This is a genomic window from Streptomyces sp. HUAS 31, from assembly GCF_028198125.1.
GTDB classification, from domain to species: Bacteria; Actinomycetota; Actinomycetes; order Streptomycetales; family Streptomycetaceae; genus Streptomyces; species Streptomyces chartreusis.
Map to the genome: position 1 here is coordinate 57,672 of NZ_CP116353.1, position 461,373 is coordinate 519,044.

373 protein-coding genes and 14 pseudogenes (2 of these 387 running past the window's edge) are annotated in these 461,373 nt (G+C 70.1%); 172 read left to right on the forward strand and 215 right to left on the reverse strand.

The window, feature by feature from the left end:
- Together PGH47_RS00240 and PGH47_RS00245 are read left to right on the forward strand one after the other, a co-directional pair.
- On the forward strand, window positions 1–6 hold the final stretch of the coding sequence (locus PGH47_RS00240) for a hypothetical protein (protein ID WP_271661627.1). It extends 510 nt beyond the left edge of the window; the window shows 6 of its 516 coding nt (coding positions 511–516); the start codon falls outside the window, past its left edge; its stop codon occupies window positions 4–6.
- Between the two features lie 489 nt (window positions 7–495).
- Window positions 496–1,764: an AI-2E family transporter gene (locus PGH47_RS00245; protein ID WP_271661628.1), complete on the forward strand. Its 1,269-nt coding sequence runs from the start codon at window positions 496–498 to the stop codon at window positions 1,762–1,764.
- Window positions 1,765–1,926: 162 nt separating this feature from the next.
- On the opposite strand, the gene PGH47_RS00250 is transcribed toward PGH47_RS00245, so the two are convergent.
- A complete protein-coding gene (locus PGH47_RS00250; protein ID WP_271661629.1) occupies window positions 1,927–3,858 on the reverse strand; it encodes a protein-arginine deiminase domain-containing protein in 1,932 nt (643 codons plus the stop codon).
- A 278-nt stretch (window positions 3,859–4,136) separates the two neighbouring features.
- Between PGH47_RS00250 and PGH47_RS00255 the strand changes: the two genes are divergently transcribed.
- The 4 genes from PGH47_RS00255 (at window position 4,137) to PGH47_RS00270 (ending at window position 6,825) form a co-directional block, all read left to right on the forward strand.
- Complete coding sequence (locus tag PGH47_RS00255; protein ID WP_271661630.1) at window positions 4,137–4,457, forward strand: hypothetical protein; 321 nt, start codon at window positions 4,137–4,139, stop codon at window positions 4,455–4,457.
- Between the two features lie 154 nt (window positions 4,458–4,611).
- Window positions 4,612–5,055 carry a DUF6325 family protein gene (locus PGH47_RS00260; protein WP_185843903.1) on the forward strand — a complete coding sequence of 148 codons (444 nt, stop codon included), beginning with the start codon at window positions 4,612–4,614 and terminating at the stop codon, window positions 5,053–5,055.
- Between the two features lie 91 nt (window positions 5,056–5,146).
- Window positions 5,147–5,431: an SHOCT domain-containing protein gene (locus PGH47_RS00265; RefSeq protein WP_271661631.1), complete on the forward strand. Its 285-nt coding sequence runs from the start codon at window positions 5,147–5,149 to the stop codon at window positions 5,429–5,431.
- A gap of 107 nt (window positions 5,432–5,538) precedes the next feature.
- Window positions 5,539–6,825: an ATP-binding protein gene (locus PGH47_RS00270; RefSeq protein ID WP_271667928.1), complete on the forward strand. Its 1,287-nt coding sequence runs from the start codon at window positions 5,539–5,541 to the stop codon at window positions 6,823–6,825.
- Window positions 6,826–6,910: 85 nt separating this feature from the next.
- Here PGH47_RS00270 and PGH47_RS00275 read toward each other — a convergent pair whose 3' ends face one another.
- Window positions 6,911–8,380 (reverse strand): glycoside hydrolase family 43 protein, encoded by a 1,470-nt coding sequence (locus tag PGH47_RS00275; RefSeq protein ID WP_271661632.1) that lies wholly within the window; start codon window positions 8,378–8,380, stop codon window positions 6,911–6,913.
- Between the two features lie 215 nt (window positions 8,381–8,595).
- Here PGH47_RS00275 and PGH47_RS00280 point away from each other — a divergent pair, with 215 nt between their 5' ends.
- Entirely contained in the window at window positions 8,596–9,414 is an 819-nt protein-coding gene (locus PGH47_RS00280; protein WP_271661633.1) for an SAM-dependent methyltransferase, read from the forward strand.
- Between the two features lie 78 nt (window positions 9,415–9,492).
- Here the strand turns inward: PGH47_RS00280 and infA are convergent, their stop codons facing one another.
- From infA to PGH47_RS00310, 6 genes are all read right to left on the reverse strand, one after another.
- Window positions 9,493–9,717, reverse strand: a complete 225-nt coding sequence (infA, locus tag PGH47_RS00285; RefSeq protein WP_030967176.1) for a translation initiation factor IF-1 — start codon at window positions 9,715–9,717, stop codon at window positions 9,493–9,495.
- Window positions 9,714–10,505 (reverse strand): GNAT family N-acetyltransferase, encoded by a 792-nt coding sequence (locus PGH47_RS00290; protein ID WP_271661634.1) that lies wholly within the window; start codon window positions 10,503–10,505, stop codon window positions 9,714–9,716. Before PGH47_RS00290 ends, infA begins: the two co-directional genes overlap by 4 nt.
- Window positions 10,506–10,736: 231 nt before the next feature.
- Window positions 10,737–12,602 carry an Hsp70 family protein gene (locus PGH47_RS00295; protein WP_271661635.1) on the reverse strand — a complete coding sequence of 622 codons (1,866 nt, stop codon included), beginning with the start codon at window positions 12,600–12,602 and terminating at the stop codon, window positions 10,737–10,739.
- Complete coding sequence (locus PGH47_RS00300; protein WP_271661636.1) at window positions 12,599–13,894, reverse strand: KAP family P-loop NTPase fold protein; 1,296 nt, start codon at window positions 13,892–13,894, stop codon at window positions 12,599–12,601. The genes PGH47_RS00295 and PGH47_RS00300 overlap by 4 nt, the downstream gene beginning before the upstream one ends.
- Window positions 13,895–14,161: 267 nt before the next feature.
- Complete coding sequence (locus tag PGH47_RS00305) at window positions 14,162–15,259, reverse strand: serine hydrolase domain-containing protein (RefSeq protein ID WP_435887811.1); 1,098 nt, start codon at window positions 15,257–15,259, stop codon at window positions 14,162–14,164.
- 172 nt (window positions 15,260–15,431) lie between these two features.
- Window positions 15,432–15,983 carry a TetR/AcrR family transcriptional regulator gene (locus PGH47_RS00310; protein ID WP_333937945.1) on the reverse strand — a complete coding sequence of 184 codons (552 nt, stop codon included), beginning with the start codon at window positions 15,981–15,983 and terminating at the stop codon, window positions 15,432–15,434.
- Between the two features lie 161 nt (window positions 15,984–16,144).
- Here PGH47_RS00310 and PGH47_RS00315 point away from each other — a divergent pair, with 161 nt between their 5' ends.
- Both PGH47_RS00315 and PGH47_RS00320 read left to right on the forward strand, forming a co-directional pair.
- Complete coding sequence (locus tag PGH47_RS00315) at window positions 16,145–16,984, forward strand: oxidoreductase (protein ID WP_271661637.1); 840 nt, start codon at window positions 16,145–16,147, stop codon at window positions 16,982–16,984.
- Between the two features lie 53 nt (window positions 16,985–17,037).
- The gene (locus PGH47_RS00320) at window positions 17,038–18,489 is read left to right on the forward strand and encodes an aldehyde dehydrogenase (RefSeq protein WP_271661638.1); all 1,452 of its coding nucleotides are present in this window, start codon (window positions 17,038–17,040) and stop codon (window positions 18,487–18,489) included.
- Window positions 18,490–18,508: 19 nt separating this feature from the next.
- On the opposite strand, the gene PGH47_RS00325 is transcribed toward PGH47_RS00320, so the two are convergent.
- The 4 genes from PGH47_RS00325 to PGH47_RS00340 form a co-directional block, all read right to left on the reverse strand.
- Window positions 18,509–19,480 (reverse strand): ABC transporter substrate-binding protein, encoded by a 972-nt coding sequence (locus PGH47_RS00325; RefSeq protein ID WP_271661639.1) that lies wholly within the window; start codon window positions 19,478–19,480, stop codon window positions 18,509–18,511.
- Window positions 19,481–19,548: 68 nt separating this feature from the next.
- A complete protein-coding gene (locus PGH47_RS00330; protein WP_271667931.1) occupies window positions 19,549–20,352 on the reverse strand; it encodes a formylglycine-generating enzyme family protein in 804 nt (267 codons plus the stop codon).
- 83 nt (window positions 20,353–20,435) lie between these two features.
- On the reverse strand, window positions 20,436–22,796 hold the full coding sequence (locus PGH47_RS00335; protein ID WP_271661640.1) for an arylsulfatase: 2,361 nt from the start codon (window positions 22,794–22,796) through the stop codon (window positions 20,436–20,438).
- A gap of 227 nt (window positions 22,797–23,023) precedes the next feature.
- Window positions 23,024–23,917 carry a LysR family transcriptional regulator gene (locus tag PGH47_RS00340; protein ID WP_271661641.1) on the reverse strand — a complete coding sequence of 298 codons (894 nt, stop codon included), beginning with the start codon at window positions 23,915–23,917 and terminating at the stop codon, window positions 23,024–23,026.
- 259 nt (window positions 23,918–24,176) lie between these two features.
- Between PGH47_RS00340 and PGH47_RS00345 the strand changes: the two genes are divergently transcribed.
- The 3 genes from PGH47_RS00345 to PGH47_RS00355 all read left to right on the forward strand — a co-directional run bounded on the left by PGH47_RS00345 (window position 24,177) and on the right by PGH47_RS00355 (window position 29,492).
- The gene (locus PGH47_RS00345; RefSeq protein WP_271661642.1) at window positions 24,177–27,185 is read left to right on the forward strand and encodes a family 16 glycoside hydrolase; all 3,009 of its coding nucleotides are present in this window, start codon (window positions 24,177–24,179) and stop codon (window positions 27,183–27,185) included.
- 166 nt (window positions 27,186–27,351) lie between these two features.
- Entirely contained in the window at window positions 27,352–28,875 is a 1,524-nt protein-coding gene (locus PGH47_RS00350; protein WP_271661643.1) for a hypothetical protein, read from the forward strand.
- Window positions 28,872–29,492 carry a DUF7691 family protein gene (locus tag PGH47_RS00355; protein ID WP_271661644.1) on the forward strand — a complete coding sequence of 207 codons (621 nt, stop codon included), beginning with the start codon at window positions 28,872–28,874 and terminating at the stop codon, window positions 29,490–29,492. Before PGH47_RS00350 ends, PGH47_RS00355 begins: the two co-directional genes overlap by 4 nt.
- A gap of 131 nt (window positions 29,493–29,623) precedes the next feature.
- On the opposite strand, the gene PGH47_RS00360 is transcribed toward PGH47_RS00355, so the two are convergent.
- Window positions 29,624–30,034 carry a cupin domain-containing protein gene (locus tag PGH47_RS00360; RefSeq protein ID WP_271661645.1) on the reverse strand — a complete coding sequence of 137 codons (411 nt, stop codon included), beginning with the start codon at window positions 30,032–30,034 and terminating at the stop codon, window positions 29,624–29,626.
- 194 nt (window positions 30,035–30,228) lie between these two features.
- A pseudogene (locus PGH47_RS00365) lies at window positions 30,229–31,459 on the reverse strand (RNA-guided endonuclease InsQ/TnpB family protein).
- A 131-nt stretch (window positions 31,460–31,590) separates the two neighbouring features.
- Between PGH47_RS00365 and PGH47_RS00370 the strand changes: the two are divergent.
- Window positions 31,591–31,746 carry a transposase gene (locus tag PGH47_RS00370; protein WP_271661646.1) on the forward strand — a complete coding sequence of 52 codons (156 nt, stop codon included), beginning with the start codon at window positions 31,591–31,593 and terminating at the stop codon, window positions 31,744–31,746.
- A 32-nt stretch (window positions 31,747–31,778) separates the two neighbouring features.
- Here the strand turns inward: PGH47_RS00370 and PGH47_RS00375 are convergent, their stop codons facing one another.
- The 4 genes from PGH47_RS00375 to PGH47_RS00390 all read right to left on the reverse strand — a co-directional run bounded on the left by PGH47_RS00375 (window position 31,779) and on the right by PGH47_RS00390 (window position 34,535).
- Entirely contained in the window at window positions 31,779–32,216 is a 438-nt protein-coding gene (locus tag PGH47_RS00375) for a hypothetical protein (RefSeq protein ID WP_271661647.1), read from the reverse strand.
- Window positions 32,217–32,524: 308 nt separating this feature from the next.
- Complete coding sequence (locus PGH47_RS00380) at window positions 32,525–32,656, reverse strand: hypothetical protein (RefSeq protein ID WP_271661648.1); 132 nt, start codon at window positions 32,654–32,656, stop codon at window positions 32,525–32,527.
- Window positions 32,657–33,036: 380 nt separating this feature from the next.
- On the reverse strand, window positions 33,037–34,275 hold the full coding sequence (locus PGH47_RS00385; protein ID WP_271661649.1) for an MFS transporter: 1,239 nt from the start codon (window positions 34,273–34,275) through the stop codon (window positions 33,037–33,039).
- Window positions 34,276–34,376: 101 nt separating this feature from the next.
- Window positions 34,377–34,535 carry a hypothetical protein gene (locus PGH47_RS00390; protein WP_271661650.1) on the reverse strand — a complete coding sequence of 53 codons (159 nt, stop codon included), beginning with the start codon at window positions 34,533–34,535 and terminating at the stop codon, window positions 34,377–34,379.
- 1,061 nt (window positions 34,536–35,596) lie between these two features.
- Between PGH47_RS00390 and PGH47_RS00395 the strand changes: the two genes are divergently transcribed.
- The 3 genes from PGH47_RS00395 (at window position 35,597) to PGH47_RS00405 (ending at window position 38,686) form a co-directional block, all read left to right on the forward strand.
- A complete protein-coding gene (locus tag PGH47_RS00395) occupies window positions 35,597–36,133 on the forward strand; it encodes an ATP-binding protein (protein WP_271661651.1) in 537 nt (178 codons plus the stop codon).
- 262 nt (window positions 36,134–36,395) lie between these two features.
- The gene (locus tag PGH47_RS00400) at window positions 36,396–36,809 is read left to right on the forward strand and encodes an SsgA family sporulation/cell division regulator (protein ID WP_271661652.1); all 414 of its coding nucleotides are present in this window, start codon (window positions 36,396–36,398) and stop codon (window positions 36,807–36,809) included.
- 5 nt (window positions 36,810–36,814) lie between these two features.
- Entirely contained in the window at window positions 36,815–38,686 is a 1,872-nt protein-coding gene (locus PGH47_RS00405) for an AfsR/SARP family transcriptional regulator (protein WP_271661653.1), read from the forward strand.
- 205 nt (window positions 38,687–38,891) lie between these two features.
- Here PGH47_RS00405 and PGH47_RS00410 read toward each other — a convergent pair whose 3' ends face one another.
- On the reverse strand, window positions 38,892–41,717 hold the full coding sequence (locus PGH47_RS00410) for a helix-turn-helix transcriptional regulator (RefSeq protein ID WP_271661654.1): 2,826 nt from the start codon (window positions 41,715–41,717) through the stop codon (window positions 38,892–38,894).
- Window positions 41,718–42,279: 562 nt separating this feature from the next.
- On the opposite strand from PGH47_RS00410, the gene tal reads away from it, so the two are divergent.
- The 3 genes from tal to PGH47_RS00425 all read left to right on the forward strand — a co-directional run bounded on the left by tal (window position 42,280) and on the right by PGH47_RS00425 (window position 44,275).
- A complete protein-coding gene (tal, locus tag PGH47_RS00415) occupies window positions 42,280–43,410 on the forward strand; it encodes a transaldolase (protein ID WP_271661655.1) in 1,131 nt (376 codons plus the stop codon).
- A 53-nt stretch (window positions 43,411–43,463) separates the two neighbouring features.
- Complete coding sequence (locus PGH47_RS00420) at window positions 43,464–43,748, forward strand: WhiB family transcriptional regulator (protein WP_443048605.1); 285 nt, start codon at window positions 43,464–43,466, stop codon at window positions 43,746–43,748.
- A gap of 209 nt (window positions 43,749–43,957) precedes the next feature.
- Window positions 43,958–44,275, forward strand: coding sequence for a molybdenum cofactor biosysynthesis protein (locus tag PGH47_RS00425; RefSeq protein ID WP_271667933.1), 318 nt, complete (start codon window positions 43,958–43,960; stop codon window positions 44,273–44,275).
- Window positions 44,276–44,329: 54 nt separating this feature from the next.
- Here the strand turns inward: PGH47_RS00425 and PGH47_RS43185 are convergent, their stop codons facing one another.
- From PGH47_RS43185 to PGH47_RS00435, 4 genes are all read right to left on the reverse strand, one after another.
- Window positions 44,330–44,668 (reverse strand): hypothetical protein, encoded by a 339-nt coding sequence (locus tag PGH47_RS43185; RefSeq protein WP_443048456.1) that lies wholly within the window; start codon window positions 44,666–44,668, stop codon window positions 44,330–44,332.
- A complete protein-coding gene (locus PGH47_RS43095; protein WP_333937949.1) occupies window positions 44,583–44,837 on the reverse strand; it encodes a DUF6510 family protein in 255 nt (84 codons plus the stop codon). Before PGH47_RS43095 ends, PGH47_RS43185 begins: the two co-directional genes overlap by 86 nt.
- A 186-nt stretch (window positions 44,838–45,023) precedes the next feature.
- The gene (locus tag PGH47_RS43190) at window positions 45,024–45,317 is read right to left on the reverse strand and encodes a molybdopterin-dependent oxidoreductase (RefSeq protein ID WP_443048457.1); all 294 of its coding nucleotides are present in this window, start codon (window positions 45,315–45,317) and stop codon (window positions 45,024–45,026) included.
- Between the two features lie 490 nt (window positions 45,318–45,807).
- A complete protein-coding gene (locus PGH47_RS00435) occupies window positions 45,808–46,521 on the reverse strand; it encodes a sigma-70 family RNA polymerase sigma factor (protein WP_271661656.1) in 714 nt (237 codons plus the stop codon).
- A 502-nt stretch (window positions 46,522–47,023) separates the two neighbouring features.
- Between PGH47_RS00435 and msrA (PGH47_RS00440) the strand changes: the two genes are divergently transcribed.
- Complete coding sequence (gene msrA, locus PGH47_RS00440) at window positions 47,024–47,533, forward strand: peptide-methionine (S)-S-oxide reductase MsrA (protein WP_271661657.1); 510 nt, start codon at window positions 47,024–47,026, stop codon at window positions 47,531–47,533.
- 70 nt (window positions 47,534–47,603) lie between these two features.
- Here msrA (PGH47_RS00440) and trxA read toward each other — a convergent pair.
- The 8 genes and pseudogenes from trxA to PGH47_RS00480 form a co-directional block, all read right to left on the reverse strand.
- A pseudogene (gene trxA, locus PGH47_RS00445) lies at window positions 47,604–47,933 on the reverse strand (thioredoxin).
- Between the two features lie 100 nt (window positions 47,934–48,033).
- On the reverse strand, window positions 48,034–48,807 hold the full coding sequence (locus PGH47_RS00450; protein WP_271661658.1) for an SDR family NAD(P)-dependent oxidoreductase: 774 nt from the start codon (window positions 48,805–48,807) through the stop codon (window positions 48,034–48,036).
- Window positions 48,808–48,959: 152 nt separating this feature from the next.
- A complete protein-coding gene (locus PGH47_RS00455; protein WP_271668295.1) occupies window positions 48,960–49,106 on the reverse strand; it encodes a hypothetical protein in 147 nt (48 codons plus the stop codon).
- A gap of 71 nt (window positions 49,107–49,177) precedes the next feature.
- Window positions 49,178–49,237, reverse strand: a pseudogene (locus PGH47_RS00460) (carboxymuconolactone decarboxylase family protein); the annotation flags it as partial.
- A 75-nt stretch (window positions 49,238–49,312) separates the two neighbouring features.
- The gene (locus tag PGH47_RS43195) at window positions 49,313–49,645 is read right to left on the reverse strand and encodes a hypothetical protein (RefSeq protein WP_443048458.1); all 333 of its coding nucleotides are present in this window, start codon (window positions 49,643–49,645) and stop codon (window positions 49,313–49,315) included.
- Window positions 49,646–50,442: 797 nt separating this feature from the next.
- Window positions 50,443–52,293: an AfsR/SARP family transcriptional regulator gene (locus PGH47_RS00470; RefSeq protein ID WP_271661659.1), complete on the reverse strand. Its 1,851-nt coding sequence runs from the start codon at window positions 52,291–52,293 to the stop codon at window positions 50,443–50,445.
- 344 nt (window positions 52,294–52,637) lie between these two features.
- Window positions 52,638–53,309, reverse strand: a complete 672-nt coding sequence (locus PGH47_RS00475; RefSeq protein ID WP_271661660.1) for a TetR/AcrR family transcriptional regulator — start codon at window positions 53,307–53,309, stop codon at window positions 52,638–52,640.
- 135 nt (window positions 53,310–53,444) lie between these two features.
- Complete coding sequence (locus tag PGH47_RS00480; protein ID WP_271661661.1) at window positions 53,445–54,200, reverse strand: HAD family hydrolase; 756 nt, start codon at window positions 54,198–54,200, stop codon at window positions 53,445–53,447.
- Between the two features lie 382 nt (window positions 54,201–54,582).
- Here PGH47_RS00480 and PGH47_RS00485 point away from each other — a divergent pair, with 382 nt between their 5' ends.
- A complete protein-coding gene (locus tag PGH47_RS00485) occupies window positions 54,583–55,227 on the forward strand; it encodes an RraA family protein (RefSeq protein ID WP_271661662.1) in 645 nt (214 codons plus the stop codon).
- Window positions 55,228–55,378: 151 nt separating this feature from the next.
- Entirely contained in the window at window positions 55,379–55,618 is a 240-nt protein-coding gene (locus tag PGH47_RS00490) for a hypothetical protein (protein WP_271661663.1), read from the forward strand.
- Window positions 55,619–55,751: 133 nt separating this feature from the next.
- Here the strand turns inward: PGH47_RS00490 and PGH47_RS00495 are convergent.
- The 4 genes and pseudogenes from PGH47_RS00495 to msrB all read right to left on the reverse strand — a co-directional run.
- Window positions 55,752–55,978, reverse strand: a pseudogene (locus PGH47_RS00495) (encapsulin); the annotation flags it as partial.
- Window positions 55,951–56,418, reverse strand: a pseudogene (locus tag PGH47_RS00500) (Dyp-type peroxidase); the annotation flags it as partial. The pseudogenes PGH47_RS00495 and PGH47_RS00500, both read right to left, overlap by 28 nt.
- A 200-nt stretch (window positions 56,419–56,618) precedes the next feature.
- On the reverse strand, window positions 56,619–56,948 hold the full coding sequence (locus PGH47_RS00505) for a hypothetical protein (RefSeq protein WP_271661664.1): 330 nt from the start codon (window positions 56,946–56,948) through the stop codon (window positions 56,619–56,621).
- A gap of 131 nt (window positions 56,949–57,079) precedes the next feature.
- On the reverse strand, window positions 57,080–57,550 hold the full coding sequence (msrB, locus tag PGH47_RS00510) for a peptide-methionine (R)-S-oxide reductase MsrB (protein WP_271661665.1): 471 nt from the start codon (window positions 57,548–57,550) through the stop codon (window positions 57,080–57,082).
- On the opposite strand from msrB, the gene PGH47_RS00515 reads away from it, so the two are divergent.
- The gene (locus PGH47_RS00515) at window positions 57,549–58,088 is read left to right on the forward strand and encodes an NADPH-dependent FMN reductase (protein ID WP_271661666.1); all 540 of its coding nucleotides are present in this window, start codon (window positions 57,549–57,551) and stop codon (window positions 58,086–58,088) included. The two genes, msrB and PGH47_RS00515, sit on opposite strands and share 2 nt — an antisense overlap.
- 19 nt (window positions 58,089–58,107) lie before the next feature.
- Here PGH47_RS00515 and msrA (PGH47_RS00520) read toward each other — a convergent pair whose 3' ends face one another.
- Both msrA (PGH47_RS00520) and PGH47_RS00525 read right to left on the reverse strand, forming a co-directional pair.
- Window positions 58,108–58,608, reverse strand: coding sequence for a peptide-methionine (S)-S-oxide reductase MsrA (gene msrA, locus PGH47_RS00520; protein WP_271661667.1), 501 nt, complete (start codon window positions 58,606–58,608; stop codon window positions 58,108–58,110).
- A gap of 226 nt (window positions 58,609–58,834) precedes the next feature.
- Window positions 58,835–59,749 (reverse strand): NADP-dependent oxidoreductase, encoded by a 915-nt coding sequence (locus tag PGH47_RS00525; protein WP_271661668.1) that lies wholly within the window; start codon window positions 59,747–59,749, stop codon window positions 58,835–58,837.
- A gap of 987 nt (window positions 59,750–60,736) precedes the next feature.
- On the opposite strand from PGH47_RS00525, the gene PGH47_RS00535 reads away from it, so the two are divergent.
- Together PGH47_RS00535 and PGH47_RS00540 are read left to right on the forward strand one after the other, a co-directional pair.
- Complete coding sequence (locus PGH47_RS00535) at window positions 60,737–61,342, forward strand: sigma-70 family RNA polymerase sigma factor (RefSeq protein ID WP_271667935.1); 606 nt, start codon at window positions 60,737–60,739, stop codon at window positions 61,340–61,342.
- A gap of 54 nt (window positions 61,343–61,396) precedes the next feature.
- Window positions 61,397–61,738 (forward strand): GNAT family N-acetyltransferase, encoded by a 342-nt coding sequence (locus tag PGH47_RS00540; RefSeq protein ID WP_271661669.1) that lies wholly within the window; start codon window positions 61,397–61,399, stop codon window positions 61,736–61,738.
- 319 nt (window positions 61,739–62,057) lie between these two features.
- On the opposite strand, the gene PGH47_RS00545 is transcribed toward PGH47_RS00540, so the two are convergent.
- The 5 genes and pseudogenes from PGH47_RS00545 to PGH47_RS00565 all read right to left on the reverse strand — a co-directional run bounded on the left by PGH47_RS00545 (window position 62,058) and on the right by PGH47_RS00565 (window position 65,192).
- Window positions 62,058–62,648 carry an NADP-dependent oxidoreductase gene (locus PGH47_RS00545; RefSeq protein ID WP_271661670.1) on the reverse strand — a complete coding sequence of 197 codons (591 nt, stop codon included), beginning with the start codon at window positions 62,646–62,648 and terminating at the stop codon, window positions 62,058–62,060.
- Window positions 62,649–62,869: 221 nt separating this feature from the next.
- A pseudogene (locus PGH47_RS00550) lies at window positions 62,870–63,320 on the reverse strand (NAD(P)/FAD-dependent oxidoreductase); the annotation flags it as partial.
- A gap of 168 nt (window positions 63,321–63,488) precedes the next feature.
- Window positions 63,489–63,968, reverse strand: coding sequence for a peroxiredoxin family protein (locus PGH47_RS00555; RefSeq protein WP_271661671.1), 480 nt, complete (start codon window positions 63,966–63,968; stop codon window positions 63,489–63,491).
- Between the two features lie 382 nt (window positions 63,969–64,350).
- Window positions 64,351–64,656, reverse strand: coding sequence for a DUF427 domain-containing protein (locus tag PGH47_RS00560; RefSeq protein WP_271661672.1), 306 nt, complete (start codon window positions 64,654–64,656; stop codon window positions 64,351–64,353).
- 167 nt (window positions 64,657–64,823) lie between these two features.
- On the reverse strand, window positions 64,824–65,192 hold the full coding sequence (locus PGH47_RS00565) for a GNAT family N-acetyltransferase (protein WP_271661673.1): 369 nt from the start codon (window positions 65,190–65,192) through the stop codon (window positions 64,824–64,826).
- Window positions 65,193–65,372: 180 nt separating this feature from the next.
- Between PGH47_RS00565 and PGH47_RS00570 the strand changes: the two genes are divergently transcribed.
- Window positions 65,373–65,744, forward strand: coding sequence for a GNAT family N-acetyltransferase (locus PGH47_RS00570; protein ID WP_271661674.1), 372 nt, complete (start codon window positions 65,373–65,375; stop codon window positions 65,742–65,744).
- A 162-nt stretch (window positions 65,745–65,906) separates the two neighbouring features.
- Here PGH47_RS00570 and PGH47_RS00575 read toward each other — a convergent pair whose 3' ends face one another.
- Window positions 65,907–66,533 carry a TetR/AcrR family transcriptional regulator gene (locus PGH47_RS00575; RefSeq protein WP_271667936.1) on the reverse strand — a complete coding sequence of 209 codons (627 nt, stop codon included), beginning with the start codon at window positions 66,531–66,533 and terminating at the stop codon, window positions 65,907–65,909.
- Between the two features lie 28 nt (window positions 66,534–66,561).
- A complete protein-coding gene (locus PGH47_RS00580) occupies window positions 66,562–67,002 on the reverse strand; it encodes an LmrA/YxaF family transcription factor (RefSeq protein ID WP_271661675.1) in 441 nt (146 codons plus the stop codon).
- Window positions 67,003–67,244: 242 nt separating this feature from the next.
- Here PGH47_RS00580 and PGH47_RS00585 point away from each other — a divergent pair, with 242 nt between their 5' ends.
- From PGH47_RS00585 to PGH47_RS00595, 3 genes are all read left to right on the forward strand, one after another.
- Window positions 67,245–68,162 (forward strand): NADP-dependent oxidoreductase, encoded by a 918-nt coding sequence (locus PGH47_RS00585; RefSeq protein ID WP_271661676.1) that lies wholly within the window; start codon window positions 67,245–67,247, stop codon window positions 68,160–68,162.
- A gap of 552 nt (window positions 68,163–68,714) precedes the next feature.
- Entirely contained in the window at window positions 68,715–69,209 is a 495-nt protein-coding gene (locus PGH47_RS00590) for a substrate-binding domain-containing protein (RefSeq protein ID WP_271661677.1), read from the forward strand.
- A gap of 321 nt (window positions 69,210–69,530) precedes the next feature.
- Window positions 69,531–70,127, forward strand: a complete 597-nt coding sequence (locus PGH47_RS00595) for a YceI family protein (RefSeq protein ID WP_271661678.1) — start codon at window positions 69,531–69,533, stop codon at window positions 70,125–70,127.
- 22 nt (window positions 70,128–70,149) lie between these two features.
- Here PGH47_RS00595 and PGH47_RS00600 read toward each other — a convergent pair whose 3' ends face one another.
- The 5 genes from PGH47_RS00600 to ctaD form a co-directional block, all read right to left on the reverse strand.
- Entirely contained in the window at window positions 70,150–70,446 is a 297-nt protein-coding gene (locus tag PGH47_RS00600; protein ID WP_271661679.1) for a DUF6510 family protein, read from the reverse strand.
- A 10-nt stretch (window positions 70,447–70,456) separates the two neighbouring features.
- The gene (locus PGH47_RS00605; protein ID WP_271661680.1) at window positions 70,457–71,203 is read right to left on the reverse strand and encodes a ferredoxin reductase; all 747 of its coding nucleotides are present in this window, start codon (window positions 71,201–71,203) and stop codon (window positions 70,457–70,459) included.
- Entirely contained in the window at window positions 71,173–71,772 is a 600-nt protein-coding gene (locus PGH47_RS00610; RefSeq protein WP_271661681.1) for a sulfite oxidase-like oxidoreductase, read from the reverse strand. The genes PGH47_RS00605 and PGH47_RS00610 overlap by 31 nt, the downstream gene beginning before the upstream one ends.
- Before the next feature lie 403 nt (window positions 71,773–72,175).
- A complete protein-coding gene (locus PGH47_RS00615; RefSeq protein WP_271661682.1) occupies window positions 72,176–72,628 on the reverse strand; it encodes a DUF5709 domain-containing protein in 453 nt (150 codons plus the stop codon).
- 236 nt (window positions 72,629–72,864) lie between these two features.
- Window positions 72,865–74,496, reverse strand: a complete 1,632-nt coding sequence (gene ctaD / locus PGH47_RS00620) for an aa3-type cytochrome oxidase subunit I (RefSeq protein ID WP_271667937.1) — start codon at window positions 74,494–74,496, stop codon at window positions 72,865–72,867.
- 168 nt (window positions 74,497–74,664) lie between these two features.
- On the opposite strand from ctaD, the gene PGH47_RS43200 reads away from it, so the two are divergent.
- The 3 genes from PGH47_RS43200 to PGH47_RS00630 all read left to right on the forward strand — a co-directional run bounded on the left by PGH47_RS43200 (window position 74,665) and on the right by PGH47_RS00630 (window position 78,232).
- On the forward strand, window positions 74,665–75,045 hold the full coding sequence (locus tag PGH47_RS43200) for a Na+/H+ antiporter NhaA (RefSeq protein WP_443048459.1): 381 nt from the start codon (window positions 74,665–74,667) through the stop codon (window positions 75,043–75,045).
- Window positions 75,046–76,007: 962 nt separating this feature from the next.
- Window positions 76,008–76,589, forward strand: coding sequence for a GNAT family N-acetyltransferase (locus tag PGH47_RS00625; RefSeq protein WP_271661683.1), 582 nt, complete (start codon window positions 76,008–76,010; stop codon window positions 76,587–76,589).
- 761 nt (window positions 76,590–77,350) lie between these two features.
- Window positions 77,351–78,232, forward strand: a complete 882-nt coding sequence (locus PGH47_RS00630; protein WP_271661684.1) for an alpha/beta fold hydrolase — start codon at window positions 77,351–77,353, stop codon at window positions 78,230–78,232.
- A 51-nt stretch (window positions 78,233–78,283) separates the two neighbouring features.
- Here PGH47_RS00630 and PGH47_RS00635 read toward each other — a convergent pair whose 3' ends face one another.
- The 3 genes from PGH47_RS00635 to PGH47_RS00645 all read right to left on the reverse strand — a co-directional run bounded on the left by PGH47_RS00635 (window position 78,284) and on the right by PGH47_RS00645 (window position 81,555).
- Window positions 78,284–79,165 (reverse strand): GNAT family N-acetyltransferase, encoded by an 882-nt coding sequence (locus PGH47_RS00635; protein ID WP_271661685.1) that lies wholly within the window; start codon window positions 79,163–79,165, stop codon window positions 78,284–78,286.
- Between the two features lie 223 nt (window positions 79,166–79,388).
- On the reverse strand, window positions 79,389–80,534 hold the full coding sequence (locus PGH47_RS00640) for a serine hydrolase domain-containing protein (RefSeq protein WP_271661686.1): 1,146 nt from the start codon (window positions 80,532–80,534) through the stop codon (window positions 79,389–79,391).
- Window positions 80,535–80,592: 58 nt separating this feature from the next.
- Window positions 80,593–81,555 carry a threonine ammonia-lyase gene (locus PGH47_RS00645; protein ID WP_271661687.1) on the reverse strand — a complete coding sequence of 321 codons (963 nt, stop codon included), beginning with the start codon at window positions 81,553–81,555 and terminating at the stop codon, window positions 80,593–80,595.
- Window positions 81,556–81,706: 151 nt separating this feature from the next.
- Here PGH47_RS00645 and PGH47_RS00650 point away from each other — a divergent pair, with 151 nt between their 5' ends.
- Together PGH47_RS00650 and PGH47_RS00655 are read left to right on the forward strand one after the other, a co-directional pair.
- On the forward strand, window positions 81,707–81,919 hold the full coding sequence (locus tag PGH47_RS00650; protein ID WP_271661688.1) for a DUF4287 domain-containing protein: 213 nt from the start codon (window positions 81,707–81,709) through the stop codon (window positions 81,917–81,919).
- Window positions 81,920–82,048: 129 nt separating this feature from the next.
- The gene (locus PGH47_RS00655) at window positions 82,049–82,789 is read left to right on the forward strand and encodes a VOC family protein (RefSeq protein WP_271661689.1); all 741 of its coding nucleotides are present in this window, start codon (window positions 82,049–82,051) and stop codon (window positions 82,787–82,789) included.
- Between the two features lie 88 nt (window positions 82,790–82,877).
- On the opposite strand, the gene PGH47_RS00660 is transcribed toward PGH47_RS00655, so the two are convergent.
- Complete coding sequence (locus PGH47_RS00660; protein WP_271667938.1) at window positions 82,878–83,225, reverse strand: WhiB family transcriptional regulator; 348 nt, start codon at window positions 83,223–83,225, stop codon at window positions 82,878–82,880.
- Window positions 83,226–83,397: 172 nt separating this feature from the next.
- Here PGH47_RS00660 and PGH47_RS00665 point away from each other — a divergent pair, with 172 nt between their 5' ends.
- Window positions 83,398–84,216 (forward strand): SAM-dependent methyltransferase, encoded by an 819-nt coding sequence (locus tag PGH47_RS00665; RefSeq protein WP_271661690.1) that lies wholly within the window; start codon window positions 83,398–83,400, stop codon window positions 84,214–84,216.
- 205 nt (window positions 84,217–84,421) lie between these two features.
- On the opposite strand, the gene PGH47_RS00670 is transcribed toward PGH47_RS00665, so the two are convergent.
- Together PGH47_RS00670 and PGH47_RS00675 are read right to left on the reverse strand one after the other, a co-directional pair.
- The gene (locus PGH47_RS00670; protein ID WP_271661691.1) at window positions 84,422–85,738 is read right to left on the reverse strand and encodes a YhgE/Pip domain-containing protein; all 1,317 of its coding nucleotides are present in this window, start codon (window positions 85,736–85,738) and stop codon (window positions 84,422–84,424) included.
- A gap of 79 nt (window positions 85,739–85,817) precedes the next feature.
- Entirely contained in the window at window positions 85,818–86,843 is a 1,026-nt protein-coding gene (locus tag PGH47_RS00675; RefSeq protein ID WP_271661692.1) for an alcohol dehydrogenase catalytic domain-containing protein, read from the reverse strand.
- Window positions 86,844–87,521: 678 nt separating this feature from the next.
- Here PGH47_RS00675 and PGH47_RS00680 point away from each other — a divergent pair.
- Together PGH47_RS00680 and PGH47_RS00685 are read left to right on the forward strand one after the other, a co-directional pair.
- Window positions 87,522–88,471, forward strand: a pseudogene (locus PGH47_RS00680) (alpha/beta hydrolase).
- Between the two features lie 388 nt (window positions 88,472–88,859).
- Window positions 88,860–89,705: an alpha/beta fold hydrolase gene (locus PGH47_RS00685; RefSeq protein ID WP_271661693.1), complete on the forward strand. Its 846-nt coding sequence runs from the start codon at window positions 88,860–88,862 to the stop codon at window positions 89,703–89,705.
- Window positions 89,706–89,955: 250 nt separating this feature from the next.
- Here the strand turns inward: PGH47_RS00685 and PGH47_RS00690 are convergent, their stop codons facing one another.
- The 10 genes from PGH47_RS00690 to PGH47_RS00735 form a co-directional block, all read right to left on the reverse strand.
- Complete coding sequence (locus PGH47_RS00690; RefSeq protein WP_271667939.1) at window positions 89,956–90,237, reverse strand: gas vesicle protein K; 282 nt, start codon at window positions 90,235–90,237, stop codon at window positions 89,956–89,958.
- Window positions 90,238–90,323: 86 nt separating this feature from the next.
- Window positions 90,324–90,551 (reverse strand): gas vesicle protein, encoded by a 228-nt coding sequence (locus PGH47_RS00695; protein ID WP_030944144.1) that lies wholly within the window; start codon window positions 90,549–90,551, stop codon window positions 90,324–90,326.
- A gap of 20 nt (window positions 90,552–90,571) precedes the next feature.
- Entirely contained in the window at window positions 90,572–91,387 is an 816-nt protein-coding gene (locus PGH47_RS00700) for a GvpL/GvpF family gas vesicle protein (RefSeq protein ID WP_271661694.1), read from the reverse strand.
- A 16-nt stretch (window positions 91,388–91,403) separates the two neighbouring features.
- Window positions 91,404–91,778 carry a gas vesicle protein gene (locus tag PGH47_RS00705; RefSeq protein ID WP_271661695.1) on the reverse strand — a complete coding sequence of 125 codons (375 nt, stop codon included), beginning with the start codon at window positions 91,776–91,778 and terminating at the stop codon, window positions 91,404–91,406.
- Window positions 91,771–92,829 carry an SRPBCC family protein gene (locus PGH47_RS00710; RefSeq protein ID WP_271661696.1) on the reverse strand — a complete coding sequence of 353 codons (1,059 nt, stop codon included), beginning with the start codon at window positions 92,827–92,829 and terminating at the stop codon, window positions 91,771–91,773. Before PGH47_RS00710 ends, PGH47_RS00705 begins: the two co-directional genes overlap by 8 nt.
- Before the next feature lie 6 nt (window positions 92,830–92,835).
- Entirely contained in the window at window positions 92,836–93,450 is a 615-nt protein-coding gene (locus PGH47_RS00715) for a histone protein (protein ID WP_271661697.1), read from the reverse strand.
- A gap of 7 nt (window positions 93,451–93,457) precedes the next feature.
- Complete coding sequence (locus PGH47_RS00720) at window positions 93,458–93,712, reverse strand: gas vesicle protein GvpG (RefSeq protein ID WP_125524069.1); 255 nt, start codon at window positions 93,710–93,712, stop codon at window positions 93,458–93,460.
- Between the two features lies 1 nt (window position 93,713).
- Window positions 93,714–94,457: a GvpL/GvpF family gas vesicle protein gene (locus tag PGH47_RS00725; RefSeq protein WP_271661698.1), complete on the reverse strand. Its 744-nt coding sequence runs from the start codon at window positions 94,455–94,457 to the stop codon at window positions 93,714–93,716.
- A 3-nt stretch (window positions 94,458–94,460) separates the two neighbouring features.
- A complete protein-coding gene (locus PGH47_RS00730; RefSeq protein ID WP_271661699.1) occupies window positions 94,461–94,904 on the reverse strand; it encodes a gas vesicle structural protein GvpA in 444 nt (147 codons plus the stop codon).
- 34 nt (window positions 94,905–94,938) lie between these two features.
- Entirely contained in the window at window positions 94,939–95,259 is a 321-nt protein-coding gene (locus PGH47_RS00735; RefSeq protein ID WP_125524066.1) for a gas vesicle protein GvpO, read from the reverse strand.
- Window positions 95,260–95,575: 316 nt separating this feature from the next.
- Here PGH47_RS00735 and PGH47_RS00740 point away from each other — a divergent pair, with 316 nt between their 5' ends.
- Window positions 95,576–96,238 carry an NADPH-dependent F420 reductase gene (locus tag PGH47_RS00740; protein ID WP_271661700.1) on the forward strand — a complete coding sequence of 221 codons (663 nt, stop codon included), beginning with the start codon at window positions 95,576–95,578 and terminating at the stop codon, window positions 96,236–96,238.
- 39 nt (window positions 96,239–96,277) lie between these two features.
- On the opposite strand, the gene PGH47_RS00745 is transcribed toward PGH47_RS00740, so the two are convergent.
- Window positions 96,278–97,306, reverse strand: a complete 1,029-nt coding sequence (locus tag PGH47_RS00745) for a LacI family DNA-binding transcriptional regulator (RefSeq protein WP_271661701.1) — start codon at window positions 97,304–97,306, stop codon at window positions 96,278–96,280.
- Window positions 97,307–97,604: 298 nt separating this feature from the next.
- On the opposite strand from PGH47_RS00745, the gene PGH47_RS00750 reads away from it, so the two are divergent.
- The 4 genes from PGH47_RS00750 to PGH47_RS00765 all read left to right on the forward strand — a co-directional run bounded on the left by PGH47_RS00750 (window position 97,605) and on the right by PGH47_RS00765 (window position 102,472).
- A complete protein-coding gene (locus PGH47_RS00750) occupies window positions 97,605–98,915 on the forward strand; it encodes an ABC transporter substrate-binding protein (protein WP_271661702.1) in 1,311 nt (436 codons plus the stop codon).
- Between the two features lie 92 nt (window positions 98,916–99,007).
- Complete coding sequence (locus PGH47_RS00755) at window positions 99,008–100,003, forward strand: carbohydrate ABC transporter permease (RefSeq protein ID WP_030944119.1); 996 nt, start codon at window positions 99,008–99,010, stop codon at window positions 100,001–100,003.
- A gap of 12 nt (window positions 100,004–100,015) precedes the next feature.
- Complete coding sequence (locus tag PGH47_RS00760) at window positions 100,016–100,936, forward strand: carbohydrate ABC transporter permease (RefSeq protein WP_030944117.1); 921 nt, start codon at window positions 100,016–100,018, stop codon at window positions 100,934–100,936.
- Between the two features lie 96 nt (window positions 100,937–101,032).
- Window positions 101,033–102,472, forward strand: coding sequence for a GH1 family beta-glucosidase (locus tag PGH47_RS00765; protein ID WP_271661703.1), 1,440 nt, complete (start codon window positions 101,033–101,035; stop codon window positions 102,470–102,472).
- A gap of 24 nt (window positions 102,473–102,496) precedes the next feature.
- On the opposite strand, the gene PGH47_RS00770 is transcribed toward PGH47_RS00765, so the two are convergent.
- From PGH47_RS00770 to PGH47_RS00780, 3 genes are all read right to left on the reverse strand, one after another.
- Window positions 102,497–103,342 (reverse strand): RNA polymerase sigma factor SigF, encoded by an 846-nt coding sequence (locus tag PGH47_RS00770; RefSeq protein WP_271661704.1) that lies wholly within the window; start codon window positions 103,340–103,342, stop codon window positions 102,497–102,499.
- A 145-nt stretch (window positions 103,343–103,487) separates the two neighbouring features.
- Entirely contained in the window at window positions 103,488–103,658 is a 171-nt protein-coding gene (locus PGH47_RS00775; RefSeq protein WP_107906367.1) for a hydrophobic protein, read from the reverse strand.
- Between the two features lie 101 nt (window positions 103,659–103,759).
- Window positions 103,760–104,734 (reverse strand): GlxA family transcriptional regulator, encoded by a 975-nt coding sequence (locus PGH47_RS00780; protein WP_271661705.1) that lies wholly within the window; start codon window positions 104,732–104,734, stop codon window positions 103,760–103,762.
- A gap of 135 nt (window positions 104,735–104,869) precedes the next feature.
- On the opposite strand from PGH47_RS00780, the gene PGH47_RS00785 reads away from it, so the two are divergent.
- Window positions 104,870–105,508, forward strand: a complete 639-nt coding sequence (locus PGH47_RS00785) for an HD domain-containing protein (protein WP_271661706.1) — start codon at window positions 104,870–104,872, stop codon at window positions 105,506–105,508.
- A gap of 62 nt (window positions 105,509–105,570) precedes the next feature.
- Window positions 105,571–106,485: an NADP-dependent oxidoreductase gene (locus tag PGH47_RS00790; RefSeq protein ID WP_271661707.1), complete on the forward strand. Its 915-nt coding sequence runs from the start codon at window positions 105,571–105,573 to the stop codon at window positions 106,483–106,485.
- A gap of 74 nt (window positions 106,486–106,559) precedes the next feature.
- On the opposite strand, the gene PGH47_RS00795 is transcribed toward PGH47_RS00790, so the two are convergent.
- Entirely contained in the window at window positions 106,560–107,483 is a 924-nt protein-coding gene (locus tag PGH47_RS00795; protein WP_271661708.1) for an SMP-30/gluconolactonase/LRE family protein, read from the reverse strand.
- Window positions 107,484–107,656: 173 nt separating this feature from the next.
- On the opposite strand from PGH47_RS00795, the gene PGH47_RS00800 reads away from it, so the two are divergent.
- The 3 genes from PGH47_RS00800 to PGH47_RS00810 all read left to right on the forward strand — a co-directional run bounded on the left by PGH47_RS00800 (window position 107,657) and on the right by PGH47_RS00810 (window position 111,026).
- Window positions 107,657–108,613, forward strand: coding sequence for an ArsR/SmtB family transcription factor (locus PGH47_RS00800; protein WP_271661709.1), 957 nt, complete (start codon window positions 107,657–107,659; stop codon window positions 108,611–108,613).
- A 172-nt stretch (window positions 108,614–108,785) separates the two neighbouring features.
- Window positions 108,786–109,187: a DUF3662 domain-containing protein gene (locus PGH47_RS00805; protein WP_271661710.1), complete on the forward strand. Its 402-nt coding sequence runs from the start codon at window positions 108,786–108,788 to the stop codon at window positions 109,185–109,187.
- Window positions 109,188–109,394: 207 nt separating this feature from the next.
- Window positions 109,395–111,026: an alpha/beta hydrolase gene (locus PGH47_RS00810; protein WP_271661711.1), complete on the forward strand. Its 1,632-nt coding sequence runs from the start codon at window positions 109,395–109,397 to the stop codon at window positions 111,024–111,026.
- A gap of 40 nt (window positions 111,027–111,066) precedes the next feature.
- Here the strand turns inward: PGH47_RS00810 and PGH47_RS00815 are convergent, their stop codons facing one another.
- Entirely contained in the window at window positions 111,067–112,215 is a 1,149-nt protein-coding gene (locus tag PGH47_RS00815) for a DUF6745 domain-containing protein (RefSeq protein ID WP_271661712.1), read from the reverse strand.
- Window positions 112,216–112,297: 82 nt separating this feature from the next.
- The gene (locus PGH47_RS00820; RefSeq protein ID WP_271661713.1) at window positions 112,298–112,624 is read right to left on the reverse strand and encodes a hypothetical protein; all 327 of its coding nucleotides are present in this window, start codon (window positions 112,622–112,624) and stop codon (window positions 112,298–112,300) included.
- Between the two features lie 170 nt (window positions 112,625–112,794).
- Here PGH47_RS00820 and PGH47_RS00825 point away from each other — a divergent pair, with 170 nt between their 5' ends.
- The 7 genes from PGH47_RS00825 (at window position 112,795) to PGH47_RS00855 (ending at window position 121,256) form a co-directional block, all read left to right on the forward strand.
- Entirely contained in the window at window positions 112,795–113,754 is a 960-nt protein-coding gene (locus PGH47_RS00825) for an STM4015 family protein (RefSeq protein WP_271661714.1), read from the forward strand.
- Window positions 113,751–114,956, forward strand: a complete 1,206-nt coding sequence (locus PGH47_RS00830; RefSeq protein WP_271661715.1) for an STM4014 family protein — start codon at window positions 113,751–113,753, stop codon at window positions 114,954–114,956. Before PGH47_RS00825 ends, PGH47_RS00830 begins: the two co-directional genes overlap by 4 nt.
- A gap of 67 nt (window positions 114,957–115,023) precedes the next feature.
- Window positions 115,024–115,839 carry an STM4013/SEN3800 family hydrolase gene (locus PGH47_RS00835; RefSeq protein WP_271667940.1) on the forward strand — a complete coding sequence of 272 codons (816 nt, stop codon included), beginning with the start codon at window positions 115,024–115,026 and terminating at the stop codon, window positions 115,837–115,839.
- Window positions 115,836–117,176 carry an STM4012 family radical SAM protein gene (locus tag PGH47_RS00840; protein WP_271661716.1) on the forward strand — a complete coding sequence of 447 codons (1,341 nt, stop codon included), beginning with the start codon at window positions 115,836–115,838 and terminating at the stop codon, window positions 117,174–117,176. Before PGH47_RS00835 ends, PGH47_RS00840 begins: the two co-directional genes overlap by 4 nt.
- A gap of 10 nt (window positions 117,177–117,186) precedes the next feature.
- The gene (locus tag PGH47_RS00845) at window positions 117,187–118,077 is read left to right on the forward strand and encodes an STM4011 family radical SAM protein (protein WP_271661717.1); all 891 of its coding nucleotides are present in this window, start codon (window positions 117,187–117,189) and stop codon (window positions 118,075–118,077) included.
- Window positions 118,078–118,210: 133 nt separating this feature from the next.
- Complete coding sequence (locus tag PGH47_RS00850) at window positions 118,211–118,627, forward strand: hypothetical protein (protein WP_271667941.1); 417 nt, start codon at window positions 118,211–118,213, stop codon at window positions 118,625–118,627.
- A gap of 229 nt (window positions 118,628–118,856) precedes the next feature.
- Complete coding sequence (locus tag PGH47_RS00855; protein WP_271661718.1) at window positions 118,857–121,256, forward strand: beta-L-arabinofuranosidase domain-containing protein; 2,400 nt, start codon at window positions 118,857–118,859, stop codon at window positions 121,254–121,256.
- A 113-nt stretch (window positions 121,257–121,369) separates the two neighbouring features.
- On the opposite strand, the gene PGH47_RS00860 is transcribed toward PGH47_RS00855, so the two are convergent.
- From PGH47_RS00860 to PGH47_RS00880, 5 genes are all read right to left on the reverse strand, one after another.
- On the reverse strand, window positions 121,370–121,609 hold the full coding sequence (locus PGH47_RS00860) for a hypothetical protein (RefSeq protein ID WP_271661719.1): 240 nt from the start codon (window positions 121,607–121,609) through the stop codon (window positions 121,370–121,372).
- A 273-nt stretch (window positions 121,610–121,882) separates the two neighbouring features.
- Window positions 121,883–122,194: a hypothetical protein gene (locus PGH47_RS00865; protein ID WP_271661720.1), complete on the reverse strand. Its 312-nt coding sequence runs from the start codon at window positions 122,192–122,194 to the stop codon at window positions 121,883–121,885.
- Between the two features lie 13 nt (window positions 122,195–122,207).
- Window positions 122,208–122,468 carry a hypothetical protein gene (locus PGH47_RS00870; protein WP_271661721.1) on the reverse strand — a complete coding sequence of 87 codons (261 nt, stop codon included), beginning with the start codon at window positions 122,466–122,468 and terminating at the stop codon, window positions 122,208–122,210.
- Between the two features lie 417 nt (window positions 122,469–122,885).
- Window positions 122,886–126,365, reverse strand: coding sequence for an indolepyruvate ferredoxin oxidoreductase family protein (locus PGH47_RS00875; RefSeq protein WP_271661722.1), 3,480 nt, complete (start codon window positions 126,363–126,365; stop codon window positions 122,886–122,888).
- Between the two features lie 147 nt (window positions 126,366–126,512).
- The gene (locus PGH47_RS00880) at window positions 126,513–127,037 is read right to left on the reverse strand and encodes an Lrp/AsnC family transcriptional regulator (protein WP_271661723.1); all 525 of its coding nucleotides are present in this window, start codon (window positions 127,035–127,037) and stop codon (window positions 126,513–126,515) included.
- Between the two features lie 335 nt (window positions 127,038–127,372).
- On the opposite strand from PGH47_RS00880, the gene PGH47_RS00885 reads away from it, so the two are divergent.
- Window positions 127,373–128,323: a PLP-dependent cysteine synthase family protein gene (locus PGH47_RS00885; protein ID WP_271661724.1), complete on the forward strand. Its 951-nt coding sequence runs from the start codon at window positions 127,373–127,375 to the stop codon at window positions 128,321–128,323.
- A gap of 38 nt (window positions 128,324–128,361) precedes the next feature.
- Here PGH47_RS00885 and PGH47_RS00890 read toward each other — a convergent pair whose 3' ends face one another.
- From PGH47_RS00890 to PGH47_RS00910, 5 genes are all read right to left on the reverse strand, one after another.
- On the reverse strand, window positions 128,362–129,195 hold the full coding sequence (locus PGH47_RS00890) for a MerR family transcriptional regulator (RefSeq protein ID WP_271661725.1): 834 nt from the start codon (window positions 129,193–129,195) through the stop codon (window positions 128,362–128,364).
- 35 nt (window positions 129,196–129,230) lie between these two features.
- Window positions 129,231–129,560, reverse strand: coding sequence for a nuclear transport factor 2 family protein (locus PGH47_RS00895; RefSeq protein WP_271661726.1), 330 nt, complete (start codon window positions 129,558–129,560; stop codon window positions 129,231–129,233).
- A gap of 60 nt (window positions 129,561–129,620) precedes the next feature.
- Window positions 129,621–130,394, reverse strand: a complete 774-nt coding sequence (locus PGH47_RS00900) for an SDR family oxidoreductase (RefSeq protein WP_271661727.1) — start codon at window positions 130,392–130,394, stop codon at window positions 129,621–129,623.
- Between the two features lie 91 nt (window positions 130,395–130,485).
- A complete protein-coding gene (locus PGH47_RS00905; protein WP_271661728.1) occupies window positions 130,486–134,571 on the reverse strand; it encodes a discoidin domain-containing protein in 4,086 nt (1,361 codons plus the stop codon).
- A 602-nt stretch (window positions 134,572–135,173) separates the two neighbouring features.
- Entirely contained in the window at window positions 135,174–136,766 is a 1,593-nt protein-coding gene (locus PGH47_RS00910) for an MFS transporter (RefSeq protein WP_271661729.1), read from the reverse strand.
- Window positions 136,767–136,951: 185 nt separating this feature from the next.
- Between PGH47_RS00910 and PGH47_RS00915 the strand changes: the two genes are divergently transcribed.
- Together PGH47_RS00915 and PGH47_RS00920 are read left to right on the forward strand one after the other, a co-directional pair.
- On the forward strand, window positions 136,952–137,545 hold the full coding sequence (locus PGH47_RS00915) for a helix-turn-helix domain-containing protein (RefSeq protein WP_271661730.1): 594 nt from the start codon (window positions 136,952–136,954) through the stop codon (window positions 137,543–137,545).
- Window positions 137,546–137,658: 113 nt separating this feature from the next.
- Window positions 137,659–138,528 carry a class I SAM-dependent methyltransferase gene (locus PGH47_RS00920; RefSeq protein ID WP_271661731.1) on the forward strand — a complete coding sequence of 290 codons (870 nt, stop codon included), beginning with the start codon at window positions 137,659–137,661 and terminating at the stop codon, window positions 138,526–138,528.
- Between the two features lie 95 nt (window positions 138,529–138,623).
- On the opposite strand, the gene PGH47_RS00925 is transcribed toward PGH47_RS00920, so the two are convergent.
- Together PGH47_RS00925 and PGH47_RS00930 are read right to left on the reverse strand one after the other, a co-directional pair.
- The gene (locus PGH47_RS00925) at window positions 138,624–139,556 is read right to left on the reverse strand and encodes a LysR family transcriptional regulator (protein WP_271661732.1); all 933 of its coding nucleotides are present in this window, start codon (window positions 139,554–139,556) and stop codon (window positions 138,624–138,626) included.
- A 145-nt stretch (window positions 139,557–139,701) separates the two neighbouring features.
- Window positions 139,702–140,619: an EamA family transporter gene (locus PGH47_RS00930; protein WP_271661733.1), complete on the reverse strand. Its 918-nt coding sequence runs from the start codon at window positions 140,617–140,619 to the stop codon at window positions 139,702–139,704.
- A gap of 126 nt (window positions 140,620–140,745) precedes the next feature.
- Here PGH47_RS00930 and PGH47_RS00935 point away from each other — a divergent pair, with 126 nt between their 5' ends.
- On the forward strand, window positions 140,746–141,336 hold the full coding sequence (locus PGH47_RS00935; protein ID WP_271661734.1) for a DUF6461 domain-containing protein: 591 nt from the start codon (window positions 140,746–140,748) through the stop codon (window positions 141,334–141,336).
- A 145-nt stretch (window positions 141,337–141,481) separates the two neighbouring features.
- Here PGH47_RS00935 and PGH47_RS00940 read toward each other — a convergent pair whose 3' ends face one another.
- The gene (locus tag PGH47_RS00940) at window positions 141,482–142,156 is read right to left on the reverse strand and encodes a DUF4232 domain-containing protein (RefSeq protein ID WP_271661735.1); all 675 of its coding nucleotides are present in this window, start codon (window positions 142,154–142,156) and stop codon (window positions 141,482–141,484) included.
- A gap of 344 nt (window positions 142,157–142,500) precedes the next feature.
- Here PGH47_RS00940 and PGH47_RS00945 point away from each other — a divergent pair, with 344 nt between their 5' ends.
- From PGH47_RS00945 to PGH47_RS00955, 3 genes are all read left to right on the forward strand, one after another.
- Entirely contained in the window at window positions 142,501–143,118 is a 618-nt protein-coding gene (locus PGH47_RS00945) for a hypothetical protein (protein WP_271661736.1), read from the forward strand.
- 246 nt (window positions 143,119–143,364) lie between these two features.
- A complete protein-coding gene (locus PGH47_RS00950) occupies window positions 143,365–145,935 on the forward strand; it encodes a discoidin domain-containing protein (protein ID WP_443048460.1) in 2,571 nt (856 codons plus the stop codon).
- A 181-nt stretch (window positions 145,936–146,116) separates the two neighbouring features.
- Complete coding sequence (locus tag PGH47_RS00955; RefSeq protein WP_271661737.1) at window positions 146,117–148,018, forward strand: Na+/H+ antiporter NhaA; 1,902 nt, start codon at window positions 146,117–146,119, stop codon at window positions 148,016–148,018.
- A 45-nt stretch (window positions 148,019–148,063) separates the two neighbouring features.
- On the opposite strand, the gene PGH47_RS00960 is transcribed toward PGH47_RS00955, so the two are convergent.
- Window positions 148,064–148,843 carry a DUF1963 domain-containing protein gene (locus PGH47_RS00960; RefSeq protein ID WP_271661738.1) on the reverse strand — a complete coding sequence of 260 codons (780 nt, stop codon included), beginning with the start codon at window positions 148,841–148,843 and terminating at the stop codon, window positions 148,064–148,066.
- 73 nt (window positions 148,844–148,916) lie between these two features.
- On the reverse strand, window positions 148,917–150,419 hold the full coding sequence (locus PGH47_RS00965; RefSeq protein WP_271661739.1) for a family 43 glycosylhydrolase: 1,503 nt from the start codon (window positions 150,417–150,419) through the stop codon (window positions 148,917–148,919).
- A gap of 297 nt (window positions 150,420–150,716) precedes the next feature.
- Between PGH47_RS00965 and PGH47_RS00970 the strand changes: the two genes are divergently transcribed.
- Together PGH47_RS00970 and PGH47_RS00975 are read left to right on the forward strand one after the other, a co-directional pair.
- Entirely contained in the window at window positions 150,717–152,207 is a 1,491-nt protein-coding gene (locus tag PGH47_RS00970) for a glycoside hydrolase family 76 protein (protein ID WP_271661740.1), read from the forward strand.
- 52 nt (window positions 152,208–152,259) lie between these two features.
- A complete protein-coding gene (locus PGH47_RS00975; RefSeq protein WP_271661741.1) occupies window positions 152,260–154,113 on the forward strand; it encodes a glycoside hydrolase family 76 protein in 1,854 nt (617 codons plus the stop codon).
- On the opposite strand, the gene PGH47_RS00980 is transcribed toward PGH47_RS00975, so the two are convergent.
- Both PGH47_RS00980 and PGH47_RS00985 read right to left on the reverse strand, forming a co-directional pair.
- On the reverse strand, window positions 154,107–155,045 hold the full coding sequence (locus PGH47_RS00980; protein ID WP_333938201.1) for a tetratricopeptide repeat protein: 939 nt from the start codon (window positions 155,043–155,045) through the stop codon (window positions 154,107–154,109). The genes PGH47_RS00975 and PGH47_RS00980 overlap by 7 nt on opposite strands.
- Window positions 155,046–155,196: 151 nt before the next feature.
- Window positions 155,197–155,712: a hypothetical protein gene (locus PGH47_RS00985; protein ID WP_125526887.1), complete on the reverse strand. Its 516-nt coding sequence runs from the start codon at window positions 155,710–155,712 to the stop codon at window positions 155,197–155,199.
- A 290-nt stretch (window positions 155,713–156,002) separates the two neighbouring features.
- Between PGH47_RS00985 and PGH47_RS00990 the strand changes: the two genes are divergently transcribed.
- Window positions 156,003–157,076, forward strand: coding sequence for a glycoside hydrolase family 5 protein (locus PGH47_RS00990; protein ID WP_271661743.1), 1,074 nt, complete (start codon window positions 156,003–156,005; stop codon window positions 157,074–157,076).
- A gap of 82 nt (window positions 157,077–157,158) precedes the next feature.
- On the opposite strand, the gene PGH47_RS00995 is transcribed toward PGH47_RS00990, so the two are convergent.
- On the reverse strand, window positions 157,159–158,388 hold the full coding sequence (locus tag PGH47_RS00995; protein ID WP_271661744.1) for an MFS transporter: 1,230 nt from the start codon (window positions 158,386–158,388) through the stop codon (window positions 157,159–157,161).
- Window positions 158,389–158,828: 440 nt separating this feature from the next.
- Here PGH47_RS00995 and PGH47_RS01000 point away from each other — a divergent pair, with 440 nt between their 5' ends.
- Window positions 158,829–159,629, forward strand: a complete 801-nt coding sequence (locus PGH47_RS01000) for a metalloregulator ArsR/SmtB family transcription factor (protein WP_271661745.1) — start codon at window positions 158,829–158,831, stop codon at window positions 159,627–159,629.
- Window positions 159,626–160,012 (forward strand): VOC family protein, encoded by a 387-nt coding sequence (locus PGH47_RS01005; protein WP_271661746.1) that lies wholly within the window; start codon window positions 159,626–159,628, stop codon window positions 160,010–160,012. The genes PGH47_RS01000 and PGH47_RS01005 overlap by 4 nt, the downstream gene beginning before the upstream one ends.
- Here the strand turns inward: PGH47_RS01005 and PGH47_RS01010 are convergent.
- The 3 genes from PGH47_RS01010 to PGH47_RS01020 all read right to left on the reverse strand — a co-directional run bounded on the left by PGH47_RS01010 (window position 159,978) and on the right by PGH47_RS01020 (window position 163,804).
- Window positions 159,978–161,150 carry a hypothetical protein gene (locus tag PGH47_RS01010; RefSeq protein WP_271661747.1) on the reverse strand — a complete coding sequence of 391 codons (1,173 nt, stop codon included), beginning with the start codon at window positions 161,148–161,150 and terminating at the stop codon, window positions 159,978–159,980. The genes PGH47_RS01005 and PGH47_RS01010 overlap by 35 nt on opposite strands.
- Before the next feature lie 62 nt (window positions 161,151–161,212).
- Window positions 161,213–162,052 (reverse strand): calcium-binding protein, encoded by an 840-nt coding sequence (locus PGH47_RS01015; protein ID WP_271661748.1) that lies wholly within the window; start codon window positions 162,050–162,052, stop codon window positions 161,213–161,215.
- A gap of 198 nt (window positions 162,053–162,250) precedes the next feature.
- Entirely contained in the window at window positions 162,251–163,804 is a 1,554-nt protein-coding gene (locus tag PGH47_RS01020; RefSeq protein ID WP_271661749.1) for a pectate lyase family protein, read from the reverse strand.
- A 385-nt stretch (window positions 163,805–164,189) separates the two neighbouring features.
- Between PGH47_RS01020 and PGH47_RS01025 the strand changes: the two genes are divergently transcribed.
- Both PGH47_RS01025 and PGH47_RS01030 read left to right on the forward strand, forming a co-directional pair.
- Entirely contained in the window at window positions 164,190–165,266 is a 1,077-nt protein-coding gene (locus PGH47_RS01025; protein WP_271661750.1) for an NAD(P)H-dependent amine dehydrogenase family protein, read from the forward strand.
- 2 nt (window positions 165,267–165,268) lie between these two features.
- Window positions 165,269–165,757 carry a carboxymuconolactone decarboxylase family protein gene (locus tag PGH47_RS01030; RefSeq protein ID WP_271661751.1) on the forward strand — a complete coding sequence of 163 codons (489 nt, stop codon included), beginning with the start codon at window positions 165,269–165,271 and terminating at the stop codon, window positions 165,755–165,757.
- A gap of 87 nt (window positions 165,758–165,844) precedes the next feature.
- On the opposite strand, the gene PGH47_RS01035 is transcribed toward PGH47_RS01030, so the two are convergent.
- Window positions 165,845–167,485: a GMC oxidoreductase gene (locus tag PGH47_RS01035; protein ID WP_271661752.1), complete on the reverse strand. Its 1,641-nt coding sequence runs from the start codon at window positions 167,483–167,485 to the stop codon at window positions 165,845–165,847.
- A 290-nt stretch (window positions 167,486–167,775) separates the two neighbouring features.
- Between PGH47_RS01035 and PGH47_RS01040 the strand changes: the two genes are divergently transcribed.
- The gene (locus PGH47_RS01040; RefSeq protein WP_271661753.1) at window positions 167,776–168,588 is read left to right on the forward strand and encodes an SAM-dependent methyltransferase; all 813 of its coding nucleotides are present in this window, start codon (window positions 167,776–167,778) and stop codon (window positions 168,586–168,588) included.
- Window positions 168,589–168,621: 33 nt separating this feature from the next.
- On the opposite strand, the gene PGH47_RS01045 is transcribed toward PGH47_RS01040, so the two are convergent.
- The 5 genes from PGH47_RS01045 to PGH47_RS01065 all read right to left on the reverse strand — a co-directional run bounded on the left by PGH47_RS01045 (window position 168,622) and on the right by PGH47_RS01065 (window position 173,836).
- Window positions 168,622–168,951, reverse strand: coding sequence for a DUF4387 domain-containing protein (locus PGH47_RS01045; RefSeq protein ID WP_271661754.1), 330 nt, complete (start codon window positions 168,949–168,951; stop codon window positions 168,622–168,624).
- Window positions 168,944–170,329: an acyclic terpene utilization AtuA family protein gene (locus tag PGH47_RS01050; protein WP_271661755.1), complete on the reverse strand. Its 1,386-nt coding sequence runs from the start codon at window positions 170,327–170,329 to the stop codon at window positions 168,944–168,946. The genes PGH47_RS01045 and PGH47_RS01050 overlap by 8 nt, the downstream gene beginning before the upstream one ends.
- Before the next feature lie 15 nt (window positions 170,330–170,344).
- The gene (locus PGH47_RS01055) at window positions 170,345–171,310 is read right to left on the reverse strand and encodes a phosphoglycerate dehydrogenase (protein WP_271661756.1); all 966 of its coding nucleotides are present in this window, start codon (window positions 171,308–171,310) and stop codon (window positions 170,345–170,347) included.
- A gap of 41 nt (window positions 171,311–171,351) precedes the next feature.
- Window positions 171,352–172,623, reverse strand: coding sequence for an MFS transporter (locus PGH47_RS01060; RefSeq protein ID WP_271661757.1), 1,272 nt, complete (start codon window positions 172,621–172,623; stop codon window positions 171,352–171,354).
- Window positions 172,624–172,708: 85 nt separating this feature from the next.
- The gene (locus PGH47_RS01065) at window positions 172,709–173,836 is read right to left on the reverse strand and encodes a tartrate dehydrogenase (protein WP_271661758.1); all 1,128 of its coding nucleotides are present in this window, start codon (window positions 173,834–173,836) and stop codon (window positions 172,709–172,711) included.
- Window positions 173,837–174,039: 203 nt separating this feature from the next.
- On the opposite strand from PGH47_RS01065, the gene PGH47_RS01070 reads away from it, so the two are divergent.
- The 8 genes from PGH47_RS01070 to PGH47_RS01105 all read left to right on the forward strand — a co-directional run bounded on the left by PGH47_RS01070 (window position 174,040) and on the right by PGH47_RS01105 (window position 182,169).
- The gene (locus tag PGH47_RS01070; RefSeq protein ID WP_271661759.1) at window positions 174,040–175,005 is read left to right on the forward strand and encodes a LysR substrate-binding domain-containing protein; all 966 of its coding nucleotides are present in this window, start codon (window positions 174,040–174,042) and stop codon (window positions 175,003–175,005) included.
- A gap of 148 nt (window positions 175,006–175,153) precedes the next feature.
- On the forward strand, window positions 175,154–176,404 hold the full coding sequence (locus PGH47_RS01075) for an exo-alpha-sialidase (protein ID WP_271661760.1): 1,251 nt from the start codon (window positions 175,154–175,156) through the stop codon (window positions 176,402–176,404).
- Between the two features lie 137 nt (window positions 176,405–176,541).
- The gene (locus tag PGH47_RS01080) at window positions 176,542–177,261 is read left to right on the forward strand and encodes a GntR family transcriptional regulator (RefSeq protein ID WP_271661761.1); all 720 of its coding nucleotides are present in this window, start codon (window positions 176,542–176,544) and stop codon (window positions 177,259–177,261) included.
- A gap of 193 nt (window positions 177,262–177,454) precedes the next feature.
- Window positions 177,455–178,666 carry an MFS transporter gene (locus PGH47_RS01085; RefSeq protein ID WP_271661762.1) on the forward strand — a complete coding sequence of 404 codons (1,212 nt, stop codon included), beginning with the start codon at window positions 177,455–177,457 and terminating at the stop codon, window positions 178,664–178,666.
- Window positions 178,667–178,709: 43 nt separating this feature from the next.
- Window positions 178,710–180,071: an acyclic terpene utilization AtuA family protein gene (locus tag PGH47_RS01090; RefSeq protein WP_271661763.1), complete on the forward strand. Its 1,362-nt coding sequence runs from the start codon at window positions 178,710–178,712 to the stop codon at window positions 180,069–180,071.
- Between the two features lie 3 nt (window positions 180,072–180,074).
- The gene (locus PGH47_RS01095; protein WP_271661764.1) at window positions 180,075–180,398 is read left to right on the forward strand and encodes a DUF4387 domain-containing protein; all 324 of its coding nucleotides are present in this window, start codon (window positions 180,075–180,077) and stop codon (window positions 180,396–180,398) included.
- On the forward strand, window positions 180,395–181,234 hold the full coding sequence (locus PGH47_RS01100; RefSeq protein ID WP_271661765.1) for a PHB depolymerase family esterase: 840 nt from the start codon (window positions 180,395–180,397) through the stop codon (window positions 181,232–181,234). Before PGH47_RS01095 ends, PGH47_RS01100 begins: the two co-directional genes overlap by 4 nt.
- Window positions 181,231–182,169: an alpha/beta hydrolase gene (locus PGH47_RS01105; protein ID WP_271661766.1), complete on the forward strand. Its 939-nt coding sequence runs from the start codon at window positions 181,231–181,233 to the stop codon at window positions 182,167–182,169. Before PGH47_RS01100 ends, PGH47_RS01105 begins: the two co-directional genes overlap by 4 nt.
- A 6-nt stretch (window positions 182,170–182,175) precedes the next feature.
- Here PGH47_RS01105 and PGH47_RS01110 read toward each other — a convergent pair whose 3' ends face one another.
- The 4 genes from PGH47_RS01110 to PGH47_RS01125 form a co-directional block, all read right to left on the reverse strand.
- Window positions 182,176–183,999 carry a glycoside hydrolase family 2 protein gene (locus PGH47_RS01110; protein WP_271661767.1) on the reverse strand — a complete coding sequence of 608 codons (1,824 nt, stop codon included), beginning with the start codon at window positions 183,997–183,999 and terminating at the stop codon, window positions 182,176–182,178.
- 66 nt (window positions 184,000–184,065) lie between these two features.
- Window positions 184,066–184,965, reverse strand: a complete 900-nt coding sequence (locus tag PGH47_RS01115; protein ID WP_271661768.1) for a carbohydrate ABC transporter permease — start codon at window positions 184,963–184,965, stop codon at window positions 184,066–184,068.
- Between the two features lie 2 nt (window positions 184,966–184,967).
- Window positions 184,968–185,918, reverse strand: coding sequence for a carbohydrate ABC transporter permease (locus tag PGH47_RS01120; RefSeq protein WP_271661769.1), 951 nt, complete (start codon window positions 185,916–185,918; stop codon window positions 184,968–184,970).
- 21 nt (window positions 185,919–185,939) lie between these two features.
- Complete coding sequence (locus tag PGH47_RS01125; protein ID WP_271661770.1) at window positions 185,940–187,301, reverse strand: extracellular solute-binding protein; 1,362 nt, start codon at window positions 187,299–187,301, stop codon at window positions 185,940–185,942.
- A 273-nt stretch (window positions 187,302–187,574) separates the two neighbouring features.
- On the opposite strand from PGH47_RS01125, the gene PGH47_RS01130 reads away from it, so the two are divergent.
- Window positions 187,575–188,657, forward strand: a complete 1,083-nt coding sequence (locus tag PGH47_RS01130; protein WP_271661771.1) for a LacI family DNA-binding transcriptional regulator — start codon at window positions 187,575–187,577, stop codon at window positions 188,655–188,657.
- A 15-nt stretch (window positions 188,658–188,672) separates the two neighbouring features.
- On the opposite strand, the gene PGH47_RS01135 is transcribed toward PGH47_RS01130, so the two are convergent.
- Together PGH47_RS01135 and PGH47_RS01140 are read right to left on the reverse strand one after the other, a co-directional pair.
- Entirely contained in the window at window positions 188,673–189,389 is a 717-nt protein-coding gene (locus PGH47_RS01135) for a hypothetical protein (protein ID WP_271661772.1), read from the reverse strand.
- Window positions 189,390–189,456: 67 nt separating this feature from the next.
- Window positions 189,457–189,990: a hypothetical protein gene (locus tag PGH47_RS01140; RefSeq protein ID WP_271661773.1), complete on the reverse strand. Its 534-nt coding sequence runs from the start codon at window positions 189,988–189,990 to the stop codon at window positions 189,457–189,459.
- 279 nt (window positions 189,991–190,269) lie between these two features.
- Here PGH47_RS01140 and PGH47_RS01145 point away from each other — a divergent pair, with 279 nt between their 5' ends.
- Complete coding sequence (locus PGH47_RS01145; protein ID WP_271661774.1) at window positions 190,270–190,554, forward strand: hypothetical protein; 285 nt, start codon at window positions 190,270–190,272, stop codon at window positions 190,552–190,554.
- Window positions 190,555–190,730: 176 nt separating this feature from the next.
- On the opposite strand, the gene PGH47_RS01150 is transcribed toward PGH47_RS01145, so the two are convergent.
- Window positions 190,731–191,801 (reverse strand): glycoside hydrolase family 43 protein, encoded by a 1,071-nt coding sequence (locus PGH47_RS01150; RefSeq protein WP_271661775.1) that lies wholly within the window; start codon window positions 191,799–191,801, stop codon window positions 190,731–190,733.
- Between the two features lie 315 nt (window positions 191,802–192,116).
- On the opposite strand from PGH47_RS01150, the gene PGH47_RS01155 reads away from it, so the two are divergent.
- Window positions 192,117–195,392 (forward strand): LamG-like jellyroll fold domain-containing protein, encoded by a 3,276-nt coding sequence (locus PGH47_RS01155; protein ID WP_271661776.1) that lies wholly within the window; start codon window positions 192,117–192,119, stop codon window positions 195,390–195,392.
- Between the two features lie 101 nt (window positions 195,393–195,493).
- Here the strand turns inward: PGH47_RS01155 and PGH47_RS01160 are convergent.
- A pseudogene (locus tag PGH47_RS01160) lies at window positions 195,494–196,039 on the reverse strand (ArsR/SmtB family transcription factor); the annotation flags it as partial.
- Window positions 196,040–196,147: 108 nt separating this feature from the next.
- Between PGH47_RS01160 and PGH47_RS01165 the strand changes: the two are divergent.
- A complete protein-coding gene (locus PGH47_RS01165; protein ID WP_271661778.1) occupies window positions 196,148–196,732 on the forward strand; it encodes a DinB family protein in 585 nt (194 codons plus the stop codon).
- Window positions 196,733–196,804: 72 nt separating this feature from the next.
- Here PGH47_RS01165 and PGH47_RS01170 read toward each other — a convergent pair whose 3' ends face one another.
- The 9 genes from PGH47_RS01170 to PGH47_RS01210 all read right to left on the reverse strand — a co-directional run bounded on the left by PGH47_RS01170 (window position 196,805) and on the right by PGH47_RS01210 (window position 208,342).
- Window positions 196,805–199,165, reverse strand: coding sequence for an AbfB domain-containing protein (locus PGH47_RS01170; protein ID WP_271661779.1), 2,361 nt, complete (start codon window positions 199,163–199,165; stop codon window positions 196,805–196,807).
- Window positions 199,166–199,290: 125 nt separating this feature from the next.
- Complete coding sequence (locus tag PGH47_RS01175) at window positions 199,291–200,325, reverse strand: ABC transporter permease (RefSeq protein ID WP_271661780.1); 1,035 nt, start codon at window positions 200,323–200,325, stop codon at window positions 199,291–199,293.
- Entirely contained in the window at window positions 200,322–201,284 is a 963-nt protein-coding gene (locus tag PGH47_RS01180) for an ABC transporter permease (protein WP_271661781.1), read from the reverse strand. Before PGH47_RS01180 ends, PGH47_RS01175 begins: the two co-directional genes overlap by 4 nt.
- Window positions 201,277–202,836 carry a sugar ABC transporter ATP-binding protein gene (locus tag PGH47_RS01185; protein WP_271661782.1) on the reverse strand — a complete coding sequence of 520 codons (1,560 nt, stop codon included), beginning with the start codon at window positions 202,834–202,836 and terminating at the stop codon, window positions 201,277–201,279. Before PGH47_RS01185 ends, PGH47_RS01180 begins: the two co-directional genes overlap by 8 nt.
- Window positions 202,837–202,929: 93 nt before the next feature.
- Window positions 202,930–204,024 carry an ABC transporter substrate-binding protein gene (locus PGH47_RS01190; RefSeq protein ID WP_271661783.1) on the reverse strand — a complete coding sequence of 365 codons (1,095 nt, stop codon included), beginning with the start codon at window positions 204,022–204,024 and terminating at the stop codon, window positions 202,930–202,932.
- A gap of 433 nt (window positions 204,025–204,457) precedes the next feature.
- Window positions 204,458–205,492, reverse strand: coding sequence for a LacI family DNA-binding transcriptional regulator (locus PGH47_RS01195; RefSeq protein WP_107909512.1), 1,035 nt, complete (start codon window positions 205,490–205,492; stop codon window positions 204,458–204,460).
- 167 nt (window positions 205,493–205,659) lie between these two features.
- Complete coding sequence (locus PGH47_RS01200; RefSeq protein ID WP_271661784.1) at window positions 205,660–205,827, reverse strand: hypothetical protein; 168 nt, start codon at window positions 205,825–205,827, stop codon at window positions 205,660–205,662.
- 25 nt (window positions 205,828–205,852) lie between these two features.
- Window positions 205,853–206,209, reverse strand: coding sequence for a PRC-barrel domain-containing protein (locus PGH47_RS01205; protein ID WP_271667943.1), 357 nt, complete (start codon window positions 206,207–206,209; stop codon window positions 205,853–205,855).
- Window positions 206,210–206,317: 108 nt separating this feature from the next.
- Window positions 206,318–208,342 (reverse strand): ATP-binding protein, encoded by a 2,025-nt coding sequence (locus PGH47_RS01210; RefSeq protein ID WP_271661785.1) that lies wholly within the window; start codon window positions 208,340–208,342, stop codon window positions 206,318–206,320.
- Window positions 208,343–208,765: 423 nt separating this feature from the next.
- Between PGH47_RS01210 and PGH47_RS01215 the strand changes: the two genes are divergently transcribed.
- The 3 genes from PGH47_RS01215 to PGH47_RS01225 are packed head-to-tail and all read left to right on the forward strand — an operon-like array spanning window position 208,766 to window position 211,873.
- Window positions 208,766–210,622, forward strand: a complete 1,857-nt coding sequence (locus PGH47_RS01215) for a hypothetical protein (protein ID WP_271661786.1) — start codon at window positions 208,766–208,768, stop codon at window positions 210,620–210,622.
- On the forward strand, window positions 210,619–211,035 hold the full coding sequence (locus PGH47_RS01220; protein WP_271661787.1) for a hypothetical protein: 417 nt from the start codon (window positions 210,619–210,621) through the stop codon (window positions 211,033–211,035). Before PGH47_RS01215 ends, PGH47_RS01220 begins: the two co-directional genes overlap by 4 nt.
- A 49-nt stretch (window positions 211,036–211,084) precedes the next feature.
- The gene (locus tag PGH47_RS01225; RefSeq protein ID WP_271661788.1) at window positions 211,085–211,873 is read left to right on the forward strand and encodes a hypothetical protein; all 789 of its coding nucleotides are present in this window, start codon (window positions 211,085–211,087) and stop codon (window positions 211,871–211,873) included.
- Between the two features lie 249 nt (window positions 211,874–212,122).
- Here PGH47_RS01225 and PGH47_RS01230 read toward each other — a convergent pair whose 3' ends face one another.
- The 5 genes from PGH47_RS01230 to PGH47_RS01250 form a co-directional block, all read right to left on the reverse strand.
- The gene (locus PGH47_RS01230; RefSeq protein ID WP_125524229.1) at window positions 212,123–212,317 is read right to left on the reverse strand and encodes a hypothetical protein; all 195 of its coding nucleotides are present in this window, start codon (window positions 212,315–212,317) and stop codon (window positions 212,123–212,125) included.
- 40 nt (window positions 212,318–212,357) lie between these two features.
- Window positions 212,358–214,874 (reverse strand): ATP-dependent Clp protease ATP-binding subunit, encoded by a 2,517-nt coding sequence (locus PGH47_RS01235; RefSeq protein WP_271661789.1) that lies wholly within the window; start codon window positions 214,872–214,874, stop codon window positions 212,358–212,360.
- Between the two features lie 140 nt (window positions 214,875–215,014).
- Complete coding sequence (locus PGH47_RS01240) at window positions 215,015–215,974, reverse strand: Dyp-type peroxidase (RefSeq protein WP_271661790.1); 960 nt, start codon at window positions 215,972–215,974, stop codon at window positions 215,015–215,017.
- 111 nt (window positions 215,975–216,085) lie between these two features.
- Window positions 216,086–216,778: a response regulator gene (locus PGH47_RS01245; RefSeq protein ID WP_271661791.1), complete on the reverse strand. Its 693-nt coding sequence runs from the start codon at window positions 216,776–216,778 to the stop codon at window positions 216,086–216,088.
- Window positions 216,775–217,947, reverse strand: a complete 1,173-nt coding sequence (locus tag PGH47_RS01250; protein WP_271661792.1) for a sensor histidine kinase — start codon at window positions 217,945–217,947, stop codon at window positions 216,775–216,777. Before PGH47_RS01250 ends, PGH47_RS01245 begins: the two co-directional genes overlap by 4 nt.
- 237 nt (window positions 217,948–218,184) lie before the next feature.
- On the opposite strand from PGH47_RS01250, the gene PGH47_RS01255 reads away from it, so the two are divergent.
- Together PGH47_RS01255 and PGH47_RS01260 are read left to right on the forward strand one after the other, a co-directional pair.
- The gene (locus PGH47_RS01255) at window positions 218,185–218,760 is read left to right on the forward strand and encodes a class I SAM-dependent methyltransferase (protein WP_271661793.1); all 576 of its coding nucleotides are present in this window, start codon (window positions 218,185–218,187) and stop codon (window positions 218,758–218,760) included.
- Window positions 218,757–220,967 carry an MMPL family transporter gene (locus tag PGH47_RS01260; RefSeq protein ID WP_271661794.1) on the forward strand — a complete coding sequence of 737 codons (2,211 nt, stop codon included), beginning with the start codon at window positions 218,757–218,759 and terminating at the stop codon, window positions 220,965–220,967. The genes PGH47_RS01255 and PGH47_RS01260 overlap by 4 nt, the downstream gene beginning before the upstream one ends.
- A gap of 1 nt (window position 220,968) precedes the next feature.
- Here PGH47_RS01260 and PGH47_RS01265 read toward each other — a convergent pair whose 3' ends face one another.
- Window positions 220,969–221,535, reverse strand: coding sequence for a TetR/AcrR family transcriptional regulator (locus PGH47_RS01265; protein ID WP_271661795.1), 567 nt, complete (start codon window positions 221,533–221,535; stop codon window positions 220,969–220,971).
- Window positions 221,536–221,747: 212 nt separating this feature from the next.
- Between PGH47_RS01265 and PGH47_RS01270 the strand changes: the two genes are divergently transcribed.
- Window positions 221,748–222,767 (forward strand): NAD-dependent epimerase/dehydratase family protein, encoded by a 1,020-nt coding sequence (locus PGH47_RS01270; RefSeq protein WP_271661796.1) that lies wholly within the window; start codon window positions 221,748–221,750, stop codon window positions 222,765–222,767.
- A gap of 36 nt (window positions 222,768–222,803) precedes the next feature.
- On the opposite strand, the gene PGH47_RS01275 is transcribed toward PGH47_RS01270, so the two are convergent.
- Window positions 222,804–223,739 (reverse strand): oxidoreductase, encoded by a 936-nt coding sequence (locus PGH47_RS01275; protein WP_271661797.1) that lies wholly within the window; start codon window positions 223,737–223,739, stop codon window positions 222,804–222,806.
- An 81-nt stretch (window positions 223,740–223,820) separates the two neighbouring features.
- On the opposite strand from PGH47_RS01275, the gene PGH47_RS01280 reads away from it, so the two are divergent.
- A complete protein-coding gene (locus PGH47_RS01280) occupies window positions 223,821–224,447 on the forward strand; it encodes a TetR/AcrR family transcriptional regulator (protein WP_271661798.1) in 627 nt (208 codons plus the stop codon).
- Between the two features lie 72 nt (window positions 224,448–224,519).
- Here PGH47_RS01280 and PGH47_RS01285 read toward each other — a convergent pair whose 3' ends face one another.
- A complete protein-coding gene (locus tag PGH47_RS01285; RefSeq protein WP_271661799.1) occupies window positions 224,520–225,200 on the reverse strand; it encodes an alpha/beta fold hydrolase in 681 nt (226 codons plus the stop codon).
- Between the two features lie 55 nt (window positions 225,201–225,255).
- Here PGH47_RS01285 and PGH47_RS01290 point away from each other — a divergent pair, with 55 nt between their 5' ends.
- Window positions 225,256–226,305, forward strand: coding sequence for a YihY/virulence factor BrkB family protein (locus PGH47_RS01290; protein ID WP_271661800.1), 1,050 nt, complete (start codon window positions 225,256–225,258; stop codon window positions 226,303–226,305).
- Here PGH47_RS01290 and PGH47_RS01295 read toward each other — a convergent pair.
- Window positions 226,302–227,018: a FadR/GntR family transcriptional regulator gene (locus tag PGH47_RS01295; protein ID WP_271661801.1), complete on the reverse strand. Its 717-nt coding sequence runs from the start codon at window positions 227,016–227,018 to the stop codon at window positions 226,302–226,304. The two genes, PGH47_RS01290 and PGH47_RS01295, sit on opposite strands and share 4 nt — an antisense overlap.
- 227 nt (window positions 227,019–227,245) lie before the next feature.
- On the opposite strand from PGH47_RS01295, the gene PGH47_RS01300 reads away from it, so the two are divergent.
- The 5 genes from PGH47_RS01300 (at window position 227,246) to PGH47_RS01320 (ending at window position 232,488) form a co-directional block, all read left to right on the forward strand.
- Window positions 227,246–228,466 carry an aminotransferase class V-fold PLP-dependent enzyme gene (locus PGH47_RS01300; RefSeq protein WP_271661802.1) on the forward strand — a complete coding sequence of 407 codons (1,221 nt, stop codon included), beginning with the start codon at window positions 227,246–227,248 and terminating at the stop codon, window positions 228,464–228,466.
- Window positions 228,467–228,483: 17 nt separating this feature from the next.
- Complete coding sequence (locus PGH47_RS01305) at window positions 228,484–229,785, forward strand: ABC transporter substrate-binding protein (protein WP_271661803.1); 1,302 nt, start codon at window positions 228,484–228,486, stop codon at window positions 229,783–229,785.
- A gap of 2 nt (window positions 229,786–229,787) precedes the next feature.
- Window positions 229,788–230,768, forward strand: coding sequence for a carbohydrate ABC transporter permease (locus PGH47_RS01310; protein WP_271661804.1), 981 nt, complete (start codon window positions 229,788–229,790; stop codon window positions 230,766–230,768).
- Entirely contained in the window at window positions 230,765–231,601 is an 837-nt protein-coding gene (locus PGH47_RS01315) for a carbohydrate ABC transporter permease (RefSeq protein WP_271661805.1), read from the forward strand. Before PGH47_RS01310 ends, PGH47_RS01315 begins: the two co-directional genes overlap by 4 nt.
- A 410-nt stretch (window positions 231,602–232,011) precedes the next feature.
- Complete coding sequence (locus PGH47_RS01320) at window positions 232,012–232,488, forward strand: hypothetical protein (protein WP_271661806.1); 477 nt, start codon at window positions 232,012–232,014, stop codon at window positions 232,486–232,488.
- A gap of 106 nt (window positions 232,489–232,594) precedes the next feature.
- Here PGH47_RS01320 and PGH47_RS01325 read toward each other — a convergent pair whose 3' ends face one another.
- A complete protein-coding gene (locus PGH47_RS01325) occupies window positions 232,595–234,211 on the reverse strand; it encodes a phospholipase D family protein (protein WP_271661807.1) in 1,617 nt (538 codons plus the stop codon).
- Between the two features lie 372 nt (window positions 234,212–234,583).
- Here PGH47_RS01325 and PGH47_RS01330 point away from each other — a divergent pair, with 372 nt between their 5' ends.
- From PGH47_RS01330 to PGH47_RS01340, 3 genes are all read left to right on the forward strand, one after another.
- Entirely contained in the window at window positions 234,584–238,846 is a 4,263-nt protein-coding gene (locus tag PGH47_RS01330) for a HAMP domain-containing protein (protein ID WP_271661808.1), read from the forward strand.
- 157 nt (window positions 238,847–239,003) lie between these two features.
- The gene (locus PGH47_RS01335) at window positions 239,004–241,415 is read left to right on the forward strand and encodes a SpoIIE family protein phosphatase (protein ID WP_271667944.1); all 2,412 of its coding nucleotides are present in this window, start codon (window positions 239,004–239,006) and stop codon (window positions 241,413–241,415) included.
- A gap of 109 nt (window positions 241,416–241,524) precedes the next feature.
- Window positions 241,525–242,082 (forward strand): Dps family protein, encoded by a 558-nt coding sequence (locus PGH47_RS01340; RefSeq protein ID WP_271661809.1) that lies wholly within the window; start codon window positions 241,525–241,527, stop codon window positions 242,080–242,082.
- A gap of 46 nt (window positions 242,083–242,128) precedes the next feature.
- On the opposite strand, the gene PGH47_RS01345 is transcribed toward PGH47_RS01340, so the two are convergent.
- Window positions 242,129–242,683 carry a hypothetical protein gene (locus PGH47_RS01345; protein WP_271661810.1) on the reverse strand — a complete coding sequence of 185 codons (555 nt, stop codon included), beginning with the start codon at window positions 242,681–242,683 and terminating at the stop codon, window positions 242,129–242,131.
- A 110-nt stretch (window positions 242,684–242,793) separates the two neighbouring features.
- Here PGH47_RS01345 and PGH47_RS01350 point away from each other — a divergent pair, with 110 nt between their 5' ends.
- Window positions 242,794–244,086 (forward strand): MFS transporter, encoded by a 1,293-nt coding sequence (locus tag PGH47_RS01350; RefSeq protein ID WP_271661811.1) that lies wholly within the window; start codon window positions 242,794–242,796, stop codon window positions 244,084–244,086.
- Window positions 244,087–244,171: 85 nt separating this feature from the next.
- Complete coding sequence (locus PGH47_RS01355; RefSeq protein ID WP_271661812.1) at window positions 244,172–244,819, forward strand: nucleotidyltransferase domain-containing protein; 648 nt, start codon at window positions 244,172–244,174, stop codon at window positions 244,817–244,819.
- Here PGH47_RS01355 and PGH47_RS01360 read toward each other — a convergent pair.
- Both PGH47_RS01360 and PGH47_RS01365 read right to left on the reverse strand, forming a co-directional pair.
- On the reverse strand, window positions 244,811–246,127 hold the full coding sequence (locus PGH47_RS01360) for an MFS transporter (RefSeq protein WP_333937956.1): 1,317 nt from the start codon (window positions 246,125–246,127) through the stop codon (window positions 244,811–244,813). The genes PGH47_RS01355 and PGH47_RS01360 overlap by 9 nt on opposite strands.
- Window positions 246,128–246,441: 314 nt before the next feature.
- Window positions 246,442–246,819 (reverse strand): MerR family transcriptional regulator, encoded by a 378-nt coding sequence (locus PGH47_RS01365; RefSeq protein ID WP_271661813.1) that lies wholly within the window; start codon window positions 246,817–246,819, stop codon window positions 246,442–246,444.
- 127 nt (window positions 246,820–246,946) lie between these two features.
- On the opposite strand from PGH47_RS01365, the gene PGH47_RS01370 reads away from it, so the two are divergent.
- Window positions 246,947–248,020 carry an alkene reductase gene (locus PGH47_RS01370; RefSeq protein ID WP_271661814.1) on the forward strand — a complete coding sequence of 358 codons (1,074 nt, stop codon included), beginning with the start codon at window positions 246,947–246,949 and terminating at the stop codon, window positions 248,018–248,020.
- Window positions 248,021–248,062: 42 nt separating this feature from the next.
- Here the strand turns inward: PGH47_RS01370 and PGH47_RS01375 are convergent, their stop codons facing one another.
- Together PGH47_RS01375 and PGH47_RS01380 are read right to left on the reverse strand one after the other, a co-directional pair.
- Window positions 248,063–248,992, reverse strand: a complete 930-nt coding sequence (locus PGH47_RS01375) for an endonuclease/exonuclease/phosphatase family protein (RefSeq protein WP_271667946.1) — start codon at window positions 248,990–248,992, stop codon at window positions 248,063–248,065.
- Window positions 248,993–249,159: 167 nt separating this feature from the next.
- Window positions 249,160–249,423 (reverse strand): annotated as a pseudogene (locus tag PGH47_RS01380) (peptidase M15); the annotation flags it as partial.
- A 156-nt stretch (window positions 249,424–249,579) separates the two neighbouring features.
- On the opposite strand from PGH47_RS01380, the gene PGH47_RS01385 reads away from it, so the two are divergent.
- A complete protein-coding gene (locus PGH47_RS01385) occupies window positions 249,580–250,275 on the forward strand; it encodes a response regulator transcription factor (RefSeq protein ID WP_271661815.1) in 696 nt (231 codons plus the stop codon).
- Between the two features lie 10 nt (window positions 250,276–250,285).
- Complete coding sequence (locus tag PGH47_RS01390) at window positions 250,286–251,365, forward strand: sensor histidine kinase (protein ID WP_271661816.1); 1,080 nt, start codon at window positions 250,286–250,288, stop codon at window positions 251,363–251,365.
- 28 nt (window positions 251,366–251,393) lie between these two features.
- Here the strand turns inward: PGH47_RS01390 and PGH47_RS01395 are convergent, their stop codons facing one another.
- Together PGH47_RS01395 and PGH47_RS01400 are read right to left on the reverse strand one after the other, a co-directional pair.
- Entirely contained in the window at window positions 251,394–252,614 is a 1,221-nt protein-coding gene (locus tag PGH47_RS01395) for an FAD-dependent monooxygenase (RefSeq protein WP_271661817.1), read from the reverse strand.
- A complete protein-coding gene (locus PGH47_RS01400; RefSeq protein ID WP_271661818.1) occupies window positions 252,611–254,008 on the reverse strand; it encodes an MFS transporter in 1,398 nt (465 codons plus the stop codon). The genes PGH47_RS01395 and PGH47_RS01400 overlap by 4 nt, the downstream gene beginning before the upstream one ends.
- A gap of 102 nt (window positions 254,009–254,110) precedes the next feature.
- Between PGH47_RS01400 and PGH47_RS01405 the strand changes: the two genes are divergently transcribed.
- Together PGH47_RS01405 and PGH47_RS01410 are read left to right on the forward strand one after the other, a co-directional pair.
- Window positions 254,111–254,743, forward strand: a complete 633-nt coding sequence (locus tag PGH47_RS01405; protein WP_150505816.1) for a TetR/AcrR family transcriptional regulator — start codon at window positions 254,111–254,113, stop codon at window positions 254,741–254,743.
- Window positions 254,744–254,867: 124 nt separating this feature from the next.
- Complete coding sequence (locus tag PGH47_RS01410; protein ID WP_271661819.1) at window positions 254,868–255,842, forward strand: hypothetical protein; 975 nt, start codon at window positions 254,868–254,870, stop codon at window positions 255,840–255,842.
- Between the two features lie 14 nt (window positions 255,843–255,856).
- Here the strand turns inward: PGH47_RS01410 and PGH47_RS01415 are convergent, their stop codons facing one another.
- Complete coding sequence (locus PGH47_RS01415) at window positions 255,857–256,918, reverse strand: NAD(+)/NADH kinase (protein ID WP_271661820.1); 1,062 nt, start codon at window positions 256,916–256,918, stop codon at window positions 255,857–255,859.
- A 132-nt stretch (window positions 256,919–257,050) separates the two neighbouring features.
- On the opposite strand from PGH47_RS01415, the pseudogene PGH47_RS01420 reads away from it, so the two are divergent.
- Window positions 257,051–257,349 (forward strand): annotated as a pseudogene (locus tag PGH47_RS01420) (acyl-CoA dehydrogenase family protein); the annotation flags it as partial.
- A 15-nt stretch (window positions 257,350–257,364) separates the two neighbouring features.
- Here PGH47_RS01420 and PGH47_RS01425 read toward each other — a convergent pair.
- The gene (locus PGH47_RS01425; protein WP_271661821.1) at window positions 257,365–257,787 is read right to left on the reverse strand and encodes a hypothetical protein; all 423 of its coding nucleotides are present in this window, start codon (window positions 257,785–257,787) and stop codon (window positions 257,365–257,367) included.
- Window positions 257,788–257,991: 204 nt separating this feature from the next.
- Between PGH47_RS01425 and PGH47_RS01430 the strand changes: the two genes are divergently transcribed.
- The 6 genes from PGH47_RS01430 to PGH47_RS01455 all read left to right on the forward strand — a co-directional run bounded on the left by PGH47_RS01430 (window position 257,992) and on the right by PGH47_RS01455 (window position 265,360).
- Window positions 257,992–259,230, forward strand: coding sequence for a cytochrome P450, cyclodipeptide synthase-associated (locus PGH47_RS01430; protein ID WP_271661822.1), 1,239 nt, complete (start codon window positions 257,992–257,994; stop codon window positions 259,228–259,230).
- Between the two features lie 61 nt (window positions 259,231–259,291).
- The gene (locus PGH47_RS01435) at window positions 259,292–259,684 is read left to right on the forward strand and encodes a nuclear transport factor 2 family protein (protein WP_271661823.1); all 393 of its coding nucleotides are present in this window, start codon (window positions 259,292–259,294) and stop codon (window positions 259,682–259,684) included.
- A 142-nt stretch (window positions 259,685–259,826) separates the two neighbouring features.
- Window positions 259,827–261,818: an AAA family ATPase gene (locus tag PGH47_RS01440; protein WP_271661824.1), complete on the forward strand. Its 1,992-nt coding sequence runs from the start codon at window positions 259,827–259,829 to the stop codon at window positions 261,816–261,818.
- A gap of 119 nt (window positions 261,819–261,937) precedes the next feature.
- Entirely contained in the window at window positions 261,938–263,497 is a 1,560-nt protein-coding gene (locus tag PGH47_RS01445) for an MFS transporter (protein ID WP_271661825.1), read from the forward strand.
- Window positions 263,494–263,934 (forward strand): SRPBCC family protein, encoded by a 441-nt coding sequence (locus tag PGH47_RS01450; RefSeq protein WP_271661826.1) that lies wholly within the window; start codon window positions 263,494–263,496, stop codon window positions 263,932–263,934. The genes PGH47_RS01445 and PGH47_RS01450 overlap by 4 nt, the downstream gene beginning before the upstream one ends.
- 61 nt (window positions 263,935–263,995) lie before the next feature.
- Window positions 263,996–265,360 carry a carotenoid oxygenase family protein gene (locus PGH47_RS01455; RefSeq protein WP_271661827.1) on the forward strand — a complete coding sequence of 455 codons (1,365 nt, stop codon included), beginning with the start codon at window positions 263,996–263,998 and terminating at the stop codon, window positions 265,358–265,360.
- Here PGH47_RS01455 and PGH47_RS01460 read toward each other — a convergent pair whose 3' ends face one another.
- Complete coding sequence (locus PGH47_RS01460; RefSeq protein ID WP_271661828.1) at window positions 265,361–266,155, reverse strand: hypothetical protein; 795 nt, start codon at window positions 266,153–266,155, stop codon at window positions 265,361–265,363.
- 185 nt (window positions 266,156–266,340) lie between these two features.
- On the reverse strand, window positions 266,341–267,462 hold the full coding sequence (locus tag PGH47_RS01465; protein WP_271661829.1) for a PP2C family protein-serine/threonine phosphatase: 1,122 nt from the start codon (window positions 267,460–267,462) through the stop codon (window positions 266,341–266,343).
- A gap of 201 nt (window positions 267,463–267,663) precedes the next feature.
- On the opposite strand from PGH47_RS01465, the gene PGH47_RS01470 reads away from it, so the two are divergent.
- On the forward strand, window positions 267,664–270,384 hold the full coding sequence (locus PGH47_RS01470; RefSeq protein ID WP_271661830.1) for a SpoIIE family protein phosphatase: 2,721 nt from the start codon (window positions 267,664–267,666) through the stop codon (window positions 270,382–270,384).
- A 20-nt stretch (window positions 270,385–270,404) separates the two neighbouring features.
- Here PGH47_RS01470 and PGH47_RS01475 read toward each other — a convergent pair whose 3' ends face one another.
- From PGH47_RS01475 to PGH47_RS01495, 5 genes are all read right to left on the reverse strand, one after another.
- Window positions 270,405–271,823 (reverse strand): glucoamylase family protein, encoded by a 1,419-nt coding sequence (locus tag PGH47_RS01475; protein ID WP_271661831.1) that lies wholly within the window; start codon window positions 271,821–271,823, stop codon window positions 270,405–270,407.
- Window positions 271,824–271,981: 158 nt separating this feature from the next.
- Complete coding sequence (locus tag PGH47_RS01480) at window positions 271,982–273,187, reverse strand: glycoside hydrolase family 1 protein (RefSeq protein WP_271661832.1); 1,206 nt, start codon at window positions 273,185–273,187, stop codon at window positions 271,982–271,984.
- Window positions 273,188–273,294: 107 nt separating this feature from the next.
- Entirely contained in the window at window positions 273,295–274,164 is an 870-nt protein-coding gene (locus PGH47_RS01485) for a carbohydrate ABC transporter permease (protein ID WP_271661833.1), read from the reverse strand.
- Window positions 274,161–275,129, reverse strand: a complete 969-nt coding sequence (locus PGH47_RS01490; protein ID WP_271661834.1) for a carbohydrate ABC transporter permease — start codon at window positions 275,127–275,129, stop codon at window positions 274,161–274,163. Before PGH47_RS01490 ends, PGH47_RS01485 begins: the two co-directional genes overlap by 4 nt.
- A 15-nt stretch (window positions 275,130–275,144) precedes the next feature.
- Window positions 275,145–276,389, reverse strand: coding sequence for a sugar ABC transporter substrate-binding protein (locus PGH47_RS01495; protein ID WP_271661835.1), 1,245 nt, complete (start codon window positions 276,387–276,389; stop codon window positions 275,145–275,147).
- A gap of 831 nt (window positions 276,390–277,220) precedes the next feature.
- On the opposite strand from PGH47_RS01495, the pseudogene PGH47_RS43205 reads away from it, so the two are divergent.
- Window positions 277,221–277,526: pseudogene (locus tag PGH47_RS43205) on the forward strand (acetylxylan esterase); the annotation flags it as partial.
- Window positions 277,412–277,993: an aminoglycoside phosphotransferase family protein gene (locus PGH47_RS01505; RefSeq protein ID WP_443048606.1), complete on the forward strand. Its 582-nt coding sequence runs from the start codon at window positions 277,412–277,414 to the stop codon at window positions 277,991–277,993. The pseudogene PGH47_RS43205 and the gene PGH47_RS01505, both read left to right, overlap by 115 nt.
- 86 nt (window positions 277,994–278,079) lie before the next feature.
- Here the strand turns inward: PGH47_RS01505 and PGH47_RS01510 are convergent, their stop codons facing one another.
- On the reverse strand, window positions 278,080–278,562 hold the full coding sequence (locus PGH47_RS01510) for a hypothetical protein (RefSeq protein WP_271661836.1): 483 nt from the start codon (window positions 278,560–278,562) through the stop codon (window positions 278,080–278,082).
- Window positions 278,563–278,601: 39 nt separating this feature from the next.
- Window positions 278,602–279,672 (reverse strand): LacI family DNA-binding transcriptional regulator, encoded by a 1,071-nt coding sequence (locus PGH47_RS01515; RefSeq protein ID WP_271667947.1) that lies wholly within the window; start codon window positions 279,670–279,672, stop codon window positions 278,602–278,604.
- 528 nt (window positions 279,673–280,200) lie between these two features.
- On the opposite strand from PGH47_RS01515, the gene PGH47_RS01520 reads away from it, so the two are divergent.
- Genes PGH47_RS01520 through PGH47_RS01530 form a run of 3 tightly spaced genes read left to right on the forward strand, consistent with a single transcriptional unit; the run spans window position 280,201 to window position 285,540 of the window.
- Entirely contained in the window at window positions 280,201–281,130 is a 930-nt protein-coding gene (locus PGH47_RS01520) for a hypothetical protein (protein WP_271661837.1), read from the forward strand.
- Window positions 281,123–283,357, forward strand: coding sequence for a bifunctional serine/threonine-protein kinase/ABC transporter substrate-binding protein (locus PGH47_RS01525; protein WP_271661838.1), 2,235 nt, complete (start codon window positions 281,123–281,125; stop codon window positions 283,355–283,357). The genes PGH47_RS01520 and PGH47_RS01525 overlap by 8 nt, the downstream gene beginning before the upstream one ends.
- 35 nt (window positions 283,358–283,392) lie before the next feature.
- Entirely contained in the window at window positions 283,393–285,540 is a 2,148-nt protein-coding gene (locus tag PGH47_RS01530; RefSeq protein ID WP_271661839.1) for a bifunctional serine/threonine-protein kinase/ABC transporter substrate-binding protein, read from the forward strand.
- Window positions 285,541–285,569: 29 nt separating this feature from the next.
- Here PGH47_RS01530 and PGH47_RS01535 read toward each other — a convergent pair whose 3' ends face one another.
- From PGH47_RS01535 to PGH47_RS01555, 5 genes are all read right to left on the reverse strand, one after another.
- Window positions 285,570–286,406 (reverse strand): sterol desaturase family protein, encoded by an 837-nt coding sequence (locus tag PGH47_RS01535; RefSeq protein WP_333937959.1) that lies wholly within the window; start codon window positions 286,404–286,406, stop codon window positions 285,570–285,572.
- Window positions 286,403–287,131, reverse strand: coding sequence for a FadR/GntR family transcriptional regulator (locus PGH47_RS01540; RefSeq protein ID WP_271661840.1), 729 nt, complete (start codon window positions 287,129–287,131; stop codon window positions 286,403–286,405). Before PGH47_RS01540 ends, PGH47_RS01535 begins: the two co-directional genes overlap by 4 nt.
- A gap of 84 nt (window positions 287,132–287,215) precedes the next feature.
- Window positions 287,216–288,547, reverse strand: coding sequence for a PP2C family protein-serine/threonine phosphatase (locus tag PGH47_RS01545; protein WP_271661841.1), 1,332 nt, complete (start codon window positions 288,545–288,547; stop codon window positions 287,216–287,218).
- 199 nt (window positions 288,548–288,746) lie between these two features.
- Window positions 288,747–289,100 (reverse strand): VOC family protein, encoded by a 354-nt coding sequence (locus PGH47_RS01550; protein ID WP_271661842.1) that lies wholly within the window; start codon window positions 289,098–289,100, stop codon window positions 288,747–288,749.
- A 39-nt stretch (window positions 289,101–289,139) separates the two neighbouring features.
- The gene (locus tag PGH47_RS01555) at window positions 289,140–290,306 is read right to left on the reverse strand and encodes an aromatic ring-hydroxylating oxygenase subunit alpha (RefSeq protein WP_271661843.1); all 1,167 of its coding nucleotides are present in this window, start codon (window positions 290,304–290,306) and stop codon (window positions 289,140–289,142) included.
- Between the two features lie 276 nt (window positions 290,307–290,582).
- Between PGH47_RS01555 and PGH47_RS43210 the strand changes: the two genes are divergently transcribed.
- The 13 genes and pseudogenes from PGH47_RS43210 (at window position 290,583) to PGH47_RS01615 (ending at window position 303,117) form a co-directional block, all read left to right on the forward strand.
- Window positions 290,583–290,789 carry a DUF2180 family protein gene (locus PGH47_RS43210; RefSeq protein WP_126900294.1) on the forward strand — a complete coding sequence of 69 codons (207 nt, stop codon included), beginning with the start codon at window positions 290,583–290,585 and terminating at the stop codon, window positions 290,787–290,789.
- Between the two features lie 433 nt (window positions 290,790–291,222).
- Window positions 291,223–292,884 (forward strand): serine/threonine-protein kinase, encoded by a 1,662-nt coding sequence (locus PGH47_RS01560; RefSeq protein ID WP_271661844.1) that lies wholly within the window; start codon window positions 291,223–291,225, stop codon window positions 292,882–292,884.
- Entirely contained in the window at window positions 292,881–293,633 is a 753-nt protein-coding gene (locus PGH47_RS01565) for a hypothetical protein (RefSeq protein WP_271661845.1), read from the forward strand. Before PGH47_RS01560 ends, PGH47_RS01565 begins: the two co-directional genes overlap by 4 nt.
- A gap of 285 nt (window positions 293,634–293,918) precedes the next feature.
- A complete protein-coding gene (locus PGH47_RS01570; protein ID WP_030947415.1) occupies window positions 293,919–294,680 on the forward strand; it encodes a DeoR/GlpR family DNA-binding transcription regulator in 762 nt (253 codons plus the stop codon).
- Window positions 294,681–294,769: 89 nt separating this feature from the next.
- Window positions 294,770–296,125, forward strand: coding sequence for an ABC transporter substrate-binding protein (locus PGH47_RS01575; protein ID WP_271661846.1), 1,356 nt, complete (start codon window positions 294,770–294,772; stop codon window positions 296,123–296,125).
- Window positions 296,126–296,206: 81 nt separating this feature from the next.
- Window positions 296,207–297,166 carry a carbohydrate ABC transporter permease gene (locus tag PGH47_RS01580; protein ID WP_271661847.1) on the forward strand — a complete coding sequence of 320 codons (960 nt, stop codon included), beginning with the start codon at window positions 296,207–296,209 and terminating at the stop codon, window positions 297,164–297,166.
- Window positions 297,163–298,050 (forward strand): carbohydrate ABC transporter permease, encoded by an 888-nt coding sequence (locus PGH47_RS01585; RefSeq protein ID WP_107909577.1) that lies wholly within the window; start codon window positions 297,163–297,165, stop codon window positions 298,048–298,050. The genes PGH47_RS01580 and PGH47_RS01585 overlap by 4 nt, the downstream gene beginning before the upstream one ends.
- The gene (locus PGH47_RS01590) at window positions 298,047–299,039 is read left to right on the forward strand and encodes a zinc-dependent alcohol dehydrogenase family protein (protein ID WP_271661848.1); all 993 of its coding nucleotides are present in this window, start codon (window positions 298,047–298,049) and stop codon (window positions 299,037–299,039) included. Before PGH47_RS01585 ends, PGH47_RS01590 begins: the two co-directional genes overlap by 4 nt.
- A gap of 558 nt (window positions 299,040–299,597) precedes the next feature.
- Window positions 299,598–301,022 carry a Gfo/Idh/MocA family protein gene (locus PGH47_RS01595; protein ID WP_271661849.1) on the forward strand — a complete coding sequence of 475 codons (1,425 nt, stop codon included), beginning with the start codon at window positions 299,598–299,600 and terminating at the stop codon, window positions 301,020–301,022.
- Window positions 301,023–301,118: 96 nt separating this feature from the next.
- On the forward strand, window positions 301,119–301,862 hold the full coding sequence (locus PGH47_RS01600; protein ID WP_271661850.1) for a class I SAM-dependent methyltransferase: 744 nt from the start codon (window positions 301,119–301,121) through the stop codon (window positions 301,860–301,862).
- Window positions 301,863–301,926: 64 nt separating this feature from the next.
- On the forward strand, window positions 301,927–302,649 hold the full coding sequence (locus PGH47_RS01605) for a hypothetical protein (RefSeq protein ID WP_271661851.1): 723 nt from the start codon (window positions 301,927–301,929) through the stop codon (window positions 302,647–302,649).
- A 76-nt stretch (window positions 302,650–302,725) separates the two neighbouring features.
- A pseudogene (locus PGH47_RS01610) lies at window positions 302,726–302,899 on the forward strand (cytochrome P450); the annotation flags it as partial.
- Complete coding sequence (locus tag PGH47_RS01615) at window positions 302,896–303,117, forward strand: ferredoxin (protein WP_271661852.1); 222 nt, start codon at window positions 302,896–302,898, stop codon at window positions 303,115–303,117. The pseudogene PGH47_RS01610 and the gene PGH47_RS01615, both read left to right, overlap by 4 nt.
- Window positions 303,118–303,127: 10 nt before the next feature.
- Here PGH47_RS01615 and PGH47_RS01620 read toward each other — a convergent pair whose 3' ends face one another.
- From PGH47_RS01620 to PGH47_RS01660, 9 genes are all read right to left on the reverse strand, one after another.
- Window positions 303,128–303,919: an endo alpha-1,4 polygalactosaminidase gene (locus PGH47_RS01620; RefSeq protein WP_271661853.1), complete on the reverse strand. Its 792-nt coding sequence runs from the start codon at window positions 303,917–303,919 to the stop codon at window positions 303,128–303,130.
- On the reverse strand, window positions 303,916–304,578 hold the full coding sequence (locus PGH47_RS01625) for a spherulation-specific family 4 protein (RefSeq protein WP_271661854.1): 663 nt from the start codon (window positions 304,576–304,578) through the stop codon (window positions 303,916–303,918). Before PGH47_RS01625 ends, PGH47_RS01620 begins: the two co-directional genes overlap by 4 nt.
- Complete coding sequence (locus PGH47_RS01630) at window positions 304,575–305,480, reverse strand: NAD-dependent epimerase/dehydratase family protein (RefSeq protein WP_271661855.1); 906 nt, start codon at window positions 305,478–305,480, stop codon at window positions 304,575–304,577. Before PGH47_RS01630 ends, PGH47_RS01625 begins: the two co-directional genes overlap by 4 nt.
- An 8-nt stretch (window positions 305,481–305,488) precedes the next feature.
- Window positions 305,489–306,202, reverse strand: a complete 714-nt coding sequence (locus PGH47_RS01635) for a nucleotidyltransferase family protein (RefSeq protein ID WP_107909586.1) — start codon at window positions 306,200–306,202, stop codon at window positions 305,489–305,491.
- A 31-nt stretch (window positions 306,203–306,233) separates the two neighbouring features.
- The gene (locus PGH47_RS01640) at window positions 306,234–307,235 is read right to left on the reverse strand and encodes a GDP-mannose 4,6-dehydratase (RefSeq protein ID WP_271661856.1); all 1,002 of its coding nucleotides are present in this window, start codon (window positions 307,233–307,235) and stop codon (window positions 306,234–306,236) included.
- A 181-nt stretch (window positions 307,236–307,416) separates the two neighbouring features.
- The gene (locus PGH47_RS01645; protein ID WP_271661857.1) at window positions 307,417–308,814 is read right to left on the reverse strand and encodes a hypothetical protein; all 1,398 of its coding nucleotides are present in this window, start codon (window positions 308,812–308,814) and stop codon (window positions 307,417–307,419) included.
- A complete protein-coding gene (pelF, locus tag PGH47_RS01650) occupies window positions 308,811–310,322 on the reverse strand; it encodes a GT4 family glycosyltransferase PelF (protein ID WP_271661858.1) in 1,512 nt (503 codons plus the stop codon). The genes PGH47_RS01645 and pelF overlap by 4 nt, the downstream gene beginning before the upstream one ends.
- An 89-nt stretch (window positions 310,323–310,411) precedes the next feature.
- A complete protein-coding gene (locus tag PGH47_RS01655; RefSeq protein WP_271661859.1) occupies window positions 310,412–310,705 on the reverse strand; it encodes a hypothetical protein in 294 nt (97 codons plus the stop codon).
- Between the two features lie 464 nt (window positions 310,706–311,169).
- Window positions 311,170–311,949 carry a TioE family transcriptional regulator gene (locus PGH47_RS01660; RefSeq protein ID WP_271661860.1) on the reverse strand — a complete coding sequence of 260 codons (780 nt, stop codon included), beginning with the start codon at window positions 311,947–311,949 and terminating at the stop codon, window positions 311,170–311,172.
- 58 nt (window positions 311,950–312,007) lie between these two features.
- Here PGH47_RS01660 and PGH47_RS01665 point away from each other — a divergent pair, with 58 nt between their 5' ends.
- The 3 genes from PGH47_RS01665 to PGH47_RS01675 all read left to right on the forward strand — a co-directional run bounded on the left by PGH47_RS01665 (window position 312,008) and on the right by PGH47_RS01675 (window position 316,621).
- Window positions 312,008–313,210, forward strand: a complete 1,203-nt coding sequence (locus PGH47_RS01665; RefSeq protein WP_271661861.1) for an erythromycin esterase family protein — start codon at window positions 312,008–312,010, stop codon at window positions 313,208–313,210.
- Between the two features lie 132 nt (window positions 313,211–313,342).
- A complete protein-coding gene (locus PGH47_RS01670; protein ID WP_271661862.1) occupies window positions 313,343–314,620 on the forward strand; it encodes a phospholipase D-like domain-containing protein in 1,278 nt (425 codons plus the stop codon).
- Window positions 314,621–314,737: 117 nt separating this feature from the next.
- Window positions 314,738–316,621 carry a sialidase family protein gene (locus PGH47_RS01675; RefSeq protein WP_271661863.1) on the forward strand — a complete coding sequence of 628 codons (1,884 nt, stop codon included), beginning with the start codon at window positions 314,738–314,740 and terminating at the stop codon, window positions 316,619–316,621.
- 15 nt (window positions 316,622–316,636) lie between these two features.
- On the opposite strand, the gene PGH47_RS01680 is transcribed toward PGH47_RS01675, so the two are convergent.
- The 9 genes from PGH47_RS01680 to eccD all read right to left on the reverse strand — a co-directional run bounded on the left by PGH47_RS01680 (window position 316,637) and on the right by eccD (window position 344,540).
- Window positions 316,637–335,302, reverse strand: a complete 18,666-nt coding sequence (locus PGH47_RS01680) for a WXG100-like domain-containing protein (RefSeq protein ID WP_271661864.1) — start codon at window positions 335,300–335,302, stop codon at window positions 316,637–316,639.
- 81 nt (window positions 335,303–335,383) lie between these two features.
- Window positions 335,384–335,758: a hypothetical protein gene (locus PGH47_RS01685; RefSeq protein ID WP_271661865.1), complete on the reverse strand. Its 375-nt coding sequence runs from the start codon at window positions 335,756–335,758 to the stop codon at window positions 335,384–335,386.
- Complete coding sequence (locus PGH47_RS01690) at window positions 335,758–336,213, reverse strand: YbaB/EbfC family nucleoid-associated protein (RefSeq protein ID WP_271661866.1); 456 nt, start codon at window positions 336,211–336,213, stop codon at window positions 335,758–335,760. The genes PGH47_RS01685 and PGH47_RS01690 overlap by 1 nt, the downstream gene beginning before the upstream one ends.
- A gap of 181 nt (window positions 336,214–336,394) precedes the next feature.
- Window positions 336,395–339,700: an AAWKG family protein gene (locus PGH47_RS01695; protein WP_271661867.1), complete on the reverse strand. Its 3,306-nt coding sequence runs from the start codon at window positions 339,698–339,700 to the stop codon at window positions 336,395–336,397.
- A gap of 25 nt (window positions 339,701–339,725) precedes the next feature.
- Complete coding sequence (locus tag PGH47_RS01700; RefSeq protein ID WP_030955146.1) at window positions 339,726–340,196, reverse strand: type VII secretion system-associated protein; 471 nt, start codon at window positions 340,194–340,196, stop codon at window positions 339,726–339,728.
- 122 nt (window positions 340,197–340,318) lie between these two features.
- Window positions 340,319–340,627, reverse strand: a complete 309-nt coding sequence (locus tag PGH47_RS01705; RefSeq protein WP_030955147.1) for a WXG100 family type VII secretion target — start codon at window positions 340,625–340,627, stop codon at window positions 340,319–340,321.
- Window positions 340,628–340,714: 87 nt separating this feature from the next.
- Window positions 340,715–341,050 carry a hypothetical protein gene (locus PGH47_RS01710; RefSeq protein WP_030955148.1) on the reverse strand — a complete coding sequence of 112 codons (336 nt, stop codon included), beginning with the start codon at window positions 341,048–341,050 and terminating at the stop codon, window positions 340,715–340,717.
- Window positions 341,051–341,527: 477 nt separating this feature from the next.
- Window positions 341,528–343,093: a type VII secretion protein EccB gene (eccB, locus tag PGH47_RS01715; RefSeq protein ID WP_271661868.1), complete on the reverse strand. Its 1,566-nt coding sequence runs from the start codon at window positions 343,091–343,093 to the stop codon at window positions 341,528–341,530.
- A gap of 40 nt (window positions 343,094–343,133) precedes the next feature.
- The gene (gene eccD, locus PGH47_RS01720) at window positions 343,134–344,540 is read right to left on the reverse strand and encodes a type VII secretion integral membrane protein EccD (RefSeq protein ID WP_271661869.1); all 1,407 of its coding nucleotides are present in this window, start codon (window positions 344,538–344,540) and stop codon (window positions 343,134–343,136) included.
- A gap of 454 nt (window positions 344,541–344,994) precedes the next feature.
- Between eccD and eccCa the strand changes: the two genes are divergently transcribed.
- Entirely contained in the window at window positions 344,995–348,987 is a 3,993-nt protein-coding gene (eccCa, locus tag PGH47_RS01725) for a type VII secretion protein EccCa (protein ID WP_271661870.1), read from the forward strand.
- A gap of 62 nt (window positions 348,988–349,049) precedes the next feature.
- Here the strand turns inward: eccCa and PGH47_RS01730 are convergent, their stop codons facing one another.
- The 4 genes from PGH47_RS01730 to PGH47_RS01745 form a co-directional block, all read right to left on the reverse strand.
- Window positions 349,050–350,285, reverse strand: coding sequence for a S8 family serine peptidase (locus PGH47_RS01730; RefSeq protein ID WP_271661871.1), 1,236 nt, complete (start codon window positions 350,283–350,285; stop codon window positions 349,050–349,052).
- Entirely contained in the window at window positions 350,282–353,596 is a 3,315-nt protein-coding gene (locus PGH47_RS01735) for a right-handed parallel beta-helix repeat-containing protein (RefSeq protein ID WP_271661872.1), read from the reverse strand. The genes PGH47_RS01730 and PGH47_RS01735 overlap by 4 nt, the downstream gene beginning before the upstream one ends.
- A gap of 152 nt (window positions 353,597–353,748) precedes the next feature.
- A complete protein-coding gene (locus tag PGH47_RS01740) occupies window positions 353,749–355,128 on the reverse strand; it encodes a ricin-type beta-trefoil lectin domain protein (protein WP_271661873.1) in 1,380 nt (459 codons plus the stop codon).
- Entirely contained in the window at window positions 355,125–355,865 is a 741-nt protein-coding gene (locus tag PGH47_RS01745; RefSeq protein ID WP_271667949.1) for a type VII secretion system-associated protein, read from the reverse strand. Before PGH47_RS01745 ends, PGH47_RS01740 begins: the two co-directional genes overlap by 4 nt.
- Before the next feature lie 330 nt (window positions 355,866–356,195).
- Between PGH47_RS01745 and PGH47_RS01750 the strand changes: the two genes are divergently transcribed.
- Window positions 356,196–357,536, forward strand: a complete 1,341-nt coding sequence (locus PGH47_RS01750) for a mannose-binding protein (protein WP_271661874.1) — start codon at window positions 356,196–356,198, stop codon at window positions 357,534–357,536.
- 64 nt (window positions 357,537–357,600) lie between these two features.
- Window positions 357,601–358,266, forward strand: a complete 666-nt coding sequence (locus tag PGH47_RS01755; protein WP_271661875.1) for an NAD-dependent epimerase/dehydratase family protein — start codon at window positions 357,601–357,603, stop codon at window positions 358,264–358,266.
- Between the two features lie 37 nt (window positions 358,267–358,303).
- Here PGH47_RS01755 and PGH47_RS01760 read toward each other — a convergent pair whose 3' ends face one another.
- Window positions 358,304–358,699: a RidA family protein gene (locus PGH47_RS01760; protein WP_271667950.1), complete on the reverse strand. Its 396-nt coding sequence runs from the start codon at window positions 358,697–358,699 to the stop codon at window positions 358,304–358,306.
- 136 nt (window positions 358,700–358,835) lie between these two features.
- On the opposite strand from PGH47_RS01760, the gene PGH47_RS01765 reads away from it, so the two are divergent.
- Window positions 358,836–359,810, forward strand: coding sequence for a helix-turn-helix transcriptional regulator (locus PGH47_RS01765; RefSeq protein ID WP_271661876.1), 975 nt, complete (start codon window positions 358,836–358,838; stop codon window positions 359,808–359,810).
- Window positions 359,811–359,817: 7 nt separating this feature from the next.
- On the opposite strand, the gene PGH47_RS01770 is transcribed toward PGH47_RS01765, so the two are convergent.
- A complete protein-coding gene (locus tag PGH47_RS01770; protein ID WP_271661877.1) occupies window positions 359,818–360,963 on the reverse strand; it encodes an FAD-dependent oxidoreductase in 1,146 nt (381 codons plus the stop codon).
- 7 nt (window positions 360,964–360,970) lie between these two features.
- Window positions 360,971–361,726, reverse strand: coding sequence for a TetR/AcrR family transcriptional regulator (locus PGH47_RS01775; RefSeq protein ID WP_271661878.1), 756 nt, complete (start codon window positions 361,724–361,726; stop codon window positions 360,971–360,973).
- A 306-nt stretch (window positions 361,727–362,032) separates the two neighbouring features.
- Here PGH47_RS01775 and PGH47_RS01780 point away from each other — a divergent pair, with 306 nt between their 5' ends.
- The gene (locus tag PGH47_RS01780) at window positions 362,033–363,280 is read left to right on the forward strand and encodes a ThuA domain-containing protein (protein ID WP_271667951.1); all 1,248 of its coding nucleotides are present in this window, start codon (window positions 362,033–362,035) and stop codon (window positions 363,278–363,280) included.
- Window positions 363,281–363,295: 15 nt separating this feature from the next.
- On the opposite strand, the gene PGH47_RS01785 is transcribed toward PGH47_RS01780, so the two are convergent.
- From PGH47_RS01785 to PGH47_RS01795, 3 genes are read right to left on the reverse strand one after another with little or no spacing between them, the layout of a single operon-like run.
- Window positions 363,296–364,453, reverse strand: a complete 1,158-nt coding sequence (locus PGH47_RS01785) for a PP2C family protein-serine/threonine phosphatase (RefSeq protein WP_271661879.1) — start codon at window positions 364,451–364,453, stop codon at window positions 363,296–363,298.
- Between the two features lie 10 nt (window positions 364,454–364,463).
- Entirely contained in the window at window positions 364,464–366,668 is a 2,205-nt protein-coding gene (locus PGH47_RS01790) for an FUSC family protein (protein WP_271661880.1), read from the reverse strand.
- A complete protein-coding gene (locus PGH47_RS01795) occupies window positions 366,665–368,137 on the reverse strand; it encodes an MFS transporter (RefSeq protein ID WP_271661881.1) in 1,473 nt (490 codons plus the stop codon). Before PGH47_RS01795 ends, PGH47_RS01790 begins: the two co-directional genes overlap by 4 nt.
- Window positions 368,138–368,393: 256 nt before the next feature.
- Between PGH47_RS01795 and PGH47_RS01800 the strand changes: the two genes are divergently transcribed.
- The gene (locus tag PGH47_RS01800; RefSeq protein ID WP_271661882.1) at window positions 368,394–369,545 is read left to right on the forward strand and encodes an AI-2E family transporter; all 1,152 of its coding nucleotides are present in this window, start codon (window positions 368,394–368,396) and stop codon (window positions 369,543–369,545) included.
- Between the two features lie 3 nt (window positions 369,546–369,548).
- On the opposite strand, the gene PGH47_RS01805 is transcribed toward PGH47_RS01800, so the two are convergent.
- Together PGH47_RS01805 and PGH47_RS01810 are read right to left on the reverse strand one after the other, a co-directional pair.
- Window positions 369,549–370,124, reverse strand: a complete 576-nt coding sequence (locus PGH47_RS01805) for a dihydrofolate reductase family protein (protein WP_271661883.1) — start codon at window positions 370,122–370,124, stop codon at window positions 369,549–369,551.
- A gap of 124 nt (window positions 370,125–370,248) precedes the next feature.
- The gene (locus PGH47_RS01810; protein ID WP_271661884.1) at window positions 370,249–371,859 is read right to left on the reverse strand and encodes an FAD-binding oxidoreductase; all 1,611 of its coding nucleotides are present in this window, start codon (window positions 371,857–371,859) and stop codon (window positions 370,249–370,251) included.
- 68 nt (window positions 371,860–371,927) lie between these two features.
- Between PGH47_RS01810 and PGH47_RS01815 the strand changes: the two genes are divergently transcribed.
- Window positions 371,928–372,566: a TetR/AcrR family transcriptional regulator gene (locus PGH47_RS01815; protein WP_271661885.1), complete on the forward strand. Its 639-nt coding sequence runs from the start codon at window positions 371,928–371,930 to the stop codon at window positions 372,564–372,566.
- 164 nt (window positions 372,567–372,730) lie between these two features.
- Here the strand turns inward: PGH47_RS01815 and PGH47_RS01820 are convergent, their stop codons facing one another.
- The 8 genes and pseudogenes from PGH47_RS01820 to bdeA all read right to left on the reverse strand — a co-directional run bounded on the left by PGH47_RS01820 (window position 372,731) and on the right by bdeA (window position 382,451).
- The gene (locus PGH47_RS01820) at window positions 372,731–374,026 is read right to left on the reverse strand and encodes an ABC transporter substrate-binding protein (RefSeq protein ID WP_271661886.1); all 1,296 of its coding nucleotides are present in this window, start codon (window positions 374,024–374,026) and stop codon (window positions 372,731–372,733) included.
- The gene (locus PGH47_RS01825; RefSeq protein ID WP_271667952.1) at window positions 374,023–375,132 is read right to left on the reverse strand and encodes a branched-chain amino acid ABC transporter permease; all 1,110 of its coding nucleotides are present in this window, start codon (window positions 375,130–375,132) and stop codon (window positions 374,023–374,025) included. Before PGH47_RS01825 ends, PGH47_RS01820 begins: the two co-directional genes overlap by 4 nt.
- Before the next feature lie 22 nt (window positions 375,133–375,154).
- Entirely contained in the window at window positions 375,155–376,054 is a 900-nt protein-coding gene (locus tag PGH47_RS01830) for a branched-chain amino acid ABC transporter permease (protein WP_271661887.1), read from the reverse strand.
- Window positions 376,051–376,851 carry an ABC transporter ATP-binding protein gene (locus tag PGH47_RS01835; protein WP_271661888.1) on the reverse strand — a complete coding sequence of 267 codons (801 nt, stop codon included), beginning with the start codon at window positions 376,849–376,851 and terminating at the stop codon, window positions 376,051–376,053. The genes PGH47_RS01830 and PGH47_RS01835 overlap by 4 nt, the downstream gene beginning before the upstream one ends.
- Window positions 376,848–377,684, reverse strand: coding sequence for an ABC transporter ATP-binding protein (locus tag PGH47_RS01840; protein WP_271661889.1), 837 nt, complete (start codon window positions 377,682–377,684; stop codon window positions 376,848–376,850). The genes PGH47_RS01835 and PGH47_RS01840 overlap by 4 nt, the downstream gene beginning before the upstream one ends.
- 375 nt (window positions 377,685–378,059) lie before the next feature.
- Window positions 378,060–379,352, reverse strand: coding sequence for a helix-turn-helix domain-containing protein (locus PGH47_RS01845; RefSeq protein ID WP_271661890.1), 1,293 nt, complete (start codon window positions 379,350–379,352; stop codon window positions 378,060–378,062).
- 268 nt (window positions 379,353–379,620) lie between these two features.
- Window positions 379,621–381,192, reverse strand: a pseudogene (locus tag PGH47_RS01850) (LuxR C-terminal-related transcriptional regulator); the annotation flags it as partial.
- A gap of 317 nt (window positions 381,193–381,509) precedes the next feature.
- Complete coding sequence (gene bdeA, locus PGH47_RS01855; RefSeq protein ID WP_376053184.1) at window positions 381,510–382,451, reverse strand: bis(hydroxyethyl) terephthalate hydrolase; 942 nt, start codon at window positions 382,449–382,451, stop codon at window positions 381,510–381,512.
- A 158-nt stretch (window positions 382,452–382,609) separates the two neighbouring features.
- On the opposite strand from bdeA, the gene PGH47_RS01860 reads away from it, so the two are divergent.
- Window positions 382,610–390,613 (forward strand): type I polyketide synthase, encoded by an 8,004-nt coding sequence (locus PGH47_RS01860; protein WP_271661891.1) that lies wholly within the window; start codon window positions 382,610–382,612, stop codon window positions 390,611–390,613.
- Between the two features lie 112 nt (window positions 390,614–390,725).
- Complete coding sequence (locus tag PGH47_RS01865; protein WP_271661892.1) at window positions 390,726–392,198, forward strand: FAD-dependent oxidoreductase; 1,473 nt, start codon at window positions 390,726–390,728, stop codon at window positions 392,196–392,198.
- A 36-nt stretch (window positions 392,199–392,234) separates the two neighbouring features.
- Here the strand turns inward: PGH47_RS01865 and PGH47_RS01870 are convergent, their stop codons facing one another.
- On the reverse strand, window positions 392,235–392,693 hold the full coding sequence (locus PGH47_RS01870; RefSeq protein WP_271667953.1) for a DUF6194 family protein: 459 nt from the start codon (window positions 392,691–392,693) through the stop codon (window positions 392,235–392,237).
- A gap of 47 nt (window positions 392,694–392,740) precedes the next feature.
- On the opposite strand from PGH47_RS01870, the gene PGH47_RS01875 reads away from it, so the two are divergent.
- Together PGH47_RS01875 and PGH47_RS01880 are read left to right on the forward strand one after the other, a co-directional pair.
- Window positions 392,741–393,532 carry a MerR family transcriptional regulator gene (locus tag PGH47_RS01875; protein WP_271661893.1) on the forward strand — a complete coding sequence of 264 codons (792 nt, stop codon included), beginning with the start codon at window positions 392,741–392,743 and terminating at the stop codon, window positions 393,530–393,532.
- Between the two features lie 245 nt (window positions 393,533–393,777).
- Complete coding sequence (locus PGH47_RS01880) at window positions 393,778–394,527, forward strand: NAD(P)-dependent alcohol dehydrogenase (protein ID WP_271661894.1); 750 nt, start codon at window positions 393,778–393,780, stop codon at window positions 394,525–394,527.
- A 41-nt stretch (window positions 394,528–394,568) separates the two neighbouring features.
- Here the strand turns inward: PGH47_RS01880 and PGH47_RS01885 are convergent, their stop codons facing one another.
- From PGH47_RS01885 to PGH47_RS01900, 4 genes and pseudogenes are all read right to left on the reverse strand, one after another.
- Window positions 394,569–395,684 carry a hypothetical protein gene (locus tag PGH47_RS01885; RefSeq protein ID WP_271661895.1) on the reverse strand — a complete coding sequence of 372 codons (1,116 nt, stop codon included), beginning with the start codon at window positions 395,682–395,684 and terminating at the stop codon, window positions 394,569–394,571.
- Between the two features lie 368 nt (window positions 395,685–396,052).
- Window positions 396,053–397,441 (reverse strand): MFS transporter, encoded by a 1,389-nt coding sequence (locus tag PGH47_RS01890; protein ID WP_271661896.1) that lies wholly within the window; start codon window positions 397,439–397,441, stop codon window positions 396,053–396,055.
- Window positions 397,442–397,542: 101 nt separating this feature from the next.
- Window positions 397,543–397,770, reverse strand: a complete 228-nt coding sequence (locus PGH47_RS01895) for an EF-hand domain-containing protein (protein ID WP_271661897.1) — start codon at window positions 397,768–397,770, stop codon at window positions 397,543–397,545.
- A 176-nt stretch (window positions 397,771–397,946) separates the two neighbouring features.
- Window positions 397,947–398,858: pseudogene (locus PGH47_RS01900) on the reverse strand (aminoglycoside phosphotransferase family protein); the annotation flags it as partial.
- Window positions 398,859–399,047: 189 nt separating this feature from the next.
- Between PGH47_RS01900 and PGH47_RS01905 the strand changes: the two are divergent.
- From PGH47_RS01905 to PGH47_RS01945, 9 genes are all read left to right on the forward strand, one after another.
- On the forward strand, window positions 399,048–399,740 hold the full coding sequence (locus PGH47_RS01905) for a GAF and ANTAR domain-containing protein (protein ID WP_271661898.1): 693 nt from the start codon (window positions 399,048–399,050) through the stop codon (window positions 399,738–399,740).
- Window positions 399,741–400,058: 318 nt separating this feature from the next.
- The gene (gene abc-f, locus PGH47_RS01910; protein ID WP_271661899.1) at window positions 400,059–401,717 is read left to right on the forward strand and encodes a ribosomal protection-like ABC-F family protein; all 1,659 of its coding nucleotides are present in this window, start codon (window positions 400,059–400,061) and stop codon (window positions 401,715–401,717) included.
- Between the two features lie 111 nt (window positions 401,718–401,828).
- The gene (locus tag PGH47_RS01915) at window positions 401,829–402,179 is read left to right on the forward strand and encodes an ArsR/SmtB family transcription factor (RefSeq protein ID WP_376053197.1); all 351 of its coding nucleotides are present in this window, start codon (window positions 401,829–401,831) and stop codon (window positions 402,177–402,179) included.
- Window positions 402,180–402,312: 133 nt separating this feature from the next.
- Entirely contained in the window at window positions 402,313–403,317 is a 1,005-nt protein-coding gene (locus PGH47_RS01920; RefSeq protein ID WP_271661900.1) for a zinc-dependent alcohol dehydrogenase family protein, read from the forward strand.
- A gap of 125 nt (window positions 403,318–403,442) precedes the next feature.
- Window positions 403,443–404,780, forward strand: a complete 1,338-nt coding sequence (locus PGH47_RS01925) for an MFS transporter (protein WP_271661901.1) — start codon at window positions 403,443–403,445, stop codon at window positions 404,778–404,780.
- A 17-nt stretch (window positions 404,781–404,797) separates the two neighbouring features.
- Window positions 404,798–405,466, forward strand: a complete 669-nt coding sequence (locus tag PGH47_RS01930; protein WP_271661902.1) for a response regulator transcription factor — start codon at window positions 404,798–404,800, stop codon at window positions 405,464–405,466.
- Window positions 405,467–405,474: 8 nt separating this feature from the next.
- Window positions 405,475–406,896, forward strand: a complete 1,422-nt coding sequence (locus tag PGH47_RS01935; RefSeq protein WP_271661903.1) for a sensor histidine kinase — start codon at window positions 405,475–405,477, stop codon at window positions 406,894–406,896.
- On the forward strand, window positions 406,893–407,885 hold the full coding sequence (locus PGH47_RS01940; RefSeq protein WP_271661904.1) for a TAXI family TRAP transporter solute-binding subunit: 993 nt from the start codon (window positions 406,893–406,895) through the stop codon (window positions 407,883–407,885). Before PGH47_RS01935 ends, PGH47_RS01940 begins: the two co-directional genes overlap by 4 nt.
- A 55-nt stretch (window positions 407,886–407,940) precedes the next feature.
- Window positions 407,941–408,336, forward strand: a complete 396-nt coding sequence (locus tag PGH47_RS01945) for a TOBE domain-containing protein (RefSeq protein ID WP_030955054.1) — start codon at window positions 407,941–407,943, stop codon at window positions 408,334–408,336.
- A gap of 48 nt (window positions 408,337–408,384) precedes the next feature.
- Here PGH47_RS01945 and PGH47_RS01950 read toward each other — a convergent pair whose 3' ends face one another.
- The 3 genes from PGH47_RS01950 to PGH47_RS01960 form a co-directional block, all read right to left on the reverse strand.
- On the reverse strand, window positions 408,385–409,545 hold the full coding sequence (locus PGH47_RS01950) for an NAD-dependent formate dehydrogenase (RefSeq protein WP_271661905.1): 1,161 nt from the start codon (window positions 409,543–409,545) through the stop codon (window positions 408,385–408,387).
- Between the two features lie 105 nt (window positions 409,546–409,650).
- Complete coding sequence (locus tag PGH47_RS01955) at window positions 409,651–410,586, reverse strand: LysR family transcriptional regulator (RefSeq protein ID WP_271661906.1); 936 nt, start codon at window positions 410,584–410,586, stop codon at window positions 409,651–409,653.
- 47 nt (window positions 410,587–410,633) lie between these two features.
- Window positions 410,634–412,148 carry a PucR family transcriptional regulator gene (locus PGH47_RS01960; protein ID WP_271661907.1) on the reverse strand — a complete coding sequence of 505 codons (1,515 nt, stop codon included), beginning with the start codon at window positions 412,146–412,148 and terminating at the stop codon, window positions 410,634–410,636.
- A 223-nt stretch (window positions 412,149–412,371) separates the two neighbouring features.
- Between PGH47_RS01960 and PGH47_RS01965 the strand changes: the two genes are divergently transcribed.
- Window positions 412,372–413,184 carry an FAD binding domain-containing protein gene (locus PGH47_RS01965; protein WP_271661908.1) on the forward strand — a complete coding sequence of 271 codons (813 nt, stop codon included), beginning with the start codon at window positions 412,372–412,374 and terminating at the stop codon, window positions 413,182–413,184.
- A complete protein-coding gene (locus PGH47_RS01970) occupies window positions 413,181–415,907 on the forward strand; it encodes a molybdopterin-dependent oxidoreductase (protein WP_271661909.1) in 2,727 nt (908 codons plus the stop codon). Before PGH47_RS01965 ends, PGH47_RS01970 begins: the two co-directional genes overlap by 4 nt.
- Window positions 415,908–415,918: 11 nt before the next feature.
- Here the strand turns inward: PGH47_RS01970 and PGH47_RS01975 are convergent, their stop codons facing one another.
- A complete protein-coding gene (locus PGH47_RS01975; protein ID WP_271661910.1) occupies window positions 415,919–416,401 on the reverse strand; it encodes a molybdopterin-dependent oxidoreductase in 483 nt (160 codons plus the stop codon).
- Window positions 416,402–416,539: 138 nt separating this feature from the next.
- On the opposite strand from PGH47_RS01975, the gene PGH47_RS01980 reads away from it, so the two are divergent.
- The 7 genes from PGH47_RS01980 to PGH47_RS02010 all read left to right on the forward strand — a co-directional run bounded on the left by PGH47_RS01980 (window position 416,540) and on the right by PGH47_RS02010 (window position 421,979).
- A complete protein-coding gene (locus PGH47_RS01980) occupies window positions 416,540–416,926 on the forward strand; it encodes a TOBE domain-containing protein (RefSeq protein WP_271661911.1) in 387 nt (128 codons plus the stop codon).
- Window positions 416,927–417,036: 110 nt separating this feature from the next.
- Window positions 417,037–417,864 carry a molybdate ABC transporter substrate-binding protein gene (modA, locus tag PGH47_RS01985; protein WP_271661912.1) on the forward strand — a complete coding sequence of 276 codons (828 nt, stop codon included), beginning with the start codon at window positions 417,037–417,039 and terminating at the stop codon, window positions 417,862–417,864.
- Window positions 417,865–417,875: 11 nt separating this feature from the next.
- A complete protein-coding gene (modB, locus tag PGH47_RS01990) occupies window positions 417,876–418,727 on the forward strand; it encodes a molybdate ABC transporter permease subunit (protein ID WP_271667955.1) in 852 nt (283 codons plus the stop codon).
- Window positions 418,724–419,809, forward strand: a complete 1,086-nt coding sequence (locus PGH47_RS01995) for an ABC transporter ATP-binding protein (protein WP_271661913.1) — start codon at window positions 418,724–418,726, stop codon at window positions 419,807–419,809. The genes modB and PGH47_RS01995 overlap by 4 nt, the downstream gene beginning before the upstream one ends.
- Window positions 419,810–419,994: 185 nt before the next feature.
- On the forward strand, window positions 419,995–420,414 hold the full coding sequence (locus tag PGH47_RS02000; protein ID WP_107909635.1) for a TOBE domain-containing protein: 420 nt from the start codon (window positions 419,995–419,997) through the stop codon (window positions 420,412–420,414).
- A gap of 380 nt (window positions 420,415–420,794) precedes the next feature.
- Entirely contained in the window at window positions 420,795–421,508 is a 714-nt protein-coding gene (locus tag PGH47_RS02005) for a DUF4232 domain-containing protein (protein WP_271661914.1), read from the forward strand.
- Window positions 421,509–421,619: 111 nt separating this feature from the next.
- Entirely contained in the window at window positions 421,620–421,979 is a 360-nt protein-coding gene (locus tag PGH47_RS02010) for a VOC family protein (protein WP_271661915.1), read from the forward strand.
- A 7-nt stretch (window positions 421,980–421,986) separates the two neighbouring features.
- On the opposite strand, the gene PGH47_RS02015 is transcribed toward PGH47_RS02010, so the two are convergent.
- Both PGH47_RS02015 and PGH47_RS02020 read right to left on the reverse strand, forming a co-directional pair.
- Window positions 421,987–422,916 carry a carbohydrate kinase family protein gene (locus tag PGH47_RS02015; protein WP_271661916.1) on the reverse strand — a complete coding sequence of 310 codons (930 nt, stop codon included), beginning with the start codon at window positions 422,914–422,916 and terminating at the stop codon, window positions 421,987–421,989.
- On the reverse strand, window positions 422,913–423,599 hold the full coding sequence (locus PGH47_RS02020) for a class II aldolase/adducin family protein (protein ID WP_271661917.1): 687 nt from the start codon (window positions 423,597–423,599) through the stop codon (window positions 422,913–422,915). The genes PGH47_RS02015 and PGH47_RS02020 overlap by 4 nt, the downstream gene beginning before the upstream one ends.
- A gap of 57 nt (window positions 423,600–423,656) precedes the next feature.
- Here PGH47_RS02020 and PGH47_RS02025 point away from each other — a divergent pair, with 57 nt between their 5' ends.
- From PGH47_RS02025 to PGH47_RS02035, 3 genes are all read left to right on the forward strand, one after another.
- A complete protein-coding gene (locus PGH47_RS02025; RefSeq protein WP_271661918.1) occupies window positions 423,657–424,307 on the forward strand; it encodes a TetR/AcrR family transcriptional regulator in 651 nt (216 codons plus the stop codon).
- 46 nt (window positions 424,308–424,353) lie between these two features.
- The gene (locus tag PGH47_RS02030) at window positions 424,354–425,115 is read left to right on the forward strand and encodes a YqjF family protein (protein WP_271661919.1); all 762 of its coding nucleotides are present in this window, start codon (window positions 424,354–424,356) and stop codon (window positions 425,113–425,115) included.
- Window positions 425,116–425,226: 111 nt separating this feature from the next.
- On the forward strand, window positions 425,227–425,976 hold the full coding sequence (locus PGH47_RS02035; protein WP_271661920.1) for an SDR family NAD(P)-dependent oxidoreductase: 750 nt from the start codon (window positions 425,227–425,229) through the stop codon (window positions 425,974–425,976).
- Here PGH47_RS02035 and PGH47_RS02040 read toward each other — a convergent pair.
- The 4 genes from PGH47_RS02040 to PGH47_RS02055 form a co-directional block, all read right to left on the reverse strand.
- Window positions 425,973–426,752: an aminotransferase class IV family protein gene (locus tag PGH47_RS02040; protein ID WP_271661921.1), complete on the reverse strand. Its 780-nt coding sequence runs from the start codon at window positions 426,750–426,752 to the stop codon at window positions 425,973–425,975. The genes PGH47_RS02035 and PGH47_RS02040 overlap by 4 nt on opposite strands.
- Before the next feature lie 136 nt (window positions 426,753–426,888).
- Window positions 426,889–428,892 (reverse strand): DUF1996 domain-containing protein, encoded by a 2,004-nt coding sequence (locus tag PGH47_RS02045; RefSeq protein WP_443048607.1) that lies wholly within the window; start codon window positions 428,890–428,892, stop codon window positions 426,889–426,891.
- Between the two features lie 242 nt (window positions 428,893–429,134).
- A complete protein-coding gene (locus PGH47_RS02050; protein WP_271661923.1) occupies window positions 429,135–429,587 on the reverse strand; it encodes a flavodoxin family protein in 453 nt (150 codons plus the stop codon).
- A gap of 28 nt (window positions 429,588–429,615) precedes the next feature.
- On the reverse strand, window positions 429,616–430,290 hold the full coding sequence (locus PGH47_RS02055; RefSeq protein WP_271661924.1) for an ANTAR domain-containing protein: 675 nt from the start codon (window positions 430,288–430,290) through the stop codon (window positions 429,616–429,618).
- Between the two features lie 127 nt (window positions 430,291–430,417).
- Here PGH47_RS02055 and PGH47_RS02060 point away from each other — a divergent pair, with 127 nt between their 5' ends.
- A complete protein-coding gene (locus PGH47_RS02060) occupies window positions 430,418–430,783 on the forward strand; it encodes a helix-turn-helix transcriptional regulator (RefSeq protein ID WP_271661925.1) in 366 nt (121 codons plus the stop codon).
- Window positions 430,784–430,798: 15 nt separating this feature from the next.
- Here the strand turns inward: PGH47_RS02060 and PGH47_RS02065 are convergent, their stop codons facing one another.
- Together PGH47_RS02065 and PGH47_RS02070 are read right to left on the reverse strand one after the other, a co-directional pair.
- Window positions 430,799–431,680 (reverse strand): YegS/Rv2252/BmrU family lipid kinase, encoded by an 882-nt coding sequence (locus PGH47_RS02065; RefSeq protein ID WP_271661926.1) that lies wholly within the window; start codon window positions 431,678–431,680, stop codon window positions 430,799–430,801.
- A 139-nt stretch (window positions 431,681–431,819) separates the two neighbouring features.
- On the reverse strand, window positions 431,820–433,418 hold the full coding sequence (locus PGH47_RS02070) for an FAD-binding oxidoreductase (RefSeq protein WP_271661927.1): 1,599 nt from the start codon (window positions 433,416–433,418) through the stop codon (window positions 431,820–431,822).
- A gap of 74 nt (window positions 433,419–433,492) precedes the next feature.
- Here PGH47_RS02070 and PGH47_RS02075 point away from each other — a divergent pair, with 74 nt between their 5' ends.
- Together PGH47_RS02075 and PGH47_RS02080 are read left to right on the forward strand one after the other, a co-directional pair.
- Window positions 433,493–434,092: a TetR/AcrR family transcriptional regulator gene (locus PGH47_RS02075; protein ID WP_271661928.1), complete on the forward strand. Its 600-nt coding sequence runs from the start codon at window positions 433,493–433,495 to the stop codon at window positions 434,090–434,092.
- A complete protein-coding gene (locus PGH47_RS02080; RefSeq protein WP_271661929.1) occupies window positions 434,089–435,666 on the forward strand; it encodes a glycerol-3-phosphate dehydrogenase/oxidase in 1,578 nt (525 codons plus the stop codon). Before PGH47_RS02075 ends, PGH47_RS02080 begins: the two co-directional genes overlap by 4 nt.
- On the opposite strand, the gene PGH47_RS02085 is transcribed toward PGH47_RS02080, so the two are convergent.
- On the reverse strand, window positions 435,663–435,863 hold the full coding sequence (locus PGH47_RS02085; protein ID WP_126897474.1) for an MbtH family protein: 201 nt from the start codon (window positions 435,861–435,863) through the stop codon (window positions 435,663–435,665). The genes PGH47_RS02080 and PGH47_RS02085 overlap by 4 nt on opposite strands.
- A 94-nt stretch (window positions 435,864–435,957) precedes the next feature.
- Between PGH47_RS02085 and PGH47_RS02090 the strand changes: the two genes are divergently transcribed.
- Window positions 435,958–437,139: an alpha/beta hydrolase-fold protein gene (locus PGH47_RS02090; RefSeq protein ID WP_271661930.1), complete on the forward strand. Its 1,182-nt coding sequence runs from the start codon at window positions 435,958–435,960 to the stop codon at window positions 437,137–437,139.
- On the opposite strand, the gene PGH47_RS02095 is transcribed toward PGH47_RS02090, so the two are convergent.
- The 8 genes from PGH47_RS02095 to PGH47_RS02130 form a co-directional block, all read right to left on the reverse strand.
- A complete protein-coding gene (locus PGH47_RS02095; RefSeq protein WP_271661931.1) occupies window positions 437,069–438,769 on the reverse strand; it encodes an ABC transporter ATP-binding protein in 1,701 nt (566 codons plus the stop codon). The genes PGH47_RS02090 and PGH47_RS02095 overlap by 71 nt on opposite strands.
- Entirely contained in the window at window positions 438,756–449,702 is a 10,947-nt protein-coding gene (locus tag PGH47_RS02100) for a non-ribosomal peptide synthetase (protein ID WP_271661932.1), read from the reverse strand. The genes PGH47_RS02095 and PGH47_RS02100 overlap by 14 nt, the downstream gene beginning before the upstream one ends.
- Before the next feature lie 59 nt (window positions 449,703–449,761).
- Entirely contained in the window at window positions 449,762–451,549 is a 1,788-nt protein-coding gene (locus tag PGH47_RS02105) for an ABC transporter ATP-binding protein (protein WP_271661933.1), read from the reverse strand.
- A 2-nt stretch (window positions 451,550–451,551) separates the two neighbouring features.
- Window positions 451,552–452,610 (reverse strand): iron-siderophore ABC transporter substrate-binding protein, encoded by a 1,059-nt coding sequence (locus tag PGH47_RS02110; RefSeq protein WP_271661934.1) that lies wholly within the window; start codon window positions 452,608–452,610, stop codon window positions 451,552–451,554.
- Between the two features lie 112 nt (window positions 452,611–452,722).
- Window positions 452,723–453,562, reverse strand: a complete 840-nt coding sequence (locus PGH47_RS02115) for an ABC transporter ATP-binding protein (RefSeq protein ID WP_271661935.1) — start codon at window positions 453,560–453,562, stop codon at window positions 452,723–452,725.
- A 25-nt stretch (window positions 453,563–453,587) separates the two neighbouring features.
- A complete protein-coding gene (locus PGH47_RS02120) occupies window positions 453,588–454,670 on the reverse strand; it encodes a FecCD family ABC transporter permease (protein ID WP_365101978.1) in 1,083 nt (360 codons plus the stop codon).
- Between the two features lie 53 nt (window positions 454,671–454,723).
- Complete coding sequence (locus PGH47_RS02125) at window positions 454,724–455,782, reverse strand: FecCD family ABC transporter permease (RefSeq protein WP_271661937.1); 1,059 nt, start codon at window positions 455,780–455,782, stop codon at window positions 454,724–454,726.
- A 30-nt stretch (window positions 455,783–455,812) separates the two neighbouring features.
- Window positions 455,813–457,168, reverse strand: coding sequence for a lysine N(6)-hydroxylase/L-ornithine N(5)-oxygenase family protein (locus PGH47_RS02130; protein WP_271661938.1), 1,356 nt, complete (start codon window positions 457,166–457,168; stop codon window positions 455,813–455,815).
- Window positions 457,169–457,405: 237 nt separating this feature from the next.
- Here PGH47_RS02130 and PGH47_RS02135 point away from each other — a divergent pair, with 237 nt between their 5' ends.
- Window positions 457,406–458,353, forward strand: a complete 948-nt coding sequence (locus PGH47_RS02135; RefSeq protein WP_271661939.1) for a methionyl-tRNA formyltransferase — start codon at window positions 457,406–457,408, stop codon at window positions 458,351–458,353.
- Window positions 458,354–458,428: 75 nt separating this feature from the next.
- On the opposite strand, the gene PGH47_RS02140 is transcribed toward PGH47_RS02135, so the two are convergent.
- Window positions 458,429–459,076 carry a class I SAM-dependent methyltransferase gene (locus PGH47_RS02140; protein ID WP_271661940.1) on the reverse strand — a complete coding sequence of 216 codons (648 nt, stop codon included), beginning with the start codon at window positions 459,074–459,076 and terminating at the stop codon, window positions 458,429–458,431.
- A 221-nt stretch (window positions 459,077–459,297) separates the two neighbouring features.
- Here PGH47_RS02140 and PGH47_RS02145 point away from each other — a divergent pair, with 221 nt between their 5' ends.
- The gene (locus PGH47_RS02145) at window positions 459,298–459,924 is read left to right on the forward strand and encodes an NADPH-dependent F420 reductase (protein WP_271661941.1); all 627 of its coding nucleotides are present in this window, start codon (window positions 459,298–459,300) and stop codon (window positions 459,922–459,924) included.
- Window positions 459,925–459,969: 45 nt separating this feature from the next.
- Here PGH47_RS02145 and PGH47_RS02150 read toward each other — a convergent pair whose 3' ends face one another.
- Window positions 459,970–460,761 carry a maleylpyruvate isomerase N-terminal domain-containing protein gene (locus PGH47_RS02150; RefSeq protein ID WP_271661942.1) on the reverse strand — a complete coding sequence of 264 codons (792 nt, stop codon included), beginning with the start codon at window positions 460,759–460,761 and terminating at the stop codon, window positions 459,970–459,972.
- A gap of 93 nt (window positions 460,762–460,854) precedes the next feature.
- Between PGH47_RS02150 and PGH47_RS02155 the strand changes: the two genes are divergently transcribed.
- Window positions 460,855–461,373, forward strand: partial view of a lipoprotein gene (locus PGH47_RS02155; protein WP_271661943.1) — the 5' portion only. Its footprint extends 180 nt past the window's final position; the window shows 519 of its 699 coding nt (coding positions 1–519); the start codon lies at window positions 460,855–460,857; its stop codon lies off the right edge, out of view.

The following is a 461,373-nucleotide window of genomic DNA, read 5'->3' on the forward strand; positions in this document are numbered from 1 at the left end:
GCATGATCTCCCGCGGCGACCGCGTTTTTTTGCTCGTCGTGACCCCGTGACCTTTCGTCTGGATCACCGGGCTGACCAGAGGAGGAGCATGCCTGCGACGTGGAGTCCGGGCAGGTAGATGGTCGCGTCCTCCCGTAGCGGGTGGCGATGCCGCGCTACCGCGGCATTCGACACGTCACGGGCGGCTTCAGCCCCATCTTCACCAGCAGCTCACGCCGGTGCAGGTCGAAGGCTGCTCGGTAGGTACAGGCGAGGCCAGAAGAAGACCGCGTCGACGCCGTAGCGCTCTTCATCACGCGAGAGAGGCCTCTGCCGCGCACACGACGTTGCCCAGCCGGGTGGGCAACGTCCTCGCCGGATCGGTCGGGAACTCGTAGAACCTGCCTTTGTCACAGTGACAGAACCCCGCAAGCGCGTGCGCCAGCGGAAGTGAACGGATGCGCCAAGCGCGGGGGCGGCGTCCGACGGACATGCGAGGTGGGCGAGACTTGCCCGGTGGCACGTACAGACGAGACCCGTCAGGCCGATCCGCACGCGCCGGCATCCGGCACGGCACCGAACCCCCGACCGGCGGCCGGGCAGGCTGCCGGGCCCGGCGCCCGTATGCCGCGCTGGCTGCCGCGGTCCATGGTGCTCGCGCTGCTGCTGGTCGGAGTGTTCCAGCTGGGCAGCTGGGCCTTCCATCAGCTCCTCGGGCTGCTGATCAACATCCTCATAGCGTTCTTCCTGGCCCTCGCGATCGAGCCCGCGGTGAGCCGGATGGCCGCGCGCGGCGTGCGCAGAGGACTTGCCGCCTTCCTGGTCTTCCTCGGCCTCGTGGTCGCGACCTCCGGTTTCGTCACGCTGCTCGGCTCCGTGCTCGCCGAGCAGGTCATCAAGATCGTCGAGGATTTCCCGGCGTACCTCGATTCCGTCATCAACTGGGTCAACGCGCACTTCAACACCGAGCTGAAGCGGGTGGACGTCCAGGAGGGCCTGCTGCGCTCCGCGTGGCTGCGCGAGTACGTCGAGAACAGCGCGACCGGCGTCCTGGACGTGTCTGCCCAGGTCCTCGGCGGCCTCTTCCAGCTGCTGACGATCACACTGTTCTCGTTCTACTTCGCGGCGGACGGCCCCCGACTGCGCCGCGCGATCTGCTCCGTACTGCCCCCCGCCAAACAGGCCGAGGTACTGCGGGCGTGGGAGATCGCCGTCGCGAAGACGGGCGGCTACATCCACTCGCGCGGCCTGATGGCCCTCGTCTCCGGCGTCGCGCACTACATCATGCTCGAAGCGCTGGGCGTTCCCTATGCGCCCGTGCTGGCCATGTGGGTCGGGCTGGTGTCGCAGTTCATCCCCACCATCGGCACGTATCTAGCGGGCGCCCTGCCCATGCTGATCGCGTTCACGGTCGACCCCTGGTACGCGCTGTGGGTGCTGATCTTCGTGATCGTCTACCAGCAGTTCGAGAACTACCTGCTGCAGCCGAAGCTGACCGCCAGGACCGTCGACATCCACCCGGCGGTCGCGTTCGGCTCGGTCATCGCCGGCACCGCGCTCCTCGGCGCGGTCGGTGCCCTGATCGCCATCCCCGCGGTCGCCACGTTGCAGGCGTTCCTCGGGGCGTATGTGAAGCGGTACGAGGTCACGGACGACCCCCGCGTAGAGGGCCACCGAACCAGGGGCCGCCCAGGCGGCAGCCTCGTCGGACGGCTTCGGAGGCTGCCGGGTCAGAAGGCGGCCGGGGAACCAGCGATGGCGAACGCGACGGACAGCCCGTCCTAGGCGCCGCACCACTCTGCCTCCTCGGCACGTGAGATCGCTCTGCCTCCTCGACACGTGAGGTCGCTCTGCTTCCTCGGCCGTGAGACCGCTCGGAACCCCGCATGCGGATCGCGGAAGTGCCGAGCGGTCCCCCTCGCCGACCGCAGGGAGAGGCACTCGGTGCTACGGCGTCGCCGGCCCTGCGGGCTGCCACCAGGCGGCGGAGGCGTCGCGCAGGGTGTTGGTGCCGCAGTGCACCTCGCCCATGCCGAGGTGGTACGTGTACCAGTCGTCGATGTACGACACCTTCATGCCCGCCTTCACATAGGCGGCCGTGACGGCCTGGGTGAAGATGTCCTTGCCGCCGATGACGGGACCCCACTGGCGGGGAGCGAGGTAGCGGTCACGGCTGAGGAGGATGCCGTTGACCGCTCCGGGCACGTACGCACTCGTCGCGATGGTCGCCCGTGCAGCCGCGGCGGAGTCGTTGCCGCCCCTGGACAGCCACCGCTGCTGGCCGTGCTCCTTCACCTCGTCCGGCAGGGGAGCGTTCCCGCCCATGCGCGTCAGTCGCGGCACGCGGACGTCGTCGCCGCCCTCCGTACGGGCCATCGAGCCGCGGGTGTAGAGGGCCGGCACGCGCACGATCTCGTCGTCGGTCACGCCGGTCTCACGCTTGAGGATCTCCAGATTGGCCGCGATCCGCTGAGCCGCCATGTTGTTGTCGGACACCAGGTGTCGCGAGGCGAGTGCCTGGTCGATGGTCTCCGGAAGCGGCGGGGAGCCCCCGAGGCCCGGGACGGAGAACATCTTGGTGCTGCCGTGGCCCGCGCGCTTGGCGTCGCGCAGCAACTGCAGCCCGGCCTCGGGGTCGGCAACGCCGATCCGCCAGCCGCGCGGGGTGTCGGCGGGCAGGAACTGCACGAACTCGTCGACGTGCCCGACCTCCAGCCAGGAGGTGTCAAGCAGCAGCGGGTCCTGGAATCCCTGGGATTTCAGCAGGGTGCGCATCGTCGCCGAGGGCCGCTCGCCGCTGTCCTTGCGCCACCCCATGATGATCCGTCCGGCCGGGAACGAGCGGCCGTTGTGGGCGTACGGCGGGATGGTCTCCAGGTTCCCCATGGAGTTGAGCGACCAGTCCGCCGGTGCCGACGCATCGAAGGCCTGCACGACCCCGATGTCCCGTCCGCGGACCTTCTCGAACAGCTCCCGGCCGGCCTCACGGTCCGGTTGCGCGGAGCGCAGCATCACACGCATCACGTGCCGGCGCCCGTTGTCCCCGGTCATGCTCACGTACGCCGGCTCGACGAAGTCCTGCGCCCAGGGGTCCTGGTACTTGTCGAACGTGACCAGCGGCTTGGTGATGCCGGCCTTCTCCGCTTCCTTCTTCAGGTCGGTGACGAACTTGCCCTGGAGCCCGCTCCAGTCCGCGTCACGGTTCAGCTTGGTGACCATCATCTGCTGGGTCTTCTGCAGGTGGTGGTGGGTGAGGAGCGGAGCGACGCGCAGGGTGACGGAGTCAGAGGTGCTCTGGCCGCCGGCCGTCACGGTGAGACGGATGACCGTCCTGCCGTCCCACTTCCGCGTGTCCCGGATGATGTCGGTGGCCTCGACCCCGAACTCCACGCCGGAACGCAACTCGGCCGCCGACAGGCTGGTCTGCGGCGTGATCATGACCCAGTTGCCCGCACGCTTGAGGTAGACGCGGGTCTGCTTCGCGCCGGTGGTGACCTTGACGCCGCCCTTGGCGCCGGACGGCAGGCCCCGCATCGGTACCGAGCGGATACGGGCGAGGTCGGCGGCGTCGGCCGTGCCGTTCACCTTGGTGTCGGAGGCGTCGTTGCACGCGGCCAGCTTGGCGTCGGACAGCGGCCTGCCGCCGGGTCCGGTGACCGGGCAGCGCTTGGTGTCGTCGTCGATGTTGGGCAGGTAGACCGCTCCCCTGCCCGAGGACCAGGTGTCCTCTCCCGTCGTGTCGGTGCCGCCGCCGACATCGACCTGCCCGTCACGGTTCACGTCGGCACGGAGGTCGGCCCGTGCGGCCGGCTCGGCGGCCGAGGCGGGTGAGAGCGGCACGGCCAGCGCCGTTCCGACCGCGGCGAGCGCGACGACCATGGGCCCGGCAGGGTTCGTACGTATACGTCTGCGTGAACGCACAGCGCGTTCCTCCTCAGTTGGGGGGGTGCACCGTGCAAGAGGTGAAACGAGTGGCTGTGCGTTCACTGTGCTGACGGAAAGTCATACCGAGGTCTGACGGAGCCCCGCCGATCGGCGGGGGTGGGACAGCACAGGGCGCCGGGAGTCCGACAACTGCTCCCGCGCCCGCGCAACCCGCTGCGGAATCTCAACGTCCAACTTCACGAAAGACAGCTGTCGATCACCCGGGAGAGCACGTGGCGAAGAAGGACCGGACGACGGACGCGGCGAAGGACAAGGACCGCGAGAAGTGGATGGCGCGTTTCCAGGTACGGCTGGTCACGCAGCCGGGTGTGGACCGGGCGATCGTGCTCCAGGCGGTCAAGGAGGTCACGACGCACTGCGAGGAGACCGGAGAGGACCCGCGGACCGCTTTCGGCGACCCGGACGCCCACGCCGTGCAGGTCGCCGCGCGGCTGGTACCGGAGGACCGGGCGGCGCGCGGGAGGCAGAACAACGCCCTCGTGGACGCGCTCGACTCCGTACGTGACGCGGTGGGCAAGATCGGCGGCATGTGACCGGTCGAATCGATCACGCGCGGTCACGGCCCCGAACGGACACCGAGGTGCGGTCGCCGCCGGCCGGTGCTGCAATTGAGGTGATGGCCGCCCGGTGCTGCCGATGAGGCGCGGGGCGTCACTGGGGGCTGCCGCGAGCACCAGAGGTGACACCGTGAGCGACGAACTCGAAGACGTTGGCCCGATCGACTACCTGGTCGTCGAGTTTCCCGGCAACCGGATGACGGGCGAGGGCCTGCCCCTCCTGGTCGACCTCGTGGACCGCGGCATCATCCGGATCCTGGACCTGATGTTCGTCCGGAAGGACGACGACGGATCCGTGACCGGCATGGAGATCGCCGACCTCACGGGCGACGGCGAACTCGACCTGTCCGTCTTCGAGGGAGCATCGTCCGGCCTACTGGGCCAGGACGACCTGGAGGAGGCGGCCACCGCGCTGGAGCCGGGCAGCTCCGCGGGCATCCTGGTCTACGAGAACCGGTGGGCCGCACCCTTCGCCGCGGCCCTGCGCCGTGGCGGTGCCAGGCTGGTCGCGTCCGGGCGGATTCCGGTGGACGCGTTCGTCGCGGCCCTCGATGCGACGGAGGACGCTCGTTGAAGGAGGCCGGTCACCGTACGAGGCCGCTCGCTGAACGACGACCGGTCGTTGCTGATGTCGATCGCGGCTGACGCAGAGAAGGGAAACGGTCATGCCAGGTCTCCTCCGCGGGGTCGCTCGCACCGCTGTCGTCGCCGGAACGGCGACCGCCGTGTCCAACCGGGTCTCCCGCCGGCAGCAGGGCCGCTGGGCGGCGCAGGAGCAGAACGCTTACGCGGCAGCCCCCGCTCCCCAGCCGGCGCCCAGCGCCGAGCTGCCGCCACCCGACATGACCACCAAGATCGAACAGCTGAAGCAGCTGGGCGACCTCAAGGAGCAAGGCGTGCTCACCGAGGCCGAGTTCGAGGAGCAGAAGCGCAGGCTCCTGGCGTCGTGACCTGCCGTCGCCGCCGTGAATTGGACGGCCTGCTGTTCGGCGAGGACCCGCTGCTGGGAGCATCACGTCCCCACCCCGGGGAGCCGTGATGGCCCTTCGTGAAGGTGATGGCGATGCCGGCATGGCGTTTGCGGGACTTCCACGACGATGACCTGGACCACGCCATCCAGATCTGGGACCAGAACCAGCAGGCGGACGAGGCAACTGGCGCCTTTCCTCTGTCGGAAGTCGTGACCTCAGCCAGGTCCGCTGGCCCAGCGGTGGTGGCTGTGGTCGGCAACGAGCTCGTTGGCATCGCCGTGTCGCAGGCTCATGGCGAGAGAGGCTGGATCGTCCTGGTGGCCCTGGCCGGAGCCTGGCGCAGGCGCGGCGTCGGGAGCGCCTTGATCGCCGAGCTCGAACGGCGCCTGCGGGCACAGGGGGTCCGCCGGATCGGCGCGCTCTTGGCACCAGGGGTGACCGGAACCACTGCCTTGGAGAACTCCGGCTACCGCTCCCGGGCCGGGCTCGTCTTCTACGAGAAGGTCGAGCAGTCCGGCGCGAGCGACGCAGGCCTCCTTGCGGAACTCGGGGGGAGGATGCTTCCCGGAGATCTGTGGGAGAGCCTCGCGGGGATGGAAGGGGTGAAGGAAGCCATCGAGCGGCGGATCGTCCTGCCGCTCGCCAGGCCCGTGCTGGCCGAGCAGTACGGAGTGAGGCCGCCCAAGGCCGTCATCCTCTTCGGGCCGCCCGGCACCGGCAAGACCAGCTTCGCCCGAGCGGTCGCCTCACGCCTGCAGTGGCCCTTCGTCGAACTCTTCCCCTCCCGGCTTGCATCGTCCCGAGAGGGAGGGCTGGCGGCTTCCCTGCGGGAGACGTTCACCGAGTTGATCGAACTGGAGACGGTGGTGCTCTTCATCGACGAGGTGGAGGAGATCGCCGCCGCCCGCTCCGGTACGGCCGTCGACGCCAGTCACGGCGTCACCAACGAACTCCTCAAGCTGATCCCCAGCTTCCGCGACCACGACGACCGCCTCTTGATCTGCGCCACGAACTCCGTCCGCCGCCTCGATCCGGCCTTCCTTCGGCCCGGACGCTTCGACTACGTCATCCCCGTCGGCCCGCCGGATCCGGAGGCCCGATCGGCCGTTTGGCGCCGCTACCTGGGGCCCGCGGCCGTCCACGTCGATCTCGACCGTCTGGTGGAGGCGAGCGCGATGTTCACGCCGGCCGATATCGAGTTCGCCGCTCGTAAGGGCGCACAAACCGCTTTCGAGCGTGAAGTAACTCAGGGGGAGGGCGCACCCGCAGGCACGGGGGACTATCTGCAGGCCATAGAGCAGACTCGGCCCACTCTCACCGACCAGGCGCTGAGGGACTTCGCCGAGGACACCGAGGAGTACGTGCGCATGTGACATCGCGGCGCACCAGACGACCTGACGGGACTCGTCACCGGGACGTGGCCCCGTTGCCGGTGCCGTCGCCCCGGTGCGGGGACTGTCAGTCGGTGTAGACCTCGGCGCGGTCCACGCTCACGAACGCTGCCCCGGCGGAGGAGTTGCGTTCCCCGGTGACGCGGACTTGTAGCGTGTGTGTGCCGTACGGCAGGCGTGGGCTGAGGTACTGGAGCGTCTCACCGGTGCGGATCGCTCCGTAGAAGTCGACTCGTTGTTCGGCGCCTCCGTCGATGCGGATGCCCGCGATGCCGTTGCCCGTGTCCTTCACGGACAGCAGCGCGATTCTGGTGCCGGTGAAGCTGAACGTCGCGGTGTTGCCGGCCAGGTCGCTCCAGTGGTCGTCGCTCCAGAAGCACTGCGCCGCGCAGCCGGTGCCCGAATTCCAGGCACCCTGGTAAGTCACCGTGCCGCTGCCGCTGGAGCGGCCGCCGTCGTTGATCCAGTAGTTGCCCGACCCGGGGTCACCGGAGGGCAGGTCCTGTGTCGCGCCCAGTGCGAGCGGAGTACCGAGGTCGGGGCTGCCGTCGGCACGCCAGCCGATCTTCTGGGCACGGGTCGTGCGGTTGCTGTAGGTGAAGACCGACGTGGTCTTGGCGTGGTAGATGATCCAGTCCTCGGTTCCGTCGGGGGAACGGAAGAAGGCGTGGTGGCCGGGACCGAACACGCCCCTGGCGTCGTTGCGCGAGAAGACGGGCCCGCTGTGCTGGGTCCAGTTGCCGGGCAGCAGCGGGTCGGCGCCATTGGGCAGGGACATCATCCAGACCTGGTAGTCGGGCTTGCCGGTGTCGCACGCCGAGTACGTCATCCAGGTGCGGCCGTTGCGGTACAGGAACTCGGGGCCTTCACGGACCTCGGGGCAACCCCCGGCACCGTCAAGGGCGATGGCGTTGCCGGAGACGGTGTACGGGTTCGACATGGGCGCGATGTTCAGGCCGTTGTGCTGATAGGCGTTGATGCCGCTGTAGGCGAGGTACAGCTTGCCGTTGTGCTGGAGGATCCCGGGGTCGATGGCGAAGTCGTCGGTGTGGTTGGGCGGGGTGAGCTTCGCCTTGAAGTGGTACGGCCCTGTCGGATCGTCGCCCTGCGATTCGAGGACGTACAGCCGGTGGTGGTCGTCCACTCCGTCGTCGGCCGTGTAGTACATGTACCAGCGGTTGTTGAAGCGGTAGAACTCGGCTGCCCAGATGTGCTGGTTGCGTGAGGCGTCGGTGTCTCTCCAGACCGTGATCGGGTCGGCCTTGAGCAAGGTGCTCAGTGAGGAGGAGCGCCACATCTTGATGCTGTCGCCCTGCGTGGTGGTGAGGTGGTACGCCCCGTTCGCGTAAGTCATGAACGGGTCGGGTCCGGTGTTGAGCGGATTGCGGAAGGTACCTGCCGCCGCGGCTGCCACCGGTGCGGCGTCCGCCACCCGCTGGGTGGCGGTGGCGGCGCTGGTGGCCTGCGGTACCCAGACCAGGCTGACGAGCAGGGCGAACAGGGCGGTCACCAAGGTGGTGACGGAACGAGCGCGCATCGGCGACTCCCCACATCTCTCGAAGTGCCATGGACTGCGGACGGCTTGGACCGCGGACAGCGCTGCATGAGCTGGCGGCGGTCTATGGCACCACGGTCGTTACATCGATGTAAAGAGTGGCGTGTAGAGACGTGACCGCCGAAAGTCGCTCACCCTCAACTACTGGCGCTAAGTTGCTCCTTGACCCCAAATCGGGCTGATCCGGAGGACATCGCGTGACCGAGATTCCCGCCGCCTCGACCGAGGCGCGTAAGCGAATCAAGACCGACCAGCCGCACACGGCCCGAATCTGGAACTACTGGCTGGGAGGCAAGGACAACTACGAGGTCGACCAGGCCGCCGGCGACCAGATCCGTACGTTGCATCCGGGCATCGGCGACTACGCCCTCGCCGACCGGCAGTTCCTCGGGCGTGCCGTGCAGTACCTCGCCGGCGAGCGCGGGATACGGCAGTTCCTCGACATCGGCACGGGCCTGCCGACGGCCGACAACACCCACGAGGTCGCCCAGCGCATCGCGCCGGAGTCCCGCATCGTCTACGTCGACAACGACCCCATCGTGCTGGCCCACGCGGAAGCCCTGCTGACCAGCACGCCCGAGGGCCGCACCGACTATCTCGACGAGGATCTGCGCAACGTCGACACCATCCTGGAGCAGGCCGCACGCACCCTGGACTTCAGCCGGCCCGTGGCACTGATGCTGCTCGGCGTCGTCATCTTCATCGAGGACGACGACGAGGCGTCCGGCATCGTGCGCCGCCTGATGGACCGCCTGCCCTCGGGCAGCCACCTCGCCCTCTCACACACCATCACGCGTCCGGACATGCCGGACGTCGACGCGGCGGTGGCGTTCTGGAACGAGCACGGCACACCCAAGCTGACCCAACGCACACCGGAACACATCGCCGGATTCTTCGAAGGCCTCGAACTCCTCGAACCGGGCGTCGTGTCCTGCAACCGCTGGCGATCGGACGACAGCGAGACGGATCTGCCGGCCGAGGTGGCCATGTTCGGCGGCGTGGGGCTCAAGGCCTGATGGTCGTAGGGGCCTCGGTCACGGAATTGCCGTGACCGAGGCCCCTGAGTCAGGCACCGCAGAAGCTACCGGCCGGCGCTAGTTCCGGTACCTGAACACGATCCGGCCGCGCGTCAGGTCGTACGGCGGGAGTTCCACCAGTACGCGGTCCTCCAGCACGATCTTGATGTAGTTCTTGCGGATCTTGCCGCTGATGTGCGCGAGCACCTGGTGGCCGTTGTCGAGTTCCACGGTGAACATGGCGCTGCGCAGGCACTCGACGACCTTGCCCTCGACCTCGATGACGTTCTTGTGCTTCGTCATCGCACCAGCTCCAGGTTGCTGCTCATCGGCCGGGCACCGATGCCCTCGAACAGCGCCGTGGCTGGTCGGTTGGACTCGTGGACTTCCGTCCACGCCTCTGCGTGCCCGGAGTTGTGGAGCGTCCCCAGCGCGTGGGCCAGCAGTGAACGGGCGATGCCGCGGCGCTGCTCCCCGGCCCGGACCGCGACGAGCCCGATGCGCGGCCGGTTCACGGTCACCACCCGGATCAGGCCCAGGTAGCGGTCCGGCGTCGCGGCCACCGCGTATTTCGACGGGTCGACGATGGTGTCGCCTTCGGGGCGGGGAATCACCTCGGCGGGCATCGACCGCCAGCCGACGGTCGCTTCGACTTCGTCACGGATCGCGCGGTCCACCGCCCGCAGCAGACCCTCGTCCGCCTGACCGGCGGGCACGATCGTGACGCCCGAGGGCGGCAGGACTTCGCCGAGCCCGTTGACCCGCGGGTCGGTCGGTACGGCGTACTCCCACTCGCGGCGCCGGATCTTGAACCCGGCCCGCCGCCAGCCTGCTGTCAGCTCGACGTCGGCTTCGTCGACCACCGTGTACAGCGGCGCCGGCAGTGCCGCCAACATCGCCTCGGCGAGCCGGTCGAAGGCGGCGTCGTGCCAGGCGTCGATGCTGACGAACAAGCGTCCGTCGGGCCGGTGCTTCGCATACCCGCGGCCGACCACCAGGTCGTCTTCCAGGGCATGCCATTGCCTGTCCGCGACGCGCGTGATCACCACCGCGTTCTCGCTCAGGCCAGATGCGTAGGGCTTTGTATCCATCGGAATCTCCTCCAGGAGTGCCTCAATCTCAGGCGCTCCTGGCGACACCGAACGTCAGCCGCCGGACCGTGACGGGATGAGGGAGCACCCACGGGTAACTGTGTTCACGGGGCTCACCTCCATACGACGACTTCACGGTCCACCGCGAAAGTAACAACGGGGCGCGCCCCGCTCAAATCCTTTTCCATGAGCTCGTAACGCAACCAGCGACCACGTCCCGGGCTTCAGCGCTCACCCGGCGGACAGAACGAAACGCTCTACCTCCCTCGCCCGGTCGTCCATCTGCTCCGCGATCGACTCCGCGACTTCTTCCACGAGGCGAGTGATCTCGGTCGGCTCCAGGCTGGCCGTCTCCAGCGCCCGCTGGAGTCGCCACCGTGCGGCGTATTCGACTCCCGCGGCGCTGCCGACGACCACTGCACCGGCGGCGGCCACCGCTCCGGCCGCGACCAGGAGCGGGCCGGCGCCCCCCTTCCGGAACGCCTGTACCGCACCGTTCATGAGAACGCGCCCGGCCACGGTCGCGCCTCCGGCGGTCGTCAGGATCCCCTGTGCCACGCCCGCCGTCCGCAGGACACCACGGATGCGTGCCGTCATCTTCACGCTGACGATGTTCGGCACAGTCAGGTCGAGTCGGAACCGGTCGTCCCGGATTCCGTAGGCACGGCAGATGTCCAGGACGAGCGGCGCCAACGAGGCCTCCAGTCGCGCTTGCAACCGCTGGAACGCCGCGTCGAGGTCGGCCACTTCACGAATCTGCTCGTCCAGCGGTGTGGACGACTGGGCACCGCCGTTCCCCGCTTCCAGCTCGACGCGCTGCCGCAGCAGGCTGATCATTTCGTCGAACGATTCGAGGAGCGCGGCGCGGATTTCGTTGTTGAAGTCGGTCTGGTCCTTGAGGGCTCGGATGTCGCGCCGAAAGCGTTCCACGCCGACCCGGTGCCGGCCGGCGCTCGCCAGGCCTCGGGCCACGGTGAACGAGGGGTTCGGGTCGTTCCGTACCTCCGCGTCCGGGAAGGACTCGGCGCAGGCTTCCCGGACGACCGGCATACGTGAGCCGCCGCCGGTCACGATGATCAACTGGGGCCGGGACGAGCCGAGTTCTCGCTTCGCCTGCGCCAATACGGCGCGGAAGTCGTCCGCCCAGCCTCCGGGGGTGGCAACCAGCCGGGGAATCTCCACTCCGCGCAGTCGGCCGCCGCCCTTGTGGACGATCGGCGCGAAACGGGTGGCACACCCTTGCGGCATGCTGCGGAAGTTGTCACGGTCCCCGTTGCCGGATGAGAACTGCGCCTCCTTTGCGCGGCGGCACACGAGCCGGAGCATCTGTGCTCCGCCGGGCATCGCCAGGGCGTCGGTGAACTCCTTGTCCTCGGCGAGTTCCGTACGCAGTAGGGCAGCGAGTGCGTCATCGATCCGTCGGCAGCCGAGTGAGGCTCCCACGGGCAGATTGCGCGGTTCGAGATCGTCGACGAATGTGAAGTCGGTCGTCGAGGATCCGACGTCGACGATGAGCACTTCCCGCAGCGCGTCGCGATCGACACCATTGCCGCGGTCCTGCGTGTGACGGTCCCGGACGTGGACGAGCGCCGACTGCGACTCAGGCATGAGTCGCACGGGAACGTCGAGAGGTCCGAACTGCTTCGCATACGCCTCGACGGCGTCCATGGGCCATCCGGCGGGATGCCCCACGTACACGGCGCAGTCCTGCCGGACATCCGGATGGCGGCGGAAGAACTCGCGGAGCAGCGCCTGGGAGAACGGCACCTGGCGTGGCATGACTTGGTGTTCGGAGTCGAAGGCGGTCTTGAAGTTCACGCCGAACTGGAGGCAGTCCTTGGACATCACGGCCTCTTCGCCGATCAGCAGCCGGGTGGCGTCGCCCTCGTCGTCGTTCTTCCCGTACTCCCAGGCGATCGCCGTGATGATGCTCCTCTCGTTCGTGTCCCGTTCGAAGACCTTCGGCTCGTCCCGCATGGTGGCCGGGTCCGTCGACACCCAGCACAAGGCGCTCTCGCCGTCCCCGATGTCGAGTCCGATGACGTGGCGGGGACCGGTGGCCTGGAAGGGGTCCCGCTCCGAAGCGGCGTTGTTCATGACTGCTCCTCAGGAGCCGAGGGCAGACCGCCCGTCACGGTGAGGATCTCTGTGAGCAGCCTGATCTCCTGCTCGTTGGGCGGTGGCGGGAAGTCGAACCCCGCGCGGTGCGGGGAGACGTCAGCGAGGAGTCGTCGTACGCCCGGATTCTCCTGGGCCACCGTTTCGTCCCGGCCGCCGAGTTGTGTCTTTCGGGCCTCGGCCTCGTCGAAGCGGAACCAGATGGCCGGATCTTCCTGGAGGACGAGGAAGAAGGACGGGTACAGCATCCGTAATGCCAGCAGCACACCGGCGTGCAGCAACCGCCTTACGGACGGCGGCTGTTGCAGCTCCAGGGTCGCGGCGGTGAGGTTGAGCCCGTTGATGAATCTGCGCACCCGACGGGGATTGGCGCCGAAGGCGGACTGGATCAGTTCCCAGAGTTCTCCCGAGCCGGCCAGTTCCGGTGGCCGGATCTTCGTCTGCAATTGCCGATAGAGCGCCTCGAACGGCACTCCGGGCAGGTGGTAGGGAAAGTGGATCAGCTTCTCCAGGTACTGCTGGCCGCGGACGAGGTCCGGTTCGTCGCCGCCCGCCTTCCGCCCGGCCGCCTCGGTGATCACCTGTTGGTCCATCGCCAGCACGAAGACGCAGGACGCCTCTCCGAGGAACAGTTTCAGGGAGTCCAGTACGGTGATTGCCGCGTCCTGGGTACAGCGGTCGAGGTCGTCGACGAAGAGGACGAGGCGGCCGCCGTTGGTGTATCGGTGGACGACATCCCTGAAATCCTCCTCGAAGTGATTGACATGGCGGTATGCCGCGGCGTCCGAGGCGGTGATCGTGTCATGGAAACGATCGACGTCCTCGGCCGCGAGAAAGCCGCCGGTCAGTGGACCGGCGGCCCGGCGGGCGAGGAGCCAGGCAGCCGCCTGGCTCAACTGCCGTACGGTGGCCAGTGTCTGGGTCAACCGCTCACGCTTCGATTCGCCGGCCTCGCTCCGACGCCTCTCCAGATCGATGGCCATTTCGGTGAGCACGGTCTGAATGAGCGCGTGCCAGATCTCGTCCTTCTGGTCGTACTTCCAAGGGTTGAACCAGATGGCGGGAATCTCGCGCTGCCGCAGCAGGTCGCGGCAGATGTTCATGAAACTCGACTTGCCCATGCCCCACGGGCCGAAAATGCCCACGGTGAGCGGAAGGTCATCCGTGCCTTCCAGCGCGTCACACAGAACACGGGCATGTGCCAGAAATCCGAACGCATCGCCGGATGCGTCGGAGATCGCATTGTCCGAGAGCAGCCCGATCTTCTCCATCGCCCCATCCCCCTCATCGCACCAACTGAGGCGCCGCTCCATCATGGTCAAACGGGGGCGACGCGGGAGAGTTCCGATGAAAACACGCTCCGCGTGCCGTCGTACGTGGTAACACGACGCCCAATCGTGGTCGGACACGAAGGCGGCCGCGTTCGGCAGCTCAGGCTTGGTTGAGCACGTTAACCACAACCCCATTACGGCTTGGGAGCGATTCGTCACGGCCTGGGTGTGCACTGGAACCGGGCAAGTAGGGACTTCCCGGGCTGCTCAAGCATGCGGGTTGGTCTCGGCCGTAATCAGATCTGCGAGTCGCTGTGCGGTGTTGAAGTGCGGAGTGAGGCGGGTCTTGGTCATGGCGAAGGAGGTGCCGGTGGTGGTGTCGGCATACACGTAGCTGCCGCCACCGCCGATCCAGCCGAACGTCGTAGGTGTTTCGTCGGGACGCGTGCCGATGCGTCCGAGGGGATAGCCGAGGGCCAGCCGCACCGGGTTGCCGAAGACCTGGTCGGTGCCCTCGAAGGCCACCGCTGTCAACTCGTCGAGCTGGTGTGAATCGATGAGGCGACCGTCGAGGATCGCGGCATTCATGGCAGCGATTCCCCTCGCGGTGAAAGTGCCGACCGACGGGATGTCCGCCAGCAGGATCTCCTCGCTGTTGCCCATGGCCGCGGTCGGCTGCATTTCCCAGGGCGCGAGAACGGCATCGCTGTCCGGTGGGGCGACCGGGGGCGGTACGGCGTCTTCGAGTCGCGCCAGGCGGGTCAGGTCGGCTCGGGGCACACCGAAGTACAGGTCACCGTCGAGGCCCAAGGGCACCGCGACCCATTCGTGCAGGAGCTGCCGCATCGGTTTGCCGGTGGCCCTGCGCGCGACCTCGCCGACCAGGAAGCCGTAGGTGAATGAGTGGTATCCCGTCTCGGTCCCGGGGCGCCACCGCGGTTCGGCGTCGGCGATCGCGCCGCAGACCCGTGCCCAGTCCGTCAGGTCGGCAGGGCCGATGCCACCAGGCATCGCCGGCACTCCGACCGAGTGGGTCAGCACGTGCCGAAGGGTCGCCGTCGCCTTGCCGTGGGCACCGAACTCCGGCCATACGTCGGCCACCGGTGTGTCGTATCCGACCACACCGTCCCTGACCAGCAGGTGAGCGATCAGCGACGTCATGACCTTGCCGGCAGAGAAACTGAAGAAAGGCGTCTCCGGCGCCGCCTCGCGCCCGGTCCGGCTGTCGGCGACCCCGGCGACGGCGTCGACAACACGAGCACCCTGGTGGAATACGGCAATCTGCAAGCCGGTCTCGACCCCGCTGTCCACGAGTTCATCGAGGACCCCTTGGACCTTCTGGTGCAGTGAGGGCTTCATCGTCACCGGCCCGGCCACGCGTAGCAGGTCTGGCTGGGCGTCGGCAGTTCGCCGAAGGCGACTCCGCCGGTCGGCGCGACTCGATACAGCCTGAAGCGCATGCCGCCCAGGCTCGGGGACGCCGGCAATGGCGTCACGTGCCGTCGAACGCCGGGCCGCACCCTGGCGACAGCCGTCATCAGGACTCCGCCCCGAGCCCGCCCAACAGCGTCCCCACCACGAGGTCGGCAGCCTGTGGAGGCTTCATGTCGTGGAACTTGTGGGCGACGGTGTCGACGAGCTGGTCCAGGACCGCTCGCGCCCAGGCCGGGTCGGCATCTCCCCCCAGGCAGCCCTCGTCGATCGCCCGGCGGATGAACGCATCCAGCCGGGCGCTCTGCTCCTCGCGCCGGACGCGGGCCTCCGGGTCCTGCTGCATCATCCGGCGCGTGTCCACCGGCCACTCGCGGCTGACGGGGACGATCGCCTCCACGTAGCGGTGCAGGGCCACCGGCACCGGCGCCTCCGTGAGGCGCGCCTCGTCCAGGACGCGTTCAGCGGAGTCGAGCTTTGCCTGGAAGACCGCGCTGAGCAGTGCTTCACGGCTCGCGAACCGGCGGTGGACCGTGGTGCGGTCCACGCCCGCGGCGGAGGCGATCGCCGCCATGGATGTGCTCGGGTCCTCCGCCAGAAGGCGGGCTCCGGCCCTGAGTACGGCGTTCAGATTGCGCGCGGCGTCAGCTCTCATCATCGACTGATTCTACGGGATCGTGGATGTTCAGCCACCTAACATCCTATGCCGGGATGCAACACACCCAGTTACTGCAACATCCATGTTGCAGTTATCGAAAAAACGTCTACAGTGGAGTCGCTGTCCGTTGGGCGGCAAAGCCACGAGATGAGGTATCCCCAATGTCACGAACTTGGCTGATCACCGGCGGATCGCAGGGCCTCGGCAAGGCCCTCGCCCTCGCGGCGCTGGAGGCCGGCGACCGGGTCGTGGTGACCTCCCGCAAGCCGGACGCGCTGGCGTCCGCGCGGTCCGCGTATCCGCAGCGGATCGAGACGGTCGCGCTGGATGTCACGTCTCCGCCGCAGGTCCGCGACGTGGTGGCCGCGGCGGTCGAGCGATTCGGTTCGATCGACGTCGTGGTCAACAACGCCGGCTACGCCACCAGCGGATCGATCGAGGACTTTCACGAGGACGAGTTCCGCGCGCAGGTCGAGGTGAACCTGTTCGGCGTCGTCAACGTGACGCGGGCGGTGCTCCCGGTCATGCGGCGCCGGCGGTCCGGGCACATCGTGCAGATCTCGTCCATCGGCGGACGGGTGGGCGGTACGCCCGGACTGGGCGCCTACCAGACGGCCAAGTTCGCGGTCGAGGGCTTCTCCGAGGTCCTGGCGAACGAGGCGGCCCCCTTCGGCGTGAAGGTGACCATCGTGGAGCCCGGCGGAATCCGTACCGGCTGGGCGGAGGGAGCGGCGGAGCCCTCGGGGCCCGTCACCCCTGACTACGAGTCGACCGTCGGCGCCTGGCAGCGAAGGTTTGGCGAGTACGCCGGAAACGAACCCGGCGACCCCGACCGCATGGCCGAAGCGATCATCCGCGCCATCGACGCCGACGAACCGCCCCGCCGGCTCCTCCTCGGCACTGACGCCCTAGGCATCGCCGTCGAGTCGGAGGAGGCGCGTCTGACCGAGGCCCGGAAGTGGGCCGATGTGAGCCGCTCCACCGACTACCCCGCCGCCTGACCCTCACCCCCTAGCCCTGCCACAGGCCCAACGCACTCAAGGAACCCGACATCATGACCGTTCACGACAAGCTCTACATCGGTGGCTCGTGGGTCGCTCCCAGCGACCCGGAGCTGTTGCTCGACATCCTCTCGCCGCACGACCAGTCCGTCCTCGGCCGTGTGGCGCAGGCCGCCCCCGCCGACGTGGACGCGGCCGTGTCCGCGGCCCGCGAGGCCTTCGACCGGGGGCCCTGGCCGCACACCAGGCCCGCCGAGCGACAGGAGATCATCCGCCGCTACGACGCCCTGCGAGCTGCACGCGCCGACGACATCGCCGCGGTGATCTCCAAGGAGAACGGCTCCGCCGGCTGGTTCACCAAGGCCGGTCAGCCGTTCCTGACGCGCCAGGTGAACGGCTACCTCAAGGCGGCCGAGGAGTTCGGGTGGGAGGAGGTCGTGGAGCCCGCCGATCCGTCGGTCGGCTTCGACACCATCGTGCGGCGCGAAGCGATCGGCGTGGTCGCCGCGGTCATCCCGTGGAACTCACCGTTCTCCGCAGCCACGGCCAAGCTCGTGCCGGCGCTGCTCGCCGGCAACACGGTCGTGCTCAAGGTGTCACCGGAGAACTCCCTGAGCATGACGCTCATGGCCGAGCTGTGGCATGAGGCCGGCCTGCCGCAGGGCGTGCTGAGTGTCCTTCCCGCGGACCGGGAGACCAGCGAGTACCTCGTCTCGCATCCCGGGGTCGACAAGATCTCGTTCACCGGGTCGACCCGGGCCGGCCGGCGCATCGCCTCCATCGCCGGTGAGCACCTCAAGAGGGTCGGTCTGGAGCTCGGCGGCAAGTCCGCCGCTCTCGTCCTCGAGGACGCCGACCTGGAGGCTGCCATGCAGGGCCTGCGTTTCGGAGCGCTCGGCAACAACGGCGAGGCGTGCATCCTCCAGACCCGCATCCTCGCCCCGCGCAGCCGCTACGAGGAGGTCGTCACGGCGGTGAAGGAGATGGTCGAGTCGCTGAAGGTCGGCGACCCGTCCGCCCCCGACACCTTCATCGGCCCGATGATCCGCCGCGACCAGCAGCAGCGCGTCATCGACTACATCACCATCGGCATCAAGGAGGGCGCCCGCCTGGTGACCGGCGGTCCCGAGGTCCCCGAGGGCCTGGAGCAGGGCAACTACGTCACACCGACCGTGTTCGCCGACGTGGACAACTCCATGAGGATCGCCCGGGAGGAGATCTTCGGCCCCGTCCTGGCCGTCATCGCCTACGACGACGAGGACGACGCCGTCCGCATCGCCAACGACTCCGAGTACGGCCTGTCCGGCGGCATCTGGACCACGGACCCCGACCGGGCCCTCGCCGTCGCGCGCCGGCTGCGCACGGGCACGGTCAGCCTGAACGGGGCCCCGATGAGCTTCGACGGGCCGTTCGGCGGCTTCAAGTCGAGCGGTATCGGCCGGGAGTACGGCAAGGTCGGCCTGACCGGCTACGTCGAGCACAAGACGATCACCCGCAACCGATGAGCACGGGCTCCCACCGGCTCTATCCGAGCCACGCCTTCACCTTGTCGGGGTGCGCCTCGACCCACTTCCTCGCCGCCGCCTCCGGTGTCATCTTGTCGAGCGCGATGTATTTGGCGACGGTGTTCTGGTCGTCGTTGGTCCAGGTGAAGTTCTTCACCAGGTCGTAGGCCGGGCTGCCGGACTTGGCGAAGCGGGTGCTGACGATCTTGTCGAGGTCGAACACCGGATAGTCGCAGGCCACCTTCGCGGGATCGGCGTCGCAGCCCGCAGTGTGCTTGGGCAGGTCGATGTGGACCAGCGGCACCTCCGAGAAGAGCCACTGCGGCTCGTAGAAGTAGCCGATCACCCACTTCTTGTTCTTCTCGGCGTCCCGGAAGGCCTGGAGCAGGGCGGTCTCGCTGCCCGCGTACACCACCTTGAAGTCCAGCTTCAGGTTCTTCACCAGGGCCTCGTCGTTGGTCTGGTACGACGGGTCGCCGTCGAGGAGTTGACCCTTGCTGCCCGACTCGGAGGTCTTGAACTTCGCGGCGTACTTGTCGAGGTTCCGCCAGTCGGTGATGTCCGGGTACTTCTTCGCGATCCACGGCGGGATGTACCAGCCGATGATTCCCTTGTTGCCGGTCGGGCCGAGATTGACGGCGGTCTTCTGTTCGGTGATGTATTTCTTCTTCAGGTCGTCGTGGCCCCAGTTCTCCACGATGGCGTCGACCTCGCCCGACTCGAAGCCCTGCCAGCCGATCTCCGCCTTGAGGTCCTTCTGGACGACCTCGCAGCCGAGTTCCTTCTCCGCGACGTGAGCGATGACGGCCGCGTTCGCCTCGTAGCCCACCCATGGGCTGACCGCGAGGTTGAAGGTGCCGCACTCCCCCGGACCACCGCCGGCGCCCGCGTTCTCCTCGCCGACCTTCGCCCCGCTGCACGCGGTCAGGGTAAGGCCGAGTGCGGCCGTCGCCGCGGCGCCTGAACGCCACCTTCTTGCTCGTTGTGCCATGGTCCTGCTCCTTGTGCGCCGGGCGTCTCGCGCCGTGCGGATGGTGGGGACGGTGGGGTGAAGGGGGGTCAGGTCATGTCCAGGGCGCACCGGAATCCCACGTTTCCGGTCGCCGAGTCCGCGAAGAGGCCCTGTCGGGCGGCGACCCGGTAGCGGCGGCAGTAAGAGGCGTGGCAGAGGTAGGAGCCGCCCTTGGTGACGTACCGGCGTTCGCCGTGAGAGAGGGAGAACCGGTCCTCGCACCATTCCCAGACGTTGCCGGTGGTGTTGTACAGGCCGAAGCCATTGGGCTCGAAGGCGTCGACGGGGCAGGTGCCGTACCAGCCGTCCACGGTGGGGTGCCGGTCGGGGAAGTCGCCCTGCCACACATTCATGCGGGGTCGCCCGCCGGGCTCGAACTCGTCGCCCCAGGGGAACACCTTCGCGTGCAGTCCCCCGCGGGCGGCGCGTTCCCACTCCGCCTCGGTGGGCAGGCGTTTACCGGCCCAGGCGCAGTAGGCGCGGGCGTCGTCCCGGTCGACGTGGATGACGGGATGGTCAGGCCGCATCTCCCAGGTGGACTGCGGTCCGTCGGGACGCCGCCAGTCGGCGCCCTCGACCTGGCGCCACCAGGGGGCGGCCGCCACCGCCCGGGTGGGCGGGAAGTCGTCGGGGAGCAGCCCGGCGAAGACGAACGACCAGCCGATGCGCTCGGCGGAGGTGCGGTACCCGGTCTCAGCGGCGAACTCCGCGAACTGCGCGTTGGTCACGGTGCGGGCGTCGATCCAGAAGGCGTCGACGTGCACCGTGCGGACCGGGCCCTCGCCGTCGGCCGGATATGCGAGCTCGTCCTGGCTGCCCATGAGGAACGTGCCGGCGGGGATGGCGACCATGCCGTCGGTCGTCGTCCGGGAGGCGGCCGGCGTACGGAGGGCGGTCCGCTGTGTGTCCCGGCCGCCGGACGGCGTGCAGCAGCTCACTGCGCCCCCATCACACGCCGGTGCAGTCCTCCGTCGTACTCGGACGACGCGGCGCTGCGGTCGTCCAGGTCGATGCGGACCGTGTGAATGGTGCCGGTGAACTCGTTGTCGAGGGCGGGGTAGTCGTCGGTCACGGGGGTGCTCAGGTCGACTCCGACGTCGAGGGTCTCGTCGAAGGAGAAGTAGTACGGGATGGTCCGCGCGACCCGTCCGCTCGCGTGCTTCTCGCCGTTGACGAGGAGCACGGCGGTGCCGCCTTTGCCGAGGCCTCCGCCGTCGTAGTCGAACTCCAGGCGGATCTCATGCCGTCCGGGCGTCAGGGGCTCGTCGCCGCGCACGGTGTACAGGTTCATGCCGAAGTAGTTGTAGGCGTAGGCCGGCCTGCCGTCGGTGACGTACAGGCTCCAGCCGCCGAATCGGCCGCCCTGGGAGATGATCACGCCGTCGGTGTCCGTGTCGGGCAGGTCGACGTCCGCGGTGATGCTGTGCGAGCGGTTCTTGACGTTGAGGGTGGTCTCCTCGGTGAACCGTCGCATGCCCGCGCGGTAGGTGACGGAGGTCCGCTCGCCGAGCAGGTCGATACGGCCTGCCATCGCGGGGTTCTCGCGTTCCGTGACCCGGTCGTCGAGGGGGAATACCTGGTACTTGGCCGCCTCGATGAGGAACAGGTCCTGCAACCGGCGCAGTTTCTCGGGGTGTTCGGCGGCGAGGTCGCGGGCCTGGCTCCAGTCGTGGTCGATGTCGTAGAGCTCCCAGACGTCGTCGGTGAACCGCCGGTCCTGGTCCGGGACCATCTCCCAGGGGATGCCGTGCCGGGTGACCGCCATCCAGCCGTTGTGGTAGATGCCCCGGTTGCCGCACATCTCGAAGTACTGGGTCCGGCGGTGCTCGCTCGCGTCGGGGTCGGTGAGGGTGCGCTGCATGCTCGTGCCCTCGATGGGCTGCTGGGGCACGCCGTCCACGTTGAACGGCGCCGGGATGCCGGCGCAGTCCAGGATCGTCGGGAGTACATCGATGACGTGCGAGAACTGGTGGCGCAGTCCGCCGCGCTCGGGGACCCCGCGTGGCCAGTGCAGGATCATGCCGTCCCGCGTGCCGCCGAAGTGCGAGGCGACCTGCTTGGTCCACTGGTAGGGGGTGTTCAGGGCCAGCGCCCATCCGGCCGGTGCGATCGGGTAGCTGAGCGGGCCGCCGATCTCGTCCAGGTGGTCGATCATCTCGTCCGGGTCGTCCACCACGCCGTGCCCGAGGCGGTGCTCGACGATCGTCCCCTCGATGCCGCCCTCTCCCGAGGCGCCGTTGTCGCCGAGGATGTAGAGGAAGAGCGTGTTGTCGAGTTCGCCGAGTTCCTCCAGTGCGTCGACGAACCTGCCGACCTGGACGTCGGCGTGTTCGGTGAAGCCGGCGAACGTCTCCATGAACCTGGCCGACAGCCGGCGCTGGTTGTCGCTGAGGTCGTCCCAGTGGGGCACGCCCTCGGCCCAGGGCGCGAGTTCGGCGTCCGGGGGGACGACGCCGAGTTCCCGCTGCCGTTGCAGGGTGAGTTCGCGCTGCCGGTCCCAGCCGTGGTCGAACCGTCCGCGGTACTTCTCCTGCCATGCGCGGCCGACGTGCAGCGGGGCGTGCGCGGCGCCCAGCGCCAGGTAGGTGAAGAACGGCCGGTCGGGAGTCAGTGTGCGCTGGGTGCGCACCCAGTCGATGGCGTGGTCGACGAGGTCCTCGGACAGGTGGTAGCCGTCCTCGGGCCGGCGCCCGGGCTCGACGGGGGTGGTGCCCTGGTAGAGCAGCGGGTACCAGTGGTTCATCTCGGCGCCCATGAAGCCGTAGAAGGTGTCGAACCCCTCCCCCGTCGGCCAGCGGTCGAACGGGCCGACCGGGCTGATCTCGCGCGGCGGGGTCTGGTGCCATTTGCCGAAGGCGGCGGTGCTGTAGCCGTTGCCCTGGAGGATCTGGGCCATGGTCGCCGCGCTGCGTGGCCGGAAGCCGTTGTATCCGGGGGCCGCGGTGGTCATCTCGGTGGTGCCGCCCATGCCGACTGAGTGGTGGTTGCGTCCGGTCAGCAGGGCCTGGCGGGTGGGTGAGCACAGGGCCGTGACGTGGAAGCGGGTGTAGCGGAGCCCGTTGTCCGCGAGTCGCTCCGCGGCCGGCATGTCGCACGGCCCGCCGAACGCGCTGGAGGTACCGAACCCGAGGTCGTCGACGAGCACGATCACGACGTTCGGAGCGCCGTCGGGCGGCGGGACCGGGCCGATGGGGGTGAAGGCGGTGTCCTGGTCGTGCACGTCCATGGCGGCCGTCAGCGGGCGGCGGGTATCCGGCCGCGGAAGTATGTGCCGTCCCGCGTCGAACTCAGTCATTCAATTCTCCGATTCGATGACCCGGCGGTAAATTCACACCTTCTTCGGGGAAATCGCAGGCTCTTCTCGCAGCCTGAATACCGGCTCCGTACGGCGTTGTTGGGGCCTTTGAAGGCGTCCCGGCCTGCGATGAAGCCAAGGTGTCAGTCGTCGTCGGGGCGGGTCAACGAGGCCGCTTGAATTCGCGTGAACCGGTTTTGAATGACGGCGGTAGAGATTTTCTATACCTACTGGGTACGTCCGTCCCGGGCGGGTTCGGACGCCAGGTTCACGAACGCCTCGGCGGCCGGGGAGAGTTGGCCCGAGCGCCAGACCAGTCGACCGTGGCGCAGCAGTCGCGGTCGGTGGGACAGCATGCGCGCCCCGCGCAGTGCGGCGTCCCGGGCCATGGAGGCGGGCAGTACGGCGGCGCCGACGCCGGAGAGGACGAGCGGCACGATCATCGCGCGGTGCGCGGTCTCGACGGCGATGCGTGGCGCGACGCCGAGCGCGGTGCACACGTCGTCGACGGCCGCCCGCGTCTCGGTGCCCGGCGGTGTCACGATCAGGTCCAGCGCCGCCAGTTGACGTGAGGTGATGGTGTCCCCCGCCGGATGCGGATGGTCGGCGGGCAGCACGACATGCATCTCCTGCTCCGGCAGGTCGATCCCGCTGAGGTCCGCCGTGGGCACCGAGGCGTCCACCAGACCGAGCTCGCACTCCCCGGCGGCGACCATCTGCGCCACGGCGGGTCCACGCTCCGGATCGACGACACGCACGCTGACCTTCGGATGCGCACGGTGGAAGCGGCCCAGCATGTCGGCCAGCGGGTCGACCGAGAGCGTCGTCTGCGAAACGATGTCCAGCCGGCCGCCGCTGAGCCCGAGGACCTCCCGCACCAGGGAACTCGCGGTGGACAGGTCGCGCAGGACCTGCCTGGCGGGCCGCACCAGGGCCTCACCGGCGGGGGTGAGACAGACGCCCTGGGCGAGCCGGTGGAAGAGTTTCCCGCCGCATTCACGCTCCAGCGTCCGGATCGCGTGCGACAGCGAGGGCTGCGCGACATGGAGCGCGGCGGCCGCGGCCGTGAAACCGCCGTGCTCGACGACCGCGATGAAGTACTCCAGCTGACGTCGTTCCATCCGGGTCTCCGTCGGGTCTGTGCACGTCCAGGGGCCACCGCACGAGCGGCACGCACAGTCTGCATCGAGCCGCGGTTCGGTGCGGTACCGGATCACCGACGGGACTTTGAACTCGGTGATGACAAAGTATGGACGCGCTCAGCGAAAGTCCCCTACGGTTTCGCTCAACCGCACGAGTACCACCTCTGCGCGCTCCCCGCGCAGTGGGTATCTCGACCGGAGTGCAATCCGGCGGCCTCCGGTCCGTTCTGGAGGACCGATGCATCAACGGTGGTTCCGCCATGCCCGAAGACGCCTCACCCCCCTGCTCCTCGGAAGCCTCCTCATCGGCGGCGTGTGGACGGCGCCACCGTCCGCCGCGGCTCCCGAGGACATCCCGCCCCAGGAACCGGGAGTGACCCTGCGGGTGTTCGACACCCAGGTCCCGCTCAGCAAGCTGTGCAAGCTCAAGCCGGGTCAGACGCCCAACCACGACAAGCTGATGCCGACCGTGGACTGGTCCACGACCGGCGACTTCGGCGGCTTCGCCGACAACTTCTCGGCCGAGGTGTCCGGCTACCTCGTCATCCCCGACGACGGGTCCTACACGTTCCGCCTCACCAGCGACGACGGCTCCCGGCTCACCATCGACGACCGGACGGTCATCGACCACGACGGACTGCACGGCGCCGAGCCCAAGGACGGATCCGTCCAACTCACCGCCGGGTCCCACCCGTTCCGCATCGACTACTTCGAACGCGGCGGCGAGCAGCGCCTGGCACTGGCCTGGAAGCCGCCGTCCGCGAACGACTTCACCAGAGTGCCGAGCGAGGCACTGAGCACCGACGCGGGAGTGGTGCGGGTGACCGCCCCGGGACGCAAGGAGTGCGAGTCCGGAGCGGACAGCCCGGGTGACGGTCTGCCCCTGACCGACGCACGCCCCGACCTCACCCTCACCGACCTGCGCCCGGACGGCTTCGAGCCGCAGGTCACCGGCATGGACTGGCTGCCCGACGGACGCCTGGCCATCACCACCTGGGGCGGCTCACAGGAGACCAAGGGCGAGGCGTACCTCCTCGACAACGTCACCGGCGACACCAGTCGCGACAAGGTGACGGTGAAGAAGATCGCGAGCGGGCTGCGCGAGCCCATGGGCATCAAGTACGTCGACGGGTCACTGTACGTGTCGCAGAAGCACGAGCTGACCCGACTGGTCGACACCAACCGGGACTTCGTCACCGACGACTACCGGACCGTCGCCACCTGGCCCTACGGCGGCAACTTCCACGAGTTCGCCTTCGGGCTGCTCTACCGCGACGGCTACTTCTACGTGAACCTGTCCGTCGCCATCAACTACGGCGGCGCGACGACGACCCCACAGCCCGCCCCCGGCCGGGGCACCACGTACAAGATCAGTAAGAAGACGGGGAAGATCCAGCCGATCGCGGGCGGTCTGCGCACCCCCAACGGCATCGGCTGGGGCCCCGGCGGCGACATCTTCACCACCGACAACCAAGGCGGCTGGCTGCCGGCGTCCAAGCTGGTACACATCAAGCAGGACCGCTTCTTCAACCACTACACAGAGCCCTCGGGCCCCTTCGACGACCGCTCGGTGACCGAACCGGTGCTGTGGCTGCCGCAGAACGAGATCGCCAACTCCCCCAGCACACCGCTGTACTTGACCAAGGGCCGGTTCGCCGGGCAGATGCTCCTCGGCGACGTCACCTACGGCGGGCTCCAGCGCGCCTATCTGGAGAAGGTGAAGGGCCAGTACCAGGGCGCCGTGTTCCGCTACACGCAGGGACTCGAAGCCGGCGTCAACCGCATCACCATGGGCCCGGACGGTGCCGTCTACGCGGGCGGGCTCGGCGCGGACGGCAACTGGGGCCAGGAAGGGAAGCTGAAGTTCGGCCTCCAGAAGCTGACCCCCAACGGGGGCAACACCTTCGACATCAAGGAGATGCGCGCAGTCCCGGGCGGCTTCGACCTGGAGTACACCCAGCCGCTGTCCGAGGCCACCGCGGAGAAGCTGGCCTCCCACTACCAGGCCGAGCAGTGGCGCTACACCCCCACGTCGGACTACGGAGGCCCGAAGATCGCGGAGCGGCGGCTCGATGTCCGCTCAGCGACCCTGTCCGACGACGGCCGCACGGTCTCCCTGCGCCTTGACGGCCTCAAGCCGGGCCACGTCGTCCATGTCCGCTCACCACGCCCCTTCGCGTCCACGTCCGGCGAGACGCTGTGGAGCACGGAGGCCTGGTACACGCTCAACGCCCTGCCGGGCAAGCAGCCGCCACCCGCGACGCTGTACGAGGCAGAGGAGGCACGGCTGACCGGCACGGCCGGAATCAACACCGACCACCCCGGCTTCTCGGGCAGCGGCTTCGTCGATCGCTACGCCACCGAGGGCAAGGTCGCCACCACCTTCGACGTCACCGTCCCCAAAGCCGGTGACTACGACGTCAACCTGCGCTACTCCAACGGACCCAACCCCTTCCAGGGCACCAAGTCCCTCTCCCTGTACGCCAACGGGCAGAAGCTGAGACAGACCAAGCTCGCCTCGACGAGCAACTGGGACACCTGGTCGACCCAGTCCGAACGGGTCGCTCTGCGCGCGGGCAAGAACACCATCGCCTACCGCTTCGACTCCGGCGACACGGGCCACGTCAACCTGGACCTGATCACCGTCCGCCCGCACGGCGCCCGGGCCTCCCTCTTCGACGGCACCGCCGCGTCACAGAGTCAGTGGCAGCACACCGACGGACGTACCGTCGAATGGCCGCTGACCGACGAGAAGTCGATGGAGGTGTGCTGCGGCGATCTCCGCACGAAGGACGCCTACCAGGACTTCAAGCTGCACGTGGAGTTCCGCGTCCCGCTCCTGCCCGACGACGTGACCGGCCAGGACCGCGGCAACAGCGGCGTCTACCTCCAGGACCGGTACGAGCTCCAGATCCTCGACTCCTTCGGTGACACGACGCTCGACACGAACGAAGCCGGCGCGATCTATCTGAAGAAGGCTCCGGACATCAACGCCGCAACAGCGCCGGAGACCTGGCAGACGTACGACATCACCTTCCGAGCGGCCCCCTTCGACGCCGACGGCAACAAGACGGCCGACGCGCGGGTCACCGTCGTCTGGAACGGCAAGAAGATCCACGACGACATCACGATCGACGGCCCGACCGGCGGCGGCCGACCCGAAGGACCGTCGGCCGGGGCGATCCGCCTCCAGGACCACGGCAACAAGGTGCGGTACCGCAACATCTGGGTGGAGCCGCTGAGTTAGGAGGATCGGCAAGACACTGGGTGGAGCCGCTGAGCTATGAGGAGCGGCGTGGAGCCGCTGAGCTTTGAGCAGCGGCAAGGAAGGGGCGCGCCTGCGCAGCCGCGTGGGCGCGCCCCCACCTCGAAATCCACGAGCGATCCGGCGGAAGTCCGACCAGGATGTGCCCGTGAACCACGTCCTGCACGGACTCGCCGCCAACCCGTCCCTGCCACCCGAACTGCTCGACCGGCTCATCACCATCGCCGACACCGACCTCAGCAGCGAGCTCGCCGCACGCACGGACCTCACTCCCGCGCAGCTTACGACGCTGGCCGCCCGCGGCGACGAGATCGCCGTCCAACTGGCATACGAGGGCAGGCTGACCGCGGACGACATCGATCCCCGCGTTCAGCCCTACGCCGCACTCGCCCTCCTCGACGAAGGAGCCGGCCGCCAGGAGTGGACAACCTTCCTGGCAACCCACCCGACCACCCGGGTCCGGGAGAAACTCGCCGCCTGCCCCGACCTGCCACCCCATGTCGTACGGACACTCGCCGCCGACCCGGACATCCAGGTGGTCGCCGAACTCGCACTCTGGACCACCTCCGACACGGCCGCCAGGCTCGCCGGCCACCCGCACGCCGAGGTGCGCCGCGCGACAGCGGCCAACGAGTCGACGCCGCCGACTGTGCTGGAGATGCTGATCACCGGGGAAGGGATCCCACCGGCGCAGCGGTGCCTGGTCTGCGATCGCGAGGAAACGCCGTTCGTGCACGAGTCGTCATGCCAACGACTCGACTGCGATCTGCTCGCGGGCGCCGCCTGCGACGGCTCTCACCAGTCGACCGTGCACGAGATACAGCGCATGGCGCTGCTCAACCCCGCCACCCCGATCGACGCCGCAGTCCCCTTCGCCGATCACCCCTCCATGCTGCTGCGCAGCGCCCTCGCAAGCCGACCGGACCTGCCGCCGAGCGTGGGCGCACGACTCGCCAAGGACCCCATCCCCGGGGTCCGGGCCGACCTGGCCGAGAATCCCGCGATCGACGACACCGTCATCGCTGTGCTGGCCGCCGACCATGGTCACGACGTACAGCGCCGACTGGCCCACAATCCGAACGTGCCGCTCGACGTGCTGGCCGACCTGGCGCGAGCGACCAGGATCGGTTCAACCCTGCTGCCGCGGATCGCGGCAGCCGCGCCGGACGAGACGGCGCAGCTGGCCGCATCGCGCGCCCCGGCGGTACGGATGCTCCCGGCCCAACGACGCGACCTGCCGACCGCGATCCGCGACGCCCTGGCCGCCGACCCCGACGCCAAGGTGTCCAAGTCCGTCGCACCCCACCCGGGCCTCTCCGACGCCCACCTCCGCGCCATGGTCGCCCGCCATGGAGTCCAGGTGGTGGCCAAAGTGGCGACCAACCCGGATGCCTCGCCCGCCTTGCTGGAGGAACTGGCCCGGCATCAGCCTCCGGTGCGGAAGGTCTTCCGCGAAATCGCCCGGCACCCGCACGCCCCGGCACCCGCGCTGCTGGCCTGCCTGACCGACGAGCGGGCCCGCCCTCTCGCCGCCGCCCACCCGAACCTGCCCCCGGCCGTCATCGCGGAACTCCTCATTGACAACGACGACCGGGTGGCGGAGGCGGCAGCCTCCAACCCCTCACTGACTCCCACGGTGATGTCAGTGGCATCCCGTAGGTTCGTCCTATGAGTTCTTCTCTGAGTGTCTACCTGCTCGATGTCGCCGCGACGCGCGCCTTGGTCGGATCCCGTGACGATCAGCTGCTGGAAGTGATCAGCGACAGGTTTGGGGACGCCCTGGCCCGCGACGACGACTACTTCAGCTACGAGATCGAGCGGGGCGCCCCCAAGGCGTACGAGGCACTGCGGGCGGTCGTCCATGGCGGGCCCTTCAGCGACGAGGAGGACCACGCCTTTCAGTACGGCTATGCCTACAAGCGGCTGTGTTCCCTCACCGGCTCGTTCCTGGACAACAGCAGCTTCACACCGCATCGCGGGGACTGGCTGTCGGTCGTCGACCAGGGCTTGAAGGCTCTCGGCATCACCGCGGTGTCCGTCGAGGAGTTCGGCTACGGCGGCCTGCCCTCACCACTGCCGTACACCTTCACGCCGGGCTGCGGCGAGTGGACGCCCGGTCAGATCGCCCAGGCTCTGGAACAGTTCGAGGCGACCAAGCGGGCGGTCGACGAGTCGGGGGAAGCACCGCCGTTGGAGCCCGAGGTCGTGGACGCCGTCATGCAGTGCCTCGGCTGGATGAGGCACGGGCAGGAACGACCGGGGTTCGGGGTCATCGGCTTCCGTTCCTGACACAGGATCAGGGGGACTGACCACCTGACCGTCAATTCCCTTCCGCACGAGGCGGAGGGCCGCGCCGACACCAGCAGTAACCCCCAGCCCGGGCGGGCTGAGCGAAGCAGGCGTCGGCGCGACTCCAGTGCTCAGGGTTGCGTGACCCGCAGATGCCGCCGCTCCGCCAGCTCCTGCGCGCCCACCACCGTCAGAATCGGCGTCCCGGGCGGCGCGAACATCGTCACCACCAGCTGTGACTGTGCATCAGGGAGATTGTTGGCGCCCTGGTAATGGATCACATCGCCCCCGGGCTCGAACAGAGCGTCGCCGGCCTTGAGCACCCTGGGCTCCTGCCCCTCCAGCTCGAAGAGGATCTCGCCTTCGGTGACGTAGCCGAAGACCGGCCCAGGATGCCGGTGCGGCGGCGCGCCGGGATCGCCGGGCGACAGGGTGACCCGGATCGTCCTGGCCTCAGCACCCGCCGGAATCCAGGCCGCTGCCTCTGATCGTGTCGAGATCACCTCGACGCCCGGCGGCAACTGCATATGCTCAGCACTCATCTCTCGCCTCCAAACAGGGACTGTTCAGAGAAGGGACAAGACAGCCTCCTCATCTGTGACAGCACAGCCGCGCCGATCAGCCCAGGACCCACCTGATTTAGGCGCGCTGGAACCCGTGGCTCCGCTCCACCTTCCTCCCCCCTCCCTCCCTACCTCCTATCGCCACATGCAGCGTTTGACTTCCTCCCCGGCGCCTAGAGGCCGGAGATTCCCGCCTGCTCCCACACCAGTCGTGTGGGTCGCTTCGGGTCGGTTCCTGGTTCGCTGCGCGGTGCCGGGACGGGTCCCGGTCTTACCTGCGCTCCACAGGCTGACACCGCCAGTCCGGCGGCCTTGGCGACGTTGACCGCCGCGTTGATGTCCCGGTCCAGGACGGCCCCGCACGCCCCACAGGTCCACACCCGGACGCCGAGGGGCTTGGGGCCGTCCTTGACCCCACACGCGGAACAGACCTGGGAGGTCGGCTCGAAGCGGCCGATCCGCACGAAGGTACGCCCGTACCGGGCGGCTTAGTACTCCAGCACGTCACGAACGCCGACCATCCGGCGTCGTGCACGGACTTGGCCAGTCGCGTACGCGCGAGTCCCTTGACCGCCAGGTCCTCCACAGCCACCGCTTGGTTCTCGCGGATCACCCTTGTAGAGAGCTGGTGGTGGAACTCCCGGCGCGCATCGGCAACCCGCGCATGAGCGCGAGCGACCTTCACCCTGGCCTTACTCCGGTTGCTGGAGTCCTTCTCCTTGCGCGAGAGATCCCGCTGCGCCTTCTTCAGGCGCTTCTCCGCGCAACGCAGGAAGCGCGGGCTGCCAACCTTCGTGCCGTCAGAGAGGACCGCGAAGTGCCCGAGTCCCAGGTCGATGCCCACTTCGGGCGTGGTCTCCGGCAGTACCTCGCAGGCGTCTGTCTCGACGACGAAGCTCGCGAAGTACCGCCCGGCCGCATCCTTGACCACCGTCACCGTGGACGGCGTCGAGGGAAGCGTGCGCGACCACTTCACCTTAAGATCGCCGATCTTCGGCAGGCGCAGCTTCCCACCCGGCGTGACGGACCATCGGGCGTTCGCCGTGAACCTGACGGCCTGCCGGTTGTCCCGCTTCGATTTGAAGCGCGGCGCGCCCATGCGGGGACGCTTGCCCTTCAGCCCGTCGAAGAAGTTCTTGTACGCCACGTCCAGGTCCCGCAGAGACTGCTGGAGGACCACCGCCGACACCTCACCGAGCCAGACCCGCTCCGGAGTGTCCTTCGCTTCGGTGATCAGCAGTTTCGACAGGTCACCGGTATTCGGGAACGGCATGCCTTCACTGTGGGCTGTCTCCCGAGCGCGGAGCGCGTCGTTGTAGACACCCGGGCGCACCCGAACGCCCTCGCCAACGCTATGCGCTGACCGGCGCTCGGGTACAGGCGGAAGCCATACCGAAGCTGCACGCGGATCATGCTACCCAGTTGCCTATGAGTATCGAAGAAATGTTCGCATAGGTCTCCACTGCGTCTTCCGCATGCATGCCCACTTGGATTGGGTGACGAGGTACCGGCACCCCGAATTCACCGTCTGACACTTGACGCGCCGCGAGGAAATCATGCGGGCCGTGCGCGAGGTCTTCGAGGCTGAGCTTGTCGAGTTCAACGGCGAGGACAACCACGCACACCTGCACGTGAACTTCCCGTCCAAGGTTGCCGTGTCCAGGCTGGCGAACTCTGCAACACCCCTTTAGAGCGTGTTCAAAAGCCCGCTTCAAGTGAGCTGTCAGTCGGCAGCGAAGATGTCGGAGAGACTCACAGCGGGGCGGCCAAACATCTCTGTCAGCGTGCGCTGCTGGCGCTCGGTCAAGGAGGCAACAAAGAACACTGCATCAGCGTTGGCCTGGTCACATACTTGAGCCACGTCGCGGACTTTCCCGTAGGTCGGCGGAGTCCGCGAGGAGTGGGGCAGACCCATCTTCTGGACCCCTCCGTCCGAGACGCCGCGCCGTTGCACAATCTGCGCGACGACCCGAACACCGCGCGCTGCCAGTTCTGCGGCTGCCGACGTTATGACCGCTTCGAAGTCCTTCTGTTTCGCAGAGAAGTAGCCAACCAGGACCACATCTGCGCCCACGGCCGGGAGTCGGAACGCCCAGCGCTGGTCCGGCTCCGACGGCACGCGGCGAGCCATGCGCCGGTCGCGCCATCGAAGCTGATGCATGCGCCAAAGGCCAATTGCCAGACTTCCTGCAGCGATACCCGGCTTCTCTCCGAGCGAGCCTGGCGAGCAACATTAGAGCCACTTGGCTGATGTGTGTGATCACGGCGTCGGCCCCAGATAACTGCCTTCACTGAGCTGCCCTTGTGCCGCTTGATGTGTGCGCCTCGGCCTAGTTCAGCTGCCGGCCGCCTCGGGGCCTTCCGAAGGAGGAGGACGGCCGTGTGGCCGGGTGCGTGATGATGTCGATGACGCGTGGAATGAAGGGGGCGGCTACAACTCCGCGGTGGTGCGGGCTAAGGACGATGAGATCAGGGCCAAACTGCCCCGACCGTCTCGTTGATCAGGGCCGGCACATCGTTGAGCATACCGTCGACGTGCGTGCCGTCTGCGTTGATTCCCTCGTCGCGCAGAGCGGCAACAAACTCGTCCAGGATCACCATGGCTCGGCGTCGCCTTCCAGGCGTACAACGGTGTCGAGCGTGGCGGTCGCTGTGACGACATGCAGGAACTGGACAGATGCGCCGGCCAGCCGAGCCATCTCACCAGTCAACGTGCGGAGTTGAGGCGGAAGGGGCCTAGATCAACCGCGACCAGTATTCGCTTGACATATATGTGTGCACTCTCCCTGGGACGTGAAATGTGGCGAAACCCGACCACGACGGTGTCGGCCCTATGACGGACAGGGGATCATCAGGTGCTCCGTACAGGTCGTGATCGACACCAACAGCTGTCTGCCGGTGACGATCGGTTAGCTGTGGTCCGGTAGCCGCAACGACTACCGACGTTCACCGAGTTCGACAGCCGCCCATCGGCCGTTTGGCTATTCGGTGCCCTGGCCGTTCGCGATTGCAGTGGCCTGCGGGTTGCGTGCGCCGACCACGGTGAACAGCGTGGAGCCGAGGGCAAGTCCGCCGTAGCCGAGCGAGATCTGTGACAGCGAGAAGGTGTGGGTCAGTTGGCCGGCGATGAGGGCAGGGATCGTCGCGCCACTGTACGAGAGGAGGTAGATCATGCTGAAGATCGGCGCCCGGTCGGCCAGGGTACTGCCGTGCAGCAGACCTCGGGTGGCAGCGCTGATGGCCATGCCTTGACTGGCGCCGGCAACGACGGTGGCGGCGATGAACAGCACCAGTGTGCCGGTGGCGATGGCTGTGATGACACCGATAATTCCGGACAGGAAGCCAATCATGCCAAACCGTTGAGCACTCGCGGGGGTGAACCGGCCGCCGAGGGGAGCGCCGAGAACACTGGGACCCATGTAGGCGGCGAATACCATACCGAGGATGACTGTGCTGCGGGTGTGCAGTTGGTCTTCGACAAGCGCGGGCATGAACGCTTGGTAGAAGGCCCCGGCCGCCCAGGTAGCCAGGAATACCGCCGCCGCGACGGGGAGCAGAGGCCTGACTCGGGTCGGTACGCCGACCCGAGGTCGCAGTGATCGCCAGGCGCCGGGCTTCGGAGTCGCGGTTTCTGGGCTGAGGGCGATGAGTGCTACGGACAGGAGAAGGAGGCCAATGACAACGAGGTAGATCAGGTCGCGTGGCCAGGGCCCGTACTGGACCAGAGCGCCGGAGGTGATGGCTCCGACGGCGAGGCCGAGCATGACTGTCTGGCTTGAGGCGACCGACGCCAACCAGGCCGGCTCGGGGGGTGCGGCGTCGGCAATGTAGGAGGTAAGGCTGCTGCTGGCCAGTCCGGCGCCGAGGCCCATCATCAGCCGGCCGACGATCAGAATGCCGATGTCGTGCACGTCCAACAGCAGCAGACAGCCGAGCAGGAGCAGGCTGAGACTCGTGATCGAGGTGGGCCGCCGACCCAGATGATTGGACAGTCGCCCCAGGAACAACAGAGTGGCGAGCGTGGCGACGGAGTAGGCGACGACGGTGATCGAGATGTCGGCGTTGGTAAACCCGTCCTCGGCCCGGTAGACGTTGAACAGCGGGATCGTCGAACCTACCGCGGCAAACACTGCAACCAGGGAGACCACCGCGGAGAAGAAGGCAGGCCGGAGCGTTCCGACCCTCCTGACACGGTCGGTCACTGGTGCCGTGTTGTGCATCGAACCACGTCCTTTTCTTGTTTTGAGCCACCCCTGGGCTTGTGCGGATTTCCTGTCCGAGTGCACGGGTGTCTCACGCCTGGACCGCCGCGGGGGATGGGTCAGGTGCCGGGATCGATCGCCCAGGCCGAGACACAGACACAGGTACCCTCACGCTTCTGGTACGCGTCCGTGTACAGCGCCTCCTGCTCCGCTCCGTCGGCGAGAATCGTGCAATTGGCGCGGCCGTGGATCGGGTCAACATCGCTGAGGATGCGCATCCTGACGTCGTGCACCGCGAGGGCCTTGAAGGACCGCGGTAGAACGATGTATCCGAGGAACTCGGCACAGTGCGGGTGACACCCGGAGTCTGCACGACGAAGTCCTCAGCGAGGAACGCGTTGAAGCGCTTGGCATCGCTGGCCTGGTAGGACTTGGCGTATTCAATGATCAACTGCTCACGGATCGCCAGGCCATCGGCCGACTGATTAGCGTCGCCCATTCACATGCTCCTCCTATGAGCGATTCGGCACTTGCTGTGGGAGTCCCGGTCCGGTGATGCACAGCGGCCTGCGTCATCGTGCAGGCAGTTAGTGTCGGCTCATCGCACCGTCTTACCGACACTGTCGCGATCTTGTTCGTATCCAGACGCGCATTGCTGATCGGGGCGGTGACGGTGCCGATGACTGAGGCGGTGGATGGCAACTCGCCGTCTTGGCACAAGAACTGCTCAAGCGTTTCGCCTCTCTGCGTCAGGGTCTGCTGAAGCGTGTTGCACGAGGCCGTGTACGGGAACTTCAGTGCCTGTGATCGCGGTCTTCGTCGTCCTCCTCGGTCGGTGGCAGCGGCTGGTGGGGGCCTTGCGGTGCAGTACGGCCATCCCGCAGTTGAGGCAGCCGTCATCGCCCAGGACGGTCGCGCCTGGCAGTGTTCGGACAGGCCGGGTATCGTCGCGGATCTTCTTGCGCAGGGCCGCCTTCCCCGCTCCGGCGGTTTCGCCAGCTCGGCGGGCGCCTGCGCGCGGATTCCCCGGTGCCGACTCGTTCCGGCCGCCGGGCCCGGTTCTGCAGGGTTTCGGGATTCAGGCCCAGACCGGCAGCGACCTGCCGGATCTCGCCTCGGGCCGCGACTGGTACAGCCCGACCACGCCCGCTCTGCCCTGCGGCAGACAGTGCTTCAAGACCACGAGATATCCGGTCTCTGATGCTCAAGATCCGGTGTCTCGTGTGTTCAAGATCAGACCTCGAAGCCCCAAAAGATTGGGGGCCTACCCTAATGCCCTGCTTAGTCGGGGCTCGTAGAACGGAAGGCGTAAGGACTTCACCGAAGGGGCCCGAGATCGATGAGGCCGTCTCCCGCAGCACGGGAAGTGATCGTCATGTACGCCACGGTCGAGGACCTGGTGCACCCGGCTCAGGACACAAGCCAGACGCGTGACCGGCTGGAGACCACGGTGTCCAGCCCGGGTGCAACGGCCGACGGAGAGGTGACCCAGGAGCTGGAGCACCGGCCCGACGCCGCGGGGGCGGCACGAACGATCACCCGCGCCGTCCTTGAGGACTGGCACGCGGACCAGGACGCCGCGGAGTCAGTACTGCTCGTGGTGTCCGAACTGGTCACCAACGCCGTCGAGCATGCCCTGCCGCCGGTCGCGCTGCACCTGTATCGCGACCGGGGCGGAGACCAGGTGTGGGTCGGCGTCACCGACGGAGGCCCGGCCCAGGACGATGGCGCCTGGACCTCTTCCTGCACTCAGGAGGAACACGGCCGGGGCCTGGCCGTCGTCGAGGTGCTGGCCACCAGCCACGGCACCCGCAACCACCCTGGCGGCACCGCCACACACTGGGCCCGCCTGACCGTGCACGAAGCAGAGGCCTGAAGCGGCCGCCTTCACGAACTCCCTCGCACATCCCGGCGCGCTCGCCAAGGACTACGGGACGACCTCATATGTGCAGCAACCCAGACGGCATCAGGCCCGATGGCCAGATCTCAGTACGGGGTAATGCCCGGCATACCTGACCACAATCCGCCGGCAGTGCATGAGGTCACCGAGGTGGCACGCCCCCAAGATCAGCGCTGGGCATACCTACCGCTCCCTAACACGCTCCAACCTCCAAATCGACCACAGAACAGGAATCACCATGTGCTCTCCTGACCTGGAACTCGACATCGATTTGACACTCGCAGTCGCGCCCGGCGTGCACGTACGTGTGCCCGTGCAATTCTCATACGTACGTGCCGACTCGTACGCCGTTCAGATCTCCTTTCACGTCACACCTGACCAAGTGGTGAATTGGATGTTCGCCCAAGCACTGCTCGACCAGGGCATGAGAACTGCAACCGGACTCGGCGAGGTGAAGATCACCCCCATCGAGCCGTTCGTGGGCCAATGCTTCAGCATCGAACTCGAATCTCCAGACGGCTACGCACGCCTCGAAGGCCCCATCGCCCCGGTCAAAACATGGATCGCCAAAACCCACGAGGCCGTCCCAGCCGGCAGCGAGACTGCGCTCCTGGACATCGACCGTTTCCTTGAAGAGCATTCAGGGCGGTAGAAGTCATGAACGCCGACATCCAGTTCTCAGTCCTGGGCCCGGTCCGATTGCACAAACACGGCCTAGAGGGGGCAGCCGGCCAGCCCAGGCAATGCGCAGTACTTGCTTCGCTGTTGCTCAGGTCGGGCAGGCCTGTCAGCCTCTCGAGACTCGTGGAGGACGTGTGGGGAGACGAGGCCCCACCGTCGGCCATCGGCTCGGTGCGCACCTATGTCTACCGGCTCAGGCGGGCACTGGGCGAGTGGAGTGACAGCTCACTGAACCTGGTCGAGGGGGGCTATCTACTGCACATCGAACCGGACACTGTGGACCTGAACAGGTTCAAGGCGACTACGGCCAAGGCACGAGAAGTCCGCAGCACCGGTGACCTGGAGGCCGCGGCAAACCTGATGTCCAAGGGCCTCGCGATGTGGAGAGGGGAGGCGCTCGCCGGAGTGCCGGGGCCGTTCGCAGGCCAGCAGCGCAGCGTCCTCGGCGAACTGCGTCTGGCCTGTGCGGAGGAACAGCTCGCATGCGAGGTGGAAAGGGGGCACTACGCCGAGGCCGCCGCAGAACTTTCCGCTCTCCTTGCCGAGCACCCGCTGCGAGAACGCGTATGCAGCCTCCTCATGACCGCGTTGTACGGCGCGGGGCGGCAGTCCCAGGCCCTGACCATCTACCACACGACCAGTCACCTGTTGCGCCAACGCCTCGGCGTCAGCCCGTCACCTGAGCTTCGGCAAGTCCACGAACGCATCCTCTCCGGGCGATTGCAGCCACCAAGAAGCACCAATCGTCCAGCCGACGGGCGACACACTGCTTCCCCCCAGCGGCTGGCCCAACTGCCGGCAGCCCTGCCCAAACTCGTTGGGCGCGAGAAAGAACGAGAGCAAGTCGAGCACTTGATCGCCGAAGCAGAAGCGTCGTCCTCGGTTGCCATCTGCGTGGTCGGCGGGGTGGCAGGCGTCGGCAAGACGGCCTTCGCCACCACCGTCGCCCACCGTCTGGCAAACCACTTCCCGGACGGCCAGCTCTTCGCAGACCTGCACGGCGAAGGGCCAGGAACCGAGCCGAGAGACTCGGCAGGAGTCCTCTCGGACTTCCTGCAGTCTCTGGAGGTGCGGCCCGAGGCAGTACCCGAGACGACAGAGGCTCGAGGACTCATGTTCCGCGACCTGCTGGCCAAACGCCGCATGCTCATTGTGCTCGACAACGCCCGGAACGCAGACCAGCTGAAGCATCTCCTCCCAGGGAGCCCCGGTTCCATGGCCCTCATCACCAGCCGCATGCAGCTCCACGCACTGGTAGCCGCCTACCAGGCGCTCCCCCTCATTCTGCTCCCACTGAGCCAGGCGGACGCACGCTGCTTCCTCGCCCGCCGCCTCGGAACAGCACGGACGACTGCTGAGCCCGAGGCCGTCGACCGCATCATCCACCTCGCCGGGCGCCTGCCCCTCGCACTGGCCAATGTCGCCGCCCGTGCGGCGTACCGCCCTCAGATGCCGTTGGCGAGCCTGGCCGACGAATACGCACCGTCCGAGCAGAGCGCCTTGGACCCATTCACCAGCGAAGAGGAGCCAGTACTCGACGTCCGTGCCTCCATCGCGCGGTCGTACAGTCTGCTCGACCCAGAGGCCGCCTCCCTCTTCCGCGCCCTCAGCGCCTCGCCAGGGAACGTATTCGCCACGTCTGACGCCGCGAGAACAGCCGCGCAGTCCGAACAACGCGTGCGCCAGACGCTTTCGCGGCTGATCCACGCACATCTCGTCTCAGAGGTAGTGCCGGGCAAGTACAACTGGAACCGACTCGTGGCCGCCTTCGCCGCAGAGCAAGCAGGCTCAGGCAAGTCTGAAGCAGCTGACCAGGCCGTCAGCCACGATCGATCGAGCGATCTCTGATCACACATTGTGACTGGCTTCGTGGACTGGCGCCCGTTGTGGAAAGCCAACAGATTCCGGTCCAGCCCACGTTGGGCGATTGCCCAAACTCGACTGTACGAGTGCGAAATCGAATCGAGTGCGCTCTCGTCCGTGGCAGCTGCGCATCACTCCGCGAGTTCAACCAGATCGTCATCGGATTTACCCTCCGGTGACCCCACCTGGTTCATGACACCGCCAGTGCAGCGGGAAGCTGTACACGACTGGTAACGCATAGCTTGCGATAACAGTTTGAAAGGTGGACCTCGACAGTCTTGGGGGTGACGAAGAGGGTTTGGGCGATCTGCCGGTTTGTCTGGCCGTTTGCCGCCAAGTCGGCAACTCTTCTTTCGGACGGGGTGAGCGCGCCTGGACCGGTGAGTGCAGTGCGTCGTCGGCGGCCTCCTGCGATGGCGAGTTCAGCACCGGCTCGGCCTGCCAGGGTTACTGCGCCGCAGCGGGTGGCGAGATCAAGGGCATGTCGTAGCGGTGGACGAGCGTCATTGCGGTGACCAGCTTTACGCAGTGCGGCACCGAGGTCGACCAGGGCCTTTGCATACTCAAGGTACGCCGGGGACTCTTTGAGTATGTCTACCGCCTTTTCGAATAGTTCGAGTCGGCCTTGCTCGGGGGAAATGAGGCCAGACACACGCAAGGCCCGACCCAGAGCGCGAGGCGCACCCCACCGTCGAGCGAGGTTGAGATTTTCATCCGCGATGACGCGAGCCTCACCGTCGCGATCAAGGTGGTGAAGAGCCAGTGCAGCCAATGTTCTCCAGTCCGCGACTGCCGGATTCTTAATTTGATAAAGGCGGCATGCTTCCTCTGCCTGCACGGCAATTCCGAGAGCCGTTTCATAGTTGCCTCGGACTCTTTGGAGCCGGCTGAGCGCAGTCAGGGACAGGTACACCGGTCCTGGAGGGCAGGTTGTTGCGGTGATTCCAACCTCTGCAAGAGCCTGCTCAGCCTCATCGAGATGTCCTTGCTCGATCAAGGCCTCGGCCAGAACTGTAGTGCCCAAAAGGCGAGTAACTGCCGAACCATTGAGTTGTCCCACCCGAATAGTCTCGCGTCCGTCTTGTTCGGCGCCAGCAAGATCACCGTGCCACAACAGGGTGTATCCGCGGTGAATATAGACGGAGGCCAAAGTAAAGAGGGATCCGCCAACGTGGGCTCGCTTCACAGCATTGTCCAGGCTGTCTATTGACGCGTCGTCGTCTGCCGCCGCAAGGGACCACCATCCGCAAGCCAGCGGCCCATTAGGATCCGCTTGGTCGACAAACGTTTCATCTGCAAGGGTCTCGCGCGCGCGAAGCACCCCGGATGGGTCCCCAAGAGCAGTATTGCGACCAGCAACTGCACAATAAAGCAGGCGGTCCCCGAAACCGTCACCCTGAGGGAGCTGACGTAGTTCCGGCAAGCAGTCCACTATGTCACCCCTGCCAGGGACATACCATGTACTGGAACTGAGAAGGCAGGCCTGAAGGCGCTTCTTGAGGTCGTCATCATTGGCCGGAAGACCTGAAATTGTCGATTTCTGTATATCGATCCCAACATCCGTCCTTGCGAGGTAAATATAGGCCATACCCAAATAGGGTGCAATTTCCGCACGTTCAATGGGGTCCATGCCATCCCACGCTTCTTGTAGAAGACGAGCCCCGGTCACGACATCAAACAGTAGTGCGGTTTTCCCAGCCTCCAACAGAATTTCTCGACGCTCGTCGCCTTTGAGTGACTCTTCAAGACTTCGACGCAAGTAGACATAAGCGCTCTCTGGGGCGCCGCGTGCTGCTGCAGCAGCGGCGGCGGCACGCAGGTCTGAAACTGCCACCGGATCCATGGTTGCCGGTATTTTCATCAAGTGGTACGCCACTTGCTCCGGGGGAGATCCGCCCTCCCGGAGCATTATTGCCGCACGGTGATGTGACGTGGTGCGGTCGGTGCGGTCAAGGGATTCATAGACAGCATTACGCACAAGGGGGTGCACAAAGGAGAGCGTCGGAGAGCCGTATACCTCGTCGATACGTACAATTCCCCTCTGCTCCAAGAGTATGGCGCACTCAAGCGCCATACTGATTGAATCCTGCCCTGCCAGGCGCGCGGCACGCATCAGCGGCGAGCGGTCGCCCAGAACTGCGACTGCCCGAGCCAACGGTGCGCAAGCATCTGGCAAGGCCATAAGACGCGATGCGACTAGATGGGCCACGGCCAGCCCCCCAAGACCAGCCACCCGTTCGGCGTTTCTGGCGCTGGCTGACACGCCCTGCGCAGTGAAGGTAAGACCGAGTTCACGCAACAACAAAGGGTTCCCACCGGTGGCCCTGTGACAGGTAATTGCGAACTCTTCCTCTACCTCGCCATGCATCACCTGTCCTAGCAAGTTTGCTGTCGCCTGGGCACTGAGCTCTCTCGGATTTAGCTCCGCAAGCGCCGGAGCGGAGATTATGTGCTGCAGCAGTCGCTCATCAGTGGCGCGCTCCTCCGTCCGTAGCGCCACGGCTACCAACAGCGGTTGCGTCTCAATGCGAGGCAGGAGGTAAGCCAGATACCGCAATGACGGTTTATCGCACCACTGAAGATCGTCCACTACGATTACTAGTGGTCGGTCTTGGCATGCGTTGATGGTGAGCCAATAGAGACCATGCAAAATCGCGAAATCACCGGGTTCACCAGCACTAGAGATGACATCAATGGCTTCTCGCGCTTGCCTTGCTGCTCCCGTCCACAAGGACTCCCGGGGTGTCCGGTCGGCCTTGAACGCCAACTCTTCAAACAGCTGCCGCACTACACCAAAAGCAAAATCCTGTTCGAATTCTGTGCCGCGTGCAGTGGTCACGCCGAGCCCGGCCTGGGTCGCTCCAGTCCGGATCTCTGAAAGCAGTCGGCTCTTTCCGGTGCCCGCCACTCCCTTCACCAGGATCAGGCCGCCACCCTCCTTAATCCCGCTGATGGCCTTCGCGATAAGGGCAGACTCTGTCTCTCGTTCGAGCAGTTCAGGTTCCCTATGCTTCATTACTCCAGTATTGCCCCATATGTGCCGTTAATCAAGACTCAGGGGCATTCACGACATTTGCAGATCAAGGAGGGTGGACACTCCGGGTTCCTTCGGCTGTCACGATCCACCGCACTGGTCCGGGTCCGTCGCACGCCACCTCCCGATGTGATCACCAACCAGTGGCGCAACGCCTGACACCCCTTCCACGGCACCGAGATGCCGCACCCCTCAAGATCCCGCGCGGCTTCGAGCGAGCGTGCCATCCACCGCGCGTCTACTGCGCGTCGACGTGAGGTTCTTCCGTCTGCCGCTGCTCAAAATGGCGGATTATGCTCGAGCCGCACCAAGGCGCCTTCGGCCTGTGGTCGGACCACGAGGGGCCTGCGGCACGATCCCCGTCCGACGTCCCCAGGCCGACCGAAACGCCGGTACGAGACCTCAACCGGGCGGTGCAGCCCGGGCCAGCGCAGGCACGGTCTGGTGCGCATGGGTCGCGCTGCCGGGCCGCCTATGCGCAGACGTGAGGATGCCCGGGCGGCCTCTGCCGCCCGCCTCGCTACCCCAGGAAGGTGTGGGATACATGACGAGCAAGTTGAAGGATCTGCCGGACGCCGGTGTGTCCGTTTGGCTGGACACCCTGTCCCGCGGGCGGATCAAGTCGGGGAGCCTGTCTGAGCTGATCAGAAGCCGCTACGTGGTGGGCGTCACGACGAATCCGACGATCTTCAGGGACGCGATATCGCACGGAGTGGAGTACGAGGCCCAGATGTCCGAACTCGCGGTGCGCGGCGTGTCCGCCGAGGAGGCTGTCCGCACCATCACCGCGACAGATGTGCGCGACGCTGCCGACATTCTTCGCCCCGCCTTCGTCGTGTCCCCGGCCGGCCAGGACGGCCGCGTCTCCATCGAGGTCGACCCGCACATGGCGCATGACTCCACGGCGACGATCGCCGAGGCACGTCACCTGACGTGGCTCGTGGACCGCCCGAACACTTACATCAAGATTCCCGCAACCGAGGCGGGTCTGCCCGCCATCACCGAAACCATCGCCCAGGGCATCAGTGTCAACGTGACCCTGATCTTCTCCCTGGCACGCTACCGGCAGGTTGCCGACGCCTATTTGGCGGGCCTGGAGAAGGCCCGTGCCGCAGGCCTGGACCTGTCGCAGATCTCCTCGGTGGCATCGTTCTTCGTCTCCCGCATTGACACCGAGGTCGACCGGCGGCTCGACGCCCTGGACATCCCGGAGGCCAGAGCCCTGCGGGGCAGAGCCGCCCTGGCCAACGCCCGCCTGGCGTACCAGGCCTTCGAGGAGGTGTTCGCCGGTGAGCGCTGGCATCGCCTGCACCGCGCTCAGGCGAACAAGCAGCGCCCGCTGTGGGCCTCCACAGGTGTCAAGGACAGCGCGTACGAAGCCACCAGATACGTCTCCGGACTCATCGCCCCGGACACCGTGAACACTATGCCCGAGGCGACCCTGCTCGCGGTCGAGGCACAGGAACACGCCGCAGGTCGCGACCTCCGCGGCACGTACGACGAGGCTCGGGCCGACCTCGAAGCGATCGAACGCCTGGGCATCTCGTACTCCGAAGTCGTCCAGCAGCTGGAGGACGAGGGCGTGGCAAAGTTCCAGGAGTCCTGGGACAGCCTTCTCACCGCGACCGAGGCCCGGCTTGAGGCATGCACCCGCAGACTGCACACGTGGCCATGAGCAACACCTCCTTCGGAACACCCCGGCCCAGGCCCCAGCCCCGGACGAACGACATGCTGACATGGCTCGACAACGCGGGCTGCCGAGGCCTCGACACCGAACTGTTCTTCCCGGCAGGGCCGAAAGGCCCCGGCCGGCGCCAGGCCGACGAAGCGAAGTCCGTGTGCAAGACGTGTCCCGTCCGCCGACAGTGCGCCAGTTGGGCTTTTGCCACGGCACAGGAGTACGGAATCTGGGGCGGAATAGACGAGGAGGAGCGGGTCCTGGCCAGCAGGAGAAGACGTCTCAGCACCCGGCCAAATGGTCCCGCGGGGAAGAAGGGAACCGACTCGGTTTGAGCTCGCCACACGTCACTCACGACGAGGAGGTGCAGGTGGTGCAACTCCTCGTGTCGCCCATGCACCGCTACTCCGGACGCCCCGCTGAAGGGCCGTCACCTGACCCCGTCGGAGGGCTTGTGCAGCACATCCACGTACGCAGTCACCTCGGAATCGTCGGCGATCGGTACTTCGCCCAGCCGGCTCACCGGGACGCGTCCGTGACGATCATGGCGGAAGAGAACCTGCCCACACACATCGATCCCACAGTCGGCCTCCAGCAGACACGACGGAACATCCTGCTGCGAGGCGTCGACATCGATGCCTACATCGATCGGATCGTGGAGCTCAACTCCGGCGACGGCCCCATCGCGTTCGCCGTCAACCACGCCGCGCGGCCCTGTGCGTGGATGGACACCGTCATCGGACCCGGGGCGCAGCGCGCGCTGCGCGGCAAGGGCGGCGTACGGTGCACTCCGTTGTCCGACGGCGTCCTCCGCGTCGGCAAAGCCGACTTCCGCGTGGTCGGGCCGCTCGAGCGACATTGAAGGCCCCCCATAACCGCAGGTCGCCGCTGACGCCGAACCGCTCCGCTGCTGGCGTCAACAAGGGCCTGGTCGGCACAGCTCGATCAGCAGAGCTACACCACAGGATTGGGGTCGACGGCCTACATCACCTGACGCGTCCGGCCGCTGTCCTCCACCCCACATCTCAGGCACGGTCACCTCTGCCAGTTCGTCATGCAACGATCCTGCAAAGGTAGGACAGCCTATATCGCGGCGGTGCAACGAACTCATGCTTCTGCCAATGGAATTGACAGTAAGGCCGAGGCTGCGCCGCTCATGTCCAGCCAGATCACGTCCCCTCGTACGTGTCGCGCGCAGCACCACTCTCCCGTACGGCTGACAGCGCGAGACAAGGCCCGGTGCGTGCCCGTACACGTGCAGGCGAGCGACGGGGCCCTTTGCAACCGCAGTTGGCGCATCGGCTCGTCGCGGGGGTCACATCCACGGCGAAGACCTCGGACAGGGGGCCTGCCAGTGCGTTCCCATCGACGTATCCGGTGAGGACTTCGTCCGTACCGGGGCCACTGGCCTCTACGGACGTCATCTCAACCTCCCGTGTCAGCCGAGGCGTTCGGTACGTACTCGGTCAGGTGCAGGTTCCATGAGCGCTCGGACCATGCACGTCGAGAACACGAGTCCAGTCCCGCTCCGCCCGCTACCAGGAGAACTGGCTCCGTCTGCTGCTGCGTCACGCCGGCCTTCCACTTCCGTGGTCCGCCACCGGAGCCTCCTAGTCTCCCTTGTACTGCTGGTCTCGCCATGGGTCTCCGTAGTTCTGGTCACCGGCACTCTCCCAGAAGCCCGGCACGTCGCTCTGACGCAGTTCGCCGTCGCGCACCAACTTCGCGACCTTCCACAAGTACAGGTGCGGGACCAGCAGCCGAGCCGGGCCCCCGTTCTCGGGCACCAAGTCGCTGCCGCCGTAGCCGTTGCACGCCTTCTCGCCGACCAGGTCGGCGAGGGGGATGTTCGTGGTGTAACCGCCGTGGGAGGTGACCAGGACGTGCTCTGCGGCGGTCTCCACGTCTGCGTCTGCGTCTGCGTCTGCGTCTGCGTCTGCGTCTGCGTCTGCGAACAGAACGTCCAATCACACGCCCTGCCACTCGGTGCCACGTCGTCACGCAGCGCAGGTCGACGGTTGGAGACTCAGCCGCAAGTGCCGCCGATCCCGCCCAGTGCCACACGTGCTGTCTCCCGGTTCCGGTGGTCACCGACAGCTGCCAGTCGTCCTGCCGGATACAGAGAGTCGTCCCGGACGGACAGCACCGGGAAGCCGGTCGTCTCGTACTGCCCGGGCGGCAGCTTCGTACCCGCCGACGGCCTTCGGCCATGGAACCCGCGCGAGATGAACGCCGTACTCGGCGACCTTGTCAGTCCGGGGCGGCCCCTGCGCGCTCATTCGGTGGTGAGCACCCGTAGGAAGTGAATTCTCACCTCTGGCCTCTTCAGACGCGTAAAGCCGCGGGCGAGTCAGCGTCGTGAGCGCTGCCCGGACGGGCGTAGTGGCTGCTGCCTCATTCCGCAGTGCTGAGATGTCCGTCGGCAATGAGCTGAGCTCGCAACTTCCTGCGTGCGTCGAACATCGTCTTGTAGAGCGCGTTCCGGTTCGTCTCCAACTCATTGGCCAGCGTTTCCAGCGGAACTCCGTTGACGACGGCGACGAAGACCTCGCGCTGGTGGGCGCTCAGTGCTGTCGCGACTGCGTTACGCACAGCCTCGACCAGCTCGCGTGCCTGCCAGTAGCTGACGGGGTCTACACCGGCGCGGTCGGGCACCTGCGCCCAATCCTCCAGGTCGAAGCGGGCGTGTGAAACGCGCCAAAAATGGCGACTCAACTTGCTCGACACTTCAAGGACGACAAATCGGTATGCCCACGTGGTGAATCTGGCATCACCTCGAAATTCATGGATTTTCTGCGTGATCCTCATCAGCGCGTCTGCGGCCGCCTGATGAGCGAGATCGTCCAGTTCGGGCCCTGAAATTCGGTAACGCGACCCCCGGCGGAACACCTCGTCCATGGCAATCCGGACCAGCAGTTCATGCAGCCGCGTACAGGCCTGCTCATACTGAACTCCGCAACCGTCCCCCAGCGCGTCCACCCAGGCAGCCGACTCAGGATCGAGTTGCCCTCGCCCGTTGGCGATCCTTGCTGCCGGGGCGCTGCCGCTGGTTCCGACAGAACCACTCGGAGCCTCGCGGCGCTCTCTTCTGACATCCATAGTGCGCATGGCCTGCCTTCAATCCCCAAGTCATCTGGTACGAACGAGGCAACCACGCGACTATCTACAGGGTGTCTACGCGAAGTCGCTACTTCTCGTATTCGCACTGCGCGCGCCCCTCGATTTCACGGATAACTTTGCGCGGTATTTCGACGAGCGACGCACGTATGGCCTTGAGTGCGCTTTCGGTGAGCAACCGATTGCGAGCGGAGCGTTGCTGACATCCGCCGCCACCGAAAGCATTCCCTTACTTTGAGTAATTTCCAGCAGATGAGGTTTCAGGCAAGCGATGCGACGGCCAGACGACCTGTAATCCATGACGCAGTCATCACGGGGTAAGGACTCCGCGATCGCAGCAGCTAAATGCTGAACCAGCCAGCGGTCCGGCCCCGCTGCGTCGTAGCCCTGTCCAGCTGCCACGACCAGGCGGAGGCGCGGGTCCTGTCTGTCGGGGCCGCTCCAGCAGCGGAGGGTCTCACGCGATTCCGGTGTCACAGAAGGGGAGCGCAGCGTGTTAGCGGCAAGGGCGTACACCGTGTTGGCGGGCGGGTGTTTCTGGGGCGTACAGGAGCTGTTTCGCAGGTTTCCGGGTGTGGTGGACACCCGTGTCGGCTACACCGGTGGTGAAGTGGTGCAACCGACGCACCGAAACCACGGGAACCACGCGGAGGCGGCCGAAGTCACCTACGACCCGTCTCTGACGGATTACCGCAGCATTCTGGAATTCTTCTTTCAGATCCACAATCCCACCACGTTGAACCGGCAGGGTGACGATGTCGGCATGAGTTACAGGTCCGCCATCTTCTACCTGGACGAGGAGCAGCGACGTATCGCACTCGCGGTGATCACGGACTGCGACGCATCTGGATTGTGGCCGGGCAAGCTGGTCACCGAGGTCGTCCCGTGCGGCACGTTCTGGGAGGCGGAGCCTGAGCATCAGAACTACCTTCAGCGCCATCCGGACGCACACATGAGCCAGTACATCCGGCTGGACTGGAAGGTGCCCCGAACACCGGCCTGACCCGCCCGCGCCCGCCGTTGCGTGTCACAGCAGGCGCCTCGGCGGGCGGATTCACACCTTCAGAGCCTGCTCACCTCAGGAACTCCCCCAACTCCTGCTCAAGGACTGGCCTGGGCCTGGCTCCGATCACCGTCTTGACGACCTTGCCGTCCCGGTAGACGTTGAGCGTGGGGATCGACCGGACGTCGTACTCCGCGGCGGTGCGGGGGTTGTCATCGACGTTCAGCTGGACGATCGTGATCTTGTGACTGTGCTCGGCGGCGAGCGCTCCCAGGACCGGCGCCACCAGTCAGCACGGACCGCACCACTCGGCCCAGAAGTCGACGAGCACAGGCTTGCCGCTGGTGAGCACCTCGCCTGCGAAGGTCTCATCGGTCACGCTTCTCAGACTGCCTGCCATGCTGGCTCCTTCGTGCGCTGTCGGCATGGTTCGATGCCTTGGGATCGCCGCGCCCGGCGCAGGTGTCGGGCGGCTGTGCCGGGCGGGCATGAGGGTGTTTCTAGTTGCGGCCGGCCATGACGCCGCCGTCGACGTTGAGGATGGCTCCCGTGGTCCAGCTCGAGGCGTCCGAGAGGAGGAAGACGATCGCCGAGGCCAGGTCCTGGGGGGTGCCGACCCGGCCGAGCGGGTGCAGTCCACTCAACTGCTCCATCGCAGCGTCCAGTTGGTCGGCCGGGAAAACCTTCTCGAACAGGGGCGTCCTGGTGACGGCCGGAGCCACGGCGTTCACCCGGATGCCCTCGCCGGCGAGCTCAATGGCGAGGTTGTGGGTGAGGGCATGCAGACCCGCCTTGGCCATCGAGTAGGCCGACGACGGTGTCACGGCGAGGGCCTGGTGCGCCCACATGCTGCCCACGTTCACGATGGCGCCGCCCTGGCCGTAGGCGATCATGCCCCGGACGACGGTCTGGGTCAGGAAGAAGGCAGCCCGGTTGAGGTCGTGATAGGCGTCGTAGTCCGGGACCTCGTAGTCGAGGAAGGGCTTGGGCTTGAAGAATCCCGCGGCGTTGACGAGAAGCGTGGCGTCGGGGTGGTCCTCCGCCAGCTGCTTCTGTGCCTCGACGACCTGGTCCTGGTCGGCCAGGTCGGCCGCGACGGTCCAGGCGCTGCCGGAGCTCGACAGTGCTGCCACTGCATCCTCCAGCTTCTGTCCCGTGCGGCCGACGATCACCGCGCTGCCGCCTCCGGCAATCACGTTCTCGGCGGTCCTGAGGCCCATACCGCTGGCGCCGCCGATCACGACGAGTTTCCTGCCTTCGAAGTCCGTGGCCACGGGAATCACACTCCTTTGAACGGTGAACGAACACTCCTTGCGGTGGATGCGACCCTTCCACGGCAGGCTCTACAGCAGCTCTACAAGGCCTCTACAACGCCAACCACACCAGGCGGTGCAACGTTCTGCTCCCCTATGAGGACGGATCAAGGTCAGACACCGACGGGGTACCGGTTGGTGATCGCAATACGGTTGAACGCGTTCATCACGCTTGCCAGCCAAGCGATTGCGGAGGTCTGGTCCGCGGTGAGGACGGCGGCGGCGTTGTAGTCCTCACCGCGGACGTGTCCGTCCGGCACGCTGTGATCGCCTCGGTCAGACGGAGACCAGCGCGGTCGATCTCGGAGAAGTAGCCGGTCGCCTCCCAGGCGGGCAGCACGGCCACCCGGTCGGGGTTCGCTCCCTGCTTGAGTGTGTCGCGGGTGTGCATGCGCAGGCAGAACGCGCCGCCCTCGATCTGGGAGGTGCGGATCTTCAGCCGCCGGCCTCAGCGAAGTCGATGCGGTCAGGACACAACTGGCACCCCACACACCATGACCTCGGCGACGCGCTCGCCGCCGTGGATGAGCTTGCGCGCCGCGGACACTTTGCCGCCGCTCGTGACGTAGACGGCATCCGGGTGCAGGAGTCTGACCAATCCGGTCGGTTCTCCGTCCTCGTCGGCGACGCGGAAGACCGTGAAATCCCGTTCGCGTTCCGCCTTCGGCGCCCGCGACATGGACTGTTTCTCCTTGGCCACCCGTCGTCGCGCCCGCGAGGCGAGCTGCCGAGCACCCGGCAGGGAGACGTCCAGCACTTCGGCGATCTTGCCGAATTGGAGGCCGAAGACGTCGTGCAAGACAAACGCCACCCGCTCCGGTGGGGAGCTCCTCCATGATCAGAAGCATCGCCGAACTCACGGACTCGTCGACGAGTACCGGCTGTGAGGCGTCCGGCCCCGTCAGCAGCGGCTCCGGCAGCCAAGGTCCGCCAGGCCCGCAGATCACCGACGTCCTGCAAACCGGCTCCGGCCGCCCGCAGCCACACGTCCTGGGACATGTCCTCGGCATCGGCCACGCTCCCCAGCAGCCGGTAGTCAACTCCGAAAACCGGGCCGGTGCCTCTCCCACCCGGTTCCGAGCATGCCCTCCTGCTCGGACCGTCCGGGCCTGTGACCATCATCAACAGTGATCGCGACCTCCTCCCGCTTGCGGATCCAGCGGAGCCATCCGAAGTCCGCCTTGACGACAGCATCGCCGAAGCGAAGCGCCCCACTCGGACCGACAGCGTAGGGAGTCGGTGTCACACAGGGTTACGTTGGTGACGATTTCGAGCGCGTAGATACATACGCCCACGAACGCCAGTGCCAAGCTGGTCGATCGCGTCTGCATCCGGTACTCCCGCGCCTCAATCGCGGCAGTCCCTGGATGTGCGTGCCTCCGGTGTCGCCGTCGACGTCCACGAGCACCGGCGTCATGAAGGGCTCGCATCGGCTCTCTCGAAGATCGGCAGGGAGCTTCCCGTGCTCGGGTGTCTCCTATGACGGCATCCCAGCAGGGGTCCTCCTCGGTTCGGCAACTGCTCGCTCCCGGCTCCCGGCCATGACACAGTCTCCGCAGGGTGCCTGGAACGCATCGACGCCGGCCCCACCTCCCCCTACCGGCCGGCCAGTTCGCTCTGGTCGGGGATCCCCCCTCCCGCCTGCTCCGCTGCGTACTCGGCCACGAGTCGGTTCCAGCTGTACCGGCCCGGGCCGACCTCCGAGACGAGGTGCGCTCGTATCAGGCGCGACAGGACCTCGCGGACCCTACTCTCGGGCCGCTTGGCCAGGTCTGCGACCTGCGATGCCGCAAACAGGGGGTTCGGGCAGGCACTCAGGTCTCGGAAGAGCGCGGCCGTCTCGGTGTCGAGCAGGCGGTACGAGCGGGTGATGGACGCGCGGACATCGAGCGTCTGATCCTCCTCGCTCGCGAATGCGTCCAGGGTTCTATGTTCCGGCGCCTCGTACTCCTCGGCCAGGCTTGCCAGGCGCAACTGCGGTCGATAGGCCGCGCGGGCGGCGACATTGGCCAGGGCCAAAGGGAGCTGCCCGGTCAGCCGGATGATGCGGTCCACGGCCTCTGGTTCAGCCGCTGTCCTCGCTGCGCCGAGCCGGCGGGCGAGGAGGCTGCGTGCGTCAGCCGGGCTCAGGGGCATGAGAGTGAGGGGAAGTGCCTGGTAGGCGGCGACGAGCGCGTGCAGTTGCATACGGCTGGTGACGAGGGCCATGGAGCCGGCCCCGCCGGGGAGAAGGTGCTTGACCTGATCCGTGTTCCAGGCGTTGTCGAGCACGACGAGCATTCGGCGGTTGGCCAGCAGGCCGCGGAACATGAGACCTCGTGCCTGCGCCGTCTCGGGCATGTCCTCGGTGCGTACCCCCAAGGACTGCAGGAAGTCCTCGAGCACGTGGGCGGGGTCCCGCGGCTCGACCTCCGGTCCGGCTCCCTGCAGGTCTGCAAAGAGCTGTCCGTCCGGGAACCGGTCGGTCAGACGGTGGGCGACGGTGGTGGCGAAGGTTGTCTTGCCGACGCCGGCCAGTCCCCCGATCGTGCAGATGGCCACCGAGGACGACTGTTCTGCATCGGCGACCAGCCGCTCGACCTGCTCCTGCTCCCTCTCGCGGCCGACGAGGCTCGGCAGGGCGGCCGGAAGCTGGGCCGGAACGTGAGGTGAGGGCGTTCGCGTCACGCTCATGGGACGGTCGGCATTTCGCGGGAGTTCGAATCGCCCGGAGAGGATGCGCTCGTGGACTTGCTGCAGTTCCGGCGACGGGCTGACGCCGAGGCGTTGACGCAGCAGGTGACTGATCGTGTGGTAGATCGTCAGGGCCTCGGACTGCCGCCCGGCGCCGTAGAGCGCGGTCATGAGGAGGCTGCACACGCGCTCTCGAAGCGGATGCTCGACAAGCAGGGCGGACAGTTCCGCGGCGGCCTCGGCGTAACGCCCCCTCTCCACCTCGCAGGCCAGTTGCTCCTCGGCGCACGCGAGACGCATCTCGCCCAGCACGCTGCGCTGCTGGTCCGCGAACGGCCCGGGGACCCCGGCGAGGGCCACTCCTCTCCACATCTTGAGGCCCTCGGTCAGCAGGCTCGCCGCGGACGCCACGTCGCCGGCGCTGCGTACCTCTCGCGCCCTTGCCGCGGTCTGCTTGAACCTGTTCAGGTCCAGAGCGTCCGGTTGGATGTGCAGCCGATAGCCGCCGTCGACCAGGTGTACGGAGCTGTCGCTCTGCTCGCCCAGCGCCTGTCTGAGCCTGTAGATGTAAGTACGCACGGAGCCGATGGCCGACGGTGGGGCCTCGTCCCCCCACACGTCCGCCACCAGTTTCGAGAGGCTTACAGGCCTGCCGGCCCTGAGCAACAGCGAAGCGAGCACGGCGCACTGCCTCGGTTGACCAGCTCCGGCCTCGACCCCCTGCCTGTGCAGCCGGACTGGGCCGAGAACTGAGAACTGGACGCCCGTATACATCGTGCCTACCGCCCTGGGGATCCTTGTGAGCCTTGACTGCTCGGCCGTCCGAAAGGGACCGCCGCCCCTCAAAGGTACCCCAGGTCCGATCGATTTTCAGGACTAAATAGTCCTGTCTAGGTTGCAGCTGCGCGCATTCTTTACAGAGAAACAACACACTTCAGTTACAGCTGAGGCGCATGTGAACAGCGTGGCGTGCAGATGAACACGTCCGTCGCCGCGGCCCCACAGCGATCACCTGCCAGGAGGACGGCGAAGTCCAGCCGACAGGGAGGTTGCGACACGACCACCTTCGGCGCCACAGCAGGGCTTCCCGCCACCGACTCGCCCCTACCTCCGGACGCTCAGCGCCCTTCCGCTTCCCCTTCAGTCGCCTCGCCGCCTTCGGCGGACGCGGCATAGGCCCTTACGTGGGCGATCGCCATGTCGAGGGCGATCCTCATAGGCTTGACGTCCTGAGCGGTCTGCGCCAGGAGGTATCCGCCTTGAAGAGCGGCCATGAGGCCGGTGGCGAGCTCTGCGGCGTCCGCATCCGCGCGAAGGACTCCCGAGTCCTTCATTCGCAGCAGTCCGACCTCAAGGAGCCCTTCCCAGGTGGCGAAGTGGCGGGCGATCTCCTTGCGTGCCTCTTCGTCCTGATCGGCCAGCTCGCTGGCAAGGGAGCCCAGTGGGCAGCCGTACGCCCCGTTTCGGAGCGCATTGCGTTCCACCACCGCGTCCCGCCAGCGCTCGAGCCCGCGGAAGGAGTTGAGCCGTCGCAGCAGCTGTTGATGGCGTTCGAGCACTTCCGCGGCCTGCAACGCGACAACGTCCCGCACGAGCGCATCCTTGTCGGGGTAATGGCGGTAGAGCTGGGACTTACTCGTTCCGCTGGCCGCCCTGACATCGTCGAGGGTCGTGAGGGAGACGCCCTTGACGTACATCATGTCGCCAGCGGCCCTCAAGATGCGCTCTCGAGTCGCCCGCCCGCGCTCGGTCAGCCGGGAGCCGTTTTTGACGCGTGCCTGTTCCGCCACATTGGCCAGGTTACCTCCGCGGACCGTAGCATGTTTCGGAATGGACCTCAAGGTCCTCTTTTGCTTCCAGCCCTCGACTCGCTCTCCCTCAGTGACCAGGGCGCAGCGGTACGACGGTTCAGGGCGGCGGGCCGATCACGGCCGCTGGCGCCGTTCAGGCGTGCCGGCAAGGTCTCTCAGCTCCTTGACGACCACGTCGGCGCCATGCGCGTACAGCGCGTCGGCCCGGCCTGTCCGGGCCACACCGACCACCCACCCGAAGTGGCCCGAACGTCCGGCGTCTATGCCTGCCTGCGCGTCCTCGAAGACCGCGCACTGAGCAGGGTTCTGGCCGAGATCGCGGGCGGCTGTCAGAAACATGTCGGGGTAGGGCTTGCCGCGCAGATTGCGACTCGCAGCCACGACGCCGTCGATCCACGCGTCGAAAAGCGTCTCCACCTGTGCCGCCTGCAGGATCTCGCGGCAGTTGGCGCTGGACTCGACGGCAGCGGTGAGCAGCCTGCGGTCACGGGCCGCAATGACGTAGGCAATGGTGTCCCGGCACACCTCGGCTCCCTGCCAGCGGGTCCAGGCCTCGTACAGGCCGTTCCTCCGGCGGACCAGGCCGTGCACGGTGTCCGGGCCCGGAGGGTCGTCGGGGCTGCCGTCGGGCAGTTCGATCCCGCGCGAAGACAGGAAGCACCTCACACCGTCGGCGCTCGGCCGGCCGTCGATGAAATCGCCGTAGTCGGTATCCGTAACAAGGGGGCCGAATCCATCGTCCTCGCACTGGTGCAACAACGTGTCGAAGGCCTCCCTCCACGCAGCGACGTGCAAGGAGGTCGCCTCGGTGATCACGCCGTCAAGGTCGAAGAGACAGGCCCGTATCCCGGCAGGCAGACCAAGCGTCACAGAGTCAACTTCCTCTCAAGTGCCGTTAATACGCCCCGTGTTGCCCGCGTGCCGGCACTACGGAACACCGGTAGACGTCCGGTGGACGCCGGAAACACGAACCGGCGTCCACTGCCGGCTCTGTTGGCCGTTGTCCTGCATCGCACCGCCGGCCAGGCTCGATGGGGCCGACGCGAGGTAGATGAGGTGAAGACGCTCTGACACTCCGGGCCCGAGGACGTTGCGGCTCGACGCCGACCGGTACAGGGACCTGGCGGTAAGAACATCGTGCGGAAAGGCGCTGACATACATGCCCAGCCACGCCACTGCCGGACCCTTCAGCGGGCGGGCAATGCCCAACTCCCCCACCGGGCGGGGCCGGCAGCTCTTCGAAAGGAAGCCGATGGAGGACGACGCCTTGGCCGCGAGGGCGGCATGCCTGGGATGTGCCACGCTCGTCGATGCCGTGGGCCGGGTCCACGGTCACCGGGCCCACCTTCCTGCCATGCAGAGCCCCGATCCTCTTCGTCCTCTCTTCGGGCCCGCGGCCACCATCTCCTTCCTGCCATACCGCGAGGACCTGGAAGAAGCGGGCTACGACTTCAAGCACTACTTCTACGGGGCCCTCGGGCGAGGGCCTACCGCGGGCCAAGTGCTCGTGCTCTCCAGCGGCGGTCACCCCGACGTGTCGCACGGCGGGGGCACCAAGCTGGCCAGGGCGCACAGCGCCGGCCTCGCCGGCGTCCTGGCCGACGGCCGCCTGCGAGACTTCGACCAGCTGCGCGCGTACGGCTTCGCCACCTGGTGCATGGGAGAAGCGGTCCGCTGGGGCGGCGACACGGTCATGCCGCATGCGTACGGAGTGACCGTCGAGGTTGCCGGCGTGTGCGTGAGCCCCGGCGACTACGTCCACATGGACAGCGCCGGCGGCGTTGTGATCCCTTCGGCGAGCCTGCATCGGGTCCTCGACATCGCGGAGGACATTGCAGCCGAGGAGGCCGAGGCAGCCAGAATCATCACTGCCGAAAGCCCGCGGCCGAACGGATGAGGTGCACCCGGGGCGCATGCACGCCGGGGGGTGCACAGCCCGAGCGCACGGCGAGGTCGGCTCTTCATCGCCCACGATCCATTCGCAAGTGCCTGTTGTTGGGGCCCACATGGGCCCCGTTCCGAGCGCTTCCGCAACATCGAGGTTGGTCATGGCGCAGATATCGCCCCGGTTTCCGCACATCGTGGTGCACACCCCGGCCCTGGACGGCTCCCGTCGGGTTACCGAGTGCGACGAAATCCTGGGGGTTGCCTCCCATTTGGACGACGTCATCGAGATTCTCCGGCTTGCCGGCCTCGATCGGATCGGGGTCGAGGAGAGTGAGTTCATCGAGTGGCAGGGAGGTGGGCCGGACGAATGGCCGGGACTTTCCGAACACCTGGAGGCGTGACCGGGCGCTGCCGGGCCACACCCGCTGACCCGCCTGAACGGGTCCTCACTCCAGCCAGGCTGAACGCCGCGATGGCCGCTGTCGCCTCGCTGACACACCGCCTGCTGCCGACCGACCGGCGCTACTCCCCCTGTCAGCCGTCGGTCGGCAGCGACACGAGGGCTGCCACCGCCTCGCTTGTGTGAACCAGAAACGTGAGTGTCTCCTCCAAGTACAGGGTCACGCTCCTCGCATCGTGGGAGAGGTAGCCGATCGACACGTCCTGGCCGATGCGCATCTCGAAGTCGCCGCCCGAGTGGAGAGCAGGAAGGCGCCGTCGATGGCGGGCGCCCAGACGATGTCCCGTCCACGAAGCCGAGCAGGTCACGTTTGTCGAAGCACTGAAACCCGCGGACTTCGTCGCGTACCGTCACCGCTTTCCCCAACAGGCTCATGATCTCCGAAGCGAAGGCAAAGCACAGGTCCAGGCGTGCGGCACGAATATGGAAGAGCAGGTCGCCTGGCGTCGACACCGCACGGTGCACCGGACCGTTCAGCTCGCGGAACAGGTACAGCTCCGCGGGGCGGGGTCCGGTGAACAGCCGGTCCCACGCCTGTGAGCCGATACCGGTGACACAGCTGAGCCTGCCCTCGGGTTCGGCGCGGAAGCTCACGGCCTGTTGCAAGGAGTTCAGGTCGGACAGTACGTCGTGGGTCACCGCTTCGCCGCTGGGGTCGACCGTGACGACGAGAAAGATCGCCGCGCTGGTGAGAGGGCACAGAACCGTCTGCGGCATCGGTGCCGACGTCTTGTCGGCCATGTGCCCTCCCTCTCCCGGCGATCACCTGTGCTCACTGCCTGATCTGTGAGGGGCCGGCATGCACGGCCGCCACGGCCTCGGATGGAGGTCTCGCGGCGTCGCCCAGGCTCGTGGAGGCCCGCCGGTGACTGCTGTTCGAAGCGCAGCCGCGGCAGTGGGGCGCCGGGAGACCGCTCTTCGCCCCGGCGCGTGTCCGGAGTTCACTGGTATCGACCGTCGAAGCGACTTCCGCTTCGCAGATCCGCGAAGCGGAGGCCGACGGCCTCTCCCCCTTCCACCATCCAGCGCAGGTCGTAGGAGGCTCGGTAGGACGGCGGCCAGAATGAGCAGAAGTGGCCGGTGTCGTCGACGGCCCAGGTTCCCTCGGTATCCCGCCCGCCCTCGACGTAGCGCGTGGTGCCGTCGGAGTCGAATGTCTGCGTCGCTCCGTCGCTGTAGACGAAACGGCCTGCGGTGAGGGCGACAGGGATCTCCTCCGCCTGCACCGGTGCGCCGTCTTCGGCTGATACGCCGTTGAGCTTCTTGTTCACTGCAGGGACCTCCCATGGGCTCGGACAGGCCTTTGCGACCTAGGTTGGTGCTTGAGGGGCAGGTGGCTGCGCAGACAGGTGTCGGCAGAGCGGAGTGGCGTTGCCGCAGCACGGACCACCTGTGCGGCCGCTCACTCGGCTTCGGCAGCGCTCTCTTCCGGCGTCTGGAACAGGCTCAGGTACTGGCCGTAGCCCTCCTTCTCCAGTTCTCCTGCGGGGATGAAGCGCAAGGAGGCCGAGTTGATGCAGTACCGCAGTCCGCCAGTGTCTCTGGGTCCGTCGGGGAACAGGTGTCCGAGATGGCTGTCTCCGTTCACCGACCGGACTTCGACACGGACCATCCCGTGGCTCGTGTCGGGCCGCTCGGCGACGTGGCCGGACTCCAGCGGTTTGGTGAAGCTGGGCCACCCCGTGCGGCTGTCGTACTTGTCCGCGGAGGAGAACAGGGGCTCTCCCGACACGACGTCCACATAGATACCGGGGGCCTTGTTGTCCCAAAAGGCGTTGGCGAAGGAAGGCTCCGTCTCGTCCTGCTGGGTTACGCGGTACTGCAGTTCTGTGAGCAGCGCGAGGCGTTCTGGGCTCTTCGTGAATTCCGGCATGGGTACCTCCCAGACATCGAGGTTGCATCAGCCCTTCTGGGATTTCGCGTCACCTGCCATTGCTCCCTTACCTCACGACGGGACATACACGTCACTAGAGCACGGCAGGCAGAATTGCCGTGCTAGAGCCCGCCGCCGGCGCCAGCACGACCACACCCGCGCCTGGAGCTCACTCATCTGCAGCTACGCATTCCTCGTCCCGGAGTACAACCGCTCCAACCTTGGAGCGCTGAAGAACGCCCTGGACTACGTCTACGGGGCGTGGAACGACAAGGCTGCCGGGATCATCAGTTTCGGCGGCTGGGGCGCCGGGGCCCGGGCCGCCGAAGCGCTAAGGCTCGTCCTTGCCGAACTCCAGGTGGCCACGGTCCGAGCCCAGCCCACCATCGCGATACGTCCCTCGTTCCAGACCGTCACCTTCGTCCCTCTGGATGGCCTCGACACCACCGGGGCCGGCATGCTCGACCAGGTGATCGCCTGGTCCACCGCACTGCGCGGGGTCCGTGAGGCCAAGGCTCAGACGGCTACGGCTGCGTGAGGCCCGATTCGTGGGCGCCTTACGACGCCTTGGGCAGCCGCCATTCAGGACGGATGCGGTGGCAGGTGTATCCGTTCGGATAGCGCTGCAGATAGTCCTGGTGCTCAAGCTCGGCCTCCCAGAAGGCAGCGGCCGGCATCACATCTGTGACTACTTTCCCAGGCCACAAGCCCGAGGCGTCCACCGCGGCGATCGTGGCCTCGGCGATGCGCCGCTGTTCTTCACCGAGATAGAAGATGGCCGACCGGTAACTGAGGCCGACGTCGTTGCCCTGCCGGTTCAGCGTGGTGGGGTTGTGTACCTGGAAGAAGAACTCGAGGAGTGCTCGGTAGTCCGTCCGGGCGGGGTCGTAGGTGACCTCGATGGCCTCCGCGTGACTGCCGTGGTTGCGGTAGGTCGGGTTCGCGGTCTCACCTCCCGTATAGCCGACACGCGTCGAGACCACGCCGTCCAGCGCCCGAAAGAGCTCCTGCATCCCCCAGAAGCACCCGCCCGCCAGAATCGCTCTCTGGTATGCCATTTCCGTGATGTCCTCCTGTGAAATCCGTCGTCTCGACCCGACGGGCCAGAGCGCGTCGATCGTGCTCTACGGCCCCGGCCGGGCCCCGTCCGACACGGTGTCATCAGGCTTGGGCACCGTGACAGCGGTCGTGCAGCGCCCACGATGGTTGGCTGCGCGACTCGCGGACTCCTTACGTCACGTGCCGCCCCGACGCCAACGCGGTGCCAGACAAGCACAGGCCGGTTCAGGGGACGAGCACCAGCTTGCGGCCTGCTGTCCGCCCCGCGGTGGCCCGGTCGTACGCGCCCGGTCCGTCCGTCAGTGGCAGAGGTTCGGGAGCAAGGCGAAGGAGTCCTTGTGCGAGGTTGGTTGCGAGCTGAGTGAGCTGCGCGGCATCAGGTCGTACGTAAAGATCGGTACTGGTGATGCCTCGCTCAGGACCCGGCGCGTCGGACGTCAGCGAGCACAGTTGCCCGCCGTCACGGACGAGCGGCAAGGCTATCTCTGCCGTGCCGGGCGCGGCGATGAGCGCGGCATCGAACCCGGCCTGTACTCGGTCGGGCCATGCCGGGTCGTGATAGTCGACGACCTCGACCGCTCCGAATCCGCGCAGGCGCTCCGCGGCGGACCGCGAGGCTGTCGCCGTCACCTCCACGCCGGCCGCCGCCGCCAGCTGGATGGCCAAGGCGCCGGTGCTGCCGCCCCCGTTGGTGATCAGGAGGCGCTGTCCTGTGGTGAGTCCCAGCGCCTCCAGAGCCTGCACCGCGGTGAGGCCGTTGACGGGGAGTGCGGCCGCCTCGACGGGTTCCAGTGCGGCGGGGACGGGGGCCGTGTGTGCGGCGGTGACAAGGACCTGCTCGGCCCAGAAGCCGCTGCCGCCCGGCAGAGGCGCCTCATGCGCCACCACACGGTCACCGACCGAGATCCCCTGGACACCGGGCCCGACGGCGCGTACCCGGCCGACGCCCTCGACGCCCAGTGCAGCGGGGGGTTGCAGACCGACGTCCCAGCCGCCCGTGTTCAGCAGCCGGTCCCAAGGGCCTACGCCGGCGGCCTCGACCTCGATGACTACCTGGCCCGCAACGGGCGGCGGAGGTTCGGGCAGGTCGAGGAGGATGACGTCCGTCTCCCCGGGTGCGGTGACTCCGATTGCTTTCATTGCTCCTCCTTAACGCGGTGCACGCCGGAGCGGTGCTCTTTCAAGGGAGCAACCTCTCCACACCGGCAGCACTCTCTTCTTCGAGAAGGCGGCGTGCCTGTTCAAGCCTCTCCGGCGTGATGTCGTGGCCAGATGCGAGTACGACATCTTCGGGGTCGGGCAACTCTTCCGTTCCCGTGTGGAGGACCGCATCTGGCGTGTGCAGGCCCCACTCGTCTTCAGTTCCTCCGGACATCATCTCTCCTACGTTTGAATCAGCGTGTAGGGCATCGCTCCACGCCATGTTCGGGGTGAGAGATCGGCCCTTGAATGGGTGGCAACCTTCAATGGTCGCCCGGGCTCTCGTGCTGGTTCGCAGCCCAGGAATAGGCCTCTGCCAGGTCCTTCAAGGCCGCCGCGACCGCTCCATGATCCTTATGCTCCGCCTGCTGTCGTGCTTGAGACGCGATGGCCTCGAATAGCGCTCCCTGTGCATCCTGTTGCACCGTAGGTTCAGCACTGTTCACAATGTCCTCCGAATTCTCGTCCGGGACAAGACCAACTCCGCAAATGCTATTGCTGCGTTGGTCTACAGCTCATCTATGCAGGGTCGATGCCCCTGTGGGGAAGTTGGAGAGGTGAACCACTCCTCAGCGGCACTCCCCTTCCGGTTTCCTTGCTGCTCTCGACCCGGGGCGTGTCTCTCCGTCCCATTTCGAGCCCAGCGATGTGCACACCCTCGGACCACCCGGTTCAAGAAAGACCCACGGGGATCGATTCTGCGTCTACTCGCCGTCGCGGACCGCAGCCAGAACCCCTCGCGCACTCAGGCCAACTGCCATGCCAAGGTTGACACCTGGTGACGTCGAGCTCCCGGCCAGTAAGAACCGAAGCTCATGGGGCCGCCAACCCAGTAATGCCGGAACAGATTGTCACCGGCGTCCAGTACGCCCATATGCATCAACGGCTGACGTATCAATGAGACGGAGAGAGGAGGGGCACGTGGCGATGTCTCCCCCTCAAGACCCCACACCTGGGGCACAGAACGAAAGCAGCACGGAACGCCGCGCTCGTTTTGAGCAGGACGCGCTGGCACATCGGCAATCCCTGCTTGCCGCCGCTCGAAGGATGGCGCGAAACCCGGCCGATGCAGAGGACCTTGTGCAAGACGCCTACATGAGGGCATATGCGTCGTTCGATCAGTACCGTCCTGGAACGAATTTCGGCGCGTGGATGCGGAGAATACTCGTGAACCAATACATCAACGCGTACCGAAAGGAACAGCGCCGGCCGCGCCAATACCTCGTGGCGGACGCCGACGAAAGACTAATGCCGCCACACGACGCATCCCGCTACCGGGCGTTCGCCTCCGCGGAATCCGCTGCCCTGGCTCACTTGCCCAGCCCAGACCTCAAGGCGGCCCTCAACCTGGTCCCTCCGGTTCGCCGGACGGCGGTGTATCTGGCGGACGTCGAGGGCTTCAGCTATCGGGAGATCGCGGACTTGATGGGGACCCCCGTGGGCACCGTCATGTCCCGCATCCATCGCGGCCGAAAGCAACTGCGCAGCCTGCTGCTGCCTGAATACGGCGAGGAAGGGCCCCAGGCATCGTGACCGTCGCCCGTCCCATGGACGGGGATCCGGTGTGTTCGCGCGAAGGGAGATGTCATGACCGAGGTGTTGTTCGACGACAGTGCGAAGCATGTCCGGGTCGTCGACGAACCGACGGATGGTCACTATGTGCTCTACGTGCACGGAGCGCAGGTAGGAACTCTGTCGTACCGCATCGTCGGGCAACGGCGGGTACTGGGCCATACAGAGGTCGACGAGGTCTGTCGTGGCCGGGGGTTTTCCCAGATCCTCATTCAGGTGGTCCTTGACGACCTGCGGGAGAGGCGGCAGAAGGCCACGATCCACTGTCCTGCCGTCGCCCAGTTCATGACGCAGAGCGTCAAGTATGCCGACGTCGTTGATCCCACCCATCCCGGCATCTGGGCGGCCAACAGCTGACTCCTCGGCCGCCGCCCTGATCGGCGGCGGCCCACAAACTCGGGCGGCCAACGCGCCCTGGTGGAAGCACACACGCAGCCCGTCTCCGCCAACCGCCACAGCGAACTCCGCCAGCCCCGGCGGCCCTGGTTGTCGCCGAAGTAGGTCAGATGAACGATGCCCGGGGCGAGAACAGCTCCGGAAAAGTCGCCGACCTCGGTGAACTCCGGATGCAGGAGCTCCGCCACACGGAACACGGCGCCCCAAGGAACAGCGATTTGTTCACGTGCCGCAGCGGCTCGCTGGTGCCGTAAGCCCGTCCTTGAGCAGTCCCCGCATCTCATGGCCGTACGCGGATGATCGTCTTTCCCTTGACCCGCTCGGTCGGGTTGAACGCGGCGACGGCGTCGTTGAGGGTCGCCACACTGCCGATGTTCGTACGCAACCGTCCGTCCCGTACCCGCTGCACGATCTCACCCAGTTGGGCGCGATTGGGCTCGACAACGAAGTCGATCGCAAGGCCGTTGGCGGGCCGAGCCTCCGGCGGGCCGGCGACCGTCACCAGTGTTCCTCCGGCGCGAATCACACCTGCGGACCGCGTCCCGATGTCTCCACCGAAGACATCGAAGACCAGATCGACCCCGCGGACGTCCTCCAGCTTGTCCTTCTCGAGGTCGACGAACTCCTGCGCGCCGAAGTCGAGCGCCCTCTGGCGCCCTGCAGCACGACCGGTGCCGATGACGTAGGCACCGGCCTCACGCGCGAGTTGGCATGCCATCGATCCGACCGCGCCTGCCGCACCGTGCACGAGGACGCTCTGCCCCCCTCGCAGGCGGCCGTGCTCGAAAAGGCCCTGCCACGCGGTCAGGCCAGGCATCACGATTGCCGCGCCCGTCGTGAAGTCGTGGAGCTTGCCGCTAGGCTCCCCCATGCCGCAGCTGTATCCCTCACGTCCGAAGCCCTCGCTCCCGAAGGCCGCACCGGCCGGGGCTTCGCCAAAGACCTGGCGTCCAGGACGGGCGGCACTGCGCTCACTTCCCGCTGGGGCACCGGTACCGTCCTGCGCGTCGTGGCCCGACTAGCCGGCGAGGAGCCCATCGGTCGTATGGTCGCTCAACTTGCCCCCGGTTACTCCCTGTTGTTCGGCCGCTCCGTGAGCAGCTCGCGCCGCTCAGGGCCCCGGAGCAGCGACCCCGCTCGGTCGAACGCGGTCATCAACCGGTCGCGAATGGCGACCGCCGCAACGCCGGGAATGGGGAACGTACGGGTCACAGCGCCGACGGCGACCCCGAGGACGTCGTAACGCAGTTGCTGTTCACCGCCGTCCACTGGCCGAACGGTAACCGTCCGATCGGCGTTGCGGATCTCGGTCACCGAACCAGCGATCAGTCGGGTACGACGCAGATGGCTCCGTAATGACACGGCGGCGTGACGTGCCTCGACCGATCCGGCCGCCACCTCTGGCAGGAAGGGCTGGTAGGTCATGTAGGGGGCGTGGGTCTTCGACCGTGACCCGTGCCTCGCCGTTGCGGAGTGCTTTCTCGAGGCACCAGGCAGTGTGGAAACCTGCATAGCCACCACCGACGATCACAATCTCCCGCATCCGCTCGTAGATCCACCAGATCGCTCCGGCACGGATCGGGACCCCATCGCCCCGCGGCCAGGGAATTGCCCTCGCTCGCGCCCGCGTTCGGCGTCGAGCGCGACACCGTCAGTCAACCAGCCCCCTACCACTGCTCGTTGAACCGGCTGACGCTCCGATCCTGTGCGATCAGCCCATGCGCTCCTTGATGTGAGAGACCAAGCCGAGGACGTCCTCCGGCACGAGCCGGCCGATCGCCCCGTTGGAGTAGACCGCAGTGATGACGGTGCCATCGGGGGCCAGTACGAAACCCGTCGACTGCAGGTGCACCGGATCGTCATTGACGAAGGCGCCGGTGGCCTCGGCGATCGCGTGGGCGTCGGCGCTGTGCCCCACCGGGAAGGTGAGCTTGTGCTTCTCCACGAGCCCCTTTGTCGTGGCCTCTTCGTCGACGGAGAGCGCGACGACCTTGATTCCCGCCTGCGCGAATCGGTCGCTCGCCCGCTGGAAGGCCCTTAGTTGCGCGGTGCAGTAGGGGCACCACGAACCGCGGTAGAAGAGGACAACTCCGAAGCTACCGGCGAGTTGTTGGCGGATGTCGACGGTGCCGCCTCCGACGGTACTGACCCTCAGGGCAGGAAATTCGGCACCGGCGTTCAACAGGCCCACTGTTTCTCCTTCATGACACTGCATCTCGATATGAAGCGGAGCAGATCTTTCGGACCCGATCGGACGCGCTGCTAAAGCGTGATGCCTCCGGCGGCGGGATCCGGATCGCCACGAAGGCTGCCGAATCGGCCGCCCCCTCGGCAGTTCGGGCCGCGGCTGCAGGCGCCGACGCTCGGACCGGCACGCTGCACCTGTCCATATGCGCGCCCGGAAACCCCGATTCTTACCGGCGAAGCACGTTTCACCGTCACGAGGTCCTGCGTGGACGGCTCCCTATGGGTCCCCCCGAGCAGGTGGGAACGAGGGCCGAGGCCGACCTGGCGGCCAGTCGATGCCGGTCAACCCCGTACCGACGCTCACCAGGAGCCGACCGGCATCCGTGTCAGTTCTCGATGACGACCTCGCGTGCATCGAAGGCGACGTAGCCGCTGAAGTCGCGACCCACACGAGTCACCGCCGACCCCTTGATGTTCGGGTAGGACCATGCCCCGTCCCTGAGCACCGTCTCGCCGGCCACGACGTCGTGATACTGCGCCCTCCCCTTCCAGGGACACGTGTACGGGGTCGGGCTGTCACGGAGCGCGTCAACCGTGACGGAGTCCAGTGGGAAGTAGGTGTTTCCCTCAATGCGGACGACTGCGTCGCTCGCAGCCTCCGCCACTACGCTGTCGCCAACCAGTGCCTTCATGACTCTTTCCCCTCGTGATTCCCTTGCCTGGATCCCGACCGCCGGTCAATTGATGCAGCCAAGGCACACCCGTGTGTTCGACCAGAGGTTAGTGTCGGGTGGTGCCCCGCCTCTTACCTGTGCTTCGGCGCCACCTGGGCAACGGGAAGACCTGTCCTCGGGCGCTCTCAACCACCGGCATTCGCCTGTGCCGACTCGGCGGCAGCGCGATCGGAGTAGCCCGGGTGTCGGGGGTCGACGAGATCGGCATAGGTGGTTGTACGCGAGAGGTAGTCGACCACGAACGGACAGATCGCGGTGATCGTGCCCTCACGAGAGCGGATCTCGTCGAGCACCTGCCTCACCAGCGCGCCCCCGACCCCCTGGTGTTGATGACTCGACTCCACTTCAGTGTGCCGAAGGGCATACCGATTGGGCTTCAAGTGGGTGCAATACAGCCAGCCGACCAGGTCGTCGTCGCGGTAGAGCTCAAAGCGCCCTAGATCGACGTTGTCGATCAACTGCTCGTCCACCGGCACCTGCTTTTCGTCGCTCATCGAGTCACTCCGCTCTCTGCCACTACTCTCATTCAGACTCCTCCATTTGGGACTCTAGGGTCCACGTATGATCACTCTCACCCAGTACAGCAAAGCCTGTGTAGCGTAAGTTGGACTAGATAGTCCGTTCAAGTGGCCCTGGCGAGATCCGGCAGGCCACAGACTGGAGACGAGCGAGCGATGCGAGAAGAGAACATGAAGCCGTCACCGGCCGCCGTTGAGGTACGCAAGGACGAGACCACCCGTCTCTACGAGGCACTGATCGACGGCCAGGTAGTCGGCACCTTGGCCTACGAGACCACGGGGGGACATTTCTCACTCACGCACTCGTACGTAGACCACGATCAACGACACCAGGGCATCGCATCGGCCATGGCGCGCTACGCCCTGGAAGACCTGAGTCAGAGTCAAGGCCAGGCCAGAATTGGCATCTACTGCGGTTTTGTCGCCGATTACGTAGAAGCCCACCCGGACTGGAAGGACGCCGTCGACGTCAACCGTTCGGCCTTCATCGCCACGCACACCGCGCGAGACACAACCAGCGGGCACTGAAGCGCCCCAGGGGCACCCGCCCTCCCGGATCGGGAATTGCCCGCCCAGTCATCAACTGAAGACTGTGCCGCTTGTGGCGGGCCTGTTGATGTTACGACGACAAGGCACTTGAATCTCGGGCCCGAGCCACAGTCCTCGTCTGCGGCTCGGTTTGTGCTGAACTCAACCAGCAGACAGGTTCTCGATGTGTGCCAGTGCCATGTCGATCGACGTTGCCATCGGTGTGACGTCGCGCGCCGTCTGGGCCAGCATGTAGCCGCCCTGGAGTGCGGCCATGAGCCCGGTCCCGAGCTGGTCGATCGGCGCCTCGGGCGGAAGCACACCGCGATCCCGCATCCGTTGCAGCACGCCCGCCAACAGGCCCTGCCACTCGGTGAACAACTGGAAGAGGGCTTGGCGTGCGAGAGCGTCGTGATCGGAGACCTCGGTGGCGAGTGACCCGAGCGCACAGCCGTAGGCGCCGTGCTGAAGGGCGCTGTTCTGCACCAGCGCGTCACGCCATCGCCGTAGGCCCCGGATCGTGGAGACACGACCGAGGGCCCTGCGCTCGCGCGCGATGATGTGTTCCCCCACGTGGTCGACGACGGCTCGCACGAGCGCATCCTTACCGTCGAAGTGGTGGTACAACTGCGACTTGCTCACTCCGCTCGCCGCCAGCACATCGTCGAGCGTGGTAGTCCCGACTCCCTTGACATACATCAGGTCGGCCGCCGCGGCAACGATCCTTGCTCGCGTCTTTGCACCGCGCGCCGTCAGGCGTCTGCCATTGTGCGAGTCAGCGGTCGTCATCACGGGTTCATGGTACTTATCGGGCCGCCTACTCCCCCTCCGGGAGGTTGCCCCAGGTTGCCGCGAAGGGCACGAGCGCGAGGTCGAGCGCCGCGTTGAGCGGCCGAGGGTCTTGGGCAATCCGGCTCAGGGCGCAGCCTCCCTGGAGTGCCGCAAGGATCAGCACCGCGGTCTTCTGGGCATCGACATCCACTCCTCGATCCTGGTCTGACGTACTGCGCCTGTCCCCCGTGGTGCCGGACCGCACCAACCGTTCGACCGTCTCGGCGATGAGCTCGCGCCACTGATCGAGGAAGTCGGCCCGGGCGCGCATGTCACATGTCTGACGCAACGCCAACGCATACGGCGACGACGGGGTCATGAGTTCCTCGACCACCCGGCGGCGCCAGCCAACCAGCTCTGCCCTGTCCGTGACCATGGCCAGACAAGCGCTCTCACGCGCCAGAACTTCCGCGAAGTGCGTCCTCATCGATCCCTCCTGACCAGTGGGACAACACCCGGACACCCTGCCAGTCTCTGGACTATTTCGTCCACTTCTTGCCAACCAGGCAAGGCGAGCCCCACGGATAGGCCACGGATTGGGCCCGTTCGGGCACGGGTCCACACCACATGTGCATGTTGGCCGAGGTAAGAGGCCCGGACCTGATGCCGCTAAGTGCTGACCGAGCGAAGATGCTGCGGAGACGAAGACTCGACTGGGAAAGGTGCGCGATGAAAGCGATTGTGGTGACAGATCTGGCCGCGGGAACGGCGGGGATGACGCTGGTCGAGCGGCCCAAGCCGGCTCCTGCAGGCAACGACGTCCTCGTTGAGGTTCACGCGTCGGGATTCACCCCGGATGAGCTCACCTGGCCCTCGTCGTGGACCGACCGCCTCGGCCGTGACCGGACACCGTCGGTCCCAGGACATGAGCTGGCTGGAGTGGTCGCGGCCCTCGGCTACGGCACGACCGGGCTGTCGGTGGGGCAGCGGGTGTTCGGGCTCACGGACTGGACTCGCGACGGCACCCTGGCGGAGTACGCAGCCGTCGAGGCCCGCAATCTCGCACCGCTGCCGGGCGACGTCGATTTCACGGTGGGCGCGAGCCTGCCGATCTCGGGCCTGACCGCGTGGCAGGGGCTGTTCCAGCACGGCCGCTTGCAAGCGGGGCAGAGCGTCCTCGTGCACGGTGCGGCCGGCGGAGTCGGTTCGGTAGTGACGCAACTGGCGCGTGAGGCCGGCGCACACGTCATCGGCACGGGCCGTGCAGCCCATCGTGAGACGGCCCTCGACTTCGGCGCTCAGGAGTTCGTCGACCTGGAAAAGGACAAGCTGGAAGACATCGGTGGGGTCAATCTTGTCTTCGATGTCTTCGGTGGAGACGTGGCGAGGCAGTCCGCCGGTCTCGTTCAGGACGGTGGAACTCTTGTGACCATCGCAGGGCCGCCCGAGGTCCGGCCCGCCGACGGTCTCGCGATCGACTTCGTCGTCGAGCCCGACCGCGCCCAGCTGGGTGAGATCGTCCAGCGCGTGCGGGACGGACGGTTGCGGACGAACATCGGCACCGTGTCGTCCCTTGACAACGCCGTTGCCGCGTTCAACCCGACCGAGCGGGTCAAGGGGAAGACCATCATCCGCGTTCTTCCATAAGGACACGCAGCACCGTCCACGGGTTGGGACACAGTGCTACGGGTTCTCCCGCACTCGCTCTCACTAGCGCCGACTCTGGACGCCCGATACGGCCGGTACCGCTCGCTCTGCCGGTACCGCTGTACGGACACCCTCTATGGATGCCCTCGTCGGGCGCGCCCTACGGCTCAGCGCCACCGGACGGACGCTGCTCGGCACCGTCGGAGAACCCGGCGCCGGGAAATCCACATTCGCCGAGCAGCTCTTGACACAGGTGGAACACAGGCAGCTCGGGCTGGACGTAATCGTGTGTCGGGCAGGCGTCTCCGTGTTGACGGTGTCGCACGTGCTCAACAAGACCCGGCCGATCGCGCAGGCGACGTGTGCACCATCCTGGATGCCGTCGCCGAGACCGGTTACCCGATCCGGTCGCCCGCGTCCTGTACAGCACCGGATACGGAGCACAGGCATCGCCCCGTCCAACTCGTCCTTCAGTCACGTCGTTCACGGCATCGACCGTCGTGCCTCGGCCGCCGGCTATTCGGGCTGGCGGACACCCACGACGAAGCGGACATGGAAGTGAAGGGGGTCAGCGAACTGCTGCGCCGCAGGGTCAGCGCGATCATCCTGGCTGCCTCCTGTGACGGCGCTCCGGCCATCTGCTGCGCCAACAAGGTCGACGTCCCCGTCATTGCAATCGATCGATTCGTTCCCGCCGACATCGACCAGGTCGCCGTCGAGATCACCGAACCTACCGCAGTCCTCGTGGATCACCTGGCGTCCATCCGACACACGCGCATCGCCGTGATCACCGGACGGGCCCGCCTCACCACCGTCGAGCACAGCGCCAGCTACCAGCTAGGGCTGCGCCTCAACGGCAACGAAGTCCGCCCGGACCACGAAGCCAACGGCGATTCGAGTGAGGTCGGAGCAGAGGTCGCGCTCGGACAACTCCTGTCCGTCCCTGAACCGCCCACGGCTCTGGTCGCGGGTAGCAGTCGCATGAACATCGGCGCCATGCGCGCTCTGCGCAATGCCGGCCTGAAGGTCCCGGTGGATTGGCCCTAGCATCGTTCGACGACTTCGAATAGGCAGACCTCTCCCACCCCCGGCTGACCGCCATGGGTCAATCCGCCCTGTCCATCGGCGAACAGGCTCGCCTTCTCTCCCCTCCCCTTCGCTGCCGTCACGCAGGGGCACCATCAACCGCACATTCATGCACCGAGAATTCTGCGGCTGTCCCCTTCCTCAAAGCCCTCTGACCGGAGCACACAGGACTCCTGGACCTCACCACACACGCTTGCCTTTTTCGGGGCCGACTGCCGGTAAGGGTTCTGTAGGCGTGCGCCGCTATTCATCAACGACGTCGGACAGATGATGGAGGCCGGTATGACCAGCGGAACAGGTAGCCAGTCGCGCTCGGTGCAGCCTGCTGGGGGCATCGCGATCTATCTCATCGACCCGGACGACAGCAGCGTCACTCTCCGCGCCCGAAGCCGTGCGTCCACCGGCATTCGCGGCGTGTTCAAGCACGTGGCGGGCACGCTCACCCTGGACCGGGAGCGCCCTGAGCGAACAGCGTTTGCGGTATACGCGACGGCGTCGAGTCTCGACACCGGTTCAGAGGAACGGGACGCGCGTTTGTGCGGAGCAGCCTTCCTCGACGCCCGGCGGCACCCGCTCGTATCGTTCTGGTCTTTTTCGGCCGAAGTCCAGGATGCGGGTCTGTTCCGGCTTGTCGGAAACCTGTCGCTCAGGGGCATCACGCATCCCCTCGTTGTCGACGCGGCGCGCCGCGAGCGCGCACCAGGACCGCAGGGCGCAGAACGTGTGGCTGTCGCGGGGCGCTCCATACTGAAGCGTTCGGAATGGAGCCCTCTACGGAGCCCGGGCGTCGAAGCCAGCGGCTGGTTCGCGGGCGATGACGTCGAGCTGCTCTTCGAGGTCTCGGCCATAAAGCAGCAACCCATCCGGTGGTGGCCCTGAACCGTGGAGGTGCGAATGCGGGTCAGCCCCCCGTAGGGATCGACACTACGGTGACGCCGCGCATGTCGAGCCAGCTCGTGCCCACTGTGCTCACCAGGCGGATCATCACCTGCTCGCAGTCCTGGCACCGGGCGACTAGTCCCGGGGCCTGCGCATAAACATGCAGTCCGGCTACGGGCCCGGTGCAACCGCAGTGCGCGCACCGACTGGTCGCCGCGGTCAGGTCCACTGCGAAGATTTCAGCGAGCGGTCCGGCCAGAGCGTTGCCGTCCACGTAGGTCTCGCCGACGCCGGGGGGCGCCTCGTTCTGCGATGTCATCTCGGCCTCCTCAGCCGCCGAAGCGCTCGGTTCGCACACGCTCGGGAGCATGCCCGAGCAGCACCAGGTAGGCAGCCGCCTTCTCGACGAAGCCCGTGGGGCCGCACACGTAGACGAGCGGCTCGAAGTCTGGCGGCCAGCCGTGGCGCGCCAGGTCCTCCGGTGTGATGCGGCCTGCGGGGCGCGCGGCCCCCTGTGCAGCCTGCCGCGTGTAGATGCGTGTCACGTCCAGCCCGGGTGCGCCCTGCTGCATCTCGGGGCCGTACAGCTGCTCCTGTGGTGAGCGCAGCGAGTAGATCAGCCTGAACGGGACCCGGCTGCCGGCGGCCTGTCGGCCTCGGATCATGCACATCAGCGGCACCAGCCCGGACCCTCCGGCCACCAGAAGGACCGGCTCTTGCTGCTCCGGCCGCCATACGAACCAGCCGCCGACCGGGCCCCTCAGCTCCAGCTTGTCGCCGGGCACCAGTTCGTCGGCCAGGTAGGGCGAGACCTCGCCGTCGGCGATTCGCTGCACTGTCAGCTCCAGGCGTGTGCCGTCCTGGGCCGACGCAATGGAGTAGCTGCGCTGGGTGCTGTAGCCATCCTCTGCAGTCAGGCGGACGTCCACGTGCTGACCTGCGAGATGGCCGGGCCATCCCGGCACGTCCAATGTCAGAGTGACGGCCGTCGGCGACTCGACGTGCCGTCCTGTCACCTCGGCAACCGTCCAGCGCAGTCGGTCGCCTAGTCTCCCCAGTACCGCTGCTCTCGCCATGGGTCTCCGTAGTTGTGATAGCCGGCGCTCTCCCAGAACCCAGGAGTGTCATCATCGCGCAATTCGATGCCGCGGACCCACTTGGCGGACTTCCACAGATACAAGTGCGGGACCAGCAGCCGGGCAGGGCCTCCGTGCTCGGGAGTGAGGTCCTCGCCGTCGTACCCGTACACGATCCACGCCTTGCCGTCGAGGAGGTCCTCGAGGGGCAGGTTGGTCGTATACCCGCCGTGGGAGGAGACGAGGGCGTAGTCGGCCGCCGTCTCGACCTCGGCGAGCAGGACGTCCAGGGACACCCCTTGCCAGCGAGTGTCGAACTTGGACCACTTGGTGACGCAGTGCAGATCCACGGTCGGGGTGTCCGCCGGCAGCGCAGTCAAAGCGGACCAGTCCCAGACGTAACGCTTCCCGACTTCCGTGGTGACGGACAGCTCCCACGTGTCGCGGGCCACGCGGGGCGTGGGGCCGGCTGACAGTACGGGAAAGCCGTCGGTCTCATACTGGCCTGGCGGAAGCTTTTTCTCGGGGGCAGCTCTGCGCCCGTGGAAACCGCGAGAGATGATCGTCATTTCTGGGCGTCCTTAACGGTCGAGCAGGAGGCGTGCGGGGTCTGTGATGTGGTTGGCGTCGCCAGGTGCGGTCGTCTTACCTGTCGTCTCGTGCAGGTATCGGCCGCGGGCCGGGCCCGCGTCAGTCCGTCAAGGTGGCTTCGCGCCACTGGCCGGACGCGCAGTCTTCCGCGCGTCGACGATGCTCTTGTAGAAGGCGCTCGGGTCGGTGCCGAGATCGCCGGCCGGCGTCTCGACTGCCTCGCACACGGCCCAGGCCACCTCTTCCGCATGCTAGTCCCTGGCCGGGGTCCGCGCAGCAACAGGCGTCCGGGGTGCGTGGCAGCTCGTGCTTGCTGTCGGCAGGGGACGGCGATCACGAGCCAAACGGCCCACCATCGCCTGCGGCCGCCCGGCACTGCTGTCATTCGACATCGCGCTCGGGCACGACGTGAATGGCCGCCTCTTCCGCTGAGGCTGCGCCGCCGTCGATGCCGACGTCCCGGGCCGTGTAGTCGTCGTTGAAGCCCACGTCTCCGTCCGCATCCCAGCCGATCAGGCGGCCTGCGCGCTCGTCGCCGACCTGGTCGTCGAGGAGTTCCCCGTCGGTGTCGACGGTGTCCCCGAGTCCGTCCCCGTCATCCTGCGCGCTCAATTCGGGGACCTCACGCCTCAGCCGGTGGGCCAAGTCCTCGTGGGAGGTCCCCTCCCTGGCGGTCAGCCCCCACTCGGACACGCCGAGTGGCCTCTCGGGCGGCGAATACCCCTCGTCGAGAATGTCTACGCCGAACTCGTCCTCGTCGTACTCCTCCTCGGGGCTCAAGGGGTTGAAGTCTGCTGGATCACTCAAGGCCGAAGCGTCGTCTGCTGCCGTCATCAGGGTCTCCCGTACCGTCTCGTCTTCTCCCACGCCACCCTGCTGCGGTGGCGTGAATCCCCTCATCCAAGCGTCCTGGAATGGACGCGGCATCTACGCGACGTCGCCGATCCGGCGCGGGTTCCTCGCCCGGGCGACGGTCACTCGCGCGCCGCCCCGGCTACCCGGCCGGACCGAATGCCGCCGACCGCGGCCCGGGCTTGTCCGGAGACCGGTAGGGCATCGGTCCGGCCACGTCAGCGCCCGCTGCGCTCCAGCGCCCGGACTTCGGGATGGCGCAGATCGAACGCCGGGGACTCCGAGCGGATCGCGGGCAGGGACAGGAAGTTGTGCCGCGGGGGCGGGCAGGAGGTGGCCCATTCCAGCGAGCGGCCGTATCCCCAGGGGTCGTCGTCCGCCACGCGTGGCGCGTACTGCGAGGTCCTCCACACGTTGTAGAGGAACGGAAGCATGGAAGCGCCGAGCAGGAAGGACCCGATCGTCGACACGGTGTTCAGAGCCGTGAACCCGTCGGCTGCCAGGTAGTCGGCGTAGCGCCGCGGCATTCCCTCGACGCCCAGCCAGTGCTGTACGAGGAACGTGCAGTGGAACCCGACGAAGAGGGTCCAGAAGTGGATCTTCCCGATCCGCTCGTCGAGCATTTTGCCCGTGAACTTCGGCCACCAGAAGTAGAAGCCCGCGAACATGGCGAACACCACGGTGCCGAAGACGGTGTAGTGGAAATGCGCCACGACGAAGTACGAGTCGGAGACGTGGAAGTCCAGGGGCGGGGAAGCGAGCAGAACGCCCGTCAGCCCGCCAAAGAGGAACGTTACGAGGAAGCCCATGGCCCACAGCATGGGAGTTTCGAAGGACAGGGACCCCTTCCACATCGTTCCGATCCAGTTGAAGAACTTCACGCCCGTGGGCACGGCGATCAGGAACGACATGAACGCGAAGAAGGGCAGCAGGACTCCGCCGGTGACGAACATGTGGTGGGCCCAGACGGTCACCGAGAGGCCGGCGATGGCAATCGTGGCCCCGACCAGGCCCATGTAGCCGAAGACCGGTTTCCTGCTGAACACGGGCAGTATCTCGGTGACGATGCCGAAGAACGGCAGGGCGATGATGTACACCTCGGGGTGACCGAAGAACCAGAAGAGGTGCTGCCACAGCAGTGGCCCGCCGTTGGCCGCGTCGAAGATGTGCGCGCCGAACTTCCGGTCTGCCTCCAGGGCGAGGAGAGCTGCTGCCAGGGTCGGGAAGGCCAGAAGGACCAGGACCGCGGTGAGCAGGACGTTCCATGTGAAGATCGGCATGCGGAACATGGTCATGCCGGGCGCGCGCATGCAGATGATGGTCGTGATGAAGTTGACCGAGCCGAGGATCGTCCCGAAGCCCGACAGGGCCAGGCCCATGATCCACAGGTCGCCTCCCACTCCGGGCGACCGCAGGGCGCTCGACAGGGGCGCGTAGCCGGTCCAGCCCCAGTGGGCGGAGCCGTCGGGGGTGAGGAATCCCGACAGGACGATCAGGGAGCCCAGGAGGTAGAGCCAATAGGCGAACATGTTCAGCCGGGGAAAGGCCACGTCCGGGGCGCCGATCTGCAACGGCATGATCCAGTTCGCGAACCCTGCGAACAGGGGGGTGGCGAAGATCAGGAGCATGATGGTGCCGTGCGCGGTAAAGGCCTGGTTGAACTGTTCGTTGGAGAGGAACTGCATGCCCGGGCGTGCGAGTTCGGCGCGCATGACGAGGGCGAAGGTGCCGCCGACGAGGAAGAACACGAACGAGGTAGTCAGGTAGAGCGTTCCGATCCTCTTGTGGTCGGTGGTGGTCAGCCACTCCACCACCGCCATGCCCGCGCCTGCGCTCTGTCGCCGCTCCATGGCCCTGTCGGCCACCTGTACTTCCGCCACCTTCGCCTCCGTGCGTCTGATCGGGGGCCCCGGCCATGTGCCCGCCGTGCCATGAGCGCCAATCAAGCACCGCGGCATACATGCGCCGTCTACCGCGGGTGAAGGACCCGGCGGGACGGCTCTGGGTGACGCGGCATCATGACCGTGTTCTTCTTGGTGGTCGGCCTGGAGGCCTGCCGCGATTTCGGCATGGGCGAGCTGCACGGGCACAAGCGCCTCGCGCTCTCGCTCACCGCGAGGGTGAACGGGATGCTCGTCCCGATCGGGATCTGCCTCGCCTCCAATGTGGGGCACTCGTCAGCGCAACCCTGGGCAGCGGCCATGGCCACGGACCCCGCCTTCGGCATATCGGCTCCGCCTCCCACTGCAACCTGGAGCGCACCAGCGGTCTCTCTCGCGCCTCTGCCGCGAGCAGCCCACCCCCGAGGCCGCGCGCATAGTGCGACAGGCCTCGCCTCGGGCCTCTCTCCCAACGAGCTCATACGGCGGCTCTTCCGCCCCAGGGAGAGAGTTACGTAGTGGTGCCGTTGTTCTCGCTGGCGAGTGCCGGGGATCACGGCCGATCCTGGGTGGCCACGTCCCCCAGCAGCCTCGGCGTCTTTCGTCGCGTACGTGGCAGGCAGGCCACTCGCGAGCCTGGGCCCAACGGCTGCAGCAATTGGGCCCAAGCCGGGGGTGCGTCCGGCCCCCGGCCGGGTGGGACGCGGTCGCTCGCCTGCGGTGGCCTCCTCGTCAACGTCGGCTACACCCTCTCGCCGCCTATCGCCCTATGCGCCTTCAGCGGCGCCGAGTTCGACGAGGCCAAGGCGGGGTGCTGGGCGCCGTCGTTGTCTCGTTCGCCCAAAGTCATGTCACCAGTGGCGCCGTCGGCCCACTGCCCCAACCATGCGCGACCTACCAGTCGCATCGGGCAGAGCCGAGGCCATCGTGGAACTGGCCGTGCCGGTCGACCCGGCACAGGACCACGTGCGTGATTCAGGCCCCGGACAGCGGCCCGGACGCCGTGCGCCAAGTGTGGCGGCACCTGCCTCTCGCCGACATTCACCCGAACGCGGCCTGTGCCGAGGGGCCGCACGCCAGGGTTGCTGGCAAATACACGAACTCCTCCTCTCCCGCCAGGGTAGCCTCACGCTGTCCGACCTGTCCGACCACGCCGCGGCGATCGAACTGGACGTGGAGAGCACAGCGACGGGTTGCCTGGCTCACTTCGCAGCGCTAGATGGGCGCTGCTGCGGACCGTGACACCGCCTGATGCTTCACGCGACGAGGTCTCGGGCACTGAGCCACCACGCGCATCCATGCACCATCTACAGCGCGTCCACCACGCGTCGGGACAGCGCTTCGGCCACAGGTTACGGGTGTTGAATGGGCCCAGACGGGGCTGCCCGTCGTGCCTCGCCCCGGGACACGGGCGCCACCAGTGCTGCAGCAAGCACCGCAGCGTCGGCGGGAAACGGAACCGAAAGCCGGAGATCACCCCTATGGCCAAGCCCAAACAGCACCACGTGACCGTCGACGGAATGCGCATCCGCACGGACCGGCTCGTCCTGCGGCCGTGGTCGCTGCAGGACGCGGCCGCAGCTCTCGCCGTGTACAGCCGGAGCGAGGTTTCGCGGTGGCTGGCACCCGCCATGGAGGCCGTGGCTGACGAATCCGCCATGTCGGCGGTCCTCAAGCAGTGGATCGACCAGTGCTCCGTCCTGGAGGTACCCGCAGGCCGCTGGGCCGTCGAACTCGCGGACAACGGCGAGCTCATCGGCGCAGCCGCCGTACTGCCGCTCCCGCCGGACGGCGTCGACCTGGAGATCGGCTGGCAGCTGGCCCCCGCGTACTGGGGCCACGGGCTGGCCACAGAGGCCGGTCATGCCGTCGCCCACTACACGTTCACTCAAGGCGTCGACGAAGTGTTCGCCGTCGTGCGGCCTCGCAACACAAGGGGCACCGCGACCGCGCGGCGAGTAGGCATGGAGTGGGTCGGAGAGACGCAGAAGTACTACGGCCTCACCCTGCAGGTCTTCCGGCTACGCAAAGGCGACCTCGACCTGCCGACGCTCCCGACCTGACCTTCCTCCTTCCCCCCGAGGCGACCGCGGGCTCGTCGGCCGTGGGGCGCTACCGTTCGGACGCGCACACAGCCTCAGGTACGCCCGACAACACACTTCGCGGGCGACACCTGGGCCTGCAACAAGTGGGAACGAGGCTGCCTGGCTGGCCGCCCACCGTCCACGCGGCGCCAGCACCGACCGGCTCGTCCTAATCGGCATCGTCACCAGCAACCGCATCACGCCATCCGCCCACTCACGCTGACTGGGCCCTTCCACGTGGCCTCGGCTGCGCGGACCTGGAGGGAGAGAACATGGCCTCCACGGTCGAGCAGGTGACGGCGGCATACTCCCTCGCCGACTACGTGGCTGCCGGCCGAGATCGATCCGGGGTGGTGCCCCGACAGGGCGGTCTCTGATGATCCGCAACCACACCGAAGCCCGCACGACCGCTTACCCGTTGACCCCGACGGCTGCGCGTGCCTCGACATCTGGCATGACTGCCACCTCGCACCGAGGGGAAGCCCCCGGCGACAGCGTTCCCACAACTGGATGAGTTGCCTTGCGTCCACGCATCGGGCGAACAGCATCCAGGATGACCGTAATCGCAGCCGCCCTCGCGACCGTCGCGGGACCGACGCTGGCCGGCGCACCCGGCGCGGCAGCTGCAGACCGAGCCTCGTTCAACCTCACAGTCGGCGCCGCTTACTTCAAGGGCACGCTGCAGGTCACACGGGATAATCCGGGTGTGTCCCGCACGCCGATCATGGCATGCTCCCCGCATGCCGATCATTGACGTGTCGCCCGGGGTGTCCATCGCCTACGAGACCTTTGGCGACCCCGATGACAGCCCCGTTCTGCTCGTCATGGGCTTCGGTGCCCAGATGCTCGCCTGGCACGTGGACTTCTGCCGTGCGTTGGCCGACCGCGGGCGTTATGTGATCCGGTACGACAACCGCGACTGCGGGTTGTCCACCAGGTTCGACGATCACCCCGTCGACATGGGGAAGTTCATCGCCGCCGTGAGCTCGGGCGATATTCCCGCCGCGCTCGCGATGGTGCCCTACCGGCTTCAGGACATGGCCGACGACGCCCTCGGACTGCTCACCGCGCTCGGCCTCGAACGCGCCCACGTGGTCGGCGCCTCCATGGGCGGAATGATCGCCCAGACCATGGCCATCGCCCACCCCGAGCGGGTGCTGACCCTGACGTCCATGATGTCCTCGACCGGCGAGAGCAACTACGGTCAGCCCAGCCCCGAAGCGCAGGCGGTGTTGTTCGGCCCGAAGCCCGCAGACCGCGGGGGCTACGTCGCGGCGGCCGCGAACGAGCTGGTGTGGGCCTCCAAGCGCCACGGCGACGCCACGGTGCTGCGTGAGCTGGCCGCCGACAGCTACGACCGCGCCTACTACCCCGCCGGCATCGGCCGACAGCTCGGAGCGATGATCCTCAGCGGCTCGCGCGCGGACGCCCTCCGCGAACTCCGCGTGCCCACGCTGGTGATCCACGGCGTGGACGACACGTTGATCGACCCCAGCGGCGGGCGACGCACCGCAGAACTGGTGCCCGGCGCCCGACTCCTCCTGGTCCCCGACATGGGCCACGACCGCCCACGCGCTCTCTGGCCCGAACTCCTCGAAGCCATCGAGGGCCATACCGGCTGACACTGACGGGCCGGTCGAGTTGATGTCCTCGTCCGGCCCGCCCGTGCGCCGCTAGAGGTCGAGCTGGTGCTGGTGTGTTGTGTGCGTGGGTGTGTAGCCGAGGCCGTCGTTGATGCGCCTCATGTGTGTGTTGCTGTCGGCGGTGTCGGTCAGAAGACCGCCAAGGTTCGGATAGTCCCCCCGCGCCTGCCGGATCGACTCGGCCTTCATCCAGCGGCCGAGATCGTGGCCCCGGTGTTCGGGCTGTACGCCGGTGCCGTAGTGCTGGGCATCGCCCGTGCCGTCACCCGGAATGACGAGTTCGGTGAATCCGGCGATCGAACCGGTGACGGTCTCGATGGCGACGACGGTGTGCAGATGGTCGCCGCGCTGCTCGACGACCTTGGCCACGGCCCGGACCCGGTCCACGTCCCACGTCACGGTGCCGTAGTCGGTGTCGTCCATGGGCATGTCGTCCATGGCACGACGTGAGGCCGCGAAGGTGTGGGCCAGGTCGTCGGGAACGGTTCCCTGCCAGTGGGCCAGTCGGTAGCCCGTATGCGGTCGCTCGATGATCTCGGTGAGAGCGGCGGTGTCCACGTCGGCAAGTGGCAGGCGGGAGAACCGCAGGGTGAGGACCTTGCGGAACCCGAGCGCCGCCAGGAAGCGGTCGCCGGGCGATCCGGCGTCGGCCTGCGCCAAGACGCAGCGTCGGCCGACGTCCCTGGCGGCTGCCACGGCAGCATCGAGGAGCCGGGAACCGACGCCCTTGCGCCGCTCGGCGGGATGGACCTGGAGCGTCAGTTCGGCCAGGTGCTTCTGTCCGGGATCGGTGTGCAGGCGTAGAAAGGCCGTCCCGAGCGGGATGGAAGCGGCGTCGGACGCCAGCCAGACGAGCGATCGGCTGCGCGGCCCGTCGTCGGGGTCGGTCAGTGGGGTGATGCGAAGCGACAAGGTGTCTCCGTCCTGAGGAGGTGGCAAGGGTCGGTACGCGGGCTGAACTGCTGGGCACTCCTGCGCATGTGCTCCACACCTCCTCGTCGACGGTGCCGGTCCGGGGATGACGCGGACGGCTCGGAGAATCTAGTTGGCCCGCCGTTGCTCGGCAACGGAATTCCCGAAGGGCCGATGGCGCAGCGACCGCGCACCTGGAGGCCGCCCCCTTGCCAGGCGGTCCCTAGCTCCCGGCCACACTCCGCCAGAAGTCCCGCATCAGCGGCGTCGGTGTCGGGCTCGTCATCCCCACCTGGGTCAACATGATCGCGATCGTTCCCGTGGTCGGGACGATGTACGCCGTCGTACCGGTGCCGCCCACCCAGCCGTAGCGGCCGGGGACGTTCCAGGGGTCGGCCGGGGTGACGTCGACCTGGCCGCCGTAGCCCCAGCCCTGGCCCTCCAGGAAGAGCGTGGCGTCGGCGCGCTGCTCGGCCGTGAGGTGGTTGGTGGTCATGCGGCTGACCGAGGTGGGGGTGAGGATGCGGTGGCCGTTGCCATCGCCGCTGTTCAGCAGCATGCGGGCGAAGGCCAGCCAGTCGTCGGCCGTGGAGACGAGGCCGCCGCCGCCCGAGTGGAAGCGTGGGAGGCGGCTCCACAGCCCGTCGGGGGTGTCCGTCAGTTCAGGAGGGCCGTCCGGGGTCGGGGAGTAGGCCGAGGTGAAGCGGTGCCGCTTCGACTCGGTCACCTCGAAGGCCGTGTCGGTCATGCCCAGCGGCTCGAAGATCCGTTCCGCGAGGAAGTCGGGGAATGTGCCGCCCGACGCACGGGCGACCAGGATGCCCTGGAGGTCGGACGAGGTGCCGTACAGCCAGGCGTCTCCCGGCTGGTGGAGCATCGGCACCTGCGCGAGGAGGCCGAGCCAGGTGTCCGCGTCGGGCCAGTCCTGAAGGGCGCGGCCGTCCTTCTGCACCGTGAACAGGGACTGCACCGCCGGGAGAGAGAAGTCGGAAGGGAAGCCCCAGCCGGTGCGGGAGCTGAGCAGGTCTTCGACGGTGATCGGACGGCTCACAGGGACCACGTCGTCGACCGCCGCGTCGGGAGTGCGCACCACGCTCTGCTTGGCGATCTCCGGCAACCATTCCTCGACCGGCGCCTCCAGAGCGAGCCGCCCCTCCTCCACCAGCATCAGAACCGCGGCCGCCGTGATCGGCTTGGTGATCGACGCGATCCGGAAGAGCGAGTCCCTCGCCATGGGGGCGGTGCCGTCGAAGTCCACCGACCCGAGGGTCACCACCTCCACATCCTCGCCGCGGGCCACAAGGCCGACGGCGCCCGGCACCGTCCCGTCGTCGACGTACCGGTGCAGGGTGTCGTGCAGAGCGCTCATCGGGCGGCCTTCCGGTCTAGGTGGTCGTAGGGTCTACGACTGTCCGGGCGCCGGAAATTCATCGGCCGACCCAGCGGTGATACGCGTCCATGTCTACGTTGCTGCCGCACACGATGGTGACCACGTGCCGGCCGGCGAAGCGGTCACGGTCCTCGAGGAGCGCCGCGATGCCGAGTGCGGCCGCCGGTTCGACGACGAGGCCGGCACGGTCGAGGAGCATCCGCATGCCGGCGATGATCGACGCCTCCTGGACCAGGACCGCGTCGTCGGCGACCACGAGGAGGTCGTCCAGGACGGCCGGGATCGGGCATCGGCCGGCGACGCCGTCAGCGATGGTGTCGGTCGAGTCGGTGGTGACGACGCGCCGCCCGTGCCACGAGCGGGTCATCGCCGGTGCGCCCTCCGGCTGGACGCAGATCACCTCGACCTCGGGCGCCAATGCCTTCACCACATGCCCCACCCCGGTGGCCAGCGCTCCGCCACCGAGGGCGATCAACACGGTGTCGAAGGACGGCACGGTGTCCACCATCTCCAGCCCGATGGTCGCTGCGCCTTCGCAGGTCTCGATGTCGAGGCTGTCCTCGACCAGCCGAATGCCGTCGTCGCGGGCAATGGCCGCGGCCCGCTCGCGCGCCATCTCGTGGTCGCCGTCCACCAGTTCCAGCTTGGCGCCCAGTGCGCGGATGCGGTCAAGTTTGGCGGCGGTCGCGAAGCGGGACGCCACGACGGTGACGTCGAGCCCGCGACCTCGGCCGGACCAAGCCAGAGCCTGGCCGAGGTTGCCCGCGCTGGCGCACACCACGGCTCGCGGGCCCTGCTCGGCGAGCCGGCTCGCGACCACCTCGGTGCCGCGCCCCTTGAAGCTGCGGACCGGGTTCGCCGTTTCGAGCTTGATGCTCACCGTGCAGCCGAGGGCTGGCTCCAGCGCCTCGCAGCGGTACAGCGGCGTGTCGAGAAAGACCGGGTCGATCACTCGGCGGGCCGCCCGGATCCGGGCAGTGCTCAGGCGTGTCTCCTGCACGACACAGCAGCGTAGCGCCGTCGGCCTTCGGCAATGTCACCTCCGCTCGAACGCTCGTGACCCAGCACACACCGTCCGCAGCGATGACTTTGGTGGCCTTCGCCGGTCGAATGATCGACAACACATCAACAGCCAGGAAATGAGGACACCCATGACCGCCGAAGTGAAGGGTCCCGCCAGCTACTTCCCGTCCATCGAGAAGAAGTACGGCCGCCCGATCGCCGAGTGGAAGGAACTCATCCGCACCTCCCCGCTCACCAAGCACATGGAGCTCGTCAACTGGCTCAAGTCCGAGCACGGCCTGGGCCACGGCCACGCCAACGCCCTCGTCGCACACACCCTCGCCGAGGACGCCGGCAAGTAGCCAGAGAAGAGCACGGACGCCCCGCCACTGTCGACCGTCAGGACTCCCCGACGGTCACGAGAACGGGGCGCCTCGTCCGTTCGGCGAGGGTGAGGGTGTCGTTGGCGAGCGCTGCATAGGATCGCTGACATGGCACTGCGACCTGTGCACGTGAACATCAAGGCACTCGATGCCTCGGCGGTCGGTCGGTTCTGGGCCGAGGCGCTCGGCTGGAGTGCCTACAGCGCCGGCGTGACCACCTATGTCGGACCTCCCGGTGGCCTCGTCTGGCCGGACCCGATCGTCGTCGGCATCGACGTCGTTCCCGTCCCGGAAGCCAAGTCAGCGACGAAGAACCGTGTGCATCTAGATCTCGCCACCACCTCCGCGGCCCATCAGGAGGAACTGGTCGAGCGTCTTCTGAACCTCGGTGCCACGCCGGCCCACGTGGGCCAGGGCGACGTGCCGTGGACGGTGCTCGCCGACCCGGAGGGCAATGAGTTCTGTGTGCTGGAGCCTCGGGAGGTCTACCGGGACACCGGGCCGATCGCCGCGGTGGTGGTCGACTGTGCGGATCCGCGGGCGATGGCCCGGTTCTGGGGCGAGGCGACGGACTGGGTCCTGCACGAAACCACCGACGATCAGGCGGTGTTGCGTTCCGCCAAGGGTGCCGGCCCCTATCTGGAGTTCATCCGCACGCCCGACGTGAAGACCGTGCCGGACCGCGTCCACCTCGACCTGCTGCCTTACCCCGGTGACGACAAGGCGGCGGAGGTGGCCAGGCTACGAGCCCTGGGCGCCACCGACCTAGACCTCGGCCAGGGCGACGCCCCCTGGACGTGCCTGAACGACCCCGAGAGCCACGAATTCTGCGTCCTCGCCCTGTCGTAGAACCGGAGCCCGCAAAACCCCCCGGCCGCAGACCGATTGCATCGGCGGCCGGAAGACCTGGGGTTCAGGCGGCCGGCAGACCCGGGGTTCAACTCGCCTTGAGAGTCACGGCGGTGCGCTCATGTGCGGCGCGGGCCGTCTCCAGCAGGCGCCGCCAAGACGTCACGGTCGGCCGCCGCCGCAGCAGAGCCCGGCGTTCCCGCTCGGTCATGCCTCCCCACACGCCGTACTCGATGCGCTCGTCCAAGGCATGGGCGAGACACTCCGTCCGTACGCCGCAGCCGCCGCAAAGCGCCTTGGCCCGGTTCTGTGCCGCCCCTTCGACGAACAGGTCGTCAGGGTTGGCCGTCCGGCACAGTCCACGCTCACTCCAGTCGGTGCCCGTCATCTGCGATGCCGTCCTCTCCCCTGGACCGGTGATGCCGGTTGCCTCCATGCCGTAGGCGACCGGCATATGACAGTACGTCGTTCTGCGGCTTCTGCCGAGTCCGCAGTACGTTGTCACACCTTCGGGTGAGCGGTGCTTGCCTGGTAGGGACGGTAGCGCTATGGGTTCCCTGTCCCATCCGAGTGGTCAGGAGGGTCTGCCACGGGCGAAGATGGTGGTCATGACGGATGAGGGCATCTCGATCGACTCCACCACACCCAGTATCGCGCGTGTCTACGACTATCTGCTGGGCGGGAAGGACAACTACGCCGTAGACCGGGAGATCGGCGATGTCTTCAAACGGGACCTTCCCGGCTCGGTGGGGATCGCCTTCGCCAACCGCGCGGCGCTGACGCGGGCGGTGAAGGAGATTGTGACGACGACCGACGTACGGCAGTTCATCGACCTGGGCAGTGGTCTGCCAACGGCCGACAACGTCCACCAGGTGGCACAGCGGCACGCTCAGGAGTCCCGTGTCGTGTACGTCGACAACGATCCCCAAGTCCTGGTCTACGGCCGCGCATTGCTGGAGCAGAACGACCGGACCCGCGTCGTCGCCGCCGACATCCGCAATCCCGAGGACGTGTATCAACACCCGGACACCCGGGAACTGATCGACTTCGAACGCCCGGTGGCCGTCATGTTCAGCGCCATCCTTCACCACGTCAACGACGACGAGGAACCGGCACGGATCGTCCGCTACTGGCGCGACCGTGTGCCGTCCGGGAGTTACTTCTTCGTCAGTCACTTCCGCTCCGGCAACAACTCGGAGACGAGGGAGGCGGAGAAGGTTCTGCAACAGACCTTCGGCCGTGGCCGGTGGCGCAGCGACGAGGAGATCGAGCACCTGCTGGACGGCCTGGAGATCCTCTCCCCCGGCATCGTTCCCGCGCCCCTGTGGCGCCCGGAAGCGGTCGACAGCCAGTGGGCCGACGCCGGCGGACGGGAACTCACCGTCTGGGAGCACCTCATCACGGCGGGGCTGGCACGCAAGTCTTGAGCCGGCAGTATGTGCGGAATGGGGTGGCGGGTCGCGCGGCTGCTCCTCAGCGAAGGGCGGACCCGCTTCGATCACGGACCGAGACTTCATCCACCGGCGAGACCTAGGACGAGGTCGACTCCGAGGAGGCCGAGGGGCCCGGCATCGAGTGTGGCAAACAGAACGCCGTCTTCATGACGTGTCCGGATGGACGGGTAGGTGAGGGTCAGGACGGCTCCGGTGGGCGGGTGGATGTGGGGGACGCGGGGCGTGCGGTCAAACGGTGCAGTCCCCTGCGGTCGTAGTACAGGGTCATGGCGAACCCGAACAGCAGGGCGAGAGCGCTGCCGATGGCGATCATGACCCAGCCTCGGGTCAGGCCGGCGTCGGCTCGGGCGTCGAAGTAGAGGATGGCCCTTACGCCGTCGCTCAGTTGCCGCATCGGTTCGAACAGCGCCAGGAAGCGGTAGAAACCCGGTACGGCATGGAGGGGAATCGTCGCCCCTGAGGAGGGCAGGGCCAGGGCGATGAAGACGAACATGGAGACCACTTGGCCGATCCCGCCGAAGGCGGCGTTGATGGCCTGCACTCCCAGGCCCACGGCCAGGCTGGCGCAGTAGGAGAAGAGCCACAGCAGGGGCAGGTGCGAGGCGTCCATGCCCAGGATCCCGATCGCGGCGACCATGATCAGGCTGGTGGTGAGAACGCAGATGCCCGCGGTCATGAGCATTTTCAGCAGTAGCGTCTGCGTGCGGCTGATGGGCACGGTGGGGCGTCGGGTGTGCCAGGGCCCGATCTCGTTGTCGGTGTATCCCAGGCCCGCGTCGACGCCGTTGTTGATGATGTTTCCGCCGACGAATCCGGTCAGCACCAGCAGCAGTGTGAAGTAGAAGCCACTCAGACCGAGGCCGCTGTGGCCCCCGACGGGATGGCCCACCTTGGTGGTGACGGTGACAGGGTCGCCAAGGAGCGATTGGGTCGTGGTGTTGGCGCCTTGTTCGGTGGCTTGGGCTGCCAGTCGCTTGCCGATCGTCAGGGATGCCTGGTGAGCCGCGCGCTGGGTGATCTGGCTGGCCAGGGAGGAGCCGAGGCTGCCCAGGCCGGGGTTGGTCAGGACGGTGAGGGCGGGCCGCGTTGTGGCCTGGCTGGTTGTCAGTGCCGCCACCGAGGTGGTGAAGTCGCTCGGGATCACCAAAGCGCCGTAGATCTTGCCCGACGCGAGTTGGTCCCGCATCTGAGCTTGGCTGAGCCGGCGCCATTGCACGGCGTCTGCTGGGGTCGCTGCAGCGACCGACCGGCTCACCTGTTCGCCCAAGGTCTGTTGTTGTCCTGGCAGCGGTGGCCCCTGGTCCGAGTTGACCAGGGCAATGGGCAGATGGCGCAGGTTGCCGTTCGGGTTGAGGATGCCGCCCATATAGAGCAGCGTCAGGCACAGGGCCACCAGTGCGGACAGGACGGTCGGCACCAGCCAGATCTTCCCGTGCCGCGCCACAACGACAGCACGCGCGAGTGACGGTTGCTTCCCGGAACCCTTTGAGGTCATGGAACTCCCATACGGGCACGGTCCTGGGCTGTCTGGAACCGATGGACTTGCGTGCGCAGCTCGGCGTCGGCACGCAGTGTCAGCCGGTAGTGAGCACCATGCGGAAGCGTGCGGCTCCCGACAGCATCTTCTGGTAGGCGGCGTCGGCTTCTGTCAGCGGCAGGGTCTCCACCGTCGGGCGAATGCCGTGCAGGGTGCTGAACGCCATGGTGTCCTGCACGTCCTGTGCGGTGCCGGACGGGTGGCCACGTACGGTCCTGCCGCGCAGAATCAGCTGAAGTGGGCCGATTCCCAGGGGGTCGGGGCTGACTCCGATGACGACGAGTTCGCCCCGGTGCGTCAAGCCGTCAACCGTTGCCGCGATGGCGTCGGAGCTTCCGGCCGTGGCGAGTACGACCTTGGCGCCGCCCAGGGAGAGCAGGGATTCCGCAACCGCGGTCCCCCCTGTGCTGTCGATGTAGTGGTGTGCTCCCAATTGCTTGGCGAACTCGGCCTTCTCCGCGCCTCGGGCGATGGCCACGGTCTCAAATCCCATGGCTACCGCGTACTGCACGCCCAGGTGGCCGAGACCACCGATGCCCAGTACGGCCACGAGATCGCCGGGCCGGGCGGAGCTGCGTCGCAGACCGTTGTACGTCGTGACGCCGGCGCAGGCCATGGGTCCCGCGTCGGACGCCTTCAGGGCTTCGGGGATCCGGGCCAGGGCGTCGATCGGCGCAATCATGGCTTCGGCGAAGCCGCCGTCGTACGCGTAGCCGGGAATCTTGAGGTTGTCGCAGACGATGAAGTCGCCCTGCCGGCAGGGAATGCAGCGACCGCAACTCCCTCCGAACCAGCCCACCGTGACGCGGTCCCCCACGTTCCAGCCGCCGGCCTCGGCCCCTTCTCCGAGCTCCTCGATGCGCCCGGCGGCCTCGTGGCCCGGCACCAGAGGGAACCGCACGCCGGGCATGCCGGCGCTCACGAAGACGGCGTCGCTGTGGCAGATTCCGCAGGCCTCGACGGCAACCTTTACGTGGCGAGGGCCTGGATGCTGCACCTCCCGCTCGACGATCCGGAAGGACCCGTTCGCGGTGTCGACCTGGGCAACTCGATAGGTGTTCATGCGTTTCCCCGGGGTCAGGAACGGCGGCGGCGCCCGAGGCAGCGGACGACAGGGGGCAACCGCACACTGAGGTAAGGGTTGAGCGTTCGACATCGCCGGACCACGTGACTGCACACGACTCTTGAGCATGAGCAGCGCGACTACATGGCGTGCAGGGGTTCCTTGAAGGACTTGCGGAACACCGGCCCGGCGAAGGGGATGATCGAAGACATCACCTTTGACTTGAACGAGGTGGGGTGCCGTTCGAGTCTGACGTCGACGCCTCTGCCCACGTATCACCCCGCTCGACCGTCAGTACGCCCATCACCTCGTCCGGACTTATCGAGGAGTTCACGTGGAAGTGCAGGGATGGCATGACCAACTCCCTGGCTCGAAACGTTGTCTGTCGGCGGCCTCCGTTTCTCAGAATGCACCTCCGCCCGGTACCACGCACCAGCAGCCTCTTGGCCCGCGCCTTCGTGATCGCGTCCAGTGGTCGACGCGTTGCCCGACGTGCCGCTCTCACACATCGTGAGCAGACCGTTACGCATCGCACGCCCTGCGAGCAGCATGCGGCCTCGGCACCCATGAAACCGCAGGTCACAGCCGTTTATCTCCAGGCCTGTCACACATTTCGCACTTACCTGGTCATTAGATTCAAAGCTGCCAAGAGGGCCTGCCAACCTAAGGAGTGCAACCATGCCCCAGCACGTTCTGGAACCTGCGGCGCAGGAGCTGGCCGACGCCACGGCCAACCCGCCCTTCTCTTACGAACTCGGTTCGGAGGGCGCCCGGAAGGTGCTCGACGACCTTCAGGCGGCGCCGGTGGAGAAACCGGACGTGGAGGACAAGTGGATCACTGTGCCGGTCGACGTGGGGATGTACAGGTACGCATCGTCAAGCCCGTCGGCTTCCGGGGATCACTGCCGGTCGTCCTCTACGTGCACGGTGGCGGCTGGTTCCTTGGCAACGCCGGCACCCATGACCGTCTGGTGCACGAGCTCGCCGTCGGGGCGAACGCCGCGGTCGCGTTCGTCGAGTACGACCGCTCGCCGGAGGCCAAGTACCCGGTCGCCATCGAGCAGGCGTACGCGGCCGCTCAATGGATCACCGCGAAAGGTGCCGAGGAAGGTCTCGATGCGTCTCGCCTGGCGGTGGCCGGCGACTCCGTCGGCGGCAATATGACCGCAGCCCTCACCCTCATGGCCAAGCAGCGCGGCGACGTGACCTTCGTGCACCAGTCGCTGTACTACCCCGTCACGGACGCCTCCCAGAACACCGAAAGCTACCGGGAGTTCGCGCACGGCCCCGTCCTCACCGCCAAGTCCATGGCCGGGTTCTGGGACTGCTACACCAGCGACCCCGCCCATCGGGCGGAGATCACCGCCTCACCGCTGTGGGCGAGCCTGGAGGACCTCCAGCGACTGCCGCCCGCGCTCGTCATCGTCGACGAGAACGACGTGCTTCGGGACGAAGGCGAGGCGTACGCGGCCAAGTTGATCCAGGCGGCCGTGCCCACCATGAATATCCGCATCAATGGCACCCTGCACGACTTCATGATGCTTAACCCGCTGCGTCCCACGCAGGCGACAACTGCCGGGATGCAGCTGGCCATTCACACCCTGAGCACCGCCTTCCGCAGCGCTTGAGAGTCCTGCGCTGCCCAACCGCAGCGCCGCAAGGACCAGCCGTACTGATCACCACTTCGGTACGCGTATGCGTGGACTCCGTTGGCACAGAACGTGGATCATCCGTTCCTTTCCCCTGCGCCTCGACCCCAGCGACGCGATGAGCACCTTGAGCGGGCCAGTCAGTACGGTCGCTCGACATCCTGCCGATCCAGGCACGGTGACCAGTCGAGCGTGGCCGGGTCATTGAGCCGATCCTCGGTCGTACCCCGCTGCCGGCAAGCCGCGGACGTGATCCCGCGTGCCGCCCATGGCCCGTCTCTCCCTGACCTGCGGCAACACCCTGCCGCAAATCCATCCATGTCCACTCTCAGGACTTGGTTGCAACCTCTGCCTCGAAAGGCTTCTCATGTACCGCCATTCACGTCTTCGGCGTGCCCGCACGCCCCTCACCCTCCTGGCCACCGCAGCCATCGCCTCGGCCCTCGTGGCCACGTCGGTGGGGTCGGCGAGCGCCAGCAAGGGCACCACCACTTCAACGGTTGCCAAGCCGACCGTCGTACTCGTCCACGGCGCGTTCGCGGACTCCTCGAGCTGGAACGGCGTCATCAAGCAGCTCAAGGAAGACGGCTATCCGGTGCTGGCCGCGGCCAACCCGTTGCGAAGTGTGAGCGGCGACGCCACCGCCGTAAAGAACCTGCTGGCCACCATCGATGGGCCGGTCATATTGGTCGGGCACTCCTACGGCGGAGCGGTGATCAGCAACGCAGTCCGTGGCGCCGACAACGTCAAGGCACTCGTGTACGCCGATGCCTTCCTGCCCGACACGGGCGAGAGCGTCAACGAGCTGGCGAGCAAGTTCGAGGGCAGCGTGATCGGCGACGTTCTACGGCCCGTCCCGATCACCAAGCCCGACGGCGCCAAGGACTTCGACTTCTACATCGACCAGTCCAAGTTCCACCAGGCCTTCGGCGCCGATGTCTCCGCGAACACCGCCCGCATGATGGCGGTCACTCAGCGCCCCGGCACTGGCACCGCCCTCAACGAGCCTTCCGGTGAGCCCGCTTGGAAGACCATCCCCTCCTGGGCGCTGGTCGGCTCGAACGACCGCATCATCCCGCGGGAGCTCCAGGTCTTCATGGCCGAGCGCGCCAGCGCCCATATCGAGGAGATCCGGTCCTCCCATGCGGTGACCGTCTCCCACCCGGACGCCGTCACCCGAATCATCGAGAAGGCGGCGCGAACTGTCCGCTGATCCGGTCCGAAGCACTCTCGGTCAGACAGGACGAGAGCCGGAATCCGGTCGACGGCCGTCGCCCACCGCCTCGGCAACTCGAGGCGGTGGGCGACCTCTCACACCCCGCTCGGCGATGAGGCTGCGCCTCATCTCGCCCTTCAAGTCGCATTTCCCCGGAGCACCCGCTCTCACAGATCCAAGACTCGGGCCGGCAACTGCGCACCGCTCAGACGTCAGCGTTCAACGCGATGGTCTCTTCGCGGTCGCTTCAGTCCCGGGGCAGGAGGGTGCCGAGGGGGCCGAGGTCGAGGTTCAGGTCCTCCGGGCGCAAGCCGTGCTGCTCGCAGAGTTCCGTCATGCGCTCGTCGAGCAGCATGAGGGTCGTTCCGATCTCGTCGATCTGCTGCTCGCTGAGGTCACCCTGCTCCACCCGCCGGATCGCCTGGCGCTCCATCAGCTGGCGGAGGAGTTCCACCACGGTCAGGACGAGCGCTACGAGGTCGCGGCCCACCTGATCCGGGTCCAGGTCGAGGCGCCTGCCGTCGGGCAGAGGGGTCTCCCGTCCGCCGCCGTAAGCTACAGGGGTCCCCCGTCCACCGCCCTCGGTCACAGGTGTGCCCCCTCCGCCGCCCTCGGTCACAGCGGTCCCCCGTCCGCCCAGGGTGCCGGAACACGCTCGTTCACCGACGACAGCAAGGCATGCAGCGACAGCCGGACCAGTGGTACCTCCGCGATCGCGATGACCAGGTCTCCGCTGATCACCACGCCGGTCGCCAGGACCCGGTCCAGTAGATCCACGAGTGGCACTCCCACGGGGCCGCTGAGCGGCTCGGGGTTGTCCCAGGGCACCACCGCCCCCGTCATCGCCGGCACCTCGCCATCGCCTACACCTCGCCGACGAATGAGTAGGGGACCCACGGCCCGGACAGCTCGATCCGCGTCCCGGTCCGCTCCTGCAGCGTGCGGGTCAGTTGTACGAGCTCGTCGGCTCGATGGTCTGCCACGAGGTATGTGGCGTTGAGGACTTGGACATCCCGTTCCCCGGTTTGCTGGGCGCCGTGCGGCCGGAGCCTGCGGAACGCTGTCGCCAGGCGGCTCACTTCGGCGTCCACGGCCTCGGCCGTGCGCAGGGCGTCGTCGTGGCGGCGCTCCCGTCGCTGGTGCATCCCCCGCTTGCGCTCCAGGTAGGCGAGGCCGGCCCCGGGGGTGGGGCGTGTCCGGCCGGGCTGGGTCACCGGCGAGGGCTCGACGGGGTCCGGGGCGACCCGCGGCTCTGCCGGCGCGTACACCTTCACCCCCCACTCGGCGTGGCGCTCGGTACGCCTCAGTGCGGAATGGAACCGGTCCGCCTGCTCGGCCAGAGCCTGCCGCGCCCGCTCGTCGCCGTGATACAGCGTGGCGAGCGGCAGCGGGACGGTGGGCGAGCCGGCGGCCGCCGCGGACACCACCTCGTGATGGGCGCGCGCGTAGCGTTCCAGCTCACGCTGGTCGGACAGACGCGACTGCCAGGCCTCATCGGTGAAGTCCGCCGCCGGGACGGACTGGACGACCGCCGTCAGCGTCCCGAGTGGCAGCGCTCGCACGGGCTCCACGGCATCGACGCCGGGCAGATCACGGACGACTGCCGGGTCGACATCACGGCAGACCGCGAAGACATAGGTGGCCTGAGTCCCCGGAACCGCAGGGCCATGCTCCGTCATGTGCCTGTGCTCTCCTTCATTTCCCTTGTGTGGCCGCGCTGCCCGCGCCGGGCGCGTCAACCGCCTGGGGCGCCTCGTCCTCCCCCGCCCCCTGTGCCTCCAGGCGACGCCGCAACTCGTTGTTCTCCTCCCGCAGGGCGTCGCGAGCCGCACGCGAACTGAGCGCCGGATCGGTTTCCCACCAGTCGATCCCGGCCTTCTTCGCGGTGTCCACGGATGCCACGAACAGCCGGAGTCGGATGGTGAGCAACTCGATGTCGAGGAGGTCGATCTTGATGTCTCCGGCGATGACGATGCCCTTGTCGAGGACGCGTTCGAGGATGTCGGCGAGGCTGGCGGTCGGGGGTCCTGCCACCGGCTGGGCCGCCCCTCGGAAGTCCAGTTCAGCCACGGCGCCGCCTGCTCGTTCCACGCCTCTTGGCAGGCGCTTCTTCGTCGTCTGATTCGCCGTCTTCTTCCTCGACTTCGTCCTCGTCCTGCTCCTCGTCCTGCTCCTCGTCGTCCTCGGCCTCGGGCTCGTCCTCGTACTCGCCGTCTTCTTCGTCCTCGTACTCGTACTCGCCGTCCTCCTCGTCCTCAGGCTCGTCCTCGTCCGGCGATTCCTGGTCCTCGGCCTCTTCCTTCTCCAGGGCCTCCTCGTGGGACACCACGACCTCCCCGTCCCGGATCTCGCCGCGCCACCCTTCGGCTTCCTCCTCGGTGAGCGTGACGAAGCGCACGAAGTGCTTGAAGTCCAGCCGCATGCGGCGCCCTTGGGCGCGCCACAGATTGCCCGTCTTCTCGAAGAAGCCGGAGGGGTAGTACTCCACGACCAGGACGATCCGCGTCAGGTTGGGCGTCAGTTCGTGGAAACTGACGACACCCCGTGTCGTGCCCTTGGCTCCTTCGGACGTCCACACGATCCGGTCGTCGGGCACCTGCTCCTGAACGGTCGCTTTGAAGGCACGCGAGGAAGGGCCGACCTTGACCTTCCAGTCGCTGCTCACCTCGTCGCCCTTCGAGACGTCGCGCACGCCCTTGGCGAAGCTGCTGAAGTTCTCGAACTGCGTCCAGTGGTCGTAGGCCCTGCGCAGCGGCACCCCCACGTCCTGGACTTCGAAGATGTGCGTGACCTTGTCACTGCCGGACTTGCGTTTCCCCTTGCCCCCGCCACCGAAGGCCTGCTTCACCTTGTCCACCGTGCCGTCCTTGACGCTGTTCGCCTTGTCCCCGATGAACGCCTTCAGTGGCGACGCGCCCTGGAGGACACGGGTACCGATCGCGGAGAGCGATCCACCGTTCTCGGCCACGTCGGTGAGCTTGCCGGTGATGTCCGTCAGCTTGCCGCCCGCCTTCTCGGTGATCCGCTCCAACTGGGCACCGAGGTAGTCGGACAGCTCCGCGCGGAGGCGGTCCACGCCCGACTCCGCCGCCTCGGGTTCATCCGTGTCCGTTTTGGCCATGGCGGGTCACCTCCGACGTCCGGCGCCCTGAGACGCTGCTCGTTTCGACGAGGTCGTCTTCTTTGCCGTGGTCTTCTTTCCCGGGTTCTTCTTCGCGGCTGTCTTTTTTGCCGCCGTCCGCTTGGCCGGGGCCTTCTTCTTGGCCGACGTGGTGGGTGCCTTTCGGGACCGGCTCGGCTGCCGAGCGCCACGCCTGCCGGCGCGCGCCCCGGCAGGCTCCTCCGGTTCTTCTTCCTCCTCGTGCTCCTCCTCCGGCCCGCCCTCGTCCTCGTACTCCTCCTCCGCCTCCCCAGCCTCGTCCTCGTCGCGCTCGCGGAGGCGGGCCGTACGGTCGCTGAGGGTGTCGGCGAGTGTCGCCATGCCGCGGTCGGCCGCGGCCGTGACGGCCTTGCGGCCTGCTTCGAGGACTTCGCCTCTCAGCTGTTCCTGCAACTCGGCGACCTGAGGGACCTCCCCCAGACGGCGCATTCCTTCCGCGACGAGCTGACGGGGTTCGAGACCGAACCGTCTGCCCGCCAAATAGGTGGCGACGGTCAGAGCGAGCCGGCCCTTCTTCGTCCGCCCCAGGACGTAACCCCCCATGAGCGCCGCCGCGAGGGTGAGCTTGGCCTGGTCATCCATGAGTGAGTCACCTTCGATCTCTCGGCGCAGGGCGGGCGGTGGCGGCATCGAGCCGGTCCAGCAGCCGTTCCTCTTCCCGTTCGAACTCCTCCAGGCTGATGAAGCCGTCTTCGAGTTCCTTGTTGAGCACGGCCAGTTGGGTGCGGAGGACGGCCGGGTCGTGCAGTTCACGCTCGGCGGCGTCCTGGAGCTTCTCCGCCACCCAGACGACACCCCGCACCGGGGCGATGGGCAGGGTGAGCAGTCCTGTGATGAGCCCCATGTCAGACTCCTGCCGTCCGAGCCGGCACGCCGGTGACGAAGCTGTAGCAGGGCAGAGGGCTCGCGAGACGCAGTTCCACGTGTTCACGGTGTCCGTCGGCGAACTGCTGGGCCGTGGCGCGGAAGCGCTCGTGCGCGCCCCGGTCGACGAGGAACGACACGTTGAGCACACAGCCCTCGACATCTGGTCCCGCGGCCACCTCGCGGGCCAGGGGCGCCAGTTCGCGAAAGATACGGCGCCCCGCCTCGGTGGCACGGGCGGCCAGGGCGAAGGCCACGGCCTCGCCCAGTCGCAGACTGGCCTCGTAGCCGGGGCGGCGGCGTGCCTCGTCCCGTAGCCGGCGGACCTTCCTGTCCTCGGTGACGACGGTCGCGAGCGCGTTCTGCGCCGGGAATGCCTTCAGATTGACCTCGACGCCGCCAGAGATACGTTCCAGGGCGGCGGTGTGGTCCCTGCCGGCGTCGGCCAGTTGCCGGCTCACCGTCTCCTCGTCCGGGGCGATCATGCCGAAGCGCATGGGCAGTACGGGTCCGTCGTCCGCGAGGCGCTGCAGAAGTTCCTGATGGGCCAGCAGATCGCGTCGTCGGGCGCGCAGCTTGTGCGGCGCGTCGCTGACGACGGCTGCGACCCGGCCCTCCCTGATCGTCCGCAGCGGAGCGGCCGGTCCGCCCACACCGCCCGCATCAGCGGGCAGCACCGCATCGGCCGGAACGATCGCATAGACGTACACACCACCGGTGGACACAGCTCATCCCTCCGAGCGTCGTCGGCTACCGCTGCCCGAGGAGGCACGCCGCTTGCTCGGACGTTCCTCCTCTTCTTCCTCGGACTCCTCGTGTCGACCACCGACAGCCTTGCGTACGGTGTCGCCCACCGTCTCCGCCGCCTTGCGCACCTTGCGTTTGCCGACCGACTTGGCGACGCCGCCGCCTACCAGCTCGGGAACGGTCGTGCTTCCGGAATCCCGTTCCAGGTCGAGCCGGTTGCAGGCCTCGGCGAAGCGCAGATAGGTGTCCACGCTGGCCACGACGATGCGCGCGTCTATCTTGAGGATCTCGATGCCGACCAGGGAGACCCGGACGAACACGTCGATCACCATGCCCCGGTCGAGGATGAGTTCCAGCACGTCGTACAACGTGCCGGCGCGCGGGGGGCACGCCACTACCTCGTCGGAGTAGGTGGTCGCAGGCATGGGACGTCCTTCCGGTCGTCGGGGGAAAACGGACTCACTCGTCGGCGGAGCCGCGCCGATAGCGGCGGACCCTGCGGTATTCCAAGAGTTCGCCGTTCTGGTCGACCTGCACCTCGTAGGAGGCGAGCAGACTCGTCGTGTCCGGGATCCTGGGGAGTTCCAGGACGTCCACGACGACGCACCATCCGTCGTCCTGCCGCGTGACGGCCGACACGCCCTCGGTGGGATGGTCGATCAGCCCCTCCAGGCTGCGGCAGGCGGCACGCGCGGCGTGTTCCGGACCGCGAGCGGATGCTGTGCGGCGGGTGGACGCGGTCGAGGTTTTCCTCGCGTGCGAGCGACGCTCTTCTGCCATGACGTCCACCCTGGTCACTGCCGGAAGGTCCCGCATCCCAGCGGCAGCCATCGGGGTGCTGCGGACGTCCGCCGTCCGGAGCCCTGCCGCCCTCCCGAACCGGCGCCGCGAACAGCTGGACGGGTGGAGCAGAGGGCCAGGACGGCGTTGCGTGGTGCGCGGTGTCGGTCGGAGATGGATCTTCGAGCGGGGCGTGGCCCGAGTCTGCGTGCCCGATGGCGGTAAACGACCCCCGTTCGGCGGCCGGCTCGGAATAGCCGTACTCGTGACGGGGTTGGAGCCGTGGTCACGAGCTCTCTGATCCGGAAGGCCTGTCATGAAGATCGGCATCATCGGCGCGGGCAACATCGGCGGTAACCTCACGCGTCGCCTCACCTCGCTCGGGCACGACGTCTCGGTTGCGAACTCGCGCGGTCCGCAGACCCTGACGGAGCTGGCCGAGGAGACCGGCGCCACCGCGGTCCGGGTGGAGGACGCGGCCCGCGGTGCCGAGATCGTCGTCGTCACCGTCCCCGTGAAGGCGGTCCCGAACCTGCCGTCCGGGCTGCTGGACGGGGCGGCCGAGGGTGTCGCGGTCGTCGACACCGGCAACTACTACCCGAATCAGCGGGACGGAAGGATCGACGCGATCGAGGACGAGGGGCTGACCGAGAGCCGCTGGACCGAGCGTCAGATCGGGCATCCCGTGATCAAGGCGTTCAATGGCACCTTCGCTCAGGACCTCCTCGATCGTGCCCGGCCGGAGGGCTCCGCCGATCGGATGGCTCTGCCTGTGGCGGGCGACGATCAGGCGGCGAAGCGCAAGGTGATGGCCCTCATCGGGGAGATGGGGTTCGACACCGTGGACGCGGGCGGGCTCGATGACTCCTGGCGTCAGCAGCCCGGCACACCGGTGTACGGGCTGCGAGCCGACTCCAAGGGGGTCACCGAGGCGCTGGCGGCTGCCGCGCCGGAGCGAGGGTCGGAGTTCCGCGGCTGACGGCCCCGACGCCCTCGCGGGTACCTGGCTGCTGCCCCGTCAGATCCCGGGCCCGCCAGAGGACTCCCGCACCACCAACTCCGTCGGCAGCATCAACTGCTGCCGCTCCGCGCCCGCTTCGGTGATGTCGGCGAGGATGCGGACCATCGTGCTCCCGAGTTCCTCCACCGGCTGACGCACCGTCGTAAGGGGCGGATTGGTCCAGCGGGCGTGCGGGGAGTCCTCGAATCCGACGACCGCCACATCGCCGGGAACCTGCCGCTTCTGGCGGCGCAGTTCCTCCAGCGCGCCGATCGCCATGAGGTCGGAGGCGGCGAACACGGCGTCCAGATCGGGGGCACGTTCAAGAAGCGAACGCATTGCCCGGCTCCCGCTCTCCCAGCTGAAGTCGCCGACCTCTACGAGGGTTTCCGGCGCGGACAGACCGTCCTCTTCATGTGCCGTTCGCCAGCCGTCGAGGCGGCTGCGGCCGACGTCCATGTCCAGCGGTCCGGCGATGGTGGCCACCTTCTTCCGTCCGCTGCGCAGCAGGTGGCGGACCGCCTCGGTCGCTCCCCCGGCGTTGTCGGCGTGCACATAGCTCAGGCGCTCGTCCGCGTCGCGGCGGCCGGCGAGCACGGTGGGCAGGCCCATCTCCTCGAGCATGGCGGGCAGCGGGTCGTCGGAGTGGACGGACACCAGGAGGACCCCGTCCACCCGGCGCTCCGCGACCGACTCGGTCAGCTGCTCCCGTTCTGCCTGGTCGCGGACGAGCATCAGCTGGAGCTGAGTGCGACGGTCGGCGAGGGCCTGGCTGACGCCCCGGATGAGTGCGGCGAAGAAGGGTTCGGAGCCGAGTCGGCTGGCCGATTCCGGGATGACCAGGGCCACCGCGTCGGTGCGGCTGGTCACGAGGCCGCGGGCGACCGAGTTGGGTACGTAGTTGAGCTCCTTGATCGCTGCCAGGACCCGGGTCCTGGCGTCGGCGCTGACCAGATGCGAGCCGTTCACGACACGGGACACCGTCGTCCGGCCCACACCGGCACGGGCGGCGACCGTCTTGATCGTCGGACGGCGGTTTCCAGCCATGCACTCCCCTCCCTGAAGCCGCGGCAGTGTCGACCGCGTGGTGACCAGCACTAATTCTGGCAGACGGCGAGGCCGGGCAGGCGGCCTGTCCGTCACGAAAGATGAACGCACGGACCCTGATTCGGCCGCTGATCGCGTTCAAGTCATTGACAGATCCGCTCGCTGCCATGAGTCTGCTTCCCGTCGGTGGGAACGTGCCCACCCAGGAGTGGGCACGTTCCCACTACTCACCGGAGCCGCTTGGTCACCGCTTTCGTGTCCGTCCGATACGACTGCGCCGGCCGTAGGGAGAAGATTCATGAGCAGTCTCGGTACGTCGCGCGGGAGAAGGCTGACGGCAGCAGCCGCGGCCGTCGGCGCGTTGGCACTCGTCGCCGGTTGCAGCAGTGGCGACGGATCGGTCACGGGCGGCGGCAAGAAGGACGGCAAGGTCGTCATCACCATGGGCATGTACGGGGTGATGGGCTTCAAGGAGTCGGGCCTGCTCGAGCAGTACGAGAAGGAGAACCCCGACGTCGACATCCAGGCCGAGATAGCCGGTGACGAGCAGACGTACTACACCGCGCTCCAGACCCATCTCGCCGCGGGCAACGGTCTGAAGGACATCCAGGGCATCGAGATCGGCCGTGCGAAGGAGGTGACGGAGACCCAGTCGGCCAAGTTCGCGGACTTCGCCGGCATCGCGGGCACCGACCACTTCCTGCCCTGGAAGCAGTCCCAGATCACCACCAAGGACGGCAAGGTCCTGGGCCTCGGGACCGACAGCGGCCCGATGGCCGTCTGTTACCGCAAGGACTACTTCGAGCAGGCCGGACTGCCTACCGACCGCGAGGCGGTGGGCAAGCTGTGGGCGGGCGACTGGAAGAAGTACGTCGAGGTCGGCCGCACCTTCGAGAAGGACTACAAGGGCGACAAGGTCGCCTACATGGACTCGGCCAGCGGTCTGTTCAACGCCATGGTCTACGGCTACCCGGAGCAGTACTACGACGCGGACGGCGGCCTCATCTACTCCAAGAACCCGGTCGTCAAGGAGGCGTGGAACCTCGCCGCCGACGCCGCGGACGCCGGGCTGAGCGCCAAGCTCCGTCAGTTCCAGCCGGGTTGGGACCCGGGACTGGCCAACGGTACGTTCGCCACCGCCGTCTGCCCGGCGTGGATGCTGAGCCACATCAGCGAGAAGGCCGGCCCGGAGAACGCGGGCAAGTGGGACGTCGCCAACGCTCCCAAGGGCGCCAACTGGGGCGGCTCCTTCCTCGGCGTCGTGGAGAAGAGCCCTGTCAAGGCGGAGGCGCAGAAGCTCGTCGCATGGCTGACCGCGCCGGAGCAGCAGGCCCACATCTTCGAGAAGCTGGGCAACTTCCCCTCCTCCCGCACCTCGCTGGAGCGTGACGACGTCAAGAACGTCACGTCCGAGTACTTCAGCGACGCGCCGATCGGCCAGATCTTCGGTACCGCCGCGCAGCAGATCCCGGACAAGCAGGTCCTGGGCCGCAAGGACGGCACGATCAAGGACACCTTCTCCCAGGGTCTGGCCCTGGTCGAGCAGGGCACCTCGCGTGACAAGGCGTGGAAGACCACCTCGGAACGCATCGAGAAGGCGGTCGGCTGACCCCTCGGCCTTCAGGCCGACCGGGGCGCGCCCGCCATCTGCCGGCGCGCCCCGGTCCCGGCTCGGACATCCGCTGTCAGGAAGGAAATCCGGTGGCCACCTCCACCACGAACGCCTTGGCCGGCGAGGAGCCTCCAGGCCCGTCCCCGAAGACGGGCAACGGACGCACTGGTCAGCGACGCAGTGCCCTGCTGCACCGGCTGGACCTCAAGGGCGCGCCGTACGCCTTCGTCGCGCCGTTCTTCGTCGTCTTCGCCGCGTTCAGCTTCTACCCCCTCGTCTATACGGCGTGGATCTCTCTGCACAGGGTGGAGCTCGCCACCCTGGACGTCATGGAGTGGGTGGCGTGGGACAACTACGTCGACCTCGTCAACGACTCGCGGTTCTGGAACGCGCTGCAGAACACGTTCACCATCGGCGTCATCTCCACGGTGCCGCAGCTGCTGATGGCGCTCGGCCTGGCGCATCTGCTCAACTACCGGATGCGCGCCTCGCTGTTCTTCCGCGTGGCGTCCCTGGTCCCCTATGCCACGTCCGTCGGCGCGGCCGCTCTCGTGTTCACCATGCTCTTCGAACGCGACTTCGGCATGATCAACTGGATGCTGGGCGTGGTCGGAATCGACCCGCTGGACTGGGAGGCCGACAAGTGGCCCGCCCAGGCCGCCATTTCGACCATCGTGATCTGGCGCTGGACCGGCTACAACGCGCTGCTGTACCTGGCCGCCATGCAGGCCATCCCCGCCGAGCGATACGAGGCCGCCTCCCTCGACGGTGCCTCGCGGTGGAAGCAGTTCACCCACGTCACCGTGCCCGGGATCCGCTCCACCATCGTGTTCACGATCGTGCTCTCCACGATCGGGGCCACTCAGCTCTTCGGTGAGCCGCTGATCTTCGGCCAGGGGCCGAACGGAGTCACCGGCGGCGCGGACAACCAGTACCAGACGCTCGGGCTGCTGCTGTACGAGGAGGGCTGGAAGAACTACCAGATGGGCCGCGCGGCGACTGTCGCCTGGGCGATGTTCTTGCTGCTCATCCTCGTCTTCGCGGTGCAGCGCCTGATCCGCCGGCTGCGCCCCCGCACGCCCTGACCTGGAGCCCCCATGACCGTCAACAGCCTCCCGGTCCGCACCGACATCCCGGTCCGGACGGAACCCGAAAGCCCCCGCCGCCGCGGTCGGCGGTTGCTGCGCCCGGGTGCCGGCCGCCAGCATCACGCGGGGCCGCTCGCCTACGTCCTGCTCGCCGTCATGGCGATTCTGTCGATCTTCCCGCTGTACTGGACGATGGTGGCGGCGTCCACGGACAACACCCGCGTCAGCCAGACGCCGCCGCCCTTCCTGCCCGGCCCCAATCTGTTCAGCAATCTCGCCCGCGCGTGGGACGAGGCGGCCATGGGCAAGGCCATGATCAACAGCACGATCGTGGCCGGGGTGATCGCGCTGTCCACGGTGATGTTCGCGACCCTCGCGGGCTTCGCCTTCGCCAAGCTGCGCTTCAAGGGGCGCAACATCCTGCTCATGCTGGTGATCGGCACCATGATGGTGCCGCCCCAACTCGGCGTCGTACCGCTGTTCATGATGATGTCCGAACTCGGGCTGGCGCAGCAGCTGCCCGCCGTCATCTTCCCCACGCTGGTGAGCGCGGTCGGGGTGTTCTTCATGCGGCAGTACCTCTCGGAGGCGCTGCCGGACGAACTCGTCGAGGCGGGGCGCGTCGACGGAGCGCACTCGCTGCGCATCTTCTGGAGCATCGTGCTCCCGGTGGCGCGGCCCGCGATGGCGGTCCTGTTCATGATCACGTTCGTGCATGCCTGGAACGACTTCTTCTGGCCGTTCGTGGTCCTCGACATGACCAATCCGACCGTCCCCGTCGCCCTGACCCAGCTCAGTGCCGGGTACGTCCGCGATCAGTCACTGATCATGGCCGGGGCGCTGCTCGGCACGCTTCCGCTGCTGGCGATGTTCATCGTCTTCGGTCGCCAGATCGTGAGCGGCATCATGGCCGGCGCCGTCAAGGGCTGACCTCGCACACCGGCCCGGGCTACGAACGCCGGGCCCGTACAACCGTGTTCGCCCCTTCGCCTGCTCGCGAACGGGCTCATTCTTGAAAGGACTTACGTGGTCACCGCTGCACAGCAGAGCGAGTCCGGCATGGACGGCGCCCGCACCTTCCCCGCGAACTTCCTCTGGGGCTCCGCGACCGCCTCGTACCAGATCGAGGGCGCCGCCGCCGAGGACGGCCGCACGCCGTCGATCTGGGACACGTACGCCAGGACGCCGGGCCGGGTCCGCAACGGCGACACCGGTGACATCGCCACCGACCATTACCACCGCTGGCGCGAGGACGTCGCCCTCATGGCCGACCTCGGTCTCGGCGCCTACCGCTTCTCCCTCGCCTGGCCCCGGATCCAGCCCACCGGGCGCGGCCCCGCCGTACAGAAGGGACTCGACTTCTACCGGCGCCTCGTCGACGAGCTCCTGGCGAAGGGCATCAAGCCCGTCGCCACGCTGTATCACTGGGATCTGCCGCAGGAGCTGGAGGACGGCGGGGGCTGGCCGGAGCGGGTCACGGCAGAGCGGTTCGCCGAGTACGCGGCCCTCGCCGCCGACGCCCTGGGCGACCGGGTGACGACCTGGACCACCCTCAACGAGCCCTGGTGCAGCGCGTTTCTGGGCTACGGCTCCGGCGTTCACGCTCCCGGCCGCACGGATCCGGTCGCGGCATTGCGCGCCGCCCACCACCTCAACCTGGCGCACGGCATGGCCGTGGAGGCGCTGCGCGACCGGCTCCCCACGGGTGGCCAGTGCTCGGTCACCCTGAACATCCACCACGTCCGGCCACTGACCGACGACCCTGCCGACGCCGACGCGGCCCGGCGGATCGACGCGCTCGCCAACCGGGTCTTCACCGGTCCGATGCTTCAGGGCGAGTACCCGGAGGACCTGCTCAAGGACACCGCCACCCTGACCGACTGGAGCTTCGTCCGCGACGGCGACCTGCGGCAGATCAACCAGCCGCTGGACTTCCTCGGCGTCAATTACTACACGCCCACCCTGGTCTCGGAGGCCGGCAGTACGGGCAGCCACACCTCGGACGGACACGGCAACAGCTCGCACAGCCCGTGGCCCGCAGCGGACAAGGTCGCCTTCCACCAGCCGCCCGGCGACACCACAGCCATGGGCTGGGCCGTCGACCCCACGGGACTGTACGACCTGCTCCGCCGGCTGGCGTCCGACTTCCCGCGGCTGCCGCTGGTCATCACGGAGAACGGCGCGGCCTTCGACGACTACGCCGGCCCTGACGGCCGGGTCAACGACCCCGGGCGCATCGGCTACCTGCGCGGTCACCTTGCCGCGGTCCACCAGGCCATCGCGGACGGCGCGGACGTACGCGGCTACTTCCTGTGGTCGCTGCTGGACAACTTCGAGTGGGCACACGGCTACAGCAAGCGCTTCGGGACGGTCTACGTGGACTACCCGACGGGCGCCCGCATCCCGAAGGCCAGCGCCCGCTGGTACTCGGAGGTGGCCCGCACCGGCGTTCTGCCCGGCGCCTGATCCATTGTCTGGCTCGACTGCGGCTCAGGCTGTGCTGAGCATGCCTTCGCGCAGGCGGGCCAGAAGCCTGGAGATGAGACGGGAGACATGCATCTGGGAGACGCCGAGGTGCGCGCCGATCTGAGCCTGGCTGAGTTCCTCCACGAACCGCATGTGAATGATCTGCCGGTCGCGCTCGTCCAGTCCGGCGATCAGCGGGGCCAGCGCGTGCACGTTCTCGACGAGCTCCAGCGCCGTGTCCTCGGCCCCGATGAAGTCCTGTAGGGCGCTCTCACCATCGTCGCTGGTGCTGATGGCGGCATCCAGGGAGGCCGAGTTGTAGCCGTTGGCCGCCAGTTGGGCCTCGACGACTTCTCCCTCCGGCAGGCTCATCAGTTCGGACAGTTCCTTGACGGTCGGGGTCCGGCCCAGTCGGCTGTTCAGTTCCTCGCTCGCGCGGGCCAGTTGCAAGCGGGCTTCCTGGAGCCGCCGGGGCACGTGCACCGCCCAGGACGTGTCCCGGAAGAACCGCTTGATCTCACCCACGATGTACGGCACCGCGAAAGTGGTGAACTCGACCTCGCGCGACAGCTCGAAGCGGTCGATGGCCTTGATCAGGCCGATCATGCCGACCTGGACGATGTCCTCCATCTCCTCCGGACCACGGCTGCGGAACCGGCCGGCCGCATAGCGGACCAGGGACATGTTCATCTCGATCAGCGTGTTCCGGGCGTAGCTGTGCTCGGCCGTGCCCTCCTCCAACTGCGCCAGTTCGGCGAAGAAGCACCGCGACAGCTCGCGGGCGTCCCGAGGCGACACTTGGGCAGGCTCCGCGACCTCAGTCGAGACGCCTGTGTGCGTACGATTGGCCGTCGCCTGCGTGAGCACCATGATCTTCCCCTCTCCCGATGCCGACAGCGGCCGCCCGCGACCGCCGCCGGCCCACCGCCTACCCCGTCGCAGGCCCTCCATTCCTGCATGCGTGAAGGGCCCGGCCGGAGCCGGGCCCTTCTGTGAAACGCAGGGTGCGCTCAGGTCACCACCGGTACCAACGGCCTCGACCACCCCCGGTGCTCGTGGAACGCATCACAAAGCCGAGGAGCCACACCACCAGAACGGCGATGGCGACCCACCACAAGACCTTGAGTGCGAAACCGGCACCGAAAAGGATCAGGGCAAGAAGCAGAACCAGAAGCAGCGGAACCATAGTTATCAACCTCCCGCACTCCGAATGCCCTGCGATCCTGAATTCACGCACCAATAGAGCCTTGTTTATTGAGGCAGACGTTGGGCACACGGCTTATTTTTCTACTCAGCCTGTTCGCGGCGGGCGGTGGCGAAGCGGCGCTGGTAGGAGGCTGGGCTGATGGCCAGCTCGCGTGCGAAGACGCGGCGCAGGCTCTCGTAGCTCGGGAAGCCGGCCATGGATGCCGCCCGCGTCGCGGTGTACCCCTGGTCGAGGAGCGACTTCGCGATGTCGAAACGGATCGACTCGACGTAGCGGGCCGGGGTGGTGCCCAACTCCTCGCGGAACAACCTGGTGAGGTGACGCGTACTGACGTTGAGTCGCCCGGCGAGCTCGGCGAGGGAGTAGTTCCCGGCGGGATCCGCCGTGACCAGGTCGACGACCCCGCGCAGGGCGGGCGACCGGGGCGGCGGGCCCTGCATCGGGGCGGAGAACTGTGACTGACCGCCCGCTCGTTGCAGGTACACCACCAGGGAGCGGGCCACCTCCCGGCTGACGTCGGGGCCGTGGTCCTCCTCGACGAGGGCGAGCGCGAGGTCGATGCCCGCGGTCACGCCCGCCGACGTGTACGTCGAGCCGTCGCGCACATAGATGGCGTCGGGCTCGACGTGCGCCTTCGGGTGCCGGGCGGCGAGTTCGCCCGCGATCTTCCAGTGGGTGGTCGCCCGTTTGCCGTCCAGAAGGCCGGTGGCGCCGAGGACGAAGGCGCCGGAGCACACGGAGGCGATCCGCACGGCGCGACCTGCCAGGTCAGCGGCCGCTTCGGCCAGGTCGCGGGGGACGGGGGTTCTGGGGTGGACGTCGCCGCCCGGCATCAGAAAGGTGTCGGGGTCCGGCTCCGCGGCGGCGCTGCCGTCGACGGCGATGCGCATACCGATCGACGAAGTGACGTCGGCGCCCGTCGTCGACACCAGGGTGATCCGGTAGTCGGCGCCGAGCAGATTCGCCTCACCGAACACCTCGGCGGGGCCGGCGACGTCCAGCAGTTTGACCCCGTCGTAGACGAGAATCGCCACCCGATGCGTGCGGGAGCTCACAGGCCCATCCTGAGGTGACTGGATTCGAGTGGTTCATGGCCGTTCCGAGGCGGCGCCGGGGCCGGTGTCGGCGGCACCGTGGAGAGCGGGCGCAGGGTCCACTCGTATCGAATCGCACCGGAAAGCACGAGCATCATGACCGACATCATCGCAGGGGTGGAAATCCCGGAGACCTCGGCCGTCGCGGAGGCCACCGAGTTTCTTCGGGAGAGGACGAGCCCTCTGATCTTCCATCACTCCCGACGGGTATTTCTCTTCGGTTCCCTCCATGCGCGTGAACTGAATCGCCGGATCGATCCCGAGTTGCTCTACGTCGCGGCGATGTTCCATGACGCGGGGCTTTCGATCCCGTTCTCCGACACACAGCAGCGTTTCGAGCTGGACGGCGCCGACCACGCACGCAAGTTCCTGCTCGACCGCGGGTTCTCCGCGAGCGCCGCCGAGGTCGTGTGGAGAGCGATCGCCCTGCACACGACGCCGGGGATTCCCGGCCGGATGGAGCCCGAGGTCGCCGCCACGAATCACGGAGTGCTGACGGACGCGATCGGCTGGGGACTGGACAGGCTGGAAGGTGACGAGGTGGACGAGATCGTCGCCGCTCATCCACGTGGCGATTTCAAGAAGGAATTCCTACAGGCATTCGTGGACGGTCTCAAAGACCGCCCGGACACGACCTACGGGACCGTCAATGCGGACGTCCTGGAACACTTCGTTCCCGGTTTCCGCCGTACGTCCATGGTGGAACGCATCATCGAGGCTCCCTGGCCGCGGTGACCCGACGGCAGCCGACTCTCAAGCGGTATCCCTCTCCCCCACACCCCAAGAAGGGAATGCTCGTGCGAGCCATCACTGTCCGGGATCGCGAGGCCGGAATCACGGGGCTGACACTCGAGGACCTTCCTCATCCCCATGCCGCCGAGAACGACGTCATCGTGCGGGTGCACGCCGCGGGCTTCACCCGAGGAGAGCTCGAATGGCCCGGAACCTGGTCCGACCGCGCCGGTCGCGACCGCACCCCGAGCGTGCCCGGCCACGAGGTCTCGGGAGTGGTGACGGAAGTCGGATACGGAACGACCGGCCTCACGGTCGGCCAGCGTGTCTTCGGACCGACCGACTGGGCGCGCAACGGCTCGCTGGCCGAGTACGTCGCCGTGGAAGCCCGCAATCTCTCGCCGCTCCCCGCCGACATCGACCACACGGTGGCAGCCGCCCTGCCCATCTCCGGGCTGACCGCCTGGCAGGGCCTGTTCGACCACGCCCGTCTGAGCACCGGCCAGACCGTCCTGGTCCACGGCGCCGCCGGCGGTGTCGGTTCCATCGCCGTCCAGCTCGCTCACGAGGTAGGAGCCCGCGTGGTCGGCACGGGCCGCTCCGCCGACCGGGACACGGTCCTCGGCCTGGGCGCGCACGCGTTCCTGGAGGCCGACCGGCTGGAGGACGCGGGACAGGTCGACGTCGTGTTCGACGTGATCGGCGGCGACATCCTCGACCGCTCGGCCACCCTCGTGCGCCCCGGCGGCACGCTCGTCACCATCGCCCACCCGCCCACGGTGCGCCCCGACGAGGGACGCGCCATCTTCTTCGTCGTGGAGCCGGACCGCGCACGCCTCGCCGACCTCGCCCGGCGTCTGCGGGACGGCCGGCTCCGGGTACATGTCGGCGCGGTTCGGCCGCTGGCGGAGGCGGCCGACGCCTTCGCCCTGAAGCAGCGCGTCCCCGGCCGCACGATCATTCGCGTCGCAGAAGAATGACGGCTGGGGGGACGGCAGCGCCGGAGCCGTCCGCTCCCCCGCGGAGGGCGACCCCGGCGCGCCGTCCCCGTAGATCACCCGTTCGCCTCGCACACCGGGTCGTCCAGGGCGGTCACGGTGTAGGGCGGGGTGCCGGGTGGCTCGTCGTTCTGGCTGTTGACGACATAGAGACGGCAGTCGTGACGGGCCAGGGTGGTGGGCAGCTCGAAGCGGTCGCCGGTTACGCGGTGGACGACCGTTCCGCTGCGGAGCTGCGCATCCAGCCTGGCGATGTAAACGCCGTGCGGGGCTCCGTAGTTGAGTACGGCATAGAGGTTCCGGCCGTGGAGCACCATGCCGTCCGCGCCGAAGGAGTTGTCCCCCAGGTCGAGGCGGCTCACCTCGCGGGTAGCGGTGTCGATGCGCCAGACGGCCTCGGTCCCGTTGGAGGCGACGAGCAGGGTGCGTCCGGCCGGATCGGCGACGATCCCGTTGAGCAGCCAGTAACGGTCGGGGAAACCGGGGAACGCACCGCGTACATCTGCCCAGGGCTCCAACGGGCCGACCTCGCCCCCGTCCAGCGGTGCGCGCAGGACCACCGGGTTCGCCCAGTCCGTGACGTAGACGGCGTCGGGCGTGACGACCAGGTCGTTGAGGTCGGGGGCGCCGAGGGGACCCTCCGGCGCGTCCACCGCGTCGAGGAGACGGCCGTCCGGGGCGTGCACCGTGAGTCGCCCCTCGCCGACCGAGAACACCCGGCCCGTACGGTCGGTGTGAATGCCCCGCGAGCTGCCGCGGGCGGTCGCGCCGTCGGCGCGGAAGGGCCGCATCCGCGGTGATGTCACCCGACCTCGGTAGAGGGCGCCCGTTCCGTCGGAGGACACGTACATCGTGCCGTCGGGACGGACATCTATCCCCTCGGGGAGCACGCCTGCCGTCCGGGAGACGACGTAGCGATCGGGGAGCGGGCGGCAGGCGCCCTCGGCGGGGACGGCCGCGGCGCAGGTCAGGAGTGTCACGGCTGCAAGCGCCGGTGCGACGAGTCGGCGGGGTGCGGGCATCTGGCCTCCAGGGGGTCGGTGGCGCCCGGCGGACGCCCGTTCCGCACCCGAGGATTGCGGCCCGCCGGCCCTCCGCGCCCGCCCTTTCGGGCAGGGCCGAAATGCAGGTGCGCTCCGGTACTCTGCACCGCGTGTTACGGATACGGTTCGGCCCGGCCGACCTCGCCCGCGTCACCGTCGCCGCCGCACCCGACGTACTGCTGGAGACGGCCCTGAGTGTCCGGCATCTGGCCACACCGCCCTCGGGTCCGGCGACCCGCCGTGGCGAACTCACCGCTTGGCGGCGGGCCGTGAAGCCGGGGCTCGCGGCCCGCGCGGGGATCCTGGCCCGGCTGGTCCCGCCCGCTGGCTATCTGCCGGACTTCCTGTACCAGCCGACGGCCCGGGACGCCGTGACAGCGGCCGAACTGGCGGCCCAGACCCCGACGTCCCAGTTGGCCTCCGACCTTGGCCCACTGCACACGGTGGCCGGGGCGTCCGCGACACGGGAACTGGCGCAGGGCTCGAGCACGGCCCGGCGCAGACTGGTCGAGGACCTGACGCGCTATCACCGTTCGTCGCTCGCCCCGCTCTGGCCCGCCGTACTGAACGTGGCCGCTGCCGATCGCGCGCTGCGATCGGAGACCCTGCTGCGCGGCGGCGTCGAGGCGCTGCTCGCGACCTTGCAGCCGGGCTGGCGCTGGGCTCCTCCTGACCTGCTCGTCCCATTCGCCACCTCTCACACCGTGGAACTGTGCGGACGGGGACTGCACCTGATGCCCTCCTACTTCGCCTCGACCGCGATGCTGATCTACGACCCGGCGGCGCCGACGGTACTCGTACGCCCTCTGCCGGTCACCGACACCGCAACGCCTCCCGGTGATGTGCTCGGAGCGCTGCTGGGCCGGACCCGCGCCGGAGTGCTGGCGTCTTTGGCCACGCCCGCCGGGACCACGGCGCTCGCCGAGCGGGCCGAAGTGTCGGTCGCCACGGCCAGCGAGCACGCCACTGTGCTGCGTGCGGCGGGCCTCATCACGACGGTGCGCGACGGCAGCCGAGTCCTCCACGCCCTCACCCCGCTCGGCGAGGCACTGCTGGCCGGAGGGTGAGGGACGCGGGGCGGCCGGACGGAGGCCGTCGGCAGCTTCTGCACCAAGAGCACTGCGGATTCGAGTCCTGGGCACTCGGCTTGCGAGGAGTCAGGTGACACAGCACCCTCCTGGCCGCGGCTGTCCGCCGCCGCGGCGACAGTGCCGACGAGACAGAAGGAGCCACAGGCAGATGAGCACGCTCACCGGATGGGAACGAGCGCTTGAGCGCGCCGAGGAAGCACTCTGGGGGCATTTCACCCGCCGGGAACCCATCGATCTGGTGGCTGCGCTGAGGCGTGAATGCGACAGCAGTGCAGTGGTGTGCAGTCAAAGCCGTGTCGTGGTCCCGAACGCGTACGACGTGATGCTCGCGGAACACGTCCACGACGAACTCAACCGCAACGGCGCCCATGTCGGGCAGGCCCTCACCGACAAGCTGGCACAACACGGCGAACACCACGGATACGAATGGGCCGGACCGCTGGCCGTGCACGTCACCAGGGCCCGCGAGATCCCCAACGGCCGCTATCGAGTGACGAGCAGGGCGATGGCCAACGTCAGCGCCGACGGTTTCCAGTCCGACAGCCTCTGAGCACGGACGGTCGTCCTCACCGGCCAAAGATCGATCTCCGTCACTGACGACGGTGCTTCGCTGTGCCCGAGCGACTCGCCCGTTCGGCGGCGGTCACCTCGCTCGCGCTGCCGTCCCGGGATGTCGTTGACACGGATGTGTCCGTGCAGCGGGACGTCGTCGGCTCCGGACACTCAGCCGGCACAGGGAGCAGGACGGAGTATGCCTATGCATCGAATACGTGGGGTCAAGGCGGACGGAAGGCGCCGGACAGCGGTCATAGCGGCTGTCGTGGCCGGCTCGACGGTGCTGACCGGGTCGAACCTCACCTGGGCAGGCGGGGCACCCACGCCTGCCGCGTCCGTGGCACCGCTGGACTGGAGTCGGTGCGTGCCCGGCAGCGAGTTCGACTGCGCGACCGCGATGGTGCCTCTGGACTACAGCAAGCCAGGTGGTCGCACGATCGAACTGGCGGTCGTCAGACGTGCGGCGACCGACCCCCGTCGGCGCATCGGCACCCTGTTCTTCAACCCCGGCGGGCCGGGCGGCCCCGGAACGGTGCAGATGCCGCAGAACTACGAGAGGTTCCCGCGCGAGGTGCGGGAGCGGTTCGACATCGTCAGCTGGGACCCCCGCGGCATCGGCAACAGCACCGCCATGAACTGCTTCGCGAGCCCCGCGGAAGCCGCCGAGTGGAACGCGAGCAAGCCGGCCGGGTTCCCCGTGGACGCGAAGGAGCGGACAGCCACCTTCGCCGCGTACAAGGACCTGGCCCGGCGCTGTGAGCAGCGCGACCCCGAACTGATGCGCCATGTGTCGACCTCCGACACCGCCCGCGACCTCGACCGGCTCCGCCAGGCGGTAGGGGACCCGCAACTCACCTACCTGGGGATCTCCTACGGCACGATCCTGGCCGCCACGTACGCCAACCTGTTCCCCGACAAGGTCCGCGCCATGGTCCTGGACGGAAACTGGGACCCACAGGCCTGGACGAACCACGGTTCGGGCGACGACGCCCGCCTCACGAGCTTCATCCGCCTGCGCTCGGATCGCAGCGGGGGTGCGACCGTGGACAAGTTCCTGAGCCTGTGCGGGGCCACGACCACCGCGCGCTGCGCGTTCTCCGCGGGCAGCCCCGAGGCGACCCGAAAGAAGTTCGACCAGCTGATGCAGCGGCTGCGGAAGCATCCCGTGGGCGACTGGACCTACGCCGCCACGGTCTCCGACATCATGAACGGCCTCTACGTAGTCCATCCCGGGTGGACGGATCTCGCGGGCCGGTTGCAGGACCTGTGGCGGGGCCGCGTCCCCGAGCCGCCCGCCTTTCCGCCCCCGCCGGCGGTCCCGAATCCGAGTCCGTACGTGGGCGAGGAGCAGCCGACCTCGGTGCTCTGCGGCGACAGTCCGAATCCGCGTGACCCCGCTGTCTACCCGGTTCTGGAGAAGGGCGCCGCCGCCCGTGGGGGCGACGCGGGACGCCACTGGACCTGGGCCACCGCGGGGTGCACGTACTGGCCGCTCTCCCCCGACCGCTACCGCGGCCCGTGGAACAAGCCGACGGCACATCCCATCCTGGTCATCGGCAACGCCTACGACCCCTCCACCCCCGAATCGGCCGCCCGAGCGATGGCCAGCGAACTGGCGGACGCCCGCCTGCTCACCCTCAACGGCTACGCGCACACCGCGCTGCTCAACCCCAGCAGCTGCATCCAGGCCCACGAGAGCCGCTATCTCATCGACGGTGTTCTCCCGCCGCCCGGGACGACGTGCCGGGAGCAGGACACGCCTCCCTTCGCCACTCCCAAGCCGAGCGGCGGCATCGCCACCGGCGGCGGTGGCTTGGCCGACAGCACGTCCTGAACACCGGTTCGTCACGAGGCCGGCAGGGGCCGCGGCCCGCTCACGTCTCCGCCGCCGGCGCGTATGCCTCCGCCGCGAGCCCGAAGGTCCATGCCACACCCTCCCTCGCCGTCCGCGTCGAGGGAGGTACGCGTAGCCAGTAGGTGCGTCGTGTTCCGTCCGGTTCGGGGGTGGAGTTGAGGACCTCCACCATCACCACGGGTTCGTCGTCGACCAGGTCGATCCGCCACAGGGTGCCTGTCTCGTCCTGGTGGAGGGGTCGGGCTCCCGAGTCGGTCAGGTAGCGGTCGTAGCCGTAGTACTCCAGCATCACGCGCCGGAGTTCGGCGTTCTCCTCGGCGCGGATGCGGTCCGGCGTCAGGGTGGCCAGTCCGGCGAGGAATTCCGCGGGGACGGGCATGCCGCGCCAGGCGTGCAGGGCGAAGCCGTCGGGGTAGGCCAGGGCGGGGCCGTCGCCGTGGTCGAGTCGGCCCGCCTCGTCGCGGTGCAGGGCCACGGGCCGCTCGGAGAGGACCGCCACTCGGGCGTAGGGCCACCACCAGCCGGCGTTGCGGCAGACCGCCGCGAGTGCGTCGAGGGGGCCGTCGTCGGCGGGGAACGCGGCGAGCCACGGCGCGTCGTGCTGTCCGAGCACGGCGTCCAGGAGGAACAGCCGGATCTCGGCGGCTTCCTTGCCGGTGTCCCGGCCGGCGAGGTCCTCGATGACGCCGGTGCGGATCCGGTCCACCAGGGCCTGGGTGGACTCCCAGAGCCGTCCGCCCGTCGCCGCCCAGTGCGCCGACCAGCCGGCAGCCCCCAACTCGGCGTACAGGGAACGTCTTTGCCTTGCCCAGGGTGCACTGCGCACAGCGTCCCGTACGCTCACGCCGCGGTCCGCCAGGTCTTCCCTCAGCAATGTGACGGCCGCTCGCGGCGAACCCACCCACACCACTCGCTCCGGTTCGGCGAGTCCCGCCAGCCGGTAGGCCCGCCGGACACCGGCCTCGGCGGCCGCGCGGTCGGCGGGACCGGTCGCCGAGGACCAGGCACGCCACGGCCCGAGCTCGCCGGAGGCGATGTTCTCCAACGCGGTCGCCTCCGCCCCGGTCCGCTCCACCTCGACCCCCGCCACCTCGACCCCTGCCACCTCGGTCCTCTCCACGTCGGTCCCCTCAATGTCGGTCGCGGATCCGGAGTCCGTCGTGGTCATCTGCCCCTCCACCTTTCGCCCGTCCACCTTTCGCCCCTGCATCCTTTGCCCATGCACCCGTTGTCCTGCCGGCCTCAGGCGTTCAGTCCGCCACGATCCGCACGGACCCGGGCACGTACTCCCGTTGCCGGATCACCCGGTACCAGCCCTTGGGGAGCGCGATCGCCGCGTGTTCCTCGTGCACGACCCGGCCGCCCTGGGGCAGACGCAGCAGCAGCGGGCCGAACGGCCCCGGCTCCCGTATCAGTTCGCCCGGGCCGACGATCGCGTGAGCGTGGCCGGTGACCTCGCCCAGCGCCAGCACGAGCCGGCCCCGCCCGTCGCGCTGCTCCCTCGGAGCGTGTGCCACGTGCGCCGGCACCGTCTCCTCCGTCACCGGCACGATCAGCACGTCTCCCTGTCGGTACATGGCTGTCCCCCCACCGCCGGGTGCACCGCGCACCGGCCTCATGACCACGACCGTAGGCGGCACCACTGACAACGCCCCGAACCCCGCCCCGCCGCACGCGGTTGTCAGTGGCTGTTGGTAGAACTGCCGACATCACAGACCGCACACTCTTTCTCCTCGGGAGAGGCCGCATGACCATCGGTGACCACCTCGACCAGCTCCACGGGCTTCCCGCGCACACGTTTCCGGGCCCGGACGAGACGACGGACGACCTCCCCGAGCCGGACACCGTCGCCTGGCGGATCACCAGCGACGTGTACGACGCCGACGAGGAGTGGCCGAAGGCGTTCGCCCGGTTCTGCGCCGCCGTCGACACCACTCGGGTGCGGGCGCTGATAGTCGGGGCCTGGCAGGAGGCCTACGACTCCGACCCCTCCGAGGTCATCGAGGCGCTGGTGGCCGCCCGGGACCGTTTCCCCGCGCTGCGTGCGCTGTTCCTCGGCGACATGGTGATGGAGGAGTGCGAGATCTCCTGGATCAACCAGGGCGACGTCTCCCCGCTCCTCGCCGGGTTCGAGGCGCTGGAGGAGTTCGGTGTGCGGGGCGGCTCGGGGCTGGAGTTCACGGCACTGAGCCACAACAAGCTGCGCAGGCTCGTCGTGGAGACCGGCGGGCTGCCCGCCGAGGTGGTACGCGGCATAGGCGCGAGCGACCTGCCCGCCCTGGAGTACCTCGACCTGTGGCTCGGCACGCCCGACTACGGCGGCGACAGCGAGGCCTCCGACCTGGAGCCGATCCTGTCGGGCGCACGGCTGCCGCGCCTGCGTCATCTGGCGCTGCGCAACAGCGAGATGCAGGACGCCGTGGCCGCGGCGGTGGCCTCCGCGCCCGTGGTGGAGCGCCTGGAGGTGCTCGACCTGTCCATGGGTGTGCTGACCGACGAGGGTGCCGCTGCGCTGCTGGGCGGTCAGCCCCTGACGCATCTGAAGGCGCTCGACCTGCACCATCACTACCTGAGCGCGGCGGTCGAGGAGAGGGTGCGCCAGACCATGGCGACCGCGGGCGTGGAGGTCGACCTCGACCGCGACGACGCGGAGGAGGACACGGAGGACGACGGCACGGTGTGGCGCTACGTCGCGGTGGGCGAGTGACCACACCCTCCGTGGCCCCGCCTGCCTCCGGTGTCGCCGGGTCGCGGTTCGCCGTGGTCGGCAATCCCGAGAACCGGCGGGTGTCGCTCTTCGCGGACGCGGTGCGCGCGGCCGGCCTGCCCGGCCCGCGCGTCGTGGCCTGGAGCGACGTCCTGCTCGAGGGGGGAGCCGACTTCGCCTCGGACGAGATCGTGCGGGTCGACTCCCCCGGCGAGAATCCCGAGGTCGACCGGCTGTTGCGCGGCGCGACGGATCCCACCCGGGTCGAGGGCTCGGCCCGCTGGTACGCCCGCTTCACCGGCGCGCTGCGCACCCTGCGCGGCGGCATCCGGCTCGACTACCCCGGCGATCTCGCCGTGCTGTTCGACAAGCGAGCCTGCCACGGCGTGCTCGACACGGCCGGTGTGCCGGTGCCCGCCTCGCCGACCTCGGGGCCGGGCGGGGCGCCGGTGCGCGGCTGGGACGACGTACGGGCGCTGATGCGCGAGCACCGGATGCCCCGGCTGTTCGTCAAGCCCGCGCACGGGTCGTCGGCGTCCGGCGTCCTCGCCGTCGAGGCGGGCGGCGGCCGGATCAGGGCCACCACGTCCGTCGAACTCGCGGCGGACGGGACGCTGTACAACTCCCTTCGGGTGCGTCGTTACGACAGCGAGCGGGACATCGCGACCATCGTCGACGCGCTCGCTCCCGACGGGCTGCACCTGGAGCGCTGGGTACCGAAGGCCTCCCAGCACGGCCGGGCCGCGGACCTGCGCGTGGTCGTGGTGAGCGGGCGAGCCACGCACGCCGTGGTCCGCACCAGCCGAACGCCGCTGACCAATCTGCACCTGGGCGGCAGCCGCGGTGACCTTGCCGTCGCCCGGGACGCCGTCGCCGCGGCAGGTGGCCGTTGGTCCGACGTACTGGAGGTCTGCGAGCGGGCCGCGTCCTGCTTCCCACGGACCCTGTGCGTCGGCGTGGACCTGCTGCCGGCGATCGGCTGGCGCAGGGCCTTCGTCGGCGAGGTCAACGCCTTCGGGGACCTGCTGCCCCGGCTGACCGGGCTGCCGGGCAGCGGCGCGGAGGGCCTGGACACGTATGCCGCGCAGGTGAGGGCCGCCCTGCGCGAGCCGGCTCCGCACGGTCAGCTCAACCCGCCCCGTCCGGCGGCCTCCGGCAGGGCCGCGCGCAGGCCGTACAGAACAGGAACGTCCCATGCCTGAGCCCGACATGCAGCAACTTCCCACGCCTGTAACCGACTTGCGGGAAGGCATCATGTCCGAGCCCGACATGAACGAGGTCGTCGGCCATCACGACATCCTCCTGGTCACCCTCGACACGCTGCGTCACGACGTGGCCGTCGAGCTGGCGGCCGAGGGGCGCATCCCGAACCTGGCCCGCCACCTGCCCGGCGGCCGCTGGGAGAAGCGTCACGCGCCCGGCAGCTTCACCTACGCCTCACACCAGGCGATCTTCGCGGGCTTCCTTCCCACCCCGGCCGAACCGGGACCGCATCCAAGGCTGTTCGCGGCGAGCTTCGCCGGCAGCGAGACCACGGCCGACGGCACCTTCGTCTACGACACCCCCGAGTTCGTGTCCGGGCTCGCCCAGCGGGGCTACCGGACCGTCTGCATCGGAGGCGTCGGCTTCTTCAACCAGCAGGGTCCGCTCGGCACCGTACTGCCCGGCCTGTTCCAGGAGGCGCACTGGGAGAGGGAGTTCGGCGTGACCTCGCCGCACTCCTTCGAGAACCAGGTCGCCCGCGCCGAGCAGGTCGTCGCCGGCCTCCCCGCGGAGCAGCGGCTGTTCCTCTTCGTCAACGTCTCCGCGCTGCACCAGCCCAACTGGTTCCACTTGCCCGGCGCGACCCGCGAGGCCGGTGACACCCGCGAGACGCATGCGGCGGCGCTGGAGTACGTCGACAGGCACATCGGCCGGCTCTTCGCCGCCGCGAGTTCCCGGCGCCGCTGCTTCGCGATCGTCTGCTCCGACCACGGCACCGCCTACGGCGACGACGGCTACACCGGCCACCGCCTCGGCCACGAGTCCGTATGGACCGTGCCGTACGCCCACTTCTTCCTCGACCCAGCCAAGGCCCCGCGATGACGACCGCCCAGCTCACCAGCCCGTACCAGCACTACGTGTACGCCTACCCGCACAAGACCGCCTACCGCCGGCTCTCCGACCGGCCCACGCTGAAATCCCTGTGGGCGGCGCAGGACAAGAGCGCCATGGCCCTCTACCTGCACATACCGTTCTGCGAGGTTCGCTGCGGCTTCTGCAACCTCTTCACCCGCATCGGCGCCCCCGACGGCCTGACCACCGCCTACCTCGACGCCCTTCAGCGGCAGGCCGACGCCGTACGCGAGGCGCTCGGCGGCAGGGAGCCGGTGCGGTTCGCCACGGCGGCCTTCGGCGGAGGCACCCCCACCTTCCTCACCGCGTCCGAGCTGGAACGCCTCTGCGACATCGCCGAGCAGGGCATGGGCGCCGACCTGCATGCGATCCCGCTGTCGGTCGAGGCCTCCCCCGCCACGGCCACCGCGGACCGCCTCGCGGTGCTGGCCGAGCGCGGCACCACCCGGCTGAGCCTCGGCATCCAGAGCTTCGTCGACTCCGAGGCCAGGGCCGCCGTACGCCCGCAGCGCCGCGCCGATGTCGAGGCCGCGCTGGCCCGGATACGCGACACGACCATCCCGGTCCTCAACATCGACCTCATCTACGGCATCGACGGTCAGACCGAGCAGACCTGGCTGCGCTCCCTGGACGCGGCGCTCGCCTGGCAGCCGGAGGAGCTGTACCTCTACCCGCTCTACGTGCGGCCCCTGACCGGACTCGACCGCCACCGCACGGACGCTGAAGGCCCCGATCCGGCCTGGGACGCCCAGCGGCTGAGCCTGTTCCGCGCGGGCCGGGACCATCTCCTCGCCCGCGGCTACACCCAGCAGTCGATGCGGATGTTCCGCCGCACCGACGCCCCGCAGCAGGGCGCCGACGACTACGCCTGCCAGAGCGACGGCATGATCGGCCTGGGCTGCGGCGCCCGCTCGTACACGGCCGACGTGCACTATTCCTTCGACTACGCGGTCGGCATGCACGAGATCCGCGGGATCATCGACGACTACGTCGCCACCACCGACTTCGCCCACGCCGAGGTCGGCTACCGCATGGACCCGCACGAGGCGCGCCGCCGGCACCTGTTGCAGTCCCTCCTTCAGGCCGATGGTCTACCCGTCGACGACTACCGGGCCCGCTTCGGCACCACACCCCTCGACGACTTCGGGCCCGAACTCCATCGCCTGGCCGACCGGGGCTGGCTGGCCGAGGCCGACTCGGCGCAGTTGCGGCTCACCTCTGAGGGGCTCGCCCACTCGGACGCCGTCGGACCCGACCTGTTCTCCCCCGCCGTCCGGGCCGCCATGGCCGCGTACGAAAGGAAGTGACCGGCCCGCCATGGATCTGACCGTCCTCTACCGCGGCCCGCTCGCCTCCTGCGACTACGACTGCCCCTACTGCCCGTTCGCCAAGCGACGCGACTCGACCGCTCAACTGCGCGCCGACCGGGCCGCCCTGGAACGCTTCGCCCGTTGGGCGGCCGACAGCGACGACCAGTTGTCCCTGCTGTTCACCCCATGGGGCGAGGGCCTGGTCCGCTCCTGGTACCGGCGCACCCTCGCCGAGCTGTCGCACCTGCCGCACATCCGCCGCGTCGCCATCCAGACCAACCTCAGCTGCCGCACCGACTGGCTCGCGGACGCCGACCCGGAAACCCTGGCCCTGTGGTGCACCTACCACCCCGGTCAGACCCCCTACGACCGCTTCCTGGCCAAGTGCCGTGACCTCGCCGACCGCGGGTTCCGTTTCAGCGTCGGTGTGGTCGGCCTGCCGGAACACCTGGCGGCGGCCCGCCGCCTGCGCGCCGAGCTGCCTGCACACGTGTACCTGTGGATCAACGCCGCCGAGGGCCACACCTACGGGGACGCCGAGGCCGACGACTGGACCGCACTCGACCCCCTCTTCCCCTACAGCCGCCACCCGCACGCCAGCGCCGGCCTGCCCTGCCGCACCGGGGAGTCCGTGATCTCGGTCGACGGGGACGGCACCGTCCGCCGCTGCCACTTCGTCCGAGCCGAACTCGGCAACCTCTACGACGGCTCCTACCGCGCCGCCCTGCGCCCCCGCCCCTGCCCACTGGCGGTCTGCGACTGCCACATCGGCTACGTCCACCTCGAAACGCTCCCGCTCTACGACGTGTTCGCCGGCGGAGTCCTGGAGCGCATCCCGGCCCACCCACCTGCCAACGCCATGACCATCACGCCCCGGAGGAGCCGCGACGCCGGCTGAGCGATGAGATCGCGAAGAGACCCGCTGGGGCCGCGTTCGACTCGTTCCGTAAGATCACCGCATGCCCGCTGCCGAACGTGTGACCCGGTCCGCGCTTTCCCGTCGCCTCAAGCCGATATCCGCCCCTCAGCCGATGCCGCAACTGCCTGAGCGGATCTGGTCGGACGAGGACTGGGAGCGGATCCAGCACGGCTACGCGGCGCGGGACATGGACGAGAAGTGGAACGTCTTCGCGGAAGGCGAGGTCGTCTTCCTGCACCGGAGCTGGACCGGTCGCGGAGTCTTCGAGGCGACCTTCGCGCCGGTGGACGAAGGTGGTTGGCGGATCGCTCGCGCGGTCGTGGAACGCGATCCCAAGCGCTACCGGAACCTGGACGACGCCTACGACTGCCTCATGCTCGAGCTGGTGATCAGCGCCATCGTGCTGGGCGAACCCGCGCAAGACCTCCGCGCGAAGATGGTCGAGTTGACGCGCCGGGAGCGCGGGGCGGCCGATGCGCCCGCCGGGGTGATTCAGCACAGCGCGCTGGGGCTGCGCTCGGATTCGTAGCCGGCCGTTCATGACGGTCGGGCAGTCGTCCGGCCGCCCGCGCCTGCTTTGGTGCGCTACCTCTGGACAGGTCCCTGTGGGCGTGCTGTCATGCCAACGGCGGGAATTTCCAACGTTGTAGAGACGCGCGCCGACAATGCGCCTGCTTCAGCCGCGCTGCCAGTGCCCCCTGAAGCCGAGACAACGTTGTCCCCCTCACCGGCTCTCTTCCGGAAGGCAGGTCATCCACATGTCCATCAGCAGACGGGCGTTGCTGGGCGCGGGCTCGTTCTCGCTGGGAGCCGTGGCTCTCGGCACCCCGTTCGCCGGAGTCGCGGCCGCGGCGCCCGCTCCGTCGGCGGAGACCCGCGTGCCCGACAAGTTCCACAGGCTTCGGCCGGGCAGCGTCACCGCCCGTGGCTGGCTCGCCGGGCAGCTCCGACTTCAACTCGACGGTCTGTGCGGCCGCTTCGAGACCGGCTCCCACTTCCTCGACTTCGCGGCGACCGGCTGGGTGCACCCCGAACGCAATGCCTGGGAGGAGGTCCCCTACTGGCTGCGCGGCTACATTCCGCTGGCCATCGCCACGCGCGACTCCGCTGCACTGGCCAGGTCGCGCGAGTGGGTGGACGCCATCCTCGCCACACAGCAGAGCGACGGGTTCTTCGGACCACGCGCCCTGCGCACCTCCCTCAACGGCGGCCCCGACTTCTGGCCCTTCCTGCCGCTGCTGCAGGCCCTGCGCAGCCACGAGGAGTACACCGGCGATCAGCGCGTGGTGCCCTTCCTGGTCCGCTTCCTCCGCTTCATGAACGCCCAGGGGCCGGGCGCCTTCAACACCAGCTGGGTGTCCTATCGCTGGGGCGACGGCCTCGACATCGCCGTATGGCTCTACCGCCGTACCGGTGAGGCGTTCCTGCTCGACCTCGCTGCCAAGATGCACACCCACGGAGCCGACTGGACCGGCGCCACGCCCAGCCGGCACAACGTGAACATCGCCCAGGGCTTCCGTGAGCCCGCCCAGTACGCGCAGTTGGTCGAGTCCGCCGACCTCACCCGGGCGACGTACCGTGCCTACGACACCGTCATGGCCGAGTACGGCAGGTTCCCCGGCGGCGGAATGGCCGGGGACGAGAATTACCGGCCCGGTTTCGCGGATCCCCGCCAGGGCTTCGAGACCTGCGGCATCGTCGAGTTCATGGCCAGCCACGAGCTGCTGACGCGGATCACCGGTGATCCCGTTTGGGCGGACCGCTGCGAGGACCTGGCGTTCAACATGCTCCCCGCGTCCCTCGACCCGCGCGGCACCTCCATCCACTACATCACCAGCGCCAACAGCATCGACCTCGACAACCGGACCAAGACGCAGGGGCAGTTCCAGAACGGGTTCGCCATGCAGGCCTTCCAGGCCGGCGTCGACCAGTACCGCTGCTGCCCCCACAACTACGGCATGGGATGGCCGTACTTCACCGAGGAGCTCTGGCTCGGCACCCCCGACGGCGGACTCGCCGCCGCGCTCTACGCGCCCAACACCGTCCGCACCCAGGTCGCGGGCGGCACGACCGTGACCGTCACCGAGACCACCGACTACCCCTTCGGGGACACGGTCACCCTCATCGTCTCCACGCCCCGCCCGGTGCGGTTCCCCCTGCACCTGCGCATCCCCGGCTGGTGCCGCGGCCCGGAACTCCGCGTGAACGGCGCTGCGGTCGCCGCCTCGGACGGCCCGTCGTGGGCACGCGTGGAACGCACCTGGCGCGAGGGCGACGTCGTCCGCGTCCGCTTCCCCCAACAGACCCGGCTGCGCACCTGGCCCGGTCAGCACGGTTCAGTGAGCGTCGAGAGAGGGCCGCTCACGTACTCCCTGGACCTCGGGGAACGCTACGACCGCATCGGCGGCACCGACACCTTCCCCGCCTACGAGGTCCACGCCAGGACCCCGTGGAACTACGGCCTGGTCCCGGACACGCAGCTCGACTTCACGCGGACCGGTTCGGCCGTACCGGACCAACCCTTCACTCCGCAGGCCTCGCCCGTACGGATCTCGGCGCGGGCACGGCGCGTACCCGAGTGGATCGCGGACGACGAGCACGTCGTCGCCCCGCTCCAGGACAGCCCGGCCCGCAGCTCCGCAGCCGTGGAAACCGTCAGCCTCGTCCCTTCGGGCGCGGCCCGGCTTCGAATCACCTCCTTCCCCACGGCAGCCCCCGACGGCAGGCAGTGGACCCCGGAGCCGCCCTTCCGCCGTCTCGCGAACCAGCACAGCGGCAAGGTCCTCGCCGTGGACGGGATGTCGACGGCCAACAGCGCCCGTGTCGTGCAGTTCGCCAACACCGGTACCGGCGACCACGCCTGGCAGCTCATCGACAAGGGCGACGGCTGGTGTCTGATCCGCAACGGCCACAGCGGAAAGGTCCTCGGCGTGGACCGCATGTCCACGGAGAACAGCGCCATCGTCGTGCAGTTCGAGGACAACGGCACCGCCGATCACCTCTGGAAGCTGATCGACAACGGCGACGGCTGGTACCGCGTCCTCAACAAGAACAGCAACAAGGTGCTCGGCGTGGACCGGATGTCGACCGCCGACAGCGCGCAGGTGGTCCAGTTCGACGACAACGGCACTGCTGATCATCTGTGGCGGTTCCTGTGAGTGCTTAGCGGACTCACTCCAGGAACAGCAGCGCCGGTGAGGGACGGTGGGCCGCGGCCGGACGCTCGCACGCCGTTCCCCGGCACCAGCAGGCCGCGGGGCGGCGCGCGGCGTCAGGTGATGTTCGGCTGTAGCTCGGCCGCCGACGCCCGCCGCTTCCAGTCCGGGTGGGCCGGCATCGCGTCCACGACCTCCGCGGGCATGGGGCGGTACACGGCGTAGGAGGACCTGTCCAGCAGGTGCGGAAGCAGGTCCGCCGGGGTGGCCGTGTTGAGCGAGAGTCCGCGTGCCCAGGCACTCAGCAGCTTCTGCGTGGGCTGCGTGCCTTGGAACAGCGACTCCCAGGCAGCCACATGCTCCTCGGAGGTCTCCGCGCCGACATGACGCCACGCGACGTACGGCAGCGTGGCCTACTCCACCGGCCAGTCCCCCACGACCAACAACCCGGCCCGCGTCAGGAGTTCGGCTGCCACGTCTTTGCCACTCATGATCACAACCCCCTCGGAGCAGTCCGCCCGATCCGGACCACACCAGCTCGAACCCTGGAGTACGACACCGACCTTCGCCTGCCGTACTCCGGCGTCCGGCGGGAGGCCGGGATGACGCCGATGCCGCAGGTGGCAGGGTCACATCGCGCAGTTCGCCCAGGCTGCGGAGAGTCCCTCTGGAATGGCCGGCACATCGCCGCAGCCGTGTGCGCCGCGAGGGAACGCGTCGCTGGTGAGATAACTCCAGCCGCTCCCGTTCGTGCTGCGGAAGTACTTGGTGACGCTGCCCTCGTCCTGCATGCCCACGAGTTCCTCCTGGGTCGCGCCGGAGGTGGCCTGGAAGCGGGTGGCGGCGTAACGGACGCCGTCGCACTGGCCGTAGAAGAACTGGTCCGGCGCAGGCTGGATATGGACAAAACGTGGAAAGGCACGCCGGTACGCCTCGGTCACGGCCGCCTTCACCTCAACGCTCGCCGCCAGATTGCGGCAGCCTGGCCGACTCGCGGGCGTTGCGGGTGCCCGCGTCGGAGTGGCGGATGGAGCCTTGGTGGTGGTGGGCGTCGGTGTGCGTGCGGCGGTCGGCGGTGCCGTGGTGGCGACGGCGGAGCGCGCGGGCTTGCCGGTGGCCGCGCTGCTCGAAGAGGTGCTGGGCGGCCCGGCCACCGAAGGCGAGGACGAGGAGGGGGCGTCGGCGTCGGCACGGGGGCCCGACGATTCCTGGCACCCTGCCAGCAGCAGGACTCCGCCCATCACCACTGTCACCGACGTACCTCTGAGACCGGGCACGGCAAGTCCTCTCTTCGAACGCTCAGGCCACGGTCATGTGCCTTTGTGGCCACCGTGACCAGGAGATGCGGCGGCCGCCTGCGGTTGCTGGTGATCAGGAGTCGTTCCTAGACACACGAGCCCCAGAGGAGGTTGTGGGCGATGACGTGCGATGTGATCTCGATTTCGTAAACGGACTCGCACCGGGGGGAGATGTGTCCGGTGCCCATCCACACGTGCTCCGCGTACCGCCAGCCGTGGACCTCAGACTCTCGGCCGCGTCCCAGCGTCTGGTGAAGGGGGCGCCCCAAGAGCCACTCACAGAGCGGCTCTTGGGGCGGGTTTTCGATCTTCGCCCCGCGGTGGCCCGGCACGCTCAGTCGAACTGCTCGATCAGTTCGTGCAGACAGGCGCGGTACGCCTCGACGTTGCGGAGCTTGACCTCCTCGAAACCGCGGACCATGTCGGGCAGCGAGGCGATCTGGACGGCCACCGCGTGATTGGCGGGGGTGAGACCGGCGAGCAGGTGGGTGACGCGCTCTGCGTAGTCGTCGAGGAGCTCTCGCTCGACCTTGCGCACATGGGCCCGGCCGAAGGGGTCCAGAGCGGTTCCCCGCAGTCGCCGCATGCCGTACAGGGCGGTGAAACCGGGCCGGAACCAGCCGCCGAGCCTGATCTTGCGCCGCATGCCGAGGGCTCGCAGTACCGGCGGCTGCAGGTTCCACTGCGCCCGCGCCCCGGGGCCGAACTGCTCGGTCACCTCGGCTGCGACACCCTCGTCGAGGGCCAGGCGGGCCACTTCGTACTCGTCCTTGTAGGCCATCAGCTTGAACAGGTTCCTGGCCACGGCCGTGGTCAGGTCCTCGGCGCCCGGGACGATCTCCCGCTCGCGCTCACGGACCGCGGCCACCGTTTCGGCGTAGCGGGCGGCGTACCGCGCGTCCTGATATGCCGTCAACTCGTGCACGCGGCGCGCCACGAGCGGCGTGGTGTCGGGGCCCAAGGGCGCGACCGCCGGTGTGAGGGAGTCATCGGCCGGAAGCGAGGCCGCCACCGCGCTCCGGTCCGCGACCCACAGACGGCCGTAGCGGAACGCCTGGAGGTTCGCCTCGACCGCGACACCGTTGATGCGGACCGCCTCCTCGATGGCGTCGGCCGGCAGCGGCAGGGCGCCCAGCTGGAAGCCGACGCCGATCAGGAAAGTGTTGAGGTACTGGTCGTCGCCCAGCAGCGCCAGCACCGTCTCCCGCGCGTCCAGTACCTCCGCGCCGGGGCGCACCCGCGCCAGCAGCCGCTCACTCATGGCCGCGGTGTCGGGGAAGGTCTGACGGACGTCGGCGACCATGTGACCGGTCGCGACCCGTGCGGTGTTGAGCACCGCGACCGTCCGGTCGGGCGAGGTCACGGCGAGGTTGGCTTCGTCGGCGGCCACCAGGATGTCGCAGCCGAGGTAGAGGTCGCACTCGCCGGTACCCAGCTTGTTGGTACGCCCCTCCCCCGCACGGTGGAAGCGGATGTCGGAGACGACCGCGCCGCCCTTCTGCGCCAGTCCGGTCTGGTCCAGCGAGCGCGGCGTCCAGCCGGCGAGCAGGCCCGCGGTGGCGAGGATCTGGGAGACGGTCACCACGCCGGTTCCGCCGACGCCGGTCAGTCGTACGCCGAAGTCGCCCGTGACGGTGGGGACGGGGTCGGGAAGGGGTGTGTCACCGAGAACCCGCGGATCGCGGGCCGTAGCACCGGCGGCACTCTTCGCCGTTTCGACGCCGGTGATCGTCATGAACGCCGGGCAGTCGCCCTTCAGACAGCTGTAGTCGACGTTGCACGACGCCTGGTGGATCTGCGTCTTGCGGCCGAACTCGGTCTCGACCGGCTGGACCGACAGGCAGTTGGACTTGTGCCCGCAGTCGCCGCAGCCCTCGCAGATGCGCTCGTTGATGAACACCCGGGTGGTGGGCTTGTCGAGCTTGCCGCGCTTCCACTTGCGCCGCTTCTCGGTGGCACACTCCTGGTCGTGCACCAGGACGGTGACGCCGGGCGTCCCGGCCAGCTCACGCTGGGCCTCGTCCATCCGGCCGCGGTCCCAGACCTTCACGTCGTGCGGCAGCCGCGCGCGCCGGGTCCGGCGGACGTCGTCGGTGGTGACGATGATCCGGGCCACGTTCTCGGCGCGCAGGACGTCCACGATCTGGCGGAGGTTCATGGCACCGACCGCGCTCTGGCCGCCGGTCATGGCGACGGCGGAGTTGTACAGCAGCTTGTAGGTGATGTTCACCCCGGCGGCCACGGCGGCCCTGATGGCCAGCGAGCCGGAGTGGTCGAAGGTGCCGTCACCGAGGTTCTGGAGGTAGTGCTCGCGCTCGATGTACGGCGCCATGCCGATCCACTGCAGGCCCTCGCCGCCCATCTGGGAGAGGCCGGTGACGGCGCCGACCTGTTCCTCGTCCATGAGCAGGACCATGGCGTGACAGCCGATGCCACCGCCGACCAGCGAGTCGTCGGGCACCTTGGTGGAGCTGTTGTGCGGGCACCCGGAGCAGAAGTAGGGGGCTCGCTTGGGAAGGCTGATCACCGGGAGCTGGGTGCGGCCGTCGATGCGCTCGGGGTGCTGCCGCTTCACCGGGACGCCTTGGGCGGCGAGTTCACGGGCGAGGGGGCGCACGAGGGTGTCGGCGTCCAGTTCGCCGTACGACGGGATCAGTTCCCTGCCCTGCTCGTCCTCCTTGCCCAGAACCCGCGGCGCACCGGCGCGCCCGTAGAGGGCTTCGCGCACGGCGGTCTCGATGAAGGAGCGCTTCTCCTCGACGACGATGATCCGGTCGAGTCCGTCGGCGAACTCGACGATCGTCTCGGTGTCCATGGGGTAGGGCATCGAGATCTTGAGGAGCCGGATGCCGGCCTCGGTCAGCCGTGCGTCGGTCAGGCCGAGCCGGTCGAGCGCACCTCGCAGCTCGCGGTAGGTGCGGCCGGAGGCGACGATGCCCGTGACGTCGTCGTCGCCGCGCAGTTCGATCCGGTTGAGCCGGTTGAGCCTGCAGTACTCCCGGGCGAGCCGCAGCCGGGTCGTCATCAGGTCCCGTTCCAGCGGACCGAGGGTGGGCTGCAGGAGGCGTGCGGTCGGCTGATGGCGGCCCGAACCCACGGGGAGGGCCGGCGCCGGGCGCTCGGCTCCGAGGTCGACGAGCGAGGAGCCGTCGGCGACGGCGGTCACGATCTTCAGTCCGGCCCAGAGACCGCTGGCGCGTGACAGCGCCACCGCGTGCAGTCCGAGGTCCAGCACCTCCTGGGAGTCGGACGGGTAGAGGTACGGGACGGCGAGGTCCATCAGCGCCAGTTCCGAGGAGCAGGGCACGCTGGACGACTTCGCGGCCGGGTCGTCGCCCACGAGCACCAGGGCACCGCCCGTGGGGTGGGCGCCCATGAGGTTGCCGTGCCGCAGGGCGTCGGTGGCCCGGTCCAGGCCGGGTGCCTTGCCGTACCAGATGCCGAGTACGCCGTCGCGTGTGGCGCCGTCGAGGGTGTTGACCAGCTGGCTGCCCTGCACCGCGGTGGCCGCGGCCTCCTCGTTGAGGCCGGGCACGTGTCGCACGTCGTTGGCGTCCAGCAGAGACCGCAGACGGCCCAGCTCCAGGTCGTAGCCGGCCAGCGGCGAACCCTCGTAACCGGAGATGAAGGTGGCGACGTCCTTGCCGGCGGCGAGATCGCGCCGGTGCTGGTCGATCGGCAGCCGCGCCAGTGCCTGTATGCCGGTGAGCTGCACGCGACCGGCCGTGGCCTGGTAACGCCGTCGCGGGTCGACCGGTACCCCGTCGCGTTCATCTTCGTGCGGACGGGATTCGGCACTGGCGAAGGTCGTCATCTCGCCTCCTGTTCATGCTTGAGGAGCGCAGACGGCTGCGCTGGGCACAGTTGCACCAGCATGGGCCCGTGGCCCGCTCGCAGCGCCGAGAACTGAGCCGATGGATCAGAACGACCTCACCATTGCTGGGCCACGTGATCCATCGGCTCAGGACAGAGGTGCGTCCGGCCTTTGAGGAGCCGCCTTCGTGTCGTCGGACGCCAGATCCTGGGCGACCAGGGACAGCAACGAGGTGATGCGGCTGGGCAGCCGCTCGCTGAGGACGATCTCCGTACGGCAGCGCACCACACCGGGCAGTTGCAGGAAACGCTGGATGATCTCCTCGACGTGCTCGGTGTCCCGGGCGGCGACACGGCACAGCACGTCGCCTTCCCCGGCCGTCGTGTGCGCTTCCAGGACCTCGTCGACCAGCACCAGGGCCCGGGTCACCCGGACAAGCTGGCCCTGCGCCAGATGGAGATGGACGAACGCCAGGATGGGAAAGCCGAGCTGCGCCGGCGAGATCCGGGGCGCATAGTCGGTGATCACACCGAGCCGCTCCAGCCGGCTCATCCGCGTGTGCACCGTTCCCCGGGCTATACCGAGCGTGCGAGCGAACTCGCGCATCCCCGCTCGGGGCCGGGTCAGGAGTTCTCGCAGGATGGACACATCCAGAGAGTCGAGAGCAGCCACGATGACCTCGCAATGTCTCCGTGAGGAAGGGGTGTTGAGCGTGACGGTCCGGGTCGCGGCTCTCGTGGTGCCTTCGTGATCGACGGACACCCGGCTACGCCTTGGCCGCCGACCGAGTGCCGATGGTAATGCAAATCGCCGGATACTTAAACGGTGGGACGAGAGGGAACCCGTCCGATGGGCCAGTGGCCCAATCAGAGGCAGAGATTCCTTTCCATGCGTCCCTTGCAGCCGCCGAACGCTCTCCTCGCGCCGGCCTTAGCCTTGGCTTGTGCACGGCCGCTGCCGAGATCGCCGGTCCGGGGTTCCGGATCGCGAGGTGAGCGAGGAGTCCCATGGGTCTGCCCGGTATTCGGTCCTCGTCGCTGGAGACGATCGGCGGGACGCCACTGGTACGCCTGAGTCGTGTCGTACCCGAGGGAGCGGCCGACGTGCTGGTCAAGGTGGAGGGGAGCAACCCCACCGGCAGCTACAAGGACCGGATGGCTCTGGCCATGATCGAGGGTGCGGAGCGGCGCGGTGCCCTGCGCCCCGGGCAGCGGGTCGTGGAGTTCACCGGTGGCAGTACGGGGTCCTCCTTGGCCTTCGTCTGTGCCGTGAAGGAGTACCCGCTGTCCATCGTGACCTCGGACGCGTTCGCACCGGAGAAGCTGCGCACGATGGGGGCGTTCGGTGCGGATGTGACCGTGGTGCCCAGCGACGGGGGCCAGATCACGCCCGACCTCTTCGTGCGGATGCGCGAAGAGGTCGACCGGGTCATCGAGCGCGAGGGCGCCTTCTGGACCGATCAGTTCCACAATGTCGATGCCCTCACCGGTTATGCGGTCCTCGGTCGCGAGATCCTTCAGCAGGCCGGTGGCGACGGTGTGGCGGTGGATGTCTTCTGCGCCGGCGTCGGCACGGCCGGAATGTTCGCCGGCGTCTCCGCAGCGTTGCGCGAGAGTGGCGGTCCGGTACGCGCAGTCGCCCTTGAGCCGACGTCTTCACCGATGCTGACCGCCGGCAAGGCCGGACCGCACCGGGTGGAAGGGATCGCCACCGGGATCGTCCCGCCGTTGCTCACACCCGACTCGTACGACGAAGCCCGCGCCATCGACGAGGCGGAGGCCCGCCGACTGGCCCTGCCGCTCGCTCGGCAGGAAGGCATCTTCACCGGCACCTCAGGCGCGCTCAACGTCGCCGGCGCGCTGCGCCTGGCCAGTGAGATCGGGGAGGGCCGCATCGTTGTGACCGTCGCCCCGGACACCGGGCTCAAGTACCTCACGGGCGATCTGTTCATGGACTGACCTCACGCTTCGGAGCAGCCGGACGGACACGGGGCCGATCAGTCGGCGTCGGGATCGACCAGCCACGCCACGAGCGTGCGCCAACGATCGGGATCGTCCGTGTCGCGCGGGCCGACGAGATAGACCTCCTCGACGATGCTCTGCGCGCGCAGTCCGTTCCGGGCGGCGAAGGAGCCCACCGCGCCGTAGGTGAGGTCGAGGTCGTCGTGCGGACCGAGGTGGGTGGCGACGACGGCGGTCCGGCGCGGCAGCCGCAGCTCGCGCACGGTGTCCGGTGCTCCCGGTGGCAGCGGTACGTCGGCCGGGAGGTAGACCGTGGCGCGGCCGTGGCCCTCCGTGAACAGTTCGTGTTCGTACCGGCCGCCCGCCGGGAGTACCGGGCGTCGGCCGGCTGCCGCGTCCAGGTCGCGCATCGCGGAGTCGTACCAGCTCAGGTCGGCGCCCTCCGGGACGTCGAGGGACACGGCGAAGACCTGCTGGGTCGGCAGGACGTCCAGGGTCGCTGTCCGCTCGGCCTCCGGATCGAGCAGCTCCCGCAGTGCCTCGACCGCCCGTTGGGTGCGGCCGAGCCGGTCCTCGAGACGGCGGAGGTGGGCTGCGACGACCTGTTGCGCCGTGTCATGGCTCGCCTTGCCCGGGCCGGCCGACGCGGCCTGGAGGAAGCGCCGGAGATCCGCCAGCGGGAGGTCGAGGTCGCGGAACCGTCTGATGGTCAGGGCGGACCGGACCTGCGCGGGCGAGTAGTAGCGGTAGCCCGAGACGGGGTCCACCTCGGCCGGCACGAGCAGGTCCTGCTCGTGGTAGCGGCGGAGCGCGCGGATGCTCAGGTGCGTGATGCGGGAGAACTCCCCGATCGTCAGCCGCTCGGCCACGGTGTCCTCCTCGTGGTACGCCTCGAACCTTGATCTCAGGGTTCGATGTCCAGCCGTGTGATCTTGCCCCGCGCGTCGCGCTCGAAAGTGAAGCACAGGGTGACCGGGCTGCCTGGGAAGTCGCCGGCGATCTCGGCGACGGCTCGGCAGGCGGTGGGCGTGCCGGTGACTTCGCGCAGGTCGTAGCGCACGTCCGGGACCTCGTCACGCCAGCGTCGCACCGCGGCGAGCCCGTGGTGGCTGTGGCCGTCGTCGTGTACGACGACACCGTCGCCGAACAGTGAGAGGTAGCGCTCGCGGTCGGGGTCCGTGGCCGCGGCGAAGTACTCCTCGACGACCTTCTGGATCACCTGGATGTCTTGCATGGTGTTCTCCTCTGCAGGTGTAGGAGAGGGGTTCACAGGGCTGTAGGTGTAGGAGAGGGCTCACAGGGCGCGGACGGTGCCGCCGTCGATGACGTGCTCGGCGCCGGTGACCGCGCCGGCCCGGTCCGAGACCAGGAAGGCGATCACCTCGGCCACCTCTTCGGGCTCCGCGGGCCGCCCCAGCGGGATGCCGCCCAGGGTTTGGTTCAGCTCGTCGAGCGCGGCCTCTCGGGTGATGCCGCCCTCCTGCATGCGTCGGGCCAGGAGGCGCTCGGCGCCGTCGGTACGGATGAAGCCGGGAGCGACCGAGTTCACCCGGACACCGTGCGGGGCCACCTCGTTCGCCAGCCCTTTGCTGTAGGTGGCAAGAGCGCTCTTGGCGGCGGCGTACGCCAGTGTCGACTCGTGCAGCGGCATCCGGCGCTGGATCGAGGTCACGTGAACCACGGCGCCCACCCCACGGGTCACCATCGCGGGAACCAGTGCCCGGTCCAGGCGGACCGCGGGAAGCAGATTGAGCGCCAGCTCCTCCGCCCAGACCTGTTCGGTGAGGGCCGAGTGCCCACCGGCGGGGGCCCGGGAGCCGCCCACGACGTGCACGAGGATGTCAGGTGCGCCGAAGTGGTCGGAGATGTGTGTGGCGGCCGACGCGGCGCCTTCGGGCGTGCTCAGATCGGCCCGTACGAAAAGCGGGTCGGCCGTCTCGGGCGGCGTGCGGGCGATGGTGACGACCCGCGCTCCGGCCTCGCGCAGCCGGTGGGCCGTCGCCAGCCCGGTTCCCTTGCTCCCGCCCGCCACCACGGCGAGACGTCCGTCGAGATCATTGCTGTTCATGCACGCCACCGTGGACCCTCTCCCGGGGAGAGACTCAAGTCCGGACGCGACCGTGTCCTGGCCCGGACAGCCGGGCCAGGACACGGGGTACTCAGCCGCGCAGTGTCGTCACCGGGCTGTTGTACGCCTGCGCGGTCAGCACCGGGTGCCGTGACGAGCAGGCCTCCGCCGGCCAGGACAGCGTGACCTGGCGGGATTCGCCGGGCAGCAGCCACAGATAGTTGTCGCTGTACAGCGTCGGCAGGACCCGATGACCGTGGGCCTCCTCCAGCAGGGACAGCCGGACCATCGCCGCCACCGCCGATCCTCGGTTGTGGATCGTCGCCGTCAGCTCGTGACGGTCACCGGAGCGCGACACCTTGGTGATGTCGCCGGTCAGCTTCACCTGTCTGGCCTTGTTCAGGTTCCGCAGGGCCGAGGTGTCGCGGTAGCGCCAGTAGGTGTTGCGCGACACCTCCCTGCCCTTGGCGTCCGTCAGCGTGAGCCGCAGCAGGTGCAGGTCCGGCAGGTCGTTGGTCCACTCCGCGGTGAAGGCCTTCGCGGTGGCCGCCCGCTCGACGTCCAGCCGGGCCTTCCTGGTCGTGCCGAGCTGCCGGCCGGTCAGGTCGAACAGCCGGGCGGCGACGGTGGCTCCGCGCAGGTCGGTCGAGGTGTGGTTGACCGCGAGGACCTGCCACTTCACCGGGTCGGCCTGCACGTGCAGGGGCTCGCAGGCCGAACGGGCGCCGTAGTAGGTGCCGTTGACGTCGAAGTCGTAGTCGTAGGTCTGCCAGACCGTGCTGTGCCAGGCCGGGTGGGACATCCACAGCATGAGGCCGGAGGCGTTGTCCCACAGGTTCTGGTTCCACGCCTCGAACATGGCGCGGGTGTTCTCGTAGTTGACGAACTGCGCCTTGCGGGCGAAGTCGTCGAGGTCTCCGGAATCGCCGAGGCGTGCCGCGATGGCCGCCTTGTAGTTCTGCGGCGCCTGGTTCCCGCGCTCGCTCCAGTCGTGGTGGTACCAGGCGCCCCCGATGGGCCACTCCGGCTCGTCACCCGTCATGTTGCGGACGCTGGCCGCGGTGGAGACGACGGGCATGCCGATCTCGGTGTGGAAGCCGAAGTCCTTGCTGCCGTACGTCATGGGGTCGAAGTACTTCTCCGGCTCCACCCAGCCGTAGGGGCCGCCGCCCGTGACGATCCCTCCGGCCGAGTTGTTCTGGTAGAGCAGGCCGGGGACCTGGTCCTGCACCGCCTCGCGCATGCCCTTGTCGATGGCGGCCGGGGGGTTGCCCTCGTTGGCGCCGCACCAGACGACCACGCTCGGGTGGATGCGGTAGCGCAGCACGGTGTCGCGGGCGAGCGAGATGAACGCCTCGCGCTCCGGCGGGTCCATGCCCCACGCGTTGGGGAAGTCGTTCCACACCAGGATGCCGTGCCGGTCGCAGGCGGCGAAGAACTCCTCCCGGTCGCTGCTGCCGACCCAGTTGCGGATCATGGTGAAGTTCATGTCGCGGTGCATGCGCACCGCCGCGTCCATGCGTTCCGCCGGCATCCGGCGCAGCAGTTCGTCCCAGCCCCAGTTTCCGCCGCGGGCCAGCACGCGGACACCGTTGACGCTGATCTTCAGCGGGTCGGGGGTGTTGGACACGGACTTGACGTCGGTCCAGTTCTCGCCGTCGTCGGACACCTGGATGACGTACGTCTTCGGGTAGGCGCTCTCCCAGACGACGGCGATGCGGTCGAACGTCCGCGAGGAGCCGAGGTCGACCTGGATCCACTGGTGGTCCTCGTAGGCGGAGGACCAGCGGGTGCCGCGGTCGCCGTCGGTGGCGTGGGACGCGGGGTGGTCGGACTCCTCGGTGGAGGCGGTGGCCTTCTGACGCAGGGCGAGGTCGGTGCCCGGGTCACTCTGGTCGATGACGCTGAAGGTCCACAGGGAGTTGCCCCAACTGGTGTTGCGCAGGCCGCAGTTGAGGCGGACGTAGCGTCCGGTACGCCGGTCGAAGTCCTCGACCTGGAGGCTGGCGTTGCCGTCGCTGAAGGGCAAAGGCACTGCCCCGTTGTCCACGGACTTCACGTCCGTCCAGTCGGAGCCGTTCGCCGAGACCTGGACCACGAAGGTCTTCGCGTACGCCTGCTCCCATGTGAGGTCGACTCGGTCGAAGGACTGGGTGGAGCCCAGGTCGACGCGTATCCACTGGTCGTCCTCGAAGGCGGAGGACCAGCGGGTGCCGGCGTCGCCGTCGGTGACGTTGGCCGCGCCGTGGTCGTCCTGGTCGGTGCTGGACGCCTCGGCGGCGGCGTGCAGCGCGAGGTCGACACCGGGCCTGGCGCTGTCGCCGACGGCGAGGGTCCACAGGGAGCTGCCCCAGGAGGTCGCGCGGGTCATGCAGCGGACGCGGACGTGCCGGGCCTGCTGCCGGTCGAAGGTCACGCTCTGCGTGTAGGCGTCGCCGGACGCGGTGAACGGCAGCGGTGTGTCGTACTCGTAGCCGAACTGGCGGATGCCGAAGCGGGTGACGCGCCGGTCGCTCTCCTGCCCGTCGGCCGACACCGTCAGCGTGAGGTCGTGCAGGTGGGGCAGCCCCAGGCCGTTGGGCCACCACAGCTTCGGGTCACGCAGCCGCAGTTGCTGGAAGGCGTCGGGCGCGAAGACGACGTCGACGCCCTCGCCGGCCTTCACCGTCACTGTCTTGGACACCCGTACGCCGTCGAAGGCGGCGGTGACCGTCGCCCGGCGGTCGGTGTCGTCGGCGTTGCGGACCGGTACGACGACGGTCACCTCGGCGACCGATACGTCGGGCAGCTTCGGCAGAACCGTGTCCACGCGCGGGTCACCGATGACGACATGCCCCGTCGACCGCAGCCGGACGTGGTTCCAGATGCCGGCCGCACGGTCGCGCACCGCGGGCATCCAGTCCCAGCCCGAGGAGGCCAGATACGTCGGGGAGTTGAGGTTCATCTGCTGCGCGCCGGCGTCGACCCATGCCTCGCCCGCGGGGCCCTTGTCCCCCGGGCTGCCGGGCACCGGCATCGGCGTGATCCGCACGGCGAGCGCGTTCTCGTCGTCCGCGTCGAGGTGGCGGGTGACGTCGAAGGCGGAGCGGGCGAACGGGTAGGTCAGGTCGCCGACCTGCTTGCCGTTGAGCCACACGTCGGCCTTGTGGTTGATGCCGTCGAACTCCAGCCAGACGTGCCGGCCGGCGCCGGTGCGCAGACCCTTCGGCAGCGCGAAGTCCCGCTTGTACCACCACGAGTGGCGTGACAGGGCCTCCGGGATGTGCAGGTTGTTCAGGCCCGCCACCGGGTCGGGCAGCTTGCCCTGGTCCACGAGCGAGCCGAGTACCGTGCCGGGCACGGTCGCGGGCAGCCAGCCGCTCGTGTCCACGGAGGTCTTCGACAGGCCGGCGCCGTCCGCGTCGGCCCAGTCGTCCATGGTCAGTCGCCAGCCCGACTCCACCGGCACGGTCCCGTCGTCGGCGACCGTCAGCTTCGGTGCCTTGCCGGGGTGGGAGCCCCAGTCGGTCCAGCCGGTGGCCGAGGGACGCCTGCCCTTGGCGGTGCCGTACACCTCGAAGCCGTTGAGGCCGAGGGGCAGCGGGCTGGATCGCTTCTGGGAGGTCATGCGCACCCAGTTGGCCTTGGTGGGGCGCGGGAGCTGGACGTTCACCACGCCGCCGGTGCCCGCCGTGGTGCGGTACACCGTGGTCCACGACTTGTTGTCGAGCGAGGTCTCCACCGCGAAGACCAGCGAGTAGCTCGACTGGATCTCCTTTCCGGTGGTGCCGCTGTGCACATTGCCGGAGGTGGGGGGCGTGTACACCGGGTCGGAGGCATCGGCCTCGAAGGTCAGACGGATATGGGTGACCTCGCAGGTTTCCTGGAGGTCGACGGCGATCCACTGCGGGTCGCCTCCCCCGGCGCGCCAGCCGCTGCCCTTGACGCCCGGGGAGGCGAGGCGGTCGACGACGAACGAGCCGGGTGTGGCGGCGTAGGCGGTGGAGGAGACCGAGACGGGTCGGTAGAGGGCCAACTCGCCGGGTGCGGCGGGTGCGGCCGGTGCGCCGGTGGGGGCGGCAGCAGCAATCGGCCCGGGGAGCACGGAACTGAGGCCGAACCCGGCCAGCAGCGTGGTCCCCGAGGTGACAACGGTCCGCCGCGACGGGAGGCGCGACGGGCCCGGCAGTTCTGTCATGTGTGTGACGTCCCATCAAAAAGCGCAAGCCGAACCGGCTCCGCACGCCCCGCGCCGAACCGGATGACAACGTTGCCAAAGGCTGTGTCGCCCAGGGATTTCTGTCAACCCCTGAGGCGGGTTTGGTTCGCGGGGCGATGGTTGAGAGTTCGCAGGGCGTGGCTGAAGCGAATGGCTTCTATCGGTGGCGTGCGCGCTGCGGCGGGCTCGGTGAAGCCGACGAGGTGGTGACACCGATGCAGCGGTCGGGGCGGCTTCTGTCGTTGGTCGTTCCGGACATGACGTGACCTCGATGCCGCGGTGATTGCATGTTGGGGTGCTGCCCAAGGGCCGCCCAGATGTGGCGCCGCCCGCCCGCGCGGAGGGCCTCCGCCGGCGGCCGATCGCGCTCGCAGACGCTGCGGTCGGGCCTGCGTGCCGCCCATACATCACGCGCGTCGTATTGCGAATGCAACGACGAAAGAACCCCTCGAACAGCTACCGTGCAGCACGGCGTTCAGGCCGGTGATCTTGCGGGTGCCGGTCGCTTGTCCGGCACCGCCGTCGCGGTGCCGGACATCCTCATGGGCGGCATAGTCGCCGTGTGCCCAACTCCTGTGCCGTCATCGGGCGGCTACGACCTCGGTGATTTCTGGCTCGCCGGCGGCCCCGGGGGTGTTGTTCCTGGGGCCGCGGAAGGCGACGTGGACGAACAGGGCACCCATCACGGCGACGCCTGCCCACATGGCCTGCTGCCAGCCGTCGACGAAGGACTGCTGGGCGGCGTGGAGCAGGTCCTGCGTGTGCGGGCCGGCGCCGCCCGCTGCTTCGACGGCGTTGGCGACGCCGTCCCGGGCAGCGTCAGCGGCTCCCTGGGGGATGCCGTTCAGCCGGCCGTCGATGGCGCTGCGGTAGCCGTTGGCCAGCAGTGCGCCGAGCAGGGCGACGCCGAGGGCGGTGCCGAACTCGCGGGTGACGTCGTTGAGGGCGGAGGCGACGCCCTGCTTCTCGCGCGGCAGGGAGGCGGTGATGGCCGCCGTGGACGGGGTCATCGACAGGCCCATGCCGATACCCATGGCCAGCATGCCGGGCAGGATGGTCGGGTAGCCGCCGTCGACGGACACGAACAGGGCCATGAGCGCCAGGCCGACGCCGGCCAGCGCGATTCCCACGGCCATGGTCGAACGGGAGCCAATACGTGCGGCGAGCTTGGGAGCCAGGCCGGAGGCCATCATCATCATGACGGCCATGGGCATCAGCGCGACCGTGGACAGCAGGCCGGACCAGCCGAGCACGGCCTGGAAGAACGGGAAGAGGACGACGGCGATGCCCGCCTGGACGCCGAAGACCACCAGGAGGGTGATCGAGCCGCCGGCCAGGCCGCGCTCCCGGAACAGGCGCACGTCCAGCAGCGCGGCGTCGCGGCGGTGCAACTCCCAGGCCACGAACCCGATGGCGGCGACGAGACCGGTCGCGAGGCTGATCAGTGTCGCGGCGGCGGTCCAGCCGCGCTCGGGGCCCTCCTGAAGGACGAAGATGAGGCCGATGACGGCGACGGTTGAAACCAGCGCGCCGGTGGTGTCGAAGGGGTGGGTCGAGGTCTCGCGGGAGTTGGGGACCGACTTCAGCGTCATGGCCAGGGCCACGAGGACCAGGACCACCGGCAGGACGAACAGCCACCGCCAGTCGGCGACGTCGACGAGGAGCGCGGAGAGGAACATACCCAGAATCCCGCCACCTCCGGCGACGCCGGTCCACACGCCGATCGCTTTGCCGCGCTGCTCCTCGGGGAAGGTGGAGGTGATGACGGCGAGGGTGATGGGCATGATCATCGCGGCGCCGATACCGGACGCTACGCGCGCGGCGAGCATGACGGCGGCCGACGGGGCAAGACCCGCGACGACGCTCGCGACGCCGAAGACACCCAGCCCGGCGATGAGCATGGGCTTGCGGCCCAGACGGTCGCCGACTGCGCCGAGCGGGAGCAGTAGGGCGGCCAGGGCGAGGGTGTAGATGTTGATGATCCACAGCACCGTGTTCTGCGAGGCGCCGAACTCCACGGCCATGTGGGTCTGCGCGACGTTCAGCCCGGACACCGAGGCGATGACTGCCATCAGCGCGATGGAGACGGCGATCAGGATCGAGCGCAGCTGACGCGCATCGGGCACGCCGCCGCTTTCCGCTTCGGCGGCCTGTACGGGCTGGTTCGTACTCATGGATTCCTCTCAAAAGGCATGGGGAGTCAGCGCCGGAGCAGGGCCGGTCGCCGGGGGGAAGGGGTGGTGGGGTGGCCGGGAGGGCGTTGATGTCGTCGCCGACCGAGGCGTCCACGTAGGCGCTGGATCAGGTGTCTGCACAGGACGCTAAGCGCGCTTTGCAGCAGGGGCATACAATCTTGCCCATGGCGCAAGAAGACGGTGAGCTGGACAGCCTCGTACGCAAACGCATCCGGGCGCTGCGGGTGGCGCAGGGCTGGTCCCTTGAGGAGCTGGCGACCCGTGCCCACCTCAGCCAGTCCTCGCTGAGCCGTATCGAGAACGGCCAGCGCCGCCTCGCGCTGGATCAGCTGGTCACTCTCGCCCGCGCCCTGGACACCACGCTGGATCAGCTCGTGGAGACGGCGACCGACGACGTCGTCACCAGCCCGATGATCGACAGCACCCACAGCCTGATGCGCTGGCCGGTGAAGGGTGACCCCGGAATGAGTGTGGTGCGCCAGCGGATGACCGAACCGCCACCCGACAACCCGGCGCGCATGCGCGCCCACCCGGGGCGCGAATGGCTCGTGGTTCTGTCCGGCACCGCGGTCCTCATGCTCGGCCACCGCCGCTTCCGCGTCGAGACCAACCAGGCTGCCGAGTTCCCCACGATGATGCCGCACGCCATCGGCGCCGAAGGGGGCCCGTGCGAGATCCTGGGCATTTTCGACCGCGACGCACGCCGTGGCCATCAGCGGGCGGCCGGCGACAGCGGCGGCCAGGGCGACGGTGAGTGAATACGGGGCGCGCGACAGCGGCATCTGGCGCGTCGGGCAAAACATCCGGGCATCGCCTTGCGTAAACCGGGAGCCGTCGTGCCGCAGACGCATGGCCGCCCTACCGTGAAGGCATGAATCAAGCGCACCCGCACGCCCTCCACGGCACCCAGCACGGCCACCCTCAGCCGCACGACACCGACGGTCAGGCGGAGATCCTCGACCTGGACGCCGAGGTCCTCGCCGAGCACACGGCCTCCATCACCGCATGGCTGCCGCTCAAGACCGCACCGCGTCGGATAGTGGATCTGGGCTGCGGCACGGGCGCAGGCACCTTCGCCCTCCTCGAACGCTTCCCCGATGCGCAGGTCACCGCTGTCGACGCATCGACGGGATACCTCCAGCACCTGCACGCAAGGGCGTGCGCCCGTGGACTGGAGGAGCGCGTACGCACCGTGCAGGCCGACCTCGACGACTCCGCGTGGCCCGACCTCGGCTCACCGGACCTGGTGTGGGCGTCGGCCTCGATGCACCACATCGGCGACCCCGGTCGCGCGCTCCGCAACGTCCACGACGCGCTCGCGCCCGGCGGCCTGTTCGCCGTCGTGGAGCTGGCCGGTTTCCCGCGCTTTCTGCCCGAGGGCGGCCCGTCGGAGCGGCCAGGACTGGAAGAGCGCTGCCACGCCGCGACCGACCGCTTTCAGACCGAGCACATGCCCCACCGCGGCGCAGACTGGGGCCCGATGCTGACCGCCGCCGGCTTCACGGTCGAGGGCGAACGCACCATCGCCGTGAACATCGCCGGCTCCCGCAACGAAGCCATCGGCCGCTACGCCCTCAGCGGCCTGCAACGCATGCGCAGCGCCGCCGCCACCGAGCTCTCCCCCGAGGACCTCACCGCGCTCGACGAACTCCTCGACATGGGAGGCCCAAGCAGCATCCTGCGCCGCGACGACCTTGCGCTACGCACGGAACGCATCGTGTGGGCCGCACGCCGCAGCTGATCCCGAACACCACGGTTGCCGACCGACGTGCCACAAGACCTACCTGAAGTGACCCCGCTGGGGAGGTCAGAGCAAGGGCCCCTGGAAAGAGCAGGCTAGTCGCCGCGATCCGCGGTGCCGGTTTCGGTGTCGGCTGTGGCCGCGGTCCGCTGGACCAAGAGGTCGGCGACCAGTGCCAACGGGGGCCAGGCCAAGCGGCCGTGGCGTGCGACGGCATGGGCGCGCAGTGTCACCCGCGGGCCGGTGAGCGGCACCAGGCGGACGTCGGAAAAGGTGGGGATGCCCATCGGCAGCAGTCCCACGCCGAGCCCGACGGTGATCATGCCCTGGACCAGGTCGAGGCTGTCGGCCTGGTGGGTGATCCGGGGTGTGAATCCCGCCATGGATGCCAGGGTCCGGATGACGGTCTCGTCGGCGGTGTTACGGGAGTTGACGATCCAGTCCTGAGTGCGGAACCGGGCGAAGACGTCCAGGGTGTCCGCTACGTCGGCCACATCGGCGTGGGCCGGGACGCCCAGGCCCCAGGATGCGGTCCACAGCGCGGTGCTGTGCAGCGCGGGGTCCGGGTCGGAGGGGGCCAGGTTGTAGTCGTAGGTGAGCGCGAGGTCAGCCCCGTCCGCGGCCAGCAACTCCAGGGCCTCGGCGGGTTCGTGCTCACGGATGAGGATGTGCAGCCCAGGATGGCTCTCGGCCAGGTCGGTGATGAGGGGCAGCAGGTGGGCGCGGATGGCGGTGGCGAATCCGGCCACCCGCAGGGTTCCGCTGGGTTCGCTGTCGGGGGCGAGGTCGAGGCGAGCGGTCTCCACGGCGGCGAGGATGACCGTGGCATGCTCCGCCAGCCGACGCCCGGCCGGGGTGAGCCTCACCCGCCGCCCGTCGGGTTCGATCAGGGCGGTACCCATCTCTCGTGCGAGAACCGTGAGTTGCTGCGAGACGGTCGACGTGGTCGTGCCCACTGCCTCGGCCACGGCGCGCATCGATCCGAGCCGGGACAGTTCCACCAGTAGCCGCAGACGCCGTGTCTCCATCCGCCCATTGTCCAGGACTATCGAACGAAGCGCGCAGGATCGGCACGTGGACACGAACGATATCGGGAGCCGGCCGGCGCGCAGTCCCCTTCGAACTCGGTGTGGCCGGCCCTTCCCTTCGACATGGCAGTACGACCGACGGAGCTCAAGATGCTTCGGCGGCAGCGGGGTGGGGCGCGGGTGGGGCGTGCTCGGCCGCCGGACGGGCACCGGCGCGGGTCGCACCCACACCTGCGGCGACGACGAAGGCGATGCCGAGAGCGGACGTCAGACCTGGGACCTGTCCGAGTACGACCAACCCCATCAGCAGCGCGATGGCGGGTTCGAGGCTCATGAGAGTGCCGAAGGCCGAGCTCGTCAGGCGGCGCAGGGCGAGGAATTCGAGGGCGAAGGGCACCAGCGGGCTCACGACAGCCAGCCCCAGCATGGTCCACAGCGCCGGCCAGGTGAGGTGGGTCGACAGGGTGGGAGCGGCGATGAGCAGGCCGAGTATGCCGGCGACCGGCATGGATACGGCCAGGCCCTTGAGACCGGCGAGTTGGTCGCCGACGCGCTGGGTCAGCAGGATGTAGGCGGCCCAGCAGGCAGCGGCGGCGAGGGCGAATCCGACGCCGGCCAGGTCAAGATCCCCGTGCCAGGGCTGGGTCAGCAGAGCAACACCTATGGCAGCTGCGACAGTCCATATTTTTCGGCTTGCGCCTGGCCCGTACAGGGACACGGCCAGAGGGCCGAGGAACTCCAGGGCACTCGCGGTGCCGAGCGGAAGTCGGGCGATGGCGAGCATGAAGAAGAGCATCAAACCGGCGGTCACGATGCCCAGGACGGTGCAGGCCAGCAGATCACGGCGGGCGAAGTCACGGCGGCGGGGCCGTACGAGGATGAACAGGAGCAGCCCGGCCCAGCCCAGGCGAAGCCCGGCAGCCCCCACATCGGTGAGCTGATCGAACAGGGGAACCGTCAGGGCGGAGCCGAGCTGGACGGTGGACATGCCGGCCACCGCCATGAGGAACCCGGTCTCGCGACCGCCCAGGCGCGAGGTGTGGGGAGACTTCTGCGGACTCATGGCCCCAGTAGAGGCGCTGCGCATCGTTCGTGTCCACGTGCCGATCATGGACATACCCTTTAGGAATCCTGGACGATGGATGCCGCGCGAGCCACTGCGACCGGGCATGACACGATCCTCGGCATGATGAGCGCCGACCGAAGCCCTGGACTGGATTTCCTCCGGGCGGACATCCCCATCTACACGATCTACACGCTGACCTTCGCCAGGCAGATACCTCCGCAGGAACTGCTGGCTCGGATGGGTGCCGACCCGGACAGCGTGGCCCTGCGCGATGAAACGAGCCTGCACGACGAGTACGGCGACACCCTCCTCGACGCCGACGAACCCGTGGTCACGACCGGCGTCGACGGCGCGTGGACATGGGCTTGGGAACAGGGCGGCATGCACGGCCTCGACGAACGAATCCTCTCCGCGGTCTCCCAAGGGACCGAAGCTGTCGTGCTGCACTACAACGAGAAGCCGATGTACTGGTTCAAGTACGCGGCGGATGGTGACATCCTCGTCGACTTCCATACGCTCGGGCCGTTGGAGCCGACCGGTCCGGCCCCGGCGCAGCTCGACGAGGCCATGCGACCGCTGGGACTCGTCCCCGGCCGGCCCGTCCCGCTCGACAGCGTCCTGCCTCTTGCCGAGAACGCGTTCGGACTACGCGTGACGCCGACGAGGGACGGCGAGGAGCGCTGGAGCGCCAACCTGCTCCCGCTATCGGGGTAGCCGCAGATCTCCCACCCCCGTCCTGATCCGCCCCCTCCGCCGACAAGCTCCGCCTCAAGGGCCGACTTGATGAACAGATCGGGACGCCGCCCCAGGCCACCTGCCCCCGCCGCGCGCGGCAGTCCTTCCCAGGGCGGCGGTGTGATCAGTAGGTGAGTGCGTCCTCGGCGGTGCCGAAGAAGCTGGTGACCTGGCCGTCGTTGACCGTGACGGGGCCGTCGTTGATCGGAACCGTCGCAGGGCTCTCGGCGGGCGTCAGCGCGATCTCCACCTTGTCGGCGGTCTTGCCGCCCTCGGTGTCGGCGCGCGAGAACAGGATCCCGGCGTAGGCGGACTCACCGGACTTCAGGATCCAGTCCTTGCCCTCGGGACCCGCGTGCTCGGCGGCACCGTCGAGCCCCGGAATCGTGATCACCAGTTCGTTCGCCGGGAGCAGGCAGGAGTCGCTGCTCTTGTTCGTCGCCTTCAGCAAGGCGTGGTTGACGGGCTTTGAGGCGACGGTGACGTTGTAGCTCAGGTCGGTCGTCTCGCACATGCCCACGCCGCCGTCCTGCCCGTCGTCGGCCGCGGGCGCCGACGCCTGCGGGGTGCTGCCACCGCTGCCTGCGGAGTCGCCGTCCGTCTTGCCACCATCGCCGGGGACGGACGTCGAGGGCGAGGCAGATCCCTTGCCGGCACCCTCAGCGGACGGGCTCGATGCCGCACTCGGAGCGGCCGAGTCCTTGTCACCATCACCGTTGCATGCCGTCAGCGCCATGACGCCGAGCGAGAGAGCGGCCAGGACCATGGTGGTACGGCGTGGACGAGCTGCATAAGCCATGAGAAATCCCCCGAGAGTCGGAATGTTCCGGTGATCATGCCGCATGACGGCGATGCTTCCGCCTGATCACATCGAGCAGGAGCCGTTTCCGAACACGCTTGTGACACTGCGACAGCGACATCAGTTCTGCGACACCGGAAGCGGGCGATCCCACTCCCTCACCGGCGGCTCCGCCACCCGGCCCCAGGCCGTACCTGCGCGCTCAGCCGACCCCACCCGCCCAAGCCGAGCCCTCCCTGCGCAGGTCAGAGGCACCCTGTGCGAAGATCCGGGTTCGCAACATCGAGAACCACCCCGGCACCGGCCCAGCCGCCCGCGGTGACAACGCACCGAGGGAACAGCGCATGCGTACCACCCGGACCAAAGCCAGATGGCTCGCGACCGCCGTCGCGGGAGCGGCCCTCAGCGCCGGCTGCGGCAGCACCGCGCCCTCCACCCCTGCTGCGGTCTCCTCGGCTACCGCCTCACCCCCACCGTTCGGCCAGCAGGAGGTGCAGGCGGAGCTCGAGGCGGCCGCCGTGGCTGCCGGGATACCTGAAGGGCTGACGGAGCTGGGATCAGGCCCTTCACCCGAGTCGGGAGAGACAGAGAAGGAACGGAAGCTGGCCGCCCTCATGGCGCGCCTGTCCCCTTGCACGGTCTCCTGGACGCATGACGGAGCGGACGCCGCCTCGTCCGAGTCCGAGTACGAGGCCGAGTCCGATCCTGACCAGTCTCGACAGCAGCTGGACGTCCTCCTCTCGAACCTGGGCACACGCGGCTGGAAGAAGTCCGGGGCCGCCAAGGAAATGCCGGTCGGGGATCTCGGCACGTACTTCATGGCCACCTACAAGAAGCAGGGCTGGACTCTCAACGCGCGGCACAACACCCTGTCGACCTGGAATCAGTCGACTGTCATGGTCACCGAGGACGCTTGCTTCGGCCGGCTCACCGATGAGGAAGCGGCCCTCCTCGAGGACTAGATGCACCAAGGGTCCGCGCCCGATTTGCGCGCCTCCCGCGACAAAACCATGTCCAAGGGGTTGCCCACAGATTGCCCCGCCACTTAAATCAAAGCGTGAACTAAGTTGCTGTACTGCTGTGTTGCCCTCCGGCATGCCTTGGCACACAAGCGATGCGGATCGTCGCGGCACCATCGCGGCGGTCCGCTCGCGCTGCAGGAAGCAGGCTCGTCCGAATCCCGCACCGCTCCCGCAGAAAGCTGATGCATGAGACTCATGAATGTCGCCGGACGCCTCAGACGCAGAGCGCTGGGTGTCTCGCTGATCGCCACCGCGGCGCTGATCACCCTCCCCGCCCAACTGCCCGCCGCGGCAGCCGAAACGCCGCTGTCCCAGGGCAAGAGCGTCACGTCCTCCTCGAACGAGAACGCCGCAACGCCCGCCGCCAACGCGGTGGACGGTGACCGGGGCACCAGGTGGTCCTCGGCCGCGAGCGACAACCAGTGGCTACAGGTGGACCTCGGCGCCACGGCCTCCGTCACCCGGGTCGTCCTCGACTGGGAAGCCGCCTACGGCAAGGACTACAAGATCCAGTTCTCACAGGACGGCGCCGGCTGGAGCGACGCCAAGACCGTGACGGGCGGCGACGGCGCCGTCGACACCGTCGACGTGTCGGGGCAGGCCCGCTACGTACGGATGCAAGGGCTCAGCCGGGCCACGCCATGGGGCTACTCCCTGTGGGAGTTCCAGGTCTTCGGCACCACCGGCGGCACCCAACCCGCGGCCTGCGACACGGCCAACGCCGCCCGCGGCAAGCCCTCTTCCGCCTCCTCGGTCGAGAACGCCGGTACACCCGCCTCGGCCGCGTTCGACGGTGACACCGGCACCCGCTGGTCGAGCCAGGCCTCCGACCCGCAATGGGTCCAGGTCGACCTGGGATCGCTGCGCGACATGTGCAAGGTCGACCTGAACTGGGAGGCCGCGTACGCCAAGGACTTCCGGATCCAGACCTCCGGCAACGGACAGGACTGGAGCACCGTCAAGGAGGTCACCGGGGCGACAGGCGGCCAGGCCTCCTACGAGGTCGACGGCTCGGGCCGCTACGTACGCATCCTGGGCACGGCCCGCGGGACCGGCTACGGCTACTCCCTCTGGGAGGTCTCCGTGCACACCGAGTCCGGTGGCAGCGGTCCCATCGAGGGCGGCGGTGACCTGGGCCCGAACGTCATCGTCGTGGACCCCTCCACTCCGAACCTCCAGCAGAAGTTCGACCAGGTCTTCGCGCAGCAGGAGGCAAGCCAGTTCGGCAGCGGCCGCTACCAGTTCCTGATGAAGCCGGGCACCTACAACAACATCAACGCCCAACTGGGCTTCTACACCTCCGTGTCGGGCCTCGGCCTCAACCCCGACGACGTCCAGATCAACGGTGACATCACCGTCGACGCGGGCTGGTTCAACGGAAACGCCACCCAGAACTTCTGGCGTTCGGCGGAGAACCTGGCCATCACTCCGTCCAACGGCACCGACCGATGGGCGGTCGCCCAGGCCGCGCCGTTCAGGCGGATCCACGTCAAGGGCGGCCTCAACCTCGCCCCCAACGGCTACGGCTGGGCCTCCGGCGGATACATCGCCGATTCGAAGATCGACGGCACCGTCGGCCCGTACAGCCAGCAGCAGTGGTACACCCGCGACAGCTCCGTCGGCGGCTGGACCAACGGCGTGTGGAACATGACGTTCACCGGTGTCGAGGGCGCGCCCGCGACCAACTTCGCCACCGGGCCGTACACCACGTTCGACACCACCCCGATCTCCCGGGAGAAGCCGTTCCTCTACCTGGACGGCAGCACCTACAAGGTCTTCGTGCCCGCCAAGCGCACCAACTCGCGCGGTGTGTCCTGGCCGGCGAACGCCGGTGGGGTGTCCCTGCCGCTGGACCAGTTCTACGTCGTCAAGCCCGGTGCGACGGCCGCCACCATCAACGCGGCGCTGGACCAGGGCCTCAACCTGCTGTTCACGCCCGGCGTGTACCACATCGACCAGACCATCGAGGTGGACCGGGCCAACACCGTCGTCCTCGGGCTGGGCCTGGCCACGATCATCCCCGACGGGGGTGTCGACGCCATGCACGTGGCGGACGTCGACGGCGTGCGGCTCGCCGGTTTCCTGATCGACGCCGGACCGGCCAACTCGGACACGCTGCTGCGGATCGGCGAGCCCGGCGCGTCCACCGACCACTCCGCCAACCCCACCACCATGCAGGACGTGTTCGTCCGCATCGGCGGCGCGGGTCCGGGGCTCGCCACCAACTCGGTCGTCGTCAACAGCGACGACGTGCTCATCGACCACACCTGGATCTGGCGTGCCGACCACGGCGAGGGAGTCGGCTGGGACACCAACCGGGCCGACTACGGGCTGCGCGTCAACGGCGACGACGTCCTGACCACCGGCCTGTTCGTGGAGCACTTCAACAAGTACGACGTGTTCTGGACCGGCGAGCGCGGCCGCACGATCTTCTTCCAGAACGAGAAGGCCTACGACGCCCCGAACGAGGCCGCCATCACCCATGACGGCATCGTCGGATACGCGGCCTACAAGGTCGCCGACACGGTGAACGAGCACGAGGCGTGGGCGCTGGGAAGCTACTGCAACTACACCTCGGACGACACCATCGTCCAGCACCACGGCTTCCAGGTACCGGTCAAGCCCGGCATCAGGATGCGCCACCTGATGGTGATCTCCCTCGGCGGCAAGGGTCAGTACCGCCACGTCATCAACGACACGGGAGCACCGACGGCGGGGACGGACACCGTTCCTTCCAAGGTCACGCAGTTCCCCTGATCCATGTCTGATCCCGCAGCGGCGGGCGGCCCCGGGGGCGTTTCCATCGCCCCCGGGGCTCACCGGCAGGTTGCTCGGCGCCGCGTCGTCATCTGCCGTCCGGGTGGGCCTTCAGGGGTAAACGGCGGTGGCGGGAAGCCGGCTGCGGGCAGCGCCGGCGCCGGTGGCGATAATTGGCCGTGTGAGCGGCCAAGACCCCAGCGAGGCGAGTGAGACGCTGTCCAGCCAGACCCGGGCGCGCTGGCGGACGTTCGTGCAGACCGAGACGGGCAGCGCCGCTCTGTTGCTGGCGGCCGTGGCCGCGGCCCTGGTGTGGGCCAACGTCGATGCGCATTCCTACGAAGCGGTGTGGGGAGCGCATTTCACCATCGGCTTCGACACCCGCCAGCTCTCGCTGGACCTGCACGAGTGGATCAATGCCGGGCTGATGAGTCTGTTCTTCTTCGTGGTCGGCCTGGAGGCGCGTCGCGAGTTCGACATGGGGGAACTGCGGGACCGGCGCTGGGTGCTGCTCAGCGCCGCGGCCGGCCTCGGCAGCATGGCCGTACCCGCGGCGATCTACATCGCGATCAACGCCGGTCATGATTCGGTGCACGGCTGGGGTACGGCGATGTCGACCGACACCGCCTTCGCCCTGGGCATCCTGGCCGTGCTCGGCTCACGGCTGCCGGCGTCCCTGCGCGCTTTCATGCTGTCGATCTCCGTGGTCGACGATCTGCTCGCACTGCTGGTGATCGCGGTCTTCTACAGCGAGGGCATCCGTCTCCCGGCACTGCTGGTGGCCCTGGGCGTGCTGCTGCTCATCGCCGTCCTGCGCTTGGTGGGCATCCGCAAGAGCGCCCCGTGCGCCGTGCTGTCCGTGGTGGTGTGGGTCGCGCTGTACGAGGCCGGGATCGACCCCGTCGTGACGGGTCTGGCCGTAGGAGCCCTGGTCGTCGCCTACCCGGCGCCGCGGGGCGACCTCGAACGGGCGAGCCGGCTGTTCCGTCTCTTCCGCGAGCAGCCCACCCCGGAGTTGCAGCGCTCCGCGGTGCGGGGCCTTGCCGCGGCGATCTCCCCCAATGAGCGGCTGGAGCAGAAGTTCCTGCCCTGGGTGAGCTACGGCATCGTGCCCCTGTTCGCGCTGGCCAACGCCGGCATCGAGCTGAGCGGCGCCAAGCTGGAGGAGGCGTTCACCTCGCCCATCACGCTCGGCATTGTGTGCGGCTGCGCGGCGGGCAAGGTGATCGGAGTCGTGGGCTCGATCGCGGGTGCGCAGGTGCTGACGGGCGGTCGCCTGCGTCCTAACGTGGGCTGGGGTTCGGTCACCGCGGGCGGTGCCGTCGCCGGGGCGGCCTTCACCGTGTCCTTGTTGATCGCCTCCCACGCCTTCGAGGGCGAGGAACTGGACCAGGCGCGCATCGGTGTCCTCACCACCCTCGTCGCTGCCTTCGTCCTCAGCTGGGCGGTCTCGGGTGTCATCGGACTGCTGCCGGAGGCCCGCAGGGCACGGGCCCTGCTGGGTACGTCCGACGCGCTGACGGATCTGGCGGTGGCCGTCGACGTCCGCCACGACCGGATCCGCGGGCCCGAGAAGGCGGCGGTCACGGTGGTGGAGTACGGCGACTTCGAGTGCCCGTACTGCGGGCAGGCCGAGCCGGTCGTGCGGGAACTCCTGGGTCACGAGCACGACGTCCGCTACGTGTGGCGGCACCTGCCGCTTTCGGATGTGCACCCCGATGCGGAGCTGGCGGCCGAGGCGTCGGAAGCGGCCGCACGCCAGGGGAAGTTCTGGGAGATGCACGATCTGCTGCTCGAACGGCAGGACGCCCTCGGCATCGAGGACCTGCTGCGGTATGCGCGGGAACTCGGTCTCGACATGGCGCGGTTCCGGGACGACCTGGAGCAGCGCCGCGGTGCGCGGCGCGTCGCGGAGGACGTCGATTCCGCGGATCTGAGCGGAGTGTCGGGCACACCCACGTTCTTCATCAACGGACGCCGCCATCAGGGTGCCTACGACATCGCTGCCCTGACGCAGGCGGTCGAGCAGGCCCGTCAGCGAGTGCTTGCCGCGCAGGTGGGACTGTCGAAGCCGGCGAGATGAGCGGTGCCGCCGCATCGCTCTCCCCGCTCCGCGACGGGGCGTGGCTCAGCACTGCTGCTCGTACCGGAGCCGGTCGTACCGTCGAGCGGCGATGTCCTCGCGGGTGCCCAGGATGAGGTTCAGGGTGTACACCTCGTGGTCGATCGCCTGCCCCGCCATCTGCGCGAAGAGCACCAGGCCGTCCGTGTCCGGGGCCAGGTCCCATGAGTTGGAGAAGCCACCGATCTGCACGCAGACGCCGGGGCGGGTTCCGCTGGATGCCGCTTCCAGGATGTCTTCCTCGAAGCGGTCCAGCACGTCGTCGTGCCCCTCGCCCTTCGCGAACGCCTGAGTTGCTGGGGCATCGCGCCAGTCGTCGTCGAGGGTCAGTCCGACCAGGGGATACAGAGTGCGGGACTCATAGCCCCTGACCTGCATGGACTCGCCGTCGAACTCATACGTACCGGGGTGCTCCGTCGTCACGGTTCCGGCCGGGACATGGAGCACCGCGGAGGAGTCCGGCGGGTACTCGATGTCGCTGAAGAACAACAGGTGGCCTTCGGCGGGAAGTTCGATGTCCAGGACCTCATGGGGCAGGGCCGCGCAGTCGACGCTCAGTATCAGCGGCTCTCTTCCGTCGGGCCAGTCCGCTCCCTCCGGCAACGCGGGCAGTCCGCCCGTCCGCGCGGCCGGCCGGGCCCGCTGCCGCAGGGATGCCGGCACCTCCTCGTACCGCACGAGGTAGACGCAGGGCCGGCTACGGACCAGCAACTCCTCCGCGACAGAGCCCGGAACGCCATGCTTCGCAGCCGTCTCGTGGATGAGCTGCACGTCGATCGCCGTCATGCCCGTGATCGTGCCACGGCCCACTGACAGTCGAGGGTCCTGTGCATCCCCTCGGCCTGGGGCATCCCTCACGTCACCGGGCGGCTCCGACGGCCACGTTGTCGAAGGAGGCGGCGGCGTCGAAGACTCGGACGCCGTTCGCGCCGTTCGCGTAAGTGCCGTCGCTCACGGAGATCTTCGGCGTCTTCATGTCGTCGACGAACACCTTGATGGACGAGCCGGCGGCGGTGACACGCATTCGGTGCGTCGAGCCGGGCGCGACAGGTGTCCGGGCCGTGCCGAGCTCGGTCCAGGAGCCGTTCGCCCGGCCGAGGACCACCTTGCCGCTCGGGCTGATACCTGCGTAGTAGCCCGAGTAGCTGTCCGGGCCGACCGACGGCTCGGTCACCCGGAACGTCAGCCCGGCGTCCCCGCCACCCGAGTTCACCGTGACGTCGGCGTCGTACGTGAAGTCCGCGAAGTCGGTGTCCAGGAGCGACTTGGCTCCCGGGCCGCGTCCCACCACGTACCGCCCGCCGGCGGCCGACCATGTCCCGCCGTACGTCTTCCACCCCAGGGCGTTGCCGTCGGCGAAGTTGTCCTTCACCTGCATCGCGATCCGCCGGATGGTGCCGTCGGGGTTGAAGTACATGCGGTCGTACGCCAGTTGGCGGTGGTTGCCGTCGGTCTCGCTCAGTGGACGGCGGTGGTAGAAGATGTACCAGGTGTCGGTGCCCGGCACGTTGACGACGGAGTTGTGGCCCGAGCCCTTGGCGACCGCCGGGTCCTGGGCGAGCACCTTGTCGATCTTCTGGAAGGGCCCGGTCGGCGAGTCCGACATGGCGTAGGACACCGAGTAGTCGGGGCCGGTCCAGCCGCCCTCCGACCACATCAGGTAGTACTTGCCGTTCCGCTTGAACATGTAGGAACCCTCGACGTAGTTCTCGGGGGTGATCTCCTTGTAGGTCGAGCCGTCGTCGAAGGTGCCCAGGCTGGTCATGTCCGGGTTGAGCTTGACGACGTTGTTGTGGTGCCAGCCGCCGTAGTACATGTACGCCTGGCCGTCGTCGTCGATGAACACGTCCTGGTCGATGGGCTGGGCCCCGTTGTGGAACTGCGAGATCAGCGGCTTTCCGAGGGCGTCCTTGTAAGGCCCTTCGGGGCGGTCGGCCACGGCCACGCCGATGCCGCCGAACTGGGAGTTGTTCTGGATGTCGTTCGCGGCGAAGTACAGGTAGTACTTGCCGTCGCGTTCGACCGGCGCCGGCGCCCACACCGCGTACTTCGCCCAGGTGACGTCCGCCGTCGTCAGGACGTTGCTGTGCTTGGTCCAGTGGACGAGGTCGGTCGACGAGAACGCGTCGAGGTGGGTCTGCTCGGCGTAGGGCTTCGAAGCCGTGGGGAAGACCCAGTACTTGCCGTCATAGATCGCGATGTCGGGGTCCGCGTACCAGCCGTCGACGAAGGGGTTCCCCGACTCGGCGGTCGAGTACTCGGGCAGGGCCACGGCGGTGGAGGGCGAGAGCATCGCCAACAGGCCGCCGGAGAGTAGCGCGGCCCAGCACTTGGCGACGAAACCGGTCGATCTGACAGGCATGAGACCTCCGTCGGAGATCGGGAACCGAAAACTCGGACGATAACGTTGTCAAGCGACTCGCGGAGCGCACGGTCCGGCCGCAGGCCCTTCCGTAGACACTTCTTTTACATCGATGGAATGCCGCTGTAAACCCTCAACGGCCTTTCTCTCCCGCACCATTGACGGCCCGTCGTCCCGTCATTACCTTCCGAGAGCGCTCTCTTTCACTCACAGCAGGTCCCCGGGCTGTCGCCTTCACCGGCGTCTTCAGGCCGCAGTCGGCGAAGCAAGGGGGCGTTGCCCTGACGGGGAGGCCCCATGACTCCCGTACGAAGATTCCGCAGACCAACTCCCCCCACCATCGGTCGGTCGGCCGCGGCGATCGCCCTCGCGCTCGTCGCGGGCAACGCCTCGCCGCCCGCGTCCGCCGCCGGCACTGCCACGGCCGCGGCGACCATCTGCAACAAGTACTGCGACACCCGCGACCCCGCCCTGTCCCCCGGCGACCGCACACCGGTGACGGCCACCCTTTACGGTCGGTCGATCGTGCTGCACTTCGACGACGCCGACGCGATGGGCTGGGCGTCCATCGCCAACGGCAGCCCCGGCGACGAGGTGTGGCTCGACCGCTCCTTCGACGGCGGTCGCACCTGGAGCTCCGGCAGCAAGCTCGGCAGCACCACCGTTCCCTCGGGGCAGCGGGGCCGGCGCACGCCGATGTACAACGTGGACGACTGGAACAACCACGGCGTCGGCGCCCTGCGCGCGTGCGGCAAAGCCGGCGATCGTGTCGAGATCGCCTGTACATCGTGGGCCCGTACCACCTGGAACTCCGGCGACAGACGCACCGCGGCGGCCACCGGGCTGATGACCTTCTACAACTACTCGACCGGCCTGTTCGACACCACCGGCTGGTGGAACTCCGCCAATGCCCTGACCTCGGTCATCGACAACATCCGCGTGTCGGGGATGGGCAGTTACTCGTACGCGATCGCCCGCACCTATGACCTGAACCTGAACGCGCAGGACGGGCAGTTCCGCAACGACTACATCGACGACACCGGTTGGTGGGGGCTCGCCTGGGTCGCCGCCTATGACCTGACCGGCGACCGGCGCTACCTCGACACCGCCCGTTCCGACGCCGAGCACATGGCGGCGTACTGGGACGGCACCTGCGGCGGCGGAGTGTGGTGGAGTACGGCGAAGACCTACAAGAACGCCATCTCCAACTCCCTCTACATCCGGCTCAACGCGGCCCTGCACAACCGGATCCCGGGCGACACGACGTACCGGGAGCGGGCCCGGGCCGGCTGGTCCTGGTTCCAGGGCACCGGAATGATCAACGGCTCGAATCTGGTCAACGACGGCATCGACCTGGGCACTTGCCGGAACAACGGCCAGCCGGTCTGGTCGTACAACCAGGGTGTCCTGCTCGGGGCCCTCACCGAGCTGCACCGGGCCACGGGTGACGGCGCGCTGCTCGACCGGGCACGGCAGATCGCCGATGCCGCGACCACGGCATCCTCGCTCCACACCGCCGAGGGCATCCTGCGCGACCCGTGCGAGGGCGGCGACTGCGGCGCCGACGGGCCGTCCTTCAAGGGCGCGCACGTGCGCGGTCTGGGGAAGCTCAACGCCGCGCTGCCGGACCGTCCCTACACGGCCTACCTGCAACGCCAGGCGAACCGTGCCCATTCGAGCGACCGCAATGCCCTCGACCAGTACGGACTGCGCTGGTCGGGCCCGCTCGACAAGGTGGACGCGGCACGGCAGCAGAGCGCCCTCGACCTGCTCAACACGGCGCCATGACGGGCGCGTTCACGGCACCACCCGGAGTGACGAGGCAAGGGGGTACGTCGTCATGTCAGCACTGAGACATCGCGCCTGGACCGGCATCCTGGTCCTGGCACTCGCTCTCGCCGGGCTGGTCGCGCTGCCCGCTCCGGCCCACGCGGCACCGGCGGTCTGCGCGCTGGCCTGCGACACGCTGGACCCCTCGAAGGCGCGTCAGGAGACGTTCCCCGTTCCGGACCGGAACATCAACGGTCGTGTCCTCCGACTGCACGTCTCCGACCCCGACAACATGGCCTGGGCCGGCATCGACAAAGGCGTGCGGGGTGACTCGGTCTGGCTCGACCGGTCCTGGGACCGCGGCGCCACCTGGGAGCCGCTGCTGGGCAGGGCGAGCATCCCCGACACATGGACCGGCACGCGGACGCTGATGTACAACGTCTCCGACCCGGTCGGTCACCGGCGCGGCTGGATCCGGGCCTGCGGCGACGCCGGCGCGGTCCACTGCACCGACTGGGTGTACCCGCGGGTCTGCGACGGAACGTCCTGTGACCGCGCCGACCCCGCCACCGCGTCCGGCGACGACACCCCGGTGCCCTCGACCACCATCTTCGGCCGCGCCGTCAGCCTGCACGTCGACCAGCGCAACGGCATGGCCTGGGGCGTGATCGAGGGTGGCGGCGCGGGCGACGAGATCTGGCTCGACCGTTCCTGGGACGCCGGTGCGAGCTGGCCCGAGGGCTCTTCCCTCGGCCGTAGGAGTGTGGCGTCCGGTGCGTCCTCGACCCGGACCACGATGTTCGCCACCCGGGACCCGCGTGGCCTGCTGTACGGCGGGGCGGTCCGCGTCTGCGGCCGCGAGGCCTCCCATCAGGAGGGCAGTTGTACGGCCTGGGTGAGGCCCGCGCCGACCAGGGCCCGCGCTGCGGCGGACGCGCTGCTGGCGTCGTATCAGACCAACGAGGGCTGGTGGCGCAGCAGTTGGTGGAATTCGGCGGTGGCGCTCACGTCGGTCATAGATTTCGCCGAGCGGAGCGGGAGGCACGACTACGACTGGGTGATCGCCCGTACCTTCGAGCAGAACCGTGGCGTCTTCCCCGCGGGCGTGCGCAGTTCGGACGCGATCGAGGGCCACTTCATCAGCCGCGCCATCGATGACGCGGCCTGGTGGGCGGTGGCCTGGATCGCGGCGTACGACTACACCGGCGAGCGCCGGTATCTGGACGAGGCGGTCACCATCACCGACTACGTCCACCAGTACTGGGATCCGGGCACGTGCGGTGGCGGCGTCTACTGGGACCGCGAACGCACGTACAAGAACGCCGTGACCAACGGGCTGTACCTGTGGCTCACCACCTCGCTGCACCAGCGCCTCGCCGGGGACACCGTGTGGGGCGGTCGGGCGGCCACGGCGGCGGACTGGTACCTGGCGAGCGGCATGATCAACTCGGCGGGTCTGGTCAATGACGGGCTGACCAGGAGCTGCGCCAACAACGGCCAGACGGTGTGGAGTTACAACCAGGGTCTGGCCATCGGCGCCTTCACCCAACTCTGGCGATCCACCGGGAACAGCCGCTACCTGGACACGGCCACGCGCCTGGCCGACGCCGCCATCTCGTCGCCGGTACTCACCCGAGACGGCATCCTGACCGAGTCCTGCGACCTCGCGACGAACTCCTGCGACGACAACCAGAAGCAGTTCAAGGGCATCTTCATGCGTCACTTGGCGGACCTGGCCGACGCCACCGGATCCGCCTCCTACCGGACGTACACCGAAAGGCAGGCCGATTCGATCTGGGCCAGGGACCGTGACTCCCTGAACCGCCTGGGCCAGCGCTGGTCCGGCACCACTCCCAACCCGTCCGACTGGCGCACCCAGGCCAGTGCGCTGGAGGCGTTGACGGCTGCGGAGCACCTTCAGTAGTTGCGCATGCTGAGGGCTTCGGCCACGAGTTTCCCAGGCAGCCTCGGTCCCGCACAGGCGTAGTCGATCAGGAGGTTCCGGTAGGTGGCGTTCGCGAGTTGTGCCGCCAGGGCGATCAGGGCCCTCAGGTCGTCGGGCGAGCCGGAAAGGCGGGTGCGGTAGGCGGCGCCCGCCGCGCGCAGGGAGACTTCGTCGGGTTCGTGTTCCAGGCCCTGTTCGACGAGATCCGCGGCTGCGGCGAAGGCACCCTGCTCGGCGCGCACGTCCGCCAGGTCCAGGTAGAGGGACCAGTTGGCGGGATCCAGGAGCAAGGCGTCTGCATAGGCGTCGGCGGCCTGGCCCAGGTCGCCCATCGCGCGCCAGGTGGCCGCCCGTGCGACCGCGGTCCACATGACCGGCTCGACGCCGTCGGCGCGGTCACACAGTGCGAAGGACAGTTCGTACCGGCCGCAGGCCCGGGGCAGCCGGGCCATGGCGGCCAGCGACTCCGGCACGGGACTGCGTTCGGACACCACGTCGAGGGCATGGAACCAGGGCGTGAACCGGTCCCGCATCTCGTCGGTGTCCAGGTCCTGGCCGTAGTCCAAGGTCCGCAGACATGCCTCGGCCAGCGCCTCGGCGCTCACCCCGTCGAGAAAGCGCGCATCGCCGAACCAGGGTGCGGCGCCCCAGGCCACGTCGGGCCGCACACCGGTGACCGAGCCGAGGGACATCACCGCGTTGTCCATGTCCCCTTCCAGGAACATGAAGTACGCCTGCGCCAGCACAGCGCTCAAGGAGCCTTCGGCTGCGAGGCTCTGTTTCAGTTCCGGGCCTTGGTCCTGCCGCAACTCGGCGAGGGCCGCATAGGGTTCCGGGGCCGACGGTGCCGCGGCTATCGCCCTCACCAGTAGCTCCACGGCGCCCACCGGGCTTCCGCCGCAGTGCGCCATCACCCGAGCGAGACTGATGCCCGCCGCCGCTGACCGATTCGACATTGCCAGAGAATAACCGTGGCCGAGGGAGGGGGCTCAGGCCCCTTCCGGCAGCCTCAGGAAGGCTGCCGGAAGAGCTGGGAGTCATCGGTGACGTGCAGCGATGGGTTCAGCAGCCGCCGCAGTTGTAGTAGAGGACGTCCCAGTGGTTGCCCTCGTCGGCGTAGATGTTGCCCGAGCCTGAGCGCCACTGGGGAGCGCCGTCGCCGCGAAGGCCGATGTAGGTGAAGTTGTTCTTGATGTAGTTCCCGACACAGGTGTACTTGGCGAAGTCGAGCTTGTAGCCGTTCCAGTGCGAGTACGTGCCGGAGGCGTGTCCGGTCTCGGTACCGCCCGTGATGTTCACGGCACAGCCGCTGGCACGCTTCAGCGTCTGTGCGCCCTGGGCGGTGGCCAGGTTGAGCTGCTCGAAGGACGTACAGGTGGAGTTGTTCCGGTTGGAGCAGTTCCCGGACGACGACCAGGTGATGCCGACCTGCTGGAACATGGAAGTCGCGGTGGCGTGACTGATCTTGGTGACGGCGAACGCTTCGCCGGCGGTGCCGACGACTACGGCGCCGGGTGCGACGACAAGGGCGAGAGCGGTCAGGACCGAGCGGAGCTTCAAGGTCTTGGTGACCTTCATCGGGGGACCTTCCTGCGGTGGGCCACGGTTCCTGTCGGGCGGCTGTGCAGGTGGTGCAGGAAGCATCGTGCCCGCGGTCTACGCGCGTTGGCCAGAGGACAAAGCGGAACGCGTCGCCCAACCTTCCGTGCCGTGTGAGCACCTTGAACGTCGGGTGTCACATACATGAACGTTTCCTGTGAATGCCCGAGTGAGTGTGGATGGCGACGAGCCCCTTGTAGCCCCAGAAGTGCTCTGCTTTCCTCCATTAGGAAAGTTTCCTATCAATCACTCACGTGAACGAGGTTCATATGAGGGCATCACTGCTGTCGCTACGGAAGGGTGCGGTGGCCACCGCGCTCGGGAGCGCCCTACTACTCCTCCTCGGCGTCGCCCCGACGGGATCGGCGCACACGACCACCACCGATCAGCGTGCCGCGGCGGCCAGTCCGGTCTCCGCCAACGGCCAGCTCAAGGTCTGCGGCACCAAGTTGTGCAACAGCCGCGGCAACCCGATCCAGTTACGCGGCATGAGCACCCACGGCACCCAGTGGTACCCGCACTGTCTGACCGGCGGTTCGCTCGACGCCCTGGCCGGCGACTGGAACGCCGACGTCCTGCGCGTCTCGACCTACGTGCAGGAGGGCGGCTACGAGACGAACCCCCAGCACTTCACCAACCTCGCGAACTCCCTGATCCAGCAGGCGACCGACCGCGGCATGTACGTGATCGTCGACTGGCACATGCTCACCCCCGGCGACCCCAACACCAACCTGAGCAAGGCGCGGCAGTTCTTCACCGACATCGCCAACCGGAACAAGGACAAGAACAACGTCCTCTACGAGATCGCGAACGAGCCGAGCGGGGTGAGCTGGTCGCGGATCAAGAGCTACGCGGAACAGATCATCCCGACCATCCGCAACATCGACTCGGACGCTCCGGTGCTGGTCGGGACCCGTGCGTGGTCCTCGTTCGGGGTGTCCGAGGGCGCCGACGAGTCGGAGGTGGTGAACAACCCGGTCAGGGCGTCCAACATCATGTACACCTTCCACTTCTACGCGTACTCGCACCGCGACGAGTACCTGGCGACCCTCTCCCGCGCCGCCGACAAGCTCCCGGTGTTCGTCACCGAGTTCGGTACCCAGAACTACGCCGGCGAGGGCAGCAACGACTTCGCCATGTCGCAGCGGTACCTGGACCTCATGGCCGCCAAGAAGATCAGCTGGACGAACTGGAACTTCTCCGACGACAACCGCTCCGGAGCCGTCTTCAAGACCGGGACCTGCGACAGGTCCGGCCCCTGGACCGGCACCTCGCCGCTGAAGCCCGCCGGAGTCTGGATCCGCGAGCGCGTCAGGTCGCAGGACAACTTCCCGACCGCGTGACCCCGACTCGAAGCGGTGCAAGACGAAGATGAACATGAACGACCAGGTGGCCTGTGTGTCTCACACAGGCCACCCCTCGTCGTCACCCCTTGGCAGAGGTGGTGGGAGCCGCCTCCGGGAGGGATTCCGCAGCGGACGACGTGATCACTTCGGAGCTCTCCGAACCCCGGCCGCCCCGGTCCATCAGGCCGCCCGTGAAGGCCAGGCCGAGGCCGGCCACGGCGAGCGCGGCGCCGACGAGGTTCGGGGAAGCCCAGCCCCAGCCGGCGGAGATGGCCAGTCCGCCGAGCCAGGCGCCGCCCGCGTTGGCCAGGTTGAAGGCGGAGTGGTTGGAGGCCGCGGCCATCGTCGGAGCGTTCTTGGCCTTCGCCATCAGCAGCATCTGCACGGGCGTGGTGATCAGGGCACCCATCGCGCCGATGAAGGTGATCGTGGCCAGGGCCGGCACGGTGCTGTGGACGGTGAAGTAGAACGTCACCAGCCCGGCCGCGAGCAGGGCGAGTCCCGCGTAGAGCGTCGGGCGCAGGGCGCGGTCGGTGAGGGGGCCGGCGATCAGCGTGCCGGCCGTCATACCCACGCCGTACAGCGCGAGGACCAGGGTGGTCGAGGTGTCGGAGATGCCCGTCAGGTGCGTCAGCATCGGCACGAGGTAGCTGTAGACGGCGAAGAAGCCGCCGAACCCGACCACGGCCGTGGCCAGGCCGATCACGACCTGCCGGTTGGCCATGGCCCGCACCTCGTGCCGGATGCCGGCCTGCTGACCGCGTGGCTGGTGGGGAACGAAGGCGGCCAGGGCGGCCAGCGCGACGACGCCGATGACGGCGACGGCCGCGTAGGCGGACCGCCAGCCCAGCTGCTGGCCGAGCGCGGTGCCGGCCGGGACACCGATGATGTTCGCGACGGTCAGGCCGAGGAACATCTTCGACACGGCGCGTGCGGCCCGATCGGGGGCGACCAGCCGGGAGGCGACGACGGCGCCGACGCCGAAGAGCGCGCTGTGCGGCAGCCCCGCCAGGAATCGCGCCGCGAACAGCAGGCCGAAGTTCGGGGCGAGCGCGGATGCGATGTTGCCGATCACGAACAGTCCCGACAGCAGCAACAGCAGCCGCTTGTGCGGTACGCGGGCACAGATGCCGGTCAGTACGGGGGCGCCGACGACGACACCGAGCGCGTAGGCCGACACGAGGTTGCCGGCGTGGGGAACCGACACCCCGATCCCGTCGGCGATCTGGGGCAGCAGCCCCATCGTGGCGAACTCGGTCGTGCCGATGCCGAAGGCGACGACAGCCAGGGCCAACAGAGCCAGAGGCATGGAGCGGGAGAACCTTTCGAAGACAGCGGTCCAGGGACGAGGGAGCAGAGAAGGCCGAGGTCGTGGGGACTCCCACCTCGGCCGGCCGCGTCGAGCACCGTTGCCCAGCGCGCCCCCACACAGGGCGAGCCCATGAACAGTGCAGCAGTGGCGGGAAACCGCGCATTCCAAGATCGGGCCGCGTCTTGACGTGATCTACGTCATGCCCCATTCCGTGATGCCCTACGGGCATCACAGGCGCCGGAAGAGGTCTTGGACGGGGCGTCATCGTCGGACGGAGGCTGTGAGGGCAAGGCAAGCCACCGACACGCAGGACGGCATCGGCTCCGGCCCCTATGCGCACTCGGGCGGCACCTGGGTCGACGGCGACACCCTGGGCGGGGCCGACGAGACCGGCCGATCAGATGATGCATCAATCCCAATTGATGTAACGTCGACATATGGCCTCCCATCCCCGGGACGTGACCGTCGCGCCACCCGAGTTCCTCCGGCTGGCAGCGCATCCGCTGCGCTGGCGGCTGCTGACTGAGCTCGCCGACGGCGACCATCGGGTCCGTGAGCTGGTCGAACGCGTCGGGGAGCCGCAGAACCTGGTGTCGTACCACCTGCGGCTGCTCCGCGACGGCGGTCTGGTCACGGCCAGGCGCAGCAGCTTCGACGGCCGGGACAGCTACTACCGCCTCGACCTGGATCGATGCGCTCGCGGGCTGGCGGCGAGCGGTGCGGCCCTGCACCCGGCGTTGCGCCAGGAGCCACCCGCACTCCCCCGCCGTCAGGCCACCGGGACGCCACCCTGCCGCCCGGCGGTGCTCTTCGTCTGCACCGGCAACAGCGCCCGCTCGCCGATCGCCGAAGCCCTGCTGCGCCACCACACCGCCGGTCGCGTGACGACGGTCAGCGCGGGCACCAGGCCCAGACCGCACCTGCACCCGCATGCGGTCCGGGTGCTGCGCGAGTCGTTCGGCATCGACCTCTCCCGTAGTCGCACCCGGCACGTGGACGACCTGGCCGACCGCCGCTTCGACCACGTGATCACCCTGTGCGACAAGGCTCGGGAGGTCTGCCCGGAGTTCGGCGCGCGGCGGGTCCACTGGAGCACGGCCGATCCCGGCACGCCGGACGGCGCCGGCCAGGTCGGCTACGCGGCCTTTCAGCACGCGGCAGCCGACATAGACATGCGGATCAGGTACTTGATGCCGGTCCTGAACGTCCCCGAGACCGTTACGAGGTCCGAGCCATGACTTCCCACGACGAGTACGTCAGCGTCCGCTACCTCGTCGACGACGTGCAGGCCGCCGCCGACTTCTACACCACCCACCTCGGATTCACCCTGAACTCCAGCGCCGCCCCCGCCTTCGCCGCCGTGACCCGAGGCCGGCTGCGGTTGCTCCTGTCGGGCCCGGCGAGTTCGGGTGCCCGGGCCACGCCGAAGGAGGCAGCCGTCGCGGGCGGCAACCGCATCCACCTCGCCTACGACGACCTCGACGCCGAGATCGACCGGCTGAGCGGTGCCGGGCTGACCTTCCGCAGTGAGGTCGTCGCCGGTCCAGGGGGCCGTCAGATCCTGCTGGCCGACCCGGCAGGCAACCTCATCGAGCTGTTCCAGCCTGCCCGTCGGCCCTGATCGGGCGCCCTTGCTGCTGGTGCCGCCGCCAGTCGCGTCCGCCGTCGCGAGAGATCCACAGCCCTTCGTCCTTCACCAGGCCGTAAGTCGCCGTAGTCGCGTCCGCCATACCGTAGAGCGTCGTGCCGTGAACGGTGAGGGACGTGAATGCCGTCGGCGTCTTCAGCTCGCGGAAGGCGGTGTTGGAGTGGTCGTCCGCGAGCCAGTAGCGGCCGCCTTCCTCACCCACGAGCAGTCGCCCGTCGCCGAGGATCTCCAGGACCAGCGACTCCGGGCCGCGCTTCAGGCTCTTCCAGGCGATGCCGCCGGCGAGGACCGTACGCCAGTGCTCGCCGCTGTCCGTGGTCACCAGCAGGCCGCTCACGCTCTCGCTCCGGGTGAGCGGCAGCGCCGCGGTGCCGCCTCGTGCGACGAGGGCACCCCCGCCCACGTACGGCTTCGGGACCGTCGTAGAACCCAGGGTGCGGCCGTCACGCTGCCATACGACGCGGTCGGGGTCCTCGGTCAAGGACTGGTCCAGGGTCCAGACCGTGCCGCGCTCGTCGACGGCGACGCGTACGGCTCCTTCCGGAACTCCGGCCGGGGGCGCCGCCGTGCGCGTGGCCGGGCGGTAGATGAGGGTCGGCTCCAGTTCGGTGAGAAGGACGTCGCCGGGCCGGGTGCGCACCGGCGTCCCGCTGATGCCGACCTTCTGCCGCTTGCCGTGTACGTCGAGGGCGTAGGCTCCGTCGGCTCCCCCTTCCGACGGCACCCTCACGAAGCCGCCGGCCACTCCCTTGAACTCGACCGGTGCCGCCTCCGCGTCCGTGTGTTCCGCCTGCTGGGCGACCGTGGCGCCGTCCGGGCCGATGATGCGCCAGGCGGTCGCAGCCGGGCCTTCGTCGTCCTCGACGTTTCGGGCGTCGTACGTCAGCAGGAGCGAACCGTCGTCCGTGCGCGCCACGTCGGTGGGCGCTCCTGCCATTTCGATGACGTCGGCGGGACGTGGGTGCCGGTCCTCGATGACACGCTTGTACTTCGCCTCACGCCCGCCCGAGTCCACGGTGTCGGCGCCACCCTGGCTGCACGCGGTGAGCGCCAGCGCCGCACAGGCCGCGGCCACGACTGTCCACTGCCTGTGCTTCTTCCTCCGCCACATGGCCGTATCGTCACATGCCATGGAGGCGGCCTCGGCACGAACGGGTCGTGGTCCTGGTCGGGTCAGGGGCGCACGTCGACGTAGTCACCGGTGGCCTTGGCGGGGCCGGTGGTGGTCGTGCCCGCGAAGTTCCAGCGCCAGTAGCCGTCCTTGGCCGCCTTGACCGTGGTGCGCAGGGTGCCGGTGCTGCTGGTCTTCACCGCGACCACGGTGGTGTAGGTGCTGCTGTCCTTCGGGCGGAACTGGAGCTTCACGGTCTGGCCCGCGTATCCCGCGTACCGGTAGGTGTCCCAGTTGGCCCGCACGAGTTTGCCGGTGACGGTGATGCGGGCGCCCTTGGTCACCGGCTCCGGTGACGCGTTGACCGTGAGCTGCGCGGCACGCTTGAGGCGGAAGGACCCGACGCCCGGGGCGAAGACGGAGACTCCGTCGTTGGTGTCGGCGAGGGCGTCGACCGACCAGGTGCCCGCGTTGGCGTTGGCCAGGTCCACCGGATCGTCGCTGCCCGGAGCAGGGTGGGCGTTGACGGTGAACACCGTCGTGCAGGCCGTCGCGCTCTCGCAGAACGCGTCGGTGGTGTAGAAGCCGCCTTGCGGGCCCTTGAGGTCCACGTCGACGAAGGACAGCCCGGGGTCGGCCGATCCGTTGACCGTGACCGGGAAGACCACGTTGTGCGTGGTACCCACGATGACGTCGTTTCCGGAGTTGACGGTGGCACCGCTGACGACCGGTTCGGTGGCGGCATCGGCCGGGGCGCCGACCCCGGCCAGCAGGGCGACGGCGGCCCCCAGCACGACACCGCGGCCTGTCGCACGTACGCCCGGCTTTCCGTGCGGGGCAGGTGCGGCGATGTCGTGCCGGCTGCCCGCTCTGTCGCCAAGGGGTGTGACGTAGCGGCTCATGAACCCTCCCAGGAATGACGGGCTCCGCTGCCAACCACCCGACGAGGCAGGGTAGTTGGCAGGGAGCTCCAGCGACGGAAATGCGTCACCCCCTACGACTGCCGAACCCGCCCGATCGTTGCCCCCGAATATGGGGGGGCACCTTGTGCGAACTGGAGGGCAGGTAGGCAGTCGTGGCTCGGTGGGCCCCTGTCTCTGCTAGGCGTAGGTCTCGAACTCGGCCACCTTCGGGGTGCCGGTGGCGCCGGTGATCTCGAAGGTGATCTTCTTCAGCGAGGTCTGCGGGAACGTGACGACGCCCGCAGCGCTGCCGGTCGCGAGCACGGCACCCGTGTCCGCGTTCAGCAGCCGCCAGGAGCCGATGACTCCCGTGGAGCCGGCGGCCTCCCGGATGGCCACGCTCGACACCGCCGTCGCCGAACCCCACTTGATGGACACCGACCCGGTCGAGCCGGACGGTGACCAGTACGTGCTCATGTCGCCGTCACGGACACTGCCGTAGCTGGTGCCGTCGGCCTTGCTGGAGCCGTCGGAGCCGGCGCCGATGCTGAGGTTCGTGCCGCTGGGCTCCGTCGGGTCGGGCGTGGGAGTGGTGGGCGGGGTCGTCGGGGTCGTCGGGGTCGACGGGGTGGATGTCGGCGTCTGCGCCGAGCAGTTGCCGTCGGACACCTTGAGGCCGGTGCCCGCGCCCGCCGTGCGGCTCACGACGTCGGGCACGCACGCGGCGGCGTCGAGTGTGTAGGAGTAGGGGATGCTCACCGTGGTGTTGGACTGCGGGTTCGGACCGGCGGGATAGTTCTCGGTTCCGGGGCTGGACCAGGTGACGTTGTCGAAGACGTTGCCGCTGACCTGCCAGTAGCCGCGCTGGTCCGTGTAGAAGGTGCCGAGGACGTCCTTGGAGTCCTCGAAGTAGTTGTTGTCCACCTTCGCCTTTGCGCCGGCCCGGGAGTTGATGCCGGACTCGTTCAGGCTCAAGTAGTGGTTGTTGTAGGCGTGGGCCGTCCCGCCGCGCAGGAGTGGGGCGCGGGAGTCGATGTTCTCGTAGCGGTTGTGGTGGAAGGTGACGTAGCCGTTGGACAGGTCGCTCTCGCTGGAGCCGATCAGGCCGCCGCGGCCGGAGTTGCGGAGGATGCTGTACGACAGAGTCACGTACTGCGTGTTGTCCTTCATGTCGAACAGGCCGTCGTAGCCCTCCGACTCACCGCCCGACGCCAACAGGGTGGTGTGGTCGACCCAGACGTTGCGGACGTCGCTCTCCATTCCGATCGCGTCGCCGCCGTTGGACGTGGGTGAGCCCGACTTCTTCACGTTCCGGACGGTCACGTTCTGGATGATGATGTTGCTCGACTCGCGTATGTGGATACCGAGTTGGTCGAAGACGGCACCACTGCCGACGCCGACGAGGGTGACGTTGCTGATCTGCTTCAGCTCGATGACACCGGCGGCCGTGTTGCAGCTGTCCCCCGACACCTTGGTGGTGTTGCCGTGGTTGATGGTGCCCTCGACCTCGATGGTGATCGGCGTGTTGCTGGCGGCCCGGCTGCAGAGGGCCGCGTGGATCTGCGTACCCGTGGTCGCGCGGACCGTCTGTCCGCCGGCACCGCCCGTGGTCCCGCCGTTCTGGGTCGCGTAGCCGGTGGCGCTGCCGGTGGCGGCCGAGGCCTGCGACATCGACAGGGTCATACCGACCGCGGCCGCCAGGGCCATCGCGGCCGACGCCGCGGAGATTCGCAGTGCGACAGGTCTTCTCATCTCGTCTCCTGGGTTCACCGAGGTACACCGTGGATGTGGTGACGCGTGGGTGTGCGACAGCCCCGGGCTCATGAGGGTCGGGGCTGGTGGCGCATGACGCTGGAGAAAGCGCTTTCTGGGTGGAGACCATAGGACCCGTTCGGCCGACCGACAAGACTGTCGACCAGACTTGGTTCACATTCTCGAATGACCGGAGGGGAGTTGGCGCTCCGGATGAGCTTGACCAGGCGCGTGAAGCCCAGTCGGCAGACCGGAGTCAACTGACTGGCCTGGTTTGTGAATACCCATCATGTACCTGAACATGAACGGGCCTTCGACGCCTCTCCTCCGGCATTCCTCGTGCACGGCTATGGGAAGTTTTGGGGTGCATCGTTACCCTCCGCCCATGATTCCCACGGTGGTTTGGGGCACAGGCAACGTCGGGCGTGCGGCGATCCGGGCTGTCGCGGCGCATCCGATGCTCAGCCTTGTGGCCGTGCTGGTGTCGAGTCCCGCCAAGGTCGGCAGGGACGCGGGTGAACTCAGCGATCTCGGGCGGCGCCTCGGAGTGGCGGCGACGGACGACGTCGACGCCGTTCTGTCGGCGGGCCCCCGGGCGGTCGTGTACGCGGCGTCCGGTGACGTACGCCCGGACGGCGCGATCGAGGACATCGGCCGCGCGCTCCGCGCCGGTGCGGTGGTCGTCACGCCGTCCGTGTACGGCATGTACGACTGCACGAACGCCCCCGACGAGATCCGTGACCTGCTGGCCGAGGCCGCGCGGGACGGGGGCGGCTCGCTGTTCGTGTCGGGGGTGGACCCCGGTTGGGCCAACGACGTGCTGCCGCTGCTGGTCAGCGGATTGGGGTCGGAGATCGACGCCGTCCGGTGCCAGGAGATCTTCGACTACTCGACGTACGACCAGGAGGAGGCCGTTCGCGACCTGATCGGCATGGGACACCCGCTGGACTATCAGCCGTTGATGCTGGCCGAGGGCATTCCGACGATGATCTGGGGCGGACAGCTGCGGATGATGGCACGGGCCCTCGGCGTCGAACTGGACGGCATCGAGGAGACCTTGGAACGCCGCCCCCTCGAAACCTCGGTCGTCACCGGCACGATGGGCGAGTTCGCGGCCGGTACCCAGGGAGCGGTACGGCTCGAGGTTCAGGGCGTGGTCGCGGGCGAGCCCCGCATCATCGTCGAGCACATCACCCGCATCCACCCCACCTGCGCCTCGGACTGGCCGGCGCCGCCGGACGGCGGTGCGGGTGCGCACCGCGTGATCATCGAAGGGCGCCCCCGAATAGAGGTCTCGGTCGAGGCCACGGACGAGGGCGAGAACAGGGCTGCCGGCGGCAACGCGACGGCGGCCGGCCGGCTGGTGAACGCCATCGACTGGCTCGTCGAGGCCGGACCCGGTCTCTACGACGCACTCGACGTCCCGCTGCGCCCCGCGGTGGGCAGACTGGGAAAGAAGTGATCATGCAGATCGACATCCCACCGGGCGCCGAGCCCATCCCGTACGTCTGGGGCGACCTGGTGCCCGAGATCGGCCACGCGGCCAGCGCCTTCTCCTTCTCCGTGTATCAGTACACGACCCTGGGACTGCGCGAGTTCGAGGCGGCCCGGCTGCGCATCGCGCAGATCAACGGATGCCTCTTCTGCCTGGACTGGCGCACCGAACGCGACGGGGAGAAGGTCGAGGAAGGGTTCCTGGACGCGGTCACCGAGTGGCGTACGACGGACGCCTTCGACGTGCGGACCCGGCTCGCGGCCGAGTACGCGGAGCGCTACGCGGTCGACCATCACAACCTGGACGACGAGTTCTGGGCACGGATGAAGGCGCACTACAGCCAGGCGGAGATCGTGGAGTTGAGCATGAGCATCGGCTCATGGCTCGCGTTCGGCCGGCTCAACCATGTGTTGGGGCTCGACAGCGTGTGTGTGCTGCCGTCGCCGCAGGGTTCCTGATGAGGCGCGCCTAGAGCTGCGGGCCGGGGCGCATCGGCCACGGCCCACAGTTGTCCGCACGGCCCGCTGACGGGGACGTGAGGACGGTCAGAAGTCCTCTGCTATGACCTTCTCGATGTTGCGCTCGGCGAGCGCGGTGATCGTGACGAAGGGATTGACGCTGACGTTGCCGGGAATCAGCGCGCCGTCCATCACGTACAGGCCCGGATGGCCGTGCAGGCGACCGTAGTTGTCGGTGGCCTTGTCGAGGACGGCTCCACCGAGCGGGTGGTACGTGAGGTGGTCGCCCCAGATCTTGTAGGTGCCGAACAGGTCCGTGCGGTAGATGGTTCCCTCGGTGGCGTTGATCTTGTCGAAGATGGATTTCGCCATGGTGATCGACGGTTGCTTCCACGCGGTCTGCCAGTCCAGGTCCACCTTCCCCGTCGCCGCGTTCCAGGTGAACCGGCCGCGGTGCGGATTGTTGGTGATGGACAGGTAGAACGACGCCCAGGTCTCGATTCCGGTGGGCAGCGGTGCCACTTCGGCGAACGCGCCGCCGGCTGCCCAGTTGTCGATGCCCGCGGTCGGGATGGACGACTGGAGGGCTCCGGTCGGGTCCCAGAGGTGGTTGGCGCGACCGCACATGACGTTGCCGTTCTCGCCCCATCCGTTGCCGACCTCCTTGTTGAGGCCGGGCAGCGCGCCCGTCGCCTTGAGGCGGACCAGGAGCTTGCTGGTGCCGACGCTGCCCGCGGCGAAGAACACCCGTTGCGCCCGTACGGTCTTGGTGGCGGTGACGGCTCCGCTCGTGTCGAGCTGCTCGATGGTGACGGTGTAGCCGCCGCTGGTCGGGGTCACCGAGGTGACCCGGTGCAGGGGTGAGATGGCGACCCGGCCGGTGGCGCGGGCCTGCGCGAGGTAGGTCTTCGGCAGGGACTTCTTGCCGTGGTTGTTGCCGTAGAGGATCTCGCCGGCCAGCGCCGACTTGGTCACCGCTCCGGCTGCCTCCTGCTTCATGTAGTCCCAGTCGTAGACGTTGGGGACGAACACGAAGCGGAAGTTGGAGCGTTGGGCGTGCTTGCGGCCGACCCGTGCGTACTTGTAGGCCTCCGTCGTCTCGAACCAGGCCGGGTCGATGGTGGCGACGCCGAGCGTGCTGTTCGCTCGCGGGTAGTAGACGTCGTACATCTCGTCGGCGTCGACCGACGGGAGCACTCCGGGGAAGCGGCTCCGCTCGGGGGTGACCGCCATACCGCCGTTGACGAGGGAACCGCCGCCGACTCCCCGTCCCTGGTACACCACGATGCCACCCATCTCCTCGGCGTCCAGGATCCCCGTGTAGCGGGGCACGTCCCGGTCGAGCGGGAAGCCGAGGAAGTTGCTCAGGGGCTGCTTGGTCCGGGTGCGAAGCCAGAAGGACCGATAGTCGGGGCTGGTGGTGTTGGCGAAGACCTTGCCGTCCGTTCCCGGGGTGTCCCAGGCCATGCCCATCTCCACCATGTGGACGTCGACACCGGCCTGGGCGAGCCGAAGTGCGGTGACGGAGCCTCCGTAGCCGGTGCCTATGACGAGTGCGGTGACCTGTGCACCGGGTTCGATCACGTCCGCCTGCTGCGAAAGGGCGGCGGCGTTCGGAAGGTCGATTGCGCCGAGAGCTGCGGCGCCTAGAATAGAACCTGTTCTACCAATGAAGCGACGACGAGAAAGGCCTCTTCCTTCCTGCGTGCTGGGTGGTCTTGACTCCACGTAGATCTCCTTCCATTCACACAATGGAAACGAGTTCTACTCACAAGCGTGAAATAAGTCACGAGAAACCTGCGGGTAACTTCAGTACTGCCACCGGATTTCCCGCATCAGAAATGCTCCGATATCTCACGCGCCTCTTCGGCATCAATCCGAGCTCGGGAATCATGCGGGCGCCGGCCTGCGGTGCGTCCTGATCGCGAAAAGTCCCAACTGGCCCACGAACGAAGCGCATTGGGGCATAGGTTGGGCCGTGAATGATCCACGTCTCGACCGAAGGACGGATGCGACCCATGAGTGACCCCGCGGCAGCTCCGGAGCCGACGAATCCGAGGATCGACGCGTCGATTCCGCACTCCGCCCGCATCTGGAACTACTGGCTCGGCGGCAAGGACAACTACCGTGTCGACGAGGAGGCCGGCGACGCGTACACCGCGGTCTTCCCCGGCATCGTGACCATCGCCCGCTCCAGCCGTGCCTTCCTGCGCCGCAACATAACGTATCTCGTCTCCGAGGCGGGCATCCGGCAGTTCCTGGACATCGGGACCGGCCTTCCGACGGCCCAGAACACCCACGAGGTCGCCCAGCGGCTCGCGCCCGAGGCCCGGATCGTCTACGTCGACAACGACCCGATGGTCCTCGCCCACGCCCGCGCCCTGCTCTACTCCACCCGGGAGGGTGCGACCGCCTACGTCGACGCCGACGTCACGGACCCCGACCGCATCCTCGCGGCCGCCGCAGACACACTGGACTTCGGCCGGCCCACCGCGCTCATCCTCAGCAACATCCTGGGCCATATCGCGGACCACGGTCAGGCCCGATCCATCGTCACCCGGCTGATGGACGCTCTGCCCGCGGGCAGCTACCTCTCCATCAACGACGGGTCACTCGGCATCGACCCGGTCTTCGAGGCGGCGCAGGACGCCTACAACAGCAGCGGCGCCGTCCCGTACAACCTGCGGACCGCCGACGAGATCACCGCGTACTTCGACGGCCTGGAGCTCGTCGATCCGGGCGTCGTATCGGTGACGCAGTGGCGTCCGGAGCCCGGTCCGTCCGCCCCGGAGGTCGTCGCCGAGCACGGCGGACTCGCCCGGAAGGGGTAGCGGCGGACCGGGACGGACGACTCGGCCTCCTGCTCAGTCGTTCGGTACGGGCAACACCGCCAGCGGCACATGGTGTTGGCCCGAGTGGATGTCGCGGTCGAAGAGCGAGGCCTGGCTGACGGGGCGCGGGAAGGAGATCTTGACGACGTTCAGCGACGGGATCCGGAATATCTGGATGCACGCCTCGTCGACGTCGTAGAGCCGGGCCACGGTTCGCTCGTCGAGGAAGGACTCGTCCGCGGCGATGCGGTAGCCGTCCGCGTCACGCATGAACAGCTCCATCGTGACCCAGAACGGGCCGGCGTTCTTGGATCGGATCTCGTGTGCGAGGTCCGCGAGGGTGGTGGGGGTCGTCTCAGTCACGTCGCGTGGCCTCCTCGAATTCGATGCGGAACATGTCGGTGGGGGTACGGCTGTCGACGACGTGATGGAGCACGAACTCGTACGCGGGACCGCGCTCGGTCTCGGCCGGCGAAGTGGCGAAGGCGAGGCTCGGGAGGTAGTTCATGTCGGGCGTCGGCAGGTGGAGCATCAGCGGATTGGCGATCTTCGCGACGGCGGTCGCGGTGGCCTGGTCCGGCGCGTTGACCAGAAGCATGACGCCGACCTCTCGGGGCGCGCTCTCCGCCGGATCGAGGTCCCCGAGGACGGCGTTGTAGCCGTAGAGGCGGACGTCGAAGGCGTACTGATCGTCGGTCAGGCCGATCGTCTGCTCCACCCGCTGCTTGATCATCGTGCGCAGGAGAGCGGCCCAGTCGTCGATGGCCGAGAGGATGTGCGGGTCCCGGATACCGGTGAAGGACATCGTCTCGTAGCCGGTGATGCGGGCGCCTTCGAGCTTGATCGTGTGCTGGTCGGCGACATGGAACCGGGAGCCTTCGACCCGCACGGTGGTCTCGTCGACTGCCGTGTACGTGGCGTCGCTCACGTCCAGAGTGCCGTCGGGCTCGCGCATCCGGAACGGGTTCGCGGTCTCGTAGAGCATGTGCGCGGCGACGAGGTTCGGTGTGCAGGCGGCGGTCGTGGCCAGCGGTTCGATGGAGAATCCGGTGGCGTCGATGGTGGCTAGTACGCCGCCGGCCCGTGGGTCGGTGGTGCACTGTCCACCGCATTCGATGATCTTGGCGGCGTGCCACGACGGCCCGGCCGGCATCCCCTTCATCAGAGGGACGGCGGCGGCGATGGCGGTGTCGGTGGCACGGCCGGCGAGCACGACCTGGGCGCCGGCCTCGATCGCGGCGACGATCGGCTCGTGTCCCATGACGCCCACTATGTGCGTGCAGCTTTCGAGTGTCTCCGGCCGCAGCTCCTCCGCCGGAGACAGCGCGTGGATCCGACCGGCGTCGAGGCGTTCCTTGAGGTCGGCGGAGTCCTGCTCGCTGTAGATCCGCGCGACTCGGAGGTTCAGTCCCTCCTCCGACTGGACGTCGGCCACGATGTCCGCGACCCAGTCGACGCCGTTGTCGGTGCCGCTGGTGCCGCAGGAACCCACGATCAGCGGGATGTCGGCACGCGCCGCTGCCTTCAGCAGCATGCGCAGGTCACGGGCGACGGCGGCGCGAGTGGTCTTGGGCCGGGAGGCGCCGAGATAGTAGGGGCCGGAGTCGGTGCTGCCGCCGTCGACGGAGATCACGTCGGCGCCGAGGCGCAGGCCCCGCTCGATCGTCGCCTCGGGGAAGCCGGCTCCGAGCATGCCGGTCGGCGCCATGACCGTGACGAAGTCAACCGGTTCCTTGTCCATGTTCCTCATTCCTTGTCAGTGGGTCTTCAGCAGGTGGGCGTTGACAGCGAAGCGGGGCTGCCCCGCCAGTGCGGCCATCACCTCGGCCGCACCCTCGAGGCCCGTGGCCGTCCGGGCTTCGGCGGTCTGTCCCGCGAGATGGGAGTAGACGACGATTCCCTCGACTCCCCTCAAGGGACTGTCCGTTGCGAGCGGCTCCTCGCTCACGACGTCGAGTGCCGCCCCGGCGATCCGGCCCGTGCGTACGGCGTCCGCGAGTGCCTGCTCGTCCACGACGGCTCCGCGAGCGGTGTTGATGAGCACCGAGTTCGGCTTCATCAGGCGGAAGGCGGACGCGTCGAGGAGGCCTCGGGTGCGTTCGGTCAACGCCGTGTGCACGGAGACGTAGTCGGACTCCGCCAGCAGTTCGGGAAGCTCGACGAAGCGCACGTCCGGATCGGCGCGCTCCTTCTCCGGCACGCCCGTGGTGCACAGCAACCGCATCCCGAACGCCCGCGCCAGCGGTACGACGGCGCGAGCGGCCGCGCCGTACCCGAGCAGGCCGAGTGTCGACCCGCGCAGCTCGTGGCCGTCCTCCCTGGGCCAGTTGCCGGCGGCGACGCCCATCGCGCTCTGTACGAGTCCGCGCGCGGAGGCGAGCAGGAGGCCGAGGGTGTACTCGGCCACGGCGTTGGCGTTGACGCCCGGCAGGTTGCTCACCGTGATGCCGAGCCCGGCCGCGGCGACGATGTCGACGGAGTCGTAGCCGACGCCGGTCCGTACGACGGCCCGCAGCCGGGGCGCCCTGGAGAGGACGTCGGCGGTGAGGGGCTCGTTCGCGACCAGGGCGGCGTCGATGCCGTCGAGGGCGGCGACGAGTTGCTCGGGGTCGCGGCGGCCGACCATGGGTGCGTGGACGGTGGTGTGGCCGTGGGCGTTGAGGCGGGCGTCGACCTCGTCGCCGGGGCGCAGATAGTCCGTGGTGATCAGGATGCGGGGCACACGGTTCTCGTTTCTGGCTGTCGTGCTGCGCGGCGGTCCGGTCATTTCGCGAGGGCCAGGGCGGACCGTCGCCGCAGGGTGCCCATCCTGGCGATCACGATGATGGCCAGCAGGGCGACCGCGGCGATGTCGACCAGCATCAGGGACCACCCGTTGAGGTCGACCATTCCCCCGACCAGCGCAGGCCCCAGGAAGCCGCCGCCCGCCCAACTCACGGTGTACATACCGGCGTACGTCCCGAACACCCTGGCCGAAGGAGCGAGGTTCCACAGGACGACGACCGCGTTGACGAGGAAGCTGCTCGCTCCGGCGGCCGCGATGCACAGGGCGACGGTGGCACCCATCGGTGACTGGAGGAGCGTGCCGAGCAGCATGGCCCCGGCGAAGACGGACATGCCGACGGCCATGGCGCGCAGCCGTCCGTAGCGCTCGGCGAACAGGGCGGCCGGGTAGGCGGCCAGGATGAAGGCGACTCCGCTCGGCAGCGTGAGGCCGCCGGCGTCGCCGCGCGACATGTCGAGGGCCTCCATGCCGTACGGCGTGATCAGGGACCGGGACGCGGCCCAGGCGCTGCCGAAGAGGAGGATGGCGGCGAGGAGCAGGAGCCTGCTGCGGTCCCGGTCCCTGAAGATCTCCACGAACGTGTCGCGCACGCGCGGCGCCCTGCTGTCGGCGGGCTCAGTGCGGCTCTCGGCCAGGACCTGCTGGTAGGCCGGGGACCGGCTGTCGCGCACGGTGACGCCGAGCACCACGATGGACACCGTCATGATGGCCGCGGGAATCGCGAAGGCGACGTTGAGGTGGTCGTCCACGAGGAAGATGCTGATCAGCGCGGCGACTATGGCCGTCAGGCTGGTCGCGATCTTGACCACGGCGTTGGCGCGGCTGCGTCGCTCGGGCGCGATGAAGTCGGGGACCAACGCCTCGGCGATGGGTTTGAAGGTGTTGGCGACCAGCGCGTAGGCGAACATCACCGCGATCAGCAGCGGCAGGGAGGCCGCCGTGTGCGGAATGACGACGAAGAGCGCGGCTGCGATGGGCATACCGACGACCAGATACGGGATGCGGCGGCCCCAGGCGGTGCGGGTGCGGTCCGAGCGGTTGCCGATCCAGGGCTGGACGAAGATGCCCAGCAGGTTGTCCATGCCCATCAGCACACCTACCACGGCCGCGCTGCCGATGTGCTCCCGCAGGAGGGGCGGTACCTGGGATTCGTAGAAGTTCCAGGTCGACTCCTGCGCGAAGACCGCGAGAGCGACGAGGAATGTGATGCTCCGGGTTCTTGAGCGCTGCCCTGCCGACGTCGTCGTCATGAGGGTCGTCCCTTCGCGCCGCCGCCGGGTTGGCGGCTGTCGGATGAAGTGCTTGGAGCGGGGGGTTCGGGGGCGGCGGCTCGCCCTACTTGCCGGCGACCACGTCGCCGATGGGTGCGAGCCGGTCCGGACCGGCTCCGCGACCGATCTCGGCGGCGATGGCCTTGCCCAGTCCTACGGTTGTGCCGGTGCCGCCGAGGTCCGGGGTGACCACGTCGGGCCGGTCGCCGAGGACGGTCTCGATGGCGGCGACGACATGTGCCGCTGCCTCGTGCTCGCCGAGGTGGTCGAGCATCATCGCGCCGCTCCAGATCTGGCCGACCGGGTTGGCGATGCCGAGGCCCGCGATGTCCGGCGCCGATCCGTGGACCGGTTCGAACAGGCTGGGGAAGGTGCGGTCGGGGTTGATGTTGGCGCTGGGGGCGATGCCGATCGTGCCGGTACAGGCGGGGCCGAGGTCGGAGAGGATGTCGCCGAAGAGGTTGCTCGCGACGACGACGTCGTACTGGTCGGGCTTCAGCACGAACTTGGCCGTCAGGATGTCGATGTGGTCCTTGTCGGCGGACACGTCCGGGTACTGCTCCGCCATCTCGGCCGCGCGCTCGTCCCAGTAGGGCATGGAGATCGAGATGCCATTGCTCTTCGTCGCCCAGGTGAGGTGCTTGCGGGGGCGGGCGGCGGCGAGTTCGAAGGCGTAGCGCAGCACCCGGTCGACGCCGGTCCGGGTCATGACGGTCTCCTGAATGACCGTCTCGCGCTCGGTGCCCTCGAAGATCCGGCCGCCGATGCTGGAGTACTCCCCCTCCGTGTTCTCGCGGACGACGTAGAAGTCGATGTCGCCGGGCCCGTGATCGCGCAGCGGGCTGCGTACGCCGCGCAGCAGCCGGACGGGGCGGAGGTTGACGTACTGGTCGAATCCCCGCCGGAACTGGAGGAGGCTGCCCCACAGCGAGATGTGGTCGGGGACCACCTCGGGGAGGCCGACCGCGCCGAAGAAGATCGCGTCGAAGCCGCCGAGGACGTCCCGCCAGTCCTCGGGGAGCATCGCGCCGTGGCGCAGCCAGTAGTCGGCGCTGGCGAAGTCGAACTCGGTGACGTCGAGGGCGAATCCGTGCACCTCGGCGGCTGAATGCAGACTTCTCAGGCCCTCGGGGACGACCTCGCGGCCGATCCCGTCGCCCGGAATCGCTGCGATGCGGTAAGTCTGCGGCACGAATCTCTCTCCTCAGCACACGAAGCGCGTGAAGCACATGCAGCACATTGACCACGTGCGGCACCTGCGGGATGGGACGGCGTCGACCGGTGAACCGGGACGCTCGGCGTGCGGGGCTTGCGTCCCGCTCACGGCCTGGGGAACACCCTGGCCAGCCGCGATACCCACAACAAGCCCGTAGCCGGAAAGGTAGGCTTTCCCGGGTGGAAAACCTCCGCCGTCCCGGGCAGCCGGGCAGCAAGAACCGCTCACCGCTGGACGACCTGGAGTTCTTCCAGGTCGTCGCGTCGAGCGAGACCCTCACGGCGGCATCGCGGGAACTCGGCTGCTCCCTGCCCGTCGTCAGCAAGCGCCTCAGCGCGCTGGAGCGCCGGCTCGACGTGCGGCTCGTGCAGCGCGGTGCCCGGCGACTCGTACTGACCTCGGAGGGCGAGCTCTACGCGGCCCGCGTGGCGACGATTCTCGACCAGGTCCGCGAGCTGGAGGACTCGATCACCGACCGGTCGGGCGGGCTGCGCGGTTCGCTGATCGTCGAGGCCACGCTCGGCCTCGGGCGCTCGCACATCGCCCCGCTGCTGGGCGAGTTCGCGCAGGCCCATCCGGAGCTGCACGTCCGGCTCCAGACCTCGGCGCTTCCGCTGCGGCCCCATCGGCGCGAGTTCGACGTGGCCGTCCATGTGGGCGCCCCGCCCGACTCGTCGCTGCGTATGCGCCGTCTCGCCGAGAACCGGCGGGTGCCGTGTGCCGCGCCGTCCTATCTCGCCCGGCACGGCACGCCGACGAGCATCGAGGACCTGGCCGGGCACGACTGCATCGTGCTGCGCGAGAACGAGAGCGACTTCGCGCTGTGGCGCTTCGGGGACACCGCCGGCACCCGGCACATCCGCGTCCGCGGCAGTCTGTCCAGCAACGACGGTGACGTGGTGACCGGGTGGGCCCTGGAGGGGCGGGGCATCATCATGCGTTCGGAGTGGCACGTCGGGCCGCATCTCGACCGGGGAGAGCTCGTCCATGTGCTGCCGGACGTGCCGACGCCGGCCGCGGACATCTACGCCCTGACCGAGGACGACGCGCACGTCCCGCAGCGGGTCAGCCGACTCATCGACTTCCTCGCCGCACGACTCCCCCGCCGACTGAATCGGCGTCAGGAGACGTACGGGCTCCTGTAGCACGGGGGCCTTCCCCTGCCTGGACGCTTCGCGGCCGCTGCGTCGAGGGCTGGTCGGCTTTCGTCGAACGGCTTCCGTCACGCCCGTTTACATCGATGTACATTCCGCTCTAGCCTGACGCGCGTCTCCCCCACCCGGAAGGAACACCATGGTGATCCTGCGACTTCGGCATGCCCTCGGACGGCATCGACTCCTCGCGCTCGCACTGGCCGGCGCACTGAGCCTGCTGTGGGCCACCCCGGCCGCCACCTCCCCCCTGACCACAGCCGCGACGGCCCCCGGGCCCTCCCCCGTGACGGCGTCCACGCCCGCCCTCACCGCCACCGGAACGCCACTGCGGGACGGAACGGGCTTGTATCCGCGGGCCATTCGGCTCGCCCACAACGGCTCGGCCAACGGCCGGGTCCTCGCGAGTGTCGTCACCTTCGACGGCAACAACGGCATCGGCGCCATCCACGAGAGCACCGACTCCGGGGCGACTTTCCGCGAGGTCGGCAGAGTCGCCGACCCCGAGTCCACGGCGGGCCAGGGACTCTGCTGCTCCACCCTCTTCGAGCTGCCCCGGCAGGTGGGCGCGCTGCCGGCCGGCACGCTGCTGTGGGCCGCCTCCGTCGGCCAGGACGAGCAGAACCGCCGTATGGCGCTGCGGATCTGGCGGAGCAACGACGTGGGCCGCACCTGGTCGTACCTGTCGTCCTGCGCCGTCGCGAGCGGTACGGGCGGGCTGTGGGAACCGGAGTTCTCCGTTGCGGCCGACGGCGCCCTGGTCTGCCATTACGCCGACGAGACCGACGCCGCGCACAGCCAGAAGCTGGTCGCCGCGCGGAGTTACGACGGGGTGCGCTGGGAGGGGCACCACAACACCGTGGCCAGTGCCTGGGCGCCCGACCGGCCCGGGATGCCGGTGGTGCGACGCCTGCCGAACGGCACGTACTTCATGAGCTACGAGATCTGCAATCCCGGCGGCCAGTACCAGTGCGTCGTGCACTACCGGACCTCCGCCGACGGCTGGAACTGGGGTGACCCCGCCAACCTCGGCATCCGCCCCGAGACGGCGGACGGCAGGTACTTCCGCGCCGCCCCGACCATCGCCTGGGCGCCCACGCCGGGCGGCGGGGCCGACGGGCGGATCCTGCTGATCGGGCAGCGCCTGCTCAACCGGGACGGAACGCCCGCGGCTGGCAGCGGCCGTACGATCCTCACCAACTCGCGGAACGGCAGCGGGGCCTGGTCCGCGATCGCCGCGCCGGTGACCGTGCCGAACCCGGAAGTGAACTACTGCCAGAACTACAGCTCACCGCTCCTGCCCTCGGCGGACGGCAGGCGTGTCCTCCAGATCGCCACCGACTTCGAGGGCACGGTGTGCAGGGCGTACTTCGCGAGCGCCGGACTGCCGTAGCAGTGGAACGGCGTCTCGCTCGAGCACCCCCCTCGGCCTCGACCGGATCATCGTCGAGGCCGAGGGCGGATACCCAAGGTGCCTGTGCAGGCCGCGACCCCTTGAGAAATAATGCTGTAGCAAATACGGTGCTGCACATGGGACAGCTTCCGCACCTCACGGTCTCCGCGACACTCGGCGATCAGGCGTACACCGCGATCCGAGAGGCGATCATCTCCGGCAGCCTCGAACGGGGCCAGAAGGTGACTGAGCGGGGCCTCGCCGAGTCGCTGGACATCAGCGCGACGCCGGTGCGTGAGGCCCTGCGGCGCCTGGAGCAGGACCGCCTGGTCGAGCGGACGGGGCCGCGCTCCGTCCGCATCGCCAAGTTCGCGGAGGAGGAGCTGCGGGAGTTCACCATGATCGGGGACTCCCTGCGTTCGCTGGCCGCCCGGCTGGCCGCCGAGAAGTCGACGGCGGCCCAGCGGCGGGAGATGCGCGCGCTGCTCGACAAGGCCGACGGTCTGCGGGGGCAGGCGGACGGAATCGAGTCGGGCAGTGCCGAGGAACGCGAGCTGATCCAGGAGATCCTGCACTGCATGCGGACCTTCCACACCCTCGTCGACCGGGCGAGCGGCAACTCGACGCTGCTCCAGATGCTGCACATGGTCGACGCTTTCGGCGCGGACGAACGTCGCACCACGGTCCTCGCCGAGGTCGGCGGCGACCGGCGCGGCGCGGTGGAGGAGCGGTACCGCCAGCACCGGGCCATCTACGACGCCATCGCCGCCGGCGACGGCGACCGGGCGGCGGAGCTGATGAGCGCCCATAGCGCCGCGTCCAGCGATTCTCTGATCTCGGGGCGTTTCCCGGCCTGAGAACCGGGTGGCTGCCGCTGCCGCGCACGCGGGCGTCGCCCATCTTCATGAAGCTATAGCAAATAGCAGAGCCGCTACCCAGGCGCACGACCTCCCGTCCCACGCGCTTGCTATGGCATATGGCAAAGGAGCCGCCGTGCCTGAGATCGCACGACCGCACCCACTCCGGAACGCCCCCATCTCTCCGGGGCGGATGAGTGCGAGCACCGTCCTGTGGGTGACCCTCGCGGTCTTCGCCCAGGAGTCGGTCTGGAACTTCTACGACGCCCAAGTCCCGTCCGAACTGCGGCAGTACCTCACCTCCGCGGGCCTGGTCGGGCTCATCATGGGCATGGACAACCTGCTCGGCGTCCTCATCCAGCCGTGGATGGGCTTCGTGTCCGACCGCCGCGCTCGGGACGGCAGGGGCCGCTGGGCGATCGTCCTCACCGGCGCGGCGCTGGCCTCCATACCCTTCGCGTTGATCCCGTGGACCGGCGATCTGCCCACGCTGATGCTCTGCATCGTCGCGTTCGCGGCCACGGCCAACGCGTTCAAGGGCGTCACCGAGACGCTGGTCTCCGACTACCTCTCCCCCGCGCACCGGGGCAAGGCCCAGGGCTTCGTCAAGGCGGGCGTCAGTCTCACGATCGTCGTGTCGGCCCTGATCAGCCTGCTCGTCGTCGACCGCAGCATCACCGTCGCGTTCGCGCTTCCGCCCGTGCTCATGCTGGTGCTCCTCACCACCTCGTGGGTCTTCCTGGGCCGTCGGCACTCCACGGCCGTATCCGAGGCGAAGGAAGAGGCCGAACCGACCGACTTCTCGTCGCCCTGGGCCGTCGTCAAGGACATGGTGAGCGACCCCTCCCGCGCGCGTGCCCTGCTCATGCTCGGCATCTTCTGCTTCGCCGGCATGTGGTCCGCACTGCGGGCACTGATGACGCCGTACGGCACGGAGACCCTCGGCCTGTCCCGCGGTGCGGCGGGCGGCCTCGCGCTGCCCGGCGCCGTCGCCTTCCTGGTGTGCGTCGTCCCCCTCGCCTACGCCTCGTCCCGACTGGGCCAGGTACGGGCGATCCGTTACGGCGTGGGGCTGTTCGTCGTCGGCCTGCTCATAGGCTTCGCTTCCCCCACCGTGCCCGGCACGGTCGTCTCACTGGTCGTCACCTCGATCGGGTACGCGACCTTCGCCGTGAACGCCCTCGTCGCGCTGTGGGATCTCGCCCCCAGCCGGCATGTCGTGGGCACCTACACCGGCCTGTACACCGTCGCGTCGTCGACCGGCGCGGCGCTCGGCCCGGCGCTGCTCGGCTTCACCGTCGACGTGACGGGTTGGCGGTTCATGCTCCTCGACGGTGCTTTGTTCGCCGCGATCACCTTCGTCGTCTTCACCCGGCTGGCGCGCCGCCTGACGCCGACCGCCTGACCTGCCCTGACCACGCCCCATCGCACAGGAAACAGAGACATTCATGGAGTTCCGCATCCTCGCTCCGACCGGAGCCCTCGGCGCCGGCTTCGACGCCGGGGCGTTCCGGCGCGGCGTCGCAGCCAGGCCCCACGTCATCGCCTGCGACGCCGGCTCGACCGACTCGGGGCCCGCGGCCCTCGGCTCCGGCACGCCCAAGCTCTCCGACCAGGCCGTCACCCGCGACCTGCGCCTGCTGCTCAGGGCACGCGACGAACTAGGCGTACCGCTGATCATCGGGTCCTGCGGGACCAGCGGACGGGACGTCGGCGTCGACCGGGTCGCCGCACTCGTACGCGGCATCGCCGAGGCCGAGAACCTGCACTTCACCATGGGGTTGATCTACTCCGACCAGCCCGCCGAGCGCCTGGAGGCGTTCTTCGACGCCGGCCGCATCGCGCCGCTGCCCCATGCGCCGGACATCGACAGGGAGTTGTTCGCACGCAGTCACACCGTCGCCATGATGGGCGTGGAGCCGATCGAGGAGGCCCTGCGCTCCGGGTGCGACGTCATCCTCACCGGCCGGGCCAGCGACACCGCGCTGTTCGCGGCGGTCCCCCATATGCGGGGAGCCGACCCCGGGCTGACCTGGCACATGGCGAAGACCATCGAGTGTGGCGCCGCCTGCGCCGTCCCGCCGTCGGCCAACGGTCTGCTGGTTCATCTGCGCGACGACCACTTCGACGTGACCACGCTCGCCGAGGACAGCCGGCTCACCCCTCGTTCCGTCGCGGCGCACACGCTGTACGAGAACGCCGACCCGTTCCGCATAGTCGAGCCGTCGGGAATCCTCGACACCACCGAGGCCACGTACGAGGCCGTCGACGAGCGGACCGTCCGGGTGCGCGGGGCACGGTTCATGCCGGCGGACGGCTACACGAACAAGCTCGAAGGCGCCGAACTCGTGGGCCACCAGACGGTCATCGTCGGCGGCGTCCGCGACCAGGTGGTCATCCGGCACCTGCCCGACCTGGTGCCCTTCGCCAAGAAGTACTTCGCGGACAAGATCCTCGACGTGTTCGGCGGCGACGTCGACCCGGCCGACGTGGACATCGACTTCCGCCTGTACGGCGACGGAGCCGTACTCGCGGCAGCCGAACCCGAGCCGTTGCGGCCCCGCGAGATCGGCGTCCTGATCACCGTGACCGCCCCGGACCAGGCGACCGCGCACGCCGTCGCGACCTTCGTCGCCCACGCCAGCAGCCACCTGCCCATCCCGGAGTACGACGGCCTGGTCTCCACGTTGGCCTACCCCTTCTCCCCGCCGGAGACGGACCGCGGGCCGCTGTACCGCTTCGCCCTCAACCACGTCGTCACCGGCGTGACCCCGACCGAACTGTTCCGCACCGTCACCGAGGAGGTGTGAGCCATGACCACCCTGCTGGACTTCTGCTCCCTGGTCCGCTCCAAGAACGCTGGCCCCTTCACCCTGACCTTCGACTTCATGTGCCATGACCAGGCCGCCTACGACACCCTCGTCGCCACCGGCTTCCTCAACAAGGACCTCTTCGCCCGCCTCTACGGCGTCCACCCCGCGGACATCCTGCTCGTCAACCACCCCCTGGCCCTCGCCGTGAAGGTCTCCCTCCCCCGCCCGGAGGTCCAGGGCGACCTGCGCGACGCCGACTGCTACGCCGGCCAGCAGTACGCCCCGCTCATGGACCTCCCCATGGAACCGGACCTCGCCTCATGACCGCCGAACGCCCCCTGTCCCCCTGGGACTTGCCGGCCGACCACCCCGGCGTGTCCTTCCTCACCGGCCCCACCGCACAGTTCGCGCTCGCCCGCGACCCGCGGTTCTCCTACTCCCTGTACGTCCCCAAGGGGCACGGTCCCGACGGTCCGGCCCGCCCGCTGGTGATCGCCGTGCACGGGACGCGGCGTCGCGCCGAGACCCTGCGCAATGCCTTCGCCGAGTTCGCCGAGCGGCAGGACTGTGTCGTCCTCGTACCGCTGTTCCCCGCCGGGATCACCGGCCCCAATGACGTGGACAGCTACAAGCTGCCCTCACCGGCCGGATTCCGGGCCGACGAGATGCTGCTCGCCATGGTCGAGGAGGCCGCCGCCCGCTGGCATGTGCGAACCGACCGCTTCCATCTGCACGGGTTCTCGGGCGGTGGCCAGTTCGCGCACCGCTTCGCCTATCTGCACCCCGACCGGCTCGCCTCCCTGTCCGTCGGGGCGCCCGGCCGGGTCACCCTGCTGGACCCGACGAGGACCTGGTGGCACGGCACGTCCGATGCCAAGGAGCAGTTCGGCGTCGGGGTCGACCCCAGCGCGCTTCGCGGCCTGCCCGTCCAGCTGGTCATCGGCGAGAACGACACCGGCAGCGCGGAACTCGCGCCGCCCGACGCGCGCGGCCCCGCCCCGGCGGGCAGCAACCGCATCGAGCGCGTCCACGCGCTGCATGCCAACTGGCGTGAGCACGGCATCGACGCACGCCTCGACACGGTCCCGGACACGGCTCACGACCACTTCGCCGTTCTGCCCGCCGTGCAGCGATTCCTGGCCGCATGTCTGGCCCGGTGACCCACGCTGTGGCCGCGCACGAGCTCGATCCGCAGATCGCCGAAGTGCTCAGAACTGTCGAGGTGAAGGCCGACCTGCGGGCACCTACGGCCGGCCCTCCGGTCGCCGATCCGCTGGTGCGCGATGACCTCGCGCCGCTCAGGGGCCGGTCCCTTCCGATCCGCCTCTACCAAGGCCCTCGCGACGACTGCGTCATCGTCTTCTTCCACGGCGGCGGCTTCGTCAAGGGAGACCTGGATTCTCACGACTCCCAGGCACGGATGCTGTGCGAGGTCACGGGGCGGCCGGTCGTGTCGGTGCAGTACCGGCTGGCGCCCGAGCATCGATTTCCCGGTGCCTACGAGGACGCGGTGGAGGTCGTCCGCTGGGTGCACGAGCACGCGGGCACGCTGTTCGCCGGTGCGGCGGCCCGGATCGCGGTCGCGGGCAGCAGCGCCGGAGCGAATCTCGCCCTCGGCGCCGCTCTCGCCCTCGCGTCATCGCCCTCGGCCCCGGTCGCGCAGCTGCTCGTATGCCCCTTCACTTCGGGTGACCCGACGTTGCCTTCGCGCACCGAGTTCTCCGAGGGGTTCGGGCTGACCTCCCGAGCCGTCGAATGGTTCATCGAGGCGTACGTGTCCGATCCGGCGCAGCGGCAGGATCCGCGCTTCGCCCCGGTGCTGGCCGAGAACCTCGGCGTCCTGCCGCCAACGGTGCTGTTCAGCTCCGGGCTTGACCCACTGCGCGACGACGCCCGCGTCCTGTTGCAGCGACTGCGGGCGTCGGGCGTACACGTACATGCCTCGGAGGAGCCGACGCTCCCCCACGGCTACTTCAAGTACGCCGGGCTCTCCGAGGCGGCGAAGGACGCGGTCGTACGCATGAACACGGCGTTCCGCGACCTGCTCGACGACCGGTACGCCGATGTGGCTCACCCGGAGGAGGAGTTGAAGTAGGGGACCTCAGTCCGTGTCCTCTTCCTCGATCGCCGCCGGGCGCTGCTGTGCGGCACGGACGCGGTCGACGTCGAGCTTGGAGCCGCGGTCGAAGCGGTAGATGCCGTTGCGCTCCTGGAAGACGTCGGTCAGCTGGGTGTAGCAGTAGCCGAACATGTCGCGATCGTCGAGCAGTGCGCCGGTGAGGCCGGCGAAGCGGGCGTGGAACTCCTCCTCGTCCCGGACGCGTTCGCCGTAGCCCCAGGACTCGGTGCGGTCCTCGCCGGACTGGGCGGCGGCCGCCTCGGGGTCCCACCAGATGCCGCCGAACTCGCTGACGAAGTACGGCTGACCTCGATACGGCACCGAGTAAGGGGCGCCGCTCTCATGGGCGTTGACGAACGGGGCGTCCTTGGCCAGCCCGGACATCAGCTCGCAGAAGGCTTGGGGGTCCTGCTCGTAGTGGTGTGAGTCGTAGATGTCGGTCTCGGTGACGCGGTGGGCGTAGCCGGAGGCGTCGATCACCGGGCGGCTGGCGTCCATCGCCTTCGTGGCCAGGAACATCGCGCGGGTGACGTCGTCGAGCCGGGTGATGCGGTCGTGGAGCTTCTGGTACGTCTCGTTGAGCGGGCACCAGCCGATGATCGAGGGGTGGGAGTAGTCCCGTTCGACGGCTTCCAGCCACTGGGCGACGTACGAGGCGTCGGGCTGCTGGTTGTCGCCCGAGGAGCCGCCGACCTCGCAGCCCCAGTCGCCGAACTCGCCCCAGACCAGGTAGCCGAGCCGGTCGGCGTGGTAGAGGAACCGCTCCTCGAACACCTTCTGGTGGAGCCGGGCTCCGTTGAATCCGGCCTCCATGGCCAACTCGATGTCGCGCACCAGGGCTTCGTCGGTCGGCGCGGTCATCAGCCCGTCCGGGTACCAGCCCTGGTCGAGGACGAGGCGCTGGAAGACGGGGCGGCCGTTGAGGAGGACGGCCTTGCCGCGCAGGCCGACGGCGCGCAGACCCGCGTAGCTGTCCACGCCGTCGACCACTTGGCCGGTCGCGTCGAGGAGTTCAAGCCGCAGGTCGTACAGGTGCGGATCCTGCGGGCTCCACTCCCGGCGCCGGTCGTCGGGGACGGACAGGTGCAGGCGCGGGGCCAGGTCCAGGTCGGCGCGTGCCTCGGTGCGGCTCACCTCGCCGTCGGCGTCGCTGAGGACGGCACGTACCCGGTGGCCGGGGCGGTTGCCGGAGATCGGGAGTTCGAGGTGGAAGGCGGAGCCGGCGAGGTCGGGGGTGATGCGGGGGCGCCGCAGATGCAGCTCGGGGACGGGCTCCAGCCAGACGGTCTGCCAGATGCCGGTCACGCGGGTGTAGTTGCAGTCGTGGTTGGCGTACTGGATCGCCTGCTTGCCGCGGGCCTGCGGGCCGGACTTGGGGTCGCGGGCCCGGACGGTGATGACGACCTCCTCACCGCTGCCGGCGATGTCGCCGAGGTCGGCGGTGAAGGGGGTGAAGCCGCCGCGGTGCCGGGCTACCTCCTTGCCGTCGGCCCACACGGTGGTGTCGTGGTCGACGGCTCCGAAGTGCAGCAGCACCCGGCGTCCGGCCCATTCGGCGGGCAGGGTGAGGGCGCGCCGGTACCAGACGGCCTCGTGGAAGTCGGTGTCGCCGATGCCGGACAGCTCGGACTCGGGCGGGAAGGGCACGAGGATCTCGTCGCGCAGTTCGCGGCCGAGCAGGCCGCGTTCGAGCCCGCTGTCCCCTCGGTCGGTCTCGAACTGCCAGGCGCCGTTCAGGTTGAGCCAGTCGCGGCGCACGAACTGCGGTCGCGGATACTCCGGGCGCGGTACGGAGGGGGTGGGCACACATGCTCCAGTCGATCGGGGGCCGGCGGGTTGCCGCCGGTCTGTGAGTACGGCGAGGGGGTGAGGTCAGGAGCCGCCGAGGCCGGTGGTGGCGACGGAGTCGACGATGCGGCGCTGGAAGAGGAGGAACACCACGATCAGGGGCAGCGCCGCCAGCAGTGCGGAGGCCATGGACTGGGCGTACTGGATGCCGAAGGCGTCCTTGACGGTGGCCAGGCCCACGGGGAGGGTCATCAGGTCCGGGTCGTTGGTGACGATGAACGGCCACATGAAGTTGTTCCACGCGCCGATGAAGACGAAGATCGCCACGGCGGCGAGGATCGGCCGGGACAGCGGGAGCACGATCGACAGGAACACCCGGAACTCCGAGGCCCCGTCCATGCGGGCCGCGTCCTCCAGCTCACGCGGGATGCCGTCGAAGAAGCGCTTGAGGATGAAGACCATCATGGGCGCGACGACCTGCGGCAGGATGACCGCCGCGTAGGTGTCCACCAGGTTGAACAGCAGCATCTGCTCGAAGAGCGGTACGACGAGCAGTTGCGGCGGGACCAGGATGGCGGCGACCGTGACGGCGAGCAGGGTCCGGCGGCCGCGGAAGGTGCCGCGGGAGAAGCCGTACGCGGCGAGCGTGGAGACGACGACCGTGATCAGGGTGACGAGGCCTGCGATGAGGAAGCTGTTGAAGGCCCAGACGGTGACGTTCCCGCGTTCCAGGATCTGCTGGTACGCCTCGGTCGTGAAGGCGCCCTTGATCGGGGAGAGTCCGGGCGACGCGGCGTCCTGCTCACTCTGCACCGAGGTGGCGACGGCCCAGACGAACGGCAGCAGCCAGACGGCGGCGAGGACGGCCAGCGCGGTGCCGGCCAGGACGCGCGGCAGCCGGCCGTGTCCGAGGACGAGGGAGGGTTCGGCGGGCGCCAAGGGGGGACGGCGCCGCGGGCGAAGGGGTGTTGCGGTGGCGGACACGGTCAGTCCTCCTGGCGGAAGAGACGCAGTTGCACGAGCGAGACGACGATGACGAGGGCGAAGAAGAGGTAGGAGACGGCGGAGGCATAGCCGAGCCGGTAGCCGGTGAAGCCGACGTCGTAGACGTATTCCAGGACCGGGCGGGTGGAGCCGTTGGGGCCGCCCTTGGTGAGGATGTAGATCTGGTCGAACACCTTGAGCGACGCGAGGACTTGCAGCATCGCGACGAGCGCGGTTATCCGGCGCAGTTGCGGCAGGGTGATGGACCACAGGCGCCGCCAGGCGCCGGCGCCGTCCAGCGCCGCGGCCTCGTAGTAGGTCGAGGGCAGGGACTGGAGCGCGGCGAGGTAGAGCAGGAAGTTGAAGCCGACCGTCCACCAGACGGTGAGGGCGGCGATCGACCACATCGCGACGGATTCGTCGGAGAGCCAGCCGACGGGTGCCATGCCGATGGTGTCGAGGAACTGGTTCGCCAGGCCGAGTTCCGGCTGGTAGAGCCAGGTCCAGATGAGCGTCACCACGGTGACGGGCAGCAGGTAGGGGGCGAAGAAGGCGAGTCGCCACGCCCACTGTCCGGCGAGGCCGCTGTGCACCAGCAGGGCCATCGCCAGTGCGATCAGTACCAGCGGAACGCTGGAGATGGCGGTGAAGACGACCGTGTTGCCGAGGCTGCTCCAGACGTCCGGATCGCCGAACGCCTCGGCGTAGTTGTCGAAGCCGACGAAGGCCGTGTCACGCAGGGCGAGTGAGCTGTCGGTGAAGCTCATCCAGAGCCCGTGCACGATGGGCCAGACGAGGAACAGGGCGAAGACGAGCAGGAACGGCACGACGAAGACGAGGCCGGGGCCCTGCGCGGTCCGGCCGGCCTTGAGGCCGATACGGCGGAGGCCGCCTGGGCGGTCGGAGGCCGCGCCGGTCACGGTGTCGGTGCCGGGGGGTGCGGTGGTGGTCACGTGGGTCACTCCTTCTGCTCGTCAGGCCACCGGGTTGGGCTGCCGGAGCAGCGTGTCCGCCTCGCGGACCATCTGGCGCACCGCCTTCTCGGCGGAGGTGTTGCCCAGCAGTGCCGCCTGGAGGGGCTGGCACATCCGGTTCTGGAAGTTCGAGGCGGCCCCGGCGAACCAGTTCGGCGGGTCGAGCACCGCGACCTCTCCGGCGTCCGCGTAGGAGGACTGCGGGTCGAGGGCGGCGTACTCCGGCTCGGCCAGTACGGGCTGGTAGGCGGGGATGTGACCGGCGGTGGCCCAGGTGAGGCTCTGCTTGACCATCTCGGCGATGTACCGGTGGGCCCGGCGGCGCCGGGCCGGGTCGGGGTTCTCCTGGTGCGGGAGTACGAAGCTGTGGCTGTCGGTGTAGACGCCCGGCTTCTCGAAGACCTGCGGGAACCGGGCGGCGCCGAGCGGGATGCCGGACTTCTTCAGTGTGGGCAGCTCCCACTCGCCGAGCATGATCATGCCGCCGCGGCCGCCGATGAACCCGGCCATCGCGCCGTTGTAGTCGAGGTTGTTGGGGTTGGTACGGCCGTCGAACAGCTGCTGCATGAAGGTGACCACGCGGACGGCGGCGTCGACGTCGATCTGCGGCGGGCCGCCGTCCGGCAGGGTGAAGGTGGCGCCGGTCTGGGCGTAGAAGGCGGCGAACTGCCGCCAGGTCTGGGCGGTGTCGGTGACGTGGCCGAACAGGATGCCCTTCTGCCCCGTCGCCTTCGCCAGCGCCTTGCCGGCGTCGAGCAGGGCCTCCGGGGAGCCCATCGGCGCCAGTTCACCGGAGGAGTCGAGGAGACCGGCCTTGTCGGCGGCCTCCTTGTCGTAGAACACGATGAAGGGGTGGACGTCGAGCGGGATGGCGTAGACCGTCCCGTCGTGCTGCGTCCGGGACCAGACGGCCGGTGCGAAGTCCTTCTGGCCGACGCCGAATTCGGCGAGGAGGTCCAGGTCGAAGGGGTCGAGGAGGCCGCCGGGCGCATACCCGGCCAGTCGTGAGAGGTGCATGATCGCCACGTCGGAGGCGCGGCCGCCGGCGGCGGACATGGCCAGCTTGGTGTAGTACGACGGGCCCCAGTCCAGGATCGTCCGCTCGACCTCGAAGCCCTGCGGGCCCTTGGAGACGGCCTTGATCATGTCGTCCATCAGCATGCCGTCGCCGCCCTGGAACAGGTCCCAGACGCTCAGCGCCGAGGAGTCGGCGGCGGCCGGGGACGCGCAGCCGGACAGCGGGCCGGCGGCGAGCAGCGCGCCTGCGGCGGCCGTGCCGTTGCGCAGCAGTCGGCGGCGGGTGAGATCAGGTGCCGCACCGGGTGCGGGCGCTGGTGGTGAGGCGGAGAAGCGGGTGAACATCGCGGACCTTCCGACGGCCGGACACGCATGCCGGACCGGCGGTGGAGCACGCATGGGGATGGTGATCCACCGCCTGGGTCAGGCGGGGGCGCACCGGTCGAGCCGATGCGATGGCTAGTTTTTACATCGATGTACATTGGCTGTAAAGAGCCAGGAGGCGCGGCCTGAATTCGAGGGCCCATCAGGCCGGGCGGACCCGCTTCCGATCCGGCTTCGGATCCGCGACCTGCCGGGACATAAACTCAGCAGCTCCGAGGGGCAGGGAGGGTTCTGGTGGCACGACCAAGGATCAAGGACGTCGCGCGGCTCGCGGGTGTGTCGGAGAAGACGGTCTCCAACGTCATCAACGACTACACCCACGTCTCCGACCGGACCAGAAGCGCCGTCCGCGATGCCATCGAGGAACTCGGCTACAAGGTGAACCTGGCCGGCCGCCATCTGCGCCAGGGCCGCACCGGCATCATCGCCCTCGTCATCCCCGAACTGGACGTCCCGTACTTCGCGGAGCTCGCCCGGCATGTCATCCGCGAGGCGGAGCGGCGTTCCCTGACGGTGCTGATCCACCAGACCGGCGCGGATCGCGATCACGAACTCGCGGCGCTGACCGGCTTCGGCTCCAGCTTCGTCGACGGGGTCATCCTCAGCCCGCTCGCCCTCACTCCCGACGACCTGCGCGACCGTGCGGGGTCCCCGCCCACCGTGCTGATCGGCGAACTGCTGGAGGAGGGCGCCGACCACGTCGCCATCGACAACGAGAAGGCCGCACGGGAGGCGACCGAGCATCTGCTCGGCCTCGGCCGCCGCTCCATCCTGGTCATCGGCGGACGCAACGACTCAGGCCTGGGCACGGCCGAGGCCCGTACCCGTGGCTATCGCGCGGCGCTCGCGGAGGCGGGCATCGCCTACGACCCGGCCGCCCTCCTGCCCGTCGAGTCCTTCCGGATGCCCGACGGTGCCGAGGCGGTGGCCCGGGCGCTGAGCGAGGGCGCCCGCCCCGACGCGCTGCTGTGCCTCAACGACCAGCTGGCCCTCGGCGCGCTGCGCACACTCCACGAGCACGGCGTCCGGGTGCCCGACGAGGTCGCCGTCATCGGCTTCGACGACGTCGAGGCCGGACGGTTCAGCGTCCCCACCCTGAGCACCGTCGCGCCCGACAAGGCCGCGGTCGCCCAGGTCGCGGTAGAGCTGCTGCAACGCCGGATGGACGAGGCCACGGGATCCGCCCCGGCGGACGCCTCCTCGACCGGCGTGCGGTCACCTCAGGACCTTGTGGTGGCGCACCGACTGGTACTGCGCGAAAGCACAGAAGGAGCCACCGGTCCGCTGCCGCCGCGCTCCCGGCCGGCGACATCCTGATCAGACTCGGCCGCGTCAGGGTCGGCCTGTCGCGGTCCCGTTCGGGGTGCCGTCCTGACCCGGTTCGGGGCCGAGCTGCTCGTACACGGGTGTGAACTCGAAGGGGTACTGCACGCAGGACTCCCCCGCGAAACACTGGGCGGCATGGCGGCGCATCCGGGGCCCGTAGGTTCCGTGGTGGATCAGATCCGTATAGGTCTCCCGTTCGCCCAGGCCCAACAGGCCCGCCGTGTCGGCCAGATAGACGTCGAAGCCCGGGTACATGAGCCCCAGGTAGGGCAGGTCGTCCAGGTCGAGGGCGAGCACCGGGTACTCCCCCTCCTCGTCAGGGTCGGTGACGGCCAGGATGCGCCGGGAGTCCGAGCCGCCCGGCAGCAGGAAGCACTCGGGGAAGCGCCCGGACAGCCACGCGAACTCCGCACCCCAGAAGTCACCCATCTCGTCACCCACCAACTGGTCCAGTGGCCGCGGCGCGAAGTCGCCGTCCGGAGTGAACCACTTGTGCCGCTCCAGCAGGCTGATGTCGTACGCCAGCCAGGCGCGCAGGCTCGGCGGCAGCGGGCGCCCGGAGGGGAAGGCGGCGTCGGCGAGCAGCGCCTCGTCCATCGGGTTGGCGGCCCCGCCTTCCACCCAGGGCACATTCACGTACGGCAGCAGGTACGGGAGGGCGCTGGCCGCCGGATCGCGGCGCACCGCGGCTATGACCTGTTCCGTCAACGGCAGTCCATGCATGGGACTTTCCTCGTGTTCGCTCGTCAGGATGGAAGAGGTGGTGTGCCGGCCTGTGCCCAGTAAGTGCTCAGGGGAGATAGGGCTTGGCCCAGTTCGCGAACCGCTGCCCCAACTCCGCCTGTGCCGCCGAGAGGACGGCCGCCGGGTCGTGCGCCACGGGCAGCGCGAAGTGCCGGTCGAGCCAGGCCACGTACTCGTCGTGGCGGTCGGAGTGCGGCTCGTCCTCGGAGCGGTAGTAGTACGCCTCGTCCCAGTCGACGCTGATCTCCGCGTCGAAGCCGAGAAGTTGGAACAGCTCCCGCAGATTCCGGGCCACGACGTGCTGACCGCCCTCGTCACCGAAGACGACCACGGGCAGACCGGCGGCATCGGTTCGGTCGTCGAGCCGCCAGAGCGCGTAGAAGGAGCCGCCGCCGGTGGCCTGCGCGAAAGGAATCAGCCGGCCGGTGAACTCGCGGTCGTCCGACCAGCCCGCCACCAGGCCGGACATGTCGCCGTACTCCGTCAGCCCGAAGCCGTCGGCGTAGTTCTCGTATCCGACCCCGTCCTGGAATTCCTTGAGCAGGTTGAGTTCCGCGACAGGCGAGTATTCCGTGGGCACCGCGTCTCCTGATGGTGAATCTGGGCGTGTGGATTCAGTCGGCACTCGGACGTGTCCTCGCCTCCCGAACGGCATCCTCACATCCCGCACTGACAACGCCGGCCGTACGGGGCGATCAGAGCCCGCACCCACGGTGCCGTGCTCCGCCCGGCCCCTCCGTTCGGACCACCGACGGAGCCTTTTCCAGTGATTTACGCCGGCCCCGCGCACGACGTACCAGCCATCGCGGGTACGCCGTCTGCGCAGATCACGGCCTCACGATCCATGAGGAGAGCAGCCATGTACGCAGTGGTTCGGCGGTACGCAGAGGTGACCGATCCGGCCGAGGCGGGACGCCGGGTGAACGAGGAGTTCGTGCCGCTCCTGCGCCAGGTCCCGGGCTTCGTGGCCTATTACTGGGTCGATGCCGGGGGCGGCGTCATGGTATCGACGGGAGTCTTCCAGGACCGCTCCGGCGCCGAGGAGTCGACGACCAGGGCGAAGGACTTCGTACGGGACCGCCTCGCCGAGCTGCTCCCCAACCCGCCCCAGGTGACGGCGGGCGAGGTGGTGGCGCATTCTTGACTTCCTCCGTCCCGTGAACGGGGCGGCTTCCCATCCGCATCGAAGTGCGGCCCGGTGGGTGGTTGACTCAGGTCAGCCGCTTGCGGGCTCGCCGCCGTCCGTCGCGACGCCGGAAGAGGCCGCCCGGATGGTGGAGGACCAGGCACCGGCACCGAGGTTCTGAGCGACACCGGCCCTCACTCGAAGAACTTCAGGCTCCAGCCGGTGTTCGTGTTCGGGCCGGGGACGTTCGCCCGGCTGTAGGTGGTGTTGCCCCACCAGCAGAACGTGCCCGTGTACCAGTACCGGTTCTCCCACGCGTACGGCGTCCCCTTGGCGACCGCGTGGAACATCAGCGGGAACCTCGGTCCGGCGGGCGGGCTCGTGGCGATGTCGCCGTCGAGCAGGACGAAACTGTGGTGGCCGGGGCCGTTGACGTGCAGGGTCGGGTCCCAGCCGGACATCATCGTGCCGCGGTTGGAACCGAACAGGCAGCCGTTGGACTTGTACCAGTCCCACACGTACGTCGGGTCGCCACCGGCGCGCAGCCGCAGTTCGGCGAGGCAGTACTGCTCGCTCCAGCTGCCGTTGGCGGAGTACACGATGTGCAGTTGCCCGTTGGGGTCCTTGACGGCCTCGGGGGCCTCGTTGATGAACGGGTTGCCGACCACCCGCTCCCAGCTCTCCCGGGGCTGTGAGATGACGTAGCGGGCGCCGGTCGGAGTGGTCGGGCTGTTCATGCGGGCGATGTAGAGGTTCTGCTCGACGTTGGTGTCGCCGGCCCAGCCGGACCACACGAACCAGCGCTGCCCGTTGAAGGTGAAGAGGGTTCCGTCGATGGCCCATTTGCCGTCCGGCAGGGCCAGTTGGGTCTCGCCGGTGTATCCGCTGTCCGGGGCGGCCGAGCTGATGACGTACATCCGGTGGGCCGGTCCGCGGCCCGCCGAGAAGTAGATGTAGTAGCGGCCGCCGTCCCGCACGATCTCGGGTGCCCAGACCTCGCCGAGGTTGCGGGTGTCGGACCAGACCTGCCGGGCGGGTGCCGTCGCCAGAGCGTCCGTCGACGGGGCCTGCCGGACGGCGATGCCGCCGCCGGCCGACTGCACCGAGATGTAGGTGCCCCCGACGCGGAGCACGCTCGGATCCGCCGCCCGCAGGCTCGTCTGTCCCGCCTCGGCGGGATCGGCGGCCGTCAGGGACAGCACGGCGGCGAGCACGCCGGACAGCAGCACGGCCGCGGCGCCGGTGACCCGGCGCGGAAGTCTCATGGTCACCCGGGCGCCTCGCTTTCCATCGATGGAACAGCTCCCCAGCAGCATTGTTGTGAGTCGCGGGCATGTCAATGCTCGCGAGGCTCCCGTGCCGCAAGTCGCCTGCGACAGACGCCCGGTGAGGGTGAATGACCGAGTGGTGCGCGAGGTCTGGACAGCGGTCGAGGGCCGTGCTGTCATTTCGGCGTCGCAAAATTTCCAACGTTGAAAGAAACGCCCGACCGCGTCCGTACCGGTCCTCCGTCATTCCTGCGGGCTGGCCTTTCCAGCCGACCGGTCCCGGTCCGCGACACCCGTGCAAGGAAAGGTTCGATGACAAGACAACACATCCGCCCACGGGCCAGACTCTGGGCGCTGCTGGCCACGGCCGCTCTCGTTGTGCCCCCGAGCGGTCTGGCCGCCACCGCGTCGGCAGCGGAGCCGACCGGCAGCGCCTCGGCGCTCGCCACCGAAGCAGCCGACGTCGAGGTGCACGGCCTGAAGGGCGAGTACTTCTCCATGTCGGCCCCCGGCGCACGGGACTTCGCCGAACTCGGTGGCACGCTGCTCGACCCGCAGATCAACTTCTCCGGTCTGACCAGCACCTTCCAGGAGCTGAACGGCAGGACGGAGCACACGACCGCCCGTTGGACGGGCCAGATCGAGGCACCGACCACCGGCGACTACACCTTCTACGCCATCGGCGACAACGGCTTCCGCCTCTACATCGACGGCGAGCCGGTCATCGACCACTGGGAGCCGGACTGGGACAAGGAGCAGACCAGCGCCGCGATCCGGCTGAACGCGGGCGAGAAGCACGACTTCCGCCTGGAGATGTTCCAGGACTTCGGCGGCGCCAACATGTTCCTGCGCTGGGCCGGCCCGGGCCTGTCCAAGCAGCTCGTGCCCATGTCGGCGTTCACTCCGCCCGAGGGCTTCGAGGTCTACCCGGTGGAGACGTCCGTCGCCACGGACGGCCGCCGTCTGCGGGCCCGTTTCGAAGGCAGGGTCGGTGACATCGGGGCGGTCAAGGACCACCTCAAGATCGAGGCCGACACGACGGCCATGCCGCTGAAGTCGGCCGCCGTCGATCCCCGGGACCGCAACTCCCTGCTCGTGACGCTCGCCGAGCCCATCCAGAAGAACCAGCAGGTGCGGGTCACCTACGACGGCGAGGGCGGCCTGACCTCGGGCGGCGAGACCGTGCCGAAGGTCATCCGCTACGCGGACAACGCCTCCACCCACCGGCTCACCACCAAGTGGGGCGACAAGGTCGACAAGCAGAACCCGCTCCCGGAGTACCCGCGTCCGCAGCAGGTGCGCTCCAAGTGGAAGAACCTCAACGGCCCCTGGCAGTTCAGCGGCGCCAAGGCCGGCGAGCAGCCGGTGTTCGGCAAGGACCTCGACGAGAAGATCGTCGTGCCGTACCCGGTGGAGTCGCAGCTCTCCGGTCTTGAGCGGCACGAGGACCACATGTTCTACCGCCGGATGGTGAACGTCCCCAAGGACTGGAACGTCGGCAAGGACGGCAAGGGCAACCGGCTCAAGCTGAACTTCGGCGCCGTGGACTACCAGGCCCGCGTCTTCGTCAACGGCACGAAGGTCGCCGAACACACCGGTGGCTACGACGCGTTCAGCGCCGACATCACCGACGCGCTGAAGGGCACCGGACCGCAGGAGGTCGTGGTCGCGGTCACCGACACCGGCGGCGCCGACCAGCCGATGGGCAAGCAGTCCACCAACCCGGGCGGCATCTTCTACACCCAGTCGTCGGGCATCTGGCAGACCGTCTGGATGGAGCCGGTCGCGAGCGCCGCGATCGATAACGTTGTCTCCACGCCGGACATCGACACGAGCAGCCTCGCGGTGACGGTGGAGTCGGGCAAGGCGTCCGCCGGGGCCCGCGTCGAGGCCGTCGCCCGCGACAAACGCGGCAATGTCGTCGGCAAGGTCAGCGGGCCGGCCAACAAGCAGCTGCGGCTGCCGGTCGCGAGGCAGCACCTGTGGAGCCCGGACGACCCCTACCTCTACGACCTCGACGTCAAGCTCACCGACGGCAGGTCGACCGACAAGGTCGGCAGCTACTTCGGTATGCGCAAAATAGGCATCGCGAAGGTCGGCGGTTTCCAGAAGCTGGTGCTCAACGGCAAACCGGTCTTCTCCCTCGCCACCCTCGACCAGGGCTTCTGGCCCGACGGCCTGTACACGGCGCCGAGCGACGAGGCCCTGGCCTTCGATCTGAAGGCGCACAAGGAACTCGGCTTCAACGCCGTGCGCAAGCACATCAAGGTGGAGCCCGCGCGCTGGTTCTACCACGCCGACAAACTCGGCCTGCTGGTCTGGCAGGACTTCGTCTCCGGCAACATCACCAACGAGACCGGGCAGCGCGCCTTCGTCGACCAGGGCCGGGAGATGATGCGCGAGCACCACAACGCGCCGTCCGTGATCGGCTGGATCGTCTTCAACGAGGGCTGGGGCGAGTGGGACCGCACGGAGACCGGCAAGATCGCCGAGTCCGTGAAGGAGGCCGACCCGTCGCGTGTCGTCAACGCCCACAGCGGTGTCAACTGCTGCAATTCCAAGGGCGATTCGGGCAAGGGCGACATCATCGACCACCACGACTACAACAACGAGGACCCGCCGTTCCCCGACGACAAGCGGGCGGCGATGGACGGTGAGCACGGCGGCTTCACCCTGCGCACGCCCGGGCACATGTGGCCCGGCGCGCCGACGGTGATCTACAGCGGCGTCAACGACAAGGAGGCGCTGACCCGCAAGTACGTCGAGAACACCGAGAAGTTCTACCTCGACCAGGCCGGGGCCGAGCTGTCCGGTTCGATCTACACCCAGATCTCCGACCTGGAGAACGAGCTCAACGGCCTGTACACGTACGACCGTCGGGAGATCAAGGTCGACCCGGTCCGGGTCCGTGAGATCAACCGCAAGGTCGTCGCCGCCGGCGCCGCGGCGGGCGAGCGGCAGCCGCTGAAGGGCGGCGGGCACTGGGCCCTCGACGAGGGCACCGGGACCACGGCGAAGGACGACGGCCCGAACACCAAGCCCCTGACGCTCTCCACGGGCACCACCTGGACGCCCGGAGTCAGCGGCAGCGCGCTGAAGTTCGACGGCAACGGCCAGTACGCCGAGACCGACGGGCCGGTGCTGGACACCACCGGAAGCTACTCGGTGTCCGCGTGGGTCCGGCTCGACGAACTCCCCGGCAACTACGCCACCGCGGTCAGCCAGGACACCCGGCGCCAGACCAGCCCGTTCTACCTCCAGTACGGGCAGGGCGCGTTCGCCTTCAGCACCCCGGGCGAGAGCCGTGCCCGCCTGGTGACCACACCGGAGAAGGGCCGCTGGTACCACCTGGTCGGCGTCCGCGACAGCGCCGACAACACCATCAAGCTCTACGTCGACGGAAAGCCGGCGGCGACCGCCACCGGCGGCGCGGCCTACCCCAGCACCGGTTCCCTGTCCGTCGGCCGCGCCCAGTGGGGCGGCAACGCCGTCGACTTCTGGAACGGCGCGGTCGACGAGGTCCACGCCTACGACAAGGCCCTCACCGCCGAGGAGGTGAACACGCTCTACACGGACGAGAAGCCGTGACACCAACGGCAACGACTGGGCCCCGGCGGGATGGCTCCCCCGCCGGGGCCCGTTCGCATCCATGCCTTTGACCGCGAAACGGCGGGTGCCCCCAGATGCCCTCAGCCCGAACCGGCGACCAGCGCCTCGCCGAGCGGGGTGCCTCGGTAGAGCACCGACCGTCCGGACCGGGCGCGGACGAGCAGCCCCGCGCCTCGCAGGATGGCGAGGTGGTCTCCAACCGCGCCAGGTGCCATGGCGAGGCTTCGGGCGAGGTGGCTGGTGCTCGCCGGGGCGTCCAGCGCCAGCAGCAGCCGGGCTCGGGACCGGCCCACCAGAGCGGTCAGCGCGTCCGGTTGGGAGACGGTCTCCTGTTCACCCCACAGGGCGGCGGTGCCGCGGGCACGGTAGACCAAGGTCCTGGGCCAGGGGTCTTCCAGGTGGGCGGCGATGTGCCCGACGCAGACGGAAGGGATCAGCAGTAGCCCGTCGCCGGCGAGGCGGACTGTTCCGCCTCGGAAGAAGCCGATCTCGATACCGCCGTCGCGCCAGGCGATGCCCGGGTGCAGGCTCTCGATGGTCGTGGCCCAGCCGTGTTCGCCGATCACACCCACCCGGTGCACGACATCGCGCTCACAGATCGCGCGCAGTTGCGGCCAGTGCGCGGCGCGGCGGTGCTTACAGTCGGCTGGATGCTCACCTGGCACCCGCCCACCCCATCGCCTCGCTGACAGGCAGCCAGTCCGGTAACTCATCCCACGAAAGGCTCATGCCGCATGATCGACGAATTCGCGAAGGACAACCTGCACGGGAGACTGCGGCGGGACCGCGAGACGCTGCTCTGGAAACTCGACGGCTTGTCCGAGTACGACGCCCGTCGGCCTTTGACAGCGACCGGGACCAACCTCCTCGGTCTGGTCAAACACGTGGCCACCGTCGAGGCCAGATACTTCGGCGAGGTCTTCGACCGCCCTTCCCCGGAACCGCTGTGCCGGTGGCAGGACTCCGACGGCAGCGATCAGTGGGCGACCGAGGACGAGACCCGCGAACAGATCATCGGGTTCTACCGGCGCACATGGGAACACTCGGACGCGACGATCGACGAGCTTTCCCTCGACTCCCCCGGCCATGTGCCGTGGTGGGCGGGGCCTTCTCCCAACACGAACCTGTTCGCCGTCATGCTCCACGTCCTCACCGAGACCATCCGGCACTCCGGGCACGCCGACATCCTGCGCGAGGGCCTCGACGGCCGGACCGGGGTGCGCCCCGAATACGAGCAGCCGATCGACGAGGAAGCCCGCGCGGCCTACTGCGCCAAGATCGAACAGGCCGCCAGGTCGGCCACATCGACCAAGGCCTAGCCGGATACCACAGGGACGGAAGTCGGGCGGCGGCGTCCGCCGACGCCGCCGCCCGATCCTGCTACTCCCGGTTCACGGTGCCCAAGGGGCCTCCACGGACCACGTGGTGTCCTCTGTGAAGAGGGAGGGGTTGTCCCAGGTGTGAGTGCCGCCCGGGGTGGCGAGCCAGAGTTCGGCGTTGTAGTGGCGCAGGTACTGCTCCGGGAAGTTGTACGCGGAGAGGCGTACGCCGCCGTTGGCGGCCGGGACGGGGCAGAAGGTGGCGTCGGCACGGTACAGGTCGCCGCTGCCGGGTTCCTTGTAGACGCGGTACTCGCGGTGCCGCAGGTACTCGCCGGGGTAGTTGCGCGACTCGAAGCTGTAGCAGGAGCTGTTGGCGAGGCCGGGGACGATCTTCCAGGTGGCGTCGTTCTTGAGCAGGGCGTCGCTGCCGCTGCCCACGACGTCGGTGAAGACCGCTCCGTCCCTGTGGCGCACGTACCGGTCGGTGTAGCCGGGGGTCGTCACCCGCAGGGACTTGTACTGGTTGGCGGGCAGGGTGATGGGGGTCGTAGAGCCGCGGGAGGCGTTGATGAGGGCCTGGTTGGCGGCGCGTACCCGGGCCTCGTCGACCTTGACCACCTGGCGGTCGTAGGTGAGCAGGCCGTTGACCTCGTTCTCGACGTCGGTGATCTCGGTGTAGACCGACGCGGACAGGCCGCGTGGCATACGCACCTCGCGGATGGCGTCGATGAGGCCCACGAAGCGGTTGTTGAGGTGGGCGAGGTCGGCCTGGTCCTCGTAGCTGAAGCCGCCGCCGGGGTACCACTCGTGGCCGGCGACCTTGAAGCCCAGTCCGCCGAACTCGCCGAGGACGGCAGCGCGGGTGGAGCTGGGCACGGTGGTGCCGGGCCCGACGTAGACGTGGTGGTCGACGACGTCGCCGTTGCCGCCGTCGACGGCACCGCAGCAGTTGACGCCGCTCATGTTGTCGACGAGGCGTGAGGGGTCGTAGGCCTTCACCTTGTCGGCGAGTCGGGCCTGGTCGTACTGGCCCCAGCCCTCGTTCTGGTTGACCCACATGACGAGGGACGGCGAGCTGCGGTGCTGGTCGATGATGCGGTCGTACTCGGCCTCCCACTGGGTGCGGGCGGCGGCGTCGGGGGTGCGTTCCATGGACGGCATGTCCTGCCAGACCAGCAGTCCGAGCCGGTCGGCCCAGTAGAACCAGCGCTGCGGTTCGACCTTGATGTGCTTGCGGACCATGTTGAAGCCGAGGTCCTTGTGCTTCTGGAGGTCGTTCCGCAGGGCGGCGTCGGTGGGCGCGGTGTAGATGCCGTCCGGCCAGTACCCCTGGTCCAGGGTGCCGGTCTGGAAGACGAACTTGCCGTTGAGGACGGGACGGAGGGTGCCGTCGACGCGGGCGATGCCGATGGAGCGCATGCCGGTGTAGCTGCCGACCGAGTCGACGGTCGTGCCGCCGGAGAGGAGGTCGGCCTTCACGTCGTAGAGGAAGGGGTCTTCCGGGGTCCACAGGTGCGGGTTCGGGACGGGCACGGTGAACTCGGTGCCGACCGGGCCGGTGGCGGTGCCGACGGTGGTGCCGCCGGTGGAGACGGTGACGCGGGCCTGGTGGCCGTTCGTCCCGGTGCCGCGGACGGTGACCTTGAGGCGGTTGTTCGCCAGGTCGGGCACCATGTCGAGGCGGCTGACGTACGCGGAGGCCGTGGGTTCCAGCCACACGGTCTGCCAGATGCCCGACGCGGCGGTGTAGAGGATGCCGCCGCCGGGGTGCGGGGCGACGTCGCGGATCCGCTGCTTGCCTATCGCCTGGGTGCCCGTCTCGGTGGGGTCCCAGACGGAGACGACGATGGTGTTGGTACCGCCGACCAGGAGATCGGTGACGTCGTAGGAGAAGGCGTCGTAGCCGCCGCTGTGGGTGGCGCCGGCCTGTCGGCCGTTGACCCATACCGTCGTACGCCAGTCGCTGGCGCCGAAGTTGAGCTGGACGCGGCGGCCGTTCCAGTTCGACGGGACGGTGAAGGTGCGCTTGTACCAGAGCTTGTCGTTCTGGGTGACCTTGCGCTGGATGCCGGAGAGCGCGGACTCGGCGGCGAACGGGACCCTGATCTGCTCGCTGAAGGTGGCCGGCTGTCCGGCGTCCGCCGAGGTGACGGCGAAGTCCCAGATGCCGTTGAGGTTGGCCCAGTCGGGGCGGGTCAGCTGGGGGCGGGGGTATTCCGGGAGCGGGGTGTCGACGGGGACCTGGTTGGTCCACGGAGTGGTCATGGGGGACGGCTTGGGTGTCCAGGCCCGGGGTGCGGCGGCCGCGGAACCTGTGGCCGTCAGAGCTGTGCCGCCGACCAGGGTGAGCGCGGCGAGCGCGGTGGTCGCCCACCGCGCTCGTCGTCTCAGCCAGTCGAACGGCCTTCGGCCTGCGGGTACTCGACGCATCGTGCCTCCTTGAATCGTGGGGTGGGAGACGTGCGCGTGCGGGCGGCGGCCGGCGGGGAGTCCGGCCGCCTGGAACCGGACCCGGGGGCCGGGCGGGGGGGCGCGGCCGCCGGGTCCGGGGCTTGTCACATCAGTTGCCGTCTGCGGCCCAGCCAGGTCTGGGCGATGACGACGACGGCGAGGAAGGCGCCGCTGACGACCTGCTGGTAGGAGGAGTCGAGGGAGCCGATCTGGTTGATGACGTTCTGGATGACCTTCAGGAGCAGTACGCCGACCAGGGAGCCGCTGACGTAGCCGAGGCCGCCGGTCAGCAGGGTTCCGCCGATGACCACGGCGGAGATGGCCTCCAGTTCCATGCCGTTGCCGAGGATGGTCACGCCGGAGGCGAGCCAGGCGGCGTTGAGCGCGCCGGCCAGGCCGGCGAGAAGCCCGGACAGGGCGTAGACGAGGATCTTGGTGCGGGCCACGGGGGCGCCCATCAGGGCCGCCGCGTCCTCGTTGCCGCCGACCGCGTACACGTGCTGTCCGAAGCGGGTGCGGCGCAGCACGACGGCTCCCGCGACGAACAGGGCCAGGGTGATCCACACCGGGTTGCCGAGGCCCAGGGTGGTGCCCTGGCCCAGTTCGGCGAGGAAGGAGCCCTTGCCGATCAGGAAGGTGTCCGCGCCCTCGTCGGTGATGGCGAGCAGCAGGCCGCGGGCGCCCAGCATGGCGGCGAGCGTGACGATGAACGGGGCGAGTCGGGAGCGGGCGACCAGCAGGCCGTTGACGACGCCGATCAGGCCGCACACCGTCAGCGGCAGCAGCAGGGCCACCAGGGTGCCGTGGCGTGACCCCCAGGCCGCGAGGACGCCGCCGAGGGCGAAGAGCGAGCCGACGGACAGGTCGATGCCGCCGGTGATGATCACGAAGGTCATGCCGAGGGCGACGATGGCCAGGAAGGCCGAACTGGTCGCCATGTTGCCGATGTTGTCGCCGGTGGCGAAGGAGTCGAAGGAGAACGACGCCACCAGGGAGACGAGTACCAGCACGGCCAGCGCGCCGTGCTGCTGGATCAGGGCGCTCAGTCGCTCGGAGCGCGCGGAGCCGACCGGCTCGCTCTCCCCTGTCGGTTCGTTGCTCGCGGTGGTCACGGGCGCGTCCGTTTTCGTGACGGTCATCGCTTCCCCCGTCCCCGTGCCGCGTAGACCGCGGCGACGATCACTATGGCCTGGGCGATCTGGGTCCAGGAGGGCGGCAGATCGTGCTTGATGAGGGTGGCGGTGAGCAGCTGGATGAGGACGGCTCCGGCCACGGTGCCGGCGATGTTGACCCGGCCGCCGGTCAGCGGGGTGCCGCCTACGACGACCGCCGTGATGGCCGAGAGCTCCATCAGGTTGCCGAGCGAGGTCGGGTCGCTGGCCTGGAGGCGGGCGGTCGCCAGCACGCCTGCCACGGCGGCGAGCAGCGCGCACACGACGTACACGATGATCAGCACGCGACGCACCGGCAGACCGGCGAGCTGCGCGGCGGGCCGGCTGTCGCCGATGGCCAGGAGCTGGCGGCCGAAGGTCGTGCGGCGCACCACGAAGGCCACCAGCAGGGCCAGGACGGCGGCGATCAGGATCAGGTACGGGATGCCGAGGACGTCGCCGGAGCCCAGGGAGGCCAGGGCGGGGTTGCGCAGGTCCTCGAGCTGGGGCAGCAGCACGAGTGCGATGCCCCGGCCGCCGACCATGAGGGCGAGCGTGGCGACGATCGGCTGCACTCCGACGAGCGCGACCAGCGCACCGTTGGCCAGTCCGACGCCGGCGGCGAAGAGCGCGACGACGAGCAGGGCGGGCAGGAGTCCGTAACCGAGGTAGAGCGCGGTGACGGAGGCCGCCAGCGCCATCACGGCACCGACCGACAGGTCGACGCCCTCGGTGCCGATGACCAGGGCCATGCCGAGGGCGACGATGATGACGGGGGCGACCTGGACGGCCTGGGTGCGGAAGTTCTCCGCGGTGAGGAAGTGCGGGGTGATGACGGTGTTGACGACGAGCAGCGCCGCGACACCCGCGTAGACGCCGTACGTCTGGAGCCACTGGAGCACGCGGGCCTTGTCCAGCGGGGCGGTGCGGAGGGCGGCCTCAGCCATCGGTGGCCACCTCCTTGGCCAGGTGTTCCACCTGGGCGTCCCCGGCGATGGTGCGCATCAGCTTGTCCTCGGTGACGTCGTCCCCGGTCAGTTCGCCGACGACGGCACCGTCCTTCAGTACGACCACGCGGTCGGACCCTTCGATCAGTTCCTCCAGGTCGGAGGAGATGAGCAGGACGCCCAGGCCGTCGGCGGCCAGTTCGTCCACGAGTTTCTGCACCTCGGCCTTGGCGCCGACGTCGATACCGCGTGTGGGCTCGTCGAGCAGAAGCACCTTGGGGTTCATGGCGAGCCAGCGGGCGAGCAGCACCTTCTGCTGGTTGCCGCCGGACAGTTCACCGACCTTCTGGTGCGGTGAGGATGCCTTGATGCGCAGCCGCTTGATGAAGGTGTCGACGACGCTGTCCACGCGCGCCTCGGAGACGAGGCCGAAGCGGGACAGCCGGGGCAGGACGGCGAGCGCGATGTTCTCCCGGACCGAAAGGCCGGGGACGATGCCCTCGCTCTTGCGGTCCTCCGGCAGCAGGCTGACGCCCGCCCGGATGGCGGCCGGTGCGGAGCCACCGCGCAGCGGGACACCGGCCACGGTGACGCGGCCCGAACGGACGGGCAGGGCGCCGGAGATGGCCTTCGCGGTCTCGGTGCGTCCGGAGCCGAGGAGTCCACCGAGGCCGACGACCTCGCCGGGCCGGATGCTCAGCGACACCTCGTGCAGCTTGTGCGGCACCGTCAGTTCCCTGGCCTCCAGCACGGGTTGGGAATCGATCGCCTCGTGGTCGCCGGTGAACTTGGTGACGCCTTCCTCGCGGACCTCGCCCAGGTCACGGCCGAGCATCGTGGACACCAGGGCGAGGCGGTCGAGGTCGGCCAGCCGGCCGTGGTGGACGCGTCGGCCGTCGCGGAGCACGGTGACCGTACTGCACACGGCGTAGAGCTCGTCCAGGCGGTGGCTGACGTAGACGACGGCGATGCCCGCGTCGCGCAGCCGCCGGATCACCGAGAACAGGGTCTCGACCTCGCGCGGTTCGAGGGAGGAGGTCGGCTCGTCCATGATGACGATACGGGCGTCGGTGGCCACGGCACGGGCCAGGGCCACCATCTGCTGGGCGCCGACCCCGAGGGTGCGCAGCGGCCTGCGGACGTCCACGCGGACGCCGTAGCCGCGCAGGGTTTCCTCGGCCTCCCGGTTCATGCGTGCGATGTCCAGCACGCCGAAGCGGTTGCGCGGTTCGCGGCCCAGGAAGAGGTTGCGGGCCACGCTGAGCAGCGGGATCAGGTTGACCTCTTGGTAGATGGTCGAGATGCCCGCCTTCTGCGCCTCCAGGGGCGTGGCGAAGGAGACCTTGCCGCCCTGGAAGGTGATCTCGCCGGCGTCGGGGCGGTACACGCCGGTGAGGAGCTTGATGAGGGTCGACTTGCCGGCGCCGTTCTCGCCGATCAGGGCGTGGACCTCGCCGGCGTGCAGGGTGAGGTCCACGTCGTCCAGGGCCCGGACGCCGGGGAAGGTCTTGCTCAGTCCACGGACGGCGAGGACTTCGGCGGGGGGTGCCACCTGTGCCTCCAGGAAGAAAGGGGTGGAGAAAGTCGTGAAGAGGCCTGTGAGGGAAAGGCGTTGGGGCCCGGGCGACGCCCGGGCCCCGTGGGATCAGTACGCCTTGGCGATCTCCGTCTTCGCGTTGTCCGCGTCGTAGGCGCTGTCCTGGATGATGACGTCCTGCGGGACTTCCTCGCCCTTGGTGAAGGTGTCCAGGGTCTGGAACGCCAGCGGGCCGAACCGGGGGTTGGACTCGATGACGCCGCTGATCCAGCCGTCCACGATGCCCTGGACGGCGTTGCGGGTGCCGTCGACGGTCACGATCTTGACGTCACCGGCCTTCTTGCCTGCGCCCTTGAGCGCGGCCACCGCGCCGAGGCCCATCTCGTCGTTCTCGGCGTAGATGCCCTTGATGCCGGGCTTCGACTGGATGAGCTGCTCGGTGACCTGCTGGCCCTTCTCGCGGGCGAAGTCACCGGTCTGCTCGAACACGACCTTCAACTCCGGCGCCTTCTCGGCGATCCGCTCCTTGAAGCCCTTGGTGCGTTCGGTGGTGACGTTGTTGCCGGCCGAGCCGAGGAGGATGGCGACCTCGCCCTTGCCGCTGGTCGCCTCGATCATCTGGTCGGCGGCCCGTCTGCCCTGCTCGACGAAGTCGGAGGCGATGAAGGAGACGTAGTCCTTGCAGGCGGTGGCGTTGATCTTGCGGTCGATCGTGACGATCGGGACCTTCTTGGCGGCGGCGGCCTGGAGCACCGGGTCCCAGCCGTCGGAGTTGAGCGGGGCGATCACCAGGAGGTCGGCGCCCTTGGCGAGCAGGTCCTGGACATCGCTGATCTGCTTGGAGAACTGCGACTGGGCGTTGGCCGTGAGCAGCTTGACGCCCCGCTTCTTCGCCTCGTCCTTGATGGACTGGGTCTCGGCGATACGGAACGGGTTGGCCTCCTTCTCCGACTGGGAGAAGCCCACGGTCGCGTTCTTCAGATCCAGCTTCTCGGCGCCGTAGGCGTCGATGGCGCAGGTCTTGCTGCCCGGCTTCGGTGTGACGACCTTCTGCTCCGCGCCTGCGGCCGCCGGCGACTGAGTGTCCTTCGAGGCATCGTCCTCCGACTTCGCGCATGCGCCGGCGGTCAAGGCCACGGCGGCGGCCAGGGCCACGGCCCCGGGGCGGGCGAGGAGACGAGGACGGTGAGTGGTGCGCTGCATGGTGACCCCGATCCGGGTGACGCTGAAAGGGAACTGAGGAGCTGACGCACAAGCAGAAACAGCGCATCTCCCCTGGCGGGCAACGTTGTCCGGCCGCCGCAAGGAGGTTTTTACATCGTTGGAAGGACGCTGTAAACCCCCTGTGCGCACACCTGTATGCATCGTGAGGAGGCGGGGGTCGGAGGGGAAGCGCTTGCTGCACGAGGAGCCCTCGCGCCGCCGTCAACTCCCGTACGGGCCTCGGGACCTGGGGCGACCAGGCCTTTGGCTGGGTCGGCGGGAAGGTCCGTGAGCGGGGTGCAGTGCGCCCGGCGCAACGCGGGGAAGTACCGCCGAGGCTAGGCGAACGAACCCCCTCCGGCGGCACGACGAACGACCCCGCCGGTCGGTCGACCGACCGACGGGGTTCGCGGCGGAGTTGCCTATGGGCTGGTCAGCCTCGGGTCGGTCCGTCCTTCGCCGCACCGCGCCCGAGGGTGCTCTCCCGCTCCACGAGGCGGTAGTCCGCCCAGACACGGCGGGGCTCGGGAGCCTCGCCGCCCAGCCGGGCGAGCACCGACTCCACGGCGAGCCGGCCGATGGCCGACTTGTCCGGCGACACGGAGGTCAGCGTCACCGCGCCGAAGTGCCCCTCGACCACGTCGTCGAAGCCGACGACCGCGATGTCCTCGGGGACGCGAAGTCCGCGCTCGTGCAGGACACGCATCGCGCCGATGGCCATCGGGTCGTTGTAGGCGAAGATCGCGTCCGGGCGCCGGCCGGCATCGAGGATCCGGGTCATGGCCGCCGCGCCGTCCGCATGGCCCCAGCCGTCGGTGGCGGCCACAAGCCCGTCGTCGGCGGGCAGTCCGGCGGCGGTGAGTTCCTCGCGCCAGCCTCGTACGCGCAGTTGTGCGGGCTCGCTGCGGCCGCGCCGGTCGCCGATGAACGCCACCTCCCGGCGTCCGAGGCCGACCAGGTGCCGGACGGCGGCGCGGGCCGCGGCGACGTTGTCGATGGCGATGTGGTCGTACGGCAGGTCGTAGTCCCGCTCCCCGAGCAGCACAAGGGGCACGTTCTCCGCCCGGTCGCGCAGGTCCTCCGACTCCAGCTCGATGGGGCTGAGGATGAGTCCGTCGATGACGCGTGCGCGGAAGCCCTGGCTGACCAGCAGCTCCTGTTCGCGGCGTCCGCCGGTGTGGTCAAGGAGCACGATGTAGTCGTGGGCGGCGGCCGCGTCGATGACGGCGGCGGCGAGCTCGGCGAAGTAGGGGTTGCCGAGCTCCGGCAGCGCGAGCGCGATCATGCCCGTGCGTCCCTTGCGCAGGTGCCGGGCGGCCAGGTTGGGCTGATAGCCGAGCGCGTCGATGGACCGCTGTACACGCTCGCGCATGGCGGGGGTGACGTGCTGGTAGTTGTTCACCACGTTGGAGACGGTCTTGATGGAGACCCCCGCGTGGGCGGCGACGTCCTTGAGGCTGACCCGCACGGCATTCCTTTCGAAACGGCCCGACTCGGGTCGTCGGTGCGGGTACGGCGTCGTCACCGTGAGCCTGGCGCCGAGTCCCAGGGCTTGAATTTTACAACGTTATACATCCGTCATCGGGGCGCTGACAAGGCGTTGCGCCGACACACGGGGCCCTCGGGCAGGCAGGTCTACCGAACCGGGCGCCTGCCGCTTCGCCGGATCCTCATTCCCACGTAGAGGACGTCGGCGATCGCCACGAGTATGCCGATGAACAGCAGGTAGAGCAGTCCCTCGGCGAGCACTCCGATGAAACCGAGTATCACCGCCACGAGCAGCAGGAACAGGAACAGAGCCATGGCCGCCTCCCGGATCGTCGTTTCGTCAGCGGCGCGCAAGGCGCCGCTCGCCCTCCGCGCCGGGCTTGTAGGCCAGGTCGTAGTGAGCGAAGATCGCTTCTTCGTCCCCGGCGGGCAGGACTCCGTCGATCTCGATGGACGGCGCTTCCTTCACCAGGCGTTTCGAGTAGACGACCTTCAGGTATCCCGGACCGACCGTCGCTCCGGCGAGCGGCACGAACACCAGGCGGTGCCGGGTCGGCATGCCGACCGTGACGGTCGCGAAAGACGGCCCGTCGGTGACGGTGTCCACATAGATCGACTCCAGTTTGCCGATCTTGCGCGCGTTGTCGTCGACCACATCGTGACCGCGCCACTCCCGGATGTCACCGGCCTCGAACATCGTCATCCTCCGCTCATCGTCCCCCTTTCGGCCGCGTACCCCCTTTTCGGCTTCTCTGCACGGTGCGCCCGGAAGGAACCGCGTCGACGGATCAGGGGTCCACCCGCGTCAGTTGACCTCGCTCACCGGTCCCAGGAGGTCCTGGAGCACCCTTTCCGATCCGATGGCGACGGACCGGGCCATCAGCTCCTCGTGGCGTTCCTCGCCCAGCACCGCATGAGCCGCGCGTTCGTATCCGGCCCGCATGTGACGCGCGTCCGGGGTGCCCCGCTCGGGCTGGCCGACCGAGCTCCAGAGGACCTCGGCGGCGGCCCGCGCGGCCGCCGCCTGCTCGATGGCGCCTTCCGCGGCGAGCGTCGCCGCCAGCAGGTCGAGGCCGAGTGCCAGGCCGTACCGGTCTCCGATGCTGCGCTTGCCCCGGAGCATCGACCGGGCGTGCGTGCTCGCGGCCGCGGCCTGGTCCTGGAACAGGGCGATGACGGCCAGTTGATAGTCGGTGTAGCTGCGAGCCCACCGCTCCCCTGTCCCGATGCACTCGGCGCGCAGTTCCTCCGCGTCGACGCGGGCCCGGTCCAGGTGTCCCTGACCGGTCAGCGCGAACACGCGAGCCGTACGGCAGAGCAGTCTGCCCGCCTCGGACTCCGGCGTACGCGGCGACCGTGCCAGCGCCGCGTCCACGGCACTCTGAGCGGCTCGGGGCCGGCCGGCCAGCAGATGGATGAGGCTGCTCAGGTAGGCGGAGCGGAGCATGCCGTCGGCGTCCTCGCTGCGTTCCGCCTGTCGGGCCGCGAGTTCGGCGAGGGTGTACGCCCCGGCGCTGTCCCCGATCAGCACGCGGGTGATCCCCAGCGCCCACAGGGCCCTGGCCCGGATGCGTGCGGGTGCCGCGCACCGCGCCAGAGCGACCTCCAGGTACTCGCCCGCCACCTGTAGGTAGCCGCAGCAGCTCCAGAAGAAGCCGAGGAGCCCGCACATCTCCACTGCCGCCCCGGAGGAGGTCGACAGCCAGTGGTCCAGCGCGGCCCGCAGGTCGGCGTGGGCGTCGTCCAGTCGCCGGTACCACCATGTCTGGTCCGGGCCCCGCCAACCCGCGTCGGCCCGGCGCGCCTGCTCGAGGAAGTAGTGGGCGTGCCGGTGCGACAGGGTCGCCGTCTCACCCAGCTCGTCCAGCCAGGTGCTGCCGTATTCGCGGAGGGTGTCGAGGAGCAGGTAGCGGTTGCCGCGGCGGCTCAGGACCGACTTGCGCTCCAGCCCCGCGAGAGCGGCGGTGAGCGCTTCCGCTCCGAGGGGGCCGCCCATGCACACCTGCTGCACGGTGTCGGCTGTGACGTCGCCGCGGAAGACGGACAGCCGCGCCCAGAGCAGTCGTTCGGCGGGTTCGCACAGCTCATGGCTCCAGCCGATCGTCGTCCGCAGAGCGCGATGTCGTGACGGGCCGTTGCCGTGGTCGGCCTTGAGCTCCAGGCGTGAGCGCAGGTGCCGATCGAGCTGTTCGACGGTCAGGTCGGCGAGTTGTCCGGCGGCCAACTCGATGGCCAGCGGGATCCCTTCGAGGCGCCGGCTCAGCCGTACGGCAGTCCTCACGTCCTCGGGGCTCACCAACGGAGTGCCGAGCAGGGCCGCTCGTGCGCGGAGCAGTTCCGCCCCGTCGGTCCGGGCGGGCAGGGGTGCCACCTCGATGACGTGCTCGCCGGGCAGGCCGAGCGGTTCCCGGCTGGTCGTCAGCACGGTCAGGCCGGGAGCGGCGGCGAGGAGGCGGGCCACGACCGTGCGGCAATCGCGCCTCACATGCTCGCAGGAGTCCAGGACCAGCAGCACGTCCTGGTCGTGGAGCCACCTGGTGAGGGCTTCCAGGGTGTCGGTGGCGGAGTGGTTGGCGAAACCGAGCGCATGCGCCACGGCGGGCACCAGCAGCTTGTCGTTCTGGAGCGGCCACAGATCGACCCAGACCACGGCTCGGCCGCCGCGGTGCCCGAGGCGCTCCACCACCTCCGACGCGAGACGGCTCTTGCCCACCCCGCCCACGCCGGTGAGGGTGACGAGACGCTGTTCCGACAGGGACCCGGCCACGGCGGCCAGTTCTTCCGCGCGGCCCACGAAACGGCTCGGAAGTTCGCAGGAGTGGATGATCACATGACCAGTGTGACGGGACCGGAGCCACTGATCGCCCGTCCAACGGCGTACCGCGATACGCCCAGCGCGGCCCGGCCCCGGTCGTCGTGAGGCGTCTCATGCCTTCGCCCCGTCGTGCGGCCGGGCGGGACACAGGGAGTCGGCCGCAGTGGCTCACACCTTCGAGGGACCTGGACTCGGCTCCACTTGATCCACTCCTGACGAACCGTCTCTTGTCCAGCCATGCCTGACATATTCACCGGATCGTAGGAGAGCAGTGCCGGTCCGCATATGCCCGGCGCTCTTGGCCCCTACCGTCACGCATCTGTTCCCGTGTCGCTCGTCCGGCGTCGGCACCACCGCCCCGCGACAACGGCTCTCGCGTGCGACGAGCCGTGCCCGCCACGCCGGGACAGGACCATCGTCGACGACCCTGGGAGCACCGTGCCGGGCACAAGCCTTCCCGATGACCGCTACAGCCGCACCGAGGCCACCCGGCTGCTGTGCGCCGGCGTCTATCAGGACGCCACCTTCCGACGCCGGGTGCTCGACGAACTGGTCGGCCACATGGAACGGCCCGTCGCCCCCGCGCTGGGCGTGGACGTCCTGCCGGTACTCGCCCATGCCGTCCGCGTGGCCCGCAGGGAGACCCGTACGGCGCTGCTGATGCTCGCGGCCTGGGCCGGGTTCGTGCTCTCCGACTTCCTCATGGTGTGGGACAGCGTGTCCGACCGCTGGGGACACGACGCCGAGGTGGGCTTCGGCAACGTCTTCACCGCGCTCTACCTGGGCCAGGAGAACGTGTCCGGCGGGATCCCGATGCCCTGGTCCCAGCTCTACGCCCTGGTCACGTTCGCGATGTGGCTCGCCGCCGCCGTCGGCGAACGGGGCAGCGACGTCAAGGAGTTGGGTCTGCCGGGAACGGTGGCTCGCGCCGCCGACGGCCTCGGCCGCCTCGCCGGACTGGGCAGCGTGCTGTTCCTCTGCTTCTACTGGTACCTCTACCTCGCCGGGCTCGTGGACGGCACCGCGCAGACGCCGTACCCGGCGCTCTTCCCCCTGGTGATCACCCTCATCGGCTGGCAGCACCAGGCGAGCCACCGCAAGGCCCTGTGCCGGTGGCTCTCCAAGTGGACGTTCGCCACGGCCACCCAACCCGGGCTGCCGCCGGGCCTCCCGTACGACGACCTGGTGGCCGGCATCCACAGGGAGCAGCAGGCGCCCGTCACCCTGTACGACCTGGAGAAGCCCTTCATCGGCATGGGCGCGCGCAGGAAGAGCTGGTCCTTCGCGATGGAGCTGCGCAAACTGCCCGAGGAGACCCGGGGGCAGGTTCCCGCGCAGAGCAGTGCCGCCAACGGCGCCGGAGCCGGCCTCGCCCGGCGGACCACGGAGCGCCTGACGGCGAGTGCCGCGCTCGACATGATCGAACCTCAGCTGATCGAGCTGCGGGAGTCCGCCGCCCGCACGGGCCGCGACCGCCTGCGGGACCTGGAGATCGAGCGGTTCCTGTATCTCCCGGGAGGCGTCGGGCGCGACGAGGAGGTGGAGGTCGGCGGCGTCGACGACGCGGCCGCCTTCGCCGCCACGCCACGGGGACGCGGGCAGGGTGGACGCCCGGTGTACGACCCCGAGCAGATCGCCGCCCAGCTCGACGAGGCGGTGGACGAGGGCGGTGAGGCCCGGCGGGTGTTCCTGCGGGTCCGGGTCGGTGCCTGGCACGAACAGCTCGTCGTGACGGTGCTCGTGCGGGTGCACACCCAGGGCGGCATGCTCGTCCTGGAGGTCGAGGCCTACGTTCTCGGGCCGATCCGCAAGGAGTTCCGGGGCGTGGACGCGCTGGTGGAGCGGCTGCCGGAGAAGTGGCCCAGCGCCGCCCTGCGTGCGCTGCGGCACGCTCCCGCGATCGGCGTGACCTGTGCGATCGGCGCGCTCGGCAGCGTGTACCGCGAGATCGCCTCCGGCTGGTCCGACGGCGACGAGGTGCCGGACGTACCCCGTGTCTCACTGCGGGCCGCGGCCGCTCAGAAGGATCTGTCGATCTTCCAGGAGACGGACGCCGAGCGGTACATCAAGACGATTCAGGAACGTATCGCGGGCGGCGTCCGGGTGGCGCTCCGCGAACACGGCTACCGGACCGAAGAGTTCGAACAGCACATCTACCAGGTCAGTGGCGGTGGCGTCTTCATCAAGGACATGTCGGGCGGCGCGATCGCCACCGGCAGCCACGGTCAGGCGTCCTCGCGGACGTCCCCCGCGCCCGGCACCGGCCTGCCGCGCCAGGAAGGAAACCTCACATGAGTCAGGACCACACCTCGCCGCAGCTGCCCGACGGCGGTGCGGCCGCGGGAGGCGGAGTCAACATCGGCTCGATGTCCGGCGGCTCCATCGCCACCGGCAGCCACGGCCGGGCCGTCTCGGTCAACGCCACGGGCGCGACCCCCGACGCCCGGCACCAGGAACTCCTGTCAGCGGTAAGGGAGTTGCTCGCCGAGCTGCCCGAGCAGGGTGCCCGCGCGGTGGAGGACGCCGCGCTGCACGCCGAACTCGTCGATCTGGAGGCCGAGATCACGAGCTCGGGCCGGGCGGAGTCCGGCCGTCTCACCCGCGTGCTGGGGAGCGTTCGGCGCTGGCTCGGCTCGCAGGCCGCCGCCGCGGGCGCGGTGGCCTCGGCGACCGCCGTGGTGCAGGGAATCGCCCAGCTACTCGGCTGAGAGCCGACCGGACAGCGCAGACGGCCGGGAGCCTGGAGGGACGACGGCGATGAGGGTGTACGACAGGGAACGGCAGGAGTGGGCGGGCGGACGCCGCGAGCGCCTCTACCACCCGGACCAGTATCTGGACCTGCCGCGGCAGCGGCGCGTTCTGGAGCGCACCGGCGTGGTGCTGGCCGTGGTGGGGGTGTGCTTCGGCGTCTGGGCGTTCGCCTGGAAGGACGAGCCCGAACCACCACCGCCCGCCGCCACCAGTCAGGGCGAGAGCGCCCCGGCCGAGACGGGCGGCTCCGACCCGGGCGACTCGGCCCCGCAGGAGTCCCCCACCGTGACGGACGCGGGGGCCGGTGTCCTGCCCGACGGCTACGAGGAGGCGCAGGACGAGGAAGGGTTCCGTGTCGCGGTCCCGACGGGCTGGTCGCGCGAGAGCGGCGCGTCCCAGTTCGGCATCGACATCGTCAACTACCGCAGCTCCGACGGGTCGCGCCGGCTCCAGATCTTCCAGGTGATGGAGGACTCGCCCTACGGCTCGCTCCAGGCCGCCCAGACCGAGAGCACCAAGCTGGACGGCTACAAACTGATCGAACTGACCGAGATCCCGTCGTCGCCGTACGCGGCGGCCGAGCACGAGTACCGGGCCAGCGAGATCGCCGGCGAGGCGGACACCGGTTCCGTACGGCATGTCATCGACCACCGTTTCGAGGCGAGCGACGGCAACCGCTACGCGCTCGTCGCGTACGGCCCCGACAACGCCGACAGCGCCGAACGCGACCTTGTCGACACGGCGGTCACCTGGTTCTGCCCGCCCGACACCACCTGCCCCGCTCCGGCCGGCTGACACCGGCGCCGGCACTCGATGACGTGCCGTCAGGTCGACCGCGTGATGGTGACCTTGAAGTGCTTCGTGAGGACGAGGGTGCGCAGGTTGCTGATGCCGCGGTAGCGGTCGTCGTCGGAGGCGTTCAAGAGTCGCACCCTTCACCGTCGGGGCGCGCGACGCCGACGAGTCGCAGCGAGTGGGTATCGGCAGCACGGTCACCGTGGCCCGGGGGCGGTCGCCCGACCGCCCCCGCGTTCCGCCAGTTCTCTAGCCCTTGCGTCCCTCCCAGCCGTAGGGGGCCTCCGCGCCCTGCGCGGGTTCGCCGGTCAGCCCTGCTTCCCTTCGTTCGTGCACGGTGAGCTGCGCGAGTTCGTCCTCGTCGGGGCGGCGGGGCATGCCCCTGTTGTGGCCATGCTCCCAGTCGCCCTCGACGGCCTTGTTGGACTTGTGATGGTGCGTCATGCGCGGCCTCCTCGATCGAGGGTTCGGGAGTGCTGGGACGTCAGCTCTCCTCGTTGCCGTCCTTGTCCTCCGCCGCCGTGTCCTTGCGGACGGTGCAGTGGAGCGAGTCGTCCGTCACGTCTGCGACGATCGTGTCCCCGGGCTCCGCCTCTCCCCCGAGGAGGATGTCCGCGACACGGTTGTCCAGCTCGGCCTGGATGGTGCGGCGCAACGGGCGGGCGCCGAACTCCGGTTGATGGCCGTGGGCGATCAGCAGCTTCTTCGCCGCCTCGGTCACTTCGAGGTGCATCCCCTGGGCCTCGACCCGTCGTTCGCTGCGGTCCAGCAGATGGTCCACGATCTGCCCCAGGTCCTTCTCGGTGAGGCCGTGGAAGATGATGATGTCGTCGATGCGGTTGAGGAACTCCGGCAGGAAGCGCGCCCGCAGTTCCTCCATCAACTCGTCCTTGAGGTCGGACACATCGCCCTTGTGGGCGAGGATCCGGTGGGCCCCGATGTTGGACGTCATGATGACGACGCAGTGCCGGAAGTCGACGGTGCGTCCCTGCCCGTCGGTGAGGCGCCCGTCGTCGAGGATCTGGAGCAGCGTGTTGAAGACGTCGGGGTGCGCCTTCTCCACCTCGTCGAACAGGACCACGCTGTACGGCCGGCGCCGCACCTTCTCGGTGAGCTGGCCGGCCTCGTCATAGCCGACGTACCCGGGAGGGGCACCGACCAGCCGGGCGACGGTGTGCTTCTCCTGGAACTCGCTCATGTCGAAGCGGATCATGCGGTCCTCCTCGCCGAAGAGTTCCTCGGCGAGGGTCTTGGCCAGCTCGGTCTTGCCCACTCCGGTGGGACCGAGGAAGAGGAAGGAGCCCACGGGACGGTTCGGGTCGCCCATGCCGGCCCGGTTGCGCCGCACGGCCCGGGAGACGGCGCTGACCGCCTCGTCCTGCCCGACGATGCGGGAGTGCATCCGCTCCTCCAGGCCGAGGAGCTTCTCCTTCTCGGTGGCGGTGAGCTGGGAGACGGGGATGCCCGTACGGCGCGAGACGACGTCGGCGATGTCGGCGTCCGTGACGGACACGACCCCTTCGCGGCGTTCCTCGATGCCCGCGAGTTCGCCCTCCGCCTGGGCTATCTCGCGCTTCATCCGGGCCGCCTTCTCGAAGTCCTCGGCGGCGACGGCCTGATCCTGCTCGCGGCGCAGCTTGGCGATACGGTCCTCGCGGCTGACGACCTCGGTGGACCGGCCGGCGCTGCGCAGCCGTACCCTGGCGCCCGCCTGGTCCATCACGTCGATGGCCTTGTCGGGCAGGAACCGGTCGCTGATGTAGCGGTCCGACAACTCCGCCGCGGCGGTGAGGGCACCGTCGGCGAAACGGACCTGGTGGTGCGCCTCGTAGGCGTCGCGCAGACCTTCGAGGATCTGCACGGTCTCCTCGACCGTCGGTTCGGGGATCATCACCGGCTGGAAGCGTCGTTCGAGCGCGGCGTCCTTCTCGACGTACTTGCGGTACTCGTCGATGGTCGTCGCGCCGACCACATGGAGTTCACCGCGGGCCAGCGCCGGCTTGAGCATGTTTCCCGCGTCCATCGAGCTCTCGCCGGTGGCACCCGCGCCCACGACCGTGTGCAGCTCGTCGATGAACAGGATGATGTCGCCGCTCGCCGCCTGGACGTCCTCGATGACCTTCTTCAGCCGTTCCTCGAACTGTCCCCGGTACTGCGCGCCCGCGACCATGCCGGACAGATCGAGGGCGACCACCCTCTTGTCCTTGAGGGTGTCGGGTACCTCACCTGCGACGATGCGCTGGGCGAGGCCCTCGACGATCGCGGTCTTGCCCACTCCGGGCTCGCCGATCAGCACGGGGTTGTTCTTGGAGCGCCGGGAGAGGATCTCGACGGTCTCCTCGATCTCCTCGGCCCTGCCGACCACCGGGTCGAGCCTGCCGGCCTTCGCCTCGTCGGTGAGGTCGCGGCCGAACTCGTCCAGTGTCGTCGCAGGCTGCTGGTTGCGGTCGGCGGGCTGCGCCTCCGTGCGGGCCGCGTGTTCCGTGACGCCCGCAAGCCGTCCGACGTCCTGGCCCTCGGCCTGGAGCAGCCGGGCAGCGCCGGAGTCGGCGTCCGAGACCAGAGCGCCGAGCATGTGCTCGGGGCCGATGTAGGACACCCCGGCCGCCTGCGAGCGGGCGTAGGCGGCGGCGAGGGTGCGCTTGGCCGCCGGGGTCAGCCCCGGCTCCGAGGACGGTTCGACCGACTCATGGGGAAGGATCTTGGCGATCTCGGCGCCCAGCACATCGGGGTTCACCTCGGCGCGGGCGAGCAGGGAGCGTGCCGGTTCGACCTGCGTGGCGGCCCACAGCAGATGCTCGGTGTCGAGGTCGGACGTACCGTCCTCCATGGCGCGCCGCGCGGCGAGGTTGAGCAGTTCCTGCGAGGACTCGGTCAACAGCCGTCCGATCGGGACCCGTTGGACCGCCGGTGGTGATGATGCGGGTGACATGCCGAAGAAGCGGTTCAACATATCGCTGAAGGGGTCCGGTGAGCCGAAACCGAACGACGACATCGACATGGCAGCTCCTGGGACATCGACGGGTCCCTTCCACCAAAACCCGGCAGTCCGAGCCCTGCAAACGGAGCAGGGGAATGCGTCGGCCCCTGTTGTGTGGCGCTACGCACCGTGATGCGGGATGCGCGGGGTCCGCCGCCGATTCACTGCGAACCGGTCGCCGCGTCCTTCGCGCCGGGGGCGGGCGGCAGGTCGTCGAGGAAGGTGACGGTCGGCACGTGGAAGAGGCAGCCGGTGACCGCGGTGGAGTAGTCGAGGATCCGGTCGTGGGTGGCCGGGCCGTTGCCGAGGAACATGTGCCTGAGCATCTGCTCGGTCACGTCGGGGGTCCGGGCGTAGCCGATGAAGTAGGTGCCGAACTCCTGCTCCCCGACCGTGCCGAACGGCATGTTCTCGCGGACGATCTTGCGCTCGTCGCCGTTCTCGTCGGTGACGGTGTTGAGGGCGACGTGGGAGTCGGCGGGCTTGGTGTCGTCGGGCAGTTCGACGTTGGCCAGCTTGGTGCGGCCGATGACCCGGTCCTGCTCCTCGACGGGCAGGGCGTTCCAGGCCGTGAGGTCGTGCAGGTACTTCTGCACGATCACATAGCTGCCGCCCCTGAATCCGGGGTCCTCGTCGCCGACGAACACGGCGTCGGCGGCGGACGCGCCCTCCGGATTCTCGCTGCCGTCCACGTAGCCGAGCAGGTCCCGCTCGTCGAAGTACTTGAACGCGTACACCTCGTCCACGATCGTGGCGGCGCCGAGCAGCCGCTCCGCGATCAGCCGCGCCAGTTCGAAGCAGAGGTCCATGTGGTGGGCCCGCACATGGAACAGCAGGTCGCCCGGCGTGGCCGGAGATTGGTGGCGTTCGCCGGCCAGTGCCGCGAAGGGGTGCAGGTCGCGCGGTCTGGGGCCGTCGAAGAGCCGGTCCCAGGCTGCCGACCCGATGCCGACGACACAGGTGAGCTCGTCGGCGGGGGCCCGGAAGGCCACCGAGCGGCGCAGGCCCGAGAAGTCCTCCAGCAGGTCTCTGACCGTGTCCTCGCCGCCCGGGTCGACGGTGGCCACGAGGAACACGGCAGCTCGGGCCGGCGGCACGACCACGGGCTGCGACTCAAGCACGATCCGGCCTCCTCAGCGGGCGCGGCTGGTCCGTCCCGAAGGGCGTGATGCCCCTCTCATGGTGGAGGGCCGTCGGGGAAACCGCGCGGGCGCGCTCCGCACGCCTGCCATTCAGCCGTGCGGGCTGAGCGGTCGGAAGTCGTCGTCGACCAGGCCGAGTTGATGTGCCACCACCGCCGCCTGGATCCGGTTGCGCAGGTGCAGCTTCTGGGTGATGGCGCCGACGTGGGACTTCACCGTGGTCACGCCCAGGTGCAGGGCCCCTGCGATCTCCGCGTTCGAGTGGCCGGCCCCCACCAGGGCCAGTACCTCACGCTCGCGCTGAGTCAGGGTGGCCCCTCGCGCGGAGCCGAGGTCGGCCTCGGTGCCCTCCGCGCTGTCGAGGTGGGCCTGGAGTGCATGGGCAAGGACGCGAGCGAGGACCGTGGGAGCGAGCAGGGGCTCGCCGCGGGCCGCCCTGCGCACGGCGTCGATCATCGCGTCCGGGGCGCCGTCCTTGAGCAGGTACCCCACGGCGCCGGCGCGCAGCGCACCGTAGACCTCGGCGTCGTCGTCGAACGTGGTCAGCATCAGCACATGCGTGCCCGGCACCGAGGCGAGGATCCGGCGGGTCGCCTCGATGCCGTCCAGGCGTGGCATGCGCAGGTCCATGAGGATCACGTCGGGGCGCAGACGTTCGGCGAGTCGCACGGCCTCCTGCCCGTCGGCGGCCTCGCCGACCACGTCCTCGCCGGCGGTGCGCAGCAGCAGTGTGACGCCGGCCCGCACGAGCGCCTGGTCGTCGGCGACCAGGACGCGGATCACGGCCGCACCGCCAGGGGCAGTGCCGCCGACAGCTGCCAGCCGTTGCCGCTGGGGCCGGCGGCGAGCGTCCCGCCGAGTACTTCGACGCGTTCGCGCATCCCGGTCAGGCCGTGGCCCGAGGGCGGCAGGTCGGGGGTGGGTTCGGGTCGGACGGTGTTGGTGACGTCGATGAGCAGACGGTCGTCCGATACGGCCACGGACGCCGCCACGCTCGAACCGGGTCCGGCGTGCTTCAGGGCGTTGGTGAGCGCCTCCTGCATGACGCGGGCGGCCGTGATGCGCAGGGCGAGGGGCGCCCGGGTGACTCGCTCGTCGTGGGTGAGGTCGATGTGGAGCCCGGCCGTCCGGCTGCGTTCGACTGCGTCGGTGATCATCTGCTCCGGATCCATGAGGAGGTCGGGCGCGCTGGGGTCGCGCAGGATCTGGAGCAGGCCGCGCAGGTCGACGAGTGCCTGGCGGGCGCTCTCGTGAATGGAGGTGATCCCCGCGAGGGCCGCGTCGAGCCGTTGTTCCCGGTCGGGGGCGTGGGTGGCGGCGTACTGGGCCGAACCGGCCGTGAGCGCGATGGCGGACACGTGGTGGGCCACCAGGTCGTGCAGGTCTCCGGCGAGGTGGGCGCGTTCCGTCATGCGTGCGGCGCGCGTCTCGACGAGGCGGCGTTCCTCCGCTTCCCGGGCACGTGCCTCGGCGACGGCGGCGGCCTGGCGCAGCGCGGCGAGGTAGCGGCCGAAGGCCACCGGTGCGGCGATGGCCATCGCGGTGGACAGGATGCGCAGCGCACCGTCGGCCCCGGCGAGGAGCGCCCCGGCGTCGCGGCCCACGCTGACGAGTACGGCGGCGAAGGTGGCCGCCCAGGACACGACGGTGATGACCGTGCCGCAGCGATACGCCACGACGCCGAGGGTCAGGGCGGCGACCAGCGGCGCCACATGGCTGGTGCCGGGCACGACCACGTCGGTCACGACGACCAGGACCACGTTCAGGGCTAGCGCGACCACCGGCAGGGTCCGGGCGAGGCCGAGCGTCAGTGCCGAGGCCTCGACCAGCACCCATGTCGCCCACGGCAGGTCCGAGGGCGGTCCCAGAACGATGCTGGCCGCCCCGGCCGCTGCCGCCGCGGCGGCGATCAACATGTCGAGTCCGGGACGGCGCCATTGGAATGCGCTCACCGCTTCACCATACGTCCGGCCGCATGGGCACCACCCCCTCCCATCGGCCGCCCGACCTCCTCCTTCCGGCCGCGGATCCGGCTTCGCGGATGAAGATCGCCGCGCCGTGGCGGACCTAGCTTCGAAGGGCGGCGACCGCCCCGGCTCCCCGAAGCCGGCAGGACGTACGGCCCGTCGCCGTCGCCCGACCCACGTGCACGAGAGAGGCCTCAGCCGGTGTCGTTCCTCTGGGAGTTCATGCGAAGTCCGCTGACCGTGGGTGCCCTGGCACCCAGCGGCCGGTCCCTTGCCCGGGTGGTGACCGCGCCCGTGCCCAGCACCGGCGATCCCGTGGTGGTCGAGCTCGGCCCCGGCACCGGCGCGTTCACCACGACGATCCAGCGACGTCTCGCGGGCCGCGGCCGGCATGTCGCGGTGGAACTCAACGACCGGTTCGCCCGGCAGCTCGCCCTGACGCATCCCGGCGTCGACGTCGCCCGGGCCGACGCGCGCGATCTCGTGCCCCTCCTCGCCGCACGCGGGATGGGCGCGGCCGACGTCGTCGTCAGCGGGCTGCCCTGGGCGGCCTTCGCACCGCGCGACCAGCGCGACGTACTGCGCGCCGTGATCTCGGTACTGCCGCCCCACGGCGTCTTCACCACGTTCGCCTACGTCCACGCCCGATGGACCGGGCCCGCCCGCCGGCTGATGCGCTCGCTGCGGTCCCAGTTCGACGAGGTCGTCGTCGGCCGGACGGTGTGGGACAACGTGCCGCCCGCTCTCGTCTACCACTGCCGCCGCCCCGTACGACTCATCGAAGGAGACATGCCGTGACCACATCCGACAGCCGCCCCCGGGCGGCGGACGGCCTGCTGGGCCGGATCGGCCGAGGTTCGTATCGCCGTCGCGGGACCGTCCTGCTGGCATGGCTGGCCGGCCTGGTGGCCGTACTGGCCCTCTCACGCGCGTTCGGGGGCGACTTCACCGCCGACTACTCGGCACCCGGATCGGAGTCCAAACAGGCCCAGCAGCTGCTGGAGCAGCGCTTCGCGAGCCAGTCGGGGGCGACCGTCACCGCCGTGGTGGAGGCCGACGAGGGCGTGCGGGAGGTCCGGGGGCGGGTGTCCGGCATGCTCGACGAGCTGCGGTCGGCGCCGCACGTGACCCGGGTCGACGACCCCTACTCCGCGCCCGGTGCGGTCTCCGCCGACGGCAGGTATCTGGTGACCTCCGTCAGCCTCGACGTGACCAACGGGGCCGAGATGCCGGTCGAGGACACGACCAGGCTCATGGACATCGCCCGCGAGCACAGCGCGGACGGGGTGCGGGTCTTCCTCGGCGGGCAGGCCGTGGTCCTCGCCGAGGGCGGTCCCATCGGCTCCGAAGCGATCGGACTCGGCGTCGCCGCGGTGATCCTGCTCCTGACGTTCGGGTCCGTGGTCGCCGCCGGGCTGCCCATCCTCATCGCCCTCGCCGGACTCGCGGTCAGCACCGGGGCGACGGGTCTGGTCATCCGGCTCGTCGACGCCCCCGACTGGTCGACGTCACTGGCCGCCATGCTGGCCATCGGCATCGGTATCGACTACGTGCTGTTGATGGTGACGCGGTTCCGTGAGGCCAGGGCCGGCGGACTGGATCCCGAGGACGCGAGCGCCGCCATGCTCGACACCGCCGGCCGTTCGGTGCTCGTCGCCGGTGTCACGGTCGTGGTCAGCCTGCTGGGCCTGTTCGCCATGGGCCTCTCCTACATGCGGGGCGCGGCACTCGTGGCGATCGTCGGTGTCCTCGTCGTCCTCGCGGCCGCCCTCACCCTGCTGCCCGCGCTCCTGGGCTACCTCGGCGCGCGGATCGACCGCCTTCGGATACCGCTCCCCCGGCGGCGCGGCACCACTGCGACCGCCGGCGCCGGCCGGGGGTGGGAGCGGTGGAGCCGACTGGTCCAGCGCCATCGGATCGCCGCGGCCGTGGCCGGAACGGCGGTCATGCTGACGCTCGCGACGCCGTTCCTGGGCGTGCGGTTCGGGTTCCCGGACGCGGGCAACAACCGGGAGAGCAGCATGAGCCGACAGGCGTACGACGCCGTCGCCGAGGGCTTCGGACCCGGGGCGAACGCCCCGCTCCTCCTGGTGGTACGACTGCCGGAGGGCGCGAACTCCGTCCTGGACGACCTGCGGGCCGGGGCGACCGGCACGCCGGGTGTGGCATCCGTGACACCGGCCCGGCTCAACCCGGAGCGCGACACCGCGATCCTGACGGTCACGCCCACGAGGGGTCCGCAGGACGACGCGACCCAGACACTGGTGAACCGTCTTCGGGACGACACCGTGCCCACGGCCACCGAGGGCACCGGCGCCCGCGTGTACGTCGGTGGCGCGAGCGCCCGGTCGATCGACAGCACCGCGGACCTGGCCCGGCGCATCCCCTACCTGATCACCGGGGTGATCGTGCTGTCGATGCTCCTCCTGCTCGTCGCCTTCAGGAGCCTCGTGATCCCCCTCAAGGCCGCGCTGATGAACCTGCTCTCGGTGGCGGCGGCCTACGGCGTCGTCGCCCTCGTACTGGAGGGCGGCTGGGCAGGGCGGCTGATCGGCATCGACACCGAGACTCCCCTGCCGCCGTTCGTCACGGTCCTCATGTTCGCCGTGCTGTTCGGCCTGTCGATGGACTACGAGGTGTTCCTGCTCAGCCGCGTGCAGGAGTCATGGCTGCGGGACAAGGACAACACCAGGGCCGTCACCCACGGGCTTGCGAGCACGGGCCGGCTCATCACGGCGGCGGCGGCCATCATGATCGCCGTGTTCCTCGCCTTCGTGCCGAGCACGGAGGTCGTCCTCAAACTGATCGGCGTCGGCATGGCCTCCGCCATCCTCCTCGACGCGACGGTGGTCCGCCTCGTACTGGTCCCGGCGACCATGCACCTGCTCGGCCGGCGCAACTGGTGGCTGCCACGGCGACTGGACCGACGCCTGCCCTCGCTGCGTCTGGAGGGCCGCGTCGACCATGCGGAGGCGCTCACTGGTACACCCGCCGCCTCGCACTGAGTCAGGGCTGCCTGGTCCGGAGCCCGTCCACGATCAGGGTCAGGATGCGTGCCGCCCGGTCCGTGCCACCTCGGGCCGGGTCGATGCGCCACAGGACGCTGAGCTGGAGGAGCACGTCCTCCGGGTCGAGGTCGGGCTTCAGGGTGCCGTCGGCCGTGCCGGCCTCGAGCAGGAGGGCGATGGCGCGGACGAACGGCTCGTAGTACTCGTCGTCGAGGCCGCCCTTGGTGGCCGCGTGAATGACCTCGGCCACGCCGAACTTGAGCCGGCCGTAGTGGGCGACCTCCTCGAACCAGAGGCGGAGCGCCGTCAGCGGCGGGTTCTGCTCCAGGAAGACCGGCACACGGTCGATCAGCCCCTGGATGTCGTGCCGGTACAGCTCCATGACCAGCGCCTCCCGCGTCGGGAAGTGCCGGTAGAGGGTGCCGATGCCCACTCCCGCCTGCTTGGCGATCGCCGTCAGCGAGGTGGAGCCGGACCCGGACAGCGCTTCGCGGGCGACGGCCAGGATCCGCTCCCGGTTGTCCAGGGCGTCTCTCCGGGTCGGTTTCGCGGGCGGCGGGTTCACGTGCGGGATCCAATCATGCCGATGTCATCGTGCCGGGTCGGTCGTCCCGGTTCGGTTGTGCCGGGCGGTCGTGCCGGTAGGCCACACGGCCGCGCCGGTTGCGCCGGTTGCGAAACGGAGGGGCCTCCGTTACGTTGGGAGACATAGCGGAGGGCCCTCCGTTTCATTCTGGCACATCGCCTCGTCCCACCCCCATTCCACGGAGGATTCCCATGCCCGAATCGGTATTGGTCACCGGCGGCAGCGGCTACATCGCCGGATGGTGCATCGCCGAGCTGCTGCACCGCGGATACGACGTACGGACCACCGTGCGCACCCCGGAGCGCGAGCGGATCGTCACCGAGGCCGTCTCCACCGAGGTCGACCCGGCAGGGCGCCTGAGTTTCGCGGTCGCCGACCTCACGGCGGACGACGGCTGGGACGCGGCGATGAAGGGCGTCGACTTCGTCCTGCACGTCGCCTCCCCGCTGGGCGCCGCCTCCGACGACCCCCAGGCCCTCATCGCCCCGGCGCGCGACGGCACGCTGCGCGTGCTGCGGGCGGCGACCTCGGCCGGCGTACGGCGCGTGGTGATGACATCGGCGGCGAACGCGGCGAGCCCGTCGTCGTACGCCGCCGAAGGCGTCACCGACGAGACCCTGTGGACCGACCCGGACGACCCGACGCTGATCCCGTACCGCCGCTCCAAGACCCTCGCGGAGCGCGCCGCCTGGGACTACATGGAGGGCTACGACGGTCCGACCGAGTTGACGACCGTGCTCCCCGGCGCCGTGTTCGGCCCCGTGCTCACGCCCGACAACCTCGGGTCGGTCGGGATCATCGCCCGCATGGTCTCGGGGCAGATGGCCGGAGCGCCGCGCATCGGCCTTGAGGTCGTCGACGTCCGTGACCTGGTCGATGCGCACATCCTGGCGATGACGTCATCGGCCGCGGCCGGCCAACGCTTCCTCGCCACCGGCGAGTTCCTCTGGATGACCGACATGGCCCGCATCCTGCGCGACGGGCTGGGCGAACGCGGCCGTCGAGTCAGGACGCGCCGGATCCCGGACTTCGCGGTCCGCCTCACCGCCCGGTTCAAGGACCCCTCGCTCCGCGAGATCACCCCCTCGCTGGGCCGCCGCAACCGGCACAGCACCGAGAAGGCCCGCACCCTCCTCGGCTGGCAGCCGCGCCCCGCGCGCGAGGCGGTCCTCGACTGCGCCGACAGCCTGATCGCCCATGGAGCGGTCTAGCCGCGTGCCCCGTAGAGGCCGCATCCGTCCAGGCCCTCAGCCGCGGACACTGGTGGCGGGTTCAGGGAAGGTGACTCCGGTCAGTTCCTCGGAGACGGTCCACAGGTGTAGGGCGACGGCAGGGTCGCCCGCTGCCGGTGAGCGGCCCACCAGGGTCGGGGCACCGCGCATTTCGAACATGCCGTCAGGACCCACGAAGCCGGCGCCGGGCAGATCCTGGACGGCGGCGTACAGGGTGGGCAGCGCTCCGGCCCGGCTGTCCTGGGCGACGAGCCTGTTGCCGAGGCGGAGGGCGATGCCGCGCAGGAGGCTGGCGTCGTTGCTCTGGAGGTTGGTGGCGGCCCAACCGGGGTGGGCGGCGAGGGCACGGACCGGTGAGCCCGCCTCGGTGAGCCGTCGCTGGAGCTCAAGGGTGAAGAGCAGGTTGGCGAGCTTGGACTGGCTGTAGGCGGCCATCGGGTGGTACTCGCCGGCGAGGTCGAGGTTGTCGAAGCGGATGCGGGGGCTGCCGGGCGCCTTGTGTCCGGTGGACGACAGAGTCACCACACGGTCGGTGATGTGCGGCAGCAGCAGGTTGGTCAGGGCGAAGTGGCCCAGGTGGTTGGTGCCGAACTGCATCTCGAAGCCGTCCTTGGTGCGGGCCTCGGGGATGTTCATGACGCCGGCGTTGTTGATGAGCAGGTCCAGGCCGCCCTCCCAGGCGGCGGCGAACTCGCGGACCGAGGCGAGGTCGGCCAGGTCGAGACGGCGTACCTCCACGCTGCCGTTGACGGTCGCGGCGGCGCTCTCGCCGCGCCCGGTGTCCCGGACGGCAAGAACGACGTGGGCGCCCGCGCCGGCCAGCGCCTCGACGGTCGCGAGGCCGAGTCCACTGTTGGCGCCGGTCACAACGGCGGTGCGGCCCCTCTGGTCGGGGATGTCGGCGACGGTCCAGGACTGAGGGTTCTGATTGCGGTTCCGGTTCTTTGCCATGGGTTCCAATGTAGGCGGCGATAACAATGTATGCAACGCTAACAATGTGGGCGATGCTCACCCCGGCGCTAGGCTGAGGGCATGACGAGCCGCCCCTACCACCACGGAGACCTGCCGACCGCCCTGCTCACGCGCGCCGAGCAGGCCCTGCGCGAGCGGGGGCCCGGGGCACTGTCACTGCGGGAGCTGGCCCGCGACATCGGAGTCAGCCCCGCCGCTCCCAGCCGTCATTTCAAAACCAAGCAGGCACTGCTGGACGCGCTGGCGCTGACCGGTTTCGAGCGGCTCGCGCAGGCCGTCACGGCCTCGCAACAGAACCTCGACGGCGCATCCTTCGGCGACCGACTGGACGCCGCGGCCCGCGCCTACGTCGGGTTCGCACTGGACAACGCCGCCCTGCTCGACCTGATGTTCTCCGTCAAGCACAGCCCGCAGGCGTCACAAGAGCTGGGAGCGAGTGCCCACCGCTGGTCCGAGCAGCTCCTCGGCCTCATCGGCGACGGGCAGCGCAGCGGCGAAGTGCGGGAGGGACAGCTGGAGCGCGTCGCACTGCCGATCTTCGCGGCCCTGCACGGTTACGCCGGCCTGGCAGTCAGCGGAATGCTGCCACCGGAGGTCTCCGAGCACGGACTCGACGACGTGATCGCGTCCATCCTGCGCGAATGCAGGCCGGACGCGGAGCAGGCAGGACTGCCGAGCCCGCGCTGACAAACCCCCGGTGAGGACGGACGACACCCCCTTGCACGGCGCGGAAGGTGATGACCGAGGTCCGACGTACCGCTACTGTCCCGGTCGCGGAACCGCCGCCAGGAGCCCGGCGACAGTAGAGGCGACGCTGCGATGCCAGTACTGTCCGCGGCGGATCATGGCGTGATCGCCACCCTTCACCAGTTCCAGGTGAGCCCGCGCGCCGGCCGCACCGGCCCGGCGTACGAAGGCCTCCGACGCGGCCGGGTCGGTGATGCGGTCGCGGTCGCCGTGCAGTACGACCACGTCCTTGTCCCGCAGCTGCTCCACCGGCTCGCCGTCCGGGCACCACGGCCCCAGCGCGAGCACGGCCCGCACCTCCGGGGCCACCGCGGCGCGCAGCGCGGCGCGGCCGCCCATGGAGTGCCCGACCAGCACCACCGGGACGTCTCCGACCTGTGCGGCCAGCTCCCGCAGCGCCTGTTCGGTGTCGCGGACCGGATCGGCGTCCGGGCCGTTCCAGCCCCGTACCCGATAACGCACCTCGGCCAGCAGGACCTCGGCGTCCGGCACCGCCGCGGCGACGGCACGGACGAAGGGCCTCATGCGCACGGCTGCCGGATGCCAGGAGCGCGACCTGGCCCGGCTGTCGGCGGATCCGCCGTGCAGGAACAGAACCGCGGCGCGTACCGAACGCGAGGTGCGCCGGGTCAGCAGTGCGGTCGCGGGTCCGTGCGCTCCCGTGTCGCCGGATCCGCTCTGAAGCCCTGCCATCCGTTCTCCTCTGCGAATACGTGTGGGGTGACGCGCAACCGGTTACTCGTGCGGAATGGTACGGATGCTGAAAGGGCACGAGAGGCGCGGAGGGCACCGCGCGGCCGAGACCGGGCGGGCATCCGAGGCCGGCCCGGACGAACAGGTGGAGCGGCGGGCGCCGGACAATCCCACGGACCTGCCCAAGCGGTCCTGGGGCGCGGTGCTGAAAGGCACCTTGAAGGAGTTCAAGAAGGACGAGCTCACCGACCGGGCCGCGGCGCTGACCTACTACAGCATCCTGGCGCTGTTCCCGGCACTGCTGGCGCTCATCTCCCTGCTCGGAGTCATCGGGGAGTCCGCGACGCAGCGAGTGCTGGACAACATCCAGAAGCTGGCCCCGGGTGCCGCGCGAGACGTGCTCACCAGCGCCGTCCAGCAGATGCAGGGCAACGCCGGCGTCGGGTCGGTCATGGCCGTCGTGGGTCTGCTCCTCGCCGTGTGGTCGGCCTCCGGCTATGTCGCCGCGTTCATCAGGACCGCCAACGCGGTGTACGACGTCCCGGAGGGCCGCCCGGCATGGAAGGTGCTGCCGGTCCGCGTCGGTGTGACGGTGACCCTGATGGTCATGGCGGTCATCAGCGCGGTGATCGTCGTGTTCACCGGTGGCCTGGCCCAAGAAGTCGGCTCCTCACTGGGTATCGGCGACACAGCGCTCACCGTGTGGTCGATCGCGAAGTGGCCGGTGCTCGTCCTCCTGGTCACGATCATGATCGCGATCCTCTACTGGGCCACGCCGAACGCCAAGGTCCGCGGCTTCCGTTGGATCACGCCGGGCAGCTTCCTGGCACTGGTGATCTGGCTGGCTGCCTCGGCCGGCTTCGCGGTGTACGCGGCGAACTTCGGCTCGTACAACAAGACCTACGGCACCTTCGCGGGCGTGATCATCTTCCTGGTCTGGCTGTGGATCACGAATCTGGCGATCCTGCTGGGCCTGGAGTGCGATGCGGAGCTGGCTCGCCAACGCGCCGTCGCGGGCGGTCACCCCGCCGAGAAGGAGCCGTACGTGGAGCCTCGCGACACCCGGAAGTGGGACGAGGACGACCGCCGACGGCTTGGGTCCTAGGCCGATTCCTCCCGAGCGGATCCGTCGGCCTCCTCCACCGGCGGCATGAACGCCCGCAACCAGCGCTCCGTCTGAGCGACATGCGACTGTGCCGCGCCGGCCGCCGCCACCGGGTCGCGGTCGGCGATCGCGGTGGCCAGGACGCGATGGTCGTCGTCGCTCTTCCTGCGCAGGTCAGGACCTTCGGGCAGGGTGAAGACCTGGTACTTGCGGGAGCGGGCGCGGAAGACCGCCAGCAGGGTCGCCAGGGTGGGGTTGCCGCCCACGCGGGCGATCTCGGCGTGGAAGCGGTGGTCGAGTTCGGAGGCCTTGGTGGGGTCGCTCGTCGCCTCCATGTCCTCGATGAGCGAGAAGAGCGTGCGCACGTTCTCCGGGGTGCAGCGCGCCGCCGCCTGGGCGGCCACATGGGCCTCCAGGACGCGCCGGATCTCGTAGACCTCCAGCAGGCCCGAGAGCGGCAGGAGTTCGAGGGTCAGGGAGAGGCTGCCGATCACGTCCTCGGGCCTCAGTTGTGAGACGTAGGTGCCCGAGCCGTGCCGCGGCTCGATGACGCCCAGGGCGGCGAGCATCCGTACGGCCTCGCGCAGCGACCCGCGCGAGACGCCCAGTTCCTCGCAGAGCTCGCCCTCGGGCGGAATGCGCTCGCCCGGACCGAGGCGTCCCGTACCGATCATGTGCCGTAGGCCGTGGAACGCCTTCTCGACTGCGGACATCCGTCCCCTCTTCCTCCCCTGACGGGCCGGCGAATCATGCCGCCGCCCTCGGAGCACTGTAGCGAGTCTCAGATGTGTCGGATGCGTGTCACTCGAAAGTCATCTGATGACTTTCACTGTACGACCCTTGTTTCCGCCGAGAAAGGTGGTGCAGGATGCCGAGTCATCAAACGTGTCTGGCGGAGTCCGGCCTTCCGTGAACCCGCCCTGCCCAGATGTGGAGACCTGTGAGCGAGACCGAGGTGACCACCGCACCGCGCCCTCTGCTGCTGGCGGACGGCCGGCCCGCCGACCGGGCGTGGTCGCTGGATCCTGCCCTCAAGCACCTCAACCACGGCTCCTTCGGGGCCGTTCCGCTGGTGGCTCAGGAGCGGCAGGAGCTGCTGCGCGTGGAGATGGAACGCTCACCCGTGGTGTGGTTCCCGGCACTCCCCCAGCGGCTCGCCGCGGCCCGTGTCGAGCTCGCCGACTTCCTGCGCGTCAGCGCCGGCGACCTCGCCCTGGTGCCGAACGCCAGCGCCGGCGCGAGTGTCGTCTACGCCGCCCTCACCCTGCGACCCGGCGGGGAGATCGTCGTCACCGACCACGGCTACGGGGCCGTGACGATGGGGGCCGAGCGGCTGGCACGGCGCTGGGGCGGCCGGGTCCGTACCGCCCGCGTGCCGCTGGACGCGGACACGGACGCGGCGTACGAGGCGGTGGTCGCCGAACTCGGCGACGCCACCGAACTCGTCGTCGTCGACCAGATCACCTCGGCGACCGCACGCCGGTTGCCGGTGGAACGCATCGGGGCGGAGGCCCGCCGACGCGGCATCCCCGTCCTCGTCGACGGCGCGCACGCGCCCGGTCTGCTCGACTCGCCGCTCGCCGACGCGACCTACGACGTCTGGACCGGCAACCTGCACAAGTGGGGCTGCGCCCCGCGCGGCACGGCCGCCCTGGTCGCCCGCGGCCCGCTGCGCGAGCGGCTGTATCCCCTCATCGACTCCTGGGCCGCGGCCGATCCCTACCCGGACCGCTTCGACCAGCAGGGCACGATCGACGCCACGTCCTACCTGGCCGCGCCGACGTCCCTCGGCTTCATCGAGCGCACCTGGGGCTGGCCCGCCGCCCGCCGCTACATGGACGACCTGGCCGACTACGGCGCATCGGTCATCGGCACCGCGGTCACCGGACTGACCGGCGCGGACAGCGCGGTCGACGTCGGTATGCCCGTCCCCGGCATGCGCCTGGTGCGCCTCCCGGACGGACTCGCCGCCGACCGCGTCGAGGCCGACGCCCTGCGCGACCGGGTGGCCCTCGAACTGGGCGTGGAGGCCGCCTTCACCAGCTTCGACGGCATCGGCTACATGCGCCTGTCCGCCCACGTCTACAACACCGCCGCCGACTACGAGTACTTCGCCGAGGAATGCGTCCCCGCCCTCGGCAAGTGGGCACGAGGAAACTGAAGGAAGAGGTCAGCACAATGAGAAGAAGGACGGCAGCTCTCGCGCTCGGCACCGCCGCCGCGATGGTTCTGACCGGCTGTTCCACCATGAGCCCCGGGGCGAGCGGAACAGTCACCCTCAACATGGTCGAGAGCCTGACGAACCCGACCCGCACCGACCTGCTCAAGGACCTCATAGCCGACTTCGAGCAGCAGAACCCCAAGGTCAAGGTCAACCTGGTCTCCCCGCCCACCGAGCAGGCCGACCAGAAGCTCCAGCAGATGCTCCAGTCCGGCAGCGGGGTGGACGTCCTGGAGGTCCGCGACATCACCGTCGGACCCTGGTCGAACAACGGCTGGCTCTACGACATGAAGAAGGACCTCACCGGCTGGAAGGGCTGGGAGGCGATGACGGAGAACGCCGTCAACGCCTCGAAGGACGCCAAGGGCAAGACGTACTTCGTCCCGTACGGCTTCTACGGCCTGAGCCTCTTCTACCGCACCGACCTGATCAAGGAGGCGGGCTTCAGCAAGCCGCCGGCCACCTGGGCGGAACTGGTGGAGCAGGCGTCCGCCATCCACGACCCGGCGAAGCGGCGCTACGGCTACGCCTTCCGCGGCGGCGCCAACTCCAACAGCAACGCCACCGCCGCCATCGAGGCCTACCTCGCCGACCAGGTCGACCCGGCGAACGGCTTCAAGCTAAAGGACGGCCGCACGATCTTCGCCGCCCCCGAGGCGGAGGCCGCCATGGAGAACTACCTCGAGCTCTTCAAGCGGGCCTCGCCCAAGTCGTCGGTCGCCTGGGGCTACCCGGAGATGGTCGAGGCGTTCTCCAACGGCTCGACGGCCTTCCTGCTCCAGGACCCCGAGGTGATCGCCACGGTCTCGGAGTCCAAGTCCATCTCGAAGGACCAGTGGGGCACCGCGCCGCTGGTGGCCGGGCCCGGCGGCAAGACCGTGCAGCCCCTGGCCACCGCCGGGTGGGGTGTCGCCAAGGGCAGCAAGCACAAGGCCGAGGCGGTCAAGCTGGTCGAGTTCCTCTCCCAGGGCGAGGCGTCGACGACGTTCACCAAGAAGAACAGCCTGGTGCCCATCCTCAAGTCGGCGACCAGCGACCCCTTCTACAAGACCGGCCCCTGGTCGAGCTACGTCACGATGACCGAGCAGCCCGACAAGTACCTGGTCGTGACCCAGCCGCGCGGTGTCACCTGGTGGGCCGAGTGGCAGCAGAAGGCGGACGCCGACGTGCAGAAGCTGATCCTCGGCAAGACCACGCCCAAGAAGCTGGTCGCGGGCTGGGACGCGTACTGGACCGAGAAGTGGCAGCAGGAGCAGTAGACATGTCCGTCACGTCCACAACAGCGACGAAGACGAAGACGCCGGGCAGTGGGGAGACCTCGCACAAGCGGGGTCTCCCCCGCCGGGGCCGACGGCGGGAGTTCACCACCCGGCGCGGTCTTCAGATCGCCGCGTTCATGGCGCCGGCCGCGGTCTTCGTGGCGGTCTTCACGTACTACCCCATGATCGCGGGCGGCCAGATGGCCTTCCGCAACTGGAAGCTGACCGACCTGACCGACACCTCCTGGGTCGGGCTGAAGAACTTCCGCGACGTCTTCGCCGACCCGGCCTGGGGCACCGTCCTCGGCAACAGCGCGATCTGGGTGTTCGGTTCGATCGTGCCGCAGCTGGTCATCGGCTTCGCGCTCGCGCTGTGGCTGCGCCGCCACTTCCGCTTCCGCGGCCTCTACCAGGCACTGATCTTCTTCCCCTGGGCGATCTCCGGATTCCTCATCGGCATCCTCTTCCGCTGGCTGTTCAACAGCGAGTTCGGTGTCGTCAACGACCTGCTCCAGAAGGCCGGTCTCATCGACGAACCGGTCGCCTGGCTGGCGGATCCGAAGACGGCGATGGTGGCCGTGCTGATCGCCAACATCTGGTACGGCGTCACCTTCTTCGCGATCATGATCCTGGCCGCGCTCCAGTCGATCCCCGACGAGCTCTACGAGGCGGCGGCGCTGGACGGCGCGAGCAAGGCACGCACGCTCTTCCAGATCACCATCCCGTACATCCGCACCACGCTGGCACTCACCGTGCTGCTGCGGGTGATCTGGATCTTCAACTTCCCCGACCTGATCTTCGGCATGACCGGCGGCGGGCCGAACAACGAGACGCACATCGTGACCACTTGGATGATCAAGATCACTCAGCAGGGCGACTACGGCAGAGCCTCCGCGCTCGGCCTCCTCGTGGTGGCCGCGCTGCTGGTGTTCGCGGTGTTCTTCCTCATGGCCACGCGCGAGAAGAAAGGAGCGAGGCGATGATCGGCAAGGAGTCCACGGCCGGCCGGGTGGTCAAGTTCGCCTTCCTCGGCGTGTGGCTGCTCTTCACCGTCTTCCCCCTCTACTGGATCACCGTCACCTCGCTCAAGGCGCCCGGCGACATCTTCCAGTTCCCGCTCGCCTACTGGCCCGAGCGGTTCTCCCTGGAGAACTACAGCGGCCTGTTCGGCACGGCCGACTTCGGGACCTACCTCACCAACAGCCTCATCGTCTCCACCGTGGCCGGCGCGACGGCCACCGCGATCTCGATGCTGTCGGCGTACGTGCTGGCCCGGTTCGAGTTCCGCACCAAGTCCGCCCTGCTGATGGCCGCGCTGGTCACCCAGATGATCCCGTCGTTCATCGCGCTGGGACCGCTGTACCTGCTGATGACCGACCTGCAACTCGTCGACAACCGCTTCGGTCTGATCCTCGTCTACATCGCGGTGTGCATCCCGTTCTGCACGGTGATGCTGCGCGGCTTCTTCGAGAACATCCCGGACGCCCTGGAGGAGGCCGCCATGATCGACGGCCTGTCCCGGTTCTCGGCGCTGTTCCGGGTCCTGCTGCCGGTGATGCGCCCGGGCATCATCGCCGCGTTCATCTTCAACTTCGTCAACTGCTGGAACGAGCTCTTCCTGTCGGTGACGCTCATGAACAGCGACAGCAACAAGACCGTCCCCACCGCCCTGAACGGCTTCATCTCCAGCTTCAACATCGACTGGGGCTCGATGTCCGCGGCAGCCGTCCTCACGATCCTCCCCACCATGCTCCTGTTCGCCTTCGCCAGCCGCCACATCGTCCAGGGGCTCACTTCGGGGGCGGTGAAGGGCTGAGAGCAGGCTCAGCCCGCCCACACTCCGGACAACGTCAGCCCTACGCTCACTGCCGCCACGAGCACCATGCACAGGCGCAACCACCCCACGAGGCCACTGCCTTCGTCGCCCTGCCCTGCTTCGGGCAGGGCGTCCTCTGCCGGGCGTGCGGCAAGGAGACACGCGCAGTAGCGGCACGGCGCGGCATCGGGTCGGGTCTGGTGCGCGTCGTCCAGCACTTCGAACCAATCGTCCATGCCTGGGCCAACCCAAGTCCTGCCCGACCGGCAACGCACTCATCGGCGTTCGCGGCCGTACCGCAACATCGGGTAGCCGCCCGGCATGTACCACCGGCCACGGCCGGGCCGCCGGCGAAGACCGCTCTTGGGGAGCCCTGTCGCCGACCCGAGCCGCGAGGCCAGACTGTGATCATGAAGATGTCTGGGGATTACGCGACGACGGTTGCAGCTGTTGCTCCGGTGCTTTGGCTTGTGGGGGCAGTGGAGCATCACCAGGTTGCCAAACGCCTGGTCAGCCGGTGGCAAGAGGCGACGGAGCAGATCGAGCGGGATGTCGCCGAGTTAGGCGGGGAGTCCACGGGCGTCCGGACGGGCGGTCGGGTGGCGCACTCGTGGAAGAGGCTGCGAGAGTCGGCTCTCCTCGCCGGTCTCGCGCTGCTGTGGGCAACAGTTTCGGCCTGTTTGCTGCTCACCACCATCATGGCTCTGCGCTGGCTCGCCGCGGGCGATACGGACCCGCAACCGATCGTGGCCGCCTTCTGCTTCTACTCGATCGCCATCGGTGGCCTGGCCATCTCCCTCACCCCGATCCTGCTTGCGACCCTCCGGGCCCTGACTCTGGCCGGGCGGATATGGACGGCAGGAGGAGCGGCGAGAGAGCATCGCTGAGTCGACGAACCGTTCGGCCGCGGCAACCGGCCACTCGACGCCCGCTCCCTTCGCCTGAGGCCGGCGGAGATGGAACCCGGGTTGATCCGCGCAAAGTATCGGGCGGTCAGAAGCCGTTGCGGCGCCGCAGTCCGAAGGGTCTGCCGTCCGGGTCGATGAGGAGGCGGTGCAGCGGCGTGCAGACCGCCTTGGTCGTGCGCGAGAGACTCGGCGGGACGTACGTCCGCAAGCGGCCCGGTGGTCTCGGGCCGTGTCGGCCGTTCTCGTGCCAGGCGTCCAGTGCGGCGGCGCTCGCCGCGAAGGCGTCGAAGGCCCGCGCGGGATCGCAGAGCGGGTCGGGCGCGGGCGGAGTCGGGGGCGGTTCCATGTCCAGGTGTTCACGCGAGAGTTCCACGCGAAGTTCTCTGGCGAAGGCGCGGGCACCGTCCCCGAGGCCGCCCGGGTCGTGCGGCTCGCGCGGGTCCGTGGCCTCGTCCATCACCGCGCAGGTGAGTTCCGAATCGTGGGTCCACGAGCGGAGGTTGACGTTGTCGGAGCCGACCGAGGCCCACACGTCGTCGATCACGCAGACCTTCGCGTGGACGTACACCGGTGTGCCGGCGTGGTTCTCGAGCGCGTACACCGCGACGCGTCCGCCTCCGGCACGGCGCAGCCTCTCCAGGGCCGTGATCCTGCCGATGAGGTTCATCGGCAGGGTGAGTCGGCCGTCCTGTTCGGGGACGGAGGGGATGACGGCGATGAGGCGCAGGCCGTCATGGGCGGTGAGCGCCTGGGCGAAGGACTCCACCACGTGCGGTGACCACAGGTACTGGTCCTCCAGGTAGATCAGGGCACGGGCCCGTCCCAGCGCCTTGCGGTAGCCGCGGGCGATGCTGCGCTCGCCGTCGGGGGCGAAGTCGTATCCGCGCAGCAGCCGGTTGGGATAGGTGCGCAGGACTTGGAGGGTCTGGGTGCCAAGTGGTGAGGGGTCGGGTGGCTGGGGCGGGAGCCGGTCGGCTTCCGTGTCCTCGCGGTGGGCGAGTGCCCGCAGGCGGACGAGAGGGCTGCGGGTGAGCGGCGCGGGATCTTCCCAGCGTTCGCGGAACACTGCCTCGATGTCACCGACGGCCGGTCCGCGGATCGCGAGCTGGACGTCGTGCCAGGGTGGGTGCGGGCCGTAGGCGGCGGCGATGCGCAGCGACTGCCGGTCGCCTCGATGCGTCGCGTCGTCGTTGCGGTTGTGGCAGAGGTCGATGCCGCCGACGAAGGCGACGTCGCGCTCGGGGCGGTGCGGGTGGCGGAGCACGACGAGTTTCTGGTGGTGCGAGCCGCCGGGCCGGACCCGCATGTCGAGCAGGCATTCACCGCCGGCCGCCTCGATCTCCTCACCGAGATGACGGTTCTCGGCCTCACTGAACTGGAAGCGGTCCAGGTGGGAACGCCACAGCAGCCCTTTGACGATCACTCCGCGCTCGGCCGCCTCGGCCAGGACCCGGCCGATCTCGCTGCCCGGGCCGTCCAGGCGCTCGTCCGGGTCCCCGCGCCAGTCGGTGAACAGCAGCAGGTCCCCTGCGCGCTGCTCTCCGATCGCGCGGTGGAGCTCCCGGAAGTACGTCGCCCCGTGGACAAGGGGCCGCACCAGGTTGCCGCGCGACCAGGCAGTTCCATCCGTCCGGCGACCGTCCAGACGTGTGGCACCGTTGCCGCGTTCGGCCGCGGTCAACAGCCATTCGGTGAGTTCCACGGCCCAGGCCCTCCAGACGGGCCGTACGAGTACCCCGTACCGTGCCTCCTCATCCGCGGAGTAGTGCCCGGGCCGTCGATGGGACGCCCTTCCTGGTCCCGTACGCGGGCGTACAGAATGGCCGCACCAAACTTGTCCAGGTACCCGCGGTCACTCAGAACATGCGCTCCGGGCAGCGGCCTTTCGCTCTGTTCCGCCCCCTGCCCGAGGCTTTTGTTGTCGCTCGACAACTGAGTTAATCTTCACCAGATTTCCTCACCAGGTCGAAGCCGTGAACAGCACAAACGTGACAGGTGAGTGGGCTCTTCACAGGCCCGGCGCGGTTCCGAGTCCTCGGTGTGAGGGCTCTTGGGGAGCGGAACGAGGATGCGCATGACGAGCAAGACGATCGAGGCCGTCGACGGGGCCTCCGGCGAGCAGGAGCTGCGGCAGCTGCTGGCCGGGCTCACCGCCGTGCGAGACGGCGACTTCGGCACCCGGCTGCCGTCCGGCGAGGGTCTGCTCGGAGACATCGCCACCGTCTTCAACGGCATGGTGGACCAGCTCTCCGTGTTCACCTCGGAAGTGACCCGGGTGGCGCGTGAGGTCGGCACCGAGGGCACGCTGGGCGGCCAGGCCGAGGTGCCGGGCGTCTCGGGCACCTGGGCCGACCTGACCGACTCGGTCAACGCCATGGCGGGCAACCTGACCACCCAGGTCCGCGACATCGCACAGGTGGCGACGGCGGTCGCCAAGGGCGATCTGTCGCAGAAGGTCGACGTCCCCGCCCGGGGCGAGATCCTTCAGCTCAAGGAGACCGTCAACACGATGGTCGACCAGCTCTCCGCCTTCGCCGACGAAGTCACCCGCGTCGCCCGCGAGGTCGGCAGCGAGGGACGTCTCGGCGGTCAGGCGCAGGTGCCCGGCGTGGGCGGTGTGTGGCGCGACCTGACGGATTCGGTCAACTTCATGGCGGGGAACCTCACCTCCCAGGTCCGCAACATCGCCCAGGTGACCACCGCGGTCGCGCAGGGAGATCTCTCCCAGAAGATCACCGTCGACGCCCGCGGCGAGATCCTCCAGCTCAAGAACACCATCAACACGATGGTCGACCAGCTCTCCGCCTTCGCCGACGAAGTCACCCGCGTCGCCCGCGAGGTCGGCACCGAAGGCCGCCTCGGCGGGCAGGCGGACGTGAAGGGCGTCAAGGGCACCTGGCGCGACCTCACGGACTCCGTGAACTTCATGGCGGGGAACCTGACCGCACAGGTCCGCAACGTGGCCCAGGTGGCCACGGCCGTCGCGGAGGGCGACCTCTCCCAGAAGATCACCGTCGACGCCCGCGGCGAGATCCTGGAGCTGAAGACCACCATCAACACGATGGTCGACCAGCTCTCCGCCTTCGCCGACGAAGTCACCCGCGTCGCCCGCGAGGTCGGCACGGAGGGCAACCTCGGCGGTCAGGCGATCGTCCGTGGCGCCTCCGGTACCTGGAAGGACCTGACCGACAACGTCAACGTGATGGCGTCGAACCTGACCGGCCAGGTCCGCTCGATCGCCAAGGTCGCCACCGCTGTCGCCCGCGGTGACCTGTCCCAGAAGATCACGGTCGAGGCGAAGGGCGAGGTCGCCGCCCTGGCGGACGTCATCAACACCATGGTCGACACACTCTCCGCGTTCGCGGACGAGGTGACCCGCGTCGCCCGCGAGGTGGGCACCGAGGGACGCCTCGGTGGTCAGGCACATGTGCCGAACGTGGCGGGCACGTGGAAGGACCTCACCGACAACGTCAACTCCATGGCCAACAACCTCACCGGCCAGGTCCGCAACATCGCGCTGGTGACGACGGCGGTGGCAGGCGGCGACCTGTCGAAGAAGATCGACGTCGACGCCCGCGGCGAGATCCTGGAACTCAAGACCACCATCAACACGATGGTCGACCAGCTGTCGTCCTTCGCCGCCGAGGTCACCCGCGTCGCACGTGAGGTCGGCAGCGAGGGCCGCCTCGGTGGGCAGGCGGAGGTCGAGGGCGTCGAGGGCACCTGGAAGCGGCTGACGGAGAACGTCAACGAACTGGCCGGGAACCTCACCCGCCAGGTCCGTGCGATCGCCGAGGTCGCCAGCGCCGTCGCCGAGGGCGACCTGACCCGCTCGATCACCGTGGAGGCGTCGGGCGAGGTCGCCGAGCTCAAGGACAACATCAACTCCATGGTGGGCTCGCTGCGGGAGACCACCCGGGCCAACCAGGAACAGGACTGGCTCAAGACCAACCTCGCCCGGATCTCCGGCCTGATGCAGGGCCACCGGGACCTGCCCGTGGTCGCCGAGCTCATCATGGACGAGCTCGCGCCGCTGGTCTCGGCGCAGTACGGCGCCTTCTACGCCGCCGAGGACACCGCGCGCAAGCCCCAGCTCAGGCTGGTGGGCTCGTACGGCTATCCCGACGACACCACCCGGCCCGAGCGCATCCGGGTCGGGCGCTCCCTGGTCGGGCAGGCCGCGCGCAACCGTCGGCCCATCAGCGTGGAAGAGCTGCCACCGGGCTATGTGACGATCTCCTCCAGCCTCGGACAGACGGTTCCCAGCGCGTTGGTGGTCCTGCCCATCGTGGTCGAGGACCAGGTCCTCGGTGTCATCGAGCTGGCCTCCGTCACCCGCTTCACCCAGATCCACCAGGACTTCCTGGCCCAGGTGATGCCGACCATCGGCGTCAACCTCAACACCATCGTGGCCAACGCGCGCACCGACGAGCTGCTCGGGGAATCACAGCGGCTGACCGGCGAACTCCAGGAGCGGTCGGCGGAGTTGCAGGTGCAGCAGGACGAACTGCAGCGCTCCAACGCCGAACTGGAGGAGAAGGCCTCCCTGCTCGCCTCGCAGAACCGCGACATCGAGGCGAAGAACCTCCAGATCGAGCAGGCACGGCAGGAGTTGGAGACCAGGGCGCAGGAGCTGGCGCTGGCGTCGAAGTACAAGTCGGAGTTCCTGGCGAACATGAGCCATGAGCTGCGCACCCCGCTCAACAGCCTGCTGATCCTCGCGCAGTTGCTGGCGCAGAACCCCTCGCGCAACCTCACCCCGAAGCAGGTCGAGTACGCGGGCATCATCCACTCCGCCGGCTCGGACCTGCTGCAGCTGATCAACGACATCCTCGACCTCTCGAAGGTCGAGGCGGGCAAGATGGACGTCACTCCCGAGTGCGTCGAGGTGCGCGAGCTGGTGGAGTACGTCGAGGCGACGTTCCGCCCGATGACGACGCAGAAGAGCCTGGAGTTCTCGGTGGCCACCGCGCCGGGGACACCGTTCGACCTGCTCACCGACGGCTCCCGGCTGCGCCAGGTGCTGCGCAATCTGCTGTCGAACGCCCTGAAGTTCACCGAGGAGGGCGGCGTCGAGCTGCGTATCGAACCCGCCGCGGACGGCGAGATTCCGATGAGCGTCCACCGCGGCAGTCCGATCGTCGCCTTCCATGTCAAGGACACCGGTATCGGCATCCCCGAACAGCAACTGGAGACGATCTTCGGAGCGTTCCAGCAGGCGGACGGCACCACCAGCCGCAAGTACGGCGGCACGGGTCTCGGTCTGTCGATCACCCGGGAGATCGCCCGTCTGCTCGGCGGTGCCGTCACGGTCCGGAGCACGCCCGGCCAGGGCAGCACGTTCACGCTGTATCTCCCCGTGGCCCGCGCCGACTACGAGGGCGTACTCGGCAGTGGCGCACAGCCGGTGGAGCAGCCGCACCCCGCCGAGCTCCCGCCGGCCGCACCGTCCGAGGCACCGCCGGCCAAGGCTCCCGGGCGGCGCCGACGCAGACTGCTCGTCGTCGAAGGCCGTACGCGCGGGCTGCTCACCCTGGTCGCCGAGCGGGCGGTCGCGGACATCGCGCCCGATGCCGACGACCCGCTCGCGGGCATCGACATCATCACGGCGGTCGGGGCACAGGAGGCGGCGAGCACCCTGGCCGACGAACCCTGCCACTGCGTCGTCCTGGAGCTCGGCATGCCCGACGACGCGGGAACGCGCCTGATCCAGGCCATCGAGGGAGACTCGGCGCTGGCCAGCGTGCCCGTGCTCGTGCACACCGGACATCACGTGGACCTGGCCCAGGAGCAGTCGTTGCGCTCACGGGCGGAGGGCCGTCCGCTGGCCTTCCTCTCCAGCCTGGACGAGTTGCGCGAGCGCATCACGCTGCATCTGTCCGCCGAGGAACCCGGGGACGTGCTCCAACTGGTGCGCACCGAGGAATCCCAGCGCGCGATCACTCAGGTCGTCGACAACACGCTCTTCGGCCGTACGGTGCTCGTGGTCGACGACGACGCGCGCAACCTCTTCGCCCTCAGCGGGGCACTGGAGCTGCAGGGCTTCCACGTCCTGCACGCGAACAACGGTCGCGAGGGCATCGAGACGCTGCTCGCCCACCAGGACATCGCGCTGGTCCTGATGGACGTGATGATGCCGGAGATGGATGGTTACGCCGCAACCGCGGAGATCCGCTCGATGCCCCAGTACGCGGACCTGCCGATCATCGCGGTCACCGCCAAGGCCATGCCCGGGGACCAGGAGAAGAGCCTGGCGTCCGGCGCGAACGACTACGTCACCAAGCCCGTCGACACCAATGACCTCATCGGCCGCGTCCAGCGCTGGCTGACCACGTGACGGGCGGTCCCGCTGCCGTGCGTATCAGCCGACCGCCTGGCGTCCTCGGACGTCCCAGCCGAGGAACAGGTCAACCGTGAGCGATCCCCACCGTCCGACCGCGCCGGAGACGGCCGGTACTCCGGCGGGCGCCGAACTGCTGCCCACCGCGGCGCCCGTGGCCCGCGCCGGGATCGACGTGGCCGGACAGGACGACGACGACACGCAGCGCTCCCCCGTCGGCAGGCTGGCGGCGACCGTGGAGCGGCTGCGCCGTGAGGTGCGGGCGGCTCAGACCGAGGCGGACGGGCGCGCCCTGATCGAACTGGCCAAGGGCATCCTCGTCGAACGGCTCGGGTGCGGACCCACCCAGGCGGCACGGCAACTCGCCGAGCTGACCGAGCAGGCGGGCATGTCACCTCTCGAATTCGCCGTCGAGGTCATCGACCAGGCCTCGGGTGACCGGCTGTCGGAGGTGACCACCGGCTTCCTCGAACACACGGCGGGCGGAGGCGAAGCGGCCGCCTCGCTGAGGAACAACTCCTACGCCCTGATGCTGCGGGCCGCCGAGAGCGGTGCGCTGGCCGCTCGTGACGCCCAGGCCGTAGCCGACTCCCTGATGGAACACGCCCTGCGGCCGCTCGGTGCGGAAGCGGTGGCCATCTGGTCGCTGGGCGGCGACGGCTCGCTGACCCTGGCGGGCAGCGCCGGTTTCACGGCCGCGGAAGCGGGACGCTGGCGGTATGTGCCACCGGGTGTGGCGACAGTGGCGCGCCGCGGGCTCGGGGGCGGGGGCGGGGTCGGGGAGCTGACCGGCCATTGGATCGGCTGTCTGTCCGAGACCGGGCTGCCATCCATAGGACAGCACCAATATCCCGACGGCGGCCGGGCGGCCGTACCCGCCGACACGGGCGGTCGGATCCTCGGCGTGCTCGAGATCGTCTGGCCCGCTCCGATGGAACCTCAGCCTCCGCAGATCGTCCGTCAGGTCGAGGCCCTGGCCGAGCTGTGCGCGCACACGCTGGAAACCTCCGTCCCGCGCCACCCCGACGGGGACTGGCGGCCAGGCGTCCTGCCGGAAGTCACCGAGCTGATGGACCTGGCGGACAGCCTGCACGACCCCACGCTGGTGCTCGTTCCGCATCTGGACCCCGCCGGGGAACTGCTCGACTTCCGTATCCAGCACGTCAACGGCCGCTTCCTCGACCCGAGCGGCCGGCCCCGAGCTGTCGTCAACGGCTCGCTGCTCCTGGAGGCGTACCCGATGGCCGCCGGCGAGAGCGAGCTGTTCGAGCAGATCGAACGGGTCTACGCCACCGGAGAGCCGTTCCGCGCCCACCGCATGCGGCTGACCACGCTGGTCGACGACGTCCCGCTGGCGGCGGTCGCCGACATCAACATCAGCCGGCACGGCAGCTGCGTCCTGCTCATCTGGCGCATGGAGGACGAGACGGCAAGGCTGGCGAGCCTGCTGCAGCACGCCCAACGCCTCGGCCGCATCGGGGGGTTCGAGGAGAACCTCCTCACCGGCGAGATCACCTGGAACGTCCAGCTCTACGGCCTCTACGGCAAGTCCCCCGCGAGCGGCCCGATCCCGTTGGAGGATCTGGCCGCCCATGCCCACCCGGACGACGCGGTCGCCATCGGCAGGTTCCTGCGTACGCTGCTGCACCACCGAAGTCCCGCGTCCACGGCCTTCCGGCTGCAACGGCCCGACAGTGTGACCCGGCACATCCGCGTGGTGGCCGAACCGGAACTCGACTCCGACGGCCGCCTGCTGGTCGTCCGCGGCGCCTACCAGGACATCTCCGCACACCACTGGACGGAGGTCGCGCTCGCCGCGACACGGGACCAGCTCGCCCACTCCGAGCAGCAGGCCCGTGAACGCAACCGGCTCACCCTCCAGTTGCAGCACGCGATCATGCCTCCGGCGCAGGCTCCGTTGGACGCGCCCGGACTCCAGGTGGCGGTTCGCTACCGGCCCGCGGAGACCCAGCATCTCGTCGGCGGCGACTGGTACGACGCCGTCGTACTGCCGTCCCGGCTGGTGCTGCTGTGCGTGGGGGACGTCGCCGGGCACGGCATCGACGCGGCCACCAGCATGGTGGTCCTGCGCAACGCGCTGCGCGGCCTCGCCGTGACCGGCGCCCGACCCGCCCAGTTGCTGTCCTGGCTCAACATGGTGGCCCACCATCTGACCGGCGGCGTCACCGCCACGGCCGTCTGCGGCCTGTACGACCCCGAGCGTCGCACCCTGCGCTGGGCCAGGGCCGGCCATCTGCCGCCGGTCCTGCTGCGCGACGGCGAGGCGACGCCCCTGCCCCTGGTCAAGGGCCTGCTGATCGGTGCCGTGCCCGAGGCGACGTACGAGGAACACGAGGTCCAACTGGCCGTCGACGACACCTTGCTGATGTACACGGACGGCCTGATCGAACGCCGTGACCGCTCCGTGGAGGAGTCTCTGACCCAGCTCCTGGCAGCCGCGCGCACGGTCCCGCCCACGCTCGACCAGCAGTTGGACCGTCTGCTCACCTACAGCAAGTCGGACACGGACGACGACACGTGCATCGTGGGCGTCCGGGTGGCCTAGAGAACCGTGCCCGGATCACCCGACAAGAGCCGGATCACAGGTCTGTGATCACGAAAAAGGGGCACCTGAACTCCTACTTCATTTCACTACCGGAAGAGGAGTAGCGAACATGACGAGGGACCTCACCCCCAAGTACACGGTGCCCGGCATCGAGCGAGCGGCGGCCGGCCGGATCATCGACGTCCTCCGCCTGCGGCTGCACGCGCTGAACGACCTCCACCTCACGTTGAAGCACATTCACTGGAACGTCGTCGGACCCCATTTCATCGCCGTGCACCAGATGGTCGATCCGCAGGTCGACAGGGTGCGTGACATGGCCGACGACGTGGCCGAGCGCATAGCCGCGCTCGGCGGTGTCGCGCAGGGCACACCGGGCTCCCTGGTCAAGGAGCGCACCTGGGACGACTACTCGATCGGCCGCGAGGACGCCATCGCTCACCTCGGCGCGCTGGACGTCGTCTACACGGGCGTCATCGAGGACGTCCGCGCCGCGATCAAGGTCGTCGGTGAGATCGACCCGGCGACGGAGGACCTCCTCATCGAACAGCTTCGGGACCTCGAACAGTTCCAGTGGTTCGTCCGGGCCCACCTCGAGAGCGCGGGCGGCACACTGACGACGGCCCGGGCCGAGACGGAGGAGGCCGCCGCCAAGGCCGCAAAGGCCTGAGCCTTTCCGGCCCGTCCGGCAACCCGTGGCGCCCCAAAGGACAAGTTCAGCCGGCAGCCTGTGCACTGCCCAATGATCGGGCGAAGTCGGCAAGGGTCCGGAAGTCGTCTTCGCGCAGGCCGATCCTTGGGTTGACGTGGTGCAGAAGTCCCGGTGCGCGGTGGTGGGCGGTCACATACGCCTGGTCCGAATCACTCTGTTCGTCGTCCACCCAGGCAAAGGAACGGCCGTTGGCGTACTCCACCAGCGGGGCGGTCTTCCAGTGAACTCCGTCAGGGCGGTCTTGGAACAAGCGGTCGCCGAAGTCGACGAATGGCAGCTCAGGTAGACCGAGCACCGGGCCGATCCACCGGTTGGCATCAGCCATCCATGTGGTGGCCCAGCACAGTTCGTAGCCGAGCTGCAGCAGAGCCTGTCCCTGCGCCGGGTTGAGCCAGACCCGCAAAGGTCCCCGGCGGAGGGAGAGTTCGTAGTGGTCCTGGGAATCCGCACTACCTCGGGGCACCCGGAGGGTGGTGTAGCCCTCTGGGCGCCTCGTCGGCTTGGCCGCGTAAGGGTTGAGGGGCCCGTCCACGTCGAGGAACAGAAGTGGTCGGCTCATGATCTCCCCGGGTCATGTGCAATGGTGGCTGCGCCGGTGACAGCGTAATGGCAACGATGATGGCTGATTGAAGACGGAAGCATCGGTGCCGCCCCGTAGAGTCCGTCGCCGTGTCTACCACCCCCGTTCGGTCCTCCCTGTGGAGTGACCAGCAGTTTCTTCTGCTCGCTACGGCTCGGACCATCTCGGTGCTGGGCAACGGTTTTGCCCGCGTGGCGTTGGCATTCGCCGTGCTGGGCCTGCCCGGGGCGACGCCGGGGCGGCTGTCTTTGGTGGTGGCCTGTCAGGCACTCCCTCAGCTGGTGTTCATCCTCATCGGCGGGGTGATCGCGGACCGCATGTCACGGGCACGCCTGATGGTCGTCGCCGACATCGTGGGGGCCGCCGCCTACGCCGGGCTGGCCGGCCTCGTGCTGTCCGGTCACGCGCCGATGATCCTGATGTGCGTGCTGGCCGTCGTGGCGGGGACCGCGACCGCACTGTTCTCGCCCGCGATGGCCGGCCTCGTCCCGCTGGTCGTTGAGGAGGACAAGCTCCAACAAGCCAACGGGCTGCTGCGGGTGTGCACAAACAGCTCCCTACTGCTCGGGCTGGCCTTGTCCGGTGTCGCCGTCGCGTGGATCGGCGCCGGTTGGGCACTGGCCCTCAACGCCGCGTCTTTCGTGGTCAGCGCGTTTCTGACCACTCGGCTGCGCGTGCCCGGCAGGGCGGCGAAGGGCTCCTCGGGCTGGGACGATCTGAAGGAGGGCTGGCGGGAGTTCACGTCCCGGCAGTGGCTGTGGGTCGTCGTCGCCCAGTACGCGGTTGTCGTCGCAGCGCTCAACGCCAACGTCGGCGTCCTGGGGCCGCTTGTCGCGGAGGAGGACCTGGGCGGAGCGACGGCATGGTCGGTCATCGTCGCGGCGCAGGCCCTGGGAACCATCGCCGGCGCCGGCCTGGCCGCACGCGTCCGGGTCAACAGGCCCATCCTGGTCGCGGTTCTGGCCACTCTCCCGGCCGCCCTGCCCATCGCCCTGCTGGCCGCCTCGGCCCCGGTCTGGCTGATCGCGGTGGCCATGTTCAGCTCGGGTGTCACCTCGGACGTCTTCGGCGTGCTCTGGTCCACGACCATCCAGCGTGAGGTCCCCGAGAAGGCCCTTTCCCGCGTCAGTTCCTACGACTGGTTCGGCTCCTTGGCCTTCGCCCCGCTCGGGCTGCTCGTGGCCGGACCCGTTGCCGACGCAATCGGCACCCAGAAGGCACTGGCTGGCTGTGCTGCCGTGATCGCCCTGGCCACATGCGCGGCCCTGTTCTCGCCGCAGGTCCGCAATCTCACCGCGCCACCCCGGCCGGACTCACAGCGCACGCCAGATGCGGCTTCTCCGGCTGCCGCATCACGCACGGTGGACGAGGAGACGGCCTAGGGGCCGGTCTTCGTCCACCTCCGGTCCGACGGCGGCTCTCTCCTTGGGCTGCGCCCCAATCGGACTGCGAGGTTACGTTGTACCGATGACCGAATCACTGCCGCACGGCGGCATCGTGCTGGACGCGGACGAGTTGGACGCCCGGTGGGCAGATGCCTGGCGGCCGGAACAGGTCGCTGCGCGGTTGGTTGGAGCAAGCACACCCTGGTGCATTGCAGCGGGGTGGGCACTGGACCTGTTCCGCGGCAGGCAGTCGCGGCACCACAGCGATCTGGAGATCGCCGTGCCGGCCGCAGGGTTCTCCGAAATTCGGGGCCACTTCCCCGAGTACGTATTCGACGCGGTGGGTTCGGGTCGAGTCTGGGCGGGGGCAGGAGCTGAGGTGCTTGCGGCAACGCATCAGACCTGGACCCGAGATCCCGCGAGTGGTCAGTTCCTGTTCGACGTGTTCCGTGAGCCGCACCAGGGGCGGACGTGGATCTGCCGACGGGACGACAGCATTCGACTGCCGTACGACGAGGTCATCGAGTGGACCGCGGACGGGATCCCGTATCTGGTGCCCGAGTTGGTACTGCTCTTCAAGGCCAAGGCAGCACGCCCCAAGGACCAGGTGGACTTCGAGGAAGTGCTGCCGCTGTTGGGCCGGGCACGCCGTGATGCCCTGAGTGGATGGTTGGAGCTTGTGCACCCCGGGCATCCGTGGCTGGCGGATCTGGCGAAGTCGTCACGCTGACTGGGCCGGCGTCTCGGACGGGGCGGGAAGCGTTCGGCCCAGGTGAGACAGAGGCGACAGGGCCATCAGCACCGGTGACAGAAGCATGCCCGCGGCGGTCACCAGGAGGCCGGCCCGTGTCCCCCACACCTCCGCTAGGAACCCGCCGAGCAGCGAGCCGAGCGGGGTCAGCCCCATGCCGACGAAGTTGATCGTCGCGGCCACGCGGCCTTGCATCCCGTCCGGAGTGACCGTCTGACGGATGGCCATGACCGTGACGTTCACCAGCTGACTGAAGGTCCCGAAGACGAAGTTGACCGCAATGAGCGCGGGGACCGTCACCGCCGGCGCCCCGCCCAGTGCGGGCACGAGTAGGAACACACCGTCGCCGAGTGCCGCTGCGGACACCAGCACAGCGCCGTGTCCGAAGCGGTTCGGCAGGCGGGCGGCCAGCAGCGAGCCCAGGAGCGCGCCCGGCCCCGTCGCCGCGAGTGCCAGCCCAACGGCTGTGCCGGACAGGTGCAGGTCCCTTGGCAGGTGCAGCAGATAGACGGTCATCACGGCCGCGAAGGAGAACTGGAACGCGGCTGATGCCAGGCACACGGTCCGCAGCGAGGAGTCGCTGACGACAAAGCGGAGGCCGTCGTGGATCTGCCGCCAGACCCGCGGTGGTCGCTCTTCCGAGCGTGCCGGAATGCGTTCGCGGTGATCGATCCGTCGGATCGACAGGAATGACAGCGCGAAGAACACCGCGCTCGAAGCGACTGCAACCGCCGCCGACAGCAAGGACACCAACGCGCCGCCAAGGGCGGGACCACCGATCTGCGCAGCCGACCGACTGCCCTCAAGCGCGCTGTTCCCCCGCACCAACTGATCGCGCTTCACCATGCGTACCAGGGAAGCCTGGTACGCCACGTCGAAGAACACGGACAGCGCCCCGACGACGAACGCGACCACGAGCAACGCCGGCAGATCGAGCACACCAAGGAGGCCGGCCACGGCGGCGGCGCCCAGGGTGAGAGCTCGACCGGCGTCCGCCAGCACCATCACCATGCGGGTCCGCCACCTGTCCACCCACGCGCCGACGAAGAGCGACAGCATCAGGATCGGCGCCTGCCCCACCGCGCGCAGGGCCCCCAGTTGCCCGGCACCGGCGTTGAGCGTCAGGACGGCGAACAGCGGCAGTACCACCAGGCTTGCGTGCTCGCCCAGTTGAGAGGCTGTCTGACCCAGCCAGAGTCGGCGGAAATCGCGGTCCCGCCACAGGCCTGACGGAACAGAAGGAACAGAGCCACCGGAATCGGGTACGGCGGAGGAAGAGAACGGCACGGGGACCCCACGGATGAGCGAAGACGAGACCCGCGAACCGGTGCACGTAAAGACGCACTGCACCGGTCGTTTCAGGCAGCGGGAAAGGAAGGCTCGCTGTGCCGCGCATCATGGGCGGCACGCGATGACAGGGCGCTACGGCTCGAATGTCAACGCGTGCCGGGACGACCGACCATGTCCTCGCTCCTCTTGAGTCACTCGCTGCGCGAACACTAACTCCCGCTCGGCCGGGCACGAAAGCCGATTTGCGAGCGGGTGAACGAGGTGAAGAGACCGGCCGGCCGACGCCTCGGCCGAGGCTCCGACGGGAGAGTTCAGCCTGTCACGGTCGGGCTCAGGCCCGCGCGGTGGGCCCGATTCGTGGCCATCAGGACGTCGAGCGCGTCCCGGGTACGGACAAGTTCCTCGATGTGCGCGGAGAGCCGTTCACGCTCCTCGGCCATCCGTTCCAGCGCGGCATCGGACGTGGTCTCGCTCGGTGAGTCGACGCACGGCAGGAGCTCGGCGATGGTCCGGCTGGACAGGCCTGCCGCATACATGCGCTGGAGAAAGGTGACTCGCTCGACGTGGGCCTCCGTGTAGTGCCGCTGCCCGCTGGCACTGCGGGTGCTGGTGAGCAGGCCCTGTTCCTCGTAGTAGCGCAGGGACCTGACGCTCACTCCGGCCCGTGCCGCGAGCTCGCCGATTCTCATGCCGCCGCCCTCCCTCCTGTGATCCGGGGCACAACCCTTGCCTCTGACGTCAGTGTCAGGTTTTAGCGTAACCGGTGTGCCGATCAGGGCACGACGGATCACGCGGAACCGACCAAGGAGACACGACGTGACGACCCTCTTCACCGGCTACCGGCTCGGCGACCTGCTGCTGCCCAACCGGGTGGTGATGGCCCCGATGACCCGGGTCCGGGCCGCGGCCGGCGGTCTGGCGACGCCTTCGATGGCGCGCTATTACGCCCAGCGGGCCACTGCCGGCCTGATCGTCACCGAGGGCGTGCAGCCGAACCTGATCGGTCAGTCCAACCCGGGCACCCCGGGCCTGCACACCGACGATCAGGTGACCGCGTGGCGGACGGTGACCGACGCGGTGCACACCAACGGCGGCCGGGTCTTCGCCCAGATCATGCACGGCGGGCGGGTGTCGCACCCCGACACCACCGGGATGCAGCCCGTCGGCCCCTCGGCCGTGGCGGCCGTCGGCGAGGTGTTCACCCCCAGCGGGCGTCAGCCGGCGCCGACTCCGCGCGCCCTGGACACGGCCGAAGTGCCCGAGCACGTCCGCTCGTACGCGGACGCCGCGCGCCGGGCCGTGGACGCCGGCTTCGACGGTGTGGAGCTCCACGGCGCCAACGGCTATCTCATCTCGCAGTTCCTCTCCTCCAACGCCAACCTGCGCACGGACCGTTACGGCGGCTCCGTGACCAACCGGATCCGGTTCGCAGTCGAGGCGGTCACCACGACCGCCGAAGCCATCGGCGCGGACCGGACCGGGATCCGCCTCTCCCCCGGTGGCGCCTTCTGGGGCATCGAGGAGGCCGACGTCGCCGAGCTCTACGCCGCCCTCCTGACCGAGCTGTCCCGGCTCGGTCTGGCGTACATCCACCTCGAGGCCACCATCGACGAAGAGACGCTCGTCGCTCTGCGCCGGATCTGGCCCGGCACGCTCGTGATGAACCCGGTCCTGCCGATGGGCCCCAAGCAGGCCGGCCGGACCGACGCGGACCACTGGCTCGGCCTGGGAGCCGACCTCATCAGCTTCGGCCGCGCCTTCATCGCCAATCCCGACCTGGTCGAGCGTCTGCGCACCGGCCTCCCGATCGCCCCCGCCGACGAGGCGACGTACTTCGAGGGCGGCGACCACGGCTACCTGACCTACTCGGCGTACCAGCACTCGGCCTGACCGCCTGGGCCCTCAGTCTCCGCCCCCTGCGCACGGCCGCCTTCACCAGCTGATTCCCGCCGCCACCGGCAGGTGGTCACTGCCGGTGGCCGGCAGCACCCAGGAGCTCTCCGCCTCCACACCGCGGACCAGGATCTGGTCGATCCGTGCCACCGGGAACTTCGCCGGCCAGCTGAAGCCGAAGCCGTCCCCGGCCTCGGCCTGGACGGAGTGCAGCTGTGCGGTGATGCCGGCGAACGCGCGGTCGTCCACGGTGCCGTTCAGGTCGCCGAGCAGCACGACCCGCTCGTTGCGCTCGGCGGCCAGCGCCTCCGCGAGTGCCGTCGCGTTGCGGTCCCGGCTGTCCGTCCAGAAGCCGTTCCGGGGCATCACGCGTACGGATCCCAGGTGGGCCACGTACACCGCCAGGGGGCCTTCGTCGGTGGCCACCGTGGTGCGCAGCGCCCGGTTGTACGGCAGCTTCACGTCGTCCGACTTGGCGTCTCCCATCGGCCCGACGTCCTGCTGGATGTCGACCGGCCGGGTGTCGGACAGCGGCAGCTTGCTCCACAGCCCGACCGTGCCCAGGACCGTGTGATGCGGGTACGTCTTCGCCAGTTCCTTCTCGTACGTGCCTCGGGCCTGCGCGGTGATCTCCTCCAGCGCCAGCACGTCCGCCCCGGTGGCGGCCAGGTCGCGGGCGGTGGCGGCCGGGTCGGGGTTCCCGGCGCCGACGTTGTGGCTGACCAGGGTCAGGTCACCGCCCGTGCGGGACTTGTCGGCGAGCAGCCCGCCGAAGAGGCTCAGCCACACCACGACCGGCAGCAGCAGCGCGACCACGGCGGAAGCGGACCGGCGCCACAGCGCACCGGCCAGCAGCACCGGGACGAACACGCCGAACCACGGCAGCAAGCTCTCCACCAGGCTGCCGAGACCCCCGCGGTCAGTGATCTGCGCGTGCAGCAGCATGAGCAGGCCGAGCAGCACGGCCATCGCCGCGAGCGCACGGCCGCGCTTCCAGGGACCCGGCCGGGAGAGGGCGCGGACCGAGTGGCGGATGCGCGCGCGCCGGGTACCGGACCCGGGGGCCGGGATACCCTCCGTACCTCGGCTCTCCCCCGCCTCGACCCGCGTCATCGCCTGTCCTCGCTCGCTCTTGGTCACTGCTGCATCCTCGGGTCCTGGGTGGGGTCGGCATACATACGCGGGCAGCCGTGCTCGATCGCCTCGGTGCGCGGTTCGTAGTGCCAGGGTTCGTTCCGGTGGATCTGGCACAGCCCGTACTCGGCGCCGTGCCGGGACAGCCACTCCGTCGCGTCGGAGCGCCCGATGTCGACCTCGTCCCCCGCCACGTGGGGAGATGTCGTCGCGGTTGCCACCCATCGGGCGGCCTCGTCCTCGGACCCGCATTCGGCGACCGCCTGGTGATCCCTGAGGAGCAGCCGGACGATCCGGCGGGACGATGTTCCTGGTAATCGTGAGGTTCGGGGCATGCTGCCAGTCAAGGCAGCGCGGTGTAGCCGGCACGTATGCGGTTTTCGATATGCCGACGATACGTGCCGCCTCCTAGCATCGATCACATGCGCGTGTTGATCGTCGAGGACGAGCCCTACCTGGCGGAAGCCATCCGCGACGGCCTACGTCTGGAGGCCATCGCGGCCGACATCGCGGGCGACGGCGACTCCGCGTTGGAATTGCTGAGCGTCAACGCATACGACATCGCCGTCCTCGACCGTGACATCCCCGGACCGTCCGGTGACGAGGTCGCCAAACGCATCGTCGCCTCCGGCAGCGGCATGCCGATCCTCATGCTCACCGCGGCCGACCGTCTCGACGACAAGGCCTCCGGTTTCGAGCTGGGCGCCGACGACTACCTCACGAAACCCTTCGAACTCCGCGAGCTCGCGCTCAGGCTCCGGGCACTCGACCGCCGACGCGCTCACAACAGGCCGCCTGTGCGCGAGATCGCGGGTCTGCGGCTCGACCCGTTCCGCAGGGAGGTGTACCGGGACGGCCGCTACGTCGCACTCACCAGGAAGCAATTCGCCGTACTGGAAGTCCTCGTCGCCGCCGAGGGCGGTGTCGTCAGCGCCGAAGAGCTCTTGGAGCGGGCGTGGGACGAGAACGCCGACCCGTTCACCAACGCCGTCCGCATCACGGTCTCGGCATTGCGCAAACGACTCGGCGAACCCTGGCTGATCGCCACGGTGCCGGGTGTCGGCTACCGCATCCAAACGCCGTCGGAGGCCGGAAACGAGGGACCAGACGGTGGATAGGGCGCCCGGGTTGAGCGTTCGCGTCAAACTCACCCTCAGCTATGCCGGGTTCGTCATGCTCGCCGGTGTCCTGCTGCTCGCCGCCGTATGGGTGTCGCTCCTGGAATACGTCCCGGACGACTGGGACCGGCGAATGCTCTACGAGAATCCCAACCGTCAACTCCTTCTGCGCACCTTCGCCCCCGCGGCCGCTGCCGTGATGGCGTTTCTGCTGGTCTTCGGTCTGCTGGGCGGATGGTTCCTCGCCGGCCGCGTCCTCGCCCCCTTGAGCCGTATCACCGACGCCACCCGCGTGGCCACGAACGGATCGCTCTCCCACCGAATCCGGCTACCGGGCCGAAAGGACGAGTTCCGCGAACTCGCCGACGCCTTCGACACGATGCTCGCGCGGCTCGAAGCGCATGTCGCCGAGCAACAGAGATTCGCGGCCAACGCCTCTCACGAATTGCGTACCCCGCTCGCGATCTCGAAGTCGTTGATCGACGTGGCGCGCGCCGATCCGAATCCCGACACCGGCACGCTGATGGACCGCCTCCATGCGGTGAACACCCGGGCGATCGACCTGACCGAGGCACTGCTCCTGCTCAGCCGTGCCGAGCAGCGGTCCTTCACCCGCGAACCCGTCGACCTCTCCCTCCTGGCGGAGGAAGCCACCGAGACGCTCCTCCCACTCGCCGAAAAGCACGGCATCACCATCGAGACCAGCGGCGACGCCGCGCCCACGAACGGCTCGCAAGCGCTGCTGCTGCAACTGACCATGAACCTCCTGCACAACGCGATCGTCCACAACCTGCCCGAGCGGGGCACCGTACGGGTCACCACCGGCGTCCGCCCCGAGACCGTGGTGCTCACCGTCGAGAACACGGGCGAAGAGCTCACCCCACAGCTGATCTCGACGCTCACCGAACCGTTCCGGCGCGGCACCGAACGCATCCACACCGACCACGCGGGCGTCGGCCTCGGCCTGGCCATCGTGAAGACCATCACCCACGCCCATGACGGCACCCTCACCCTCACCCCGCGCCCTGCCGGCGGGATCCGCATCACCGTGGAGCTACCCGCGACCGCCCCACGCGCCGAGGACAAGTGACACCCGTCCCAGGCGCGCATGACCGAGCTCACGCCACGGGCATCAATTCCGGCAGTGCGAGGGCCGAGTGGGCCGGACGTGCCTCCGCTGCGGGCATGGAGCTGAGATCGCGCAGCATGTCGTTACGCTGCTTCAGGGCTTGGGCGGTGGTCGGGAAGAGTGCCGCATCGCCCTCGCCGACCAGATCCTGGTTCATGGTCACGAACTCACGGGTGCTGTCCTCGAAGGCGGCGAAGCCCGCGACGTGGTCCCGGTCGGCGAGGGAATGGGCGAGCATGTACGCGCCGACGAGCGCGAGGCTGGAGCCCTGTCCGGTGAGGAACGAGGGCGCGTACGCCGCGTCGCCCACCAACGCGACCCTGCCGCTGGACCAGCGGGGCATACGGATCTGGCTGACCGCGTCGAAGAACAGGTCATCCGCGTCGCGCATGGCGGCAAGCATGCCCGGCACCTCCCACCCCGCGTCTGCGAACACCTCGGCGACCAGGTCCCGTTGGGCTTCCGGATCCCGGAAGGCGCCGAACGGCGGTTCGGGGTGGGCGAAGTTCAGGAAGGCGTGCACGCTGTCGTCGTCCCCCACGGCGTAGAGTGCCGCGGCTCTGCCGGGGGCGTTCCACATCACCGTCTCGCGGGAGAGCCCAAGGGTGTTCCGCATGGTGAACACCGCGAAGCAGTAGCCGAGGTAACGGTGGAATTGCTGCTCGGGGCCGAAGAGGAGTTCGCGGGTGCGTGAGTGGATACCGTCCGCACCGACCACCATGTCGTACGTCCCTCTGCCGCCCCCGTGGAAGGTCACGTCGACCCCGTGGTCGTACTGGTCGAGGGTGTAGATGGAGTCGTTGAAAAGGAACTCCACGTCGTCACGTACGGCCGTGTGGAGAGCGCTGGTCAGATCCCCGCGCCGCACCTCCAGGTCCCGCCCCGCGACACCGCCCGTCACGGCGTGCGGTTCGACCGAGGCCACCTCGCTGCCGTCCCCGTCGAGGAAGGTCAGCCGGCGCAGGTCGATGTGGGCGTCCTGCAGTTCGGGCAGGATGCCCATCCTCCGGACGACGTCGAGTGCCGTGCCGCGTACGTCGATGGGATAGCCGCCGCCACGAATTGCGCCCGCTTTCTCGACGACCGTGACGTCGAATCCGTAGCGGTTCAGCCAGAACGCCAGGGCGGGCCCCGCGATGCTGGCGCCGGATATCAGAACCCTTCGCCTCGGCGTGATGCCGCTGTCCCTCAACAGACCGGTGCGGGTCATTCCTTGACTCCTTTGCTCATGGTGCGGGTGACGAGGAGGGACAGCGCCGTGACGGCGGCGGCTATGGCGAAGCCGGTGACGAAGGCCGATTCGGCAGGGACGTCCGACCCGGTAGGAGTGGCGGCGGTGAGGATCGCGCCGCTGATCTGGGCACCCACGGCGTAGCCGAGGACGCGAGTCACCAGGACCAGGCTGGTGGCGATACCGGTGTCGCCCTGCGCGACGGATGTGGCGGTGCCGGTCACCAACGCGGTGACGCAAAGGCCGTTGGCGAGGGCGATCATCACCTTGCCGATGACGAGGTGCCAGACCTCGGTGTGCACGGCTGCCAGGGCGATCAGGGCGGTGACCATGAGGACGATCCCCGCAGTCACCACGGCACGCGAGCCGTAGCGCCGCGCCCCGATCCCGCTGATCGGCCCGGCCAGCGACGCGGCGACGGCGCCCGGCAGCAGGAAGAAGCCGATCGCGGTGGCACTGGCCCCGAAGCCGTACTCCTCGGAGGGCACCGCGAACAGCTGTGGGACAAGATAGACCGCGACCGAGGTCCCGACGCAGATGACGAAGGTCAGCACGCACGACTTCCACACCGCGGGCCGTGCCAGCATGCGCAGATCGACCATGGGAGAGGTCGCGTGGCGCTCGACGGCTATCCATCCGCCGGCGAAGGCGGCCAGAAGCAGGATGAGGGCGCCGAGCACGAGGGGTTGCGAGGCGACGTCGGGCGCCAGGGCCAGCACGAGCATGAGCGTGACCAGTGTCCCGCTCAGGAGGAGCAGGCCGGGCCAGTCGACCCCGGTGTCGTCCGAGCGACCCGGCGGGTCATGCGGCATCAGCGTGTTCACCAGCGCGGTGGAGCCGATGACCGCGATCGTCGGCAGCGCGAACATCCAGTGCCGGGACAGCCCTTCGGCGACGGGCCCGGCCGACAGCGTGCCCGCCATCCCGCCGCCGACGAACAACCCGCTGACGACCCCGATGGCCACCTTCGACTCCCCGGCGGGGAGGTGTTTGCGCACCAGGATGAACGACAGGGGCAGCGCGCCGACCATCGCTCCTTGCAGTACCTGACCGAGCAGCAGTACCGGCAGGTTCGGCGCGAGGGCGGACACCAGCCCTCCGGCGCAGACCACCGCCATCAGCCGGATCAGGATCCGTTTTCCGCCGTAGCGGTCGCCTAACTTGCCTGCGACCGGGGTGACGAGCGCGCCGGTGATGAGAAGCACGATGCTGAGCAACGCCCCTTCGGAGGGGCTCATGTCGAGTTCGCGTTGCAGGAGCGGGAGCGTCGGTGTCACCACCGACTCCAGGGCACCGGTGGCCACCGCCAGCATGCCGAGGGCCCCGAGAGCGGCCCTGCCGATGCGAACCGGTGGAGCGAGAGTTGCGGTCATGGACGTCCTTCCCGTCAGGTTCCGACGCCGGTCGGCACACGCCGAGCCGACATCCCGATTACTACACTACACCGTGCAGTGTAGAACGGTTAGGATGTGCCCATGCCGACCACGAAGACACTGCGCGAGGGCTCCACGGTGAAGCGGGCCGCCATCCTCTCGGCGGCCCGGGAACTGTTCCTCGCCGACGGCTTCGACCGGTCCAGCGTCGACGCGGTGGCCGCGCGGGCCGAGGTGTCCAAGCGGACGGTCTACGACTACTTCGGCGACAAGCAGACGCTGCTGCAAGCGGTCGTCGACTCCGTCGGCCAGTCACTGATCACCACGATCCGACGCACCCTCGACGACACCCTCACCGACGTCACGGAGTCCGCCGACCTCGAGGACGCCCTGATCACGTTCTCGATGAGCATCGCGACCGACATGCTCGGCTCGGCGGAGTACGCCACGCTGCAACGACTGGTCCGCGCTGAGTCCGGCAACCTGCCGCACCGGGGCTACAACGCCATGGCCAACACCCCGGACGAGGCGATCGCCGACCGTTTCGCCGCCTTCGCCGAGGCCGGCCTGCTCGACGTCCCCGACCCCCGCCTAGCCGCCGACCAGTTCATCGCCCTGACCTTCGGCGTCGCACTGGACAGACTCGGCTCCGCGAACGCGGCGGAGGACACCCGCGTCCGGCCACTCGTCGTCGAGGGAGTACGGACCTTTCTGCGGGCGTACCGGACGAGGTAGGGCCGAGGCGTACGGCTGCCGTGGGACGCCCATTGGACGATCCGGTCGATCTCGCGTGTCGTCTCGGGGCGGTTCCGGACTGACCCGACGGGTGAGGGAAGGCGTTCTGAGTAGGAGAACTCATGTGCGCCTGAACGCCGGCTGGCAATCTTCGGGCATGGCGGGTGACGCAGGGGTCGCGAGTGGCAGAGGGTCGTTGGCGGCTCTTCATCTCCTTCTGGTCTGGGCGACGATGACGGCCGCGGTACCGGTGCTCGGCTTCGGGTTGCTGGTGACGGGGTGGGGCGGTGGGACCGAGGCTGCGGGGCTGGCCTTCATGTTGGGGGCGCCCCTGACGGTGGGGCTGTTGGCCTTGGCGGGTATTTCGGCGCGGACGGTGGTGCCGCTGTGCGGCTCCGTGGCCGGGCGACTCGGCTGGGCGGTGCTGGTCTTCTTCCTCGGTACGGTCGGCGTCGCGGCCGGCATTGCTGCTTACAGTGCGGACGTCGACCTCGGGAGCGCCGGCACACGCGTTGCGCTCACGGGAGTGCCGTACGCCGTCGCTGCGGCGTTCTTCGTGCCGAGCCGGTGGGTGCGGCTGGGGGCGGGGGCCGCGCTGGCGACCTGCGTGATGTACGGGGGTCTTCTCGGCCCGGCGCAGGCGCGGGAGCATCAGCATGCGGCGGAGGTCGCGCGGTACCGCGAGCATCCGGAGTTGCTGTACGTGGGCGCCGCCCCGCCGGGGATGCAGATTTCCCGCGTCGTGGTCGGGCCCGCCCATGTCGGCGTCGACTATCGCCCCGTCGCGCAGAACGAGGTCGGGTATGTGGGCCTGACCATGCGCTCGCAGCTCACGCCGACACCGCAATGCCCCGAGCTGGTGCAGAAGGACGTCACGTGCTCGGTGGACACGCGCGGCGACATGCGTACGGTCCGCGAACTCCCCGGAGGCACCCGCGCCATCACCCTCATCCGCCCTCTCCGCCACGCGGAGGCCGAGGTCAACAGCCAGTACCTCGATGAACCCGGCCTGCGTCACCTCCTCGACACGCTGCACCCGCTGTCCGACGAGGAGTTGGAAAGGCTGATGCGGGAGAAGGCGATCGAGCAGGGCTATTGAGGCGTGCGTGGGCTTCAGTGTCCGTCCGGGACCGTGAGCAGGGTCAGATGTGAGAGGTCTCTGGGCGGCGGTGTCGAGACGGACCACAGGGGCGCGGCAGTTCCGTCGGCGACGGCTGCCGGAGCGTCCGTGAGGTTCATGCGCTGACGCAGACGGCCGTAGAAGTCCATTGGCCCGAGCCGGACGGCCCGCAGGCGTCGTGGTGCGGCGAACACCCCGATCCAGTCCCCCGGTTCGAGCACTCCCCGCACCTGGCCGTCGATGCTGACGGCGGCCTGCCCCGACCGTTCGAGGACGCGCAGCCCGACGGGTTCGTCGGGGGCGGTGACGATGGAGCGGTTGAACGTCATGTGCGGGGCGACGGGTGTGAAGACGAGTGCTTCGGCGCGCGGTGAGACGACCGGGCCGCCGGCGGCGAAGCTGTAGGCGGTCGAGCCCGTCGGGGTGGCCACGAGCAGGGCGTCGGCCGAGTAGGAGGCCAGGAGCCGGCCGGACACGTACACGCCGACGGACACCTGGCGGTCCCTGGAGAGTTTCTCCAGCACCACGTCGTTGAGCGCGGTGACGTTGAGCGGGATGCCCCACTCGTCGTCGACCTCGCAGTCCGGCCGCACCTGAGGCGCCGGCAGCATGGGACCGCGGCCGTACCGCATCATCTTCCCGACGTCCGCCGGTACCTCCAGGCGTCTGGAGGCGCGCAGGGCGAGCAGCATGCGGCTGTCGATGTGGAGACGGTTCTCGTGCACCGCGTCCAGCGCCAGGCGTACTTCGGCGGCGGGTACCTCGGTCAGGAAACCGACTCGGCCGAGGTCGACCCCCAGCACGAGCGCGTCACCCTCGGCGGCCAGCCGTGCGCCGCGCAGGAAGGTGCCGTCTCCGCCCAGGGTGACGATGAGGTCGGGGCGACCCGCGGCTTCGACCTCGTCGCGGGCGTTGCGCCGGCCGCCGTCGTCCCATACGTCGATGTCCGCGCACCGTACGCCGTGCTCCTCGCACCAGGCGCGCACCACATGGCTCGCCTCCACGGCCTCCGTACGTCCGCCGTGCACGACCAGACCGAGCCGGTTCACCGTCATCTCTGCCTCCGGGACCTCGTCCTCGCACCGACGGGCCGGCTGACCGGCACGTCGCCTCACAGCCCTAGCCGACCACCAGGTCGGGGCGACCGGGCGGAGCGCGGCCCAGGTGTCACCCTGGCGGGCGCAGGCATCCGGTTCGAGATCGCCGAGATGGCGACCGAGTGCGCCGTCACCCGCACGTTCCTGGACCGCTGCATCGCCGATCACGAGGACGGCAAGCTCGACGCCGTGCACGCGTCGATGGCCAAGTGGTGGCGACCGAGTTCCAGAAGCGGGTCGCCGATCGCTGTCTCCAACTGCACGGCGGATACGGCTACATGACCGAGCAGCGCGTAGCGAAGGCGTTCACCGACGGACGTGTCCAGACCATCTACGGCGGCACGACCGCGATCATGAAGGAGATCATCGGCCGCTCCCTGCTGTCCTGACCAGGGGCGATATGGCTAGGTGGTGTGCAGGGGCTCCCTGAACGCCTTGCGGAACACCGGCCCCGCGAAGGGAATGATCGGAGACAGCATCTTTGCCTTGAGCGAGCTGGGATGCCGTTCGAGATCGACGTCGACGCGGGTGCCTTCGTCCGTGGGTGTCATGTGGAAGTTCCAGCCACCCGAACCGAAGGGTTTCGAATCGTGGGTGGTGACGGTGACCTCATTCGTCGCGGGGTCCCATTCGTAGCGTGCGCGCTCCCACGATTTCTCATTACCCTCGGTGACCTCGGCCCAGGTGTCTCCCCGCTCGTGCACCTGGAAATGCTCCGCGTCGATGGAGGGCCACTCCTCGACACGGGAGGGGCCGAAGTTGGTCAGCACCCCCATCACCTCGGACGGGCTCATCGAGGAGTTCACATGAAAATGCAGGGATGGCATGACCTGCTCCTTGGCTATTGCCGTCGCTGAGACTATTGCCGTCGCTGAGCCGGCTGGACGACCTGACGTGCCCACTTCTCAGGATGCACCCCCGCTCAGCGCTCCGCACCGGCAGCTTCTCGACCTGCGGTCACGTTTCCACGTGCTCACTCGACGTCAGCACGCGCTACCGCTCATCTGCCGATTTCTGACAAGCTCTCCGCCGTGCCCCAGGTCAATGCCCGATTCAGCGTTCTGTCCGAGGACTTCGCCGCCGACCCCTACCGCTACTTCTCGCGGTTGAGGGAGCAGGACACGATCCACTACGAGTCGGCGATCGACAGCTACTTCGTCTCCCGCCACCGGGACGTCAAGCGGGTGCTGACCGACCACGACACGTTCACCACGGAGATGCTCCAGGTGCGTGCCGAGCCGGTGATGCGGGGGCCGGTTCTCGCGCAGATGACCGGCGCCGAGCACACCGCCAAGCGGAAGATCGTCGTACGCGGGTTCACCGGGCAGGCGCTGGAGGAGCAGATACGGGCCATCCACGCCAACGCCGCCGAGCTTGTCGCGCCCTTCCTCTCCCGGGGGCGTATCGACCTCGTGAACGACTTCGGCAGGCCACTCGCCATCGACGTGACGCTGGACGTCCTCGGCCTGGACAAGAAGGACAGGCGGCAGATCGCCGACTGGCTCGGCGGGGTCACCGAGTTCGTCACCGGCATCGACCTCACCGCCGAGCAACGCCGACGGTGCCTGGACCGTGCCGAGCGGCTGGAGGCCCACCTCGCCCCGGTCATCGAGGAGCGCCGGCGCCGGCCCTGCGAGGACCTGATATCGAAGCTGTGCACCGCCGAGTTCGACGGCACCGCCATGAGCGACCGCGAAGTGACCGCGCTGGTCATCAACGTCCTTGTCGCCGCCGTCGAGCCCGCCGACAAGACGCTCGCCCTCCTCTTCAAGCACCTCATCGACCACCCGGAGCAGCTGGCGCAGGTCCGCCGGGACCCCGCCCTGCTGCCCGCCGCGATCGCCGAGACCCTGCGCTACACCCCGCCGGTCCAGCTCATCCCCCGCCAGACGGAGCGGGACGTCGTGCTCGCCGGCAGCACCGTCCCCGCCGGTGCCACCGTCTTCTGCATGATCGGCGCGGCCAACCGCGACCCCGCCGCCTTCGCAGCCCCGGACGCCTTCGACATCCATCGCGCCGACCTGGGCACCACCCGCTCCTTCACCGCCGCCGCCCGGCATCTGGCCTTCGGCACGGGGCTCCACCAGTGCGTCGGGGCGGCCTTCGCGCGCGCCGAGATCGAGACGGTCGCGGAGATGCTGCTCTCCCTGTTCGACGAGATCCGCCACACGCCCGGGGTCCGCTACCGGGAAACCGGTCTGTATACGCGCGGCCCCGCCTCCCTCTGCATCGATTTCACCCCGACGCGAAGTGCTCCCGCGCCTCTCTGACGTCGGCGCCTCCGTGGAGCCTTCCCCGGGCACCGCCCCCCATCAGGAGAGAACAGCACCAATGACACCCACCGACATCACCCGCGCCATCAACGACCTGCTCTTCACCCCGGATCTCGACCTCGCCGAGGCCCTGGAGCGGCACTTCGCCCCCGACTACCGCCAGCGCACGAACGGCGAGTGGAGCGACCGGGCCTCCTTCGTACAGCACATGACGCGCCTGCGCTCCCTCGTCCGCAGCGGACACATAGAGGTCCACGAAGAACTGCGCGACGGGCTGCGCTACGCCGATCGCCACACCGTCACCATCACGCAGCACAACGGCCGCACCTCCCGCACCGAGGTCTACCTCTTCGCCCAACTCGCCCCGGACGGCCGCTTCCAGCGCGTCGAGGAGGCCACCCTCCTGGTCACCGGCCACCCCGACGACGGAAACCTGGGCACCGTCAAGTGACACGTACCTGGTGACACGGACGACGCCGACGCATCCCGCGGCGCAACGCCATCCCGTGCGAACCTCTCGTGGCTGTAATCCCTCTAGTTGAGCGGGCGCGTGTACGTGCTGAGACATGGGGATGGGAGCGGCCATGGTGTCCGTGGGCGAAAGACTGAGCAGGGCTCGCACACGGGCCTTCGTCGGCCGGGACGAGGAACTCGGGCGCTTCGAGCGGGCGTTGGCCGGTGATCCACAGGCACCGTTCGCGTTCTACGTGTGCGGGCCGGGCGGCATAGGGAAGTCGACGCTGCTGCGGTGCATGGCGGACCGGGCTCGCGCGGCGGGCCGGCTGCCGGTGGAGCTCGACGGCCGTTTCGTCAGCCGGGACCCGGCCGAGTTCGAGCGCGCGGCCGGGCCTTTCCTCGATGTCGCGGGCACGGTGCTGTTCGTGGACTCCTTCGAGCACAGCCAGTGGCTGGAGAGCTGGTTGTGGCAGCACTTTCTGCCGCGCGCCGCCGACGGCACCCTGGTCGTCCTGGGCGGGCGACAGACACCCCAGCCGCAGTGGACCACCGACCCCGCCTGGTCCGGGCTCCTGCACGTGACCGAACTCCAGCCGTTCTCCGAGGAGCAGTCCCGCAGCCTGCTCGCCGCGGCGCAGATCCGGCCGGAACTGCGGGACCGGGTACTCCGCTTCGCCGCCGGCAACCCCCTGGCCCTGTCCCTCGCTGCGGCCGCGGGATCGGCGGGCTGTGGCAGCGAGGCGATCTGGGCCCCGTCGGCGGACGTACTGCGCACCCTGCTCGCCGGGCTGATCGGTGACGTACCCTCGGCGGCCCACCGCCGCGCGCTGGAGGTGGTGGCACAGGCCCACTCGACATCCGAGGAACTGCTCACCGCGGTGCTGCCCGAGGAGGACGCCCATCTGCTGTTCTCGTGGCTGCGGGACCTGCCCTTCATGGAATCGACGCACCGGGGGCTCCACCCGCACGACGCGGCGCGCGAGACACTGGCCGCCGACCTGCGCTGGCGGGCTCCGCACGCCTTCGCGAACATGCGTCAGCGATTGGCCGAGGAGTATCTGCGCCTCCTGCGCGAGGCTCCCGAGGAACGGGTCTGGACCGTCACCGACGACCTCTTCCACCTCTTCAGGGAGAGGGAGATCCTCGCTCGCCTGCGCACCTGGTCGCGAGAGGACGAGGTGCACGACCGCCCTCTGCACCCCGATGACCTGGACGCCGTGCTCCGGATGGCGGAGGAGACCGAGGGCCCTGCCTCGGCGGTCCTGGTCCGCTACTGGGCCGAGCGCCAGCCGCAGGCGTTCAGCGTCTACCGTCTCGTCAGCACGGGCAGGATCGTGGCCTTCACGACCCGACTCGCCCTACCGGCCCCTCCGGATCCGCAGGACCTCGCCACCGACCCCGTCGTCGCCGCCGCGTGGGCGCACACGGACGCCTCCGCGCCGGTCGGCCCCGGCGAACACATCGGCGTCAGCCGCTTCACCATCTACCCGGAGCGATATCAAGTCCCCTCCCGCGTCATCGACTTGAGCAGTTCGCGTGCCCAGGCGGAGTCCGCTCGTGCTCGCGGCCGTGCCTACGGATTCGCGGTCTGGAGGGACGCCGAGACCTGGGCCGAGCGCGTCAAGGGCACCCTCGACGACACAGGTGCGCGCCCACGCGTGGGTGAGCACACGTACGGGCTGTTCTGCGTCGACTGGCGCCAAGTGCCGGTCGAAGCCTGGCTCGGCCGCTTCATCTCGGCCACCGAAGCACCCGCCGCGCCCGGACCGTCGGGCTTCTCGCGCACCGCGTTCGACCAGGCCGTACGCGAAGCCCTGACCCACTGGCGCGACTCCGCGGCCTTCGCTGCCTGCGCGCTGACCCGCACCCGCCTCGCGGCCGACCTCGCCGACCCGGTCGGGGAGCTGCGTGCCTTGCTGCGCCAGGCCGTCGACGATCTCGCCGGTGACCCGCGCGGAGTGCGCGCCCGTGATGCCCTCACGGCGGGCTATTTCTCCGGTGCGCCCACCCAGGAGGCCGCCGCCCGCCGCCTCTCGCTGCCGTACGGGACCTATCGGCGCCATGTGCGGCAGGGCCTGGACCTGCTCTGCGAGGCCCTGTGGCAGCAGGAGTTGCACGGCACGCGATAGTGCCGGCCGCGGGCTCGCTCCCGGCCCGGGGTCGCGTGGACAGCTGCGGACAGGAGTGGACAGTCATCGCCCCTGACGGGCCTGGATAGTGGACACCGGCCCGCATGAGGCTGTGCGCCATGAACCTCCCACGCACACAGCCCGGTCGGACAGCGCCCGCCCCCAGGCGGTCCGCAGTGCTCGCGGTGCTGGCGGCGGCCCAGTTCACCGTCATGCTCGCCACGTCGATCGTGAACGTCGCGCTGCCGCAGATCCGGGCCGGCGTCGGTCTGTCGGACAGCGGCACCACCTGGGTCGTCAACGCCTACACCCTCGCGTTCGGAGCGCTGCTCCTGGCGGGCGGACGAGCGGCCGACCTGCTCGGGCGCCGCCGGGTGCTGGCCGTCGGCCTCGCGCTGTTCGCGGCCGCCTCGTCGGCAGCGGGAGCCGCCGCCTCTCCCGAGATTCTCATCGCGGCCCGCGCCGTACAGGGCCTCGGTGCCGCCGCGATCGCCCCGGCCGCACTCGCGCTGGTCATGGATCTGTTCTCGTCCGGCGCCGGACGCGGCAGAGCGCTCGGGGTGTGGGGCGCGGTCTCCGGCGCGGGTGGGGCCGGCGGCGTACTGCTGGGCGGGGTCCTCACCCAGGCATGGGGCTGGGAGTGGATCTTCTACTCCGTCGCGCTGGGGACGGTCGTCGTCCTGGCCGCCGTAGCGAGCCTGGTTCCCGGTACGCCCCGTACGCCCGGCCGCGGAGCCGGACGGTTCGACCTGCTGGGCACCGTCACCGTCACCCTCGCCCTGACCTGCCTGGTCTGGGGACTGACCGACGCACGCGGCACGGGCTGGACGGACGGCCGGGTGCTCGGTGCCCTCGCCGCTGCCGCCGCGCTCCTCGCCGCATTCGTCGTGATCGAGCTCCGTCGGCCGAACGCGCTGATGCCGCCCCGCCTGTTCATCGTGGGCCGGGTCGCCGCGGGCAACCTCCTGATGGCTCTGCTCGGGTCCGTATGGATCGCCCTGTTCTTCTTCCTGCCGCTCTACCAGCAGCAGATCCTCGGGTCCAGCCCCCTGGCCACGGGGGCGGGTCAACTCCCGCTCGCCGCGGCCAACATGCTCGGATCCACCCTGGCCCCGCATCTGTCCCGGCGTCTCGGGGCCACCGCGACGGTGACCGGAGCCCTGCTCGTCGAGGCCGCCGGGCTGCTGTGGCTGTCACAGATCAGGGCCGACGGGAGCTATGTCGTGGACGTCCTCGGCCCGAGCGTCGTCGTCGGGATCGGCCTGAGCATCGCCTTCGTCCAGCTGACCGGACTCGCCGTGGAAGGCGTCCCGGCCCAGGACGCGGGCCTGGCGGGAGGGCTGGTGAACACCACCCGCCAAGTGGGCGGCGCGATCGGACTGGCCGCCCTCGCGACCCTCGCCGGCTCCGTCACCACGCGCGCCGCCGTCCGTGAGTCGCAGGTGGAGGCGCTCACGGCGGGCTATCGGGCCGCGTTCACCGTCTCGGCCGCGATTCTCGCCGCCACCGCACTCCTCGCACCGCTCCTCACACGCCGTAGCAGCGCCGGCCCGAAACCGTCCCCGCAAGCCCGGCCGCCGGCCCGCACACCGAACAGACCACCCGCACCGGCTGAACCGGCCGCGCCGATGGATCAACCGCAACCCACCACCACGCACCCCAAGGAGACAAAGCCATGACCACCATCGACGACACCGCGCCCGTCATCGTCCGACTGAGCATCAAGATCGACGCTCCACTCGCCACGGTCTGGGACCTGCACACCGACATCCCCGCCTGGCCCACCTGGAACACGGACATCGAACGGGCCACCCTGAACGGCCCGCTCGCGCCCGGCAGTTCCTTCAGCTGGCGTACCCACGGACTGGACATCACGTCCACCGTGCACGAACTGGTCCCCGGCGAGCGGATCGCGTGGGGCGGTCCCGCCGCCGGCATCACCGGCGTCCACGTGTGGATGTTCGAGCAGAACGAAGGCCACGTCACCGTGCACACCGAGGAGTCCTGGAGCGGCGACCCGGTCGAGGCCGCGACCGAGCAGCTCGGCCAGGCCCTTCAGACGTCCCTTTCCGACTGGCTCTCCGCCCTCAAGGCGCGCGCCGAACAGTCCGCCTGACGATCCGGCGACCCATCTGACAACCCGTCCCACGCACGCACTCTTCGAAAGAGGTTCCGCCATGACTACGAACAAGCCCTACCTGAGCGGCCACTTCACCCCTGTCGCCGACGAGGTCACCGCCACCGAGCTCACCGTCGAGGGCACCCTCCCGCCCGAGCTGACCGGCCGGCTGCTCCGCAACGGCCACAATCCCAAGCCCGGCGTCACCCCCACCCACTGGTTCAAGGGCAGCGGCATGGTGCACGGCATACGGCTGCGCGAGGGACGTGCCGAGTGGTACCGCAACCGCTGGGTGCACACCCCCGCCCTGGACGGCGCCCCCTACTTGACCGAGCACGGGCCGGACCTGACGGCCAGCACCGCCGGCACCCACGTCATCGAGCACGCCGGACGACTGCTCGCGCTGTGCGAGGCCAACCTTCCCTTCGAGCTCGGCCCCGACCTTCAGACCGTCGGCGCCTACGACTTCAACGGCAAGCTGCGCACCGCCATGACCGCGCATCCCAAGGAGGACCCGGTCACGGGAGAGCTCCACTTCTTCGCCTCGTCGCCCGTGCCGCCGTACCTGATCCACTACGTCGCCGACGCCAAGGGCGAGATCGTCCACGAGGCCGAGGTCCCCGGGGCGACCTCCTCCCTCAAGCACGATTTCGCCGTCACCCGCGGTCATGTGGTCTTCGTCGAGGGCAACGTCGTCTTCGACCCGACCGACCATTCCGGCATCCCCTACGGCTGGAGCGACGAGCACCCTTCCCGTATCGGCGTCATGCCCCGCGGGGCCGACGGAGCCCGGCACATCCGCTGGTTCTCCATCGAACCGGGCAGCATGCTGCATGTCGCCAACGCCTACGAGGACGACGAGGGGCGCATCGTCCTGGAGGGCCCGACCGTGGACCGTGAGGGCTTCCGGCTCTCCTGGAACTGGTGGATCGGCGCGCCGGGGCGCGGGAGCGAGCCGACCGCCCGCTCCTACACCCGGCGATGGGTCGTCGACCTGGCCGCGGGGACCGTCGACGAGCAGATCATCGACGACCTGCCGGTGGAGTTCCCCACCCTCAACGAGACGTACCTGGGTGTCGAGAACCGCTACCAGTACGCCATCTCCTTCCCCGACGAGAACGGGCTCGGCGGCTACGGTCTGGTCAAGTACGACCGCACCACCGGTGCCCGTCGCATCCGGCAGATCGGCGACGCGCGCATGCCCAGCGAGGCCGTCTTCGTGCCTGCCGCCTCGGCGACCCGGGAGGACGACGGATACCTGCTCACCGTCGTCTCAGACCTCAAACAGGACGCCTCGCAGCTTCTGGTCCTCGACGCCTCGGGTCTCGACCGGATCGCGACCGTCCATCTGCCCCGCCGGGTGACCGCCGGGATCCACGGCTCCTGGGTCCCGGACAGCGACCTCGACGAACACCAGCGCTGATCACCGGCACATGGCATGGGGACCGTCCCCATGCCATGTCCACGTCGGTACGCGACCGCCCTGTCGCGGTCGTATGAGGTCGAGGTCCTCGCACCACGCGTCGAGGACCTCGCCGTGTCCTGCCTGCCGGGCCGCCGTCTCGACGAGAGCGAAGAGGCGGCGTTGATCGTCCACGTTGCCTGTTGCCGAGATGCGGTCCAGGGCGCGGAGCAGTTCGTACGTGTCCCATCCAGGCAGCGGGTGTCGGGCGAGTTCCCAGGTCAGGTACTTGTTGTAGGGGCGAGGGCGACGGTCGAGAGCGAAGAGCAGTTCCAGGAGGGATCCGATGCTGTCGGCGGCGTCGAGGCGAGCGGCGAGGGTGTGGCCGTCCCGGTCGTTCTTGATGGAGCGGTAGAGGGAGTTGGCGTAGGCGTCGAGCCAGGCGCCGGAGTCCCGGGACGCCTCCTCGGCGCTCAGTCGGGCCTTGTCGGCGAGGATCCGGGCGATGTCTCCGTCGAGCCGGTCGAGCACGACCTGGGCGCGGGCCAGGGCGTAGCGTTCGAAGCCGGGCATCCCCGCTGCGCGGAACTCGGTGAGGGAGACGATGACGAGATCGAGTTCCGCGGTGCGGTGGCCCGCGAAGCGGGTGAGACCGGTCGTCGCGTCGTCGGCGAGGATCACGTACAGGTCGTGGTCCGAGTGCCGGGTGATCATGCCCTCGTGGGCTCGGGAGCCTTTGAGGACGAGGCCGACGACGGCCGGATCAGCGGTGGCGAGCTCGACGAACGCGTCGTAGGTAAAAGGCTGAGCTGTCACTGTGCGGATCTCCGGTGGAGTGGGAGTGACGGGCAGGCATGGCTACCGGGGGCGGCCCCGTACTTCGGGACGCGCCCCGCACCGTCTGCGGCGGCACAGGGCAGCCGCACGGAAGATCAACGCACAGTGGGACCCTATCCACCCGTCCGGCCGTGGGGCAGGGAATTCGGGAGGTACTCCCGTTCTCAGCCCTCCACGCCCACGGCTCCCCGTTCCGGCACGCCGGCGCACCTCAGCGCGAGTGCCGCGATGTCGTCGTCGAGCCGTCCGCCGCTGTGCCGGAGCAGGTCCCCGTGCAGCTGATCGAGCAGCTCGCGCGGCTGCTCAAGGTCCTGCCGGCGCATCCATTCCGCCAGCGGGAAGAACTGGCCGTCGTGGTTCCGGGTCTCCGACACACCGTCCGTGTAGAGCAGCAATCGGTCCCCCGGGGCGAAGGCGACGACGTCGACCCAGTAGCGGTCGCCGATGAGCGCCGCGAGGTTGAGGGGCGCGGAGGCGACGGTGGGTTCCAGGACCCGGACCTTCCCGCCGTGCGCGATCAGTGGCGGCGGGTGCCCGCAGTTGAGAATGCGGACGCGGCCGCCGCCGTGCGGGATCTCGGCGAGGAGGGCGGTGGCGAAGTGCTCGGGCTGGTCATGGGCGGGAAACGCGGCGCTGTGGCGGGTGATGGTGGTCTCCAGGCGATGGATGATCGCTCTGAGGTCGGGCTCGTCGTACGCGGCCTCCCTGAAGCAGCTGATCACCGCCGAGGCCGCCCCCACCGCGGACAGACCCTTGCCCCGTACGTCGCCTATGAGCAGTCTGATCCCGTGCGGTGTGCCGATCGCCTCGTAGAAGTCGCCGCCGATCCTGGCCTGCTCCTGGGCGGCGAGATACAGCGACTCGATCTCGACGTCGTCGATACGGCGCGGGAGCGGGCGCAGCAGCACTTTCTGGGCCGCGTCGGCGACCAGTCGGACATGGAAGAGGATCTCCTCCCGCTGGAGTCGGACATGGCTGCCGTATGCGGCCGCGAGGGTGACGGCGATGATCGCGGCCGCCGTGTACTGCGTCCCCAGATCGGTGTAGAAGAAGCTGAGGATGATCATGGCCAGAAAGCAGAATGCCCCCAGCACGATCGTGGGGAACACGGGCCACATCGCGGCGGCCAGGGCGGGCGCGGCCGGCAGCAGGCGGCTGATGGCGATCTCCCTGGGAGTGGAGAACGCCAGGCCGATGATGAGGACGGCCAGGATCACGGGTGACAGCCGGGCGGCTTCCCATCGGCCGCTGTAGGCGGGGCGACGGCGCCCGTGCCGTGCAGACATGATCACAAAATGCATCATATCGACCTAAGTAGGTATCGAGCGCGGAGAAATAACGGCCCCGCGCGGGCATCCGGGGCGAACGACCTGGCCCCGGGATCCGAGGTCAGACAGGCGTGAGGGCACAGATGTCCGAGGTCAGCCGGATAAGGATCCGGTGAATGGGCCCTGGCCTCCCGGGATCACCGATGCTAGAAAGGTCGCATGGCGAAACGATTCGCCCGTTTTCGGCACCTATCCGTCAAACGGCTGTTCAACAGGAGCACGCGAAGCGTGGCCGGGCAGGTGCTGGTCTTCCAGGTGGCTCTGGTGGTGCTGCTGGTGACCTGCGCCGTCATTGCCCTCGTCCTCCAGTCGGAGCGGGACACCAGCGCCGAGGCCAGGCACCGCTCCACTGCCGTGGCCCAGACGTTCGCGCACTCACCGGGTGTCCTGGCGGCCCTGGAGACCCCGGACCCGAGCAAGATCCTCCAGCCGCTCACGGAGGCGGCGCGCAGGGCTGCCGGTGTCGACTTCATCGTGGTCATGAACACCGAGGGCATCCGGTACACGCACCCCTTGCCGGACCGGATCGGGAAGCGGTTCGTGGGCGAGATCGGGCCGTCGCTGGCAGGCAAGGTCTACGTAGAGAGCGTCAACGGCCCGCTCGGCCGTGAGGTGCAGGCCACGGTCCCGATCAAGAACACCGACGACGAGGTGGTGGCGCTCGTCTCGGCCGGGATGAAGGTCAAGAACGTCGAGAGCCAGGTGGACCGGCAGCTGCCGATCATCCTGGGCGCCGGGGCCGCGGCCCTCGTGCTGTCCACCGGAGTGACGGCACTGGTGGGCAGGCGCCTGCGACGGCAGACGCACAGCCTGGCCCCGGACGAGATGACCTTGATGTACGAGCACCACGACACGGTGCTCCACTCCGTACGGGAAGGTGTACTGATCGTCGCCCCGGACGGTCGGCTGATGCTGGCGAACGACGAGGCCAGACGGCTGCTGGAGCTGCCGCCCGACGTCGAGGGACGGCTCGTGCCCGATCTGCCGGGCCTCGATCCGGAGACGAAGGAACTGCTCGCCTCCGGCCGTGAGGCCACGGACGAGGTGCACCTCTCCGGAGAACGGCTCCTCGCGGTCAACCAGCGGCCCACGGACCGTGACGGCGGCCCCAAGGGAACGGTGGTGACGCTGCGCGACTCCACCGAGCTCCAGGCGGTGACCGGCAGGGCGGAGGTCGCACGGGAGCGGCTGAGGCTGCTGTACGACGCCGGACTGCGCGTCGGCACCACCCTGGACGTGCTGCGCACCGCCGACGAATTGGCATGCGTGCCCATTCCGCGGTTCGCGGACTTCGTCACCGTCGACCTGGCCGACGCCGTCCTGCACGGCGAGGAGCCGGCGCCCACGGCGGCGGACATGCGACGCGCGGCCGTGTGCGGCATCCGGGACGATCATCCGCTGTCCGAACAGGGCCGGCTGTTCGCCTATCAACCGGCTACGCCCCAGGCGCGCGGGTACGGCAGCGGACGCTCCGAGCTGGTGAGCAACCTGCCGAGCGCCACGTCCTGGCGCGTGCAGGACCCGGAGCGCGCCAAGGCGATCATCGACTACGGCATCCATTCCCTGATCACCGCCCCCATTCAGGCCCGGGGCGTCGTGCTGGGCATGGCCAACTTCTGGCGCGGCCACCATCACGAGAGCTTCGACGAGGAGGACCTGTCGCTGGCGGAGGAGCTGGTGGCCCGTGCCGCTATAAGCATCGACAACGCCCGCCGCTACACCCGCGAGCACGCGATGGCGGTCACCCTCCAGCGCAGCCTGCTGCCGCAGGCCATGCCCGAGCAGAACGCCCTGGACATCGCCTATCGGTATCTGCCCGCCCAGTCGGGCGTGGGCGGGGACTGGTTCGACGTGATTCCCCTGCCGGGTAGCCGGGTGGCACTGGCCGTCGGCGACGTGGTCGGCCACGGGCTCCACGCGGCCGCCACGATGGGCCGGCTGCGGACCGCGGTGCACAACTTCTCGGCGCTGGATCTGCCGCCGGACGAGTTGCTGGGCCACCTGGACGACCTGGTCGGCCGTATCGACCAGAACGAGGCGGAGGCGAGTGCCTCGGGCGTCGTGGGCGCGACCTGCCTGTACGGGATCTACGACCCGGTGACGCGCCGCTACGTCATGGCGCGTGCCGGGCATCTGGCGCCCGCGCTGGTCCGGCCCGACGGAACCGTCACCTTCCCGGACGTGCCGGCCGGTCCGCCCCTCGGCGTCGGTGGGATGCCGTTCCAGACCGCGGAGCTGTGCCTCGAGGAGGGCACCCAGCTGGTCCTCTACACGGACGGCCTCATCGAGGACCGCAGGCGTGACCTGGACGTCGGCATGGACCTGCTGCGCGACGCGCTGACCGGCCACCCCCGGCGCCCGCCGGAGGAGACCTGCAAGTACGTGCTGGACAGCCTGCTCCCCGAGCGCCCCAAGGACGACGTCGCGCTGCTCGTCGCCCGCACGCGGCAACTGCCGGCCGACCGGATCGCCGACTGGGACGTCCAGCCGGACCCGGCGGCGGTCGCGGGAATGCGCGACGCAGTGTCCGACAAGCTGGAGGCGTGGGGCCTGGCCGAACTCGGCTTCACCATGGAACTCATCCTCAGCGAGCTGATCACCAACGCCATCCGCTACGGCGCCGAGCCGATCCATGTACGGCTGATCCGCGACCGGACCCTGACCTGCGAGGTCTCCGACGGCAGCAGCACCTCGCCCCACCTGCGCTACGCCGCGACGACGGACGAGGGCGGCCGGGGCCTGTTCCTGGTCTCCCAGATGGCAGAGCGCTGGGGCACCCGCTACACCCCCCAGGGCAAGGTCATCTGGGCAGAACAGGCCCTGCCCGAGGTCATCGAGGAGCCGGTCCCGGTGGCAACCGCAGTGGAAGCCGACCGGTAAGCCCCCACGAGTCGATCGGATCAGATCGAGAACTGCTCCTTGCGCAGCAGGGGTCGTACCCGGCTGGTGAAGCCGCCCGTGCGGAAGGGGGCCTGGAGGAGGCCGGGCTGCAGCTGCTGGGCCAGGGCCGCGGTGATCATGCCCTGGTCGAGGGCCAGGACGTAGTCGCTCACGCGGCCCGTGGTGACATCGACCGAGTCGCGGAAGCCGTAGCGGTCGTCGTAGGCGTCGAAGGCGCGGGCGAGGCCGCGGAGGTTGGCGAGGGCCTCGGCAGGAGCCTGAGGGAGGGCCAGGAAGTTGGCGTGCGGGGTGACGACGCCGAGTGAGTTGTAGCCGTCCTCCTGCATGCCGATGGCGTCGACGCCGTACTCGCGGTAGCCGCCGTCGGGGATGGAGGCCGGGGAGAAGCCCCAGTAGCCGTATCCCGCCTCCTTCATGCCGTGCTCGATCTGGCTGCGGACGTAGCGCTGGTGCGTGGTGCCCCAGGAGTGCGGGGACCACTCGGCCTCGGGCACGAAGAGGGGGACCATCAGCGCCTCGAACATCGAGCCGCCCCAGGTGGGGACGAGGTCGCGGCCTCTGTAGGTGTAGTGGCCCTCCCAGACGCGTACGCCGTCGATGTCGACGTACGCGCCCAGTGGTTGCTGTTCCTGGCCCGCCCCCGGGAGCAGGGTGCGCAGCAGGTGCCAGTAGTGGTCGGTGGGCAGCGAGCCGTCGGCGATGCCGAGGTAACTGGCCATCCGGGGCTCGGTGTTGAGGGCGCCGTAGTGGTGGCCGGTGGGCTCGCCCTTGCCGGGCTTGTCCGGCCAGAAGCCTCCGCGCAGCTGGCCCGGCCCGGCGACGGGGTCCGCCGGGTCGTAGGGCGTGTAGTAGTACGACCAGTCGGCGTCGGCGAGGAGTGCGGCGACGCGTGGGCGCAGGGACGGGTCGGCGTGTGCGGCGATGCGCAGGCCGGTCACCAGCCATGCGTTGTCGACGCTGGAGAGGAAGGGACGTATCGGGTCGCCCGTCTCGGGCCAGGTCGTCAGCAGGGAGCCGTCGTGGGCGTCGTACCAGTTGAACCAGAAGCCGTGGGCGCGTTCCAGTCGCTCGACGGCGCTCAGCGCGCGGTCGAGGCGGCGGCGCATCGTCGTCCCGGAGATGACGCCGAGACCCGCGGCGGCGACGGTGGACCACAGGCCGCAGCCGATGTTGGTCGGCGAGGTCTGCGCGGAGGGCACCGGTGTGCCACTGCCGCTGACGTCGATCTTGTCGGCGGCCAGGCCGAGTTCGGTCGTCATGGCCTCCATCGAGCGGTGGGTCGCGGTGAACCACTCGCGCAGCAGGCGGCGTTCGGAGTCGGGGCGGGACGCGGGGGCGGCCTGTGCGGTGAGCGGGGTCGCGGTGGTGACGGCCGCGGCGGTGGTGGCGGCGGCTGTCAGGAAGCTTCGGCGGTTCATCTGATCTGGCTCCCTCGTGCTGGCGGACGGGATACGTGTGCCGTGGTGCGGTGGTGCCGGGTCGTGCCGAGGAGTTGCTGAGGGGGTGTGGCGGGGGCCGGCCGGTGTCAGGGGCCGGCCGGCCCTCGCCCGTCCGTGGTGGGTCAGCCGTTGGTGGTTCAGGCGCCCGCGCGGGGCAGCGTGCGCTCGCGGCCCAGGCTGCCCAGCCATTCCGCGGAGGGCTTGGCCATGCGGGCGAAGGTGACGGGGTCGACCGCGATGAGCCCGAAGGTGGGCCGGTAGGAGCCCCATTCGTAGTTGTCCAGGGCGCTCCAGGCCAGGTAGCCCCGAACGTTGAGGCCGTCGTCGAGGCAGGCGGCGACGGCGTCGAGGGCGCCGGCGTAGTAGTCGACGCGGCGGGTGTCGTCGGCGGTGGCGATGCCGTTCTCGGTGACGATCAGCGGGGTGTCGTCGCCGATGACGTCGGCGGTGTGGCGCAGCGCGTGGCCGACCGCGGCCGGGTAGTACTCCCACTGTGTGAGGGTGCGTTCGGCGTCCTCGGGGGCGGGGATCGGGCCGTCGGCGCCGATCTTGGTGCGGGTGTAGGACTGGACGCCGATCCAGTCGTCGCCGCGGGCGGCCTCGATGAAGACGTCCTCGCGCGGGTGACGGTAGTCGGCGGTGACCCGCTCGGCGCCGGGCAGTGCCTGGTAGACCTGGTTGGCGACGGTCCAGCCGACCTTGATGTCGGGGTGCTTGCCGCGCAGGGCCTTCACGGCCGCGTGGTGCGCGGCGATGACCGCGTGGGTGGTCTCCTCGTCCGGGGTCGGCAGGCCGGCCGGCGGGAAGCCCTGGTCGCCGGCCTTCGCGGCACCGGCCATCACGGCGATCATGTTGGGCTCGTTGATGGTGCACACGTACGGCACACCGTCGGCGATGATCGGCGCGCAGTGCTCGACGTAGCGGACGAAGTGGTCGACGGCGCCGTCGGCGGTCCAGCCGCCGAGGTCCTCGAACCACTGCGGGACGGTGAAGTGGTGCAGGGTGACCATGGGGCGCAGTCCGCGGGCGAGGGCGCCTTCGACCATGCGTCGGTAGTGGGCGATCTCGGCGCGGGAGAAGGTGCCGGGGACCGGTTCGATGCGGGACCACTCGATGCCGAAGCGGTAGTCGGTGAAGCCGAGTTCGGCGAGGAGGTCCATGTCCTCGTCCCAGCGGTGGTAGCTGTCGCAGGCGTCCAGGCTGGGCTCCTCGATGCCGGCCGCCGGGTCGTGCTCCTTGCGCCACCAGTCGCTGTTGACGTTGTTCCCCTCGATCTGGTGGCCGGCGGTGGAGGCGCCCCACAGGAAGCCGTCGGGGAAGGGAATGGCGGTGCGGTGCGTCATCTTGTGTCGCTGTCTTTCCGGTAGGGGGTGGGGGGTGTGGGCATGGCGGCCCGGCCCCGGGGCGGTGAGGGCGAGCGCCGGGGTGGGCGACGTGGTGGCGGAGGGGGCTACTTGATGCCGGCGGTGGCGATGCCCTGGGTGAAGTGCCGTTGCAGGACGGCGAAGACCAGCAGGACCGGCAGGACCACGAGCAGGGAGCCGGCCATCAGCATGCCGTTGCCGCCGGCGACCGTCCGGTTCGGATCGTTGGCGAAGGTCGCCAGCGCCACCGGCAGGGTGTACTTGTCAGGGTCGTTGGTGGCGATCAGAGGCCAGATGAAGTTGTTCCAGGAGCCGAGGAACGCGAAGATCGTCAGTGTGGCGAGGGCCGGCTTGACCAGGGGCAGCACGATCCGCCAGAAGATGTACCACTCCCCCGCCCCGTCGAGGCGGGCCGCCTCCAGAAGTTCGTCGGGGACCTGGAGCATGAACTGCCGCATGAGGAACACCCCGAAGGCGCCCGCGGCGAACGGCAGCACGAGACCGGCGTAGGTGTCGATCAGGCCCATGCCGTTCATCAGCACGTACAGCGGAAGGATCATGAGGTTGCCGGGGACCATCAGCGCGGCCAGGACCAGGCCGAAGACCTTGGAGCGGCCGGAGAAGTCGAGTTTTGCCAGCGCGTAGCCGAGCATCGAGCAGAACAGCAGGTTGCTGGCGGTCACGAGGACGGCCACGATCAGCGAGTTGAGGAAGTACCGCGGCATGTCGAGCTGGTCGAGCAGGGCACTGAAGTTGTCCAGCGTCCAGGTCGTGGGGATCCACACGGGCGGGCTCGCGGTGAGGTCCTGCCGGGTCTTGAACGCCGACAGCGCCATCCACAGGAACGGGGCGGCCATGACCAGCAGCCCCACCGAGGCGACGGTGTAGAGCAGCGACTTGCGCACGCGTCCGGTCCGGCGCGGGCGAGGTGCCTTCACGGCTGTCTCGGCGGTCATCGGGTGTTGTCCTTCAGCAGGCGGAGCTGGAGCACCGTGATGCCCATGATCACGACGAACAGGACGTACGCCATGGCGCTGGCATAGCCCATGTGGAAGAAGTTGAAGCCCTCGCGGTACATGTCGAGGGAGACCGTCAGGGTGGAGTCCGACGGGCCGCCCTGGGTCATCACGAACGGTTCCTCGAAGACGTTGAGGTAGCCGATGGAGGTGATGACGGTGGCGTAGAGCAGGGTGGGCCGCAGCAGGGGGACGGTGATGCGGCGCAGTTCCTGCCAGGCTCCGGCGCCGTCGAGGCGGGCGGCCTCGCGGACCTCCGTGGGGATGGCCTGGAGGCCCGCGATGCACAGCACCATGACCGTGCCGAGGTTGCGCCACACGGCCATCGCGATCAGGGACGGCATGGCCCAGGTCTCCGAGCCCAGGAAGTCGGGTGCGCTCAGGCCGACCTCGGAGGCGAGGGAGGTGATGAGGCCGTCGGAGGGGTCGAGCACGAACCGCCAGACGATGGCCACGGCGACGATGGTCGTGACGACGGGGGCGTAGAAGCCGATCCGGAAGAACGTGCGGGCCCGGTCGATGCCGTTGTTCAGCAGGATCGCCGCGAGGAGCCCGAGGACGATGGTCGCGGGGACGCCCACCACGACGAAGTAGGCGGTGTTGAACAGCGCTTTGAGGAAGGTGTCGTCCTGGAAGAGCTTGGTGTAGTTGTCCAGGCCGACGAACTCCGCCTCCAGGGGGCGGGTGACGTGGCGGGCGCCGAAGTCGGTGAAGCTCATCAGGAGCGTCGCGACGATCGGGAAGAGCATGAACAGGCCGAACAGCACCAGGAAGGGCGTGGAGAACAGCCATCCGGTGAGGTTGTGTCTGTTCAGGGAGCGGCGGCCGCGGCGCGGGGGCGTGCCGGGCTCGGGGCTCTTGTCGACGGCCGCGGCGTGGGCGGCCGTTCCTGTCGTGAGGGACATCAGGGGCACGCTCTCCTACTGCACGAGGCCTTCGATCTCGGACTGGGCCTTGTCCAGGGCGGCCTTCGCGGTGGACTTGCCCTGGGTGACCGACTCGATGGCCGCGTCGACCTTGGAGGTGATCTCGGTCAGCTTGGGCTGTGAGGGGGTGCTCCTGGCGGTGTCCATCTGCTTGCGCCAGATCTGGAGGGCGGGGTCGTCGGCGAGGTCGCCTGACTCCCAGGCGGCCTTGTTGGCGGGCAGGTCCTTGGTGCGCTCGAACCAGTCGGCCTGTCCCTTGGCGTCGGTGAGGTAGGAGACGAACTCCTTCGCCGCGGCCTTGTGGTCGCTGTCGGCGGAGACGGCGAGGCTGGAGCCGCCGGCCATGGAGACGGAGGCCTGGTCGGCGGGTACGGGGGCTATGGCCCACTTGCCCTTGAGGTCGGGGTAGTTGTCGTCGAGCAGGCCGGTGAACCAGGGGCCGCCGAAGAACATGGCCACGGAGCCGGTGTTGAAGTCCTTGGTCACGTCGTAGCCGGGCTGGACGCCCTTGTCGCTGAGGCCCTTCTTGAAGAAGCTGCCGTAGTTCTCCAGCGCCTTGACGGCGGAGGGAGAGTTCACCACGGCCTTGCCGTCGTCGTCGACGATGGCGCCGCCCGCCGAGAACAGGAACGGGTAGAAGCTCTGCACCGTGTCCAGGCCGCGGGGCTGGACGGACAGACCCCACTTGGCGCCGGCCTTCTCCTGGTAGGCCCGCGCCGCGCTCTGGAGTTCGGCCATGGTGGCCGGGGCCTTCTTGATGCCGGCCTTGTCGGCGAGGTCGGTGCGGTAGAACAGCACGCGCGTGTCGACGTACCAGGGGACGCCGTAGGTCTCGCCGTCGTAGGAGCCCTGCTGCCAGGCGGCCGGGAAGAAGTCGCCCTCCTTGAAGGTCTTGGTGTCGACCGGTTCCAGGACGCCCATGTCGGCGAACTCGCCCAGGTAGGTCCCGCCCATCTGCACCACGTCGGGCAGTTTCCCGGCGGCGGCCGCGGCGACCAGCTTCTGGTGGGCGACGTCCCAGCCGATCGGCGTGACCTTCACGGTGATGTTGGAGTGCGTCTTCTCGTACTCCTTGGCGACGTCGCCGAGCTTCTCCCCCTCCGTGCCCATGGCCCAGACGGTCAGGGTCTGCTTGGCATCGGCTGCCACGCCCGCACCACCCGAGCCGCCACAGGCGGTGAGGGTGAGCGCAGACGCCAGGGTGAGGGCGAGCGACCCGGTTGCGGCGGCGCGGTTCATGGAGGGCTCCTCCTTGAGCTCTGGTGCAGATGTATGCGCTGTCTGTAAGCGCATACATCACTCTCTTGCAGCGGTTCGGGGCCTGACAAGAGGGGCCATGGTCACACTCCGGTAACGAGCGCGACACCCGATGGACGGCCCGCGTGGCACCGTTCGACCGCGACCGCACCCTCCCGATCGATGCGACAGCAACGTAAAACGGATCAATGCACATGGAAAGCATCTGTGATCGACGCCGCTGCCCGAGCCTCCGCGCGACCCATCGGGCGGCAGCCCTGACGCGATTGCCTACAGTCGCCCCATGCCGTTCCCCGTCCACCCTTTCGACTTCGATCCCACGCACGGCCGCACCCTCGACAACCTGCTGAAGATCGGCGCACCGGACGCACCGCCGGACTTCGACACCTTCTGGCGCGGGTGCAAGGCAGCCGCCGACGGCATACCTCCGCGACCCCGGCTCGGCCGGTTCCTCGAAGCGGGCGACGGCTGCCTGGTCCAGGAGATCTCCTACGACACCCTCGGCGGACGCCGCGCGGCTTTGCTGGTGCTACCGATCGACGGCCCCGCCCGCCATGGCTTCGTCATCGGGCACGGGTACGGCGGCCGTGCCGACGCGGGGTCCGATCTGCCGCTGCCCCTTCCCGGATCGGCGGCGATCCTGCCGGCGGCGCCGGGCCCTGGAACTCGGCCTGGGCTCGGATCTCCCTTCCGATCCCGCCGGCGGCGCCGAGGCTCCCGGAACTCGGCCCGCGCCTGGGCCTCCCTTCCGATCCCGCCGGGCACGTCCTGCACGGCATCGGATCCCGTGACACCTATGTCCTCGGCGACTGCGTGGCCGGCCTGCGGGGCGCCGCGACCGCCCTCCTGGCACTGGTGCCCTCCTTCGACGGCTGGCTCGGCCTGCTCGGTGAGAGCTTCGGCGGCGGCGTCGGGGCGCTCGCACTGCCGTGGGACGACCGGTTCGCGGCGGCCCGCCTCACCGTGCCCACCCTCGGCAATCACCCGCTACGCCTGACGCTCCCCTGCACCGGCAGCGGCGAGTCGGTGCGGGCCCACGTCCGCAGCCATCCGGAAGCCGCGGAAGTCCTGGCCTACTTCGACGCTGCGACGGCGGCTGCGCGTGTGCGTGTGCTGGTGCTGACGGCTTGCGCCCTCTTCGATCCCGCCGTACCGCCACCGGGGCAGTTCGCGATCCTCCGCCGTTCCCGCGCTGGGTGATGACCGAGACCGCGTTGAGTTCGGTGGGCGGTCTGCTGCGGCGCCTGCACGACGCCAGTGCGGCCATCGCCGAGTGGCCCCGGTCCCTGGCCGACCCGGAGGGGGGAACGATGCTGTGCCACAACGATGTCTGCCCGGAGAACGTCGTCTTCCGCGACGGCCGTGCCGCAGCCCTAATCGATTTCGACAGGGCGGCCCCCGGCCGGGCGGTGTGGGACGTCGCCATGACCGCCCGCTACTGGGTTCCCATGCTCGATCCCGTCTCCGCGGCAGCTCACTTTCCCGCAGGATCGGACGCCCCGTCGCGACTGCGGATCCTCGCCGACCGCATCGAGGGGTGGCTGACGGCTCACCGCGAGGTGTTCACAGCTGCCCTGTTGGACTGACGGGCTCAGGTGCGTCGTGGTCTGCCGCGGCGGCCCAGCGACGGATGTGTTGGTCGGGATGGGCCTGGGCGTATGCGAGGGTGCGTTCAAGCAGATCGTGCAGACCATGCCTCGAGCCATGCGTCCTTGATGTCCTGAACCTCGTCCAGCGCGGGATCACGTACCCCACCGGATCCGTACGCCGGGGACCGGTCGGCGTGCAGAGGCACATGGGCGCAGTACCAGGCCCGCACGGCACCGGCTCGCTCGGCATCCGTGCCGGTCCGTAGGTAGTCGACCAGTGCCGCCATCGCGCGGCGGCGTCCGAATGCGTAGACCGCCGGTTCGACGAACCAGCGACAGAAGCTGGGATCCGGGTCGTACACGGATGCCGCCATCAACGGGGCGAACAACTCCTCGGGCAGACTCGCGCGTTCGAGAAGCGGCTTGCGCACCGCGTGGGCGAGGAGCCGGGCATGCCGGTCGTTCGGCTCCACGGCGACGTCTTCGACGCCCAGCAGCCGGGCCACCTCCGTCGCGCACGTCAGGAATGAACGCGGTGCTGTGTCGCTCTGCTCGTCTTCGGCCACGACAGCATTCTGAGGGCTGGAGCGAAGCCGTCCGGGCTTTCAGACGGCGCCGAAAGTGCCCGGCCCCGCCTCCTCGCAGCCGCAGCTCGCCCGGCGGGCCAGGCTCACCGGGAGCATCAGGGACACCGGGTCCGCGCCGGCCTCTCCGCGCAGGCGGTCGATCAGGAGTTCCGCGGCCTGTTCGCCCAGTCGCACCATGGGCTGGCGCACCGTCGTCAGGGACGGGCGCACGATGCGGCTGAGGGGGATGCCGTCGAAGCCGGTGACGGCGATGTCGTCCGGCACACGTACCCCACGGCGTTCGAGTGCCTGGAGCGCGCCCACGGCCATCTGGTCGTTGGCGAAGACGAACGCCTCGGGGCGTTCGCCGGTGGTGGCCTCGCACAGCAGGTCGGCCGCGCGGGCGCCCTCCGCCTGCGTCATCATCGGCATGCGCAGCGCGGGTTGTGTTCCGGCGTCGACGGCGGCCTCCGCGCACGCCCGGTGAAAGCCCCGGAAGCGGGCTTCCACGTCCGGTGACGACTCGTCGACGCCGATGTAGGCGAGACGGCGCAGTCCGTGATCGTTCAGGAGGTGCCGGGTCAGCTCGTACTGCCCGTCCTCGTTGGCCACCTCCACATGGTCGAGGTGGTCCAGGGAGGGATCCGCGCGCGGTCCGGCCAGCATGACGACCGGCTGGCGACGGGAGATCACTTCCAGCTCCTCGGTCGGTACAGTCCGGGCGAGCACCGCGAAGCCGTCGACCCGGCCGGCCACCTTGGCCACGAGGCTCTCCGGGCCGCCTTCGAGCGACGCGGCGATCAGCAGGGCGTAGCCGTGGCGCCGGGCGGCGCGTTCCATGCCCCGGATGATCTGGTCGGAGTAGAGCATCGCCGCGTCGTCGTCCTCGATGTCCGCGGTGCCCGGGTCGGCGTAGTCCGGGAAGCAGAGGCCGAGGACGCCGGTGGAGCGGCTGGCGAGGCCGCGGGCGTTGCCGCTGGGCACGTAGCCCAGTTCCCGGGCCGCGGCCAGGACGCGTTCACGGGTGGCGGCGCGTACGGAGTCGGGGTTCCGGTACACCCTGGACACGGTCGCGATGGACACGCCGGAGCGCTCGGCGACGTCGTACACCGTGGGTGTGGCGTTCACGATGCGGCGCCCTTCATGATCGATCCCCCGTTCCGTGCTGGTCGTGCGATGCGCCGACACCCGAATGAAAGCGCATTCACCCTAGGGCCGGGGTGGGCTGTGAAGCAACCGTGAGTGCTCGGCGGGCCGTGGCGGCGGGGGTGGGACGGGGAGGGAGAAGGGCAGATCAGGGTTGGTGGCGGCCGGGCGGGGCGTGATTGTTCGGAGTGCTCGCGGGGCCCTCGGTCCGGCTGTCCGGGGAGGCACGCGCCGACCTGCGTGGGCCTGATGAGGGGCGGACACCGGGAGCGGCGACAGGCGTCCGCCGGCGCTCGTCCGGCAAGCGCCCGTCCGTCGGCCCCGTCCCGGCCGTCACGACTCGGCAACATCACCGCGACCGGACCGTGTCGTTGCGTCAAGTCCGGTGCAGAGAAGTCGAGTTGGTGTTCGGGGCAGCCTCACGTGCGTCACACTTCCTCCATACGTACCGCCTCGACGGCGGGAGCGCATCCATACGGGTGGGGGGCTGGAATGACCGAGTGGAGACCGGTCGTGGCGGCGGTGGCGGGGACACTGCTGCTGGCCGGGTGCACGAGTGGGGCGGACGGGGGTTCCGCCGGCGAAGGGACGAAAGGTTCGGCGCGCGGCACGAGCGGCTCGGACGGCGCCGGCTCCTCCGCTTCGGCGGGCGCCGCCGATCCCACGGCCCCGGCGGACGGTGCGGATCCGTCGGCGGCTGCCGCCGCCGAGGACGAGCCCTACACGATGGTCGAAGAACTGGCGCCGCGGACCCGGTCCGAGGCCGTCGCGTTCGTTCGCGGGCTCACCCCCCGGGCGGACAACTTCGGTTCCGGTTTCCGCAAGGCGCAGCCGTACGAGAGTGATCCGGGCGAGTGGGCCGTACTCGACGAGGACTGCGTGTGGCAGCGACAGCCGCTGCCCGACACGGCGCTGGCCAGTCTCACCCGGAGATTCGAGCTGCCGGGCAGCGGGGGCAAGGGGCCGGTGCAGGTGTCCATGACGGTCACCGTCCACAAGGACACCACGGCGGCGCGCCGGGACATGGCCGTGTCGTTGGAGGAGGCGCTCCGCTGCCCGAACCAGCGGTTGAACGCGACCGAGCAGGTGCGCGGACTGTACTCGCGGGCCGATCCGTTCTCCGAGGCGCGTAACGGGGTCACCGACGACGACCTCATCGAGAGCGGGGAGTTACTCGTCGACGGCATCAAGGGCGCGCTGCCCTTCGACTGGTTCAAGTACCGGCTCGGCCCGGTGACGGTGGCCGCGACGGACCGTATCGGCGCGGGCCACACCGACGAGGAGGCGACGCGGATCGCCTCCCAGGTGGCGCAGGGCGTGGCCTACACGGCCGCCGAGATCGACAGCATCGGCGGGAACACGGCACGCGACGACGCCGAGGGCAAGGACAGCAGCGACGACGCGGAGGCTCGCGATGAGTGAACCGCTGAGGCCCACCGACCCGTCGCGCATCGCCGGCTTCCGCCTGCTGCGGCGGCTCGGCGCGGGCGGCATGGGCGTGGTGTACCTGGGGCGTGACGACGACGGCACCCTCGCCGCCGTCAAGGTGATCCGGGGCGAGAGCGCCGACGACCCCGACTTCCGGGCGCGGTTCGCACGCGAGACCGAGCTGGCCCGGCGGGTGACGAGCCGTTGGGTGGTGCCCGTGCTCGGCGCGGACGCGGAGGCCGCCGAGCCGTGGCTTGCGACCGCGTTCGTTCCCGGTCCCTCGCTCGTGGAGGCCGTCGCCGTGCACGGTCCGCTGCCCGTCGCCACCGCACGTTCCCTGGGCCGGCTGCTGGCCGACGCCCTGGCGGACCTGCACACGGCCGGGCTGGTCCACCGGGACGTGAAGCCCGGCAACGTACTGCTGGCCCTCGACGGCCCCCGGCTGATCGACTTCGGGGTGGCGCGGGCCGACGACGACACGGCACTCACGGCCTCCGGCATGGTCGTCGGCAGTCCCGGCTTCCTCTCCCCCGAGCAGGCCCAGGGTGAACCGGCAACGGCCGCGAGCGACGTCTTCTCGCTCGGCGGAGTCCTGGCGTACGCGCTGACCGGCCGCCCGCCCTTCGGCAGCGGCACGCCCGACGCCCTGCTGTACCGCACCGTCCACGACGAGCCCGCGCTCGACGGCATCGAGGACGACTCGCGGGCGCTGGTGGCCCGTTGCCTGTCCAAGGAGCCGGGCGAGCGGCCGACGGCCGTGGAACTGCGGGGACTGCTGGCCGAGGGCGGCGAGTCGGACGAGGCCGCCGAGGCGCCCGTGCGGGACGGTGTCCCGGTCCTTCCCGACGCGGTCGCCCGTATGATCGCCGCCCGTTCCGCCGAGGGCCTCGCGCTGCCCGACATCGAGCCGACCGAACTGGACGAGTCCGCCGCGGCACCGGCGGCCGCAGAGGACAAACCGCAGGACGCGGTGGACCGGCGCCCCGGCCGCCGCCGACTGCTGCTGGCCGGTGGTGCGTTGCTGCTCGCCGCGGGAGGTGCGGGTGCCGCGGTGCTCGCGACCCTCGACAACGACAAGGCGCCGCCCGGCAAGGCTCGTCCGGTGTATGTCCTGGGCGTGCATGTCACCGAGTCCACGGCGCTGGTCAGCCGGGTCAGCGAACGCGCCGCCCGGCTCGCCGTCGCCCAGCACAACGCCGACCCGAAGCGCGCCTACGACCTGAAGGTCCGGGTCGGCCGGGATCAGGGCGACGCGGCCGGCGCCCAGGACGTGGCCCGTCGGTTCACCGCGGACCGGGACGTGGTCGCCGTCCTCGGACCGGTCACCGAACTCCCGATGCGGTCCGCCGCGAAGGTCTACGGCCAGGCCGGACTGACCCATGTGTCGAGCACCACCGGTCAGCAGGACTACTTCGTGACCTCACCCACCGCGTCCTTCCAGACCGGCGCCGCGCACACCGCGCTCGGCGGCTGGATCGCCCTGCACGCCATGGTCACCAAACGGCTGGGACGTATCGGTGTGGTCCTGGACCGCTCCGGCGGCACGACCATCCAGGACCAGGCGACCCTGCTGGTGCAGCAGTGGCGGGACGCGCTCGGTGCCCAGGTGGTGCCCCAGGTCGTGGCCGAGGAGACCGGCGACGGCCCGGACGCGGTACGCGCGCTGCTCGCCAGTGGGGTCACCGCCTTCGCCTACCTCGGCCCGATGGACGCGACCGTGGCGGCTGCCCGTCAGCTGGCCGCGGCCGGGTTCGAGGGTCCGCGCTGGATGCAGCACCTGCTGTACGGCACGGACTTCCCGGTCCGTGCGGGAGCCGCGGGCGAGGGCTGGTACGTGGTCGACTCGGCGGTCGATCCGTCCGCCCTCGGCACCGAGGCGGCGCGGGACTTCACCTCGGCGTGGCGCAGGCGTTACGGGGCCGCTCCGGAGCCGTTCGCCGCGGAGGCGTACGACTCGGTGCGCATGCTGCTCGGCGAGTTCGCCCGCACGGTGCCGAAGCGGTCGGGTGCCCGGCCGGTGCGGGCCGAACTCGGTGAGCGGCTGGCGAAGGTCAAGTACCAGGGAATGGACCGGACTTACGCCTTCGGTGCCTATCACCAGTTCCACAGCAGCAGCGCGGGGTGGCTGCGCAGTACCTATGTGCACGAGGTGCGCGACGGGCGGTTCCGTCAGCTGGGGTCGCTCCAGGATCTTCAGAACGCGGGGAATGTTCAGAGCTGAGCGGCCGGGAAGGGAGACGGAAGGGGGGTCGTGCCATGGATCGGCTGCTGCCTTCCGACCCGTCGGTGATCGGCGGCTACCGGTTGGCCGCGCGGCTCGGCGCGGGCGGGATGGGCGTGGTGTACCTGGCACGCTCCCCGCACGGGACTTGGTGTGCCCTGAAGTCGATCCGGTCCGAGCACGCCGACGATCCGGGCTTTCGGGCCCGCTTCCGGCGCGAGACGGAACTGGCGGCGCGGCTGAGGTCCCGCTGGACCGTGCCCGTCCTCGCCGCCGACGCCGAGGCCCGCTCCCCGTGGCTGGCCACCGCCTATGTGCCGGGGCCCTCCCTCGCTGAGGCCATCGCCCGCAACGGGCCATGGCCGACGGCGCAGTTGCTCTGTCTGGGCGCCGCTCTGACGGAGGCCCTGGAGGGAGTTCACGCGTGCGGGCTCGTCCATCGGGACGTGAAGCCCGCCAACATCCTGCTCGCGGCGGACGGGCCGCGCCTGATCGACTTCGGCATCGCCCGCGCGGTCGGCGTGACCGCGCTCACCGCCGACGGTTCGGTCATCGGCTCCCCCGGCTATCTCTCGCCCGAGCAGGCCCGGGGCCGCACGGTGGGTCCGGCGAGCGACGTCTTCTCGCTGGGCTGCGTCCTCGCTCACGCGGCCACGGGCCGACCGGTGTTCGGGGTCGGCGGCGCGGCCGGGGTGCTGTACCGGACCGTGCACGAGGACCCCGACCTGGACTCGGTGCCCGACGCGCTCGACGGGATCGTACGGCGGTGTCTGGCGAAGGATCCGGAGCAGCGGCCCTCGGTCGGTGAACTCCTGGCCCTGTTCGGCGAGTTCGACGAGCAGGGCTGGCTGCCGGAGGGGTTGCCCGCGCTGGTGGCGGCTCGCGCGGCGCGGGTGCTGGAGCTGCCGGTGCCGCAGGGCACGGTCGCCGACGGGGCGCCGGTGGACGGGTGGGCGGACGCCGTGACGCGGGCCGCCGTGGTGTCGGCGGCGGAACCGACTTCTCGGCGCCGGGTGCTGGCCGCCGGAGGGGCGGTGCTGGGCGTGAGCGCGGTGGGTGTGGGCAGTTGGTGGCGCTGGGGCCGCTCGACCTCGTCCGGCGCGACCGGGACCGGGGCGTTGCCGCGGCGGGTGATCGGTCTCCTCGGCGACCGGTCGGACGGCGTGTTCACGGCCCATGAGCGCGGCGCCCAGATGGCGGTGAGCGAACACAACGCCGCCGCGGGACGCGTCTTCGATCTCGTGCTGCGCACCGCCGACGACGGCGGGACGGCGAAGGGGGCCGCCGCGGCCGCCGCCCGACTGGCCGCCGACCCGGAAGTGTCCCTCGTGATCGGCACCGGCACCAATGCGACCGCCCCGGCGGCGGTGGAGGCCTGCGCCCGTGTTCGGGTCGCCCAGCTGATCACGCGCGCCGACACCAGCGAACTCGACGGCGTCAATCTCACCAGCACCCTGTTGATGCGTTCGACGAGGACGGCCGGGCCACCGGCGATCCTGCGCTATCTCAACGGGGTCGTGAAACCCGCGCACACCAAGGTCGTCCACGACCTCAAGGACGGGGCGGAGAGCCTCCAGACGGTCCGCATCATCACCGTGCACAAGAAGCTCGACGGCGATGCCACGGTCGAGGAGGTGGCCCCGGACAGCGACTTCACAACCGCGGCCCGGAAGATCGCCGCCCGTCGCGCCGACGCGGTCCTCTTCGCGGGCGTCCACCCCGACCGTGCCGCGTCCTTCGCTCGCGAGCTGCGCGAGGCGGGGTATCGCGGCCCGTGCGTCGCGGACGAGCATGTGCTCGGCGCCCGGTTCCTGAGGGAGGCGGACGGCTGGCACATCGGGACGGGCTACACGGACGCCGTCGCCGACCCGCGCGTCAAGGCGTTCACCTCGGCCCACCGCGCCCGCTTCGGTACCGCCCCCGCGCCCTGGGCCGCCGAGGCCTACGACACCGTCCGCTTCGGCGCCCACGGCCTGGCCGCCGCCGGCGACGACGACCGCTCCGTCCTCCGCTCCGAACTGCTCCGCCGCTCGTGGCAGGGCATCACCCGCAAGGTCAGCTACGACCCGGACTCGGAGTTCTTCGAGGCCCAGGAGGACGCGGGCGCATTCCTCTACCGGGTGAGGGACCGCACCATGCGCTTCGTGGCCCGCGCGGACGACATCAGCAAAACCCTGAAGTGACCAACCGCCTGCTACAACACGGCAGTTGTTCAGCTCCGGCTCACGTCCGGGGTCCAGCCCGGCGGGCCGAAGACGTAGCCCGCGCGGTCGCGCCAGCGGGTGGTGCCGCGCACGTCGCGCCAGGTGGCCGCGTACTCGTGGAAGGCGACGCGCAGCGGGTTGTAGGTGTCGATGTTCTTGGTGAGGCCGTACTCGACGCGTTCGCCCTCGGCCTGGAACGTGCCGAAGATCCGGTCCCAGACGATGAGGATGCCGCCGTAATTGCGGTCCAGGTAGGCGTTGTTGGATCCGTGGTGGACGCGGTGGTGCGAGGGCGTGTTGAAGACGTACTCGACCGGCCACCACAGGCGGTCCACCCGCTCGGTGTGCAGGAAGAACTGGTAGATGAGGCTGACCGACTGCTGGAGCAGGATCATCCACGGCGGGATGCCGAGCAGGGCGAGCGGCAGCCAGAACGGCAGGGTGGTCATCGGCGTCCAGCTCTGCCGCAGCGCGGTGGAGAGGTTGAACCGCACGCTGGAGTGGTGGACCACGTGGCTCGCCCACAGGACGCGGACGCGGTGGTGCGAGCGGTGGAAGACGTAGTAGGCGAGGTCTTCGGCGAAGAACAGCAGCACCCAGGTCCACACCGACGTGGCGGACAGCTGCCAGGGCGCGACGCTGTAGAGGGCGGCGAACGCGACGATCGTGACGGCCTTCCACGGCAGGGCGATCACCTGGCTGCCCGCGCCCATCGACATGCTGGTCACGGTGTCGCGTGCCTCGTAGCCGCGTTCGTCGTCGTCCGGGAGGAAGCGGTACGACAGTGCCTCCACGGCGACCAGCAGGACGAAGGCGGGTATGGCGTAGACGACGGCGGGTATCACGGCGTGCCTCCTTCGGGTTCCCGGGTGTGCGGGGTGACCGGGACGCTGCGGGCCAAGAGTGCGCGTGCCGCGGCCTCGGCGCCCTCTTCGTCGCGTGAGGCGATGAGGGCGGCCAGCTTCATGTGTCCGGCGACGTCGAGCAGTTCGGTGGCGCGCAGCTCGGTCGGTACCTCGCCGGCGGTGAAGCCCTCGCCGACCAGGCTGTTGAAGGCGAGTAGGTAGGCGATGTTCCCGGAGCCCTCGACGATGAGCCGCCACCAGGTGACGTCGGCCGCGGCGAGCTCGGTGAGGTCGGGTCCGGTGTTGATGTAGGCGGCCGCGGCGCTGACGATCTCGGCGGCCGTCCGGTCGGGGCAGCGGGCGGCGCACAGCCGGGCGGCGTCCGCGCCGATGGAGGCCCGCATCTCGAGGACGTCGCGGCGCAGGTCGTAGGACGTGGACAGCCGCTCGGTGTGGGCGAGTTGGAGGGCGAGGTCGAGGCCCGCGGTCCGTCGCCAGTCGAGCACCATGGTGCGTCCGCCGTGGCTGACCTCGACCAGTCTCGCCTGCTGGAGACGCTTCACCGCCTCCCGTACCGCGTGCCGGTTCACCCCGAACTCGGCGGCCAGTTCACGCTCGGCGGTCAGGGGGACGCCGGCCGCGAGGTCGCCGCTCAGGATGCGGTCCCGGAGCAGCGTGAACAACTGCTCGGAGACGGCTTCACGCCGGATGCGCTGCTCTGTCATGCACACACCCTGGCGGCGCTTCCCCGGACTGGTCAACTGGTTGGACCAGATTGGTCCGGCCGCCTCGCGGCGTGGCGCGCGGTGTCAGTCGCTCGGGGTGCGCAGGGCCAGGAGGGCCATGTCGTCGTGGCCGTCGCTCGGGCGGTGGTCGGCGAGGAAGCAAACGAAGTCGTCCAGCGGCAAGTGGGCGTGATCCGCGGCGAGTTCGGCGAGCACGGCCAGGCCGCGGTCGATGGGGTACTCGGGGTGCTCGACGAGCCCGTCGGTGAAGAACAGCACGGTGGTCCCGGCGGGCACGGGGTGGGTGTGGTCGGGACGGTCCTGCTCGGTGTCGACCGCGAGCGGCAGGCCGGGCTCGGCGTCGAGGTACTCCGTGTGCCGGTCGGGAGTGATGATCAGCGGGGGCAGGTGACCGGCCGTGCTCCAGTGCAGGTTCCAGCCCTCCTCAGCCTGTTCCATCCGGGCGAGGCAGGCGGTGGTCACCGGCAGATCGGTGATGGCGTTGAGGGTGCGGTCGAGCTGGGTGAGGACGCTGCTGGGCGGGGTGAAGCGGTCGAACAGCAGGGCACGCAGCATGCTGCGGGTCTGGGCCATGGCGGCCGCCGCGCGCATGTCGTGGCCGACGACGTCACCGATCACGACGGCGCACGCGCTGTCGGGCAGCCAGAGGGCGTCGTACCAGTCGCCGCCGAGGTGGGCCGGGGTGAGGGCGGGGCGGTAGACGGCCGCGGCGGCCAGGGGGGACAGGTCGGGCAGGGTGGGCAGCAGAAGCCGCTGGAAGTGCTCGGCGCCGTCGCGGACCTGCTCGAACAGTCTGACGTTCTCGATCGCGATGCCGGCGGCGCCGGCCAGGGCGACGACGATGTCCTCGTCGTCGCGGTCGAAGGGCCGGCCGTCGCGGCGTTCGGACAGGTAGAGGTCTCCGTAGATGGTGCCGCGGACGCTGATCGCGACGCCCAGCAGGGTGCGCATCTGCGGGTGGCCGGGCGGGAATCCCACCGACGCGGAGTGGGAGCCGATCTCGTCGACGCGCAGGGGTTCGGGGTGGTGGATCAGGTGGCCGAGGACCCCGCGGCCGCGGGGGAACTCGATCCCCGACAGATCGCCGCGCTCCGACTCCGACAGCCCCGCCGTGATGAACTGCCCCAGCTGCTCACCGGAGTCGTCCAGCACCCCGAGCGCGCCGTAGCGGGCGCCGACCAGGTCCATGGCGGTGGTGACGATGCGGTGCAGCACCGTGGGCAGATCCATCTCCCGGCTGATCGTCAGCACCGCGTCCAGCAGTCCCTGGAGCCGGTCCTTGGCGACGGCCAGCTCCCGCAACTGCTCGGCGATCTGCTCCAGCTGGTCGTCCAGCCGCAGCGTCGGATCGACTCCGGGCGACGGTTCGGGGCCTTCGGCGCTGTCCGCCATCATGGACGTCCGGCGGTCTCGACGGCCGTGGTGGGGGTCATGCGCGCGTGCCCTTCGTCGTCCCGTGGCCGGTCCCGGTGCTGCCCATCGGACCCACAGTCCCCTGGTACGACCGTGATCAACCCGCACAGGGTGACGCAGTCGTACGACCCAACCGGCCCATTACTCCATAGGCGGCATGTTCCCCGCGGTGACCGGCAAGTCAGGCCGGCTGCCACAGTTCGATGCGGTTGCCCTCCGGGTCGGTGACCCAGCCGAATCGACCGACGCCCTCCATGTCCTGCGTCTCCTCGGACACGTCCGCTCCCTTGGTGCGCAGTTGCGCGAGCATCGCGTCCAGGTCGCGGACCCGGAAGTTGAGCATGGTTCGCTGGTCGCGGGATCCGAAGTAGTCGGTGTCGGACTCGAAGGTCGCGAACACCGTCGGCCCGGCTTCGGGACGCCACAGGCCGTGCTCGTCGGCGTCCAGGCCCAGGCAGTCGCGGTACCACGCGGTCAGGGCCGCCGGGTCAGCGGCCCTGACGAAGTATCCGCCGATTCCAAGCACACGTTCCATACGGCCATCCTGCCAGCACGGCGATCGGGAGGCCCGGCGTCAATCCGTCGCACAGCCGTCGGACGCCGGCTTCGAAAGGTCGCCGTCGGCGCGCGCGCACGCGGTCGGCCGGGGGCGCAGAGGGACGCCGTTGCTGCGCAGCACATCGCGGACGTCGAGGATGAGGGGGAAGATCTCGTGATTGCGGTCCTCGCCCTGTTCGTCCCACGCCCGCTGCTCGGCCTCGACGGCCATGCGGTCCTCGGCGAACACCCGCTCGGTGAAGCGGCGGATGAGCGGCCAGGCCAGGTGCAGCGCACCGGGGATCCCGGGCTTCTCGATCATCAGCAGGCCGTAGGCGTGGCAGGTGCGCTGCTCGGCGTCCTCGGGCACGTACACCGCCCAGAGCCGGAAGGCCGGGTGGTCGGCGTTCTCCGGTACCAGGTCGAGTGTCTGGTACGGGTATTCGGTGCGGATCGTCATGACGTCCGCGGAGTCCCGGCCGCTGAGGCCCTCCGCGGCCAGCAGGCCCGCTCCGCGGTTCCGCTTTCCCCCGGTGTGGGTGAACAGATAGCGGGCCTCCACCGACCGCGCGGAAGTCTCGTACCCCAGCAGTTCGGGGTGGAGCTTGCCGACGACTCCGCGGTGGAGGAACTGGTGGTTCATGTCGAGGAGGTTCTCGTGCATGAACGAGTAGTGGCAGCGCACCGTTCGGGAGAACGTCATGGTCCTGTACTGCGGTGAGGCGAACGCGGGCAGCAGGGGCAGTGGGACGTCCGGCGCCTTCTGCGGGTCGCCCGGGAAGACGAACACCATGCCGTACGCCTCGCGGACCGGATAGCCGCGCACGCCGCGCGGCGGCCGGCCGTCGCCCTTGGACAGGTACGGGATCTGCGAGATTCGGCCATCGCCGCGGTAGGCCCACGCGTGGTAGCAGCAGCGGAGGGCCTCGCCCTCGACGACGCCCATGCTCAGCGGCACCTGTCGATGTGCGCACCGGTCCTCCAGGGCATGGACGGTGCCGCTCTTCCCCCGGTAGAGCGCGATGCGTTCACCGGCGAAGGTGGTCGCGATCACCCGGCCGCGCCGTACCTTCCGGGACAGCGCGACCGGGTACCAGAAGTCCGGGTTCGCACCGACGCGCCTCAGGTCGGCTGCGGCCGGGTCGGGACCTTCCTGCCGCGAGCGCCGGCTGCTCCTCGTCCCGTCGGAGTCCGTCTCGGTCATACCTCTCCCTTGCGTCGGGGATACCGGCATGGACAGGCCACGCATCACCGACCGGCGGACGCGTCGGAGCCGGGCACCATCCCAGCGTGGCGGTCCCCGGCGGCCCTGTCCTGCCCAGGGCGCCCGCAGGGGTGAGCTTCCGGGCCGGAACCGGGAGAGCGCGTTCCGGTCACGCCCGGTGCCCGCCGCGCGGGCCTCCGACGCTCACGACAAGCGAGCCGGGCCCTACGGAGATACGCTCGTGCTGTCTCTGCTGCACGGCTGGGAGGCACGTAGATGAACTGCTATGAATGCGCCCAGCAGGGGCGCACCACGGAGCCGGTGGCCATCTGCCGAGTGTGCGGAGCCGCTGTCTGCCCGGAGCATGTGCGTTCCGAGTCGGTGGTCCTGCGGGGTACCGCCCAACCCGGTGAAGTGATCCACGACATCCCGGCCAGGCGGCTGACCTGCCCGGTGTGCAGGGCGGCGGAACAGGACACCTGAGCCGTCCACCGACCTCACGGCACCGAGGGAAGTCATCCCCCTGACGCAGGTGACCGTGGACGGAGTGATGCGGGAAAACCGCCACCCCACGGGGGCGGAGCGTAGGCAGGCGGTCGACCGCTGCGGATGGGCGACCGGGGGTCTTCGACGACCGGTGCATCGCGCTGATCGACGAGACCCACCGGCGTACCGACGCGTTCCCCTTCGGCCGACGGACGTACGGGATCTTCACCCGCGCCGGGGCGCGGGCTCGTGCCGCGGTGAGGGAGCCGGGCAACAATCACGTCGCCGATGTCACGGTCGGGGTACGCCTCGACGATCCCTCTGGCCACGCAACCGCCGTGACCGAAAATGTGTCTCAGAGCGCGTGGCCCGGTCGCCGCGGAGTGGGTGAGGCTCCCGCGGCGCGCCGGCAAGCGGCCTGGGGGGCGTAATGAGCACATGGGAAGTACCCGGATACAGCGAGTCGCTCGAACTCGGTTCCGGGGCGAGCGGGCGGGTCGTACTGGCCGTCCACGAGGAGACCGGCGTCGCGGTCGCGGTGAAGTACCTCAGCGAGGCACTGCGCACCCGGCCGGGCTTCGTGCACGACTTCCGGGCGGAGGCGCGGCTGCTCGGCGGGCTGGAGAGCCCGTACGTGACCGGGCTGTACGAGTACGTGGAGAGCACGCACGGCGCGGCCATCGTGATGGAGCTGGTGGACGGGATCTCCCTGCGGACCCTCCTGAGCCGGCAGGGCCCGCTCGACCCCGAGGCCGCGCTCGTCATCCTCAAAGGATCCCTGCTCGGTCTGGCCGACGCCCACCGCGTCGGTGTCGTGCACCGCGACTACAAGCCGGAGAACGTGCTGGTCGCGCCGGACGGGTCGTCCAGGCTCGTCGACTTCGGGATCGCGGTGGACTCGGGCACCAGTGCCGGTGTGGCCGGAACCCCGTCCTACATGGCCCCGGAGCAGTGGACCGGCGCGCCCGCCTCGCCGGCGGCCGACGTGTACGCGGCCACGGCCACGTTCTTCGAGTGCCTGACGGGACGCAAGCCGTACTCGGGCGAGAACTTCGCCGAGCTGGCGCTCCAGCACGTAGAGGCGCCCATCCCGGCCGACGAGGCGCCCGAGGCCGTACGTGGACTGGTGCGCAGCGGTCTGGCCAAGGACCCGGCGGAACGGCCCGCGCAGGCCGAGGAGTTCGTGAGGGAACTGGAGGTCGCCGCGGGCGCCGCCTACGGGACCGACTGGGAGGAACGCGGCCGCGGCAGGCTCGCCGCGCTGGTGGCACTGCTGCCGCTCCTGCTGCCCTCGGCCCGCGGCAACCCCAGCACCACCACGGACACCGCACGCACGGTTCTGCGCCCGCAGCCCGGCTACACCCTCACCCCCGCACGGTCGTGGCTGCCCGGCCGCCCCGGAATGCTGGTGTCAGGCGCCGCCGTGGTCCTCGCGATCCTCCTCACCTACGGCGCCCCGTTCACGCCCGGGACCGCCGCGGACCGGGCGGATCGGGCCCTGGCCACCACCAGCGCGCAGCCCGGTTCGGGGCCGGCCGGAACCACCGCGCCGACCGCGTCGGCCTCCTCGTCCACGTCCCCGTCGCCCAGTGAGTCGGGCGATCCGTCGTCGTCACCGAGCGAGTCGGCCTCCGGGCCGGCGGCAACCGACAGCGCGGACCCCACGGCCACCGACACACCCGCCGGAGGGGAGGAGACGACACCCCCTACGGACCCGGAGATCACGGAGACGCCGACCACCGCCTCTCCCCCGTCGCCCGCGGCCCCGGCCGTGAAGGACGTAGCGGTGTCGGGCTTCGTGCAGACGGGTTCGTCGAGCGCCTCCGCGACCGTCAACGTCACCACGGACGGCCCGGGGCCGGTCACCATCACCGTCTCGTGGTTCACGGGCAACGTCGCCGGGCTGCCGGGCTCCGCCGACGGCGCGTCGCAGACCTTCACGCGCAGCGGCGCCACGCAGTACTCGATCCCCGTCGATCACACCTTCCAGAACGCCGGCTGCTACTGGACGGTCCAGGCCGCGACCGACCCGGGCTCCGCCGACGGAGGTGCCTCTCAGCAGCTTCTGACCAGGCGGTGTGACATCCGATGACCACCCAGCACGATCGCACTCCCGCGCCCGGCGAGGAGGAGCCGACGAAGGTCCTCGCGGCTTCCGACGAGCATGCCGCGACCATGCGGCTCGGCCCCGAAGACGCCCGCCCGACGAGCGGTGAACCCGACTCGGCCGGTGCCGAGTACAGCGCAACCGTGCTGGCCAGCCACTGGATACAGCGTCCGGAGGCGGACGAGACGCTCGTGGAACGGACGGTTCCGGAGACTCGGCCTTCGACCCCGCCGGACCGGGTCGAAGGCACCGTGCTGCGTTTCGGCCCCGGGGTGACCGCCGCCGTCGCGGAGCGCACACATCGGACGATCCCCGCCGTGCCGGTACCCCCGGCGCCTCCTCGCCGACGGCTGCGCAGACACGCTCTGCCCGCGTTGGTGCTGCTCTGCGTCCTCGCGTTCCTCGCCTGGCAGCGCCTCGGTCCTGCCGTCGAGGTCAGGAGCGTGGCGGTCACGGCCCAGCCGACGGTTCTGGGGTGCGACGACACAGCGGACGTCGTCGGCATCGTCACGACGAACGGCCGGCCGGGCACGCTGTCGTACCGATGGACCCGGAGCGACGGCACCACCTCCGGAGTGCTGCGGGAAAGGATGGTCCGCGGCCAGAAGCAGGCACGCCTGCATCTGCTGTGGACCTTCCAGGGCGAGGGCCACCGCGAGGCGCGTGCCGAGCTGCGGATCCTCTCGCCCGCCCACGGCGCCGTGACCACCCGGTTCACCTACGACTGCCGCTGATCCCGACCGGCTGGCCGAAACCGGTCGGGGAAGCAGGCACCAAATGGGCACGCGACGGTCGGGAAACGGGCTATGACCGCCCCGGCCGTACAGCCCCTACCTCCGTCATTCCGGTATTACGCACGTTGGAATGCGGGCACATTCGGTCACGAACTGCTCTACGGCGAATCTGTTCACTACCGGTGATCCCCTTGTAGAAATTTGGCCACCGAAGCCGAATGGGACGGGCTCCGGGAAACAGCCGGCGCGGGAACATCGCGCCGCGCGTGAAACGGAGGTGTCGCCGTGGACGCCGAGGAACGAAGACGCGGAATTCTGGAAAGGGCAAGAGGTTCCGGATCCGTGGATGTGGGAGAGCTGGCAGCCGATCTCGGGGTTTCGAAGGAGACCGTCCGACGGGACCTGAATCTGCTGGAGGGGCACGGGCTGGTCCGCCGTACCCATGGCGGCGCCCACCCCGTGGAGAGCCGCAGCTTCGAGACGACGCTCGCCTTCCGCACCACCATGCACGTACCCGAGAAGTCCCGGATCGCGGCAGCCGCGGCCGATCTGCTCGGGGACGCCGAGACCGTCTTCATCGACGAGGGCTACACCCCGCAGCTCATCGCCGCAGCGCTCCCCCGCGACCGTCAACTGACCGTGGTCACCTCCTCGTTGGCCACGGCGGGTGACCTGGCCTCCGCCGAGAACATCACCGTGCTCCTGCTCGGTGGCCGGGTGCGCGGCGGGACGCTCGCCACCGTCGACCACTGGGCGACGCGGATGCTGGCCGGACTCGTCATCGACCTGGCGTACGTCGGCGCGAACGGCATCTCCCGCGAGTACGGGCTCACCACCCCCGACCCGGCCGTCAGCGAGGTCAAATCCCAGGTCCTCAGGGCCGCGAGGCGCCGGATCTTCTCCGGCGTCCACACGAAGTTCGGCGCCGTGAGCTTCTGCCGCTTCGGCGACGTCACGGAGTTCGAGGCGATCGTCACCGACGCCGGCCTCTCCGCCTCCGAGGCACACCGCTACTCGCTGCTGGGCCCCGAGGTCGTCCGGGTCTGACCAGCGGTTCCTCCCCGCACCCCACTCCACCCCCGCACGTCCGGGGGCCTGCTTCCGCACACCCCGAAACACATCTCCTGGAGTCAGTCATGCGCACACGAAGAATGATCCACGTCCTCGCCGCGGCGGCGGCCGCGAGCTCGCTGCTCGTCGCGTGCAGCGGCGCGGGCGGCTCCTCCAGCTCCGGTGGCGGCGGCAAGAGCATCAACGTGCTGATGGTCGGCAACCCGCAGATGGAGGACATCGCGAAGCTGACGAAGGACACCTTCACGAAGGACACCGGCATCAAGGTGAACTTCACGGTCCTTCCCGAGAACGAGCTGCGCGACAAGGTCACCCAGGACGTCGCCACCCAGGCCGGCCAGTACGACGTCGCCACCATCGGCGCCTACGAGGTACCCATCTGGGAGAAGAACGGCTGGCTGCACGAACTCAGCTCCTACGCCGACAAGGACACCGCCTTCGACAAGGCCGACCTGCTCAAGCCCATGGTCACGTCCCTGTCGGGCTCCGACGGCAAGCTGTACGCGCTGCCGTTCTACGGCGAGTCCTCGTTCCTCATGTACAACAAGGACGTCATGGAGGCGAAGGGCATCAAGGTGCCCGAGCGTCCGACCTGGCAGCAGATAGCCGACATCGCGGCCAAGGTGGACGGCGCGGAACCGGGCATGCGGGGCATCTGCCTGCGCGGTCTGGCCGGCTGGGGCGAACTCGGCGCGTCACTGACGACCGTGGTGAACACCTACGGCGGCACCTGGTTCACCAAGGACTGGAAGGCGCAGGTCAACTCCCCGGAGTTCAAGAAGGCCGCGAACTTCTACGTCGACCTGGTCCGGGGGCACGGCGAGGCCGGGGCGGCACAGGCCGGGTTCACCGAGTGCCTGAACGCCATGAGCCAGAAGAAGGTCGCCATGTGGTACGACGCGACCAGCGCGGCCGGGTCGCTGGAGGACCCGAAGTCCAGCAAGATCGCCGGCCGGGTCGGCTACGCGTACGCACCGACGGCCGAGACCAAGAGCAGTGGCTGGCTGTGGAGTTGGGCGTGGGCCATGCCCAAGACCACGAAGAACGCCGACGCCGCGTCGAAGTTCATGCTGTGGGCCTCCAGCAAGGAGTACGAGAAGACGGTCGGCGAGAAGCTCGGCTGGTCGCGGGTCCCGGCCGGCAAGCGGGCCAGCACCTACGAGCTCCCGGAGTACCAGAAGGCCGCCGCGTCGTTCGGTGACATCACGCTGAAGTCCATCGAGCAGGCCGACCCGGCCAACCCGGGCCTCCAGCCCAGGCCGACCGTGGGTGTCCAGTACGTGGCCATCCCCGAGTTCCAGGACCTGGGGACCAAGGTCACGCAGGAGATCTCCGCCGCCATCGCCGGCAAGACCAGCGTGGACAAGGCACTCGACGACGGCCAGAAGCTCGCCGAGGAAGTCGCCAAGAACTACCAGTGACCGTCATCGCCCGGCCGGCTCCTCGGCCGGCCGGGCCCGCCTTCTCCCGTCTCCCGGCCGTCACTGGCAGAGGAAACCGCCATGACCACGCTCACCGCACCCCCCAAGACCGCTCCACCGCCAAGCCGCCCGCGCCCGTCCGGCGGCGCCGGCAAGTGGAAGCGCCGCATCCCGCTGCTTCCGGCGCTGGTCTTCACCATCGTCGTCACCCAGCTGCCGTTCGTCGCCACGCTCGTCATCTCCACGCTCCAGTGGAACGTCCTCAAGCCGGGCGAGCGGCACTTCGTCGGCCTGTCCAACTTCAAGTTCGTCTTCACCGACGAGCGGCTGCGCACGGCGGTGCTCAACACCGTCGTACTCACCGCCTCGGTTGTCCTCATCAGTGTGCTCCTGGGCCTGGGCCTGGCCATGCTGCTCGACCGCCGGTTCATCGGCCGCGGTCTGGCGCGGACGCTGCTCATCGCGCCGTTCCTGGTCATGCCGGTCGCCGCCGCGCTGCTGTGGAAGCACGCCATCTACAACCCCGACTACGGCCTGCTCAACGGCACCCTCAACGCCGTGTACCGCTTCTTCGGCGCGGAGAACGGCCCCACGATCGACTGGGTGTCCTCCTACCCGATGCCCGCCGTCGTCCTCTCGCTGGTCTGGCAGTGGACGCCGTTCATGATGCTCATCATCCTGGCCGGCCTTCAGGCGCAGCCCGGTGACGTGCTGGAGGCAGCACGGGTCGACGGGGCGTCGGCCATGGCGACCTTCCGCTTCATCACGCTGCCGCATCTGCGCCAGTACCTCGAACTGGGCATCCTGCTCGGCACGATCTACGTCGTGCAGACGTTCGACGCGGTCTACACGATCACCCAGGGCGGCCCCGGCTCCCGGACCACCAACCTGCCGTACGAGATCTACCTGACCATGTTCCGCAAGTACGAGTACGGCCAGGCGGCCGCCGCCGGTGTGGTCGTCGTGCTCGGCTCGATCGTGATCGCGACCTTCGCGCTGCGCACCATCGCGTCGCTGTTCCGCGAGGAGGTGTCCCGATGACCACTCACGCGGCAGTCGCCGCGCCCGGCGCGAGACTCAAGAAGGCCCTTCGACGACGCGACGACCACGGCGGCACGCCCAGGCTGTCCCCACTGTGGACCTTCGTCGCCTGGCTCGCCACGCTGGCGTTCTTCGCGCCGGTGGCATGGATGGTGCTCACCTCCTTCCACCAGGAGGCGGACGCGGCGACCAACCCGCCGAGCCCGCTGGCGCCGGTCACCTTCGACCAGTACAAGCTGCTGTTCAGCCGCGACATCACGCCGTTCCTGCTGAACTCGACCATGGCCAGCGTCATCTCGACGCTCCTGGTGCTCGTCCTGGCGGTGCCGACGGCCTACGCGCTGTCCATCAAGCCGGTCCAGAAGTGGACCGACGTGATGTTCTTCTTCCTGTCCACCAAGTTCCTGCCCGCCATCGCGGCGCTGCTGCCGGTGTACCTGATCGTCAAGGACGCCGGGATGCTGGACAACGTGTGGACGCTGATCATCCTCTACACCGCCATGAATCTGCCGATCGCGGTGTGGATGATGCGCTCGTTCCTGGCCGAGGTGCCCAAGGAGATCCTCGAGGCCGCCGAGGTGGACGGCGCGGGTCTGCCCACCGTGCTGCTGCGGATCGTCGCGCCGGTCGCGATGCCCGGGCTCGCCGCGACCTCGCTGATCTGCTTCATCTTCAGCTGGAACGAGTTCATGTTCGCCGTCAATCTCACGGCGACCAACGCGTCGACCGCGCCGGTCTTCCTGGTCGGATTCATCACCAGCGAGGGCCTCTTCCTGGCCCGGCTGTGCGCCGCCGCGACGTTGGTCTCCCTGCCGGTGCTCATCGCCGGCTTCGCCGCCCAGGACAAGCTGGTCCGAGGGCTGTCCCTAGGAGCAGTCAAGTGAAAGCCGCTGTCATCGAAGCACCCGGCAAGGTCACCGTCACCACGGTGCCCGACCCCACCCCCGGGCCGCGCGAGGTCGTGGTCGACGTGGCGGCCTGCGGGCTCTGCGGGACCGATCTGCACATCCTCCAGGGCGAGTTCGCGCCGACCCTGCCGGTCGTGCCGGGCCACGAGTTCGCCGGGGAGGTCGTGGGCCTCGGCAGCGAGGTCACCGAACTCGCCCTCGGCGACCGGGTCGCCGTCGACCCCTCGCTCTACTGCCACGAGTGCCGCTACTGCCGGGTCGGCCGCAACAACCTGTGCGACCGGTGGCAGGCGATCGGTGTGACGGTGGCCGGCGGCGCCGCCGAGTACGCCGTCGCCCCCGTCGCCAACTGCGTACGGCTGCCCGACCATGTGAACGTCCAGGACGCGGCCCTGATCGAACCGCTGTCCTGCGCGGTCCGTGGCTACGACGTGCTCAACAGCAGGCTGGGCTCCCACGTGCTGATCTACGGCAGCGGCACGATGGGCCTGATGATGCTGGAGCTGGCCAAGCGCACCGGGGCCGCGTCGGTTGACGTCGTCGACGTCAACCCGGAGCGGCTGGCGACGGCGGAGAAGCTCGGCTGTTCTCAAGTGGGGCTCTCCGCCGATGAGTTGCGGCGGTCGGGTGGCGGCTGGGACGTGGTCGTGGACGCGACCGGGAACGCCGCCGCGATCCAGGACGGCCTGGAGCGGGTCGCCAAGGCGGGCACGTTCCTCCAGTTCGGGGTCTCCGACTATGCGACGAAGGCCACGATCTCGCCGTACCGGATCTACAACCAGGAGATCACGATCACCGGCTCGATGGCGGTGCTGCACAGCTACGAGCGCGCGGCGGAGCTGTTCGCCGCCGGGGTGCTCGATCCGCAGGTCTTCATCAGCCACCGGCTGCCGCTGACGGAGTATCCGCAGGCGCTGGAGCAGTTCGCCGCCGGCCAGGGCCGCAAGATCGTCGTCCTGCCCTGAGCCCCCGCCCGCACGTCGGCCCGTCGGCACGCCTTGCCGACGGGCCTGCTGGCATTTCAAGTCGCGGCGACAGCCCCGGGAGCGACATCGGCGAGGGCGACCATGAATTCCCCCTCGGGGCAACGCGATTCCCTTGGGGGATGCGAGATGGTGGCCGGCACTCGCGATGCGTGTCCTTTGAAGGCATCCGAAGGATCCGTGACGAGTTGACCCTCCCATTTCTTGTAGCGGCCACCCAATGGACCGAAACGCTACTCACCTTGAGGAATGCAAGACAGGGAACAGCAATTCTCGGCGAGTGGTTCCGCGGGCCGTGGGGGCCGTCGTGCAGCCGGGTGCGCACGGCCGCTGCCGCGTCGTCAGCCGACGGGCGTCCCCGCGCCTCGACCACCTCCCGGTGATGCTCGATACTGCTCGGAACAGCTCTCTATCGAGCACGTATTGACATGCGAGTGTCACAGCCCGCAGAGTCGTGCACCGACAGTCCCCGCGTCCCCCCACAGTCACGACAGTGCACCGGCAGTGATGCAAGCCACCCCACCGAGGAGTGTTGCCGTCATGTCCGAAACACCCGCTGTCTCACGCCGACTGCTCCTTGGCGGAGCCGTGGCCACCGGCGCGCTCGCGGCCGGGATGACCGCCGCGGCGCCGGCCGCGTCCGCCGCCACCGGACAGGTGCCCCGCCGCCGTCCCGGACAGAAGTCGATGATCGGCGTGCCCTTCGAGGTCCACAGAACCGTCCGCGTCGCCGTCATCGGCCTCGGCAACCGCGGCAGCGGCATGGTCATGAGCTGGGCGGCCGTACCCGGCTGCACCGTGACCGCCGTCTGCGACATCCGCGCCGACCGGGCGACCCGCGCCGCCGACCGGCTGGTGAGCAAGGGCGAGCCCCGCCCCGCCGAGTACGGCGGCTCGGCCGACTCCTACGCCCGGATGCTCCGGCGCGACGACATCGACCTGGTGTACGTCGCCACGCCCTGGGAGTTCCACTACGAGCACGGCAGAGCGGCGTTGCTCAGCGGCAGGCACGCCGTCGTGGAGCTCCCGATCGCGACCGAACTGCGCGAGCTGTGGGACCTGGTCGACACCTCCGAGCGCACCCGCAAGCACCTGCTCCTCGCCGAGAACTGCAACTACGGCCGCAACGAACTGGCCATGCTGCGGATGGCGCACGCAGGTGTGTTCGGAGAGATCACCAACGGCCACGGCGGCTACCTCCACGACCTGCGTGAACTCCTCTTCTCCGACACGTACTACACCGACTCCTGGCGACGGCTGTGGCACACCCGCAGCACCGCGTCCTTCTACCCCATGCACGGGCTGGCCCCGATCGCGGCGGCCATGGACGTCAACCGCGGCGACCGCATGGCCACCCTGCGCGCGACAGCGACCGCGCCGAAGGGGCTCGCCGACTACCGCGAGCGCCGCATCCCCCGGGACCATCCGTCCTGGAAGGAGACGTACATCAACGGCGACCTGGTCACCTGCCTGATCGAGACCGAGAAGGGCAGGGTCATCCGGGCCGAGCACGACGTGAGTTCACCGCGGCCGTACAGCAGGATCAACACGCTCGCCGGCAGCCGCGGGATCGTCGAGGACTACACCGGGCCCTCCCCGACCGGCGCGCGCGTCTATCTCGAACCGGACCACGCAGGGCACACCTGGCGCGACTTCGCCGACTACCAGAAGGAGTACGACCACTGGCTGTGGCGGAAGGTCGGTGACGACGCCGCGAACAACGGCGGCCACGGCGGCATGGACTACGTCCTGCAATGGCGCACCGTCCAGCTGCTGCGCGCCGGGCTGGTGCCCGACATCGACGTGTACGACTCGGCCGCCTGGTGCTCGGCGGTCCCGCTCAGCGCGGCGTCCCTCGCGCGGGACGGCCGCCCGGTCGAGATCCCGGACTTCACGCGCGGGGCCTGGGCGGCCAAGCGGCCCGGTCTCGACTCCACCCCGGCCGACATGCCGCCCGTCGGCTGAGCGGCCGACCGCGCCTCGCGGCGCGGCACAGCGCCGGGTCGGGGTGCGGCCCCGGCGGCCCACCCCGATCGACGGCTTCGTCTCATACTCGGAGCCATGGCCATCTACGACACGCTCGGAACGACGTACGGCCGGACCCGGCAGCCGGATCCGCGGATCGCCGCGCAGATCCACGCGGCGCTCGGCGAGGCCGCGGACGTGATCAACGTGGGGGCGGGCACCGGCTCCTACGAACCGTCGCAGACCGTTCTGGCCGTCGAGCCCAGCCACGTCATGCTGGGCCAGCGCCCACCTGGAGCCGCACCGGCCGTGTGCGCGGTCGCCGAGCAACTGCCGTTGCGTGACAACGCCGCTGACACCGTGATGGCGTTGCTGACCGTCCATCACTGGAGCGACCTCGGAGCCGGTATCGCCGAGCTACGCCGGGTCGCGCGCCGCCGTGTCGTCGTCCTGACCTGGGATCAGCAGGTCTTCCGCGAGCGGTTCTGGCTCGTGCGCGACTACCTTCCCCAGGCCGCCGCCTTCGACGACGCCCGCGCCGTCCCGACCGACCGGCTGACGGCTCTGCTCGGCGGGGCGCGTCAGGTGCCCGTCGACGTCCCGCACGACTGCACGGACGGGTTCGGCGCGGCGTTCTGGCGCCGCCCGCACGCCTATCTCGACGCACAGGTGCGCGCCGGAATCTCCATGCTCGCCCAGACCGGGGAGGACGCCCTCGCACCCGGCCTGGCCACCCTCGCCGAGGACCTCGCGACCGGCCGTTGGCACGACCGGTACGCCGACCTGCTCGCCCTCGACTCCATCGACGTCGGCTATCGCCTCCTGGTCGCCGACGCCTGACACGGTCACCCCGGTGCGGTCGGCCGGCGCCGGCACGGTCCTCGGGTGTGATGAGGTGGGGATCATGACGACGAGTGACGCGATCGTCGTGCCCGAGCTGTACGTCGGCTACCCGGAGGTGGCCTTCGGGGGCTATATCGCCGGGGTGTTGGCGGAGCGGTCAGGGGCGCGGACGGTTCGGGTGGACTTCCGTGGGCCGGTGCCGGTCGAGGTGCCCGTGCGGATCGCCGAAACGACCGACGAGGGTGTGGAGTTGGGCGAGGCCGAGCGGCCCCTCGCCGCCGCGCGGCCCGCCGACTTGCCGCTCGAGGTGCCGGCCGCGCCGTCCTGGGACGAGGCGGACGCGGCGGCCGAGAGGTTCCGGGCGGCGCCGCCGTCGGGTGTGGTCGACTGCTTCGGCTGCGGTCTGCGCAGCGCCGACCGCGGTCTGCGGGTGCACGGCACTCCGGTGCCGGATCTCGGCCTGGTGGCCTCCGCCTGGACGCCGTCCCACGCCTTCGCCGACGCGGACGGACTGCTCCCGACCCAGCTGGTCTGGGGTGCGCTGGACTGCCCGGGACACTGGGCGGGCCGCTTCCTCGGCACGCTGCGCGCGGGCGCGGTCACCGCGTCCCTGACGGGCACGGTTCTGCGTCCGGTCGTCGCGGGTGAGCCGCACATCTCGTACGCCTGGCTGGTGTCGGAGTCCGGCCGCAAGCACACGATGGGCGTGGCACTGGCCACGGCGGAGGGCGAGCTCTGCGGCGTCTCCGAGGCGCTGTGGATCGACCCCAAGACGGCTGCCTGAGGCCGCTGTTGCTTCCGGCCTCCCGGCTGACCGTCATGGTCGGCCGGTCGAGGGGCCCACCGCGACCCAGGAGTACCTCGCTCAACAGCTGGCGCGAGTCGAGATGCGGGTCGCGTTCCGCGCGCTCCTCGACCGGTTCCCCACCTTGCGCCTTGCCGTGCCGGCCGAGGAGGTCGCTATGCGCCCGGAAACCGCGGACATCTACGGGGTGAAGAGCCTCCCGGTCACGTGGGACCGGGAGGGCTCATGAACGCGGCGCGGGTGAGCGTCGACCGTGGGCGGTGCATCGGCGCCGGGATGTGCGCCCTGACCGCCCCCGAGGTCTTCGGCCAGGACGTGGACGACGGCCGGGTGCTCCTGCTGCAAGCCGAGCCGACGGCCGCTCACCGCGCGGCCGCGCGCATGGCCGCCGGGGTCTGCCCGTCCGGGGCGATCACCCTTGACGAGCCGGAATCCGACGCCTCTTGACACCCGGGCGTCAGCACGGCTTCCGCCAGGCGTCCAGCTCCAGTCTCTTCAGCATCGACGACAGACGCAGCTTGCGGGAGGTCCGGCAGAAGCGGGACGTGGGCACGGCGTACTCCACGTGGAAGACCGCCTTGTCCCCGGCGGTGAACGGTTCGAGCAGCTCGCACTCGTCGTACTGGGCGCACTCCTCGTTCACCGCGAAGTCGAAGTCGCCGACCAGTCGGGGGATTTGAGCCAGGTCGTTCTTGAGGCCCACGGCGAGTCCGCGTTCGTGTGCGATCTCGGCGATCATGCGGTTGTAGCGGAGCTGGTCGTGGGCGGTGAGGTGGAAGCCGGTGTCGTTGGCGTAGCCCTCGACCAGGTCCGGTTCCACGGCGTCGAAGCCCTTGTCCCGGCACATGTCGAAGCGTCGTTCCATGAGTGGGCGCAGGATCGCCAACCGGCGGATGTCCAGCCAGCGTTCGCCGCGCCACCCGTTGGGCCGGCCGAGGACGGAGCGGGGGAAGTCGTCTCGATCGGGGCGGAAGTCCTCCCAGGCGCCGACGTTGATGTAGCAGATCACCTTGCGACCGTCCCTGTGCAGGCGCGCGACGTCGTCGGCGCTGCTCTCGAATCCGTCGATGTCGTAGACGGGCACCTCGACGGACGGGTCGAGCGTGCCGCTCAGTTGCCACTGCCACGCCGTTCCGGGGCGTGGCTGCCAACGCGCGCCGTTGGCAGCGACCTTGCCGGGGGTGGGTCCCTCGGAGCATGCGGTCAGGGCGAGCAGCACGGCCGCAACGGCCGAGACCGCCCGCCTCACCGGTCCGCCTCCGCCAGCGCGGGCGTCAGCCGCGACCAGGGGTTGGGCAGGTCCCCCGTCACCGGCCCGCACACACCCGCGCCCCGCTCCCCCGCCGTCCGCACGGCGAGCGGCACGAGGGGTTCCGGGACACCGTGGACCAGGTGGCACAGCCGCTCGGCGGGCAACCGCTCGGTCCAGGCGGGGCGGCTGAAGTCCGACACGTAACTCGACCAGGGCCCTTCGAAGGTGACCGTCAGATCGGCGAGCCGGGCGTACCCGGGCGCGGGGTGGACTCCCGGGTTGAGGACCACCGTCGAGGCGCCGAGCCCGCGGGCGGAGCGGACCAGGCGACGGCAGCCAGGCAGTGCCCGCGGGGCCGCCGGAGCCTGGTCCAGGAAGCATCCGTCGACGGCGTACCACTCCTGGTGCCGGCGCAGTTCCTCCGTGATCCGTGCCGGGTCGCGGACGCCGTAGTCCATGTCGAGGTAGCCCAGCACCCGGGCTCCCGCCGCGCGCAGTGCCTCGGCGGCCGTGGCGAACGCCGGGTCCGGAGCCTCGCCCGGCCCGTTCGCCGGGTTGAGTACGACGGCGTAGGTGCGGGTGGCGCAGGTGATGAGCCGGTGCCAGGCGCCCGGGTCCTCGGCCGGGTGCACGTACAGCGGGATCAGCAGGCTCACCGCGCGGGTACCCCCTCGGCGGCCCAGAGCGCTGCCGCCGACGCGTCGAGGGTGTGGGTCGGCGTCCAGCCGAGGGTGTCACGGGCGGCGGTGACGTCCGAGCACTGCCACGACACCTGCGCGGACCGGGCGGATCCGCCGGACCCCGCCTCGATGATCCGGCCTCGGAAACCGGCCGCCTCCGCCATTAGGCGCACGAGATCGCGGACCGGGCGGGCGTCGCCGCCGCCGCCGATGTTCAGCACGGGCGGCAGCGGACCGGCGGCCGTGACCGCCAGTCGGGCCGCCCGTGCCACGTCGCGGGCGTCCACGAAGTCGCGGTGGGCGGACAGGTCACCGAGCCGCAGTTCAGCGTCCGGGTCGTGTCCGGCGTCGGCGAGCAGACGGGCGACCCGGCCGGGCAGCCCGGTGGGCGGGGCCCCCGCGCCCACCGGATTCCCCACCCTGAGCACCGTCGCGTCCAGCCCGGACGCGGTGACCGCCACCGTGCCGGCCAGCTTGGTCGCGCCGTACGGGCCGGCCGGCCGGGTCGCGGCCGACTCCGTGACCCGCACACCGGGTTCGGTGGGCCCGTACTCGGCGGCCGAGCCCAGATGGACCAGGCGTGCTCCCGGCGCCGCCACCCTCAAGGCCGCGCACAGCACGGCGGGGCCGCGGGCGTTCACCTCCGCGAGGGTGACGGCGTCGCCGCCGGTCGCGCCCGCGCAGTTGACGACGGCGTCGGGCGCGGCCTCGGCCAGCAGGGCCGCGAGGTCCTGCTGGCGGTCGGTGGCGAGGTCCACGGTGATGTCGGCGGCGTGCGAGCGGCCGGCGACGAGGACACGCACCTCCGGCAGGGCACGCAGGTGCCCGGCGACGTGTGCGCCCAGGTAGCCGGTGTTGCCGAGTACGAGGATGTGCATGGTTCTCCTCAGGCCCCCTTGAGCAGGAGCGACTTGCGGCTGGTGAACTCCGCGTTGGCCCGGTCGTAGTCGTCGGGACGGCCGATGTCGAGCCAGTACCCGTCGAACTCGTAGGCGTGCGGGGGCCGTTCGGCGGCGAGCAGGTCCATCACCAGCTCGTCGAAGCCGAGCGGGAGTCCGGGGGTGTAGTGGTCGAGGGTGGTCCGCGAGACGCCGTAGACGCCCATGGAGACCCGGTAGTCGATGCTGGGCTTCTCGGTGAAGGCGACCACCCGGCTGGCGTCGGTGGTCAGCACCCCGAAGTCGATGTGCACCTTGCGGGCGTACGTGGCGATGGTCAGGGGCGTGCCGGACGCCTCGTGCGTGCGCAGCACGTCGGCGTAGTCGAGGTCGGTGAGGACGTCGCCGTTCATGACGAGGAAGTGCTCGGGCAGCCGGTCGCGCAGGTTCAGCAGCGGACCCATGGTGCCCAGCGGGCTGTCCTCGGTGGCGTAGTCGACGCTCAGGCCCCACTGGGTCCCGTCGCCGACGTAGGCGCGGATGATCTCGCCCAGATGCCCGATGGCGATGGTGCAGCGGGTGAAGCCGGACGTGGACAGCTGACGCAGCACGATCTCCAGGATCGCGTGCTGGTCGCCGATGGGGACCAGTGGCTTGGGCAGCGCGGTCGTGTACGGCCGCAGCCTCACACCCTTCCCGCCGGCCAGGATCACTGCGTGCATGGCATACCTCCTGCGGTACGTGCCGGTCGGGTCAGATGTTGTAGATGCCGGTCTTGTAGCGGGCCAGGTTGGCCGGGTCGGTGAACCACCGCGCGGTGCGCGCGAGCCCTTCCTCCAGCGTGCCGCCGGGCCGCCAGCCGGTCGCCGTGGTCAGCCGGGTGGCGTCGGCGACGAGCCGCATCACCTCGGAGGCCGCGGGCCTCATTCGCGCGGAGTCCTCGCGGACGTCGAGCGGGGCGTCCATGACCTTGCCGATCAGGGCGACCAGGTCACCGACGGAGATCTCGCCTCCGGTCCCGGCATTGAAGGTGCGGCCCACCACCCGGTCCGCGGGCGCGGTACCGACGGCGAGGAACGCCCTCGCGGTGTCCTCGACGAAGGTGAAGTCCCGGGTGGGGCGCAGGTCGCCGAGCGTGATGGTGCGCTGCCCGGCCGCCACCTGGCCGATCACGGTGGGGATCACCGCGCGCATCGACTGGCGCGGGCCGAAGGTGTTGAACGGCCGCAGCGTCACCACGGGCGTACCGAAGCTGGCGTGATAGCTGTCGGCCAGCCGGTCGCCGCCCGCCTTCGAAGCGGCGTACGGCGACTGCGTGTTGATGGGGTGGTCCTCGGTGATCGGCACGGTCTGTGCGGTGCCGTACGTCTCGCTGGTGGAGGTGTGCACCAGGCGCGGGATCTCCAGCGCGCGCACCGCTTCCAGGATGTTGAGCGTGCCGGTGACGTTGGTGTCCACGTAGCTGTGCGGAGCCTGGTAGGAGTACGGGATCGCGATGAGCGCGGCGAGGTGGTAGGCGCAGTCGGCGCCGTCGAGCAGGCCGCGCACCGAGCCCGGGTCACGTACGTCGCCGAGGACGATCTCCACCTGGTCCAGGACGTCGTCGGGCAGGGTCTCCAGCCACCCGTAGGAGGAGAACGAGTTGTACTGGGCCATGGCCCTGACGCGGTGGCCGGAGGCGACGAGCGCCTCGGTGAGATGCGAGCCGATGAAGCCTTCGGCTCCGGTGACGGCGGCGAGCGGCGCGGAGGTCAACTCTTGGTCCTTTCGTAGGTGTTGACAGGGCGGAGACCCGGCACCGAGCGGTGCCGGTCCGCGGTCCCATCGGGGTCGTGGGCGTGGTCGGACAGCCGAACGGGTGTGGCCCGTCCGGAGGTCACTCCTGTGGTCAGGCGTGCCAGTGGGGCTTGTGGCCCGTTCGAGGGTGTTCGCGGGGTCAGGCGTGCGGGGAGGGCCGGCCGAGGCGGTGTATCGCGCAGGCCGTGAGGCAGACGGCGGTGACGGCGCAGGCGGCGGGCAGTACGGCCGGTTGTGGTGGCAGGTCCGGCAGGGTCACGGCTGCTGCCGCGGCGGCGGCGAGGCAGAGCACGGCGGGTGGCCAGGCCACTCCGAACGCCTGGAGCAGCAGGGCGGTCCACAGCACGGCTGCGAGCAGCAGCGGTGTGGCCGGGTCGGAGCCGGTGAGCAGGGCGGCCGGCAGTAAAAGCAGCAGGTAGGCGGACAGGCACAGGCCGAGGACCGCGGCCGAGCGCAGCATGAACCCGACCGGGGTCGCGCTGGCCCGCAGTGCTGCGACCGACCAGCCGCGGTAGCGGTACAGCAACCACTCGGCGGGGCCCATGCTGAGGGTCAGGGCGATCACCATGTACGGCTGCCTGCGCCCCTCCAGCATGACGAGCACCGCGGCGGCCAGTCCGAACAGGCCGTACGGCAGGGACGCGAGCAGTCTCGGCCGCGCGGCGTCGGACACAGCCGGGCCGGAGCGGCCCGCTCTCAGGACGAGGCAGGCGGCCAGCAATGTGGCCAGGAGTGCCAACAGGGGCAGCCCGGCGCGCAGTTGCGGCCCCGGCTCCCACCAGGGCAGGGCCACGGCACCGGCGATCAGTGGGCTGAGCGCGGCCAGCAGCAGCCGTTCCCGGGCCAGGACCAGCAGCACACTCGCCGCCGCCAGGTACAGGGACTGGGCGGCCGCCGCCCCGACAGCCAGCGCGCTGTCGGCGGGCAGCACGGCGAGCGAGGTGGCGACCGCGGCACCCAGCAGGGACCCGGACAGCAGGGTGCCGGACGCCTCGCGCCGTCCCGCCACCAGCCGCAGGTGCGCGCGGTGGCCGAGCGCCTGCCCCCACGCCCAGGAGGCGATGCCCGCCACGATCAGCACGGGAGCGTGCCGGACGAGCGGCCACAGCGGTGCGGTGAGCAGGTAGGCCAGGGCGGGCAGCGCGAACAGGGCGCCGCGCAGCAGGCAGCGCAGGGTGTCGGGCCGCCAGAGGTCGGTCGCCGGCGGCGGCTCGGGGTACGTCCGCGGCACCCTCTCGTACAGCGCGGTCGCCAGCGAGAAGAGGTTCGGATGCCCGTACCGTTCCTTGATCATCGAGGCGGACAGGCCCTCCGCCTCCAGCAGTGCCGCCACCTCGTAGGGATGGACGGCGGGCGCTATGGAGTCGGCGAGCCCGGCGGCCAGCGTGCTGACCGCCTCCTCCTCGGGCCCTCGCCCGGGCAGCCGTTTCGCGGGCATGGCGTCGTCCGGGGCCCGGCGGGGGCGGGGTGCGGCCAGCCGCAGCGCAAGCGTGTCCGCCTCGACGCCACCGGGCTCGAGGGACAGGGGACCGCTCATCCGGTCAGTCTCCCCGTGCCGCTGACCGCCGGGGACGACAGCACGACTCTGGCAGCCGACTCGGGCCTTGGTATGGCGAGTTCGTGGTAGATGGCGCGGAACGTGTCGATGGTCTGGCGCAGGGTGAACTGTTCGATCACCCGGAGCCGTGCCGCCTCCCCCATGGCGCGGCGCCGCTCGGAATCGCCCAGCAGCGCCAGCGCGGCGGCGGCCATGGCGGCGGGGTCGCGCGGCGGCACCACGAGCCCGGTGTCGCCGACGGCCTCGCGCACGCCGCCCACGTCGGTGGATACGGTCGCCCGGCCGCACGACATGGCCTCGATCAGCGTGAACGGGAAGCCTTCGCTGATGCTCGACAGCATCACCACGTTCCCCGCCGCGTAGGCGTCCTTGATGTCGTCGACGCGCCCCTCGAAGGTCACGGCGTCCCCGTGCCCCAGCTCGGCGGCCAGGGCCTCGCAGCGTTCCCGGTACGCCTCGCCGCCCCGAGGGGTGCCTCCGAACAACCGCAGCCGTACGTCGGGGAGTTGCTGCCGGACGAGGGCGAAGGCGCGGATCAGGGTCTCCAGGTCCTTGATCGGGTCGACCCGCCCGGCCCAGCTCAGCGTGAGCGCCTCCGGCTCGGGTCCGGCCGGTGGGAACGCGGCGGGGTCGACGCCGTTGTAGACGGTGCGGATGGACTCCGGGTCGGCGCCGCCCTGTTCCTCCCACAGCCGGTTGTAGCGGTTGCCGGGGGTGATCAGAGCCGCTTGGCGATAACTCTCCTCCGCCAGCAGCCGGAAGAAGCCGAGCACCAGCGCCTTCACCGGCCAGCGGTACGGCGCGGTGCGATAGCCGAGGTAGCGCTCGCGCAGGTAGACGCCGTGCTCGGTGAGGAGGAGCGGAACCTCGTACCGCTCCCGTGCCGCGAGCCCCGGCAGGACTGCGACGCCGCCGCTGACGGCATGCGCGACGCCGTCCTGTGGTGGCGGCGCGGCCAGTGGACGCAGGGCGTGTTCGAGCAGGGCGGTGGCGGTGAGCGCGTCGTGCAGCGTCGGCCGCGCCTCACGCACCGCCAGCCCGGGGCGCCTCCATACGGCGGTAAGGATCGCTATAGCCGTGTGGCCCCGCAGGAAAGGGCTCAGCTCGTCGGCCGCCGCGGCGCGTGCCAGGGCGTACAGGGCGGGTGCGAAGCCGCCCTCGGCGCCGGGGTCCACGAGCGCGGTCAGGAACCGCTCGTAGACGTCGGCGAGTTGCCTGCGCGACCGGCCGCGCGGTGGGCGGCCCCCGGGAGCGGCGCCCCACATGGGGACCGACAGGACGCTGCGGACATGGTCGGGAAGGTCCCACACGGTGGGTTCCCGTCCGGTGCCGGTGACGGCGACGACGTCGAACTCGATGTCGGACATACCGGTGACGAGCTGATCGCACCAGACGCTCACACCCCCGTGACTGTGCGGGTAGGTGCCTTCGGTGAGCAGGGTGACGCGCGCGGCGGCATTGCGTGGCGCGCCGTGATGAACGTGCATTGATGTGCTCCACGGCCGAGGTGTGGGGAGGGATGCAGGACCCGACGCGCCGAAAAGGGCGGCCAGGACCTCGCTGCCGGTACGTCCGGTCAGCTCCCCTCGGGAGAGGCGGGCTCGGCCCCGCCCTCGGGCACACGGGCGTCCGGTGCCGGGTCGCCGGCCGGTGCGGAAGAGCCCGCGGCGGCGGCCGTGGAGGATGCCGCGGACTGCGGCAGGGTGAAGGTGAGCGCTGTGGCGGCCGGGGTCCACCAGGGGGTCCACCCGGACACGGAGCGGTCGGATCGGGTCAGGTCTATCCGGGCATACGGCGGTCCGTCGGCGTCCGGTTCGGCGGCTATGAGCGCGTCCGTCGTCAGCAAAGTGGTGCGTAAGGTCCGCTTCATGCGGTGCTGTTCCCTCCCCGGGCAGGGGTGAGCACTGCTCCGTCGAGCGGACGCACCCCCACGCGTGACGCCGGCTTCCCCCTCAGAGACCGGTCGTCGACGCATTCGTCGCGTCAAATAGTGATGTATCCGTGGAACTTTCGTGTACTTGCAGCGGAACCTGACGCAAAAGCGCAGGTGCGTCGGGACGGCTGAATCCCGCTCGACCGTGTGCTCGACGATGGATCACGAACGCCCGCAGGCATCGCCTCGGACTCAGCCGCCCAGGCGAGAGCCGGAAGCACCGTTTCACCGGACTGCCGGGCTCCGCCGATGCGACTGCCAATGGTTTGGACCGGTCGAATCGTGGGCCAAAGGGCCTGTTTCAAGTCAGCCGGACTCCCGCTCATCAGCCGCACTCCCGGGCGACAGTCGCACTCCCGAGCGTCAGCCGCGCTCTCGGTCGTCAGTCGCACTCCCGGTCGTCAGTCGCACTCCCGCAAGTACGCTTCCAGCTCCGCGGCCCCGGTCAGCATCGCCCGTCCGCGGGCGGACAGCCGGTCGTGCCAGTCCGACAGCGCGGCCTCCAGCGGCTCCAGACCTCCTGCCGCCCGCACCTGGGTGATCAGCGGGGCGATGTGCTCCAACAGGTAGCCGCCCCGCCGGAGTTGATGAGCCAGCCGGGCGTCCCGTACATCCGCCTCGTCATAGACCCGGTACCCCGTCCGCGGGTCGCGGCGCGGGCGGACCAGCCCGGCGCGCTCCCATTTGCGCAGCGTCGCCGGCCGGATCCCCAGCGCCTCCGCCAGGGGACCGATGAAGGTGCCGCCCGGCGCGGGCACCGCGGCCGGATCAGCCCCGGAAACCGCGGCCCGATCGCCCCCGGACACGGCACCGGATTCGGGCGCCGCCCGGGGCGCCAGGTCGCGCAAGGCGCTCTCCACCGCCTGAAGGGTGCGCCGGTCTTCGAGCAGTTGGACATGGCTCTCGTCGATGAGCTGGAAAGCCTCATCGACGCGCCCCTCATTCACGGCCCGCATGATCGACGTCGCCGTTCGATGGCCGTACCCGGGCACCAGGGCGAGGAACGCGCGCAGAGCCCTCGCGTGGAGCGAGGTGTAGGTCCGGTAGCCGTGGGGCGTGCGCGCGGCGGCCGGAAGGATGCCGGCCTCCTCGTAGTTCCTGACCGCCTGCGTGGACAGACCGTGTCCGCGCGCCAGATCGACCGGCCGGAGCCGACTACTCGTTTGAAGGTTTTGCCCCATGAGTCCGACGATATCGCGGCAAAGTTTCAAACGAAGGTTCAACGATACCGTTGAAGGCATGGCGACTGACATCAAGGACACCGCCCATTCGGTCGACGCTGCCTCCGTGATGAGGCTCGTCCCGACCCGCCCCCGGCTGCTCGCCCTGGGCGAGCCCACTCACGGCGAGGACGCTCTGCTCGAACTGCGCAACGACCTCTTCCGGCAGTTGGTCGAACAGGAGGGCTACCGGACGATCGCGATCGAGAGCGACTGTCTGATGGGGCTGCTCGTGGACGACTACGTCACCTCGGGCAACGGCAGTCTCGACGACACCATGGCGCAGGGCATCAGCCACGACTGGGGCGCCTTCGCGGGCAACCGTGAGCTCGTGCGCTGGATGCGTGACTACAACGACGGCCGCCCCGCGTCCGAGCAGCTCCGCTTCGCCGGCTTCGACGGCCCGCTGGAGATCACGGCGGCAGCGAGCCCCAGGCAGGCCCTCACCGCACTCCACTGCTACCTCTCCGCCCGGGTGGACACGAACCTGCTGCCCTGCACCGCGGACACACTCGACCGCCTGCTCGGCGCCGACGACCGGTGGACCGAGCCCGCCGCGATGATGGACCCCTCCCGGTCCACCGGGCGATCGGCGGAGGCCGGTGAGCTGCGCGTGCTCGCCGACGATCTGGCGGCACTGCTGGCGGAGCAGATGCCGCACCTGCTCGCGGAGTCCACGGCGGAGGAATGGGAACGGGCCCGCCTGTACGCCCGCACCGCGACCGGTCTGTTGCGCTACCACCACTGGATGGCCGACACCTCGCCGGCCCGGCTGACCCGGCTGGTGAGCGTGCGGGATCAGATCATGGCCCGGAACCTCCTCGCCCTCGCCGACCGTGGCCCCGTGTTCGTCCACGCCCACAACGGCCACCTCCAGCGGGAGAAGAGCTCGATGCGGATGGGCGGAGACCGGCTGGAGTGGTGGAGCGCCGGCGCGCTGGTGAACGCCCGACTCGGCGCGGACTACGCCTTCGTGGCCACGGCCCTCGGCACGATCCGACACCGCGGGGTCGGCACTCCCCCGCCGGACACCATGGAAGGGATGCTCTACGCCCTCCCGCAGCAGAACTCCGTGATCGACCCTGCCCAGTTGGCCACCACCCTCGGCGACACATCGCCCGCGCCCCGTGTATCCCCCTGGTTCGGGTACGCCGCCCTCGACCCGGCCCACCTGAGCGCCATCGACGGGATCGTGTTCGTCAAGGACGTCACCAGGAGCTAGCACGCACCGCACGAGGGCGCTCTCTGCGCGGGAGGGAGCCCCGCCGGATCCGGTGCGTGGCCCTGTGCGCCGTCCGTGTGAATTTGACGCACGATCAGACAGTCGCGGTTTGCGGCACGGAAAGCACGATCAGTGATCTTCCTGCCCGCGCGTGCCACGTCCCTCGCCGTCGCCACTGTCCTGTCCCTGCTCACCGCGCTTCTCATCGGCGGCGCCACGCCGGCCGCCGCCCTGACCAAGCCGGTAGTCAACGGGCCCGTGTTCAACGACCCGCTGGGCACGGCGGCGCAGCAGAAGGCGATCTTCACTCAGCTGGTCCGACTGATCGAGGCGACGCCGGCCGGGGCGCAGATCCGCGGTGCGATGCACGAGTTCGTGGATCAAGAGGTCGCGAACGCGCTGATCGCCGCCCACCGGCGCGGCGTCGACGTCAGACTCGTCGTGGACGACTCGACCTACGTCGGTCCCGACGGCGCCGAGTTCGCGAACGCGGCCTTCCGGTCCCTCAGGTCCGCGCTCGGGACCAATACGGACGCCCGGTCCTGGATCGTCGTCTGCGACGACCGGTTCGAGGACGCCGACGGCGTGGACGACGTCCAGCGCGGCTGCCTGGCCGTGGCGCCGCCCCAACCGGCGTACAACCACAACAAGTTCTTCCTGTTCTCGCGGATCGGGCCCTTCGACGACGGCACCAGCCATTCGAGGGTCGTGTTCCAGACCTCGTCGAACCTCTCCGACTGGTACAAGGTCGAGTCCTTCAACGACGCCGTCACCTTCACGGACACCACGGTCTACAACGGCTACGCCTCCTACCACGACCGGCTCCGGCGCGGGCGCACGCTCGCACGCGGCGACAACAACGCCTACGCCTCCACACCGACCGGCTCGACCTACCGCGGCTACTTCTTCCCGCGCGGTGACGCGTCGTACAACAACCCGGCCACGGACACCGTCGTCAACGTGCTCGACGAGGTCACGTGTGCCTACACCGGTGCGGACGGGCTGCAGCACCGGACCGCCATCCGGATCGTGACGCACAGCTTCTTCGGCTCGCGCCGCCAGGTCGCCGACAAACTGGCGCAGCTGCGCGGCCGGGGTTGCTGGATCGACATCGTCTACGGCGACAGCGACTCCGCGATCACCAGCCGGCTGAACGCCGCGGGCATCCAGCACCGCAGATGCCGTATTCCCAACGGACCCGGCATCGACGTACGTCCGCACAACAAGCAGATGCTGATCGACGGCGACTTCAACGGCGCCACCACCCCGCGCGTGTACACGGGGAGCGCCAACCTCACCGGGTCGTCGCTGCGCTCGGCCGACGAGGCGATCGTGCGGATCACCAGTGCGTCGTACCACGCCCGGTATCTGAGCACCTTCTACAAGATCCGCTCCGCCTGTGGCGGATGACGTGCCGACAGTTCCGTCACTCGCATGCTGCGGCGTGTCACCTACGTCAAACACGTCCAAATATTAATAAATGGTACGTGGGATGTTCAGACGAGAGGCACAACGAAGGGCCGCTTCATGCCGTCGAGGCTTCGCGCACACCTGAAGGCCGACCTCGCCGCAGGCGTGGTCCTGGCGACCGCGGCGGCCCTCGTGGGCCCCGCCCACGCCCAACCCGCCAAGGCCGTACCGCTCTTCGAGCAGCGGGTGATCTTCAGGGCGTCACAGGATCCCGGCGGCTACTCGTGCTTCCGGATCCCGGCCGTCGTCCAGACCAACCAGGGCACGCTCCTCGCCTTCGCCGAGGGCCGACACGCCACGTGCGGTGACGCCGGCGACATCGACATCGTGATGAAACGCTCGACCGACGGCGGCCGCACCTGGGGACCGCTCCAGGTCGTCACCGACGGCGCCGGCAACACCCGCGGCAACCCGGCACCGATCGTGGACCGGGAGACCGGCCGCGTCCTGCTGCCGCAGACACACAACACGGCGAGTCCGGACGGCTCCAGCTGTGCCGTCCCGTGCAACCGCACCCCGCACCTCCAGTACAGCGACGACGACGGCCGCACCTGGACCCGGCCGCGCAACCTGAGCTCGCAGATCCTGCCCGCGAGCTGGAACTCCTGGTACGCCAGCGGCCCCGTGCACGGGATCCAGCTCACCCGCGGCGGCCACGCCGGCCGGCTGGTCTTCGGCGTCAACGCCGAGACCTGGAACGGCAGTCGGGTCTCCGCCAACCACGCGGCCCTCATCGTCAGCGACGACGGCGGCACCACCTGGCGCCGCGGTGCCACCGACACCTGGCCCATCGCCACGGACGGCACCTTCCACCAGAAGCCGTCCGAACTCACCATCAGCGAGCGCACCGACGGTGCCATCCTGGTCAGCGGTCGCGAGCAGGACGGCACCGATCTGGGCCACCGCACCCAGACCTTCAGCACGGACGGCGGGGACAGCTTCACCTCCCGGTTCCGTCCCCTCCCGAGCCTGTACACCCCCCAGGTCCAGGGCTCGACGCTGCAACTCGCCGGTGGCCGCCTGCTGTTGTCCTGCCCCGGCGACCCGGACCGCCGCCGGACCATGATGATCCGATCCTCCTACGACGGCGGCAGCACCTGGGACAGCGTGGACCGCGGCACCGTGGTCACCCAGGACTGGTCGGGCTACTCCGACATGGTGCACATCGGCGGCGACGTGGTGGGGCTGATGTACGAGGGCGGCACCGTCGACGCCCGCGACGAGATCCGCTTCGCCCGCTTCAACGAGGAGTGGCTCAAGCCGCGTCGAGGCGCCGACCCGACCACCGCCGACCGTGCCCCGTCGGCCCAGCGAGCGAGCGTACTGGGCGGCGCGGCGCCCGTGACCGGCCGGTTCGGCGGCGCCCTGTCCTTCGACGGCACCGACGACGCCGTACGTCTGCCGTTCCGCAACCAGCTCGAGCTCGGCACCCAGAGCTTCACCGCCTCCCTGTGGTTCCGCTACACCAGCCGGACCGGCGAGCAGCCGCTGCTGTGGATGGGCGGCATCGGCGGCAACCAGCCGCAGTTCTGGCTGCGCGGCGAACCCGAGAACAACCGGGTGCGCGGACTGATGACGGTGCGCAGCGGCGCGACGGCCGTGCGGTCCGCGTCCGTCAGCACCACCGCCGCGCACAACGACGGCCAGTGGCACCACCTCGCACTGCGTCGCGGAGGGGGGCGGCTCACCATGTTCATCGACGGCAGGGCGATCAGCACGGCCGACGTGGCCGGATCCGTCAGCCGCAACTCACCGTTCGGCGTGCACATCGGCCAGCGGATGGACAGCCGGGCGTTCTTCACCGGCCGCATCGACGAGGTCCGCGTCTGGAACCGGGCCCTGACCGACGCCGAACTGACCCGGGTACGCCAGACGAACGTCGGCCCGGCCACCAACACCACCCTGTGGCTGCCGCTGGACCAGGTCACCGCGGGCGGCTGACGAAGGCCGACGCGATCAGGTCGGGTCGGTCTGCTGGATGCTGTCTCCGCGGTTGTTGATCGCGATGTAGGTGCCGATGCGACGGAAGTCGTTCATCACGCCGAACATGCTCTTGTCCGACGGAAGGAGGGCCCGGAGCGGGGAGTCGGAAGGCAACTGGGCGAGGAGCGCTTGCTTGTAGGCGTTGAAGGCCTTGGCCGTGTAGCCGGGCTCCGTCGCCGCCTGCATCCGGTGGTCGTTGGTCACCGCGATCGAGGCGAGGTCCATCAGGTAGCAGTCGATCAGGTCCGTGACGTCCCTGGCCTGCGCGTTCTGCACGCCGTTCGCCGCGTCCTGCGCCAGGATCCGTGCCATCGCCACGACGATGTCGCGGTAGATCCCGTGCCGGGTGCTGCTGGGGAACGCGGCCATGATGTGGTCGGCCTGCCCGGCGCCCTCGGTACTCATCGTGCGCGGCGTCTTCAGGTCCGTCAGGCCCGGTACGGCGAGCGGGACTCCCGCGAACATCTCCTCCTCGTCGGGGATGTTCGTGTTCCGGGAGGCGAGCGGGTGCAGGCCGATCTCGTGGGCCAGCATGCCCATGATGTAGCCGATGTCGTACTTCTCGAAGTAGTAGCTCGCAAGGTTGATGTCCACACCGTCCGTGCCACGGTCGATCACGTCGGCCGGGGTCTCGGTGGTGCGCACGCGGAGGGTGATACGGCAGGTGCGGCCGCCGATGTAGTCCCGGATCGTGTCGTGCTTGCGCAGCAGCTCCATGATGCGGACGGCCTTGGCGAGGTACCTGTCGTCCGTGAACTTGAGATTGGTGAACTCGAAGTTCTCCGAGGAGAACGGCACGTAGGCGGGCGCCGGTTGGGCGTTCTGGTCCTGCTGCACCCGCGCCGGGACTCCGTCGGCCGTCGTGGCGTCGGCCGACTCGGGCAGGGAGACCGGGTCGGGCAGGGAGACCGGGTCGACCCACACCGACTTGTGCGGGACGGGTACGGCCGCGGCACGGGCCGAGTCCCAGGTCTGCGCGGTGTCCCGGTCGGGGGCAGGGGTGACGTCCCCGATGAGGGCGCCGAGCAGGGCCAGGTGCCGGCCGCGGAGGCCGCCTACGGCAAGTGAGGAGTCCTCCGGGGACTCGTGCAGAGCGCCCAGCAGGCTGCCCGGGACGTGCGGGCGGTGCGGAGATGCCGCGTCCCGGTACTCGTCGCGCAGGCCCAACTGATGGGTGAGTTCGTGGACGAACTGGATCGGGTCGGCATCGGCCCACCAGGTGTTCTGGTCCATCACTCGGTCCCGGCTCGCCAGGTCCACCGTCAGCTGCGGGTCGTCGGACGGGTCGACGTGCTCGACGGTCACGTGCAGGCGGTCCCCGTTCGGCAGGCGGTAGGCGGGCGCGTTCAGGAACTCACGCACGCCGGCCGCGAGGCGGTCGCGTACCTGAGCGGCCTGGTCCTGCGAACCTCGGATCGCAAGGCGCACGGTGAGGTCGGTGACCGGCTCGCCCTCGTACGAGAACCGCCTCGCGTCGAAGCCGGCCCGCACCACGAATCGCGGACGGCCATCGCGCGAGCCCCGCGACCGAGGTGTGGTGGGCGGGGTCTGCTGCGGCGGCGCCTCCGTGCCCCGCGGCAGCCGGGGTTGGGCCTCGTCCGTCGCGATGGGCTGCTGGATGCTGTCGCCGCGGTTGTTCGTCGCGAGGCTGGTGGCGAGCTGCGCGAAGTCCCGTACGACTCCGAACAGCCCCTTGTCGGCCGGCAGCAGGGGACGGGCGGGGCTGTCCTCGGCCATGTGCTGGGCGAGCAGGGCCTTGTAGGCGTTGTAGACCTTGGCGGTGTTGCCGGGCTCCTTGGCCGCGTTCATGCGGTAGTCGCTGGTGATCGCGATGGAGGCGACGTCCATGAGGTAGCAGTCGATGAGGTCGGTGACGTCCTTGGCCTTGGCGCCCTCCACGCCGGCCCGCGCGGCCTGGGCCAGCATGTCGGCCATCTTCAGGACGATGTCGCGGTAGATCCCGTGCCGGGTGCTGCTGGGGAACGCGGCCATGATGTGGTCGGCCTGGCCCGCGCTGTCGGTGTTCATGGTGCGCGGCGTCCTCAGGTCCGCCAGGCCCGGCACCGGGAGCGGAATGCCGCGGAACATCGCTTCCTCGTCGGGGATGTCCCTGTTCCGGGAGGCGAGCGGGTGCAGGCCGATCTCGTGGGCCAGCATGCCCATGATGTAGCCGATGTCGTACTTCTCGAAGTAGTAGCTCGCGAGGTTGATCTGCACGCCGTCGTCGCCCAGGTCACGTACGTCGGCCGGGGTTTCCGTGGTCCGCACGTGCAGGGTGATGCGGCAGGGGCGGCCGCCGATGTAGTCCCGGATCGTCGGGTGGTCCCCGAGGAGTTCGATGATGCGGACGGCCTTGTCGCGGTACCGCTCGTTGGTGTGCTTCAGGTTGGTGAACTCGAAGTTCCCCGACTTGAAGGGAGTGAGCGTGCCGTCCTGCGGCATACGGGCCGGGACGTCGGTCCCGGTCTCGGCGGGCCCGGTCCCGGGCAGGGACACCGGGTCGACCCAGACGGACTGACGCGTGACGGGTGCGGTGCTCATACGGGCCGCGTCCCAGGTCTGGTCCTCAGGCTGAGGGTGTGCGGTGACGGGGCCGATGAGCGCGCCGAGGAGGGCCAGGTGCCGCCCGCGGAGGCCGGCGGGCATGAGGGACGCGTCCTCGGGCTGCTCGTCCAGGGCGCCGAGCAGGCTGCCCGGGATGTGCGGACGGTGCGGGGAGTCGGCGTCCCGGTACTCGTCACGCAGGCCCAGCTGATGGGTGAGCTCGTGGACGAGCTGGACCGGGTCGGCGTCCGTCCACCATGTCGTCTGGTCCATCGCCCGGTCACGTCCGGCGAGGTCCACGGTCAGGTGCGGGGCGTCCGTCGGCCGGACCAGCTCGACGGTGACGTGCAGACGGTCGCCGTTGGGGAGTCGGTGGCCGGGGTTGTTCAGGAACTCGTGCACGCCCGCCGTGAGCCGGTCGTACACCTGGGCGGCCTGCGTGTCGGTGCCGCGCAGGGCGACTCGGACGGTGAGGTCGGTGACGGGCTCGCCGTCGTAGGAGAAGCGGCGGGCGTCGAAGCCGGAACGCACCACGTAGCGGGGCCGGTTGTCGCGGGGACGCTGTGGCGTACCGGTCGGCCTCGGTGCCGTTTCAGTGCCGGACCGGGGAAGGCGGGGGCGGGCTTCGTCGGTGGCGGTGCCGGTCTGGATGCTGTCGCCCTGGTTGTTGAACGTGAAGCTGGTGCCCAGGCCGAGGAAGTTGCCGGTGACGTTGTACCAGCTCTTGTCCGCGGGCAGCAGCGGGCGGACGGGGCTGTCGTCGGCCAGCTGCGCGACGAACATCTCCTTGTAGGCGTTGTAGACCTTCGCCGTGTAGCGGGGCTCCCAGGCGGCGTCCTTGCGCCGGTCGTTGGTGACCGCGATGGTCGCCAGGTCCATGAGGTACGTGTCGATCAGGTCGGTGACGTCCTTGGCCTTGGCGCCCTCCTCCCGTGCCTGCGCGTCCTGGGCCAGCACGCCCGCCATCCTCACGACGATGTCGCGGTAGATCCCGTGCCGGGTGCTGCTGGGGAACGCGGCCATGATGTGGTCGGCCTGGCCGGCGCCCTCGGTGCTCATGGTGCGCGGCGTCCTCAGGTCGGACAGTCCGGGCACGGTCAGCGGCACGCCCGCGAACATCTCCTCCTCGTCGGGGATGTTCGTGTTCCTGGAGGCGAGGGGGTGCAGGCCGATCTCGTGGGCCAGCATCCCCATGATGTAGCCGATGTCGTACTTCTCGAAGTAGTAGCTCGCGAGGTTGATGTCGACCCCGGCCTCGCCGCGGTCCGTGACGTCGGCCGGGGTCTCCGTCGTGCGCAGGTGCAGGGTGATCCGGCAGGGGCGGCCCCCGATGTAGTCCCGGATCGTGTCGTGCTTGCGCAGCAGGTCGATGATGCGGACGGCCTTGTCGCGGTAGGTCTCGTTGGTGTGCTTCAGGTTGGTGAACTCGTAGTTGCCCGACTTGAAGGGGGTGATCGTCGCGTCCTGCGGCATGCGGGTAGGGACGTCGGTACCTTCCTCGACCGACCCGGCCCCTGGCAGCGAGACCGGGTCGACCCAGACCGACTCGCGAGGGACGGGCGTGGCGGCCGTACGGGCCGCTTCCCAGGTCTGGTCTCCCTGCTGCGGCTGCGGCGTCACGTCGCCGATCAGGGCGCTCATCAGGGCCAGGTGCCGCCCTCGGAGACCGGCGGCCATGAGCGAGGCGTCCTCGGGCTGCTCGTCCAGGGCGCCGAGCAGGCTGCCGGGGATGTGCGGACGGTGCGGGGAGTCGGCGTCCCGGTACTCGTCACGCAGGCCCAGCTGATGGGTGAGTTCGTGCACGAGGTGCGCCGGAGACGCGTCCGCCCACCATGTCGTCTGGTCCATCGCACGGTCCCGGCCCGCCAGGTCCACGGTCAGGTGGGGCGAGTCGGCGGGGTCCACATGCTCGACGGTCACATGCAGCCGGTCGCCGTTGGCCAGGCGGTGGCCGGGGTCGTTGAGCAACTGCCGTACACCCTCGGCCAGTTGGCGGCGCACATGTTCGGCCTGCCCCTCGGGTCCGCGGATCGCCAGGCGCACCGTGAGGTCGGTGACCGGCTCGCCGTCGTGCGAGAAGCGGCGGGCGTCGAAGCCGGAACGCACCACGAAGCGGGGCCGGTTGTCGCGCGGGCCTCGTGGGACCGGCGGGGTGGCGGTGGGCTCGTCTGGACCGGGCGACAGGGTCTGCGGCAGTCGCGGCGATGTGCCCGCTTCCGGGGAGTCGGGCATGGCGTCCGTGTCCATGGCCTCGTCGCCGGACTCGTACTCGGACGAGGACCCGGCGGGATTCTGCTCGTGCGTGCCCTCGGTCCGCTCACCCTGGAGTACGCCGCCCTGGTCCAGGTAGGCGCCGATGTTCTCCGCGTTGTCCCTGATGTGCTGCACCAGTTGCGGCCGTTGCCGCATCCACTGGGGCATGCGCCAGCCGGGGAAGAACATTCCGTGGGTGCCGGCCGCCTGCACCCGGTAGCCGAGCCTGCTCCCGATGTGCTCGTTGACCGCCTGGTAGGCGAGGTCGCACGAGGCGCAGGCCATCTTGAACCCGCCCAGCGGCAGCGTCTGGGGCGCGTTCGGGTCGCCGGGGTTGCTCTCCCAGTGCGCGACCCAGTGCCCGAGCAGCGTCAGCTCGCCGTGCTCCGAGCCGTGCGCCCCGGGTGCCGGGGTGCCGTCCCGACCTGCCACGTTGAGGATGCGTGGGTGCGCCAATGCCCGCTGGACGAGGTCAAGTTCGGGCGAGTCCGGGTGGTAGAGCCGGTACCAGCCGGTGGCCAGCGCCCGGAGCTTCGTACGGTCCCGTACGTCCCGTGCGACACCGGGCCGCCTGCGCGCCAGCCACCGCTCGTCGCGCCGCCACCGCCGGCGCTCCTCCGTCAGTCGCTGCTGCTCCTGCCCGGCGGCCGTCTCGTCCGCCAGCAGGGTGTCCCACTGCTGCTGAAGCGTGTCGTCCCACTCACCCGTCTCGTACTGCTCCTCCAGCCGTGTCCGCAGCTCCGCCTGTTCGGCGGACCGCCGGGCGAGGTCCCGCTCCTCCTGCTCCATCCGCGCCGACCACTGCCGGTGGGACTCCTCGTCCCTCGACCACTGCTCCAGTTCCCGCACCCGCTGCGTACCGCCGGGCTCCTGTCCGGAGACGAACCAGCGCAGTTCCTGCTCCACCGAGGCGGCCTCGTCGGCGGTGAGCGCCTTCGCGCCGGTGTTGCCGGCGATGCCGAGCGAACCGTCCGGCAGCACCGTGACGGCGATGTGCGGGGTGACCTGGGCGTCGGCCTGACGGTCCGACTTGCGCAGCGCTTCCTTCACCAGGCGGGCCACCCGGTCCAGCATCCGCAGCGTCACCTCGCGGTCCCGCTGGGACGTGCCGGGCGGGTTCGTCTGCGTGAAGGGGACGCCGATCCCCAGGCCGAGTGCCTCCCGCAGCGCCTCGTACTCCTCGGACGACAGCCGGCCGGCCTGCTCCACCTGGTCCAGGGCCTCGGGCACGCCGATGCCGGTGTGCTCGGTGAACGCGCTGTCGAACGCCACGTCCGGGAAGCCGCCGAGCTGAGCATTGCGGCGTCGCACCACGTCCAGCAGGGCGTCGGCCCGCAGCTCGGCCTCGTCGAGCAGGTCGGCGAACCCGACCGCGAACGCGTGCTCCGGGCTCGCCTCTACGGCCGCCCGCTCGCCCTCGGAACCGGAGTCGAGGTCCATCTCGACGTCGGAGTCCGCGCCCGCGTCCGTCGTCTCGCCCGCCCCCGACAGCGTGCTGAGGTCGTACGCCTCCTCCTCCCCGGGCATGCCCGGGAGGTCGCTGCCGGTCGGCGACGGGGGCAGGGGGACGGTGGCCGGGTCCTGGTCCGACAGCGACGGGACGGTCTCGGAGGCCGGCGGGGGCGGGGCGGGTGCCGGGGTGCGCAGGACCAGGGGGACGAAGTCGCCGCCGCGGCGGCGGAGTCGCAGGTGCGGGCCGGATTCACCGGACGGGCCGGCGTAGGTGTGGGCGGTGCCGTTCTCCTCGACGAGGGTGACGGTGGTGCCCGTCGCGGCGGCGGCCCACTCGGCCACCGCTCGGTCGGCCCCGGGACCCCAGGGGGCCTCGGCGAGATGGCGGCGCAGGTGTCCGTCGCGGGCGTCCTGGCTCGGTGCGAGTGCGCCCGGGCGGACGGTGAGGGGCGGTGGCGCGAACAGCGAGTCGCGTTCGGCGCGGGCGCCGGGCAGGCCGTTCAGGCGCATCAGCTGGGCGGGCGGTGCGTCGGCGCGCAGGCGCAGTCGTGTCGCCTCGTGGCGGTCCAGGCCGGGCTGTCGGGCCGCGTGGTGCAGGGCGGTGGTGAGCGCGGCGAAGAAGCCGTTGCCGCGGCCGGTGGGGGTGCCCTGCGTGTAGGTGGCGCCGTCCGGTGCGGTGAGGACGCCGTCGCGGGCGAGACGGTAGCGCGGGCCGGTGCTCTCCGCGGGCGGGTGCCAGGGCGGGTTGGTGTGACTGCGGTGCGCGGCGGCGGTGTCGGTGAGGTCGGTGTCGGAGGTGCCGGTGCCGGAAGTGGTCGCCGGCGCAGGCAGCGGGGTGGCGACCGGGGGTGGGGTGCCGGGCGGGAGGGCCGCGTGGAAGTAGCCGCCGGCGGCGAACAGGACGGGGTCGGCGGCCGGATCTACGGCGGCCGGGTCGGTGCCGTGCGGGAGGAAGCGCTGCTCGCGGCCCTCGCCGGTCACGACGGTGACCGGGGTGCCGAGGAGCCGGGCGGCGAGGGCGGGCAGCAGGTCGGCGCCGCCGTGGTCGCCGGCGCGGCGGTCCGGCGGGGCGGGCTGTGCGGCGCTGCTCCGCGGCGGCTCGCTCGTGAACGGCCGGAGCATGGCGGCGGTGGCCAGCGCCACCCGTTGCCCGGGGGTCGGCCAGAGCGTCTGCGGGAGACGGCCGAAGGCGTCGAACTCGGCCTGCTGGGCGGGGGTCAGCCGCACTTGCGCGAAGTCGAGTTCGTCCTGGGTGAAGGTGTCCGCGGCGTCGAGGGCGAGGGTGTCGAGCAGGTCCTCGTTGCGGTTCTCGCCCAGCTCCCAGGCGAGGCGGTTACGGGCGGCCCGCACGGCCCGTTCGGTGAGGGCCGGGTCGCCGGGGGCGGCGGTGAACCGGGCCGCGAGGTCGCTGCCGAGGAGGTGGGGCAGCCGGCCGCGGTCCTGGGCGACGGCGATCAGGGCGTGGAAGAACGAGGCGCCGTCGTGCGGCATGTCGTGCACCTCGCGCACCGTGGTGCCGTCGGGCGAGGTGAGGGTGCGCGGGGCGGAGTCGGTGGCCTCGGTGATCCGGTACGGCTCGGGTGCCTCGGAGCGCCAGGCCGGCTCGGTGTACTCCTGCGCCCGGTCGGGCACCTGGACCGTCGCCCGGCCCTGGTGGTGGGCGGTGAGGCGGGATGCCGCGAGGTGCAGCCGGTGGTGGTCCGCGGCGGCGGCATCGGTGTGTCCTTGCCAGCGGCGGACCTCCTCGCGGGCGGCCTGCCAGGCGGCGACGGCCGGGGACTGGGCCACGGACTGCGGCAGGACGGTCGGCAGGTCGGGCTGGTCGTCGCCGAGTGCGGCCTGTTCGTCCGCGGTCAGGTCCAGCCAGGTCTCGCGGGCCCTCGCCCGGGCGTCGTAATAGCCCTTCTCGGCGGCGGCGAGGTCGCCGGCCGCCTTGGCCATGGCGTCCCAGGCCGCGCCGACCTCATCGGGGAAGGTGGTGTCGTCCAGGAGGCCGTAGTCGCGGGCGATGTCCTCGCGGAGCCAGACCAGGGCGGTGGTCTCGGCCTCGGCGGCGCGTGGGCCGCGTTTCGCCTTGCCGAGCGCGTGCAGCGGGCGGCTGTCGGTGAGGTGGTGGTCCACTTCGGCCACGGACAGCCAGCTCACCGGGATCGCGAAGAGCATGCTGCGGTCGGTGACGACCTTGAGGTGAGTGCCGAGGGTGGTGTCGACGGTGCCCTTGAGGCCGGTGCCGTCGTTCGAGCCGCCGATCGGGACCGAGGCGCCCGGGTTGGTGACGCCCGCGTTGCTGTTGCCCGCGAGCGGCGAGGTGCCGACCACACCCTCGACGTTGTCGGTGATACCGGCCTCCAGCGCGTCGGAGGTCTTGGAGCGCTGCATGGCCTCCATACGCGGTTTGTTCTCGACGGCGAGCAGCCGGGCGCCGGTGCGGTGCATCTTCGCGTAGAGGCGGGAGTCGGCGGTGTGGGACTGGCCGAAGAGGCGGGCGGACGCCTGGGCGGGGAGCTGTGAACCGTTCGTGCCGAGGGCCTCGCGGAAGCCGGAGGTGAGGCCGACCTGTGTGGTGGCCTCCTGCTGGGCCTGCGCGGGGGCGGTGCCGAGGCCGGTGAGCGGGGTGAGACGGGCCATGCGCACGCGTTCGGTGAGGACGTTGCCGGTGTGGCGGCGGCCGAGGTCGCTGTCGCCCATGCCGTCGGCGCGGGCGGTGGCGAGGGTCAGGGCGTCCTGCACGTTGGCCGCGCCCCGGATGTCGACGGCGAGGATGCCGGAGCCGATGCGGTCGTCGAAGGGCAGCACGTCCGGGTCGGCGTTACCGGTGCCGTCGTCTCCGCTCCGCCAGGCGGCGATGCCCTGCGGACGTGCCTGATCGGCGGTCAGCATCTGCACCGCGCGCTCCGGTTCGGGCACGTCCTCCTCGGTGAGCATGCCGTCGGTGCCGTCATCGGTGGGGGTGAGCAGGCCGGCCGGGACGATCTCGTTGAGCGTGCCGACCGACGTCACGGCCCGGGGAGACAGCGCTTCGCCCGAGGCGTCGGTCATGGTGACGGTCAGGATGTAGCTGGTGACGATCTCGGCGTGCGCCTGGGTGGTGGCGATGTTCGGCATCGAGGTGTTGCCGGTTGTCTCGGTCCGGGTGCTGGAGCGCTGCTTGGCGGCCGTGCCCTGGAGCGAGGGGTTGGCGAGGAGGATTCCGCTCTCCGCCGCGCGCTGACCGGTGGCGAGCGTGACATCGGCGCCGCGGTCCTGGGAGGAGCTGCCGGAGTTGTCGCGGGCGGTGGTGCGGTAGTCCTCCAGCTCGAAGCCGGTGCGCAGCCGTTCCACGGTGGTGGTGACCGGGGTCAGCTTGAACCGGACCTGTGCGGGGCTGCCGCCGACCGGCAGCCGGCTCGGGCTGCGCCAGGTGCGGTAGCGCACCGGCAGGGTCATTCCGTCGGTCGTCAGCTCGTGCAGATGGGCGCGCAGGAAGTCCGGGGAGAGCCGCTGGAGGACCTGTTCCCGGTCGTGCGAGGACACGCCGATCTTCGTCATCCGTCCCATGAGCTGCTGGGCGGCATGGCTCGCGTCGAGCTGGCCGCTCGGGTGGCCGGGGAAGCGTCGGCCGCGCAGGAAGGGCGGCACGCGGTAGCCGCGGCCGAGGTTGCGCGGGGTGTCGGTGCCGAGGCCGTCGGGGGCGAGCCCGGCCTCGATGACGTCCTGCATGGGCAGGTGGAACATCACGGCGTCGCGTACCCGTTGGAGCGCGGCGGCGGCCCGGCGCGGGGCGAGTGCGCGGCCGAGGCCCTCGGACAGTCGTCCGGCGGCGGAGCTGATCCCGGCGCCGACGCGGGTGCCCACGGTGCCCATCGCGGCCGTCCAGCGGTCCCGTACGGCGACGGTCTCGGCGGCGTCGGCGACCACCAGGTACATCCGGCCGGCGTAGGTGAGGGTCGTGTTGCGTCCCCGGGTGAGGGTCTGGGCGACGCTGCGGCCCTTGCCCCAGGCGTACTGGAGGGCGGTCGAGTAGGAGCCGACCACGGCCGGTCCGCCGGGTGCCTGCTGGAGCGGCATGTCGGCGCCCTGGACGCCGAGGGTGGTGCGCGAGACGGTGCTCGCGCTGCCGGCCACCCGGTGCTCGTTGCCGATGGTCGCCTCGAGGCTGGCCGCCTTCGGGTCGCTCTTGACCCGCAGGTTGTCCAGTTCGCCGCGGACCGCGGCCTTCAGGTAGTGGGTCTGAAGCGGTCCGGCGCCGTTGAGTCCTGTGATGCGGGAGCCGAACGGGCCCAGGTACTGGCCGAGTTGACCGGCCACGTGAAGGTTTGCCATCGCCCGGCGCAGCGCGCTGCGCACCGGGGCGCCGGGCGCGCTGACGTGCCAGGAGGTGCCGGAGGCGCGGTCGGCGGTGTCCTGTACCAGCTGCTGGCGCTGGGCGCCGCCCTCGGTGCTGAGCACCACGTGCGGGGCGCGCAGCAGCCTGCGGACGAGACGTTGGCTCGCCGGGTCCGTCCTCGGCAACGGGCGGGTGCCGTCGAGGAGTTGGTCGGCCTCGACGGCGGAGAGCCGCACGGGCGCCGGTACGGGTCCGGTGGGCGGTGGGTCGGCGGGGGCGTGCCGTTCGGAGGCGTGCGCCGCGGGCACGGCCAGCTCCACGCGGCCCACGGTCTCGCTGCCCCGGTTGAACAGCGGGCGCTCCTCGACCTTGCTGACGAAGACGCCGGCGCCGAGGAGGCCGAGCGAGGCGAGCCGGGCCCAGCCGCGCGGGCGGCGGTGTCCCTCGAAGGAGGCGCCCAGTTCCACCTGGTAGCTGTAGAGGTCGGCGCCGTTCTGGAACATCAGGTGGTCGTGGGTGACAGCGGCCGTGCTTCGGGTGGCCTTCTGGTCGGTCTTGGCGTAGCGGGCGCCCACGGACACGTTGCCGGTCTGCCGCGGCACCCCTGCCTCGGGCACCTTGTCGTGGTCGCGCGGGGAGATGCCAAGCTCGACACCGCCGGAGAGGGTGATCGAGGCCTGCTGCCCTTGGCCGGACACCTCGGTGCCGATCACCGCGTTGCGCAGCGAGCGTTCGCTCATGGTGGTCTCGAACCGTCGGTCGGTGAGCCTCGCCCGCAGGATCAGCGTGTGATGGCCGCGGCTCACCTTGCCGTCCTCGGTGAGGGTGACCGGCACGCCGGTGGTGGTCAGGTCGTCCAGACTCTGCGCCAGGCTGGGCCGGTTGAGCGCCTCGCGGACCTGCCGGTCGTTGTGCAGCGCGGTCCGCATCCGCCCGTCGCCGTACCAGAACCGCGCCAGCCGCGGGTACCGCAGCATCAGCGGCGGCACGAACAGCGACGGGTAGGAGCGGTGCAGCGTGTCGAGGACGGAGTCGGCGAAGGCGCGCAGCGGGTCAGGCCGGGCGGGCTGCCCGTCCTGGTTCTGCGACGGGTTCTGCTGTGCGTTGTCCCCCTGGATCGGCACGGGGTTCTGCTGTCCGTTCTCGCCCTGGGTCGGCACGGGGTTCTGCGGGCGGTCGGGTCGGAAGCCCTCGGCGCGGACCTGGCCGCTGAGGTGTACCGGGTCCTCCCGCGTGAGGTACCACGGCACCGGCGGTTCGGCGTCCGGGTTCGGGCCCGTCTGTCCGGGCGTACGGCTGTCCCAGCCGGCCAGTCGGCGTGCGTCCTGGGTGGAGATCCAGTCCAGGCTGACCACCCGCACCGGGCGGGCCGCGGACGCCGGTTCGCCGGCCTTGCGCACCATGAGCGTGCGCTCCACCCGGTAGAGCGCGACCGGGTGGTTGCGCAGCCGGCCGGTGGTCTTGCGGGCCGCGTCGGTGCCGAGGTAGTGGCCGCGCCCGGAACTGAGGTCCGCGCGGACGAGCGGCCCGCCCTGGAGGCGTACGTCGGTCTCCGGGCCGACGAGGGTGTAGTTGGGACCGGCGGTGATCTGGACGCCGAAGCGGGTGTCGCGGACGTGGCCGCGCTCGTTCTGGTACGTGGTCTGGGTGAGGTCTCGCAGCTCCGCCTTGACCGACTCGGCGACCAGGGTGGCCCGGTGCGGGATCGACCGTTCCACGACCAGGTGCCCCAGCGGATGCTGCCCGCTCCCCCGCGTCAGCTCCGGCCCGCTGACCGGCCCGGAGAATCGCCCGAACAGGCCGAGCAGCCGCCCCGGACGGACGTACGAGATCAGTGTGCGGTGCGCCGAACTGCCGGGCCGGGCACCGGAGATGGCGAGGGCGATGTCCTCCGGCGGGTCGACCAGGTGCAGTCCGGTGGTGTCGGCCATCCGCGGCTCGGTCCCGTCCGGGAAGGTGAGCGTCTCCGGGGCCCGGCGGGGTCCGTTGAACGGCACGGTGAGGTCGTCGGGCAGCCGCCAGCTCAGTCCGTCCCGCATGGCGAACCGGGCCGTGTGCACCTGGCTGCGCCGCCAAGTCGGGGCCGTCGCGGGCGCGGTGGCCGGGCCCGTGGTCTTCGGGGCCTCGGTGACGCGCTCCACCCGGACCCGGTAGTGGACGTCGTCCAGGTGCAGGTGCGAGCCCTCGTGGGCGCGGTGCTCGGTCTGGTGGTACGCCTGGGTGCCGAGGGAGTAGTCGGTGCGGCGGGTCCAGCCCAGCGAGACGCCGATCTTCAGCAGCCAGTTGAGCGGCGGGCCCATGCCCAGCGCGCCGGCGATCCGGCGTCCGGATCCGACGCTGCGCCCGCCGCCCGTACCGGCCTGCCCGCGCCGCATGGTGTCCACGCGGGTGGTGCCGCCGTTCGGTTCGGAGAAGCGTTCCCAGCGGTGGTACGGGATGGCCTCGACGGTCATCTCGTGGCCGACGCCGGACTTCTCCCGGCCCACGAAGCGTGCGCCGCGCGGGGCGGTGAAGGCGCCGGGCTGGTCGGTCAGCAGGCGCAGCAGTTCCGCCTCGTCGAACTGGTCGCGCAGCTTCTTCGGCAGCTGCCCGAGGATCTCCGCGGCGACCTGCTCGGGCGAGCGCAGGGTGAGGACACCGGGGCCGGCGAAGAGACCGGTCGGCCGGCCCCTTCGGTCGCCGTCGGTGCGGGCCTCGGGGCCGCCGCCGTCCGGATCCGGATCGGCGCCCGGGTCGATGAGGACGGTGGGCAGCCGGCTGCCGTCCTCGAAGGTGACGGTACGCGGTGCCGGGCCCGGCTGCCGGGCGTCCGGCCCGGTCAGCAGGCGGGCCGGACGGTGCCTTTCGAGCTGCGTCTCCAGCGGTACCGGGTCGCCCCGGTCGGGGATCTCGGTGCCGGGGCTGTCGAGGTCGGTGATCCCGCCCATGCCGCGCAGCCACTCACCGAAGGGATCGTCGCCTTCCGGCTCGTCGGTGGCCGGGTCCGCGAGGGGCGTGACTGTGTCCGGTACGGGGGTGAGCGGGGCGGTGGCCGGGACCAGGGCGTCGAAGTGGTCGGTGCCGTTGTAGGCCAGGTGCAGGGTGCCGCCGCTGCCGCCGGGATGGAGAGGGGTGACGAGGGCGTTGGCCGGTGCGTGCGGGTCGGCCTGGACGAGGCGCAGATCGAGGTCGAGGGTGTGGGCCAGCGCCTGCGGGAGCACGTCGGCGAACGGGGAGGCCCACAGCGCGGCGTGTTCGGCCGCCGCGGCGATGAGTCCCTCGGTGCCGAGCCGACGTGCGTCTGCGGGGGTGGGCGCGATCCCGGCGAGTTGCGGATAGCCGCTGTCACGGAGGATGCGCCGCCACCGCCGGGCGTCACCGTCATTGACGACGGCCTGCGCGATGCCGTTCCAGCGCTGAGTGATCCTGCGCTGCGCGTCGGGGTTCCGCACCCCTGCGACCGCGGTCATCCGCAGGTCGTCCACCACGGCGAGCACCGGGTCCGGGGTGGCCTCGGCCGCCGCGGCGGCCAGTTCGGACCCGGTGATCCGGTCACGCAGCAGTCCGCGCAGCCCGGCGACGTTGCGCGCGGCCCAAGCCGGCGGTACGTCCTGGCTGCGCGCGCTGTCGAGCAGTGCCCGGAACAGGCAGTTGCCGCCGCCGGGGGTGTCCAGCCGCCGGAAGTTCCGGCCGTCCGCCCGCACGCCGTCCGCGGTCGTGGCGTCCTTGCTGAACAGGGTCAGATCCTCGGCGAGGCTCTCCGGGCGGCTCGGCGTGGGCGCCAGGTCGGGCCTGCGCCGCGCGAGTTCGGCGGTGTCCTCGGCGCTCAGGTTCAGCTCGGACAGCGGCAGCGGGGTGCTGGAGAGCGACCAGGTGATCTGCGCAGACGGCGCGTAGCCGAGCCCGCGCACGTCCTCCGGCGAGACCAGGGTGCCCGGCGGGAGCGCGGGCGGCGGCGGGGGCAGCAGGTCGTCGAGTGTGGTGTCGGGTCCGGCGGTGGAACGCAACTCGGCCGCAGCGCGCAGAAAATCGGTGTACTGCTCCGTCGTCGGTCCGGTCGCCGGATCGACCGTGCCGCCGTGCCGGTCGCTGACCATCCGGCGCAGCAGGTCCGGCGTCATCCGGCCGTCGCCGTAGCGGGCCGCGGTGTCCGGACTGAGCCAGCGCAGACCGTCCACGTACGCCAGCCCGGCGAGCAACTCCCGGTTCTCCGGCTTCTGTTCGGCGTCCGGGCCGAGCGCGTCGCGCAGGGTGCGGATCTGCTGGAGAGTACGGGCCCGGGCGAAGGCGTCGGCCGGCTCCGGGCCCGTGTGCAGACCGGCGTCGCGGGCCAGCGCGTCCAGGTCGGCGCCGCCGGGCTCCGGGGTGAACAGCCGCCAGCGTCCCGGCCCGTCCGCGCCCTCGGTGAGTACCGCGCGGACGTCGCCGTCCCGGTCCCGGGCCGTGCCGACCTCGGTGGTCGGGGCGTACACGGGCCGTCCGGTGCGGTTCGCCACGTGCTGGGCCACCGGCAGCCCCGCCACCAGCGGCTGCCGGCCGGTCTCGCAGGAGAACAGCACGAGCGGCCGCTGCTGATCGCCGGCCTGCGCCCAGGACTTGAGCACCTCGCCGAGCTGCACACCGCTGACCTTGACGGTGGGGCGTGCCGCGTCCTCGGTGCCCAGCGTGACGGTACGCGCCGTGCCGTGCCCCACGAAGTAGTCGGCACCCTGGTCGGTGCCGGCCCCGGGGAGGGCGGCCGGTGGTCCGGTGAACACCGTGCGGGGCGGGGCCGACGGGGTCGGACCCGAAGTGGTGCGCACCCCGCGGAAGGTGTCCTGGCCGAGCAGCGCCCGACGGCCCGCGGCACGCGACGTACCGTCCTCGGCGGGGCTCTGCGAGATGGTCAGCGTCTGAACGGCCCGCCCAGGCTGCGGCTTTACGACGGACCCCGGCACCCAGCGCCGCAACTGCGCCAGCGGGACCGAGTGGCCGTCCAGAGTGGTGACCGCCGGCTCACGGGTGGGGGTGTTGCCGTCGCCGGAGGTGGCTTCGGTGTCTACGGCGTCCGTCGGCCGCACGATGACGCGGCCCTGCGGCGGGACTGCCACGGCGAGCGCGGGCGTGCTCGTGTCCTGCGTCCCGGGTGGGGGCGGGGTGCCGTCGTCGCCGGGTCCTCGTCCGCCACCGGTGCCGGGCGCGTTGCCGCCGGTGCCGTTGGTGTGTTGCGACTCCAGGTGCAGGTCGGTGGCCGTCTCGGTCCAGGGGCGGGACAGGGTGGCGAGTTTGGACGCGGCGGGGAGGGTGGAGACCGTGGAATCGGAGGTGATTCCGTTGCTGTGCAGGGGTGTTGAGGACTCGGTGAGCACCTTCTTGGGCGGCGCGACGGTGGAGGTGCTCACCGGGTCGCCGTCGGTCGTCACGGTGCCCTGGGTGGCGGGGCGGGGCGCGGGGCCGAGGGCGTCGGCGAGCGGAAGCAGGATGTCCGCGCCGGGGAAGGCCGTCTCGGTCGGGACCGTGGCCGCAGTGGTGTCGTCGGGCGTCGGCGCAGGGCCGGTGAGCGGGCGTACGCGGACCGGCGCGCCCGGTCCCTCCCGCGTGAGCTCGACGGCGGCGCGAACCGGCCGCCCCGCCCCGTCCGGCGTGACCGCCGGTCCCAGCACGACGACCCGGTCGGCCCCGGCCCGGTCCAGCAGGTCGGCGGCCTCCGGGGACCCCTCCCCCGGCATCGCCCCGTCCGAGACGACGATCGTCAGCGGTGGCGCCTGGCTTACGTCGCCGGTGTCGGCGTAGGACCCGGTGGTGCTCACCTTCGGCGGAGCGTCGGTGATGTCGGTGTGCGGGGTGGGGACGTTCTCGGAGGAATTCTCCGCCGGGGAGGACGTGGTCTCCGGAGCGGAGGACGTTTCCGAGGTCACGGAGGGCTGCGCGGAACCGTCCTGCGTGATCTGCGGACCGTCCGGCATCGCCGTGGATTCCGGCGTGCGGGTGCCTTGGGACTGCGAACCCGAGGGAGTCTGGGTGGTACCTCCCGGCGTGGCCGCACCGCCCGGCCGGGCGCCAGTGTTGGTCCCGGGCGCGGGCTGGGAGCCATTGGACGCGACAGGGTTGCCGCCGACCTGGCTCGGCGCCTCCTGCTCGGCTGTCCCGTCCGCGCTGTTCTGGACGGTCACGTCCGAAGTGCTGTAGCCGTCACGACCGTTCGGGAGGATCACATCCGAAGTGCCGTTGCCGTCGCCACCGTTCGGGGAGATCACATCCGAAGTGCCGTTGCCGTCGCCACCCTTCTGGACACTCCCAACCGACGTGCCGGTGGTGTCGCTCTCCGAGGACCCCAGCCCGCCGAGCGAGTCCTCCACCGTCGTCGGTGTGCCGAAGCCGTCCAGCGCGCGACGGACCTCGTCGGCGTCGACCTGGAGCGCCGGGCCGTCCCCGGCGGGCACCACGCGGACCTCCGGCACCTGCGAGAGGTTGCCGTGCAGGCTGTCGCGGACGTCGATCTCCGCGTTGCCGGGCGCCTGGGTGCCGCGCAGGGCGGCGATGTCGTGCAGGGCCTGCTCGCGCACGTCGGCCGGGCCGTTGTGGACCTGCTGCCACAGGGCGTTCTCGGCGGCAGTCGCGGGCAACGAGCCCGGGGAGTACGGCGGAGGGTCCTGGGTGCTGTAGAGCGGAGGGTCCTGGCTCGTGTACGGCGGCGGGCTGTCCACGGAACGGGGCGTGGTGGACGTACGCGTGGAGCCGGCGCCGCCGGTCAGGTCCGTGTTCGAGGGGCCGCCGGTGCGGTCGGGGCCGTCGCCGTCCTGGGTGCGTGAGGGGTCGGCGGTGTTCCTGGTGTCGGAGTCCCTGGTGTCGCCGCCCGTGTCACCGGTGTCGGCGGAGACGGTGGGCGGCTGGTTGCGCAACTTGTCTATGACGTGGCGCAGTTCGGCGCCGCTGTTGAGGGCGGTGTCGGTGAGCGTGGCCTCGACCTGGCTGCTGATGCCCGCGCCGACGAAGGTGGACCAGCTGGTGGACCAGTCGCCGTCGAAAGCGCCCTTGATCAGGATCTCCGCGAGTGCCTCGCCGGCGCCGGCGGCCAGGAAGTCGGACGTCCCCTTGATCCCGTAGTGCCCGGCCAGTGCGCCCGGCCGGTCGGCGTTGTTGCGCAGGATCTGGTTGTTGCGCCACAGGTTCGGGTTGTTCCGGAAGGAGAGCGGGTTGTTCCGGAAGGTCACCGGCGGGTTGTTCGTGAGCCCCGGGCCGTTGGAGTTCGGGCCGTTCGCGTTCGGAACGGGGTCCGGCCTGTCCTTCGGGCTGGGCCCGGGGTCGGGATCGGGCTTGAGGTTGGGACCGGGGCCGTTGTTCTTGAACTCGGGGTTCGGGGTGTTCTTCAGGTTGGGGTTGGGCTTGAAGTCGAGGTCGGGCCCGTTCTTGAGGAAGTTGTTGTCCCAGCTCTTGACGATCTTCTTCGCGATGTCGTCGAAGATGCTGGTGAGGAAGCCCGCGGCGGCGCCGAACGCGGCGGACTTCAGGATGTCGTTCCAGTCGAAGCCGTCGGGTCGGCGGCCGTTCGGGGCGAAGTTCATCATCGCCAGCCGCACGGCGAAGGTGGTGAACGCCTCGGCGAACGCCTCCGTCAGCGAGGGCGCCAGGTGCAACCGCTGGAGCAGGTGGGTGAGGGTGGTGAGGATGAGGAACCGGCTGCGCAGCTTGGCCATCATGATCTGGCTGGCCGAGGCGCCACCGGTGAAGAAGGACATGGCCAGGTAGATGGCGATCTCGATGAGCAGCCGGATGACCTCGGCGATGACCTGCCACTTGGACTCCATGATGTCCATGGAGGTCTTGCGCCGGCCCTCGGCGATCTTGTCGAGCTGCTCGGCGAACTCCCGCAGGTAGTTCTTGCCGCCGTCGTCGATGAGCATGCCCATCGCCTTGGCGTACGACTTGGACAGGTCGTCCGGCATCACCTCGGCGATGTCGTGGACCGACTTGTCGATCAGCGAGGACAGCCGGTCCACCTTGCGGCCGAGGCCGGAGTAGGGCCGGCGGCTCTCGTAGGCGAGGTCCTCGTCGGCGTCGATGAGCTTCTCCCCGGTGAGGATGAAGATCATCGCGTTGACCTCGGGCGATGCCTTGATGCTCATCGGGGGCCGTCCTGGGAGTCGAGCGGGCAGGACGGAGCGGCCGCTCCCGGCGTGGTGCGGGAGCGGCCGGCGGTGCGGAGGTCAGCGACGCCCATGCCCGCCCGGGCCGTCACCGGTCAGCCCATCGGTCTCGATGCGGTTGTTGACCCGCTCGACGTCCTCGATGTTGCGGTCGCGGGTGTCCTTCATCATGCGGACCTGGCTGACGGTGGCGTCGGTGATGCCCACGACCGCGTCGCGGATGGACATCATCGTCTCCTTGGTGGTCTGCCGTTCCTTCTGCTCCTGCGGCTTGGCCTTCTCGGCGAAGTCGCCCTCGGTGCCGGGCCAGCTGACCGTGGGCGCCAGGTCGTCGAGGAACTCCTCGGTGATGCCCTTGGCCAGGGTGCCGATCTCCTCGAGCTGCCTGGCCAGGGCCTCGATGCGGTTCGGGTCGACGTAGTAGCGCTGTCCCATCAGTCCTCCCCGTCCTCGCCGAGCGCGTCCCGCCAGGCGGGGGTGGCCCGGTCGTCGCGTGCGGTGTCCTCGTCGTCGTCGCGCAGTACCTCGGGGCCGAAGATCCGCTCCCAGTCCAGTTCGAAGCCCTTCAGCTCCGGCACGTCGCTGCTGGGTTCCGTGAAGGGCGCCATCGCCTTCATCACATGCCGGTTCATCTTCAGGCGTGCCGCGTTCGCCGCTTCCAGGACGCTGGCGGCCAGCTCCTGGGGGGACATGTCGCGGTACTTGTTCTCCAGGAACTCGATCCCGGACAGTTCGCCCTGCGGGCCCACGGTGGCGCGGACCGCGCGGTCGGAGGAGAGGACCGCGAACGACGCCTGTCGCAGCTCGCGTTCGGTGCGCGCGACCGCCTCCTGGGCGGCCTGGAGCTCGGCCATCGCCTTCTCCAGGCGCTTCTCCAGCGGTTCCGTCACGCTCTCTCCTGCCTTCCCCGTCGGTCTCGGCGCGCGTCCGGACGTGTGGTCCGTGCGCCCGGTCGTGCCTGCCGGTCCGTCAACTGCCCTGCTGATCTTGCCCGGTGAGGCCCCCGCCGCGGAAGCGGGGACCGGGTGTGATTCGTCTCGGCGCGGTGCTCAGGCCGCGGCCGTACGGTGCTCACCGTCCGATGACGGCCGGTGTGCCGCCCTCTTCGGTGCCCCACACGTCGGCGTCCTCCTCCAGGTAGTCGGAACTGGTCGCCCTGTTGCGGCCCGGCTCCGCCTCCTCCTCGGGCGCGTCACCGCCGGTGGTCGCCACCCGGGAGGCCGGGGCGAGGAAGGTGTCGTCGTCCTCCTGGCGATTCCACGGGCTGCGCCGACGCCGGTTGCGGCGCTCGCTCTCCTCCGCCGCGTCTACCAGCACGGCACGCACGCGCTCGCCGTTGCCCTTGTCGCCGCCCGCTCCCATGCCGCCGGCGCCCATGCCGCCCATCGGCATGCCGGGGCTGCCGGGCATGCCTGGCGCACCGGGGGTTCCGGCCGCCGCGGCGGGGGCGAGCGCGCTGCCCGCGCTGTCGGCGGCACCGTCCGAGAGGGGTGCGGCCCCGGTTCCGCCGGAGCTGTCCGCGGTGCGGTAGCTCTCCCCCACGCCGCCGCCGGACGCCCCACCGCCCGCGCCGCCGCCGACGCCGAGGTCGGAGAGCGACAGGTCCTGGGTGGAGGTGCCGCCGCCGGTGTCGTTGAGGCCGCCGCTCTCCAGATCGCCGAGGCCGTCGAGGATGTCCGAGGTGTCCGGGCCGCCGGACGAGTTCAGATCGTGCAGGTCGATCCGCTCGCTGTTGCCCTGCGAGTCGGTGACGGTGGCGATGCCGGTGTCCGGGTCGATGACCTGCTTGCTGCCGTCGGGGAACTCCGTGGTCAGCATGCCGTTGTCGAGGCTGGTCTTCGAGCCGTCCGGGTTGGTCACCGTCGCGCCGTGGGTGAGGTCGGTGGTCGTGGTGCTGCCGTCCGCGTTCGTGCTGGTGAGCAGACCGCTGTCCGGGTCGAAGCTGATCCTGCTGCCGTCGCGGAAGTCGGTCGCGATGTCGCCGTCGCTGAGCTGGGTGCTGCCGCCGGTCGGGGTCTCGAGGCCGCTGCGGTCGGTGTTGAGGTTCCCCAGGTCGCCCAGGTCGCCCTCCGACTGGGTGGGCAGGTCGGAGTTGATGTCGCCGAGGTCGCCCAGGTCCGCGTTGTTGCTCTGGCTGTTCAGGTCGCCCAGGTTGCCGAGGTCCTGGGTGGTCGTGGTGCCGTCGGGGTCGGTGGTGCTGACCTGCCCCGTCGAGGGGTCGACGGTCTGGACGCTGCCGTCGGGGAACGTGGTCGTCAGCTTGCCGTCGTCGCCGAGGGACGTGACCGAGCCGTCCGGGTTGGTCACCCTGGTGCCGTCGCCCAGGTTCTGCGTGGTGACGCTGCCGTCCGGGTGGGTGGTGGTGAGCACCCCGCTGTCCGGGTCGAAGCTGGTGCTGCTGCCGTCCGGGAAGTCGGTGGTGAGCCTGCCGGCGTCGAGCTGGGTGTTGCCACCGGTCGGGGTCTTGACCGAGCCGCCGCCCGTGTTCAGGTCGCCGAGGTTCCCCAGGTCCTGGGTGACCGCGTCGTTGGCGGCGTTGTTCGTGCCGCCCGGTCCCGTGTTCACCGCACCGAGGTTGCCGAGGTTCGTGATGCCCGGGGGCGGGGTGGACGTGAAGGCCTGCTGGTCGCCGCCCTGGCCGTTCACGTCGCCGAGGTCGCCGAGGCTCTCGGTGACCGGGTTGTTCTGGTTCAGCAGGTCGTCGAGGCCGTCGATGTTCTGCTCGGTGACGCCGTTGGGGTTGTTGATACCGCCGAGGCTCTCCTCCATGGCCTTGGCCTGCTCCTCGGCCTGCCGCTTGGCCTCTTCCTGCTCCCGCCGCTGCTCCTCGCGGAGCTCGTCCTGGTACTTCTTGTCCTCTTCGCGCTGCTGGTTCTGCTCGTTGCGCAGGTCGTCCTGGAGGCGCTTGTCCTCCTCGCGCTGGCGGTTCTGCTCCTCCCGCAGCTCGTCCTGGTACTTCTTGTCCTCTTCGCGCTGGCGGTTCTGCTCCTCGCGGAGCTCGTCCTGGTACTTGCGGTCCTCCTCGCGCTGCCGCTCCTGCTCCGCGCGCAGTTCGTCCTGGTACTTGCGGTTCTCCTCGTTCTGCCGGTTGATCTCCTCCTGCTCCTCCTTGGCCTTCTTCTCCTCGTACTCCTCGGAGGCGGTGCTGGTCGACTTCGGCTTGGGCACGTTGTCGGAGAAGTCGTCGCCCAGGTCGAGGAAGTGGTTGTTCAGGTTCGACTGCACCTCGGCGGCGGGCTTGCCGAGGTACTCGTTGACGCCCTGACTCCAGATCTTGACGGCCTTGTCGCCGACCTTCGCCCAGTTCGCGATGTCGGTGAGGTCGCCGTACTCCGGGTGCACCTGGGTGAAGCCGGCCTGCGGGCTGTGGCTGACGGTCGTGGTGTAGCGGGAGGTGTAGGACTTGATGTCCGTCTTGGCGACGTTGTTGGCGTCGACCCACTGGGCCAGGTCGTCCAGGACGTAGCGCAGCACCTGGTGGGGGTCGTAGTACGGGGACTTGGCCCAGGCGAGCCACGCCTCCAGCAGCTTGTTCGCAGCGTCCTCGAGGTACTTGCGGCCCAGCGACAGGGCGCGGGAGTACACGGTGCCGCCGGTGCCGGTCCCGTCGCCGGCTCCGGGGCTCTCGTTGAAGGTCTCGACGTAACTGTCGTAGTTCTCGCGGATCTTCTTCAGCAGGCTGCGGAAGACCTCCGCGGCCTCGCCCTTCCAGCTGGCGTCGTCCCGGCCGAAGCGGTCCTCCCAGTCCTTCAGCACCACCGCGTGGTCCCTGAAGAACTTGGCGGCGAAGTCGAAGGACTCCCCCGTGGTGTCGAAGGACTTCAGGTCCACCACGTCGGCCCCGGGCACGCCGAGGTTGCTGAACCGGGCGTCCGTGGTGTTGCCGCCGAGGAGGGCGAGGAGTGCCGCCCGCGGCCCGTTCATGTACCGGGCGAGCGGGATGGTGCTCATCTTGTCCTTGTTGTAGTCCGTGAACTCGTTGCCCTCACGGACCTGCGCGTCATGGACGTTGTCCGAGCCCGGACCGGCGAAGATGATCTCCTCGCCCGCCTTCACACGGCCCTCGAAGACGATCCGGGCCTGCATGATGGAGCGCTTCTTGCCGCTGTCGAAGAACCAGATGTCGTAGTCCTCGCCCTTGTTCGTCAGGAAGCCGGAGTCCTTGACGAGTACGGAGAGGCTGCGCTCGGGGATGTCCATCCGGAACAGCTTGCCTCCGTGGTCGGAGCGCAGCGTGTCGAAGATGGTGTTGCGGTCGGGCACCGGATAGCCGGTGATATGGGTGACCAGGGTGGCCCAGGTGTCACTCGACGGGTCGCCGGCGCTGTCGAACTTGTCGAGGTTGGCGACGGAGTTGGGATCGTACCGATCGGCCACCGGGCGCCCTTTCTATCGGAGTTGGTCAGGACTCGTCGTCCGGGTCGCCGGTGCCGCCGGCGGTGAGGGTGTCGACCTCGTCGAAGGTTTGAAGGAGCGTCTGGGCGTCGATCGCGTCGAGGTTCTTGTCCTTGGTCTTGTTGGCCTCTTCGATCGTCTCGGTGAGGGCCTCCTTCAACTCCTTGAAGAGGTCCATCTGGTCGCCGAGCAGCTTGTCGATGGCCTCGGCCGCGGTGCGGATGTCCTCGATCAGCTTCGGTCCCGAGACCAGCGGCTCGGTCACCATCCTGCCGATGCGCAGGAGTTGCTTGTCCTGGGCGAGGTTGTCCGGTGTGGTGTGCCCGTCGATGAGGTGGCCGAGCGGGCGGATGTGGGACCCGTCGCCCTCCTCCTTGTGCTTCTTCGCGGCGGTGTAGACGGGCTGTACCTCGTTGTCCCGGAAGTTCTCCATCTGCTTGAGGTCGAAATGCTTTACGTCGGCCTTCTCACCGGCCATGGGACGCACTCCTGACGCTTGGTGCCGGACGGGGACACGGGGGCCCGGCAGACGCCCCGTTCACGGACGACGGCCGGGCCACGCCGCCGAACCCTCGACGACGAGGACGTTGCGGCGAGACCCTAACGGGCCCGCACACCGCCCCAGTTGTCGGCGCTCTTGCGCTCGTCGCGGGAGTGGTTGTCGTGGATGGTCTGGATCAGCTCGCCGTTGTCGCCGAGGAGCTGGGCCATGTTCTTGGTGGCCTGGTCCCACTCCGCCTGGACCTGACGGTAGGTCTCCTGGTCGGAACCCTCCCAGGAGTTGACGAGGGGCTTGAGCTCGTCCTCCAGGTTGTTGAGGGTGGTGATGATCTGCTGGGTCTGCGCCATCAATTCCTCGATGGCGTTGCGGACCACGGGGTACTGCACGTCGATGATGCCGTCGGCCATGACGTCTCCTCTCGTACGGCCGGGCGCCGGCCCGGGAAGCTCAAGGGGTCCGGCCTCGCCGTGACGGGGCCGGTGCTACCGGTCGGGTCAGCTCAGCGCTTCGAAGACGCCCTGGCTGGTCTTGCTGTTGAGGACCTCGGTCAGGTCCTGGTTCTCCTGCGCCAGACGGTTGGCGGAGGTCACGTTCTCCTGGAGCGCGTCGACCATCTTGCTGATCTGGATGACGACCTTCTGCGCCTCGGCGTTCCAGCTGCGGAAGAGCTTCAGCAGGGCCTGGCCCTCGTCGCCGCCGACGCCCGAACGCGCGGCGATCTCGGCCACGTTGTTCTGAATCTTCTCGACCTGGCTCCGGGCCGACTCCAGCGAGGAGACACCCCCCAAGCCCTTGGCATAGTCCGCTTTCCTTGCGGCGCTGTCCGCCATGTCGCGCTCCCTTCGTTCAGCCCTGTCTCGTCGCACAGTTGCTCGCTGAGGCTAAAGAGAAGCCGGCGTTCCGCGCAACGCGCACAGGGAAGATTTGAGCTTCGGTCAGCTCGCCCCGGAATTCTTGCGTGGCAAGGGAGTTGTGCGAAGGTTTCAGCGATATGAACAAGCCTCTCCGGCCGGCCGGACGCCCGCTGCGCGCAACGTCCGCCGGGCAACGCGAGGCGGGCAAAAAGCGGGCACGGGAGGAAGCCGAACGGGCGTCACGAAGCGCCGTATCCGGCTTTGCAAGCGCTTCCTCGGGGATTCTGCGGGCATGGCTCGTCCGAAATAGCTGAGCTTTGTTTGAGGTTCCCGCCGCGTGCCGTCCGCGATGACTCCGCGGACTTCACACCATCGGCAACTACTTTGGCTCAATACTTCTGTTGGCCCCGCCCTTTTCCTTTTCATCGGCACCGAATGCGCCCCTTGCCGTGATCAGCGTACGGTGTCCGCCTTGTCGGCAATGGCGCTCGCCTCGCCCGCCTTGCGCTCCGGGTCCGGGGCGCACTGCGGAGCGGTCACCTTGGGCTCGACGACGCCCGAGGCGGCGGCCGGGTCGAGGTCCGCGCCGGTCGGGAGGGCAGCGAGGAGCGGTGCCGGGACGGAGGCGATGTCGGCGGTCTCGTATCCGAGCGCGGCCAGTGCGTTCTTGGTGGAGACGCGGTACTTGACGCCGTTCTCCGCCACCAGATAGCTCGTGCCCGCGTGCGCGGCGCCGCTGGCGTTGAGGGCCCGGACCAGGGCGCCCCGGCCGGGCCGGACCACCGTGGCGTCGGTGGGGACGCAGGCGGGCTTCAGCGGCTGGGCGGTGCCCTCCGACACCGCGACCGGGGCGAGCCGGGTCAGCGGTACCAGCACCGACCTGATCCGGACGCCGCCTTCGCCGCCGTCGACCTGTGCGCAGAGCGCGGTGCCGCGTGGCGCGGACTGCGGGACGGGCGGTGCGTCGGGCAGCTCCTCGGCGGAGCCGGTGTCCTGGTCCTTGGCCCGGTGTTCGCGCAGCGCGTCGGCGCCGACCGTGCGCACCTCGGGCGAGCGCCCCTGGTAGGCGTCCTTCTGGGTGGCCGGGTCGCCCAGCACCAGGGCGGCGCCGAGCCTGGTCAGCGGGACGAGACCGTCCTTGCGCAGCAGGTGGTAGGTGCTGTCGCCGCCGGGGACGCCGACCTTGAACAGCTGGCCGATCCGGCTGGCCTCCCCGCCGAGTTCGGGGCCCTCCTCACCGCGTCCCGGCACCGCGGGCGGCTTCAGGACTGGGCCGGGGGCCAGCGCGTCGAGGAAGGCCGCCGAGACCGGCATCGGCTGCTCGGAGCCGTAGCCGAGGGCGTTGCGGGCGTCCGACTCGCGGTCCAGGGGGAGCCGGCTGCCGCGCCACACCAGGTACTCGGTGTCGTCGGGTCCGCTGACCAGCACCCCGCGGTCGCCGCCGATGCCGTCGGCGTCCAGCGGCGCACCGGCCACCACGGTGGTCGCCCCCGGCTTCTCCACCCCGGTGCTCGCCACGGCACCGGAGGTGTCCGGCAGCGCGCCGTCCGGGCCGGTGACGCACATGTGCCAGGCGCCGTCGTCGAGTTGGCCGGGCTCGGGCACGGTGTCGGGGACGCCGGGGATGCCTGCCGGGGCGCCCACCGGGACGTCCCGCAGCGAAGCGGTCGAGACGTCCACGGTCTCCAGGTCGGAGCCGCCGATCAGCCGCGCGGAGGCGTAGTTGCGCACGGGGTGCAGCACGCCGTCGGTGTTGGTCCACAGGTAGCGGGCGCCGGTGTCGCGATTGACCACCAGGTGCGCGTCCTCGCGCCAGGCGTCGTTCCCGCCGGGGCGCAGCAGGCCGTACACGGTGGCGCCCGCACCGACCAGGACGGTGACCAGTACGCCGAAGACCACGCCGCGTGTGGTGCGCCCGAGCGGGCTCTCCGGGGCGTCCGGGTCGGCCATCAGCAGGCCCGAACTGAGCCTGCCCATCATGAAGGTGTGGGCGTGTACCTGGTCGCGTTTGGACTGCACGGCCTCTCCTAGTCGTTCTCTTGCCGGAGTGCGGGGGTACTCAGCCGAACAGGCCGCGCAGCCAGCCGAAGAGTCCCGCCACCCACAGGGCGAGCGGCAGCAGCGCCACCGCGATGCCGGTGTGCGCCACCTCCGCGGCCCGGCCCCAGTACGGCAGCATGCGGCGGCCGGGTACCGTCCAGGCGGCGATCACCAGCGCGGCGGCCGCTCCGAGCAGCACCGCGAAGACCACCAGTCGTCCGTCGCCGTCGCTGTCCGCCGCCCAGCTGCGGGCGAGCAGCAGCAGGCCCCAGATCCCGGGCACCGCGAGGGTGAGCCGCTGGCCGATGTGGACCAGCCCCCGGGAGTGCAGAAGCAGCAGCAGGCTCAGCGCGAGCGCGGTCAGTACCTCGGGCAGGTTGGGGTGTTCGGCGAGGACGGCCAGGGCGCCCGCGGCGATGACGCCGGTGACGGCGAAGAGCGCGGTCACCCAGCGTCCGGCCAGTTCGGTGCGCTCGGCGACGTCGCTGCCCGCGTAGGGCTCGATGCCTTCCTGGAGCTGGCTCGCGGAGGAGGGCAGGGCGGGCATCCGCATCCCGGCCAGCTTGAAGGCGAACGGTGCCACGGTCCCGGCCGCGAGCACGAACACCGTCGCGACCAGCGCGACCGCGGCCGGCACGTGCAGGTCCGTGTAGCCGATGAGGGCACCGGAGATCGCGATGGCCACCGACACGACCGCGGTGCCCAGCAGGGCCGGTGCGCCGACGGCGGTGGCGGCCAGCGCGAGGACGGCGCCGCCGGCACCGGCCGCGCCCGCCGCGAGCAGCCGGGCGCCCGCGACCTGCGCCGCGTCCGGGCCGGTCAGGTCACCGCCGGGCAGCACCCAGCCGGCGAGCGCCAGGCAGGGCGCGACCAGCAGGCCGAGCGCGGTGGCGGACAGTCGGTCGCCGACCGCGCGGCTGGCGGTGCCCGCGCCGGCGAGCAGCAGCAGCCCCGCCACGGCGGAACAGGCGGCCCTGACCGAGCCGGAGCCGGCCGCTCCCGGCCAGAACACCAGCACCAGGGCCGTGGCCACGGTCGCCACCGTGGCGCCCACCAGCAGCCCCCGGGCCGCTTCGGGGTGCCAGGTGTGCAGCCTGCGGCCGGCGGTGTCGGCTATTCCGTCCACCAGGTCGTCGAGCCGGGCCTCGGGCAGGGCCTCGGTGTGCGGGCGCAGATAGAGCACGTCTCCGTCGGCGAGCCCGGCCCGCGCGAGGGTGGTCTCCTCGTCGAGCGGGGCGTCGCCGAGCCGCTGGAGCACCCAGCCGGCGTGGTCGAGTCCGGCCTCCTCGGCCTCCTCGCCGACATAGCGCAGCAGCGTGGGCAGCAGATCGGCGACCGGCACGTCGGCGGGCACGGCCAGATCGACGGAGACGCTCGGCGCACGTACGGTCAGGCGGCACAGCTCGGCCACCGCACTGTCGGTCATCAGCTGAACTCTCGTCTTCCGTGGGGGTTTTGGCAGGAGGACTTCCCCGCGAGCGGGGCAGTGCGAAGAGTACGGAAGGTCCGCACGGGCCAGAACAGGGGGGTCGGACAGGGGAATTACGCCCGCGAGCCCGGCAACCACCTCTCCCGCGTGGACAGGTCGCGTTACGTGAATGCAGACTACTGCCTACGCTCGCCGGAACGTGCTGGGGACCGGGCTCCTTGTCCGGTATGCAGTTGAATGGTGGGAGAGTTGACCGTTCCCTGCTTTCCGCTCACAACATTCATCCGGCGTTCACCGCGTACCCGGGTCCCCGGAAAATGAGCGCGGTGCGGTCTTTCCGGCTACCGGGTGTCCCGGTATTCGGCGCGGGCCGGAAAGCCAGTGAAACCGGAGGTTCTGTTCCTTGAGTGTGGTGCTGTTTCGCCGGCCGGCCCGCAGGCGCGGTCCCGAGATGCCCGAAGGGCAATTGACCCTCCAGGAGCCGCCGGTCCTCGCCGAGACGGTGCCCGACACCTCGGCGATATGGACCTATCTGCCGATGGCGCTGATGTCGGTGTCGATGATGCTGATGTTCCTGCGCCCGGGCGGTGGCAACGGCGTCTTCATCTACCTGGCGATGGGTGTGATGGCGCTGTCCGCCGGCGCGATGCTGCTGGGCCAGCTGATGCGCCGCTCCAGCGAGCGCAAGCAGCGCCTGAAGGGCGAGCGCCGCGACTACCTCCGTTATCTGGCGCAGACCCGCAAGCGGGTCAGGTCGACCATCGTGGAGCAGCAGCGGGCGCTCGCCTGGCGTCACCCGGAGCCCTCGTCCCTGCGTTCGCTGGCCCGCACCTCACGGCTGTGGGAACGCCGCCCGGCCGACGAGGACTTCGGCGAGGTCCGGCTCGCGGTCGGCGAACAGCAGCTCGCACTCACCCTCAACCCGGTGTCCACCCGCCCGGTGGAGGACCTCGAACCGCTCTGCGCACACGCCCTGCGACGCTTCATCCGCGCCTACTCCACGATCCCCGAGCAGCCTCTCGGTCTCTACCTCCGGTCCTCGGCCCGGGTTCTGCTGCGCCCCGAGGAGGCACTGGACGAGGAGCTCGCCGCGTCGTCCGGGACCCCTGAGGGCGCCGACGACGAAGCCGTACGCGCTCTGCTGCGTGCCGCTCTCGGTCAGCTCGCGGTGTTCCACGCGCCGGAGGAGCTGTGGATCGCACTCTGCGTCAGCGACGAGCGGCGGGGCGACTGGGAGTGGGTCAAGTGGCTGCCGCACGCCCTGCATCCGCACGAGGAGGACGGCGCAGGGCAGGTCCGCCGGATCACCGCCGACCTCACCGAGCTGGACGACCTGCTCGGCGCCGAGTTCGCCGAGCGCCCCGGCTTCGACCCGGATGCCCGCCCGGGCCGTGACGAGCCGTACACGGTCGTCGTCCTGGACGGCATCACCGTCCCCGAGGGTCACCGCTGGGAGGGCCACGGCTATCGCAACGCCGTGGTGCTGGACGTCTCCGGCGCGCTGCGCTGGCGGCCCGGCCGCAACACGCTGCGGCTGACCGTCGGGCCGGACCAGGTGAACCTGGTGCGCACCGACCGCAGCCGCAAGGAGCGCTCGGTGCCGCTCGGCCGGCCGGACCGGCTCGGCCCGCTCGGCGCGGAGTCGCTGGCGCGGCTGCTCGCCTCCCGCCGGATCAGCCTCGGCAGCGACATCGCGCAGCCGCTGGACAGCGACGTCGAGCTGACCACCCTGCTCGGCATCCCCGATCTGCACCGGCACGACACCAAGGCCCTGTTCGCACGGCACACCGGCTCCGCCCGGCTGCGGGTGCCGATCGCGGTAGGCGTGGACGGCCGTCCGGTGGAACTGGACATCAAGGAGTCCGCGCAGGGCGGCATGGGCCCGCACGGCATGCTCATCGGCGCCACCGGCTCCGGCAAGAGCGAGCTCCTGCGCACCCTCGTCCTGGGTCTCGCCCTGACGAACTCCTCGGAGACCCTGAACTTCGTCCTGGTCGACTTCAAGGGCGGCGCCACCTTCCTCGGCCTGGAGGAACTGCCGCACACCTCCGCCGTCATCACCAATCTCGCCGATGAAGTCGCCCTGGTGGAGCGCATGCAGGACGCCCTGCACGGCGAACTCATCCGCCGCCAGGAGCTGTTGCGCGCGGCCGGCAACTACACCTCAGCCCTGGAGTACGAGCGAGCCCGCGCCGGTGGCGCCGACCTCACCCCGCTGCCCAGCCTGTTCGTGGTGGTCGACGAGTTCAGCGAACTCCTCTCCGCGCACCGCGAGTTCATGGATCTGTTCGTGATGATCGGGCGCCTCGGCCGCTCGCTCGGCGTGCATCTGCTGCTGGCCTCGCAGCGCCTCGACGAGGGCCGTATGCACCAGCTGGAGAGCCACCTGTCGTACCGGGTCGGCCTGCGTACGTTCTCCGCCATGGAGAGCCGGGGTGTGCTGGGCGTGCCGGACGCCTACGAACTGCCCGCCCAGCCCGGCAGCGGCTATCTCAAGTCCGGGGTGGAGGACCTGACGCGCTTCCGTGCCGCCTACTCCTCCGGCACCTACCGGCGGCGCACCGGCGCGGTCGTGCAGGCGCGGGTGGCCAGCCAGGTGGTGCCGTGGACCAGCGGCTGGGTGGTGCCGCGCACCCTCGACCCCACGCCCGTCCCGGAGCCGGAGACCGAGGAGAGCGGCGACGAGGAGACCCTGCTCGACGTGGCCCTCGACCGGTTGCGCGACTCGGGTCCCGCCGCCCACCAGGTGTGGCTGCCGCCGCTCGACGAGCCGTCCCCGCTGGACGCGCTGCTGCCCGGCATCGCCGCCGACGCCGAGCGCGGCCTGACCGCCGCCGGCTGGTCCGGCACGGGCAGGCTGCGGGTGCCGGTCGGCCTGGTCGACAAGCCCTTCGAGCAGCGCCGCGACCCGCTGGTCGTGGACCTGTCCGGAGCCGGCGGCCATGTCGCCATCGCGGGCGGCTCGCAGAGCGGCAAGTCCACCCTCGCCCGCACCCTGATCGCGGCGCTCGCCCTGACCCACACGCCGGCCGAGATCCAGTTCTACTGCCTCGACTTCGGTGGCGGCGGCCTCTCCCAGTTCGCCGCGCTCCCCCACGTCGGCGGTGTCGCGGCGCGGCTCAACCCGGAGCGGGTGCACCGGGCCGTCGCCGAGGTGATGACGCTGCTCGCCCGCCGTGAGCAGTTCTTCGTCGACCACACCATCGACTCCATGCAGTCCTACCGCCGTCGCCGCGCCGCCGGCGAGTTCCCCGACGAGCCGTTCGGCGACGTGTTCATGGTGGTCGACGGCTGGTCGACGGTCCGTCAGGACTACGACGACCTGGTCCCGAAGTTCAACGAACTCGCCGCCCGCGGCCTGAACTACGGCATCCATCTGCTCATCACCACCACCCGCTGGGTGGAGCTGTCCGCGCAGGTCCGCGATCAGGCGGCGACCCGCCTGGAGCTGCGGATGGGTGATCCGATGGACTCGGAGATCGACACCCGCAAGGCCCGCTCGGTGCCGCGCAGCGGTGGCCGCGGCATCACCGCCGACAGCAAGATGCACTTCCTCGCCGGCCTGCCCCGCCTGGACGGCAGCGGCTCCCTCGAGGACCTCGGCGACGGGGTCGCCCACCTGGTCGGCGAGGTGGCCAAGCACTGGCCGGGCCCGGTCGCCCCGCAGGTCCGGATGCTGCCGCACCGGCTGCCGCTCGCCGAACTCCCCGCGCCCGAGCAGACCGAGGGCGGCGGCATGCGACTTCCGCTCGGCATCGACCAGGACGCCCTGGAGCCGGTGTGGCACGACTTCAGCCGCACCCCGCACCTGATCGTGGTCGGCGACACGGAGAGCGGCAAGACCAACCTGCTGCGCCGGATCACCGCGGGCATCACCGCCCGGTACGCCCCGCACGAGGCGAAGATCATCGCGGTGGACTACCGGCGCACGCTGGTGGACGGCATCCCGGAGGAGTACCGCATCGGGCACGTCATCTCCCTGGACAACCTCAAGGAGACGATCGACGGCGCGGCCCGCGCGATGAAGACCCGTGTCCCCGGCGCGGACATCGCCCCCGCCCGGATGCGCAAGTGCGACTGGTGGACCGGCCCGCGTCTGTTCATCCTGGTCGACGACTACGACATGGTCTCAAGCAACTCCTTCCAGAGCCCGTTCGAGCCGCTCTTCGAGCATCTGACGCTCGGTTTCGAGATGGGTCTGCACGTGATCGTCGCCCGTAGCGCCATGGGTGCGGGCCGGGGTCTGAGCGACTCCCTCATCCGCCGCATGGACGAGGCGAACAACCCCGCGATCCTGCTCTCCTGCCCGCCCACCGAGGGCCGCCTCTTCGGCAACGCGAAGCCCGTCAACCTGCCGCCGGGCCGGGCCCTGCACATCGCCCGGCGAAAGGCACGGCTGATGCAGACGGCGCTGGTGGAGCCGGCCGCCGGACAGGAAGGCTGAGACAGAGGAAGGAGGCGGGGGTCACCTGGTGACCCCCGCCTTCGTCGTTCCCGTACCGACCGTCAGTCCTCTGTCGATCCCCCGCCCGCGGCCCGCGCCGGGCGCCAGCCACGGGCGCGGGCCCTGGGCAGCGTGAAAGCGGCCCACAGGACGGTGAGTACGGCGGTGGAGCCGAGGATGACGAAGAGCGTGGCCCGGTCTGTGGCCGCGTCGGCGTCGGAGGTGTCACGGACGGCGACGCGCTCCGCTGCGCGCTCGGTACCGGCCGAGGAACCCGGGTCGCCGAGGACCGTGGTCACGGCGGCGTACGCGTCCAGTTGCGGGATGTCCGCGGGGTAGGCGGTGGCGGTCAGGCGGTGGGTGACGGCGTCGGGCGAGTCGTCCGGATGGGCCGCGAGAACCACCGCGGCGGCACCGGCGGCGTAGGCGGCGGCGACCGAGGCGCCCGCGCCGAGGTAGTGGCCGTCACCGCGCGGGCCTCCGGAGACCACGCCGGCCCCGGGTGCGGCCAGGTCGATGTCCGTGGTGGGCAGGGCCCGGTCCGGGCGGAGGCCGCCGGGGAGCATGTCGGCGACCGAGAGGACGCCGGGTTCACCGGCCGGCCAGTAGACGCGGGAGGGGATCTCGTCTGTGCCGCCCCGCGTCGGCGGGTCGGGGGTGGCCGCTGCGACCACGATCGCACCCGCGCGGCGGGCGTCGGCGACCGCGCGGGTCAGTTCCGTGTTCCGGCGCGGCAGGGCGACCGTGACCGCGATGACGTCGGCCCCGGCTTCGGTGGCCTCGCGTACCGCGGCCGCGACGAGTGCCGGGCTCGCTGCACCGCGTGTGTCCGTGCCGCGCAGGGCGAGGATCCGCGCACCCGGTGCGACTCCGGTCAGGCTCGCACCGCTGCCTGCGATCAGCCCGGCCAGGAAGGTGCCGTGCCCGACGCAGTCGTCGGCTGCCGGGCCGTCGGCGGTGACGCGGCCGTCGAGGCCGTCGGCGTCGGGGGCGACGCCGGTGTCGATCAGAGCGACGGTCACCCCGGCGCCGATGCCGTGGCCGTGCGTCCGGTCCAGGTCGAGGCGCTGGCGTGACCAGTCCTGCTTCTTCGCCTTCTCACGCGAGGCGGCGGTGCACTCGGCGTCCGCGTCGAGCGCGGAGGGCATCGCCGGAAGTTCCTGGCCCTTCTTCCCGTCGGCCGTCGGCACCCCCGAGTGAGGGGCCGTGTGAGCCGTGACGGCCGTGGGCAGCAGCAGTGCGGCGGCGAGGCCGGCGCCGGACAGCAGACGGGCGGCCCCGCGGGCGGCAGGCTTCACAGGCCGGCCGCCTTCGGGGCCGCGGCCACGTCCTCGGGGACGAGGATGCGCAGGTCGTCCAGAGTGGGCGCGGCCAGCGAACTGAGCCGCCCCGCCTGGCGGGTGACCATCGATTCGAGCACCTGCCGGGCGAGCCGCGCGTTGCCGAAGGAGCGGTCCCGGGGCAGCGCATCGAAGTACGACTTGAGCACCGGGCCGGTGCCGGGTCCGCACTCGTAGCCCATGCTCGCGGCCTGTGCGCGCACGATGGTGACCAGTTCCTCGGAGGAGTAGTCGGCGAAGGTGATCCGGCGTGGGAAGCGGGAGGACAGACCCGGGTTGGAGGCGAGGAAGCGCTCCATCTCGCCGGTGTAGCCGGCGACGATGACGACCACCTCGTCGCGGTGGTCCTCCATCAGCTTCAGCAGGGTGTCCACCGCCTCCTGGCCGAAGTCGGCGCCGCCGCCCTGCGGGGTGAGGGTGTACGCCTCGTCGATGAACAGCACACCGCCGCGGGCCCGTTCGAAGACCTCGCGGGTGAGCTGGGCGGTGTGGCCGATGTAGCGGCCGACCAGGTCGGCGCGCGCCGCCTCCACCAACTGGCCCCGTTCCAGGATGCCGAGCTGGGTCAGGATCTCGCCGTAGAGGCGGGCGACCGTGGTCTTGCCGGTGCCGGGCGGGCCGGTGAAGACCAGGTGGTGGCTGAGGGAGGGCACCGGCAGTCCGGCGGCTGCTCGATGGCGGGCGGTGGTGATGAGGTTGACCAGGTCCGCGACATCGCGCTTGACCTCGGCCAGGCCGATCATGTCGCCGAGGCGGGTCAGCGGATCGTCCTGAGGCGCGCCGGACTCGGCGGCCTTCGCGGCGGCGGTGGCGGACACGTCCTCCGGCAGCAGCAGCCGTAGATCGTGCTCGCCGACCTGCGCCTGGGAGGCGAGGCGTACGGCCTGCCGGTCCACCATCTCCTCGAACACCCCGCGTGCGGCACGGCCGTTGCCGAAGCCGGCGTCCCGGGGCATCGCCTCGAAGTGTGCCGCCAGCGCCTCCGCGGTGCCCTCGCCCAGTTCGTACTGGTGCTGGCCGCACATGTTCTCCATGATCGCGACCAGTTCGGGCACGGAGTAGTTCTCGAACTCGACGGTCCGGGAGAAACGCGAGGCCAGACCGGGGTTGGAGCCGAGGAAGGACTCCATCTCGCGGGAGTAGCCGGCCGCGACCACGACCACGTCGTCGCGGTGGTCCTCCATCAGCTTCAGCAGGGTGTCCACCGCCTCGCGGCCGAAGTCGGCGCCGCCGTTGCCGCTGTCCGCGGTGAGCGTGTACGCCTCGTCGACGAACAGCACGCCGCCGAGAGCCCGTTGGAAGGTCTCGGTGGTCTTGATCGCGGTGCCGCCGACGACCTGTGCGACCAGGTCGGCACGGGAGACCTCCACGAGGTGGCCGCTGCGCAGGGAGCCCAGTTCGGCCAGGATCGCCCCGTAGAGGCGTGCCACGGTGGTCTTACCGGTGCCCGGCGGTCCTGCGAAGATCAGATGTCTGCTCATCGGCGGTGCGGACATGCCGAGTTGCTCGCGGCGCTGGGCGAGCTGGGTCAGGTTGACCAGGGTGCCGACCTGCTGCTTGACGTTCTCCAGGCCGATCAGCGCGTTGAGGGCGCCGAGCGGGCCGTCCACACGGTCCGGCGGGGGCGCGTCCGCGGCGCCGGAGCCGGCCGGGTCGGTGTTCTCGGCGCTGCCGCTGCCCCAGGCGTCCCGCTTGCCGTTGCCGGTGCTCTTCAGGCCGTCCACGGCGAGCCGTTCGCCGGGTGTGGTCTGCACGAGGCCGCCGCCCTCGTTCTCCCGGGCGAGGCAGTTCACGAGCGAGACCGGGGCGGTGGACTCCACCCGGAAGCCGTCCTGGGCACCGCCGGAGACCTCGCAGCCGCTGAGCGAGGCGAGCGCGCCCTCGCGCAGCAGGAAGCCGTGGCCCTGTGCGGCGTGCACCGTGGTGCGGTTGGCCGTCAGCTCACCGCCCGCCGCGACGACGACACCTTCCTCGCCGGATATCTCGACACGGAAGTCCCGGACGGTGACGTTGCCGCCGTCCTCCACGACCAGGCCGCTGGTGGCGGTGTCAGAGACCCCGCCGCCGGCCAGGTAGAGGGTGCTCCCGGAGCCCACCCGTACACCCGCGCCCTTCGGCCGGACGATCTCGCAGTCCTCGGCCCGGCCGCGGGCGTCCTTGCCCCCTGTAATGCCGTCGCCGGAGGGCTCCACGAGCCGGGCCCGGCGCAGCAGGGGGTTCGCGCCGCCGCGCACCGAGACCGCGGGCGACCCGCCGATGACTTCGAGGCGGTCCAGCTCGGGCGCCGAGTCCTCCTCCAACAGCAGCCCCGCCTGCTCGCAGTCACGGACCGTCAGACCGGTCAGCGCCGGGGAGGCGGCCCCCGCGACCCGGAGAGCCGCGCCCTGCGCGCCGTCCACCCAGCAGTCCTCGAAGGTACCGCGCGCGCGGTCGGTGACCAGGATGCCGTGACCCCGGGTGCGCGAGACCCGGCAGCGGCGCAGCACCGGGTCGGTGCCCCCGGCCAGCGCGATCCCGTTGCCGGAGGCGCCGGTGACGCGGACGTCCTCCAGCGTCGTACGGCCCGCGCTGCTCAGGTGCACTCCGGTGCTGGTGTCGTGCACGACGGTGCGCACCACCGTGAGAGAGCAGTTCTGCTCCAGGGCGATGGAGGGCTTGTCGGTGGAGGAGATGTCGCAGTCCTCGACGCTGCCCGTCGAGTCGCCGTTGGCGAGCAGGCCGTTGCCGCGGGCGGCGCGCACCGTGCAGCCACGGAGCCGCGCCTCGCCCTGTTCGGCGAGGACGAGTCCGCTGGTGCCGAGGTGCTCGAACGTGCAGGACTCCACGGTGGTGGGCGTGGTCGAGGTGACGACGATGCCGGCGCCCTGGGGGTTGCTCACCCGGCAGTCCCGCAGCGCGAGGGAGCCGGTGCCCCCGGCCAGTACGGCAGTCCAGGCGGCGCCGACGATCTCGCAGCCGTCGAGCGCGGCCTGCCCGCGCCGCACGTCCACGGCGGGCAACTCCGCGTCACCGCCGCGCAGGGACAGCTCGGAGAGCATCACAGCGTCGGCGCGCAGGGCGAGAACGCTGCCCGAACGTGGCCGGATCTCGACCGTGCCCCGGCCCTCGGCGGCCGTGAGGGTGACCCTGGTGTGGATCACCAGGTTCTCCGCGTACGTCCCGGGCCGGACGCTGATCAGCGCCCCTGTACGGGCAGCCGCGAGTGCCTCACCGATCGTCCGGTAGCGGTCCCGGTCCCCGGGACCGACCGTCAGTACCTGGCGCGACACGCACCAACCTCCTTGCTGGGGCAACGTCTTCAGCTGGGCCCCCGGTCTGACGGGGACGGGTGTCGGCGAACCGACGGTGCCATCATGCCCCGCTGCCGGGGCGGGCGGATGCCGGGAGCGACGCTCTCGGCCGGAGGGCGTCCGGAGCGCGCTCAGACGCTCCACTTCTGGTTGTCGGTGCCGGCACAGGTCCACAGTTGCAGCCAGGCGCCGTTGCCCGTGTTGTTGTCCTTGATGTCGACGCACTTGCCGACGACGGTGTTGACCAGGTCGTGGCGCTCGTTCAGGACGAACTTCTGGGCGGCGTTGCCACTGCACCGGGCGATCTGGATCGGAGTGCCGTCGTTGTAGTTCGCGTTGGCCACGTCCAGGCACAGGCCCTGGATGCGCATGGTGCCGTCGGAGGCGAACTGCCACTTCTGCGCCACACCGTTGTTGCAGTCCCACACGAACAGTTTCTTGCCGTCGCCGAAGTCGGCGTTCGGTACGTCGAGGCAGCGGCCGGAGAGATGGCTGCGTACGGAGACCGGGGCGCTGAACGTCACGCCCGACCCGGGGTTCGAGGGCTGGTCGGCGGAGCCGCCCCCGGACGTCTTGCCGCCACCCGACTTCGCGGGCTCGTCCTGCTTGCCCGAGTCGCCCTTGGGCTGGTCCTTCCCGCCACCGTCCTGCTTCGGCGTCTCCTTGCCCGAGCCCTGCGCCAAGCCCCCGCCGGGGGCTTGCTTCACCGGCTTGTCGGGCTTGCCGGAACTCTTCTCGTCGTCCGGAGTGGCGGTGTCGGGCTTGGTCACCACGAAGTCGCCCGGCGCCTCCTGCGCACCGCCACCGAGTACGGTGCCTCCCGCCGGCGCCGCTTTGGCGTCCTTGTCGTCGCCTCCCGTGAGCACGAGAAACGGCACCGACACGAGCAGTGCCCCGGCGACCGCGGCCCCGGCCAGCACCGCTTTGCCCGGCCGGCCCACGTGTGCGGCCTGCTGCTGCGGCCGGTCGATGGCGGTCGCGGTCATGGTCCGCACGAGCGCGGGCAGGCGGCTCTTGGCCTCCGCGGCGGCGCCCGGGTCGGACTCCGAGTCGGGGTCGGGGTTCGGGTCGGTTTCGGGCCGGCCGCCGGTGGCGGCTCGGGACTCGGACCGGCCGCTGTCGTCGGCTTGGGACTCGGACGGGCCGCTGCCGACGGCTCGGGACTCGGACGGGCCGCTGCCGACGGCTCGGGACTCGGACGGGCCGCTGCCGACGGCTCGGGACTCGGACGGGCCGCTGCCGGCGGTTTCGGCTTCGGGCTCTGGCCCTGACTCGGCCGCACGGCCTTCGCCGGCAGCCCCGGACGCGGCGGACGATGCCTCGGCTTCGGGCTTCGCTTGAGCGGCCCGGGAATTCGCCTGGCCGGCCTCGCCCTGCGCCTGCGCCTGCGCCTGCGTGGACTGAACTTCGGGCTGGGACTGGGCGACGGTGGCGGTCGAGGCCGTCTCCTCACCGGCGGAACCGGACTCCGTCTGCGCGGAGGTGGGGGTGTGCTGGGCCGGACGCGTCACGGGGTCCTCCCTGTGGTGTGGGGCCAGGGTTCGGAAGAGCTGTGGGTCCGGACCTCGGAAGGGGCCGCGGGCGCCTGCTCGGCTTCCGGTTCGGGCAAGGCGTCGAGGAGCCTGTCCGCCGGGACGAGCAGGGGGGCCGCGGCACCGGCGTTGACCATCAGCTGCGCGCCGGAACCGCGCAGCGATCGGGCCAACTCCTGTGCCGGGACGGTGTCATGGCGAAGTGCCGAGGACATGAACTCGTGTGCCGGGGAGGTGAACGAAAGGATCACCGGCGCCCCGTCCAGACCGGCTGCCGTCAGCGGCCCGCCGTCCGGTCCGCGCACCACCGTGATCTCCGTTTCCGCGAGCGCCGCGAGCGCCTCGTCCACCGAGCCGTAGCCGGTGGCGGCCCGCTGCGCCGCCGCGTCCACCGGGTCGGTGGGCTCCGGCCAGCCGAGCGCCCGGGCCGAGGGCCGGTAGGCCGGGTTGGGACGGTAGTCGCCGACGTCCCCGCTCTCGTCGGACTGCCACTCCCCCAACACCGCCCATTCCGGCGGCGTACGGTCCTGGGTCCACTCCGGGTCCACCATCCCGATCCAATGGCCGGGCGCCCGGCGGGCGGCGTCCCGTACTGCCTCGGGTATCTCGGGGGTGTCGGTGGCCCGGGTGTCGTCGGCGCCGGGTGACTCCACGGTGACCGGCCCGGAGCTGTCGGGCATGTCGGGCCCGCCCTCTAGCCGTTGTCCGGGCCGCATCTCCACCTGAACTCTTCGGTCAGTACGAACACTTGGGTGCCGGCGGCTTGCGCACCTGCCGACGATGATCAGATCGGGAGCCCCAGGATGCCACACGAGCACCGCCCGTTGCGGAGCAGGCAGGGTCCGAATCGCGCGCCCACGTGCCCGTTTGCTGCCCGGGTCGGGAACTTTCCGGGAGCAGCGAGGCGTGAGTGGACAAAGCGACGGGAGAGTTGGGGGAGGTGCTCGGCCGATCGTCCTTGGTACGGGCTAAGTTGGCCCGTACGGGAAGACCTCGTAGTTCGAGAAGGCGTCGGATCGGCTCGCGGCCGCCACCGCGGCGGGTCGGTGCACCTCGACGACCGTGACCGGGCCGAACCGGTCCGTCCCGGCGTGGCGCTCGACCAACGCACGCCGGACTTCCCGGTGTTCGTCCAGCCGACCACTGCACGGGCCCCGGCCACAACCGACAGCTCCGCCACCGAGGAGGAGTACCGCATGTCCCCCCAGCACCCCACCCCCGACGCGAACGCGGAGGCGGCCGCCACCCGCGCAGGGGAGACCGGATTACCGCCCACGCCTGCCGCACCGGACGAGCCGGCCCCGAGCCAGGCCCGGACCCCGGCTGCGGCCTCCGCTCCGGACGCGGAGACCGGGAACACCGGGGCATCCGGAAACACCGCGGCGGAGACCGGCGCCGCCGGGGCGAAGTCCGGCACCACGGGGGCCGGGGAGCCGACTGCCCCCGCGGCCGGGGAGACCGCCGCCACCACGACCACGTCCGGCACCGGCACCGGCACCGGCACCGGCACCGGCACCGGGGAGACCGCCGCCACGGTGACCACCCCCGCCACTGGCACCGGGGAGGCCACCGCCACCGGGTCCGAGGAAGCCACTGCCTCAGCGGCAGCCGGGACCACCGAGGCGCCCGAGGAGCGCGTCGCCGTAGCGGCCGCCGTGGCGACTCCGCCGCCCGGTACCAAGACCGACACCGGTGTCGGCAGCGGACGTCCGCGCAAGCCGATCCTGGCGGGCGCGGCGATAGCCGGCGCCGCGCTGATCGCCATACCCCTGCTGCTGACCGGCAGCGCGAAGGACGACGGACCCCCGGACTCCGCCAAGGGGTTGGCCGCGGAGGGCTCCGACACGGTCCTGAACCCGACGTCCGCCCCCGCAGCCCTCGACGACTACGTGGCCGAGAAGCCCAGTCCGTCCCCGAAGAAGGCGAAGGCGACGAAGAGCGCGCCGGCGAAGGTCACCGCACCTCAGCCCGTCGTACCCACGCCGGAGTCCAGCCCGAGCAGCAAACCGGAGACGAAGCCGAAGGCAAAGCCCAAGCCGAAGCCGAAGGCGACCCCGCAGCCGAACTGGAGCACCGAGACCGTCTTCGCGACCAGCGTCCTGGAGGTCAACCAGGCCTGGACGACGAACCGCATCCGGATGGTCATGCAGACCGACGGCAACCTCGTCGTCTACAACGAGCACGGCAACCCCATCTGGGCGTCCATGACCTTCGGCTCGAACCACCGGGCGATCTTCCAGCCGGACGGCAACCTCGTCATCCACAACGGCGAGGACCGCCCCATCTGGGCCTCCCAGACCTGGGGCCACGAAGGAGCCCAACTCGTCCTCCGGGCCGACGCGAAGGTGGTCATCGTCCAGAACGGCGCGGTGCTCTGGTCGACCTGACACCCTGCGGCGGGGATGCCTTACCGGGTACACCCCCGCCGCACGCGATCCGGATGGAGTCAAGGTGAAGGTAGTTCTCTTCGGGGCATCAGGCATGGTCGGTCAAGGTGTTCTGCGCGCATGCCTGGAAGAACCGGAGGTCACCGAGGTCGTCGCCGTCGGGCGTCGGCCGCTCGGCAGGAGCGCGCCGAAGCTTCGCGAGGTGCGGCACGCCGACTTCTCCGATCTCACCCCGATCGCAGGAGAGCTCTCAGGGGCGGACGCCTGTTTCTACTGCCTCGGAGTCTCGTCCGTGGGACTCAGCCATGAGGAGTACGAGAAGATCACGTACGAGTACACCTTGGAGGCGGCCCGGGTGGTGGCCGCCGACAATCCGCACGTGACCTTCGTGTACGTCTCGGGGGAAGGCACCGACAGCACGGAACAGGGACGCGTCTTCTGGGCCCGGGTGAAGGGCCGGACGGAGAATGCGCTGATGGCCATGGACATGCGCGCCTACGCCTTCCGTCCCGGGTGGATCCAGCCCGTCCACGGGGAGACCTCCGCAACGCGGTGGTACCGGCTGGCATACCGCTTCACGTCCTGGCTGTATCCGCTCCTGCGCCGAGTGACGCCCCGCTACGTGACCAGCACCGAGCACCTCGGGCGGGCGATGATCGCCGTCGCCCGGCTCGACGGTTCCGGACCGCGGGTTCTGCGAACGGACCAGATCACCCGGCTCGGCGGTTAGACCTGCCGCTCACGCGCAGCGGGACGGCAGGGTCTCGTCACGCGACGGCGGTGCCCTCCAGCTCGACCAGCTGGCCGGGGATCGCCAGTCGCGTCACCCCGAGCATCGTGGTGGCCGGAGCCACTCCGACGGCCCCCAACCGCGCCGCCAGCACGCCGTAGTGCCGGAACAGCAGGTCGACGTCGGTCGTGTAGACGTTGAGCCGGACGAGGTCCGCGAGGGACATGCCGGCCTCGTCGAGCACGGCCTCCAGGTTGTCGATGCCGAGCGTCAGCTGCGCGGCGATGTCTCCGTCATGCTGCGGCTTCCCGTCGGGGCTCATCGCGGTCTGCCCCGAGATGTACAGGGTCCGTGTGTGCCCGGAGACCAGCTCACCTTGGTTGAATCCCAGGTCCACCGACCACGTCACCGGGTTGACCGCTGTTCGTTCCACTGCCACGTCGGCTCCATTCACTTCATCGGGAGTGCGCACGTCTCTCGGCCCGGTAGCCACGGGCCTTGACGTCGCGTCGACGAGCCTCGCAACAAATCACGACACCCTTGGTCACGTATTCCTCTAGGGTTTTCGCATGCGCGCCGACCGACTGGTCTCACTGGTGCTGCTGTTGCGCCAACGCGGTCGGCTGACGGCGAACACGCTGGCCCGCGAGCTGGAGGTGTCCACCCGCACGGTGCTGCGTGACATCGAGGTGCTGTCCGCGGCCGGCGTTCCCGTCTATGCCGAACGCGGCAGGCACGGCGGCTTCGCTCTGCTGCCCGGTTTCCGCACCGAGCTGACCGGGCTGAACCACGACGAGACCCTCGCCCTGCTGACCGCCCGATCGGGGCGCGGCGAGCAGGTGTTCGGCCTCCGACCGGCGCTCGCTTCGGCGATCCGCAAGGTGGTCGACGCGCTGCCCGAAGGACACCTGGCGTCCGCGAGCGACGCGGCCCGGCGTTTCCTCGTCGACCCGGAGACCGATCTTCTCTCCCGCCGGCTGGTCACCGAGGAGGTTGCCGACACCGCGATCGTCGAGGTCAGGCGCGCGGTCCTCGCCGGCCACAAGCTGCGCATCCATTACGCGGCCACGGATCAGGCACCGCAGTGGCGCACGGTGGACCCGATCGGCCTGGTCACCGTGCGGGAGCGAGGCTATCTGCTGGCCACGAGATCAGGCGAGGACCGCACCTACCGGTTGTCGCGGGTGTTGGCCGCGGAGGAACTCCCCGAGGCGGCACAGCGCCCCGACCGGGTCGACCTGGACCGGATCTGGCGGGAACGCTCTGCGCAGTTCCTCTCCGACGGCGACCACATCACCGTGCTGGTACGGATGAACCCGGTGCGGCGGGAGGAACTGCTGGACACCACGCTCGCCGTGCGGGCGGAAGAGCCCGACGCGGACGGCCGGCTGCGGCTGGAGGTGACGTTCCAGGACTTGCGGCACGCCGAATGGGCGCTGTGGCAGCTCGGCACGGACGCGGAAGCCCTGGCCCCACAGTCGTTGCGCACTGCCCTGCGCAACCGCGCGGCCGCGATGGCCGCCCGCTACGAAGAAGCACCGTGATGCTGTGTCAGTCCGTCGTGAAGGAGGCGAACATGTCGATCAGCGGCTGGGGAGCCCGGTCGTTGAAGATCGTCTCCAGGCCCTCCGCCGACTGCCGGGCGGTCTCCTCGCTGCGGGGAAAGAGCGCCTTCTCGTAGACCGCCAGTGCCAGCTCGGTGTCCCCGGGGTGCGCGGCGAGCGCCTGACCGAGCTCGGCGCCGTCGATCATGGCCAGGTTGGCGCCCTCACCGGCGAAGGGTGACATCAGGTGCGCCGCGTCGCCGAGCAGGGTGACACCGGGGGTGCGCTGCCACTCGTGCCCGATGGGCAGTGCGTGGACGAGGCGGGGGACCGGCGGGCCGTCGCATTCGGCGATCAGCCGCCGCAGGCCGGGTGCCCAGTCGGCGAAGCGCTCGGACAGGGTGGCCCTGACCGCGTCCGGGTCGGTGAAATCGACGGTGGACAGCCAGTGTTCCTCGGCCCGCAGGGCGGTGTAGACGTGCAGGCTGCCGTCCGTCTCCCGGTGTGCGAGGAAGCCCTTGTCGTCACCCAGGGCGAAGAACATTCCGCCGCCGATCAGCTCGGCACACTCCGGATGGCGCGTATCGGCGTCGAGCAGGTCGAGTTCGACGAAGGAGATGCCGCTGTACTCGGGGGTGGCGGTGGAGAGCAACGGCCGGACGCGGGACCACGCGCCGTCCGCGCCGACGAGCAGGTCGGTGGTGAGGACGGTCCCGTCGGCGAGGGTCACCTCGTGCCGTCCGGCGCCCAGCGCTCGCGCGCCGATGACCTTGCTGTTCCAGCGGATCGTGTTCCCGGGCAGCGAGCGGAGCAGGATCTCCCGCAGATCTCCGCGGTCGATCTCCGGGCGGCCACCCGTACCGTCGTCGGCCTCTTCCAGCAGGACGCTCGCGTGCTTGTCGAGGACCCGCAACGCCTGCCCGCCGGGATGCACCTTGGCGCTGAACTGTTCATGAAGCCCCGCGACGCGCAGCGCTGCCTGCCCGGTCTCCTCGTGCAGGTCGAGCATGCCGCCCTGGGGCCGCGTGTGCGCACTCGCCTCCAGGTCGAGGACGACGGCCTCAAGGCCGTTGACGTGCAGGACGCGGGCCAGTGTCAGGCCGCCGAGACCGGCGCCGACGACGAGAACGGGGTGGTGAGTGGGGGTGGTCATGGTCGGCCTACTTCCTGCTCGGGGCGGATCCGGAGTCCGGCGGCTCGCGAAGGCTGTCTTCGGCACGGGTGCTGTCCGCCGGTGTGGGGGTCGTCAGGGTCCCCTGGATGACCGAGCGGAAGATCCACGTCAGACGCTCCTGGGGCGTGCCGGACACGAGCGCGTCGCCCACCGCGGCGATCCGCGGATGTGTCTCGGACGGCGCTCCGCGCAGGGCCGTGGTGAGGGACCGGAACTCGTCCTCGGCGGCGCTGTTCCGGTCCCGGGCGGACTGTTCGGCGGCGGTGGCGGTCGCCACTTGCAACAGGACGTCCGCGCCCCAGGCCGCTTGCGCGTCGGGGACCTCGCCCTCGTGCAGGAGCGCGAGGATCGCCTCGACCAGCGCCAGATAGTTGGGGCCCGAGGGACGGGCGACCAGTGCGGAGTGCGCGAGGCTCGGGTGCTCGAACAGCACCTGGGTGTAGGAGCCGAGCACCGCGATGAGCCGGTCGGTCCACTCCCCCTCGGCGTCGACCGGCGTGCGGTCCACGGCGCCGAGCAGGTCTTCCAGGATCGCGGCGTGCAGTTCCGCCGTGTTGGCCACGTACACGTACAGAGACGCCGGCCCGGTGTCGAGCTCCTGAGCCAGCCGCCGCATGGTGACGCGCTGGAGCCCCTCGGACTTCATCAGGCGTACGGCGGTGTCGACGATGCCTTCGTAGGTGAGGGCCGGCTTGGCGGGCCGCTCGCGGCGGCTGCGTGGGGCGGTGCTTCCTTCGGACACATCCACAGCCTAACGAACATGTTCGTCACGAACAAGTTCGTTGCGGATTGGCCTATACCAAAGCCTTGACAGGGCATTTCGAGCGCTCCTTAAATCATGAAGTGAAATAAGTCGTGTCATGCACATGAGATGCAGCGGTGCCCTCCACGCCTTCCCCCTCCCCCACACATGCCGCCTCGTCGGTACAGGAGAAGACATGCCTGACATCCCACCTCAAGCCCTCGCGCCCAACTCCCCCTGTTCCGCCGCCACTTCGGTGAGGCACCCGTGAGGCGGCTGGCCGGGCGGATTCTGGCCGGGCTCGCGATGGTGCTGGGGCTCGCGGTCGCCCCGTCGCCCGTCGCGTCCGGTGCCGTCGCCGCGCCCCAGGCCGCACCGTTCAAGGTCATCGCCTTCTACAACGGCACCTGGGACGCCGCGCACATCGACTTCGTGAAAGAAGCCAATGAGTGGTTTCCGCGTACCGGGGCCCAGAACAACTTCACCTACACCGCGACGACCAACTGGGACCTGCTCGCGAACGGAGGTGTGAACGACTACCAGGTCGTCCTCTTCCTCGACGACGCGCCGCAGAGCTCGGCCCAGCGGGCCGGATTCGAGCGGTACGTGCGGGCCGGGGGCGGCTGGATGGGCTTCCATGTCTCGGCGTTCACGACCGACGCCGGTTCCTGGCCCTGGTACTACAACAACTTCCTCGGCAGCGGGAACTTCCGTTCCAACACCTGGGGCCCGACGACCGCGGTGCTGCGCACCGAGGACCGTACCCACCCCTCCACCACCGGCCTTCCCGCGACGTTCACCTCGGCGGTCAGCGAGTGGTACAGCTGGTCCAACGACCTGCGCAACAACCCGAACATCAAGATCCTGGCCTCGGTGGATCCGTCGAGCTTCCCGCTCGGCACCGACCCCAACCAGTCCTGGTACAGCGGCTACTACCCGATCATGTGGACCAACACCCAGTACAAGATGCTGTACGCGAACTTCGGCCACAACGCCATGAACTACGAGACCAACACCCGGCTGTCGTCCACGTTCGCCAGCGCCACCCAGAACCGGTTCCTCATCGACGGGCTCAAGTGGCTCGCCGGCGCGAGCGGCACTCCCACACCCACCGACCCGATCTCGGACACCGCCTGGTACTCCCTGGCCGACGCGGCGCACGGCACCTGCGTCGACGCAAGGGCCGCGGCCACGGCCAACGGCACCGCGATCCAGCAGTACACCTGCAACCAGACCCTGGCCCAGCAGTTCCAGTTCCGCCCCACCGACAGCGGCTACTCACGCATCGCGATCCGGGCCAATCCGCAGCAGGTCGTCGACGTCACCGGCGTCTCGACCGCCGACAACGCGCCGTTGCAGCTGTGGGCCTACGGCGGTGGCGGCAACCAGCAGTGGCGCCCCGAGCGGGAGGCATCGGGGAACTACCGCTTCGTCGCCCGGCACAGCGGCAAGTGCCTCAGTACGACGGGCAGTTCCGCGAACAGCGTGCAGCTGGTGCAGCGGCCCTGTGACAACTCGGCCGCACAGTCCTTCCGGCTGACCGCACAGCCCTAGGCGAGGCCGGCGACGCTACCCGCCCTTGGCGTCGCCGGTGTCCCGTCCGTCCCGGCGCCGGGATTTCACGGCGTCCAGCGACAGGGCGAGGACGGCACGGTCGTCGTTGTCGGCCTGCGCCGACCAGCGTTCCGCGTCGGTGCGGACGAACGACACGACCGTCGCCGGGTCGGGTGCGCGCTCCCCGGAGAACCGTTGCCCGAGCCGTTCGAGGACGGGGTAGAAGACGCCGTCCTCGTCACGCGCCTCGCTCACCCCGTCCGTGTGCAGGACGAGCACCTCCGCCGGTCCGAGCAGGTGCACCGTCGTGTCTACCCCGTCCGGCGAGAGACCGCCCAGCCCGAGTGGCAGTCCCGGTGCCGTGGGCAGTCGTCGGGCGCCGTTCGGGCCGACCGCCACGGGCGCGGGGTGGCCGCGGTCGACGATGCGCACCTCGCCGCCCTCCGGCGGGAACTCCAGCACCAGGGCGGTGACGAACAGTTCGGGGTCGCCGTCGTCGCCCGCCGGGCTGTTGCGGGCGATGCTGAGCTCCAGCCGGGCGGCCAGGGCGCTCAGGCTCTGCCATTCGTGGGCCGAGACCCGGAAGCTGCCCAGCACCGCGGCGACGGTCTGCACCGCGCCGAGCCCCTTGCCGCGGACGTCGCCGATGATGACCCGCACTCCGAAGGGCGTCTCGCACACGTCGTACAGATCCCCGCCGACGAGGGTGCCGCCCTCGCCTGCCTCGTAGAACCCGGCGGCACGCACCGGGCCGAGTCTTCGCGGCACCGGGCGCAGCAGGGTCCGCTGCATGGCCTCGGCGACCGAGTTGGCGCGGATGAGGTGTTGCCGGGTCCGTTCCCGCTGCGCGGCGAGCGCGACGCTTGCGATGCCGATGAGGGCGGTGGCGGCGTACAGGGCGACGTGGTGCTGTTCGTCGAAGTGGCCGGGGCGGCGGGCGGCCATCCACATCTGCAGCCCCAGGCACACGACGGCCGACATCGCGGTGCCCAGCGGGCCGCGCGTCGCGGCGGCCAGGGCCGGGACCGCGACGAGCAGGAAGCTCACCGGTTCACGGCCCCTGACGATGAACTCGGCGGCCAGGTCGACGAGCACCGCGACGAGCGGCAGCCACCAGACCCAGCCGCGCAGGGTGGGGCCCTGCAGCTCGCGGCGCGGGGGTCGGCCTGGCACGGCGCCGCCCCTAGTTCCCGGGCCCGTCGGGACCGGAGCCGGACCCTGGGCTCGCGGTGCCGGCGGCCGTCGTACCGCGTGCCGGCCGCCGGATCGCCTCGGGAAGCCCGGCCTCGATGCGGGTGAGCTGGGCGGTCAGGCTGCGCAGCCACATGTCGAGGTCGACCAGGACCGGCAACGGCGGCCCGGTCGGCCGTACGGGTGGAGTCGCCTTGTCGACCGTCTTGGGCGGTCTGCCGCTGCACAGGTCGGCGAGTCGGTCCGTGGTCCGGGCGAGCGTGTCGGCGCCGGCCCTGGCCCGGTCGCCGGCGTCCGGGGGCAGGGTGTTGGCGGGCAGGTCGAAGCGGGGCAGCCACTGGGCGCCGAGCAGGATGTGGTGGGCGGTGAGGAGTACGGCGTGCCAGTCGGCGCGTACGTGTGCGTCGCTGCCGGGTTCGCTGCGGAACTGGGCGTAGGCGGACTCCGCCAGGCGCAGCCGGTGCAGCGCGGGGAGCGAGGCCGGGGCCGGGACGGAGCCCGGTGGCACCGCGGCGAGCATGCCGACGGTGCCCTTGATCAGCGGGCCGCACTCGTACAGCAGGCCCGCCATGGTTCTGCGCACCTCGGCGCGGGCGCCGGCCGGCCAGGCGAGCATTCCGCACAGCAGACCGATGGCGCTGCCGGTGACCACGTCCACGATCCGGGCCTCGGCCAGTCGCCAGGAGGCCGGGGCGATCTGGGCGAACGCGGTGGCCACGACCAGCGTGAAAAGGCCCTGCGCCCAGGCGATGCCGAGCAGGGGCCCGAGCGCGAAGGCGATCAGCATGGCGGGGGCCAGGATGGCCGCGTACGCCTCGGTGTGCCGGGCCAGGCCGGTGAGCAGGGCGCCCGCGACGACGGCGCCCACGAGGTTGCCGGTGACGGCCTGACGGATGGCCGTCCAGGCCTCCTCCACCGTGGTCCGGCTCAGTGTCAGCACCGCGAGCAGCACCCAGAAACCGTGCGTCAGATCGAGCGAGCCCGCCACCAGTCGTGCCGCGGCCAACGCCAGCGCGATCCGCAGGGCGTTGTGGAACTGCACCGAGCGCAGCGAGATGTTGCCGGTGATCCGGCGCAGCCACAGCTGGGCGGTGGCCGCGTGCGTGTACCAGAACAGCTCCGTGGGTTCGATGGGCGCAGTGCGACGTCCGTCGAGGCCGACCCGCACGGAGATCTCCAGGGCGCGCACCGACTCGGCGACCGCCAGCAGCGCCGCCTGTCTGCGCAGCACCTCCGCCGGAGGCACCTCGTCGGCGGGTCCCGCCGCCTGCCGGGCTCGGATCCGCTGGAAGTCGTCGATGGCCTCGTCCATCCGCTGCGGTCCCGGGGCGGCCCTGCCCGTGCGCAGGGCGGCGGCGGTGTCGTCGAGGAGGGACACCACGCGCGGCAGCAGCGTTCGCAGCGCTGTGTCCCGGTCACCTTCTCCGCTCTCCCGGACGCTGTCGTTCCGCGCTCCGCTCCGCACGAGTTCGCGCAGCTCGCCCATCTCGGTCAGATGGGCGAGCTGTTCGAGGAGCCGGCGGGCGGCGGACCCCGCCTGAGCCAGGCCGCGGGCCGCGCGGTCCGGGCCGGCGGGACGCTGCGCGGGCGAGGTGTTGGACAGCCGCAGCCGAGCGCCGGCCTCCCGCAGCTCCTCCGGTGCGAGGGCGTTGTCCCCGGTGATGGTGTCGCGCGCCGTCGCGAGCGCCTGCGCGAGAGCCGCCCGGTACGTCGGCTCAGGTGGGGTCGGCAGCACGAACAGCTCGCACAGCACGAGCGCGACCACGCCGAAGGTGAGCCCTGCCAGCCGCAGGCCCAGCGTGTCGGGTTCGTACGGCGGGAAGCAGGCCAGGATGTAGAAGAGCTGGAGTCCGGGGGCCGCCCCGGCAGGGCGCGGGCCCGCGATCGTCGCGAAGGCGAGGAGGAAGCCCACGACGAGCATGCCGAGCACCGCCGCCCAGGTGTGCACCGCGAGCACGGTCCCGAGAGTCACCAGCCCGAGTCCCACGGGCAGTGCCTTCAGCATCACCTCGGCCCGCTGCCGCCCGGATCCGGGGATCGGGGACAGCAGGCCCAAGGAGATCGGCCCGAAGAGTGCGTACAGGGCGAGGACGGGTTCGTCGAGCCCGTACACGAAGGTGTAGAAGCCGAGGGACGCGGCGAGGGTCACCCGCACCGACCGGTGCAGGATCCGGGTCCGCTCCACCCCGCCGATCACGGCAGCTGCCCGCCGTGTGACGGCCGCGAGCCGGCGCCGCCACCGTGGGCCCGTGCGCCGGCCGAGCGGGGCGAGCCCGGCGGCGGGGCTTCCCCGATCTCGGCCGCGTCCGCGAACCGATGACGTACCACCAGGACTACCGCGGAAGCCGCCAGAATCACCGCACCTCCGCAGCGCAGGATCGCGTCGTAGGCGGCGTCCGGCGACCGCTCCGGCAGCATCGCGGTGATCGCGGACGCGGCGGCCGCCAGCGCGACGCCGCCGAGGGTGACCAGGAAGGTGAGCAGTACGCCCGAGGCCTCACCGGCCCGTTCGGGCGACACGACCTGCTGGGTGGCCACGCTGGCGAACGTCCAGCCCAGCCCCAGGCCGAGTCCGCACCAGGCGAACACGGGAACGTACAGCCACCAGGCCGTCACCAGGCTGAGCACGATCATGCCCGTGCCGGCGAGCGCCCCGGCCAGCGCCATCACCGACACCGGGCGCAGGTGCCCGGAGAGCCTCGCGCCGAGCGGCCCGCTGAGCGCCACCAGCGCGGCGGGGGCCAGGAACACCACGCCCGCCTCCAGCGGAGACAGGCCCCGCACCTGCTGGAGGTACAGCGTCGACACGAACACGGTGACCGCGTAGCCCATGTTGGTGACGGTGCCCGTGCCGGTCACCAGGACGTAGGGCGTGTTGCGGAAGAGCCCGAGGTCGATGAGCGGATGCCGGGCGCGCAGCTCACGCCGTACGAACAGGGCGGCCGCCACCGCGAAGAGGGCCAGCAGGGTGAGTGTGCGGGCATGGTCCCAGCCCCAGGCGCTGCCGCGTTCGACGGCCAGTGTGAGCGCGGCCAGTGCGCATACGACGGTCGCGCAGCCGATCAGGTCGAGCTGGCGCGGTGCCGTCGGATCCCGGGAGTCGGGCACGTACGCGTACGCGACGGCCAGTGCCAGCACGCTCAGCGGTGCCAGCAGCCAGAAGATCCAGCGCCAGCCGGGTCCCTCGGTGAAGCCGCCGCCGACGAACGGTCCCAGGGCCGTGCCCACGTTGGCGATGCCGAACACCGCTCCCAGCGCTCGGGCCCGGGTCTCGTCCGGGAAGGCGTTGGTGATCACGGCGACCGAGACCGGGAAGACGAAGCCCGCGCCGACGCCCTGCACGATCCGCGCGCCGACGAGCGCCCACAGCCCCGGCGCGAGCGCGCAGCCGACCGATCCGGCAGCGAACAGGGCCGTGCCGGCGAGCAGGGCGCCTCGCCGTCCGAAGACGTCGCCGACCCGGCCGCCGACGATGAAGCAGCAGCCGATGGCGAGCATGTACGCGGAGAGGGTCCACTGGGCCGCCGAGGCGGTGACACCGAATTCGTCGGCGATGCCGGGGACGGCCAGGTTCAGCGCGAAGAAGTCGAGCTGGATGCAGAACAGGGCGACCGCCACCGCGATGAACGCACCTCTGCGCGCGGCCGGCGAAGCCTCTGCGCCCATGAGCACGTTCCTCTCGGACCGACACCACCACGGCGACGAACCACCGCACGACGCGGCCGGCCGGACACGCCCTCGACTCCCCGATTGTCGACCGCCCCCGCCACCCCCGCAGCCCGGCATTCCCCCACTCGGCGGCACTCCACCGAGTCGGGGACAGGCGGCCGACGCTCCCGCCGCCCGGCGCCGGTACCGGCCTTCGGGCGAATTCCGGGCCGGGTCCGCGATCCGGCGGCCGATGGGTGGTACGGGCATGAGGATGGCCACGCCCCCCGATCCGCCCGCCTCGTCCGTCGGCCGCCCGAGCGGCGCGGATTCGCGCGTGCCGGAGTGGCTGCGGACGTCTGCCGCCTACGCATGGCGGATCATCGTCGTGGCGATCGTCGTGCGTGCCGTGTTCTCGGTGCTCGGGCAGTTCCACCGGGTCGCCGTCGCCGTGTTCCTCGGTCTGGTCCTCACGACCGTGCTGCGCCCCGTGGCCGGGCTCCTCGCCCGCAGGATGCCGCGTCCGCTCGCCGTGGCGAGTGCGGTCATCGGCGGTATCGCCGTCGTGTTCGGGGGGCTTGCCCTGGTGGGCGAGATCGTGGCGAGTCAGCGAAGAGGGCTCCAGAGGGAGTTCGTGGCGGGTATCGGCCGGATCGAACGGCAGCTGGAGGAACCGCCCTTCCGGCTCCCGGCGAACACGTTCGACGACCTCCAGTCCCGGATCGGCAAGCTCCTCTCCAGCCACCGCTCCACCATCATCAGCGAGGCCGTGAGCGGCGCAAGCCGGCTGCTCGAAGTGCTGACGGTCATCGCGCTGGCCCTGTTCTGCGCCGTGTTCTTCACGCACTCCGGCGACCGGCAGTGGCAGTGGATCTGCGATCAGCTGCCCAGGAGGGCGCGGCAGCACCTCATGCTCGCCGGCCGGGCCGCATGGCGGACGTTCACCGGATACACGCACGGCATCCTGCTCGTCGCGGCGACCAACGCGTTCCTGGTCTGCATCGCCCTGCTCGTCCTCCGTGTCCCCCTTGCCGTTCCGCTGGCGCTGCTTGAATTCGTGGCCGCCTTCATCCCGTTGATCGGCTCACCCATCGCCCTGGCCGTCGCGGCCGTCGTCGCGCTGGCGACGAAGGGGCCGGTGACCGCTCTCATCGTCGTCGCGCTGATCGTGATCATCGGTCAGATCGAGGGCCACCTCCTGCACCCCATCGTCATGAGCTGGGCGGTGCGTCTGCATCCGGTCGTCGTGGCCCTCGCCGTCGTCGGCGGGGCGATCGCGGCCGGGTTCATCGGCGCCGTCGTGGCCGTGCCCTTCGTCGCCGTCCTCTGGTCGGTCCACCAGGCGCTGCGGGGCCGCGCCGACGGCTCGGAGGCAGCCGGGGCACGGCCGGTCGTGGGGTCCGGTCCTCGGCCGACTTCTGAATGATCTCTAGGGCGTGTGCTGGCGGGCCGTCCGGTAGCGGAGGTAGACGACTCTCGAGTTGTAGCTGCGGGTCTCGACGAGTTCGAGGTCCACCTGGCTCTCGTGCCGGGGGAAGAACGGAATGCCACCGCCGAGCAGCACCGGGTAGACCATGAGCTGGTACTCGTCGATCAGCCCCGCGGCGGCCACCTCGGCGGCGAGAGTCGGGCCGCCGATCGCGATGTCCCCCTCCCCCGGCTCGGCGCGCAAGCGCTCGATCTCCTTCGCCACGTCGCCGGACACCAGGCGGGCATTGCCCTCCACCGCCGACAGCGTGTTGGAGAACACCACCTTGGGGAGCGCTTTCCAGAGCGCGGCGAACTCCAGCCCCGGGGCGTCGAGCGACGGATCCTGTTCGGCCGTCTCCCAGTACAGCATCGCCTCGTAGAGCCGTCGTCCCAGCAGGTGAAAGCCGAGCTCTCGCACATCTTCGATCCAGAAGCGGAAGACCTCCTCGTCTGGCGCTCCCCAGTCCATCCCGCCGTCGGGGCCGACGATGTAGCCGTCCAGTGAGACGTTCATCGAATAGGTCACTCTGCGCATCGGACGTCCTCCTCGGTGACGGTTCGACAGTACGACCGCCGAACGCCCCAGGACTCATCGCGGCTCGCGGAATTCCCTCGGAACCATCCGCCCCGCGCGCCCCGACTCGCCCGTTCGCCCGCCGTCAGTCCATCAGGACGCCGGGGTTGAGGATCCCGTGGGGGTCAAGGGCGTTCTTGGTGGCGCGGAGTGCCAGGGCGAAGGGGGCCGGGCGCTGGAGGTCGTAGCCGGGGCGGTGGTCGCGGCCGACGGCGTGGTGGTGGGTGATGGTGGCGCGGTGGCGGTGCAGTACGTCGGTCGCGGCGGCCTTGATGTCGTCCCAGACGGCGACTTCGTCGCCGGGGCGGCCGGCGACGGCCACGGTGAAGTAGGGGGCGGCGCCGTCGGGGTAGACGTGGGTCAGACGGCAGTTGATGGTGGCCGCGTGCCCGGTGGCCTTCAGGGCGGCGGCGCCGACCTCGGTGCGGACGGCGTCGATCAGGGCGGGGATCCGGTCCCAGGTGGCGGCCGTCTCGAAGGTCTCGACGACGGCACCCATACGGGCCAGTCCGTCGCGCAGATAGGGCATGCGCAGGAACGCCGAGCGCCAGGCGCCGACGGCCGCGTCGGCCGGGGCGCCGCCGTTCGCCTTCGGTGCCTCGCCGGTGCCGCCGTGTGCGCGGGCCAGGTCCAGGGCGATCGCGAGACGGTCGTCGACGGGGGCGGTCGCGGATTCGAAGCCCAGGACCAGCACGGAGGAGCCGTCGTGCGAGGCGCCGGAGAGCAGCGCCTCGCCGGGGTCGAGCAGGCGGCAGTTGGCCGGGGCGAGGTCGGACTGGGCGATGGTGCGCACGGCGTCGAGCGCACGCCGGAAGTCGGTGAAGGCGACGGACGCGGACGCCTTGTGCCGGGGGCGTTCCTGAAGGCGCATCCACGCCCTGGTGATGACGCCGAGCGCGCCTTCGGATCCCAGGAACAGACGGTCGGGCGAGGGTCCTGCGCCGGATCCGGGCAGACGCCAGGAAGTGCTGGTTCCGGCGGGGGTGACGACGCGCAGGGACTGCACGAAGTCGTCGATGTGGGTGTGGACTGTGGCGTAGTGGCCGCCGGCCCGGGTCGCAAGCCAGCCGCCGAGGGTGGAGAACTCGAAGCTCTGCGGGAAGTGGCGCAGCGTCAGGCCGTGCGGGCGCAGCTGTTCTTCCAGTACGGGACCGAGTGCCCCGGCCTGGATGAGGGCCGAACGGCTGACGGTGTCGATCTCCAGGACCCGGTCCATCGCGGTCAGGTCGAGGGACAGCACGGCCCGGTGGGCTTCGCCGCGGTACTCCACGCCGCCGACGACGGACGAGCCGCCGCCGAAGGGGACGACGGCCACTTGGTGCTCGCCGGCCCAGTCCAGCAGGTCGGCCACCTCCTGGTCGTCGGTCGGGCGGGCAACGAGGTCGGGGATCCGGCCGGGGCGGCCTCGCAGGGCCCGGATGACGTCGCGGTAGGCCTTGCCCATCGCGTGGGCGGCGCGGGCCTCGGGATCGGCGGTCACCAGGTGCGCGAGGGAGGGCGGGGGTGTCGCGGCGGGACCGCCGATGGCGAGGTCGGCAACCCGGGGTATCGGCAGCGGCCGGGCGAGGGTGCCCGGCAGCAGCGCGCCCATCTCGACGCACTCGGCGTCGTCGGGGTGGGCGTCCGTATAGCCCCAGCCCCACCAGGAGCGGGTGCGGGAGTTGCCGGGGTCGGTCGCGGTCGCGGTGGCAGGCATGGGTGTGCTCCCAGCGGGGTCCAGTGAATTTACCCTACGGTAAATTACCGTAGGGTAAGATCGATGGCATGACAACGCACTCCTCCAAGGCCGGCACCAAGGGCGTGCCGAGAGCCGCGCGTGAGCAGCAGGTTCTGGCCGCGGCCACCGAGGAGTTCGGCCGTCATGGCTACGAGGCCACCACCGTGGCCGCCATCGCCACGCGCGTGGGCGTCACCAAGCCGCTGCTGCACCAGTACTTCGGCAGCAAGCAGGACCTCTACCTCGCCTGCCTCGACCCGGTCGGCGAACGCCTCCTGGGCGCGGTCCGCACCGCGATGGCCGAGCCGGCCGCCGATGCGCCGCCCACCTCCCTGCGCGTCCTGGCGGCCCTGTTCACCGCCCTCGAAGGGCGGCGCGACGCCTGGTTCGTGCTCTACGACGCCACGCTGCCGCCCGACAGCGACGCAGCCCGCCGCGCCTCGCACTACCGCACCGCCATCGACGACCTCGCCGCGACCGGCACAGCCGACCTGCTGCGATCGGCCGGCGCCGGCGACCCGCTCGACGCCGACGCCCTCAAGTACGCGTGGCGCGGCCTGTGCACCGCCCTGGTCCGCTGGTGGATCAACCACCCCGACCAGTCGCCGGAGGCCATGACGCAGCGGTGCGCCCGCATCTTCGCCGCCGCCCGCACCATCGGACTCACCGACGACGAGCACGCCTGATTCGCGTCGGCCCACCGGCGACCCGTCCATCGACCACGAGGGCGACGTCGGCGTCCTGCCCCGTCTCCTGGACCCGCTGAACGAACCGACTCCGGAGGCGACCGTGCCGGGCCACGGCGATGCTGCCGCGGCCCGGCCGACGTGCCGTCAGGGAGTCCCCGGGGTCACTTGTCGCGGGAGGCGAGGTACTCCTCGACGCCCGGCGCGGTGTGGGCCTCCTCCAGGTTCACCGCGGCACCGACCGCCTTCGCGTCCGGCTTGTGCACGTAGGTGGAGGTGCTGGCCGGCTGCGCCTTGTCGGAGAAGTTCTGCGCGGTGCCGAGGCCGACGTCGACGTTGGACTGGGCACGGTGCGCCTTGACGACGTCCTCGCGGGCGAGACTGCCGCCCTCGCAGGCCTTCTTCAGGTCGGCGCCCATGATCTGGGCGGCGTTGTAGCCGGAGAGAACTCCGGCGTCGACCAGGGCGTCCGGGTACTTCTTCTTGTACGAGGCGACCATCTTCCGCACCCCGGGCAGGTCGGAGCTGGCGGCCGGGGCGGCGCTGACGATGTTGAGCATGGCGGCGAGGGCGGGCGCGGCCGGGGTCTTCATCAGCTGCGGGGCGTAGCCGGGGGCGCTGCTGACGACGGGGACCTTCAGACCGCGGGATGCCGCGACTCCGACCAGTGAGGCGGTCTGGGCCGGTCCTGCGCTGATCAGGATCGCCTTGACGTCTTCCTTGCGCAGCGCCGAGACCTGCGCGGACAGGTCGGTGTCGGTGGCCTTGATCTTCTGGCCGACGACCTTCAGGCCTGCCTTCTTCGCGGCCCACTTTGAGCCCTCCAGCGCGTTCGCGCCGTAGTCGCCCTCGAAGTAGACGTGCCCGACCTTGTCGCCCTTCTTCAAGCCCTTGGTGCGGGTGAGGAAGTCGACGGCGGCGATCATGTCGATGTCGTAGGTGGTGCCCAGAACCTGTACGGATTCCCGGTCCAGCAGGGAGGCGGCCCAGGCCTGGGGGAAAGTCAGCACCTTGTCCCGGTCGATGTCGTCGAGCAGCGCGGCCATCACGGGCGATCCGATGACCTGGGGCAGGGCGACGACGTCCGCGGAGATGTCGGCGTAGGCGGTGACGGCCTTCTGGACGTCGTAGCCGTGGTCCTTGACGACGATCTCCACGCGCCGGTCGCAGATGCCTCCGTCGGCGTTGACCTCGTCGGCCCACATCTGCTGCGCCTGCACGATGCTCTTGCCGAGGGTCGCGTACGGGCCGGTGAGGTCCGTGAGGGCGCCGAGCTTGATGGTCTTGTCGGTGACTCCGGGGCCGGTCTTGACGCCGTCGGCGCCGTCGCCCGCGCTGTCGGAGGAGTTGGCCTTGGAGCTGCATCCCGTGCCTGCGAGCAGCAGGGCGGCGAGTGCCGCGGCCAGGAGCGTTCTGCTGCGCGGTGCGGCGCGGTGTGTGTGGTCGTGCGAGGGCTTCACGGGGTGGGCTCCTTGGCTCGTACGGCTGGCGCGGTCGGTTGGGAAGGGGAGGTGGCGTTCGAGGGTGGTGGTGCCGTCCGGGGGCGGCGGACGCGGGCGCGCAGCCGCCGGACCAGGCCGTGCAGGCCGTCGGGGGCGAAGAGGAGGATCAGGACGATCGACGCGCCGTAGAGGTAGCGGGCCGCCTCGGTGGGGCCGACCGTGCCGTCGGTGGTGCCGGGGGCGGCCACCAGCGGGAGTTGGTCGGCGTAACGGGTCATCAGCAGCGGCAGTGCCGTGACGAACACGGCGCCGACGGTGGCTCCGGCCACCGATCCGAGTCCGCCGATGACGATCATGGCGAGGTAGTCGACGGACAGCACGAGGCCGAAGTAGTCGGGCACCACGCGGCGGAAGGAGAGGGCGAGCAGTACGCCGGCCAGGCCCGCGTACATCGACGACACCACGAAGGCCGCCGAGCGGTAGCGGGAGACGTCGACGCCCATCACCGCGGCCGCGGTCTCGCTGTCGCGCAGCGCCACCAGGGCTCGCCCGGGACGCCCTCGCAGCAGCCCCCTGGCGGTGAACCAGGTGACCGCGAACAGCGCGAGGCCCAAGTACCACAGCCGTTCCTCGGCACCGAACGGCACGCCCAGCAGGGTGAGTTCGGAGTCGGCGGAGAAGGAGAAGCCGCCCACTTCCAGGGGTGGCACCGAGCGGCCGTTGAAACCGCCGGTGACGGAGTCCGCGGTGAGCAGGACGTGGTGCCCGAGGAAGACCAGGGCCAGGGTGGCGACGCCGAGGTAGATGCCACGCACCCGGCCGGCGACGGGACTGAACAGCCCGCCGGCCGCACCGGCCAGCAGCACCGCGAGTACCGCGGCGACGACGGTGGGCAGCCCGGGTCCGGGTTCACCGGCCAGCCATACGTAGCCGTAGGCGCCCACGGCCAGGAAGAAGGCGTGGCCGAGGGAGAGTTGGCCGGCGGTGCCGGACAGCAGGCCCAGGCCCACCGCGCCGACCGCCGCCGCCATGGAGAACAGGCCGATGCGCAACCAGAACGCGTCGAGGTAGAAGGGCAGCGCGCACAGGACGGCGACGGCCGCGAAGGTCCGGCCCAGACGGATCGCTCGGGCGCGGGAGAGTCGTTCAGACACGGACCGCCGCCTTTCCGCCGAACAGCCCGGTGGGCCGAATCAGGAGCACCAGCACCATCACCGCGTAGGGCGCGACGTCGCCGAACCCCTCGCCCAGGACGTGCAGGTCGGACTGGTAGCCGGCGACGAGTGCCTCGGTGAGTCCGATCAGCAGGCTGCCCGCGAGGGCACCGGGCGGTGACGCCATCCCGCCGAGGATGGCCGCCGGGAACGCCTTCAGCGCGATCTGCCCTGTCGTGCGTTCCAGGCCGGGCGCGGGGAACGCGGCGAGGAACACCGCCGCCAGCGCGGCCAGCGCTCCGGCCAGGCACCAGGCGAGGGTGCGCACCCGCACCAGCCGTACGCCCATCAGGGCGGCCGCTTCCACGTCCTCGGCCGAGGCGCGCAGCGACAGGCCCCAGTTCGTGTACCGGAACAGGGCGAAGACTGCGGCGATGACGACGGTGGACACCACGATCGCCGCGATCCGGCTGTCGGCGACGGTCACCGGGCCGAGACCGCTCACCGAGTCGCCCCAGGGGTCGCCGAGCGAGAGCAGGTCACCGCCGATGCGCCGCGACAGGTCGGTGAGGATGACGATGTCGACGCCGATGGTGACGATGGTCTGCACATGGGCGGCGTGCGGGTCGGCTCCCCCGCCGGCCTGGAGCAGGAAGCGGTCCATGGCGCCGGCCACGGCCGCGGTCACCAGGACGGACACGGCGAGCGCTCCGGCGAAGCCCAGGTCGTCGTGGAATACAGCGGTGACGTAGCCGCCGAGCAGCAGCAGCGAGCCGTGCGCGAAGTTCATGACGCCGGACGCCTTGAAGATGATGACGAAGCCGAGGGCGACGAGGGCGTAGACCGCGCCGAGGGCGAGTCCGTTGAAGACGTTGTCCAGGAAGGTGGTCATGCCGCGTCCTCCTCTTCGGCGCCGGTGCCGAGGTAGGCGCGCAGCACTTCCGGGTCGCGGCGCACCTCGTCCGGGGTGCCGTGCGCGATGGCGCGGCCGAAGTCGAGGACGGTGACCTCGTCGGCGAGCCGCATCACGAGGCCCATGTCGTGCTCCACCAGCACCACGGACAGGCCGAGTTCGGCGCGAACGGCGTGCACGACCTCGACGGTGCGTGCGCGCTCGGCCGCGTTCATCCCGGCGACCGGCTCGTCCAGCAGCAGGACCCGGGGTTCCAGGCACAGGGCGCGGGCGAGCTCGACGCGCTTGCGGTCGCCGTAGGAGAGCAGGGCGACGGGGCTGTCGAAGTGCCGCGCCAGACCGGTGAGTTCGGCGATCTCGCGGGCGCGGGCGAGATGCTCGCGCTGCTCGCGCCGCACATGCGGCAGACGCAGCGCGCTGGCGGCGAACCCGGCCCGGGTCAGGGCGTGCCGGCCGAGCATCAGGTTGTCGGCGACCGTGCCCTGGGTGGTGACGATGTTCTGGAAGGTGCGGGCGACGCCGAGCGCTGCGATGCGGTGCGGGGCGAGCCGGGTCAGCTCTGCGTCCCCGAGGCGTACGGCGCCCGCGGCCGGGCGGCACAGCCCCGACAGCACGTTGAAGCAGGTGGACTTGCCCGCTCCGTTGGGTCCGATGAGCGCGTGGACGGTGCCCGGGACGACGGTGAAGGACACGGCGTCCAGGGCCGTGAGCCCGGCGAACCGGACGGTCACGTCCGTCACGGCGAGTTCGGGTGGTGCGGTGGTGCGGTCGGTCACGCGGCTCCCTGCCCCTCGGTAGTGCCGGTGGTCTCGGCGGTCTCGGTCGTGTCGGTCGTCTCGGTCGTCTCGGTCGTTTCTCCGAGGTACAGGCGTCGTACGGCGTCCGTGCGGGCGAGTTCGTCGGCGGGGCCGGAGAGCCGGACCTCGCCGACCTCCAGGACATGGGCGGTGTCGGCGAGGGACAGGGCCATGCCCGCGTTCTGCTCGACCAGGAGGACGGCGGTGCCCTGGGTGTTGATCTCGCGGATCACCTCGGCGATCCGGTAGACCATCTGCGGGGCGAGGCCGAGGGAGGGCTCGTCGAGCAGAAGCAGTCGAGGGGCGGCCATCAGGGCACGGCCGATGGCGAGCATCTGCTGCTCGCCGCCGGAGAGCAGTCCGGCGGCCTGCCCGGTGCGTTCGGCCAGGCGCGGGAAGAGCGCGAAGACCCGGTCCCGGGCCTCGGCGATCTGGGCGGGGCGGCGCCTGCCGAGGCCGAGGCCGCCGGAGCGGAGGTTCTCGTCGACCGTGAGGCCGGCGAAGACCCGGCGCCCCTCGGGGACTTGTACGACTCCGGCCCGCACGGCCGCGACCGGGTCGCGTCCGTCGAGTTCTGTGGCGCCGTAGCGGATACGGCCGGCCGTGATCGCGCCGCGATGCAGGCGCAGGGTGCCCGACACCGCCCGCAACAGGGTCGTCTTGCCCGCGCCGTTGGGGCCGAGCAGGGTGACGATCGCGCCGTGCGGGACGGTCAGGGACACGGAACGAAGGGCGGACAGGGCGCGGCCGTAGGTCACGTCGAGGCCCTCGACGTACAGGGCGGCCTCTTCGTCCGGTGGTGCTTCGGGCATCACGGCTCCTCGGGTCCGTGCCGTCGGGCACGGGGCTTCGGGGGAAGGGCAGCCCACGACAGCACGGGCGCGGGCGGGCGGTACAGGTGTTCGGGCGAGGACGCTGCGTGGTCCCAATGCGGGTGGGCCGGGGTTGTGCGGGTGCCCAGGGGTGGCTTGAAAAGCGCCGGTCGGAGGGCAGGGGGGCGGGCCGGGACGGCGGGGGCGGCGAGGGTGTCCGGGCATGGCGACTCAGCCCAACGGGGCCTCCTGGGAGGGCCGTTGGCGGCATACGAGGACATGCGGTTCCGTCGACCGGGCGACTGGGAGAGGGCCGCGGCGGTTACGCCGGCGCAGCCGTCACAGACTCACGGCGGGCAGCCGCCCCGAGTGGCCCTAGCCGCGCAGCAGTCGGCGTGCCGTCAGGGCGAGGCTGATCTGCACGACGTCCAACGGGCGAGCCAGGGAGCGGCCGGTGAGCTGCTCGCAGCGGCGGAGTCGGTTCAGGACGGTGTTGCGGTGGCAGTAGAGCCGCTCACCGGCCCGCTGGGCGGAGCCGTCGCAGACGAACCAGGCGGCAAGGGTGTCCAGCAGTACGTCCCGGTCGGCCGGCTCCAGGCGCAGCAGCGGGCCGAGGACCTGCTCGGTGAGGGTCGCGCCGAGTTCCGGGCAGGAGATCACGAGGGCTTCGGGCAAGTGCTCGGTGAGCCGGACCGTGCCGCCGTCGGGCGGGCAGATGCTCAGGGCGAGGTCGGCCAGGCGCCGGGCGTCGCCGACGGAGGCCAGCCCGGCCACGGCGCTGCCGACGCCGATCCGCCCCTCGCAGGTGCCGTCGGCAGTGAGCCCGAGCGCCGCCACGGGGTCCTGGTCGTCCTCCCCGTCGCCCTCGTCGCCGACCAGGACGATGCCGTAGTCCACTTCCACTCCGGAGTGCCAGTAGACGCTCGTGCCTGGTGGTACGGGAGTGGGGCGCACGCTCGTGGGGCCCTGGGGCCGGCCGCCGACGACCGCGACGACGACGTACCGGCCGTGCTCCGGCAGGCGCAGTCCCTCGGCGGTCTCGGGCAGGTCGGCGATCCGGCTGGCGCCGTCGAGGAGAGCGGTGGCGAGGAGCCGTACCCGGTTCTCGCGCCGCCAGGCAAGTTGCCGTTCGGCCTGCCGGTAGGCGTCCGCGACGAGGCTGCAGTGCTCGTCGACGAAGTTCCACACGTCGGTGGCGACGTGCACGAGGAGCCGGATGTCCTCGGGAGCCGAGCGGGAGGTCTCCTCCACCAGCCGCTGCCAGACGAGGGAGCCGCCGATCCTGAAGGCGTGCAGCAGGGCGTCCAGGGGCAACCCCTGCTCGGCCCGGGTGACGCCGATGCGCCAGGTGCAGCGGTGGGCGGCCTCGCGGGTGCCGCGCGGATCGAGCAGCGAGGTCACGCTGTGCCGCAGGGAGCGGTGCACCTCCTCCCAGGTGGCGGCGTGGTCGTTCTCCAGCGCGGTCCGGTACGCCGGTTCCTGCTCGCGCAGGACGGCCACGAGCCGGTCGGTCAGGTCCGGGAGGTCGTCGATGAGTACGCGGGCCGCCCGGTGCAGGGCACGCAGCGCGTCGGCGTCGATCAGCGACCGGATACGTCGTGTCCGCGGCTGCGGAACGGGCGTCGGCCCGGTGCGGTTCGTCGCGCGTGTGCGTACGGCTGGATGCATCGCGGTCCTCCCCCTACCTCGGCTTCCCGGCAGTGCCCCGACCCCGCCGGGCCGACGGCTCAGCGACGTCCGACGGCTCGGCGGAGTCCGACGAGGCGCGCTGCCCGTGCCGCGGCAGCCACCCGACTCGTCGTCCTGCCCCGAAGGATGGCATACCGTCCGGTCGGTCCCTAGGGGTGTGCAGCGGCATTCTTGGGCGCGGGGCGTCGAGGCCCCTCCCGTTCGCCTCGGACGAGCAGGGACTCGATGCCCGGGAAAGGGCAGTGGCTCAGCGGCCTTCCTGGTCGACGATGCGGGCCAGTTCGATGCGGGAGCGGACGCCGAGGGCGGCGAAGACGTTGCGCAGGTGGTAGTCGATCGTGCGGGTGCTCACGGCCAGTCGCCGGGCCACCTCGCGGTTGGTGGCACCCTCGGCGACATGCCGGGCGATGCGCAGCTGCTGCGGTGTGAGCAGCGACAGCCCACCGGCCGCCTCCCTCCCGGGCGCGGCTCCGTTGGCGCGCAGCTCGCCGCGCGTCTGCTCGGCCCAGGCGCCGGCACCGCAGCGTTCGAAGCCGACGAGGGCGGCGCCGAGCCGGGGCCGGGCCTCGCGCAGGCGGCGTCGCCGGCGCAGCCACCGGCCGTACAGGAGCTCCGTGCGGGCGCGCTCGAAGTCGCCGCCCGTCTCGTCGTGCAGGGCGAGGGCTCGCAGGTAGAAGTCGTCGGCGTCGTCCTCGGAGGAGAGCAGGGCGCGGCAGCGGGCGAGCTGGGCCGGGGCATGAGGGTCGGCGCCGAAGGCGGCCCACACGGCGAAGTCGTCGACGACCGTCCGCGCGCCCTCCGGGTGCCCGGCCAGTACCGCGGCCTCCACGAAGCAGGGCACGGCGAGCATCCACACGGCGAAGTGGCCGCGTCTGGGGCCGGGCCCTACGAGCGGACCGAGCCGGTCGGCGGCCTCCAAAGGACGTCCGCGCGCCAGGTCGGCGCGGGCGGTGGCCCACTCGGCCAGGGTCGCCGCCTGAGCGAGTCCGTGGCGGCGGGCGACGCTCAGGGCGGCCGAGGCGTGTCGCCCGACCGCGGCGGTGTCCCCCTCGATCGAGGCCGCGAGGGCGAGCATCGCGTGGTGGCTCGCCGCGGTGTTGCGGTGCCCTGCCGCCAGCGCGGCCCGCACGCCCTCCTCGGCGTGGGCACGGGCCTGCGCGTGGCGGCCGGCGCGCAGTTCGCCGTACGCCAGGTACTCCAGGGCCCGGGCCTCGAACGCCGCGCTGTCCGCGGTGCGGGCGGACGCGAGGGCGCGGGCCCCGGCGGCGCGGGCCGCTCCGACGTCCCCGAGGAGCAGCGCGGCCGACGCGGCACGCAGCAGGCGCTCCGGGCGATGGTCGGTGCGGGCCCGATCAAGCACGCGCCTCAGGGACCCGGCGGCGAGCTCCGGCCGACGGGCCAACAGCGCGCGCATGCCGTCGCGGTAGTCCCGCACGAACGCGTCCGTGGCCCACTCCCGGTCCGGCAGTCCGTCCCGGTGAGGGTGCACGGTGGGGTGGTCCGCGGTGTCCGGCGGCTGCGGGCGGTCAAGATCCCGTAGGGCTCCGCGGACGCCGCTCTGCTGACGGCCACCGGGGTCTCCGGGTGCGCCCGGTCCGCCACAGGCCCCGGCGTCCGTGCCGTCGAGCGTGCTCAGGCAAGCCGCGATGTCCCCCGCCGCCCAGGCGGCGTCCGTCGCGCCCAGGTGGGCCGCCTCTGCCCGCTCCGGGGCGTCGGCGGCCAACAGCGACGCGGCCAGCAGCAGGGACTCACGGGCGTCGCCCACCGGCCCGTCGAACAACTGCCTTCCACCGCGCGCGAGTTCGGCATGGCCACGGTCGGCGGCGGCCGATCGGGCGTTGTCCCGTCCGTTGCGGCTCCGTAAGCGGGGAGCCGTCCGCACACTGCTCCGGTCTCCGGTCATTCCCGGGACGCTACTTGCGCGTAACGAGGACCGGAAGGCTGACGTCCGCGAGGCCCGGCAGCCAAATCACCGGTGTCACCTGCGTGTTGTCACCGCGCGGTCGCGGGACGGCTTGTGCGGCTGCCCAGTCGACGCCTGCCGCGACCGTGCTGCCGCACAACGCCGCCGCACCGGCGGCGGACGTGTCGGGCACGTCCGCCGCCGGTGCCCCGAACGGGAGGGGCGCGGGGCTGTCAGGAGGTGTGCGGGCAGTTGCCCCGGTACTCCTCGATGGTCAGGCTCGGCCGGGGCAGCGGGCACAGGAACTGCTCGTAGCGGGTGTCGTTGTCGATGAACCGCTTGAGCCAGGAAATGCTGTACTTCGCGATCGTCGTGTTCGACGAGTTGGGCGTGAAGTGAGTCGCGGAGTTCAGCTCCAGGTAGCCACGGTCCAGCGAGGAGGACAGGCTGGAGTAGAAGGGTTCGGCGTGGGAGGCGACCGGGGCGACGGTGTCGCCGTCGGCTCCGAAGATCAGGGTCGGCGTGGTGACCTCGGGCCAGGTCTTGTCGAGGTTCCACGGGGTCAGCGGGATCGCCGCCTGGAGTGCCGGACGCGACTTCGCGGCCTCGAGGCTTCCGCCGCCGCCCATCGAGTGGCCCATGACACCGAGGCGGCTCGCGTCGATGCGGGAGCGGACCGAGCTGCGTTCGGTGAGGTGGTCCAGTGCGGCCAGCAGTTGGCGGCCGCGGGAGTCGGGCTGGTCGAGCGTGGTGAGCGTGTCGATGGTGAACACGACGAAGCCCTGCGAGGCCAGTCGCGGTCCCAGCCAGGCGATCGACGACTCGTAGGCCGTGTAGCCGGGCGAGATGGCCACGGCGCCGAAGGTGCCGTCGCTGGTGGATGTCGGGTAGTAGATCGTGCCGCCGCCGAATCCGCTGACGGACAGGGAGGAGACGGACGTCTGCGACACGGCGTACGGGCCGCGTGACGCCTCGATGCTGGAGGTGGTGGGGGCCGGGCCACGCTCGTAGGGGTTGTCCGCCGCGTGGGCCCCCGGGCTGGTCAGGGTTCCCAGGCCGACGACCGCGGCGAGCGCCGCGGCGGCGCCGACCAGTCGCCCGGTACGGCGCCGGGGGGAGCCGGAGGCGTGAGTGCGGGAGCCGGTGTGGGTGTTGGGTGGGGTGTGGAACTGCACGACGAGTCGTCCTCTCTGTCGCGGTAGGGCTGGCCGTGCCACTGTCAGGGCCCGGCCCTCACGAGCGGACCGGCAATGTCACCGGTCTTGTCCGCCGGCTCCGCGTTCGTTCCGACTGCGCTTCCGCGCCACCGTCGTACGCTGATCAAGGAGCCGACATGGCGCGGGCGGGCGAGCGAGGGGGACAACTGGTGGGTGTGGCAGGAGTGTTCGAGGTCCGGCCGGTCGCGGAGTTGCTCGTCGAGAACTCCTTACGGCATGGCGAGAAGCCCGCGTTCACCGATGACCGGCGGGCAGTGAGCTGGGCCGAACTGGAGCGCCGTACCGCCCGGTTGGCGACAGGGCTGTCGGTCGGCCGGGGGGCCCGAGTCGCGTTCTGCCTGGACAACAGCGTGGAGCTGGTCGAAGGGCTCCTCGCCGCCGTGCGTGCCGCGGCGATCGGCGTGCCGCTGAGTTCGCGCGGCACCGACTCCGAACTCACGGACCTGCTGACCGACTGCGATCCGGCGGTACTGGTCACCGACCGGCGGAACCTCCCGAGGATCGCCCGGCTGACGGCGGGCCGCTCGATCCGGCTGGTCGTGACCGGGGGCGGCGCGGACGAGGGCGGGAGCCCGCCGCCGGACACCACTTGGTTCGAGGATCTCGCCACCGGGCCTTCCTCCGCGCCGCCCGACGATCTCGGCCTGGACGAACCGGCCTGGCTGCTCTACACGTCCGGCACCTCGGGCACCTCCCGGGCCGCGGTGTCCAGCCAGCGCTCCGCGCTGTGGTCACCGGTCGCCTGCTACCTGCCAAGACTCGGTCTCTCGGCGACGGACCGGGTGCTGTGGCCGCTGCCGCTCTCGCACACCTACGCCCACTCGCTGTGCGTCCTGGGCACTACGGTGGCCGGCGCGAGCGCGCGGATCACCGCGGCACCGGAGCCGGCCGCACTGCTCCGGCTCGTCGAGGAGTACCAGCCGACCGTACTGGGCGGAGTGCCGCTCACCTACCGGCAGTTGCTCGACGCGGGCCTGGGCGCGGTCCCCTCGCTGCGGTTCTGTGTCACCGCCGGCGCGCCCAGCGAAGCGGAGTTGCGCGAGCAGGTCGAGACGCGGTTCGGCGCCCCGCTCCTCGACGGCTACGGCAGCACCGAGACCTGCGGCAAGATCGCCATGGAGGCACCGGCCGGCCATCGGACACCCGGCAGCAGCGGGACGCCGCTCCCCGGCACCGAAGTCCGCCTGATCGATCCGGAGACCGGACAGGACAGCGCCGACCGCGAGGGCGAGATCTGGGTACGCGGCCCCGGCGTCATGCTCGGCTACCACAACCGCCCCGAGGAGACCGCCGAAGCCCTGTGCGACGGCTGGTACCGCACCGGTGACCTGGGCCGGATCGCCGAGCACGGCTGTCTGACGGTGACCGGCCGGCTGAACGACCGGATCGTGCGCGGCGGCGAGAACGTCGACCCGGCCGAGGTCGAGCAGGTGCTGCGGGCCCTGCCGGGGGTGCGGGACGCTGCCGTGGTGGCGCGGGCGCATCCGTTGCTGGGTGAGGTTCCGGTGGCGTTCGTGGTCCCGGCGGAGCAGACGCTCGACCCGGCGGGGCTGGTGCGCGCGTGCGCCGCCGTGCTCTCCGCGCACAAGGTGCCCGACGAGGTCCTCTTCACGCCGGCCGTGCCGCGGACCGCCGCGGGCAAGCCGCGTCGGGCCCTGCTGCGCGAGGCGCTCGCCGGACATCCGGCCGAGCCGACGCTGGAAGGGCCGGCCGGCCGGACCCCGGGCGAGCGGCGGGCCGCGCTGACCGACCTGGTGCGCACGGAGACCGCGGCGATCCGCGGTACGTCCGCCGACCCCGGCACCGCGTTCGCCGACCTGGGCCTGACCTCCATGGACGCGATGACGCTGTGGCACCGGCTCAGTCTGCGCACCGGACTGCGGCTGCCCGCGACACTGGTCTGGGACCACCCCAACCCGGCCGCAGTCGCCGCCTACCTGGACACCCGGCTGCACGGCACGGACGTACGCACGGCCCCGGTTCCGCCGCGTGGTCCGGAGGCCGAGCCCGTGGCGATCGTCGCCGTCGGCTGCCGCTACCCGGGCGGTGTGGCCACGCCCGAGGACCTCTGGCGCGTGGCGGCCGACGGAGTGGACGCGACCGGCGACTTCCCCACCGACCGGGGCTGGGACCTCGCGTCCCTGCACCATCCCGACCCCGACCGGCTCGGCACGACGTACACCCGCCGTGGCGGGTTCCTCGACGACGTGGCGGACTTCGACCCGCTGTTCTTCGGAATGTCGCCGCGCGAGGCCCTCGCCACCGACCCGCAGCAGCGCCTGCTGCTGGAGGTCGCCTGGGAGACGCTGGAACGCGCGGGCATCCCGGCACCGACGCTGCGCGGTACGGACACGGGCGTGTTCGTCGGGCTGATGCACGTGGGCTACGGCAGCGGGGTCCCGGCGCACGAGCTGGAGTCGCACATCGGCATCGGCTCGTCCGGCAGCGTGGCGTCCGGCCGTATCTCCTACGTCCTGGGGTTGCGCGGCCCCGCCATGACCCTGGACACGGCCTGCTCGTCGTCGCTGGTCGCGATGGATCTGGCCGCCAAGTCGCTGCGGGCCGGGGAGTGCACGCTGGCGCTGGCCGGTGGAGTGACGGTGCTGTCGAGTCCGCAGCCGTTCATCGCGTTCAGCCGTCAGCGCGGCCTGTCGGCCGACGGCCGCTGCCGCTCGTTCGCGGCTGGAGCGGACGGCACAGCGTGGGCCGAAGGCGTCGGCCTGGTACTGCTGGAGAAGCTGTCGGACGCCCGGCGCAACGGGCATCCGGTGCTGGCCGTGCTGCGCGGCTCCGCCGTGAACTCGGACGGCGCGTCGAACGGCCTCACCGCCCCCAACGGCGAGGCACAGCGGGACCTCATCCAACTGGCCCTGGCCGACGCGGGATTGGATACGGCAGACATCGACGCGGTCGAGGGCCACGGCACGGGGACCGCGCTCGGCGACCCGGTCGAGGCCGGCGCCCTGCTGGCCACCTACGGGCAGGACCGCGCCCCGGACGACCCGGTGTGGCTCGGCTCCGTCAAGTCCAACCTCGGGCACACCCAGGCCGCGGCGGGGGTGGCGGGCGTGATCAAGATGATCGAGGCGATGCGACACGACGAACTGCCCGCCTCGCTGCACGCCGAGGAACCGTCACCGCATGTCGACTGGACCGCCGGTGCGGTACGCCTGCTCGACCGGGCCCGGCCATGGCCACGCCGCCCGGACGGCCCACGCCGCGCGGCGATCTCGTCCTTCGGCATCGGCGGAACGAACGCCCACGTGATCATCGAGGAGCCGTCGGCCGAAGAGGCCCCGCTCCACGACGTCGCCCGGACCGACGATTCCACAGCCGGACGGGGTGCGGCCACGCCCCGGCTCCCCATCACCCCCTGGCTGGTCAGCGGCAGCGACGAGGCCGGTCTGCGCGCCCACGCCGGCACCCTGGCCACGGCACTGGCCGAAGTGACCGACAGATCGACGGCGTTGGACGCCGGCTACTCACTGGCGACGACCAGGACGTCGCTGTCCCACCGGGCCGCCGTCCTGGCCACCGATGCCGAGGGCCTGCTCGCCGGACTGCGAGCCCTGGCCGACGGCGCCGATGCCAACGATGTCGACGGCCCGTCCGTGCTCCGCGGCACCGCACTCCCCCGCCCTAGGACGGCCCTGCTCTGCTCGGGTCAGGGCGCCCAGCGCTCCGGAATGGGCCGCGAACTACGCGCCGCCTTCCCCGTCTTCGACACGGCGTTCACCGCACTGTGCGAGGAGTTCACGCCGTACCTCGACCGCCCCCTGCTGGAGGTGATCGACGCTCCGGACGACACCCTTCTCCAGCGAACCGACTACACGCAGCCCGCGCTGTTCGCCTTCGCGGTATCCCTGCACACACTGCTCGCCGACTGGGGAGTGCGGCCGGACTACCTGGTCGGGCACTCGATCGGTGAGCTGGCCGCCGCGCATGTCGCGGGCGTGTTCTCGCGCGCCGACGCGGTGCGCCTGGTGGCGGCCCGAGGCCGGTTGATGGCCGCGCTGCCCTCCGACGGCGCGATGATCGCGGTGCGCGCACCACTGCCCGAAGTGACCGGCAAACTGGCCGAGTTGCCCGACGAGGTCTCGGCGTCGATCGCGGTCGCGTCGGTCAACGGACCGACATCGGTCGTGCTCTCCGGTGACGAGGACGCGGTGACCGCGCTCGCCGCCGCCATCGGGCGGCTCTCCCGCCGGCTCCGCGTGAGCCACGCGTTCCACTCGCCGCTGCTGGATCCGATGCTGGCCGAGTACCGTGCGGTCGCGGAGTCGGTGACCTACCACCCGCCGTCCGTTCCGGTGGTGTCCACGCTGACGGGGCGTCCCGAGCCGGACGCGCTCGCCGACCCCGGGCACTGGGTGCGGCAGGCGCGGGAGACGGTTCGATTCGCCGACGCGGTGGAGTGGTTGGCCGACGAGGGCGTCACGGCGTTCGTCGAGGCGGGCCCCGCCACCTCACTCTCGGTGGCGGCCGAGGAGTGCGTCGCGCCGGGCAGGGACGCGGTGTTCATGTCGTGCCCCGACCCGCGTACGGCGTTCGAGGCGCTCGCTTCGCTGCATGTGCACGGCGTGGCGGTGGACTGGCGGTCGGTGTACGCCGACAGCGGTGCACGTCGGCGCCCGCTGCCCACCTACCCCTTCCAGCGGCAGCGCTACTGGCTGAACGCCGTCCGGCACCGGACCCCGTCCGGCCACCCCCTCATGGGGCACGCCCAGCCCGACGCCGACGGGCCCGGGATCAGGCACACCGCCGTACTGTCCACCACCGAGCACCCCTGGCTCGCCGACCATGCGATCGGCGAGCGGGTGGTGGTGCCCGCGACGCTCTTCGCCGAGCTGGCGTGCCGGGCCACCGGCACCGCGGGGGCCGTACGGCTGGCGGAACTGGCCTTCCACGAGCCGCTGGTGCTCTCCGCGACGGACCGGGTGCGGGTGCAGGTGGTGGCAGGGGCACCGGACGAATCAGGCGGGCGACCGGTCACCGTGTGGGCCCGCGAGGCCGACGCAGTGGGAGGACCGTGGACCCGACACGCCACCGCGACGACCGCCCCGGCCGAGGCACCACCGGCCGAGACACCACCGGCCGAAGCACCCCTGGCCGAGGCACCGCTGAGCGAGGCACCACCGGCCGAGACACCGCCGGCCGAAGCACCCCTGGCCGAGGCACGGCAGACCGAGGCGCCCCTGGCCGAGACACGGTCGACCGAGGCACCGCCGGCCGATCCGCCCGGGGCCTGGCCGCCTCCGAACGCCGAGCGGCTCCCGGTGGACTACGCGCGTCTCGCGGCACACGGCCACCACTACGGCCCGGCCTTCCGCGCGGTGACCGCCCTGTGGCGACGGGACGGCGAGGTCTTCGCCGAACTGGCGCTGTCCCCCGCGGAAACGGCGACCGCGAGCTCGTACACCCTGCACCCCGCCCTGTTCGACGCGGCTCTGCACGCCGCGCTCCTGGCCGAGGAACCGGGCGACCGACCGCGTGAGCCCCGCGCCCCCCTCGCCTGTACCGGCGTGACGGTGTACGCCACGGGTGCGTCCGCCGCGCGTGCCGTCGTACGGCGGCTCGGCCCGGACGAGTTCCGGGTCACCCTGACCGACCCGGCCGGCCGTCCCCTCGCCGCGGTCGAGTCCCTGGTCACCCGCGCGATGCCCGCCTCGGTCACCACACCTGCCGAGACCTACCGCCTCACCTGGCGGCCCGCCGAGCCGACGCCCGACGCGAGCCCGGAGCACGAGCTGCTCGACGTGGCCCAACTGGCCGCCGCCCTGCCCGAGGACGCCACCCGGCCCGACCGTGTCCGCGAGCTTCTGGCGGCGGTGCTGGAGGCCGTACGCGACTGGACCGCCGACGCTCGACCGGGCCGTCTTCTGGTACTCACCCACAACGCCACCGGCGACGACCCGGACCTCGCCGAGGCTGCGGTCGCAGGGCTCGTGCGCAGTGCCCAGTCCGAGCACCCGGGCCGGATCGTGCTGGTCGACCGGCGCGGAGTCCCGGCCGCGCCCGAGGAACTGGAGAGGGCACTTCGTACCGGCGAACCCCAGGTCGCCCTGCGTCAGGGTCTCCCCCTGGCACCCCGTCTGATCCCCGCGGATCCGCCCACCGCGGAGCCACCAGCCCTGGACCCCGAGGGCACGGTGATCGTCACCGGCGGCACCGGCGCGCTCGGCGCGAGCCTCACCCGGTACCTGGTCGCCGAGCGCGGGGTGAGGCACCTGGTGCTGACCGGTCGTAGCGGCCGGGTTCCGGACTGGGCGGCCGACCTGCCCGCCAAGGTGCGGGTGGTGGCGTGCGATGTGAGCGACCGTGCGGCGGTCGACGCGTTGGTGGCGTCCTGCCTTCCTTCGCCGACCGCGGTGTTCCACCTCGCCGGGATCGTGGACGACGGCGTGGTGGACGGCATGACACCCGACCGGCTGGCGAAGGTGCTCGCGCCGAAGGCGGAAGGCGCCTGGCACCTGCACGAGGCGACGAAGGACCTCGGCCTGTCCGCCTTCGTGCTGTACTCGTCGGCGGCCGGCGTACTCGGCCGACCGGGCCAGTCGAACTACTCGGCTGCGAACGGCTTCCTGGACGCACTCGCGCGGCACCGAACCGCGCACGGACTGCCGACCCAGGCACTGGCCTGGGGCCCATGGACCACCGCCGACGACGAGGGAATGGCTGCCCGCGTCGCACCGGAACGTCTCAACGAGGGCGGTGTCCTGTCCATCACGGAGGCGGAAGGGGTCCGTCTCCTCGACAGGGCGATGCGGGTCCCGGAGCCGGTGCTCGTGCCGATCCCGCTGGACCTGGCGGCGGTAGCCGACTCAGCGGTGCCGGCTGTCCTGGCGGACCTGCTGCCGACGCCGACGACCAGGCCCCCGGGCGAAGCGGCGGAGCCGGTGGCAGCGGTGGCCCAGGCACCCGGCGCGTGGCGCGAGCGGCTCGCCTCGGTCGCCCCGCACGAACGCGAGACGGCCCTCGCCGAGCTGATCCGCATCGAGGTCGCGGCGGTCCTGGGCTTCCCGGACCCGGCCGCACTTCCCGCCGAACGCCCTTTCACGGAACTCGGCTTCGACTCCCTGACCGCCGTACAGGTCCGCAACCGGATCAGCGCGTTCACGCGCGTACGACTGGCTCCGACGGTGGTGCTGGAGTACCCGGCACCGTCCGAGCTGGCCGCGCACGTCCATGCCGCTCTGCTGGACGCCGGCGCGCTGCCGCCGGTGCGGGACGGATCCGCCCCGCCGGAGCAAGCCGAGGCCGACCCCGGCGACGCGGAGGCCGAGCCCAACGCCCCCGCACCTTCGTATCGCTTCAGCGCCGTCTACCACCAAGTGCTGCGCGAGAAGGGGCCATTGGAGGCGATGGCCTTGCGCTATCTCGCTTCCTACGCTCTTCCGACCATCCCCGACGGCGACCACGCCCACCACACGACTCCGGCTGTGCGGCTGGCTCAAGGCGACAGCGCGCCGATCGCCTACATCCCCGACTACCTCACCCCGCTCCACCGCATCCCCGCCGTTCTCGCCGAGCAGTTCAAGGGCGAACGCGACCTGTTCCTGCTGGAGCACCCGGGGTTCGGAACCGACCGGGCCGCCGTCCCGCACAGCATGGCCGCGCTGGTGCGAGCGCACGCTGAGGCCGTGCGCTCCCTGCCCACGGACCAGGCACCGGTCCTCGTCGGCTACTGCGCGGGCGGTGTGGTCGCTCACGCAGTGGCCCGGCACCTGGCACAGACAGGACACGCACCCGTCGGCGTGGTCCTGATCGACACCCACGCGGGCGTGCTGCGCCGCGACGACCCGCGCGGGCTGGCCCTGATGTCCGCGGGCACAACCCTTCCGGCCGACATCGTCGACGAGTTGGACGACGGCTTGCTGATCGCCGGAGGCGGCTACGCGCGCGTGCTGGAGAACTGGCAGCCCGAACCGTCGCCGGTCCCGACCCTGCTGCTCCGCGGCCGGCCCACCTCGCACATGCGCGAGGCGGACCCCGAACGGGACTGGCGGCCGCAGTGGCCCCTGCCGCACGACAGCGCGGACCTGCCGGGCGACCACTACTCCGTCCTCAACAGGGACGCCGACAGCACGGCGGCGGCGATCCGCACCTGGCTGACCAGGTGACGGGCACCGCCGTGCGCCGGTGACTCGGCGCGCCGACAACCACCGGACGACATGGCGACCACGTACGACGACAAGTGGGCGCCACCTGCCCCCCTCGGAACAGGAGCCCTTGATGACCTCGGACTACGACCTCATCGTCGTGGGCGGCGGACCGGCCGGCTCGACCGCCGCCACGGCCGTGGCCCTGCGCGGTCACCGGGTACTGCTGCTGGAACGGGAGACGTTCCCCAGGTACCAGATCGGCGAATCGCTGTTGCCCGCCACGGTGCACGGCCTGTGCCGGATCCTCGGAGTCGCCGACGAGGTCGCCGAGGCGGGCTTCACCCTCAAGCGGGGCGGGACCCTGCGCTGGGGCCGCACCCCCGAGCCCTGGCAGTTCTCCTTCGCCATGACGCCCCGCCTGCCGGAACCCACGGCGACGGCCTTCCAGGTGGAGCGGTCCCGCTTCGACGAGATCCTGCTGCGCAACGCCGAACGCGTCGGCGTCGAGGTGCGCGAGGGCAGCCCCGTACGCCGCGTGCTCACCGAGGGCGAGCGGGTGCACGGCGTCGAGTACACCGACCGGGACGGGACGACACGCACGGCACACGCCCGGTACGTGATCGACGCGTCCGGCAACACCAGCCGGCTCCACGGCGAGGTCGGCGGAGCGCGCGTGTACTCCGACTTCTTCCGCAACCTCGCCGTGTTCGGCTACTACGCGGGCGGCCGTCGGCTCCCCGAACCCAACAGCGGCAACATCTTCTGCGCCGCGTTCGACGCGGGCTGGCTCTGGTACATCCCGCTGCGTGACGACCTGACCAGCGTCGGCGCGGTGATCTCGCCCGAGCACTACGCGGCCGTCCAGCAGGACCCCCGCGCCGCCTGGCAGGACATGATCAAGGCATGCCCGGAAGTCGCACGGCTCCTCACTGACGCGCCGGTCGCGACCGAGCAGCCGTACGACCGGGTACGCGTCCGCAAGGACTACTCCTACTGGAAGACGTCCCTCTGGACCCCGGGCATGGCCCTGGTCGGCGATGCCGCGTGCTTCGTCGACCCGGTTCTCTCCTCGGGCGTACACCTGGCGACGTACGGCGCCCTGCTGGCAGCCCGCGCGGTGAACTCCGCCCTCGACGGCAGCGTCCCGGAGGAACGCGGCTTCGCGGAGTTCGAGGCGCGCTACCGTCGCGAGTACGGAGTGTTCTACGACTTCCTCATCGCCTTCTACGACATGGAGCGCAACGAGGACTCGTACTTCTGGGCTGCGAAGAAGGTCACCGAGGTCGACATCGACGAGGTCGCCGCCTTCGCCGAACTGGCCGGCGGGGTGGCCTCCGGCGACGAGGCGGTGGGCGCGACCGGCCGACTCGGCACCTACTGGAGCGCGGCCGCGGCCGAACTCGACGCCGCCGTGGACCACCTGACGGCACCCCAACAGCCCCGAACCAACCCCCTCCTCACCACCGAGGTCGTCGCCCACACCTTCCGCACCGGCAACGCCCTCCAGGAACAGGCCCTCTACGGCGGTCCCCTCGACGCCCCCACCGCCCTCACCCCCGACGCACTCACGGTCACCGAGGACGGCTTGTCCTGGGTGGTGTGAGCCGGACGAGTCGGGGTCTGAGATCACAAAGAGCCTTCACAGGTCCTGCCGCCGGGCGGCCCGTGCACGAGCCGCCTCGTGAGCGTCCCGCAGGAGGCGGACGACGGTGTCCGCTGTCCGCTCGCCGGGATTGACGACACAGAGCCAGCTCAGGGGGCCGTGGACGGGGTGTGGCAGGAGGGTGTCGGTGGAGGTGTAGTCGCGGGGGCGGGTGGTACCGCGGGGCTCCTCCCCCGTGAGCTCCTTGAACGTGGCGCGGTCGACGTGGATGTTCACGCGCCAGCGGTCCGGAGGGTCGAGGTCGCAAGCCGTGTCGTCGGGGTAGTCCTTGGTGACGATGGTTCCGTAGGGCTGGGTGTTGTGCGGGATCCGGCCGTCGGGGGCGTGGTAGAAGAACGCGTCACCCCATGCGAGCTCGGGAAAGTCGCCTTCCGGTCCCGGGAGGAGCACGAGGGCGCCGTCGAAGCCGCGCACGGCGGCGATGATCTGTTCCATACTCATGGTTCAAGCATCACCTTCAAGTGCTTCTGTGGGGTTCGGCGATGAGCGAGGCTTCGAGCGGTGCACGGCCGGTGCCGCTGAGAACGGTCGATGTCGCGAGAGCCTCGGGGTACTCGGTGCAACAGGTCCGCGACATGGAGCGGCTGGGAGTCATCCCCCCGGCCGCTCGCTCGGCCAATGGCTATCGCACCTACGCGTCCGTCCATGTACACGCCCTTGCGGCCTATCGAGGGCTCGCGAGCGCCGTGGGGCCGGTCACGGCCAGGGAGGTGCTCAGCCGAGTGCGCACTCAGCCCCTCGCCGAGGCCGCCTCGGCGATCAGCGAGCTGCATGTGCGGCTCGCACGCGAGCGTGAAGAGGCATTGCGTGCTCAGCAGGCGTTGCGGGCGATCCGGGACGAGGAGACGCCCGAGGTCGAGCTCGACGGCGACGCGATGACCATCACGCAGCTCGCCGGTGCGCTCAACGTCCGCCCCTCGACCCTGCGGTTCTGGGAGGAGGAGGGACTCGTCGTGCCCGAGCGGGTGACCTCCCTGCGAGCGCGCCGCTACGGCCTCCCGGCCATTCGCGCGGCCCGAATCGTCGCAGCCCTGCGCAACACCGGACACGGTATTCCCGCAGTGCGCGAGATCGTCGATTCGCTCCACCGGCTGGACGGTCGGGAGGAGACCCGGCGCATCCTGAGCGAACGCCTCGACCGGATCGCCGCACGCACCGTGGCCCTGCTCCGGGCGGGCGCGGATCTGGCAGCCGTCATCACTTCCCGGGAATCGCCCGGCCCACCTAGGGGAGAGACAGGGGCCGGGTCAGGGGTTTCTCCGGACGACGCATAGGGAGCACTGCCGCTACGGTTCGGCCATGAAGGCAGCGGTGCACAGCCGGTACGGGCCGCCGGAAGTGGTTACGGTCGCCGAGGTGGAGAAGCCGGCGGTCGGTGCGGACTACGTACTCGTGAAGGTCCACGCGACCACGGTGAACCGTACGGACTGTGCCTACCGTGCGGCCAAGCCGTTCTTCATGCGCGCGCTCACCGGCCTGACCCGGCCGCGGCGGCTCGTGCTCGGGACCGAGTACGCGGGTGGTGGAAGCGGTCGGCGGCGGTGTCACGTCGTTCGGTGTCGGCGACCGGGTGTTCGGCTACAACGAGGGCGAGTTCGGCGCCCATGCCGAGTACCTCGCCGTTCCGCAGGGCGGTGCTGTCGCGACGATGCCCGACGCGCTGACGTTCGAGGAGGCCGCGCCCGCCACCGAAGGGGCGCACTACGCCCTGGCGTTCCTGCGCGTCGCCCGAGTGCGCGCCGGGCAGGACGTCCTGGTCCACGGCGCGACCGGCGCCATCGGCTCGGCGGCGGTGCAGCTGCTCAAGCACCACGGAGTCACCGTGACCGCGGTGTGCGACACGGCCCGCGTGGAGCTGGTGAAGGGCCTCGGCGCGGACCGGGTCGTCGACTACTCCGTGCAGGACTTCACCGAGGACGAGCAGCGGTACGACGCCGTGTTCGACGCGGTCGGCAAGAGCACCTTCGGCCGGTGCAGGCGGCTGCTGAAGCCCGGCGGGCTGTATCTGTCGTCTGAGCTCGGCCCCGGCTGGCAGAACGTGCTCCTGCCGCTCGTGACCCCTCTGTTCCGGGGCAGGAAGGTGAAGTTCCCCATTCCGCGGCAGAGTCAGGAGATCGTGCGGCACATCGGGGAGCTGATCGAGGCCGGCGGCTTCAGGCCCGTCATCGACCGGCGCTATCCGCTGGAGCGGATCCCGGACGCCTACCGGTACGTCGAGACCGGGCAGAAGACCGGCGGCGTCGTCATCACCGTCGTACCGCCGAACTGACGGCGACCGCCACCCAGCCAGTTGCAGGCCCGGCCAACGCTTCAGTTCAGGCGGCGCACGACCTGGGCCTCGGCGCGTTCCACGGCGCCGCGGCCGTGGGTGTGGACCAGGGCCAGGTGGTACAGGGCCGGACTGACGGCGGCCCAGCGGCGGATGCGGTCCGGGCGCAGGAGGTAGCGGACCACATCCGCCGGGCGGAACGGGACGTACTCGATGCTCTGGTGCTCCCACCTGTCCGCGACGCCCCGTGACATACGGGAGCGCAGTGTCTCGCCCCGCAGGTTCATGAGGTGGGCTATGAAGTGGGCGCTCCACTGGCGCCGTTCGACGTCCAGGACGAAGGCGAGCATGGTGAGCGTGTACTCGTGCGGCTCCAGGGAGAGTTCCTCGCGCATGCCGCGTCGGGCCACCTCGTGGAGGTCGGGCGCGCTGCGGCCGGCCGAGTCGATGTGCCGGGAGAGCCCCTCGTTCACCGAGGAGCCCCAAAGGCCGGGCCCGGAGCGGACGTTGTGGGCACGGCGGCTGACGACGAGCAGGTGGTCGGCCGTGACCACGGCGATGTTCACCCCGAAGCTGCACTGCAGGAAGGCGGGGGCGTCCAGCGGGCGGTCGGGGTCGAGGTAACGGCCGCGCGGGGTGGTCCCGTCGGGCAGCCGGCGGTCGAGCTGCTGGGCCGCGAGGAAGGTGAAGTAGTCGGTGGGGAGCAGCCGCAGGAGCACCTCCGGCTGCTCCTCGAGTGCGGTGCGGGAGATCTCCAGGCCCTCGACGGCGTAGCGGGGGCCGTTCCAGGTGCGGACGCGTGTGCCGGTCTCCTCGGCCCGCTGTTCCGCCGCCTCGATCTCCGCCCGCCAGGGCGCCATCTCCTCGGGCAGGACCGCCTCGCCGTCCAGTACGCGGACCTGGACCGACTCCGGTGCGATGGCCTGCTCGCCGTCGCCCTCCACGATGAGGGCGGAGGTGTGAAGCGGACCGATCGAGAACGTCGACCAGGTCGACAGCGGCGAGCCGTCCTCACGGTACGTCAGGCTGCGCACCCTGGTGGCGAATCGGCGGCGGAGCCTGAACCAGGCGTCCTGGAGCGGCTGTTGGAACAGGATGGCGACGACCATGCCGCACACGGCGCCGACCATCCCGTTGACAAGATCGATTCCGGTCACAGGGTCGCAGCGTATAGCCTCGCGGCTGATTCGGCGTCATGTTCCCGCCGGGTGCCACGGGTTGCCCGGGTACGACGACTGCGGGGATCGATCGCCCAAGGAACGCGACCGAGCCGCCCGGCGGTGTTCTCCGCGGCGGGCGGCTCGCGTCACAGGTGTTCAGAGATCGAGGTCGGCGACGGCACTGTAGGCGTCCTGGGCCGCTGGACGACACCGGCCGGTGATGCCGATGGCGGGATTCGAACCCGCGTTACCCGCTTGAGAGGCGAAGTAGCCGCAGCCTGCGCACCTGAACACCCCGAACGCTAACCGCCCTCGGGGGATCCCCGCAGCTGCTTTTCCCGACGGGCCGTCCGCCGCCAACGCCCCTACGCCGTTCGGGGCTTCGGCGGCACGCACCGCCATGCGAGGACCGCGGCGACGAGGTAGGCGAGGGCGCCGATCGCCATGCTGGTGCGCAGTCCGGTGCTGTGGTCGGTGGCCGTGGCGAGGAGGCTGCCGCCGAGCGCCACGCCGGTGGCGCTGCCGATCTGGCGGGTGGTGTTGAACAGGGCGGAGGCGGTGCCCGAGTAGGCCGGGGGCGCGGCGCCCATCACGGTGGCGGTCGAGCCGGTCAGCGCGAAGGACGTGCCGAAGCCCGCGGCCATCATCGGTGCCACCAGCAGCGCGTACGCCGGGTCGGATCCCGCGGCGGCCCAGCCGGCCAGGCCCAGTGCGGCCAGGAGCATGCCGGAGACCACCAGCGGACGGTCGCCGGTACGGCGGGTCAGCCGTCCGGACAGGACGGAGGCGAACATCGTCATCGCGACCGCCGGGAACAGCGCCAGGCCGGTTTGGAGGGCGCTGTAGCCGCGCTGGTGCTGGAATTCCAGGCTGGCGGTGAAGACCATGCCGTAGAAGCCGAAGTTGAACAGCAGGCCGATGACGGCACCGCCGCTCATCGCGCGTGAGTGCAGCAGGTCCAGGGGGAGGGCGGGGGCGCGGGCGAGTCGCTCGCGTACCGCGAACGCCGCGGCGGCCAGCACGGCCAGGCCGAGGCCCACGAGTACCGCAGGGTCGGACCAGCCCCGCCGTCCGGCCTCGTTGAGCGAGGCCGTGAGGAGGGCCACCGCCGCGACGACCGCGCACTGGGCCGGCCAGTCGAGGGCGCGGGTGGCGCGCCGGGGCGAGGGGGACACGTGTCGCAGCGTCAGTGCGAGGCAGGCCGCGCCGACCGGGAGGTTGATGAGGAACACCCAGCGCCAGCCGATCGTGGTCACGAGCAGACCGCCCAGCAGCGGGCCGGCGGAGGCCGCGATGCCCGCCATCGAACCCCACAGCCCGAAGGCCCGGGCGCGTGCGGCCGGTGCCGGGTAGGCCTGCTGGAGCAGGGCCAGGGATCCGGGCACGATCAGTGCCGCGCCGAGCCCTTCCACCAGGCGGGCGGCGACCAGGAAGGGGGCGTTCGGCGCCAGCGCGCACGCGGCCGAGGACACCGTGAACACGCCTACGCCCGAGCAGAAGACGCGGCGGTTGCCGAGCCGGTCGCCCAGTGCGCCGCCACTCAGCAGGAACCCGGCGAATACCAGGGTGTAGCCGTCGGTGATCCACTGGATGCCGGTGAGCGAGGCCGACAACTCGCGGCCGATCACCGGGACGGCGACGTTGATGATCGTCACGTCCAGGATCACCATGAAGTATCCGGCGCAGACCGCCAGCAGCGGGGCCCAGGTACGTTGCCCCGGCTCGCCCTCACCGGCCGGCTCCCCGAACGCCACGGCCCCAACTCCATCTCGTTCACGGGAGTAAGACGTCGAGGTCACAGTAAGGGCTGAATGCCCCATACTTCGGGATCACGGCCACCTGGCCGGGGCTGTCGCTACTGCAACGCCTTCCGCGCGGCAGTCACGGCCTCCTCGTACCCGAGGGCCCCGTCGCGGTCCTTGTCGGCTTCCTCGAACGCCCGTTGGGCGTGAGCCCTGTCGATCCCGATGCCTCTGAGGGCTGCCAGGAATTCCTCGATGTCTATCCGACCGTCACCGTCCGCGTCGCCGATGATCCTCATCTGGTCGGTGACGGCCTTGAGATCCGGGTCCAGGGTGGTCATCTCGTCCTCCAGCCGGTCGTCTGGATGTGACTCCCTGCCAGGCTGGGTGATGACCGCGCCGCTCGCGTGCCCGGACGGCCGATCGAGTGACAGTCGCCTCACGCGTCCCTCGTCCCGCCTGGCTCCGCCCCGCGGCTCCCCCGCCCGTCCAGCCGACCGCCCTTGAGGCGGTTCAGCAGCGCCTCCGAGATCGCCACGGCGGACGGGTCGAGTGCGCTCTCGCCGTCCTCGACGTCCCAGAGCGCGTTCTGGAGCAGCCGCCCGAGGGTCCAGCCGGTCGCACGTGCGCGGTCGAGGTCGAGGACCGAGGTGAGGAGGTCGAAGCGGCGCCGGACGATCCGCAGCGTGTCGCCCTTCGCGACCAGTTCGTCCCACCTGCTGTTCAGAGCCGGCCACAGGTCGAACCCGGGGTCTCCGGCGAGCGGCTCGGGGTCGATGGCCAGCCATGGCTCGCGTTGGGCGGCGAGGACGTTGTCGTAGTGCAGGTCCCAGTGCAGCATCCGGTCGCCGGGCTCGCCGACCAGTTCGGCCACGGCCGACGCCCAGTCGAGCAGGAGCCGACGGTCCGCCGGGTCGGTGAGGGTCGTGGCGGCCCGGGGGACCTGTTCGAGCATCTCCGTGGCGATGTCGCCGAGGCCCCGCAGCCCGGGTGGCGCCGGTACGCGGACCAGCCGGGACTGGAGCTCGGCGAGGATGTCCATCGCGACGTCGTCGTCCTCGATCGACGTCAGCGCGCGGGTGGCGTCCAGGCGCTCCAGGAGCATGCTCGCGCTCGTCGGATCATGGTCGAGCAGCCGCACAATGCCCCCGCCGTCCCAGGTACGCAGCCCGACGAGCGCCGCTGCGGTCTCCTCTCTCGGCATCTGGAGCTTCAGCACCGCGCGTGTGCCGTCCCGGCGCAGCACCGGCAGCACCAGCGAGGCCTCCCCGGAGCCGGGCGCGCCGTCGCGTCGCAGGTCCCAGCGGTCCAGGACGTCCGCGGCGAGGGCCGGCAGGCCGGCGATCCAGGCCCTCCCCCCGTCGCCGAAGGCTCTTGCGTACGACCAAGCCAGGGAGTGGGGAACCTCGACCGCTTCCAAGGGGCTCAAATCGGGCTTCCTTCGATGGGGACGACGGGGATCGCGCCTCGCACGGCAACCTATCGGAGCGGCGGGGGCGCCCTGGGGCCCCAGCCGCCTCGCTACGTGCCTCGCCACCGGTCTCCGGACCCCCTGCGCGCTGTGCGTGACATGCTGGGTGCAAGGCCGACGGAGGCGAGCCGAAGGGTGGCGTACGCGATGGACTGGGCTCTGTTCGCGCAGCGGATGGCGTCGATGGCGCGGGATCTGCTGGCTCAGGAGTCGGTCGACGCGACCTTGGAACGGATCACCCACTCCGCGGTCGAGCTCGTGGAGGGGTGCCACGCGGCCGGGATCCTGGTGCTGCACGGCAAGCAGGTACAGACTCTGGCGCCCACGCATGAGCTGGTCGTCGAGAGCGACAAGTTGCAGGAGCAGATGGGTGAGGGGCCGTGCTTCGACGCCGCCCGCGCCAAGGATGGCGAGCGGGTTCGCCGTATCCCTGACTTCACCGAGGAGGAGCCGCGGTGGCCCTCCTACGCGCCCGAGGCCCGGCGGCTCGGCATCGGCAGCATGATGGGCTTCCTGCTGTACACCGAGGACGAGGATCTCGGTGCGCTGAACATCTACTCGCGCGAGGCCGGCGCCTTCACCGACGCCAGCGAACTGGCGGGCTGGCTGCTGGCCTCCCATGCCGCGGTCGCCTTCTCCAGCGCCCGCACGCATGCCCAGATGGAGCACGCCGTCGCCACCCGCCACATGATCGGCGAAGCCATGGGCATCGTCATGGGCAGCCATGACCTCAGCGAGGAGCAGGCATTCGACGTACTGCGCCGCTACTCGCAGGAGAACAACATCAAGCTCCGCGAGGTCGCCCGGCTGATCTGCGAGCACGGCAGCCTGTCTGAATAAGGAGCGGCTCCCCCGGCTCGTGGTCTGAACCAGAGGAGCCTGGCCGGACCCGGCCCCCAGGGGAACGCCGCCGCGACCGGCCTCTTACGCCAAGTCCCCAGCCACGTCCGTTTCACGCCGCCCGGAGCCGCACTATCGGTTCTCTTGTGCGAACGGGTGGTGGCGGGCCAGTCCCCCACCGGAAATACCACTGGAGACGAGACGGTTCGTTTTGCTATGGTGGATGCGTGACTTTCTACTACTTCCGCTGAGTCCGGGCACGGCCCTCGCCGCCGTTTCCGCCGCCCGTAGACCCTTCGCATCCCCAGAGGAAGTCACATGCGCGAACGCGCCCACACCTCCATGCCCGCTGCCGTGGCGCAGCTGTCCGTCAAGGACGTCACCAAGTCCTACGGCACCCGGATCGTCCTCGACCAGGTCACCTTCACCGTCCGCCCGGGCGAGAAGGCCGCCGTCATCGGCGAGAACGGCTCCGGCAAGTCGACCCTGCTGCGGCTGCTCGCCGCGGCCGAGGCGCCGGACGCCGGGGAACTCACCGTCCGCTTCCCGGGCGGCGTCGGCCACCTCGCCCAGACCCTCGACCTCGACCCGGACTGCACCGTGCAGGACGCCGTCGACCTCGCCCTCACCGAACTGCGCGACATGGAGCGGCGGTTGCGTGCGGCGGAGGAACGTCTCGGCGAGGCGTCCGAGGACGAGCTCGCCGCGTACGGCGAGCTGCTGATCGCGTACGAGGAACGCGGCGGCTACGAGGCCGACGTACGGGTCGAGGCCGCCATGCACGGGCTCGGGCTCGCCGGGATCACCCGGGACCGTGCGCTCGGCTCGCTCTCCGGTGGTGAGCAGTCCCGGCTCGCGCTCGCCTGTGTGCTGGCCGCCGCCCCCGAGCTGCTGCTTCTCGACGAGCCGACCAACCACCTCGACGCGGCGGCCGTGCACTGGCTGGAGGACCACCTGCGCGCACACCGCGGCACGGTGGTCGCCGTCACCCATGACCGCGGGTTCCTGGAGCGTGTCGCCACGGCGATCCTGGAGGTCGACCGAGACGCGCGCACCGTGCATCGCCACGGCGACGGCTGGACCGGATTCCGCGCCGCGAAGGCGGCCGCCCGGCGGCGCGCCGAGCAGGACCACGTCGAGTGGGTCCAGGAGGTGGCCCGTATCGAGGAACTCCTGGACGCCGCCGGGAAGCGACTGGCCATCACCGGGAAGGACCCGCGACAGGGCTTCGGCAAGCACCGTCGCTCGCACGAGGCGAAGCTCGGCGGCCAGGTGCGCGCGGCGCGCGAACGGCTGGCTCACCTGCGACGCACCCCGGTGGCGGCACCACCGCAGCAACTGCGCTTCACGGCGGCGCTGTCGGCAACAGGTGACGAGCATCCGGCCGACCAGGACCACGACCGTCCCCTCGTCGAGCTCACCGGCGTGGCGGTCGGGGCCCGGCTGCGCCTGGACGGCGCCCTGACCGTCGCACCAGGACAGCGGCTGCTGGTCACGGGCGAGAACGGGGCCGGCAAGACGACACTGCTCCGCGTCCTGGCCGGTGACCTCGAACCGGACGCCGGCACGGTGCGCCGCCCCGCCCGGATCGGGTACCTGGCACAGGAGCTCCCGGCCCGTTCCACGCGGCTGCCGCTGCTCGCCGCGTTCGCGGCCGGACGGCCCGGGCTACCGGACGAGTACGCCGATGAGCTGCTGTCGCTGGGCCTGTTCCGTGCGGAGGACCTGCACGTCCCGGTCGCGGCACTGTCCGCGGGGCAGCAGCGACGGCTCCAGATCGCCTCGCTGGTGACCCGGCCCGCCGACCTCCTCGTACTCGACGAGCCCACGAATCACCTCGCGCTCGACCTCGTAGAGGATCTGGAGGCGGCACTCGCGCTCTACCCGGGAGCGGTGGTGGCGGTCTCGCACGACCGCAGCTTCCGCGAGCACTTCCCGGGCGAACGGCTCGAACTGCGCGGCGGCCGGAGGCACTGAGATGAGGGGACGTGGACGGAGCGGCTCCGTGCGCCCGGTCGGTCACGTCCCCCACTTCGACGGCGGTCGTACCATGGCCGGACCGCACCGTCACCGCCTCGAGGAGTCACCGTGGCCCGCCCTCGCACCGCCGCCCGGACCGTGGAGCATCCCGACCTCTCCGAGGTGTCGCTCCAGCAGGTCATGGACGCGCTGGTGGACCCGGTCCGGCGCACGGTGGTGTTCCAGCTCGCCCGGGCGGACGAGGACATGAGCTGCGGCAGGTTCGACGCGCCGGTGTCGCTCTCGACGCTCACCCATCACTTCAACGTGCTGCGCGAGGCCGGAGTGATCCGGCAGTACTACCAGGGGACGGCCAAGATGAACACGTTGCGCACGGAGGAGATGGAGGAGCGGTTCCCCGGCCTGCTGTCCTCGGTAGTGGCGGCAGCCGTCGCGGAGGCGGCGACGGGCACCCCCTGACTCCGCCGACCGGAGGACTTAACTTCGATGGCAATCAAACTTTGACAGTCATCGAAGTTTGTAGCAGGGTGGGCGTGCGCGCCGGCCCGACGCGGCGCGCTTCCCCGACCCCTGCTCCGAGGACGGATGCGCCATGGCACGACTCGTACAGTTCGACAAGCTCGGCGGCCCCGAGGTCCTGACCCTCCGCGAGACCGAGACGGGCGCTCCGGGCGCCGGTGAGGTGCGGATCCGCGTCGACGCGATCGGTCTGAACCGGGCCGAGCTCATGTACCGCGAGGGCAGTTACTTCTACGAGCCGGTCTTCCCCTCCACGCTCGGCTACGAGGCGGCGGGCGTCGTAGAGGCGGTCGGCCAGGGCGTGGAGGTCTTCGCCGAGGGCGACCCGGTGGCGGTCGTGCCGTCGTTCCTCCAGACCGACTACGGCACCTACGGCGACCACGTCGTCGTCCCGGCCTCCGCGGTCGTGCCCCGCCCCGCCGAGGTCGACCCCGTGAGCGCGGCCGCCGTATGGATGGCCTACGTCACCGCGTACGGCCCCCTCGCCGAGAGCGGCCATGTGCGTCCGGGCGACCACGTACTGATCACCGCGGCCTCCAGCAGCGTCGGACTGGCCGCGATCCAGATCGCCCGGCACATCGGGGCGATCCCGATCGCGACCACCCGCGGCACCGGCAAGAAGCAGCGCCTCCTGGACGCCGGCGCGGCCCACGTCATCGTCACCGACGAGGAGGACCTCCCCACCCGCGTCAAGGAGATCACCGGCGGCGAGGGCGTGCGCCTGGCGTTCGACCCGGTGGCCGGGCCCGGCGTGGAGACCGTCGCGCAGGGCATCGCGCCCGGCGGTTTCCTCGTGGTCTACGGCGCTCTCGACCCGCGCCCCACTCCCCTGCCCAACGCGCGGTCCTACCCGGCGCTGTCCAGCAGCACCTACACCCTCTTCGAGATCACCACGAACCCGGAGCGGCTGCGCCGCGCGGTCGCGTTCGTGAACTCGGGCCTCGCCTCTGGGTCGTTCACCCCGGTGGTCGACCGCACCTTCGACCTCACGGAGATCGCCGAGGCCCACCGGTACATGGCGGCGGGCGACCAGGTCGGCAAGATCGTCGTCACGGTGGACCACGGGCAGAGCGAGTAGCCGGGGTTCACGCCCTCGCGCGGCCTCCGTCCTAAGGGACTGTTAGGTCTTCGTTCGCGCTGTTGAACGGGGCTGCCGGGCCATCGACTCTGTGTGCCTCCGGGCCGCAGACAAGGGAGTTCTCGATGGCCACACAGACCACGACCGCGGATACGCGGAAGTCGCGTCAGGGCGAACGCAGGGTTGTCAGCAACATCGTGCGAGGCTCGATCGGCAATCTGATCGAGTGGTACGACTGGTACGCGTACACCGCGTTCAGCGTGTACTTCGCCGCCGCGTTCTTCCCGTCCGGCGACCAGACCGCACAGTTGCTGAACACCGCAGCCGTGTTCGCCGTCGGCTTCCTGATGCGGCCGATCGGCGGCTGGGTACTGGGGCGGTACGCCGACCGGCGGGGGCGGCGCTCGGCGCTGACGCTGTCGGTGACCTTGATGGCGGCCGGTTCGCTGATCGTGGCGCTGACACCGTCCTACGACACGATCGGCGTCGTCGCGCCGGTGCTGCTGGTGACCGCGCGGCTGCTGCAAGGGCTGTCGGTCGGCGGGGAGTACTCGACCTCGGCCACCTATATGTCGGAGGTCGCCTCGCCCGGCCGGCGCGGCTACTACTCCAGCTTCCAGTACGTCACCCTCATCGCCGGGCAGCTGACGGCCCTCGGCCTCCAGATCATCCTGCAGCAGCTGCTCAGCGACACGCAGATGGAGTCGTGGGGCTGGCGGATCGCTTTCGTCGTCGGTGCCGCCGGGGCGATCGTCGTGCTGTGGCTGCGGCGCGGCATGGACGAGTCGGAGAGCTTCGAGCGCGTGGCCGCCGAGGGCGAGAAGGGCTCCGGTCCGGCTCGTGGCAGCCTGCGCATGCTGCTGTCGTACCCCCGGCAGTGCCTGATCGTCGTCGGCCTGACCATGGGCGGCACGCTGTTCTTCTACACGTACACGACGTACCTGCAGAAGTTCATGGTCAACACCAGCGGCATCGCCAAGCCGACGGCGGCCTGGATCAACTTCTTCGCGCTGCTGGTGTTCGTCCTGCTCCAGCCGGTCATGGGGCTGCTGTCCGACCGGATCGGGCGGCGTCCGATGCTGATCGGGTTCGGTGTGCTGGGGGCGATCGTGGTGGTGCCCTCGCTGACCCTCCTGTCGCACACCAGCGATCCCGTGTACGCGTTCCTGCTCATGGTCGGCCCGCTGGCCGTCAGCTCCCTGTACACGTCGATCAGCGCGGTCGTGAAGGCCGAGCTGTTCCCGACGTCGATCCGGGCGCTGGGCGTCGGTCTGCCCTACGCACTGACGGTGGCCCTGTTCGGCGGGACCGCCGAGTACGTCGCCCTGTGGTTCAAGGACGCCGGCCACGAGAGCTGGTACTTCTACTACGTCACCGCCTGCGTCCTGGTCTCCCTGCTCGTCTACATTCGGATGCGCGAGACGTCGGACGGATCGCCGCTGGAGAGCGAGGCCAAGGACTGACCGGGAGGGTGGCGAGCGTGCGCGTACTGCTGGCCGAGGACGACGACGGGGTGGCCGGTGCCCTGACCGAGGCCCTGTACGAGCACGGTCATCTGCCCACCCGGGTGCGGCGCGGCGAGGACGTACTCGCCCGCCACCGCCAGGCCGACCTGCTGTTGCTCGACCTCGGCCTGCCGGACCTCGACGGGCTGGAGGTCCTGCGCAAGCTCCGCGCGGTGAGCGGCCTTCCGGTCGTGGTCCTCACCGCGCGGGGCGACGAACGGTCGGTGGTGCGCGGCCTGCGGCTGGGCGCCGACGACTACCTGGTCAAGCCGGTGCGGCTGGCCGAGCTGCTGGCCCGGATCGAGGCCGTGACCCGCCGGGCCGCGACGCCGACCACCCCGGCGGCACCCGCGCCGCGCACGGCCCGCGCCGGTGACGTCGAGGTCGATCTCGACGCGCGCCGGGTGACGGTGGGCGGTGCGGAGGTGCGGCTGACCACGAAGGAGTTCGCGGTGCTGGCCGCGCTGGCGGGCCGGGCCGGCACGGCGGTCAGCCGCCAGCAACTGATGGACGAGGTGTGGGGCGACGCCTATCTCTCGGTGTCCCGCTCCCTCGACGTCCACCTCACCCAGCTGCGGGCCAAGCTCGGCCGACCGGAAGTGCTGACCACGATCCGCGGCTTCGGCTACCGGTTCGGCGGCTGAAGCGGGCCATGCGTACTCGAGTGCTGACCGTCGTCCTGGCCTTCGCGGTGCTCGCGGTGGCCGGTTTCGCGGTGCCGCTGCTCGGTGTCACCGCCACCCAGCGCACCGAGCAGCTCGTCGCGGCCCGCACCGGTGACCTCGACCGCTTCGCCGGGCTGGCCGAGCAGGCCGCCGAGAGCGGCGACACCGGGGCGCTGACGGCCGAGGTGAAGCGGTATGCCGACCTGTACGGCGAGGCGGTCGTGGTCGTCGACGCCCGTCGCGCGCCAGTCGTGCAGGCGGGCGGTCTGCGCGCCACGGACCCGGTCGTCGCGAGGCTGGTCGACGCGGCGCTGCGCAACCAGCGCGTCTCGCCCGGCGGCACGCTGCGCCCCTGGTCTCGCGGCGACCGACTGCTCGCCCGCCCGGTGGGCACCGGCACCCGGGTGTCCGGCGCCGTGGTACTGCGGGCGTCGGTGCGGGCCGCCGCGGACGACATAGCCCTGCGCTGGGCACTGGTCCTGGCCGGGGCGGGCCTGTTCGCGGTGGCCTGCGTGCTGCTCGCCCGCGCCGCCACGCGGTGGGTCGTGCGGCCCCTGCACCACCTGGACCGGGCGGTCGGCGCGCTCGCGGCGGGGCTGCCGGCCGAGCACGCCCGGGCCGGCGGGCCGCCCGAGCTGCGGCAGCTGGCCACCGGCTTCAACCGCATGGCCGACGCGGTGACCACGGCACTGGAACAGCAGCGGCGGCTGGTCGCCGACACCTCCCACCAGCTGCGCAATCCGCTGGCCGCGCTGCGCCTGCGCATCGACTCCCTCCAGCTGCGGCTGCCCGACTCCGCCACCCGCACGTACACGGGCGTGACCGGCGAGCTGGAACGCATGGAGCACCTCCTGGACGATCTGCTCGCCCTGGCGAACGCCGAGCACCGCGCCGGCGAGCTGGCCGTGACGGACGCGCCGGAGGCGTGCTGCGACGCGACCGGGGTCGCCGCGGCCCAGGTGCAGCTGTGGCAACCGGTCGCCGAACAGGCGGGGGTCCGCCTCGACCAGGCCCCCGGCGCTGTCGTCCGCATGGCCTGCACGGAGGGTGAGCTGGCCCAGGTCGCCGACATCCTCCTGGACAACGCGATCAAGTACGCCGGGAGCGGCGCCCGCGTCGAAACGCGCTGCTTCACCGAGGGCCCGCACGCGGTGTTCGAGGTACGGGACGACGGCCCGGGCCTCGGCACGGCGGAACTGCCGCAGGCGGGCACCCGGTTCTGGCGCTCCGAGCGCCACCGTGACGTGCGCGGCAGCGGCCTCGGTCTGGCGATCGCCGAGCAGTTGGTGGCCGGGCGCGGCGGTCACGTCGAGTTCGCGTCGGCCGAGCCGCACGGCCTGCGGGTCAGGGTCGTACTCCCGCGCGCCGACGAGGAGACGACGTCGGCCGGGAAGGGACGTACGAAATGACCGGCCCGACCCGCCGCACCGTCCTGCGCGCCGCCGTCGGCGTGGCCTGCACGGGACTGCTCGCGGCCGCCGGCACGGCCGACGCCCGGCACACGGACCGGGGCCCGGAGGGCAGGCTGCGGATCGCGACCGGCGAGTCCGGCAACCTCTACGCGGCCTTCGGCCGGCTCCTCGCCGACCAGGTGCGGGCGGCCTACCCCCGGCTGTCCTGCGAGGTGATCCACAGCGAGGCCAGCGTCGACAACATCCGCATGCTCCAGGCCCGCCGGGCCGACGTGGCGCTGTCCCTGGCCGACATCGCGTGGGCCGCGTACGACGGGTCGGCACCGTTCGGCCGCCCGGTCCCGCTGCGGTCGATCGGCCGGGTGTACGAGAACTATCTCCAGCTCGCGGTGCGTGCCGACGCGCCGATCCGTACGGTCGCCGACCTGGCGGGGCACACGGTCTCGCTGGGCGCGCCCGCGTCCGGCGGCGCCGTCCTCGGCGACCGTCTGCTGCGGGCCGCGGGACTGACCCCTGGGGCCGACGTCCAGGTCCGCCGCCTGCTGCTGCCGCAGGCGGTTCGCGCCATGCGGGACGGGGCGATCGACGCGCTGCTGGTGTCGGGCGGCCTGCCGCTGCCCGCGCTCTCCGGGCTCGGCGCCCGGCGCGGCATACGGCTGCTGCCGCTGGCCTCGCTGCTCCCCCGCCTGCGGGCCGGCACGGAGCCCTCCGGGCCGGGCCTCGAGGCGGTTACGGTGCCGGCCGGCGCGTACCGGGGCACGCCCGAGGTGACCACGATCGGCGTCGCCAACCTGCTGCTGTGCCGCCCCGATCTGCCCTCCCCCGTCGCCGCCGCCCTCACCGACGTCCTGGTCCGCCGCGCCACCCACCTCGTCCCGACCTCGGCCCTGGGCACCCAGTTCCTGGACGCCCGCAGCCTGATCTCGACCGGGTCCGTACCGCTGCATCCGGGGGCGGTCGTCGCGTACCGCGAACTGCACGGCTAGCTGTCGGCCGGGGTGTGTCACCGACCTGCCCCGCCGCTGACCTATCTTGGCCTGCATGCAGGCATACACGATCGGCCAGGCCGCACGGCTGCTCGGCGTCAGTCCGGACACCGCGCGGCGGTGGGCGGACGCGGGGCGGGTGGCGACCCATCGCGACGAGAGCGGCAGACGCCTCATCGACGGGAAGGACCTGGCCGCCTTCTCGGTGGAGCTCGCGAAGGGCGGCAGCGGCGAGGAGGACGCCTCCTACACCTCGGTCCGCAACGCCTTCCCGGGCATCGTCACCGCGATCAAGCTGGGTGACGTGGCGGCCCAGGTGGAGATCCAGGCCGGACCGCACCGGCTGGTGTCGCTGCTGACACGGGAGGCCGTGGAGGAGTTGGGGCTCGAGGTCGGGATGGAGGCCACCGCCCGGGTGAAGTCGACGAACGTGCACATCGACCGCGTGTGAGGGTGGTGGGCGGTGACCTCCCCGGTCACCGGGTGACGGAGCGCCGGGTCACTTGGTGACCGAGTAGGAGTGGGCGCCGGTCCCGGCGAGGGCTCCCCCGTCGACGATCAGGTACTCGTCGCGGATGGGGCGGCCGGTGAACCAGGACTCCAGGATCTCCCGCGTGCCGGCCGCGTAACGGGCCTGCGCCGACAGGGAGGAGCCCGAGATGTGCGGGGTCATGCCCTGGTGCGGCATGGTGCGCCAGGGGTGATCGGCGGGGGCCGGCTGCGGATACCAGACGTCGCCCCCGTACCCGGCCAACTGCCCGCTGCGCAGGGCGCGGTCGACGGCGTCACGATCGACGATCCTCGCCCGGGCCGTGTTGATGAGGTACGCGCCGCGCTTCATCGTCGCCAGCAGCTTGTCACCGAACAGGCCCTCCGTCTCCGGGTGCAGCGGCGCGTTGATCGTGACGACGTCGCAGTGCGGCACCATGTCGGCGGCCGTCGCGTGGAAGGTGAGCCCCAGCTCCTCCTCCACCTCGCGCGGCAGCCGGTGCCGGTCGGTGTAGTGCAGCTTCACGTCGAAGGGCGCGAGGCGGCGCAGCACCGCGAGGCCGATCCGCCCGGCGGCGACCGTGCCGACGTGCATGCCCTCCAGGTCGTAGGAGCGGGCCACGCAGTCGGCGATGTTCCAGCCGCCGTCCAGCACGACCTGATGGGACGGCAGGTAGTTGCGCACCAGGGACAGCGTCGTCATCACCACGTGTTCGGCGACGCTGATGCTGTTGCAGTACGTCACCTCGGCGACCGTCACGCCGTGCGCGATCGCCGCGTCGAGGTCGACGTGGTCCGAGCCGATGCCCGCGGTGACGGCCAGCTTGAGGTTCCTGGCGGCGGCGATCCGCTCCGCGGTGAGGTACGCCGGCCAGAACGGCTGCGAGATGACGATGTCCGCGTCGGGCAGCTCGCGGTCGAAGACGGACCCGTCGCCGTCCTTGTCCGAGGTGACGACGAGGGTGTGGCCGGCCTTCTCCAGGTAGTCGCGCAGGCCGAGTTCGCCGGAGACGCTGCCGAGGAGGTGGCCGGGGGTGAAGTCGACGGCCTCGGGGCTGGGGGTGGTCTGGCCGCCGGGGTAGTGGTCGATGGCGGGGAGGTCGTCGCGGGCGTACGTCGTCGGGTATCCGTCGGTGGGGTCGTCGTACAGGACGCAGAGCACCTTGGCCATGTCGCGGCTCCTCAACTGGCGTTGCGGGAAGGTGCGGTTCACGATCCTCGCCGTCGAATGCCCTGGTCAAAGCGAACTTCGCTATGCCCGTATAGCCGACGGCTATCAGCGGTCGTGGGCGTCGAGATACGTCCGCAGCAAGGCGTCCAGGGCCTCCCGTACGCCGGCCTCCCGCGCCACCGCCAGCAAGGCTCCGGCCAGGACGGAGGGCGGTTCGTCGGGGCCCGTCACGAGCCCCACGCGCGGTCCGTGCGCGGGCCCTTCCAGCGGGACCACCCGCATCCCCTCCGGTACTCCGAACATGTGCAGCCAGGCATGCGAGATGACGCTCGACCAGCGGCCGCGCGGAAGGTGCGCGTACAGGCCGGCGACAGTGTCCGACTCGATCGCGGGTGCGGCGGTGGCGCCGTCCGCGGCGAAGCACTCGTCCATGATGCGGCGGTTGCGCATACGGGAGTTGAGCAGGCACAGCGGCAGCGCGGCGGCCTGCGACCAGCTGGCCGACCCGGCGCCCGCGAGCGGCCCGTCCAACGGTGTCAGCAGCATGTACCGCTCCTCGTACAGGGGCAGTCGACGCAGGTCGCCGAGCGTGTCGTCGTCGAGGTACGTCATCGCCGCGTCCAGCTCGAACTCGGTGAGCCCGTAGGTGATGTCGGCCGAGGACAGCGACTCGATGCTGACGCCGGCCCGGGAGTGGCGTTCGCAGAAGGGGGTCGTCAGGAGGGAGGCGGCGGGCAGCGCGGTGGGGACGACTCCGAGGCGGAGCGTGCCGGTGAGGCCGTCGCGCAGGGACGACAACTCCTGGCGCAGGGCGTCGCGTTCGGCGAGCATGCGGTGTGCCCAGGCCAGCACCACCTCGCCCTCCGGGGTCAGGCCCTCGTAGCGTCTGCCGCGGCGCACGATCGGCACGCCCAGCTCGTGTTCCAGCCGCCGTATCGCGGCAGACAGGGAGGGCTGGGAGACATAGCAGGCGGCGGCCGCGCGGACGAAATGACGTTCGCGGGCGAGGGCGACCAGGTATTCCAGCTGGCGCAGTTGCATGCGGGTCCTTCCGGGGTTCCGGTGGGCCTACCCACCGGCTGTGCCGGTCACGACCGGCACAGCAGGGCCGCCCACAGGTCGAGGCGGTCGGCCAGGCGGGACAGGTCGCGTCCGGTGAAGTGCTCGATGCGCTGGATGCGGTAGTGGACGGTGTTGACGTGCAGGTGCAGGGCCTCCGCGGTGCGGGCCCAGGAGCCGTCGCAGGCGAGGAAGGTCCGCAGGGTGTGCAACAACGGGGCGGCGGAGGTGTTTCCGGTGTCGATGAGGGATCCGAGGACGGTGCGGCTGTACGCGTTGCGGACCTCGGCCGGCACTCCGGTCAGCAGCGTGTCGAGGCTGGTGAACGCGGTGGCGTCGGTGAGGAGGGAGGCGTCCGACGCGATGCTCCGTGCCGAGGCCAGGGCGTAGCGTGCCTCCGCCAGGGCCCCTGCCAGACCCTCCGGCCCGGCGGCGGGTGACCCGGCGCCGCCGTGCAGCGGCACGGACGGTTCGCATCCGGCGACGAGCGGCCAGACCGCGCCGAAGCCGGCGGGGAAGTCGCCGGGGACGACCGCGAAGGCCGTGCCGTCCGCGAGCCGGCCCACGGCCGCGGGTCCCGGCCCGGCCACGTGCGCGACCGCCTCCGCGAGCGCGCCTTCCGCCAGGCCCTCGCGCCGGTCAGCGGTTTCGGCGGTGATCACCTGGTAGGGGCCTTCTGCGGCCGGCAGGCCGCAGGTCCGCAGTGCGGCCGCCACGTCGGTGGCTTCGGCGCCGGACCGTGCGAGCAGTGTGCCGAGTTCGTCCACAGCCCGGCGGGCGGCGGCGCGGCGCCGGATCCGTGCTTCCTGGCCGCGGCCGAGGATCGCGGCGACCTCTTGCAGCATGCGGGGCGGTGCGGCGTCCGGGTCGGGGAGGTAGAGGTGCAGGCGCTCGTACGGTGTGCCGGCGGCCTCGCTGTCGACCGGGATCGTCGTGCCGGAGCCGTCCATCAGCGCCGCGACGGCCTCCTCGGCGGGCAGTGCGCGGGCGCCCTCGGTGGCCGCGACCGTGCGTCCGGTGGCGGTGAGGACGTAGGCGGCGGCCGTCCTTCCGAGGTGGGCGAAGGCGGCGGCGAGCATCGCCTCCGGGCCGGCGTCCTGAGCGGCGAGCCGGCTCAGCCGGGCACGGGCGATCTCGGGCAGCGCGTGATGGCGGCTCAGCTCTCCCCACTGCTGGAAGTACACCTGGTCGGTGACGGCCCGGAACATCACATGGGCCGGGACGGCCGCCACCGGGATGCCGTGCCGTACACACGCCTCGACGAGGTCGCCGGGGACCGCGCCGTGCGTCTCCTCGCCCGCCAGCAGCACGGCGGCGTCGGCGCCGCGCAGCCCCGCCACGAAGCGCTCGGCCTTGTCCTGCCCGCCGTCCGGCGTCCACCACACCAGTCCGCTGAGCACGACTTCTCCCGGCCGCACGAAGCGCACGGGGTCCTCCAGATCCGTGACGGTGACGCCGCTGATCTCCCGCTCCAGCAGTGTGTCCTCGGCCCACAGCAGGCGCAGGCCGAGGGTCTCGTCCCTCAGGAGGTGTTCGACGTGCATGTGCTCCGGCTCCTTGTCACGACCGCCGAATCCAGCCACTCCCGGCCGAGCGTCCGACGAAACCGCATCCACCAGGCAGATACGGACTCCAGCATCGTAAATGCAAGATGAATCGAACGAAATGCCTCTTGGATGATCCTCCAGGATCACCGCCGGAAGGGTCGGTGTTTCCGTGTTGGGAACCAGTCGTCCCGGGCCGGTTCGCGTTGCTTCACTGACGGCCATGGACCTGAACACGGTGGTGGAGATACGCGACGCCAGGGATCCGTCGCCCTGGCGGCCGGGCGACGCCTGGCTGGGCGGCGGCACGTATCTGTTCTCCGAGCCGCAGCCCCGACTGCGGCGCCTGGTGGACCTGAGCCGGACCGACTGGGAACCGGTGCGACGGCATCCGGACGGCTCGCTGGAGATCGCCGCGACCTGCACCATCGCCCGGCTCTCACGGTTCGCGAAGGGCCTCTCGGTGCAGGCGGCGCCGCTGTTCGAGCAGTGCTGCCGGGCCTTCCTCGCCTCCTTCAAGATCTGGAACATGGCGACCGTCGGCGGCAATCTGTGCAACGCCCTCCCGGCCGGCCCCATGATCTCCCTGACCGCCGCTCTCGACGGTGAGTGCCTGCTCGTCGCCCAGGACGGTGTACGCCGCCGGGTGCGCGTCGCCGACTTCGTGACCGGCGCGGGCCGCAAGGACCTGGCCGAGGGCGAGTTGCTGCGGTCCGTGACCCTGCCGTCCCGCGCCCTCGACCGCCGTACGGCGTTCCGGCAGGCGTCGCTGTACGGGCTGGGCCGCTCCGGTGTGCTGGTCATCGGTGCGCTGGACGCGCTCGACGGGTCGCTCGCGGTCACGGTGACCGCGTCGACGGTGCGGCCGATCCGGCTGTGGTTCCCGCTGCCGCCGACCGCCGGGGCGCTGCGGGCGGCGATCGACGCCGCCGTGGCGGACGACGAGTGGTTCGGCGACATCCACGGGCTGCCCGAGTGGCGGCGGCACATGACGTACCGGTACGCGGAGGAGATCCGCAAGGAGGTGCTCCGGTGAGGATCGAGGTCAACGGCCGTTCCCATGAGGAGGAGTCCCGCCCCGGCCAGTGTCTGCGGACGTATCTGCGTGAACGCGGCTGGTTCGGTGTGAAGAAGGGCTGCGACGCGGGTGACTGCGGCGCCTGCACGGTCCATGTGGACGGCGAGCCGGTCCACAGCTGTCTGTACCCGGCCTTCCGGGCCGACGGCCGTACGGTCACCACGGTCGAGGGGCTCGCCTCCCCGGACGGCGAACTCCATCCCGTGCAGCAGCGGTTCCTCGACGCCCAGGGCTTCCAGTGCGGATTCTGCACCGCCGGGTACCTGATGACGACGGCCGCCCTGGACGACGACCAACTCGCGGATCTGCCACGGGCGTTCAAGGGCAACCTGTGCCGCTGCACCGGGTACCGGGCCATCGAGGACGCGGTACGCGGGGTCAGGCACGTGGAGGCTCCGTGCGCGGGCGAGTCCGTCGGCCGTAACCTCCCCGCTCCCGCCGGTCCGCAGGTCGTCACCGGCACGGCCCGCTACACCTTCGACATCGACGTGCCCGGCCTGCTCCACATGAAGCTCCTGCGCTCCCCGCACGCGCACGCCCGCATCGTCGCCGTCGACACGACCGCGGCCCTGCGCGTGCCGGGCGTGCACGCCGTTCTCACTCACCGGGACGCGCCCGAACGGCACTTCTCCACGGCCCGCCACGAGCACCCCGAGGAGGATCCGGACGACACCCGCGTCCTCGACGACACCGTCCGCTTCGTGGGCCAGCGCGTCGCGGCCGTCGTCGCGGACAGCGAGGCCGCCGCCGAGGAGGGCTGCCGGCGCATCGAGGTGACGTACGACGTGCTGCCCGCCGTCCTCGACCCCGAGGCGGCCATGCGGCCGGGCGCGCCCGTCGTCCACGCCAAGGACGCCGCGACGGCCCGGATCGCCCGTCCCGAAGCGAACGTCGTGGGCGAGGCGCACGGCGAGATCGGCGACGTGGAGGCGGGCTTCGCCGAGGCCGACGTCGTGTACGAGGACACGTACCGCACCCAGCGCGTCCAGCATGCCAGCCTGGAGACGCACGGCGCGGTGGCCTGGTTCGACGAGGACGACCGCCTCACCGTGCGCACCAGTTCACAGACGCCGTTCCTGACCCGCCGCGCCCTGTGCGCCCTGTACGACCTGCCCGAGGAGAAGGTCCGGGTGATCGCCGGCCGGGTCGGCGGCGGCTTCGGCGGCAAGCAGGAGATGCTCGTCGAGGACATCGTGGCGCTGGCGGTGCTGAGGCTGCGCCGCCCGGTGAAGCTGGAGTACACACGGGCCGAACAGTTCCACGGAGCCACCACCCGGCATCCCTTCACCATCGGCGTCAAGGTGGGCGCCCGCGGCGACGGCACCCTCACCGCGCTGCGACTGCGGGTCGTGGCCAACACGGGCGCGTACGGCAACCACGGCCCGGCGGTGATGTTCCACAGCGTCGGCGAGTCCATGGCCGTCTACCGCGCCCCGAACAAGAAGGTCGACGCGTACTCGGTCTACACGCACACCGTCCCGGCGGGCGCGTTCCGCGGGTACGGCCTCGGGCAGGTGACGTTCGCCGTCGAGTCGGCCTTCGACGAGGTGGCCCGCCGACTCGGCCTGGATCCGCTGGAGTTCAAGGCCCGCAACATCATCGGTCCGGGCGAGCCGATGCTCACCCCGGGCGGCCACGAGGAGGACCTGCACATCGCCAGCTACGGCCTGGACCAGTGTCTCGCCGTCGTGCGGCGTGCTCAGGCGGAACCCGGGGGCGCGCCCGCGCCCGAAGGCTGGCTCGTGGGTGAGGGCACGGCCCTCGCGATGATCGCGACCGGTCCGCCCGGCGGCCACATCGCCGACGCCCGCGCCGCGCTGCTGCCGGACGGCAGCTTCGATCTGGCGGTCGGCACGGCGGAGTTCGGCAACGGCACGACGACCGTGCACAGGCAGATCGCAGCCGGTGAACTCGCCACGACAGTAGACCGGATCGCCGTCCGCCAGTCCGACACGGACGTCGTACGACACGACACGGGCGCCTTCGCCTCCACCGGGACGGTCGTCGCGGGCAAGGCCACCCTGCGCGCCTCCCGCGCCCTGGCCGACATGCTCCTCGATTTCGCCGCCGCCCATCTGCGCGTGCCTCGGGCCGAGTGCCGGCTGGTCGAGGAGGCGGTGACACACCCAGGTGGGCGACTGGCCCTCAAGGAGCTGTACGTCGTGGCCCGCGCCGTCGGTGTCGAGTTCGCCGCCGACGGCCACTTCGGCGGCACCCCGCGCTCGGTCGCCTTCAACGCCCAGTGGTTCAGGCTGGCCGTCGACCCCGGCACCGGCGAGATCCGCATCCTGCGCAGCGTGCACGCCGCCGACGCCGGCAAGGTCATGAACCCCATGCAGTGCCGGGGCCAGGTCGAGGGCGGTGTCGCCCAGGCCCTCGGGGCCACGCTCTTCGAGAACGTGCGCGTCGACGCGCGCGGCGAAGTCGAGACGGCCGCGTTCCGCCGCTACCGGCTCCCCCAGTTCGCCGACGTCCCGCGCACCGAGGTCCACTTCATGGAAACGGCGGACGCGATCGGGCCCCTGGGCGCCAAGTCGATGAGCGAGAGCCCTTTCAACCCGGTCGCCCCCGCCTTCGCCAACGCCCTGCGCGACGCGACCGGCGTCCGCTTCACCGAGGTCCCGCTGACCCGGGACCGGGTGTGGCTGGGGCTGCGGGACGCGGGCGTGACCGATCGGTGAGCCGGTCCCCGTCAGCCCCAGGCACGGTAGCCGCCGTCCACGTGGATCGCCTCGATGCCGCTGATGTACCGGGCGCCGCAGCGGTCCTGCGGCAGGACGAGCTGGGAGCCGGCGAGGTCGAGCCCGGTGTCGTCGAGGGTGACCGCCAGCAGGACGGGGGCCCGGCCGAAGTCCGGGTCGATCTCGGCCCAGGACAGCAGGGCGTGGTGGCCGTCCGTGCCGCGCACGGCGATCAGGAAGCGCAGCCGGTCCTTGCGGCGCGCGGGGTCGAAGACGGGGCCTGCGTCCATGAGGACGTCGTGCAGGAGCGGCCCGGTGAAGCGGTGGTACTGGATGCCGCTGGTGGCGCACTCGAAGGCGACCTCGGCACGGTGCTGTGGCCAGCCGCGTAGATCGGGCACCGTCAGGCGGGCCGGGTTGTCCAGATCGCCGGCGAGGACGAGTTCCGCCGCCTGACCGGCGGTCGTACGGGCAGCTGCGAAGGACTGACTCACGGGCTACCACCTCCCGGATGACCGTACCCGAGCAGTGGTCCCGTACAAACGCACATGCCAAGGCAGTCCAGGGATGATCCGGCTCATGCAATGCGACAAGAGACTTTCCCCTCGCATCTGCGGCAGTATCATCAGCGCATGCACACCTACCGGATCGGTGACGCGGCAGCGTTACTCGGCGTGAGCGCCGACACCGTGAGGCGTCTGGTGGACGGCGGGAAACTCACCGCCGCCCGGGACGGGCAGGGCCACCGCATCATCCCCGGCCCGGCCCTCGCCGCCTACGCCCGGCAGTTGCACCGGGCCGCACGGGAGTCCACCGGCTCCTCGGCCCGCAACCGGTTCCCCGGCATCGTCACCGACGTGACCCTCGGTGATGTGTCGGCGCAGGTGGAGATCCAGGCCGGACCGTTCCGGGTGGTGGCGATGGTCAGCCGCGAGTCGGCCGAGGACCTTCGCCTGGAGCCCGGTGTGCCGGCCGTCGCCGTGATCAAGTCGACCAACGTGGTCGTCGAGCGGCCGTAGAGATCGAAAGACCGAACAAGGTCGAAAGACCGTGAGCAACGTCGTAAGACCGTGAGCAAGGTCGTAAGACCGTAGCTGTGTCCGTCAGGACCAGAGGGAGTGGACCCGTGATGACCCGTTCCGTGCGCCGGACCCGCCGGATGCTGAAGGTGACCGGCGCAGGCGCCGCCGCCCTGCTGGCCCTGAGTGCCTGCTCGTCCTCCGACTCGGACTCCGCCAAGACGTCGGACTCTTCCGCGTCGGCGTCCGCCTCGGACAAGCTGTCCGGTGAGGTGACCGTCTTCGCCGCGGCCTCGCTGAAGGAGAGCTTCACGACGCTGGGCAAGGAGTTCGAGAAGGAGCACCCGGGCACGAAGGTGACCTTCAGCTTCGGCGGCAGCGACGCCCTCGCGGCGAGCATCACCGGCGGTGCGCCCGCCGATGTGTTCGCCTCCGCCAGCCCGAAGACCATGAAGATCGTGACCGATGCGGGGGACGCCGCGGGCACGCCGGCCACCTTCGTGCGCAACCAGCTGGAGATCGCGACCCTGCCGGGCAACCCCGACAAGATCGCATCCCTCAAGGACCTCACCAAGTCGGACCTGAAGGTCGTGCTGTGCGACAAGACGGTGCCGTGCGGTGCCGCCGCCGAGAAGGCCATCACCGCGAGCAAGCTGAAGCTCACTCCGGTCTCCTACGAGGAGGACGTCAAGTCCGCCCTCAACAAGGTGGTCCTGAAGGAGGCCGACGCCGCCGTCGTCTACAAGACCGATGTGAAGGCGGCGGGTGACAAGGTGGAGGGCGTGGAGTTCCCCGAGTCCGCCGACGCCATCAACGACTACCCGATCACCGTGCTGAAGGAGTCGCACAACAGCGACGCCGCCAAGGCGTTCATCGCGCTGGTGCAGTCCTCCGAGGGCCAGAAGGTCCTGTCCGAGGCCGGGTTCCTCCAGCCGTGACCGGACCGTCCATGGACAAGGCCGGCGCCGCGGACACCCTGACCGGTGGTCCGCGGCGCGGCCGCGTCCGCCTGCGCGGGGAGCGCGGGGGCGCCCCGCTGCCGCTGCTCGTGCCCGCGCTGATCGGTCTCGCCTTCCTGGTTCTGCCGCTCGTCGCCCTGCTGATCCGCGCCCCGTGGCGCAGCATGCCCGACCTGCTGACCAGCTCCGAGGTGTGGCAGGCACTCCAGCTGTCCCTGCTCTGCGCGACGGCGGCGACCGCGGTGAGCCTGGTGATCGGGGTGCCGCTGGCCTGGCTGCTGGCCCGGGTGGAGTTCCCCGGGCGCGGTCTCGTACGGGCCCTGGTCACGCTGCCTCTCGTCCTGCCGCCGGTCGTCGGCGGTGTGGCGCTGCTGATGGCACTCGGCCGCAACGGCGTCGTGGGCAGATGGCTGGACGACTGGTTCGGGGTGACGCTGCCGTTCACGACGGCGGGTGTGGTGGTCGCGGAGGCGTTCGTCGCCATGCCGTTCCTCGTCATCAGCGTGGAGGGCACCCTGCGGGCCGCCGACCCGCGCTACGAGGAGGCCGCCACGACGCTGGGCGCCTCCCGCTTCACCGCGTTCCGCCGGGTCACCCTGCCGCTGATCGCGCCGGGCATCGCCGCCGGTGCCGTCCTGGCCTGGGCCCGGGCGCTCGGCGAGTTCGGCGCCACGATCACCTTCGCCGGCAACTTCCCCGGCCGTACCCAGACCATGCCGCTCGCCGTGTACCTCGCCCTCCAGAACGACCCCGAAGCGGCGATCGCCCTCAGCCTGGTGCTGCTCGCCGTGTCGATCGCGGTGCTGGCGGGGTTGCGTGACCGATGGATGACCGCCTCATGACCGACACCGAGAAGCCTGTGGTCGATGCTCCCGCCGGGACCGGTGCGGGACTGGACGCCCGCCTGGTGGTGGAGCGTGGCACCTTCCGCCTGGACGTGCCGCTGAGCGTCGCGCCCGGCGAGGTGGTCGCGCTGCTCGGCCCCAACGGCGCGGGCAAGACGACCGCGCTGCGCGCCCTCGCCGGGCTCGTCCCGCTGTCCGGCGGTCATCTGCGGCTGGACGGCGCCGAGTTGGAGCGTACGCGGCCGGAGTCCCGGCCGGTCGGGGTCGTCTTCCAGGACTATCTGCTCTTCCCGCATCTGTCCGCGCTGGACAATGTCGCCTTCGGGCCGCGCTGCCACGGCGCCACCAAGGCGGAGGCCCGTGCCGGCGCCGCCGAGTGGCTGGAGCGCATGGGTCTGAGCGCGCACGCCGGAAGCAAGCCGCGCAAGCTCTCCGGCGGGCAGGCACAGCGTGTCGCCCTCGCCCGCGCGCTGGCCACGCACCCGCGTCTGCTGCTGCTCGACGAACCGCTCGCCGCCCTCGACGCCCGCACCCGCCTCGACGTCCGCGCCCAGCTCCGCCACCACCTGGCCGCCTTCGAGGCGGTCGCCGTACTCGTCACGCACGATCCCCTGGACGCGATGGTGCTCGCCGATCGGCTGGTCGTCGTCGAGGACGGCCGGGTCGTCCAGGAGGGCACGCCGTCGGACATCGCCCGTCATCCGCGCACCGACTACATCGCGCATCTGGTCGGCCTCAACCTCTACCGTGGCGAGGCCCAGGGGCACACGGTCCGTGTCGACGGCGGCCCCGCGATCACGACCACCGAGGACCTCACCGGCCCGGTCTTCGTCGCCTTCCCGCCCGGTGCTGTCACCCTGCACCGGGACCGCCCGGCCGGCTCCAGCGCCCGCAACCACTGGCGCTGCGAGGTCGTCGGCCTGGAGACGCACGGGGACCAGATCCGCGCCGACCTCACCGGCCAACTGCCGCTGGCGGCCGACCTCACGACCATCGCCGCCGCCGAGCTGGACCTGCGGCCCGGAGCCACCGTGTGGGCGACGGTCAAGGCGACCCAGACGCACGCGTACCCGGCCTGAGAGGTGGCGCCCGGTACGCACGCGTACCCGACCCGAGAGGTGGCGCCCGGTTCTGCGAGGTGCCGCGGCACCTTCGCCTCGCGGTTGCGCCGTGGTTCCCGCGGGCGGCGCGCCCGCGGGACTACCGTGGGCCGCACAGCACCCTAATGGGGACAAATCCCCCACACCCTGCGAGGCGTACGACCATGAGCCTGAGCATCCGCAACCAGATCCCCGGCACCGTCACCTCCGTCACTCCGGGGGAGGCCATGGCGACGGTCCGGGTCCGCCTCGACGGCGGTCAGGACGTCACCGCCGCCATCACCGTCGACGCGGTCCGGGATCTGGGCCTCGCGGCGGGCTCCGCCGTACAGGCCCTGGTCAAGGCGACGGAGGTCGCGCTGGCCACCGGTCCGGTGGAGGGCCTGTCCATCCGCAACCGGCTGCCCGGCACCGTGCGCGAGGTCGCGACGGGCGCGGCGATGGCCTCGGTGCGGGTCTCCGTCGACGGCGGCGAGGTGACGGCCGCGATCACCGCGGACGCGGTCGGTGAACTGGGGCTGACGGCGGGCTCCGCCGTCACCGTCCTGTTCAAGTCGACCGAGGTGTCCCTCGCCACCGTCTGAGACCCGGGTCGGCTGCCCGGGGACTGCTGAAGCCCGGCGAGGGTCAACCAGGTCTCCCCGCTCAACCTCCCACCGACTTCGACGGACTCCGTAGCTGAGCCCCGAGCGCTCCTTCAACTGCCGCAGAAGTGCCGCGAATTCTTCCGCCGCAGTGCCTTCCGACACCGTTCCTCCACCCCCCCATGTCCCGTTCCCCCGTTCCAGGGGACGGACGTTTCACCAGGTCAGACATGCTCCAGCCGTTCCAGCGTCCCTGATCGCCCGCCGTGGGTGGCGGGCGGGACGGAACACGGATCAAGCTCTGGTCATCCAAGCACGCCGCTCCCGGCAACCGGTCGAGCGGATGCGCCCAAACCCTTTGCACCGACAAGGAATCAGCCATGCGCACCTTCCGTCACGCCCGCCTCCTCGCCGCCACCGGCGTCGCCCTGAGCGCCCTCGCCCTGACCGCTTGCCAGAGCGGCTCCGGCACCCGGGACGAGGGCGCCGCGCAGTCGGGTTCGCCGAGCGCGACCAAGGACGTGTCGAAGCCCGCGCCGGAGAAGTCGCCGCAGCGGACCGGTGTGAACGGCGGTTCGGGGCAGGCGTCAGGCGGGTCCGCCGACCCGGTCAGGTCGGCTCAGAACGGCTCGGGCGGCCAGGGCGCGAAGGACGACGACGGCCCGCAGAACCTGACCATATGCAACGGGTCCAACACCAGGACCACGGCCCAGCCGGTCCCCCGGCCGCTCAACCACATGCTGCTCACCGTGACCAACACCGGCTCGAAGCGATGCGCGTTGATGTACTACCCGGTGCTCCGCTTCGACGAGATGCAGTGGGTGCCCCAGGCGATCGAGGACACCCAGCCGCAGGCTGTGACGATGCTGGAGCCGGGCGAGTCCGGCTATGCGGGCGTCCTGCTCAGCGCGGCCGACGGCAGCGGCACGGGCGCGGACACCGGCCACAAGCTCGTCGTCGGGTTCCAGGGCCGTACCCCGAACAGCGACGGCGGACCGGCCGCCGCGCCGGGCCTGCCGGCCAAGGGAGTCCACTACGACAGCGCGCTGAGCGTCACCTACTGGCAGACGGACATGGAGGACGCTCTCAACTGAGCCGCTGCCGGGCCGGCCGGCGCATGTTCGACGACCGGGCGCCGGTCCACGCCGGACGAGCGGCTGAAGCGTAGCGTCGGGGGCGCCAGACCGGCCCGGAAAGGAATCACGATGGAGCCCACCGGCATCACGCCCAACCTCCACGTCCCCGACATCGCCGCCGCCCGCGACTTCTACACCGGCTATCTCGGACTGAGCGTCGAGGACTTCGACATGGGCTGGGTCGCCCGCTACCGGTCGCCCGACGGCCGGGCGCAGATCCAGCTTGTGACCCGCGACGCCACCGCGCCCGAGCTCGCCGCCGTATCGGTCCGCGTCGGCGCGGGCGTCGACCCGGCCTACGCCGACGCCCTGCGCCACGGATACGAGATCGTGCACCCGCTCACCGACGAACCCTGGGGCCTGCGCAGGTTCCTGGTCCGCGCGCCCGACGGCAACGTCCTCAACATCGTCAGCCACCGGGACGACTGACGGCACCTCAGGTGCGCGGCTTGTGCTCCTGCGCGAACGCGTCCGCGGCGGCGAGGTCGAAGTCCCCGTGATCGCTGCCGAGCCCCTGTGCCACCAGGGCCGCCGCCGCGCAGCCAAGGACGGCCGCCGCGTGCGGATCCCGGCCCAGGCCCGTGCCGCGGACGAAGCCGGCCGAGAAGGCGTCGCCGCAGCCGGTGGTGTCCACGACGTCGATCGCGAAGGCGGGCACCTGCTCGGTGCCGTCCGGGGTCACCAGCAGCGCGCCGTCGCCGCCGCGGGTGACGGCGACCAGGCCGGCCCCGGCGGCCAGGAGCTTCCGCGCGCCCGTGATCAGGTCCTGTTCGCCGGTGAAGCCGAGTACCTGGTCCTCGTTGGGCAGCATGTGGTCGACGTACGGCAGGGCGGCCTCGATCTGCTCGAAGCTCCCGAGCACGCCGGGTGCCAGAAGGTCCACCGAGGTCGTCACGCCGTGTTCCTTGGCGTGCGACAGGATGCGCGTGGCGGTGTCGACGCCGATCAGTTCGGGGCCGCCGAGGTGCAGGTGGTCGGCTTCGGCGATGGCGTCCCAGGGCACGTCGTCGGGGCCGTAGGTGATGTTGGCGCCGAGGAGGTGCAGGGAGGGGCGGTCGCCGTTGGGGCGGATGGGCAGGACGCTCGCGGAGGTGGCGGTGTCCGTGCGGCGGACCAGGTGCCGGGTGTCGATGCCGGCCGCGCCGAGGAGTTGGACGAGCATGTCCCCGGTGGGGTCCGACCCGATGGCTCCGGCGCTGTACACCGTGGCGCCGAGCTTGGCGAGGGTGAGCGCGGTTCCGCCGGCCGTGCCGGCGGCGGTCATCCTGATGTCCTCGACCAGTGTGGCGCCCTGGCCCTCGGGTATGGCCTCGACGGGCCGCACCAGCACGTCCAGCACATGCACGCCCAGCGTGACGACCTTCATCGGTTTCCCTCCTGCACGGGTGGTACGGGGTGGGTGGTGCCGTAGTTCCGGGCGAGCGCGGCCTCGATCACGGCGAGTTGCTGTTGCTCGTCGAGGACGCGGGGCGTGCCGAGGGCGGCCGCGCGCTGGTAGACACCGCACGCCCACTCCAGCAGCAGCGCGTGCTCGACGGCCTTGCCGAGGGTCGGGGCGTGGGTGAGGGCGCCGTGGCTCGCCATCAGTGCGGCGCTGCGGCCGTCCAGCGCCGTCAGGACGGACTCGGCGAGTTCGGGGGTGCCGAAGGTGGCGTACGGTGCGACGCGCACGGAGCCGCCGAGGGAGAGCAACTGGTAGTGGATGCAGGGCAGTTCGTCGAGCACGCAGGACAGTGCGGTCGCCATGGGGGCGTGGGTGTGGACTACGGCACCGGTGCCGTAGCGGCGGTAGACGCCGAGGTGGAGGTCGAGTTCGGAGGTGGGTTCGAGGGTCCCGGCCAGGAGGGTGCCGTCGAGGTCGACCACGGTCACCTGGTCCGGGGTGAGTTCGGCGAGCACGGCGCCGGTGGCGGTGATCGCGACCCGGTCGTCCACGCGTGTGCTGACGTTGCCGGCCGTGCCGATGAGCAGGCCCTCCGCACCCAGCCGACGGCACGCCTCGGCCACGGCGGCGCGCTCCTGACCCAGCACCGAGCTTGAGCCTGTCATGCGCGCGACGCTAGCCTAAAGCTGAAACAAAGTCACGTTCACATTCGGAGGCCGCACATGGGCGATCCGACCCCGGATCCCGACGGCACCTGGCAGGTCCCGCTGCGCCGCACACCCCAGCAGGCACGCAGCAAGGCCCGTCTCGCCCGCGTCCTCCAGGCCGCCGAGCGCGTCCTGATACGCGAGGGCGCGCAGGCGCTGACGACGACCCGGATCGCGGCGGAGGCGAAGGTCTCGGTCGGTTCGCTGTACCAGTACCTGCCCGACCGGGACGCCATCGTCGACGCCCTCGCGGCGGGCTACTTCGCCCGGCTGGAGACGACCATGGCCGACCTCGTCCGGGCGGCGACGGCCGAGCGGTGGGAGGACCCCGTCGGCGTGCTGATCGACACCTACGCCGCGATCTACCGCACCGAGCACGGCTTCCGGGCGCTGTGGTTCGGCAGCAGCCTCACCGAGCAGATCCGCGCGGCCGACCGCGAGCACAAGCGGCGGATGGCGGACGGCATCCGGCACATCCTGCTGGCCCTCGACCTCGCCCGCGACGACGACGCGCTCACCCACGCCTGCCATGCCGCGGTCCTCGCAGCCGACGCCCTCGCCCAGGAGGCGTTCCGCCGGAACCCCGAGGGCGATCCGGCGCTGCTCGACGAGGCCCGGATCATGCTGCGCGGGTACCTCGCCGGCGTCACCGCCCGCTACCGCTGACCTGGGGTTCCGCGGAGCGCGTGGCCGGCTCTGTCATCCTGGCGTCGTGCCGAAACCCACGCCCGTCACGCCGGACGCCCCCGCCCGTATACGTACTCCGCTCCTCACCCAGGAGTGGCTGGACCTCGCCTTCATCCACTGGGCGGTCGACCCCGGCGTGGTGACGGCGCTGCTGCCGCGGGGCACCGTCGCGGACACCCACGACGGGGTCACCTACGTCGGGCTGGTCGCCTTCCGGATGCACCGGGTGGGCTGGCTGCGGATGCCGGGGGTGCCGTATCTCGGGACCTTCCCGGAGACCAATGTGCGGCTGTACTCGGTGGACGAGCACGGGCGGCGCGGGGTCGTGTTCCGGTCGATGGACGCCTCGCGGCTGATCCCGGTCGTGATGGGGCGCGCCGGCTTCCGGCTGCCGTATCTGTGGTCCCGGATGTCCGTCCGGCAGGCCGGCGACACCGTCACCTACACCAGTTCCCGCCGCTGGCCGGGGCCGCGCGGCGCGTACAGCCGCATCACCGTGCGCACCGGCGAACGCATCGAGGAGCCCACCGATCTTGAGCACTTCCTCACCGCGCGCTGGGGCATGCACAACGCCTTCTTCGGCGGGCCCGAGCCGCTGGCGTTCCTGCCCAACCACCACCCCCGGTGGCCGCTGTACCGCGCCGAGCTGCTGACCTGCAAGGAGAACCTGATCACGGCGGCCGGACTGCCGGCGCCGAGCGGCGCCCCGGCCAGCGTGCTGTACTCCCCCGGCGTCCCGGTCCGACTCGGCCGTCCGGCGCGCCCCGCCGGCATCCCCACACCCTGATCCGCTCACGCGTGTCGAATTACGGAATCCGGCGCCGACGTATCGGATGAGAGGGCCGGGGCCGCACCGCGCGGCCGGCCGGTCGACAGCCGATCGGAACGGAGATCGATCATGTTGCTCAGGGACAAGGTCGCGGTGGTGTACGGCGCGGGTGGCTCCATCGGCGGGGCGGCGGCACGCGCCTTCGCCCGTGAGGGTGCGCGGGTCTTCCTCGCCGGGCGGACCGCCGCGCCGCTCGACAAGGTCGCCGAGGAGATCCGTGCCGCGGGCGGGGAGGCGGAGACGGCCGTGGTCGACGCGGGCGACGAGGCAGCGGTGGACGCCTTCGTCGACGGTGTCGCCGCGCGGGCGGGGCGGATCGACGTCTCGTTCAACGCGATCGGCTACGGCGACGTCCAGAAGCCGCTGATGGAGATCTCCGAGGCGGACTTCCTCCGGCCCGTCGTGACGGCGATGCGGTCGCAGTTCCTGACGACCCGGGCGGCGGCCCGCCACATGACCGCGCGCCGCGCGGGAGTGATCCTCGCCTTCGGTGGCGGCGGCACGCAGACCCTGCCCGGCCTCGGCGGCTTCAAGATCGCGCTGGACGCGCTGGAGGGGCTGCGCCGGCAGTGGGCGATCGAGCTGGGCCCGCACGGCATCCGGGTCGTGACCCTGAAGTCCGGCGGCGTGCCGGAGTCCCTGCCCACGGAGTTCCCCGGGGCCGAGGTCATCGTCGACGGCCTGGTCGACGCGACCCAGCTCGGCCGGACGGCGACCCTCGCGGACGTCGGGGATGTGGCCGCCTTCGTCGCCTCGGACCGGGCCCGCACGCTCACCGCGACGGACGTGAACATCTCCTGCGGCGCGATCGTTGACTAGAGGCTCTCGCCCGGCACTGAAAGGTAGCTCTCGCGCAGCCGGTCCAGCGCGGGGTGCTCGGTGGGGAAGTCGGTGTCGTCGATCGCAACGACGGTCCGCACGCCGATGCCGGTGTTCGTGGCGAATGCGGCTGCCATGCCCTTGGCCTGCTCCAGGGTGACGGTGGCGACGCGGTGTTCGGCGCGCTGCCGGAGCAGTGCCATGGTGACTCCGGGCAGGACAGGCGCCTGTGGCCACACCACCGTGCCGTTCCGGTCGACGAATCCGACGTTCCAGGTGCTGCCTTCGCTGACGAGTCCGTCGCGTCCGATGAACAAGGCGTCGTCGAACCCGGCGAGTTGGGCGCTTCGCCGCGTGTGCAGGGCCCCGAAGAGACCGACGTGCTTCACCTCGGGCAGGTCCCGCTCGTAGGGCATGCTCTTGGCGCGCAGCGGAGCCGGCGGCATCGCGCCGGCACCGCGCACGGTGACCAGGACCTGTGGTTCCCCCGCCTCCGCGAGGTGGGCCATGTCGACCCCGGGGTCGTAGACGGTCACGCGGACCACGCACGGCCGCGTCCGTCCGTCCACGGCGTGGCGGACGAACCCGCGGACGCGTCCCGTGTCGAGGTCGGCACCCCACACGGCCCGGCAGTCCTTCCGGAGGCGTTCCATGTGGAGCGGCAGGCCGCGAACGCCGTCCTCCTCCACTCGCATGGTCGTGAAGTGGCCGACGTTGACCAGGGCCAGGGACAGTAGTTCATCGGGGGAAACGAGCTTTCCGTTGAGCGTCGCCATGCCGCCCAGGATGTCAGGACCGGCATCGTGGCACCCCGAAGCCGGGGAACGCGAAGGGCCCGGACGGGGTGAACCGGTCCGGGCCCTCGCGGGATGTCAGCGCCTCAGGCGCCGTTCCCCTGTTGCGTTGTCACCTCTATCGGGCGCTGCGCCTGGCGCGCATCAGCACCAGGAAGCCGCCGATGAGGAGGACGGCGCCGCCCGCGGCGGGCCACAGCGTGGTGGCGCCCGTCTCGGCCAGGTTGCCGCCGACCGCCTGGGGCTTGGTCCCCAGGCTGTCCTCGGTGTCCTCGGCGGGAGGCTGGGTCGGCGCCGTGGCGCCTCCCGCGTTCTCGTCGTCGCCGGAGCCGCCCTGCGCCTGGTCGTCGCCCGCGGCGGCCGACGGGGTCCCGTCGGACTTGGGCGCGACCGTGCTGGACATGGTGGGCTTGTCGTCGTCCGCCGGGTCGGTGGCGGGCGCGTCGTCACCGGGCTCGTCGTTCGCGGGAGCCTCGGTGGCCGGCTTCTCGGTCTTCGGGTCCTCGGTGGCGGGAGCCTCGGTCGCCGGGTCGTCGTTCGCCGGCGGGTCCGTCTGCTCGTTGCCTCCGTCGCCCGGCTCCGGCTTGTCGTCGGCCGGCGGCGTGGTGGGTGCCTCGGTCGGCTCCTCGGTGGGCTCCTCCTGGCCCGGGTCGTCGCCCTCGTCGGCGCCGACACCGCACTTGCGGCCGGCGTTGATGCAGTCGACCATCTCGCCCATCAGCTTCTCGTCGAAGACGTTGATGAAGTCGCCGTGGTCGGTGACGGGCTTGTGCAGCTGCTCCGGGAAGGAGTCCACCGCGAACAGCGGGGTCGTCTTGCCGCCGTCCTGGAGGCTCGGCGCCTTGACGTCGTAGACGATGCGCTGCACCAGCTGCGGGATGGCCTTGAAGCCGTTCGCGCAGCTGCCGTCCGCCGCGGCGAACGCCACGTGCGTGCGGTGGTTGGCGCTGTCGATGTTCGTCCCGTCCCAGCAGCTCTGGAACTTGAAGGTGCGCACCACGTCACTGCCCTGCGGGCACAGCGGGTACTTGTCCTTCAGCTGCCGGTCCTCGAAGCCGGTGCAGCTCCAGGAGGCGTTGGCGTTCGCGGTGCCGTTGATGAAGGCCTTGGCGTCACCGGTGATGATGCGCAGCAGACGCGGCATCTCGGTGACCTTGCTGCGCGGGCTGCCCACGAAGTTCAGCGTCACCTCCTTGGGGGTGACGATCTCACCGGCGTTGCCCTCGATGCCGCCGCCGGGCGAGTTGGCGTCCTGCTCCTGCGAACCGTTCTGGAGACGGATCACGGGCCAGTAGTACGTGGACTTGTCGCCCTGGTTCACACAGCTGGTCTCGGCGTTCGCCAGGTCCTCGTCGCTCGCGAAGGCGTCGTTGGACTGGTTGCCGATGTAGTCGTGGAAGTGGTGGGCACCGTTGGAGACACCGGGGGCCACGATGACGTTGTCCGAGTTGAACAGGCCGTTCTCGTTGACGCCGCAGCTGGTGGCGAAGGTGCCACGGGAGGCGTCCGAGGACAGCGCCGGCTTCTGGACGTTGGGCTGTACGGACTTGATGTCCTGGTAGTCCGCCGCGTTGGGGCCATTGCCGGCCTGTCCGCCGTTGCCGGCGTCCTGGCCGCCGTCGCCCTGCTGTTCGCCGCCCTGGCCGGCGCCGCTCTGGTCGTCGCCGCCGTTGTCCTGGGCGCCGTCCCCGCCGTCGGCGCCGTTCGCCTGGTCACCGCTGTCGGGCTCGGGGGCCTTCAGGGTGCAGTCGGCGAGGCCGTCCAGGCCCTCGGGCCGGTCCCCCGTGCGGTCCACGGCGATGGCGATCCGCTCGATCGTCGCGCCGCGCTTCTCCTTCAGCGGCTTCATGATCGCGTTGTCGGCGAAGGCGGGGTCCTGCTTGATCGCCTGCGCCGCCTCCGTCAACCGCTGGTAGGCGTCGGCTATCTGCTGGTCCAGGAGGGCCAGCTCCTTCGCGACGTCCTCCTTGGCGTCCTCCGGCACATCCGTCAGCTTGTCGCCGACGTCCGGGCAGTCGATCGTGCCGGCCGGGGAGGACAGTGTCTCGGCGGAGTCGGCTCCGCCGTCTTCGGTCGCCGAGGCATAGACGTTGGCCCCAACAAGGCCGCCGCCGCCCAACATCAGCGCGACCGCTGCAAAGGTCGCGCGCCGTGCGCCCGTTGGGCGTCTTCGCGTGCTGCGTCCCAAGGAAGTACTCCTACGCCTCGTGGTCGGTCAGGGCATGAAAATCCCCCGGTCCTATACGGAGGCCGACGGCGCAGTGTTCAACCGCCTCAGGAATTCTCAGAAATATCTTATGAGCCGCGTAAACCTCGTCTGAGCAACGGTGTTCGAACCGAAACCTGAGCGACGGGAAGCCCTGCTCAGTCCATCAGTCCGGCGGCGAGCGTCGCCCCCAGTTCCCAGCAGGCCTCGATGTCGGACTTGCCGGGCTCACCGGTCACCTTCACGGGCTGCGCGGCGCGCTGCCAGGCGAGGCCGGTCGTGATGGCGTCGACGGCCCGCACGGCGCCGGTCACGTCGCTGCCGCCGTGCACGTAGTAGCCAAAGGGGCGGCCGCGGGTCGCGTCAAGGCACGGGTAGTAGATCTGGTCGAAGAAGTGCTTGAGGGCGCCCGAGATGTAGCCGAGGTTCGCGGGGGTGCCCAGGAGGTACGCGTCGGCGTCGAGCACGTCGGACGCCGTGGCCGACAGGGCCGCCCGCCGCACGACGTCGACGCCCTCGATCTCGGGCGCGGTCGCACCGGAGACGACGGCTTCGAGCATGGCCTGGCAGTTGGGCGAGGGGGTGTGATGGACGATCAGCAAGGTAGGCACACCCCGAACCCTGCCGTCGCGCCGCAGGTCAGCGCAACCGCGACGCTCCGGCCACGGGTCGGGTGGAGCCGACCTTGGCGACGGCGGACGACAGTTGCTCCCGGACCGTCTCCGGCAGGGGTGCGCCCTTCACGGCGGTGACCAGGTCGCCGGCCAGGGTGTGCAGTTTCGTGTTGGTGTTCTGGGATGCCTCGACCAGCACCGTCCAGGCGTCCTCGGAGCTCAGGCCGAAGGAGGCCATGAGGATGCCGCGGGCCAGGTCGATGGTGGGCCGGGTCTGCATCGCCCGCCGCAGCTGGGCGACCTCGATCCGCAGGTCCTCCACGAAGTCCTCGGAGACCTCCGCCACCTCGCGCAACCCAGCGGCCGGCACGCCCTCGTCGTCGGCACCCGGACCGGCGAACAGCTCCCGCGTCCGGGTCAGGTCGAGCAGTCGGTCGACGGCCGCACCACTGGCACTGATCACAACCGTCTTGCCCTGCTTGAGCGCACGCAGGCGTAGCGCGAGCAGGACGTTCAGGGCCGCACAGTCGCAGAACGTGACGCCCTTCAGGTCCAGATCGACGCCTCGTACCGAGCGGCGCAGGGCTTCGCGGAGGGCACCGCGCAGCCGCTCGCTGGTGTCGAGGTCGAGTTCACCGCGTACCTCCACACTGACCCGGTCGCCGTCAGGGCCGGGCACAGAGGACGTGAGCTCGGACATGTCCGCCTCTCCTCAAATGCTCCCCGTCTCCGCACCAGGGTGACCCGAACTTTCGAACACGTCAACAGATACATGAAATTCAGTGCGTGTATTTGTATACGTGAACCCCGAGCCGTACTGTTGGCACATGGACGGAGTCCCTGAGCCGCATACCGGATGGACATTTCTGACCAACCACGCGCGCGTACTGGCGGCGATCGCAGACAACCCCGACGTCCGGATCCGACATATCGCGGCGCACTGCCGGCTCACCGAACGAGCCGTCCAGAAGATCATTGCGGAGCTGGAGGGGGACGGCTACCTGTCCCACGTCCGCGAGGGGCGGACCAACATCTACCGGATCGAACCGGGCAAGCTGCTGCGCCACCCCGCCGAGGCCGGGCTGCCCGTGGCCGCACTGCTCGCCCTGCTCATCCACGACGAGGCCGATCGCGATGCGGCCACCGAACAGCTCAAGGCGACGCGGCAGCGGATGCCCTTGGACGGCGGATGACGCCTCGCCGGAGGCTCAGCACAGGACCCGCAGTGCTCCCGGCAGGACACGGAGCGTGACCGGGAGGTTAGCCTCGACCTCGCCGTCCGCGCCGTAGGGCACCTCGCGGTCGGCCGAGATGCGTATCTCCTTGCCGCGCAGTATCTCGACCTGGGGGCGGTGGACGTGGGCGCCCGTCTTGAGGTCGTTCATCAGGGCGAAGAACAGCCGGCGCGGGGCCTCGCGGATCATCACGACCTCCAGCAGGCCGTCGTCCACACGGGCGTCGGGCGCGATGAGCCGTCCCGAGCCGTAGTAGCCGGAGTTGGCGGCCACGACCGTGTAGCCGATGTGCAGGTGCTCCTGACCGTCGACGGTGACCCGGAAGCGCGCGGCGCGCCAGGTTGTGACGGCGCGCAGTCCGCCCGCGTAGTAGGAGGCGGCGCCGCGCAGCAGGGTGGCGTTGTTGGCGTGGCGGTTGGCGAGCGCGTCGACTCCGGCGTACACGCTGCCCAGGACCGCCGTGCGGTCGTGCACGGCCGACTCGACCTCTATGGTGTCGACCTTCCGGGGCTCGTGGTGGAGCAGCACCTCGGCGAGCGCCGCCGGGTCGGTGGGCAGTTCGAGGGCCCGCGCGAAGTCGTTGCCGCGGCCGGCCGGGACGAGGCCCAGCACCATGTCGGTGCCGCTGAGGGCACCGCCGATGCCGCCTGCCATTCCGTCGCCGCCGACGGCGAGCACCACCCGCCCCCGCTCTCCGGCATCCCTGGCCAGCTCCCGGGCGTGGGCCAGGCTGCGGCTGTACTGGGTCTCCAGGTCGGCCCCGGCCTCCCGCAGCGGCCGGGCCACTTCCAGCAGAGCGGCCGCGGAGGCGGATCCGCCCGCCGTGGGGTTGACGATGGCGGTGAACTGTCGCATCGGTGTGCCTTTCGGGCCGACGGGAGGGAGCTGCCGGAGGCGGGCCGGGGGCGGGTGAGAGGTGGGCGGGTGGTGCGGGGTGTGACCGGCCCAGTGGAACAGGCGTGTCAAGCGCCGGGCGCGGGCGGGGCGGCCAGGTTCAGTCGAGCGGCAGGAGGACGCCGGGGTTGAGCAGCCCCGCCGGGTCCAGCCGCCGCTTGACGGCACGCAGCGCCTCGATGCCCAGGGGGCCCGCCTCACGGACGTACCAGTCGCGGTGGTCGGTGCCGACGCCGTGATGGTGGCTGATGGTGCCGCCCGCGCCGAGGATCGCCTCGTTGGCGGCGTGCTTGGCCTTCTCCCAGTGTGCGACCGCGTCCTCGCCCTGCGCCGAGACGACGGTGAAGTACAGCGAGGCGCCGTTCTCGTAGACGTGGGAGATGTGGCACATGACCAGCGGCGGGGTGCCGGCCTCGGTGAGCGTCGTCGTGAGGGCGTCGCGGACGGACGCGTACAGCTCGGGGACGCGTGACCAGAAGGTCGCGGTCTCCAGGGTCTCGACGAACGCCCCGGCGTCCAGCAGGGAGTCCCGCAGGTATGGGGCGGAGTACCGGCCGTGCGCCCAGCGCTCGCCGGGTTCCTCGCCGAGCGGGGTGCCGCCGCCGTCGCGCAGAACGGCCGCGGCGTGCTCGCTGCGGTACGCGACGTCCTCGTCCGTGCCCTCGTACCCGGCGATCGCCATGCAGCCCGCGGACTGCTGCGCGGCGTCGGAGCCGCCGATGGCGTCGGGCTGGGCGAGGCCGATCAGGGTCTCGGTCTCGTCGGACAGCCGCAGCACCGTCGGACGAGGTCCGTCCTGGGCGAGACGGCGCAGCGCCGCGGCGCCCTCCTCGAAGGAGGCGAAGCGCCAGCCCTCGTACACACGGGCCTGCGGGACGGGGCGGATCCGCACGGTCACGGAGGTGATGACGCCGAAGGCGCCCTCCGAGCCGAGCAGCAGCTGGCGCAGGTCGGGGCCGGCCGCCGAGCGCGGTGCCCGGCCGGTGTCGATGGTGCCCTCGGGGGTGGCGACGGTCAGACCGAGGACCATCTCGTCGAAGCGGCCGTATCCGGCGGACGCCTGGCCGCTGGAGCGGGCGGCGGCGAATCCGCCGATGCTCGCCCACTCGAAGGACTGGGGGAAGTGGCCGAGGGTGAAGCCGTGTTCGGCCAGCAGCGCCTCCGCCTGCGGCCCGCGCAGTCCGGGTTGCAGGGTGGCCGTGCGGGAGACCGGGTCGACGGCGAGCAGCGCGTCCATGCGGCGCAGGTCCAGGGCGACGAAGGCGCCGCGCCGGGAGGGGGCGAGGCCGCCGACCACGGAGGTGCCGCCTCCGAACGGGACCACGGCCAGGCCGTGTTCGGCGCAGGCGCTCAGAACGGCGAGGACGTCGTCGTGGCCGGCGGGCAGGACGACGGCCGCGGGGACGTCGTCGACCTCGCCGTCGCGGATGCGCAGCAGGTCGGGGGTGGACTTGCCGCGGGTGTGCCGGATGCGGGTCTCGGCGTCGGTGCGGACGTGCTCCTCGCCGCCGACCGCGGCGGACAGGGCCTGGTGCGCGGCGGGTTCGAGTCCCGGCCGGGGTACGGCGATGTCCTCCAGGGTGACCGGCCCGGCGGTGCGCGGCTTGACTCCGAGCAGATCGCGCAGCAGGCCGATCACGGTCTCGGGCAGCGGCACCGCCTTGGCCGGGTCGCCCCAGCCGCTCCACAGCATGTCCATGACTGTCGTCCTCACCGGTCGATTTCGAGCGATGCCGTGTCCCGGACGGCTCCGCAGGCGTTACACTGTGACACATGACGCCTATTCGTCACAACCACTCGGACAGCGACGCGGTGCTCGACGCGGTGCGCGACTGTGTCCTCGCCGTCGGGGTCCGCCGTACGACACTGACCGACGTGGCCCGCCGCGCGGGCGTCTCCCGGATGACGCTGTACCGGCGCTGGCCCGATGTGCGCTCCCTGGTGGGCGACTTGATGACCCGCGAGTGGGTCGCCGTCGCCACGGGGGCCATGCCCGAACGGCGGCCCGGCACGGACACCCGCGGCCTGATCGTCGAGGGGCTGGTGGCCGGGGTGCGGACCTTCCGCGCCCACCCGCTCTTCCAGAAGATCGTGGACGTCGATCCCGAACTGCTCCTGCCCTACGTCCTCGACCGCCGGGGCGCGAGCCAGATGGCGCTGCTCGCCCTGCTCGCGGACGCCGTACGGGAGGGCCACGCCGACGGCTCGGTGCGCGCGGAGCATGTGGAGCGGCAGGCGCGGTCCCTGCTGCTGATCGTCCAGTCCTTCACCCTGTCCCTGCGGACCATGACCGACGAGGACGACGCCGACCTGAGCAGCGACGCCTTCCTGGCGGAACTGCGCAGCATCCTGGAGAGGACCCTCACGCCATGACCCCTGCCACTGACCCGGTTCCCGGATCGTCGCTGTCCGCCGCGCGGCGCTCGCGCGAACTCACCGAGACCGTCGGCGGTCCGGTCGTGGACGTCCTGGTGGTCGGCCTGGGCGCGACAGGCGCCGGGGTCGCCCTGGACGCCGCCGCCCGGGGCCTTTCGGTGGCCGCCGTCGACGCCCATGACCTGGCCTTCGGCACCTCGCGCTTCAGCAGCAAGCTGATCCACGGCGGGCTGCGCTACCTCGCCTCCGCCCAGCTCGACGTGGCCCACGAGAGCGCGGTCGAGCGCGGGGTGCTGATGGAGCGCACGGCTCCGCATCTGGTGCGGGCCCAGCCCTTCGTGCTGCCGTTGACGCCGTTGGTCTCCCGCGCCCAGTCCACCCTTGCCTGGGCCGGGTTCCGGGCCGGTGACGCCCTGCGTCTGGCGGCCCGCACGGCCCGCGCCACCCTGCCGGCCCCGCGCCGTCTGTCCACGGTGGAGACCCGGCACCTCGCCCCCGCCCTGCGCACCCAGGGCCTGCGCGGCGGTCTGCTGTCCTGGGACGGCCGGCTCACCGACGACGCCCGGCTGGTGACGGCGATCGCCCGCACCGCCGCAGCACGCGGCGCCCGGATCCTCACCCGCGTCAGGGCACTGGAACTCACCGCGTCCGGCGCCCGCGTCCGCGACGAACTCACCGGCGGGGAGGGCGAGATCAGGGCCCGCGCCGTGATCAACGCGTCCGGCGTCTGGGCGGACGGCCTGGTCGACGGCATCCGGATCCGCCCCTCGCGCGGCACCCACCTCGTGCTGCGTTCCGACCACCTCGGCCCGCTGCCCGCGGGGCTGCACGTGCCGGTCCCCGGGGAGACCAACCGTTTCGTCCTCGTCCTGCCGCAGGGCGACGGCCGGGTCTACGTGGGCCTCACCGACGAGCCCGTCGAGGGTGACGTCCCGGACGTGCCCGAGGTCCCCGAGACCGACATCGGCTTTCTGCTGGACGTCCTCGGCTCGGTCCTGGACGTCCCGGTCCGGCGCGATGACGTCGTCGGCGCGTTCGCCGGTCTGCGCCCCCTGCTCGACACCGCGCCGACGGCCGGTTCCGGGGCGCCGCGGACCTCCGACATCTCCCGTCGGCACGCGGTCCTCACCTCGTCGGAGGGCGTGACCACGGTGGTCGGCGGCAAGCTCACCACTTATCGGCGCATGGCCGAGGACGCCGTCGACGCCGCCGTCGCCACGCACCGGCTCACGGCCGGCCCGTCCCCCACCGCCTCGCTGCCCCTCGTCGGCGCCGCCTCACCGAACACTCTCGGCTCGCTGCGCGCGCCGCGCCGGCTGGTCCAGCGATACGGCACCGAGGCTCCGGCCGTCCACGCGCTCGGCGCGGAAGACCCCCGTCTCGCCGAACCCGTGCTGGCGGGCCATCCCGTCACCGGCGCCGAACTCCTGTGGGCCGTACGCCACGAGGGCGCCCTGGACGAGGCGGACCTGCTCGACCGGCGCACCCGCATCGGGCTGGTGCCGGCCGACCGGGCCGCCGCGCTGGACGTCGCGCGCGAGGTGCTGGGCGAGGTGAACCTGCCCGCCTAGGCCGAGAGGGACCGGGGACGCAGGTCGGTCCAGTGGGACTCGATGTACTCCAGGCACGCCTCTCGGGTGTTCTCGTCGAAGACGGTCGTCCAGCCTCCGGGCACCTTGGCGAAGGACGGCCAAAGAGAGTGCTGGCCCTCGTCGTTCACCAGGACCAGGAAGCGGCCTTCGTTGTCGTCGAAGGGATTGGTGCTCATGCCGAGTGCCTCCTCGGAACGTCAACATTAGGTTAGCCTGGCCTAATTGACAGGAGCTTAGCCTTCGCCGCTCCCCTCTCACAAGGAGACGTTCATGCGCCCGGTCACGGCCGACACGGAGAACGCCTTCGCCGGGTTCGGGATGCCCGGCGAGCCCGGCACGGAGGAGTTCTGGGCGACGGCAGAGGCGCCCGTGTCCGTCCCTGTCGAGGGCGGCGGCTGGGCAACCCTGTTCCTGTGGCGGGGATCCGCGGCGAGCATCGACTTCGAGAGCTGGTCGGGGCCGGTGCCCCTGAACCGATGGGGCGACACGGACTGCTGGTACGCCGAGGTCCGCATGCCCGCGCGGCTGCGGGTGACCTACCGGTTCCTCGTGGGCGACGCGACACACGCCGACCCGCTCAACCCGATGGGCGCGGGCGGTGACCGCTCGATCGCCGCGACGCCGGACGCCCCGCCCCAGCCGCACTGGCCCGTCGTCGGCCCCGGCACCGATGTCGTACTGCCCCTCCCCCGCACCCGGGTCCGCTGGGCAAGTGAACGGCTCGGCGGGCGGCGTACCGTACGGGTCCACCCAGCGGGCGGCGGCGGTCCGGTGGTGCTGCTCCTCGACGGCGACGACTGGCTGTACCTGCACCCGGCCATGACCGCCTTCGACTCGGCCGTCGCCGCCGGCGACATGCCCCCGGTGACCCTCGTCTTCCTTCCGGCCAAGGACAGGGCGGCCGAGTTCACGTGCCGGCCCGAACTGTGGGAGGCGGTCCGGGACGAACTGCTGCCGCTGGTGGCGGAGTCCGGCGTACCCGCCGACCTCGGCCGGCTGGTGGTCGCGGGGCAGAGCCTCGGCGGGCTCAGCGCGCTGTACGCGGCCCTTCGGTTCCCGGAACTGGTGTCCCGGGTCGCCTGCCAGTCGGGGTCCTTCTGGTGGACGCCCGAGGCCATGGACCTGGCGGACCCCATGAGCGGTCCGGTCGGCGGCAGCATCGCCGCGCGTCTGCGGGAGCGCCCGGAGCTGTCCGGCCTTCGCATCGCGTTCGACGTCGGGGAGCACGAGACACGGATGCTCCCCCACTGCGAACGGACCGAGCTCCTCACCGAACAGGCCGGTGCGACCGTACGGGTCTCGCGCTCGGCCGCCGGCCACGACCGGGCGGGCTGGCGGCACGCCCTGCTCAGGGATGTCGCCTGGGCCCTCGGCCAGCCCGTCACCGGGCCACGGCCAGACAGTAGTCCGCGTCGTCGGCCAGCAGGTTCCGATGGGTGTCCTCGGCCGTGACGACCCCTTCGTCTAGGACGAGGACCCGGTCGGCGACGTCCAGGAGGGCCGGGCTGCTGGTGAGCACGACGGTGGTGCGGCCCCGGCGCAGCTTCGCCACATTGCGCGCGATGAGCTGTTCGGTGACCGCGTCGACGGCTGTCGTCGGATCGTGCAGCACCAGGATCTCGCTGTCGGCGGCCAACGCCCTTGCCAGGGAGAGGCGTTGGCGTTGCCCGCCCGACAGGTTGGCGCCTCGGTCGCGGACACCGTAGTCGAGTCCGTCCCGGTGGAGGGCGACGACGTCCGTCAGCATGGACGCCTCGACGGCTTCGGGGACGATCCGGCTGGTGCCCGAGGGGTCGATGTTCGTGCGGAGCGTGCCGGCGAAGATCTCGCCGTCGTACGGGTTCACCAGCATGTGCGCGCGGACCGCCGCCACCGGCAGTTCCCCGAGTTCCTGCCCGGCGACCCGCACCGCGCCCTCGTACGCGTCGGGCGGCACGTTCGCCGCCAGGACCGACGCGAGGTCGGCCGCCGCGCGCGGCTGGTAGGCGGCGATCGCGACGAACTCCCCGGCGGCCACCGTGAACTTCAGGTCCCGCAATGTCCCGTACCGGACGCAGTCGATCTCCAGGTTCCCGCCCGCGGCCGGGTGTTCCGAACCCGGCGTGGTGACCGGCGGCGCGGTCAGGACCAGCGCCATCCGCTCCGCCGAGGCCCGCGCGATCATCACGTACTTCGGCATCTCCGAGAACAGCCTGAGCGGTTCCATGATGAACTGCGCCAGGCCCACGGCCATGACGAGTTCGCCGATGTTGATCTGCCCGTCGAAGGCCAGCCAGCCGGCCGTCAGGGTCACGGCGCCGGCCAGGACCGCGTTCAGGGCCAGCGCGGCGCCCGCGTAGGCGCCGTTGACCTTGGCGACGGTGACGGCCTGGAGCTTCGCCTCCGTGCTGACCTCGCGGTAGGAGCGGAACGCGGCGTGGTTGCCGCCGAAGCCGTGCAGCGGGCGCAGACCGGTGATCAGGTCGGCCACCTTGGCACCCGCCCGCGCCACCCGGGCCTGCTGTTCCTGGGTACTGGACCCGATCCGCTTGGACAGCACGCTCAGCACCGACATGATCGCGGCCGTTCCCACGATCACCAGCAGGCCGAGCCGGATGTCGGCGAGGCCCAGCGCGACCGCCGCGACGACCACCGCGACCAGTGAGCTGATCAGCAGCGGCACCACCTCGATGATGTCGGCGGTCTGGTCGGCGTCCTCGGTGGCGATGGTCAGGATCTCGCCGGACTTGAGGTCGACGTCCCTGGCCACCGGCTGAAGTCCGCAGGCGGCCACCTTCACCCGCCAGCGGTGCGCCTCGGTCGTGTTGGCCTTCTGGAGGATGCGCATTCCGAACCGCCACGACAGCGAGACGGTCGTGATGATCACGGCGAGCGCGGCGATGGACAGGCCGAGCGAGCCGAGGCTCCGGTCCCGCATCGTGTGCTCGACGATCAGGCCGAGGGCGATCGGGAACGCGGTCTCGCCCGCCTGGTACAGGCCCATGAGGACGGTGCCCCAGATCATGGCGCCGCGGTTGCGGCGCAGGGCGGTCCGGAGGATGTCGGAGGCGGGTCGGGGCCGCCGCGTGTCAGGAGTTGTCATCGAGGTGGTGGGCAATCGCTTCCGGGGTGCGCAGGGTGAACAGGTCTCGGATCGTGATCACCGGACCGTACTCCCGGCGGAGCAGGCCGATGAGACGTACCGCCAGCATGGAGTGTCCTCCCAGGGACACGAAGTCGCTCACCGCGCTCACCTCGTCGTCGTCCAGGTCCAGTGCCTCGGCGAAGAACTCGCAGACCACGGTCTCGGTCCCGGTCTCGGGCCCGCGCTCTCCCGCCGTGGTCAGCGCGCCGAGGGGCTTGGCCTCCGGCAGTGCCTTCGTGTCAGCCTTCCCGTTCACGGTGAGCGGGATGCTGTCGACCTGGGCGTAGTGCGTCGGCCGCAGGAAGTCCGGCAGCCCTGCACCCACCTCGGCGGCCACCGCCGCCAGGTCCGCGCCGTCCAGCACGAGGTAGGCGGCCAGCCGGTACGCCCCGTCGACCTGCGGATCGGGCTGGGCGACCGCGGCGACGAATCGCACCGCCGGGTGCGCCGCGAACACGGCCTCGACCTCGCCGAGTTCGACCCGGTGCCCCCGGATCTTGACCTGCTGGTCGGTGCGGCCGAGGTACATCAGGTTGCCGTCGGGTCGCCGCAGCACCAGGTCCCCGGTGCGGTACATGCGCTCGCCGGGTTCGCCGAAGGGGCACGCGACGAAGCGGTGCGCGGTCTGCGCCGGCTGCCCGAGGTAGCCGCGCGCGATGCCGATGCCCGAGACGTACAGCTCGCCGGGGACGCCGTCCGGGAGGGGGCGCAGCCACGGGTCCAGCACGTACACGTCGGTGTTGTCGATGGCCACGCCCACCACGGGGTCCTCGCACTCGAAGGTGCCGACGCCCAGGGTGTTGATGGTGTACTCGGTGGGTCCGTACAGGTTGTAGCCGACCGTCCCCTCGGTCTCCGCGAGCCGCTGCCACAGCGTGGGCGTGACGGCCTCGCCGCCGAGGAGCACCAGCGGCGGACGCCGGTCGGGGTCGTCCAGCAGGCCCTCGGCGACCAGTTGCTGGGCGTAGGTCGGAGTCACGTTGATGACGTCGATGCCGTGCTCCAGGCAGTACTCGACCAGACGGGGCGCGTCACGGCGCAACTCCTCGTCACAGATGTGCACTTCGTGCCCGTCGGCGAGCCACAGCAGCTCCTCCCATGACATGTCGAAAGCGAACGACACGGTGTGGGCGATCCGGAAGACCCGGTGGCCGTGCTCGGCCAGGACCGGTTCGAAGATCCGGCGCCGGTGGTTGATCAGCATGTTGGTGAGCCCGGCGTACTCGGTCACGACGCCCTTGGGCTTCCCGGTCGAGCCGGAGGTGTAGATCGTGTACGCGGGGTGCCGCAGCCGGTCGGGGTCGTCCGGTGCGAACGTCCGATACGGCTCCGCGTCCGGCAGGGGGCGGTCCAGCTCGATCAGCTCGCCCGTCAGTCGGGGAGATACGGCGCTCACCGTGAGGATCACGTCCGGGCGGGCGTCCTCGACGATCGCGGCGATCCGCTCGTCGGGGTGGTCCAGCTCCAGCGGCACGTACGCGGCGCCGACGCGCAGGACGGCGAACAGCGCCGCGACCCAGTCGAGGGAGCGCGGGATCGCGAGGCCCACGGTGGTCTCGGGGCCGATACCGCGCGCGGCGAGTACCCCGGCCACCGCACGGCTGCGGTCCCGCAGTTCGGCGAAGGTCAGGGTCGAGCCGTGGGCGACCAGTGCCAGCCGCTGCGGGTCGCGGTCCGCGGCCTGGTCGAACCGGTCGACGACGGTGTCCGTCCCGACGTCCGAGCGTTCGCCCGACGCGGGCTCCGGCCCCGGCCCCGGCAACGCCCCGACCGGTCCCGTCGCCCGGGCCAGGTCTTCGAGTACGCGCAGGTAGTCGTCGAGGAGACGGCGGGCGTTGTCGTCGTCCTCGTCGCGGTACTCCAGCTTGACCGTGAGCCGGTCTCCGGGCGTGACGACCCAGGTGAACGGATAGTGGGTGGAGTCGTCGGCCTTCACCGAGGTGATGCCGTGCCGGGCGTTGATCTCGGCGAACGCGTCCATGTCCAGGAAGTTCTGGAGGACGAACAGGTTGTCGAACAGCATGTCGTGCCCGCTGGCCCGCTGGATCTCGCCGAGCCCCAGGTGCTCGTGCTCCATCGCCTCGACCCTGGCCGCCTGTACGGCCGACAGGTAGTCCCGGACCGTGTCGTCCGGCCGGGCCCGCGTCCACATGGGTACGGTGTTCAGCAGCACGCCGACGATGTCGGACAGCCCCTCGCCCTCGCGGCCGGAGACCGTCACGCCGAACACGGCGTCGCTACGGCCCGTGCGGCCGCCCAGCAGCAGGCCGAACCCGCCGGTCAGCACCGAGTTCAGCGTGACGCCGTGCACCTTGGCGGCCTCGCGCAGCAGGTCCGACTGCTCGGCCGACAGCGTGTGCACCAGAGCGCGCGGCAGGGCGTCCGAGAGGGCAGGGGCCGGTCCGGCGAGCAGCGTCGGACCGGGCAGTCCGGCGAGTTGCTCGGCCCAGAAGCGTTCCGATACGGCGGCGTCCTTGGCGTCCAGCGCCCGGGCGTGGTCCTCGAAACTCGGCACGGCCGGGGTGGGCGCCGGCAACGTGCCCGCGAGGACCGCCCGATAGGCGTCGAACAGGTCCCTCAGCACGATCTCGCGGGACCAGCCGTCCCACAGCAGCAGGTGATAGCTGAGCAGCAGGCCGTCCCGGTCGTCGGGCAGTCGCACCACGGTCATCCGGATCAAGGGCGGCTCGCCCGGGTCGAACCCCGTGTCGCGGTCGCGGGCACGCAGGGCCTCGACCTCCGACTCCGTGGACAGGGCGATCGTACGGACCCCCACGCGGCGGCCCTCCGCCAGCGTCTGGACGGGGTTGCCGTCGTCGTCGGTGGTGAAGCCGGCGCCCACGACCGGGTGCCGGGCGATCACGTGGGCCATCGCCTCGGCCAGTGCACCGGTGTCCAGACGCCGGTCGAAGGTGAACCAGCTCTGCGCGACGTAGTGTCCGGCCGAACCCGCCATCTGTGCCTGGAAGTACAGGCCGCGCTGGAGCGGGGTGACCGGAGCCGTGCGCTCGGCCGTCGCGGAGGCGTCCGCCACGCCGTGCACCGCGGCGAGCCAGTGCTCGGTGATCTCGTCGGGGACGCCCGCGGCGAGGGTGAAGGCCGCGTGCAGGCTTCCGGTCCCCTCGTCGAGCCAGGCGTTGACCTCGACGGCGTACGGGCTGCCCTGGTCGCCGCCCGCGATGCGCAGCGCCTGGTGCTCGCTGCCCCGGCCGAGGTAGTTGAACAGCACCTGCGGGCGGGCGGTGAGCAGGGGGGCCGTCTGCGGGTCGAGGTAGCGGAGCTGTCCGTAGGCGACGTGCGCGCGCTCGTCCGGCTGGCGCTCCGCGAGCTCACGGGCCGCCGCCACCGGGTCGGTGTGCGCCGTGAGCCGTACGGGCGCGATGGCGGTGAACCAGCCGACGGTGCGCGTGTAGTCGTGGTGTTCGAGGGCCGGGACCCGGCCGTGCCGCTCCAGTTCGATCGTGAGGTCGGTGGGCGTCCGCTGGATACGGGTCAGTGCCGTGCGCAGAGCGCCGCACAGCAACTCGGTGAGGCCGACGCCGAGCGCGGCGGGCGCGGTGCGGGTCACACGGTCGCTGACCTCGGGCGTGAGGACGACCGTGGTCTCCCGCAGTCCCTCGACGGCGGGCAGCAGCGGGGGCGCCCCGAGCGTGGTGATCCAGTGCGGGAGGCCGTCGATCGCTCGGGGTGCGTTCAGCGCCAGCGCCTCGGCGTACTCGGCGTAGGAGGTGGTCGGCGGCGCCAGGGGCTCCCCGCGCAGGGCGGCGGCGAGATCGTCCAGGAGGATCAGCCAGGACACCGAGTCGACGGCGAGGTGGTGCACGGTGACGACCAGGGTCCGGGTCGGCTCCAGCCATGCGAACGCGATGACCTCGCCGGACTCGGGGTCGAGGCGTCCGGCGGCCTCGTTCGCCGCCGCAGTGGGATCGGGGGTGGCCGGGCGTGCGACGGTGACGTCGCGGTGGGGTTCGGTGCGCAGGGCCCATACGCCGTGCTCGATGCGCAGGCGGAGCCGGAGGGCGGGGTGGGCGGCGACGACGGCGTTCGCGGCCCGTTCGACGTCGGCGAGGCGGGCGGCCTCGGGGGTCGGCAGCGTTCTTGCCTGGGCGAACCGGGTGAGGGATCCGCCCAGTTGGCGCTGGCGCAGGATGATCGGCGTCGGTATCAGCGGGCCGTCAGCGCGACGGTCGGAGGTGGGTACGACGGCCTGCGGGGCGCTCGTCGCGAGGTGCCCGGCGAGCGCGCGAGGGGTCCTGAGCAGGAACACGTCCCGGGGTGCGATCGCCATGCCGAGTGCTCTGGCCCGGTTGATGACGGTGATGGCGACGATGCTGTCGCCTCCGGCGCGGAAGAAGTCTGTGTCGGCGTCCACTTCGGTGCCGGGCAGGGTCTCGGTGAATATGGCGACGAGCATGGCGAGCGCGGACTCGCTGCCTGGTCCGTGAAGGGGCGCGGGGGGCTGCGCGACCGGCCGGGACGCAGCACCGGCGGACGACGATGCCGGTGCGGTGGCGGTCTCCGCGGAGCGCTTCGCCAGCGCCTTGCGGTCGAGCTTGCCGTTGACCGTCAACGGAAGCGCGTCGACCGGCAGTACCCGCCCCGGCACCATGTGCGCGGGCAGCTTCCTGGACAGCGACTCGGTGAAGTCCTCCGGCACCCTGCCCACGACGTGCGCGACCAGGTGGTCGGCGCCCTCCGCCACGGTGACGGCCACGTCGATCACGCCGGCGAGCTCCCTGACGGCCGACTCCACTTCGCCCAACTCGACGCGGAATCCCTTGAGTTGGATCTGATCGTCGGCTCGTCCGGTGAACTCCAACTCACCGTCCAGCGTGCGGCGGGCGAGGTCGCCCGTGTGGTACATGCGGGAGCCGTCCCCCGCGAACGGGTTCGCCACGAACCGGGAGGCCGTCAGCCCCGGCCTGCCCAGATAGCCGCGCGACACCTGGTCGCCGGCGACATAGATGGCACCCACCCGGCCCGGCGGCACGGGGCGGAGCCGGTCGTCGAGCAGGTGGGTGACCAGACCTGGGATGGCGCCGCCGATGGGGCTGGCCTCGTCGCCGAGCTCGAAGTCCTCGTCGGTGAGCACCCGATGGGTGACGTGGACGGTGGTCTCCGTGATGCCGTACATGTTGACCAGCTCCGGCGACGCGGTGCCGTGCCGCTCGACCCACCCGCGCAGTCTGCCGAGTTCCAGCGCCTCGCCCCCGAAGATGATCCGGCGCAGGGCGGGGAGCGCCTCGCCGGCGTGCCGGTCGGCCTCGATGAACTGGTAGAAGGCCGACGGGGTCTGGTTGAGCACGCTCACCCCGCGCTCCCGGACCAGCCGGTGGAAGTCGACCGGGGAGCGGGTCAGCCCGTACTCCGGCACCAGCAGCTCGCCGCCGTACGCCAGCGCGCCCCACAGCTCCCAGACCGCGAAGTCGAAGGAGAAGGAGTGGAACTGGACCCATACGTCGTGCGGGCCGAAGTCCATGTCGGGCTGAGTGTTGGCGAGCAGCGTGACCACACTGGAGTGCGGGACGACGACGCCCTTGGGCCGGCCGGTCGATCCGGACGTGTAGATGACGTAGGCGGGATCGTGCACGCTCACCTCGGGCGCCGCGCAGTCCCCCGCCGGCAGCTCGTCCCCCTGTACGAGGACCCGGGCCGACACGCCTGCCGCGGCCAGCAGTTCCGTGAAGCGATCGCGCTGGTCGGGTGCCACGAGGACGACCTGGGGGGCGGCGTCGGCGAGGATGTACTCCAGCCGTTCGTCGGGGTACGCCAGGTCCAGCGGCACATACGCCCCGCCCGCGCTGACGATCGCGACCAGAGCGACGACCTGTTCGACGGAGCGCGGGACGGCGACGGCGACCCGCTTGCCCGGCCCGACCCCGGCCGCACGCAGGGCCGAGGCCAGTCGGTCCTTCGTCTCGGCCAGTTCGCCGTAGCTCAGGGACCGGGCGCCGCCGTCCAGATCGCACTGCGTGACCGCGGTGGCCGCCGGGTCGCGCTGCGTGGCGGCGTCGAACAGTCCGCCCAGGGTCGTCGGAGCGATCCGCGCGGGAAGCCGGTCGCTCTCCGGTGCGAGGTCGTCGACCTGGGCGTCCGGCCGGGTGAGCAGGCCGGTGAGCGTCGAGGAGAACGTGCGCAGGATCGCCCGGGCGGTCGCCTCCCGCAACAACTCGCCGTCGTAGATCAGGTTGAAGCGCGGACGTCCGTCGAGCGCACGCTCCACCACCAGCGTCAACGGGTAGTGAGGGGCGCCCTCGTTCACGATGTCGGTGATGACGAGGGTGTCGCCGGCCCGTCGCAGCGCCTCCACGTCGGTGGCTACGTCGAACACCACCAGGGTGTCGAACAGGGAGCCGGAGCCGGCCTGGCGGCCGATCCTCGCCAGCGAGACATGCTGGTGCGGCAGCACCGCGCTCTGGTGCTCGCGCACCGAGGCGAGCAGCTCGCCCGCCGTCGTAGTGCCGCTCCAACGGGTCCGCACCGGAATGGTGTTGATGAACAGACCCACCATGTCCTGGATGCCGGGTACGTCGGCGTCGCGGCCGGACACGGTCGAGCCGAACACCACGTCCGTGCTGTGCAGGATGCCGCCGAGCGTCACGGCCCAGGCGCTGTGCACGGCCACGCTCAGCGGTACCCCGGCCGCGCGGGCGGCGGCGTCGATGTCGCCGTCCGGCTCCGAGGCGATGTCGGTGAACCGATCGGACGGCGTGTGCTCCGCGGCGACCAGCGAGGGGCCGGGCAGCTGGGCGAGTTGCTCGTGCCAGACGCGGTCGCTCTCTTCGCCGTCCCGTCCGGCGAGCCAGCTGACGTAGTCCGGGAAGCCGCCGACGGGGTACACGGTTCCGGGCGCGTGGTACTCGGCCAGCAGCGCACGGAGCATCGGTGGCACCGACCAGCCGTCGGCGATGATGTGATGCACGGTCTGCACCAGGACGTCACGGCCGGATCCTGCGCGGATGAGCGTGTACCGCATGAGCGGGCCGGTGGCCAGGTCGAACCCGGCGAGGCGGTCGTCCTCGGCGTACTCGCGTATCTCGGCGTCGGTGATTCCGGGGCGGTCCAGGGTGGTGAAGGGCGCTTCGACACCGCGGTCCAGGACGGAGACCACACGGCCGTCGGCGAGAGCCACGAACCGGGCGGCCAGGTTCGGGTACAGCGCGAGCAGACGGGTGGCCGCCGCCGCGAGCCGCTCGGCGTCGACCTCGCCCTCGAGCGTCAGGAGTTGCTGTTCGACGTAGGCGCCCGCGGAGTCGTCGTCGAAGACCGAGTGGAAGTACAGGCCTTCCTGCAACGGGGTCAGCGGCAGGATGTCCGCCAGTGCCGGACCGTCCAGTTCGTCGACGTCGGTCTGGGTGAGCGGGACCAGGGCGAAGTCGCTGGGCGAGTGCCCGCCCTCGTCGAGCAGGGCCAGGCCGTTGAGGGCCGTACGGAAGTACTCGCCGAGGGTCGCGATGTCCCCGTCGGTGAACATGCCGTCGGGCCAGGAGATGGTGGTGACGAGTTCGTACTCGCCGCCGGTGCCCGGTTCGGCGATGGCGTTGAACTCCAGGGGCCGCGGCAGCCGCATCCCCGGGTCGCGCTTCTCACCCAACTGGCCTGTGGTGCTTGCCAGTTGCCAGTCTCCGGAGGTTCCCGCGTCGAATCGGCCCAGGTAGTTGAAGAGGACCTGCGGTGCGGGCGCGCCGAACTCGCTCTGGGCGAGGTGGCGAAGGGCACCGTAGGAGACGCCGTTGTCCGGTACGTCGGCGAGGTCCTCCTTGACCGCCTTCAGCGCGGCTGTCAGGTACTCGGGGGCTGTGAAGTCGGCCGCCGTGCCGGGGTCCACGGTCACCGGGAACAGGGTGGTGAACCAGCCCACGGTTCGCGACAGTTCGGGCTCGAAGCCGGCCGTGCCCGTCACGAACTGTCCCTCGCGGCCGTGGCCTTCGAGTTCGATGTGCGCGAAGGTCTGCGCCTGGCCGAGGTCGCGACGCCATCGGGCGAGGGCGACGGCGAGCGCGGTCAGCAGGACGTCGTTGACGCCCGCGTGGAACTTCGCGGGGATCTCGCCCAGCAGCGCGGCCGTGACATCGGGGGCCGCCGACACCGTGTGCAGCCGCTCAGTTGCGACGGTGTCGGCCTCGGACAGGGGGCGCCTGCCGATCTGCTCGTCCTTGCCCGGCAGCTCACGCCGGTAGTAGGAACTGTCCGCGTCGAACGCCGCGCGCTCCAGCAGCTGCGTCCAGCGCCGGAACGACGTGCCCACCGGAGGGAGTTCGATCGGCGTGCCCGCGGTGATCTGACGCCATGCCGTGAGCAGGTCCTCCATCAGGACCCGCCAGGACACGCCGTCGATCACCACGTGGTGTGCGACCAGGACCAGCTGCCGTGCCGCGCCGCGCCAGACGGCCCGCAGCATCACGCCGCCGGTCGGGTCGAGTCCGGCGGTGGCGAGCGCGACGCACTCGTCGAGCGGCCGGTCGCTCTCCTGCCAGGAAGCGGTGGCCCGGTCGGCCTCGGGTATGCGGAAGCTCCAGCGGTCGCCGCGCACCAGCTCGGCGCGGAGCATGTCGTGCCGCCGGACCAGGGCGGTGAGGACGGTGTCCAGGGTGCCGGCGGTCAGGTCCGCCGGTGTGTTCAGTACGACCGACTGGACGAAGCCGTCGATCGCGTCCGTGGTCTCGCCGAGCCACTGCACGATGGGCGAGCCCACCACCGTCCCGGTCGCGACATCACGGTGGTCCACCGCGGTGACGTCGTCACGGCTCGCGACCGCCGCCAGCGTCCCCACTGTGCTGTTGGTGAAGATCTGGCGTGCCGTGACGTAGAGGCCGGCGTCGCGCAGCGCGCTCAGCAGCGAGATCGCGAGGATGCTGTCCCCGCCGAGCTGGAAGAAGTCCTGGTCGACACCGACCTCTTCGAGCCGCAGCACGGTCGCGACAGCGGCGCACACCGCTCGCTCGTTCTCGGTCGTGGGCCGGGTCAGCCCGCCTGTGTCCGTGGTGGGTTCGGGCAGGGCGTTGCGGTCGAGCTTGCCGTTGGCGGTGAGCGGGAACTCGCTCATGACGACGATGTGGGCGGGCACCATGTACTCGACCATGTGCTCGCCGGCCCAGGCTCTGACCTCGTCGGCTCGCAGGTCCTCGCTCCCGGCGGCCGGGATGACGTACCCCACGAGGTAGGTGCCGCCCGCCGTGTTCTTCTTGGCCACGACGCAGGTGTGCCGCACGCGGGGGTGCTCCGCGAGGCCGACCTCGACGTCCTCCGTCTCCAGCCGCATGCCGCGGATCTTGATCTGGTTGTCGGCCCTGCCGAGGAAGTCCAGCGACCCGTCGGGGGCGTACCGGGCGAGGTCACCGGTGCGGTAGAGCCGGGAGCCGTCGGCGGCGAAGGGGTTGGCGACGAACCGGGAGGCCGTCAGGCCGGGTGCGCCGACGTACCCGCGTCCGAGCAGGAAGCCGCCCACGTAGAGCTCACCGCCGACGCCGACCGGGACCGGGCGCAACTCGTCGTCCAGGACGTACAGCTGGGTGTTGGGGTTGGCCTTGCCGATCGATGTCGACAGCCGTTCCGCGGCTCCCCGGTAGATGACGTGCGAGACGCCGATCGTCGTCTCGGCGGGGCCGTAGCCGTGGTACATGGGGATGTCGAGCCTGGTGCGGAACCGCTCGTACAGTTCCGGGGTCAGCACCTCGCCCCCGCACCACACGTGCCGCAGGCTGTCCAGCAGCCCGGAGTCGCCGGCCATCTCCAGCAGCACGTCCAGCATGGACGACACCAGGTACGTGAAGGTGACGCGCTGCTCGGCGATCACGCTCAGCAGGTGCTGCGGGTCGCGTTCGCCGCCGGGTCGCAGCACGACGAGCCGGGCGCCGCTCACCAGCGGCAGGAAGATCTCGTTGATGGAGATGTCGAAGGACAGCGGAGCCTTGAACAGCGAGGCGTCGTCGTGGCCGAAACCCAGGATCTCGTCGACCTGCCAGAGCAGGCGTTCGCTGATCGCCTCGTGCCGGATCATCGCCCCCTTCGGCCGCCCGGTAGACCCCGACGTGAAGATCACGTAGGCCAGGGCCTCGCCGGGAACCGCGACCTCGGGCCCGTCGGTGGGGTGGGAGCCGAACCGCCAGTCGTCCAGGTCGACCGCCACGGCCTCCGGTTCGTCCGGGGCGTGCTCCCCCGTCTCGTTGAGCTGCGCCCTGACCCGGGCGTCCTCGATGACGACAGCCCGGCGTGCGGCGGGCCACTGCGGATCGAGCGGCACGAAGGCGCAGCCCGCCCGGAGTACGCCGAGCAGCCCGATCACCATCTCGGCGGAGCGGGGCAGGGAGATGCCGACGACCTGTTCGGCGGTCAGCCCGCGTTCGATCAGGCGGTGGGCCAACTGGCCGGACAGCTCGGCTGCCTGGCGGTAGGTCAGCGCGCGGCGCTCGTCGACGATCGCGATGGCGTCCGGCCTGTTCCGGGCCTGCCCGAGGAACATCTCCACGATGGTCGGACGGACCCGGTCGGCCCGGGTGTCGTTCCACCCGGCCAGGGCTTCGAGCCTCGCCGCCACGGTGGTCGCTGCGATGGTCCCGATGGGGCGGTCAGGGAAGTCGGCCAGGTCGTCCAGCGCCAGCTGGGCTTCGGCGGGGACGACTCCGTCCGGGACGGAGATGGTCGGACCGTCCGTGCCGACCGCCCAGCCGCCGGGCCCGTCACCTCCGTTGTCCACCCAGCCGAGGACTTCGGTGAAGAGGGTGCCAGGGGTGAGGTCGATGCCGTCAGGGCCGAGACCCGTCGCCCAGTACGAGAGCGCGATCGCGCACGCCTCGACGATCGTCCGGTCGGAATGGTCGCCGATTCGCCGGCGTACGGCGGCCAGTTGCTCGGGGGACAGCAGTACGTGACGAGCGCTCGGTTCGATCATCGAAGACTCCGCGTTCCTTCCACCGTACGAAAGTCGGCCCAACTCGGATCAGGGGTTGCTCAACTGCCCTCTCGCCAGGCGCGCCACAGTCGTGCGTACCGGCCGCCCAGAGCCACCAGTTCGTCGTGCGTGCCCTGTTCCACGACGCGTCCGGCGTCCAGCACGGCGATCCGGTCGGCCGCCATCGCCTGGGTCAGCCGGTGCGCCACGAACAGCGTGGTGCGGCCCGAGCATGCGGCCAGCACGGCCCGCTCCAGTTCGGCGGCGCCTTCGCTGCCCGCCTCCGCCGTGGACTCGTCGAGCACCACGACCGGTGACCCGGCGAGCACCAGGCGGGCCAGGGCGATCTGCGCGACCTTGGTGACGTCCAGGCGCTCACCGCCCTCGCCGACCGGCGTCTGCACTCCGTCCGGCAGCGCCTCGACCCACCCTTCGGCGCCGACGGTGCGCAGCGCGTCCATCAGCTCGGCGTCGGTCGCGGCCGGCGCGGCCAGGCGCAGGTCGTCGGCGAGCGGCCCGGAGAACACGTGCGTCTCCTGCGTAAGGATGCTCACCAGGGCCCGTGCCCCGGCCTCGTCCAGTCCGGCGAGGTCGGTCGAGCCGATCCGCACCGACCCGGCCTGCGGGGTCCCTATGCCCGCGATCAGCCCGGCCAGGGTCGTCTTCCCGGCGCCTGTCGCCCCCACCAGTGCGAGCGAGCCGCCGGCCGGGATGCTCAGGCTCACGTCCCGCAGGACCGGCTCCTCGCCGCCGGGATAGCGGAACGTCAGCCCCTCCACCGTCACCGGGTACGCTCCGGCGCCGGCCGCCTCGACGGCCGTGTCACCCACCAGCCGGCCCTCCGTGGGCTCCTCCAGCACCCCGACCAGGCGGGTCAGGCTCGCGCCCGACTTCTGTGCCTCGTCGAAGGTGAACATGATGGCGCCGAGCGGGACGAACAGCCGGTGGAACAACAGCGGGGCCGCCGAGACCTCGCCCAGGGTGGCGGCGTCGGTCTCCAACAGGGCGTATCCGACCAGGAGGATCAGGGTCAGTCCGATGAACTCGGCGCGGTTCTCCCGGCCGACGAAGCGGCCGAAGAACCGGAACACCTCGATACCGAGGTCGCGCACCCGCCACGACTCCTCGGTCACCTTCGCGCGGAAGGCGCCCTCCAGGCGGTACGCCCGGACCGTGTCGATGCCGTTCAGACCGCTGATGAGTGCCTGCGCACGGTCGGCCTGAGCGGCCCGCTGCTGCTGGTAGAGCGGGGCGGACCGGGGCAGGTACCAGCGCAGGGCCAGCGCGTAGGCGGGCAGTGCGCCCGCTCCGGCCAGTCCGAGCCGCCAGTCCAGGCCGAACATGCCGACCGTGGCGATGACGACGAGAACGCCCGCCGAGAACACCGTGGGGATGGCCGTCCGGATGCCTTTGGAGATGACGGCCACGTCGTCGCCGACCCGGGAGAGCACGTCTCCCCGGCCGACCTGCTCGATCCGTGCGCTCGGCATCCCGAGCACCGCGCGGACGGCGCCCTCGCGCAGCCGTGCGAGCAGGTCCGCGCCCAGGCGCCCGATCAGGTACGTCGACACCGCGGTGGCCGCCGCGCCGAGCAGTGCGGCGGCCACCATCAACGCCCCGATCGTGACCAGGATGGAGCGTGCCTCGCCCTCGACCACACCGTCGACGACACGGCCGAGCAGGAGCAGGGGGAGGACTTGGAGCGCCGCCCCCGCCACCGTGGTGAGCACGGTGGCGACCGTCAGCCAGGGCACTTCGCGGCAGTGCGCCACGACCCATCGGGTGGCCTCGCGTCCGGTCGCCGTGCGCAGGGTCGCCGGGGCGACGCGCGTGTCGGTGCTGCTCACACCTAACCGACCGACTTGACGAGCTCGTCGATCGCGTACGGCATGGAGAGCAGCGTGCCCTGCGAGATGGCCGCGCCGACCGCCGGACCCTCACTGTCCAGCAGGTACGACACCTTCCCGTTCTTCACCGCGTCCAGGTTGGTGAACAGCTTGAACTTCTTCAGCGCCTCCGTGTCCGCCTTGTCGTTGATGACGAAGACGCGGTCGACGTCGACCAGGTCGATGCGCTCGGGCGACAGCTTGGTGTAGAAGCTGCCGCCGGCGGCCTTGTCGATCTCGGTCTGGTACTTGAAGCCGATGCCCGACACCAGCCGTCCGCGTACGTCGGTGGAGGTGAACGGCGCCACCGAGTTCTCGTACCAGGACAGCGCGACCGCGGTCTCCTTGCCGAACTCGGGGTGTGCCTTCTTGGCCGTGTCGAGCTGGTCCTGCACGTCCGCGATCATCTTCTCGCCCTCGTCGGCCTTGCCGAGAGCCTTGGAGATCTGGAGTGCGTTGTCCTGCCAGGGCGCGCTGAACGGCTCCTTCTCCGTCTTGGTACGGCCCACCGTCGGAGCGATCTTGGAGAGCTTGTCGTAGGCGGCCTGGTCGACCTCGGAGTAGACGGCGATGATCAGGTCGGGGCGCAGGGCGGCGATCTTCTCGAAGTTGGGGCCGGAGTCACCGTTCTTCATGATGACCTCGGGCTTGGTGTCGCCCCACTTGTCCTTCGTCCAGGGCCACTGGGTGTTGATGTCGGGGCTCTGGCCCGCGGGGTTCGGGTACTGGTCGGTCATGCCGACGGGCTTGATGCCGAACGCGAGGACGGTCTGGTCGTCGGTGTAGCCGACGGTGACGACCCGTTCGGGGGTCTTGGTGATCTTCGTGGATCCGAATGCGTGCTCCACCGTGACCGGGAATACGCCGGCGGCCGCTGTCGAGTCGTTGTTGCCCGCGTCGTCCGAGGAGTCGGACGAGTCGGAACCGCATCCCGCGAGGAGGGCGACGCTGACGGTTGCGGCGGACAGGACGGCCGCCGTCCGCCGCCAGGGCTTCATACGCGTCGTTCGGGTGAGGAGCATCCGCATTCCCCTTGCTTTCGTGCTTTCCACTGCACCCCCGTCTAAGGGCAGGCAAACCTTAGCGCGAGCGGATGAGGTAAGCCTAGCCTAACTTCTCCAACTTCAATACGGTCTAAGGGAGTTGAACGTGTGCACGACCGATCGGCACGATCAAGGGCCGGTCCCCCACCGGATCGTCGATCACCATGGCGCGCAGTCCGAACGCCTCGTGCAGCAGTTCGGCGGTGATCACGTCACGCGGGTGACCCTGCGCCAGGATCGAACCCTCCTTCATCACCACGAGGTTGTCGCTGTAGCGCGTGGCCAGGTTGAGGTCGTGGAGCACCATGACCACCGTGCACCCCGACTCGTGCAGGTCGTCCACCAGATCGAGCACGTCGATCGCGTGCGCGAGGTCGAGATAGGTGGTCGGTTCGTCCAGCAGCAGCAGGTCGGTGCCCTGGGCCAACGTCATGGAGATCCAGACGCGTTGACGCTGTCCGCCGGACAGCGAGTCGACCGGGCGGTCGCCCAGGTCGGAGACCCCGGTCATGGCCAGCGCGCGCTCCACGACGGCGGCGTCGTCCGACGACCACTGCCGCAGCCAACTCTGGTGCGGATGGCGTCCCCTGGCCACCAGGTCGGCCACCGTCAGCCCATCCGGCGCGACCGGCGCCTGCGGCAGCAGGCCCAGCTTCTTCGCGACGTCCCTGGTCCTGAGCCTGCCGATGTCGTCACCGTCCAGGACGACCGTCCCCCTGGTCGGCTTGAGCAGCCGCGACAGTGTCCGCAACAGGGTGGACTTCCCGCAGCCGTTGGGCCCGATGATCGTGGTGACGACCCCGGACGGGATCGCCACGTCCAGATCCTCGATGACCGTCCGGGCGCCGTACCCGACGCTGACGCCGTCGGCCGCCAGCCGTGTCGCGTCGACCGCCGAGGCGACCTCGGTCACAGTGTGCTGAGCCCCCACAGGGTCCCCCTCCGTTCAGGCTTGTTCACCCTTGCTCCGACTGTCTGAGGTTGGCACGCACCAGCAGATGGACAAGGAAGGGACCGCCGATCGCGGCGGTGACCACGCCGACCGGGAGGCCGATCGGCAGTGCCGTGCGCGCGACCAGGTCCGCGCCGATCAGCAGCAGGGCGCCCACCACGCCGGACGCCACGATCGGCGGCGTCGGGCATCTCACCAGTCGCATGGCGACCTGCGGCGCCACCAGCGCGACGAACGGGACCGGACCCGCGGCGCTCACCGCCACGCCGGCCAGCAGGACCGCGCACAGCAACAACACGGCCCGCACCCTCGTGTACCGCACGCCCAGGCCCGCGGCGACGTCGTCGCCGAGGTGCAGCGGTTTGAACTGGAAGGAGACACCACCGACCACGACCAGGAGGACGAGCGTTCCCCAGATCGCCACCCGGACCTCGTCCCACGACCGGCCGTCCAGCGAACCGACCAACCACGCCTGGGCCCGGGCCACGTCCCTGATGTCGGCCGTGGCCAGCAGCCAGGTGGTGATCGCCTCCATCACGGCGCTCACCGAGATGCCGATGAGGATGAGCCGGAAGCCGTCGATCCCGCGCCGCCAGGCCAGGAAGTACACCAGGAGTCCGGTGCCGAGCCCGCCCGCGAGCGCGGCCGCGGAGAGGCCCACGGCGTTGACGACCGCCGCGGCGGTCCCACCGGACACGGTCACCAGGAACACCGCGACCGCGCTGGCGCCCCCGGTGATCCCGAGGATGTCGGGACTGGCCAGCGGGTTGCGGGCGACGGACTGTGTGATCGCCCCGGACACGCCCAGCGCGATCCCGACGACGAGTCCGGCCAGGGCACGCGGCATCCGCAGGTCCATGATGACGAACTCGTCGACCTGCTCGCCCCGGCCGAGAAGCGTGGCGATCACCTGGTCCAGGCCGATGGGGAAGTCCCCGATGCCGATGGACAGGCAGAACACCAGGAAGGCCGCGGCGGCCAGCAGCACGGTGATGAGCACGTTCCAGGGGCGCCAGACGAACGACACGGTCCCAAGGCGTACGCCGGGCGTCGTCGCCGGCCTCGTGTCCTGAAGGTTCGGCCGCATCTCCGCCCCGTCCGGCTGCGTGCCCGGCCCGCTCGCCCTCAAGTCCTTGCCGCTCATGCGCTCTTGAACTTTCCGCGCCACACCAGAACCGCGAAGAAGGGGGCGCCCAGGAGAGCCACGAGGACTCCCGCGTCCAACTCGCCCGGTCGCACCACCAGGCGGCCCACGATGTCACAGGCCAGCAGGATGACGGCTCCGAGCAGACCGGCGTACGGCACCAGCCAGCGATAGTCCGGTCCGGTCAGATAGCGGGCCACATGGGCGACCATGAGTCCGAGGAACGCGATGGGGCCGCACGCCGCCGTCGCCGCTCCCGCCAGCAGGGTGATGGCGGCGATTCCCACGGTCCGGCTCAGCGCGATGTTCACGCCCAGCCCCCGCGCCACGTCGTCGCCCAGGTTGAGGAGGTTGATGGCGGGCAGCGTGGTGACCGCCAGCATCAGCCCGACGACGATGAACCCGGTCACCGGCCAGATGACGTCGAAGCCGACACCGGCGACGGATCCCGCGTTCCAGAACCGCAGCGCGTTCAGCGACTCCTTGTCCCCGAGGGCGACCGCGGTCGTCATCGCCGCGAGGAACACCGCGACCCCCTGCCCGGCCAGCGCGAGGGTCAACGGATTGCCGGCACCCCTGCCGATGCTCGCCAGCCCGAACACGACGACACCGGCGGCCGCGGCCCCGAGGAAGGCGAACCAGACGTACTGGAACGGGTCGTCGAACCCGAACAGGGCGATCGCCGCCACCACCGCGAACGAGGCACCGGTGTTCACCCCCAGCAGGCCCGTGTCGGCGATCGGGTTGCGCGTGTACCCCTGGATCAGTGCCCCGCCGACGCCCAGGGCGATGCCCGCGACGATCGCGAGCACCGTCCGGGGAACGCGCACCGTCTGCACGATGAGCCTGATCTCGGTGAGCCGTTGGTCGGAGTCCGGCGCCGCGAACAGGCCGTGCCACACGTCGGCAGGACTCAACGCGCGCGCACCGACAGCCAACGACACCGCTCCCGCGATCACGAGGAGCACCACCAGCGTGCTCAAACCCACAACCCGCCGCCGACGGGCCTGTGTTGTGCCCCTGGACGTGGGGCGTTCCAGTGCAGTCGTGCCCATGTGGACGTACGTTATCCCTTTGATCGCGGACTAGCGGGCGGTGCTGCCGGTTCCGTCAACGACCGTCCGGGCCTCGTCGGAGGCGGACTTGCGGCCACGGTCCAGGAGCGAGTCCAGGATCTCGCCGACCCTGATGGAGGTGTTGGAGAGCAGGGACGACGTGATGCCGTGGGTGTGCTCCGTGCCGCCCTGGAGGTAGATGCCGCAGCGCAGATCGAGGTCGGTCGCGATGCGGTAGTCGCGCTCGACGCGGACGCGGCCCTCGTCGTCGCGCAGGCAGTGGTCGGCGACCTCACCGAGGAGGCCGAGGGGGTCGGCTGGGCTGTAGCCGGTCGCGAAGACGACCACGTCAGCGTCGAGGGGTGTCTCGTCGCCGGTGACGAGTGAGGTCACGGTGGCGCGGACCTTGTCCGGCGTCTCCTTGACGTCGGTGAGGCGGGACACGTTCAGGAAGCGGAGCCGCTCGTTGCCGAGGACCTTCTCCTGGTACATCTGCCGGTACAGGTCGTCGATGAGATCGATGTCCACCACGGAGTAGTTCGTGTTGCCGTGGTAGTCCATCAGCCGGCGCTTGACGCTCTCGGGGGCCGCGAAGTACTCGTCGACCGCCCCGGGGTCGAAGATCCGGTTGGCGAAGCTGCTGTCGTCGGCGGGGCTGTATCCGTAGCGGGAGAAGACCGCGCAGATCTCGGCCTCGGGGAAGCGGCGGTGCAGGTAGGCCACGTTCTCCGCGGCGCTCTGCCCGGCGCCCACGACGACGAAACGGGAGGGTGACACACCCTCCAACTCGTCGACCTTCGCGAGTAATTCGGAGTTGTGCCAGACGCGTTCCCCCCGTTCCACCCCTTCCGGCATGAGCGGACGCAGCCCGGTTCCGATGACGAGGTTGCGGGCCCGGTGGACGACCAGACCCTCGCCCGAACGGACCGTCACCTCCAGGTACTCCACGGTCCCGTCACGGACGACGGGTGCGACGCCGACGACCTCGTGGCCGTAGGAGACCATGTCCTCGACCTTGGCCGCGGCCCACTCGAAGTAGTCGTGGAACTCCACCCGCAGCGGGAACAGGTTCTTGTGGTTGATGAAGTCGATCAGGCGTCCCTTGCTCTTCAGGTAGCAGAGGAAGCTGAAATCGCTGGCCGGGTTCCGAAGCGTCACCAGGTCCTTGAGGAAGGACACCTGCATGGTCGCGTCGTCGATGAGCATGCCGCGGTGCCAGCCGAAGGAGGGCTGCTGCTCGAAGAACCGAGCCGTGATCACCTCGTGCTGCAGGGCCTGTGCGTTGTGCTCGCTGAGCGCGATCGCCATGGCGACATTGGACGGTCCGAAACCGATGCCAATGAGGTCGTGAACCGATGTTGCGTCACCAGGAAGAACCCGTGACATGTCTCTCCCATCGTGCGGGGCAGTCGCCTGTCAGGCGCGGGAAAGTACGAGGAGCGGGCACGCTGACAGAGCGGCGAACCGGGAACTTAGGTGAGCCTAAGCTAATCCTGTGGAGCTGTCGATAGGCCCGGCTCCGAGGACCGCCACTTCAACTGCGAGCCCGCATGGGCCCGTTGTGCACTAAGGCAAGCCTTGCTTTACTTCTCTCGGTCAGTCCCTGCTTTGAGGAGGAAGCCCATGCGGGTCGTCATGTTCGGCTACCAGACCTGGGGGCATCGCACCCTTCAAGCCCTCCTGGACTCCGAACTCGACGTGGTCCTGGTCGTCACGCACCCCAGGAGCGAGCACGCCTACGAGAAGATCTGGAGCGACTCCGTCGCCGACCTCGCCGAGGAGCACCGCGTCCCGGTGGTGATCCGCAACCGCCCTGACGACGACGAGCTGTTCGAGCGCCTCAAGGAGGCCGATCCGGACATCATCGTGGCCAACAACTGGCGGACCTGGATCCCGCCGCGCATCTTCGACCTCCCGCGCCACGGCACGCTGAACGTGCACGACTCGCTGCTGCCGAAGTACGCCGGCTTCTCGCCCCTGATCTGGGCCCTGATCAACGGCGAACCCGAAGTGGGCGTCACCGCGCACATGATGAACGACGAACTCGACGCGGGTGACATCGTCCGGCAGGAGGCGGTGCCGGTCGGCCCGACGGACACGGCAACCGACCTGTTCCACAAGACCGTCGACCTCATCGCCCCGGTCACCATCGGCGCGCTCGGCCTCATCGCCGCGGGACAGACGGAGTTCACCAAGCAGGACCGGTCGAAGGCCAGCTTCTTCCACAAGCGGTCCATCGAGGACAGCCGCATCGACTGGACCTGGCCGGCGGAGGACCTCCAGCGCCTGATCCGCGCCCAGTCCGAGCCGTACCCGAGCGCGTTCACCTTCCACAAGGGCAGGCGGCTCGAAGTACTGGCGGCCGAGGTCTCCCAGGGCCTCTACGGCGGCACGCCCGGCCGGATCTTCTACCGCGAGGGCGACGGCGTGGTGATCGTCGCCGGCGCCGACGCCCGTACCGGCCGCAATCATGGTCTGGCGATCACGCGTGTCCGCACCGAGGACGGGCGGGAGTTGGGTGCGACCGAGTACTTCACCACCATGGGCGGCTACCTGACGAGCCGTCCCTGATCCGGCCCCACGAGAACCACCGCCGCGCGGATCCCAGTCCGCGCGGCGGCGCTCGTCCGCGTCATGGGCCGGCCGTCAGGTGCGGGAGGTGTGAGCCCGGCGAGCGCGCCAGACGTTGTCGTCCCGGAAGCCCTCCACGCCCTCGGGCGACACGCTCACGCTGCGCACGGCCTCGACCGTCTCCACGGTCCAGTCGGTCTCCGGCAGGGCGAGTTCGTCGAGTACGCCGTCCAGGGTCGGGAACTGTGCCTCGAAGGGCGGCTCGCTCTGCCAGGACGGCCAGCCGGCGTGCATGACGATCAGCAGGGTGCCGCCCGGCGCGACGGCCTGCGCCGCCTGCCGCAGGACGGTCCGCTGGTCGAACTCGACCGGCGACTGGAGGAACTGCGCGTTCACCAGATCGAACGAGCCCTCGGGGAACGTCTCGCCCAGCACATGGCGTTCCCATCCGGCACGTTCCCCCACCCCGGCCTCGACGGCGTGCCCGGCGGCCCGCTCCAGCGCCGTGCGGGAGATGTCGACGCCGGTGACCCGCCAGCCGCGCGAGGCGAGCCACACCGCGTCGGCCCCTTCGCCGCAGCCGAGGTCGAGGGCGCTGCCCGGGGCCAGGTCGGAGGCTTCGCGGACGAGCAGCTTGTTGGGCCGGCCGCTCCACAGCCGGCCGCCGTCGCGGTAACGGGCCTCCCAGAACTCGTCGGCCTTCAAGGGGTGGGTCTCGGTCATGTCGCCTCCCGATGCGCAGGTGTCGTGGCGGGACCGCACGGGCGCGGGGTCCGTCGGGTCCACTGCGAAGAAGCCTGCGGGACGCCGCGGAAACCGACAAACGGCCTTGCCGGTTCGGCAAACCGCCGGGAACCGGGACCTCAGGACTACGACCTTGGTGCCGAGCCACCTGGGCCCGCGGCCCGATTCGCGGGCCCCGCGCCCCCGCCTAGCGTCGAGCCATGCGTATGGGACTCCTTGGCACCGGCAACGTCGCACGAGCACTGGCCCAGGGCTGGCGAGCCGCGGGGCACGACGTGCTGCTCGGCTCGCGCAAGCCGGAGGAACGGACCGAACTCGGGCTGCCGGTCGCCGACTTGAGCGCGACGGCCGCTCACGCGGAAGTACTCGTCAACGCCACCCCGGGGACGGCCTCGGTGGAACTTCTGCAGGCCATCGGCACGTCGGCGCTGGCCGGCAAGCCTCTGATCGACATCGGGGTCGGTCTCACCGACGACTACACCGAGCTCACGCACCCCAACAGCAGCCTCGCGGAACTGATCCAGGCGGCGTTCCCCCTGACCCCCGTCGTCAAGACGCTGTGCACGATGGACTCCACCGTCATGATCGCCCCGGACGGCCTGGACGGCCCGAGCACCGTCTTCCTGTCCGGCGACGACGCCGAGGCCAAGCGGATCACCGGCCGGCTGCTCACCGACCTCGGCTGGCCCGAGTCGTCCCAGCTGGACATCGGGGGCATCACCACCGCACGGGGGCAGGAGCACTTCGCGCTGCTCTTCATGGGCATCGCGAACGGTCTGGGCGCCCACGCCTTCAACATCAAGGTGGTCACGCGGGCCGCCGGCTGACTCGGGCGTCCGGCGGTCGAGGTGGCGGACGGGCCACCGGCCGGCTCACGCCTCCGGCGCCTCCAGCCAGAAGCCCGCGCGAGTCCGCCAGAGGTCGAGCAGCGCGGTGTCGCCCTTCGTCTCCACCGCGGGCGCCGGCCGCTTGTAGAAATACAGCAGGAGGTCGGTCACCGGACCGCGTGCGGTCGCGGCCGCCCCGTCGGCCCCGGTGCGCCAGGCGGGCCGCTCGCCGGTGAGGTCGACGACCCATTCACCGGCGTCGGTCGCGTCGAAGTGGAGCATACGGCCGGGGCCCAGCAGATCGGGCAGGTCCGGCCGGGGCTCGAACGCCTCGGGGAAGACGGAGTACTCCAGCCATTCCTCCACCGCCTCGACGGCGAGTTCGCCGTCGAGGTCGAACCGGGCACCGGCGGCGAGGGCAGCATCGGCCCTGTGCACGACGGTCTCGTACGTCATGCGCCGCGCCCAGAACGCCACCGGCGCCGACCGGTCCGCCGAGGGGTTCCACGCCAGGGCGTCGGGACCGGCGGCGCGGAGGGCGGCACTGAGCCGTTCCGCGCCCTCGGTGAGCCACGGGACCAGGACGGCGGCGTCCTCGTCGGTGTACGCGCCGAGGTCGTTGGCCAGGTCGTCGGGGACGGGACCGGTGGCCCGGGTCCGCACGATCTCCTCCGCCCAGCGGTGGTCGCCGCCCACGTGCCGCAGCAACTGCCCCAGATTCCAGCCGGGGCAGGTGACCACCGGGGCGGTCAGGTCCGCGCCGCGCACATGGGCCGTGAGCCGTTCGGTCTGGGAGACGATCTCGTCGCAGTGGCGCTCGAAGGTCAGCGAGGTCATCACCTCATGATGCCGCAGGGTCACGACCGGCCCTGTCGGTGGTCTCGGATACTGTGTGCCGCCTGAGCAAGATCGGGAGGGGAGCAACAAAAAATGCTGGTGGGGGCGGGATCCGTACGGCGTCGGCTGGCCCAGGTGGCTTTGCTGACCGGAGTACTGACGGGCTGTTCGGGGGCGGCGCAGGACGACGCGCGTACGTCGGCGAGCGCTTCGGCGTCGGCCGACGCGACGGCGGACGCGAGCGATACGGCGGTGAAGAGCGGGGGCACGATCGGCGCGGCCGGGTCGGCGTGCCCGCTTCCCGTCACCTTCGACATCGCGAAGGACTGGGAGGCGGAGGCCATCGACACGGGGACCGACGGCGGTGACGCCTCGGCAGAGCCCGACAGCGAGCTGGCCCAGGAAGTCGCCGACGCGCTCCTGCACCAGGGCCCGGTCACGGCCGCCTGCGAGGTCGACGCCAAGCCGGCGGGGAACATCGGCTTCCTGCGCGTCTGGACCGGCAAGCCCGGTGACGACGACGCACGCGCCGTCCTGAAGGAGTTCGTGGCGGCGGAGAACGGCGCGAGCAAGGCGAAATACAGCACCTTCGAGGCGGGCGGTTCGTCCGGC

Coding starts and splice junctions, on each gene's coding strand:
- PGH47_RS00375 (WP_271661647.1), bottom strand. CDS start 32,216: ATGCATCAGCTTCGATGGCGCGACCGGCGCATGGCTCGCCGCGTGCCG.
- PGH47_RS00935 (WP_271661734.1), top strand. CDS start 140,746: ATGAGCGCCGACCGAAGCCCTGGACTGGATTTCCTCCGGGCGGACATC.
- PGH47_RS00390 (WP_271661650.1), bottom strand. CDS start 34,535: ATGCGCATCCTCAGCGATGTTGACCCGATCCACGGCCGCGCCAATTGC.
- PGH47_RS01155 (WP_271661776.1), top strand. CDS start 192,117: ATGACAAGACAACACATCCGCCCACGGGCCAGACTCTGGGCGCTGCTG.
- PGH47_RS01285 (WP_271661799.1), bottom strand. CDS start 225,200: ATGGCAGGGCTTCAGAGCGGATCCGGCGACACGGGAGCGCACGGACCC.
- PGH47_RS01345 (WP_271661810.1), bottom strand. CDS start 242,683: ATGAGCCGACCACTTCTGTTCCTCGACGTGGACGGGCCCCTCAACCCT.
- PGH47_RS02015 (WP_271661916.1), bottom strand. CDS start 422,916: ATGAAGGTCGTCACGCTGGGCGTGCATGTGCTGGACGTGCTGGTGCGG.
- PGH47_RS01655 (WP_271661859.1), bottom strand. CDS start 310,705: ATGAAGCGGACCTTACGCACCACTTTGCTGACGACGGACGCGCTCATA.
- PGH47_RS00320 (WP_271661638.1), top strand. CDS start 17,038: ATGACCGTTCACGACAAGCTCTACATCGGTGGCTCGTGGGTCGCTCCC.
- PGH47_RS01780 (WP_271667951.1), top strand. CDS start 362,033: ATGGTGCTGGGGCTCGCGGTCGCCCCGTCGCCCGTCGCGTCCGGTGCC.
- PGH47_RS00515 (WP_271661666.1), top strand. CDS start 57,549: ATGGGTACCTCCCAGACATCGAGGTTGCATCAGCCCTTCTGGGATTTC.
- PGH47_RS02125 (WP_271661937.1), bottom strand. CDS start 455,782: ATGGGCACGACTGCACTGGAACGCCCCACGTCCAGGGGCACAACACAG.
- PGH47_RS01685 (WP_271661865.1), bottom strand. CDS start 335,758: ATGGGACAGCGCTACTACGTCGACCCGAACCGCATCGAGGCCCTGGCC.
- eccD (WP_271661869.1), bottom strand. CDS start 344,540: ATGACCGACAGTGCGGTGGCCGAGCTGTGCCGCCTGACCGTACGTGCG.
- PGH47_RS01875 (WP_271661893.1), top strand. CDS start 392,741: ATGAGCGAGGCTTCGAGCGGTGCACGGCCGGTGCCGCTGAGAACGGTC.
- PGH47_RS00810 (WP_271661711.1), top strand. CDS start 109,395: ATGCATCGAATACGTGGGGTCAAGGCGGACGGAAGGCGCCGGACAGCG.
- PGH47_RS01455 (WP_271661827.1), top strand. CDS start 263,996: ATGACTACGAACAAGCCCTACCTGAGCGGCCACTTCACCCCTGTCGCC.
- PGH47_RS00745 (WP_271661701.1), bottom strand. CDS start 97,306: ATGGCTGGAAACCGCCGTCCGACGATCAAGACGGTCGCCGCCCGTGCC.
- PGH47_RS02070 (WP_271661927.1), bottom strand. CDS start 433,418: ATGGACATGCTGTGGAGCGGCTGGGGCGACCCGGCCAAGGCGGTGCCG.
- PGH47_RS01615 (WP_271661852.1), top strand. CDS start 302,896: ATGAACGCGGCGCGGGTGAGCGTCGACCGTGGGCGGTGCATCGGCGCC.
- PGH47_RS43200 (WP_443048459.1), top strand. CDS start 74,665: ATGACCGTGTTCTTCTTGGTGGTCGGCCTGGAGGCCTGCCGCGATTTC.
- PGH47_RS00605 (WP_271661680.1), bottom strand. CDS start 71,203: ATGGCGAGAGCAGCGGTACTGGGGAGACTAGGCGACCGACTGCGCTGG.
- PGH47_RS01905 (WP_271661898.1), top strand. CDS start 399,048: ATGGACTGGGCTCTGTTCGCGCAGCGGATGGCGTCGATGGCGCGGGAT.
- PGH47_RS01530 (WP_271661839.1), top strand. CDS start 283,393: ATGGATCGGCTGCTGCCTTCCGACCCGTCGGTGATCGGCGGCTACCGG.
- PGH47_RS01020 (WP_271661749.1), bottom strand. CDS start 163,804: ATGAGAAGACCTGTCGCACTGCGAATCTCCGCGGCGTCGGCCGCGATG.
- PGH47_RS01135 (WP_271661772.1), bottom strand. CDS start 189,389: ATGCATGGACTGCCGTTGACGGAACAGGTCATAGCCGCGGTGCGCCGC.
- PGH47_RS01095 (WP_271661764.1), top strand. CDS start 180,075: ATGACCACCCTGCTGGACTTCTGCTCCCTGGTCCGCTCCAAGAACGCT.
- PGH47_RS00920 (WP_271661731.1), top strand. CDS start 137,659: ATGAATCAAGCGCACCCGCACGCCCTCCACGGCACCCAGCACGGCCAC.
- PGH47_RS00670 (WP_271661691.1), bottom strand. CDS start 85,738: ATGACCTCAAAGGGTTCCGGGAAGCAACCGTCACTCGCGCGTGCTGTC.
- PGH47_RS01545 (WP_271661841.1), bottom strand. CDS start 288,547: ATGATGGCGGACAGCGCCGAAGGCCCCGAACCGTCGCCCGGAGTCGAT.
- PGH47_RS01490 (WP_271661834.1), bottom strand. CDS start 275,129: ATGTCCCTCACGACAGGAACGGCCGCCCACGCCGCGGCCGTCGACAAG.
- PGH47_RS01200 (WP_271661784.1), bottom strand. CDS start 205,827: ATGGCTCTGTTCCTGTTCCTGCTGCTCGTGGCGGTGATACTCGGTTTC.
- PGH47_RS00820 (WP_271661713.1), bottom strand. CDS start 112,624: ATGTACCGACAGGGAGACGTGCTGATCGTGCCGGTGACGGAGGAGACG.
- PGH47_RS00980 (WP_333938201.1), bottom strand. CDS start 155,045: ATGGCGCACTGCGGCGGAAGCCCGGTGGGCGCCGTGGAGCTACTGGTG.
- PGH47_RS01125 (WP_271661770.1), bottom strand. CDS start 187,301: ATGTTCACCCGCTTCTCCGCCTCACCACCAGCGCCCGCACCCGGTGCG.
- PGH47_RS00410 (WP_271661654.1), bottom strand. CDS start 41,717: ATGAAGCATAGGGAACCTGAACTGCTCGAACGAGAGACAGAGTCTGCC.
- PGH47_RS00585 (WP_271661676.1), top strand. CDS start 67,245: ATGAAAGCGATTGTGGTGACAGATCTGGCCGCGGGAACGGCGGGGATG.
- PGH47_RS00380 (WP_271661648.1), bottom strand. CDS start 32,656: ATGGTGATCCTGGACGAGTTTGTTGCCGCTCTGCGCGACGAGGGAATC.
- PGH47_RS01165 (WP_271661778.1), top strand. CDS start 196,148: ATGATCGACGAATTCGCGAAGGACAACCTGCACGGGAGACTGCGGCGG.
- PGH47_RS00330 (WP_271667931.1), bottom strand. CDS start 20,352: ATGGTCGCCATCCCCGCCGGCACGTTCCTCATGGGCAGCCAGGACGAG.
- PGH47_RS01060 (WP_271661757.1), bottom strand. CDS start 172,623: ATGACGACGACGTCGGCAGGGCAGCGCTCAAGAACCCGGAGCATCACA.
- PGH47_RS00930 (WP_271661733.1), bottom strand. CDS start 140,619: ATGAGTCCGCAGAAGTCTCCCCACACCTCGCGCCTGGGCGGTCGCGAG.
- PGH47_RS00740 (WP_271661700.1), top strand. CDS start 95,576: ATGAAGATCGGCATCATCGGCGCGGGCAACATCGGCGGTAACCTCACG.
- PGH47_RS02080 (WP_271661929.1), top strand. CDS start 434,089: ATGACCCCTGCCACTGACCCGGTTCCCGGATCGTCGCTGTCCGCCGCG.
- PGH47_RS02010 (WP_271661915.1), top strand. CDS start 421,620: ATGGAGCCCACCGGCATCACGCCCAACCTCCACGTCCCCGACATCGCC.
- PGH47_RS00730 (WP_271661699.1), bottom strand. CDS start 94,904: ATGCCTGCGACCACCTACTCCGACGAGGTAGTGGCGTGCCCCCCGCGC.
- PGH47_RS01175 (WP_271661780.1), bottom strand. CDS start 200,325: ATGACCGTCACGAAAACGGACGCGCCCGTGACCACCGCGAGCAACGAA.
- PGH47_RS43095 (WP_333937949.1), bottom strand. CDS start 44,837: ATGACGTCCGTAGAGGCCAGTGGCCCCGGTACGGACGAAGTCCTCACC.
- PGH47_RS00575 (WP_271667936.1), bottom strand. CDS start 66,533: ATGACGACCGCTGACTCGCACAATGGCAGACGCCTGACGGCGCGCGGT.
- PGH47_RS00295 (WP_271661635.1), bottom strand. CDS start 12,602: ATGAACAACGCCGCTTCGGAGCGGGACCCCTTCCAGGCCACCGGTCCC.
- PGH47_RS00940 (WP_271661735.1), bottom strand. CDS start 142,156: ATGGCTTATGCAGCTCGTCCACGCCGTACCACCATGGTCCTGGCCGCT.
- PGH47_RS00340 (WP_271661641.1), bottom strand. CDS start 23,917: ATGGAACGACGTCAGCTGGAGTACTTCATCGCGGTCGTCGAGCACGGC.
- tal (WP_271661655.1), top strand. CDS start 42,280: ATGACGAGCAAGTTGAAGGATCTGCCGGACGCCGGTGTGTCCGTTTGG.
- PGH47_RS01770 (WP_271661877.1), bottom strand. CDS start 360,963: ATGACCACCCCCACTCACCACCCCGTTCTCGTCGTCGGCGCCGGTCTC.
- PGH47_RS00595 (WP_271661678.1), top strand. CDS start 69,531: ATGACCAGCGGAACAGGTAGCCAGTCGCGCTCGGTGCAGCCTGCTGGG.
- PGH47_RS00685 (WP_271661693.1), top strand. CDS start 88,860: ATGTACCGCCATTCACGTCTTCGGCGTGCCCGCACGCCCCTCACCCTC.
- PGH47_RS02130 (WP_271661938.1), bottom strand. CDS start 457,168: ATGTCACGGGTTCTTCCTGGTGACGCAACATCGGTTCACGACCTCATT.
- PGH47_RS02005 (WP_271661914.1), top strand. CDS start 420,795: ATGCGCACCTTCCGTCACGCCCGCCTCCTCGCCGCCACCGGCGTCGCC.
- PGH47_RS00545 (WP_271661670.1), bottom strand. CDS start 62,648: ATGGGGGAGCCTAGCGGCAAGCTCCACGACTTCACGACGGGCGCGGCA.
- PGH47_RS00570 (WP_271661674.1), top strand. CDS start 65,373: ATGCGAGAAGAGAACATGAAGCCGTCACCGGCCGCCGTTGAGGTACGC.
- PGH47_RS00580 (WP_271661675.1), bottom strand. CDS start 67,002: ATGAGGACGCACTTCGCGGAAGTTCTGGCGCGTGAGAGCGCTTGTCTG.
- PGH47_RS02020 (WP_271661917.1), bottom strand. CDS start 423,599: ATGACAGGCTCAAGCTCGGTGCTGGGTCAGGAGCGCGCCGCCGTGGCC.
- msrB (WP_271661665.1), bottom strand. CDS start 57,550: ATGCCGGAATTCACGAAGAGCCCAGAACGCCTCGCGCTGCTCACAGAA.
- PGH47_RS01575 (WP_271661846.1), top strand. CDS start 294,770: ATGCGCACACGAAGAATGATCCACGTCCTCGCCGCGGCGGCGGCCGCG.
- PGH47_RS02025 (WP_271661918.1), top strand. CDS start 423,657: ATGGGCGATCCGACCCCGGATCCCGACGGCACCTGGCAGGTCCCGCTG.
- PGH47_RS01705 (WP_030955147.1), bottom strand. CDS start 340,627: ATGGCCGACGGCATCATCGACGTGCAGTACCCCGTGGTCCGCAACGCC.
- PGH47_RS01465 (WP_271661829.1), bottom strand. CDS start 267,462: ATGTCTGCACGGCACGGGCGCCGTCGCCCCGCCTACAGCGGCCGATGG.
- PGH47_RS01935 (WP_271661903.1), top strand. CDS start 405,475: ATGCGTACTCGAGTGCTGACCGTCGTCCTGGCCTTCGCGGTGCTCGCG.
- PGH47_RS00895 (WP_271661726.1), bottom strand. CDS start 129,560: ATGCAAGACATCCAGGTGATCCAGAAGGTCGTCGAGGAGTACTTCGCC.
- PGH47_RS01660 (WP_271661860.1), bottom strand. CDS start 311,949: ATGGGGCAAAACCTTCAAACGAGTAGTCGGCTCCGGCCGGTCGATCTG.
- PGH47_RS01445 (WP_271661825.1), top strand. CDS start 261,938: ATGAACCTCCCACGCACACAGCCCGGTCGGACAGCGCCCGCCCCCAGG.
- PGH47_RS01030 (WP_271661751.1), top strand. CDS start 165,269: ATGCAGATCGACATCCCACCGGGCGCCGAGCCCATCCCGTACGTCTGG.
- PGH47_RS00400 (WP_271661652.1), top strand. CDS start 36,396: ATGTGCTCTCCTGACCTGGAACTCGACATCGATTTGACACTCGCAGTC.
- PGH47_RS01920 (WP_271661900.1), top strand. CDS start 402,313: ATGGCACGACTCGTACAGTTCGACAAGCTCGGCGGCCCCGAGGTCCTG.
- PGH47_RS00535 (WP_271667935.1), top strand. CDS start 60,737: ATGTCTCCCCCTCAAGACCCCACACCTGGGGCACAGAACGAAAGCAGC.
- PGH47_RS01235 (WP_271661789.1), bottom strand. CDS start 214,874: ATGTCGATGTCGTCGTTCGGTTTCGGCTCACCGGACCCCTTCAGCGAT.
- PGH47_RS01955 (WP_271661906.1), bottom strand. CDS start 410,586: ATGCAACTGCGCCAGCTGGAATACCTGGTCGCCCTCGCCCGCGAACGT.
- PGH47_RS00345 (WP_271661642.1), top strand. CDS start 24,177: ATGCATCAACGGTGGTTCCGCCATGCCCGAAGACGCCTCACCCCCCTG.
- PGH47_RS00970 (WP_271661740.1), top strand. CDS start 150,717: ATGACTCCCGTACGAAGATTCCGCAGACCAACTCCCCCCACCATCGGT.
- PGH47_RS01255 (WP_271661793.1), top strand. CDS start 218,185: ATGCGAAGTCCGCTGACCGTGGGTGCCCTGGCACCCAGCGGCCGGTCC.
- PGH47_RS01090 (WP_271661763.1), top strand. CDS start 178,710: ATGGAGTTCCGCATCCTCGCTCCGACCGGAGCCCTCGGCGCCGGCTTC.
- PGH47_RS00675 (WP_271661692.1), bottom strand. CDS start 86,843: ATGAACACCTATCGAGTTGCCCAGGTCGACACCGCGAACGGGTCCTTC.
- PGH47_RS00900 (WP_271661727.1), bottom strand. CDS start 130,394: ATGAACAGCAATGATCTCGACGGACGTCTCGCCGTGGTGGCGGGCGGG.
- PGH47_RS01005 (WP_271661746.1), top strand. CDS start 159,626: ATGACTTCCCACGACGAGTACGTCAGCGTCCGCTACCTCGTCGACGAC.
- PGH47_RS02065 (WP_271661926.1), bottom strand. CDS start 431,680: ATGCGACAGTTCACCGCCATCGTCAACCCCACGGCGGGCGGATCCGCC.
- PGH47_RS00985 (WP_125526887.1), bottom strand. CDS start 155,712: ATGAAGGTCACCAAGACCTTGAAGCTCCGCTCGGTCCTGACCGCTCTC.
- PGH47_RS00875 (WP_271661722.1), bottom strand. CDS start 126,365: ATGACGACCTTCGCCAGTGCCGAATCCCGTCCGCACGAAGATGAACGC.
- PGH47_RS01275 (WP_271661797.1), bottom strand. CDS start 223,739: ATGGCAAAGAACCGGAACCGCAATCAGAACCCTCAGTCCTGGACCGTC.
- PGH47_RS00485 (WP_271661662.1), top strand. CDS start 54,583: ATGGAGGACGACGCCTTGGCCGCGAGGGCGGCATGCCTGGGATGTGCC.
- PGH47_RS01225 (WP_271661788.1), top strand. CDS start 211,085: ATGAGGGTGTACGACAGGGAACGGCAGGAGTGGGCGGGCGGACGCCGC.
- PGH47_RS01555 (WP_271661843.1), bottom strand. CDS start 290,306: ATGACCGAGACGGACTCCGACGGGACGAGGAGCAGCCGGCGCTCGCGG.
- PGH47_RS01025 (WP_271661750.1), top strand. CDS start 164,190: ATGATTCCCACGGTGGTTTGGGGCACAGGCAACGTCGGGCGTGCGGCG.
- PGH47_RS01665 (WP_271661861.1), top strand. CDS start 312,008: ATGGCGACTGACATCAAGGACACCGCCCATTCGGTCGACGCTGCCTCC.
- PGH47_RS01845 (WP_271661890.1), bottom strand. CDS start 379,352: ATGCATCCAGCCGTACGCACACGCGCGACGAACCGCACCGGGCCGACG.
- PGH47_RS00805 (WP_271661710.1), top strand. CDS start 108,786: ATGAGCACGCTCACCGGATGGGAACGAGCGCTTGAGCGCGCCGAGGAA.
- PGH47_RS01170 (WP_271661779.1), bottom strand. CDS start 199,165: ATGCGTCGAGTACCCGCAGGCCGAAGGCCGTTCGACTGGCTGAGACGA.
- abc-f (WP_271661899.1), top strand. CDS start 400,059: ATGCGCGAACGCGCCCACACCTCCATGCCCGCTGCCGTGGCGCAGCTG.
- PGH47_RS02110 (WP_271661934.1), bottom strand. CDS start 452,610: ATGCTCCTCACCCGAACGACGCGTATGAAGCCCTGGCGGCGGACGGCG.
- PGH47_RS01585 (WP_107909577.1), top strand. CDS start 297,163: ATGACCACTCACGCGGCAGTCGCCGCGCCCGGCGCGAGACTCAAGAAG.
- PGH47_RS01230 (WP_125524229.1), bottom strand. CDS start 212,317: ATGACGCACCATCACAAGTCCAACAAGGCCGTCGAGGGCGACTGGGAG.
- PGH47_RS00470 (WP_271661659.1), bottom strand. CDS start 52,293: ATGTATACGGGCGTCCAGTTCTCAGTTCTCGGCCCAGTCCGGCTGCAC.
- PGH47_RS01270 (WP_271661796.1), top strand. CDS start 221,748: ATGCCCGAATCGGTATTGGTCACCGGCGGCAGCGGCTACATCGCCGGA.
- PGH47_RS00950 (WP_443048460.1), top strand. CDS start 143,365: ATGAGACTCATGAATGTCGCCGGACGCCTCAGACGCAGAGCGCTGGGT.
- PGH47_RS01075 (WP_271661760.1), top strand. CDS start 175,154: ATGGTGATCCTGCGACTTCGGCATGCCCTCGGACGGCATCGACTCCTC.
- PGH47_RS01630 (WP_271661855.1), bottom strand. CDS start 305,480: ATGCACATCCTCGTACTCGGCAACACCGGCTACCTGGGCGCACACGTC.
- PGH47_RS01795 (WP_271661881.1), bottom strand. CDS start 368,137: ATGGGCGCAGAGGCTTCGCCGGCCGCGCGCAGAGGTGCGTTCATCGCG.
- PGH47_RS00630 (WP_271661684.1), top strand. CDS start 77,351: ATGCCGATCATTGACGTGTCGCCCGGGGTGTCCATCGCCTACGAGACC.
- PGH47_RS00435 (WP_271661656.1), bottom strand. CDS start 46,521: ATGCGCACTATGGATGTCAGAAGAGAGCGCCGCGAGGCTCCGAGTGGT.
- modA (WP_271661912.1), top strand. CDS start 417,037: ATGACCCGTTCCGTGCGCCGGACCCGCCGGATGCTGAAGGTGACCGGC.
- PGH47_RS01220 (WP_271661787.1), top strand. CDS start 210,619: ATGAGTCAGGACCACACCTCGCCGCAGCTGCCCGACGGCGGTGCGGCC.
- PGH47_RS00290 (WP_271661634.1), bottom strand. CDS start 10,505: ATGGATACAAAGCCCTACGCATCTGGCCTGAGCGAGAACGCGGTGGTG.
- PGH47_RS02055 (WP_271661924.1), bottom strand. CDS start 430,290: ATGTCCGAGCTCACGTCCTCTGTGCCCGGCCCTGACGGCGACCGGGTC.
- PGH47_RS01280 (WP_271661798.1), top strand. CDS start 223,821: ATGACGAGCCGCCCCTACCACCACGGAGACCTGCCGACCGCCCTGCTC.
- PGH47_RS00835 (WP_271667940.1), top strand. CDS start 115,024: ATGAACGAGGTCGTCGGCCATCACGACATCCTCCTGGTCACCCTCGAC.
- PGH47_RS01480 (WP_271661832.1), bottom strand. CDS start 273,187: ATGACGCACCGCACCGCCATTCCCTTCCCCGACGGCTTCCTGTGGGGC.
- PGH47_RS00855 (WP_271661718.1), top strand. CDS start 118,857: ATGTCCATCAGCAGACGGGCGTTGCTGGGCGCGGGCTCGTTCTCGCTG.
- PGH47_RS01980 (WP_271661911.1), top strand. CDS start 416,540: ATGCACACCTACCGGATCGGTGACGCGGCAGCGTTACTCGGCGTGAGC.
- PGH47_RS01305 (WP_271661803.1), top strand. CDS start 228,484: ATGAGAAGAAGGACGGCAGCTCTCGCGCTCGGCACCGCCGCCGCGATG.
- PGH47_RS01830 (WP_271661887.1), bottom strand. CDS start 376,054: ATGACCACCTTCCTGGACAACGTCTTCAACGGACTCGCCCTCGGCGCG.
- PGH47_RS00905 (WP_271661728.1), bottom strand. CDS start 134,571: ATGACAGAACTGCCGGGCCCGTCGCGCCTCCCGTCGCGGCGGACCGTT.
- PGH47_RS01520 (WP_271661837.1), top strand. CDS start 280,201: ATGACCGAGTGGAGACCGGTCGTGGCGGCGGTGGCGGGGACACTGCTG.
- PGH47_RS00615 (WP_271661682.1), bottom strand. CDS start 72,628: ATGACGGCAGCAGACGACGCTTCGGCCTTGAGTGATCCAGCAGACTTC.
- PGH47_RS01675 (WP_271661863.1), top strand. CDS start 314,738: ATGCCGTCGAGGCTTCGCGCACACCTGAAGGCCGACCTCGCCGCAGGC.
- PGH47_RS00265 (WP_271661631.1), top strand. CDS start 5,147: ATGCCAGGTCTCCTCCGCGGGGTCGCTCGCACCGCTGTCGTCGCCGGA.
- PGH47_RS00270 (WP_271667928.1), top strand. CDS start 5,539: ATGGCGATGCCGGCATGGCGTTTGCGGGACTTCCACGACGATGACCTG.
- PGH47_RS02100 (WP_271661932.1), bottom strand. CDS start 449,702: ATGATCGAACCGAGCGCTCGTCACGTACTGCTGTCCCCCGAGCAACTG.
- PGH47_RS01710 (WP_030955148.1), bottom strand. CDS start 341,050: ATGGCGGACAGCGCCGCAAGGAAAGCGGACTATGCCAAGGGCTTGGGG.
- PGH47_RS01000 (WP_271661745.1), top strand. CDS start 158,829: ATGGCCTCCCATCCCCGGGACGTGACCGTCGCGCCACCCGAGTTCCTC.
- PGH47_RS00275 (WP_271661632.1), bottom strand. CDS start 8,380: ATGCGCGCTCGTTCCGTCACCACCTTGGTGACCGCCCTGTTCGCCCTG.
- PGH47_RS01645 (WP_271661857.1), bottom strand. CDS start 308,814: ATGAGCGGTCCCCTGTCCCTCGAGCCCGGTGGCGTCGAGGCGGACACG.
- PGH47_RS00995 (WP_271661744.1), bottom strand. CDS start 158,388: ATGCCTCTGGCTCTGTTGGCCCTGGCTGTCGTCGCCTTCGGCATCGGC.
- PGH47_RS01580 (WP_271661847.1), top strand. CDS start 296,207: ATGACCACGCTCACCGCACCCCCCAAGACCGCTCCACCGCCAAGCCGC.
- PGH47_RS00650 (WP_271661688.1), top strand. CDS start 81,707: ATGACCGCCGAAGTGAAGGGTCCCGCCAGCTACTTCCCGTCCATCGAG.
- PGH47_RS00625 (WP_271661683.1), top strand. CDS start 76,008: ATGGCCAAGCCCAAACAGCACCACGTGACCGTCGACGGAATGCGCATC.
- PGH47_RS01945 (WP_030955054.1), top strand. CDS start 407,941: ATGCAGGCATACACGATCGGCCAGGCCGCACGGCTGCTCGGCGTCAGT.
- PGH47_RS00385 (WP_271661649.1), bottom strand. CDS start 34,275: ATGCACAACACGGCACCAGTGACCGACCGTGTCAGGAGGGTCGGAACG.
- PGH47_RS00600 (WP_271661679.1), bottom strand. CDS start 70,446: ATGACATCGCAGAACGAGGCGCCCCCCGGCGTCGGCGAGACCTACGTG.
- PGH47_RS00695 (WP_030944144.1), bottom strand. CDS start 90,551: ATGACGGGGGCGGTGGTGCCCTGGGACAACCCCGAGCCGCTCAGCGGC.
- PGH47_RS00660 (WP_271667938.1), bottom strand. CDS start 83,225: ATGGAGGCAACCGGCATCACCGGTCCAGGGGAGAGGACGGCATCGCAG.
- PGH47_RS00760 (WP_030944117.1), top strand. CDS start 100,016: ATGACCGTCAACAGCCTCCCGGTCCGCACCGACATCCCGGTCCGGACG.
- PGH47_RS01050 (WP_271661755.1), bottom strand. CDS start 170,329: ATGGACAAGGAACCGGTTGACTTCGTCACGGTCATGGCGCCGACCGGC.
- PGH47_RS01925 (WP_271661901.1), top strand. CDS start 403,443: ATGGCCACACAGACCACGACCGCGGATACGCGGAAGTCGCGTCAGGGC.
- PGH47_RS00945 (WP_271661736.1), top strand. CDS start 142,501: ATGCGTACCACCCGGACCAAAGCCAGATGGCTCGCGACCGCCGTCGCG.
- PGH47_RS01595 (WP_271661849.1), top strand. CDS start 299,598: ATGTCCGAAACACCCGCTGTCTCACGCCGACTGCTCCTTGGCGGAGCC.
- PGH47_RS01950 (WP_271661905.1), bottom strand. CDS start 409,545: ATGGCCAAGGTGCTCTGCGTCCTGTACGACGACCCCACCGACGGATAC.
- PGH47_RS02060 (WP_271661925.1), top strand. CDS start 430,418: ATGGACGGAGTCCCTGAGCCGCATACCGGATGGACATTTCTGACCAAC.
- PGH47_RS00525 (WP_271661668.1), bottom strand. CDS start 59,749: ATGAAAGCAATCGGAGTCACCGCACCCGGGGAGACGGACGTCATCCTC.
- PGH47_RS02075 (WP_271661928.1), top strand. CDS start 433,493: ATGACGCCTATTCGTCACAACCACTCGGACAGCGACGCGGTGCTCGAC.
- PGH47_RS01180 (WP_271661781.1), bottom strand. CDS start 201,284: ATGGCTGAGGCCGCCCTCCGCACCGCCCCGCTGGACAAGGCCCGCGTG.
- PGH47_RS00610 (WP_271661681.1), bottom strand. CDS start 71,772: ATGACGATCATCTCTCGCGGTTTCCACGGGCGCAGAGCTGCCCCCGAG.
- PGH47_RS01405 (WP_150505816.1), top strand. CDS start 254,111: ATGCCGACCACGAAGACACTGCGCGAGGGCTCCACGGTGAAGCGGGCC.
- PGH47_RS01700 (WP_030955146.1), bottom strand. CDS start 340,196: ATGGCCGGTGAGAAGGCCGACGTAAAGCATTTCGACCTCAAGCAGATG.
- PGH47_RS01400 (WP_271661818.1), bottom strand. CDS start 254,008: ATGACCGCAACTCTCGCTCCACCGGTTCGCATCGGCAGGGCCGCTCTC.
- PGH47_RS00840 (WP_271661716.1), top strand. CDS start 115,836: ATGACGACCGCCCAGCTCACCAGCCCGTACCAGCACTACGTGTACGCC.
- PGH47_RS01960 (WP_271661907.1), bottom strand. CDS start 412,148: ATGCACGTCGAACACCTCCTGAGGGACGAGACCCTCGGCCTGCGCCTG.
- ctaD (WP_271667937.1), bottom strand. CDS start 74,496: ATGGAGCGGCGACAGAGCGCAGGCGCGGGCATGGCGGTGGTGGAGTGG.
- PGH47_RS01015 (WP_271661748.1), bottom strand. CDS start 162,052: ATGAGCCGCTACGTCACACCCCTTGGCGACAGAGCGGGCAGCCGGCAC.
- PGH47_RS01745 (WP_271667949.1), bottom strand. CDS start 355,865: ATGCGGCCCGGACAACGGCTAGAGGGCGGGCCCGACATGCCCGACAGC.
- PGH47_RS02140 (WP_271661940.1), bottom strand. CDS start 459,076: ATGACCGAGACCCACCCCTTGAAGGCCGACGAGTTCTGGGAGGCCCGT.
- PGH47_RS02085 (WP_126897474.1), bottom strand. CDS start 435,863: ATGAGCACCAATCCCTTCGACGACAACGAAGGCCGCTTCCTGGTCCTG.
- PGH47_RS01565 (WP_271661845.1), top strand. CDS start 292,881: ATGACCACCCAGCACGATCGCACTCCCGCGCCCGGCGAGGAGGAGCCG.
- PGH47_RS01600 (WP_271661850.1), top strand. CDS start 301,119: ATGGCCATCTACGACACGCTCGGAACGACGTACGGCCGGACCCGGCAG.
- PGH47_RS00325 (WP_271661639.1), bottom strand. CDS start 19,480: ATGGCACAACGAGCAAGAAGGTGGCGTTCAGGCGCCGCGGCGACGGCC.
- PGH47_RS01315 (WP_271661805.1), top strand. CDS start 230,765: ATGATCGGCAAGGAGTCCACGGCCGGCCGGGTGGTCAAGTTCGCCTTC.
- PGH47_RS00735 (WP_125524066.1), bottom strand. CDS start 95,259: ATGGCAGAAGAGCGTCGCTCGCACGCGAGGAAAACCTCGACCGCGTCC.
- PGH47_RS02145 (WP_271661941.1), top strand. CDS start 459,298: ATGCGTATGGGACTCCTTGGCACCGGCAACGTCGCACGAGCACTGGCC.
- PGH47_RS01415 (WP_271661820.1), bottom strand. CDS start 256,918: ATGACGGTGAACCGGCTCGGTCTGGTCGTGCACGGCGGACGTACGGAG.
- PGH47_RS01100 (WP_271661765.1), top strand. CDS start 180,395: ATGACCGCCGAACGCCCCCTGTCCCCCTGGGACTTGCCGGCCGACCAC.
- PGH47_RS00960 (WP_271661738.1), bottom strand. CDS start 148,843: ATGACGGCGATCGACGTGCAGCTCATCCACGAGACGGCTGCGAAGCAT.
- eccCa (WP_271661870.1), top strand. CDS start 344,995: ATGCCCGAAGGGCAATTGACCCTCCAGGAGCCGCCGGTCCTCGCCGAG.
- PGH47_RS00825 (WP_271661714.1), top strand. CDS start 112,795: ATGACCATCGGTGACCACCTCGACCAGCTCCACGGGCTTCCCGCGCAC.
- PGH47_RS01320 (WP_271661806.1), top strand. CDS start 232,012: ATGAAGATGTCTGGGGATTACGCGACGACGGTTGCAGCTGTTGCTCCG.
- PGH47_RS01145 (WP_271661774.1), top strand. CDS start 190,270: ATGTACGCAGTGGTTCGGCGGTACGCAGAGGTGACCGATCCGGCCGAG.
- PGH47_RS01840 (WP_271661889.1), bottom strand. CDS start 377,684: ATGCCCGAAGCACCACCGGACGAAGAGGCCGCCCTGTACGTCGAGGGC.
- PGH47_RS00490 (WP_271661663.1), top strand. CDS start 55,379: ATGGCGCAGATATCGCCCCGGTTTCCGCACATCGTGGTGCACACCCCG.
- PGH47_RS01010 (WP_271661747.1), bottom strand. CDS start 161,150: ATGTGGCGGAGGAAGAAGCACAGGCAGTGGACAGTCGTGGCCGCGGCC.
- PGH47_RS43210 (WP_126900294.1), top strand. CDS start 290,583: ATGAACTGCTATGAATGCGCCCAGCAGGGGCGCACCACGGAGCCGGTG.
- PGH47_RS01485 (WP_271661833.1), bottom strand. CDS start 274,164: ATGACCGCCGAGACAGCCGTGAAGGCACCTCGCCCGCGCCGGACCGGA.
- PGH47_RS00665 (WP_271661690.1), top strand. CDS start 83,398: ATGACGGATGAGGGCATCTCGATCGACTCCACCACACCCAGTATCGCG.
- PGH47_RS00770 (WP_271661704.1), bottom strand. CDS start 103,342: ATGGTGCTCACGCAGGCGACGGCCAATCGTACGCACACAGGCGTCTCG.
- PGH47_RS01800 (WP_271661882.1), top strand. CDS start 368,394: ATGGCCACGCCCCCCGATCCGCCCGCCTCGTCCGTCGGCCGCCCGAGC.
- PGH47_RS01435 (WP_271661823.1), top strand. CDS start 259,292: ATGACACCCACCGACATCACCCGCGCCATCAACGACCTGCTCTTCACC.
- PGH47_RS00785 (WP_271661706.1), top strand. CDS start 104,870: ATGACCGACATCATCGCAGGGGTGGAAATCCCGGAGACCTCGGCCGTC.
- PGH47_RS01395 (WP_271661817.1), bottom strand. CDS start 252,614: ATGACCCGCACCGGTCTGTTGAGGGACAGCGGCATCACGCCGAGGCGA.
- PGH47_RS00710 (WP_271661696.1), bottom strand. CDS start 92,829: ATGGCCAAAACGGACACGGATGAACCCGAGGCGGCGGAGTCGGGCGTG.
- PGH47_RS01365 (WP_271661813.1), bottom strand. CDS start 246,819: ATGAGAATCGGCGAGCTCGCGGCACGGGCCGGAGTGAGCGTCAGGTCC.
- PGH47_RS00425 (WP_271667933.1), top strand. CDS start 43,958: ATGGCGGAAGAGAACCTGCCCACACACATCGATCCCACAGTCGGCCTC.
- PGH47_RS00915 (WP_271661730.1), top strand. CDS start 136,952: ATGGCGCAAGAAGACGGTGAGCTGGACAGCCTCGTACGCAAACGCATC.
- PGH47_RS01815 (WP_271661885.1), top strand. CDS start 371,928: ATGACAACGCACTCCTCCAAGGCCGGCACCAAGGGCGTGCCGAGAGCC.
- PGH47_RS00700 (WP_271661694.1), bottom strand. CDS start 91,387: ATGACGGAGCATGGCCCTGCGGTTCCGGGGACTCAGGCCACCTATGTC.
- PGH47_RS02045 (WP_443048607.1), bottom strand. CDS start 428,892: ATGTTGGGCGGCGGCGGCCTTGTTGGGGCCAACGTCTATGCCTCGGCG.
- PGH47_RS01385 (WP_271661815.1), top strand. CDS start 249,580: ATGCGCGTGTTGATCGTCGAGGACGAGCCCTACCTGGCGGAAGCCATC.
- PGH47_RS00405 (WP_271661653.1), top strand. CDS start 36,815: ATGAACGCCGACATCCAGTTCTCAGTCCTGGGCCCGGTCCGATTGCAC.
- PGH47_RS01995 (WP_271661913.1), top strand. CDS start 418,724: ATGACCGACACCGAGAAGCCTGTGGTCGATGCTCCCGCCGGGACCGGT.
- PGH47_RS01550 (WP_271661842.1), bottom strand. CDS start 289,100: ATGGAACGTGTGCTTGGAATCGGCGGATACTTCGTCAGGGCCGCTGAC.
- PGH47_RS01450 (WP_271661826.1), top strand. CDS start 263,494: ATGACCACCATCGACGACACCGCGCCCGTCATCGTCCGACTGAGCATC.
- PGH47_RS01310 (WP_271661804.1), top strand. CDS start 229,788: ATGTCCGTCACGTCCACAACAGCGACGAAGACGAAGACGCCGGGCAGT.
- PGH47_RS01080 (WP_271661761.1), top strand. CDS start 176,542: ATGGGACAGCTTCCGCACCTCACGGTCTCCGCGACACTCGGCGATCAG.
- msrA (WP_271661667.1), bottom strand. CDS start 58,608: ATGGCATACCAGAGAGCGATTCTGGCGGGCGGGTGCTTCTGGGGGATG.
- PGH47_RS00310 (WP_333937945.1), bottom strand. CDS start 15,983: ATGATGAGAGCTGACGCCGCGCGCAATCTGAACGCCGTACTCAGGGCC.
- PGH47_RS00720 (WP_125524069.1), bottom strand. CDS start 93,712: ATGGGGCTCATCACAGGACTGCTCACCCTGCCCATCGCCCCGGTGCGG.
- PGH47_RS01150 (WP_271661775.1), bottom strand. CDS start 191,801: ATGAGACTTCCGCGCCGGGTCACCGGCGCCGCGGCCGTGCTGCTGTCC.
- PGH47_RS00540 (WP_271661669.1), top strand. CDS start 61,397: ATGACCGAGGTGTTGTTCGACGACAGTGCGAAGCATGTCCGGGTCGTC.
- PGH47_RS02040 (WP_271661921.1), bottom strand. CDS start 426,752: ATGGCGACGCTCAACGGAAAGCTCGTTTCCCCCGATGAACTACTGTCC.
- PGH47_RS01540 (WP_271661840.1), bottom strand. CDS start 287,131: ATGACAGAGCAGCGCATCCGGCGTGAAGCCGTCTCCGAGCAGTTGTTC.
- PGH47_RS00925 (WP_271661732.1), bottom strand. CDS start 139,556: ATGGAGACACGGCGTCTGCGGCTACTGGTGGAACTGTCCCGGCTCGGA.
- PGH47_RS01355 (WP_271661812.1), top strand. CDS start 244,172: ATGACCGAATCACTGCCGCACGGCGGCATCGTGCTGGACGCGGACGAG.
- PGH47_RS00910 (WP_271661729.1), bottom strand. CDS start 136,766: ATGAGTACGAACCAGCCCGTACAGGCCGCCGAAGCGGAAAGCGGCGGC.
- PGH47_RS01525 (WP_271661838.1), top strand. CDS start 281,123: ATGAGTGAACCGCTGAGGCCCACCGACCCGTCGCGCATCGCCGGCTTC.
- PGH47_RS01190 (WP_271661783.1), bottom strand. CDS start 204,024: ATGCAGCGCACCACTCACCGTCCTCGTCTCCTCGCCCGCCCCGGGGCC.
- PGH47_RS01605 (WP_271661851.1), top strand. CDS start 301,927: ATGACGACGAGTGACGCGATCGTCGTGCCCGAGCTGTACGTCGGCTAC.
- PGH47_RS00565 (WP_271661673.1), bottom strand. CDS start 65,192: ATGAGCGACGAAAAGCAGGTGCCGGTGGACGAGCAGTTGATCGACAAC.
- pelF (WP_271661858.1), bottom strand. CDS start 310,322: ATGCACGTTCATCACGGCGCGCCACGCAATGCCGCCGCGCGCGTCACC.
- PGH47_RS02150 (WP_271661942.1), bottom strand. CDS start 460,761: ATGACCTCGCTGACCTTCGAGCGCCACTGCGACGAGATCGTCTCCCAG.
- PGH47_RS01560 (WP_271661844.1), top strand. CDS start 291,223: ATGAGCACATGGGAAGTACCCGGATACAGCGAGTCGCTCGAACTCGGT.
- PGH47_RS01375 (WP_271667946.1), bottom strand. CDS start 248,992: ATGGCCGTGCTGCTCGGCCTGCTCATGCTGCTGCACGCGCAGATCACT.
- PGH47_RS00885 (WP_271661724.1), top strand. CDS start 127,373: ATGGGTCTGCCCGGTATTCGGTCCTCGTCGCTGGAGACGATCGGCGGG.
- PGH47_RS00590 (WP_271661677.1), top strand. CDS start 68,715: ATGGAAGTGAAGGGGGTCAGCGAACTGCTGCGCCGCAGGGTCAGCGCG.
- PGH47_RS02090 (WP_271661930.1), top strand. CDS start 435,958: ATGCGCCCGGTCACGGCCGACACGGAGAACGCCTTCGCCGGGTTCGGG.
- PGH47_RS01635 (WP_107909586.1), bottom strand. CDS start 306,202: ATGCACGCAGTGATCCTGGCCGGCGGGAAGGGTGTGAGGCTGCGGCCG.
- PGH47_RS01495 (WP_271661835.1), bottom strand. CDS start 276,389: ATGAACCGCGCCGCCGCAACCGGGTCGCTCGCCCTCACCCTGGCGTCT.
- PGH47_RS00560 (WP_271661672.1), bottom strand. CDS start 64,656: ATGAAGGCACTGGTTGGCGACAGCGTAGTGGCGGAGGCTGCGAGCGAC.
- PGH47_RS01295 (WP_271661801.1), bottom strand. CDS start 227,018: ATGTCCGCAGTCGAGAAGGCGTTCCACGGCCTACGGCACATGATCGGT.
- PGH47_RS01290 (WP_271661800.1), top strand. CDS start 225,256: ATGGTACGGATGCTGAAAGGGCACGAGAGGCGCGGAGGGCACCGCGCG.
- PGH47_RS00715 (WP_271661697.1), bottom strand. CDS start 93,450: ATGGATGACCAGGCCAAGCTCACCCTCGCGGCGGCGCTCATGGGGGGT.
- PGH47_RS01425 (WP_271661821.1), bottom strand. CDS start 257,787: ATGCCATCCCTGCATTTTCATGTGAACTCCTCGATGAGCCCGTCCGAG.
- PGH47_RS00355 (WP_271661644.1), top strand. CDS start 28,872: ATGAGTTCTTCTCTGAGTGTCTACCTGCTCGATGTCGCCGCGACGCGC.
- PGH47_RS00975 (WP_271661741.1), top strand. CDS start 152,260: ATGTCAGCACTGAGACATCGCGCCTGGACCGGCATCCTGGTCCTGGCA.
- PGH47_RS00360 (WP_271661645.1), bottom strand. CDS start 30,034: ATGAGTGCTGAGCATATGCAGTTGCCGCCGGGCGTCGAGGTGATCTCG.
- PGH47_RS00655 (WP_271661689.1), top strand. CDS start 82,049: ATGGCACTGCGACCTGTGCACGTGAACATCAAGGCACTCGATGCCTCG.
- PGH47_RS01340 (WP_271661809.1), top strand. CDS start 241,525: ATGACGAGGGACCTCACCCCCAAGTACACGGTGCCCGGCATCGAGCGA.
- PGH47_RS01330 (WP_271661808.1), top strand. CDS start 234,584: ATGACGAGCAAGACGATCGAGGCCGTCGACGGGGCCTCCGGCGAGCAG.
- PGH47_RS00315 (WP_271661637.1), top strand. CDS start 16,145: ATGTCACGAACTTGGCTGATCACCGGCGGATCGCAGGGCCTCGGCAAG.
- infA (WP_030967176.1), bottom strand. CDS start 9,717: ATGACGAAGCACAAGAACGTCATCGAGGTCGAGGGCAAGGTCGTCGAG.
- PGH47_RS00420 (WP_443048605.1), top strand. CDS start 43,464: ATGCTGACATGGCTCGACAACGCGGGCTGCCGAGGCCTCGACACCGAA.
- PGH47_RS02095 (WP_271661931.1), bottom strand. CDS start 438,769: ATGACAACTCCTGACACGCGGCGGCCCCGACCCGCCTCCGACATCCTC.
- PGH47_RS02135 (WP_271661939.1), top strand. CDS start 457,406: ATGCGGGTCGTCATGTTCGGCTACCAGACCTGGGGGCATCGCACCCTT.
- PGH47_RS00750 (WP_271661702.1), top strand. CDS start 97,605: ATGAGCAGTCTCGGTACGTCGCGCGGGAGAAGGCTGACGGCAGCAGCC.
- PGH47_RS01475 (WP_271661831.1), bottom strand. CDS start 271,823: ATGAACCGCCGAAGCTTCCTGACAGCCGCCGCCACCACCGCCGCGGCC.
- PGH47_RS00335 (WP_271661640.1), bottom strand. CDS start 22,796: ATGACTGAGTTCGACGCGGGACGGCACATACTTCCGCGGCCGGATACC.
- PGH47_RS01865 (WP_271661892.1), top strand. CDS start 390,726: ATGACCTCGGACTACGACCTCATCGTCGTGGGCGGCGGACCGGCCGGC.
- PGH47_RS01680 (WP_271661864.1), bottom strand. CDS start 335,302: ATGAGCATCAAGGCATCGCCCGAGGTCAACGCGATGATCTTCATCCTC.
- PGH47_RS02035 (WP_271661920.1), top strand. CDS start 425,227: ATGTTGCTCAGGGACAAGGTCGCGGTGGTGTACGGCGCGGGTGGCTCC.
- modB (WP_271667955.1), top strand. CDS start 417,876: ATGGACAAGGCCGGCGCCGCGGACACCCTGACCGGTGGTCCGCGGCGC.
- PGH47_RS02120 (WP_365101978.1), bottom strand. CDS start 454,670: ATGCGGCCGAACCTTCAGGACACGAGGCCGGCGACGACGCCCGGCGTA.
- PGH47_RS01470 (WP_271661830.1), top strand. CDS start 267,664: ATGGCGAAACGATTCGCCCGTTTTCGGCACCTATCCGTCAAACGGCTG.
- PGH47_RS00300 (WP_271661636.1), bottom strand. CDS start 13,894: ATGGAGAAGATCGGGCTGCTCTCGGACAATGCGATCTCCGACGCATCC.
- PGH47_RS01085 (WP_271661762.1), top strand. CDS start 177,455: ATGAGTGCGAGCACCGTCCTGTGGGTGACCCTCGCGGTCTTCGCCCAG.
- PGH47_RS01860 (WP_271661891.1), top strand. CDS start 382,610: ATGGCGCGGGCGGGCGAGCGAGGGGGACAACTGGTGGGTGTGGCAGGA.
- PGH47_RS01965 (WP_271661908.1), top strand. CDS start 412,372: ATGGACCTGAACACGGTGGTGGAGATACGCGACGCCAGGGATCCGTCG.
- PGH47_RS00815 (WP_271661712.1), bottom strand. CDS start 112,215: ATGACCACGACGGACTCCGGATCCGCGACCGACATTGAGGGGACCGAC.
- PGH47_RS00775 (WP_107906367.1), bottom strand. CDS start 103,658: ATGGTTCCGCTGCTTCTGGTTCTGCTTCTTGCCCTGATCCTTTTCGGT.
- PGH47_RS01940 (WP_271661904.1), top strand. CDS start 406,893: ATGACCGGCCCGACCCGCCGCACCGTCCTGCGCGCCGCCGTCGGCGTG.
- PGH47_RS00250 (WP_271661629.1), bottom strand. CDS start 3,858: ATGGTCGTCGCGCTCGCCGCGGTCGGAACGGCGCTGGCCGTGCCGCTC.
- PGH47_RS00850 (WP_271667941.1), top strand. CDS start 118,211: ATGCCGCAACTGCCTGAGCGGATCTGGTCGGACGAGGACTGGGAGCGG.
- PGH47_RS01040 (WP_271661753.1), top strand. CDS start 167,776: ATGAGTGACCCCGCGGCAGCTCCGGAGCCGACGAATCCGAGGATCGAC.
- PGH47_RS01870 (WP_271667953.1), bottom strand. CDS start 392,693: ATGGAACAGATCATCGCCGCCGTGCGCGGCTTCGACGGCGCCCTCGTG.
- PGH47_RS00640 (WP_271661686.1), bottom strand. CDS start 80,534: ATGAGCGCTCTGCACGACACCCTGCACCGGTACGTCGACGACGGGACG.
- PGH47_RS01805 (WP_271661883.1), bottom strand. CDS start 370,124: ATGCGCAGAGTGACCTATTCGATGAACGTCTCACTGGACGGCTACATC.
- PGH47_RS01205 (WP_271667943.1), bottom strand. CDS start 206,209: ATGTTCGAGGCCGGTGACATCCGGGAGTGGCGCGGTCACGATGTGGTC.
- PGH47_RS02000 (WP_107909635.1), top strand. CDS start 419,995: ATGAGCCTGAGCATCCGCAACCAGATCCCCGGCACCGTCACCTCCGTC.
- PGH47_RS00845 (WP_271661717.1), top strand. CDS start 117,187: ATGGATCTGACCGTCCTCTACCGCGGCCCGCTCGCCTCCTGCGACTAC.
- PGH47_RS00990 (WP_271661743.1), top strand. CDS start 156,003: ATGAGGGCATCACTGCTGTCGCTACGGAAGGGTGCGGTGGCCACCGCG.
- PGH47_RS01810 (WP_271661884.1), bottom strand. CDS start 371,859: ATGCCTGCCACCGCGACCGCGACCGACCCCGGCAACTCCCGCACCCGC.
- PGH47_RS00395 (WP_271661651.1), top strand. CDS start 35,597: ATGAGGCCGTCTCCCGCAGCACGGGAAGTGATCGTCATGTACGCCACG.
- PGH47_RS01765 (WP_271661876.1), top strand. CDS start 358,836: ATGCGCGCCGACCGACTGGTCTCACTGGTGCTGCTGTTGCGCCAACGC.
- PGH47_RS00965 (WP_271661739.1), bottom strand. CDS start 150,419: ATGCCTGTCAGATCGACCGGTTTCGTCGCCAAGTGCTGGGCCGCGCTA.
- PGH47_RS01895 (WP_271661897.1), bottom strand. CDS start 397,770: ATGACCACCCTGGACCCGGATCTCAAGGCCGTCACCGACCAGATGAGG.